At 67.5% G+C, this 449,339-nt stretch carries 439 protein-coding genes, 12 tRNA genes, 1 other RNA gene, 4 pseudogenes and 1 riboswitch (2 of these 457 running past the window's edge); of the genes and pseudogenes, 192 read left to right on the top strand and 264 right to left on the bottom strand.

Annotation, left to right across the window (positions count from 1 at the left end; translation table 11 throughout):
- Positions 1-280, top strand: partial view of an AraC family transcriptional regulator gene (locus ASD77_RS13430; protein WP_055942604.1) — the end only. Its footprint begins 512 nt before the window's first position; the window shows 280 of its 792 coding nt (coding positions 513-792); its start codon lies beyond the left edge, outside the window; the stop codon is at positions 278-280.
- 185 nt (positions 281-465) lie between these two features.
- On the opposite strand, the gene ASD77_RS13425 is transcribed toward ASD77_RS13430, so the two are convergent.
- Both ASD77_RS13425 and ASD77_RS13420 read right to left on the bottom strand, forming a co-directional pair.
- Positions 466-975: a hypothetical protein gene (locus ASD77_RS13425; RefSeq protein ID WP_156383637.1), complete on the bottom strand. Its 510-nt coding sequence runs from the start codon at positions 973-975 to the stop codon at positions 466-468.
- A gap of 313 nt (positions 976-1,288) precedes the next feature.
- A complete protein-coding gene (locus tag ASD77_RS13420; RefSeq protein WP_200947398.1) occupies positions 1,289-2,128 on the bottom strand; it encodes an amidohydrolase family protein in 840 nt (279 codons plus the stop codon).
- A 96-nt stretch (positions 2,129-2,224) separates the two neighbouring features.
- Here ASD77_RS13420 and ASD77_RS13415 point away from each other — a divergent pair, with 96 nt between their 5' ends.
- The 3 genes from ASD77_RS13415 to ASD77_RS13405 all read left to right on the top strand — a co-directional run bounded on the left by ASD77_RS13415 (position 2,225) and on the right by ASD77_RS13405 (position 3,346).
- Entirely contained in the window at positions 2,225-2,521 is a 297-nt protein-coding gene (locus tag ASD77_RS13415; RefSeq protein ID WP_055942597.1) for an autorepressor SdpR family transcription factor, read from the top strand.
- Positions 2,518-2,898: a hypothetical protein gene (locus ASD77_RS18180; RefSeq protein WP_055942595.1), complete on the top strand. Its 381-nt coding sequence runs from the start codon at positions 2,518-2,520 to the stop codon at positions 2,896-2,898. The genes ASD77_RS13415 and ASD77_RS18180 overlap by 4 nt, the downstream gene beginning before the upstream one ends.
- Before the next feature lie 67 nt (positions 2,899-2,965).
- Positions 2,966-3,346, top strand: a complete 381-nt coding sequence (locus tag ASD77_RS13405; protein ID WP_156383636.1) for a hypothetical protein — start codon at positions 2,966-2,968, stop codon at positions 3,344-3,346.
- Positions 3,347-3,448: 102 nt separating this feature from the next.
- Here the strand turns inward: ASD77_RS13405 and ASD77_RS13400 are convergent, their stop codons facing one another.
- The 3 genes from ASD77_RS13400 to ASD77_RS18170 form a co-directional block, all read right to left on the bottom strand.
- Positions 3,449-4,534 (bottom strand): carboxypeptidase-like regulatory domain-containing protein, encoded by a 1,086-nt coding sequence (locus ASD77_RS13400; protein WP_156383635.1) that lies wholly within the window; start codon positions 4,532-4,534, stop codon positions 3,449-3,451.
- A 440-nt stretch (positions 4,535-4,974) separates the two neighbouring features.
- Entirely contained in the window at positions 4,975-5,208 is a 234-nt protein-coding gene (locus ASD77_RS18175; RefSeq protein ID WP_156383634.1) for a hypothetical protein, read from the bottom strand.
- A gap of 9 nt (positions 5,209-5,217) precedes the next feature.
- Positions 5,218-7,677 (bottom strand): SIR2 family protein, encoded by a 2,460-nt coding sequence (locus ASD77_RS18170; RefSeq protein ID WP_156383633.1) that lies wholly within the window; start codon positions 7,675-7,677, stop codon positions 5,218-5,220.
- A 263-nt stretch (positions 7,678-7,940) separates the two neighbouring features.
- Here ASD77_RS18170 and ASD77_RS18165 point away from each other — a divergent pair, with 263 nt between their 5' ends.
- Positions 7,941-8,816, top strand: coding sequence for a type II toxin-antitoxin system RelE/ParE family toxin (locus tag ASD77_RS18165; RefSeq protein WP_156383632.1), 876 nt, complete (start codon positions 7,941-7,943; stop codon positions 8,814-8,816).
- A gap of 489 nt (positions 8,817-9,305) precedes the next feature.
- On the opposite strand, the gene ASD77_RS13385 is transcribed toward ASD77_RS18165, so the two are convergent.
- The 4 genes from ASD77_RS13385 to ASD77_RS13370 form a co-directional block, all read right to left on the bottom strand.
- Positions 9,306-9,854, bottom strand: coding sequence for a Pvc16 family protein (locus ASD77_RS13385; RefSeq protein WP_055942583.1), 549 nt, complete (start codon positions 9,852-9,854; stop codon positions 9,306-9,308).
- 51 nt (positions 9,855-9,905) lie between these two features.
- Positions 9,906-13,514, bottom strand: a complete 3,609-nt coding sequence (locus tag ASD77_RS13380) for a methylmalonyl-CoA mutase family protein (RefSeq protein WP_055942580.1) — start codon at positions 13,512-13,514, stop codon at positions 9,906-9,908.
- 121 nt (positions 13,515-13,635) lie between these two features.
- Positions 13,636-14,505: an alpha/beta fold hydrolase gene (locus ASD77_RS13375; protein WP_235578537.1), complete on the bottom strand. Its 870-nt coding sequence runs from the start codon at positions 14,503-14,505 to the stop codon at positions 13,636-13,638.
- Between the two features lie 81 nt (positions 14,506-14,586).
- Positions 14,587-15,207, bottom strand: coding sequence for a TetR/AcrR family transcriptional regulator (locus ASD77_RS13370; protein WP_055942572.1), 621 nt, complete (start codon positions 15,205-15,207; stop codon positions 14,587-14,589).
- Positions 15,208-15,426: 219 nt separating this feature from the next.
- Here ASD77_RS13370 and ASD77_RS13365 point away from each other — a divergent pair, with 219 nt between their 5' ends.
- The 8 genes from ASD77_RS13365 (at position 15,427) to ASD77_RS13330 (ending at position 23,197) form a co-directional block, all read left to right on the top strand.
- Entirely contained in the window at positions 15,427-16,527 is a 1,101-nt protein-coding gene (locus ASD77_RS13365) for a Glu/Leu/Phe/Val dehydrogenase dimerization domain-containing protein (protein WP_055942569.1), read from the top strand.
- Between the two features lie 55 nt (positions 16,528-16,582).
- Positions 16,583-17,755, top strand: coding sequence for an isovaleryl-CoA dehydrogenase (locus tag ASD77_RS13360; protein ID WP_055942566.1), 1,173 nt, complete (start codon positions 16,583-16,585; stop codon positions 17,753-17,755).
- A gap of 294 nt (positions 17,756-18,049) precedes the next feature.
- The gene (locus ASD77_RS13355) at positions 18,050-19,225 is read left to right on the top strand and encodes a thiolase family protein (protein ID WP_055942563.1); all 1,176 of its coding nucleotides are present in this window, start codon (positions 18,050-18,052) and stop codon (positions 19,223-19,225) included.
- A 172-nt stretch (positions 19,226-19,397) separates the two neighbouring features.
- Positions 19,398-19,742, top strand: coding sequence for a hypothetical protein (locus ASD77_RS13350; protein ID WP_055942560.1), 345 nt, complete (start codon positions 19,398-19,400; stop codon positions 19,740-19,742).
- Between the two features lie 162 nt (positions 19,743-19,904).
- Positions 19,905-20,282 (top strand): hypothetical protein, encoded by a 378-nt coding sequence (locus ASD77_RS13345; RefSeq protein WP_055942557.1) that lies wholly within the window; start codon positions 19,905-19,907, stop codon positions 20,280-20,282.
- Positions 20,283-20,474: 192 nt separating this feature from the next.
- A complete protein-coding gene (locus tag ASD77_RS13340) occupies positions 20,475-22,082 on the top strand; it encodes a carboxyl transferase domain-containing protein (protein ID WP_055942554.1) in 1,608 nt (535 codons plus the stop codon).
- Positions 22,083-22,295: 213 nt separating this feature from the next.
- Positions 22,296-22,832 (top strand): polymer-forming cytoskeletal protein, encoded by a 537-nt coding sequence (locus ASD77_RS13335; RefSeq protein WP_055942553.1) that lies wholly within the window; start codon positions 22,296-22,298, stop codon positions 22,830-22,832.
- Positions 22,829-23,197 carry a hypothetical protein gene (locus ASD77_RS13330; protein WP_055942550.1) on the top strand — a complete coding sequence of 123 codons (369 nt, stop codon included), beginning with the start codon at positions 22,829-22,831 and terminating at the stop codon, positions 23,195-23,197. Before ASD77_RS13335 ends, ASD77_RS13330 begins: the two co-directional genes overlap by 4 nt.
- 15 nt (positions 23,198-23,212) lie before the next feature.
- Here ASD77_RS13330 and ASD77_RS13325 read toward each other — a convergent pair whose 3' ends face one another.
- From ASD77_RS13325 to ASD77_RS13315, 3 genes are read right to left on the bottom strand one after another with little or no spacing between them, the layout of a single operon-like run.
- Positions 23,213-23,461, bottom strand: a complete 249-nt coding sequence (locus tag ASD77_RS13325) for a DUF6587 family protein (RefSeq protein ID WP_055942547.1) — start codon at positions 23,459-23,461, stop codon at positions 23,213-23,215.
- 3 nt (positions 23,462-23,464) lie between these two features.
- Positions 23,465-25,327 carry a ferrous iron transporter B gene (locus tag ASD77_RS13320; protein ID WP_055942544.1) on the bottom strand — a complete coding sequence of 621 codons (1,863 nt, stop codon included), beginning with the start codon at positions 25,325-25,327 and terminating at the stop codon, positions 23,465-23,467.
- Positions 25,324-25,569, bottom strand: a complete 246-nt coding sequence (locus tag ASD77_RS13315; protein ID WP_055942540.1) for a FeoA family protein — start codon at positions 25,567-25,569, stop codon at positions 25,324-25,326. The genes ASD77_RS13320 and ASD77_RS13315 overlap by 4 nt, the downstream gene beginning before the upstream one ends.
- A 108-nt stretch (positions 25,570-25,677) precedes the next feature.
- On the opposite strand from ASD77_RS13315, the gene ASD77_RS13310 reads away from it, so the two are divergent.
- The 8 genes from ASD77_RS13310 (at position 25,678) to yeiP (ending at position 34,578) form a co-directional block, all read left to right on the top strand.
- Positions 25,678-26,481, top strand: a complete 804-nt coding sequence (locus ASD77_RS13310) for an enoyl-CoA hydratase-related protein (RefSeq protein ID WP_055942536.1) — start codon at positions 25,678-25,680, stop codon at positions 26,479-26,481.
- A gap of 4 nt (positions 26,482-26,485) precedes the next feature.
- Positions 26,486-26,887 carry a VOC family protein gene (locus ASD77_RS13305; protein ID WP_055942532.1) on the top strand — a complete coding sequence of 134 codons (402 nt, stop codon included), beginning with the start codon at positions 26,486-26,488 and terminating at the stop codon, positions 26,885-26,887.
- Positions 26,887-28,878: an acetyl/propionyl/methylcrotonyl-CoA carboxylase subunit alpha gene (locus tag ASD77_RS13300; RefSeq protein ID WP_055942529.1), complete on the top strand. Its 1,992-nt coding sequence runs from the start codon at positions 26,887-26,889 to the stop codon at positions 28,876-28,878. Before ASD77_RS13305 ends, ASD77_RS13300 begins: the two co-directional genes overlap by 1 nt.
- Positions 28,875-29,501: a hypothetical protein gene (locus ASD77_RS13295; RefSeq protein WP_055942525.1), complete on the top strand. Its 627-nt coding sequence runs from the start codon at positions 28,875-28,877 to the stop codon at positions 29,499-29,501. Before ASD77_RS13300 ends, ASD77_RS13295 begins: the two co-directional genes overlap by 4 nt.
- Entirely contained in the window at positions 29,498-30,412 is a 915-nt protein-coding gene (locus ASD77_RS13290) for a hydroxymethylglutaryl-CoA lyase (protein WP_055942521.1), read from the top strand. Before ASD77_RS13295 ends, ASD77_RS13290 begins: the two co-directional genes overlap by 4 nt.
- Entirely contained in the window at positions 30,409-32,967 is a 2,559-nt protein-coding gene (locus tag ASD77_RS13285; RefSeq protein ID WP_055942518.1) for an EAL domain-containing protein, read from the top strand. Before ASD77_RS13290 ends, ASD77_RS13285 begins: the two co-directional genes overlap by 4 nt.
- 177 nt (positions 32,968-33,144) lie before the next feature.
- Positions 33,145-33,915 (top strand): SDR family NAD(P)-dependent oxidoreductase, encoded by a 771-nt coding sequence (locus ASD77_RS13280; RefSeq protein ID WP_055943455.1) that lies wholly within the window; start codon positions 33,145-33,147, stop codon positions 33,913-33,915.
- A gap of 96 nt (positions 33,916-34,011) precedes the next feature.
- Positions 34,012-34,578: an elongation factor P-like protein YeiP gene (gene yeiP, locus ASD77_RS13275; protein WP_055942515.1), complete on the top strand. Its 567-nt coding sequence runs from the start codon at positions 34,012-34,014 to the stop codon at positions 34,576-34,578.
- Between the two features lie 228 nt (positions 34,579-34,806).
- Here yeiP and ASD77_RS13270 read toward each other — a convergent pair whose 3' ends face one another.
- From ASD77_RS13270 to ASD77_RS13260, 3 genes are all read right to left on the bottom strand, one after another.
- Positions 34,807-36,615: a DUF4105 domain-containing protein gene (locus tag ASD77_RS13270; protein ID WP_055942512.1), complete on the bottom strand. Its 1,809-nt coding sequence runs from the start codon at positions 36,613-36,615 to the stop codon at positions 34,807-34,809.
- Complete coding sequence (locus tag ASD77_RS13265) at positions 36,615-36,914, bottom strand: DUF2388 domain-containing protein (RefSeq protein WP_055942508.1); 300 nt, start codon at positions 36,912-36,914, stop codon at positions 36,615-36,617. Before ASD77_RS13265 ends, ASD77_RS13270 begins: the two co-directional genes overlap by 1 nt.
- Positions 36,915-37,002: 88 nt before the next feature.
- Positions 37,003-38,391 carry an FAD-binding oxidoreductase gene (locus tag ASD77_RS13260; protein WP_055942505.1) on the bottom strand — a complete coding sequence of 463 codons (1,389 nt, stop codon included), beginning with the start codon at positions 38,389-38,391 and terminating at the stop codon, positions 37,003-37,005.
- 193 nt (positions 38,392-38,584) lie between these two features.
- On the opposite strand from ASD77_RS13260, the gene serA reads away from it, so the two are divergent.
- Positions 38,585-39,826, top strand: a complete 1,242-nt coding sequence (serA, locus tag ASD77_RS13255) for a phosphoglycerate dehydrogenase (RefSeq protein WP_055942501.1) — start codon at positions 38,585-38,587, stop codon at positions 39,824-39,826.
- Positions 39,827-39,856: 30 nt separating this feature from the next.
- Here serA and ASD77_RS13250 read toward each other — a convergent pair whose 3' ends face one another.
- Positions 39,857-40,372 carry an NUDIX hydrolase gene (locus ASD77_RS13250; protein WP_162247641.1) on the bottom strand — a complete coding sequence of 172 codons (516 nt, stop codon included), beginning with the start codon at positions 40,370-40,372 and terminating at the stop codon, positions 39,857-39,859.
- Positions 40,373-40,590: 218 nt separating this feature from the next.
- Here ASD77_RS13250 and ASD77_RS13245 point away from each other — a divergent pair, with 218 nt between their 5' ends.
- Together ASD77_RS13245 and ASD77_RS13240 are read left to right on the top strand one after the other, a co-directional pair.
- Entirely contained in the window at positions 40,591-42,081 is a 1,491-nt protein-coding gene (locus ASD77_RS13245) for an amino acid permease (protein ID WP_055942495.1), read from the top strand.
- Positions 42,082-42,156: 75 nt separating this feature from the next.
- Positions 42,157-43,587, top strand: a complete 1,431-nt coding sequence (locus ASD77_RS13240; protein ID WP_055942492.1) for an amino acid permease — start codon at positions 42,157-42,159, stop codon at positions 43,585-43,587.
- A gap of 78 nt (positions 43,588-43,665) precedes the next feature.
- Here the strand turns inward: ASD77_RS13240 and ASD77_RS13235 are convergent, their stop codons facing one another.
- Positions 43,666-43,995: a high-potential iron-sulfur protein gene (locus ASD77_RS13235; RefSeq protein ID WP_082563340.1), complete on the bottom strand. Its 330-nt coding sequence runs from the start codon at positions 43,993-43,995 to the stop codon at positions 43,666-43,668.
- 114 nt (positions 43,996-44,109) lie between these two features.
- Between ASD77_RS13235 and ASD77_RS13230 the strand changes: the two genes are divergently transcribed.
- From ASD77_RS13230 to ASD77_RS13215, 4 genes are all read left to right on the top strand, one after another.
- Positions 44,110-44,751: a methylthioribulose 1-phosphate dehydratase gene (locus ASD77_RS13230; RefSeq protein WP_055943453.1), complete on the top strand. Its 642-nt coding sequence runs from the start codon at positions 44,110-44,112 to the stop codon at positions 44,749-44,751.
- Between the two features lie 97 nt (positions 44,752-44,848).
- Entirely contained in the window at positions 44,849-45,406 is a 558-nt protein-coding gene (locus tag ASD77_RS13225) for an acireductone dioxygenase (RefSeq protein WP_055942486.1), read from the top strand.
- Positions 45,407-45,563: 157 nt separating this feature from the next.
- The gene (mtnC, locus tag ASD77_RS13220) at positions 45,564-46,265 is read left to right on the top strand and encodes an acireductone synthase (RefSeq protein ID WP_055942484.1); all 702 of its coding nucleotides are present in this window, start codon (positions 45,564-45,566) and stop codon (positions 46,263-46,265) included.
- A gap of 8 nt (positions 46,266-46,273) precedes the next feature.
- Positions 46,274-47,146, top strand: coding sequence for an EamA family transporter (locus ASD77_RS13215; protein WP_055942481.1), 873 nt, complete (start codon positions 46,274-46,276; stop codon positions 47,144-47,146).
- 185 nt (positions 47,147-47,331) lie between these two features.
- Here ASD77_RS13215 and ASD77_RS13210 read toward each other — a convergent pair whose 3' ends face one another.
- The 12 genes and pseudogenes from ASD77_RS13210 to ASD77_RS13150 form a co-directional block, all read right to left on the bottom strand.
- A complete protein-coding gene (locus ASD77_RS13210; RefSeq protein ID WP_055942477.1) occupies positions 47,332-48,201 on the bottom strand; it encodes a cupin-like domain-containing protein in 870 nt (289 codons plus the stop codon).
- Between the two features lie 1,015 nt (positions 48,202-49,216).
- Positions 49,217-49,798 carry a YdeI/OmpD-associated family protein gene (locus tag ASD77_RS13200; protein WP_055942471.1) on the bottom strand — a complete coding sequence of 194 codons (582 nt, stop codon included), beginning with the start codon at positions 49,796-49,798 and terminating at the stop codon, positions 49,217-49,219.
- A 2-nt stretch (positions 49,799-49,800) separates the two neighbouring features.
- Positions 49,801-51,381 carry a calcineurin-like phosphoesterase C-terminal domain-containing protein gene (locus ASD77_RS13195; RefSeq protein WP_055942469.1) on the bottom strand — a complete coding sequence of 527 codons (1,581 nt, stop codon included), beginning with the start codon at positions 51,379-51,381 and terminating at the stop codon, positions 49,801-49,803.
- Positions 51,382-51,617: 236 nt separating this feature from the next.
- Positions 51,618-52,244, bottom strand: a complete 627-nt coding sequence (hisIE, locus tag ASD77_RS13190; protein WP_055942466.1) for a bifunctional phosphoribosyl-AMP cyclohydrolase/phosphoribosyl-ATP diphosphatase HisIE — start codon at positions 52,242-52,244, stop codon at positions 51,618-51,620.
- Complete coding sequence (gene hisF, locus ASD77_RS13185; RefSeq protein WP_055942463.1) at positions 52,234-53,010, bottom strand: imidazole glycerol phosphate synthase subunit HisF; 777 nt, start codon at positions 53,008-53,010, stop codon at positions 52,234-52,236. Before hisF ends, hisIE begins: the two co-directional genes overlap by 11 nt.
- On the bottom strand, positions 53,004-53,741 hold the full coding sequence (hisA, locus tag ASD77_RS13180; protein WP_055942460.1) for a 1-(5-phosphoribosyl)-5-[(5-phosphoribosylamino)methylideneamino]imidazole-4-carboxamide isomerase: 738 nt from the start codon (positions 53,739-53,741) through the stop codon (positions 53,004-53,006). Before hisA ends, hisF begins: the two co-directional genes overlap by 7 nt.
- Entirely contained in the window at positions 53,738-54,340 is a 603-nt protein-coding gene (hisH, locus tag ASD77_RS13175) for an imidazole glycerol phosphate synthase subunit HisH (protein WP_055942458.1), read from the bottom strand. The genes hisA and hisH overlap by 4 nt, the downstream gene beginning before the upstream one ends.
- Positions 54,337-55,410, bottom strand: a complete 1,074-nt coding sequence (hisB, locus tag ASD77_RS13170) for a bifunctional histidinol-phosphatase/imidazoleglycerol-phosphate dehydratase HisB (protein ID WP_055942455.1) — start codon at positions 55,408-55,410, stop codon at positions 54,337-54,339. The genes hisH and hisB overlap by 4 nt, the downstream gene beginning before the upstream one ends.
- Before the next feature lie 65 nt (positions 55,411-55,475).
- A pseudogene (gene hisC, locus ASD77_RS13165) lies at positions 55,476-56,555 on the bottom strand (histidinol-phosphate transaminase); the annotation flags it as partial.
- Positions 56,552-57,865 (bottom strand): histidinol dehydrogenase, encoded by a 1,314-nt coding sequence (hisD, locus tag ASD77_RS13160; RefSeq protein ID WP_055942452.1) that lies wholly within the window; start codon positions 57,863-57,865, stop codon positions 56,552-56,554. The gene hisD and the pseudogene hisC, both read right to left, overlap by 4 nt.
- On the bottom strand, positions 57,862-58,776 hold the full coding sequence (hisG, locus tag ASD77_RS13155) for an ATP phosphoribosyltransferase (RefSeq protein WP_055942449.1): 915 nt from the start codon (positions 58,774-58,776) through the stop codon (positions 57,862-57,864). Before hisG ends, hisD begins: the two co-directional genes overlap by 4 nt.
- A 7-nt stretch (positions 58,777-58,783) precedes the next feature.
- Entirely contained in the window at positions 58,784-59,113 is a 330-nt protein-coding gene (locus ASD77_RS13150) for a YerC/YecD family TrpR-related protein (protein WP_055942446.1), read from the bottom strand.
- A gap of 273 nt (positions 59,114-59,386) precedes the next feature.
- Between ASD77_RS13150 and ASD77_RS13145 the strand changes: the two genes are divergently transcribed.
- Complete coding sequence (locus tag ASD77_RS13145) at positions 59,387-61,165, top strand: diguanylate cyclase (protein WP_055942443.1); 1,779 nt, start codon at positions 59,387-59,389, stop codon at positions 61,163-61,165.
- Between the two features lie 91 nt (positions 61,166-61,256).
- Here the strand turns inward: ASD77_RS13145 and ASD77_RS13140 are convergent, their stop codons facing one another.
- Positions 61,257-63,146 carry an aromatic amino acid ammonia-lyase gene (locus ASD77_RS13140; RefSeq protein WP_055942440.1) on the bottom strand — a complete coding sequence of 630 codons (1,890 nt, stop codon included), beginning with the start codon at positions 63,144-63,146 and terminating at the stop codon, positions 61,257-61,259.
- Position 63,147: 1 nt separating this feature from the next.
- A complete protein-coding gene (gene hisS / locus ASD77_RS13135) occupies positions 63,148-64,530 on the bottom strand; it encodes a histidine--tRNA ligase (RefSeq protein ID WP_055942437.1) in 1,383 nt (460 codons plus the stop codon).
- 146 nt (positions 64,531-64,676) lie between these two features.
- Between hisS and ASD77_RS13130 the strand changes: the two genes are divergently transcribed.
- Positions 64,677-64,753 (top strand) — tRNA-Pro (locus tag ASD77_RS13130).
- Between the two features lie 446 nt (positions 64,754-65,199).
- Positions 65,200-66,219: a YaaC family protein gene (locus ASD77_RS17820; protein ID WP_235578536.1), complete on the top strand. Its 1,020-nt coding sequence runs from the start codon at positions 65,200-65,202 to the stop codon at positions 66,217-66,219.
- A 59-nt stretch (positions 66,220-66,278) separates the two neighbouring features.
- On the opposite strand, the gene ASD77_RS13125 is transcribed toward ASD77_RS17820, so the two are convergent.
- The 11 genes from ASD77_RS13125 to ASD77_RS13075 form a co-directional block, all read right to left on the bottom strand.
- Complete coding sequence (locus ASD77_RS13125; protein ID WP_055942434.1) at positions 66,279-67,541, bottom strand: glutamate-5-semialdehyde dehydrogenase; 1,263 nt, start codon at positions 67,539-67,541, stop codon at positions 66,279-66,281.
- 22 nt (positions 67,542-67,563) lie between these two features.
- Positions 67,564-68,712: a glutamate 5-kinase gene (proB, locus tag ASD77_RS13120; RefSeq protein WP_055942431.1), complete on the bottom strand. Its 1,149-nt coding sequence runs from the start codon at positions 68,710-68,712 to the stop codon at positions 67,564-67,566.
- Positions 68,713-68,721: 9 nt separating this feature from the next.
- Positions 68,722-68,961 carry a YciI family protein gene (locus ASD77_RS13115; RefSeq protein ID WP_082563339.1) on the bottom strand — a complete coding sequence of 80 codons (240 nt, stop codon included), beginning with the start codon at positions 68,959-68,961 and terminating at the stop codon, positions 68,722-68,724.
- A gap of 14 nt (positions 68,962-68,975) precedes the next feature.
- The gene (gene argH, locus ASD77_RS13110; RefSeq protein ID WP_055942424.1) at positions 68,976-70,268 is read right to left on the bottom strand and encodes an argininosuccinate lyase; all 1,293 of its coding nucleotides are present in this window, start codon (positions 70,266-70,268) and stop codon (positions 68,976-68,978) included.
- On the bottom strand, positions 70,265-71,227 hold the full coding sequence (gene argC / locus ASD77_RS13105; RefSeq protein WP_055942420.1) for an N-acetyl-gamma-glutamyl-phosphate reductase: 963 nt from the start codon (positions 71,225-71,227) through the stop codon (positions 70,265-70,267). Before argC ends, argH begins: the two co-directional genes overlap by 4 nt.
- A complete protein-coding gene (locus ASD77_RS13100) occupies positions 71,224-71,847 on the bottom strand; it encodes a GNAT family protein (protein WP_055942417.1) in 624 nt (207 codons plus the stop codon). The genes argC and ASD77_RS13100 overlap by 4 nt, the downstream gene beginning before the upstream one ends.
- A 1-nt stretch (position 71,848) precedes the next feature.
- Positions 71,849-73,168 carry an acetylglutamate kinase gene (locus ASD77_RS13095; RefSeq protein WP_055942414.1) on the bottom strand — a complete coding sequence of 440 codons (1,320 nt, stop codon included), beginning with the start codon at positions 73,166-73,168 and terminating at the stop codon, positions 71,849-71,851.
- Positions 73,169-73,248: 80 nt separating this feature from the next.
- A complete protein-coding gene (locus ASD77_RS13090; protein WP_156383631.1) occupies positions 73,249-74,340 on the bottom strand; it encodes an acetylornithine deacetylase in 1,092 nt (363 codons plus the stop codon).
- Between the two features lie 137 nt (positions 74,341-74,477).
- Entirely contained in the window at positions 74,478-75,674 is a 1,197-nt protein-coding gene (locus ASD77_RS13085; protein WP_055942407.1) for an argininosuccinate synthase, read from the bottom strand.
- 103 nt (positions 75,675-75,777) lie between these two features.
- Positions 75,778-76,782, bottom strand: coding sequence for an N-acetylornithine carbamoyltransferase (locus ASD77_RS13080; protein ID WP_055942403.1), 1,005 nt, complete (start codon positions 76,780-76,782; stop codon positions 75,778-75,780).
- A gap of 271 nt (positions 76,783-77,053) precedes the next feature.
- Positions 77,054-77,557 (bottom strand): hypothetical protein, encoded by a 504-nt coding sequence (locus ASD77_RS13075; RefSeq protein ID WP_055942401.1) that lies wholly within the window; start codon positions 77,555-77,557, stop codon positions 77,054-77,056.
- Positions 77,558-77,698: 141 nt separating this feature from the next.
- Here ASD77_RS13075 and cysS point away from each other — a divergent pair, with 141 nt between their 5' ends.
- The 3 genes from cysS (at position 77,699) to ASD77_RS13060 (ending at position 80,920) form a co-directional block, all read left to right on the top strand.
- Positions 77,699-79,087, top strand: coding sequence for a cysteine--tRNA ligase (gene cysS, locus ASD77_RS13070; RefSeq protein ID WP_055942398.1), 1,389 nt, complete (start codon positions 77,699-77,701; stop codon positions 79,085-79,087).
- A 157-nt stretch (positions 79,088-79,244) separates the two neighbouring features.
- A complete protein-coding gene (locus ASD77_RS13065) occupies positions 79,245-79,682 on the top strand; it encodes a SufE family protein (RefSeq protein ID WP_055942394.1) in 438 nt (145 codons plus the stop codon).
- Positions 79,679-80,920, top strand: coding sequence for an MFS transporter (locus ASD77_RS13060; RefSeq protein WP_055942391.1), 1,242 nt, complete (start codon positions 79,679-79,681; stop codon positions 80,918-80,920). Before ASD77_RS13065 ends, ASD77_RS13060 begins: the two co-directional genes overlap by 4 nt.
- A gap of 66 nt (positions 80,921-80,986) precedes the next feature.
- Here the strand turns inward: ASD77_RS13060 and dksA are convergent, their stop codons facing one another.
- Positions 80,987-82,111 (bottom strand): RNA polymerase-binding protein DksA, encoded by a 1,125-nt coding sequence (dksA, locus tag ASD77_RS17815; RefSeq protein WP_082563338.1) that lies wholly within the window; start codon positions 82,109-82,111, stop codon positions 80,987-80,989.
- 95 nt (positions 82,112-82,206) lie between these two features.
- Here dksA and yidD point away from each other — a divergent pair, with 95 nt between their 5' ends.
- Genes yidD through ASD77_RS13035 form a run of 3 tightly spaced genes read left to right on the top strand, consistent with a single transcriptional unit; the run spans position 82,207 to position 84,664 of the window.
- A complete protein-coding gene (gene yidD / locus ASD77_RS13045) occupies positions 82,207-82,467 on the top strand; it encodes a membrane protein insertion efficiency factor YidD (RefSeq protein WP_055942384.1) in 261 nt (86 codons plus the stop codon).
- Positions 82,467-83,813: a dihydroorotase gene (locus tag ASD77_RS13040; protein ID WP_055942383.1), complete on the top strand. Its 1,347-nt coding sequence runs from the start codon at positions 82,467-82,469 to the stop codon at positions 83,811-83,813. Before yidD ends, ASD77_RS13040 begins: the two co-directional genes overlap by 1 nt.
- Before the next feature lie 44 nt (positions 83,814-83,857).
- On the top strand, positions 83,858-84,664 hold the full coding sequence (locus tag ASD77_RS13035) for a M23 family metallopeptidase (RefSeq protein ID WP_055943450.1): 807 nt from the start codon (positions 83,858-83,860) through the stop codon (positions 84,662-84,664).
- Positions 84,665-85,194: 530 nt separating this feature from the next.
- Here ASD77_RS13035 and ASD77_RS13030 read toward each other — a convergent pair.
- The 9 genes from ASD77_RS13030 to efp all read right to left on the bottom strand — a co-directional run bounded on the left by ASD77_RS13030 (position 85,195) and on the right by efp (position 93,409).
- Positions 85,195-86,109 (bottom strand): hypothetical protein, encoded by a 915-nt coding sequence (locus ASD77_RS13030; protein ID WP_055942380.1) that lies wholly within the window; start codon positions 86,107-86,109, stop codon positions 85,195-85,197.
- Positions 86,110-87,687 (bottom strand): GGDEF domain-containing protein, encoded by a 1,578-nt coding sequence (locus tag ASD77_RS13025; protein ID WP_162247632.1) that lies wholly within the window; start codon positions 87,685-87,687, stop codon positions 86,110-86,112.
- A 172-nt stretch (positions 87,688-87,859) separates the two neighbouring features.
- The gene (folE2, locus tag ASD77_RS13020) at positions 87,860-88,798 is read right to left on the bottom strand and encodes a GTP cyclohydrolase FolE2 (RefSeq protein WP_327194195.1); all 939 of its coding nucleotides are present in this window, start codon (positions 88,796-88,798) and stop codon (positions 87,860-87,862) included.
- Positions 88,799-88,904: 106 nt separating this feature from the next.
- Positions 88,905-89,612, bottom strand: coding sequence for a squalene/phytoene synthase family protein (locus ASD77_RS13015; RefSeq protein WP_055942376.1), 708 nt, complete (start codon positions 89,610-89,612; stop codon positions 88,905-88,907).
- A gap of 111 nt (positions 89,613-89,723) precedes the next feature.
- A complete protein-coding gene (locus ASD77_RS13010) occupies positions 89,724-90,419 on the bottom strand; it encodes a phosphoglycolate phosphatase (protein ID WP_055942372.1) in 696 nt (231 codons plus the stop codon).
- On the bottom strand, positions 90,416-91,135 hold the full coding sequence (gene ubiG / locus ASD77_RS13005; protein ID WP_055942368.1) for a bifunctional 2-polyprenyl-6-hydroxyphenol methylase/3-demethylubiquinol 3-O-methyltransferase UbiG: 720 nt from the start codon (positions 91,133-91,135) through the stop codon (positions 90,416-90,418). Before ubiG ends, ASD77_RS13010 begins: the two co-directional genes overlap by 4 nt.
- A gap of 148 nt (positions 91,136-91,283) precedes the next feature.
- The gene (locus ASD77_RS13000; RefSeq protein ID WP_055942367.1) at positions 91,284-92,621 is read right to left on the bottom strand and encodes a TRZ/ATZ family hydrolase; all 1,338 of its coding nucleotides are present in this window, start codon (positions 92,619-92,621) and stop codon (positions 91,284-91,286) included.
- A gap of 6 nt (positions 92,622-92,627) precedes the next feature.
- Entirely contained in the window at positions 92,628-92,843 is a 216-nt protein-coding gene (locus ASD77_RS12995) for a hypothetical protein (protein WP_055942366.1), read from the bottom strand.
- Entirely contained in the window at positions 92,843-93,409 is a 567-nt protein-coding gene (gene efp, locus ASD77_RS12990; RefSeq protein ID WP_055942365.1) for an elongation factor P, read from the bottom strand. Before efp ends, ASD77_RS12995 begins: the two co-directional genes overlap by 1 nt.
- A gap of 103 nt (positions 93,410-93,512) precedes the next feature.
- Here efp and epmB point away from each other — a divergent pair, with 103 nt between their 5' ends.
- On the top strand, positions 93,513-94,532 hold the full coding sequence (epmB, locus tag ASD77_RS12985; protein WP_055942364.1) for an EF-P beta-lysylation protein EpmB: 1,020 nt from the start codon (positions 93,513-93,515) through the stop codon (positions 94,530-94,532).
- A 97-nt stretch (positions 94,533-94,629) separates the two neighbouring features.
- The gene (locus ASD77_RS12980; protein ID WP_055942362.1) at positions 94,630-96,705 is read left to right on the top strand and encodes an EAL domain-containing protein; all 2,076 of its coding nucleotides are present in this window, start codon (positions 94,630-94,632) and stop codon (positions 96,703-96,705) included.
- 81 nt (positions 96,706-96,786) lie between these two features.
- Here ASD77_RS12980 and htpX read toward each other — a convergent pair whose 3' ends face one another.
- A complete protein-coding gene (gene htpX, locus ASD77_RS12975; protein ID WP_055943445.1) occupies positions 96,787-97,668 on the bottom strand; it encodes a protease HtpX in 882 nt (293 codons plus the stop codon).
- Positions 97,669-97,788: 120 nt separating this feature from the next.
- Here htpX and gluQRS point away from each other — a divergent pair, with 120 nt between their 5' ends.
- From gluQRS to ASD77_RS12945, 7 genes are all read left to right on the top strand, one after another.
- Positions 97,789-98,709: a tRNA glutamyl-Q(34) synthetase GluQRS gene (gene gluQRS / locus ASD77_RS12970; RefSeq protein ID WP_055942359.1), complete on the top strand. Its 921-nt coding sequence runs from the start codon at positions 97,789-97,791 to the stop codon at positions 98,707-98,709.
- 44 nt (positions 98,710-98,753) lie between these two features.
- Entirely contained in the window at positions 98,754-99,494 is a 741-nt protein-coding gene (locus ASD77_RS12965) for a beta-ketoacyl-ACP reductase (protein ID WP_055942356.1), read from the top strand.
- Between the two features lie 176 nt (positions 99,495-99,670).
- Entirely contained in the window at positions 99,671-100,174 is a 504-nt protein-coding gene (phaR, locus tag ASD77_RS12960) for a polyhydroxyalkanoate synthesis repressor PhaR (RefSeq protein WP_055942352.1), read from the top strand.
- A gap of 74 nt (positions 100,175-100,248) precedes the next feature.
- Positions 100,249-100,989: an acetoacetyl-CoA reductase gene (gene phbB / locus ASD77_RS12955; protein ID WP_055942350.1), complete on the top strand. Its 741-nt coding sequence runs from the start codon at positions 100,249-100,251 to the stop codon at positions 100,987-100,989.
- Positions 100,990-101,056: 67 nt separating this feature from the next.
- On the top strand, positions 101,057-101,227 hold the full coding sequence (locus ASD77_RS18160) for a hypothetical protein (RefSeq protein ID WP_156383629.1): 171 nt from the start codon (positions 101,057-101,059) through the stop codon (positions 101,225-101,227).
- 88 nt (positions 101,228-101,315) lie between these two features.
- A complete protein-coding gene (locus ASD77_RS12950) occupies positions 101,316-101,606 on the top strand; it encodes a hypothetical protein (RefSeq protein WP_156383628.1) in 291 nt (96 codons plus the stop codon).
- A gap of 6 nt (positions 101,607-101,612) precedes the next feature.
- Positions 101,613-101,828: a hypothetical protein gene (locus ASD77_RS12945; protein WP_055942344.1), complete on the top strand. Its 216-nt coding sequence runs from the start codon at positions 101,613-101,615 to the stop codon at positions 101,826-101,828.
- 3 nt (positions 101,829-101,831) lie between these two features.
- On the opposite strand, the gene ASD77_RS12940 is transcribed toward ASD77_RS12945, so the two are convergent.
- The 7 genes from ASD77_RS12940 to ASD77_RS12910 form a co-directional block, all read right to left on the bottom strand.
- The gene (locus ASD77_RS12940) at positions 101,832-102,272 is read right to left on the bottom strand and encodes a phage tail protein (protein ID WP_055942341.1); all 441 of its coding nucleotides are present in this window, start codon (positions 102,270-102,272) and stop codon (positions 101,832-101,834) included.
- Between the two features lie 241 nt (positions 102,273-102,513).
- Positions 102,514-102,825, bottom strand: coding sequence for a hypothetical protein (locus ASD77_RS12935; RefSeq protein ID WP_055942338.1), 312 nt, complete (start codon positions 102,823-102,825; stop codon positions 102,514-102,516).
- A gap of 130 nt (positions 102,826-102,955) precedes the next feature.
- Positions 102,956-103,363: a hypothetical protein gene (locus ASD77_RS12930; protein ID WP_156383627.1), complete on the bottom strand. Its 408-nt coding sequence runs from the start codon at positions 103,361-103,363 to the stop codon at positions 102,956-102,958.
- A gap of 95 nt (positions 103,364-103,458) precedes the next feature.
- Positions 103,459-103,698, bottom strand: coding sequence for a hypothetical protein (locus tag ASD77_RS12925; RefSeq protein WP_055942332.1), 240 nt, complete (start codon positions 103,696-103,698; stop codon positions 103,459-103,461).
- Between the two features lie 34 nt (positions 103,699-103,732).
- Positions 103,733-104,275, bottom strand: coding sequence for a polyketide cyclase/dehydrase (locus tag ASD77_RS12920; protein ID WP_055942329.1), 543 nt, complete (start codon positions 104,273-104,275; stop codon positions 103,733-103,735).
- Positions 104,275-105,186, bottom strand: coding sequence for a M48 family metallopeptidase (locus ASD77_RS12915; protein ID WP_055942326.1), 912 nt, complete (start codon positions 105,184-105,186; stop codon positions 104,275-104,277). Before ASD77_RS12915 ends, ASD77_RS12920 begins: the two co-directional genes overlap by 1 nt.
- A gap of 16 nt (positions 105,187-105,202) precedes the next feature.
- Positions 105,203-106,933, bottom strand: coding sequence for a formylglycine-generating enzyme family protein (locus tag ASD77_RS12910; RefSeq protein ID WP_055943442.1), 1,731 nt, complete (start codon positions 106,931-106,933; stop codon positions 105,203-105,205).
- 242 nt (positions 106,934-107,175) lie between these two features.
- Between ASD77_RS12910 and rnd the strand changes: the two genes are divergently transcribed.
- Both rnd and ASD77_RS12900 read left to right on the top strand, forming a co-directional pair.
- Positions 107,176-108,285 (top strand): ribonuclease D, encoded by a 1,110-nt coding sequence (rnd, locus tag ASD77_RS12905; RefSeq protein WP_055942323.1) that lies wholly within the window; start codon positions 107,176-107,178, stop codon positions 108,283-108,285.
- 17 nt (positions 108,286-108,302) lie between these two features.
- Positions 108,303-108,378, top strand: a tRNA-Ala gene (locus ASD77_RS12900).
- A gap of 128 nt (positions 108,379-108,506) precedes the next feature.
- On the opposite strand, the gene ASD77_RS12895 is transcribed toward ASD77_RS12900, so the two are convergent.
- Together ASD77_RS12895 and ASD77_RS12890 are read right to left on the bottom strand one after the other, a co-directional pair.
- Positions 108,507-111,269: a TonB-dependent receptor gene (locus ASD77_RS12895; protein WP_055943439.1), complete on the bottom strand. Its 2,763-nt coding sequence runs from the start codon at positions 111,267-111,269 to the stop codon at positions 108,507-108,509.
- Between the two features lie 321 nt (positions 111,270-111,590).
- On the bottom strand, positions 111,591-113,207 hold the full coding sequence (locus ASD77_RS12890) for an alpha-glucosidase family protein (protein WP_055942320.1): 1,617 nt from the start codon (positions 113,205-113,207) through the stop codon (positions 111,591-111,593).
- Positions 113,208-113,580: 373 nt separating this feature from the next.
- Between ASD77_RS12890 and ASD77_RS12885 the strand changes: the two genes are divergently transcribed.
- Together ASD77_RS12885 and ASD77_RS12880 are read left to right on the top strand one after the other, a co-directional pair.
- Positions 113,581-114,966 (top strand): MFS transporter, encoded by a 1,386-nt coding sequence (locus ASD77_RS12885; RefSeq protein WP_055942317.1) that lies wholly within the window; start codon positions 113,581-113,583, stop codon positions 114,964-114,966.
- Positions 114,966-116,654: an alpha-amylase family glycosyl hydrolase gene (locus ASD77_RS12880; RefSeq protein WP_055942314.1), complete on the top strand. Its 1,689-nt coding sequence runs from the start codon at positions 114,966-114,968 to the stop codon at positions 116,652-116,654. Before ASD77_RS12885 ends, ASD77_RS12880 begins: the two co-directional genes overlap by 1 nt.
- Before the next feature lie 141 nt (positions 116,655-116,795).
- On the opposite strand, the gene ASD77_RS12875 is transcribed toward ASD77_RS12880, so the two are convergent.
- The 4 genes from ASD77_RS12875 to ASD77_RS12860 all read right to left on the bottom strand — a co-directional run bounded on the left by ASD77_RS12875 (position 116,796) and on the right by ASD77_RS12860 (position 119,388).
- Positions 116,796-117,830 carry a LacI family DNA-binding transcriptional regulator gene (locus ASD77_RS12875; RefSeq protein WP_235578553.1) on the bottom strand — a complete coding sequence of 345 codons (1,035 nt, stop codon included), beginning with the start codon at positions 117,828-117,830 and terminating at the stop codon, positions 116,796-116,798.
- A gap of 195 nt (positions 117,831-118,025) precedes the next feature.
- Positions 118,026-118,508, bottom strand: a complete 483-nt coding sequence (locus ASD77_RS12870; protein ID WP_055942309.1) for an OsmC family protein — start codon at positions 118,506-118,508, stop codon at positions 118,026-118,028.
- A gap of 36 nt (positions 118,509-118,544) precedes the next feature.
- Positions 118,545-119,066: a rhodanese family protein gene (locus tag ASD77_RS12865; RefSeq protein ID WP_055942306.1), complete on the bottom strand. Its 522-nt coding sequence runs from the start codon at positions 119,064-119,066 to the stop codon at positions 118,545-118,547.
- A 10-nt stretch (positions 119,067-119,076) separates the two neighbouring features.
- Positions 119,077-119,388 (bottom strand): metalloregulator ArsR/SmtB family transcription factor, encoded by a 312-nt coding sequence (locus tag ASD77_RS12860; RefSeq protein ID WP_055942302.1) that lies wholly within the window; start codon positions 119,386-119,388, stop codon positions 119,077-119,079.
- A gap of 73 nt (positions 119,389-119,461) precedes the next feature.
- Between ASD77_RS12860 and ASD77_RS12855 the strand changes: the two genes are divergently transcribed.
- The gene (locus ASD77_RS12855; RefSeq protein ID WP_055942299.1) at positions 119,462-120,322 is read left to right on the top strand and encodes an MBL fold metallo-hydrolase; all 861 of its coding nucleotides are present in this window, start codon (positions 119,462-119,464) and stop codon (positions 120,320-120,322) included.
- A 6-nt stretch (positions 120,323-120,328) separates the two neighbouring features.
- On the opposite strand, the gene ASD77_RS12850 is transcribed toward ASD77_RS12855, so the two are convergent.
- The 6 genes from ASD77_RS12850 to ASD77_RS12825 form a co-directional block, all read right to left on the bottom strand.
- Complete coding sequence (locus ASD77_RS12850; protein ID WP_235578552.1) at positions 120,329-121,042, bottom strand: murein L,D-transpeptidase catalytic domain family protein; 714 nt, start codon at positions 121,040-121,042, stop codon at positions 120,329-120,331.
- Positions 121,043-121,121: 79 nt separating this feature from the next.
- Entirely contained in the window at positions 121,122-122,162 is a 1,041-nt protein-coding gene (locus ASD77_RS12845; RefSeq protein ID WP_055942296.1) for a L,D-transpeptidase, read from the bottom strand.
- A gap of 539 nt (positions 122,163-122,701) precedes the next feature.
- Positions 122,702-123,991, bottom strand: a complete 1,290-nt coding sequence (gene thrC, locus ASD77_RS12840; protein WP_055942292.1) for a threonine synthase — start codon at positions 123,989-123,991, stop codon at positions 122,702-122,704.
- Positions 123,992-124,045: 54 nt separating this feature from the next.
- Positions 124,046-124,975 carry a homoserine kinase gene (locus tag ASD77_RS12835; RefSeq protein ID WP_055942291.1) on the bottom strand — a complete coding sequence of 310 codons (930 nt, stop codon included), beginning with the start codon at positions 124,973-124,975 and terminating at the stop codon, positions 124,046-124,048.
- Positions 124,976-125,195: 220 nt separating this feature from the next.
- Positions 125,196-127,688, bottom strand: coding sequence for a bifunctional aspartate kinase/homoserine dehydrogenase I (gene thrA, locus ASD77_RS12830; RefSeq protein WP_055942288.1), 2,493 nt, complete (start codon positions 127,686-127,688; stop codon positions 125,196-125,198).
- Positions 127,689-128,019: 331 nt separating this feature from the next.
- Positions 128,020-128,475, bottom strand: coding sequence for a GNAT family N-acetyltransferase (locus ASD77_RS12825; protein ID WP_055942285.1), 456 nt, complete (start codon positions 128,473-128,475; stop codon positions 128,020-128,022).
- 120 nt (positions 128,476-128,595) lie between these two features.
- Here ASD77_RS12825 and ASD77_RS12820 point away from each other — a divergent pair.
- From ASD77_RS12820 to ASD77_RS12795, 6 genes are all read left to right on the top strand, one after another.
- Positions 128,596-128,672 (top strand) — tRNA-Arg (locus tag ASD77_RS12820).
- A 258-nt stretch (positions 128,673-128,930) separates the two neighbouring features.
- Positions 128,931-130,463 carry an aldehyde dehydrogenase family protein gene (locus tag ASD77_RS12815; protein ID WP_055942282.1) on the top strand — a complete coding sequence of 511 codons (1,533 nt, stop codon included), beginning with the start codon at positions 128,931-128,933 and terminating at the stop codon, positions 130,461-130,463.
- 146 nt (positions 130,464-130,609) lie between these two features.
- Positions 130,610-130,888, top strand: coding sequence for a DUF4190 domain-containing protein (locus ASD77_RS12810; RefSeq protein ID WP_055942280.1), 279 nt, complete (start codon positions 130,610-130,612; stop codon positions 130,886-130,888).
- 13 nt (positions 130,889-130,901) lie between these two features.
- Entirely contained in the window at positions 130,902-131,957 is a 1,056-nt protein-coding gene (locus tag ASD77_RS12805) for a quinone-dependent dihydroorotate dehydrogenase (protein ID WP_055942277.1), read from the top strand.
- Entirely contained in the window at positions 131,954-132,997 is a 1,044-nt protein-coding gene (gene murB / locus ASD77_RS12800; RefSeq protein WP_055942274.1) for a UDP-N-acetylmuramate dehydrogenase, read from the top strand. Before ASD77_RS12805 ends, murB begins: the two co-directional genes overlap by 4 nt.
- Before the next feature lie 230 nt (positions 132,998-133,227).
- Positions 133,228-134,136 (top strand): DMT family transporter, encoded by a 909-nt coding sequence (locus ASD77_RS12795; RefSeq protein WP_055942271.1) that lies wholly within the window; start codon positions 133,228-133,230, stop codon positions 134,134-134,136.
- Positions 134,137-134,149: 13 nt separating this feature from the next.
- On the opposite strand, the gene ASD77_RS12790 is transcribed toward ASD77_RS12795, so the two are convergent.
- Positions 134,150-136,888, bottom strand: a complete 2,739-nt coding sequence (locus ASD77_RS12790; protein ID WP_055942268.1) for a tetratricopeptide repeat protein — start codon at positions 136,886-136,888, stop codon at positions 134,150-134,152.
- A 181-nt stretch (positions 136,889-137,069) separates the two neighbouring features.
- On the opposite strand from ASD77_RS12790, the gene ASD77_RS18155 reads away from it, so the two are divergent.
- Positions 137,070-137,879 (top strand): GGDEF domain-containing protein, encoded by an 810-nt coding sequence (locus ASD77_RS18155; protein WP_162247631.1) that lies wholly within the window; start codon positions 137,070-137,072, stop codon positions 137,877-137,879.
- Positions 137,880-137,894: 15 nt separating this feature from the next.
- Here the strand turns inward: ASD77_RS18155 and ASD77_RS12780 are convergent, their stop codons facing one another.
- Entirely contained in the window at positions 137,895-138,836 is a 942-nt protein-coding gene (locus ASD77_RS12780) for a DedA family protein/thiosulfate sulfurtransferase GlpE (RefSeq protein WP_055942264.1), read from the bottom strand.
- A gap of 380 nt (positions 138,837-139,216) precedes the next feature.
- Between ASD77_RS12780 and ASD77_RS12775 the strand changes: the two genes are divergently transcribed.
- Positions 139,217-140,632, top strand: a complete 1,416-nt coding sequence (locus tag ASD77_RS12775) for a pectin acetylesterase-family hydrolase (RefSeq protein ID WP_055942261.1) — start codon at positions 139,217-139,219, stop codon at positions 140,630-140,632.
- Positions 140,633-140,686: 54 nt separating this feature from the next.
- Positions 140,687-141,295, top strand: coding sequence for a hypothetical protein (locus ASD77_RS12770; RefSeq protein WP_055942259.1), 609 nt, complete (start codon positions 140,687-140,689; stop codon positions 141,293-141,295).
- A gap of 97 nt (positions 141,296-141,392) precedes the next feature.
- Here the strand turns inward: ASD77_RS12770 and ASD77_RS12765 are convergent, their stop codons facing one another.
- Positions 141,393-142,067, bottom strand: a complete 675-nt coding sequence (locus ASD77_RS12765) for a phosphatase PAP2 family protein (RefSeq protein WP_055943430.1) — start codon at positions 142,065-142,067, stop codon at positions 141,393-141,395.
- Between the two features lie 4 nt (positions 142,068-142,071).
- Positions 142,072-143,337, bottom strand: coding sequence for a flavodoxin-dependent (E)-4-hydroxy-3-methylbut-2-enyl-diphosphate synthase (gene ispG / locus ASD77_RS12760; RefSeq protein ID WP_055942256.1), 1,266 nt, complete (start codon positions 143,335-143,337; stop codon positions 142,072-142,074).
- 110 nt (positions 143,338-143,447) lie between these two features.
- Here ispG and ASD77_RS12755 point away from each other — a divergent pair, with 110 nt between their 5' ends.
- Positions 143,448-144,671 carry an ATP-binding protein gene (locus ASD77_RS12755; RefSeq protein ID WP_200947410.1) on the top strand — a complete coding sequence of 408 codons (1,224 nt, stop codon included), beginning with the start codon at positions 143,448-143,450 and terminating at the stop codon, positions 144,669-144,671.
- A gap of 13 nt (positions 144,672-144,684) precedes the next feature.
- The gene (locus ASD77_RS12750; RefSeq protein ID WP_055942250.1) at positions 144,685-145,236 is read left to right on the top strand and encodes a response regulator transcription factor; all 552 of its coding nucleotides are present in this window, start codon (positions 144,685-144,687) and stop codon (positions 145,234-145,236) included.
- 3 nt (positions 145,237-145,239) lie between these two features.
- Here ASD77_RS12750 and ASD77_RS12745 read toward each other — a convergent pair whose 3' ends face one another.
- The 4 genes from ASD77_RS12745 to ASD77_RS12730 all read right to left on the bottom strand — a co-directional run bounded on the left by ASD77_RS12745 (position 145,240) and on the right by ASD77_RS12730 (position 150,008).
- A complete protein-coding gene (locus ASD77_RS12745; RefSeq protein WP_055942247.1) occupies positions 145,240-145,920 on the bottom strand; it encodes a hypothetical protein in 681 nt (226 codons plus the stop codon).
- 65 nt (positions 145,921-145,985) lie between these two features.
- A complete protein-coding gene (locus tag ASD77_RS12740; RefSeq protein WP_055942244.1) occupies positions 145,986-148,187 on the bottom strand; it encodes a TonB-dependent receptor in 2,202 nt (733 codons plus the stop codon).
- Positions 148,188-148,249: 62 nt separating this feature from the next.
- Positions 148,250-148,663 carry a DUF2946 family protein gene (locus ASD77_RS12735; RefSeq protein WP_156383625.1) on the bottom strand — a complete coding sequence of 138 codons (414 nt, stop codon included), beginning with the start codon at positions 148,661-148,663 and terminating at the stop codon, positions 148,250-148,252.
- Positions 148,664-148,727: 64 nt separating this feature from the next.
- Positions 148,728-150,008 (bottom strand): sialidase family protein, encoded by a 1,281-nt coding sequence (locus ASD77_RS12730; RefSeq protein WP_055943426.1) that lies wholly within the window; start codon positions 150,006-150,008, stop codon positions 148,728-148,730.
- A gap of 118 nt (positions 150,009-150,126) precedes the next feature.
- Here ASD77_RS12730 and xseA point away from each other — a divergent pair, with 118 nt between their 5' ends.
- The 4 genes from xseA (at position 150,127) to ASD77_RS12710 (ending at position 154,231) form a co-directional block, all read left to right on the top strand.
- Complete coding sequence (gene xseA, locus ASD77_RS12725; RefSeq protein WP_055942238.1) at positions 150,127-151,455, top strand: exodeoxyribonuclease VII large subunit; 1,329 nt, start codon at positions 150,127-150,129, stop codon at positions 151,453-151,455.
- A gap of 85 nt (positions 151,456-151,540) precedes the next feature.
- Complete coding sequence (locus ASD77_RS12720) at positions 151,541-151,885, top strand: ribonuclease E inhibitor RraB (RefSeq protein WP_055942233.1); 345 nt, start codon at positions 151,541-151,543, stop codon at positions 151,883-151,885.
- 105 nt (positions 151,886-151,990) lie between these two features.
- Positions 151,991-153,778: a VWA domain-containing protein gene (locus ASD77_RS12715; protein WP_055942229.1), complete on the top strand. Its 1,788-nt coding sequence runs from the start codon at positions 151,991-151,993 to the stop codon at positions 153,776-153,778.
- Positions 153,779-153,841: 63 nt separating this feature from the next.
- On the top strand, positions 153,842-154,231 hold the full coding sequence (locus ASD77_RS12710) for a hypothetical protein (protein WP_055942226.1): 390 nt from the start codon (positions 153,842-153,844) through the stop codon (positions 154,229-154,231).
- Positions 154,232-154,252: 21 nt separating this feature from the next.
- Here ASD77_RS12710 and ASD77_RS12705 read toward each other — a convergent pair whose 3' ends face one another.
- Entirely contained in the window at positions 154,253-157,159 is a 2,907-nt protein-coding gene (locus tag ASD77_RS12705) for an EAL domain-containing protein (protein WP_055942222.1), read from the bottom strand.
- 262 nt (positions 157,160-157,421) lie between these two features.
- On the opposite strand from ASD77_RS12705, the gene ASD77_RS12700 reads away from it, so the two are divergent.
- From ASD77_RS12700 to ASD77_RS12685, 4 genes are all read left to right on the top strand, one after another.
- A complete protein-coding gene (locus tag ASD77_RS12700) occupies positions 157,422-157,976 on the top strand; it encodes an RNA polymerase sigma factor (protein ID WP_055943423.1) in 555 nt (184 codons plus the stop codon).
- Positions 157,977-157,978: 2 nt separating this feature from the next.
- Positions 157,979-159,118, top strand: coding sequence for a hypothetical protein (locus ASD77_RS18510; protein ID WP_055942219.1), 1,140 nt, complete (start codon positions 157,979-157,981; stop codon positions 159,116-159,118).
- Positions 159,115-159,702 carry a YigZ family protein gene (locus tag ASD77_RS12690; protein ID WP_055942216.1) on the top strand — a complete coding sequence of 196 codons (588 nt, stop codon included), beginning with the start codon at positions 159,115-159,117 and terminating at the stop codon, positions 159,700-159,702. Before ASD77_RS18510 ends, ASD77_RS12690 begins: the two co-directional genes overlap by 4 nt.
- Positions 159,703-159,812: 110 nt before the next feature.
- Entirely contained in the window at positions 159,813-161,591 is a 1,779-nt protein-coding gene (locus ASD77_RS12685) for an ABC transporter transmembrane domain-containing protein (protein WP_055942213.1), read from the top strand.
- A gap of 46 nt (positions 161,592-161,637) precedes the next feature.
- On the opposite strand, the gene ASD77_RS12680 is transcribed toward ASD77_RS12685, so the two are convergent.
- Together ASD77_RS12680 and ASD77_RS12675 are read right to left on the bottom strand one after the other, a co-directional pair.
- A complete protein-coding gene (locus ASD77_RS12680) occupies positions 161,638-162,798 on the bottom strand; it encodes an acyl-CoA desaturase (protein WP_055942211.1) in 1,161 nt (386 codons plus the stop codon).
- A complete protein-coding gene (locus tag ASD77_RS12675; RefSeq protein ID WP_055942206.1) occupies positions 162,798-163,901 on the bottom strand; it encodes a ferredoxin reductase in 1,104 nt (367 codons plus the stop codon). Before ASD77_RS12675 ends, ASD77_RS12680 begins: the two co-directional genes overlap by 1 nt.
- A 102-nt stretch (positions 163,902-164,003) precedes the next feature.
- Between ASD77_RS12675 and fabR the strand changes: the two genes are divergently transcribed.
- Complete coding sequence (gene fabR, locus ASD77_RS12670) at positions 164,004-164,660, top strand: HTH-type transcriptional repressor FabR (protein ID WP_055943419.1); 657 nt, start codon at positions 164,004-164,006, stop codon at positions 164,658-164,660.
- A 12-nt stretch (positions 164,661-164,672) separates the two neighbouring features.
- Here the strand turns inward: fabR and ASD77_RS12665 are convergent, their stop codons facing one another.
- The 11 genes from ASD77_RS12665 to rlmD form a co-directional block, all read right to left on the bottom strand.
- Positions 164,673-165,179, bottom strand: a complete 507-nt coding sequence (locus tag ASD77_RS12665; RefSeq protein WP_055942203.1) for a L,D-transpeptidase family protein — start codon at positions 165,177-165,179, stop codon at positions 164,673-164,675.
- Positions 165,176-166,804, bottom strand: coding sequence for an acyl-CoA dehydrogenase family protein (locus tag ASD77_RS12660; RefSeq protein ID WP_055943415.1), 1,629 nt, complete (start codon positions 166,802-166,804; stop codon positions 165,176-165,178). Before ASD77_RS12660 ends, ASD77_RS12665 begins: the two co-directional genes overlap by 4 nt.
- 349 nt (positions 166,805-167,153) lie before the next feature.
- Entirely contained in the window at positions 167,154-168,389 is a 1,236-nt protein-coding gene (locus ASD77_RS12655) for an NAD(P)/FAD-dependent oxidoreductase (RefSeq protein ID WP_055942199.1), read from the bottom strand.
- A gap of 99 nt (positions 168,390-168,488) precedes the next feature.
- Entirely contained in the window at positions 168,489-168,695 is a 207-nt protein-coding gene (locus ASD77_RS12650; RefSeq protein WP_055942196.1) for a cold-shock protein, read from the bottom strand.
- A 90-nt stretch (positions 168,696-168,785) separates the two neighbouring features.
- Positions 168,786-169,538, bottom strand: coding sequence for an S-methyl-5'-thioinosine phosphorylase (locus ASD77_RS12645; RefSeq protein WP_200947396.1), 753 nt, complete (start codon positions 169,536-169,538; stop codon positions 168,786-168,788).
- On the bottom strand, positions 169,535-170,104 hold the full coding sequence (locus ASD77_RS12640) for a hypoxanthine-guanine phosphoribosyltransferase (protein WP_055942189.1): 570 nt from the start codon (positions 170,102-170,104) through the stop codon (positions 169,535-169,537). Before ASD77_RS12640 ends, ASD77_RS12645 begins: the two co-directional genes overlap by 4 nt.
- Positions 170,104-171,111, bottom strand: coding sequence for a beta-N-acetylhexosaminidase (nagZ, locus tag ASD77_RS12635; RefSeq protein WP_055942187.1), 1,008 nt, complete (start codon positions 171,109-171,111; stop codon positions 170,104-170,106). Before nagZ ends, ASD77_RS12640 begins: the two co-directional genes overlap by 1 nt.
- A 105-nt stretch (positions 171,112-171,216) precedes the next feature.
- Positions 171,217-172,776, bottom strand: a complete 1,560-nt coding sequence (locus ASD77_RS12630; RefSeq protein WP_082563284.1) for a cryptochrome/photolyase family protein — start codon at positions 172,774-172,776, stop codon at positions 171,217-171,219.
- Positions 172,773-172,916: a DUF2256 domain-containing protein gene (locus ASD77_RS17800; RefSeq protein ID WP_082563283.1), complete on the bottom strand. Its 144-nt coding sequence runs from the start codon at positions 172,914-172,916 to the stop codon at positions 172,773-172,775. Before ASD77_RS17800 ends, ASD77_RS12630 begins: the two co-directional genes overlap by 4 nt.
- Positions 172,917-172,985: 69 nt before the next feature.
- A complete protein-coding gene (locus tag ASD77_RS12625; protein WP_055942184.1) occupies positions 172,986-173,480 on the bottom strand; it encodes a CYTH domain-containing protein in 495 nt (164 codons plus the stop codon).
- 99 nt (positions 173,481-173,579) lie between these two features.
- Complete coding sequence (rlmD, locus tag ASD77_RS12620; protein ID WP_055942181.1) at positions 173,580-174,947, bottom strand: 23S rRNA (uracil(1939)-C(5))-methyltransferase RlmD; 1,368 nt, start codon at positions 174,945-174,947, stop codon at positions 173,580-173,582.
- A gap of 101 nt (positions 174,948-175,048) precedes the next feature.
- Here rlmD and ASD77_RS12615 point away from each other — a divergent pair, with 101 nt between their 5' ends.
- Positions 175,049-175,759 (top strand): response regulator, encoded by a 711-nt coding sequence (locus tag ASD77_RS12615; RefSeq protein WP_082563282.1) that lies wholly within the window; start codon positions 175,049-175,051, stop codon positions 175,757-175,759.
- Here ASD77_RS12615 and recO read toward each other — a convergent pair.
- From recO to rpoE, 9 genes are all read right to left on the bottom strand, one after another.
- A complete protein-coding gene (recO, locus tag ASD77_RS12610; RefSeq protein WP_055942178.1) occupies positions 175,756-176,496 on the bottom strand; it encodes a DNA repair protein RecO in 741 nt (246 codons plus the stop codon). The two genes, ASD77_RS12615 and recO, sit on opposite strands and share 4 nt — an antisense overlap.
- Positions 176,497-176,518: 22 nt before the next feature.
- On the bottom strand, positions 176,519-177,457 hold the full coding sequence (gene era / locus ASD77_RS12605) for a GTPase Era (protein WP_055942176.1): 939 nt from the start codon (positions 177,455-177,457) through the stop codon (positions 176,519-176,521).
- Between the two features lie 9 nt (positions 177,458-177,466).
- Positions 177,467-178,129, bottom strand: coding sequence for a ribonuclease III (rnc, locus tag ASD77_RS12600; RefSeq protein ID WP_055942173.1), 663 nt, complete (start codon positions 178,127-178,129; stop codon positions 177,467-177,469).
- 4 nt (positions 178,130-178,133) lie between these two features.
- Positions 178,134-178,511 carry a DUF4845 domain-containing protein gene (locus tag ASD77_RS12595; protein ID WP_055943412.1) on the bottom strand — a complete coding sequence of 126 codons (378 nt, stop codon included), beginning with the start codon at positions 178,509-178,511 and terminating at the stop codon, positions 178,134-178,136.
- A 36-nt stretch (positions 178,512-178,547) separates the two neighbouring features.
- Positions 178,548-179,348 (bottom strand): signal peptidase I, encoded by an 801-nt coding sequence (gene lepB, locus ASD77_RS12590; RefSeq protein ID WP_055942170.1) that lies wholly within the window; start codon positions 179,346-179,348, stop codon positions 178,548-178,550.
- A gap of 147 nt (positions 179,349-179,495) precedes the next feature.
- Positions 179,496-181,289 carry a translation elongation factor 4 gene (gene lepA / locus ASD77_RS12585; RefSeq protein WP_055943409.1) on the bottom strand — a complete coding sequence of 598 codons (1,794 nt, stop codon included), beginning with the start codon at positions 181,287-181,289 and terminating at the stop codon, positions 179,496-179,498.
- 170 nt (positions 181,290-181,459) lie between these two features.
- Positions 181,460-182,974 (bottom strand): DegQ family serine endoprotease, encoded by a 1,515-nt coding sequence (locus ASD77_RS12580; protein WP_055943406.1) that lies wholly within the window; start codon positions 182,972-182,974, stop codon positions 181,460-181,462.
- Between the two features lie 72 nt (positions 182,975-183,046).
- The gene (locus ASD77_RS12575) at positions 183,047-183,964 is read right to left on the bottom strand and encodes a sigma-E factor negative regulatory protein (RefSeq protein ID WP_055942167.1); all 918 of its coding nucleotides are present in this window, start codon (positions 183,962-183,964) and stop codon (positions 183,047-183,049) included.
- Positions 183,961-184,581: an RNA polymerase sigma factor RpoE gene (rpoE, locus tag ASD77_RS12570; protein ID WP_055942165.1), complete on the bottom strand. Its 621-nt coding sequence runs from the start codon at positions 184,579-184,581 to the stop codon at positions 183,961-183,963. The genes ASD77_RS12575 and rpoE overlap by 4 nt, the downstream gene beginning before the upstream one ends.
- A gap of 239 nt (positions 184,582-184,820) precedes the next feature.
- Between rpoE and ASD77_RS12565 the strand changes: the two genes are divergently transcribed.
- Positions 184,821-186,884, top strand: coding sequence for a 3-hydroxyacyl-CoA dehydrogenase NAD-binding domain-containing protein (locus ASD77_RS12565; protein WP_055942161.1), 2,064 nt, complete (start codon positions 184,821-184,823; stop codon positions 186,882-186,884).
- Between the two features lie 70 nt (positions 186,885-186,954).
- Here the strand turns inward: ASD77_RS12565 and ASD77_RS12560 are convergent, their stop codons facing one another.
- The 5 genes from ASD77_RS12560 to ASD77_RS12540 form a co-directional block, all read right to left on the bottom strand.
- Positions 186,955-187,488, bottom strand: a complete 534-nt coding sequence (locus ASD77_RS12560) for a GNAT family N-acetyltransferase (RefSeq protein WP_055942158.1) — start codon at positions 187,486-187,488, stop codon at positions 186,955-186,957.
- 104 nt (positions 187,489-187,592) lie between these two features.
- Entirely contained in the window at positions 187,593-187,847 is a 255-nt protein-coding gene (locus ASD77_RS12555; RefSeq protein WP_055942156.1) for a hypothetical protein, read from the bottom strand.
- 166 nt (positions 187,848-188,013) lie between these two features.
- A complete protein-coding gene (locus tag ASD77_RS12550) occupies positions 188,014-188,883 on the bottom strand; it encodes an alpha/beta hydrolase-fold protein (protein ID WP_055942154.1) in 870 nt (289 codons plus the stop codon).
- Between the two features lie 250 nt (positions 188,884-189,133).
- Positions 189,134-189,994, bottom strand: coding sequence for a pseudouridine synthase (locus ASD77_RS12545; protein WP_055942151.1), 861 nt, complete (start codon positions 189,992-189,994; stop codon positions 189,134-189,136).
- Between the two features lie 66 nt (positions 189,995-190,060).
- A complete protein-coding gene (locus tag ASD77_RS12540; RefSeq protein ID WP_055942148.1) occupies positions 190,061-190,279 on the bottom strand; it encodes a hypothetical protein in 219 nt (72 codons plus the stop codon).
- Positions 190,280-191,015: 736 nt separating this feature from the next.
- Here ASD77_RS12540 and ASD77_RS12535 point away from each other — a divergent pair.
- The 3 genes from ASD77_RS12535 (at position 191,016) to ASD77_RS12525 (ending at position 193,648) form a co-directional block, all read left to right on the top strand.
- A complete protein-coding gene (locus ASD77_RS12535; protein WP_200947395.1) occupies positions 191,016-192,176 on the top strand; it encodes a HAMP domain-containing sensor histidine kinase in 1,161 nt (386 codons plus the stop codon).
- A gap of 179 nt (positions 192,177-192,355) precedes the next feature.
- Positions 192,356-192,646 (top strand): hypothetical protein, encoded by a 291-nt coding sequence (locus tag ASD77_RS12530; RefSeq protein ID WP_055942143.1) that lies wholly within the window; start codon positions 192,356-192,358, stop codon positions 192,644-192,646.
- Positions 192,647-192,652: 6 nt separating this feature from the next.
- Complete coding sequence (locus tag ASD77_RS12525) at positions 192,653-193,648, top strand: DNA topoisomerase IB (RefSeq protein WP_055942139.1); 996 nt, start codon at positions 192,653-192,655, stop codon at positions 193,646-193,648.
- A 40-nt stretch (positions 193,649-193,688) separates the two neighbouring features.
- On the opposite strand, the gene ASD77_RS12520 is transcribed toward ASD77_RS12525, so the two are convergent.
- From ASD77_RS12520 to ASD77_RS12465, 12 genes are all read right to left on the bottom strand, one after another.
- A complete protein-coding gene (locus ASD77_RS12520) occupies positions 193,689-194,042 on the bottom strand; it encodes a PilZ domain-containing protein (RefSeq protein ID WP_055942136.1) in 354 nt (117 codons plus the stop codon).
- A 19-nt stretch (positions 194,043-194,061) separates the two neighbouring features.
- Positions 194,062-195,036, bottom strand: a complete 975-nt coding sequence (locus ASD77_RS12515; protein ID WP_055942133.1) for a DNA polymerase III subunit delta' — start codon at positions 195,034-195,036, stop codon at positions 194,062-194,064.
- Complete coding sequence (tmk, locus tag ASD77_RS12510) at positions 195,033-195,695, bottom strand: dTMP kinase (protein WP_055942131.1); 663 nt, start codon at positions 195,693-195,695, stop codon at positions 195,033-195,035. Before tmk ends, ASD77_RS12515 begins: the two co-directional genes overlap by 4 nt.
- The gene (gene mltG / locus ASD77_RS12505; RefSeq protein WP_055942128.1) at positions 195,692-196,759 is read right to left on the bottom strand and encodes an endolytic transglycosylase MltG; all 1,068 of its coding nucleotides are present in this window, start codon (positions 196,757-196,759) and stop codon (positions 195,692-195,694) included. Before mltG ends, tmk begins: the two co-directional genes overlap by 4 nt.
- 323 nt (positions 196,760-197,082) lie before the next feature.
- Positions 197,083-198,444: an aminodeoxychorismate synthase component I gene (locus ASD77_RS12500; RefSeq protein WP_055942124.1), complete on the bottom strand. Its 1,362-nt coding sequence runs from the start codon at positions 198,442-198,444 to the stop codon at positions 197,083-197,085.
- A gap of 141 nt (positions 198,445-198,585) precedes the next feature.
- Positions 198,586-199,827: a beta-ketoacyl-ACP synthase II gene (gene fabF, locus ASD77_RS12495; RefSeq protein ID WP_082563279.1), complete on the bottom strand. Its 1,242-nt coding sequence runs from the start codon at positions 199,825-199,827 to the stop codon at positions 198,586-198,588.
- 114 nt (positions 199,828-199,941) lie between these two features.
- On the bottom strand, positions 199,942-200,181 hold the full coding sequence (acpP, locus tag ASD77_RS12490; RefSeq protein WP_014161144.1) for an acyl carrier protein: 240 nt from the start codon (positions 200,179-200,181) through the stop codon (positions 199,942-199,944).
- 144 nt (positions 200,182-200,325) lie between these two features.
- Entirely contained in the window at positions 200,326-201,069 is a 744-nt protein-coding gene (gene fabG / locus ASD77_RS12485) for a 3-oxoacyl-ACP reductase FabG (protein ID WP_055943396.1), read from the bottom strand.
- 64 nt (positions 201,070-201,133) lie between these two features.
- Positions 201,134-202,078, bottom strand: coding sequence for an ACP S-malonyltransferase (gene fabD / locus ASD77_RS12480; RefSeq protein ID WP_082563278.1), 945 nt, complete (start codon positions 202,076-202,078; stop codon positions 201,134-201,136).
- A 194-nt stretch (positions 202,079-202,272) separates the two neighbouring features.
- Positions 202,273-203,268, bottom strand: coding sequence for a beta-ketoacyl-ACP synthase III (locus ASD77_RS12475; protein ID WP_055942117.1), 996 nt, complete (start codon positions 203,266-203,268; stop codon positions 202,273-202,275).
- 88 nt (positions 203,269-203,356) lie between these two features.
- Complete coding sequence (gene rpmF, locus ASD77_RS12470; protein ID WP_055942113.1) at positions 203,357-203,551, bottom strand: 50S ribosomal protein L32; 195 nt, start codon at positions 203,549-203,551, stop codon at positions 203,357-203,359.
- A gap of 67 nt (positions 203,552-203,618) precedes the next feature.
- Entirely contained in the window at positions 203,619-204,125 is a 507-nt protein-coding gene (locus ASD77_RS12465; protein WP_055942110.1) for a YceD family protein, read from the bottom strand.
- Positions 204,126-204,252: 127 nt separating this feature from the next.
- Here ASD77_RS12465 and ASD77_RS12460 point away from each other — a divergent pair, with 127 nt between their 5' ends.
- On the top strand, positions 204,253-204,822 hold the full coding sequence (locus ASD77_RS12460) for a Maf family nucleotide pyrophosphatase (protein ID WP_055942108.1): 570 nt from the start codon (positions 204,253-204,255) through the stop codon (positions 204,820-204,822).
- Between the two features lie 10 nt (positions 204,823-204,832).
- Here ASD77_RS12460 and ASD77_RS12455 read toward each other — a convergent pair whose 3' ends face one another.
- A complete protein-coding gene (locus ASD77_RS12455) occupies positions 204,833-206,674 on the bottom strand; it encodes a glycosyltransferase family 39 protein (RefSeq protein ID WP_055942105.1) in 1,842 nt (613 codons plus the stop codon).
- Between the two features lie 70 nt (positions 206,675-206,744).
- Here ASD77_RS12455 and ASD77_RS12450 point away from each other — a divergent pair, with 70 nt between their 5' ends.
- From ASD77_RS12450 to ASD77_RS12435, 4 genes are read left to right on the top strand one after another with little or no spacing between them, the layout of a single operon-like run.
- On the top strand, positions 206,745-207,671 hold the full coding sequence (locus ASD77_RS12450; RefSeq protein ID WP_156383622.1) for an AAA family ATPase: 927 nt from the start codon (positions 206,745-206,747) through the stop codon (positions 207,669-207,671).
- Positions 207,672-207,673: 2 nt separating this feature from the next.
- The gene (locus ASD77_RS12445; protein ID WP_055942099.1) at positions 207,674-208,627 is read left to right on the top strand and encodes a DUF58 domain-containing protein; all 954 of its coding nucleotides are present in this window, start codon (positions 207,674-207,676) and stop codon (positions 208,625-208,627) included.
- Positions 208,614-210,566 carry a DUF3488 and transglutaminase-like domain-containing protein gene (locus tag ASD77_RS12440; protein WP_055942094.1) on the top strand — a complete coding sequence of 651 codons (1,953 nt, stop codon included), beginning with the start codon at positions 208,614-208,616 and terminating at the stop codon, positions 210,564-210,566. Before ASD77_RS12445 ends, ASD77_RS12440 begins: the two co-directional genes overlap by 14 nt.
- Positions 210,567-210,583: 17 nt before the next feature.
- Positions 210,584-211,096, top strand: a complete 513-nt coding sequence (locus ASD77_RS12435; protein ID WP_055942091.1) for a Slp family lipoprotein — start codon at positions 210,584-210,586, stop codon at positions 211,094-211,096.
- A gap of 60 nt (positions 211,097-211,156) precedes the next feature.
- Here the strand turns inward: ASD77_RS12435 and ASD77_RS12430 are convergent, their stop codons facing one another.
- The 4 genes from ASD77_RS12430 to dnaX all read right to left on the bottom strand — a co-directional run bounded on the left by ASD77_RS12430 (position 211,157) and on the right by dnaX (position 214,343).
- On the bottom strand, positions 211,157-211,510 hold the full coding sequence (locus ASD77_RS12430) for a histidine triad nucleotide-binding protein (protein WP_055942087.1): 354 nt from the start codon (positions 211,508-211,510) through the stop codon (positions 211,157-211,159).
- A 99-nt stretch (positions 211,511-211,609) separates the two neighbouring features.
- On the bottom strand, positions 211,610-212,206 hold the full coding sequence (gene recR, locus ASD77_RS12425; RefSeq protein WP_055942084.1) for a recombination mediator RecR: 597 nt from the start codon (positions 212,204-212,206) through the stop codon (positions 211,610-211,612).
- A gap of 54 nt (positions 212,207-212,260) precedes the next feature.
- The gene (locus ASD77_RS12420; RefSeq protein WP_055942081.1) at positions 212,261-212,581 is read right to left on the bottom strand and encodes a YbaB/EbfC family nucleoid-associated protein; all 321 of its coding nucleotides are present in this window, start codon (positions 212,579-212,581) and stop codon (positions 212,261-212,263) included.
- Between the two features lie 7 nt (positions 212,582-212,588).
- Positions 212,589-214,343 (bottom strand): DNA polymerase III subunit gamma/tau, encoded by a 1,755-nt coding sequence (dnaX, locus tag ASD77_RS12415; RefSeq protein ID WP_055942078.1) that lies wholly within the window; start codon positions 214,341-214,343, stop codon positions 212,589-212,591.
- Positions 214,344-214,474: 131 nt separating this feature from the next.
- Here dnaX and ASD77_RS12410 point away from each other — a divergent pair.
- Together ASD77_RS12410 and ASD77_RS12405 are read left to right on the top strand one after the other, a co-directional pair.
- Positions 214,475-214,567 (top strand) — tRNA-Ser (locus ASD77_RS12410).
- Between the two features lie 84 nt (positions 214,568-214,651).
- Positions 214,652-216,160, top strand: coding sequence for a site-specific integrase (locus tag ASD77_RS12405; protein ID WP_055942076.1), 1,509 nt, complete (start codon positions 214,652-214,654; stop codon positions 216,158-216,160).
- A 487-nt stretch (positions 216,161-216,647) separates the two neighbouring features.
- Here ASD77_RS12405 and ASD77_RS12400 read toward each other — a convergent pair whose 3' ends face one another.
- On the bottom strand, positions 216,648-218,216 hold the full coding sequence (locus ASD77_RS12400; RefSeq protein ID WP_055942073.1) for a MobA/MobL family protein: 1,569 nt from the start codon (positions 218,214-218,216) through the stop codon (positions 216,648-216,650).
- Between the two features lie 257 nt (positions 218,217-218,473).
- Here ASD77_RS12400 and traD point away from each other — a divergent pair, with 257 nt between their 5' ends.
- The 4 genes from traD to ASD77_RS12395 all read left to right on the top strand — a co-directional run bounded on the left by traD (position 218,474) and on the right by ASD77_RS12395 (position 222,591).
- Positions 218,474-218,773 carry a conjugal transfer protein TraD gene (gene traD / locus ASD77_RS17795; RefSeq protein ID WP_082563277.1) on the top strand — a complete coding sequence of 100 codons (300 nt, stop codon included), beginning with the start codon at positions 218,474-218,476 and terminating at the stop codon, positions 218,771-218,773.
- 535 nt (positions 218,774-219,308) lie between these two features.
- On the top strand, positions 219,309-221,288 hold the full coding sequence (locus ASD77_RS17785) for an AAA family ATPase (protein ID WP_082563275.1): 1,980 nt from the start codon (positions 219,309-219,311) through the stop codon (positions 221,286-221,288).
- A gap of 72 nt (positions 221,289-221,360) precedes the next feature.
- Positions 221,361-221,846 (top strand): hypothetical protein, encoded by a 486-nt coding sequence (locus ASD77_RS18150; RefSeq protein WP_156383621.1) that lies wholly within the window; start codon positions 221,361-221,363, stop codon positions 221,844-221,846.
- On the top strand, positions 221,836-222,591 hold the full coding sequence (locus ASD77_RS12395) for a hypothetical protein (protein WP_055942070.1): 756 nt from the start codon (positions 221,836-221,838) through the stop codon (positions 222,589-222,591). Before ASD77_RS18150 ends, ASD77_RS12395 begins: the two co-directional genes overlap by 11 nt.
- A 183-nt stretch (positions 222,592-222,774) precedes the next feature.
- Here ASD77_RS12395 and ASD77_RS12390 read toward each other — a convergent pair whose 3' ends face one another.
- Positions 222,775-223,326, bottom strand: coding sequence for a hypothetical protein (locus ASD77_RS12390; RefSeq protein ID WP_156383620.1), 552 nt, complete (start codon positions 223,324-223,326; stop codon positions 222,775-222,777).
- Positions 223,327-223,827: 501 nt separating this feature from the next.
- Between ASD77_RS12390 and ASD77_RS18635 the strand changes: the two genes are divergently transcribed.
- Together ASD77_RS18635 and ASD77_RS12385 are read left to right on the top strand one after the other, a co-directional pair.
- On the top strand, positions 223,828-224,202 hold the full coding sequence (locus ASD77_RS18635) for an HNH endonuclease (RefSeq protein WP_082563274.1): 375 nt from the start codon (positions 223,828-223,830) through the stop codon (positions 224,200-224,202).
- Positions 224,203-224,655: 453 nt separating this feature from the next.
- On the top strand, positions 224,656-226,047 hold the full coding sequence (locus tag ASD77_RS12385) for a site-specific integrase (protein WP_055942063.1): 1,392 nt from the start codon (positions 224,656-224,658) through the stop codon (positions 226,045-226,047).
- A 7-nt stretch (positions 226,048-226,054) separates the two neighbouring features.
- Here the strand turns inward: ASD77_RS12385 and ASD77_RS12380 are convergent, their stop codons facing one another.
- Both ASD77_RS12380 and ASD77_RS12375 read right to left on the bottom strand, forming a co-directional pair.
- On the bottom strand, positions 226,055-226,981 hold the full coding sequence (locus tag ASD77_RS12380) for an SIR2 family protein (RefSeq protein ID WP_235578535.1): 927 nt from the start codon (positions 226,979-226,981) through the stop codon (positions 226,055-226,057).
- A gap of 66 nt (positions 226,982-227,047) precedes the next feature.
- Positions 227,048-227,389, bottom strand: coding sequence for a helix-turn-helix transcriptional regulator (locus tag ASD77_RS12375; protein ID WP_055942056.1), 342 nt, complete (start codon positions 227,387-227,389; stop codon positions 227,048-227,050).
- 112 nt (positions 227,390-227,501) lie between these two features.
- On the opposite strand from ASD77_RS12375, the gene ASD77_RS12370 reads away from it, so the two are divergent.
- The 3 genes from ASD77_RS12370 to ASD77_RS12360 are packed head-to-tail and all read left to right on the top strand — an operon-like array spanning position 227,502 to position 229,096.
- Positions 227,502-228,251: a hypothetical protein gene (locus ASD77_RS12370; RefSeq protein WP_156383619.1), complete on the top strand. Its 750-nt coding sequence runs from the start codon at positions 227,502-227,504 to the stop codon at positions 228,249-228,251.
- A 38-nt stretch (positions 228,252-228,289) separates the two neighbouring features.
- On the top strand, positions 228,290-228,613 hold the full coding sequence (locus tag ASD77_RS12365; protein ID WP_055942049.1) for a hypothetical protein: 324 nt from the start codon (positions 228,290-228,292) through the stop codon (positions 228,611-228,613).
- A 6-nt stretch (positions 228,614-228,619) separates the two neighbouring features.
- Positions 228,620-229,096, top strand: a complete 477-nt coding sequence (locus tag ASD77_RS12360; protein ID WP_055942046.1) for a hypothetical protein — start codon at positions 228,620-228,622, stop codon at positions 229,094-229,096.
- Between the two features lie 163 nt (positions 229,097-229,259).
- Here the strand turns inward: ASD77_RS12360 and ASD77_RS18145 are convergent, their stop codons facing one another.
- Both ASD77_RS18145 and ASD77_RS18140 read right to left on the bottom strand, forming a co-directional pair.
- A complete protein-coding gene (locus tag ASD77_RS18145; RefSeq protein WP_156383618.1) occupies positions 229,260-230,060 on the bottom strand; it encodes a hypothetical protein in 801 nt (266 codons plus the stop codon).
- A 5-nt stretch (positions 230,061-230,065) separates the two neighbouring features.
- Positions 230,066-230,758 (bottom strand): hypothetical protein, encoded by a 693-nt coding sequence (locus tag ASD77_RS18140; protein WP_156383617.1) that lies wholly within the window; start codon positions 230,756-230,758, stop codon positions 230,066-230,068.
- Between the two features lie 671 nt (positions 230,759-231,429).
- Here ASD77_RS18140 and ffs point away from each other — a divergent pair.
- An RNA gene (gene ffs / locus ASD77_RS17775) (signal recognition particle sRNA small type) lies at positions 231,430-231,526 on the top strand.
- Positions 231,527-231,886: 360 nt separating this feature from the next.
- Here the strand turns inward: ffs and ASD77_RS12355 are convergent.
- From ASD77_RS12355 to ASD77_RS12325, 7 genes are read right to left on the bottom strand one after another with little or no spacing between them, the layout of a single operon-like run.
- Positions 231,887-232,903 carry a beta-propeller fold lactonase family protein gene (locus tag ASD77_RS12355; RefSeq protein ID WP_055942043.1) on the bottom strand — a complete coding sequence of 339 codons (1,017 nt, stop codon included), beginning with the start codon at positions 232,901-232,903 and terminating at the stop codon, positions 231,887-231,889.
- Complete coding sequence (locus tag ASD77_RS12350) at positions 232,900-233,334, bottom strand: molybdenum cofactor biosynthesis protein MoaE (protein ID WP_055942040.1); 435 nt, start codon at positions 233,332-233,334, stop codon at positions 232,900-232,902. The genes ASD77_RS12355 and ASD77_RS12350 overlap by 4 nt, the downstream gene beginning before the upstream one ends.
- 2 nt (positions 233,335-233,336) lie before the next feature.
- On the bottom strand, positions 233,337-233,579 hold the full coding sequence (gene moaD / locus ASD77_RS12345; RefSeq protein WP_055942036.1) for a molybdopterin converting factor subunit 1: 243 nt from the start codon (positions 233,577-233,579) through the stop codon (positions 233,337-233,339).
- A complete protein-coding gene (gene moaC / locus ASD77_RS12340) occupies positions 233,576-234,061 on the bottom strand; it encodes a cyclic pyranopterin monophosphate synthase MoaC (protein ID WP_055942033.1) in 486 nt (161 codons plus the stop codon). The genes moaD and moaC overlap by 4 nt, the downstream gene beginning before the upstream one ends.
- A 16-nt stretch (positions 234,062-234,077) precedes the next feature.
- The gene (gene moaA, locus ASD77_RS12335; protein WP_055942030.1) at positions 234,078-235,091 is read right to left on the bottom strand and encodes a GTP 3',8-cyclase MoaA; all 1,014 of its coding nucleotides are present in this window, start codon (positions 235,089-235,091) and stop codon (positions 234,078-234,080) included.
- The gene (locus tag ASD77_RS12330) at positions 235,088-235,840 is read right to left on the bottom strand and encodes an MBL fold metallo-hydrolase (RefSeq protein WP_055942026.1); all 753 of its coding nucleotides are present in this window, start codon (positions 235,838-235,840) and stop codon (positions 235,088-235,090) included. The genes moaA and ASD77_RS12330 overlap by 4 nt, the downstream gene beginning before the upstream one ends.
- 1 nt (position 235,841) lies before the next feature.
- Positions 235,842-236,591 (bottom strand): 3-deoxy-D-manno-octulosonic acid kinase, encoded by a 750-nt coding sequence (locus ASD77_RS12325; protein WP_055942023.1) that lies wholly within the window; start codon positions 236,589-236,591, stop codon positions 235,842-235,844.
- A gap of 19 nt (positions 236,592-236,610) precedes the next feature.
- On the opposite strand from ASD77_RS12325, the gene ASD77_RS12320 reads away from it, so the two are divergent.
- The gene (locus ASD77_RS12320; protein ID WP_055942020.1) at positions 236,611-237,654 is read left to right on the top strand and encodes a glycosyltransferase family 9 protein; all 1,044 of its coding nucleotides are present in this window, start codon (positions 236,611-236,613) and stop codon (positions 237,652-237,654) included.
- Between the two features lie 10 nt (positions 237,655-237,664).
- On the opposite strand, the gene ASD77_RS12315 is transcribed toward ASD77_RS12320, so the two are convergent.
- On the bottom strand, positions 237,665-238,072 hold the full coding sequence (locus ASD77_RS12315; protein ID WP_055942017.1) for a DUF6165 family protein: 408 nt from the start codon (positions 238,070-238,072) through the stop codon (positions 237,665-237,667).
- A 108-nt stretch (positions 238,073-238,180) separates the two neighbouring features.
- A tRNA-Ser gene (locus tag ASD77_RS12310) sits at positions 238,181-238,271 on the bottom strand.
- A gap of 217 nt (positions 238,272-238,488) precedes the next feature.
- Here ASD77_RS12310 and ASD77_RS12305 point away from each other — a divergent pair.
- A complete protein-coding gene (locus ASD77_RS12305; protein ID WP_055942014.1) occupies positions 238,489-239,193 on the top strand; it encodes a PP2C family serine/threonine-protein phosphatase in 705 nt (234 codons plus the stop codon).
- Positions 239,194-239,412: 219 nt separating this feature from the next.
- On the opposite strand, the gene dnaQ is transcribed toward ASD77_RS12305, so the two are convergent.
- The 4 genes from dnaQ to ASD77_RS12285 are packed head-to-tail and all read right to left on the bottom strand — an operon-like array spanning position 239,413 to position 241,826.
- Positions 239,413-240,141, bottom strand: coding sequence for a DNA polymerase III subunit epsilon (gene dnaQ / locus ASD77_RS12300; RefSeq protein ID WP_055942010.1), 729 nt, complete (start codon positions 240,139-240,141; stop codon positions 239,413-239,415).
- A complete protein-coding gene (locus tag ASD77_RS12295; protein WP_268793382.1) occupies positions 240,141-240,701 on the bottom strand; it encodes a GNAT family N-acetyltransferase in 561 nt (186 codons plus the stop codon). The genes dnaQ and ASD77_RS12295 overlap by 1 nt, the downstream gene beginning before the upstream one ends.
- Complete coding sequence (gene rnhA, locus ASD77_RS12290) at positions 240,698-241,147, bottom strand: ribonuclease HI (protein WP_055942006.1); 450 nt, start codon at positions 241,145-241,147, stop codon at positions 240,698-240,700. The genes ASD77_RS12295 and rnhA overlap by 4 nt, the downstream gene beginning before the upstream one ends.
- Before the next feature lie 19 nt (positions 241,148-241,166).
- Positions 241,167-241,826: a methyltransferase domain-containing protein gene (locus tag ASD77_RS12285; protein ID WP_055942002.1), complete on the bottom strand. Its 660-nt coding sequence runs from the start codon at positions 241,824-241,826 to the stop codon at positions 241,167-241,169.
- Positions 241,827-241,887: 61 nt separating this feature from the next.
- Between ASD77_RS12285 and gloB the strand changes: the two genes are divergently transcribed.
- Complete coding sequence (gene gloB, locus ASD77_RS12280; RefSeq protein ID WP_055941998.1) at positions 241,888-242,667, top strand: hydroxyacylglutathione hydrolase; 780 nt, start codon at positions 241,888-241,890, stop codon at positions 242,665-242,667.
- Between the two features lie 50 nt (positions 242,668-242,717).
- Positions 242,718-243,842, top strand: a complete 1,125-nt coding sequence (locus ASD77_RS12275) for a lytic transglycosylase domain-containing protein (protein ID WP_156383663.1) — start codon at positions 242,718-242,720, stop codon at positions 243,840-243,842.
- A 68-nt stretch (positions 243,843-243,910) separates the two neighbouring features.
- Here the strand turns inward: ASD77_RS12275 and ASD77_RS12270 are convergent, their stop codons facing one another.
- The 13 genes from ASD77_RS12270 to ASD77_RS12210 all read right to left on the bottom strand — a co-directional run bounded on the left by ASD77_RS12270 (position 243,911) and on the right by ASD77_RS12210 (position 253,786).
- Positions 243,911-245,887 (bottom strand): SurA N-terminal domain-containing protein, encoded by a 1,977-nt coding sequence (locus ASD77_RS12270; RefSeq protein ID WP_055941993.1) that lies wholly within the window; start codon positions 245,885-245,887, stop codon positions 243,911-243,913.
- Between the two features lie 156 nt (positions 245,888-246,043).
- A tRNA-Asp gene (locus tag ASD77_RS12265) sits at positions 246,044-246,120 on the bottom strand.
- Between the two features lie 84 nt (positions 246,121-246,204).
- Positions 246,205-246,279: transfer RNA gene (locus ASD77_RS12260), tRNA-Val, on the bottom strand.
- A 34-nt stretch (positions 246,280-246,313) separates the two neighbouring features.
- Positions 246,314-246,619, bottom strand: a complete 306-nt coding sequence (locus ASD77_RS12255; protein ID WP_268793387.1) for an HU family DNA-binding protein — start codon at positions 246,617-246,619, stop codon at positions 246,314-246,316.
- A gap of 184 nt (positions 246,620-246,803) precedes the next feature.
- On the bottom strand, positions 246,804-249,254 hold the full coding sequence (gene lon / locus ASD77_RS12250) for an endopeptidase La (protein ID WP_055941988.1): 2,451 nt from the start codon (positions 249,252-249,254) through the stop codon (positions 246,804-246,806).
- Between the two features lie 183 nt (positions 249,255-249,437).
- Positions 249,438-250,721 (bottom strand): ATP-dependent Clp protease ATP-binding subunit ClpX, encoded by a 1,284-nt coding sequence (clpX, locus tag ASD77_RS12245; protein WP_055941984.1) that lies wholly within the window; start codon positions 250,719-250,721, stop codon positions 249,438-249,440.
- 126 nt (positions 250,722-250,847) lie between these two features.
- Positions 250,848-251,474 carry an ATP-dependent Clp endopeptidase proteolytic subunit ClpP gene (gene clpP / locus ASD77_RS12240; protein WP_055941981.1) on the bottom strand — a complete coding sequence of 209 codons (627 nt, stop codon included), beginning with the start codon at positions 251,472-251,474 and terminating at the stop codon, positions 250,848-250,850.
- A 76-nt stretch (positions 251,475-251,550) separates the two neighbouring features.
- On the bottom strand, positions 251,551-252,843 hold the full coding sequence (gene tig / locus ASD77_RS12235) for a trigger factor (protein ID WP_055941978.1): 1,293 nt from the start codon (positions 252,841-252,843) through the stop codon (positions 251,551-251,553).
- Positions 252,844-253,153: 310 nt separating this feature from the next.
- Positions 253,154-253,238 (bottom strand) — tRNA-Leu (locus ASD77_RS12230).
- 72 nt (positions 253,239-253,310) lie between these two features.
- Positions 253,311-253,386, bottom strand: a tRNA-Lys gene (locus ASD77_RS12225).
- 73 nt (positions 253,387-253,459) lie between these two features.
- Positions 253,460-253,536, bottom strand: a tRNA-His gene (locus ASD77_RS12220).
- Positions 253,537-253,574: 38 nt separating this feature from the next.
- Positions 253,575-253,651 (bottom strand) — tRNA-Arg (locus ASD77_RS12215).
- Between the two features lie 58 nt (positions 253,652-253,709).
- Positions 253,710-253,786 (bottom strand) — tRNA-Pro (locus ASD77_RS12210).
- A 148-nt stretch (positions 253,787-253,934) separates the two neighbouring features.
- On the opposite strand from ASD77_RS12210, the gene ASD77_RS12205 reads away from it, so the two are divergent.
- Entirely contained in the window at positions 253,935-254,699 is a 765-nt protein-coding gene (locus ASD77_RS12205) for a Bax inhibitor-1/YccA family protein (RefSeq protein ID WP_327194194.1), read from the top strand.
- Positions 254,700-254,750: 51 nt separating this feature from the next.
- Here ASD77_RS12205 and ASD77_RS12200 read toward each other — a convergent pair whose 3' ends face one another.
- The 4 genes from ASD77_RS12200 to grxC form a co-directional block, all read right to left on the bottom strand.
- Positions 254,751-256,064, bottom strand: coding sequence for a Na+/H+ antiporter NhaC family protein (locus tag ASD77_RS12200; protein WP_055941975.1), 1,314 nt, complete (start codon positions 256,062-256,064; stop codon positions 254,751-254,753).
- Positions 256,065-256,194: 130 nt separating this feature from the next.
- Positions 256,195-257,202, bottom strand: a complete 1,008-nt coding sequence (locus ASD77_RS12195; RefSeq protein WP_055941972.1) for an isocitrate dehydrogenase — start codon at positions 257,200-257,202, stop codon at positions 256,195-256,197.
- 374 nt (positions 257,203-257,576) lie between these two features.
- Positions 257,577-257,969 carry a carboxymuconolactone decarboxylase family protein gene (locus tag ASD77_RS12190; protein ID WP_055941968.1) on the bottom strand — a complete coding sequence of 131 codons (393 nt, stop codon included), beginning with the start codon at positions 257,967-257,969 and terminating at the stop codon, positions 257,577-257,579.
- The gene (gene grxC / locus ASD77_RS12185; protein WP_235578534.1) at positions 257,966-258,256 is read right to left on the bottom strand and encodes a glutaredoxin 3; all 291 of its coding nucleotides are present in this window, start codon (positions 258,254-258,256) and stop codon (positions 257,966-257,968) included. Before grxC ends, ASD77_RS12190 begins: the two co-directional genes overlap by 4 nt.
- Before the next feature lie 187 nt (positions 258,257-258,443).
- Between grxC and ASD77_RS12180 the strand changes: the two genes are divergently transcribed.
- The 14 genes from ASD77_RS12180 (at position 258,444) to ASD77_RS12115 (ending at position 273,004) form a co-directional block, all read left to right on the top strand.
- Positions 258,444-260,084, top strand: a complete 1,641-nt coding sequence (locus ASD77_RS12180; RefSeq protein WP_055941962.1) for a M48 family metalloprotease — start codon at positions 258,444-258,446, stop codon at positions 260,082-260,084.
- A gap of 100 nt (positions 260,085-260,184) precedes the next feature.
- Positions 260,185-260,874 carry a phosphate regulon transcriptional regulator PhoB gene (phoB, locus tag ASD77_RS12175; RefSeq protein WP_055941959.1) on the top strand — a complete coding sequence of 230 codons (690 nt, stop codon included), beginning with the start codon at positions 260,185-260,187 and terminating at the stop codon, positions 260,872-260,874.
- Positions 260,875-261,088: 214 nt separating this feature from the next.
- Positions 261,089-262,429 carry a phosphate regulon sensor histidine kinase PhoR gene (phoR, locus tag ASD77_RS12170; RefSeq protein ID WP_055941956.1) on the top strand — a complete coding sequence of 447 codons (1,341 nt, stop codon included), beginning with the start codon at positions 261,089-261,091 and terminating at the stop codon, positions 262,427-262,429.
- Positions 262,426-264,513 (top strand): polyphosphate kinase 1, encoded by a 2,088-nt coding sequence (ppk1, locus tag ASD77_RS12165; RefSeq protein ID WP_055941953.1) that lies wholly within the window; start codon positions 262,426-262,428, stop codon positions 264,511-264,513. The genes phoR and ppk1 overlap by 4 nt, the downstream gene beginning before the upstream one ends.
- Positions 264,514-264,596: 83 nt before the next feature.
- On the top strand, positions 264,597-266,126 hold the full coding sequence (ppx, locus tag ASD77_RS12160) for an exopolyphosphatase (RefSeq protein ID WP_055941950.1): 1,530 nt from the start codon (positions 264,597-264,599) through the stop codon (positions 266,124-266,126).
- A 165-nt stretch (positions 266,127-266,291) separates the two neighbouring features.
- The gene (locus ASD77_RS12155) at positions 266,292-267,548 is read left to right on the top strand and encodes an EAL domain-containing protein (protein WP_156383616.1); all 1,257 of its coding nucleotides are present in this window, start codon (positions 266,292-266,294) and stop codon (positions 267,546-267,548) included.
- Between the two features lie 52 nt (positions 267,549-267,600).
- On the top strand, positions 267,601-268,569 hold the full coding sequence (locus ASD77_RS12150; RefSeq protein ID WP_055941947.1) for an aldo/keto reductase: 969 nt from the start codon (positions 267,601-267,603) through the stop codon (positions 268,567-268,569).
- 59 nt (positions 268,570-268,628) lie between these two features.
- On the top strand, positions 268,629-268,994 hold the full coding sequence (locus ASD77_RS12145; RefSeq protein WP_055941944.1) for a cupin domain-containing protein: 366 nt from the start codon (positions 268,629-268,631) through the stop codon (positions 268,992-268,994).
- A gap of 49 nt (positions 268,995-269,043) precedes the next feature.
- Entirely contained in the window at positions 269,044-269,511 is a 468-nt protein-coding gene (locus tag ASD77_RS12140) for a hypothetical protein (protein WP_156383615.1), read from the top strand.
- 51 nt (positions 269,512-269,562) lie between these two features.
- Entirely contained in the window at positions 269,563-269,970 is a 408-nt protein-coding gene (locus tag ASD77_RS12135; protein ID WP_055941938.1) for a DUF4259 domain-containing protein, read from the top strand.
- Positions 269,971-269,987: 17 nt separating this feature from the next.
- Positions 269,988-270,323 (top strand): YbjQ family protein, encoded by a 336-nt coding sequence (locus tag ASD77_RS12130; protein WP_055941935.1) that lies wholly within the window; start codon positions 269,988-269,990, stop codon positions 270,321-270,323.
- Positions 270,323-270,586, top strand: a complete 264-nt coding sequence (locus tag ASD77_RS12125) for a hypothetical protein (RefSeq protein WP_055941932.1) — start codon at positions 270,323-270,325, stop codon at positions 270,584-270,586. Before ASD77_RS12130 ends, ASD77_RS12125 begins: the two co-directional genes overlap by 1 nt.
- A 743-nt stretch (positions 270,587-271,329) precedes the next feature.
- Entirely contained in the window at positions 271,330-272,475 is a 1,146-nt protein-coding gene (locus ASD77_RS12120; RefSeq protein WP_055943381.1) for a glycosyltransferase family 1 protein, read from the top strand.
- A 7-nt stretch (positions 272,476-272,482) separates the two neighbouring features.
- The gene (locus ASD77_RS12115; RefSeq protein ID WP_055943378.1) at positions 272,483-273,004 is read left to right on the top strand and encodes a phosphatase PAP2 family protein; all 522 of its coding nucleotides are present in this window, start codon (positions 272,483-272,485) and stop codon (positions 273,002-273,004) included.
- Positions 273,005-273,134: 130 nt separating this feature from the next.
- On the opposite strand, the gene ASD77_RS12110 is transcribed toward ASD77_RS12115, so the two are convergent.
- From ASD77_RS12110 to creB, 7 genes are all read right to left on the bottom strand, one after another.
- The gene (locus tag ASD77_RS12110) at positions 273,135-274,016 is read right to left on the bottom strand and encodes a carbon-nitrogen hydrolase family protein (protein WP_055941929.1); all 882 of its coding nucleotides are present in this window, start codon (positions 274,014-274,016) and stop codon (positions 273,135-273,137) included.
- Complete coding sequence (locus ASD77_RS12105; RefSeq protein WP_055941926.1) at positions 274,013-274,618, bottom strand: GNAT family N-acetyltransferase; 606 nt, start codon at positions 274,616-274,618, stop codon at positions 274,013-274,015. The genes ASD77_RS12110 and ASD77_RS12105 overlap by 4 nt, the downstream gene beginning before the upstream one ends.
- Before the next feature lie 71 nt (positions 274,619-274,689).
- On the bottom strand, positions 274,690-274,986 hold the full coding sequence (locus tag ASD77_RS12100; protein ID WP_055941922.1) for a hypothetical protein: 297 nt from the start codon (positions 274,984-274,986) through the stop codon (positions 274,690-274,692).
- A complete protein-coding gene (locus tag ASD77_RS12095; RefSeq protein ID WP_055941920.1) occupies positions 274,983-275,471 on the bottom strand; it encodes a hypothetical protein in 489 nt (162 codons plus the stop codon). Before ASD77_RS12095 ends, ASD77_RS12100 begins: the two co-directional genes overlap by 4 nt.
- 7 nt (positions 275,472-275,478) lie before the next feature.
- A complete protein-coding gene (gene creD, locus ASD77_RS12090; RefSeq protein ID WP_055941916.1) occupies positions 275,479-276,852 on the bottom strand; it encodes a cell envelope integrity protein CreD in 1,374 nt (457 codons plus the stop codon).
- A gap of 197 nt (positions 276,853-277,049) precedes the next feature.
- Entirely contained in the window at positions 277,050-278,489 is a 1,440-nt protein-coding gene (gene creC / locus ASD77_RS12085; protein ID WP_055941908.1) for a two-component system sensor histidine kinase CreC, read from the bottom strand.
- Position 278,490: 1 nt separating this feature from the next.
- Entirely contained in the window at positions 278,491-279,207 is a 717-nt protein-coding gene (gene creB / locus ASD77_RS12080) for a two-component system response regulator CreB (RefSeq protein ID WP_082563272.1), read from the bottom strand.
- Between creB and rlmJ the strand changes: the two genes are divergently transcribed.
- The 5 genes from rlmJ to mfd all read left to right on the top strand — a co-directional run bounded on the left by rlmJ (position 279,206) and on the right by mfd (position 285,751).
- On the top strand, positions 279,206-280,063 hold the full coding sequence (gene rlmJ, locus ASD77_RS12075; RefSeq protein ID WP_055943375.1) for a 23S rRNA (adenine(2030)-N(6))-methyltransferase RlmJ: 858 nt from the start codon (positions 279,206-279,208) through the stop codon (positions 280,061-280,063). The two genes, creB and rlmJ, sit on opposite strands and share 2 nt — an antisense overlap.
- Before the next feature lie 78 nt (positions 280,064-280,141).
- Complete coding sequence (locus tag ASD77_RS12070) at positions 280,142-281,092, top strand: DUF808 domain-containing protein (protein ID WP_055941902.1); 951 nt, start codon at positions 280,142-280,144, stop codon at positions 281,090-281,092.
- A gap of 55 nt (positions 281,093-281,147) precedes the next feature.
- Entirely contained in the window at positions 281,148-281,696 is a 549-nt protein-coding gene (locus tag ASD77_RS12065) for a GNAT family N-acetyltransferase (RefSeq protein ID WP_055941897.1), read from the top strand.
- An 88-nt stretch (positions 281,697-281,784) separates the two neighbouring features.
- Entirely contained in the window at positions 281,785-282,057 is a 273-nt protein-coding gene (locus tag ASD77_RS12060) for a DUF4242 domain-containing protein (RefSeq protein ID WP_055941892.1), read from the top strand.
- 106 nt (positions 282,058-282,163) lie between these two features.
- On the top strand, positions 282,164-285,751 hold the full coding sequence (mfd, locus tag ASD77_RS12055; protein WP_055941888.1) for a transcription-repair coupling factor: 3,588 nt from the start codon (positions 282,164-282,166) through the stop codon (positions 285,749-285,751).
- A gap of 66 nt (positions 285,752-285,817) precedes the next feature.
- Here the strand turns inward: mfd and ASD77_RS12050 are convergent, their stop codons facing one another.
- Positions 285,818-287,368 (bottom strand): phospholipase D family protein, encoded by a 1,551-nt coding sequence (locus ASD77_RS12050; protein ID WP_055941885.1) that lies wholly within the window; start codon positions 287,366-287,368, stop codon positions 285,818-285,820.
- A 116-nt stretch (positions 287,369-287,484) separates the two neighbouring features.
- Here ASD77_RS12050 and ASD77_RS12045 point away from each other — a divergent pair, with 116 nt between their 5' ends.
- The 5 genes from ASD77_RS12045 (at position 287,485) to ASD77_RS12025 (ending at position 291,215) form a co-directional block, all read left to right on the top strand.
- The gene (locus ASD77_RS12045; RefSeq protein ID WP_082563271.1) at positions 287,485-288,030 is read left to right on the top strand and encodes a phosphoglycerate mutase family protein; all 546 of its coding nucleotides are present in this window, start codon (positions 287,485-287,487) and stop codon (positions 288,028-288,030) included.
- The gene (gene nfi, locus ASD77_RS12040; protein WP_055941878.1) at positions 288,027-288,725 is read left to right on the top strand and encodes a deoxyribonuclease V; all 699 of its coding nucleotides are present in this window, start codon (positions 288,027-288,029) and stop codon (positions 288,723-288,725) included. Before ASD77_RS12045 ends, nfi begins: the two co-directional genes overlap by 4 nt.
- Before the next feature lie 55 nt (positions 288,726-288,780).
- Entirely contained in the window at positions 288,781-289,644 is an 864-nt protein-coding gene (locus ASD77_RS12035; protein ID WP_055941875.1) for a pirin family protein, read from the top strand.
- A gap of 145 nt (positions 289,645-289,789) precedes the next feature.
- Positions 289,790-290,512 carry an aquaporin Z gene (gene aqpZ / locus ASD77_RS12030; RefSeq protein ID WP_055943372.1) on the top strand — a complete coding sequence of 241 codons (723 nt, stop codon included), beginning with the start codon at positions 289,790-289,792 and terminating at the stop codon, positions 290,510-290,512.
- A gap of 241 nt (positions 290,513-290,753) precedes the next feature.
- Positions 290,754-291,215: a hypothetical protein gene (locus ASD77_RS12025; RefSeq protein WP_055941871.1), complete on the top strand. Its 462-nt coding sequence runs from the start codon at positions 290,754-290,756 to the stop codon at positions 291,213-291,215.
- 34 nt (positions 291,216-291,249) lie between these two features.
- Here the strand turns inward: ASD77_RS12025 and ASD77_RS12020 are convergent, their stop codons facing one another.
- From ASD77_RS12020 to ASD77_RS11975, 10 genes are all read right to left on the bottom strand, one after another.
- A complete protein-coding gene (locus ASD77_RS12020) occupies positions 291,250-292,110 on the bottom strand; it encodes a pirin family protein (protein ID WP_055941868.1) in 861 nt (286 codons plus the stop codon).
- A 184-nt stretch (positions 292,111-292,294) separates the two neighbouring features.
- Positions 292,295-293,656 carry an NAD-dependent succinate-semialdehyde dehydrogenase gene (locus ASD77_RS12015; RefSeq protein WP_055941866.1) on the bottom strand — a complete coding sequence of 454 codons (1,362 nt, stop codon included), beginning with the start codon at positions 293,654-293,656 and terminating at the stop codon, positions 292,295-292,297.
- Between the two features lie 265 nt (positions 293,657-293,921).
- The gene (locus ASD77_RS12010; protein WP_055941863.1) at positions 293,922-294,764 is read right to left on the bottom strand and encodes an ABC transporter permease subunit; all 843 of its coding nucleotides are present in this window, start codon (positions 294,762-294,764) and stop codon (positions 293,922-293,924) included.
- Positions 294,761-295,675, bottom strand: a complete 915-nt coding sequence (locus tag ASD77_RS12005) for an ABC transporter permease subunit (protein ID WP_055941859.1) — start codon at positions 295,673-295,675, stop codon at positions 294,761-294,763. Before ASD77_RS12005 ends, ASD77_RS12010 begins: the two co-directional genes overlap by 4 nt.
- Positions 295,672-296,808: a polyamine ABC transporter ATP-binding protein gene (gene potA / locus ASD77_RS12000; protein ID WP_055943369.1), complete on the bottom strand. Its 1,137-nt coding sequence runs from the start codon at positions 296,806-296,808 to the stop codon at positions 295,672-295,674. Before potA ends, ASD77_RS12005 begins: the two co-directional genes overlap by 4 nt.
- Positions 296,809-296,909: 101 nt before the next feature.
- Positions 296,910-298,031, bottom strand: a complete 1,122-nt coding sequence (locus ASD77_RS11995; RefSeq protein ID WP_055941856.1) for a polyamine ABC transporter substrate-binding protein — start codon at positions 298,029-298,031, stop codon at positions 296,910-296,912.
- Positions 298,032-298,230: 199 nt separating this feature from the next.
- Positions 298,231-299,346, bottom strand: a complete 1,116-nt coding sequence (locus ASD77_RS11990; RefSeq protein WP_055943366.1) for a polyamine ABC transporter substrate-binding protein — start codon at positions 299,344-299,346, stop codon at positions 298,231-298,233.
- A 90-nt stretch (positions 299,347-299,436) separates the two neighbouring features.
- A complete protein-coding gene (locus ASD77_RS11985; protein ID WP_055941853.1) occupies positions 299,437-300,801 on the bottom strand; it encodes an aspartate aminotransferase family protein in 1,365 nt (454 codons plus the stop codon).
- 152 nt (positions 300,802-300,953) lie between these two features.
- Positions 300,954-302,345 (bottom strand): glutamine synthetase family protein, encoded by a 1,392-nt coding sequence (locus tag ASD77_RS11980; RefSeq protein ID WP_055941850.1) that lies wholly within the window; start codon positions 302,343-302,345, stop codon positions 300,954-300,956.
- A gap of 114 nt (positions 302,346-302,459) precedes the next feature.
- Positions 302,460-303,221 carry a gamma-glutamyl-gamma-aminobutyrate hydrolase family protein gene (locus ASD77_RS11975; RefSeq protein WP_055941847.1) on the bottom strand — a complete coding sequence of 254 codons (762 nt, stop codon included), beginning with the start codon at positions 303,219-303,221 and terminating at the stop codon, positions 302,460-302,462.
- A 209-nt stretch (positions 303,222-303,430) separates the two neighbouring features.
- Between ASD77_RS11975 and ASD77_RS11970 the strand changes: the two genes are divergently transcribed.
- The 4 genes from ASD77_RS11970 (at position 303,431) to ASD77_RS11955 (ending at position 308,278) form a co-directional block, all read left to right on the top strand.
- Positions 303,431-304,810, top strand: a complete 1,380-nt coding sequence (locus tag ASD77_RS11970) for a glutamine synthetase family protein (RefSeq protein WP_055943362.1) — start codon at positions 303,431-303,433, stop codon at positions 304,808-304,810.
- 121 nt (positions 304,811-304,931) lie between these two features.
- The gene (locus ASD77_RS11965) at positions 304,932-306,221 is read left to right on the top strand and encodes an FAD-binding oxidoreductase (protein WP_235578532.1); all 1,290 of its coding nucleotides are present in this window, start codon (positions 304,932-304,934) and stop codon (positions 306,219-306,221) included.
- 86 nt (positions 306,222-306,307) lie between these two features.
- Positions 306,308-307,612 (top strand): diguanylate cyclase, encoded by a 1,305-nt coding sequence (locus tag ASD77_RS11960; protein ID WP_055941840.1) that lies wholly within the window; start codon positions 306,308-306,310, stop codon positions 307,610-307,612.
- Between the two features lie 204 nt (positions 307,613-307,816).
- Positions 307,817-308,278 carry a bacteriohemerythrin gene (locus tag ASD77_RS11955; RefSeq protein ID WP_055941836.1) on the top strand — a complete coding sequence of 154 codons (462 nt, stop codon included), beginning with the start codon at positions 307,817-307,819 and terminating at the stop codon, positions 308,276-308,278.
- Positions 308,279-308,349: 71 nt separating this feature from the next.
- Here the strand turns inward: ASD77_RS11955 and ASD77_RS11950 are convergent, their stop codons facing one another.
- The 3 genes from ASD77_RS11950 to ASD77_RS11940 all read right to left on the bottom strand — a co-directional run bounded on the left by ASD77_RS11950 (position 308,350) and on the right by ASD77_RS11940 (position 312,054).
- Positions 308,350-309,627, bottom strand: coding sequence for an MFS transporter (locus ASD77_RS11950; RefSeq protein WP_055941833.1), 1,278 nt, complete (start codon positions 309,625-309,627; stop codon positions 308,350-308,352).
- A gap of 135 nt (positions 309,628-309,762) precedes the next feature.
- Entirely contained in the window at positions 309,763-311,265 is a 1,503-nt protein-coding gene (locus ASD77_RS11945; RefSeq protein ID WP_055941831.1) for an aldehyde dehydrogenase, read from the bottom strand.
- A 240-nt stretch (positions 311,266-311,505) separates the two neighbouring features.
- A complete protein-coding gene (locus ASD77_RS11940; protein ID WP_055941828.1) occupies positions 311,506-312,054 on the bottom strand; it encodes a cupin domain-containing protein in 549 nt (182 codons plus the stop codon).
- Positions 312,055-312,281: 227 nt separating this feature from the next.
- Here ASD77_RS11940 and ASD77_RS11935 point away from each other — a divergent pair, with 227 nt between their 5' ends.
- From ASD77_RS11935 to ASD77_RS11905, 7 genes are all read left to right on the top strand, one after another.
- Complete coding sequence (locus tag ASD77_RS11935; RefSeq protein WP_055941825.1) at positions 312,282-313,658, top strand: aspartate aminotransferase family protein; 1,377 nt, start codon at positions 312,282-312,284, stop codon at positions 313,656-313,658.
- 66 nt (positions 313,659-313,724) lie between these two features.
- Positions 313,725-314,840 (top strand): alanine dehydrogenase, encoded by a 1,116-nt coding sequence (ald, locus tag ASD77_RS11930; RefSeq protein ID WP_055941822.1) that lies wholly within the window; start codon positions 313,725-313,727, stop codon positions 314,838-314,840.
- 227 nt (positions 314,841-315,067) lie between these two features.
- Entirely contained in the window at positions 315,068-316,558 is a 1,491-nt protein-coding gene (locus ASD77_RS11925) for a CoA-acylating methylmalonate-semialdehyde dehydrogenase (protein ID WP_055941817.1), read from the top strand.
- 32 nt (positions 316,559-316,590) lie between these two features.
- Positions 316,591-317,820: a serine hydrolase domain-containing protein gene (locus ASD77_RS11920; RefSeq protein ID WP_055941815.1), complete on the top strand. Its 1,230-nt coding sequence runs from the start codon at positions 316,591-316,593 to the stop codon at positions 317,818-317,820.
- Positions 317,821-317,982: 162 nt separating this feature from the next.
- Complete coding sequence (locus tag ASD77_RS11915; protein WP_055941812.1) at positions 317,983-318,768, top strand: hypothetical protein; 786 nt, start codon at positions 317,983-317,985, stop codon at positions 318,766-318,768.
- A gap of 166 nt (positions 318,769-318,934) precedes the next feature.
- Positions 318,935-319,303 (top strand): response regulator, encoded by a 369-nt coding sequence (locus tag ASD77_RS11910; RefSeq protein WP_055941811.1) that lies wholly within the window; start codon positions 318,935-318,937, stop codon positions 319,301-319,303.
- A 43-nt stretch (positions 319,304-319,346) separates the two neighbouring features.
- Entirely contained in the window at positions 319,347-320,192 is an 846-nt protein-coding gene (locus ASD77_RS11905; RefSeq protein WP_055941807.1) for a hypothetical protein, read from the top strand.
- A gap of 6 nt (positions 320,193-320,198) precedes the next feature.
- On the opposite strand, the gene rlmKL is transcribed toward ASD77_RS11905, so the two are convergent.
- The 3 genes from rlmKL to ASD77_RS11890 form a co-directional block, all read right to left on the bottom strand.
- Positions 320,199-322,334 carry a bifunctional 23S rRNA (guanine(2069)-N(7))-methyltransferase RlmK/23S rRNA (guanine(2445)-N(2))-methyltransferase RlmL gene (gene rlmKL, locus ASD77_RS11900; protein WP_055941804.1) on the bottom strand — a complete coding sequence of 712 codons (2,136 nt, stop codon included), beginning with the start codon at positions 322,332-322,334 and terminating at the stop codon, positions 320,199-320,201.
- A 154-nt stretch (positions 322,335-322,488) separates the two neighbouring features.
- Positions 322,489-323,016 (bottom strand): YqiA/YcfP family alpha/beta fold hydrolase, encoded by a 528-nt coding sequence (locus ASD77_RS11895; RefSeq protein WP_055941803.1) that lies wholly within the window; start codon positions 323,014-323,016, stop codon positions 322,489-322,491.
- Complete coding sequence (locus tag ASD77_RS11890; protein WP_055941801.1) at positions 323,013-323,504, bottom strand: MOSC domain-containing protein; 492 nt, start codon at positions 323,502-323,504, stop codon at positions 323,013-323,015. The genes ASD77_RS11895 and ASD77_RS11890 overlap by 4 nt, the downstream gene beginning before the upstream one ends.
- Before the next feature lie 77 nt (positions 323,505-323,581).
- Between ASD77_RS11890 and ASD77_RS11885 the strand changes: the two genes are divergently transcribed.
- The 4 genes from ASD77_RS11885 to ASD77_RS11870 all read left to right on the top strand — a co-directional run bounded on the left by ASD77_RS11885 (position 323,582) and on the right by ASD77_RS11870 (position 327,092).
- Positions 323,582-324,175 (top strand): N-acetylmuramoyl-L-alanine amidase, encoded by a 594-nt coding sequence (locus ASD77_RS11885; RefSeq protein WP_055941799.1) that lies wholly within the window; start codon positions 323,582-323,584, stop codon positions 324,173-324,175.
- 183 nt (positions 324,176-324,358) lie between these two features.
- On the top strand, positions 324,359-325,273 hold the full coding sequence (gene tesB / locus ASD77_RS11880) for an acyl-CoA thioesterase II (RefSeq protein WP_055941796.1): 915 nt from the start codon (positions 324,359-324,361) through the stop codon (positions 325,271-325,273).
- A gap of 9 nt (positions 325,274-325,282) precedes the next feature.
- Positions 325,283-325,783 (top strand): DUF2007 domain-containing protein, encoded by a 501-nt coding sequence (locus tag ASD77_RS11875; RefSeq protein ID WP_055941793.1) that lies wholly within the window; start codon positions 325,283-325,285, stop codon positions 325,781-325,783.
- Positions 325,784-325,877: 94 nt separating this feature from the next.
- Positions 325,878-327,092 (top strand): sigma-70 family RNA polymerase sigma factor, encoded by a 1,215-nt coding sequence (locus tag ASD77_RS11870; protein ID WP_055941790.1) that lies wholly within the window; start codon positions 325,878-325,880, stop codon positions 327,090-327,092.
- Between the two features lie 45 nt (positions 327,093-327,137).
- Here the strand turns inward: ASD77_RS11870 and ASD77_RS18680 are convergent.
- Together ASD77_RS18680 and ASD77_RS11865 are read right to left on the bottom strand one after the other, a co-directional pair.
- A pseudogene (locus ASD77_RS18680) lies at positions 327,138-327,219 on the bottom strand (hypothetical protein); the annotation flags it as partial.
- Positions 327,220-327,350: 131 nt separating this feature from the next.
- Positions 327,351-327,851, bottom strand: a pseudogene (locus ASD77_RS11865) (calcium-binding protein); the annotation flags it as partial.
- A gap of 144 nt (positions 327,852-327,995) precedes the next feature.
- Here ASD77_RS11865 and ASD77_RS11860 point away from each other — a divergent pair.
- From ASD77_RS11860 to ASD77_RS11850, 3 genes are all read left to right on the top strand, one after another.
- The gene (locus ASD77_RS11860) at positions 327,996-328,580 is read left to right on the top strand and encodes a hypothetical protein (RefSeq protein WP_055941784.1); all 585 of its coding nucleotides are present in this window, start codon (positions 327,996-327,998) and stop codon (positions 328,578-328,580) included.
- Position 328,581: 1 nt separating this feature from the next.
- Positions 328,582-329,304, top strand: a complete 723-nt coding sequence (locus ASD77_RS11855; RefSeq protein ID WP_055941780.1) for an arginyltransferase — start codon at positions 328,582-328,584, stop codon at positions 329,302-329,304.
- A gap of 91 nt (positions 329,305-329,395) precedes the next feature.
- Positions 329,396-330,568, top strand: coding sequence for an endonuclease/exonuclease/phosphatase family protein (locus tag ASD77_RS11850; RefSeq protein WP_327194196.1), 1,173 nt, complete (start codon positions 329,396-329,398; stop codon positions 330,566-330,568).
- A gap of 61 nt (positions 330,569-330,629) precedes the next feature.
- On the opposite strand, the gene ASD77_RS11845 is transcribed toward ASD77_RS11850, so the two are convergent.
- Entirely contained in the window at positions 330,630-330,929 is a 300-nt protein-coding gene (locus ASD77_RS11845) for a hypothetical protein (protein WP_055941775.1), read from the bottom strand.
- A gap of 10 nt (positions 330,930-330,939) precedes the next feature.
- Positions 330,940-332,124 (bottom strand): formate-dependent phosphoribosylglycinamide formyltransferase, encoded by a 1,185-nt coding sequence (gene purT / locus ASD77_RS11840; RefSeq protein ID WP_055941773.1) that lies wholly within the window; start codon positions 332,122-332,124, stop codon positions 330,940-330,942.
- Between the two features lie 127 nt (positions 332,125-332,251).
- Here purT and ASD77_RS18630 point away from each other — a divergent pair, with 127 nt between their 5' ends.
- From ASD77_RS18630 to ASD77_RS11800, 9 genes are all read left to right on the top strand, one after another.
- Positions 332,252-332,374 carry a hypothetical protein gene (locus tag ASD77_RS18630; RefSeq protein ID WP_268793381.1) on the top strand — a complete coding sequence of 41 codons (123 nt, stop codon included), beginning with the start codon at positions 332,252-332,254 and terminating at the stop codon, positions 332,372-332,374.
- A 21-nt stretch (positions 332,375-332,395) separates the two neighbouring features.
- Positions 332,396-333,259, top strand: coding sequence for an SPFH domain-containing protein (locus tag ASD77_RS11835; RefSeq protein ID WP_055941771.1), 864 nt, complete (start codon positions 332,396-332,398; stop codon positions 333,257-333,259).
- A 12-nt stretch (positions 333,260-333,271) separates the two neighbouring features.
- Positions 333,272-333,547 carry a hypothetical protein gene (locus ASD77_RS11830; protein WP_055941770.1) on the top strand — a complete coding sequence of 92 codons (276 nt, stop codon included), beginning with the start codon at positions 333,272-333,274 and terminating at the stop codon, positions 333,545-333,547.
- Entirely contained in the window at positions 333,544-333,738 is a 195-nt protein-coding gene (locus ASD77_RS11825; RefSeq protein WP_055941767.1) for a hypothetical protein, read from the top strand. The genes ASD77_RS11830 and ASD77_RS11825 overlap by 4 nt, the downstream gene beginning before the upstream one ends.
- On the top strand, positions 333,735-333,914 hold the full coding sequence (locus ASD77_RS18135; RefSeq protein ID WP_055941765.1) for a DUF4177 domain-containing protein: 180 nt from the start codon (positions 333,735-333,737) through the stop codon (positions 333,912-333,914). Before ASD77_RS11825 ends, ASD77_RS18135 begins: the two co-directional genes overlap by 4 nt.
- Before the next feature lie 11 nt (positions 333,915-333,925).
- Entirely contained in the window at positions 333,926-334,720 is a 795-nt protein-coding gene (locus ASD77_RS11815) for an alpha/beta hydrolase (RefSeq protein ID WP_055941763.1), read from the top strand.
- An 11-nt stretch (positions 334,721-334,731) separates the two neighbouring features.
- Positions 334,732-335,277 carry a DUF3093 family protein gene (locus ASD77_RS11810; RefSeq protein ID WP_082563269.1) on the top strand — a complete coding sequence of 182 codons (546 nt, stop codon included), beginning with the start codon at positions 334,732-334,734 and terminating at the stop codon, positions 335,275-335,277.
- Positions 335,278-335,286: 9 nt separating this feature from the next.
- Positions 335,287-336,114 (top strand): M15 family metallopeptidase, encoded by an 828-nt coding sequence (locus ASD77_RS11805; protein ID WP_055941760.1) that lies wholly within the window; start codon positions 335,287-335,289, stop codon positions 336,112-336,114.
- Positions 336,115-336,302: 188 nt separating this feature from the next.
- Positions 336,303-336,725: a hypothetical protein gene (locus tag ASD77_RS11800; RefSeq protein WP_156383613.1), complete on the top strand. Its 423-nt coding sequence runs from the start codon at positions 336,303-336,305 to the stop codon at positions 336,723-336,725.
- 48 nt (positions 336,726-336,773) lie between these two features.
- On the opposite strand, the gene ASD77_RS11795 is transcribed toward ASD77_RS11800, so the two are convergent.
- The 5 genes from ASD77_RS11795 to ASD77_RS11775 all read right to left on the bottom strand — a co-directional run bounded on the left by ASD77_RS11795 (position 336,774) and on the right by ASD77_RS11775 (position 341,232).
- Positions 336,774-337,448, bottom strand: a complete 675-nt coding sequence (locus ASD77_RS11795; RefSeq protein ID WP_055941757.1) for a DNA-3-methyladenine glycosylase — start codon at positions 337,446-337,448, stop codon at positions 336,774-336,776.
- 5 nt (positions 337,449-337,453) lie between these two features.
- The gene (locus tag ASD77_RS11790; protein WP_055941754.1) at positions 337,454-337,822 is read right to left on the bottom strand and encodes a DUF423 domain-containing protein; all 369 of its coding nucleotides are present in this window, start codon (positions 337,820-337,822) and stop codon (positions 337,454-337,456) included.
- Positions 337,823-337,966: 144 nt separating this feature from the next.
- Complete coding sequence (locus ASD77_RS11785) at positions 337,967-339,124, bottom strand: polyketide cyclase (RefSeq protein ID WP_055941752.1); 1,158 nt, start codon at positions 339,122-339,124, stop codon at positions 337,967-337,969.
- 228 nt (positions 339,125-339,352) lie between these two features.
- Complete coding sequence (locus ASD77_RS11780; protein ID WP_055941750.1) at positions 339,353-339,994, bottom strand: response regulator transcription factor; 642 nt, start codon at positions 339,992-339,994, stop codon at positions 339,353-339,355.
- A complete protein-coding gene (locus ASD77_RS11775; protein WP_055941748.1) occupies positions 339,991-341,232 on the bottom strand; it encodes a sensor histidine kinase in 1,242 nt (413 codons plus the stop codon). Before ASD77_RS11775 ends, ASD77_RS11780 begins: the two co-directional genes overlap by 4 nt.
- 179 nt (positions 341,233-341,411) lie before the next feature.
- On the opposite strand from ASD77_RS11775, the gene ASD77_RS11770 reads away from it, so the two are divergent.
- The 8 genes from ASD77_RS11770 to ASD77_RS11735 all read left to right on the top strand — a co-directional run bounded on the left by ASD77_RS11770 (position 341,412) and on the right by ASD77_RS11735 (position 348,969).
- On the top strand, positions 341,412-342,008 hold the full coding sequence (locus ASD77_RS11770; RefSeq protein WP_055941746.1) for a GNAT family N-acetyltransferase: 597 nt from the start codon (positions 341,412-341,414) through the stop codon (positions 342,006-342,008).
- Positions 342,005-342,781, top strand: coding sequence for a septum site-determining protein MinC (gene minC, locus ASD77_RS11765; protein WP_055941745.1), 777 nt, complete (start codon positions 342,005-342,007; stop codon positions 342,779-342,781). The genes ASD77_RS11770 and minC overlap by 4 nt, the downstream gene beginning before the upstream one ends.
- A gap of 44 nt (positions 342,782-342,825) precedes the next feature.
- A complete protein-coding gene (gene minD, locus ASD77_RS11760; protein WP_055941743.1) occupies positions 342,826-343,635 on the top strand; it encodes a septum site-determining protein MinD in 810 nt (269 codons plus the stop codon).
- Between the two features lie 2 nt (positions 343,636-343,637).
- The gene (minE, locus tag ASD77_RS11755) at positions 343,638-343,892 is read left to right on the top strand and encodes a cell division topological specificity factor MinE (RefSeq protein WP_055941742.1); all 255 of its coding nucleotides are present in this window, start codon (positions 343,638-343,640) and stop codon (positions 343,890-343,892) included.
- Between the two features lie 42 nt (positions 343,893-343,934).
- Positions 343,935-344,420, top strand: coding sequence for a hypothetical protein (locus tag ASD77_RS11750; protein WP_055941741.1), 486 nt, complete (start codon positions 343,935-343,937; stop codon positions 344,418-344,420).
- Positions 344,421-344,663: 243 nt separating this feature from the next.
- A complete protein-coding gene (locus ASD77_RS11745; RefSeq protein ID WP_055941739.1) occupies positions 344,664-346,646 on the top strand; it encodes a M2 family metallopeptidase in 1,983 nt (660 codons plus the stop codon).
- Between the two features lie 66 nt (positions 346,647-346,712).
- A complete protein-coding gene (locus tag ASD77_RS11740) occupies positions 346,713-348,305 on the top strand; it encodes a hypothetical protein (RefSeq protein WP_055941736.1) in 1,593 nt (530 codons plus the stop codon).
- A 124-nt stretch (positions 348,306-348,429) separates the two neighbouring features.
- A complete protein-coding gene (locus tag ASD77_RS11735; RefSeq protein ID WP_055941734.1) occupies positions 348,430-348,969 on the top strand; it encodes a metal-dependent hydrolase in 540 nt (179 codons plus the stop codon).
- Between the two features lie 123 nt (positions 348,970-349,092).
- On the opposite strand, the gene ASD77_RS11730 is transcribed toward ASD77_RS11735, so the two are convergent.
- Entirely contained in the window at positions 349,093-349,503 is a 411-nt protein-coding gene (locus tag ASD77_RS11730) for a hypothetical protein (protein WP_055941732.1), read from the bottom strand.
- Positions 349,504-349,520: 17 nt separating this feature from the next.
- Positions 349,521-350,774 (bottom strand): multidrug effflux MFS transporter, encoded by a 1,254-nt coding sequence (locus ASD77_RS11725; RefSeq protein WP_055941730.1) that lies wholly within the window; start codon positions 350,772-350,774, stop codon positions 349,521-349,523.
- A 199-nt stretch (positions 350,775-350,973) separates the two neighbouring features.
- Positions 350,974-351,095, top strand: a riboswitch (glycine riboswitch).
- Between the two features lie 40 nt (positions 351,096-351,135).
- On the opposite strand from ASD77_RS11725, the gene gcvP reads away from it, so the two are divergent.
- A complete protein-coding gene (gene gcvP, locus ASD77_RS11720) occupies positions 351,136-354,039 on the top strand; it encodes an aminomethyl-transferring glycine dehydrogenase (RefSeq protein WP_200947394.1) in 2,904 nt (967 codons plus the stop codon).
- Between the two features lie 199 nt (positions 354,040-354,238).
- Positions 354,239-355,483 (top strand): cation:proton antiporter, encoded by a 1,245-nt coding sequence (locus ASD77_RS11715; protein WP_055941725.1) that lies wholly within the window; start codon positions 354,239-354,241, stop codon positions 355,481-355,483.
- A gap of 6 nt (positions 355,484-355,489) precedes the next feature.
- Here the strand turns inward: ASD77_RS11715 and ASD77_RS11710 are convergent, their stop codons facing one another.
- On the bottom strand, positions 355,490-355,918 hold the full coding sequence (locus ASD77_RS11710; protein WP_055941723.1) for a VOC family protein: 429 nt from the start codon (positions 355,916-355,918) through the stop codon (positions 355,490-355,492).
- A 173-nt stretch (positions 355,919-356,091) separates the two neighbouring features.
- Here ASD77_RS11710 and ASD77_RS11705 point away from each other — a divergent pair, with 173 nt between their 5' ends.
- From ASD77_RS11705 to ASD77_RS11650, 12 genes are all read left to right on the top strand, one after another.
- On the top strand, positions 356,092-357,312 hold the full coding sequence (locus ASD77_RS11705; protein ID WP_055941721.1) for a hypothetical protein: 1,221 nt from the start codon (positions 356,092-356,094) through the stop codon (positions 357,310-357,312).
- A gap of 36 nt (positions 357,313-357,348) precedes the next feature.
- On the top strand, positions 357,349-358,014 hold the full coding sequence (locus ASD77_RS11700) for a hypothetical protein (RefSeq protein WP_055941718.1): 666 nt from the start codon (positions 357,349-357,351) through the stop codon (positions 358,012-358,014).
- 119 nt (positions 358,015-358,133) lie between these two features.
- Positions 358,134-358,898: a thioredoxin family protein gene (locus tag ASD77_RS11695; protein ID WP_055941716.1), complete on the top strand. Its 765-nt coding sequence runs from the start codon at positions 358,134-358,136 to the stop codon at positions 358,896-358,898.
- Positions 358,899-358,910: 12 nt separating this feature from the next.
- Positions 358,911-359,264 (top strand): hypothetical protein, encoded by a 354-nt coding sequence (locus ASD77_RS11690; RefSeq protein WP_055941714.1) that lies wholly within the window; start codon positions 358,911-358,913, stop codon positions 359,262-359,264.
- Positions 359,264-359,533 carry a hypothetical protein gene (locus ASD77_RS11685; RefSeq protein ID WP_156383612.1) on the top strand — a complete coding sequence of 90 codons (270 nt, stop codon included), beginning with the start codon at positions 359,264-359,266 and terminating at the stop codon, positions 359,531-359,533. Before ASD77_RS11690 ends, ASD77_RS11685 begins: the two co-directional genes overlap by 1 nt.
- Positions 359,534-359,641: 108 nt before the next feature.
- Positions 359,642-360,079, top strand: coding sequence for a hypothetical protein (locus ASD77_RS11680; protein ID WP_082563329.1), 438 nt, complete (start codon positions 359,642-359,644; stop codon positions 360,077-360,079).
- Between the two features lie 13 nt (positions 360,080-360,092).
- Positions 360,093-360,539: a hypothetical protein gene (locus ASD77_RS11675; protein ID WP_055941708.1), complete on the top strand. Its 447-nt coding sequence runs from the start codon at positions 360,093-360,095 to the stop codon at positions 360,537-360,539.
- Positions 360,520-360,729, top strand: coding sequence for a hypothetical protein (locus ASD77_RS11670; RefSeq protein ID WP_055941706.1), 210 nt, complete (start codon positions 360,520-360,522; stop codon positions 360,727-360,729). The genes ASD77_RS11675 and ASD77_RS11670 overlap by 20 nt, the downstream gene beginning before the upstream one ends.
- Positions 360,730-360,809: 80 nt before the next feature.
- Positions 360,810-361,325, top strand: coding sequence for an RNA polymerase sigma factor (locus tag ASD77_RS11665; RefSeq protein ID WP_055941704.1), 516 nt, complete (start codon positions 360,810-360,812; stop codon positions 361,323-361,325).
- A complete protein-coding gene (locus ASD77_RS11660) occupies positions 361,322-362,371 on the top strand; it encodes a FecR domain-containing protein (protein ID WP_055941702.1) in 1,050 nt (349 codons plus the stop codon). Before ASD77_RS11665 ends, ASD77_RS11660 begins: the two co-directional genes overlap by 4 nt.
- 120 nt (positions 362,372-362,491) lie before the next feature.
- Entirely contained in the window at positions 362,492-365,533 is a 3,042-nt protein-coding gene (locus tag ASD77_RS11655) for a TonB-dependent receptor (RefSeq protein ID WP_055941700.1), read from the top strand.
- Between the two features lie 92 nt (positions 365,534-365,625).
- A complete protein-coding gene (locus tag ASD77_RS11650) occupies positions 365,626-367,023 on the top strand; it encodes a hypothetical protein (protein WP_055941698.1) in 1,398 nt (465 codons plus the stop codon).
- Positions 367,024-367,450: 427 nt separating this feature from the next.
- Here ASD77_RS11650 and ASD77_RS11645 read toward each other — a convergent pair whose 3' ends face one another.
- Together ASD77_RS11645 and ASD77_RS11640 are read right to left on the bottom strand one after the other, a co-directional pair.
- Positions 367,451-367,756 (bottom strand): hypothetical protein, encoded by a 306-nt coding sequence (locus tag ASD77_RS11645; protein WP_055941696.1) that lies wholly within the window; start codon positions 367,754-367,756, stop codon positions 367,451-367,453.
- A 163-nt stretch (positions 367,757-367,919) separates the two neighbouring features.
- Positions 367,920-368,411, bottom strand: a complete 492-nt coding sequence (locus ASD77_RS11640; protein WP_055941694.1) for a pyridoxamine 5'-phosphate oxidase family protein — start codon at positions 368,409-368,411, stop codon at positions 367,920-367,922.
- 209 nt (positions 368,412-368,620) lie between these two features.
- Here ASD77_RS11640 and ASD77_RS11635 point away from each other — a divergent pair, with 209 nt between their 5' ends.
- Positions 368,621-368,980: a glycine zipper 2TM domain-containing protein gene (locus ASD77_RS11635; RefSeq protein WP_055941692.1), complete on the top strand. Its 360-nt coding sequence runs from the start codon at positions 368,621-368,623 to the stop codon at positions 368,978-368,980.
- 87 nt (positions 368,981-369,067) lie between these two features.
- On the opposite strand, the gene ASD77_RS11630 is transcribed toward ASD77_RS11635, so the two are convergent.
- Positions 369,068-371,179 carry a bifunctional diguanylate cyclase/phosphodiesterase gene (locus ASD77_RS11630; RefSeq protein WP_055941689.1) on the bottom strand — a complete coding sequence of 704 codons (2,112 nt, stop codon included), beginning with the start codon at positions 371,177-371,179 and terminating at the stop codon, positions 369,068-369,070.
- Positions 371,180-371,451: 272 nt separating this feature from the next.
- Between ASD77_RS11630 and ASD77_RS11625 the strand changes: the two genes are divergently transcribed.
- The 4 genes from ASD77_RS11625 to ASD77_RS11615 all read left to right on the top strand — a co-directional run bounded on the left by ASD77_RS11625 (position 371,452) and on the right by ASD77_RS11615 (position 372,514).
- On the top strand, positions 371,452-371,673 hold the full coding sequence (locus ASD77_RS11625) for an AbrB/MazE/SpoVT family DNA-binding domain-containing protein (RefSeq protein ID WP_055941687.1): 222 nt from the start codon (positions 371,452-371,454) through the stop codon (positions 371,671-371,673).
- A 1-nt stretch (position 371,674) separates the two neighbouring features.
- Positions 371,675-371,812, top strand: coding sequence for a hypothetical protein (locus ASD77_RS18130; protein ID WP_156383610.1), 138 nt, complete (start codon positions 371,675-371,677; stop codon positions 371,810-371,812).
- Positions 371,809-372,240, top strand: a complete 432-nt coding sequence (locus tag ASD77_RS11620; RefSeq protein WP_055941685.1) for a type II toxin-antitoxin system death-on-curing family toxin — start codon at positions 371,809-371,811, stop codon at positions 372,238-372,240. Before ASD77_RS18130 ends, ASD77_RS11620 begins: the two co-directional genes overlap by 4 nt.
- Before the next feature lie 85 nt (positions 372,241-372,325).
- On the top strand, positions 372,326-372,514 hold the full coding sequence (locus ASD77_RS11615) for a hypothetical protein (protein ID WP_235578531.1): 189 nt from the start codon (positions 372,326-372,328) through the stop codon (positions 372,512-372,514).
- Between the two features lie 25 nt (positions 372,515-372,539).
- On the opposite strand, the gene ASD77_RS11610 is transcribed toward ASD77_RS11615, so the two are convergent.
- The 7 genes from ASD77_RS11610 to ASD77_RS11580 all read right to left on the bottom strand — a co-directional run bounded on the left by ASD77_RS11610 (position 372,540) and on the right by ASD77_RS11580 (position 376,629).
- Positions 372,540-372,887 carry a thioredoxin family protein gene (locus ASD77_RS11610; RefSeq protein WP_055941683.1) on the bottom strand — a complete coding sequence of 116 codons (348 nt, stop codon included), beginning with the start codon at positions 372,885-372,887 and terminating at the stop codon, positions 372,540-372,542.
- Positions 372,884-373,285, bottom strand: coding sequence for a host attachment family protein (locus ASD77_RS11605; protein ID WP_055941681.1), 402 nt, complete (start codon positions 373,283-373,285; stop codon positions 372,884-372,886). The genes ASD77_RS11610 and ASD77_RS11605 overlap by 4 nt, the downstream gene beginning before the upstream one ends.
- A gap of 84 nt (positions 373,286-373,369) precedes the next feature.
- Positions 373,370-374,122 (bottom strand): hypothetical protein, encoded by a 753-nt coding sequence (locus tag ASD77_RS11600; protein WP_055941679.1) that lies wholly within the window; start codon positions 374,120-374,122, stop codon positions 373,370-373,372.
- Between the two features lie 575 nt (positions 374,123-374,697).
- Positions 374,698-375,897 (bottom strand): HAMP domain-containing sensor histidine kinase, encoded by a 1,200-nt coding sequence (locus ASD77_RS11595; RefSeq protein WP_235578530.1) that lies wholly within the window; start codon positions 375,895-375,897, stop codon positions 374,698-374,700.
- A 34-nt stretch (positions 375,898-375,931) separates the two neighbouring features.
- Positions 375,932-376,207, bottom strand: a complete 276-nt coding sequence (locus tag ASD77_RS11590) for a hypothetical protein (RefSeq protein ID WP_055941675.1) — start codon at positions 376,205-376,207, stop codon at positions 375,932-375,934.
- A gap of 32 nt (positions 376,208-376,239) precedes the next feature.
- Positions 376,240-376,428, bottom strand: coding sequence for a hypothetical protein (locus tag ASD77_RS11585; RefSeq protein ID WP_055941673.1), 189 nt, complete (start codon positions 376,426-376,428; stop codon positions 376,240-376,242).
- Positions 376,429-376,443: 15 nt separating this feature from the next.
- Positions 376,444-376,629: a hypothetical protein gene (locus tag ASD77_RS11580; protein WP_055941672.1), complete on the bottom strand. Its 186-nt coding sequence runs from the start codon at positions 376,627-376,629 to the stop codon at positions 376,444-376,446.
- A gap of 175 nt (positions 376,630-376,804) precedes the next feature.
- On the opposite strand from ASD77_RS11580, the gene ASD77_RS11575 reads away from it, so the two are divergent.
- Positions 376,805-377,032 carry a hypothetical protein gene (locus ASD77_RS11575; protein ID WP_055941670.1) on the top strand — a complete coding sequence of 76 codons (228 nt, stop codon included), beginning with the start codon at positions 376,805-376,807 and terminating at the stop codon, positions 377,030-377,032.
- Between the two features lie 55 nt (positions 377,033-377,087).
- Here the strand turns inward: ASD77_RS11575 and ASD77_RS11570 are convergent, their stop codons facing one another.
- From ASD77_RS11570 to ASD77_RS11545, 5 genes are all read right to left on the bottom strand, one after another.
- Complete coding sequence (locus ASD77_RS11570) at positions 377,088-377,456, bottom strand: response regulator (protein ID WP_055941668.1); 369 nt, start codon at positions 377,454-377,456, stop codon at positions 377,088-377,090.
- Entirely contained in the window at positions 377,453-378,844 is a 1,392-nt protein-coding gene (locus tag ASD77_RS11565) for an HWE histidine kinase domain-containing protein (RefSeq protein ID WP_055941666.1), read from the bottom strand. The genes ASD77_RS11570 and ASD77_RS11565 overlap by 4 nt, the downstream gene beginning before the upstream one ends.
- Positions 378,845-379,009: 165 nt before the next feature.
- The gene (locus ASD77_RS11560) at positions 379,010-379,489 is read right to left on the bottom strand and encodes a hypothetical protein (protein WP_055941664.1); all 480 of its coding nucleotides are present in this window, start codon (positions 379,487-379,489) and stop codon (positions 379,010-379,012) included.
- Positions 379,490-380,099: 610 nt separating this feature from the next.
- Entirely contained in the window at positions 380,100-380,813 is a 714-nt protein-coding gene (locus ASD77_RS11550; RefSeq protein WP_055941660.1) for a SprT family zinc-dependent metalloprotease, read from the bottom strand.
- Positions 380,813-383,932: an HsdR family type I site-specific deoxyribonuclease gene (locus ASD77_RS11545; protein ID WP_055941658.1), complete on the bottom strand. Its 3,120-nt coding sequence runs from the start codon at positions 383,930-383,932 to the stop codon at positions 380,813-380,815. Before ASD77_RS11545 ends, ASD77_RS11550 begins: the two co-directional genes overlap by 1 nt.
- Positions 383,933-384,174: 242 nt before the next feature.
- Here ASD77_RS11545 and ASD77_RS18390 point away from each other — a divergent pair, with 242 nt between their 5' ends.
- A complete protein-coding gene (locus ASD77_RS18390) occupies positions 384,175-384,351 on the top strand; it encodes a hypothetical protein (protein WP_200947393.1) in 177 nt (58 codons plus the stop codon).
- Positions 384,352-384,362: 11 nt separating this feature from the next.
- Here ASD77_RS18390 and ASD77_RS11535 read toward each other — a convergent pair whose 3' ends face one another.
- From ASD77_RS11535 to ASD77_RS11490, 10 genes are all read right to left on the bottom strand, one after another.
- Positions 384,363-384,986: a Fic family protein gene (locus ASD77_RS11535; RefSeq protein ID WP_055941655.1), complete on the bottom strand. Its 624-nt coding sequence runs from the start codon at positions 384,984-384,986 to the stop codon at positions 384,363-384,365.
- 14 nt (positions 384,987-385,000) lie between these two features.
- Complete coding sequence (locus ASD77_RS11530) at positions 385,001-385,930, bottom strand: endonuclease NucS domain-containing protein (RefSeq protein ID WP_055941653.1); 930 nt, start codon at positions 385,928-385,930, stop codon at positions 385,001-385,003.
- Positions 385,927-387,102, bottom strand: coding sequence for a restriction endonuclease subunit S (locus tag ASD77_RS17770; protein ID WP_082563267.1), 1,176 nt, complete (start codon positions 387,100-387,102; stop codon positions 385,927-385,929). Before ASD77_RS17770 ends, ASD77_RS11530 begins: the two co-directional genes overlap by 4 nt.
- A complete protein-coding gene (locus ASD77_RS11520) occupies positions 387,093-389,513 on the bottom strand; it encodes a class I SAM-dependent DNA methyltransferase (protein ID WP_055941652.1) in 2,421 nt (806 codons plus the stop codon). Before ASD77_RS11520 ends, ASD77_RS17770 begins: the two co-directional genes overlap by 10 nt.
- A 288-nt stretch (positions 389,514-389,801) precedes the next feature.
- The gene (locus ASD77_RS11515; protein ID WP_055941649.1) at positions 389,802-390,701 is read right to left on the bottom strand and encodes an alpha/beta hydrolase; all 900 of its coding nucleotides are present in this window, start codon (positions 390,699-390,701) and stop codon (positions 389,802-389,804) included.
- Positions 390,702-390,901: 200 nt separating this feature from the next.
- Positions 390,902-393,931: a sensor histidine kinase gene (locus ASD77_RS11510; protein ID WP_156383609.1), complete on the bottom strand. Its 3,030-nt coding sequence runs from the start codon at positions 393,929-393,931 to the stop codon at positions 390,902-390,904.
- Positions 393,932-394,144: 213 nt separating this feature from the next.
- Positions 394,145-394,450 (bottom strand): hypothetical protein, encoded by a 306-nt coding sequence (locus tag ASD77_RS11505; protein ID WP_235578529.1) that lies wholly within the window; start codon positions 394,448-394,450, stop codon positions 394,145-394,147.
- A 224-nt stretch (positions 394,451-394,674) separates the two neighbouring features.
- Entirely contained in the window at positions 394,675-394,992 is a 318-nt protein-coding gene (locus ASD77_RS18505) for a hypothetical protein (RefSeq protein ID WP_235578528.1), read from the bottom strand.
- 140 nt (positions 394,993-395,132) lie between these two features.
- Positions 395,133-395,441 carry a hypothetical protein gene (locus tag ASD77_RS11495; protein WP_235578527.1) on the bottom strand — a complete coding sequence of 103 codons (309 nt, stop codon included), beginning with the start codon at positions 395,439-395,441 and terminating at the stop codon, positions 395,133-395,135.
- A gap of 240 nt (positions 395,442-395,681) precedes the next feature.
- Complete coding sequence (locus tag ASD77_RS11490) at positions 395,682-396,974, bottom strand: adenylosuccinate synthase (protein WP_055941645.1); 1,293 nt, start codon at positions 396,972-396,974, stop codon at positions 395,682-395,684.
- Positions 396,975-397,500: 526 nt separating this feature from the next.
- On the opposite strand from ASD77_RS11490, the gene ASD77_RS11485 reads away from it, so the two are divergent.
- On the top strand, positions 397,501-397,857 hold the full coding sequence (locus tag ASD77_RS11485) for a DUF559 domain-containing protein (protein WP_055941643.1): 357 nt from the start codon (positions 397,501-397,503) through the stop codon (positions 397,855-397,857).
- 352 nt (positions 397,858-398,209) lie between these two features.
- Here the strand turns inward: ASD77_RS11485 and ASD77_RS11480 are convergent, their stop codons facing one another.
- From ASD77_RS11480 to miaA, 6 genes are all read right to left on the bottom strand, one after another.
- The gene (locus ASD77_RS11480; protein WP_055941641.1) at positions 398,210-398,395 is read right to left on the bottom strand and encodes a DUF2065 family protein; all 186 of its coding nucleotides are present in this window, start codon (positions 398,393-398,395) and stop codon (positions 398,210-398,212) included.
- A gap of 94 nt (positions 398,396-398,489) precedes the next feature.
- Positions 398,490-399,353, bottom strand: a complete 864-nt coding sequence (gene hflC, locus ASD77_RS11475) for a protease modulator HflC (protein ID WP_055941639.1) — start codon at positions 399,351-399,353, stop codon at positions 398,490-398,492.
- Positions 399,350-400,474 (bottom strand): FtsH protease activity modulator HflK, encoded by a 1,125-nt coding sequence (gene hflK / locus ASD77_RS11470; protein ID WP_055941637.1) that lies wholly within the window; start codon positions 400,472-400,474, stop codon positions 399,350-399,352. The genes hflC and hflK overlap by 4 nt, the downstream gene beginning before the upstream one ends.
- A 224-nt stretch (positions 400,475-400,698) precedes the next feature.
- The gene (gene hflX / locus ASD77_RS11465) at positions 400,699-402,039 is read right to left on the bottom strand and encodes a ribosome rescue GTPase HflX (protein ID WP_055941635.1); all 1,341 of its coding nucleotides are present in this window, start codon (positions 402,037-402,039) and stop codon (positions 400,699-400,701) included.
- Between the two features lie 34 nt (positions 402,040-402,073).
- Positions 402,074-402,352, bottom strand: coding sequence for an RNA chaperone Hfq (gene hfq / locus ASD77_RS11460; RefSeq protein ID WP_055941633.1), 279 nt, complete (start codon positions 402,350-402,352; stop codon positions 402,074-402,076).
- Positions 402,353-402,515: 163 nt separating this feature from the next.
- Entirely contained in the window at positions 402,516-403,472 is a 957-nt protein-coding gene (gene miaA / locus ASD77_RS11455) for a tRNA (adenosine(37)-N6)-dimethylallyltransferase MiaA (RefSeq protein ID WP_055941631.1), read from the bottom strand.
- 489 nt (positions 403,473-403,961) lie between these two features.
- Between miaA and ASD77_RS11450 the strand changes: the two genes are divergently transcribed.
- Complete coding sequence (locus ASD77_RS11450; RefSeq protein WP_055941629.1) at positions 403,962-406,328, top strand: hypothetical protein; 2,367 nt, start codon at positions 403,962-403,964, stop codon at positions 406,326-406,328.
- A gap of 61 nt (positions 406,329-406,389) precedes the next feature.
- Here the strand turns inward: ASD77_RS11450 and ASD77_RS11445 are convergent, their stop codons facing one another.
- From ASD77_RS11445 to rlmE, 4 genes are all read right to left on the bottom strand, one after another.
- Complete coding sequence (locus ASD77_RS11445; RefSeq protein WP_055941627.1) at positions 406,390-407,190, bottom strand: cytochrome c; 801 nt, start codon at positions 407,188-407,190, stop codon at positions 406,390-406,392.
- 58 nt (positions 407,191-407,248) lie between these two features.
- A complete protein-coding gene (gene folP, locus ASD77_RS11440; protein ID WP_055941625.1) occupies positions 407,249-408,148 on the bottom strand; it encodes a dihydropteroate synthase in 900 nt (299 codons plus the stop codon).
- Positions 408,149-408,338: 190 nt separating this feature from the next.
- Positions 408,339-410,267, bottom strand: coding sequence for an ATP-dependent zinc metalloprotease FtsH (ftsH, locus tag ASD77_RS11435; protein ID WP_055941623.1), 1,929 nt, complete (start codon positions 410,265-410,267; stop codon positions 408,339-408,341).
- Between the two features lie 49 nt (positions 410,268-410,316).
- A complete protein-coding gene (gene rlmE / locus ASD77_RS11430; protein ID WP_055941621.1) occupies positions 410,317-410,949 on the bottom strand; it encodes a 23S rRNA (uridine(2552)-2'-O)-methyltransferase RlmE in 633 nt (210 codons plus the stop codon).
- 99 nt (positions 410,950-411,048) lie between these two features.
- Between rlmE and yhbY the strand changes: the two genes are divergently transcribed.
- The 3 genes from yhbY to ASD77_RS11415 are packed head-to-tail and all read left to right on the top strand — an operon-like array spanning position 411,049 to position 412,397.
- Positions 411,049-411,354: a ribosome assembly RNA-binding protein YhbY gene (gene yhbY, locus ASD77_RS11425; RefSeq protein WP_055941619.1), complete on the top strand. Its 306-nt coding sequence runs from the start codon at positions 411,049-411,051 to the stop codon at positions 411,352-411,354.
- A 22-nt stretch (positions 411,355-411,376) separates the two neighbouring features.
- A complete protein-coding gene (locus ASD77_RS11420; RefSeq protein ID WP_055941617.1) occupies positions 411,377-411,754 on the top strand; it encodes an Mth938-like domain-containing protein in 378 nt (125 codons plus the stop codon).
- Positions 411,755-411,767: 13 nt separating this feature from the next.
- Positions 411,768-412,397, top strand: a complete 630-nt coding sequence (locus tag ASD77_RS11415) for a D-Ala-D-Ala carboxypeptidase family metallohydrolase (protein WP_055941615.1) — start codon at positions 411,768-411,770, stop codon at positions 412,395-412,397.
- Here the strand turns inward: ASD77_RS11415 and ASD77_RS11410 are convergent.
- The 5 genes and pseudogenes from ASD77_RS11410 to surE form a co-directional block, all read right to left on the bottom strand.
- Positions 412,358-413,212 (bottom strand): endonuclease/exonuclease/phosphatase family protein, encoded by an 855-nt coding sequence (locus tag ASD77_RS11410; protein WP_055941613.1) that lies wholly within the window; start codon positions 413,210-413,212, stop codon positions 412,358-412,360. The two genes, ASD77_RS11415 and ASD77_RS11410, sit on opposite strands and share 40 nt — an antisense overlap.
- Positions 413,213-413,223: 11 nt before the next feature.
- Positions 413,224-414,025 (bottom strand): annotated as a pseudogene (locus tag ASD77_RS11405) (peptidoglycan DD-metalloendopeptidase family protein).
- Between the two features lie 39 nt (positions 414,026-414,064).
- A complete protein-coding gene (locus ASD77_RS11400; protein ID WP_055941611.1) occupies positions 414,065-414,721 on the bottom strand; it encodes an exopolysaccharide biosynthesis protein in 657 nt (218 codons plus the stop codon).
- A gap of 4 nt (positions 414,722-414,725) precedes the next feature.
- Positions 414,726-415,403: a protein-L-isoaspartate(D-aspartate) O-methyltransferase gene (locus ASD77_RS11395; RefSeq protein WP_055941609.1), complete on the bottom strand. Its 678-nt coding sequence runs from the start codon at positions 415,401-415,403 to the stop codon at positions 414,726-414,728.
- Positions 415,400-416,179 (bottom strand): 5'/3'-nucleotidase SurE, encoded by a 780-nt coding sequence (surE, locus tag ASD77_RS11390; protein ID WP_055941607.1) that lies wholly within the window; start codon positions 416,177-416,179, stop codon positions 415,400-415,402. The genes ASD77_RS11395 and surE overlap by 4 nt, the downstream gene beginning before the upstream one ends.
- A gap of 89 nt (positions 416,180-416,268) precedes the next feature.
- Between surE and ASD77_RS11385 the strand changes: the two genes are divergently transcribed.
- Positions 416,269-416,817, top strand: a complete 549-nt coding sequence (locus ASD77_RS11385) for a Smr/MutS family protein (RefSeq protein WP_055941605.1) — start codon at positions 416,269-416,271, stop codon at positions 416,815-416,817.
- 26 nt (positions 416,818-416,843) lie between these two features.
- Here the strand turns inward: ASD77_RS11385 and ASD77_RS18125 are convergent, their stop codons facing one another.
- The 10 genes from ASD77_RS18125 to ASD77_RS11340 all read right to left on the bottom strand — a co-directional run bounded on the left by ASD77_RS18125 (position 416,844) and on the right by ASD77_RS11340 (position 424,651).
- Positions 416,844-417,068 carry a hypothetical protein gene (locus tag ASD77_RS18125; RefSeq protein WP_156383607.1) on the bottom strand — a complete coding sequence of 75 codons (225 nt, stop codon included), beginning with the start codon at positions 417,066-417,068 and terminating at the stop codon, positions 416,844-416,846.
- A 117-nt stretch (positions 417,069-417,185) separates the two neighbouring features.
- A complete protein-coding gene (gene truD, locus ASD77_RS11380; RefSeq protein WP_055941603.1) occupies positions 417,186-418,247 on the bottom strand; it encodes a tRNA pseudouridine(13) synthase TruD in 1,062 nt (353 codons plus the stop codon).
- The gene (gene ispF / locus ASD77_RS11375) at positions 418,244-418,735 is read right to left on the bottom strand and encodes a 2-C-methyl-D-erythritol 2,4-cyclodiphosphate synthase (protein ID WP_055941601.1); all 492 of its coding nucleotides are present in this window, start codon (positions 418,733-418,735) and stop codon (positions 418,244-418,246) included. Before ispF ends, truD begins: the two co-directional genes overlap by 4 nt.
- A gap of 18 nt (positions 418,736-418,753) precedes the next feature.
- Complete coding sequence (ispD, locus tag ASD77_RS11370; protein ID WP_156383606.1) at positions 418,754-419,452, bottom strand: 2-C-methyl-D-erythritol 4-phosphate cytidylyltransferase; 699 nt, start codon at positions 419,450-419,452, stop codon at positions 418,754-418,756.
- Positions 419,449-419,799 carry a cell division protein FtsB gene (gene ftsB / locus ASD77_RS11365; RefSeq protein ID WP_055941598.1) on the bottom strand — a complete coding sequence of 117 codons (351 nt, stop codon included), beginning with the start codon at positions 419,797-419,799 and terminating at the stop codon, positions 419,449-419,451. Before ftsB ends, ispD begins: the two co-directional genes overlap by 4 nt.
- Positions 419,800-419,802: 3 nt before the next feature.
- Positions 419,803-421,089 (bottom strand): phosphopyruvate hydratase, encoded by a 1,287-nt coding sequence (gene eno, locus ASD77_RS11360; RefSeq protein ID WP_055941597.1) that lies wholly within the window; start codon positions 421,087-421,089, stop codon positions 419,803-419,805.
- A complete protein-coding gene (locus tag ASD77_RS11355; RefSeq protein ID WP_055941595.1) occupies positions 421,086-421,499 on the bottom strand; it encodes a hypothetical protein in 414 nt (137 codons plus the stop codon). Before ASD77_RS11355 ends, eno begins: the two co-directional genes overlap by 4 nt.
- Positions 421,500-421,609: 110 nt before the next feature.
- Complete coding sequence (gene kdsA / locus ASD77_RS11350) at positions 421,610-422,443, bottom strand: 3-deoxy-8-phosphooctulonate synthase (RefSeq protein ID WP_055941593.1); 834 nt, start codon at positions 422,441-422,443, stop codon at positions 421,610-421,612.
- 151 nt (positions 422,444-422,594) lie between these two features.
- Positions 422,595-424,256, bottom strand: coding sequence for a CTP synthase (locus ASD77_RS11345; RefSeq protein WP_055941591.1), 1,662 nt, complete (start codon positions 424,254-424,256; stop codon positions 422,595-422,597).
- Between the two features lie 140 nt (positions 424,257-424,396).
- On the bottom strand, positions 424,397-424,651 hold the full coding sequence (locus ASD77_RS11340; RefSeq protein WP_055941589.1) for a hypothetical protein: 255 nt from the start codon (positions 424,649-424,651) through the stop codon (positions 424,397-424,399).
- Between the two features lie 277 nt (positions 424,652-424,928).
- On the opposite strand from ASD77_RS11340, the gene parE reads away from it, so the two are divergent.
- Both parE and ASD77_RS11330 read left to right on the top strand, forming a co-directional pair.
- Entirely contained in the window at positions 424,929-426,818 is a 1,890-nt protein-coding gene (gene parE / locus ASD77_RS11335) for a DNA topoisomerase IV subunit B (RefSeq protein ID WP_055941587.1), read from the top strand.
- A gap of 285 nt (positions 426,819-427,103) precedes the next feature.
- Complete coding sequence (locus tag ASD77_RS11330; RefSeq protein WP_055941586.1) at positions 427,104-428,240, top strand: carboxylate-amine ligase; 1,137 nt, start codon at positions 427,104-427,106, stop codon at positions 428,238-428,240.
- A 7-nt stretch (positions 428,241-428,247) separates the two neighbouring features.
- Here the strand turns inward: ASD77_RS11330 and ASD77_RS11325 are convergent, their stop codons facing one another.
- From ASD77_RS11325 to ASD77_RS11300, 6 genes are all read right to left on the bottom strand, one after another.
- Positions 428,248-429,168 (bottom strand): DMT family transporter, encoded by a 921-nt coding sequence (locus tag ASD77_RS11325; protein ID WP_055943343.1) that lies wholly within the window; start codon positions 429,166-429,168, stop codon positions 428,248-428,250.
- Positions 429,169-429,241: 73 nt separating this feature from the next.
- On the bottom strand, positions 429,242-430,018 hold the full coding sequence (gene hutG, locus ASD77_RS11320; RefSeq protein ID WP_055941584.1) for an N-formylglutamate deformylase: 777 nt from the start codon (positions 430,016-430,018) through the stop codon (positions 429,242-429,244).
- Positions 430,019-430,053: 35 nt separating this feature from the next.
- Positions 430,054-431,409, bottom strand: a complete 1,356-nt coding sequence (gene gorA / locus ASD77_RS11315) for a glutathione-disulfide reductase (protein WP_055941582.1) — start codon at positions 431,407-431,409, stop codon at positions 430,054-430,056.
- Positions 431,406-432,656 carry an FAD-dependent oxidoreductase gene (locus ASD77_RS11310; protein ID WP_055941580.1) on the bottom strand — a complete coding sequence of 417 codons (1,251 nt, stop codon included), beginning with the start codon at positions 432,654-432,656 and terminating at the stop codon, positions 431,406-431,408. Before ASD77_RS11310 ends, gorA begins: the two co-directional genes overlap by 4 nt.
- A 23-nt stretch (positions 432,657-432,679) precedes the next feature.
- Positions 432,680-433,927 (bottom strand): DUF418 domain-containing protein, encoded by a 1,248-nt coding sequence (locus tag ASD77_RS11305; RefSeq protein WP_055941579.1) that lies wholly within the window; start codon positions 433,925-433,927, stop codon positions 432,680-432,682.
- 113 nt (positions 433,928-434,040) lie between these two features.
- Positions 434,041-434,520: a peptidylprolyl isomerase gene (locus ASD77_RS11300; protein ID WP_055941577.1), complete on the bottom strand. Its 480-nt coding sequence runs from the start codon at positions 434,518-434,520 to the stop codon at positions 434,041-434,043.
- A gap of 83 nt (positions 434,521-434,603) precedes the next feature.
- Here ASD77_RS11300 and ASD77_RS11295 point away from each other — a divergent pair, with 83 nt between their 5' ends.
- The 3 genes from ASD77_RS11295 to ASD77_RS11285 all read left to right on the top strand — a co-directional run bounded on the left by ASD77_RS11295 (position 434,604) and on the right by ASD77_RS11285 (position 437,110).
- Entirely contained in the window at positions 434,604-435,164 is a 561-nt protein-coding gene (locus ASD77_RS11295) for a C40 family peptidase (protein ID WP_055941576.1), read from the top strand.
- A gap of 290 nt (positions 435,165-435,454) precedes the next feature.
- Positions 435,455-436,066, top strand: a complete 612-nt coding sequence (locus tag ASD77_RS11290) for a C40 family peptidase (protein ID WP_235578550.1) — start codon at positions 435,455-435,457, stop codon at positions 436,064-436,066.
- A 189-nt stretch (positions 436,067-436,255) separates the two neighbouring features.
- On the top strand, positions 436,256-437,110 hold the full coding sequence (locus ASD77_RS11285) for a bile acid:sodium symporter family protein (protein ID WP_200947392.1): 855 nt from the start codon (positions 436,256-436,258) through the stop codon (positions 437,108-437,110).
- On the opposite strand, the gene ASD77_RS11280 is transcribed toward ASD77_RS11285, so the two are convergent.
- Positions 437,107-437,544, bottom strand: coding sequence for a GNAT family N-acetyltransferase (locus ASD77_RS11280; protein ID WP_055941571.1), 438 nt, complete (start codon positions 437,542-437,544; stop codon positions 437,107-437,109). The genes ASD77_RS11285 and ASD77_RS11280 overlap by 4 nt on opposite strands.
- On the bottom strand, positions 437,541-438,818 hold the full coding sequence (locus ASD77_RS11275) for a dicarboxylate/amino acid:cation symporter (protein ID WP_055941568.1): 1,278 nt from the start codon (positions 438,816-438,818) through the stop codon (positions 437,541-437,543). Before ASD77_RS11275 ends, ASD77_RS11280 begins: the two co-directional genes overlap by 4 nt.
- A 237-nt stretch (positions 438,819-439,055) precedes the next feature.
- Here ASD77_RS11275 and ASD77_RS11270 point away from each other — a divergent pair, with 237 nt between their 5' ends.
- Positions 439,056-440,753: an alkaline phosphatase gene (locus ASD77_RS11270; RefSeq protein WP_055941565.1), complete on the top strand. Its 1,698-nt coding sequence runs from the start codon at positions 439,056-439,058 to the stop codon at positions 440,751-440,753.
- 165 nt (positions 440,754-440,918) lie between these two features.
- Here the strand turns inward: ASD77_RS11270 and ASD77_RS11265 are convergent, their stop codons facing one another.
- Positions 440,919-441,350: a CopD family protein gene (locus tag ASD77_RS11265; protein WP_082563263.1), complete on the bottom strand. Its 432-nt coding sequence runs from the start codon at positions 441,348-441,350 to the stop codon at positions 440,919-440,921.
- Between the two features lie 240 nt (positions 441,351-441,590).
- Between ASD77_RS11265 and ASD77_RS11260 the strand changes: the two genes are divergently transcribed.
- Both ASD77_RS11260 and phaZ read left to right on the top strand, forming a co-directional pair.
- A complete protein-coding gene (locus ASD77_RS11260) occupies positions 441,591-442,199 on the top strand; it encodes a class I SAM-dependent methyltransferase (protein ID WP_055941564.1) in 609 nt (202 codons plus the stop codon).
- A gap of 80 nt (positions 442,200-442,279) precedes the next feature.
- A complete protein-coding gene (phaZ, locus tag ASD77_RS11255) occupies positions 442,280-443,527 on the top strand; it encodes a polyhydroxyalkanoate depolymerase (protein WP_055941562.1) in 1,248 nt (415 codons plus the stop codon).
- 129 nt (positions 443,528-443,656) lie between these two features.
- On the opposite strand, the gene ASD77_RS11250 is transcribed toward phaZ, so the two are convergent.
- The 8 genes from ASD77_RS11250 to cyoD all read right to left on the bottom strand — a co-directional run.
- Positions 443,657-444,577 (bottom strand): sensor domain-containing protein, encoded by a 921-nt coding sequence (locus ASD77_RS11250; protein WP_055941560.1) that lies wholly within the window; start codon positions 444,575-444,577, stop codon positions 443,657-443,659.
- Positions 444,574-444,939: a PadR family transcriptional regulator gene (locus ASD77_RS11245; protein WP_055941558.1), complete on the bottom strand. Its 366-nt coding sequence runs from the start codon at positions 444,937-444,939 to the stop codon at positions 444,574-444,576. The genes ASD77_RS11250 and ASD77_RS11245 overlap by 4 nt, the downstream gene beginning before the upstream one ends.
- Before the next feature lie 130 nt (positions 444,940-445,069).
- On the bottom strand, positions 445,070-445,711 hold the full coding sequence (locus ASD77_RS18500) for a DUF2878 domain-containing protein (RefSeq protein WP_235578526.1): 642 nt from the start codon (positions 445,709-445,711) through the stop codon (positions 445,070-445,072).
- Positions 445,708-446,301 carry a hypothetical protein gene (locus ASD77_RS18495; protein WP_055941557.1) on the bottom strand — a complete coding sequence of 198 codons (594 nt, stop codon included), beginning with the start codon at positions 446,299-446,301 and terminating at the stop codon, positions 445,708-445,710. The genes ASD77_RS18500 and ASD77_RS18495 overlap by 4 nt, the downstream gene beginning before the upstream one ends.
- Positions 446,302-446,556: 255 nt before the next feature.
- Complete coding sequence (locus ASD77_RS11230; RefSeq protein ID WP_055941555.1) at positions 446,557-447,099, bottom strand: response regulator transcription factor; 543 nt, start codon at positions 447,097-447,099, stop codon at positions 446,557-446,559.
- Complete coding sequence (locus tag ASD77_RS11225) at positions 447,083-448,429, bottom strand: ATP-binding protein (protein ID WP_082563262.1); 1,347 nt, start codon at positions 448,427-448,429, stop codon at positions 447,083-447,085. The genes ASD77_RS11230 and ASD77_RS11225 overlap by 17 nt, the downstream gene beginning before the upstream one ends.
- On the bottom strand, positions 448,410-449,126 hold the full coding sequence (locus ASD77_RS11220) for an SURF1 family protein (RefSeq protein WP_268793386.1): 717 nt from the start codon (positions 449,124-449,126) through the stop codon (positions 448,410-448,412). The genes ASD77_RS11225 and ASD77_RS11220 overlap by 20 nt, the downstream gene beginning before the upstream one ends.
- Positions 449,127-449,203: 77 nt before the next feature.
- Positions 449,204-449,339, bottom strand: the end of a protein-coding gene (cyoD, locus tag ASD77_RS11215) for a cytochrome o ubiquinol oxidase subunit IV (RefSeq protein WP_055941549.1). 266 nt of this gene lie beyond the right edge of the window; only the last 136 of its 402 coding nucleotides appear in the window; the start codon falls outside the window, past its right edge; its stop codon occupies positions 449,204-449,206.

Raw genomic sequence — 449,339 nt, 5'->3', positions numbered from 1 at the left:
CGAGCGCCACCTGCGCCGCGTGCTGCACGACACACTCGGCCTCAGCCCCAAGACCTATGCACGCCTGAAGCGCTTCGCGCAGGCGGTGCGCGTCGCGCAATCCACCGACACGGTCAACTGGTCCGCCATCGCCGCCGACACCGGCTACTACGACCAGGCCCACCTGATCGCCGAGTTCCACGCCATCGCCGGCAACACACCGCGCGCGTTGCTGGCGGAGCTGCGCGAGGCCGATGCCGACGCAGCCGATCGCCGACCCGACGTACTCCCGCTTCCGTAGGCTGGATTGATAAACCCGACACCGGATCCTGCACGACCCGTAGCCCGGTTAGCGCGCAGCGAAAACCGGGACCCCGCCCGTCGACGCATCGCCATGACCCGGCGATCGCGCATTCCCGGGTTTCGCCTTCGGCTCTACCCGGGCTACGGCCTCGCGGAGACAACGACCAGGCGAAGAGACCTTCCTCACGGATCGCCAGCCAGGCAATCCTCCATCCACGGCTCCGCCAGCAGCGCATCGCGTTGGTCGTCAGCCATGGGCACGGCCTGGTAGTAACCGAAGCAGGAGCCGTCCGTACGCGTCGACGTGGAAAGCTCGCCCTTACAGATCCGCAGCGGTTTGTCGATGGTCTGCCAGCCGTCTTCGCACTCGGTATCGGTTTCGGAACCCGGCCGACCGCAGACGTGCGTGCGCCGCGCCTCCGTGGGCGAGTCCGCGCGCGCAACGATCCTGCCTCTGTACTCTTTTCCGGTGGCGAAATGAAACCAGGTACCGCAGATGCGGTCGCCCCGTTGCAGCAGCACGTAGCGGCTGCACTGGTCCGACGGGGTCTCACCGTGGCACGCCTCCCATTCCCCCGCGAACGTGCCGCTTGCACCAGCGGAAGCAGGGGCCGCTTCGCTGCCCGCCTGCCCAGCGCGCATTCCCGTGCATGCCACCAGACCCAACAGCGCCACCACCGTCCATCTACGCATCCAGAATCCCTCCCGACCGGCGTTGGCCGATGCTACGACGCGACTACATTACCGACAACCACATATATTCATGGACGTGATCAAGCGCTTCGGCTTGAAGCTGACAGCGGCGCGTCACGACGCGCGTTGCCGCATGCGCTTACCACGGTGAATGTTGCTCCCTCGCGAACACAACACCCGCATGCGCACTTCCCTTCTCCCCGTGCAACGGGGAGAAGGTGCCGAAGGCGGATGAGGGGCGCTGTTCCGTCCGCGCATGCGCTGCACGCTGCCCCGGGTGCGCTGCGCTTACCCGGGCTACGACATGCAAACGTCAGCGTCCGAACAACTTTTTCGCGTTGACACTACGGATCTTCGCTTTCTCGTCGTCGCTCAGGTCCAGGCGTTCGAATGCTTCGACGGTGCGGCCGAGGCCGATCTGCGGGTAGTCGGAGCCGAGCAGCACGTGGTCGAGGCCGACGTTGCGCAGGGTCCAGAGGAATTCTTCTTCCACCGGGGAATCGGCCACCACCAGCACGGTGGCGGAAATGTCGAAGTAGAGGTTCTCGAAGCCGAAGCCGTCGGCGGTGCGCGCCAGGGCGAGGATGTTCCAGAAGCGGAAGTTGAGGCCGCCGATGTGGGCGAGGATGAAGGTCGTCTTCGGCACGCGCACCACCAGGTTGAACAGCTTCTCGCTGTCGCCGGGCAGGATGTTGGCGTTGTCCATCAGCACGGTGACGCCGAGTTCGCCGGCGCGGCGCGCGAGCGCTTCCACGCGCGGGTCGGCCACGTCGAAGCCTTGGGTATGCGCGTGGATCTTCAGCACCTTCACCCCGGCGGCGGCCACACGGGCCAGTTCGGTCAGCGCGGCGTCGCCGTCGTAGGGGTGGACGGTGGCGATGGGCAGCACGTCGGCGTGCTGCGCGGCCAGGGCGATCACGCGGTCGTTGCCGGCGCGGATCTTCGCCAGCTCGCCCTGCCGGGCCTGGTGCGGGCCGCCGAACCACATCACGCCGATGCCCGACAGGTCCAGACCGGCGGCGCGCACGTCGTCGCGGTACTGCTGCAAGGAAGTTTCGCCATCGCGCAGGTGGACGTGGACGTCGAACACGGGGGTGGCGGCGACCGCCATCGGGGATATCAGGCACAGCGACAGGACCAGCGCGCGCAGCATGCGTCGTCTCACAACCAGAGGAGGCGTGCATGGTGCCACGCCCCGCCCCGACGGACGGCAGTTGACACATTTCGACGTTTAGCTAACTATCGCACCATGAGCCAGGTCTTCCGCGCCCTTTCCGATCCCACCCGCCGCCAGGTGCTGCAGTTGCTGCGTCAGGGGCCGCTGAGCGCGGGCGAGCTGAGCGACCAGTTCGACGTGTCCAAGCCGACCATGTCGGCGCACTTCGCGGTGTTGAAGGAGGCCGACCTGGTGCATGCGGAAAAGGTCGGCAAGTCGGTGATCTACCACCTGAAGCTGTCGGTGCTCGAAGACGCACTGCTCGGCTTCGTCCACTCCTTCGGTGCGGGCAGTACCGCGCCGAAGTCCAAGAAAGGAGCTGCGAAATGAACAAAGAAGTGATGTCCAGCCTGGCCTGGGGGATCGGCCTCGTGGTGCTGGCGCTGTGCGCCACGTTCGCCCGCTCGCGCGGTTACATCGACGGCGACATGGTCGACCGCATCGTGATGGGGGCGATCGGCCTGATGGTGGCGTGGTTCGGCAACCAGATGCCCAAGCGGTTCGTGCCCAGTGCGCGGGCGCGGCAGGCGCAGCGCGTGGCCGGGTGGTCGATGGCGCTCAGCGGGCTGGTCTATGCGGGGTTCTGGATCGCGGCGCCGAAGGACGTGGCGGTGGTGGGCGGTTCGCTGGCGATCCTGCTGGGCATCGGGGTGACGGTGGCCTACTGCCTGTCGCTGCGGAACAAGGCGCGGGTGTCGGGCGCCTGAGGCGGGTGTCGGCGGGCCGGTTTGCTGGCCGGCGCGCAGGGGGTCCGGCGGCGGTTGGATCGTTTCGATGCAACGCTGGATGTTTTCGATGCAGCGCTGGATCTATTCGATGCAACGTTCGATCGTTTCGATGGAACGTTGGCTCTTAGTGTTAGAAGAACCGATGTTTTCGATCCAACGCTGGATGTTTTTGATGCAACGTTGGGTCTTACTGTTAGAAGAACGGATGTTTTTGATCCAACGTTGGATCTTTTTGATGGAAAGTTGGGCCTTGGTGTTAGATGAGCCGATGGTTTCGATGCAACGTTGGATCTTTTTGATCCAACGCTGGATGTTTTTGATGCAACGTCGGATCTTGATGTTGGAAGACAACGCCGGGAAACAGGCGACGATGCGTCTTTGTGTGAGAAGCGCCGGCGGCGGGCCAAGGCCCGCCCTACGCGGGTGACCGTGGGTGCGGCGAGAGTGTCGGCCCCGGGTGCGCTGCGCTTACCCGGGCTACGGGGGACGCAAACGCCGGCAGCCCTGCCCCGTTACGCCGGCGGCGCGGTCAGCGGCAGATGAAGAAGCAGCCCAGCATCGACTTGTCCAGGCTCACCTGCAGGGCTTCGCCGTCCTTGAGGTGCACGGTCTTGGAGAAGGTGGTGTTCTTCTTCACGTCCTCGAACCAGTAGGCGACCTGGTCGTTGGAGCCGATGTGCTGGTTGCCGACAAACACGTCGGTGCGGCCGGTCACTTCGCTGCGGGTCACGGTCTCCTTGTAGGAGAAGTCGGCGATCAGCAGGTACTCGCCGGGCGGCAGCCGGGTGAAGCGGAAGCTGCCCTGGTCGTCCAGGATGGTGGCGAACATGAAGTGCTTGGCGATGCGCTCGGGGATCCGGTCGGGCATCTTCTGGCTCTGCTTGACCGTCTCGAACCACTGCTTGAACTCGTCGCTCATGTGGATCAGCCCCACCCGCTGGCTGCCCTTCGGCGGGTACTGCTTCTTGGCCAGCATCGCGCCCTTGTAGAAGGCGGTGCCGGCGATGGTGCCGGTGCCCACCAGCCGAATCTCCGACGTGGCTTCGGCCAGGCTCTTGCCGCCGGTGTAGGGCTTGCCGGCCAGGCAGTCGAGCATGGCGCTGCGCGCCTGGTCCAGGCCGTCGTAGGACAGAGCGAACACGTCCACGCCGTCCACGCGCGCGGTCATGCCGGTTTCCTTGGCGCGCATGGAGGCCATGGTCTGTTTCAGGTCGCCGATAGGGATCATCACGAAGCCGCCGCCCTTGGCGCCGCTGGCCGGCATCAGGGCGCCGCGCATCGTGGCGGGCGGCAGGCCGTCCTGTTGCACCTGCACGCTGACTTCCTTCGCGGCCGGGGGTGCGGCGATGCGGGGGCCGTGCAGCAGGAGGGCGCCGCTGGGCGTCTTGGCGCTGGGGCCGATCAGGGCCAGTTGCGACTGGTCCTTCTTGGCGGCGGTGAAGCGGGCCACGCAGCCCTTGCCGGGCGTGCCTTCGGGCTGCTGCAGGAACCAGGCGCCGTCGGTGTTGCGGGTGATGAGGCGGCCTTCGTCGTCGGCGGCGCGTGCCGGGGCGGTGAGGCCGAGGGTGGCGGCCAGCAGGGTGAGCAGTGCGGGGGTCAGGCGACGAGGCGTCATCACGGGCGTCCGATGTCCAGGTGCGTGGAATTGTGACGGGTCGGCGGGAGGTGCACGAGTGACGTTGGTCCTCTGTGCGGTGCCGTTGGTCACGGGCTGCGGCCGCGGCATTCGGCGAGGCGTTGCCATGCGGGCGTCAGGCTTTTTCCCTCTCCGGAGAGGCTCGATGTGTGACGAGAGCGGCTTTCGGTCGCCCCAGAGAGGGTGCAAGTGAGAAGAGAGAGACTTCCCTGCTCTCTCCTCAGGCTTTTTGGCGCTTTGAAGCGGCGCGGTGCGTGAGGAGAGAGGCTTTGCGGCGCTTTAGAGCGGCTGGCAGTGAGAAGAGAGAGACTTTTTTGCGCTCTCGTCAGGCTTTTTCACGCTCTGGAGAGGCTTGCGGGCGAATCGAAGAGGGTTTGGGGCGCTCTATCGACGGAAAGGGAGCACCCGGTGGCGGTCGCTCAGGCGAGTGAGGCTCTCCATGCGGTGGCGACACGGGCGGCGACATCGGGCTGGCGGCGGTAGTTGTCGACGTTCTCGCGCAGGTCGACCCAGCGTTGGTGGTTCAGCAGGGTGGCCAGGTGCAGGTTGAGGTGGAGGACGCGGTCGCAGGCGTCGGTCAGCGACAGTTCCGTAAGGCGGACCCAAGCCCGCCTTACGGTTTGGCCAGCAATTCTTGCAAAGGAAGGAAGCACCAAAACACCCTATTTTAGGGCCGTCTTGAGAAGCCACCCCTGATACTCCGCTTCCAGCTCTGGCTTGTGCCGAAAATAGCCAACATCCTCAGCGTGCCTAAGCCATTGGCGCCAGTCATCTTGAACTCTTCGACGCATATCCGGCCTTTGGGAAAGTAGTGGCCAAAGCCGTTCGGCATGCAGGAAAAATGTTTCAACCGGCTTAAGCAAGGTCTCTGGCTGGAAACGCCCTTCCACCATAGCCAACTGAAGCGCCGCCTCACCCTCTTTGTAAAACTTAAATGCCTCATCAAGGGAATATTCGCCCCTGTGACCAGCGATAATTAAGCAAGTAGTTCCGAACGTGGTGAGCGGAAACGCATGACGCTCCTTGTCAACGGCAGCGCGCGAAAATGAATATGCAGCCGAATAGTTGTACGCCTCTAGCTCTAGTAGCGCTCTCTGCTCCCAAAAGCGCGAGTTCCATCCAAAAAACGGCTCCACGCTCCCGTACCAGTCCCTTGCTTTATCGATATCACCGCCAAGAGTCGCGTAAACACTCCTTCGCTCCATCAGAACTTTACATATGCGATGAGCATACGACTTAGCCTGTATTGCTTGAATGTTAACAACCGGCGATATGGCTGCAACCAGATCTCTTGCAACTGCAGCCATAAGATCAAAATTCCTGTTCCTTTCAAAGACACGCTCCGCCAGAATTCGATGCCTAAATCTAATTCCTCTGCGCTCCACAAAAAGAATATCTGACAATACGCCATCATCCAAACAGTATTTTACAATAACTTCGCTTGGTATCCCAGAAACCGCAGAAGCGAAATGCAGCGGCAACGGATATCCCCAGCGATGCGTTTGCGATATCGCAAATACTAAGTGCCGCAGATCATCGTTCCCATCGATAATCTTTGCAAGCTCCAGCAACCGCGCATCAAACCCGTTACCTATATCCACATCAGAAAGAGAGGACAAAAGGCTTCCGTGATGCTTATTTATGAATACTTTTCTTATTTCAGATGTTGGCCATGATCCCATCGAGCCTAGCCGCTTCGCCGCTCTTCTCTTTTCAATGACTGCAATTGCATCCGCAGGCGTCAATTCACTGTGATCGACCCAGGTCAGCGAACTAATATCTGAGAACTGTGGAAGCAATCCTTTCTGTCGACGACTTCTGTCAGAAAAGATGACGCCAATCTTCAGCCGTCGCTTCTGAGCTTTCCTAGCAAGATCCGATACAGCCACTCCGATATCCGCCATCTCGTCAAAAATTAGAACGGCACTACGCGACGAAAGACACTCGAGACAAGCATCTACATCCACATCATCATCGCCAGTAAAAATGTAGACAGGGATCGGACTCAACTCCCTAGCTACGCGAAGAAGCGTTGTGGTCTTTCCGCAACCAGCGTCCCCGTACAAACCAACAGCCGGCGAGCCATCTCGAAGACCTAAGCGAAGAGATTCAACTATCCTTCCGGAGAAGGAAAGCACTGCATCTCTTTCGGAAACTATGTCGCTCCACAACGGCTCGTCTCCAGCATAAAAATCCTGCCGTGGAGGAGATCGTCCCGGACTGTCCGCCAACAAGAGCCTAAACTGCCGACCAAAAGCTCTCGCCTTGTTCGGATCTACAGATTTTGGAAGGAGCTCGGGGTTACTCAGTACGTAGTCAGCCACATCGGCAGCGAGCGCACCGAAGAAATCTTCACCACTCACTCCGATCGGGATGAGTCCGAGCCTATCGCGCAGTCTTTCAGCAGATGCGGCATCAACGTCTTTTACGATTGCAATTGAAGGAGTTCCGTTCATTAGACGGGACTCATTCTTAGCGCGCAAAGTTCGCGCAAGATCAACCTCGCCTATCAACGAGGCTCCACAAGCAATAATCGGCCGCTCTTTGAACTCAGTGAAGAATGCCGTGTGCCAATAACCCTCACCCCGAAGAGCCTCCGCATATTCGTGAAGGGAGAAAACTTTTGACCCCTGATTTAATGCTCTACCATGCAGATATACAACCTGAAGACCATCCTGGTCGTTCCTAACCCGGTACCTTTCTTTAAAATCAATTTCTCTTATTTTCTTGGTTGCGAAGACGGCAGAAATTAAATCATCTATATTAAGTGTCCATACCCTCCACCACTCTATAGAAGACACAACTCCATGCCATGATGGCGAGCACCCGGTGAGTCTCCTCCTCAAGAAACTAGAAACTCTCTCAATGCCTACTTTGTAAACAGCATCTTCATAGGCAAGAGGGAGATCTGCGGCGGTAGCAACATCTAGCAGCAGGGAGAACTCCTGTTTTAACTCCTCTGCAAGCCCTTTAGATGTAGGTAAATTCTTCTTTGCGCTGTTTTTTGCACCAAGAGAGAATCCCGCTCCAAGTAACAACGAGTATTCACCGAGCGCCGCGGCTCGAACGACGAGCGCAGCATCAGTGACGCTTAATCCGAATGCCTCAATCCTGTGCACCATTAGTTCTCCTTAGGCCAACAGCTTGCAGTAAGCACGCATAGCTGAGCCGGTTTTCGCTAAGTCCCATACCTGATTCTCAACACTCACTCTGGCGGCTTGTGGCCGTCTGACGACAAACTTTGGGCTATCGGTCATGCGCGCCCTTGCAAGGCGGATGATCTCAAGTGATCGTAGCCATGATGTTGCCTAAACGGTAATGTCATCGCTACTTGCCCCTGCTACTCAGTCCATGAAGTCCCCCTCACCCGACGCCCTCACCCCCAATGAGTGACGCGCCAAGCCGCACGCGCGCGGCGTCGCTGAGTCCGCTGGACAGGGAAGACCTCCACATCAAACGGCACGAGCGCAGCATCGGCTCCCTCGTCAGCCTGCTGGTGCACGTCCTGTTCCTGGCCGCCCTGCTGTACTCCTCCAGGATCACCCTGTCCCAGCCCGAGAGCAGCAGCGCCGGCGGCGCGCGCGTCAAAGTCGACTTCCTGGGCGACCCCACCGACGCCACCCCCAACCCGCCCGTTCCCCCGACCGGCACCCCGACCCCCAGCGAACGCCCCACACCCCGCAAACCCCTGGTCACCACCGCCGTCACCTCCCCGGTGGACACCACCCGCGTGACCGAGGCCGAGAACCCCGTCGCCCCCGACGAAGCCCAACCCCAGCCCCCCGCCAGCCAACAGGCCATCGCCCCGCCCCAGGACCGCCCCCCGTCCAGCCCACCCGCCTGGCGCCGCTCCGCCCAATGGGGCCAGCCCCCCGGCATGCTCGCCCAGGACACCGCCCCCGAGAACTACGGTCCCACCGCCGGCAGCGGCCAACGCCAGGGCAACCAGCAGGGCAACGCCGCCACCCCCAGCATGGAAGTGGACGGCCACCAGATCTACTACGACCTGCGCAACGAACTGCGCATCGCCGAATGGCAGGCCCAGGGCATGAAGGAAATCGCCTTCCCCCTGCCCGGCCGCCGCGACCTGATGGTCTGCGCCCTGGAGATCGTGGCCACCCGCGGCTCCGGCGGCTGCCGCCTGGCCCAACCCGGCGACCCCGACCTGGCCGCCATCGGCGACGCCCGCGACGTGGTGAACGTCATGCGCATCTACCGCCGCGGCGAACTGATCTGGCGCGGGCCCGGGGTGTACCGGTAAGCCCACAAGCCTCCGCTGTTTCCTTCTCCCTGCAATAGCGGGGGTGAGGATGACCTGCTTGCGCGGCATGCCGCGCGGGTCATCCGAACGCCGGGCGTGCTTCGCCCGGCCGGGGCAGGTGCCCGGAGGGCGGATGAGGGGCAAAGCGCGATGTGTCACCGGGCGCCGACACGTCCGCCTCTCCGTTCGCCCCTCACCCGCCTTCGGCACCCTCTCCCCGCACTCGGGGCGAGGGAACAGCCGCTCGCGGCAAGACTCAGCCGAGATGTGCCGATACTTTTCCTTCTCCCTGCGCAGCGGGGAGAAGGTGCCCGGAGGGCGGATGAGGGGCAAAGCGCGGTGTGTCACCGGGCGCGGATGCGTCCACCTCTCCGTTCGCCCTTCACCCGCCTTCGGCACCCTCTCCCCGCTTCGCAGGGAGAGGGAACCTCTAAGAGAATCCGGCAAACGGAGAGATCCAGCGCGGGGTTCCGCGATCTGGTCTACGAGTTAGACCCCGATGACCGGCGCCGGTGACGGCGGCTCCGCGCGCCATTGCACCTCGGCCCTGACCAACAGCCCTGCCCGCTGCCGTATCCCGGACGCGGCCCACAGGCCGGCCATCTGCTCCAGCGGCACATCCAGCAACAGCCAGCGCACCGTCAACGATCCGGAGGCGAGCGACGCCCAGCGCGCAGGCTGCGACAGGCCTTCGCCCAGCGTCTCGTGCAGGCGCATCGGGCGCTCGGAGACCGACTGCAGCGTGGCGTCCAGCAGGGCCAGCTCGACCAGCGCCTCGCCGCCCAGGCCGGCCACCAGATAGTCCAGTTCCAGTTCCAGCGGCGGCAGCAAGGTGCTTGCGCCCACCCGCCGCTCCATCACCTCGTTGCGCCGCGCTTTCGCCAGCGCAATCCGCAGCAGGTGGACGAACAGGCCCTCCCGCGCGGGCGCGTCGGGGGACGGCGCCTGCACGATCACCTGCGTCCCGGGCGGCAACGCCGACGCCAGCTGCCCGCGCAGTACGTCGGTGACCAGCGCGATGACTTCATGGGACGACATGGCGGCTCTCCTCCGGGTTGCAGATCGCCGCCACGGCCGTGGACGGCGCGATTACATGTTGCGCCGGTACTCGCCGCCCACGTCGTACAGCGCGTGGCTGATCTGCCCCAGACTGTGCGTCTTCACCGCCTCGATCAGGGCCTCGAACACGTTGCGGCGCTCGCGGGCGGCGCGCTGCAGGTAGGCCAGGCCGTGACCGTCGTGCACCTCGGGCTCGGCATGTTCTTCCATCGCGGCGGCGTGGCTGTGGTCGGTCTCGCCTTCCGGCGCCAGCGCGTTGCGGCTGGCCTGCCAGGCGCGGACGTTGGCGATCTGCTGGGCCTTCTCTTCCTCGGTCGAACGGATCAGCTCGATCTCGGTGGCGATCTCGCCGCCGTGCTCGCGCGGCAGGAAGGTGTTGACACCCACCAGCGGCAGGCTGCCGTCGTGTTTCTTGTGCTCGTAGTACAGCGACTCTTCCTGGATCTTGCCGCGCTGGTACATGGTGTCCATGGCGCCGAGCACGCCGCCGCGCTCGCTGATCGCCTCGAATTCCTTGTAGACCGCCTCTTCCACGATGTCGGTCAGCTGGTCGACGACGAAACTGCCCTGCCAGGGGTTCTCGTTGAAGTTCAGCCCCAGCTCCTTGTTGATGATCATCTGGATGGCGACCGCACGGCGCACGCTTTCTTCGGTGGGCGTGGTGATCGCCTCGTCGTAGGCGTTGGTGTGCAGGCTGTTGCAGTTGTCGAACAGTGCGTACAGCGCCTGCAGCGTGGTGCGGATGTCGTTGAACTGGATCTCCTGCGCGTGCAGCGAGCGGCCGGAGGTCTGGATGTGGTACTTCATCATCTGGCTGCGCTCGTTGGCGCCATAGCGCTCGCGCATGGCACGCGCCCAGATGCGGCGTGCGACGCGGCCGATGACGGTGTACTCGGGGTCCATGCCGTTGCTGAAGAAGAACGACAGGTTGGGCGCGAAGTCGTCGATCTTCATGCCGCGCGCCAGGTAGTACTCGACGATGGTGAAGCCGTTGCTCAGGGTGAAGGCGAGCTGGCTGATCGGGTTCGCCCCTGCCTCGGCGATGTGGTAGCCGCTGATGCTCACCGAGTAGAAGTTGCGCACCGCGTTGTCGACGAAATACTGCTGGATGTCGCCCATCATGCGCAGGGCGAACTCGGTGCTGAAGATGCAGGTGTTCTGCGCCTGGTCTTCCTTCAGGATGTCGGCCTGCACCGTGCCGCGCACGGTGGCCAGGGTCTCGGCCTTGATGCGCGCGTAGGTTTCGGCGTCCACCAGCTGGTCGCCGGTGATGCCCAGCAGACCCAGACCCAGGCCGGTGTTGGTGGGCGGCAGTTCGCCGTGGTACTGCGGACGCACGCGCCCGGCGAAGAACGCATCGATCTTCTGCTGCGCCTCGGCCCAGCGCGCGTCATCGGCCTTCAGGTACTTCTCCACCTGCTGGTCGATGGCGGTGTTCATGAACATCGCCAGGATCATCGGCGCGGGGCCGTTGATGGTCATCGACACGCTGGTGGTGGGCGCGCACAGGTCGAAGCCGGAGTACAGCTTCTTCATGTCGTCCAGCGTGGGGATGTTGACGCCGGAATTGCCGATCTTGCCGTAGATGTCCGGGCGCGGCGCCGGGTCTTCGCCGTACAGGGTGACGCTGTCAAAGGCGGTGGACAGGCGCGCGGCCGGCTGGCCGACGCTGAGGTAATGGAAGCGGCGGTTGGTGCGCTCCGGCGTGCCTTCGCCGGCGAACATGCGGATGGGATCCTCACCGGTGCGGCGGTACGGATACACGCCGCCGGTATACGGATAGCTGCCGGGAAGATTCTCTTTCTGCAGGAAGGTCAGCAGTTCACCCCAGCCCTGGTAGGGCGGCGGCGCAATCTTGGGGATCTGCTGGTGGCTGAGCGAGGTGGTGTAGTTGTCGATGCGGATGGTCTTGCCGCGCACCTGGTATTCGTTGACCGGGTCGGTGACCGCCTTGTGCCGGGCGGGCCACTCGCGCAGCAGCTTCAGCGCCTCGGAGGAGAGCGACTGGATGGCGTCGTTGTAGCGCTGGCGGAGGGTGAGCAGGGAACGGTCGACGGGTTGCGCTTCCGTGGGAGCGACGTGAGTCGCGACTGACGTTGCTCCCACGACTGCGTCCGCCGAGTACAACGCCAACGCCTTCGGCAACGCCGGATCGTCCAGATCCTTCAACGCATTCCAGTAATGCTGCGCGCGGCTGGCGGTCTCGGCTTCGGTCTCGATGCGGCGGTTGATGCCGCGGCCCTGTTCGGCGATCTCGGCCAGGTAGCGCACGCGGCTGCCGGGGATCAGCACGGTGGCGCGCGGTTCCTTCAGGGTGGTGTCGAGGGCGGGGGTCCACTTCTCCGCCGGCAGCTGCAGCTTCTCGCGCAGCAGGCGGCACAGGTTGGCGAACATCCAGCTGACGCCGGGGTCGTTGAACTGGCTGGCGATGGTGGGATAGACCGGCACGTCGGCATCCGGCGTCTGGAACGCCACGCGGTTGCGCTTCCACTGCTTGCGCACGTCGCGCAGCGCGTCCTCGGCACCGCGCTTGTCGTACTTGTTCAGCACGATCAGTTCGGCGAAGTCGATCATGTCGATCTTCTCCAGCTGGCTGGCCGCGCCGTAGTCGCTGGTCATCACGTACATGGGGAAGTCGACCAGGTCGACGATCTCCGAATCGCTCTGGCCGATGCCGGCGGTCTCGACGATCACCAGGTCGAAGCCGAGCGACTTCAGGAACGCGATGCAGTCCTTCAGCACCGCATTGGTGGCCACGTGCTGGCGGCGCGTGGCCATCGAACGCATGTAGATGCGCTCGCTGCGCAGCGCGTTCATGCGGATGCGGTCGCCGAGCAGCGCGCCGCCGGTGCGGCGACGGGTGGGATCGACCGAGATCACCGCGATATGCATCTGCGGGAAGCACGACAGGAAGCGGTTCATCAGTTCGTCGGTGACCGACGACTTGCCGGCGCCACCGGTGCCGGTGATCCCGACCACCGGGGTGGTCGGGCGGGATTCGGGATGGGGGATTCGTGATTCGCTGGAGCGTGCAGTGGCCCACCCCTTGCGAAGGAGAACCAGCTCGGCCTCAGAGAAGGCGCCATCTTCGATCGCACTGAGCATGCGACCGATACTGGCTTCGTCCCGCACGCTCGGTTGTTGCGTTTGCCTTTGCGAATCCCGAATCCCGAATCGCGAATCCCGGGCCGTGCTGGCACGGCTCACCACATCCTGGATCATCTCCACCAGCCCCATCTTCATGCCGTCGTTGGGGTGGTAGATGCGTTCCACACCGTAGGCCTGCAGCTCGGCGATTTCTTCCGGAGTGATGGTGCCGCCGCCGCCGCCGAACACGCGCACATGGCCGGCGCCGCGTTCCTTCAGCATGTCGACCATGTACTTGAAGTACTCGACGTGGCCGCCCTGGTAGCTGGACAGTGCGATGCCGTCGGCGTCTTCCTGCAGCGCGGCGCGGACGACGTCCTCGACGCTGCGGTTGTGGCCCAGGTGGATGACTTCCGCGCCCTCGCCCTGGATCAGGCGGCGCATGATGTTGATGGCGGCGTCGTGCCCGTCGAACAGGCTGGCGGCGGTGACGAAGCGCAGCGGCGTGGTGTCGGCCTGGGCGGCGGGAAACTGGCTGGCGGGTGTGCTCACGCGGACTCACTTGCAGTGCTGACAGACGCGGGATTGTAGCCGCTCGCGTGTCATGACCTCACCAATTGCACACCAGTGGACACGGCACGCACACCCTACGGTGGCGTGCGGTGGCGCGCGCTCAGCACAGCCCGAACGGCAGCTCGCGGGTGGAGACCACGCGCTGGCCGACGGGTTCGCCGCGCAGGAAGCGCAGCGCGGCCTCCAGTGTTTCCGGTGCGATGGTCACGCGATGGTGGCCCAGGCCGGTGGTGCTGAGCAGCGTGGCCTGCGGCCAGTAGCGCGCGTAACGCTCGCCTTCGCACCACGGCACGTCGGTGTCTTCCAGGTCGTGCACGATCAGGCCGGGTCGCGCGATCTGCGGGGCGGTGGCCTGTGCGTGCAGGTCGCGGATGTCGTGGGCGGTGAGTTCCTGGTAGTCGTCGAACAGGCGGCGGCTGAGGAACTGCGCCAGCCCGACCATGCCGCCGAAGCGGCGCGCGGCGTCGAACGGATCGGCGGCCGGCGCCAGCAGGATCACGCGCTCGGCCTGCAGGCCGTTCGCCATCGCGATCGCCGCGGCCGCACCGCCCAGCGAATGGCCGACGATGGCGGCCAGCGGACCGAGGCTGTCGGCCACGCGCTGTGCGGCATGGGCGAACATCGGCAGCGTGGCGCGGCGTCCGCTGCTGCGGCCATGCGCGGGCTGGTCGAATGCGACCACCGCATAGCCGGCACGGCGCAGCGGTTCGACCCACGGCAGGAAGCGCAGGCCGAAACTGGACCAGCCGTGCACCAGCAGCACGGTGGGTTGCCGTTGCGGGTCGCCCCAGGTGTAGGTGGCCAGGCGCTCGCGGCCGAAGGCCAGTTCCCCAAGGCGTGCGCCGCCGGTCTCGGCCTGGCGCGCCCGGGTGCGTGCGCCGGGCATGGGCGTGCAGAACAGCTGGAACGCCCGGGCCAGCGTGGCGCGAGGCGCCAGCCAGCTGCCGACGGCGAAGCGGGCGCTCAGCACGGCCAGCTTCCATGATTTACGAACGGTCGTGCTATTTCGCGGGACAGAGACAGCGGCCATGACAGAGACCTCGGAGGTGGATCAGGCGGAGGTGGAAACCGCGGGGGCGCCGTACGACGCCAGCAGGCGGTCCAGCGACCGGCGGGCGAGACGGGGCGCCTGCTCGGCGTCGTACAGGCGGGCGTCGTGCAGGCCCTGGGCGATGGCGAACAGCTCGAACGCCAGCAGCACCGGGTCGGTGTCGCGCGACAGTTCGCCGGTGTCGATGCACATGCCGATCGCCTTCACCAGTTGCTGGCGCAGCTGCCGCAGCCAGTCGACGATCCGGTCGTGCAGCAGGCCCGGGCGGGCGTCGTACTCGTGGGCGGCGGCCAGGATCACGCAGCCGTCGGGGTTGTCGCAGACCCAGCCGAACCAGTTCTCCATGATCGCGCGCAGCCGCGGCAGGCCGCGCGGCAGACCGACGGCGGGGGCGATCACGGCGCGCGCATAGCGCTCGGCGGTCCACTCGAGCACGGTCAGCTGCAGGTCTTCGCGCGAACCGAAATGGGCGAACACCCCGCTCTTGGACATGCCGGCGGCGGTGGCCAGTTCGCCGATCGACAAGCCTTCCAGGCCATGGCGGGCGGCGATGTCATACGCCCGCGCGACGATCATCTCGCGGGTGGCGTTGCCTTTGTGGGTGGCGGCGTGCGGTGTCATGAAGACAGGAATAGCACGGTCGTTCTATTCCGGCAATAGGCCGGACGGCACGCTGCCCCCTGCCCCGGCTGTCATCTCGGCCGGGACCGATTGGATTAAACTGCCGGCCAGCGACGACCACGGCGTGATCCGGAAACGTCGCTTTTTTCTTTTCTGACAACCCGTTAGCCGCCCAGCAGGCAAGCCCGCGCCGGCCCCACCCGCGCACCGGAGCCACCCATGATCTTCGAAACCCTCGACACCTCCGGCCACGAACAGGTCGTCTTCTGCCACAACCCGGACGCCGGGCTGAAGGCCATCATCGCCATCCACAGCACCGTGCTGGGCCCGGCGTTGGGTGGCGTGCGCCTGCGCCCCTACGCCGACAGCGCGCTGGCGCTCAACGACGCGCTGCGCCTGAGCCGCACGATGACCTACAAGAACGCGCTGGCCGGCCTGAACGTGGGCGGCGGCAAGGCGGTGATCATCGGCGACAGCAGCGTGGACAAGACCGAGGTGCTGTTCCGCAGCTTCGGCCGTTACGTCGATTCGCTGGGCGGCCGCTACATCACCGCCGAGGACGTCGGCACCGATGTCAACGACATGGAGAACGTCTACCGCGAGACCGAGTACGTGGTGGGCGTGCACCAGGTGCATGGCGGCTCCGGCGACCCGGCCCCGTTCACCGCCTACGGCGCACTGCAGGGCCTGATGGCCACGTTGAACCGCAAGTTCGGCAACGAGGAGATCGGCAAGTACAGCTTCGCCGTGCAGGGCCTGGGCCACATCGGCATGGAGTACGTGAAGCTGCTGAAGGAGCGCGGCGCCAAGCTGTTCGTCACCGACCTCAACCCGGCTCTCGTAGAGCATGCGGTGGAGGAGTACGGCGCCGAGGCGGTCAAGCCGGACGAGATCTACGACTTGCCGGTGGACGTATTCAGCCCGTGCGCGCTGGAGTACGCCATCAACGAGCAGACCCTGCCCCGCCTGAAGGCCAAGGTCATCTGCGGCACCGCCAACAACCAGATGTCGCACGTCACCGGCGTGGAAGCCGCCAAGCGCGGCATCCTGTATGCGCCGGATTACGCGGTGAATGCGGGTGGCGTGATGAACGTGTCGCTGGAGATCGATGGTTACAATCGCGAACGCGCCATGCGCATGATGCGGACCATCTACCACACCGTCGGCAAGATCTTCGACCTGGCGGAGAAGGAAAACATCGCGCCGCAGTACGCCGCCGACCGCATCGCCGAGGCGCGCATGACCGCGATCGGCAAGCTCAAGCTGCCGCTGGGCCGCACCGCGCCGCGCTTCATGGGGCATCTGCGCGGCGAACATTGACGTAGGACGTTCCACACAAAACCTGGAAGTTGGGCCGCGGAGGAGGGAGGACCGAATGCGACCGGATACCGTCAGCGGGTTTCCGCTGGGCGAAGAGTTGGATGCGCTGCGCGAGGCCGTGCAGCGGTTCGCGCAGACCGAGATCGCGCCGCGTGCGGCGCAGATCGACCACGACAATGCGTTCCCGCAGGACCTGTGGCCCAAGCTGGGCGAACTGGGCCTGCTGGGCATCACCGTGGATCCGGAGTTCGGCGGCAGCGGCATGGGTTACCTGGCACACCTGGTGGCGATGGAGGAGATCTCGCGCGCCTCGGGCTCGGTCGGCCTGAGCTATGGCGCGCACTCCAACCTGTGCGTGTCCAACCTCTACCTCAACGGCAACGCCGAACAGCGCGCCAAGTACCTGCCGAAGCTGTGCAGCGGCGAGTGGAAGGGCGCGCTGGCGATGAGCGAGCCGGGCGCCGGCTCGGACGTGGTGGGCTCGATGAGCTGCCGCGCCGAGTTGCGTGACGGCGTCTGGATCGCCAACGGCAACAAGATGTGGATCACCAACGGCCCCGAAGCCGACGTGCTGCTGGTCTACATGCGCACCGCCGGCAAGGACGCGGGCAGCAAGTGCATGACCGCCTTCATCGTCGAACGCGGCATGAAGGGCTTCTCCACGGCGCAAAAGCTGGACAAGCTGGGCATGCGCGGCAGCAACACCTGCGAACTGGTGTTCGAGAACTGCGAGATTCCCGCCGAAAACGTGCTGGGCGAGGTGAACCAGGGCGTGCGCGTGCTGATGAGTGGCCTGAACACCGAACGGCTGGTGTTGAGCGGCGGCCCCATCGGCCTGATGCAGGCCGCGCTCGACATCACCCTGCCCTACGTGCGCGAGCGCAAGCAGTTCGACGCCGCCATCGGCACCTTCGGCCTGATGCAGGGCAAGCTGGCCGACATGTACACCGCGCTGCAGTCCAGCCGCGCGTTCGCCTACCAGGTGGCGCGCGGCTTCGACGAAGGCCAGGGGTCGCGCGCGGCCGCCGCCGGCTGCCTGCTGCACGCCTCGGAAGCCGCCGTGCAGGTGACGCTGGAAGCGATCCAGTCACTGGGCGGCAACGGCTACATCAACGAGTACCCGGCCGGCCGCCTGCTGCGCGATGCCAAGCTCTACGCCATCGGCGCGGGGACCAACGAGATCCGCCGCATGCTGATCGGGCGGGAACTGTTCGACGGGCGGGGCTGAGCGTTCAGCCAACCGCTGGCGTAGAGGGGCCTCTCCCGCTCGTTTCCCTCCCGACGGTGGCGGGCCCGCGCCCGCCCTTGGCGGGTGGGCGCCGCCACGCCGAGGACCGCGCACGGCATCGCAACCGGGTCAGGGTCGGCGGGTCGTGCTGGCGTTCTGTGTGACATGAACTTCCCTCGGACGTCGCGCGTACGCCGCTCCCGGCACGGGACGTGGCCCTGTACCAACGGCCGATTTGCCGCGCGTCGTGCCGGGGCGGGATAATCGGGATCTCACTCCACGCGGGAAGCCTCCATGTCCGACATCGTCATCGCCGCCGCCAAGCGCACCGCCATCGGTTCGTTCCTCGGCCAGTTCAACGGCGTCCCCACGCCGACGCTGGGTGCCGCCGCCATCGCCGCCGCGCTGGAACAGTCGGGCGTCCCGGCCGCCGACGTGTCCGAGGTCATCATGGGCTGCGTGCTGCCGGCCAACCTGGGCCAGGCGCCTGCCCGCCAGGCCGCGCGCGCGGCCGGCATTCCCGACGCCGCCGGCGCCACCACCATCAACAAGGTCTGCGGCTCGGGCATGAAAGCCATCATGCTGGGCCACGACCTGATCAAGGCGGGCTCGGCCACCGTCGTCATCGCCGGCGGCATGGAATCGATGAGCAATGCGCCGCACCTGATCCCCAACTCGCGCACGGGCAACCGCTACGGCAACTTCCAGGCCGTCGACCACATGGCCTGGGACGGCCTGACCAGCCCCTACGACAGCCAGCCGATGGGCGTGTTCGCCGAGGCGACCGTCGCCAAGTTCGGCTTCACCCGCGAGGAGCAGGACGCCTATTCCATCGAGTCGGTGACGCGTGCGCAGGCCGCGCAGGCCTCGGGCGCCTTCAACAACGAAATCGTCCCGGTCAAGGTCGCCACCCGCAAGGGCGAGGTCGAGGTCGCCACCGACGAACAGCCGGGCAAGTCCGACATCGCCAAGATCCCGACACTCAAGCCGGCCTTCAAGAAGGACGGCAGCGTCACCGCCGCCAGTTCGTCCAGCATCTCCGACGGCGCCGCCGCCACCGTCCTGCTGAGCGCCGACGAAGCCGCGAAGCGCGGCCTGCAGCCGCTGGCGAAGATCGTCGGCCACGCCACCTACTCGCAGGCGCCGGAGTGGTTCACCACCGCCCCGGTCGCCGCCATCGACAAGTTGCTCAAGCAGGTCGGCTGGACGGTGGACCAGGTGGATCTGTTCGAGGTCAACGAAGCCTTTGCCGTCGTCGCCATGGCGCCGATCAAGGAACTGGGCATCCCGCACGCCAAGGTCAACGTCAACGGCGGCGCCTGCGCACTGGGCCATCCGATCGGTGCCTCCGGCGCCCGCCTGGTGGTCACCCTGATCAACGCGCTGCGCACCCGCGGCCTCACGCGCGGCGTGGCCACGCTGTGCATCGGTGGCGGCGAAGCCACCGCCATCGCGGTCGAAGTGGTCTGACTTTTTTGCGCAGTTCCGGGGGGTGCGAGCGTCCGCTTTCGCCCGCCCCATAAGGTTTAACAACGGATTGACAAAGATAACCGGCCAACCGCTTGACAGCCGTAATGGGCTTGTCATCATGTTGCAGGCGCGCAATTGCGCGTTGCCTAACTAACGACGAGGAAATGCAACGATGACCATGAACAAGGCTCTGATCGCGCTGGCTCTGGGTTTCGCCCTGGCTGCGTGCTCGAACCAGGACCAGGCCGCCGACGCCGCTGCTGACGCCGCTGCGACCGCGACCGAAGCCCAGGCTGCCGCTGACGCCGCCGCTGCCGCTGGCGAAGTGACCGCCGACGCCGCCCAGCAGTCGGCCGACGCCGCTGCCACCGCCGCCGACGCCGCCGCCACCGCCGCGACCGACGCTGCTGCCGCCACCACGACGGAAGCCGCTGACGCCGCTGCCGACGCCGCTGCCCAGGCTGCCGACACCGCCGAAGCCGCGACCGACGCTGCCAAGGAAGCCACCCAGCAGTAATCTGCTGGTAGGCGCCTTGTTTGGCGTTACACTGAGGAAGCCGCCAGCTCGCTGGCGGCTTTTTCTGTATCCGGGTCCAGGCATCCCGGTTCGCCTCGTTTCGAGGACGGACGGACGCCATCCCGGCGCTCTTTTCTTCCACACACCGATTTGGGGATCCACATGAAGATCAAGACCACCGTCCTGCTGGCCGCCGCCGTCCTGGCCCTGAGCGCCTGCACCAAGAGCGAGAACACCGACGCCGCCGCTGCCGACGCCGCCGCTTCCGCCGACCAGGCCGCTGCTGCTGCGGGTGATGCCGCTTCCGCCGCCGGCGACGCCGCTGCCGCTGCCGGCGACGCTGCCGTTGCCGCGACCGCCGACGCTGCCGCCGCCGCCACGGCCGCCGCCTCCGACGCCGCTGCCGCCACCGAAGCCGCCGCTTCCGACGCGACCGCCGCCGCTGCTTCGGCCACCGCCGACGCCGCCCAGGCCACCGCCGACAAGGCCGCCGAAGTCGCCGACAAGGCCGAAGCCAAGGCTGAAGAAGCCAAGCAGTAATCGACTCGCCTCACCGCGAATCGGACAAGGCCCGCGCAAGCGGGCCTTGTCGTTTCCGGCGTGGCTGCGATGGTCGCTCGCCGTTGAGGGACAGACCCGCGCCCACGCGATTCGCAGCGTCTTTTTGCGGTGCCGTTTGGCGCATGCCGGGCTTTGTGGTGTGATGCCGCCTTTCCTGCATCCTCGTGCCGCATGCCCGCCATCGCCTCGCAACTCGATCCGCGCTCCCCCGATTTCATCGCCAACGCGGCCTACCATCGCGTGCTGGTGCAGGAACTCGACCGCCGCCTGGCGCACGCGGCCGACGGTGGCGGCGAGAAGGCGCGCAACAAGCACACCGAGCGCGGCAAGCTGCTGGCGCGCGACCGCATCACCGCCCTGCTCGACCCCGGCTCGCCCTTCCTCGAAATCGCGCCGCTGGCCGCCGAGGACATGTACGACGGCGCCGCACCCGCTGCCGGCATGGTCTGCGGTATCGGCCGCGTGATGGGCAACGAGGTGGTGATCGTCGCCAACGACGCCACCGTCAAGGGCGGCACCTATTTCCCGATGACGGTGAAGAAGCACCTGCGCGCGCAGGAGATCGCGCGCGAGAACCGGCTGCCCTGCGTCTACCTGGTCGATTCCGGCGGCGCCTTCCTGCCGCTGCAGGACGAGGTGTTCCCCGACCGCGAGCACTTCGGCCGCATCTTCTACAACCAGGCGCGACTGAGCGCCGAGAACATCCCGCAGATCGCGGTGGTGATGGGCAGCTGCACCGCCGGCGGTGCCTACGTGCCGGCCATGTGCGACGAGTCGATCATCGTCAAGGAACAGGGCACGATCTTCCTGGGTGGTCCACCGCTGGTGAAGGCGGCGACCGGCGAAGTGGTCGATGCCGAAGCACTGGGCGGTGCGGACGTGCACACCAGCATCTCGGGTGTCGCCGACCATTTCGCCGAGGACGACCGCCATGCACTGGAGATCGCACGCGGCATCGTCGGCCACCTCAACCGCCGCAAGGTGCTGCCGGTGGCCGTGCGCGAGGCGCGCGAGCCACTGTACGCGGCCGAGGAGTTGTACGGCATCGTGCCGAAGGACACGCGCCGACCGTTCGACATCCGCGAAGTCATCGCGCGCATCACCGACGGCAGCGAACTGGACGAATTCAAGGCGCGCTACGGCAAGACGCTGGTCACCGGCTTCGCCCACCTGCACGGCTACCCGGTCGGCATCGTCGCCAACAACGGCATCCTGTTCGGCGAGAGCGCGCTGAAGGGCGCGCATTTCATCGAGCTGTGCAACCAGCGCGGCATCCCGCTGGTGTTCCTGCAGAACATCACCGGCTTCATGGTCGGCCGCAAGTACGAGAACGCCGGCATCGCCAAGGACGGGGCGAAGATGGTCACCGCTGTGGCCTGTTCCAGCGTGCCCAAGTTCACCGTGGTGATCGGCGGCAGCTTCGGCGCCGGCAACTACGCCATGTGCGGCCGCGCCTACGGCGCGCGCTTCCTGTGGATGTGGCCGAACGCACGCATCAGCGTGATGGGCGGCGAACAGGCGGCGAGCGTGCTGGCGACAGTCAAGCGCGACGGCATCGAAGCTGCCGGCAAAGCCTGGAGCACGGAGGACGAAGACGCCTTCAAGGCGCCGATCCGCGACCAGTACGAATCCCAGGGCAGCCCGTGGTATGCCACCGCGCGACTGTGGGACGACGGCATCATCGACCCCGCCGACACGCGCCGCGTGCTGGGGCTGGGCATTTCGGCCTCGCTTAACGCGCCGATCGAGCCGGCGAAGTTCGGCGTGTTCCGGATGTAGTGCCTGTCGTCCGTGATGGATCTTCCCACCATGGATCTACGGCGCGGCCCGCCCCTCTTCAGGCATGTGAGTCTCGCGTCGACAACCCCGGCTGGGACATGAACCGCGGCGATCCGATGGCATCTCGGTTCCAGTTTGGCAGGCGTGATCACAATGTGAGGCCGTGTGGATTGGCGATAGTCGAAAGCCCTGCCACGCCGGAGCATCCCCTGCATGTCCATCTGGAAAGACCAAGCGCCCGCCAAGAAGGACGCCCCCACCCCGCCTGAATCCGCCGTCGCCACATTGCGCGATACGTCGGCCGCTGCAGATTTCTCGCCGGCCGTCACCGCCCCGCCCGGCACACGTGCGGTCGAACGCGCCGCGCCGCAGGAGACCCCGAAGGAGTCGCTGATCGCCGCCGACCTGACCATCGAGGGCAAGATCGAGGGCACCGGACACATCCGCATTGCCGGCAAGTTCAAGGGCGACGTCAATGTGCAGGGCGACCTGACCATCGAGACGGGCGCGAAGCTCAATGGCGGCGTGCGCGCGAAGAAGGTGACCATCGCGGGCGAACTCGAGGGCAACATCGAGTCGGCGTCGCGGGTGGAACTGCTGTCTTCCGGCGTGCTGATCGGCGATGTGAAGGCCGGCGCACTCACCGTGGCCGCCGGTTCGCGGATGCGGGGCAATGCCGATTTCGGCTGGGATGAGGCGCCGGCCAAGAGCGGCAAGCCCAGCGGTACGGAGCCCGGCGCCGCCGCATGAGCCAACCCCGCCCGGGCAGTGCCGGCGCCACCCGCACCTGTCCGCACTGCAAGGCGACCATCCTGGAAAGCGCGGCGGTCTGTCCGGGCTGCCGCCATCACCTGCGCTTCGAACCGGGCGCAGGTGCCCAGGCCGTGCCCGCGCTGACGCCGCTGCGGATCGAGGGCACACTGCAGCCGCCTGCCGAGGGCGCGGCGTGGGAATACAGCGTGGTGCTGTCGATCCGCAACGACCGTGGCGAGGAAGTCACCCGCCAGGTCGTGGGCGTCGGCGCCATGCAGCCGCACGAGCAGCGCAGCTTCGTGCTGTCGGTGGAACTCAATCCCGCGACGGGCAAGGCCGCGGGGCGGCGCACGCGGCACTGACGCAGCCGCGGCTGCCTAGGCCTTCTTGTTGGGTCCGCAGCTGTTGCAGCCACCGCAGGCGGCATCGCTGCCCGAAGCTGGTGGCGCGATCCAGCGCCCCAATCGACGCCGCCATCCCGCGTTTCCCTCCCGCAACAACGGCAGTGCCAGCGCACCGCGCAGCTTGCGCAGCGGACCAGGGAACTGCTTCTTCAGCACCACCCACGCACTGACCGCCACCGCGACCGCGATGATGGCGTACTGCAGGGCGAGCGAGGCGTCCATGGCTCAGCCCGCGCCCAGTGCCTTGGCGACCTGGTAGGTCACCAGCGAGGCCAGGTAGGCCAGCGCGAACAGATAGAACGTCGCAAAGCCCATCTGCTTCCACGAGTTGGTCTCGCGCTTGATCGTGGCCAGCGTGGAGATGCACATCGGGGCGTAGATGAACCACACCAGCAGCGACAGCGCCGTGGCCAGCGACCAGCCGTCGCTGATGACCGGCGTCAGCGCCTGGATGGCGGCGTCATCGTCGGCCGCCGACAGGGCGTAGATCGTCGCCAGCGAGGCGACCGCCACTTCGCGCGCGGCCAGGCCGGGAATCAAGGCGATGCAGATCTGCCAGTTGAAGCCCAGCGGCGCAAAGAACACCGCCATCGCATGGCCGATGCGGCCGGCGAAGCTGTAATCGATCGCCGGACCAACCGCGTCGGCAGGCGCCGCCGGGAAATTCAGCAGGAACCACAACAGGATGGTCAGCGCCAGGATGATGCCACCGACGCGCTTGAGGAAGATCATCGCGCGCTCGTACAGGCCGATCAGCAGGTCGCGCGGGTGCGGGATGCGGTACGAAGGCAGTTCCAGCAACAAAGCATGCTCGCTCTTGTCGCGGCGCCATTTCTTCATCACCCACGACACCAGCAACGCGCTGAGGATGCCGGCGGCGTACAGGCCGAACAGCACCAGTCCCTGCTGGTTGAAGAGGCCGACCTTCTCGTTCGGCACGAAGGCACCGATCAGCAGCGCATACACCGGCAGGCGCGCCGAGCACGTCATCAGCGGCGCGACCAGGATCGTCGCCAGCCGGTCGCGCGGGTCCTGGATGCTGCGCGTGGCCATGATGCCGGGGATGGCGCAGGCGAAGCTCGAGAGCAGCGGAATGAAGGAGCGGCCCGACAACCCTGCCGACGCCATCATGCGGTCCAGCAGGAACGCCGCGCGCGGCAGGTAACCGCTCTCCTCCAGCGCCAGGATGAACGCGAACAGGATCAGGATCTGCGGCAGGAAAACGATCACGCCGCCGAGGCCGGCGATGATGCCGTCGACCAGCAGGCTGGCGAGCGGGCCTTCCGGCAATGCACCGCCCGCCCATTCGCCCAGTGCGCCGGTACCGGCGTCGATCAGGTCCATCAGCGGCGTGGCCCAGGCGTAGACCGCCTGGAAGATCAGGAACATCACCACCGCCAGCGCCAGCAGCCCGAACACCGGATGCAGCAGCCAGCGGTCCAGCGCATCGTCGATCTTCGCCGTCCGCGTGGGCATGGTGACGGCCAGCGACAGCAGACGACGGGTTTCCGCATGCAGGTCGACGCCTTCCGCCAGATGCACGCGGGGTTCGTGCGGATGCGCGGCCACGGCGTCGATGCGCTCGACCAGCGCACGCGCGCCGCCGTGCTTCACCGCGATGGTCTCGACCACCGGCACGCCGAGTTCGCGCTCCAGTGCGGCCAGGTCGATGGCGATGCCACGGCGCTGCGCGGCATCCATCATGTTGACCGCCACGATCATCGGCTTGCCGAGCTGGCGTACTTCCAGCGCGAAGCGCAGGTGCAGGCGCAGGTTGGTGGCGTCCACCACGCAGACCAGCACGTCCGGCGCCGGCTCGCCGGGATAGAAGCCGCGGCAGACGTCGCGGGTGACCGCTTCGTCCAGGCTGGCGGCATGCAGGCTGTACGCGCCCGGCAGGTCCAGCACCGCGTAGCTGCGCCCCGATGCCGACGAATGCAGCCGGCCTTCCTTGCGCTCGACGGTGACGCCGGCGTAGTTGGCGACCTTCTGCCGGCTGCCGGTCAGCTGGTTGAACAACGCGGTCTTGCCGCAGTTCGGATTGCCGACCAGCGCCAGCCGCAGCGTCGATGCCTCGGCCGCGCTCACGGCGTGGCTCCGTTGCGCAACCGCACGCGTGCCGCTTCGGAACGGCGCAGCGCGAAGCGCGTGAAACCCACCTGCACCAGCAGCGGCTCGGCGCCCAGCGGACCCTTGGCGACCACTTCGACTTCTTCGCCATTGACGAAGCCCAGTTCGCGCAGGCGACGGGCGATGTTGTCCTGCGGACCGTGGTCCTCGACGCTGTCGACGATGGCGGGGGTACGCCAGGGAAGTTCGGTCAGGATCACGCGCAGCCCTCAAATGCGAATTGTTCTCATTGTAGCATCGCCGCACCGCACGACGGCCGCAACGCACCGTGCCGCTATCATTCGGCGACTTTGCAGGAAACGGCAGGCATGGCGGCATCACCGCAGGAACACCCCCTCTCGCTGACCAGGACGGGCGCCGTGGCGCGCATTCGCCTGGACCGCCCCACCCTCCACAACGCGTTCGACGCCGGCCTGATCGCCACGCTGACGTCCACGCTCGACCAGGTCGGCGCCGATGACAGCGTCCGCGTCGTCGTGCTGGAAGGCAGCGGTCCTTCGTTCTCGGCCGGCGCCGACCTGCACTGGATGCGAGGCATGGCCTCGGCCAGCGAGGCGGCGAACCGCGACGATGCCCTCGCCCTCGCCCGCCTGATGCGCACGCTGGACGAACTGCCGAAGCCCACGATCACGCGCGTCCATGGCGCGGCATTCGGTGGCGGCGTGGGCCTGGTGGCCTGCTGCGACATCGCCATCGGCGTGCCCGAGGCGAAGTTCGGCCTGACCGAAAGCAAGCTCGGCCTGCTCCCGGCGGTGATCTCGCCATACGTCATCGCGGCCATCGGCCCGCGCGAGGCACGTCGCTGGTTCGCCACCGCCGAGATCTTCGACGCCGCCACCGCGCTGCGGATCGGGCTGCTGCACGAGGTGGTCGCCGCCGACGCCCTGGACGTCGCCATCGAGCGCCAGTTGGCCCTGCTGCTGAAAGCCGGACCCCGAGCAGCCGCGGGTGCGAAGCGGCTGGTCGCGCGCGTGGCCGGCAGCACGGACCGCGACCGCATGGATGCCGACAACGCCGACCTGATCGCCGGACTCCGCGTGTCGCCCGAGGGCCAGGAAGGGTTGTCCGCCTTCCTCGACAAGCGCGCACCGGCGTGGACCACCAAGGAGTGAACCGATGATCGACCACCTGGGCATCGAGGTCGCCGACTACGCGCGCAGCCGCGACTTCTACGAGCGCGTGCTCGCCACACTCGGCCATGGTGTCGTCATGGAAGTGACGCGCGAGATGAGTGGCGGCTACGAAGGATGCGGCTTCGGGCCGCCCGGTCGTCCGCACTTCTGGGTCGGCAAGGGTGGCGGAGACTCCGGCCGCGGCTCCCACATCGCGTTCACCGCGGCCAGTCGGGCGCAGGTCGATGCCTTCCATGCAGCCGCCCTCGCCGCGGGGGCGCGTGACAATGGCGCACCCGGCATCCGCGCCCACTACCACCCCGACTACTACGGCGCTTTCGCCATCGACCCGGATGGGCACAACATCGAAGCCGTCTGCCACCTGCCTGCGGAAACCCAGTCCTGATGTTCTCCAAGATTCTGATCGCCAACCGCGGCGAAATCGCCTGCCGCGTCATCCGTACCTGCCGCCGGCTGGGCATCCGCACCGTCGCCGTGTATTCGGAAGCCGACGCGGATGCGCAGCACGTGCGCCAGGCCGATGAAGCCGTCCTGATCGGCGGTCCGCGCCCGGCCGACAGCTACCTGCGGAGCGAAGCCATCCTCGACGCGGCGAAGAAGACCGGTGCCCAGGCCATCCACCCCGGTTACGGCTTCCTGTCCGAGAACGCCGACTTCGCCGATGCCGTCGCGGCGGCCGGCATGGTGTTCATCGGTCCGTCCGGCACATCGATGCGCAAGATGGGCAGCAAGGCGGGCGCGAAGGAACTGATGGCGGCGGCAGGCGTGCCGGTGGTGCCCGGTTACACCGGCGAGGACCAGTCGCCGAACACGCTGTCGCGCGAGGCCGCGCGCATCGGCTTCCCGCTGATGATCAAGGCCGCGCATGGCGGCGGCGGCAAGGGCATGCGCGTGGTGCACCGGTTGGAAGACTTCATCGGCCAACTGGAGAGCTGCCAGCGCGAAGCGGCCAATGCCTTCGGCCGCGACCGCGTGCTGCTGGAGCGCTACGTGCAGTCGCCGCGCCACATCGAGATCCAGGTGTTCGCCGATACGCATAGCCACACGCTGCATCTCAACGAGCGCGAATGCTCCGCCCAGCGCCGCTACCAGAAGGTGCTGGAGGAATCGCCCTCGCCGTTCCTGACCCCTGCCCTGCGCGCGGCCATGGGCGATGCCGCAGTGAAGGCGGCGCAGGCGATCGACTACGCCAACGCGGGCACGGTGGAGTTCATCGTCGACCCGGATGGCCAGTTCTACTTCATGGAGATCAACACCCGCCTGCAGGTGGAGCATCCGGTCACCGAGATGGTCACCGGCCTGGACCTGGTGGAGTGGCAGCTGCGCGTGGCCGCCGGCGAACCGTTGCCGCTGGCGCAGGACGCCATCGCGCAGCGCGGCCACGCCATCGAAGTGCGTCTGTACGCGGAGGATCCGGAAGCCGGCTTCCTGCCGGGTTCCGGACGTCTCGAATCGCTGGTGCTGCCTGCGCCGTCCGCCGGGGTGCGCATCGATGGCGGCGTGGTCGAGGGCGACCTGGTCACGATCTTCTACGACCCGATGATCGCCAAGCTGATCGTCTGGGGCGAAGACCGTCCCACGGCGCTGGCGCGCCTGCGCGAGGCGCTGGCCGAGTGCGACATCGTCGGGCCGAAATCGAACATCGGCTTCCTCGAGCAGCTGGCCCGGCATCCGGCCGTGGTGGAAGGCCGCATCGATACCGGCTACCTCGACCGCCACCTGGACGAGTTCATGCCGGCGCCGACGCTGACGCCCGAGCTGCAGGTCAGCGCGGCCGTGGCGGTACTGCTGGATCAGGAATCGGGGGCCCGGCACGCCGCCGCGGCCTCCGGAGATCCCGGCTCTCCCTGGGCGGTCGCCGATGGCTGGCGCCTGGGCCATGCCAGCCGCCGGCCGCTGGCCTTCCAGCACCGCGACCAGCGCTGGGAAGCGCTCGCGCATGGCCATGGCGGCCGCTACGTCATCGAGGTTGACGGCACGGCCCATCCCGTCGCGGGCGCGGGCCTGACCGCTGGGCGACTCGAGTTGCGTATCCATGATCATGGACGGCGCCTGCGCGTCCATCGCCACGGCAGTCGCCTCACCCTGCACGATGGGGATCGGCGCGCCACGCTGGAGACGCTGCCGGTGTACCAGCGGTCCGCAGGTGGTGACAGTGGCGGGGACGGTCGCATCATCGCCCCGATGCCGGGTCGCGTGGTGGTGGTGAAGGCACGAGTGGGGGACAGCGTGGACGCAGGACAGGAACTGCTGGTGATGGAAGCGATGAAGATGGAACTGGCCGTCAGGGCGCCGCGTGCCGGCGTGGTGGCGGAACTGCGCGCCGCCGCCGGGGACTTCGTCGAGGCCGACACCGTCCTGGCAGCGCTCGAGTGAGGCCTGCCCTGCAGGCCTGGCGTATCGCGACCGCCCTGCTGGCGGCCTGCGCGCTGGACGGCTGCGTAATGTTCGAACACCCGCCGGCACCGCTGGCCTGCGACCCCGCCCTGGTCGGGCGCTGGATCCCGCTGCCCGACAGCCCGCAGGACCGCGTGCCGCTGGGCAAGGACGACTATGCGGACGTGGACGCCGCCTGCCGCGTGCGCCTGCGCGACGGTGCGCGCGCCGAGGCGCCCGAGTTCGACGCGCTGGGGTTCGAGTTGGACGGCGAACGCTACCTGGCGCTGGGCTTCAAGGAACTGGAGGGCCTGTTCGGCACCGGCAAGGCCGCCGCGCCACCGATACCCAAAGGCATGCCGGCCGGCGCCGTCACGCTGCTGAAATATCGCATCCGCGACGATACGCTGCAGATCGCGATGCTCGACACGGTGGACATCATGCAACGCGTGCAGCAGGGGACGTTGAAGGCACGCGAGGCCGATGCCAGTACCTATCTGTTCGAAGGGCGTCCGGACCACTTGCGTCAGCTGCTGGAAGCCGAACCTGCGCTGTTCGATGCCTTCGACGGCCGCGACAAGACGCTGCGCATGCGCCGCGCCAAGGACGGGAAGCGGTCATGAGCACCCTGCCCTCACCGCCTGCCGATTTCGTCCGCATCGTCGAGGTCGGGCCACGCGACGGCCTGCAGAACGAGAAGGCCCTCGTCGCCACCGCCGACAAGGTGGAGCTGATCAACCGGCTGTCGCGCACCGGCCTGCTCAGCATCGAGGCGACCAGCTTCGTCAGCCCGAAATGGGTGCCGCAGTTGGCCGACGCCGCCGAGGTCTTCACCGCCATCCAGCGACGCCCGGGCACCGCGTACCCGGTGCTGGTGCCGAACGAGACCGGCTACGACCGCGCACGCGCCGTCGGCGTCGAGGAAGTGGCGGTGTTCACCGCCGCGTCCGAGGCCTTCAACCACAAAAACATCAACGCCTCCATCGACGAATCCATCGAGCGGTTCCGCCCGGTGCTGGAACGCGCAACCGCCGACGGCGTCAAAGTGCGCGGCTACGTCTCCACCGTGCTCGGCTGCCCCTACCAGGGCGATGTGCCCGTCACCGATGTCGTGCGCGTCGCACGCCAGCTTCACGCGCTCGGCTGCTACGAGATCTCGCTGGGCGACACCATCGGCGTTGGCACGCCACACAAGGCCGCCGAGATGCTGAAGGCCGTCGCTGCCGAGGTGCCGATGACTGCGCTGGCGGTGCACTTCCATGACACTTACGGGCAGGCCCTGGCGAACATCCTGGCTTGCCTCGATGCCGGCGTGCGCGTGGTCGATGCGGCCGTGTCCGGCGCTGGTGGCTGTCCGTACGCCAAGGGTGCCAGCGGCAACGTCGCCAGCGAGGATGTCGTCTACCTGCTGCACGGCCTGGGCCTGCGCACAGGCGTGGACCTGGACCTGCTGGCCGATACCGGCCGCTGGCTCGCCACGCGGCTGGGGCGCGAGACCGGCAGCCGCGTCGGCAAGGCGCTGGCGGCCGCATGAACCACGTCCCGGCCAGCGACATCGACCTGATGGCGCTGGTCGCCGCGCTCGAACGCGCGGCCACGGCCGACGGCGCCGATCCGGCGACCGCTGCCCTGCTTCTGCAAGCCCGCGATGGGCTGGTTGCCGCGCGACGCGACGCGGACATCGAGCGCTCGCGCTACCGCAACCTGTTCGATGCCGTTCCCGACCCGGTCAGCATCCTCGGCGAGGACGGCACCATCCTCGACCTCAACCAGGCCGGCATGCTGGCCTACAAGCGTTCCCGCGACGAGATCGTCGGCCGCAACATCAACGTGCTCAACCCCGACCTGCCGCGCGACCATCTGGTGCCGGTGTGGGAAACGCTCAACCGCGGCGAGACCTACGTCATCGAGGTCACCAACATGCGCGGCGACGGCACCCGCTTCCCCGTCGAAGTGCACTCGGCCAACATCAGTTTCGACGGCCGCAAGAGCATCGTCGCCGTCGCCCGCGACATCAGCAGCCGCCGGCTGGCGGAAATGCGCTACCGCGAGCTGATGGAGACGATCGACAAGGGTATCGTGGTGCACAACCGCGACATGCAGGTGCAGTACTGCAACGGTGCGGCGATGCGCATCTTCGGCATCCGCGAGGACCAGCGCGCCGACCATGAACTGGCACTGGGGCGCTGGCATATCGTCGACGAGCATGGCCGCGAAATGGCGCGGCACGAGCTGCCCGCCCAGCGCGCACTCGACAGCGGGCAGATGGTCGAGAGCGTGCTGCTGGGCCTGTACCACCGCGAGAAGAAGCAGTTGCTGTGGCTTACCGCCACGTCGGTCCCGCAGTTCGCGCCGGGCGCCAGCGTGCCCGCCCAGGTCACCACGCTGTTCAGCGACGTCACCGAACTCAAGCGCGACAGCGCGCTGTTCGACCGCGCGCAATCGCTGGCGCACATCGGCGGCTGGGAGTGGGACCTGGGCCGCGACCGCATGTACCTGACCGACGAAGCCCAGCGCATCCTCGGCGCGGCGCGCCCGCTGATCACCCTCAACGACATGCTGGGTTGCCTGCGCGAGACAGACCGCCGCCGCCTGCGCAGCGCGCTGGACCTGATCACCGCCGGCGGCCAGGGCTTCGACCTGGAACTGCAGGGCACGCAGGCCGACGGGCACCCGTTCTGGATCCGCGTAATCGGCGATTCCGAACCCGGCGACCCCGGCGCGTCGCGCATCACCGGCACCATGCAGGACATCTCGCAGGACAAGCAGGCCGAGGAAATGCTGCGCATCCAGGCGCGCACCGACCCGCTGACCGGGCTGATGAACCGCGATGCCGTGCTCACCGAACTCGGCGCGCGGCTGGCCGATCCCGAGCGCGCGCGCGTCGCCGTGCTCTACATCGACCTCGACCGCTTCAAGATGGTCAACGACGTGCTGGGCCACAACGCCGGCGACGAACTGCTGGTGCAGGCGTCCGACCGCATCCGTGGCGCGGTGGGCACCGACGGCATGATCGCGCGCTTCGGCGGCGACGAGTTCCTGGTGATCTGCGACGCCGGCGAGGACCCGCACCTGCCCGAGGCGATGGCGCATGCGGTGCTGGGCGCGTTCGCCGACGCCTTCCGTTTCGGCAAGGACGAATTCGCCATCACCGCCAGCATCGGCCTGGCGGTGGCGCCCGCCGACGGCCTGCGCCCGCAGCAGCTGATCCAGAACGCCGACATCGCGATGTACGACAGCAAGCACCGCGCGCGCAACGGCTGGCAGAGCTTCACCCAGGAACTGGCGCAACGGCAGCAGGACCGCCTGCAGATCGAGACGCAGCTGCGCCGCGCCGTGGACAACGAGGAGTTCCGCCTCGTCTACCAGCCGCAGGTCGACCTGCGCAACGGCCGCATCATCGCCGGCGAAGCGCTGATCCGCTGGCAGAACCACCAGCTGGGCGAGCTGCGGCCGGACGTGTTCATCAGCCACGCCGAAACCACCGGCGACATCGTGCGCATCGGCAGCTGGGTGCTGCGCGAAGCCTGCCGGCAGGTGGCAACCTGGCGCGACATGGGACTGGGCATCGTGCGGGTGGCGGTCAACGTGTCGTACCGGCAGTTCGCCGGCGACGACCTCGCCGACCGCGTGCGCGCCATCCTGACCGAGTTCGACCTGCCGGGCAGCGCGCTGGAGCTGGAATTCACCGAGCGCGTGCTGATCGAGGACGCACCGGCCACGCTGCGCACCTTCGCCGACCTGCGCCAGTTGGGCGTGCTGCTGACCATCGACGACTTCGGCGAGGGCTACAGCGCGCTCAACTACCTGCGCCGCCTGCCGATCCACGGCCTGAAGCTGAGCCCGCTGTTCACCGAGGGCGTGCCCAACAACCGCTCCGACGTCGCGGTCTGCCAGGCGGTCTCGGCCATCGCCCGCAGCCTGGGCCTGGGCCTGGTGGCCGAGGGCGTGGAATCGGAGGCGCAGCGCCAGTTCCTGCTCAACCTCGGCGTGCCGGTCGGCCAGGGCTTCCTGTTCGCCCCCGGCCTGTCGCCGGACGAATTCGCCCGCCGGCTGGCCGATGCGCCGCTGGAGCGGGTGCACGCCTGAGCGGCGCCCCTGCCCGGCATGGGGCTTTTGTGGGAGCGACGTCAGTCGCGATGGCGCTCTCCCTGTGAAGCCTTATCGCGACTGACGTCGCTCCCACAGGATCCCCCGGATCACCGGCGCGACGCCTGCCACCCGCCATCGCGTAAAATGCCGGCCTTTCCGCAGCAGGTTCACCGCATGCAGCTTTCCGACACCCGCGCCGTCATCACCGGCGGTGTTTCCGGCCTGGGCCTGGCCGTCGCCCGCCATCTCGTCGCCCAGGGCGGCAAGGCCGCGCTGTTCGACGTCAACGACGACAAGGGCGCGGCCGCCGTCGCCGAACTCGGCGAGGCCAATGTCCGCTACTTCCGCACCGACGTCACCGACGAGGCCGGCGTGGCGGCGAACGTGGCGGCAGCGCAGGCATTCCTCGGCGGGCTGAATGCGGCGATCAACTGCGCCGGCATCCTCGGCGCCGGCCGCGTACTCGGCAAGGAATCCCCGATGCCGCTGTCCACGTTCCAGGCCACCGTGATGGTCAACCTGGTCGGCAGCTTCAACGTGGCCAAGGCCGCGGCCGACCTGATGCAGCACAACACGCCGAACGCCGACGGCGAGCGCGGCGTGATCGTCAACACCGCCAGCGTGGCGGCGTACGAAGGCCAGATCGGCCAGGCCGCGTATTCGGCATCGAAAGGCGGCGTGGTCGGCATGACCCTGCCGATGGCGCGCGAACTGTCGCGCTTCGGCATCCGCGTGATGACCGTCGCCCCGGGCATCTTCTGGACGCCGATGGTCGACGGCATGCCGGACGCCGTGCAGCAGTCGCTCAGCGCCTCGATCCCCTTCCCGTCCCGCCTGGGCAAGCCGGAGGAGTTCGCCGACCTGGTCGCCTACATCCTCGGCAACCCCTACCTCAACGGCGAAACCATCCGACTGGATGGCGCCGTGCGGTTGGCGCCGAAATAAAGCAGCGGCGAGTGGAGAGGAGTGAGAAGCGAGTCAAAACCCGCTTCCGCCCTTCCGCTCACTCCTCACTCCTCTCCACTCACTCCTCGCACTCATATGAAAGCTTTCGACATCAAGAAAGGCAACGTCGTCGAACACAACGGCGGCGTGTACCAGATCCGCGACATCGAGCGCAGCTCGCCGCAGGGCCGCGGCGGCAATGTGCGCTTCCGTTTTATCATGTACAGCGTGCCCGGCGGCAACAAGCTGGATGCCAGCTTCGATGCCGACGACAACCTGAGCGAGGTGGAACTGCTTCGCCGCCAGGCGACGTATTCCTACAAGGACGGCGACGCGTTCGTGTTCCTCGACGACGAGGACTACACGCCGTACACGCTGGACGCCAACGTCATCGGCGACGACGCCGGCTACATCACCGACGGCCTGGCGGGCTGCTACGTGCAGGTGATCGATGAACTGCCGGTCGCCCTGCAGCTGCCGCAGCACGTGACGCTGGAAGTGGTGGAAACGCCGCCGGAACTGAAGGGCGGCACCGCCACCAAGCGCCCGAAGCCGGCCAAGCTGAGCACCGGCATCGAGATCATGGTGCCGGAGTACATCACCAACGGTGAACGCATCCTGGTCAACACCACCACCGGTGAATTCGGCGGCCGCGCGGACTGAGGTAGCGTGCGCTACGCGCACGACTCGCCGAATCTCCCTCCGCGCGATGAAGCATCATGAGGTCGTGCGCGTGGCGCACGCTACGTGGATGCCCACAGGTCAGCGCGGCGGGTGCGAGGCCTTGCGTTGACGTAGCGTGCGCTATGCGCACGACCCGTGAAACCATCCTTCGTCGCGCGATGGATGCGATGACGCGACAGATCCTCCGGTCGTGCCGCGCGGTGCACGCTACGGGTTGCGTAGCCGGACGCCGATGGTTTCGAGGTTCGCTTCGATGCCGTGCAGCACGTCGCGCTGGTCCGCGGGCAGCCAGCGTTCCAGCTCCTCGCGCAACCGCCCGTCCTGTTCGCGCAGTCGGGCCAGGCGCAGGCGGGCTTCCTCTGTGATGCGCTCGCGCTCTGCCGCTTGCGGCAGTCCGTAGCCCTGCGGCAGCAGCTCCGAGGGGCGGCTGATGAAGCCGGTGTCGCCCAGCCACGCACGCAGGGCCTGCAATGCGGGTGCGATGTCGGCCGGTGCGTCGCGACCCAGGTAGTGGCGCTTGAGATGGTCGCGGAGCAGCAATTGCTGTCGGCGTTGCGCGGCAGTCTCCAGCACCAGCAATGCCGCGCTGGTCCGCAGGTCGGCCTTCGGCAACCATGCCGCGCGTTCGATGGGCGACAGCGCCAGCCACGCCTGCGCATCCTGCTGGGGCAACGCCAGCGACTCCCGGGCGACCGCGAACAGCGCGTCGTAGCGCGCGCTTAACGGCTCGAAGTAGTAACCAAGTCTTCGCGCTTCATCAGCGTCATCGAGCACACCGGCGTCCGCGATGCCGCGGCGTTCCAGTTTCTTCAGCAACCCGGTGGGCGTGATGCTGGCGAGCGATTCCCCCGCCAGCCTTGGCACGCCGTCGTGCAGCAGCTTCCAGGTTTCCACTGCGCAGTTGTTGCTGATGAAGTAGTAGCGCCCGTCGTAACTCCAGTGCAACTGGGCGGCACGCTCCAACAGCGAAGCGATCTCCACGTCATCCAGCCGCAACGGGATCGACCGCAGCCCGCGCAGCTCGACCCGGGTGTATTCCTCGATCACCTGATCGAGCGGCAGCAGGAACAGCCGCGAGGGATAGGAGCCCGTCAGTCCCCGCCAGCCCGAGATCTGCACGTCGCCGACAAAGGCGCGGAACGACAGCACGCGGTGGTGCGCCAGGTCGAAGCGGCAGTCGGGTCCCGGCACGCGGCCGGGCGCACAGATCACCAGCCTGAGCATGCTGTGGCCCCAGCGGCTCATCGCCTGCGTGTTGCCTTCGGCCAGCAGGTAGTCGATCGCGTAGACGCGCGATGGATCCAGTGCGAGCAGCGAGGCATCGCTGGCGTCGGCATCGGCCTCCAGGAACGGCAGGCCGGGCGCACACGCTTCCACCGCCGGTGGCATGCCGAAGTGCGTGGCGAAATGGCGATGTAGTGCCGGACGCCGGCATCCGTAGTCCGGGTCGAGCACGAAATGCTCGAGGTTCACCGCCACGAACTCGGCCGGGCGCTCGCGTTCGTACGGATCGGGAGTCCGCGCGACGAAGTCGTTGCGCGAGCGGCGGCCGGCCAGCGGGAGCACGCTGCGCTGCCATCCCGCCAGGTCGCGCAGGCGCGGATCGCCGGACAGGATATTGCGCCGTGCGCGGTCGTAGCTGTGGGCCAGTTCATGCACCAGCGCCTGGCGCACCACGAGCACCGACGCATCGTCGGGTGCCAGCGAGTCGCGCGTCTTCCACGTCTCCAGCAAGCGGCGTGGAAGCAGTACGCGGTCGCCCACCCGCCGTCCGGCGACATGTGCCGGCAGATCGTCGCGCCACTGCAGGACGAGGCCTGCCGGCAGGCCGTCGCGCCATGTGGTCGGCAATCGCGGCAGGACGTCGTCCACCAGCGCCTGCGTGGCCGCGAGATCGTCCGCGGAAAGACGGCCCGGATCGATGCCGAGCGCGGCCGCCGGCGTAGCGGCCGCGCCGAACCACCCCCACAGCAGGAGCGCGGCGATGCGCCGGCCCCGGGGCCGACGCCGCTGCATCAGCGGGCCAGGATGGCCTGCGCCAGCTGCATGTCGCTGGCCTTGCGAGCGGCTTCATCCTTCTCGCGCAGGTGACGCAACGCGGCTTCCAGCTGCGCGCCGCGGATGCGGCCTTCGGTGGCGACGAAGCTGGCGGCGTCTTCGCGCGCCTGCACGACGACCTTGTCGTCGCCGGACGAGCTGCCGGACGAGGCCGACGAGCCGGCCGAGGACGCGCCGGCGGAAGAACCGGCGAAGCTGCCAGCCAGCGCCGGCACGGAGAATGCCAGCAACACGCCGGCCAGGATCAATCGGGACATGGAGTTTCCAAACGGGGGAATGCCGCGGTCGGCGGGTGTGCAAAGACTACCTGCAATCGATCCCGCAAGGCTGAATCCGGCAGCCGTCTCAGGTGTCGAACAGCTTGCCCGGATTCATCAGTCCGTTCGGGTCCAGCACCTGCTTGATGCCGCGCATCACCGCGATTTCGCCGGCGCTGCGCGTACTTTCCAGATAGCCCTTCTTGACCAGGCCGATGCCGTGCTCGGCCGAGATGCTGCCCTGGTGGCGTGTCAGCGAGGCCGCCAGCAGCTTGGTGACCTGCTCGCACTGGGTGACGAAGTCCGCGTTCTCCATGCCCTCGGGCTTCAGCACGTTGATGTGCAGGTTGCCGTCGCCGATGTGGCCGAACCACACCACCTCGAACTGCGGATAGGCCTCGCCCAGCAGCGCCTGTGTCTGGGCCAGGAAGGCCGGCATCGCCGAGATGCGCACCGACACGTCGTTCTTGTACGGCACGTACCGCGCCAGTGCCTCGGTGATGCCCTCACGCAGGCGCCACAGCTGCGCGGCCTGCGCATCGGACTGGCTGATCACGCCGTCGCTGACCCAGCCCTGCTCCATGCAGGCCTCGAAGGCCGCCATCGCCGCCGCTTCCTTCGCCTCGTCGCCGATGGCGAACTCGGTGACCACGTAGTACGGATGGATCTCGTCGAACGGCTTCTGCGCGCCATGCGCCAGCACGTGCTGCAGCGCGCGGTCGGTGAAGAACTCGAAGGCCTCCAGTTGCAGGCGTTCGCGGAACGCGGCGAATACCTGCATCAATACCTCGAACGAGGGCAGCGCCAGCAGCATGACGTTGGTCGGCGGCGGCGGATCGGTAAGACGCACGGTGGCTTCGACCACGATCCCCAGCGTGCCCTCGGAACCGATGAACAGGTGGCGCAGGTCGTAGCCGCTGGAATTCTTGATCAGCGCCTTGTTGAGCTCGAGCACGTCGCCGACGCCGGTGACGACCTTCAGGCCGGCGATCCACTCGCGCGTGTTGCCGTAGCGGATCACGCGGATGCCACCGGCGTTGGTGGCGATGTTGCCGCCGATCGCGCAGGAGCCGCGTGCGGCGAAGTCCACCGGGTAGACCAGCCCATGCTCACGTGCCGCATTGTGTACGGCTTCCAGCGGCATGCCGGCTTGCACGGTCAGCGTGCGGTCCACCGCATTGAACTCCAGCGCCTGGTTCATCCGCTCCAGGCTCAGCACAAGTTCGCCGTTCGTGGCGACCGCACCGCCGGACAGGCCGGTACGTCCGCCCGAGGGCACCACGGCGACCCGATGCTCGTTCGCCCAACGCACGACGGCCTGCACTTCCTCGACCGTGACCGGCAGCGCGATGGCCAGCGGCGCCGGCGTCCAGCGCCGGGTCCAGTCGCGGCCATAGTGCTCGAGATCGGCAGGATCGGTCTTCAGGCGCAGCGCCGGGACGGCGTGCTGCAGGGCTTCCAGGCGCGGATCGCTCATTGCGGGGGCAGTACTTTCGGGGGCGCCCAGCGTGCCAGCGATGCAGGGTGGCGTCCAGCCGATGCGGCGCTTCGTTTCAGCGGCAACCAAGCCGGGAAAACCGCAACCGAGCTTTCCATGGCGCGCCGCACCATCGAGCGCATCCATCTGGCATAGTGACGCCCCTTCCCTCTCCGCGGCGACCTTTCCGGCAATGTCGATCAAGAAGACCTCGTACCCGAAGCAGGACATCCGCGTACTGTTGCTGGAAGGGGTCAGCCAGACCGCCGTCGAGACGTTCCGCGCGGCGGGATACTCGCAGATCGAGTTCCACGAGAAGTCCCTGCCGGAAGACGAACTGAAGCAGCGCATCGCCGAGGCGCACATCGTCGGCATCCGTTCGCGCACCCACTTGAGCGAAGACGTGCTGGCGCAGGCGCGCCGGCTGATCGCGGTAGGCTGCTTCTGCATCGGCACCAACCAGGTGGACCTGGACGCGGCGGAACTGGCCGGCATCCCGGTGTTCAATGCGCCCTACTCGAATACGCGCAGTGTCGCCGAACTGGTGATCGCGCAGGCCATCCTGCTGATGCGCGGCGTCCCGCAGAAGAACGCCGAATGCCATCGCGGCGGCTGGAGCAAGTCGGCGGCCGGCAGCCACGAAGTGCGCGGCAAGACGCTGGGCATCATCGGCTACGGCCATATCGGTACCCAGGTCGGCGTGCTGGCCGAGGCGCTGGGCATGCACGTGCTCTTCCACGACATCGAAACCAAGCTGTCGCTGGGCAATGCGCGCGCGGCCGTGAGCCTGGACGACCTGCTGGCGCAGAGCGACGTGGTGACCCTGCACGTGCCGGAGACGCCGGCGACCAAGGACATGTTCGGCGCCGCCCAGATCGCGCAGATGAAGCCCGGCGCGCACGTCATCAATGCCTCGCGCGGCACCGTGGTCGACATCGACGCGCTGGCCGACGCGCTGAAGTCCGGCCAGGTCGGCGGCGCGGCGGTCGACGTGTTCCCGCTGGAGCCCAAGGGCAATGCGGAGCTGTTCGAGTCGCCGCTGCGCGGGCTCGACAACGTCATCCTCACCCCGCACGTAGGGGGCAGCACGCTGGAGGCGCAGGACAACATCGGCATCGAAGTCGCCGCCAAGCTGGTGCGCTACAGCGACAACGGCAGCACGCTGTCGGCGGTGAACTTCCCCGAGGTCACTCTGCCCGGCCACGACGGCAGCCGCCGCATCCTGCACATCCACCGCAACGTGCCCGGCGTGCTGTCGCAGATCAACGACATCTTCCGCGACCGCGGCATCAACATCGACGGCCAGTTCCTGCGTACCGATCCGAAGGTCGGCTACGTGGTCATCGACGTCACCGCCGACGAGGAACAGACCGCCAGCCTCCGCGATGCGATGGCGGCGATCGAGGGGACGTTGCGGGTACGCGTGCTGTACTGAGGTTCGCCGTTCGGCGGGCCGGGGCCCACCCTACGCCTCGTTCCGCGCCAGCCACTTGCGGGCCATGCGGCGGATCGACGCGTCGGCATCGTCCGCGAGCGACGCGATCTCGCGCCAGGCCAAGTCCAGCGACTCTTCGCTGACCACGTAGTCTTCGCCGCCGTTCGCGCGCACCACGTAGCGCACGTCGTAATGCCAGTGCCCCGGCACCTCCTTGCGCTCGGGAATCCAGTGCCGGTCCAGGTCGAAGATGTCGCCCTCCACGGAGAGGTCGGACAGACCGGATTCCTCTTCGGCCTCCTTCAAGGTCACCCGCGCCATGTCGGTGTCGCCGTCGGCATGTCCACCCAACTGCAGCCAGCGGTCGAGCTTGCGGTGATGGGTCAGCAGCACGCGCCGGCCATCGCCGCTGACCAGCCAGACGCCACCGGTCAGATGCCCTTCCAGCCGCTCGCGGAGGAAGGGATCGGCAGGATCGTCGAGCAGGGCGAGGAACTGGCCCACCACCTCGGTCTCGGCAGGCCAGCGCCGTCCGTAGGCGGCCAGGTGTTCGCGGAGGGCGGCATAAGCGGCTGACACGGCGTGGTTTTCTCGTTGAAGGACACGATGGGGCCGCGATTATCGCCGGCCATGCTGCACCCGCGCTTGTGATCCCCGGCCCGCTTTGGCAAGGTACGGCCTTCCATGGGGCCCGCCTCCATGACCGTTGCCACCGTCCGGCGGAGCTCTTCGTCGGCATCCAGTCTTTCAAGGGGACGCTGCGAATGCTCAAAGCTCTGTTCAGGGTCAAGCCGGTCGCACCGGCAGGCCACGTCGATGCCGGCGAACCGGTCGAAGGTAGCCTGGACGGGGAAAGTGGGTTCAAACGCACGTTGACCGCCAAGCATCTGGTGATGCTGGGCGTGGGCGCCGTGATCGGCGCCGGCATCTTCGTGCTGACCGGCCAGGCGGCCGCCAACCATGCCGGCCCCGCCATCATGCTGAGCTTCGTGCTGGCCGGCTTCGCCTGCGCCATGGCCGGTCTTTGCTATGCCGAGTTCGCCTCGATGATGCCGGTCTCCGGTAGCGCGTACTCGTATTCATACGCCACGCTGGGCGAGGCGGTCGCCTGGTTCATCGGCTGGTGCCTGGTGCTCGAGTATCTGTTCGCGTCTTCCACGGTCGCGGTGGGCTGGTCGGGCTACCTGGTGAGCTTCCTCACCGGCACGCTCGGCCTGCCGTTCCCGGAGCAACTAGCGACCGCGCCGATCACCTGGGACAATGGCGGCTTCGTCGCCACCAACGGCATCATCAACCTGCCTGCAGTATTGATCGTCGCGGCGGTCAGCGGGCTTTGCTACGTCGGCATCACCCAATCGGCCTTCGTCAACGCGATCATCGTCGCGATCAAGGTGGTGGTGATCGCGGCGTTCCTCGGCTTTGGCGTCCAGTATGTCGACCCGGCGAACTGGACCCCCTTCATTCCCGAGAACACCGGCCCCGGCCAGTTCGGCATGGACGGCGTGTTCCGCGCGGCGACCATCGTGTTCTTCGCCTACATCGGTTTCGACGCGGTCTCCACCGCCGCCGGCGAAGCGAAGAATCCGCAGCGCGACATGCCCAAGGGCATCCTGGGTTCGCTGGCCATCTGCACCGTCATCTACATCGCCGTCTGCGCGGTGCTGACCGGCATGACCCACTACAGCCTGCTGGGTACCGCCAAGCCCGTGGCCACCGCGCTGGAAGAGGTGCTCAAGGCCGATCCGGGGGCCAGCGTGGGCTGGCTCAAGACCGCCGTGGAAATCGGCGCCATCGCCGGCCTGTCGTCGGTGATCCTGGTCATGCTGATGGCGCAGCCCCGCATCTTCTATTCGATGTCCCGGGACGGACTGCTGCCCCGCCTGTTCGGCAAGGTGCACCCGAAGTTCCATACCCCCTATGTGGGCACCATCATCGTCGGCGTGCTGGCGTGCCTGCTCGCCGGCTTCATGCCGCTCAGCGTGCTGGGCGAGCTGGTGTCGATGGGCACCCTGCTGGCCTTCGCCACCGTGTGCCTTGGCGTGCTGGTGCTGCGCTTCACCCGTCCCGACCTCGACCGGCCCTTCCGCGTGCCGATGTTCTGGCTGATCTGCCCGCTGGGCGTGCTGGCCTGCCTGTTCCTGTTCCTGCAATCGTTCATGGAGCACTGGCAGATCTTCGTGGCCTGGACGGTGTTGGGCCAGGTGATCTACTTCGCCTACGGCTTCCGCAACAGCAAGCTCAGGCAGAAGGCCTGACCCTCTTCAAGGCCGGCGGATGCACCGCCGGCCTTTTTGGTTGTACTCCTCGATAACGCTCCGAGATCACGCACGATGCTCCGACAACTCCTGGCCACCAAGCACCCCCACGCCGCCCACGAAGACGCCGAAGGCCTCAGCCTGCGCCGCACGCTCGGCCCCTGGGGCCTGACCGCGCTCGGCATCGGCGCGGTGATCGGCGGCGGCATCTTCGTCATCACCGGCCAGGCGGCGGCGAACCACGCGGGGCCGGCGATCATGCTGTCGTTCGTGCTGGCCGCGCTCTGCTGCACCTTCTGCGCGCTGGCCTATGCCGAGTTCGCGGCGATGGTGCCGGTGTCGGGCAGCGCCTACACCTATACCTACGCCACGCTGGGCGAGCTGGCCGCCTGGTTCATCGGCTGGATGCTGGTGCTGGAATACGGCGTCTCCGCCTCGGCGGTGGCGGTCAGCTGGACAGGCTATTTCCTCAGCCTGCTGGAACACTTCAACATCTATTTGCCGCAGGCGTTCGTCAGTGCACCGCTGGATGCGCAGCTGCGGCCCACCGGCGCCATCGCCAACGTCCCCGCCGCCATCATCGTGCTGCTGCTGACCTGGCTGTGCTACGTGGGCATCCGCAAGTCGTCGGCGATGAACATGGCGATGGTGGTGCTGAAGACCGGCCTGATCGTGCTGGTGATCGTGGCCGGCTGGCAGTACGTGGATCCGGGCAACTGGGAGCCCTTCATCCCCGCCAACGAAGGTCCGGGCAAGTTCGGCTGGGACGGCGTGCTGCGTGGCGCGGCGATGGTGTTCTTCGCCTATATCGGCTTCGAGGCGGTGTCGGTGGCGGCGCAGGAATCGCACCGTCCGCAGAAGGACCTGCCGATCGGCATGCTGGCCTCGCTGGCGATCTGCACCGTGCTGTACATCGCCATGGCCGCGGTGATGACCGGCCTGGTGCCCTACACCGCCTTGGGCACGGCCGAGCCGGTGGTGACCGCCGTCGCCGCGCATCCCGAACTGGGCTGGCTGCGGGTGACGGTGGAAATCGGCGCGCTGATCGGCCTGTCGTCGGTGGTGCTGGTGATGATCATCGGCCAGCCGCGCATCTTCATGATCATGGGCCGCGACGGCCTGCTGCCGCCGGTGTTCACCAAGATCCACCCTGAATACCGTACGCCGCACATCAACACGGTGATCACCGGCATCGGCATCGCGCTGCTGGCGGCGCTGTTCCCGCTCGACGTGCTGGGCGAACTGACCTCGATGGGCACGCTGATCGCCTTCGCGTCGGTCTGCGTCGGCGTGCTGGTGCTGCGCCGTACCCAACCCGACCTGCCGCGCCCCTTCCGCATTCCGATGGCCTGGCTGGTCTGCACGCTGGGCGTGCTGAGCTGCCTGGCGCTGCTGTCGGCGATGACCGCCCACAACTGGATGCTGATGGCCGTGTGGACCGCGGTGGGCTTCCTGATCTACTTCGGCTACGGCTATCGCCACAGCCGCCTGGGCGGCAAGCGCTGAGCCCCCCGCTCCGGCAGCGGCATTGAAAAAAGCGCGGCCCTGCCGCGCTTTTTTCTTGTATGCCTTAGACGCCGAAGGTCAGGGCTTCCTGGCCCAGGCGCTGCACCAGCCCTTCGCCGCCACCGAGTTCTTCGGGAACAGCGTGCACGGACCATAGGCCTGCGAGGCTGGCGCCTTGAAGAAGTTGCAGTTGGCGCAGTGGTCGCCGGCCTTGTGCTTGGGATGCTTCACGCCGGTGGCATTCTCGGTATAGGCCAAGGCTTTGGCCGTCGGGTTGTTCGCGTCCAGTTTGGGGAGCGCGGCGGGTGCGGCGGCATCGGCGCGCATCGCGTGCCAGGCCAGCGGCGCCACCGCGGCGGCGGTCAGCGTGGTGGTGAGGAAGCGGCGGCGGGAGGCATCGTGGCTCATCTGGCGAGGTACCTGCGGGTAGGAGCCGGCAGTGTCCGACGCCCGCCCATCGCCCGCATTGCGCAGGATCAATCGCTGCCGGGCGAGGCGGGAGGTTCCGCTAGAATGGCTGCCATGAACGCCCTGCCCTACGACACCGACCAGTTGCGCGACCGCGCGCAGTCCATCATCGCCAACGTCCGCGAGCTGTCGCAGCTGGGTTGGACGCCGGCCACCAGCAGCAACTTCTCGCAGCGGCTGGACGAACGGCATGCCGCCATCACCGTGTCGGGCCGCGACAAGGGCCGGCTGGTGGAAGCGGACATCATGGTGGTCGACTTCGACGGTAAGGCCGTCGGCAGCGACCATCGTCCCTCGGCGGAAACCCTGCTGCACACGCAGCTGTACCGCCGCTACCCCGAGATCGGCTGCGTGCTGCACACGCATTCGCTGGTACAGACGGTGGCCTCGCGGCTGTTCGCCGGGGCCGGCCACCTCCGGCTGGAGGGCTTCGAGCTGTTGAAGGCCTTCCACGGCAACAGCACGCACGAGATGGCGATCGACGTTCCCGTGTTCGCCAACACCCAGGACATGCCCACGCTGGCGGCCCAGGTCGACGCCCTGCTCGACAACCAGCCGCTGTGGGGCTACCTGATCGATGGCCATGGCCTGTACGCCTGGGGTCGCACGATGGCCGAGGCGCGCCGCCACCTGGAAGCCTTCGAGTTCCTGTTCGCGGCCGAACTGGAACTGCGCAAGCTCGGCTGCCGGCGCTGATAGCCGGCGGTTATCGCGGCATTCCGTTCCTGCAACGGGCCGCAGCGGCGGGTCTGGTAACCTAGCGTCCCCCTTCGTCGCCGCCCGCCCTGCCGCCATGAGCCGCCTGCGCATCTTCAGCGAATCCGACCCGGCCACGCCGGAGTTCGCCAGCTACGACCCCGATTTCATCGCCACCGAACTGAAGAAGATCGGCGTGACCTTCGAGCGCTGGAAGGCGACCAAGGCCATCGAACCGGGCGCGCCTGCGGAAGACGTGATCGACGCGTATCGCGCCGACATCGATCGGCTGGTGGCCGAGCGCGGTTTCAAGACCGTGGACGTGGTCAGCATCGCGCCGGACAACCCGCAGCGCGAGGCGATGCGCGCCAAGTTCCTGGACGAGCACTACCACAAGGAAGACGAGGTGCGTTTCTTCGTCGCCGGCTCGGGCCTGTTTACCCTGCACGTCGGCGACAAGGTCTACGAAGTGGAGTGCGTGAAGGACGACCTGATCGCCGTGCCCGACAGCACGCTGCACTGGTTCGACATGGGACCGGAGCCCCGTTTCGTGGCGATCCGCTTCTTCACCGAGCCGGACGGCTGGGTGGGCCACTTCACCGGCACCACGCTGGCGCAGCAGTTTCCGCGCTACGACGGCCTTACCGAACCCTGAAGCTCCTCTCCCCTCGGGAGAGCGGTTGGGGTGAGGGTCCGGCGAAACGACGGCGTTGAACTGTCGCTTCAGTGATCGGCGACTGCTGCTCTCCTTCGCTCCCCATGACACGTGCAGCGGCGCAAGCTCCGCTCTACAGGCCACCTTGAAGATCACCATGCCCGTTTCCGCCATCCTCACTGACATCGAAGGCACCACCAGCAGCATCTCGTTCGTGAAGGACGTGCTGTTCCCGTACGCACGCCGCGCCCTGCCCGGTTTCGTTCGCGAACACGGCCAGGAACCGGAGGTGCGCCGCTGGCTGGACGTGGTGGCCACCGAGCACGGCAGCATCTGCAGCGACGATGTCATCGTCGAGACCTTGCAGGGCTGGATCGACCAGGACCGCAAGCACACGGCGCTGAAGGCGCTGCAGGGCATGATCTGGCAGGCCGGCTACCGTGATGCCGACTTCACCGCGCACATCTACCCCGATGCCGCCCCGGCGCTGCGCGACTGGCATGGCCAGGGCCTGCCGCTGTACGTGTACTCGTCCGGCTCGGTGCCGGCGCAGAAGCTGTTCTTCGGCCACAGCGATGCCGGCGACCTGACGCCGCTGTTCTCCGACTGGTTCGACACCGAGGTCGGCGGCAAGCGCGAGGCGGACAGCTACCGCGTGATTGCGGCGCGTATCGGCCTGCCGGCGGAACGGATCCTGTTCCTGTCCGATGTCGTCGAGGAGCTGGACGCCGCCCGCGAAGCGGGCCTGCAGACGTGCCTGATCGACCGCCTGGAGGACTACCCGACGCCGCGCGAAGGCGATGACGCGCACGGCCACCCGCGCGTAGCCTCGTTCGCCGACATCCCGCTTCCGCACTGAATCGCGCCATGGCATCGCAACGCACGGCGACGCTCACCGGGCTGGCCGCGATCCTGCTGTGGGCGTCGCTGGCAGTGCTGACCACCGCCACCGGCGACCTGCCGCCGTTCCAGGTGCTGGCGATCGGGTTTGGCGTGGCGGCCGTGATCGGTCTGCTGCGTGCCGGAGCGCGCGGACGCAGCGGACTTCGCGAACTTCGCCAGCCTGTTGCCGCGCTGGCCCTGTCCACGCTCGCACTGTTCGGCTACCACGCGCTGTACTTCATCGCGTTGAAGCGCGCGCCCGCCGTGGAAGCGAACCTGCTCAACTATCTGTGGCCGCTGCTGATCGTGGTCTTCGCCGGCCTGCTGGGCGGGGTGAACGTGCGCCGCGGGCAGTGGATCGGCACGCTGCTGGGCCTGCTTGCGGCGGCGCTGCTGGTCACGCGCGGGAAAGGGCTGCAGGTGGACCCGGCGCATCTTCCCGGCTATCTGGCGGCGCTGGGAGCGGCGGTAATCTGGGCGGCGTATTCGGTCCTCAATCGCCGCTTCGCCGACGTGCCGACCGCAGCCATCACCGTCGCCTGCGCCGGCGTGGCGATACTGGGCGCGCTGTGCCACCTGCTGTACGAACAGACCGTCACGCCTACCGCCCTGCAATGGGGCGTGCTCGTGGTGATGGGGATCGGTCCGGTGGGCGCCGCCTTCTGGCTGTGGGACCACGGCACCAAGCATGGCGACATCGCCCTGCTGGGCAGCCTGTCGTATCTGGCACCCCTGCTGTCCACGCTGTTGCTGGTCGCGTCGGGCCGCGCACAGGCGCACCCGATACAGGCGTTCGCCATCGCGCTGCTGCTGGCCGGCGCGTGGCTCAGCGTGAGGGCAAGCCGATCGCCACGCTGAGAGCGATTCGCGTTCCGGCATCACCGCGTGCGTTTGCCTAGACTGCGCGCCACGTCGCCCGCCAGCCCTTCGCCCGCCAGCCACGTGGACCTTGCCCGCCAGCCGTCGCTCGCACGCCGGGTTCCACTGAAGCAAACGCCCCTCGAGAGGGGCGTTTTCGTTTGCGGACCGGACCGCGCCGGGCCTCAGCCGGCCAGCTTCCGCATCATCGACAACAGCGGAAGCGCCCTGGCCTTGGCGCCATCCAGATAGCGGTTGTGACCCACCGGCGACGGCGCCATCCCGAGGTGCCGTACCCGCTTGCGGATGCGGTGGTTGAACTGCATGGCCTGCGTCCAGCGCTGCGTCTCGTCGGTCTGGAAGAAGAACGACAGCGAGATCGACACGTCCTCGGCGCCATTCTTCACGTAATGCCCGGCGGTGTACGGAATATGCAGCGCATCGCCGGGACGGAAGTCGAACTTGATGGCGTGCGCATCCAGGTCCTCATGCCAGGGCGCCTGGACTTCTTCGCGATCCATGTAGGCCTCGCAGATGTCCACCGGCACGATGTCCGGGCGGAAATTCGGGAATACCGCCACTTCCTTGCTGCCGCGGATCTGCATCAGCACGTTCGAGTACCGGTCGAAGTGGAACGGCGTCATCGCATTGGGCGAGGCGATGAACAGCCACATGCGCGGCTCATGGATCGCCCGCGAATTGCCGCTCTCGCGCTGCAGTTCGGTCATCTCGGCACGCAGCGACTCGTACAGGTCGCGGAACGCCGGGTGGTCGACGGGATCGCGCACCGCGATGTAGGAGTTGGAGGTGCGGATCGTCTCGATGGTCTCGCGCAGGCTCAGGCCATTGCCGTGCTCCAGGTGCGCGCGGTCGAAGTTGATCGACAGGTCGGAGAGACCCCTGGAATAGGCGATGTTCTCGGGACGCAGCTGCGGCAGCGACGCCGCCAGCCCTTCCATCGTCAGGGCCGGGTGGTCCAGCAGGTGGTGCTTGAAGATGAACGGAGCACGGTCCAGCTTGCCCACGGGCAAGCCGGCATCGAAACACTTGGACATGAAACCCCCTGTTGCCGCCCCCCTGGCGACATCAGGGTATTTCACGCCGAAACGAGCGGGGACCGGCCAAACCGCCGAATGAGTTCCGTCATCCCGGCGAAAGCCGGGAACCAGCGGCTTGCGTTGCTGCCATGCACGGAGAGCGAAAGGCAGTGGGTCCCGGCCTGCGCCGGGATGACGCCCCCACATCGTCGTCCCAGCGAACGCTGGGACCCACCTTGCTCTTTTCATCCAGCATTGCGGCTCGTAGGGGCAATGGATTCCAGCGTTCGCTGGAATGACGGGACTGGGGGCGAAGAAGCTCCGTCATCCCGGCGAAAGCCGGGACCCAGCGGCTTGCGTTGCTGCCATGCGCGGAGAGCGAAAAGCAGTGGTTCCCGGCCTGCGCCGGGATGACGGCCCCCACATCGTCGTCCCAGCGAACGCTGGGACCCATCTTGCTCTTGCTTCCAGCATCCCGGTTCGCACGGGCAATGGATTCCAGCGTTCGCTGGAATGACGGACCTGAGGCGAACCGATCTATCTACCGTCATCCCGGCGAAAGCCGGGAACCAGGGGATTGCGTTGCTGCCATGCACGGAGAGCGAAAGGCACTGGGTCCCGGCCTGCGCCGGAATGACGGTTCCCACACCGTCGTCCCAGCGAAAGCTGGGACCCATTTCGCTCTTGCATCCAGCATCGCGGTTCGCACGGGCAATGGATTCCAGCGTTCGCTGGAATGACGGACCTGAGGCGAACCGATCTCTCTACCGTCATCCCGGCGAAAGCCGGGACCCAGCGGCTTGCGTTGCTGTCATGCATGGAGATCGAACAGCACTGGATCCCGGCCTGCGCCGGGATGACGGTTCCCACCTCGTCGTCCCAGCGAATGCTGGGACCCATCTTGCTCTTTGCATCCAGCATCGCGGCACGCACGGGCGATGGATTCCAGCGTTCGCTGGAATGACGGGCCTGAGGGCGAATGGATCTCTCTACCCTCATCCGGTGAAAGTCGACGCCGTTCCCGAGTGGCCGGTCAGCCGTGGATCTTCTCGCCCCGCGCGAGCATGGCCACCAGCTTCTCCACCCTCGCCCGCTTCGTTTCCGGCTTCACCGCCGTCTGCACGCGCCAGCACACGGCATAGCGGTTGGTCCTGTCCAAGCTGTCGAAGAAGGCCCTGGCTTTGCGATTCTTCGTCAGCGCCAGCGCCTTCTCCAGTTCTGGTGGCACGGCCATCGAACTCGATCCGTCGTAAGCGGCCTCCCAGCGTCCGTCTGCCTTCGCCGCGTTCACCTCGCGCAGTCCGGCCGGCCGCATGCGACCGGCGGCGGTCAGCGCCTCGATCTTCGCCACGTTGATCTTCGACCAGGTGCTGCGCGAACGCCGTGGCGTGAAGCGCTGCAGGAAGAACTGCGCGTCGAGCCCCTTCTTCTGACCGTCGATCCAGCCATGGCACAGCGCGACGTCCAGCGCCTCGGCGTAGGTCACCGAGGGGATCCCGGCGTCCTTCTTGGCGATCTTCAGCCACACCCCGGCGGACTCGGGATGCCGTTCCAGCCAACGCTCCCATGTGGCGGCGTCCGCGAAATGTTCGACCGGGAGTTCGGGCGTGGCCATGCTCAGGGCTCCGCGTTCTGCAAGCGATACATGGTGTGTGCGGTCGTCTCGCCACGCCAGCGGTCGAAGGCGCGTACTTCGATGCGATGTTCGCCTTCGGCCAGGTCGGTGGGCAGTGCGCCACGCCACAGATGCTGCGATACCTCGGCTTCCGGCGAGCGATCGTAACCACGCAGCGCATCGGCCAGGTCGTCGCGCATGTTCTCGACCAGCAGCGACGGATCGGCCTGTTCGACGCGCTTCATCGGCTTCCACTCGCCCCCGTCGATGCGGTACTCGACGCGCGTGTCCGCGTCCCCCATGTAGACGTTGGCGTAGACGCCCCATGCTGGATAGGCGCCCTTGCGCAGGACCTTCGGTGCATGCAGACCGATGCCGCTGTCGTCGGGCGCGCGGGCCGGATGCCACGACAAGGCGTAGTCGCCACCCGCCTTCACGCGCAGCCGTGCGTATCCATTGGGCGTGCCGTCGGCCATGGTGGAAACCGGGATGCCCTGCGCGTCCTTGATGCCGGACCAGTACGCGCCGCAGGCAGCGCCGACGTTGTATTCGTGCAACGGCCGCATGCCATGCCAGCCGGTGGCGGCATCGTGGTACCAGTGCCGCTGCGTGTGGGTATGGCCGCTCAGCAGCAGGACGTGCGGGAAATCCGCCAGCAGCGCGAACAGGCGCTCGCGGTCCGCCGCACGGAACCCGCGCGCGCCTTCCTCAAAGAACGGGATATGCACGCCGATCACCAGCAGCCGGTCCTTGCGGACGGCAGGCAGATAGGCCTGCAGGAAAGCGAACTGATCCTCGCGCAGTCCGCCGACATACGAGGGCGACCTGCCAGGCTGGTAGATGATGTCGTCCAGCCCGATGAAGGTCAGCGCCTCCTCCTCCCAGGCGAACGTGTCCGGGCCGAGATGGTGGCGGAAGGTACGCAGCGAATCCTCGTCGCCGGCGGCGTCGAAATCGAGGTCGTGGTTGCCCGGGATGAACAGCCACGGTACCTGCAGGCGCATCGTGGTGCGCAGCATCGCCGGGTACAGCGACAGGTCGTCGTTGACGATGTCGCCCAGCGTCAGGCCCAGCGACGCACCATGCCGGCCGACCAGCGGCTGCACGATGTCGCGCCAGTAGTAGTCCACGTCCTGCAAGGAACTCGTCTGGCTGTCGGCAAGCAGCAGCGCCTCGAATGCACCATCGCCCGCCGCCACGCGCGGGCGCAAGGCGAAATCCCTGCAGCCGGGCTGGCGTTGCGGAATGCCGCCGAACTTCAATGCAGGACCGGCGTGGTACTGCCGGTTGTGCCAGAAGTCCGGCATGCCGTCCGACCGCACCGACAGGTCGTAGCCGGCAGGTTTGATGACGAACAGCGTACGGCCGTCTTCATACGGCACGTCGTACCCGCCGTTCGCGTCGGTCGTGGACAGCCGCACGCCGTCGGAGACCTTCACGCCGGGGATGCCGGGCTCGCCGGCATCGCGCACGCCGTTGCCGTTGCGGTCCTCGAAGACCTGGCCGCTGCTGCACGGTGGCGGCAGCGCGTGGGCGGGAACGGCCAACAGCGCCAGCAGAACAGCAATCAACGGGGCGCGCATGGCGGCTCCAGCCGGAAAGACCGGCGGATTATCGCGCAGCCGCAGCGATCATGGCGGGGCCGTTGTGGGAACGACGTCAGTCGCAACGGGAATCACGCCGATCTCCACTGTGGGAGCGATGTCAGTCGCGAACATCATCTCGCAGGACTGGCGGCGACGCGGGATGCCTGAAGGAAGAGCTCGCGACTCACGTCGCTCCCACAACCGCCAAGCCACAGCAAGGCTTGCCGACATGCTTACGTGGCCGCATGCCGCGCGCGCAGCACCTCGACAGCATCGGCCAGCGACAGGCCGCGTGCGCGCAGCAGCACGGTCAGGTGGTACAGCAGGTCGGCGCTTTCGCCGAGCAGGGCGGAGTCGTCCTGCGCTACGCCTGCCAGCGCGGTCTCAACGCCCTCCTCGCCCACCTTCTGCGCTATCCGCCGCACGCCACCCTCGAAGAGCCGCGTGGTGTAGCTGTCCGCCGGGCGTTCGCGCTCGCGCCGTGCGATCAGGGCGTCGAGTTCGGACAGGAACGCCGACGGTGCCGCCGGGAAACAGCTGGCCCGCTGCAGGTGGCAGGTAGGGCCCTGCGGATGGGCGAGCACCAGCAGCGTGTCGTCGTCGCAGTCCACATCGACCGATACCAGGTCCAGCACGTGGCCGGAGCTTTCGCCCTTGGTCCACAAGCGCTGCTTGCTGCGGCTGAAGAAGGTCACGCGGCCGCCCGCCAGCGTGACGTCGAGCGCTTCGCGGTTCATGTAGCCCAGCATCAGCACGCGCAGGGTGGTCGCGTCCTGCACGATCACCGGCAACAGACCATCGCCCTTGGCCCAGTCCAGGCGCGCTGGATCGAACGCCGCTTGTTGTCTGTCATTCGCCACGTCGCACCTCGATGCCCTGCCCTGCCAAGGCCTGCTTCAATGCCGGAATCCGGATCTGTCCGCTGTGGAAGACGCTGGCCGCCAGCGCGCCATCCACATCCGCCTGGGTGAATACCTCGGCGAAATGTTCGACCTCGCCCGCACCACCGGACGCGATCAGCGGCACGCCGCACACCGCGCGCACGGCCCGCAGCTGCACCAGATCGTAGCCGCGCCGCACGCCATCCTGGTCCATGCAATTGAGCACGATCTCGCCGGCGCCCAGCTGCTGTGCCTGCACCACCCAGTCGAGCGTGCGCAGGCCGGCGCCCTGCATCTTCGACGGGTCGCCGGTGTAGCGGCGCACGCGCCACTCGCCGTCCGCTTCGAGGATCGAGTCGACGCCGACCACCACGCATTGCACGCCGAAGGCCTCGGCCAGCTCGCCGATCAGCGCCGGACGCTCCAGCGCCGGTGTGTTGACCGACACCTTGTCGGCACCGCTGTACAGCACGCGGCGCGCCGTCTCCACGTCGCGGATGCCGCCGGCCACGCAGAACGGGATGTCGAGCAGGCGCGAGACGCGTTCGATCCACGCATAGTCCACCGAACGTCCTTCGGGACTGGCGCCGATGTCGTAGAACACCAGTTCGTCCGCACCCTCGTCGCGGTAGCGCAGCGCCAGCTCGGCGATATCGCCCATGTCCACGTGGTCGCGGAACTTCACGCCCTTGACCACCCGCCCTTCGCGCACGTCCAGGCACGGAATGATGCGCCGGCTCAACATGCCAGCGCCTCCGGCAGGGCGAAGCGGCCTTCCAGCAGCGCGCGTCCCAGCACGATGCCGGCGCAACCCGCCTCGCGCGCGCCCTCGACATCGGCGACCGCGCTGACACCGCCGGAGGCCTGCACGGCCAGCGACGGCACGGTGTCGTGCAGGTAGGCGTACAGCGCCAGGTTGGGGCCGGTCAGCATGCCGTCGCGGGCGATGTCGGTGCACAACAGGTGGCGAAGCCCGGCCGCGGCGTAGCGCGCGGCGAGTTCGTCCAGGGTTTCCGATGCGGTCTCGGTCCAGCCATGCACCGGCAGGCGCCAGATGCCGTCGTGGTCGCAGCGGGTGTCGAGTGCCACGGTGATGCGCTCGCTGCCGAACTCGGCCAGCCAGGACAGCACGGTCTCCGGTTCGCGCACGGCCAGCGAACCGACCACCACGCGCTGCGCACCGGCATCGAGGATGCGGGCCACGTCGTCGCGCTGGCGCACGCCGCCCCCGGTCTGCACCTTCAGCGCGGTCCCGCGGGCGATGTCGGCCAGCAGCGGGGCCAGCGTGTAGCCGCCGGCACGGGCCGCGTCCAGGTCGACCAGGTGCAGCCACTCGGCACCCTGCTCGACATAGCGCACGGCCACGTCCAGCGGCGCGCCTTCATAGCGCGTCTCGCGCGCATAGTCGCCCTGCGCCAGGCGCACGACACGGCCATCGCGCACGTCGATGGCGGGGTAAACGGTGAAACCGGTCATTGCAATCCGTACTCGATGAAGTTCTTCAGCAGCCGCGCGCCGACGGCGCCCGAGCGCTCGGGGTGGAACTGGGCGCCGGCCACGTTGCCCCGCTGCACCACGGCGGCGAAACGCTGGCCGTGTTCGCTGCTGCACAGGCAGTCGTCGTCGACCGGCGCCGCGTAGCTGTGGACGAAGTAGGCATGGTCGCCGTCGGCGATGCCGTCCAGCAACGAGGCGTCGCGGGTGCGCTGCAGGGTGTTCCAGCCCATGTGCGGCACGCGGATGCCGGGCGCGGCCGGCAGCTTGCGCACGCGGCCCGGCAGCAGGCCCAGGCAGGCGGTGTCGTCTTCCTCGGAATGGGCGAACAGCAGTTGCACGCCGACGCAGACGCCCAGCAACGGCCTGTCCAGCGTGCGCAGCACGTCGACCAAGTCCAGTTCCTGCAGCCGCGCCATGCAGACGGCGGCCGCACCGACGCCGGGCAGAATCACCCGGTCCGCCGCGCGGATCGTCGCCGCGTCGCCGGTCAGTTCCGCGTCCACACCCAGACGCTGCAGGGCGTAGCGCACCGAGCCGATATTGGAGCCACCGGCGTCGACCAGCACGACCTTCGTCACAGCGCCCCCTTGGTCGACGGCAGGTCGGCGCCTTCGCGCTTCACCGCCTGGCGCAGCGCACGCGCCAGCGCCTTGAAGCTGGCCTCGACCTTGTGGTGGTCGTTGTCGCCTTCCACCTTCAGGTTGAGGTTCAAGCCGGACGCGTCGCAGAGCGAACGGAAGAAGTGCGGCACCAGTTCGGTCGGCAGGTCGCCGACGCGCTCGCGGCGGAACTCGCCGCTGAAGACGAAGTACGGCCGTCCACTGAAATCCAGCGCGGCGCTGGCCAGCGTTTCGTCCATCGGCAGGGTGAAGCCGTAGCGGCCGATCCCACGCTTGTCGCCCAGCGCCTCCTTCAGCGCTTGGCCCAGCGCCAGGCCGGTGTCCTCGACGGTGTGGTGCTCGTCGATGTGCAGGTCGCCCTCGGCGCGCACGTCCAGGGCGAACCCGCCGTGCTTGCCGATCTGTTCCAGCATGTGGTCGAAGAACGGCAGACCGGTCTTCGCGACCGGCTCGGCGACGCGGTCGAGGTCGACCTCGACGCGGATCTTCGTTTCCTTCGTGTTGCGCTGGACCACGGCGCGGCGCGGCGCATCCGCCAGTTCGTGCGCGATGCCGGCCCAGTCCCATTCGCCGCCGAACTGCGCGGTCTTCAGCTGGAAGCCGCGGATCTTCAGGTTGTCGGCGAACTGGATGTCGGTCGGTCGGTCGCCGACCATGCCCGAGCGCGCCCAGTCGATGCTGCGGTCCTGCAGGTAAGGGACCATCAGGCCGATGCCGGGCTTGCGGGTGGGCTTGTTCTCGTGCGGCCAGCTTTCGTCGATCAGCACGTCGCGGAAGCGGATGCCCTGGCTCTCGAACACCTGCATCATCAGCGCCTGGGGGCCGTCGAAGCTGGCGCGCGGATACTGCTCGCTACCCAACCCGTCCTGGTTGCTGACGATGACGAACTGGTAGCCGGCGTCGCGCAGCTTCAGCAGCGCCGGGATGACGCCGGCGACGAAGCGCACCTTCTCGTACGCATCGATCTGGAAGTCCTCGGGCTCCTCGATCAAGGTGCCGTCGCGGTCGATGAAGAGGATCGGAGTCATGACAGGATGTCGGTAGGGGAGGCTTCCGGCGCGCCGGCGGAGATGGTCGGGGCCGGAGCCATTCCAGCAACGGCGATACTCGCGTTCAGCGCCGAGAGCACGCGGTCGTTCTGTTCGGGCGAGCCGACGGTGATGCGCAGTGCATCGCCGAGCTGCGGCGCAGCGCGCTGGTCGCGCACCACCACGCCGGCGGCGAGCAACGCACGGAATGCGCCTTCGGCGTTGTCGAAGCGTGCCAGCAGGTAATTGCCCTGCGAGGGGTAGACGCGACGCACGCCGGGAATCCGCGCCAATGCGTACTGCAGCCGCTCGCGCTCGCGACGCACCGTGGCCACCCGCTCACGCGTCTGTGCGAGCGCGGCGTCGGACAGGCCTTCCAGCGCCAGGTCGGCACAGGGCGTGGGCACCGGATACGGCGCCTGGCAGCGCTGCAGCACCCCGATGATGTCCGTGTGGCCGATCACCACGCCGATGCGCGCGGCGGCCAGCGCATGCGCCTTCGACAGCGTGCGCAGCACGGCGATGTTGGCGTGCGTGTCCAGCAAGGTGGTCGCCGAGGCGCCGTCGGCGAACTCGCCGTACGCCTCGTCCACCACCACCAGCGCCTTGCCCTGCAGTGCCTGCGCGAGGGCGGCGATCCGGGCCAGCGGAATCGCCGAGCCGGCGGGGTTGGACGGCGAGCACAGGAACACCAGTTTCGCGCCCTGCGCCAGCGCCGCCTCGCGGATCGCGTCGAGGTCGGCCGCAAGACCGGCCTCGCCATCCACCAGCGGCACCTCCACCACGCGCGCGCCTTGCAGGCGTGCACAGACCACGTACATGCCGAACACCGGCGGCGTCACCACGATCGCATCCTGTCCCGGCACGCACAGCGCGCGCACCAGCAGGTCGATGGCCTCGTCGCTGCCGCGGCCCACCAGCAGGTTCTCCGCCGCGACGCCGTAGAGCTGCGCCAGCCGTGCGCGCAATGCGGGCGGCTGCGGATCGGGATAGCGGCGGCTGCGGCCCTGCCCGTCCGCCGGGTTGGCCCAGGCCGACTCGTTGGCGTTCAACCACACATCGCCACGCAGCGATTCGCTGCGCGCGGACTTGTAGCCAGCGAACCCGCGCAGGTCCGGGCGGACCAGGGAAAGCACGGCGCTCATGCGGCCGCCTTGCGCAGGCGCAGCGCCACGGCATTGGCATGCGCATCCAGTCCTTCGGCGCGCGCGAGGGTCAGTGCGCACCCGCCGATGGCGGTAACGCCGGCACGGCTGGCCGACTGCACGCTGACGAAATTCTGGAAACTGGCCACGCTCACGCCGCTGTACGCACGCGCAGCGCCGCCGGTCGGCAGCACGTGGTTGGTGCCGCTGCAGTAATCGCCCAGCGCTTCCGGCGTGTAGTCGCCGAGGAACACCGAACCGGCCGCTTCCACCTTGTCCAGCCAGGCGCGCGGCGCGCGCAGCGCCAGGATCAGGTGCTCCGGCGCATAGCGGTTGCTGATGGCGAAGGCGTCATCGAGCGTGGCGACCTTGACCAGGCGCGAGGCCGACAGTGCCTGCCGGGCGATGTCGGCGCGGTCCAGCGCGGCGAGCTGGGTGGCGAGTTCGGCCTGCACGCGTTCGATCAGATTGCTGTCGTCGGACAGCAGCAGCACCTGCGAATCCGGGCCGTGCTCGGCCTGCGACAGCAGGTCGGCCGCGACAAAAGCCGCATCCGCGCCGGCATCGGCGATCACCAGCACTTCCGACGGACCGGCCGGCATGTCGATGGCCGCGGCGCCGGCCTGCGCGACCTGCCGCTTGGCTTCGGTCACGTAGCTGTTGCCGGGGCCGAACAGCTTGTCGCAGGCCGGCACGCTCTCCGTGCCGAACGCCATCGCCGCGATCGCCTGCGCACCGCCCAGCTTGAACACCCGGCGCACGCCGGTCAGCTGCGCGGCCACCAGCACCGCCGGATCGGCGGTGCCGTCGCGACGCGGCGGCGTGCACAGCACCACCTCGCGGCAACCGGCCAGGCGCGAAGGAACACCCAGCATCAGCGCCGTCGACGGCAACGGCGCACTTCCTGCCGGCACGTACAGGCCCACGCGCGGGATCGGCAGGATCATCCGCTCGCAGACCACGCCCGGCGCGGTTTCCACCGCGTAGGGCTGCGCCATGCCGGCGCGGTGGAAGGCTTCGATGCGCTCCGCCGCCTCCTGCATCGCCTGCCGCAGGTCGGCGGGCACGGCCGTGTGGGCGGCCGCGAACTCCTCTTCGCTCACTTCAAACGTCGCGAGTTCAACGCCATCGAAGCGCGCGGTGACGTCGCGCAGCGCCAGATCGCCGCGCGCCTGCACATCGGCGAGCAGGCCGGCGACGGCATCACGCGTGCGCTGCGCGACGGTCTGCACCGGTCGTGCGAGCAAGCCCTCGCGCGCCACGTCGTCCAGCGCATTCCAGTCGTAAACGGGAGCAGGCGATGCGGTCATGCCAGCGACCTCTCGACCGACAGCACCATCAGGCCCTGCGCACCGGCGCGCTGCAGCTCCTCCAACCGTTGCCAGGTGACCGCGCCGTGGCACATCGCCTGCAACGAGAGGGGACCGTCTTCGCCACCGGGCAGCGTCACCAGGCCTTCGCTGTCGGTCAGCAGACGCGACAGCGCCGGCACCGTGTCGCGCTCGGCGCGGAACATCAGCAGCTTGCTGTCCTTGAGTTTCATCACGCCGTCGAGCCGGCGCAGCAGCATGTCGGCCAGGCCGGCGCGGGCATCGTCGAATTCGCGCGCCGGGCCTGCCAGCACCGCCTCGCTGTCGAGCAGCGTTTCCACCGGTTTCAGCTGGTTGGCCGCCAGCGTGGCGCCGCTGGACACCAGATCGCAGATCAGGTCCGCCGTGCCCAGCTTGGGCGCGATCTCCACCGAGCCGGACAGTTCCACCACCGCCGCATCGATGCCGCGCGCCTGCAACCATTGCCGCAGGACGGACGGATAACTGGTGGCGATGCGCAGGCCCTGCAGCTGCTGCGGACCTTCCCACTCCCAGCTGTCGGGCACCGCCAGCATCAGCCGGCAGCTGCCGAAGCCCAGCGGGCGCAGTTCGCGGTAGGCCTGCGGCAGGCCGAGCAATGCGCGCTCGCCGGCCTGTTCGTCCAGTTCGTTGCGGCCGACGATGCCGAAATCGCAGACGCCGTCGGCGATCAGGCCGGGGATGTCGTCGTCGCGCACCAGCAGCAGGTCGACCGGCAGGGATTCGCCGTAGCAGAACAGCTTGTCGCGGCTCTCGCGCCAGCTCAGGCCGCAGGCCGCCAGCAGCGTGCGCGCCGGCTCGGCCAGCCGCCCGCTCTTCTGGATGGCGATACGCAGACGCTCGCGCGTCGCGGGGGTCAGGGAGGGACTCATGGGGTACTCAGTGGGAAGCGGAGGACGCGGCGGCCTGCTGGCGCTGGACGGCGGTGGCGTAGCCACCCGCCCCCCGCTCCAGCGTGCGCGCGACGCGGCCGATGGTGGTCACGCTGACCTGGGTCAGGTCGTGGATCTCGCGGTACGGCACGCCCTTCAGCAGCAGCGGCACCACCCGCCAGCGGTCGGACATGGCTTCGAGCTCGGCCGGGGTGCAGAGGTCTTCGAGGAAGGCCCGCACCTCGTCCGGCCGGTCCAGCGCGGACAGGGCTTCGGACAGCGCCTGCACCGGGCCGGCGGCGGGATCCGCTGCTTCGTGGGGGAAACGGCGCTTCATGCGGAACTCGTGATCCAATGTATTAATGCGCTAGTACATTAATCAGATTGCTGCAAAGCGTCAACCCGTCTGTCTGGATGGCGCCGCCGATTCCGTTGTCCCGGACAGACAGACGGGGGACCGCAATGGACTGGAGCGGACAGGGACGATGAGTACACTGCCAAGGACGCCAGAAGGACCGACCGGAAACCCCGGCGGCCGCGACGGCACCCGGGGGGGACCGGCATGACGGCATCAGGCACTTCGCCATTCGCGCGCCACAGGCTGGCGGGCTTGCTCCTGTTGCTCGCGTGGATTCCCCTGCTGGCCGCCGCCGGTACGCCCGCCCGCATCGCGCCCGACGCCAGCTACCTGCCGCTCGCGCCGCAGACCACCTACCTGCACGACAACGCAGGTGACACGACCGTCGACGGCGCCATGCGCCAGCTGGCCGAGGGCCGCTTCTCGCCGCTGCCGGACGGCGATGCATCTTTCGGCTTCCAGACCGGCGCGTTCTGGTTCCACGTCGGCGTCACCAACGGGAATCCGCGCGAGCAACGCTGGCTGCTGGTGCAGCAGTACGCGCTGAGCGACCGCATCGATGTCTACGCGCGCTATCCGGACGGACGCGTCGTTCACCACGTCGGCGGCGACACGTTCCCGTTCGAGCAACGCAGCATCCGCTACCGCCATCCCAACTTCTGGCTCGACCTGCCGACCGGCGAACAGGTCGACCTGCTGGTCCGCGTGCAGAGCCAGAGCTCGATGCAGGTGCCGCTGTTCCTGTATACGCCCACCGCGTTCGCCGAACTCTCGCGCGACGGCCAGCTGGGCATTGGCATCTACTACGGCATCCTGCTGGCGCTGTTCTTCTACAACCTGGTGCTGTGGCTGGTGCTGCGCGACGGCAGCTATTTCTGGTACCTGTTCCACATCACCGCGTTCGGACTGGTGCTGTTCACCCTCAACGGGCTGGGCTTCGAATACTTCTGGCCGCATTCCACGTGGCTGGCGGACAAGGCGGTACCGCTGTCGGTATGCCTTGCGCAGATCGGCATGCAGCAGTTCTCGCGCACCTTCCTCGACCTCAATACGCGATGGCGATGGGGCGACCGCATCAGCAAGGCGATCATCGCGTTCTTCGTGCTGCTCGGCATCGCCGCCACCCAGCTGCCCTACCACGTGGCCACGCCGATCGCCTCGGCAGCGGTGTTCCCCAGCATCGTCTGGATCGCGGTGGTCGCGCTGGTGGTGGTGCGCAGCGGCTACCGGCCGGCGAAGGTGTTCCTGCTGGCGTGGGCGATGTTCCTGCTGGGCACCGGCATCTTCGTGGCGCTGGCGTTCGGCCTGCTGCCCAAGACCTTCCTGACCGAGTACGGCGTGCAGATCGGCTCGGCGCTGGAGATGCTGCTGCTGTCGGTCGCACTGGGCTACCGCTACGCCGCCCTGCGCAACGAGAACGAACGCATCGTGCGCCAGGCCAAGACCTCGCTGGAGGCGCAAGTCATCGAACGCACGGGCGAACTGCGCCAGGCGATGTCGGAACTGGAGAGCGCGCACCACCGGCTGCGCGAATCCAGCCGCCTGGACGGCCTGACCGACCTCTACAACCGCACGCATTTCCGCGAGGCGTTCGAGCACCTGCTGTCGCAGTCGCGCAATTCGCAGCGGCCGATCTCGCTGCTGATGATCGACCTGGACCACTTCAAGCGCATCAACGACACCTACGGCCACCTGGTCGGCGACGACTGCCTGCGCTGCACGTCCAACACCCTGGCCGAAACCCTCCGGCCGCATGGCGCGCTGCTGGCCCGGTTCGGTGGCGAGGAGTTCATCGCCGCCCTGCCCGGCATGGGCCTGGGCGAAGCCAGCGTGGTGGCCGAGGAACTGCGCCAGGCACTTCGCGCCGCGCCTTGCCGCAGCGGCACGCTGGAGATCGCCGTATCCGCCAGCATCGGCGTGCACTGCGTCGACCTGGACGCCCGCGACAGCCTCGAATCCGCGCTGCAGGTCGCCGACCAGGCGCTGTACGCCGCCAAGGCCGAAGGGCGCGATTGCGTGCGGACGTTGTAGGGCTCGGGATTTCAGGTGTGGGAGCGACGTAAGTCGCGATGGCTTTAAAGCTCGCGACTTACGTCGCTCCCACACCTACCGTCCCTTGCGCTCAGCGGCCGCGCACCGCCGCCAGGATCTCGCCCGACTCCACCAGCCGCACGGCGGTGGCCACTTCGCCATCCAGCGCGCGGTCGCGTTCCAGGAACGGGATCTTCGCGCGGATCGCCGCGTGTGCGGCTGCTACCGCGTGACCGGGATGGAAGGCGTCGCTAGACGCCAGCGCCGCGCGCAGCGCTTCGACTTCCGCCAGGAAAACCTCACGTCCGTCGGCACCCGGCTGCGGGCCACCGGCCACCTTCACCGCCAATCCTTCGGCATCGGTGCGGTCGGACAGCGCACGCGCGGCGTTGATCATGTCGCGGCGCAGATCCAGCGCCTGCGCGGCGGTGTAAAGCTCCAGCGCCAGCACCTTGCCCAGGTCCTGCACCATCGCCAGCACGTGGCGCGCTTCGTTGGCGCCCATCGACACGTGGTCTTCCGCATTCGCGCTGGTCGGCACCGAGAACACGCTGGCCGGGTGCGCGCGGCTGGCCAGGTCGTTGACGATGGCGGCCGCGGTGTACTGCACGATCATGTGGCCCGACTCGGTGCCGTCCTCGTTGCCGATCAGGAACGCCGGCAGGCCGTCGTTGGTGGCCGGATCGACCAGCTTGTTGAGGCGCCGCTCGGAGATCGAGGCGAGCGTGGGAATGGCGGCCTTCACGTAGCTCATCGCCAGCGCCAGCGGCATGCCGTGGAAGTGGCCGGCAGAGATCACCTGCTCCTCGACGTGCGCGGCCTGCTTGTCGGGGAACACCAGCGGATTGTCGGTCACCGCGTTGAGTTCGATCTCCAGCACGCGCCGGGCCTGCTCGACCGCGTCACGCACGGCGCCGTGCACCTGCGGGATGCAGCGCAGCGAGTAGCTGTCCTGCGGCTGGTGCTTCTTTCCGCCGCGGAACGGCATGAAGCGGTCGTAGAACTTCTCGCGGCCGTGGCGCTGGTCGCTCGGCACCCAGTCCCAGCCGATGTCGAAGCGCAGCGCCTGCGCCTCGGCGGTGTCCCAGCTGCGCGGCAGCCACGGGCGGAACTTGGGCACCAGGTGGTAGGGAATGTCGGCCAGCGTGGAGCCGTCCAGCAGCTCGCGCAGGCGCGCGGCCACGTGCACCTGGCCCGGATGCGGGCGCAACGCATGCACTTCCTCGGCGAAGGCGCCCAGGCGGCCGGCGAACGCGTCGATGGTCATCGCGGCGGCCACGTCGGCGGTGTCCAGCAACTGGTCCAGCCGGTAGGTGGCCAGCACGCCCATCGCCAGCATCTGCGCGGTGCCGTTGTTCAGCGCCAGGCCTTCCTTGTACGACAGCGTGACCGGCGACAGGCCGGCGCGCCGCAATGCGTCAGCGCCGGCGATGCGCTCGCCCTGGTAGAACGCCTCGCCACCGCCCAGCAGCACGATGGCCAGGTGCGAAAGCGGCGCCAGGTCGCCGGAAGCGCCGACCGAACCCAGCGACGGCACCACCGGCACGATGCCGGCGTTGAGCATGGCCGCCATGGCCTGCAGCGTCTCCACGCGGATGCCGGAGTGGCCCTTCAGCAGCGTGTTGATGCGGATGCCGAGCATGGCGCGGACGATCTCCGGCGCCATCGGCTCGCCCACGCAGACCGCATGGGTGACGATCAGGTTGTACTGCAGTTCCTCGTGCAGCGAGCGGCCGGACTTCAGCGCGCCCGGCAGTTCATCGCGCAGCGGATGCGCGCCGAGCAGTTTGTCGGCGTTGCTGCCGAAGCCGGTGGACACGCCGTAGATCGGCTCTTCGCGGCGCACCTGTTCGGCCAGGAAGTCGGCGGCACGCGCCACGGCCTTCAGCGCGCCCTTGTCCAGCTCGACGCTGGCACCGAAGGCGATCTCGACCAGCTTGTCGCGGGTGAGCGATGCGCCATCCAGCAGGATCGGTTTCATGTCAGCGCCCCGCCAGTGCGCGGGCCTGTTCCAGCTCCACTCTCAGGCTGCTGGCCAGTTCCTCGCGCGTCACTTCGAACTGCTGCTCGCGTTGCAGGTCCTTGACCGTCACCACGCCGCGCGCGCGTTCGTCCTCGCCCACCAGCACCACGAAGCGGATGCCGGCACGCGAGGCGTACTGGAACTGCTTGGCCAGCTTGCGGCCTTCCATCTGCACTTCGGTGTTGATTCCGGCCGCACGCAGGCGGCGCGCGATGTCGAGCGACTCGGCCAGCTGGCCGTCGTCCATCAGGGCGACCATGGCCTGCACGCTGCTTTCGTCACTGCCGGCGATCAGGCCGGCCTCGCGCAGTTGCCAGAACAGGCGGGTCAGGCCGATCGAGATGCCCACGCCGGGCAGCTTGGACTTGGTGTAGTGGCTGGCCAGGTCTTCGTAGCGGCCGCCGGAGCAGATCGAGCCGATCTGCGGGTAGCCATCCAGCTGGGTTTCGTAGACGGTGCCGGTGTAGTAGTCCAGGCCGCGGGCGATGGAGAAGTTCAGGCAGTACGCGCTTTCGGGCACGCCCAGCGCCTTGACCAGGTCCAGCACTTCGCGCAGTTCGGCGATGCCCTGGTTGAAGGTATCGCTGCCCTGCCCCAGCGCTTCCAGTCGCGCCAGCGCGTCGGCATGGCCGCTGCTGCGCACGGCCACGAAGTCGAGGATGCGGTCCACGCTGTCGGCCGACATGCCGAAGCCTTCGCCGGTCAGCGTCTCGCGCACGTAGTCGGCGCCGCGCTTGTCCAGCTTGTCGACCTCGCGCAGTACCAGCGCCTGCTGCTCGCTGTCGGTGGCGCCCTGTGCCTCGAAGAAGCCGCGCATCAGCTTGCGGTTGTTGAGCTGGATGGTGAAGTCGCCGATTCCCAGTTCGCTGAAGACGGCATGGATGACGGCCAGGATCTCGGCGTCGAAGCGCACGCTCAGCGCGTCCTTGCCGATCACGTCGATGTCGCACTGGTAGAACTCGCGGAAGCGGCCGCGCTGGGCGCGTTCGCCGCGGTAGACGCGCTGGATCTGGTAGCGGCGGAAGGGGAAGGTCAGTTCGTGTTCGTGCTCGGCCACGTAGCGGGCCAGCGGCACGGTCAGGTCGAAGCGCAGGGCCAGTTCGGGCAGGCCTTCGCCTTCCTTGGCCAGGGCGCCGGTGGACTGGACGAAGTAGACCTGCCGTTCGGTCTCGCCGCCGGACTTGGTCAGCAGGGTCTCGGACAGTTCGAAGACGGGGGTTTCCACCGGCAGGAAGCCGAAGCGCTCGTAGTTCCGGCGGATGGTGTCCAGCATGCGCTGGAAGGCGATCTGCTCGCGCGGGAGCAGCTCCATGACGCCAGGCGGGGTACGGGGCTTGATCAAGGGAGACTCCGGCTTTCGTGAACGGCACATTTTACGTGCCCGCCGCAGCCCCCGCAGCTTTTGCGGGGTCCGGCCGGGACGGAAGTCGGGTCCCGCATCGAAGTCTTGCCTCGGCCCGGCGCCTTCACTACAATGTCGCGCTCAGTCGGGGTGTAGCTCAGTCTGGTAGAGCGCTACGTTCGGGACGTAGAGGTCGCAGGTTCGAATCCTGTCTCCCCGACCAATAGATTCAGCGTGTTACGACGAAACCGCCCTAGTGGCGGTTTTTTCATGCCCGCAGGATGCCGAAATTGCACGGATCGCCGCGGAAGCGATGATCCTGCAGGGTCAGGTTCGATTCCTATTTCCGGCACCCAAGCGAATCACCCACGCGGCTTGAGGTTCGACTCCCTCCCTCTCCGCCACGGGGCGTTGCCCCTACCGCTGCTGTGGCAGGCCATAGGTTGGGGTGAGCTTGCGAACCCCAACACCAAGAGATGTCCGCGTACCGACGTTGGGCTTCACTTCGTTCACCCCAACCTATGCGCTACCCACAAGGTTTAATGGGTGTAACGTGCAAGGACGCAGCAATAGGTGCTGCGGCGAATGCACGGGGATGCTATGGGGCCTGGCCGCACGCTGGAAGATAAGGCATGGAAAGTTCTTCGTGACTTTGAGTCAACGGAGCGAGTGAAAACTGCTTACCTAGGATTTCATGGCAGACAGGCCGGAACGGGACAAGCAAGGGAGATTGCATCCCCTTTCTCTCATGGCCGCTCCTATTTCGAGTCTGCTGCGAACGCTGATCCGGCCATTCGCCCTCTACTTCTCTACTACGGGGTGATGAATCTGTCGCGCGGCCTCGTTCTTATGCTGAGCCGAGGTATTCGCGAGTCCGCACTCAAAGCATCCCATGGACTGACTTGCGAGGACTGGGCGAAAGAGCTCAGGCGAGACTCTCCAGACTTCCATTGCCTCAAGGTGAAGGCTTTACAGAATGGAGCATTTATCGAGCTGAGTGAATCCACTGCTCGCTGCACAATGTTGCGAAACAACAGTTCCCTCGTGAACATGGTGTCCCGCGAGCGCGGCTCAGTGAAGGGACACGCCTACTGCGTTGGCGACTTGCTAGCACGTCTTCCACAACTTGAACGCAGCAATATCGCATGGAGGAACACGTCACTTTGCTCATTGTGGTCGCACACAAGCTCTGACGACAAAAAGAGAATGACGGTCTCTATACCTAGAACGCACCGGCCGTTTGTTGACAGAGCCTATTGCGACGCGCTTTTCAAGGGCACGAGCTACTCCTTCATCGGTGAAAACCCTAAAGATTTCTTCTATGAAGGCCCCAATGACACCGGCCAGTTTCCGGGATTCACGGACATGACGGACACTTTGAGTATCGGCCGGCTATGGTTGGTTGCGAGGTATCCAGATGACGTCTGGCTATCAAGGGTTGAGACGCTATTCTCAATCTCGTATGCACTCGGAATGTTGGTGCGCTACTTCCCAGCACAGTGGACCGCGCTACTAAAGGGACACATCCCGGATGCCGCCCTTCCTACGATCATAGAGGCGATAGACCTTGTTTCATGGTTGTACCCGGTAGCTGTTAGCGACTTCCTTTCGAACCATGCGACGCTGGCTAGCGCGAAAGAGAAGACTCCAACAACGGGCGGAACGGGATACGTGTACGCGGAGCAATAGAAAGGACCATCAGCTGGGGTGAGCCACGAACCCCAAGAGCTAAATTGGCCAGCAACTTTTCAGCCCAGCAGGTCCGGATGCCGCACCTGCCCTTCCCCCCGCACCACAAACCGCTCCACCGTCAGCGCTTCCAACCCCATCGGGCCATAGCTATGCAGGCGCGTGGTGGAGATGCCGATCTCCGCCCCCAGCCCCAGCTCACCGCCATCCGAGAACCTCGACGAGGCATTGACCATCACCACGGCTGAGCGCAAGGCGTTGAGGAATTTCTCCGCATGCGCCGCATCGCGGGTGACGATGACCTCGGTGTGGTCTGACGTGTAGCGGCGGATATGGGCGATGGCGGCGTCCAGGTCGTCCACCACGCCGACCGCGATCACCAGATCGAGGAACTCGGCGGCGAAATCCTCGTCCGTCGCGGCGACCGCACCGGGCATCAGCGCCTGCGCATCCGTATCCGCCCGCACCTCGACGCCGCGCGCACGCAGCGCCTCGGCCGCGCGCGGCAGGAACGTCGACGCGATGTCGCGGTGGACCAGCAGCGTCTCCAGCGAATTGCAGGCCGACGGTCGCGACACCTTGCCGTCCAGCAGCAGGGCCAGCGCCAGGTCCTCGTCCGCGCCCGCATCGACGTACTGGTGGCAGACGCCCTTGTAGTGCTTGATGACCGGCACCCGCGCGTGTTCGGCAACGAAGCGGATCAGCCCCTCGCCCCCGCGCGGGATCACCAGGTCGACGATGTCGCTGAGCTGGATCAGCTCCAGGATGGTCTCGCGGCGCAGGTCCTCGACCAGCGTCAGCACCGCGTCGGGCAGGCCCGCCTCGCGCAGCGCACGCTTCAAGGCCGCTGCGATGGCGGTGTTGGAATGGATCGCCTCCGACCCGCCGCGCAGGATCACCGCGTTGCCGGCCTTCAGGCACAGTGCCGCCGCATCGGCGGTGACGTTCGGCCGCGCCTCGTAGATCATCGCGATCACGCCCAGCGGCACGCGCACGCGTTCGACGTGGATGCCGTTGGGACGGTCGTAGGCGCGGGTCACCTGCCGCACCGGATCGGGCAGATCCGCCACCTCGCGCACGGCGGCCGCGATGCCGTGCAGACGCGCCACATCCAGCCGCAGGCGGTCCAGCATGGCAGTGCCGATGCCTTTCGCTGCCGCCGCTTCCAGATCACGCGCATTGGCCGCCAGGATCGCGGCTTCGTCGGCCAGCAGCGCATCGGCCATCGCGCGCAGCAGGGTGTTCTTCGCTTCCGTCGGCAAGGATGCGATGGCGGTGGCCGCGTCGCGGCATTGCAGCGCCAGCGTCGTGATTTCGGTCATGCGAACTCCTTGCCCAGCATCGTCACAGCAGCACCAGATCGTCGCGATGGACGACGTTCTCGCCGTAGGTGTAACCAAGGATGGCTTCGATCTCGCGCGAATGGCGGCGTGCGATGCGGCGGATGTCGACCGCCGAATACTGGCTGACGCCGCAGGCGATGCGACGGTCGCCCGCCGCGTCGCGCAGCACCAGCTCGACCATGTCGCCGCGACGGAAATCGCCCTCGGCGGTCGTCACGCCGCCCGGCAGCAGCGAGGCGCCCTTCTGCCCCATCGCATTCGCCGCGCCGACATCGACCACGATGGCCCCGGACTCCACCGGCACGTTGCGCAGCCAGTACTTGCGCGCGGCCAGCCGGTTCTGCGCGGGACGGAACCGCGTGCCCAGCAACGCGCCGCGCGACAGCGCCGACACGGTGGTGGCCTGCGTGCCGTTGAACAGGAAGGTCTCGATGCCGGCCGCCGCCGCCTTGGCCGCCGCTTCCAGCTTGGTATGCATGCCGCCGGTGCCGACGCCGCTGCCGGCACCGCCGGCCATGGCGAAGAACTCGGGGGTCAGCGCTTCCACGTCGAGAATCGGCTGCGCGTCCACATGCGTGCGCGGGTTGGCGGTGTAGAAGCCGTCGATGTCGGTGGCGATGAACAGCGCATCGGCATCGATCAGCGCCGCGACCACGGCGGCGAGATTGTCGTTGTCGCCGAGCTTGAGCTCGTCGACCGACACGGTGTCGTTCTCGTTGACCACCGGCAGGGCGCCGAGTGCCAGCAGTTCCTGCAGCGTGGCGCGCGCGTTGAGGTAACGGCGGCGGTTGCGCAGGTCGTCATGCGTCAGCAGGACCTGCGCGACGGGACGGTCGAAGAAGCGCTGCCACAGCGCGATCAGCTGCGCCTGGCCCAACGCTGCCAGCGCCTGCCGTTCGGCCATCGCCACACCGGCCTGCGGCTTGCGGTGCAGCAGGCCGCGACCCGCCGCGACCGCGCCCGACGAGACGATGACCACTTCCCTGCCCGCCGCGATGCTGGACGACACGAACTGCGCCAGGTTCAGCGCATGCCGCGGACTGAGACCTTCGCCGTCGGCTGCCAGCAGGCTGCTGCCGACCTTCAGCACGGCGCGTCGCCAGGCCGGCAACGGGTGTTCGGTGAACGGCAGCGGCGTGGCGTGGGTCATCGGATCAGCTCAGCGGGTGTTCCATTCGTAAACCGTCAGTTGCGACGTCCCGGTCAGCGCGAGGGGATCGCGTGCGGCGATCGCCTCCGCTTCGTCCAGCGAGGCGACATTGATCAGCACGTAAGCACCGCCGCTCCTGTCGCTGAAGCCGCCCGTCATCTCCAGCCGCCCGGCAGCCCGCAGTTCGTCGAGGAAGCCGATGTGCGGGGCGATGACGGCCTCATCGAAACCCGGGCGCCGCATCGCCATGACCAGATAGCGCGTCACAGCGCACTCCAGCGTGCGAGCAGTTCGTCCAGGCGCAGGTCGGCGGCCGCACCGGGCGACACGCGTGCGGCGAGGCTGCCTTCGGGCGTGCGACCCTGCCCCGCACTGTCGGCAGACGCGGCGGCGGCCTTGTAGGCCTCGCGGAACGGCACGCCGGCGACCGCAGCTTCCACGGCGACGTCGGTGGCGTACATGCCGGAATCGATCGCGGCCCGCAGCTTGTCTTCACGCCATTCCAGGTTGGCCAGCAGCGCGGGCAGCAGTTCCAGCGCCGGCAAGCCGCGGCCGAAGCCGTGGAAGATGGCGCCCTTGCTGGCCTGCAGGTCGCGGTGGTAGCCGGACGGCAGCGACAGCAGCTGTTCGATCTCGCTGCGTGCGGCCGACACGCTGGCGTGGGTGGCGCGCATCAGCTCGATGACATCGGGATTGCGCTTGTTCGGCATGATGGAACTGCCGGTGGTGTACTGCGCCGGCAGTGCGACGAAGCCGAATTCCGCGCTGGTGAACAGCGACAGGTCCCAGGCGATGCGGCGCAGGTCGAGCGTGGCGCCGCCCAGCGCTTCCAGCGCGGCCATCTCGAACTTGCCGCGCGAGAGCTGCGCGTAGATCGGACTGACCTGCATGCGCGCAAAGCCGAGCGCGGCAGTGGTGTGTTCGCGGTCCAGCTTCAGGTTGACGCCGTAGCCGGCGGCAGTGCCGAGCGGATTGGCATCGACCAGCGCCAGCGTGTCGCGCGCGCGGATCGCGTTGTCGAGGAAGGCTTCGGCCCAGCCGGCCCACCACATGCCCGCCGACGACACGACGGCGCGCTGGATATGCGTGTAGCCGGGAAGCGGCAGGTCGCGTTCAGCCTGCGCGCGGTCCAGCGCGACCTTGGCGATCTCGCGCGACAGCGTGGCCACGCGCGCCAGCTTTTCCTTCAGCCACAGGCGCGTGGCGACGAGGATCTGGTCGTTGCGGCTGCGGCCGGTGTGGATCTTGCGGCCGGCATCGCCCAGCCGCTCGGTCAGCCGCGCCTCGATGGCGGAGTGGCCATCCTCGAAGCGTTCATCAAGGATGAAGTCGCCGCGACGGAAGTCGTCCGCCAGGGTGTCGAGTTCGCGCTTCAAGCCCGTCAGTTCGTCGCCGGACAGGATGCCGATGCGCTGCAGGCCTTCCGCGTGCGCGGCGCTGGCCTGGATGTCGTGCAGGAAGAACTCGCGGTCCAGCAGCACGTCGTCACCGGCGAGGAAACGCTGGATCTCCGCGTCCACCGCCACGCCGGGTTTCTGCCACAACAGGTCGCTCATGCCACCATCTCCTGCGGAATGCTGTCCAGTTCGTTGAACCCGAACGCCAGGTTGAGGTTCTGCATCGCCTGCGTGGCCGCACCCTTGAGCAGGTTGTCGAGCGTGGCCACCACCACCAGCCGCTTGCCGCCGGGCGCCAGGGTGAAGCCGCCGATCTCCACGCCATGCCGGCCGGCGATGCGGCTGACCCAGGGCGCCTCGTCGAGGATGCGGATCAGCGGCTCGTCCGCGTAGCGCTGGCGATACAGCGCACGGACGTCATCGACCGTCATCGCCTGCTGCAACCACAGGTTGACCGTCATGGTGATGCCGCGGAAGTGCGGTGCGACATGCGGCATGAATTCCACCGGCAGGCCGAGCTGCCGGCTGACCTCGCGCTCGTGCATGTGGTCGGTCAGCGCGTACGGCATCAGGTTGTCGCGCAGCAGCTCGGTGTTGTTCTTGTCCGAGGGCGTGGTGCCGGCGCCGGAATAGCCCGACACGCCGAAGCACTGCGGCGGTCCGGCCAGACGGTCGCGCAGCGGCGCGATGGCCAGCTGCATGGCGGTGGCATAGCAGCCGGGATTGCTGATGCGCTTCTGCCCCGCGTACGTCTGCCGGGTCAGCTCGGGCAGGCCGTAGTACCAGCGCTCATCGAAGCGGAAGTCCGCCGACAGGTCGACGACGACCGCGTCCGGCGCCTGCGCGTCGATGGCGGCGACCAGTTGCGCCGCCTTGCCATTGGGCAGCGCCAGGATCACCGCGTCCGCGCCCTTGCCGCCGACCTGCTCGTGGCTGAGGTTCTCGTAGCGCAGTTCGCCGCTGAAACCGGGGATGTGGTCGCTGACCCGCTGCCCGTCCAGCTCGCGCGAGGACACGAAGGCCAGCGCGAGATGCGGATGGTGGGCGATCAGGCGGATCAGCTCCGCGCCGGTGTGGCCGCGGGCGCCGACGATGCCGACGGTCTTCTTGCTGCTCATGGGGAATCCTGTTCGTGCTGCGCCAGCCGGGCCTGCAGGTTGCGTTTCACCGCGGGCCACTCGCTGTCGATGATGGAAAAGACGACGGTATCGCGCGGCGAACCGTCGGCGTGGCGCTTGTGGTTGCGCAGCACGCCGTCCTGCTTGGCGCCCAGCCGGGCGATGGCCGCGCGCGAGCGCTGGTTGAACCAGCTGGTCTCGAACACCACGCTGATGCAGCCCAGTGTCTCGAACGCGTGGGCGAGCAGCAACAGCTTGGTCTCGGTGTTGACGCCGGTCCGCTGCACCTCGGGCGCATACCAGGTGTAGCCGATACTGAGCTTGGGCACGTCCGCTTCCAGCCCGTAGTAGCGCGTGCTGCCGACGACGCGGCCGCTGGCATCACGCACGACGAACGGCAGTACGCGACCGTCGGCCTGCGCCGCGAGCACGACCTCGACGTAGGCCTCCGCATCCGCCGCCTTCGGCACCTGCGTGAACCACAGCGTGGCCAGGGCGTCGCCGGCCAAGGCGGCGCGCAGGCACTGGATGTGCTCGCGCGACATCGGCTCCAGGCGCGCGTGGCGCCCGGTCAGGACGGGAACCTGCTGCCAGGCGGCGGGAAGCGATGGGTTCGTCATGTCAGTCCTTCAGTGTCGGCAAGCGCGTGCGGCAATGCGCCACGCAGCGCTCGATGTCGCCGAAGTCCTCGATGCCGTACCAGAACACCTTCCACTTCTCCTGCTTGTAGCAGCCGTCGGACTCGGCGTAGTAGAAGATGTTGACCTGGTTGTTGTGGCGCGAGCGCCAGAACAGCTGCGGGTTCTCCTCGCGCATCACGTGCCAGACCGCACGACCCAGGCCTTCGCCCTGCGCATCGTCCAGCACCGCGAATTTGTCGAGATAGGCGAAGCCTTCCTCCTGCGTCAGGATCAGCGCGGTGCGGTAGTTCTCGCTGATGTAGACGCGGTAGGGCGTGGTGCGCTCGAAGTAGTCCGGCAGCAGCGTGCGGCCGAAGCTGGATTCGATCAGCGTCTTCAGGCGCGGCAGGTCCACGCCTTCCCAGCCGCCCTCGAAACGCAGTACCCGCTCGCCGCGACGCACCAGCGTGCCCGAGCCGCGATGGGTGAACAGCTCCTTGGCCAGTTCGGCCGGCTTGGTGATGGACACCGACGAGGTCAGCGGCAACCGGTCCAGCAGGTCCTTGATCTGCTCGATCTTCACCCGCATGCCGCCGTTGATCCACGGCTGCGCCATCAGCTCGTCGTATTCGGTGGACAGGTTGATCGAATCGATCACGCGCCCCTCCGCATCCAGCAGGCCACCGGTGCCGGTCAGGAAGATGATCTTGTACGGCTGCAGTACCTGCACCAGTTCGTTGGCGGCGAAGTCGGCGTTGATGTTGAGGATCTGGCCGCCCACGGTTTCGCCCATGCTGGCGATCACCGGGATGGAACCGGCCTTCATGCTGGCCTCGATCGGGGCCTGGTTGATGCGGGTGACGTCGCCGACCAGGCCGTAAGTCGCCTGGTCCTTGTATTCGGCCTCGAATACGCCCGACACGATGGACGTCGCGCGCGCACCGACCTGCTGCAGCGCTTCCACCAGCGCCAAGTTCTGTTGCAGGAACACCTTGCGCACGATCGCCAGCACCTCCGGCGTGGTCACGCGCAGGCCGTTGACGGTCTGCTTGGTGATCCCGGCGGCCGTCATTTCCTCATCCAGCTGTGGACCGGCACCGTGCACGACGATCGGCGTCAGGCCGACTTCCTGCAGGAAGGTCAGCGAGGACGTCAGTGCCTCCAGGTCGTCGCGCAGCACCGCGCCGCCGACCTTCACCACCGCGAAGCGCTTCGCGTCCAGTTGCGAGAAACGCTTGACGTACTGGGAGATCTCCTTCGCACTGGCCATGCTGGACAGCAGGCGGATGATGGTCTGGCGGGTTTGCTTGTTCGATTCCATGTCTTCTTGCTTTGTAGGGCGGGCCTTGGCCCGCCACCTCTTCGGGTTGCGCACGGCGGGCCAAGGCCCGCCCTACGGGGTTACTGGAGAATCCTTGCCACGCTATCGGCGTAACGCTGCAACTGTTCGAGCGACACCCACTCGTCCGCCGTATGCGCCTGGGCGATGTCGCCCGGCCCGTAGACGAAGGCGGTGAGGCCCGCGGCCGAGAACAGCGAGGCCTCGGTCCAGAAATCCACCGCGTTGCCGATCGTCAAGCCGAGTTCGTCGGCCAGGTCGCGCGCGGCGAGGCGGCGCTCCTCGGCGCGGGCGACATCGCCCGATGGCAGCGACGGGCCGCGGAAGGTCTCTTCGTACTCGGCCAGCGCATCGGCGTTGGCGAACCCGCGGAACGTGGCGTGCAACTGGTCCATGTCCTGCGACGGCAGCGGCCGGAAGCCGAAGCGGACTTCCGCGCTCGGGGCGATCATGTTCGCCTTGATGCCGCCTTCGACCCGACCGATGTTGAAGCGCAGGCCGGTCAGCCCGCCGAAGCGCAGGTGATGCTGGTCCTGCACGAAATCCAGCACGGTCGTGCCCCAGCGCATGGCGTTGTGCAGCGCGCTGAGCGACAGCGCGTTCTCGGCCGAGGCATGTCCCGCCTGTCCAGTGAATGCCATGCGGACGGCGCTGATGCCTCGGTGTGCGAGCACGGCTTCGCAGCGCGTCGGTTCGGCGATGATGGCTTCGCCGAAGCCGTGGTCGCGGGCGAGGAACGCGGCGATGCAGCGCGCATCGTTCGCTTCCTCGTCGGTGGTGAACAGGAACGCTGCGTCCCCCTGCGTCACCTGCGCGGCCGCGACCAGCGCTGCCGCCGCACCCTTGATGTCGCAGGCCCCCAGGCCGATGGCGCGATCGCCTTCGACACGCAGCACATGCGGGCTGGCGCTCCAGGCCGGCGACGACGGCACCGTGTCCAGGTGCACGTTGAACACCCGCTTCGGCTGGCCCCGCACGGCGAAGAATGACACCGCGCCCGCGCCGTGGTCGGTCACTTCGATGCGGAAGTCCGGCAGCTGCGCGCGCAGGTAGTCGAAGATCCCATCGGTGCCGATATCGCGCGGGGGATTGCGGGTGTCGAAGGACACCAGTTTTTCGAGGTGTTGGAGAACTGATGGCAACATGGTGGGTATCCGTGGACCGTCGTCGTTTCAGACGTCATCCCGGCGAACGCCGGGATCCATTCTGCTCTTGCCTCTGAAGCATTCGAGGCAGAATCAATTTGGATTCCAGCTTGCGCTGGAATGACGGCAGGGCTTTTCCTGAAGACTCAGCGATTGATCTCGGCCCACAGGGTCGAGCTCATGCCGAACAGCTTGATGAAGCCTTCCGCTTCCTCCACGCCCCAGTCTGCCGACTGCGCATAGGTCGCGCCCTTGGCGTTGAGGATGTGCGGCGACGTCACCGCCACCGCATCGACGCGACCACCACGGGTCTCCAGCACCACCTCGCCGTTGACGGTGGCCTGAGAGGACTGCAGGAAGGCCTCCAGGTCCGCCTTCAGCGGATCGTGGTAGAAGCCTTCGTACACCAGCTCCACCCACTTGCGCGCGACCTCCGGCTTGAAGCGGTTCTGCTGTTTGGTCAGCACGGTCTCTTCCAGCGCGCGGTGCGCGGCCAGCAGCGACACCAGGCCCGGCGCCTCGAACACGATGCGGCCCTTCAGGCCGATCACGGTGTCGCCGGTATACACGCCACGACCGACTCCGTAAGGCGCGAACAGCGCATTCAACTTGGCCAGCAGCGCGGCCCCGGCGACGGGTTGGCCGTCCAGGCTAACCGCTTCACCGTGCTTGAAACCGATCGTCACCCGCAGCGGTGCTTCGGGCCACTCGGCACGCGGTGCGCACCAGCCACGTGCGCCTTCGCCCGGCGCGGACCACGTGTCGATCTCGCCGCCGGACATGGTCAGGCCCAGCAGGTTCTCGTTGATGGTGTAGCTCTTCTGCTTGGCGCGCACGCCGAAGCCGCGCTCTTCCAGGTAGGCCTGTTCGTACGCGCGGGTCTGCGTGTGTTCCTTCTGGATCTCGCGGATCGGCGCCACGATCCGGTAGTCGCCGCTGGCCTTCACCGCCAGGTCGAAGCGCACCTGGTCGTTGCCCATGCCGGTGCAGCCGTGCGCGATGGCATTGGTGCCCAGTTCGGCGGCGCGCTTCAGTGCCGCATCGACGATCAGGTAGCGGTCGGACACCAGCAACGGATACTGGCCCTGGTAACCCTCGCCCGCCCACACGAACGGCTTGACGAAGCCGTCCCAGATGGCGGGACCGCCATCGACGGTGACGTGGCTGGCCACGCCCAGCTCGGCGGCGCGCTGCTCGATGAAGGCGCGCTCTTCGGCATCCACCCCGCCGGTGTCGGCGAACACGGTATGCACGTTCCAGCCGCGTTCCTTCAGATAGGGCACGCAGAAGCTGGTGTCGAGGCCGCCAGAGAAGGCGAGGACGATGTCTTTGGAGTCGTTCATGGGTGTGGGAGGAGTGAGTGGAGAGGAGTGAGGAGTGAGGAGAAGCGGGATCGCGGGGGGAGTGGCGGGCGAGCGCTTTCGCTCACTCCTCACTCCTCTCCGCTCACTGCTGCATCAGGGCGGCCATGATCGCCTTCTGCACATGCAAGCGGTTCTCGGCTTCGTCGATGGCGATGCACTGCGGCGAATCCATCACGCCGTCGGTGGCCTTGACGTTGCGGCGCAGCGGCAGGCAGTGGCTGAAGACGCCGTTGTTGGTCAGCGCCATCTTCCGCTCGTCGACGATGAAGTGCTTGTACTGGTCGCGGATCGGCTTTTCCGGCTCCCAGTTGCCGAAGAACGGCAGCGCGCCCCAGCTCTTGGCGTACACCACGTCGGCGCCGGCATAGGCGCTGTCGATGTCGTGGCTCACCTGCAGCGAACCGCCGCTCTCGGCCACGTTCTGTTCGGCCCAGCCCATGTAGCGCTCGTCCAGCACGTAGTCCGGCGTGGGGCACAGCAGGGTCACGTCCATGCCAAGGCGCGTGGCGATGGTCAGCGCCGAGTTGGCCACGGCGGTATTGAGCGGCTTGGGGTGATAGGTCCAGGTGAGCACGTACTTCTTGCCGCGCAGGTCCTGGGTACCGAAGTGCTCCTGCAGCGCCAGCGCATGCGCCAGTTCCTGGCAGGGATGGGTGATGGTTTCCATGTTGATCACCGGCACCGGCGAATACTTGGCGAACGACGTGAGCACGATGTCCTCGCGGTCGTAGGTCCAGTCGACGAACTTCGGGAACGCACGCACGCCGATCAGGTCGACGTAGCGGCCCAGCACCTTCGCCACTTCGGCGATGTGCTCTTCGGTGTCGCCGTCCATCACCGTGCCCAGGTTGAACTCGATCGGCCACGCGTCCTTGCCCGGCTGCAGCACTACCGCATGGCCGCCCAGCTGGAACGCGCCCAGCTCGAAGCTGGTGCGGGTGCGCATGGACGGATTGAAGAACACCAGGGCGATGGACTTGCCTTTCAGCGCATCGCCCAGCTTGTGCTGCTTGTAGAGGGCGGCCTGCGTCAGCAGCGCGTCGAGGTCGCTGCGGCTCCAGTCCTGCGTGTTCAAGAAGTGCTTCATTACGGCATCCTGGTGTCGGGAATGTGGCAAACGGGCTTCAGAAACGAAAAAACCCAGCCTCTGGCTGGGTTCCGGCGAACAGGCGAAAACGTCCGGGCTACCCAGCTAGATGCAGGATTCCGGTCGACGCGCACGCGAGGTCATGCTCGAGGCCTGCGAGGCCGCGCTGTCTGCATGGGCGTGTGCGTTCATCTTCATGGGCGCGAATGCTCGCATGTGCTGCGGCGCAGCGCAAGGATGGATTCGGTTGCGTGTGCAACCAGGCACGGAATCAGGGGCCGCTGGCGGTGGACTGGGCGGGCGCCACGTAGGGCACCACGGAGATGCGGATGCGCAGGCGGTTGCCGGGGTCTTCGGCCAGGCGCGAACGGTACTTCACGCCCTTGTAGATGTAGTCCACGTCGTAGGCAATGGGGCGCTGGAATTCGCGCTCGATCGGCACCACGCGGCAGTTGACCTTGACCGGGGGCAGCGTCACCGGGGGCGCCCGCTCCGGCTCGGCGTCACCGCCGAACCAGCCGCGGACCGAGTCGACCATCCGGCTCCAGCGGCTTTCGTCCTGCTCCGGCGGCTGCGCCTCGGGCGTGGCGGCGGGCACTTCGTCGCAGCGCTGCTCGGTGCGCGTGGCGCGCAGGGTCTGGTAGACCGGCTCGACACCCAGCACCTGCGCATAGTCCAGGCGCACGTTTTCCGTCGGGATCACCCGCTCCTGCGCCACGGCGGGCGCGGTGAGCAGAAGACAGGACAGGAAAAGGGTGGTGCGGAGGCGGAGCATGTGGCCTGCGAGCGGTATCCAGGGGCCTCAGTGTAGGGATCGCGCCTTGAGTGGGGCTGAACATCGCCGCCGGATGCGCCGCAGGGCCCCTGCGCGCGGCGGTGGCGTTAGAATTCCCGTGCTCTCTCCTGCCCTGTCCCCATGACCCTGCGCCTGCACAACAACCTCACCCGTCGGGTCGAGGATTTCCAACCGCTTGGCCCGATCCCGAACATGTACGTCTGCGGGCCCACCGTCTACAACTACGTTCACATCGGCAATGCCCGCGGGCCGGTCGTGTTCGGCGTGCTGGCGGCCCTGCTGCGCCGCCGTTTCGGCCAGCTGCGCTACGCCCGCAACATCACCGACGTGGACGACAAGATCAACGCGGCGGCCAAGGAGCTGGGGGTGCCGATTTCGGCCATCACCGACCGCTATGCCGCCGCCTACCGCGACGACATGGCCGGCCTGGGCGTCACCGGCGAGTTCGCGCCGGACATCGAACCGGCCGCCACCGCGCATATCCCGCACATCATCGCGATGATCGAACAGCTGATCGCCGGCGGCCATGCGTATGCCGCCGAAGGCCACGTGCTGTTCGCGGTGGGCAGCTTTGCCGAATACGGCAAGCTGTCGGGCCGCGACCCGGAGGAAATGCTCGCCGGTGCGCGGGTGGAAGTGGCGCCATACAAGCGCGATCCGGGCGATTTCGTGCTGTGGAAGCCCTCCACCCCGGATCTGCCGGGCTGGGAGTCGCCCTGGGGCATCGGTCGTCCGGGTTGGCATATCGAATGCTCGGCGATGGCCGCGGCCCACCTGGGCGAAACCATCGACCTCCATGCCGGCGGCGTGGACCTGCAGTTCCCGCATCACGAGAACGAAGTGGCGCAGAGCGAGTGCGCACACAAGCATGCCGACGGTTCGCACAAGCCGTTCGCGCGCTTCTGGCTGCACAACGGCATGCTCAACTTCGGCGGCGCCAAGATGAGCAAGTCGCTGGGCAACATCGAGAAGGTGCACGACCTGCTGCAGCGGCATCCGCCGGAAGCGCTGCGCTACGCCCTGCTGTCCGCGCACTACCGGCAGCCGCTGGACTGGTCCGAGGCGCTGGTCGAGCAGTCGAAGAACACGCTGGACCGGCTGTACGGCACGCTGCGTGACCTGGGCGATGTCGATGGCCCCGCGGTGACGCCGCCGGCGATCGAGGACGCGCTGGACGACGATCTCAACACGCCCTTGGCGCTGGCCGAGGTGGCGCGCATCGCCGCCGAAGCGCGCAAGGCCAGCGGCGACGCGGAGAAGCAGCGATTGAAATCGGAACTGCTCGGCGCCGGTCGCGTGCTCGGCCTGCTGCAGCAGGATCCGGCCGAGTGGTTCGGCCGTGGCACCTCGACCGACGACGATGCGCGTATCCAGGCACTGATCGACGAGCGTGCGGCCGCCAAGACGTCCCGCGACTTCGCCCGTTCCGATGCCATCCGCGACCAGCTGGCGGCCGAAGGCATCCTGCTGGAAGACACGCCGCAGGGCGTGCGCTGGAAGCGGGCGTGAGCTGCTGCTCCCTTCTCCCTGCGGGAGAAGGTGGCGCGCAGCGCCGGATGAGGGTGTGGCGAGATCTGGATGCCGGCACCACACGGACTTCGCCGTACCCTCTCCCCGACCCCTCTCCCGACGGGAGAGGGGCTTCTGAACCAGACTTGCTCACCCCATGACCGACACGATCTTCCCGCTCGAACCCACCGCTGCCGAGGCGCAGGCGGCAATCAAGGACGAATTCGCCTTCTTCGGCGACTGGTCCGAACGCTACCAGTACCTGATCGATCTGGGCCGCAAGCTGCCGCCGTTTCCCGAGGAATGGAAGCGCGAGGAGCACCGCCTGCTCGGCTGCCAGTCGATGGTCTGGATCGTGCCCGCGGGCGACGCGGCGAAGCTGGATTTCCATGCGGTCAGTGATTCGGCGATCGTCTCCGGACTGATCTTCCTCGCCTTGCGCGTCTACGCGGGACGTTCTGCCGCGGAGATCCTGGCCACCTCGCCCGACTACATCGCCGACATCGGCCTGGCCAAGCATCTCTCGCCCACCCGCAGCAACGGCCTGGCCTCACTGCTGGCCTTCATCCGCGAGACGGCCGCGAACGCGAAGTGAGCGGAACCGGTACACCTTCCGCGTTCTCGCTGCTGCGCAACCGTGGCTATGCGGCGGTACTGGCGTACCGCATCTGCGCGCTGCTGTCGTACCAGATCGTCGCGGTTACCGTCGGCTGGCATATCTACGAACTGACCCGCGATCCGTTCTCGCTGGGCCTGGTGGGCCTGGCGGAAGTGCTGCCCTTCTTCTGCGTGGCGCCGTTCGCCGGCTACCTCGTCGATCACCTCCCACGGCGGCGCGTGGGCATCATCGCCTGCGCGGCGCTGGCGACCACGGCAGCGATCCTGGTCGCCGTCGCCGCCGGACGGTTGCCGTTCCACGGCACATGGCCGATCTACGCCGCCATCGCGCTGACCGGGATGGCGCGCTCCTTCCTCGGTCCGGTCTACAACGCGTTGTTCGCGAAGGTGCTGCCGCGCGAGGACTTCGTACGGGCGGCGGGGCTGGGCAGCGTAATCTTCCAGGCGGCGCTGGTCACCGGCCCCGCGCTGGGCGGCCTGCTGGTGGGTTTCGGTGGCAAGACGCTGTCGTACGCGATGGCGGTGGTGTTCGCGCTGATGGCGGCCATCGTGCTGGCGCGCCTGCGCGTGGAAGAGCCGGGACCGCCGGCGGTCAGCCTGCCGGTGTTCGCCAGCATCGCGCAGGGTGCGCGCTTCGTGCTGGGTAACCAGATCATGCTGGGCGCAATGGCGCTGGACATGTTCTCGGTGCTGCTGGGCGGCGTGGTGGCGATGCTGCCGGCCTTCATCCACGACATCCTGCATTACGGCCCGGAAGGCCTCGGCATCCTGCGCGCGATGCCGGCAGCCGGTTCTGTCTGCGTGGGGCTGTGGCTGGCCCGCCATCCTCTGCAGCAACACGCCGGACGCGTGCTGCTGTTCGCCGTGGCGGGCTTCGGCCTGGCCGTCATCGCCTTCGGCCTGTCGCGCAGTTTCTGGCTGTCGGCGGGAATCCTGCTGTTCTACGGCATGTGCGACGGCGTCTCGGTGGTGGTCCGCTCGACCATCCTGCAGCTGTCCACGCCCGACGATATGCGCGGGCGCGTGTCGTCGATCAACGGTATCTTCGTCAGTTCGTCGAACGAACTGGGTGCGTTCTACGCCGGCACGATGGCGCGCCTGCTGGGACTGGTGCCGGCGGTGATCGTGGGCGGTTTCGCGATCCTGGCGGTGGCCGGCGTGACCGCCTGGAAAGCGCCGCGGCTGCGGCGGCTGGACCTGCGCGAACTGCAGTAGCGGATCCGGTCGCCCACGAAAAAGCCCCGCCGGAGCGGGGCTTTTCGTTTGCGGAAGAGGCCGGGCTCAGTCACCCTGCTGCTTCTGCAGGTGCTCCCAGCGCTCCTGCGCGTCGATGGTGCGCTCGGCGGTGAGGCGCGCCTCCAGGCGATCGAGGCCGATCTCTTCGCCGGTATCGACGCAGTAGCCGTAATCGCCCGCGTCCAGCCGCTTGAGCGTGCTGTCGATCTTGCCGATCAGCTTGCGGTAGCGGTCGCGGGTACGCAGCTCCAGCGAGTTCTCGGTCTCGCGGGTCGCACGCTCGGCCTCGTCGCCGATGTCGCGGACTTCGTCCTTGAGGTTCTCGATGGTCTGCTTGGATTCCTCGACCAGGTCGCCACGCCATTGCAGCAGGCGCTGGCGGAAGTACTCGAGCTGGAGGGTGCTCATGTACTCCTCGTCGGGTGAGGGCTTGTAGCCGGTCGGCACGATCGGACGACCGGTGGCTTCATCGGTCTTGTAGGGCACTTCTTTCACCTTGCCGCGCACGACCGGCGCGGAAGGCCGGGCCGCCACGGCGACCGCAACCTTCCCCACGGGACGGGCGACGGCGGGACGGGGGCTGAGGGGCGCTTCGACGGCAGCAGCGGTTTTGGCGTTCTTGGTATTCGTTTTCGGGACTGGCACAGGCTTCGGGGGGGACGGAACCTTGGCGGCGGGCGCCGGGGCCGGGGCAGCCGCCTTCGCGGCGGTCACAGGCACGGGAGTCTTGGTCGCAGCCGCGGTGGGGGCGGACTTTGCCGGAGCCGGCTTTGCAGCAGGCTTCGGTGCGGGGGTGGGAGCGGGCTTTGCGGACTTGGCCGGTGCCTTCGCCGGAGCCGCCTTGGCGGCGGGCGCCTTGGTGGCCGGCGCGGGCGCAGGTTTCTTGACGACTGCGGGCTTGGTTACCTTGGCGACCGCCTTCTTGACCGGCACTGCCTTCTTGGCCGCAGGCTTGGCCACGGGCTTCTTCGCCGGGGCCGCCTTCTTGGCCGGAGCGGCCTTCTTGGCAGCCGGTTTCTTGGCGACAGGCTTGGGGGCCGCTTTCTTCGCGACCGGCTTGGGGGCCGGCTTCTTGGCGACAGCCTTCTTCACGACAGGCTTCTTGGCGACGGTCTGAGCGGGTTTCTTGGCGGCCTTGGCGGCCTTCTTCGCAGGTTTCTTTGCAGCCACGAACAGCGCTTCCTTGTTCTTCCCGAGCATCGGGAAAGCGCGCTTTTATAGCCTACCCAGCGGGCAGCGGCAACCCGACGCGGTATCATCGGGCCATGCTCGCCCGCCTGCTCATCCTGCTGCTGAAGGGCTACAAGCGCTTCATCAGTCCTATGCTAGGGCCGCGCTGCCGCTTCGTCCCGTCGTGCTCGGAGTACGCCATGGAGGCGATCGGCCGCTTCGGCCCGGTCAAGGGCGGCTGGCTGGCGCTTCGCCGGATCGGCCGCTGCCATCCCCTGCACCCCGGCGGATACGATCCGGTGCCGCCCTGCGGCCACGCGCACCCCTCCCCTTCTTGCCCCTCCAGGAACCCCTGATGCCCGCCACCGTCATCGTCAACGCCCGTCTGGTCAATGAAGGCCGCGTCACCGAAGGTGACCTGCGCATCGAGGACGGCCGCATCGCCCGCATCGCCGCCGAGATCCGGCCGCAGGGCGACGACCTCGTGATCGACGCCGCCGGTCGGCTGCTGCTGCCGGGGATGATCGACGACCAGGTGCATTTCCGCGAACCGGGCATGCCGCACAAGGGCGACATGGCGACCGAGTCGGCGGCGGCCGTGGCCGGTGGCCTGACCACCTTCATGGACATGCCCAACACCAGCCCGCCCACGCTCGACGCCGCTGCGCTGGAAGACAAGTACCAGCGCGCCAAGGGCCGCGCCTGGGGCAACTACGGCTTCTACATGGGCGCCAGCAACGACAACCTGGAGGCGATCCGCACGCTGGACCCGAAGACCGCGCCGGGGATCAAGGTGTTCATGGGCGCCTCCACCGGCAACATGCTGGTCGACAATCCGGACACGCTGGACGCGATCTTCCGCGAAGCGCCCACGCCCATCATCACCCACTGCGAAGACACGCCGACCATCGACGCCAACCTGGCGGCGTTCCAGGCGAAGTACGGCGACGCCCTGTCGGCCGAACACCACCCCGACATCCGCAGCCGCGAGGCCTGCATCAAGTCCACCCGGCTGGCGATGTCGCTGGCGCGCAAGCACGGCACACGCCTGCATGTGCTGCACATCTCCACCGCCGACGAACTGGCGCTGTTCACCCCCGGCCCGCTGGTGCACGCGGATGGCGCGCGCAAGCAGATCACCGCCGAAACCTGCATCCACTTCCTGCGCTTCGACCGCGCCGACTACGCCGCACTCGGCAACCTGATCAAGTGCAACCCGGCCATCAAGGACGCCAGCGACCGCGAGGTGCTGATCCGTGCGCTGGTGGACGACGTGATCGACGTGCTGGCGACCGACCACGCGCCGCACACGCTGGAAGAGAAGGAAAAGCCCTACGTGCAGGCGCCCTCCGGCCTGCCGCTGGTGCAGTACGCGCTGGTCGCCGCACTGGAACTGGTGCACGAAGGACGTATGGACGTGACCCGCGTGGTGCAGAAGTTCGCCCATGCGCCGGCGCAGCTGTTCGACGTGAAGGAGCGCGGCTACCTGCGCGAAGGCTACTTCGCCGATCTGGTGCTGATCGACGATGAGCCGCTCACCGTGAAGCGCGAGGACGTGCTGTCCAAGGTCGGCTGGTCGCCGTTCGAAGGCCGTACGTTCCGCTCTCGGATCGGCGCCACCTGGGTCAATGGCCGCATGGTCTGGAATGGCGAACACCTGGTCGGCACCCCCAATGGGCAGCGCCTGGAGTTCGCACGTTGAAGCTGGTGGTGGCGGCGCTGTTCGCCGCAGTGTGTGCCGGATGGATTCCGCTGGTCGCCGCGCAGGATGCCGCGTCGATAGCGCCGGTTTCGCAGGAAGAGCGTGTGGTGTTCCCGGCGAGCGTGTCGCAGGGCGCGCTGGTGTTCGGCAAGGTGCCGCCGGGAAGCCAGGTGCGTTATCGCGACCGCCTGCTGCGCAGCACCGGTTACGGTACCGTCGTGCTCGGCGTGGGCCGCGATGAAACGGGGCCGCTGACCGTGGACGTCACCACGCCGTCCGGCCGCACGGAATCGGTCGTCGTCGCGGTGACCCCGCGCGACTGGCCGCTCGAACGCGTCAACGGCGTGCCGCCGAAGACGGTCGACCCGCCCGCGGAGATCGCCGCCCGCATCCAGCGCGAACAGGCGATGGTCACCGCCGCGCGCCTCCGCGACGATGATCGCGCCGACTTCGCCCTGCCGTTCCAGTGGCCGGTGCAAGGCCGCATCAGCGGCCGCTTCGGCAATGGCCGCATCTACAACGGCAAGCCTGGCGCCGGCCACTCGGGCATGGACATCGCGGCGCCGACCGGTACTCCGATCAAGGCGCCCGCGGGTGGCATCGTGACCTTCGCATCCCCCGACCTCTATCTGACGGGTGGCACCGTGCTGCTCGACCACGGCCACGGCGTCAGTTCCAACTTCCTGCACCTGTCGCGCATCGACGTGAAGGTGGGCGACCGCATCGAGCCGGGCCAGGTGATCGGCGCCGTCGGCGCGACCGGGCGTGCGACGGGGCCACATCTGCATTGGGGGATGAACTGGTTCGATGTGCGCATCGACCCTCTGCTGGTCCTCGAACGCGGGAAGTAACCGCCCACTGTTCGCCACCCGGGCGCGTTGCGACGCGCTTGAGCGCCGTGGCGCTTCAGGTTTCCGGGGGCGCGGTTCGACACGCGCATCGACCCCCTGCTCGTCCTCGAACGCGGGAAGTAACCGCACGTTGTTCGCCAACCGGGCGCGTTGCGACGCGCTTGCGTCGACGACGCAAACCCTTCCCGCCATCCCGACGCTGCAGCGACGACGGATTGGGTCTTAGCAAGGCAACGCCCCCCCCGGCTCGTCGTCCCAGCGAACGCTGGGACCCATTTGCTGTTGCCTGTGCGCGGTTCTGCGTCGACGCGCCGCGTTACGAGCAACAGCACGAGCCAATGGGTCCCAGCGTTCGCTGGGACGACGGATCTGGATGCAACGGGGCCGCTATCGTCATGCCGATGTCTTCCAAAGCCGATTGCTCAAGCTGGGACTCGCCGACGTGCAGTCCCAGCAAAGGCACTGGATCCCGGCATACGCTGGGACGACGGATACAGGGACTTTCCAACAGGCAGATGGCTCCAGCCTGCTTATAGTCGCCCGAGATAACGACTGGCGGGGCTGTCCGCCAGATCGCGCGGGCGGACCAGCTTGGGGTTCGGCGGGCCTACTTCGGGCCAGGCCGTGCCCAATACGGCGTCCACGCTGTTGGCGGCTTTCGCATGCGGCGATTCCAGTCCCAGTCGCTCACGCAGCGCCATGATCGAAGCGTCCAGCGCGGCATCGTCCAGATGCAGGGCATCCACCGAGTCCCAGACCGGCGTGCCGCCGGTGACCGCATCGACCCCGAGCGCGTCCTGCTCCAGCGCCTTGCGTTTCGGCTTCAGCATCTCGCGCACTTCTTCCTGCAGCTTGATGTAATCCACGTCGGGGAACGGCAGGTCGCTCGGTTCGCCTGGCACGATGGGACGCGCCAGCCGGCGCGCAGGCACGGTGTCCGCGTCGGCAAAGGCGCGATAGGCGAATTCGCTGCAGAGCATCCTGTCCGAATCCGCACGAATCGCATGGTCGGTGGCTTCGCGGATGAGCCAGCGCAACCACACCGGCAGATGCCGCGGTTTGCCGCGCAGGGCGACCAGCAGGCCGATCGTCACCAAGTCGTCCTGCGCGAACGTGGTGCCGATCAGCGAGCGCGCATGGCGCAGCACCACGGCGCGATCGTCCTCACTCAACGGGCTACCGTCGGCGGCCAGCGAACGATAGGCATCGACGAACACCACCGGGCCGTCCGGTGCCAGTCGCGCCGCCAGCGGACTCTCCTTGACCGCCGGACGGATGCCCTCGATCAGCAGTCCGTCCGCCGACACCAGCGATACATGGCTGTAGGCGCTGTCGCCGAACCAGGCGATCAGCTTCGACAGCTGGCTCTTGCCGAGCATCAGCAACAGGTCACCGACCTGCAACTGGTCGACGGGGAAACGGGGGCGCGCGGCTTGCGGATCCACTCAGGCATCTCCTGGTTGCAGGGAAAGGTCGCCGGTGACGCGGTCGCGTCCGGCCGATTTGCTGGAGTAAAGCGCCACGTCCACACGCTCCAGCAGCCGCTCGAAGGTTTCGCCTTCGGCCAGCTGCGCCACGCCCAGGCTGAGACTGGTATCGATGACGCGGCCATCGATGGTCAGGGGACGGTTGTTCACTGCGGCCCGCAAATGCTCGGCCACGACCAGCGCGTTGTCGAACGTGGTATCGGGCAGCAGCACCAGCATTTCGTCGCCGCCGTAGCGGCCGAGGAAATCGCGCTTGCGTAGCTTGCCGCGCGTACGGGTGGCCACAAGACGCAGACTCTGGTCGCCCACGGGATGGCCGTGTTCGTCGTTGATGCGCTTGAAGTGGTCGATGTCGAAGAACACCACCGACAGCGGCGTGCCCTGTGCATGGGCGAACTCCACTTCACGCTGCAACTGCTCGATGATCGCCGTCCGCGACAGCACGCCCGTCAGTGTGTCCTGTGCGGCGAGTTGGCTGGCGTGGTCGCGATCGCGCCGCAGCTGTTGCATGCGGTCGGCCAGACCGACGGTGAGCACCAGGCCGGCCAGTGCGAAGCCCATCGGGAACGCATGGATCAACCAGACCGGTCCCACCCACCAGCCGAGCAGTTCGCCCACGCGCGCGGCGGTCAGCAGCATCATCGGCAGCCACGAGAGCAGCAGGAAGAAGGCGGGCCGCTGCCGCCGCAGCGTGCCGTTTATGGCGGCCAGCAGCACGGCGGCCGTGGCGAGCAGCAGCACGCCATTGCCCAGCCGCGGCACCCACGTGTGGGTGGTGGCCAGCGACGCGAGGATCAGGCCGCCCAGCAGCAAGTTGCAGGCCCGCATCAACCACAAGATGCGGGGCCCATTCCGCGCAAGTTCCAGGTAGAACGCCAAGAAGGTGTTGCTGGCGATCACCGACAGCATGCCCGCCACGCGCGCCATGCGTGGGTCCGAACCCAGCACGTGGCCGAAGATCTCGACGCTGCGCAACTCGCCGCCGGCCAGTGCCAGGAACAGCGCCTGCGACAGCAGGGTCAGCGCAAGGAAGCCGTAGCTGCGCTCGCCCAGCCCGATGCAGAAGCCCAGCGCCAGTACCGTCAGCACGCCCATCGCACCCAGCACCATCGCGCGCCAGGTGACGTGTTCCAGGTCCTGCCGATGGACCGACCGCAACGGCTCGATGGACAACGGCATGGGCGTGCCGCCTACCGATTGCACGCGCAGGTAGAGTGGCTGCCCGGCACGCACGCCGTCAGGCAGCGGGAACGCCAATGCGCGCGCCGAGAACGCCAGGTCGGCGTCGTCGGCGAACAGGCTCCGCGTCAGCGGCGGCCCGTCGCCGATCCACAGGGTGATGCGGTTCTGATACGGCGCGCGCACCACCAGGTGCGGCTGCAGGCCGGCATCCACATCCACCGGGCTGACCACGCGCCACCAGCGCGGTTCGGTCACGGACTCGAAGATCAGACCGTCGCGGGCGGGTACGAAGCGCCCGTCGAGCGCGCCGGACACGACCTCGCGCGCGGGCGCGTCGTCCGCGAGCCGGGACACGTTGAGAGTCTGTGCAGTGGCAGGCAGTGCCGCTACGCTCAGCCAGAGCCAGAGCAGCAGACAGCGTGCCGGGCGCCGTGGATTCCCCATATCCATTCCGCCGTACCGTCAGCGACGGAGCATAGCGCGGATAGCGGGTAAATGTGACTCGACGGTGGGGCCGGCCGGCGGCTCAGTCGTTGCTGCCGCTGACCCGGGCCACGGCATCGTGCGGATGCAGGCTTTCGTAGTGCGCCACGGTGGCGTCGTAGCGGGCCACGCGGGCGTCGCCGGAGAGGACGGATGCCACGCGGCGGGCGGCGTCCTCACAGAACATCAGGTTTTCGGCGTTGAGGCGGGCGAACGCCTGTTCGTCGACGCGCTTGACCGCGGTCTGCACGGGCGTGCCGAGGGCGGCTTCGATGGCATCGACCAGCGCCACCAGCGGCAATTCGTCGAACTGCGGCCGCAATTCCACGCGCACGCTGGCGCGGCTGCGCTGGGCATGCGGAGTGGCGGCCAGGCCGCGCTCGGAGGCCAGCCAGTCGTGTACGGCCGCGACCGACACCCCCTGCGCGGTGGCGAAATCGCCGACGAAGCGCTCGGCATTGGCCTGCCGCGACAGTGCGGCGGAGGCGGGACACGTGCTGGAATACTCGACCGAGAACGCCAGCGCCAGATGGAGATGGCCGTCGACCAGCGTGGCGTCGATCTCCACCGGGTAGCGCTTCCAGCCGGCGTAATCGCTCTCCAGCGCCTTGCGCTGCAGGAGGGCGTCGTAGCGGACCTTCAGGTGTGCGCTGGTGGCCAGTCCCGCCTGCGACGCCACGCTGTCCTGCAACAGGTGCCGCAGTCCGGCCGGCGTGATCGCCTCACGCGCCAGCCCGTCCTGCAGCTGCAGGTACAGGCGCGACATGTGGATGCCACGTGCATCGGCGTTGGCCAGGTTCACCGACAGGTCGATGCTGGCGGCGACCTGCAGGTGTCCGCCCTGCCCGTCGGCGACGCGCACCGGCAGCGCGATGTGTTCCATGCCCACCCAGTCCAGCGGACGGGCCAGCGGCACGCGTTGATGGGCGACATCGGGAAGGTCGGCGCGGGGCACCGCAGGGAGCGAGGGCGACATGATCATGCACGGGGGAGTGGATGCCGCGCATTGTACGCCCTGCCCCGAATCCCCAGATGAAACAGTCCGTTACGACGCTTTCCTGCGGCTATCGCGGCGATATGCGGCGCCTTCAGTCGCCGCGGGCGGCGCGCCAGCCGGCGAACAGCAACACGGGACGCGACGGCAATGCCGCCGGCACGCCCTGTCGGGCCAGGCGCACCACCCTTCCCCGCATGTAGGCGGCGAGGACGCGACGTTCGCGCGCGCCTTCCCGCCGTCCGTCCCATCGCCGCAGCAGGTCCGTCGCCCAAGCGGGCACGGCCGCCCCGTCGTCCGGCTGACGGAAGGCGGTCGGCACGGCGGACGCGCCCAGGTCGGCCAGACGAGCGGCCAGCACCTGTGCAACGACCGCATCCGTCGCGGGCGCACGCCCCAGCACCTCGGCCTCCACTGCGGCGACGGCCGCGCCATAGCCCGCCAGCGCGGCGAAGGCCGCTTCGCCCGACGACGGGGTTTCACGCGCGGCCACCAAGGCGGGCAAGGCGTCGCCCAGCGCAGACCATGCGGCACGCACCGGCTCCAGCCGGCGGCCCAACGGGTGGCGCGAACGCTGCGCGCTCCAGCCCCGCAGTTCCTCGCTCCACCACGCCAGCTTGGCATCGGCGGGCATGGGGTCGCCGCTGACGTTCAGTACGTCATCGAACTCCTGCAGCAACGCGAACCATGCCACGGCGATGTCACGGCGCGCCGGCGCGACGAACACCTCGGCCACCGACCACTCTGGCCACCGTGCACGCCATTTGTCGAGAAAGCTGTCGAGGGCGGCGGAGTCGGACATCGGCGTGTTGGCGGTGCGGGAGACGTGTGGGAGCGACGTAAGTCGCGATGGAAGTCGAGCACGTGGATACCAATGACGCGAGACAGGCCATCCCGCCACATCGATCGCGACTTACGTCGCTGCCACGCTGAATTCTGTCGAGGGCCAGGCCGTCGTCTGGGCCAGTTCCGCCGGCCATTCCGCCAGGACATCTGCACCCCATTCCGCCGGCTCCTCATGCGCCTGCCGGTACCCCCACAACGCCGCGATCGACGGCATGCCGGCCGCACGGGCCGCCTGGATGTCGCGCTCGTCGTCGCCCACGTACACGCAGTCGGCGATGGCCATGCCGATGCGTTCGGCGGCGACCTGCAGCGGCAAGGGATGCGGCTTCTTCTCGGCCAGGGTGTCGCCGCCGATCAGCACGGCGCAGCGCGTGTCCCAGCCGAGTTGCGGCAGGATGTCGCGCGCCAGGTATTCCGGCTTGTTGGTGACGATGCCCCAGGTGCTGCCCGCCGCCTCCAGCGCGTCGAGCATCTCCGCCACGCCGTCGAACAGCACGCTGTGGCGGCCGAGTTCTTCCTGATAGATCGCCAGGAACTCCGGCACCAGTGCTTCGCGAGGCGCCTGCTCCATTGCGGGAAACGCGGCGGCCAGCATCGCGCGTGCACCCTTCGACACATGCGGGCGCAATACGTCAAGCGTCATCGGGCCGAGATCGCGCGAGGCGCGCATGCGGTTGGCCGTGGCGAGCATGTCCGGCGCGCTGTCCAGCAGCGTGCCGTCCAGGTCAAACAACGCAGCGCGCGGAAAGCCCGGCGCCGTCATGGCTTCACCGCGCTGGCGAGATAGTTCACGTCGGTGCGCGAGGTCAGCCGCGCGCGCTGGCGCCACGGTTCGTAGGCCAGGCCGGTCACGTCCTGCAGCTGGAAGCCGGCATCACGCAGCCAGGCGGCCAGTTCCGAGGGCCGGATGAATTCCCGGTAGTGATGCGTTCCCTTCGGCAGCAGGCGGGCGAGGTACTCCGCGCCGACGATGGCCAGCGCGAATGCGGCGGGCGTGCGGTTCAGCGTGGACAGGAACAACTGCCCGCCCGGTTTCAGCAGCGCGTGGCAGGCGCGGATAATCGAGGCCGGATCGGGGACGTGCTCCAGCATCTCCATGCAGGTGACCACGTCGAAACTGCCGGGCCGCTCCTCGGCCAGCGATTCGACCGAACGCAGCTGGTAGTCCACCTGCACGCCCGATTCCAGCTTGTGCAACCGCGCCATCTTCACCAGTTCCGGCGCCAGGTCGATCGCGGTGACCTGCGCGCCCTCGCGCGCCAGTGCCTCGCTCAGCAGGCCGCCACCACAGCCCACGTCCAGCACCGCCGCGCCCGGCAGGCGGACACGGTCGCGCACGTACTGCAGGCGGACGGGATTCAGCGCATGCAGCGCCTTCTGCGGGCCATCCGGGTCCCACCAGCGGTTCGCCAGCGCGCCGAACTTGTCGAGTTCGGCCTGGTTGAAGTTGTCGTCGAGGGGGGAAGTCTGGGTCTTCATCCCGTCATTGTAGAGCGGGCCGGCCCAATGGGACGCCATTACGTCGTCCCAGCGGAAGCTGGGACCCACGTTGACGTTGCGTTCGTCATCCCCATCAAGGGGAAGATCAGCATGGATCCCGGCGTTCGCCGGGATGACGACGGTAGATTCAACGGCCCAGTCTGGCAATCCGCTCGCGCCACTGCCGCGCATTGGCGATGACGCCGTCGATATCGATGTCGACCAGCACGCGCTGGCGCAGCTTGGCCTTGCCGGCGATCCACACGTCGCTGACCTGCTGGCGGCCGGTGGCATAGATCAGCTGCGACACCACGTAGTGCAGCGGTTGCGTCTCCAGTGCCGACAGATCCACGCAGACCAGGTCGGCGTCCTTGCCCGGCTCGATGGAGCCGACGCGGTCGTCGAAACCGATCGCCTTCGCGCCACCCAGCGTAGCCGCACGCAGCGCGCTGAACGCATCCAGCGCGGCGGCGTCCTGCGCCACGGCCTTGGCCAGCAGCGCGGCCGTGCGGGTTTCGCTGAACATGTCCAGGTCGTTGTTGCTGGCGCAGCCGTCGGTACCGACCGCCAGCGTCACGCCTGCACGTTCCAGCGCACAGGCCGGGCAGAAGCCGGAGGCCAGCTTGAGGTTGGATTCCGGGCAGTGCACCACGCTGACGCCGCGTTCGGCGCAGAGATGGATTTCCGCCTCGGTCAGCTGGGTCATGTGGATGGCGATCAGGCGGTCGTTGAACAGGCCCAGCCGGTCCAGCCGCGCGATCGGGCGCTGTCCGTGCTTCTCCAGCGACTGTTCCACTTCCTGCGCGGTCTCGTGCAGATGCAGGTGCACCGGCACGTCGAGCTGGTCGGACAGCATGCGCACGCGCTCGAAATTGGCGTCGTTGACCGTATACGGCGCGTGCGGGGCGAAGGCGGTGGCGATCAGCGCGTCGTCGCGCCATTGATCGTGCACTTCGCCCGCTTTCTCGAAGTATTCATCGTCCGACGACGCCCACGCTGTCGGGAAGTCGATCACCGGCAGGCCGACGCGCGCGCGGAAGCCGTGCCGCTTGTAGGTCGCCGCCTGCACGTCCGGGAAGAAGTAGTTCTCGTTGACGCAGGTGGTGCCGCCACGCAGCATCTCCGCGATCGCCAGGGTGATGCCGTCAGCGACGAAATCGGGGCCGATCACCGCCGCTTCGATCGGCCAGATGTGCTCCTGCAGCCATACCTTCAGCGGCAGGTCGTCGGCCACGCCACGCAGCAGTGTCATCGGGTTGTGCGTATGCGCGTTGACCATGCCGGGAATCAGCGCCGCCTCCGGCCGCGACACGGTCTCGCGCGGGGCGAAGCGCGTGCGCGCCTCGGCCACCGGCAGGATGGCGACGATGCGGCCGCCGGTGACGGCCACCGCATGCTGTTCCAGCACTACGCCATGCGGGATGACAGGCACCACATAGCCGGCTTCGATCAACAGGTCGCAGGGGTCAGGTGCAGTGTCGGTCATGCAGGGTCAGATCCCGAAGCCCAGGGTGTAGGTGATGCCGAAAGCGCCGGCGCCGAACAGCAGCCAGCACAGCAGCATCAGTGCCAGCGCCCGCCCGTAGCCGAGCCGCGGCACCTGCGGGAACAGCCGCGGCAGGGTGGCATTCCAGCACAGCATCACGCCCAGCCCGGCCAGCAACACGCCGGCGGCCCAGACGCCCAGGTAAAGCGCGAGCTGCTCCATCACTTGACGCGGCTGACGTATTCGCCGGTGCGCGTGTCGACCTTGATCACTTCATCCTGGCCGACGAACAGCGGCACCCGCACCACCGCGCCGGTTTCCAGCGTGGCCGGCTTGCCGCCGGTACCGGCGGTGTCGCCCTTCACGCCCGGGTCGGTCTCGGTGATCTGCAGCTCGACGAAATTCGGCGGGGTCACCTGGATCGGATTGCCGTTCCACAGCGTCACTACGCAGTCTTCCTCACCCTTGAGCCACTTCTCGGCGCCGCCCATGCCGGCCTTGTCGGCCTGCACCTGCTCGAAGGTCTCCTGCTGCATGAAGTGCCAGTACTCGCCATCGGAGTAGAGGTACTGCATGTCGGTGTCCACCACGTCCGCCGCCTCGACCGAGTCGGTGCTCTTCATGGTGATTTCCTGCACGCGGCCGCTCTTGATGAGGCGGTACTTCACGCGAGTGAAGGCCTGGCCCTTGCCCGGCTTGACGTACTCGGTGTCGCTGATGATCGCCGGCTCGTTGTTGATCAGGATCTTCATCCCGTTCTTGACGTCGTTCATGCCATAACTGGCCATGCTGCTGCTCCTGGAGGTGAGGCGTACCCGCCGCGCAGGGCGGCCGGCCGGATAGAATGCGGAAACCCGCCGGACCCGGCGGGTGCTTGTTTTCAGACCCGACATGATAACCGCAGCCCCCGACCCCCGACACCCCGCCTCCCTGGCCGCACCGCGCTGGCAACAGGCCTGGCGCGACGCCGTGCGCGATCCGCGCGAGCTGCTGTCGCTGCTGGGGCTGGATGCGCTGGCCGGCCGGGTCTCCGACGCGGCGGCGGCGCAGTTCCCGTTGCGGGTGCCGCGCGGTTTCGTGGCCCGCATGCGTCACGGCGATCCGCACGACCCGCTGCTGCGCCAGGTGCTGCCGCTGGACGACGAGATGCGGCCGGTCCCCGGCTACGGCCTGGATGCGGTGGGCGATGGCGCCGCCCGCACCGGCACTGGCGTCCTGCAGAAATACCGCGGCCGCGCCCTGCTGGTGGCCACCGGCAGTTGCGCGATCAATTGCCGCTACTGCTTCCGCCGCCACTTCCCCTATTCGGACGAAACCGCCGCGCGCAAGGGCTGGCGCGAGGCCGTTGATCTGATACGCGCCGACGCCAGCGTGCAGGAAGTGCTGCTGTCCGGCGGCGACCCGCTGTCGCTGTCGAACAGCAAGCTCGCCGAGCTGACCGACGCCCTGGCCGGCATTCCCCACCTGCGCCGCCTGCGCATCCACAGCCGGCTGCCGGTGGTCCTGCCCGAGCGGGTGGACGACGGACTGCTGGCCTGGCTGGGCAGCCTGCCCTGGCCGGTGACGCTGGTCCTCCACGCCAACCATGCCAACGAGTTCGACGCCACCGTCGACGCCGCACTGCAGCGCCTGCGCGCCGTCGGCACGCACCTGCTCAACCAGGCGGTGCTGCTGCGCGGGGTCAACGACGACGTCGACGCCCTCGCCGCGCTCAGCGAACGGGGTTTCGCGGCGGGCGTGCTGCCCTACTACCTGCACCAGTTGGACCGGGTCGCCGGTGCCGCCCATTTCGAGGTCGACGACGCACAGGCCAAAACGCTGCATGCGGCGCTGGCCGCCCGCCTCTCCGGCTACCTGGTGCCGCGGCTGGTGCGGGAAGTCGCCGGCGACACCGGCAAGCGCCCGCTCTGATCCACCGGCCGCCGGCCATGTCCGCATCTGCGACGGTTGCATTGGACTCGTCTCACACGTTCGGGTATTAAACGCGCTCTCCTCGCGGAAACGCTGCATGCAGATCGGCAAAGACACCACGCTTCGACTGACCCTGGTGGACGACAGCGCCGAGGACGCGGAAGCCATCGTTTCCACCTTGCGCAACGGCGGCATCGCCGTGCGTCCGCTGCGACCGCTCGACGCCGCCGAACTGGGCCAGATGGTCGCCGCCCAGCCGATGGACCTGCTGCTGGCCTCGCGCACGGCCAAGGGCATCCCCCTGGCCACCGTGCTGGGCCAGGTCGATGCCAGCGGCAAGGACATCCCGGTGATCGTGCTGGCCGATGCGATCAGCGAGGCCGACCTGCTCGCCGATCAGGCCGCCGGTGCCCGCGCGATCGCCCTGCGCGGTCGCCCGGAGCACGTGCTGACGGTCCTGCGTCGCGAATGGGCGGACCTGGACGCGCGTCGCTCGCAGCGCCGGCTGGAAGGCCAGATGCGCGAAACCGAGCGTCGCTGCGATGCGCTGATCTCGTCCTCGCGCGACCCGATCGCCTACATCCACGAAGGCATGCACATCCGGGCCAACGACGCCTATCTGGAGATGTTCGGCTTCGAGTCGTTCGAGGATGTCGAAGGCCTTTCGCTGCTGGACCTGGTGGGTCCGCAGTACGTCAACGACTTCAAGGCCCTGCTGAAGAAGCTCAGCAAGGGCGAACCACCGCCGCCGCGCTTCGAACTGGAAGCCCGCAGCATCGACGGCGACAGTTTCCCGGCCACGCTGGAGTTCGCCACCGCCACCTACGAGGGCGAGGCCTGCGTGCAGGTGGTGTTCCGCCGCCGCGAGGAGTTCGACCCCGAACTCGCCCGCGAGGTCGAGGACCTGCGCCAGCGGGACATGGTTACCGGCCTGCTCAACCGGCCCACCTTCCTGCGCGAGCTGGAAAACGCGGTGGCCCAAGTGGCCCGTGGTGAAGACCAGTACGCGCTGCTGCTGATCGAGCCCGATCACTATCAGCGCCTGCTGTCCGAGATCGGCATCGACTCGGCCGATGCGCTGGCCGCCGCCCTGGCGGCGCGCCTGTCGGAGAAGCTGGACGCCGGCACCATCGCCGCGCGTTTCGGCGAACGCACCTTCGCGGTCCTGCTGCGCGGCAACCATGCGCAGACCGCGGCACTGGCCGAGAAGCTGCGCGCGTCCTACGCCTCGCATGTCTTCAACGTGGGCGAGCGTTCCGCCTCGGTCACCACCAGCATCGGCGGCGTGCAGATCGGCGAGAAGATCGCCAGCGTCGGCCCGGTGCTGACGCGCGCGACGGATGGGCTGCAGACGGCCACCAACCTCGGCGGCAACCGCATCGAGATCTTCGACCCCGGCGCGGTGGATCGCGCCGAGGAAGAGCGCGTGCAGAACTGGATCCAGCGCCTGCAGTCGGCACTGCAGGACGGCAGCTTCCGGCTGCACTACCAGCCGGTGGTCAGCCTGCAGGGCGAGCCGGGCGAAGTGTACGAAGCGCTGCTGCGGCTGGAATCCAATGGCGAAATCGTGCAGCCGCAGTCCTTCATCGGCATCGCCGAGGACAACGGCCTGCTCGATGCGATCGACCGCTGGGTGGTCAACCGCGCCATCGAGGTGCTGGCCGAGCGCAAGCGCGCCGGTCACGACACGCGCATGGTGGTGAAGGTCAGCCCGGCCTCCTTCGCCGACAACCGCTTGCTCGACGTGATCGCCAAGCAACTGGCCGCGCACGACGTGCCGGGCGACCGCCTGTGGCTGCAGACGCCGGAAGCCAAGGTGTTCACGCATCTGCGGCAGGCGCAGGCGTTCCAGTCCGCAGCGGCCAAGCTCGGCTGCCAGGTTGGCCTGGAGCATTTCGGCGCGGGCCTGGATTCGTTCCAGTTGCTGTCGCACTTCCAGCCGACCTTCCTCAAGATCGACCGCGTCTTCAGCGAGGACCTGGGCAAGAACACGGAGCACCAGCAGAAGATCCGAGAGATCTCCGAGCGCGCGCAGGCGCTGGGCATCCTGACGGTGGCCGAACACGTGCAGGACGCAGCGACCATGGCGTTCCTGTTCACCGCCAGCCTGGATTACGTGGAAGGCAACTTCCTGGCCGCGCCCGGCCCGGCGATGAACTACGACTTCAGCTGACCGGCCCTCAGCGCCGTAGACGCGAAAAGAAAAACCCGCCTTCCGGCGGGTTTTTCGTTCAATGCAGCAGGCCGATGCGGCTCAGGCGAACGTGCCCTGCTGCGCGCGCAGCGCGGCAATGCGGTCCTCAAGCGGCGGGTGGCTCAGGAACAGCTTCTTCATACCCTGGCCGATGCCGCCGGCGATGCCGAAGGCCTCGACCTGCGCCGGCAGCGTGCTCGGGCGCTGCTGCTGACCCAGGCGTTCCAGTGCGGCGATCATCTTCTGCCGGCCAGCCAGCGTGGCACCGCCGTGGTCGGCGCGGAACTCGCGGCGGCGCGAGAACCACATCGCGATCATCGTGGCGAACAGGCCGAACACCACTTCCAGCACCATCACGATGATGTAGTAGCCGAAGCCACGCCCACCGCCCTCGCGGTTGCCCGAGAGGAAGCCGTCGACGATGCCGCCGACCACGCGCGCCAGCACGATCACAAAGGTGTTCAGCACGCCCTGCAGCAGGGCCATGGTGACCATGTCGCCGTTGGCGACGTGGGCCACCTCGTGACCCAGCACGGCTTCGGCCTCGTCCTGGTTCATCTGCCGCAGCAGGCCGGTGGACACCGCCACCAGGGCGTTGTTGCGGTTGGCGCCGGTGGCGAAGGCGTTGATCTCGGGGGCGTCGTAGACCGCCACTTCCGGCATGCCGATGCCGACGGCCTGCGCCTGCCGCTGGACAGTGGCCACCAGCCAGCGCTCGGTATCGTTGCGCGGCTGCTCGATCACCACCGCGCCGGTGGCGCGCTTGGCCATCCATTTCGAGGTCAGCAGCGAGATCAGCGAGCCGCCGAAACCGAAGATCGCCGCGAACACCAGCAGGCCGCCCATCTGGTTCGGGTTGACCCCCAGGATGGACATGACGATGCCGGCCAGCACGAGCACCGCGAAATTGGTGGCCAGGAACAATGCAACACGGGTAAACACGGTTCGGATCTCCAAGGGTCGTGCATGAGCGAACGGCAACGACGCAGAATTGCGGCTGTGCCGCTGCGAATTCAAGCGGCTTGCTGACTGTACGGTTCAGCTTCCGGTAGTGTCTGACGAATGACCGAACGCGATCCCTCCATGCCCTACCGCGGCCGCTTCGCGCCGTCGCCGACCGGCGCGCTGCATTTCGGCTCGCTGGTGGCCGCGCTGGGCAGTTGGCTGCTGGCGCGCCATCACGACGGATGTTGGCTGGTACGGGTGGAAGACCTCGATCCACCTCGCGAAGTGCCCGGCGCCGCCCAGCGGCAGCTCGCCACGCTGGCCGCGTTCGGCCTGGTGTCCGACGAACCGGTGGTCTGGCAGAGCGGCCGGCACCCGCTGTATGCCGACGCGCTGTCGCAGCTGCTGGCCGACGGCAGCGCATTCGAGTGCCGCTGCAGCCGTACCGACCTGGCCGCCAGCAGCGGCATCCATCGCAGGTGCATCGCGCACGATCCCGCGCGGCCGCCCGCCGTCCGCCTGCGCGTGGTCGACGACACGACGGTGGCCTTCCAGGACGGCCTGCAGGGTGAGCTAAAGCAACAGGTGGACCGCGACGTGGGCGATGTGGTCCTGCGCCGTGCCGACGGCTTCTGGGCCTACCAGCTGGCGGTGGTCGTCGACGACGCGGCGCAGGGCATTACGCACGTGGTGCGCGGTGCCGACCTGCTCGATTCGACGCCGCGGCAGATCCTGCTGCAACGCGCGCTCGGCCTGCCCACGCCCGCGTACCTGCACCTGCCGCTGATCGTGGATGCCGAAGGCCACAAGCTGTCGAAATCGATGGCGGCCCTGCCGGTCGACGACGACGCACCGCTTCCCGCCCTGCGGGCCGCGTGGCAGCTGCTGGGCCAACCGCCGACGGCGCTCGACGGTGCACGGACGCCGGCCGTCGCCCTGCGGCTCGCCCGACGCGAATTCCGCCCGGATCGCCTGCCAAAAGTGACATCACTGATGTTCGCTGCAGCGCACAACAATCCTGCCGCAGGCGCTGTCTAGAATCGGACGGCCGTCGGCTTGGACGGTCCAAGGAGATTCCCCACATGACATCGCGCGTCGCCCTGGTCACCGGCGGCACCGGAGGTATCGGTACCGCCATCTGCAAGAAGCTGGCCGACATGGGCCACAAGGTCGCCACCAATTACCGCAACGAGGAAAAGGCGCGCGCGTGGCAGGCGCAGATGAAGGCCGATGGCTACGACTTCGCGCTGGTCAAGGGCGATGTGACCTCGCCCGACGAAGCTGAAGCGATGGTCAAGGAGGTCGAGCAGACGCTCGGCCCGGTCGAAGTGCTGATCAACAACGCCGGCATCACCCGCGACGGCACCTTCCACAAGATGTCCTCCGGGCAGTGGGGCGACGTGATCAACACCAACCTCAACTCGGTGTTCAACGTCACCCGCCCGGTGATCGAAGGCATGCGCGACCGCAAGTGGGGCCGCATCATCCAGATCAGTTCGATCAACGGCCTGAAGGGCCAGTACGGCCAGGCCAACTACGCCGCCGCCAAGGCCGGCATGCATGGCTTCACCATTTCGCTGGCGCGCGAGAATGCCAAGCTCGGCATCACCGTCAACACCGTTTCGCCCGGCTACGTGGCCACCGACATGGTGATGGCGGTGCCGGAGGAGGTGCGCGCCAAGATCGCCGCCGACATTCCCACCGGCCGCCTCGGCAAACCGGAGGAGATCGCCTATGCGGTGGCGTTCCTGGTTGACGACCAGGCGGCGTGGATCACCGGCTCCAACCTGGACATCAACGGCGGCCACCACATGGGCTGGTGAGGCCCTTCACGTTGCCCCGATGACATGTCACACGACGCCCCGCAAGGGGCGTCGTCCGTTCCGATGCTGCGCAGCATGTTTCCTTCGCTGAACAGGGCGCCCCTGCCTTGCGGCCTGTTGCAAGGGCTGTTGCGCTGCGTCATGCTGCCGTCATACGCGTTTAGAGCGAAGACTCAATGGCTGCGATCCGCATCATCAAGAAGTACCCCAACCGTCGCCTGTACGACACCGAGATCTCCAGCTACATCACCATCGAGGACGTGCGCCAGCTGATCGTCGATGGCGAGGACTTCGAGGTTCGCGACGCCAAGACCGGCAACGACCTGACCCGCACCGTGCTCCTGCAGATCATCAGCGAGCAGGAACAGGACGGCGAGCCGGTGCTGTCCACGCAGTTGTTGAGCCAGATCATCCGTTTCTACGGCGACTCGCTGCAGGGCTTCATGGGCAACTACCTGGAGCGCAGCATGCAGTTGTTCATGGAACAGCAGCAGCAGTTCCGCAGCCAGATGGGCAACCTGCTCGGCCAGACGCCGTGGACCATGATGAACCAGCTCACCGAGCGCAACATGGAGCTGTGGCAGGAATTCCAGCGCAACCTGACCGGTGGCATGGGTCGCCCGACCACGGTCAAGCCGAAGGAAACCCCGCGCGAAACGCCGAAGACGCGCGCACGCTGACGCCCTACGCAGTGAAATCCGGCCCGCGCCCCGTTGCGCGGGCCTTTTTTTGAGCCGAAATACAGGAACTCCGCATGACGCAACGCATCGCCGTGGTGACCGGTGGCATGGGTGGGCTGGGACTGGCGATCTGCCAGGCCCTGGCACGCGCCGGTCGCAAGGTCATCGCCGCCGACCTGCCCGCTTCCCCTGAGCGATTGCAACAGTTCCGCGCGCAGACGGCCGCGCTGGACATCGAAACCGCCACCGTCGACGTGGCCGACTTCGATGCCTGTGCTGCGTTCGTGCGCGATATCGAAGCCCGCTACGGCACGCTCGACATCCTGGTCAACAACGCCGGCATCACCCGCGACGCGACCCTGCGCAAGATGGAGAAGGCGCAGTGGGACGCGGTGCTCGTTGTGAACCTGGACAGCGTGTTCAATCTGTGCCGCCACGCGGTGGACGGCATGCAGGCGCGCGGCTTCGGACGGATCGTCAATATCAGTTCGGTCAGCGGGCAGACCGGCAATTTCGGCCAGGTGAACTACGCCGCGGCCAAGGCCGGCCTGCATGGGTTCTCGATGTCGCTGGCGCGCGAGGTCGCGCGCAAGGGCGTGACCGTCAACAGCGTGTCGCCCGGCTATGTCGAAACACCGATGACGCGCGCCATGCCCGACGAGGTCCGCGACCGCACCGTCGCCTCGGTGCCGGTCGGCCGCATCGGCCAGCCGGGCGACATCGCGCGCGCGGTCGCCTTCCTCAGCGCCGACGATGCCGGCTACATCACCGGCGCCAACCTGCCGGTCAACGGCGGACTGTTCATGAGCTTCTGAGCGGCACGCCGCGTCCCCGTCTTCCCGTTCCCTGCGAATCAACACGCACCTTCGACAAGGATTCCCGATGAAACTCACTCCTCCCACCTTCGGCGTCTGGCTGATCGCGCTGCTGCTCGGCGGCGGCGGCATCGCGGCGAAGTTCGGCTACGTGCCGGTGCTGGCCCCGCATGCGTTCTGGCTGGTGGTCGCCGGCTTCGGCCTGCTGGTCGCGGCCACGCTCTTCAGCAAGCTCTGAGCGAAGCTCCCGCGTCCCGGGCTTGCCCGGGACCTGGCGGCGGCGTACCGTCACCGGACCACGCCACGTGGCGCTGCGGAGACGATGCATGCCAGGTTTCATCAGGCTCGCGCTGTACTCGACCGTCATGATCCTGCCTGCACTGGCGGGATGGGCGACGCACACCGCCACCGCGCAGACGACGCCACGATGCAAGGCGGTCGGCTGTACCGAGCCGCTCGACCTGGCCGCCGCCGGTCCAGGCTCTACCGTGCTGCTCGTCCAGTGCGTCGGCGCCACGCAGACGCAGCGCCGCTACCGGCTCGAACCCGATGGATGGACGCTGCAGATGTACGAAACGGTTACCGTCGCCACCTGCCCCGCCTCTCCTGCGCGCTGAGCGCCCATGGAACTGATGGCGTACCTGCTGGCGGACCTGTGGTCCAAACCCCGCCTGCTGGTGCCCTTGCTGTTGGGGGTCGTCGCGGGACTGGGTCTGTTCCACCTGACCGGCAAGGAACCCGCCTCCGCCGCGATGGCGCTCGGATGCGCGCTGCTCGGACTGACGGTCGGCTGCATCCTGGAGTTCCTGCGCGAACCGCCGCGCGATCCTCTGGACTGACGGTTACTCGACTTCGAAGCGGTCGAACGCGATCTCCAGCGTTTCGAATACCGTCTCCGCTTCCACCGCATCCAGGGGCGAGGTCAGGTAGCCCGCCGGTCGCGCGCGCAGGAAGCGCCAGCTCATCGCCGGATTGCCCTGTTCGTCCAGCAGCGTGACCGTGACGGTGCGTCGGGCATCGCCGCCGTTGCGCGCCTCGTTCCACCACTGGTACCACGCCAGCGAACCGATCACGCCCCGCCGCAGCACCAGATTGTCGTAGTGCGTCAGCGTGGACAGCTTGATCGCTTCGGGCACCTTGTCGTTGCCGTTGCGGTACTCGTTGAGCTGCAGCCGCGCGGCCGGGAACAACACCTCCGACACGCCGGCATCGGGCCCGTGGCCCAGGCCGAGGTCGACATGAAAGTTCATGCCGGCATAGGGACGGTCACGCTGTACGGCCATGGGCAGGGCTCCATGTGAAAGGGGGACGTCACCCGCCGAGAGGCGGCCGACTCTTGTCCCAACGCAAGGATGCGCTGCCGGAGGTCAGCCTGGTGATGGCGATGCAGGGCGTTGTGCTCGTCATGGCATGCCCTGCAGGAAAGATCGCGGGACGCCTGGCAGCGCGGATTCCCGGGTTTCGCCTTCGGCTCTACCCGGGCTACCTCAGTATCCCGCGTCCACGGCCGTCTGACTGCTCCCGTCAACGTACAGGTTCGTCACCCTGGCGCAACGCGATGATCAGCGGCTTCAGTTCGCGCCAGGGATATCGTCGGTCCTCCGGCCAGGGAAGCCGGAACCAGGGTTTGCGCCTGCGGGAGACGATGCGGCTGACGAGCCAATCCTCGTCGAAGCCATCCCAGACGCCGGCAACCGACCACAGGTTCAGATGGACCACGGGATGCACTTCGTCGAACAGGATGCGCTGCAATGCCGGGATGGCGAACGGCGAGCGGGCACATTGTTCGGCGACCCGGTTCCACGACGGCTCCGTGTCGAGGTAGAGATCGCTCAATGCGATCCAGAGGGGGCGACGGATCGCCAACTCGCCCGGTGAGAATCTCATTCAGCGCCTCGACTTGATGGCAGACGAAAGACGGCGTCCTTGTTGATTCCCGTCACCCTCTCCTTCCTGCGCCATCGCCCTACGCCCTGATGGTCTGCAACGCATGCGCCAACCCGTCGGCAAACAGGGCGAGGCACGACGGGTCGCAGACCAGGTGGAAGCTGCCCGCCAGCTCACCCATGGAAAAGCGGATGCCTACGACAGGCTTTCCGACGGCGGCAAGGACGTGATCGACTGGACCGAATCGGAAGCACAAGGTCTGGCCCGGCGCCGCAAGTTCCAACACCGCGTCCAGGCGCGAGGGGACGAGTGCGTCCAAGGGGCTGCTCAGCCAGGACAGCAGATGGCGATGCAGCGCATCGAGCGCTGTCGTCGTCAAGATGAACCCGTCCACGGTTCCCGTGAACGGACGACCCTGGCCGACATCCCAATGCTCGCCGACGAGCGAGAGCGTGCAACCCCACTCGGAAGCGCTGCGCTGGACCAAGCGCAGCGTCAGCTCCGATACGCCGCGATTGGATCTGAGCACAGCGTCCAGATCGCATCTCTCCTGCTCAACCCATCCCCGGTAGCCGCCGAGGCTTACGCCTCCGCCCACACCACATCGATCCCTTCCGATTCGCCCACCGCATTGCGCAGCAGTGTGACGAATCCGGCGCTGGCGCCCAGGGCTTCCAGCGCGTCGATCGCGGTGTGTTCGACGTAGTAGTCCTGGTCGGTCGAGGACTCCTCTTCCATGTGGCCGACCAGCAGCTGGAAGTCTTCCTGCGAGATCGTGCCCAGCGTGCGGCCAGTGTCTTTTTCCGTCAGACGGATGCTCATGCGGTCCTGCTCTCCTGTGGGAATGGGTTGAAGCTCAACGCGAAGGGGTCGATGCGGGCGGTGTGCGCAGGAACGTGGCCAGTCCGCCGAGTTGCTGCCCCTGCACCTTGTCCACGACCGGCGCGAACTTGCCGATGTCGTCCGGCGTGTAACCGCCGACGCGGTACCACAGGGTGATGCGGGTGCCGTCGTTCTCCGCGACGAAGCGCCATTCCAGCGCGCCGTGCAGGCCCATGCCCTGCAACGGGCCCAGGCCGCCGGTCATGCGCAGCAGCTTGCCGGGATCGGTGAACGTCACGGTCATGTGCCAGGCCTGCTGCGCGCCGTTGATCTCGCAGAAGCAGCCGCCGGCCTTCTCGCTGATGGACAGTCGGGACGCATCGCCCCACCAAGTGTGGTCGGCCGGCCACCAGCGGCCGACATCGTTCATCAGCGCGGCGTAGGCGGCCTGGGGCGTGGTGGGCACCCACACCGAATTTTCCAGGGTGAAGCCTTGCGGCGTGGCGTCCTTGACCTCGGCATGTGCCGGCGCGGCGGCCATCGCCGTCGCCAGCAGCACCGCTCGCAGCAGGCGCATCACTGCGCGGCGCCCTGCTGGCAGAACTTCTGCCGGTACTCCATCGCCTTCGGCATCAGCGCGGTCAGGTTCTGGATGCGCGTGCCGGGGTTGGGATGGGTGGACGAGAATTCCGGCGGGGCCTGGCCGCCACTCGCTTCGCTCATGCGCTGCCACAGCGGCACGGCTTCCTGCGGATTGAAGCAGGCGGCAGCGGCCAGCATCAGACCCACTTCATCGGCCTGCGTTTCATGCTCGCGCGCGTACGGCAGCAGGTAGCCGTAGCCCATCGCGGCCATCACCATCTGCTGCTGTTGCGGGTCCATGCCGCTCATCGCGCCGGCCATCTGGCCGATCTGGGTGAGCTTCTGCTGCGACATGCGTTGCGCGCCATGACGCAGCAGCGCATGGGCGATCTCGTGGCCCATCACCACTGCCACGGCGTCGGCGTTCTGGGCGACGGGAATCAGCCCGGTGTAGACCGCCATCTTGCCGCCCGGCAGGCAGAAGGCATTGGCCTGCTCGGACTCGATGACGTTGACGTCCCACTCGAAGGATTTCCAGTTGCCGCTGGGCTGGGTGCCCTTCTCCGCCGCGATCGCCGCTTCGACCTCGGGGATCTTGGCGATCAGGCGCTGCGCGATGGTGCGCACCTGCTGGGCGATCTGCGAATTCGGATCGACCGGACGCTCCTGCTGCAGGATTTCCTCGTAGGCCTGCAGCCCCAGCGCTTTCTCTTCCTCCACGCCGATGGAGCCGTCGATCAGCACCTTCTCGCCGGTGTAGGGATCGACCACGCGGTTGTTGAGGTAATAGCAGCCGCCGTAGATCAGGAAGCCCAGCAGGATCAGCCAGCGCAGGTTGCCCAGTCCGCCGCCACGACGGCCGCCGCCCTGCCCGTATTGCGAACGCCCGTTAGGATCTTGCCTCATGCCCTCTCCCTGGCGGCTAGATGCCGCGTACAACGCGGAAGCCCACCCGCGCATTAGTCATATCCGAATCCGAGGACGAACGCCATGCCGCGCGCGCCTGGGCCGGGGAACTGGCCCACGAGCCACCCCGCACCACCCGCGACCGGCAGCCGGGATTGAACCACGCCGCCCCGTCCGCAGGCGCGCGCCGGTAGCTGGCGTGCCAGCAGTCCCCCACCCACTCGCTGGTGTTGCCCTCCAGGTCCTTCAGGCCGAATGCGTTGGCACGGAAGCGCCCCGCCGGGGCCGGGCCCCAGTAGCCATCGCCGTAGCCGACGAAGGCATTGTTCCAGTCGCGCCCGCTGGGCGAGCGGTCGTTGCCGCCGGTCAGGTTGGCAATGCCGCGCGGAGGTTGCCCGTTGCCCCAGGGATAGCGGCCCTGCTGACCGGCGCGCTGCGCGTATTCGTACTCGGCTTCGCTGGGCAGCCGGTAGCCGTGCCCGGTCTGGCCGGCCAGCCATTCGGCGTAGGCTTCGGCGTCGTACACGCTGACGTGCAGCACCGGCATGTCGTCGCTGGCCGGCTGGCCCGCGTAGTCCGACCGCCAGTCCACCCCGCTGCGACGGACGAAATTGCCGCTGCGCTCGTCGTAGACCACCGAATGCCCGCGCCGCGTGGCGCGCGGGCGGTACTGGGTGGCCTCGACGAACCGGCGGAACTGGCCCACCGTCACCGGGTGCCTGGCCATCGCAAAGCCGCGATCGAAGCGCACGTAATGCGCGGGCTTCTCGGCGTCGGCCGCGCCGGCCTCGTCATCGGCCGCGCCCATCAGGAAGCCGCCATGCGGCACCACCACCATTTCCGGCCCACGTCCGCCATGGTGCAGCGCATCGGTGAATGCCTGTCCCGGACGGAACAGGCCGTAATGCGTGGCCAGGTCGATGCGCTGGCGGAAGTCGGCCGCCACGCGGTTGCCCGGTTCGGCGATGCGCAGCACCTCGGCCAGCTTCATGCGCGCGTCCTTCAGCCCGAGCGGCGTGGCCATGTCGCGCACGCCGGCGTCGCGCAACTCGACGATGCGCGCCAGGCGAATCGCTTCCACCCGCACGCGCGCATCGGCCACCGTCTGCGCATCCTCGCGCACGCGGGCCGCATGCTCCAGCCAGGTCCGCGCGGTCGTGAAATCGCTGGCCAATGCGGCTTCTTCGGCGCGACGGATCATCGCGCTCTCGACCGCGGCGATGCCCTGCAACGCACGCGCCTGGCCCGGCTTCCATTTCAGCACTTCGCGGAAACCCGCCAGTGCGCCGCCCCCGGCTTCGCCTAGCGCACCTTCGCGCAACGCGCGCTCGGCGGCCACGTTCAGTCGCGTGAGCTGGTCGATCTCGTCCACCCGCGCCAGGTAGGTGCCGACCGCCGGATCCGCCGGCGCCACCGTGCGCGCCACGGCCGCGATCTGGCGTGCACGGCGTAGCGATTCGGTACGGTCCTCGGCATGCCGCAGCGCCTGCGCCCCCTGGTCCAGCAGGCGATCGAGGCTGCGGCCCAGACCGGTCCTGGCACGCGCATCGTCGGCATCGAGGCGCTGCAGGGCGAGGTAGAGCGGGATTGCATCGTCGGGGCCGTCGAACAGCCGCCCCTCGGACAGGGCGCTGGCAGCACGCCGATGCGCATCCGCGACGTCCTCGGTCGTCAGTTCGACGCTGGGCGGGCGCCAGTTCAGTTCGTCCACGGCGCTGTCATCGCCGGTGACGGTGACGCTCGGCATGCGGATTGCGTCCGCGCCGGTATCCGCGGCACCGGCTTCCGCCGCATCGCGCGAACACCCCGCGATCCAGGGAAGCGACAGCAACAAGGCGGCGAGAATCGCGCGCAAACACCCTCCGTGATGGGAGCCGGCGGCCCCGTGAGAGAATGCCGGCCGACAAGACCGGCAGACCATACCGGCTGAGCCGGGACCTTAGGTTATTGTCCCCTGACTGAGCAAACGACGCATCACGCGGAGATTACGTGCCCCACTGGATCGACACCCCCGCCGCGCTGGACGCGCACCTGCAACGCCGGCCGACGCGGATCGGCCTGGATACCGAGTTCGTCCGCGAGCGCACCTACTGGCCCCAGCTCGCGCTGGTACAGATAGCCCTCGACGACGACGTGCTGCTGGTCGACCCCCTGGCCCCGGGCATGACCGATGCGCTGCGGCCGTGGCTGCTGGACACCTCGATCACCAAGGTCATGCATAGCGCCAGCGAGGACCTGGTGGCGTTCAAGGTCGCCTGCGACGCCCTACCCTCGCCGTTGTTCGATACGCAGATCGCCGCCGCCATCGCCGGCATCGCGTCGGGCATCGGCTACCAGAAGCTGGTCGAGCGCATTACCGGCGTCGCCCTGCCCAAGGGCGAGACCCGCTCGGACTGGCTGCGTCGTCCGCTCAGCGAGTCGCAGCTGCACTACGCCGCCGACGACGTGCGCTACCTATTCGCCGTGCACGATGCGCTGCTGGCCGGGCTGGACGCCACCGGCCGCCGCTCGTGGGTGGAAGAGGACTGCGCGCGGTTCGTCGACAACGCCGCGCACGACGAAGGCGAGCGCTGGCCGCACCTGTCGATGCGCAGTGCGCAGTTCCTCGATGCCGATGCGCAGCGGCGGCTGGTGCGCCTGCTGCGCTGGCGCGAGACGCAGGCGCGCGCCAGCGACAAGCCGCGCAGCTGGATCCTGGACAACGAACTGGCGGTGGCGCTGGCGCGCACGCCGCCGGAGGACAAGGGGGCGCTGCTGCGCCTGTTCGATACCCAGCCCAAGGCGCCGCGCAAGCTGGCCGATGCGGTCTGGCAGGCGCTCGCCACGCCACTGGACGATGAGTCGTCGATGCCGGTGGCCCGCGCGGCCACCGACGGCGACAAGGCCCAGGTCAAGCGGCTGCAGGATGCGGTGTCGGCGCGCAGCGCGGAACTCGGCCTGCCCGATGGCGTGCTGGCCTCCCGCCGCTATCTCGAAGCGCTGCAGGAATCCGGCCAGTGGCCGGCTGCGCTGTCGGGCTGGCGGCACCGCGAACTGGCCCCGGTGCTGACCCCGATCCTGGACCGCGCAGGCTTGGCACCGGCCGCGGCGGCGGGCTAGAATGAAACCGTTCTTGTGGGGCCATAGCTCAGCTGGGAGAGCGCGTCGTTCGCAATGACGAGGTCGGGAGTTCGATCCTCCCTGGCTCCACCATCCAACACGAAAGGCCAGGCGCATGCCTGGCCTTTTTTGTTGCGTGTGGACCAGCAACAGGCACGGTCCTGCAAAGAAAAAGCCCGCCGGCATGACGCCGACGGGCCGGGAGCGCACGGTTTACGTGATCAGAACTTGTAGCTGACACCCAGCAGGTAGCTGCGACCCCATTCGACGTATTCCAGCGGACGGTCCTTGGTGCCGGCGTAGGTCTGGTACGCCTCGTCCGTCAGGTTGCTGGCCTGCAGCAGGATGCTCAGCCCACCCAGCGCATGACCTTCCGGGAACGAATAGCTGATCTGTGCGTCGGTGATGTTCTCGCCGACGACGTAGCGCAGCGTGCGGTTGCCGTTGAAGTTGCCGATCTCGCCAATGAAGTCGGAGCGACGACGCTGGTTGACGCGCGCCTCGAAGCCGTTCTTCTCGAAGTACACCGTCAGGTTGTACACGCGCTTGGACAGACCTGGCAGATCGATGTCACCGCCACCGACGCTGGAGGCGCTTTCCGGATCGCGAATCTGGATGTTGCTGTCGTTGAACGTGGCGCTGGCCACCGCACCGAAGCCCTGCAGCGTTTCGCTGAACATCTCGAACGGCAGCGACGCCGTCAGTTCCAGGCCCTGCAGCGTGCCGCCCTCGCCGTTCACCGGCCGCGTGTAGCTGCCGATCGGATCGACGCCAATACCCGGATAGTTCGCGTTCGGCGGAATGTCGGGCGTGTAAGCCGACAGGTCGTAGAACGGGTCGGTCTGGGTGTAGATGTAGTTGCGCAGGTCCTTGTAGAAATAGGCCGCCGCGACATACGCCTTGGTGCCGAAATACTTCTCGTAGGACACGTCGAACGCATAGGCGCGCCACGGATCCAGCAGCGGGTTGCCGCCACTGGCGAAGCTGTTGCGCAGACCGTTGTCCTGATCCGGACCATCGGACGCATTCACCTCCAGCGAGGCACGCAACTGGTCGACGCGCGGGCGAGCGACCTGCTTGGCCAGTGCAACGCGCAGGGTCTGGTCGTTCTCGAAGCCGAACGCCAGGTTCATGCTCGGCAGCACGTCGGTGAAGGTCTTGCCCAGCTGGATGGACTGCGGATTGCCGCCGCTGCTGAGACGGATTGCGTCGGACGACTGGTCTACACGCTGGACCTGCACGCCGGCGTTGCCGCGCACGCTGACGTTGCCCCACTCGGTATCGATGTTGCCGCGCAGGTAGGCCGTGGTGGTCTTTTCGCGCACGTCCCAGGCCTTGGCGACCAGGTATGGGAACGCGTCGTCGCTCGGCTCGAACGTCATGTAGCGAGCGACCGCCGCCGGCACGTTCCAGGACGGGATGTAGCCGATGCCGGCGAAGCTCAGGTCGACCGGACGGTACTGCAGGTCCGAGGCGATCGTGGTGTTGCCCTGTGGGCCGAGGTTGATGTTGCCCTCGGGCTGGCGCTTGTTCTTCTCGCGGTCGGCGTAGTTCAGGCCGACGTCGATGTCGGACATCCAAGACAGGAACGACGGTGCGGGGAACGACGCCGCCAGCTTGCCCGTGCGCAGCTCATCGACCACGTTCGGCACCTTGCCGTAGCCCGAGCCGTAGATCGTGCCGGTCAGGTACAACGATTCCGGATTCGAATAGTCGCGACCCGGGTTGATCTGCGAAAATCCGTTGTTGCGAATCTGCAGCTGCAACGCGTCCAACTGCGGCGCCGGCAGCATCTGCGTGTTGTTCTCGAGATTGAGCTCGTCGCGCTTGGCGCGCGACCAGCCGATGTCGGCGACGATGCGTGCCTGGCCGGCGGTGAACTCGTTGTTCCAACCGAACGCGTTGATCTCGTCCTCGCGCTTGTTGTACATGCCGCGAACCAGCGGATACACATTGCCGACGGTGCCGCCGGTGAAGGTGTTGCTACCGTTGATCGCGGGGTTGGTGACCTGAAGCCGGCCGTAGCCGCCGTTGTAGTCACCGATATGCACTTCGAACTGGTTGGCCGTATCGACCTGCTCGGCCTCCGAGTGGAACAGGTCCAGCGTGCTGGTCCATGCGTTCGACGGCCGGAACTGCAGCGTCGCCATCACGCCATCGCGCTTGGTTTCGCCAGTGCGACGCAGCGCCTTGATGCCGTCGGAGTAGAACGTGCCGGCCGGTACGCCCGGACGCCAGTTGTCGCCGATCGCCTGCCACGGCTCGTACAGGCCAACCTGGTTCTCCTGGATCGGCGTGGTGGTGTGCGAGTAGCCGATCGAGAAGCCGAACGTGCGCGCCTCGTTCTGCGTGATGTAGCTGGCGTTGATGCGTTCGCCGTAAGCCGACGAATCCGCTGCGGCGCCCAGCGAGTTGCGCTGGCCACGCACGCCGATCGTACCGACCGGCGCATCGAAGCTCAGCGGGCGCACGGTCTGCATGTCGATCGTGCCCGACAGGCCCTGGCCGATGAGACCGGCATCGGGTGTCTTGTAGACCGTCACGCCGGCGACGAGTTCGGAAGGATACTGGTCGAACTCGACGCTGCGGTTGTCGCCGGTGCTGACCATCTCGCGACCGTTGAGCGTCGTGGTGGAGAAGTCGGGCGACAGCCCGCGCACGCTGATCACCTGCGCGCGACCGGCGACGCGTTGCGCGGCCAGGCCGGGCAGACGGCCGATCGATTCGCCGATGCTGACATCCGGCAACTTGCCGATGTCTTCGGCGGAAACGGCTTCGACAATGGAGGTGGCGTCGCGCTTGACCGAAATCGCACTCTCGATGCCGCGGCGGATGCCGGTGACGACAACGGTGTCGAGTTCGGTCGCGTCGGTCGCGGGCGTCTGGTCGGTGGCGGTCTGGGCGGTCTGGGCCTGTACACCGGTCGCGGTGAGCGCGATGGCGGACGCCAACGCCGCGCTCAGCAGGTTGCGCTTGAGTTGCATGTTCCCCTCTCCAAGGACGTTGTATGCGATGAACCGGGTGCGTCGCACGATGCGATCGCCCGGGTCTTCCATGCCGGGACAAGGCGCCCCGGAATGTGCGGCCATGGTAGTGGCGTGCGCAGCCGCACAAATCGCGCTGCATACGTATTCATGCATATTTCCGGCGCCGCGCGTAACACGCATTCCGTACGGAAAAATAGGCATGCGGATGCCTGCACCCACGTGCGCGCGCATGCTTCATGAATGACACGCGAGAGCGCGCCCCATGGCATCCGACCACGATGCGGAGACCGCCTGCGGCAGGACGCCGCGCAGCGGAAATCAGGCCATCCGTGCGAAGTGCACGCCGCGCGGTGGCAGCGACAACGTCCTGCCCTCCACCGTTGCGCGCTGCAGGCCGTGGCCTTCCAGCGCTTCGGCGGCGACGTCATCCGGCAACGGCCAGTGCACGGCCTGCGCGGACAGGTTGAATACGGCCAGGACGCGCTGCCCGGCTTCCTCGCGCACGAAGGCGAGTACCGGTTCGGGCGCATCGAGGAAACGGATGCTGCCGCTGCGCAGCGCCGGCAGCGTGCGTCGCCAGGCGAGGAACCCACGCACGGTGTTGAGGACGGAGTCCGGATCGGCCTCCTGCTTCACCACGTTGATCGCGCGATGTTCGGCGGGAATCGGCAGCCACGGCGCGCCATCGCTGAAGCCGGCGCGCTCACCGTCGTTCCACGGCATCGGCGTACGGCACCCATCGCGTCCCTTGAAGTTGGGCCAAAACGTCTTGCCGTAGGGATCCTGCAGCGCTTCGTAAGGCACGTCGGCTTCGGGCAGGCCCAGTTCCTCGCCCTGGTACAGGCAGACGGAACCGCGCAGTGAACACACCAGCGCCACAAGTTGCGCGGCCAGCGCCGGCGAAGCGTCGCCGTTGCCCCAGCGGGTCACCGCGCGCTGCACGTCGTGGTTGGACACCGCCCAGCACGGCCAGCCTTCGACCATCGCCGCTTCCAGCCGTTCGACCGTGCCGCGGATGTAGGCCGCAGTGCCGTCGTCGGTCAACAGCTCGAAGCTGTAGCCCATGTGCAGGCGCTGGTCGGTGACGTACTCGGCGGTGGTCGCCAGCGAATCCTCGGAGGAGATCTCGCCGAGCGCGGCGGCATCCGGATAGCGGTCCAGTAGCGCGCGCAAGCGCTCCAGGAACGGCAGGTTCTCCGGCTGCGTGTTGTTGTAGTAGTGGTACTGGTAGGCGTAGGGGTTGTCGGGGCTGAAGCCGCGACCCACGCGTTGGTCCTTCGGCTTCGGCGGGTTGTCGCGCAGCTGCGCGTCGTGGAAGCAGAAGTTGATGGCGTCCAGGCGCAGGCCATTCACGCCCCGGTCCAGCCAGAACTGCACGTTGTCCAGCGTGGCCTGCTGCACCGCCGGGTTGTGGAAGTTCAGGTCTGGCTGGCTGGCCAGGAAGTTGTGCAGGTAGTACTGCTCGCGGCGCGGCTCCCAGCGCCAGGCGACGCCGCCGAACAGCGACATCCAGTTGTTGGGCGGCGTGCCGTCTTCCTTCGGATCGGCCCACACGTACCAGTCGGCCTTCGGATTGTCGCGGCTCTCGCGGCTTTCCTTGAACCACGCATGCTCGGCCGAGCAGTGGCTCAGCACCTGGTCGATCATCACCTTGACGCCCAGCGCATGCGCCTTGGCCAGCAGGCGATCGAAGTCCTCCAGCGTGCCGAACAGCGGATCGACGTCGCGGTAGTCGGCGATGTCGTAACCGAAGTCGGCCATCGGCGACTTGAAGAACGGCGAGATCCAGATGGCGTCCACGCCCAGGCCGGCGATGTAGTCGAGCTTCTCGACGATGCCCGGCAGGTCCCCGACCCCGTCCCCGTTGGTGTCCAGGAAGCTGCGGGGGTAGATCTGGTAGATCACCGCGCCGCGCCACCAGTTGTTCTTCGTCATCGATGCACCCGTCGCAATGCGTAGCGCACCCCTCCGGTGCGCTCGGCGGGCGCCACTATTCCACGAGCGGTCGCCACGCGTGAGTGTGACGCGGAGCGGTCGGGCATGAATACGTATGCAGCTCATGCAGCCGTTGGAATGCATTCGCCATGCGCGACGGCGTGCCGATCGCCACGTACCGCTGCCGAAATGCAGGCAGGCCAAGGGTTTGGGCCACACGCATGGTCGAAGCATGCGCCTCGACACACTCTGCCTCGCGTGCCGGTGTTGTTTGCGGTGCAGCATGGAATCGGTCGCGCATGTCGGCAAGATGCCGCCACGCTCGCCATGGCGAGTACGCACTTCGACCGCGCCACGCTGCCAGGGAACCCGAATGACCGCCAAGCCCCGCCTGTCCTTCTGGCAGATATGGAACATGTCGTTCGGCTTTCTCGGCATCCAGTTCGGCTTCGCACTGCAGGGCGGCTTCATGTCGCGGATCTTCCAGACGCTGGGCGCGGAGAAGGAAGCGCTGCCGCTGCTGTGGATCGCCGCGCCGCTGACGGGCCTGCTGGTGCAACCGGTGATCGGCTACTTCAGCGACCGCACCTGGCATCCGTTGCTGGGCCGTCGTCGTCCCTACTTCCTTGCCGGTGCGATCCTCAGTTCGATCGCACTGGTGTTCATGCCCCACTCGCCCACGCTGTGGATCGCCGCCGGCCTGCTGTGGGTGCTGGACGCGAGCATCAACATCAGCATGGAACCGTTCCGCGCGCTGGTTGCCGACAAGCTGCCGGAAGAACAGCGCTCCTATGGCTTCGTGCTGCAGACCCTGATCATCGGCATCGGCACCTGGGTGGCCAGCAATCTGCCTTGGTTCATCGCCCAGCTCGGCGTCTCCAACGAGGCCGGCCCCGGGGTGGTGCCGCCGTCGGTGAAGATCGCTTTCGCCATCGGTGCATTCGTCTTCATGGCTAGCATCCTGATGACCATCCTCACCACGCGCGAGTATCCGCCCGAGGATCTCGAGCGCTTCAAGGCGGAGAAGCGCGCGCAGGGCAATGTCGTCAGCGAGATCGTCCACCACGTGATCCACATGCCCGCACAGATGCGTCGCCTGGGCGTGGTGCAGTTCTTCAGCTGGCTGGCGTTCTTCGCCATGTGGAGCATGGCCACGCCCGGGCTGACCGAGCACGTGTTCAAGGCGGCCGCGCCGGATCCCGCTGCGTTCGACATGGCGCTGCCGGCGCAGGCGGCCGCATTCCAGTCGGCCAACGCCGCGTTCCAGGACGCGGCGGACCTGGTGGGCTCGTACATGGGCTACTACGGCCTGTCGTCGATGCTGGTCGCACTGCTGCTGAGCTTCTATGCCGCGCGCCTGCCCTTGAACCGCAAGGCCGTGCATGCCGGTTCGCTGGTGCTGGGCGGCATCGGTTTCCTGTCGATGTGGTTCGTGCCCGAGCCCGTGTGGTTGATCGGCTCGTTCGCACTGGTCGGCGTTGCCTGGGCCAGCATCCTGTCGATGCCTTACGCCCTGCTCTCCAGCCATGTGCCGGCGGAGAAGATGGGCATCTACATGGGTATCTTCAACATGTTCATCGTGGTGCCGCAGATCGTGGCGGCAACCGTGCTCGGCCCGGCATTGCGCGGCCTGTTCGACAACCAGGCGATCTTCGCCCTCGTCATCAGCGGGGCCAGCCTGCTGATCGCGGCCGTGTCGCTCGCCGGCGTGCACGAAGCCACCGATACCCCGTCTTCCCTCCCGCCGCAGGTGCACTGATGCGTCTTCCCACACCCCGTCCGCTCGCCCTGCTGCTGGCCTCGCTGCTGTGTGCGCCCGCGACCACGCTGGCGGCCACACCCGTCGATGCGTTCTACGGCACCACCGAACCCTTCGCGAAGGAAGCCGTCTACTTCGTGCTGACCGATCGCTTCGTCAACGGCGACCCGTCGAACGATCACCGCGACCAGGGGGGGAAGAATCCGACGTTCGACCGCCCCACGCCCGGCGCACCCGCGGGCCAGAGCGACAACGTCGGCTACCTGGGGGGCGACTTCAAGGGCGTGCTGGACAACGCCGGCTACATCCGCGGCCTCGGCTTCACCTCGGTGTGGATCACGCCGATCATCGACAACCCCGACCAGGCCTTCACCGGCGGCGAAGAAGTGAAGTGGGAGGGGATGTTCACCGACCGCGGCAAGACCGGCTACCACGGCTACTGGGGCATCAACTTCTACAAGCTCGACGAACACCTGCCCAGCGAGGGCCTGGACTTCGCCGGCTTCACTGCGGCGATGAAGGAGCAGCAGCTGGACGTGGTGCTCGACATCGTCGGCAACCACGGCTCGCCCGCCTACTCCATGCCGACCCTGCAGCCGCAGTACGGCAAGGTGTGGGACAAGGACGGCAAACTGATCGCCGATCACCAGAACCTGGACCCCGACAAGCTGGACCCGCGCCGCAAGCCGATGCACGCGTTCTACAACACCGGCGGCGGACTGGCGCAGCTGTCGGACTTCAACGAGGACAATCCGGCCGTGATGGAGTACCTGGTCGGTGCGTACGAGCAGTGGATCGACCAGGGCGCTGCCGCGTTCCGCGTGGACACCATCGCCTGGATGCCGCACGCGTTCTGGAAGGAATTCGCCGACCGCATCCGCGCGAAGAAGCCGGGCTTCTTCATGTTCGGCGAGAACTTCAACTATGACGCGGCCAGCATCGCCGGGCATACCTGGACCCGCAACGGCGGCTACAGCGTGCTCGACTTCCCGCTGAAGGGAAAGCTGACGGAGGTGTTCGAGAAGCCCGGCGTCAGCTACGAGGAGCTCGGCAAGGCGCTGTATCTGGAAGACGGCCCGTACGCCAATCCGTACGACCTGATGACGTTCTACGACAACCACGACATGGCGCGCATGAAGGCCGCCGATACCGGCTTCATCGATGCGCACAACTGGCTGTTCACGGCGCGCGGCATTCCGGTGATCTACTACGGCTCGGAGGTGGGCTTCGAGCGCGGCAACGCCGAGCACGCCGGCAACCGCAACTACTTCGGCCAGGAACGCATCGACGCGGCGCCGGAGAGTGCGATCTTCGCGCCGCTCAAGCGCATCGCCCACCTGCGCCGCGACACCCCGGCCCTGCAGCGCGGCCTGCAACTCAACGTGCGCCTGAAGGGTGACCAGGCGGTGTTCTACCGCGTGCTGCAGCACGACGGCATCAACCAGACCGCCCTGGTGCTGCTGAACAAGGCCGACGCACCGGCGACGTTGTCGGTGTCCGATCACCTGCAGGCCGGCACCTGGCGCGATGCGTTCACCGGCAAGACGCAGCGCGTGCGCAACCGTCTGCAGGCGGACGTGCCGGCGCACGGCGTGCGCGTGTTCCTGCTGGACGCGCCGATCACCCGCGTCGACACCCGCGCGCGCCTCGCCGAGCTGATGGCGCGCAAGTCACCGAAGGCGGATTGAGCAGCGCACCTTCCGTTGTGGGAGCGACGTAAGTCGCGATCGCAGACCATGCCTGCCGGGAAAGCTTGGGAGCTGCCCTCCGACATCATGGTCGGCTGAGCGCATACCTTCGCGACTTAGGTCGCTCCCACAAAAGCCCGGTCACTTCGCTGCCGTAGACCCCCGCAACGCCAGCTTCACCGGAATGGCCTGGCTCTCCGCCGGTTCGCCATTGATCAGCGCCAGCAGGGTTTCCACCAGCAAGGTGCCCGCGCGCTTGGTGTCCTGCTGCACGGTGGACAGTCCGGGGTTCATCGAACTGGCCAGCGGGATATCGTCGAAGCCCGCCACCGCGACGTCCTCCGGAACACGCTTGCCATGCTCCATCAACGCCTTCATCGCGCCGACCGCGATCAGGTCGCTGGCGGCGAACACCGCATCGAACACCGCGCCCCGCGCCAGCAACACGCTGGCCGCCTCGTGGCCTGACTGTTCGGTGGTGATCGCATCGACCTGCAGCGCCGGATCGGCCATCAGGCCGGCGGCTTCCAGCGCCTGCCGGTGGCCGAGGTAGCGCTCGAAGAATTCCGGATAGTGGTTGGAGGCGTGGCCGAGGAAGGCGACACGACGACGCCCCTGCGCGAGCAGGTGCGCGGTGATGTCGTGCCCGCCCTGGGTGTTGTCGCAGCCGATCGACACGCCCGGCGTGTCCGGCTGCACCGCGCCCCAGCGGACGAAATGCGTGCCCTGCTCGACCAGGCGCTCCAGCCGGCTGCGCGATTCCAGGTAATCGCCGTAGCCGAGCAGGATGATGCCGTCGGCCTTCTTGCTGTCTTCGTAGTCGGCCTGCCAGTCGTTGGACAGCTGCTGGAAGGAGATCAGCAGGTCGTAACCGCGCAGCGCGCAGGCGCGGGTGATGCTGCCCAGCATCGACAGGAAGAAGGGATTGATCGCCGATTCGTCCGGCGTCGGATCCTCGAAGAACAGCAGCGCCAGCGTGCCGGAATGCTGGCGGCGCAGGTTGGACGCGTTCTTGTCGACCTTGTAGTTGAGCTGTTCGGCGATGGCGAGGATGCGCTTGCGCGTCTCCTCGTTGACCATCGGGCTTCCGCGCAGTGCGCGCGACACGGTGGGCTGCGACACGCCCGCCAGGTGGGCGATGTCCAGCGAGGTGGCCTTCCCCTTAATGGGCGCGATCACGGACGGCTTCGGCTACGGACGGCGGAGGACAGGATCATGCCATGGCCGACCGCCGGCGGCGATCCGGGGGAGCTAGGCTTGCCGGTCTCCTCCCTTGTCCTGTGGGAGCGACGTAAGTCGCGAAGGGCCATCGGTAAAGCTTCATCGCGACTTACGTCGCTCCCACAGGAGCAGCCCGCCCCCACCCACAGCTCAGGACTCGCCCTGTGCCGTACGTGCGGTGCCGTGCAGCTGGACGCCATCGGCGTCGGTGATGCTGACGGACACCTCGATGCCGTGGCGGACGCTCTCGGTCACCACGCAGAAGTTCTCGAACTGGGCCAGGATGCGCTCCAGCGAGGCATGCGCCGTGCCGGCCTCGGCCAGCCGGATGTCGGCATGGATGTGGCCCACCCGCAGCCTGCCCTGCTCGTTGCGCACCAGTTCCGCCGTGGCATGGGTCACCAGCTTGCCGGGTGTGTTCTTGAACTTGCGTAGCGCGAACAGCAGGCTGGCGGACAGGCAGTTGGCCACCGCCGATACCAGCAGCCGCGTCGGATTCGGGCCCTCGCCCTTGCCCAGCGGCGGGGGTTCGTCGGCCATCAGGTCGGCGATGGTGGTGTCGTCGAAACGGATGCGGAAGCTGTAGTCCTCTTCCTGCTCCAGGGTGATGCGGATGTGCTGGGAATCACTCATGGACGGCTCCGGGCGGCGGACAGGGGATGGAGGGGATCATGGCACTGTGCGGCGGTTCCAGGGCATCCACGCCAGCAGGCGCGCCATGCCGCAGAAGCCGCTGACACCGGCGAACACCAGCCCCGCGCCGACGAAACCGGACAGCAGCACGCCATAGGGCGACAACGTGGCTGCGATCACCACGCCCGTCAATACCATCGAACCGGCGGCGATCTGCACCTGCCGCATCAGTTCGATCGGCTGGCGACGGTCCTGCTTTACCGGCAGGCCGGCCCGCTTCCAGGCGTCCAGTCCGCCGGACAGCAGGAACGCGTCGCAGCCCGCCGCAGCGGCCAGCCTGGCGGCGTTCGCCTGCGTGCGTGCACCGGAACGGCAATGGAAGACCACCGTCTTCGCCGCGCCCTTCGGCAAAGGCACCGCCGGCTGCGAGACCAGCCACAGCACGGCGCCCGGGATGTGTTCGCGCGCGTGTTCGTCGTGGTTGCGGATGTCCACCAGCACCGCGCCGTCGGCCAACAGCGCCCGGGCCTGTTCGGGTGAAATCGAAGGAATCGTCATGGGTGCCTCCTCATGGGCAATACAGGTCCTTCAACAGCGCCACGACCCGCGCCACGCGAGGCTCGACGATGCGGTAATGAATGCTCTGGGCCTCGCGGCGACTGTCGACCAGCCCGTCCTCGCGCATCCTGGCCAGATGCTGCGACAACGCGGACGGGCTCAGCCCGACCTGCTGCGCCAGTTCGCCGGCACTACACTCGCCCTGCGCGACCAGGGTGCACAGGACCAGCAGCCGGCCGTCATGACCCAGTGCCCGCATCAACGCCGCGGCATCTGCGGCGCTGGCGCGCAGCTGTTCCAGTTCGCGTTGCTTCAAGGACATCGGACCACCCTTGCTTTAGATATAACTTAATTTAGTATTGCCTAAATTTAAAGGCAACCCCACCGGAGTTTCCATGGCCACCCCTGCCCTGCATGCCTGGTTCGACGAGGCGACCCACACCATCACCTACGTGGTGTGGGACCCGGCCACGCGCCACGCCGCGATCATCGATCCGGTGCTGGATTACGACCATCGCTCCGGCCGCGCCTCGCATCGCGCGGCGGATACCGTGCTCGGCTTCATCGCCGACCACGACCTGACGGCGCACTGGATCCTGGAAACGCACGCGCACGCCGACCATCTCAGCGCGGCGCCGTACCTGAAGGAGAAGACCGGCGCACCGGTCGGCATCGGCGAACACATCATCGAGGTGCAGCGCACGTTCGCGCCGGTGTTCGGGCTGGATGATGTCAGTGGCGACGGCCGCGAGTTCGACCGCCTGTTCCGCGATGGCGAGACGTTCCCGCTCGGTGAGTTGCAGGTCGAGGTGATCCACACCCCCGGCCACACGCCGGCCTGCGTGTCCTATCGCATCGGCGATGCGGTGTTCGTCGGCGACACGCTGTTCATGCCCGACTACGGCACCGCGCGCGCGGACTTCCCCGGCGGCGATGCGCGCACGCTGTACCGCTCGATCCAGAAACTGCTGGCGCTGCCGCCACAGACCACGCTGTACCTCTGCCACGACTACAAGGCGCCGGGGCGCGACCACTACGCATGGCAAACCACGGTGGCCGACGAAAAGGCCGGCAATGTGCACATCGGTGGCGGCGTGGACGAAGACAGCTTCGTCGCCATGCGCGAAGCGCGCGATGCGACGCTGCCGGCACCGACGCTGCTGCTGCCGTCACTGCAGGTCAACATCCGCGCCGGCCATCTGCCGGCGCCGGAGGACAACGGGCGACGCTACCTGAAAATTCCGCTCAAGCTCTGACCGCCGTCATCCGCCCGGCGTAGGCGATGCGGCGTGGGCGGCGACACCGCTCCCGCAGTCGGCGCCCAGCAGGCGCGAGTGCTTCAGCCAGGCGGGATCGGGGTAGTAGGCGAACAGGAACGAGCCGCCGCGGATGCTGTCGATCAGCGGCTTGGCCACGGCAGTGCCGACCGCCGGACAACCCAGGCTGCGCCCGAGCCGCCCCTGCGCGCGCACCAGCGCATCGCTGACATAGGGCGCGCCGTGGATGACGATGGCGCGCTCGCGCGCCTTGTCGTTGAAACCGGGCTCCAGCCCCTGCAGGCGCAGCGAGTAACCGTTCGCGCCGCGGTACGACTCTTGCGTGACGAAGGCCCCCAGGCTGGACATGTAGCTGCCAGTGGCATTGGAAAAGCGCGTGGCGAGGTTCTCGCCGGTGTTGCGACCGTGCGCGACGCGCTCCTCGAACAGCAGGCGGGCGGCTTCCAGGTCGAACACCCACAGGCGCGGCTGGGTGGATGGCCGCGAATAGTCGATCACGCTGAGCCGGCGCATCGGCACGGGTTCGCCGCGACGGATCGAGCAGGTCATCGCGTGCGCCGCCATCGACAGCACCTCGCGGTCGAGCGATGGCGCCGCACGATGCAACTGCTCGACCAGGCGCTCGGGCGACGCGACAGTGGTCGATCCTGCGTGCGCAGCGCCGGCCTGCGAGAGCGCCATCGCGGCGATGCACAACAAAAGCAGGGAGGGGAATCGGTTCATGCAGAGGCCCAAGGATCGGGGAATGGCGCCAGCGTCCCGATTCCGTCCGCAAGGCTCAGCGCGATACCGGAGTGGGGCTGGCTTCGTCCGATTCCAAGACCGGCACCGACGGCTGGTCATCGGGCGTTGCACGTACGCCCGGCAGATCGGACAGCAGCACGGTGGTACCGGGTTTCAGCACAGCGTACAGGCGACGGGCGAAACCCTGCGGAATCCAGAACGAATCCCCCAATGAGCGCAGCGGCGGCATCGGCGCGCCCTCCTCGCCCAGCACACGATGGGCGACCCAGCGGTGTTCCTTCTGCCGGGGATCGAGCAGGCTGGGGATGTCCTCCATCCCGGTCGTCATCACCAGCAGCACGGTGCCGTTGAGCGCGAACTCGCGCACCATCTGCAATGGCGCCGCACCGATCAGCACGCCGTTGCGAAGTACTGATACGCGCTGGTCGTACAGGCTGACCAGGATGCTGACCGGACCCTCCGGCGAGGCCGCCTCGTTCCAGTACACCTCGTAGGCCGACAGGTCGGGATGCGCCGCCTGCCCTCCCGACGTGACCGGTGCCAGCACGGCCGGATGCACCAGGCTGGCCGGCGACGCCTTGGCATTGGCCACCACCACCGAGTCGCCGAAACGCGTGATGCCGAACAGCTTCTCGGCGAAGGCCTGCGGCAGGCGCACGCAGCCGTGCGACGCCGGGTAGCCCGGCAGATGGCCGCCATGCAGGGCGATGCCGTCCCAGGTCAGCCGCTGCATGTAGGGCATCGGCGCGTTGTTGTAGAGGTTGGAGCGGTGGTCCTTGTTCTTCTGCAGAATGGTGAACACGCCGGTCGGCGTGTCCTTGCCCGCCTTGCCCGAACTGATGGTCGACACGCCGATGGCGATGCCGTTGCGGTACACGTAGGCGCGCTGCTCGTCCAGGCTGACCACCAGCACCACCGGCCCCTCGGGCGCGATCTGCGGATACCACAGGAACTCGCCCGGCTTCAGTGCGCGGACATCGGCCTGCGGCACGGCGGATTGCGCGTGCGTGGTGAACGGGGCTGCGGCGGCGAGCAACGTAGCCAGCAGGACGGTGGGCAGGATGTTTCGTGTCATCGGATGAGCTTAGCGCAGGAGGACGCGGCTGCAGCGGACAAGGCTGCGTGATCTGTGGGAGCGACGTAAGTCGCGAAAGGTGGGCGGTAAAGCCTCATCGCGACTTACGTCGCTCCCACATCCGGGATATGGCGTCCGACTACGCCAGCAGGCGCTCGCGCAAGGCGTGGTAGTCGGCGGGGATCGGATCGGCGTGCGCGGGATGCGCTTGAAGGCCCAACAGCACGTCTGCCACAGCGAAGGCTATCTGCCTTGTGGGAGCGACGTAAGTCGCGAAAGGTCGGCGGTAAAGCCTCATCGCGACTTATGTCGCTCCCACAGGCGGAATAGGGCGTCCGGCTACGCCAGCAGGCGCTCGCGCAAGACGTCGCAGTCGGCGGGCATCGGGTAGGCATGCGCAGGCGGCGCCAGAAGGCTAAACGGCATGCCTGCCACAGCGAAGGCTATCTGCCTTGTGGGAGCGACGTAAGTCGCGAAAGGCCGGCGGTAAAGCCTCATCGCGACTTACGTCGCTCCCACAGGCGGGACATGGCGCCCGATTACGCCAGCAGGCGCTCGCGCAAGGCGTCGTAGTTGGCGGGGATCGGGTCGGCGTGTGCGGGACGGGCCAGGAGATCGGCCAGCGCCGGCGGCACGTCGACCGCGTGCCCGACCAGCGGCTCCACCACGCTTTCGAACTTGGCCGGATGCGCGGTGGCCGCCACCGCCCAGTGGCCGCGCTCACCCTGGGCGCGCAGGTCTTCCAGCACCTTCATGGCGGTCGCCGTGTGCGGGCAATGCACTTCACCATGATCGTGGAAGCGGCGCGCGATGACCTCGCGGATGCTCGCGTCGTCCACGCGCATGGCGATGAATGCCGCACGCAGCGCTGCGTCGTCGTCCCGGTAGAACCAGCGCAGGCGCTCGAAGTTGCTGGGCGCGCCGACATCCATCGCGTTGGCCAGCGTCGCCACGCTCGCCGCCGGCGCGTAGTCGCCACCGGCGAAGAAGTCGGGCAGCACCGGGTTGGCGTTCGTCGCCAGCGCGATGCGACCCAGCGGCACGCCCAGCGCGCGCGCCAGGATCGCCGCCAGCGCGTTGCCGAGGTTGCCGGTCGGGACGACGAGGTTCAGCACCTCGCCGGTCGCCGCGCGATGCACCAACGCCGCATGCGCGTAGTAGCTCATCTGCGGCAGCAGCCGCCCCAGGCTGATGCTGTTGGCCGAACTCAGCGGCGCCTGCGCCTGCACGTCCGCGTCGTTGAGCGCGCGCTTCACCAGTGCCTGGCAGTCATCGAACGAGCCGGTTACGCGCAGCGCGGTGATGTTGTCGCCGAAGCAGCCCAACTGGTGCGCCTGCCGCGGCGACACGCGACCATCGGGATACAGCACCACAACGCGCAAGCCGGGCTGCCGATGGAAGGCCGCGGCCACGGCTGCGCCGGTATCGCCCGACGTCGCCACCAGGATGGTGAGCGGCTTCGCTTCGCTGCGGCGCAGGCGCGTCATCGCTCCGGCGAGGAAGCGCGCACCGAAATCCTTGAAGGCCGCGGTGGGGCCATGGAACAGCTCCAGTACATGGTCGCCAGGCGTGCCCAGCGGCCGCAGCGGCGCCGGGAAGTCGAACGCCTCGCGACAGATCGCCGCCAGTTCGCCTTCCAGCGCATCGCCGGCGAAGAACGGCGCCAGCAGGGTGGCCGCGGTGTCGGCGATGGCGCGCCCGGGGACCAGGTCGCGGGCCGGCGGAAGCACGTCGGGAACATACAGTCCGCCATCGGGCGCCAGTCCGGCGGCGATCGCCTGGCTGAGCGTGGCGGCGGGGGCGGCGTTGCGGGTCGAAATGAAGTTCATGATCTGCCGTAGGGAAGGCGCCCCGCACGACGCGGGACGGCCGGGTGGAAAACGTCAGTTGGCGGGCAGCAGTTCGGCGCCGGTCGCATTGATCGGCGACACCCAGGCCTGGCTGTCGAAACCGGCGGCCGCGAAGGCGGCCTGCACGGCGGGCGCCGCCGCCTCCGCCTCAGCACGCGATTCGAACCAGGCGAACACACTGGGGCCGGCACCGGAAATGCTGGCGCCCATCGCATCCCCGTCCAGCGCGGCCTGCTTGGCGGCGGCGAAACCGACGATCAGCGGCGCGCGACGCGGTTCGACCAGCACATCGCGCAGGCCTTCGCGCACCAGCGCGGCATCGCCGGCATGGCAGCCGGCCAGCACCAGCGCCAGGTTCGCGCTCTGCGCCACGAAATCCTTCAGTTCGTACGCGCCCTGCAACGCGGCGCGCGCACGTCGCGTCTCCAGGACCGCCTCCGGGTGCACCAACAGGCTATGCCAGTGTTCCGGCACCGGCACGCGCACCAGCCGGTCCGCGGTGGACAGCACCAGCCCGCCCAGCAGCATCGGGCCGAGGTTGTCGCCGTGCTTGCCGCCGCTGGCGACGGCTTCGCCGACCAGCGCATACGGATACAAGGCCGCGGGCGTCAGCGGCGCGTCCAGCAATGCATTGGCCGCGACCAGGGCCGCCACGCATGACGCGGCAGAACCGCCCATGCCGGAACCGAGCGGGATGCCCTTGTCGATCTCCACCTCGAACCCGAACGGCAGCGCCAGCGCCTCGCGCAATGCGATCAGCGCCGCACCCGCGGTGTTGCCCGGTGCGTCCAGCGGCAGGTCCACCGTGGCACCACGGATCGCCGCGATACGCACCTCCTGCGCATCGATGCGGCGCACGGTCACGGTGTCGCCGACGCCTTCGATCACATGGCCCAGGATGTCGAACCCCACGCCCACGTTGCCCACCGATGCCGGCGAGAACGCCGTCGCCTGCGTCCTCATGCGTCGAAACCCCTCATTTGCCGGGCGTCGTGGCGAACAGCGGGTAGACACGGATCGACACGGATCAAGGCAGATGAGAGCGCTGACGCGAAGGCAGCGAACCCGGGGGCACTTCGACGCGCCATCCTTGGCTGCACCGGTGCGTCTTTCGCACCGGTCGCACTTCTTCCATCTGCCTCTATCCGCGTTGATCCGTGTCGCAAAACGCTTCCCTCCACGTTCACAGCTTCGCTCCCTGCCCCGCCGCCACCCGCAGCACATCGGCGAACACGCCGGCGGCGGTCACTTCCGGGCCTGCGCCCGGACCCTGCACGATCAGCGGATTGTCGCAGTAACGACGCGTGGTGAACTGCACGATGTTGTCGGTCAGGCGAAGATTGCCGAACGCATGCGCCGCCGGCAGTTCGACCAGTCCCACGCTCGCGCGGCCTTCCGCATCCAGTCGTGCGACGTAGCGCAACACCTTGCCGGCCGCGCGTGCTTCCGCAAGCCGTGCGTCGAAGTCCGCATCCACTTCCGTGAGGCGCGCCATGAAGTCGTCGACGCTGGCCTGTCGCAACGTCTCCGGCACCAGGCTCTCCACCTGCACGTCTTCCAGCGCCAGCTCACGGCCCGCCTCGCGTGCCAGGATCACCAGCTTGCGCGCCACGTCGGTGCCGGACAGGTCGTCGCGCGGATCGGGTTCGGTGTAACCCAGGCCGCGCGCCTCGGTGACCAGCTGCGAGAACGGCACGCTGCCGTCGAAGCGGTTGAACAGCCACGCCAGCGTGCCGGAGAAGATGCCCTCCACCGACAGCACCGCGTCGCCGGTATCCAGCAGGTCGCGCAACGTGGAGATCACCGGCAGGCCGGCGCCGACCGTGGCTTCGTAACGGAACCGCGCGCCGCTGGCCGAAGCCGCCTCGCGGATCGCGTGGTAGCGCGGCAACGGACCGGCACCGGCCTGCTTGTTCGGGGTGATCACGTGGATGCCGGCCGCGAGCCATTCGGCGTAACGGTCGGCCACGACAGGGCTGGCGCTGCAGTCCACGATCACTGCATGCGGCATGTGCGCCGACAGCAGATGCTGGGTGAAGCGGTCCAGGTCGGCCGGCTGCGGGCTGGCGTCGAAGCGCGCGCGCCAGTCGGCGCCGATGCTGCGCTCGTCCAGCAGCATGCGCTTGCTGGAGGCGATGGCACGCAGGCGCAGGTCGACGTTGGCCTTGCCCAGCAGCTGCGGCTGTGCGGCGCGCAGCTGTTCGATCAGCGCCGCACCGACGTTGCCCGGCCCGATCACCCCCACCGCGAACGTCTGCGGCGACAGCCAGAACCCGGCATGCGCGGCGCGCAGTGCCTTGGTCGCATCGGCACTGTCGATGGCCACGGAGATGTTGCGTTCGGACGAGCCCTGCGCGATCGCCAGGATGTTGACCTGGGCGCGGCCTAGCGCACCGAACAGGCGCGCCGATACGCCCGGCGTGCCGGCCATGCCGTCACCGACCGCCGCCAGCACGCTGACGTCGTCGCGACGCTGCACGCGCTGGATCTGGCGGGTGTCGAGTTCATGCGCGAAGGCATCCAGCAGCGCCGCCTGTCCCTTGGCGGCCTCGCTGGCCCTGACCACGCAGCAGATCGAATGCTCCGACGATCCTTGGGAGATCATCACCACCGACACATGCGCGTTGCGCAGGGCGGCGAACACGCGTTCGGCCGTGCCCGGCACGCCGATCAGGCCGGTGCCTTCCAGGTTGAGCAACGCCAGGTCGGCGCTCAGCGTCAGGCCTTTCACGGGCCCCACGGCGTCGCGCTCGGCGGTGATGCGCGTGCCAGGATGCTCGGGATGGAAGGTGTTGCGGATGATGATGGGCAGGCCGCGCTCCATGGCCGGGGACATGGTCTGCGGATGCACGACCTTGGCGCCGAAGTAGGCCAGCTCGCAAGCCTCGTCGTAGCTCAGCGCGCCGAGCTGCACCGCCTCCGGGACCACCCGCGGGTCCGCCGACAGCACGCCGTCCACGTCGGTCCAGATATGCAGTTCGGCGGCGTCGTACAGCGCGGCGAAGATCGCCCCGGAGTAATCGCTGCCGTTGCGGCCCAGGGTGGTGAAGCGGCCCTCGCGATCGCGCGCGACGAAGCCGGTGACCACCACGCGGCGCTGCGGGTGCGTGGCCTGCCACGCCGCCAGCCGTTGCGCGCTGGTCTCCCAGTCGACCACCACGCCGAGTTCGCCATGATCGACACGCAGCACCTCGCGCGCGTCCAGCACGGCACACTCTTCGCCCTGCAACGACAGGTACTCGCCCAGCAGGCGCGCCGAACACACTTCGCCCAGTCCCTGCACGCGCTGCAGGACCAGTTCCGGCAGCCCGCCGATGACGATCAGCGCGTTGAGGATCTCTTCCAGTCGCTTGAAACGCTCGTCCACCCATTCGATCACCGGCCCCGACGCCTCGCCCAGCAGCGCCACGGCCGCGCCGCGATGGCGGGCGCGCAGGGCGTGCCAGCTCTCATGCCACTCGGGGCGGTTGGTCGCAGCCAGTTCGCACAGTTCGATCAGTGCATCGGTGACGCCCTTCATCGCCGACACCACGGTGACCTGCACGTCCTCGTCGCGCGCCAGCAGCAGCTGCGCCACGTGGCGGTAGCGTTCGGCATCGGCAACGGAGGTGCCGCCGAACTTGTGGACGACGGTGCGCGGTTTGGGTTGTTCGACTTCGGCGTTGCGGGACGACATGGGTCAGGAACCTCGGGTAGGAGGCCCGGCACGGCATCAGGAAGTGGGGTGGCCCTGCATCCTGATCCGGGTGCGGGGCCGTGGTCTGCGGTTTACGCGAACACAACCAGCCGCACCCGACGAGTCAGGGTGGTAATGGTGGTGGTAATGACGTTGCGTCCTTCGCCGGCACGCGCCAACGCCGGCGACAAGGCCGGCAGGGGAAGCGTTGCGTGCGGGAAAGGGGAGCGCATGGCGGAAGAAAAACACGCCACCCCGGGGGGCTGTCAAGCGCTGCGTCGCAACAAAGCCAATGATGTCAGTTGGATGCATCTGAAACCAATGCCGCACGCTACAGGGCGCGCGTCATGAAGACGCTGTTCGGGTCTTCCACGTAGTCGCCGAACGGCGCGCAGGCGACGAAACCGGCGCGCGCGTAGAGCGCGCGTGCCGGCGCGAAGTAGTCCATCGACCCGGTCTCGAGGCTGAGCCGCGCGTAGCCGCGTCGGCGCGCCTCGGCCAGCACATGGTCGAGCATCCGTGCCGCCACGCCACGACGCAGACAGGTCTGCGCCGTGCGCATCGACTTCACCTCGCCATGCCGCGCATCCAACTGGCGCAGCGCGCCGCAGCCCGCGAGCACGTCGTCCTCCCAGATCGTCCAGAAGCTGATGTCGGGCCGCCGCAATGCGTCCACGTCCAGCGCGTGCACGCTTTCCGGCGGTGACGTGCGATGCATCCAGTCCAGATGCTCCTGCAGCAGCGCCACGACGGCAGGATGGCGGAGGTCGTCGAGGCGGATGTCCATGCGAGCGTGACGGCGTGGGAATGGGGTGACCGCCACAGTGCCATGCGGGCCGTCGCCTGGGTACCGCCGCCGCGAAGTGCATCGTGCGCGCGAGCACTTCGTGCGAGAATCGCGGCCGATGGCCCCGTAGCTCAGCTGGATAGAGCGGTCCCCTCCTAAGGGACAGGTCGTGCGTTCGAATCGCGCCGGGGTCACCATCCTTTCTTGCAGACCGGTGCAACGGCACCGCACCGACCCACTCGGCGAATCGCCGAATGCCACCACCGTGAGTCGGCGAACCGAACAAACCCCGGCAGCGGATCAACGGCCGCGCGCGCAAGCGCCTGTTGCACAAGAACCTCTGGAAAAACACGGAGTTACGCGAGGCCGACGCACGTCGCTCTGGTAGAATCGTGCCCCCTGCGACGCCGCGGTTTGCGCCGGCGTCCTCCGCAATTCGATCCCCTGGAGCTTCCATGTCTGCTGACCTCCTCAAGGCCCTCGGCCTCGCCACCACCAACTCGGGTACCTATCTGGGCAGCGGCGAGTGGTCCACCACCACCGATGCCGGCCTGCTGCAGTCGATCAACCCGACCACCAACGAGGTGATCGCCGAAGTCCATGCCAGCAGCCAGGCGGATTACGAGAAGGTCGTCGCCCGTGCGCAGGCCGCGTTCAAGGTCTGGCGCACCACTCCCGCCCCGCGTCGCGGCGAAGCGATCCGCCTGTGCGGCGACGCGCTGCGCAAGCACAAGGATGCGCTGGGCTCGCTGGTCGCGCTGGAAATGGGCAAGAGCAAGCCGGAAGGCGACGGCGAAGTGCAGGAGATGATCGACATCGCCGACTTCGCCGTGGGCCAGAGCCGCATGCTCTACGGCTACACCATGCACTCCGAGCGCCCGGGCCACCGCATGTACGAGCAGTACCAGCCGCTGGGCCTGGTCGGCATCATCAGCGCGTTCAACTTCCCGGTCGCGGTGTGGGCATGGAATTCGTTCCTGGCCGGCATCTGCGGCGACATCTGCATCTGGAAGCCGTCCAACAAGACGCCGCTCACCGCCATCGCCAGCATGAAGATCTGCAACGAGGCGCTGAAGGAAGGCGGCTTCCCGGACATCTTCTTCCTCATCAACGACGCCGGCGTCGAGCTGGCGCAGCAGTTCGTCGACGACAAACGCATCCCGCTGATCAGCTTCACCGGCTCCACCCAGGTCGGCCGCACCGTCGGCGAGCGCGTCGCGCGCCGGATGGGCCGCAGCCTGCTGGAGCTGGGCGGCAATAACGCCATCATCCTGGACGAAACCGCCGACCTGAAGCTGGCCATCCCCGGCATCGTGTTCGGCGCCGTCGGCACCGCCGGCCAGCGCTGCACCACCACGCGCCGCCTGATCGTGCACGAATCCATCTACGACACCGTGCTGGCCACGCTGATCAAGGCGTACAAGCAGGTGGAAGGCAAGATCGGCGACCCGACCGACCCGGCCAACCTGATGGGCCCGCTCAACAGCCAGGGCGCCGTGCAGCAGTTCCTCGACTCGATCGCCAAGGCCAAGGCCAGCGGCGGCACCGTCGAGACCGGCGGCACCGCGATCGACCGTCAGGGCAACTTCGTGCTGCCGGCCATCGTCACCGGCCTGAAGAACTCGGATGAAGTGGTCCAGCACGAGACCTTCGCGCCGATCCTGTACGTCATGAAGTACAAGACCCTCGACGAAGCCATCGACATGCAGAACGCAGTGCCGCAGGGTCTGTCGTCGTCGATCTTCACCCAGAACCTGAAGGCGGCCGAGCAGTTCCTCTCGGCGGCGGGCAGCGACTGCGGCATCGCCAACGTCAACATCGGCACCAGCGGCGCCGAGATCGGCGGTGCGTTCGGTGGCGAGAAGGAAACCGGCGGCGGTCGCGAGTCGGGCTCGGACGCATGGAAGGTCTACATGCGCCGGCAGACCAACACCATCAACTACTCCGACTCGCTGCCGCTGGCCCAGGGCATCAAGTTCGACCTCTGATCCGCAACGCCGCCGGCATGCCTGCATGCCGGCTGCCCCGGACGGGCCCGCATCTGGGATAATCGCGCCACCTCTCCGGGTGGCGCGTTTTTTTTGCCCGCCCGATCCCGCGCCATCGCCTCCCTGACCCCTGCACGGAGCCCCTGATGAACCAAGCCCGCACCACCAGCAGCCTCGCCATCGCCAGCCTCGTCTCCGGCATCCTCGGCTGGACGCTGATGCCCGTCATCGGCACGATCGTGGCCATCATCACCGGCCACATGGCGCGCGCGGAGATCCGCCGCAGCGCAGGCACGCTGGAGGGAGACGGTCTGGCCATCGGCGGACTGGTACTGGGCTGGATCTCGGCGCTGCTGTGGATCATCGGCATCGCGGTGATCTTCCTGTTCCTGGGCGGCATGGCCTGGCTGGCGACGTTGAACTGACCCGCGCGCGTCCATGTATTCGTTAGCCCGCCCCTTCCTCTTCGGCCTCGACGCCGAGACCGCCCATGGCATGGGCCTGAAGGCGCTCGACCTGGCCTATCGCACCGGCACCACGCCGCTGGTGGCGCGCCCCATCACACCGATGCCCACCAAGGTCATGGGCCTGACGTTCCCCAATCCGGTGGGCCTGGCCGCCGGCATGGACAAGAACGGCGCGCACATCGATGCGCTGTTCGCGCTGGGCTTCGGCTTCGTCGAGATCGGCACGGTCACGCCCAGGCCGCAGCCCGGCAACCCGAAGCCGCGCATGTTCCGGCTGCCGCAGCACCAGGCCGTCATCAACCGCCTGGGCTTCAACAACGACGGTGTCGACGCGCTGATCCGCAACGTCGAGCGCGCACGCCGCGACCGCGGCCTGCTGGGCATCAACATCGGCAAGAACAAGGACACGGCCAACGAGCGCGCCGCGTCGGACTACCTGTACTGCCTGGAGCGCGTGTATCCGCTGGCGGACTACATCACCGTCAACATTTCCTCGCCCAACACCGCCGGCCTGCGCGAACTGCAGGAAGAACAGGCGCTGCGCCAGCTGATCGGCACCCTGCGCGAGGCGCAGGAAGACCTGGCCGCGCAGCACGGCAAGCGCGTGCCGATGCTGGTGAAGATCGCGCCCGACCTGTCCGACAGCGACATCGATGCGGTGGCCCGCGTGCTGGGCGACATGCAGGTGGATGGCGTCATCGCCACCAACACCACCGTCTCGCGGATCAGCGTGCAGGACCATCCCCACGCGCGCGAGACCGGCGGCCTGTCCGGCGCGCCGCTGATGGGCCAGGCCACGCTGGTGCTGCGCCGCCTGCGCACGCGCCTGCCGCACAGCATTCCGCTGATCGGCGTGGGCGGCATCCTGTCCGGCGCCGACGCGGTGGCGAAGATGTCGGCCGGCGCCTCGCTGGTGCAGTGCTACACCGGCCTGGTCTACCGCGGCCCCGAGCTGGTCCGCGAATGCGTGGAAGCCATCCGCCGCCGCCGCGAAGCGCGCAGCGGCGGCCCGGTAGCCCCGGAATGACCACGGGTTACCGCGTCACGGCGAACGCCTCGTTGCGCGAGCGCACTACCTTCGGCGTGCCGGCGCGGGCGCCGTGGCTGGTCGAGGTGGACGATGCCGCCGCGCTGGAGGAGGTCCTCGCCCTCCTGCCGCAGGTGGCCGATGGCGACACGCTGGTGATCGGCGGTGGCAGCAACCTGCTGTTCGCCGGCGATGCGCCGGGCGCGGTCATCGCGATGGCCACGCAGGCCCTGCGCGTGCTGTCGGATGATGGCGGACATGCCCTGGTGCGCGCGGACGCCGGCGTCGCCTGGCATCCGCTGGTGATGTGGACGCTGGAACAGGGCCTGTGCGGCCTGGAAAACCTCGCGCTGATTCCCGGCACCGCCGGCGCATCGCCGATCCAGAACATCGGCGCCTACGGCACCGAAGTGGGCGAGTTCATCCACGTGGTCGAAGCCTTCGACCGCCATGCCGGCACGCGCCTGCGGCTGGACCGCGATGCCTGCGCCTTCGCCTACCGCGACAGCGTGTTCAAGCGCGACGCCGACCGTTACCTGGTGACGGCCGTGGAATTCCTGCTGCCGCGCACGCCTACCCTGCGGCTGGATTACGCCGGCATCCGCGATGAGCTGGGCGCGATGGGCATCGCCGCGCCGACGGCACGCGACGTGGCCGAGGCGGTGATCCGCATCCGTCAGCGCAAGCTGCCCGACCCGGCCGTGGTCGGCAACGCGGGCAGCTTCTTCAAGAATCCGATCGTCTCGCAGGCCCAGGCCGATGCGCTGCTGGTGGACTACCCCACCCTGCCGGTCTTCCGCGGCGACGCCGTCCACAATCGCAAGCTGTCGGCGGCGTGGATGATCGAGGCCTGCGGCTGGAAAGGACACCGCGACGGCGATGCCGGTGTGTCCGCCGCGCACGCGCTGGTGCTGGTCAACCATGGGCTGGCGACCGGCGCGCAGCTGCTGGAGCTGGCCAGGAAGATCGCCGCCTCGGTGCAGGCACGCTTCGGCGTCGCCATCGAGCCGGAACCGAAACTCATCGGGGCGACCTGGTAGTCCTGGATGATGCCCACCGGCGCCCCTGACACCGCCCCCTCCCCCGTTCACGGGAGAGGGTTGGGGTGGGGGCAGACCGGAGCCCGTCTCCTGTTGTCTGCACGACCGAATCGAACGCCGCGCCTTGTCGTGCCGGCGATGATCGGCAGCATGCTCGATTTTCGCGGTGGCGCTCGCCCCCATCCCAGCCTTCCCCCGCAGGCGGGGGAAGGGGCAGATCCGGAACACTGATGCCGAACCTTCCCACCCACTATCGCGCTGCGGTGCTGATGCTGGGCAGCACCGTGCTGTTCGCGCTGATGGTGGTGGCGATCCGCCTGGCGTCGGCGACGCTGCACACGTTCGAGATCGCCTTCTTCCGCAACTTCTTCGGGCTGCTGGCGGCGGCGCCGCTGATCCTGCGCCATGGTCCGGGCTTCCTGAAGACCACGCAGTTCCCGCGCTACCTGTTCCGCTGCGTCATCGGCATCTGCTCGATGCTGGCCGGCTTCTGGGCCATCGGCCACCTGCCGCTGGCGCAGGCGGTGTCGCTGTCGTACTCCACGCCGCTGTTCGTCACCCTCGCCGCCGCCGCGATGCTCAACGAACAGGTACGCGCGCGCCGCTGGACGGCCGTGGCGCTGGGTTTCGTGGGCGTGCTGATCATCGTGCGACCGGGCACGGCGCAGTTCACCGTCGACGCGATGATCGCGGTGCTGGCGGCGGTGATGAGCGCGCTGGTGGCGATCCAGATCAAGCAGCTCTCCAACACCGAACCGGCCGACCGCATCGTCATCTACACCACGCTGCTGTGGGTGCCGATGTCGCTGGTGCCGGCGCTGGCGGTGTGGGAATGGCCGCAGGGCATCACCTGGGTGTGGGTGATCGCGTCCGGCGTGCTGGGCACCGGCGGGCACATGCTGTGGACCCGGGCGTTGAAGCTGGGCGAAGTGTCGGCGCTGACGCCGATCAGCTTCATGCAGCTGCCCGTGGTGGCCGTCTTCGGCTGGCTGCTGTTCGACGAGACGCTGGACCGGTGGATGCTGCTCGGGGCCGGCATCATCTTCGGCGCCAACGCCTACATCGCCCATCGCGAGGCGGTGCTGTCGCGGCGGTCGGCGTCGGACGCGCCGAGCGCGGGCGCCAAACCGGGCGAGTGATCGCCGCCCGGGCTCAACCGTCGCGGGTCTGCTTGCCCGGCCGCTTGCCTTCGCGGTAGCGCTTGGCGAACTCGGCGTCGGCATCCTCCAGCGTCTTCGGGTCCGCGGCGAGCAACGGCGCGATGTACTGGCGGTACAGCGGCTCCGCCTCGGCCGGCCGGCCCAGTTCGCGATAGGTGTCGATCAGGTTCCATGCGGCGGTGCGCGTCTCGACGTGGGTTTCGCCCAGTGCCGCGCGGCGCAGGTCGAACAGGCGCTGGAACTCGGCCAGCGCCTCCGGCACGCGGCCCAGCATCCGCAGCGCTTCGGCGCGGATCACCATCGTGGCCTGCGCCTGCGGATGTTTCGCGCCGAGTGTCTTCAGGGCCAGCGGTTGCACGTCGCCCAGCAAGCGCAGCGATGCTTCCGCCTGCCCTGCGTTGAGCAGCGTGCCGGCGTGGTTGACCAGGATGGACAGCGTGTCCGGATGGCCCGGGCCGAGCACGCGGGTGCGCGCGGTGATGACCTGCTCTTCCAGCGGCAGCGCGGCCGCGTAGTTGTCCTGCCGGGCGTGGGCGGTGGCCAGGTTCAGGCGCGTGCGGATGGTCTGCGGGTGGTCGCGGCCCAGCACGCGCTCGCGCGCGGCCAGCACGTCCTGCAGCAGGGGCAGCGCCTGCGCCACCGACGCCGCATCGGCGCCGTCGATCATCATCGTCGCCAGCGTGCTGCGCGCCTGCAGCGTGACCGGATGCTCGCTGCCCAGCTTGCGCACGTAGCGGTCGGTCAGGTCGCGTTGCAGGCTGATCGCCGAGGCCTTCTCGCGGTTCATGATGCGCAGCACCGCCAGGTTGCCCATCGCCGACAGCGTTTCCTCGTGGTCGGGGCCGAGCGTGGCGGTGCGCCGGGCGACGACCTGCTCCATGTTCGCGCGCGCCTCGGGCAGTTCGCCGAGATTGCGCTGCACGGCGGCCAGGTCGTTGATGGCTTCCAGCGTGGCCGGATCGTCCTTGCCGGCGCTGGTCAGCAGGCGTGCCTGCACGGCCTGCACCATGCCCTTCGCGCGCGGCCGGTCGCCGCGCGCCGAGATCACCTGCGCCTGCGCCAGTTCCAGCTTCACCCGCACGCGGTCGTTGTCCGGCAGCGCGAACGCGCGCGGCAACGCCTTCTGCAACACGGCCTCGGCCTGGTCCAGGTGCGCGCCTTCGAGCAGCGCCTGCACCTGGTCGTTCCTCGCGCGCAAGGTCGCCTGCGCGCCGTCGCCGAGCACGCGGCCGCGGTAGTCGGCGACCTGGGCGAAATGCGCGGCCGCCTTGTCGTACAGGCCGATGGCGGCATATACGTGGCCGACCGATTCGCGCAGGCTGGCGGCGACATCGGGCTGGTCGGCGAAGTCGCGCGCGATCGCCTCCTCGGCGTTCGCCAGCAACTGCCGGTCGACCAGGTCGCGGGCCAGGTCGCCGGTACTGGTCTTGGCCAGGGTGGCGCCGAAGGCATCGGCCGCCGACGGATCGACGCTGCCGACCTGGCGCACCAGGCCTTCCGACAGGCCCACGCCCATGGTCTCGATGTCGATGCCCTCCAGCATCGACTGCTGGAACGCCGCCACCTTCTCCAGTTCCGCACTGCGCGCCTCGGCGACGCTGCGCTGCGCGCGTGCCTGCTGCAGGCCGTACAGCGACAGGCCCAGCCCGCCCAGCAACGCCAGCAGGGCAACGCCGGCGGCGATGGCGCCGGCGCGATGGCGCCGCACGAACTTGCGCCACGCATAGGCGCGGCCCGGCGGTGCCGCGGTCACCACGCGATCATCCAGATAGCGCTGCAGGTCGTCGGCCAGGGCGGCGACGGACCCGTAGCGGGCATCGCGGTCGTGCTGCATGGCCTTCAGCACGATCCAGTCCAGGTCGCCCCGCAGCCGGTCGCGCATGCGCGCCAGCGACAGCCCGCGCTCCTGCGCCATCTGCCGTGCCTGCTCCGCCGGCAGCGCGGCCAGGCGCGACGACGGCGCGACCGCGGTCGGCGTCTCGGCGGCCCAGGTTTCGCCCACCGCGTCGGGGCGCACGCCGCTCACCAGTTCGCACAGCACCACGCCGAGCGAATAGACATCGCTGCGGGTGTCCACCTGGGTGGCGTCGCCCTGCGCCTGCTCGGGGCTCATGTACTCGGGCGTGCCGGCCCGCTCCAGCGCGGCGTCGCCGGCCAGCGACGCCGCCATGGCGATGCCGAAGTCGATGATCTTGGGCGCCGGACGGCCGTCGAGCGTGTCGACCAGCAGGTTGCCGGGCTTGAGGTCGCGATGCACCACGCCCTTGTGGTGCGCGTGCTGCACGCCTTCGCAGACGCGGATGAACAACGCCACGCGCGCGTCCAGCGGCAGGCGCTGCTCGCGGCAGTAGCGGGTGATGGGGCTGCCGTCGATCAGCTCCATCGCGAAGAACGGATAGCCTTCTTCGGTGGTGCCGGCGTCGTAGATCTGGGCGATCGCCGGGTGGCGCATCTGCGCCAGCACCTGCCGCTCCACCTCGAACCAGGCCAGGTGGCGCGCCTGCAGGCGCTGCGCGCGCATCAGCTTGAGCGCCACCTCGCGGCGCACCGGTTCCAGCTGCGCGGCACGGTAGACCTCGCCCATGCCGCCGCGGCCCAGCAGGCCCTCGATGCGGTAACGCCCCAGCCGGGCACCGGGCGCAAGCGTGCCGTCCGCCGCCGTGGGCGCGTCCTGCAGGCGCGTGGCCAGGCTCTCGGTGGGTGCGAGGTCGTCGTAAGGTTGCGATGTCATGCCACTGTCCCCGTGCGCCCGGCCATGGTAGCGGAAGCGTGAGTTGACCGAGCGATCCGTTACACTCGGGCCCGCACCTGCCAGTCGCCTTCGCATGTCACGGGATTCCCACGACCCACCGACCACGCAACGGACCGTCCTGAGCGACGGCCCGCGGCCGGCCTCGCACCGGTCCGCGTGCGTGGTAGTGATCCATGGCGAAGGCCTGGGCCGGCGCGCCGACATCGACAGCGCCCGCGTGCGCGTGGGCCGTTCGCAGGAAGCCGACCTGCATATCCCGCACAACAGCGTCTCGCGCCTGCATTGCGAGATCTGGCGCGACGGCGACAGCTACCGCGTGCGCGACCTGGGCGCCACCAACGCCACCCGCGTCAACGATGCGCCGGTCGGCGAAGCCGCGCTCGTCGATGGCGACCACATCACGCTCGGCGAGTGCATCCTGAAGTTCATCAGCCACAGCAGCGTGGAAGCGCACTACCACGAGGAGATCTACCAGCTCGCCACCCACGATGCGCTGACCGAGATGTACAACCGGCGGCATTTCATCGAAACGGTGGAGAAGGAGATCGCCCGCGCCATGCGGCACCAGCGCGAACTGACCATGTGCATCATCGACGTGGACCTGTTCAAGCCGATCAACGACCGCTACGGCCACATTTCCGGCGACCACGTGCTGAAGCAGATCGCCGCACTGGTGCGCCGGCACGTGCGCAACGACGATGCGGCCGCGCGGATCGGCGGCGAGGAGTTCGCCGTGCTGCTGCCCGAGTGCGGGCCGGCGGCCGCCTACGGCTTCGCCGAGCGCCTGCGCGAAGCGGTGGAAGCGGTGGTGTTCCGGCCCGGCGGCGAAGCGCAGCACATCACGGTGAGCATCGGCATTGCCGCGTTGACGCCCGAGCGCGACACGGTCAGCCGCATGATGGCCGCCGCCGACGCGGCGCTGTACCGCGCCAAGAGCGAAGGCCGCAACCGGGTGTGCATCGAGCACTGAGCCCGGGCGGCGGATTCACCCGACGATGCGCTCCACCCCGTAGCCGGCGCTGCGCCAGGCATCGATGCCGCCCCGCAGCGGCAGCACGTCGGCGAAACCCGCCTCGCGCAGCCGCGCCGCCATCCACGCGGCCGACACTTCATCGGGGCACGCGCAGTAGATGACGACCTTGCCGTCGCGCGGGTACGTCGCCAGGATGCCGCCCAGTTCGGCTTCATCGGCGAACACGGCGCCGGGAATCACGTAGGGATCCAGGTCGCGGAAGCCCGGTGCGCGGATGTCGAACAGCACCGGCGACCGTCCGGCCTGCAGCAGGCCCTCCAGTTCCGCCGGTTCGATCCGCGCCGATTCCAGCGAGGCGAGCAACGTGCGCCGCCGCCACCAGCGCCAGCCCACGTAGGCCGCCAGCACGATCGCGATCACCCCGCCCGCACCGGTACCGAGCTGCGACAGCGTGTCGAGGACGGTTTCCACCTGCCTCGAAAACACCACGCCCAGGCCCAGGCCCACCATGGCCCACAACGCCGCTCCCAGTCCGTCGTAGCGGAGGAACGACGGCAGGCGCGCCTGCATGGCGCCGGCCAGCGGCACCGACACCATCGACAGGCCGGGAATGAACTTCGCCACCGACAGCACGCGGATGCCGAACCGGCCATAGAAGCGCTCCGTGCGCTTCATGCAGGTGTCGCGCGAGAGCGACAGCCGGCACAGCGACTGCATCGTGCGATTGCCGTAGCGGCGGCCGGCGTAGAACCACACGCTGTCGCCGATCAGACTGGCGGCCACAGACACCGCCAGCACGCCGAGCAGCGGCAGCCACATCGTCTCCGGCTGCATGGCCAGCCCGGCACCGACCAGGATCAGCGTGGGCATCGCCGGCACCGGCAGGCCCAGCGACAACGCCAGCACGTTGGCGAAGACGATCAGCACACCGTATTGGTCCACCACGTCCTGCATCGCGATCCCTGCCAGTGGGTACCGCACGGGGCGGCCAGCCGGCATGTTCGATCCTCCACTGGGCATCCGCAAGGCGCCGATCCGCAACGATCCGTTGCCCACCCCCGATCGCGCACGCGAGTACCAGAATCGCGCAAGGCTGCTGCAACGCAGGATCCTCGCGTTTACCTGCAACGCAGCGGGCGGCCAGGAAGGGGGGTATCGCGGCCAACACAGGGGCGCCGGCAGCCAAAGCCGCCGCCATCACGCCCGCTTAATGCCGCGGCCGCGCCGACACCCCACCATCCGCCCCTGTACGGTCGCCGCCCCCACGCGTGCCGCACGCCAAGGCAGTCCATCCCGTTGAACGTCCCGCCTGACTCTCGCCGGAGGATCCGATCATGGTTGCACCCGTACGACCCACCCGCCTGCCGCTCGCCCTCGCCGCTGCGGCACTCACGCTTGTCATCGCCGCACCGCTGAAGGCCGAAGAAGGCGACTACAGTTTCTGGCAGACGCTGGTGAACCTGGTCTCGCCGCCGAAGGCCGACAACAAGGTCACCGCTGCGCAGCGCACCGGCAGTTACCCGCTGCTGTCGAATCCGTCCGGCTTCAGCGACGGCTTCCAGCCCGGTCGCTACGACGCGTGGCAGACCATCCAGTTGGCGCCTTCGACCGGCGCGGTGTGCGGCGACGGCTCGCCGTTCAAGTTCTTCGTCAATCGCGTGGCCGATACGCGCAACACCATCATCTACATGGAAGGCGGTGGCGCCTGCTGGGACTACGCCAGCTGCAGCGGCCAGAGCGGCATCCGCGGCGCGCGCAATCCCAACGGCATTCCCGACGACTACATGAGCCTGCTGAACCCGGGCGCCAGCCTGGTCAGTCCGTTCGTCACCCGCGTCAGCCCGTTCGAGTCGGTCAAGACCCAGGGCTGGAACATGGTCTACGTTCCCTACTGCACCGGCGACATCTACAGCGGCGACAAGGTCGCGGTGTACAACGACCCGAGCGGCCAGAACGCGCCGCTTGTCTGGCACCACAACGGCACGCGCAACGTGCGCGCGGTGGTGAGCTGGCTGAAGGACAACCTGCCGCGGCCCACGCAGATGCTGTCCACCGGCTGCAGCGCCGGCGGCGCCGGCAGCCTGACCAGTTACCACCCGCTGCGGCGCGACCTGGCGCCCACGCGCAGCTTCCTGATCGACGACTCCGGCCCGATCTTCCCCACGCCGAAGAACGGCAACCCGGTCGACTATCCATCGCAGCCGCTGATGGCGCTGATCCGCAGCGCCTGGGGCCTGGACCAGCCGAACGGTCCGCTGCCCTATCTCGCCAGCGGCCTGCCGCAGTTCGACCTCAACGAACTCGGCAGCCTGTACCCCGCGCTGTCCAGCAAGTACGCCGGCGACCGCCTGGGCCACACGCACTTCTGGAAGGACCTCAACTATTCCTCGTACTCGTACGAGCGCTTCTACCCCGACATCGCCAACGCACCGGACCAGGCGACCAAGGAAGCCCGCATCCATGCCCGCTGGAACACCGACACCGCGCGCCTGCGCGACCGCCTGAACGGCTTGAACAATGTCGGCGGTTACTTCCCGCAGTACCGCGCGCTCAACGAGAGCCACTGCACCACCATCGTCGACTTCAAGAACGCCGACGTGCAGGCGCAGAACCTGGAGCTGAAGCACTTCATCGACAGCGTGCTCGATGGCCAGGGCAAGGTCCTAGACGCCAGCGAGCAGGACGACCGGGCCGACAAGGCCAAGCCGTTCAACCTGCTGTACTGGCTGGTGGACCAGCTGCTGGGGTGATGTCCGGGTCCGGGACCGTCGTGCTTCGACGGTCCCGGCACACAGGGGTTCTGCATGAAGAAGTTGCTGACGCTGCTGGTGCCCTGCCTGGTTCTCGTCGCCGCCATCGTCTGGTGGAAGCGCGACGACCCCGGCAGGCCGGTCGCGCCGCCATCATCGGTTGAAGTCGCGGACACCGTGTCGTCGCCCCAGCCGTCCCTGCAGGCCACGCCACAGGCGCAGGAGCACCTCGAGCGCCAGCGCTTCGAGGCCGATGCGAAAGATTTCTTCGCGCGTTCCGCGTCGTTGCGCGCAGTGGAACGCAGCGAACGCGCCGATGCGCTGACGCAGCAGATCGACAAGTACGAAGCAGCGGGCGGCCTGTCTGCGGGCGAAGCCGTGCTGCTGCGGACCGCGCTGGTCAAGGCGACCGTGGATGACCCCGCGCGGCAGGCGGAGGAAGTCGCGGCCATTGCCGACCGCTATCGCGCGCATGCCGACCAGCGCATGGCCGCCTTCGCCGCACAGCAGCGCAACGATCCCCGCTTCCAGGCCTACAAGGCACGCGAAGCGCAGGTGGTGGCGGAAGTGATGGCCGCCACATCGATCCCCGCCGGTCTCACCCGCGACCAGTACCTGCGCCAACGGCTGCAGGAAGAGCGCGAGCGGGCGTACGCGCCGTGAGGGCACGAAGCATCATGAGAAAGATGTGGGAGCGACGTAAGTCGCGATAGACCACCTGTAGCGCCTCATCGCGACTTACGTCGCTCCCACAGGAATCCTAGCCCTTCACCTGCCACGGCCGTTCCCGGATGCGGTACAGCACCAGGTACACGCCCGAGACCCACGCGATGCCTGCGGCAAAGCCTCCCAGGATGTCGGACGGGTAATGCACGCCCAGGTAGACGCGCGACGCGCCGACCGTCAACGCGAACGCCGCGGCCAGCGCCACCGCCAGCCAGCGCCAGCGCGTGTGCCAGCACAGCAGCACCACCACCATCGCCAGCGTCGCCGAGCCCATCGCGTGGCCGCTGGGAAAGCTGAAGGTATGCTCGGGCGCGATGGATTCCCACAACGTGGGCCGGTCGCGCTGGAAGAACTGCTTGGTCGCCATGTTCAACAGCGCCGAGCCGGCGAACGACACGCCGGCGAAGGTGGCCTCGCGCCAGCGCCCTGCGATCAGCAGGCCCACCGTCAGGGCGATGTCGACCGGCACCACGCCCCACTGATAGCCGATCGCGGACACGACGATGAAGAACCGGTCCAGCGCCGGCCCGGCCATGGCGTGGGCCTGCCAGAGCAGTGCATCGTCGAAGTAGAAATCCTCAAGCTCGTGGACTTCGTCCGCCAGTTCGACGAACAGCCACAGCGGCGCCAGCAGGCACAGGAACAGCAGGACGAAGCGTCCGCCATGTTTGCGCAACAGGCCGGCGATGAAGCGCCGGCCGTTCGCCAGCGTGTCAACCGGCAGCACGCGCGTACTTGGCCTCGACGTAGTCGTCGATCAGCGCTACGAACTCGTGCGCGATGTTTTCGCCGCGCAGGGTGACTTTCTTCTCGCCGTCGACGAACACCGGCGCCGCTGGTGCTTCGCCCGTGCCCGGCAGCGAGATGCCGATGTTGGCGTGGCGCGATTCGCCGGGGCCGTTGACCACGCAGCCCATCACCGCCAGCGTCATGTTCTCCGCGCCGGGATGGGTGACCTTCCACTCGGGCATCTTGCCGCGCACGTGTTCCTGCACCACCTTGGCCAGTTCCTGGAAGAACTCGGACGTGGTGCGGCCACAACCCGGGCACGCGGTGACCATCGGCGTGAACGCGCGCAGGCCGGTGGTCTGCAGCAGTTCCTGCGCGACGATGACCTCCTGCGTGCGCGACTGGCCGGGTTCCGGCGTCAGCGAGATGCGGATGGTGTCGCCGATGCCTTCCTGCAGCAGCACCGCCAGCGCGGCGCTCGACGCCACGATGCCCTTGCTGCCGATGCCGGCCTCGGTCAGGCCCAGGTGCAGGGCGAAGTCGGTGCGGCTGGCCATGTCGCGGTAGACCGCGATCAGTTCCTGCACGCCGCTGACCTTGGCCGACAGCACGATGCGGTCGCGTGGCAGTCCGAGTTCGACGGCACGCTCGCCCGAATCCACCGCCGAACGGATCAGCGCCTCGCGCAGCACACGGCCGGCGTCCCACGGGACCTCGCGCGTGTGGTTCTCGTCCATCAGCTGCGCGGCCAGCGCCTGGTCCAGCGAGCCCCAGTTGGCGCCGATGCGCACCGGCTTGCCGTAACGGATGGCGAACTCGATCAGCTGGGCGAACTGGGTGTCGCGCTTCTTGCCGAAGCCGACGTTGCCCGGGTTGATGCGGTACTTGGCCAACGCCTCGGCACAGGCCGGTTCGCCGGCCAGCAACTGGTGGCCGTTGTAGTGGAAGTCGCCGATCAGCGGCACCGACACGCCCATCATCTCCAGCTTGTCGCGGATGCGCGGGATGGCGGCCGCGGACTCGGGATTGTTGACGGTCAGGCGGACCATTTCCGAGCCGGCGCGCCAGAGTTCGGCCACCTGCTTGACGCTGCCGGCGATGTCGGCGGTGTCGGTGTTGGTCATCGACTGCACCACCACCGGACGGCCACCGCCGACGATGGTGTTGCCGATCTGGACGGCCTGGGTGATGCGGCGCGGCCAGGGCGCGGCGTCGGTGGGGGGCGTGGGGCGGGTGACGGCGTCGTGCATGCCGGCATTGTAGCGTGGGACGTCGGGCCGGCCGGTCCCTCCCGGCCTGCGACGCCCTGCCGCAGGCCGGGCCCGCGCGCTTGCACTAGCATGTCCGCATGCCGAACACGCTGCTGACCACCACGCCGTCGTTCCTTCGCACGCTGTGCAACCTGCGCTGGGTGGCCATCGTGGGCCAGGCAGTGACGGTGCTGGTGGCGCTGGGACCGCTGGGCATCGCCCTGCCCCGCTGGCCGCTGTGGGGCGGCATCGCCGCGCTGGCGCTGTTCAACGTGTACGCCACCTGGCGCAGCCATCGGCCCGGCGAAGAAACCCCGGCCGACGCCTTCGCCCACATGCTGGTGGACGTGGCCGTGCTGTCCTGGCTGGTCGCGTGGAGCGGCGGCATCGGCAACCCGTTCAGTTCCATGTTCCTGCTGCTGATCGCGGTCTCGGCACTGGCGCTGCCGTTGCGGTGGGTGCTGGCCACGGGCGTGGCCTGCCTGCTCGGCTACGTGGTGACGGCGGTGTTCGGCCGCCCGCTGCCGCATCTGCACGGCAACAACTTCAACGTGCACCTGTGGGGCATGGCGGTGAACTTCGTGCTGTCGGCCGGGGTGGTGCTGTACTTCTCCACGCGGCTGGTGGCCGCGCTGCGGCTGCGCGAACAGGAACTGGCGCGCCTGCGCGAGCGCTTCGCGCGCAACGAGGGCATCGTCGCCCTCGCCACGCACGCCGCCGCCGTGGCGCACGAACTCAACACCCCGCTGGCGACGATGACGCTGCTGACCGAGGACATCCGCGAACACGCCGCCGAGCCCGACATCCGCGAAGATGCGGCCACCATGCGCCAGTTGATCGATGTCTGCCGCGACCGCGTGCGCGCCCTCGCCGCCTCGGCCGACATGGGCGTCCACCAGCGCGTGGATCTGGACGACGTGGTGCAGCGCTGGCAGCTGATCCGCCCGACCGTCGACCTGCAGCGCACCGGCGCGCTGCCGCCCTGGCTGGCGACCGACGCCTCCACCGGCCACCTGCTGCAGGCGCTGCTGAACAACGCCGCCGACGCCAGCCGCCAGGCCGGGTCGCAGCGCGTGGACCTGGACCTGCGCTGCGAGGGCGACGAACTGGTCGGTACCGTGCGCGACTACGGCAACGGCTTCCACGAAGCCCTGCCTTTCCAGTCCGAACAACTCTTCCGCACCAGCAAGCCCGAAGGCATGGGCGTGGGCCTGGCCCTGTCGCATGCCACCATCGAGCGGCTGGGTGGACGCATGACCATGCGCGCCGTGCCACCGAAGGGCGTGCAGGTGCAGTTCCGCCTGCCGGTGGCGGCGCACGACGAAACTCCCTGATGAAAGGCATCCGATGAAAGGCCTGCTGGTCGACGACGACGAACTCTACGCGCGCACGCTGCAGCGCAGCCTGGCGCGCAAGGGCATCGAAACCGAAATCGCGCTGGACGTCGCCAGCGCGCTGGAGAAGGCGCGCGAGTACCGGCCCGACTTCGCCCTGGTCGACCTGAAGCTGGGCGCCGACTCCGGCCTCACCCTGATCGAGCCGCTGCGCGCCCTGCGCGCCGACATGCAGATCCTGCTGGTCACCGGCTACGCGAGCGTGGCCACCGCGGTGGAGTCGATCAAGCGCGGCGCCGACGATTACCTGCCCAAGCCGGCGACGGTACCGACCATCCTGCGGGCGCTCGGACTCGAAGTCCCGGCAGCGCCGGAAGACACCAGCGCCACCGACGACACCATGACCCCACTGAGCCGGCTGGAGTGGGAACACATCCAGCAGGCGCTGGCGGAAACCGAAGGCAATATCTCCGCCGCCGCGCGCCTGCTGGGCATGCACCGGCGCTCGCTGCAGCGCAAGCTGGCCAAACGGCCCGGGCCGGAACGGCGCTGGATCGACGAGTAACCTTCAGCGCGACGGATCGCGGTCCGCATCGGCCGTCGCACCGATGCCCATGCCGGCGCCGGCGCCCATGCCGGCCGCGCCCATCCCGGCGCCGCCCGCACCCCCGCCACCGCCCTGGCGTCCCTCGCCTTTCGCGCCATCGCCCTTGCCCTTGGAAGCGACCGGCCGGGTCGGCCCTTGGCGGGGAATCGGCAGCGACGACGGGATCGGTTCCAGGTCCAGCACGCTGCGGATGAAATCGCGCAGCGACACCACCAGCGCATCGGTGTGGATGGGGCGCCCCGCCGCCAGGTCGGTGGCGGCCTGCGCGGCCAGTCGCACCTGTTCGTCGGTGCCCAGCAGGATGATGTCCGACAGCGCCGCCTCCACGGCATCGCGGATGCGCCGGGGACGATCGCTGCCCTCGTCGAAGGCTTCGTCACCGGTCTCACGAGCGAGTGCACGCAGGTCGCGCAGGTGGCGTGGATCGACCTCCAGCGCACCGGTGAACGAGCCACCCAACACCTTGTAGGCGGCGATCAGCGTGCGCAGGCGCTCGTTGATCTGGCGGTTCTCGCGCGCGCGCCGCTCCTGCACCGTCTGCATCACGAGCAGGCGGATGCCGACGCCGATCACCGTGATCAGCGCCAGCCCCGCCAGCGTGGTCAACAGGCCCTGCCACGAACTGAAATCGAGACCGCGCATGGCAGGAGCTCTCCGGATGTCCGGACGCTACCTTACCGAAATCCACGCCATCGCCGCGTATGGCCTCAGAACGTCTTGCGCAGCACCACCTCCCAACTGCGCGGATCGCCGAGATAGACCATCGTGCTGCCGAGTGCGTAGACGGCATGGGTGCGGTCGCCCAGGTTGCGGCCGCGCAGCGTCAACGTCGTGGCGTCGTTCCAGCGCAGGTCGACATGCGCCCCCCACGTCGCATAGCCAGCGGTGGACAGCGTGTTCGCGGCGTTGGCGTAGCGCGACGACACGCCGCGCAGATCGACGCCGGCAGACCAGCGCGGCGTGAATGTGTAGTCCACCCACAGGTTGCCCACGCGCAATGGCGTGTTGGTCGGCCGGTTGCCGGCGCGCGATACCGATACGCCACCGACGTTCTCGTAGAAGTCGTCCAGCGTGGCATCGACCCAGGCCAGGTTGCCTTGCACGCTCACTGCCGCCCGCGGGCGCCAGCCGAAGGCGGCTTCGACACCGCGCGACGATTGCTGGCCGACCGGCAGCGTCTGGCCGGGATTGGCCGGATCGGTGATGGCGAGGTGGCGGCGGACGATTCGGTAGGCGGCCAGCGTGGCGAAGCTGCGCCCATCCTCCGACTGGAACTTCGCGCCGATCTCTCCCTGCCGGCCGGTGGTCAGGTCGAAGTCGCGCAGCGTGGCGAAGTTGGCCGTGCTGAGGATGCCGGCCGGCGGATCGGCTGCGGTGCTGTATTGCGCGTAGACGCTGGCCTGCGGCGTGATGGCCCAGTTCAATGCGACGCGTCCGGTCGTCGACACGTACTCGCGATCGAAGCGCGCGGGGTTGGTCGTCGACACGGCGCGATGATTCACGACATCCAGCACGATCCTATCCCGGCGCAGGCCAGTCAGCAACGACAGCGTCGGCGTCAGCTCGGTCAGGTTCTCCACGTACACCGCCTGCGTGTGCAGCCGGTTGGTGCGATCCGGCGTATGGACGATCGAGGCTCCCGGGACGTCGACGAAGCGACCGGGCGTCACGGCATCCAGCGGCACCGTGTCGACCGTCGCGGAGAGCGACAACGGGAAGCGGGTCTGCCGGTTGTAGCTGACGTCCAGGCCGGTCACCCATTGCGTGGGCAGGCCGAACAGGGCGCCTTCGTGGCTCCACTCCAGCCGGTTGCCGTAGAGCTGCTGATCGTGACGCTGCAGCAGCGTGCCCGAACGGATCACGCCATCATTGCCGGTGGTCAGGCGATAACTCTCGACATTGCGGTAATCGCGCAGCGCGTCGTAGTGGTAGACGGTGTTGCGTACGGTGTCGCGCTCGCCCGGCGTCCACTCCAGCAGCGATCGCGCCCACAGTACGTCCTGTCCGTAGTAGCCGTCGGCGACGTTGTAGTTGCGGCCGATGGTCTGCGGCAGCACCGCCAGGCGACCGGTGGCCGGCTGGTGCACCGGCGTGCCCCAGTACGGACGGTGGCTGTCTTCCTGCTGATACTCGACGGCCAGCGTGTGGCGCAGCGTGGGCGCCAGTTGCGCCAGCCACGAGGCCGCCAGCGTCGACGCCTCGCGCTCCTGCCCGTCGATCCAGCTCTCCGCATCGCGCGTGCTCGCGTCCAGGCGGAGCGCCTGCCGCGCGTCATCGCCCCCGACGCGCAGATTGGCACCCATCGCCAGCGTGCCGTCGCGGAACGAGCCCCACGACGCCTGCAAGGACGCCTCATCGCGATCCAGCCGCGCCAGCCGGGTGACGTAGTTGATCGTGCCGCCGACCGCACCGGCGCCATAAAGGAAACTCGACGGTCCGCCGATCGCTTCCACACGCTCGTACTGCCACGCATCCACCGGCCGCGCGGCGATGCTGGCGTACTGCACGTCGATGCCGTTGAACAGCTGGGTGATCTGGCTGCCGGAAAAGCCGCGATACGTCACCGCATTGCCGTTGCCGGGCGGCGACGCGACCGTCAGGCCGGGAATGCCCGCCAGTGCCTGCTGCGTGGTGCGTACGCCACGCGCGTCCAGCGTATCGCGGTCGATCACGGTGACCGAAGCCGGCGTCTCCATCAGGCTCAGCGACAGCCGGGTGCCGGTGCCGGCGGCCTGTTCCAGATCGGCCTGACGGCCTTTCACTTCGACCGTGTCGAGCTGGGTGGCGCGGGTGCCGTCCGGCAGCACGACGGGGTCGGCGGCGCGGGCGGCGAGAGGAAGGGACAGGACCGCGGCAACGGCCACGGACAGGCGCGACGCACGCGGCGTCGCCCGGAAAATCAGGGACATGGGCACTCCAAAGCACAAGGACGCGGCGCACCGGCCGCACGATCAACGAGAGGTCTTGTGGTTCAGAGCAGGATCGGCGGCCCCTGTCCGCCGAGACCGCGCAGGCGCTGGCGCCTGACGGATGGAAGCGTCAGCGGGCTTGCAGCGATGTCCCCCGGCAGACGGGGAAACAGCAGCGCGAGACAGAGCAGCAGCAACGGCAGCGCAGCGGCCAGCGTGCAATAGGCGCAATCGGCTCCCATCGACATGCCGGCGGGCGACGGCGCCTTGCCAAGCGGCGATTTTGCAATCGTAGATTCGGTGCGGGTGTCGACCCACTTGATGCCATCGGTGGTGCACAGCTCGGTCCAGCCGGCCAGCACCTGCGATCCGGTAACGCTCACCCACCGCGTCACCGACGGCGCAAACGCCATCAACAGCGCGGCCAGCAACGCCAGCTGCAGCATCGGTCGGAGGAAGGCGTGCGAGCGGATCACGCCGTGATTTTAAGCGTTGCCGGCCATGCGGATCAGATGCGACGGAATGTCGCACCCGTTGCCGTCAGCGGAACCGCACGCGTGCAGCCTGCAGGCCGGGCGTCTCACCGGCCACATCGGTCCAGGCAAGCCATGCCGCATCGTCGCTCCATTGCAGACGCGGGATGCCACTGGCCCTTCCGCGCGTGGACAGCGTGGCGACATCGACGCGCTGCGTCTGGCGCCATGCGCCGTCGTAGCGGCCCAGCACGAGGGTCTGGCGTTCGTCCGGCGCCTGTTCCAGCCAGCTCACCAGCAGGTGATCGCCGCCGCGCGCCAATCCCAGGCGTCCCAGCACCTGTGTGCCCTTCGCCAGCGTGACCGGCGCGGCGAACGTGTCGCCCGCATCGTCGGAACGTGCGGCCCGCAGCTCCGGCAGTCCGTCCGCTTCCGTGTACCACGCGACCCAGACCGTGGCGCCGTCGGCGACGACCACCGGCCCGTTGACCGGGCAGCCGGCGATCATCCAGCCATCCGCATGCACGTCGCGCGGCGGCGTCCAGCGTTCGCCATCGAAGCGGACAACGCGGGTATCGCGGATCTCGCCTTCACCGCGCCCCCGGTAGACCACCACTACGCCGCGGTCGGTCATCGCCGACGCGGTGGTGCAGCAGTCGCAGGTGGACGCATCCAGCGGCCATTCCGCGCGCTGTGTCGCATCCGCGCCATACAACGCCGCGCGCAGCATCATCGGGGCACCGCCGCCATGATGGCCGTCGTCGTGGTGCGCGTGCGCACCGGCAGCCGCCTTCTGCCGGCTGTCCAGCCAGGCGATGCCCAGCCGGTCGCGCGCCTGCGGCCAGAAGGTCACGAAGCCATGATCGCCGGGCGTGCCGGCGGGATGCACCCGCTGCGGCGCGCTCCAGGTGGCGCCACCGTCGCCGGAGCGCACCAGGTCGATGCCGTAGTCCATCCGCGACGGCCCGGTGCTGCGCAACCAGTGTGCCCATAGCGAACCATCCTGCAAGGCGTAGACGTGCGGCGTGTCGGCCCAGTTGACGAACCACTTCGTGCCTTCGGCGATGGTGCGCGGCGCGTCCCAGTCGGCGACCTGCGCGGGACGGCGGCTGAAGCGCAGGCGATGCCCGGTCTCGCCCACCGGCTCCAGCCAGCTCAGCAGCAGGGACCCGTCGGGCGTGGAGACGAGGTCGGGCTGCGCGGCACCGGCGGGTGACGGCAGGCTCACCCGCTCCACGACGGGCGACGACGCGACGGCATCGGGCGGAGGCACGCCCGCAGGCGAACATGCCGCCAGCACGGCAAGCAGCATCGGCACCACGTAACGGGACCAGCAGGACACGGGCATGCGGACGATTCCGGTCATCGGGATCGCGCCATTCCACCACGGAACACGCCCGGCGGACTGCGACCGCCTGTCGCAGGCGTTCGCGGCGCCTGTCCTCGCCACCGTTTATCCTTGTCGCATGACCGACACCGCCCGCGACATCCTCACGCCCACCCAGCTCAACACGCTGGCGCGCGACCTGCTGGAAGGCGCTTTTCCGCTGGTGTGGGTGGAAGGCGAGTTGGGCAACGTCACCCGCCCTGCCTCGGGCCATCTGTACTTCACCCTGAAGGACGCGCGTGCGCAGGTGCGCTGCGCGATGTTCAAGCCCAAGAGCCAGTGGCTGAAGTTCGCGCCGCGCGAGGGACTGCGCGTGCTCGCGCGCGGGCGGCTGACGCTGTACGAAGCGCGCGGCGACTACCAGCTGGTGATCGACAGCCTGGAGGAAGCCGGCGAAGGCGCACTGCGGCGCGCGTTCGAGGAACTGAAGGCCCGGCTTGCCGCGGAAGGTCTGTTCGACGATGTACGCAAGCGTCCCCTGCCCGCCCACGTGCGGCGCCTCGCCGTGCTCACCTCGCCCACCGGCGCGGCCGTGCGCGATGTGCTCAGCGTGCTGCAGCGGCGCTTCCCCTTGCTGGAGGTGGACGTGCTGCCGGTGCAGGTGCAGGGAGAAACGGCGGCCGCGCAGATCGTCGACATGCTGCAGCGCGCGGCGCGCAGTGGCCGTTACGACGTGCTGCTGGTGACCCGTGGCGGTGGCTCGCTGGAAGACCTCTGGGCGTTCAACGACGAGCGCCTGGCGCGCGCCATCGCCGCCTCGCCGGTGCCCGTGGTCTCCGCCATCGGCCACGAAACCGACTTCACCCTCGCCGATTTCGCCGCCGACCTGCGCGCACCGACGCCCTCGGTCGCGGCCGAAGTGCTGGTGCCGGACCGGCGCGACCTGCTGGCGCGCGTGCAGACCCTGCACCGCCGCCTGGCCACCACGCACGCGCACCGTCTGCGCAACGCCATGCAGCGCGCCGACCGCGCCGCCCTGCGGCTGCACGCCTTGCGTCCGCAGGCGCGGCTGGACATGTTCCGCCGCCGCCAGGAAGACGCCGCACGACGGCTGCACGCGCTCTGGCGCGACCAGCACGCGCGCCGCCTCGCCGCCCTGCGCCACGCCGACGCCGTCCTGCGCGCACACGCGCCTCGGCGTCGCCTGGAACAGCTGCGCGCGCGTCTGCTCGCTCTCGCCCCGCGTCCGCAGGCCGCCGTCGCGCGCACCCTGCAACGCGACGCCCTGCGCCTGCGCGCCCTCGCCCGCTCACTGGAAGCGGTCAGCCCGCTGGCGACCGTCGCCCGCGGCTACGCGCTGGTGACCAAGGAAGACGGCACCCTGGTGCGCTCGGTGGCGCAGGTGCAGCCGGGGGATCGGCTGGAAGCGCAGGTAGCCGATGGCCGGATGAGGCTGCGGGCGGAATAGCGGTCTCGATGCAGCCGCTTCGCACACCGTCTTCGCATCATCCCCTATTCCAAGAACACACATCGCCTTGCCTGGAGCACGCTTCATGATCACCCACGAACAACTGGTCGAGATGTTCGACAACATGGCCCGGGAGACGACCTGGGACCTGCGCAAGCCGCTGGTGTGGGGCTACTTCTTCACCCATGGCTCGCGCGCGCCGCTGGAGGCGGTCGTCCCGCTGCTGCAGGAACAGGGTTATCGCGTGATCGCGCTGTACCTGGAAGACAAGGACAACCGAAAGGACCCGGACCTGTGGTGGCTGCATGTCGAGAAGACCGAAGTCCACACGCCCGACAGCCTGCATGAGCGCAACCAGGCGCTGTACCGCTTCGCCGAGGAACACGGACTGGCTGCCTACGACGGCATGGACGTGGGCGCCATCGACTGACAGGTCGGCGCACGATTCGGGTACCGACCCGAGATGGCGCCCCCCTTCAACCCCGTTTCCCGGGCCTGCGCGTTCGACTCCCTGTCCCACACACGGAGTCACGCCATGCCGCACCGTCTGACCGTTACCCTGCTGGCCACCGCCCTGCTGGCCGCATGCCAGTCCAACCCTACTACCCAGCAAGCCCGCGACGCCGAGGAGGCCGCGGCGGCCGACGCATACGTCGCCGCCGATGCCGCCGATGCCGCCGAAGCGGTGCGCAGCGAGCAGGCGACGCTCGACAGCGTCGTCGTCACCGGCGCCCGCCTGCGCCGCGATCAGGCCAAGGCCGCGATCACGGCGGGACATGCCCATGCACCGGCCGCACCGCCACCACCGGCCCCCATGAGGATGTTGGAGTACCGGGCCGCCAACGTCGCCATTGCCCCACAGAGCCCGCAGGCTGCGCCCGCCAACACCGAGAAATACGCCGAGCGCGACGACAACCCGGTGCGCCGTACGCTGGACGAGCCCGTCTCGACTTTTTCGGTGGACGTGGATACCGGCAGCTACAGCAACGTGCGCCGCATGCTGCGCGAAGGGCAGCGTCCGCCCGCGGACGCGGTGCGCGCCGAGGAGTTCATCAACTACTTCCGCTACGGTCACGCCGGACCCACCGACCGCAGCCGTCCGTTCAAGGTCACCACCGAACTCGCCCCCGCGCCGTGGAATGCCAAACGCCAACTGCTGATGGTCGGCATCAAGGGCTACGACGTGCCCAAGGCGACGCTGCCGCCGGCCAATCTCGTGTTCCTGCTCGACACTTCCGGGTCGATGGATTCGCCGGACAAGCTGCCACTGCTGAAGCAGTCGTTCTCCCAGCTCGTCCCGCAACTGCGTGCGCAGGACCGGGTCAGCATCGTCGTCTACGCCGGCTCGGCGGGCCTGGTGCTGCCGCCGACGCCTGGTGATCGGCACGATGAGATCCTCGGCGCCCTGGATCGCCTGCAGGCCGGCGGCAGCACCAATGGCGGCGACGGGATCCGCCTGGCGTACGCGATGGCGAAGCAGGCCTACGTCAAGGATGGCGTGAACCGCGTGATCCTGGCCACCGATGGCGACTTCAATGTCGGCACGGTCAACCAGGACGCGCTGGAAACGATGGTGGCCGACCAGCGCGCGTCCGGCATCGCACTGACCACGCTCGGCTTCGGCACTGGCAACTACAACGATGCGCTGGCCGAGACGCTGGCCGACGTCGGCGACGGCAACCACGCCTACATCGACACGCTGCAGGAAGGCCGCAAGGTGCTGGTGGACGAAATGCAGTCCACCCTGCTGACCATCGCCCGCGACGTGAAGATCCAGGTGGAGTTCAATCCTGCTGTCGTGTCCGAGTACCGCCTGATCGGCTACGAAAACCGGGTACTGGCCAACGAGGACTTCGCCAACGACAAGGTCGACGCCGGCGACATCGGCGCAGGCCACGAAGTCACCGCCCTGTACGAGATCACGCCGGTGGGCAGCGGCGCTGAACGCCTGCCCGCGCTGCGCTACGGCGGCAAGCAGGTCGCGGCCGGCGCGTCCACCGATGAGATCGCGCATGTGCGGCTGCGCTACAAGCTGCCCGGCCAGGACAGCAGTCGCCTGATCGAGACGCCGATCGCACGCGCGGCACTGAGCACGCAGCCGAGCGACGCCTTCCGCTTCGCCAGTGCGGTGGCTGCATACGCTGATCTGCTGCGTGGCGGCCAGCGCATCGACGGCTGGAACTGGGACGATGCGGTGCGCACCGCGCGTGCGGCGACCGGGCGCGACCTATACGGGCTGAAGGCGGAGTTCATCGGCATGGTGGACCAGGCGCAGCGACTGGTCACCGTGGAAGGCGATACGCCCGCCATCGCGGGCGAATGACCCGTAAGCGGCGGAGGTCCAAGGACGGGCTCCGCCATGTTCTTACGTCAATGAGTGAACCCAATGACCATGACGCTTCTCAGGCTTGTTGTGCTCGCCGCCCTTCTCTACCCCGCTGCCACCCGCGCGACGAGCTGTGGAATCCACGTCGTGGTCGTCAACCATCGGTCGTATGCGGTTACCGTACAGCTGAAGAGTTTCCACATGGACCGAAGTCTTCCGGCACCCCTGCCGGAAGACTTCGACAAGCCCGTGCATGACGGCGTTCTGCGTTCCCGTCTCTCGTCACTGGAACAGGTCGACATTCCTGCCGGCAACACCGTCGACGTGCGATTCCGGCGAATCTGCGTAGGCGACTTCTGGCTCAATTGGCGAGTGGTCTCGGCCATGGGCGAAGCCAACCCCTCGGGGCAACTGCGACCCCATGACGGCCAGTCCATCGACATCCGCTAGCGCGACATGCGAACTCCACACTCACGCCACATCGGCGACAACCGCTTCCATCTGCGCCGCAGGCCGCCCCAGCAGATAGCCTTGGCCCAGGTGGCAGCCGAGGTCCAGCAACGCCTGCCGTTGCTCATCGGTCTCCACGCCCTCGGCGATCGTCTCGATGCCCAGCGTGCCGGCCAGTGCCAGGATGGCGCGCACCAGCGCCAGGCTTTCCGGGCGCGCTTCGTTGCCCAGCCCCGAGACGAAGCTGCGGTCGATCTTGAGTACCGAGATGGGAAAGCGGTGCAGGTAGGACAGCGCCGAGAAGCCGGTGCCGAAATCGTCCAGCTGCGCCAGGATGCCGTGCTGGCGCAGCGTGCGCAGGATGCGCAGCGTGCGGGGCGCGTCGTCAAGCAGCGCGACTTCGGTGATCTCCAGCCGCAGGCGCGACGGATCGGCGCCCTGTGCCTCGAACATCGCCAGCAGGCGGTCGCCGAAATCGGGCGAGCGGAAATGCCGTGGCGACACATTGACCGAGATGTAGCCCTCGATGCCCCGCGCGATCTGACGCACCACCTGTTCGTACAGCAACCAGTCGACCTGTTCGATCAACCCGCTGTCCTCGCCCACCGCGATGAATTCCGCCGGCAGCAGCAGGCCACGCCGTTCGTGCTGCCAACGCAGCAGCGCCTCGTGGCCGATCACCCGGCCGTCGTCCATGCGTCGGATCGGCTGGTAGAACGGCAGGAAGTCGCGATGATTGATCGCACGCCGCAGGTCGGCTTCCAGGTCCAGGCTCTGCATAGCGGCTTCACGCATCGCTTCGTCGAACATCGCGCAGCGGTCGCGACCCTGTTCTTTTGCGCGGTACATCGCCGCATCCGCATCGCGCAGCAGTTCCTCGCCGTTGCGGTAGCGTGGGTGCCACACCGCGATGCCGAGACTGGCCGACGGGAACAGTTCGCGCCCGGCCACCCACATCGGCAGACCCAGCACCGCGAGCAGGCGCTGGGCGAAGTCGCGCACGTTCTCCACGCCCTCGGCATACTCGACCAGCAGCGCGAACTCGTCGCCGCCCAGGCGCGAGACCACGTCCTCGTCGCGCACACTCATGGTGATGCGGCGCGCCACTTCCACCAGCAGTTCGTCGCCGGCGGCGTGGCCCATGCTGTCGTTGACCAGCTTGAAGCGGTCCAGGTCGAGGAACAGCACCGCGAACGCCTGCCCATCGCCATGCCGTGCGCGCTCGATGGATGCGGCCAGACGATCCAGCAGGTGTGGACGATTGGGTAGCCCGGTCAGCGCGTCGTGCGTGGCCTGGTGGGTGAGCTGCTGCTCGATGCGCAGGCGCTCGCCGATCTGCGAGCGCAGCTGGTGGTTGGCCTCGTTGAGTTCCCGCGTGCGCTCGTCCACACGCCGCTCGAGCTCGGCATGCGCGCTGCGCAGCCGCTCCTGCGCGCGCTGGCGGTCCAGGCCGTTGCCGATGTGGTGGGCCACGAAGGTCAGCAGGTTCTGGTCGTGCAGGGTGAACTTCACATCTTCGGAATAACTCTGCACCACCACCGTGCCGACGACGTCCTCACCCCTGAACAACGGCACGCCCAGCCAACTGTGGGCCGGCGGGCCGTGCTGCAACAGCTTGCCCTCGTCCGCCAGCTGGCCGATCACCGCGCGATCGGCCAGCAGCGGGCGGCCGTTGGCGATGACGTACTCGGTCAGGCCGTTCGTCATGCGCCGGGCCTTGCGCATCGGGTCGCGTTCGTCGATCGAATAGGGGAAATTGAGTTGTTCCCCATCGTCGGAGACCAGCGCGATGTAGAAGTTGCGGGCATTGATCAGTTCGTCGACCACCACGTGCACGTCGGCGTAGAAGCGCTGGAGGCTTTCCGACGTGATGGCCAGGTCGGTGATGCGGAACAGCGCGCGCTGCAGCTTCTCGGCGCGCTTGCGCTCCATGATTTCGGCCTGCAGCTCGCGGTTGGCGCGCTGCAGCTCGTGCGTGCGCACTGCAACCCGGTGCTCCAGTTCGACATGCGCGTGCTTGCGGTCGAGCGCAGTGAGGATGTGCTGCGCCACGTAGCCCAGCAGCGCGCGGTCCTCGTCGGCATAGCTCGCCGGCGCGTCATAGCTCTGCACCACGATGGCGCCGCAGACGCGGTCGTCGCGGCGCATCGGCACGCCCAGCCAGTCCAGGCTGTCGGGGCCGTGCGAGGGATCGCGCACGACCCCCAGCTTCTGCCGGATCACCGCCGACGGCCCGCGCAGCGGCTGGCCATGGCGCAGCAGCGCGAAGGTCATGCTGTTGGCCATCTCCTCCTCGCCGAACTCGCGCTCGGGCTCGGCGACATAGGGGTCGCGCTGGTCGGCGAAGTAGAGGAAGCGCACGCTGCGGCGCTGGTCGTCGTACAGGACGATGTAGCAGTTCTCCGCATACATCAGCGAGTTCACCACCGCATGGATGCGGCGGAGCATCTCGGGCATTTCCAGGTCGGCGCCGGCCAGGTCGGCGATCTCGTAGAGCGCCTGCTGCAACCGCTTGGACTTCTCCAGCGACACCACCCGCGCCTGCGCGCGCGAGGCGTCGAGCGACGTCACCAGCAGGGCGCGCGCCAGCAGGACCCAGGACGCTTCGTCGGCGTCGGCCAGCGGCTGCGGACACGCCAGGGCCAGTGCGACGCGGGCATTGCCATCGGCGTTGTCCCAGGCATGCACGCGCAGCCCGGGGCCGTCGTGTCCGACCCCGCTGTCGGCGAGCGCATGCTCGGCCAGGCGACGCAGGGAAGCCGGCGCGCCCGGCGTGGCGCCGCTGCCGTTGCCCAGGGCCCAGTCCCGCCAGCAGACCGCCAGTTCCGACCCCGCCGGCAGCAGCCCACACAGGATCAGCGCAATCCGTTCCGCCGGCGAGGCGTCCGCGCTGGCCGGGTTGTCGGCGCTGATCGATGGCGTAGGCATGCCTGTGTCCCGAACGCGTCGGTGCGTGGTGTCTGGAAGTCCCCCGGGCGAGCATACCGCCTGCCGCCCCCTGAACGGAAACGCCCGGGACAACCCCGCCCCGGGCGCTGGGCCGTTCGCCCTGCCTGTGCTGCCTCCCCTCGCCACCGTCGGATTCCTCATGTCCGTACCCGCTGCAGGTGGGTGCGGATCGATGAACGAGGTGGCCGACGTTCCCCTCCCCGTCTTCACGGGCGCACGGGGACCGCTTACGCTGGCGGCGGTGAACGACCTTGCCGAACCCGCCGACGAAACCCTGATGCTGGCCTATGCCGCCGGCGATGCGTCGGCCTTCGAGCAGCTTTACGCGCGCCATCGCGGCCCGCTGTACCGGTTCCTGCTGCGGCACCTGCGGGATGCCGCGCTGGCCGACGAGTTCTTCCAGGACACCTGGCAGCGGGTGATCGCCGCGCGCGAGGGCTGGAAACCGGAAGCCGCGTTCGGGACCTGGCTGTACCGGATCGCGCACAATCGCCTCAACGACCACTGGCGCGCATCGAAGCACCGGCCCGCCGCACCCCATGATGCGGACGAGCGCACCGCGCGCGTGCCCGACCCGGACACGCCGGAGCGGCAGCTGTCGGAGTTCGAGCAGCGGCGGCGGTTGCAGTTGGCCATGGACGAGTTGCCGCCGGAGCAGCGCGAGGTGCTGCTGCTGCGGCTGGAACAGGAACTGACCCTGGAGGAGATCGGCGAGATCACCGGCGTGGGCCGGGAAACCGTGAAATCGCGGCTGCGGTATGCGATGGACCGGTTGCGGACGAGGTTGAACGAATGAGCATGATCCACGAGCCCCTGACCCCCGAAGAGCACGCGCTGGCGCAGTCGCTGTCGCGGCTGGGACCGCATGGCGGTCCGTCGCCCGAGCTGGATGCGCGCATCCTCGGCGCCGCGCGCGCGGCCGTGCAGGCGGCACCGGCGCGCGGTGGCCAGATCCCGCCGACGCGTCGTCGCTGGCCGCTGGGCATGGGCGTGGCCGCCTCGGTGCTGCTCGCCGCCGGCGTCGCCTGGCAGCTGCGGCCGTCGCACGACATCCCCGTGGCCAGCGAAATGCCGTCCGCCAGCGCGCATGCGGACGCGTCGTTGCAGGAAGCGCCGGCGATGGCAGCCGAGGTCGCCGACCCGGCAGTACCGCAGACGCCCCCGCTGGCGGTCATCGCCGAGGACGTCGCCCCGCCTGCGTCCGCGAAGGTACCGCCGCCTCCGCCCCCCGCACGCATCGCCACCGCACCCGGTCCCGCCCGCAAGAACGCGGAAGCCGCGGCTCGCCAGGACGCCATACCCAAGCGCAGTCCGTTCGCGCTGCTTCCCGCCCCGGCCAGCGCGCCCGCATCGGAAGCGCCGACGCGTGAGGCAGGCGACGCACCGCGTGCGTTTCCCGCCGATGCCGCCAGCGATTCGTACGCGGCTCCCGCCGCGGTTGCGGCCGACGTGCTGGGCGGCGCGATGCGGGAAGAAGAGCAGCTAGAGCGCGCCGCCAGCGCGCAGCAGCAGGAACAGCGCGCCCGCTACGTCGAGGCGCAGCGCGACGACGCGGCGAAGTCCGAGGACAGCCGCACCCTGGACACCATTGCCGTCACCGGCAGCCGCATGAGATCGCGGGAGCGTCAGGCCAGGACACAGGACGCTGCGCCGGCACCCGCACCGGTAGCCGTCGCACCGCCGCCTCCCCCGGCGCCGGCCGCCAGCGCCGGCAGCACCCAGCCCAGCGCGGCGCGCAACGCGCTGCGCCGCACCGAACTGCAGGCGCCGGTGGACCAGGACACGCGGCTTCCACCGGCCGAATGGCTGGACCGCATCCGCTTGCGCCGCGATCTGGGCGACGACGCCAACGCGCTGCGCAGCCTGCAGCTGTTCGTGCAGGAGCATCCGTTCCAGCGCGTCCCGGACGACCTGCGCCCCCTGCTCGGCAACCCGTGAGCGACACCCTCACCGCGCGCGCCTCGCAGCTGCTGGAGGTGAAGCACAGCCGTTTCCTCGCCCAGGCCGCGCCCGTGGTCAGTGCCGATGAGGCCCTTGCCTTCCTGCGCGAGATCGGCGACCCGGCCGCCACCCACAACTGCTGGGCCTACCGGATCGGCAACGACTACCGGTCGAGCGACGATGGCGAGCCTGCGGGCACGGCGGGCCGGCCTATCCTGTCCGCGATCGATGGCCAGGGCTTCGACCGGCTGATGGTGGTGGTGACGCGCTGGTACGGCGGCATCAAGCTGGGCGCCGGCGGCCTGGTGCGGGCTTATGGCAGGGCGGCGGCGGAATGCCTGCGCCTTGCCCCGCGTGAGCCGCTCGTTGCCCTGGCGACGCTTGAACTGAGCTGTCCGTTCGACGACCTGGGCCATGTGCATGCCGCGCTCACCGCCCACCAGGCGACGAAACAGGACGAAGCCTTCGACGAAACGGGTGCGCGTCTGGTCGTGCAGTTGCCCACCGATCGCGTGGACGCCTTGAAATCGCAGCTCCGCGACGCCACCCGTAACCGGGTGCGCGTTGTCGGGCCGGCCTAGCTATCCGGCCTGCGGCAGGTGTTTGTGGAAGGGGCTTCCGGCATCACGGGAGCGTGGCGGCCTGGTCGGGGCTGAAGCCTCTTCCACAACCGCTTCGAGAACCGATTCCGATGAGTACGCCGAGCGAGACCCTGGACGGCACCGCCGCCAAGCCCAAACCCAAGCTGGGCACGCTGCGCGCGCTGTGGCCGTTCGTGCGCCAGCATGGCGGGCTGTTCACCGCGTGGCTGCTGGCGCTGGCGCTGGCTTCGGCAGCGACGCTGAGCCTGCCGGTGGCGTTCCGGCAGATGATCGACAACGGGTTCACCGATGGCGCGAACATCAACCGCGCCTTCCTGTTCCTGTTCGTGGTGGCGGTGGTACTGGCGCTGGCCAGCGCCGCGCGCTTCTACTTCGTGTCGCTGCTGGGCGAGAAGGTCGTCGCCGACCTGCGCGGCCAGCTCTACGGCCACCTGATCGGCCTGGACGCCGAGTTCCACGACCGCAGCCGCAGCGGCGAACTGGTGTCGCGGCTCTCCGCCGACAGCGAACTGCTGCGGACGGTGGTGGCCACCAGCATGTCGGTCGCGCTGCGGAGCAGCGTCACGGTGATCGGCAGCCTGGCGATGCTGTTCGTCACCAGTCCGCGACTGGCCGCGTTCGCGCTGATCGGCATTCCGCTGGCGGTGCTGCCCATCGTGCTGGGTGCGCGCCGGCTGGAAAAGGCGTCGCGCGCCAGCCAGGACCGCGTGGCCGACGCCAACACGCTGGCCAGCGAAACGCTGGGCGCCGTGCGTACCGTGCAGGCGCATGCCCGCGAACCCTATGAACGGGGCCGCTTCGGCGATGCGATCGCCATCGCCGTGGACACTGCGCGTCGCCGCATCCGCGCGCAGGCGTGGGTGACGGCCGCTGCCATCACGCTGATCTTCGGTGCGATCACCCTGGTACTGTGGTCGGGCGCGCACGATGTCATCGACGGCACGATGAGTGCGGGTACGCTGGGGCAGTTCGTGCTGTATGCGCTGATCGGCGGCGGTTCGGTCGGTGCGCTGGCCGAGGTCTGGAACGAACTGCAGCGTGCGGCCGGCGGCATGGGCCGCATCGCCGAACTGCTCAACGAGACCCCGGCGATCCGCGCACCCGCCGCGCCGCGCGCGTTGCCGACGCCGGTGAAAGGCGAGATCCGCTTCGACAACGTCTCGTTCCATTACCCGTCGCGCCCGGACCTGCCCGCCCTTGACGCGTTCGCGCTGACCGTACATCCGGGCGAAACCGTCGCCCTGGTCGGCCCCTCCGGCGCCGGCAAGAGCACGGTGTTCTCGATGCTGCTGCGTTTCCACGACGCGCAATCGGGCAGCGTGCGGGTCGACGGCGTGGACCTGCGCGAACTCGATCCCGCGCAGCTGCGCGAACACATCGCGCTCGTGCCGCAGCAGCCCACCATCTTCGCCGCCAGCGCGGCGGAGAACATCCGCTACGGCAAGCTCGATGCCACCGATGCCGAACTGCAGGCCGCGGCCGAAGCCGCCGAGGCCGACGATTTCATCCGCGAGCTGCCGGAAGGCTTCGACAGCCCGCTCGGCGAACGCGGCGCACGCCTGTCCGGCGGACAGCAGCAGCGCATCGCCATTGCGCGCGCACTGTTGAAGGATGCGCCCATCCTGTTGCTGGACGAAGCCACCAGCGCACTCGATGCGCAGAGCGAGCGCGCCGTGCAGCATGCGCTGGAGCGGCTGATGGACGGGCGCACGACGCTGGTCATCGCCCACCGCCTGGCGACCGTATTGAAGGCGGACCGCATCGTGGTGATGGACCGGGGCCGGATCGTGGCGCAAGGCACGCACGACGAGCTGCTGGCGCAGGACGGCCTGTACGCGGAGCTGGCGCGGCTGCAATTCCTGGATTGATGATGCATCGCGGGCATGGCCCGCGATGCTCTCCGACGGTGCGCGCTTACGCCGCCGCGTCGGCCTGCACCAGCGCCTGCATCGGACGCGGGCGGCTGGGGAACGCATGCCGCACGATCCGCCAGCATACCTGGCCGAACTGCGTGAGCAGCGTGCCGGTGTTGTAGTGCTGGCCGTAACGCGCGCAGATGGCGCGTACTTCCCGGGCCATTTCCGCGTAGCGGTTGGCCGGGACGTCCGGGAAGAAGTGGTGCTCGATCTGGTGGCTCAGGTTGCCCGACAGCACGTTGATCAGGAAGCCGCCGCGCAGGTTGGACGAGCCGCGCAGCTGGCGCAGGTACCAGTGGCCGCGCGACTCGTTCTTGATGCATTCCTTCGGGAAGGTTTCCGCGTTGGCGGTGAAATGCCCGCAGAAGATGATCACGTAGGTCCAGACGTTGCGCAGCCCGTTGGCCACCATGTTGCCCAGCAATACCGGCAGGAAGAACGGACCGGCCAGCGCGGGGTAGATCACGTAGTCCTTGGCCAGCTGCTTGCCCATCTTGCGCACGACCGGCGCGGACTTGTGGCGCAGCTGCCTGCCCGACATCTTGCCGCTCCACCAGCGGCCCAGCTTCAGGTCCTGGATGGCGATGCCCCACTGGAACAGCAGCGCGAACACCACCGCGATCGCCGGCTGCAGCAGGTAGAAAGGACGCCACTTCTGCTCGGGGAAGATGCGCAGCAGGCCGTAGCCGATGTCGTCGTCCAGCCCGCGCACGTTGGTGTAGGTGTGGTGGCGGAAATTGTGCGTATGCCGCCAGTTGTCGGCGGTGCCGACGATGTCCCAGTCGTAGGTCTTGCCGTTGAGCTGCGGGTCGCCCAGCCAGTCGTACTGGCCATGGATGACGTTGTGCCCCAGCTCCATGTTCTCCAGGATCTTGCCCAGGCCCAGCGACAGCGCGCCCAGCGCCCACAGCACCCAGAACAGCCAGCCCACCGCGCTGTCGGCCAGCCACAGGCCACCGGCCACGGCCGCCGCGAACAGCAGCACGCGGCCGCCCAGATTGGCGTAGCGCACCGCCTTGACCACGTTGCGGATGTAGCGGGCATCACGCTGGCCCAGGGTCGCCACAGTGCGGGCGCGCAGCGCATCGAGTTCCTGGCCGAAGCGGTCCAGTTCGTCGGCGCTGAGTTTGCGGTTGCGGGAAACGGAAGGGGTGGCCATTACAGATCCAGATCGAGGTCGGTGGCGGCGCTGTGGATGCACAGCTTCAAGGCCTGGGAGGGTTCGTGCATCAGCTCGCCACTGGGCAGGTGGCGCGTGCTGCCGGCGGATTTGCCGCAGGCGCAGGTGTTGCAGATGCCCATGCGGCAGCCCGACGGCGGTTTCAGTCCCTGCTGCTCCAGGGCCACGAGCAGGGACTCGCCGCGCGCTACCCGCAGTGTGCGTCCGCTGCGTTGCAGGCGGATGTCGACCTCGCCTTCGTCCACGACCGTCACCGGCGGCGCGGTGAAGGCTTCGGCCTGGAACGTGGCCGCGCGCGAGGCCAGCAGGTTACGCGCGGCTTCGACGAATCCGCCGGCGCCGCAGGCCATCGCCTGCTGCGTGGCAAGGTCGCCAGCGTGCACGCCGAGCAGGGCGTCATCGATGCGGCCTTCGGCTTCATCGCTGGACGCGGCGGTATCCCGGGTCAGCAGCAGCCGGAAGCGGAAGCGCGGGTGGGCGGCGGCCAGCGTGCGCAATTCATCGAGGAAGCAGGCTTCCTCGCGCCGGCGCACCCAGTACAGCAGCGTCAGGTCTACCGGCATGCCTTGCGTGGCCAGTTCGCGCACCAGCGCCATCAGCGGGGTGATGCCGCTGCCGGCGGCCAGCAGCAGGAAGGCGCCCTGGGGCGACGCCGGTAGCGTCAGCTCGCCGAAGGCCGGGCCCAGGTCGACGATGTCGCCGAGACGGGCGTCCCGGCACAGATGCCGGCTGACCTTGCCGCCCTCGATCGCCTTGACCGTGACGGGCAGCAGCCCGTCCGCACGCGGCGGCGCGGTCAGGCTGTAGCTGCGGGTCAGGCGCACGCCGTCGATCTCGATGCCCAGGTTCACGTGCTGGCCGGCGCGATGGCCGGCCCAGTGGCGATTGGGCTTGAACAGCAGGGTCACGGCATCCGCAGAGGCGGCCTCGCGCGCGACCAGCCGCGCCAGCGGGCGCTCCCAGGTCCAGGTGCGGTGGAAACGGGTGGCCCAGAAATCGAAGACATCCGGCTTCACCAACGGCCGGAGCAGGCGTTTCAGGGGACCGGGCCGGCGTGGGGACGGACGGATCTGAGCGTTCATGGCCTCACTATACCCCTGTGAAGACGCATGTGTATACACTTGTATATTAATTTACAGGGCTATGATGCCCCGACTACTCCGTATGCCCGGCGCCCTCGCGTGATCCCGAACCCGCAACCGCAGCTCCAGGACGACCACGGCCCCGGCCGCAAGGCGTCCATTTCGCGCGAAGACCTGATGGCGGCCGCCCTGAAACTGGTCGGCCCGCACCGCAGCGTCTCCTCCCTGAGCCTGCGCGAGGTCGCCCGCGAGGCCGGCATCGCCCCCAACAGCTTCTACCGCCAGTTCCGGGACATGGACGAACTGGCGGTGGCGCTGATCGACCTGGCCGGCCGCTCGCTGCGCAAGATCATCGGCGAGGCGCGGCACCGCGCCACCAGCAGCGACCGCAGCGTGGTGCGCGGCTCGGTGGAAGCCTTCATCGAGCAGCTGCGCGCCGACGACAAGCTGCTGCACGTGCTGCTGCGCGAGGGCAACGTGGGCTCGGATGCGTTCAAGCATGCGGTGGAACGGGAACTGCAGTTCTTCGAAGAGGAACTGTGCATGGACCTGGTGCGGCTGGCGACGCGCGACAATGCGCCCCTGCACGAACCCGCCCTGGTGTCCAAGGCGATTACCCGCCTGGTGTTCGCGATGGGCGCCACCGCGATGGACCTGCCGCCGGAGAAAGATCCGGAGCTGATCGAACAGCTGTCGGAAATGGTCCGCCTGATCATCACCGGCTCGCGCGCCCTCGCCTCGCGCGGCGGCGGACGCTGAGCGGCGATCCCGTCACGGCCCGATGCGGACCGGCGTGCCCACCGGCACGCGCTGCCAGACCGCCTCCATCTCCGCATTGGTCACCGCAATGCAGCCTTCGGTCCAGTCCGTCCGCGAACCGGGCGGCGTCGCCCCATGGATCATGATGTCGCCGCCGGGATCGACACCCCGCGCCGCGGCCTGCCGGCGGTCGGCCTCGTTCGGATATGAGATGCGCAGCGACAGGTGGAAGCGGCTGCGGTCGTTGCGGTAGGTGATGCGGTAATCGCCTTCCGGCGTGCGCCGGTCGCCCTGCTGCCGCTTGTGTCCGACCGGCGCGCCGCCCAGCACGACGCGGTAGGTCGCGATGACCCGGCCCTCGCGCAGCAGGTCCATGCGCCGCTGTGCCTTGTAGACGTGGATCGCATCGGCCTGCTGCACGGCCGGCAACAGCGGTGGCGGCCATGGATCCCGCTCACGCGCTTGCGAGGACAGGCCGAAGGCCGCGAGCAACAGGAGCGGCCACCGCCACGGCTTCACGCGGGCAGCGCCCGTGCCAGCAGCGGACGGAGGTCCGCGTCGTCGGGCAGCGTGCCGAATGCCAGCCCATGCGCGCCGCCGAGTCGGCTTCGCACGAACAGCGCGGCGGCCGGGCTGCCGGCCCGCAGCAGCACCGCCGCCTGCAGGGCCAGAGCCAGTCGCTCCACGATCAGGCGGGCGCCTGCCTCGCTGGCCGACGACAGGTCGCCGCGCAGGCGATCGACGAACACGTCGTAGACCGTATCCCTGCCCATGGCCGACGCAAGCTCGCTGACGATCGCTTCTCGCGCGCCGGCCTCGCGCGACAACGCCCGCAGTACGTCGAGACACTGGATGTTGCCGCTGCCTTCCCAGATGGAATTGAGCGGTGCCTGCCGGTAGAGGCGCGGCAGGATCGATTCCTCCACATAGCCCGCACCGCCCAGGCACTCTTGCGCTTCGTTGACGAATGCCGGCGCGCGCTTGCAGATCCAGTACTTGCCCACCGCCGTGGCGACGCGCGCGAACATCGCTTCGTGAGGATCGCGGGCGGCCGTGTCGACCGCGTGTGCCACGCGCAAAGCGAAGGCGGTCGCCGCTTCGGACTCCAGCGCCAGGTCGGCCAGCACGTTGCGCATCAGCGGATGGTCGGCGAGCCGCTTGCCGAACGCGACGCGATGGCGCGCATGGTGCAGCGCCTGCGCCAGGGCCATGCGCATCTCGGCGGCGGAGCCCAGCATGCAATCCAGCCGCGTCAGCATCACCATCTCGATGATGGTCGCCACGCCTCGCCCTTCCTCGCCCACGCGCCAGGCGCGCGCACCGGTGAACTCGACCTCACTGGACGCGTTGGCCCAATCGCCCAGCTTGTCCTTGAGCCGCATCAATCGGAATGCATTCTTCCCGCCGTCGTCCAGGCGGCGCGGCATCAGGAAACAGGTCAGCCCGCCGGGCGCCTGCGCCAGCACCAGGAAGCCGTCGCTCATCGGTGCGGAGAAGAACCACTTGTGGCCGAGCAGGGCGTAGGTGCCGTCGTCGGCCGGCGTGGCCGTGGTGGCGTTCGTCCGCACGTCGGAGCCGCCCTGCTTCTCGGTCATGCCCATGCCCAGCGTGATGCCGGCCTTTTCGGCGATGGGCACGTCACGCGGGTCGTAGTGCGGTGCGGCCGCCTTTGCCGCCCATTCGCGCAGGCCCGGCTCGCGCTGCAGGACCGGTACCGCCGCATGCGTCATCGTCAGCGGACAGCTGGTGCCGGCTTCGGCCTGGTGATGCAGATAACTCAGTGCTGCGCGCGCGACATGCGCGCCGGACGCCGGCTCATGCCACGACAGGCCGGCGACGCCCTGCGTCTTCGCCACCTCCAGCAGGCGGTGATAGGCGGGATGGAACTCGACCGTGTCGATGCGCTGGCCGGCGCGGTCATGCGTACGCAGGCGCGGGCGGTCGCGGTTGGCGTCGAAGCCGAGCCGATACAGTTCATCGCCCGCCCATGCGCCGTAGCCGGCGAGTCGTTCGGCAAACGCGTCGGCCCTCTCACGGGCCACGGCCTCGCGCAGCGCCACATCGTCCGCCCACAGGTCGCGCGGCTCGAACGGCGGCGGCTGGTTGTCCACGCGATGCGTGTCGAACGGAGGAAGATCGTGCATCGTCGGCTCCCGCTGCATGCCGCGATTCTCTTACGAATCGGGACGGAGATCGTTAAGCGCGGAGCGCAACCGCAGAGGACATGGATCAGGGCGACTGGCTGCAGATCAACACGGCCTTTGGTCCAGGTTGATCCGCGTTGATCCGTGTCCAATGCGCTCCTGGTACTGCAATCGCGACTTACGTCGCTCCCACACCGAAAATCGGAGGTCGCAGGGTGTGCGTGGAATCATTTTTTTGACACGGATCAAAGCGGATACCTATCGGATAGATAAGGCTTTTCATCCGTATCGATCCATGTTGATCCGTGTCCAATGCGTTCAGGGTGTGCGGTCGCGACTGACGTCGCTCCTACAGGGAAGGGCGGAGGTCGGTGAGTGCGCGGAGGAAATCGGCTTTCAGCTTGAGCGTGCCGAAGAAGCCGTGCTGGGTGCCGCTCAGTACGCGCAGCATGTGGCCGCGCCCGCCCGGCAGGCGGCCCGCCGGCAGGAAGGCGATGTCCCGGGCATGGGCGATCCAGTCCTGGTCGGACTGGAAGATCGGCGTCAGCCAGCGGCTCCAGAACTGGTACACGCCGACATGCGCCTGGCGCTCGCGCTGATAGGCATGCAGTGCGGCCGGGATGGTCTGTTCGCTGCGCAACGCATCGCGCAGCGCCTGGGCATCCATCAGCGCCATGTTGACGCCCTGCCCCAGTTGCGGACTCATGCCGTGGGCGGCGTCGCCCAGCACGACCAGCCGGTCGCGGTGCCACTGCCGCAGGGTGACGTCGCGATAGCTCGCGCGCGCCAACTCGTCGGGATCCACCATGTCGGCCAGGCAGGCATCCGCGTCGGGCCACAGGCCGGCGATCTCGTCGCGCCATGCCGGCAGTCCACGCAGCCGCCAAGCATCGAAGTCCGCGATGGGCAGGCTCCAGAAAAAGCTGAGCCGCGGCGTGTCGTCGCCGGGCCGCGTGCCCACCGGCAGCAGGCCGATCATCTTGCGTGCCGCCACGTAGCGCTGCCGCAGTTCGTCGCCCCAGGCCCAGTCGCCCTGCGGCACCAGCCGCCACAGCGCTCCCCAGGGATAGACGGCCTCGCGCCTCACTGCGCCGGTGAAGGCGCGCAATTTCGAGCCCGACCCGTCCGCCGCGATGACCAGGTCGAACGGACCGTGCCAGCGCCCATGCTGGTCGCGGATGCGGCGGGTGTCCTCGCTCACCTCCTCGATCGCGTGGCCACGATGCACCTCCCCATGTTCGGCCCAGGCGGACGCCAGCAGCGCGAACAGCGCGCCACGCTGCATGCCGACCCCGAACAGGCGCGCATCCAGCCCCGCGTAGCGCATATCCATCACCGCGCGTCCGCACGGCGTTTCGCCATACAGCCGGTTGACGCGCCTGCCGTGCGCCATCACCTCGGGCAGCAGCCCCAGTTCCCACAGCACCTGCAGCCCGGTCGGCTGCAGCAGGAAGCCCGCGCCCACCGGCCCGAGCTCCGGTGCGCGCTCGAACACCTCGACCCGGTGGCCATCGCGCGCCAGCAACAGCGCCGCCGCCTGGCCGGCCGTGCCGTAGCCGATGATCGCGATGTGCTGGGCTTGCATGGCGCGCGTGCGTCCTTCGTCGTGCGGTAAACCGGTGTAGCGGAAACGACAGGCGTTAAAAAACCCCGCCGGAGCGGGGTTCAAGAAAATCGTCTTGGATCAGGCTGCCGGCGTGATATTGGACGCCTGTGCACCCTTCGGGCCCTGGGTCAGCTCGTAACTGACGCGCTGGCCTTCCTGCAGGCTGCGGAAGCCCTTGCTGTTGATGGCGGTGTGGTGCGCAAAGACATCGGCGCTGCCATCTTCTGGCGCGATGAATCCGAAGCCCTTGGCATCGTTGAACCATTTCACGGTACCGTACGGCATAGCGCTTGTATTTCCTTTTCTGGATGCGGGTGGAATGTGTGGCGTGACGTCACACCCGGCGAGTATGCAAAGCTCCGCGCGCGTTGACAATCACCCGCGTGCCAGCGCGGCCACCAGGGCGGGGATGCCGGCCGAGGCCGCAGCCACGTTCGCCAGCACTTCGTCCATGGTGATCTCCTCGTCAGTGCCGCAGCCGGCGGCCCAGTTCGCGACGATGGCCAGGCACGCGTATTGCAGGCCCATTTCCCGCGCCAGGCCGGCTTCGGGCATGCCCGTCATGCCGACCAGATCGCAGCCATCGCGGCGCATCCGGCGGATCTCCGCGCGCGTCTCCAGGCGTGGCCCCTGGGTGGCCCCGTAGCAGCCGCCATCGACCACCTCGACACCGGCCTCACGGGCGGCTGCGAGGATCTGCTGACGAAGTAAATGCGTGTACGGATCGCCGAAGTCCACATGCAGCACCTCGCTGCCGGGCTCTTCGCAGATCGTCGAGATGCGGCCCCAGGTGTAGTCGATCAGTTGGTCCGGGCAGGCCAGCACGCGCGGTCCGCAGGCATCGGTGATGCCGCCGACGGTATTGAGCGCCAGCACGCGGGTCGCGCCCAGCTCCTTGAGTGCCTGCAGGTTGGCGCGGTAGTTGACCTGGTGCGGCGGCACCGAATGTCCCTCGCCATGGCGTGCCAGGAAGGCCACGCGCTGGCCCGACAGCGTGCCGATGCGGACGGGCCCCGACGGTGCGCCGAAGCGGGTATGCAGTTCCCGCGTCTCCACGTCCTGCAGGTCGGCCAGCGTGTAGACGCCGGTGCCGCCGATGATGGCGAGCGCGATGTCGGCCATGCTCATTCCTTCAACGCGTAGATGCCCGGCAGGTTGCGGCCCTGCTCGTGGTAGTCCATGCCGAAGCCGAACACGTAGCGGTCCGCCACTTCCAGGCCCACGTAGTCGGCGCAGATGCCTGCCACGCAGCGGTCGTGCTGCTTGGTGGTCAGCGCGGCGATGCGCACGTCGGTGGCGCCCTGTTCCATGCACCACTGCTTGACCGCCAGCAGGGTGTGGCCTTCGTCGAGGATGTCGTCGACCAGCAGCACGCGGCGGCCGTACAGCGCCGTCGCAGGACGGTGCTTCCATACCAGTTCGCCGCCGGTGGTCTCGCCGCGGTAGCGGGTGGCGTGCAGGTAGTCGAATTCCAGGTCCAGCCCCAGCGCACCGAGTTCCAGCGCCAGTTGGCCGGCGAACGGCAGCGCGCCATGCATGATGGTCAGGTAGACCGGTACTTCGCCGGCGTAGTCGCGCGCGATGGGCGTGGCCATCTGCGTGATGGCGCGATCGATCGTGGCGCGGTCGACCAGCAGGTCGGCGTTGGCCAGCGCATCGGCCAGCTTCGGTCGCGGATTGCCCAGCGATTCCATCAGACCCCTCCCTTGATGTTGTCGATCACGCGCGCCTGCGCGTCCCCATAGCGCGCGTCGGCGATCAGTCCATCCCATCCCAGCGCGCCGCGTCCCAGCACGCCGAGCACAGCGGCGGTGTTCAAGGCACGGCCTTCCACGGCCTTCAGCGATTCGTCCACCAGCTTCGGCGAGCACACCAGCACCACGTCGCAGCCGGCATCCAGGTGATCGTGGATGCGCTGCTTGACGCCGCCGGCGGAGAACGCCGCGGCCATGCCGATGTCGTCCGAGAACACCACGCCACGGAAACCCATCTCCTCGCGCAGGACCTGCTGGATCCAGAATGGCGAGTAGCCCGCCGGCTCCGGTGCGACGGCCGGATACTTCACGTGGCCCATCATCACCGCGTCGGCCTTGGCCTCGATGCCGGCGACGAACGGGACCAGGTCCTCGGCCCGCAGCACGTCCAGCGGACGCGGGTCGACGGCATCGTCGAAGTGCGTGTCTTCCAGCACGGTGCCGTGGCCGGGGAAATGCTTCAGCGTGGCGGCCATGCCTGCGGCGTGCATCCCGCGCACGTAGGCGCGGGTGAATTCGGCGACGATCTGCGGATCGGCATCGAACGCGCGGTTGCCGATGGCGCGGTTGCCGCGTGCCAGGTCGACGACCGGTGCGAAGCTCAGGTCGACGCCGCTGGCGAGGATCTCGCTGGCCATCAGCCAGGCGTGTTCCTCGGCGCGCTGCAGCGCGGCCTGCGGATCCTGCGCGTAGCGCTTGCCGAAGACCTCCAGCGCGGGCAGGTCGCTGTAGCCCTCGCGGAAACGCTGCACGCGGCCGCCCTCCTGGTCCACGCAGACCAGTTGCGGGCGCGGGGCCGCGGCACGGATGGCCTGCGACAGTTCCGCCACCTGCGCGCGCGAGGCGAAGTTGCGGGTGAACAGGATGACGCCGGCGACGGCGTCGTGCTGCAGCCAGTTGCGCTCCTGCGCGGTGAGTTCGGTGCCGGCGATGCCGATGACAAGCATTGCGTTGGAAGCCTCATGGGCGGCGCCCGGGGGCGCGGGGCCTGCATTGTCGCAGAAGCCCGCGCGGCCGTCAGACAGCGACGTTCACGCAGCCGGCGCACCGCCTCAGAGCGATGCCAGCGTGCCGCGCACGTGGCGGGCGTGCGCCGATAGCGCGTCGCGCGTGGCCGTGTCCATGCGTGCGAGCTGGCGGTAGGGCATCGCCAGGCGCGGATTGCGCCCCAGCGTGTCGCGGTTGCGGTCCAGGAAGTTCCAGTACAGCGCGTTGAACGGACAGGCGCGTGCACCGGTGCGCTGCCGACGGTCATACGGACAGCCGCGGCAGTAATCGCTCATCCGGTCCAGATAGGCACTGCCGCTCACGTACGGCTTGCTGGCCAGCAGGCCGCCGTCGCCGAACTGGCTCATGCCCAGCGTGTTGGGCAGTTCCACCCACTCGAACGCATCGATGTAGACGCCCAGGTACCAGCGATGCAGCGCCTGCGGATCCAGACCCGCAAGCAGCGAGAAATTCCCGATCACCATCAGCCGCTGGATGTGGTGCGCATGCGCCTGCGACAGCGACTGGCCCACGGCCTCCGCCAGGCAGCGCATGCGCACGCGCCCTGTCCAGAACCAGTCAGGTAGCGGCGTGGCGTGGCCGAAGTGATTCAGTTCCCCATAGCCCGGCATCTTCGACCAGTACACGCCGCGCACGTACTCGCGCCATCCCAGGATCTGGCGGATGAAGCCTTCGACCGCCTCCAGCGGTGCCCTGCCCTCGCGCCAGGCCGTCTCGGCGCGCGCGATCACCTCCGCCGGCCGCAGCATCTTGGTGTTCAGTGCGAACGACAGCAGCGAGTGGAACAGGCGTGGCGCGCGCGTGCTCATCGCGTCCTGGAACTGCCCGAACCACGGCAGCGCGTGCGCGACGAACGCCTCCAGGTCCGCCAGCGCTTCGTCGCGGTCCAGCGGCCAGCGCAGGGCTCCGGCCTGCGGATCGCCGAAGCTGCCGACGCCGGCCGCTTCGATGGTCGTCCACAGTGCGCGATGGTCGTGCGCCCTGCGCCAGTCCACCGGCTCGGGCGGCGTGCCGGACCAGGCCGCCCGGTTGTCGCGGTCGAAGTTCCAGCGCCCGCCCGCCGGCGTGCCGTCGGGCTCGAGCAGCACGCCGTGCTTCTGTCGCATCGCGCGATAGAAGGTCTCCATGCGCCACTGCTTGCGCGCACCGAACAATCGACCGGCCTCCTCGCGGGCCGCGAGGAAATGCACGTCGGCGGCGCGTTCGACCGCGATATCGAGGGACGCCGTCCACTGCAGGAGCTGCGCATCCAGCCGCCACTCGTCGGCCGGCTGGTAGGCGAACGTGCCGGCACCGTACTGCGCCAGCAGCGCCTGCAGATTGGCGGTCAGCCGCTGGCGGTTGCCGGGATCATCGATGGCCAGGTAATGCACGCGATGGCCGGCGGAGCGCAGGCGTGCCGCGAACGCGCGCATGGCCGCGAAGATCGCCAGGATCTTCTGCGCATGGTGCAGCACGTAGTCGGTTTCCTGCCGGATCTCCATCAGTACGTGGATCACGCCGGGATCGACGCGCGCGAACCAGGGATGCTGCGGGTCCAGCTGATCGCCCAGCACCAGGCGCAACGTGCGGGCCGGAGCCGATGTCCGCGCGGGCGACGTCATTGGCGCGCCCTGCGCTGCCGCCTGCAGCGCTCGGAGCAGTAGGCAACCTCATCCCAGACATCGCGCCATTTGCGCCGCCAGGTGAACGGGCGGCCACAGGTGCGACAGGGCTTGCTGGGGAGGTCGGACTTGCGGCGCATGGATCGGGATGGCAGTTACGTAGCGGCTCCTACGCGCGCGTGCCACCGCCGGATGCGCCTACTGCGGACTCAATCCCGCGGCCAGTTTCGATAGGGGCGGCTGGCGAGCGCCAGGTTGTAGTAACGCAGATCGTCGGTGACTTCGCCCGCCAGCCAGTCGGGCCGCTCGAAGGCTTCGTCAGCGTGATCGAGCTCGATCTCCGCCACCACCAATCCTGCGTTGTCGCCGAGAAACTCATCCACTTCCCACAGGTGCCCGGCATGGCGCACCAGATGGCGACGCTTGTCGACCAGCCCCCCCACGCACAGCGCCAGCAGCGCGCGCGCATCGTCCACCGGAATGGGGTAGTCGAACTCCTGCCGGGTGTGCCCGAGTTCGCGCGATTTCAGGTTCAGGTAGGCCTCCTCGCCCTGGATGCGCACGCGCACCGATGCCTTCTGCTCGCCGCGATCCATCGCACCCATGTCGTTGATGTAGCCCTGCGCCATCGGCACCACCGCGTGCGCGGCGGCGCGCCAGCCCTCGCCGGTCACCAGGAATTTCCGTTCGATCTCTAGAGCCATGGGATTCGTGATTCGTGATTAGTGATAGGTGATTGACGCGAACTGGATGACAACTTCACCACCCGGAGCAGTACAAAGTCCGCTCTTGCGAATCACGAATCACAGCCGTTCAAACAAGGCGATGGACTCGACGTGTGCGGTATGCGGGAACATATCCATCACCCCTGCAGAAACAAGCGAATATCCCTGCTCGTTGACCAGATAACCCGCGTCGCGCGCCAGCGAACCAGGATGGCAGCTGACGTAGACGATACGGTCGAACTGTTTCAGTGGCAGTTGCTGCAGCACCTCGATGGCGCCGGAACGTGGCGGGTCCAGCAGCAGCTTGTTGAAGCCTGTCCCGAGCCCTGTCGAGGGGCCCTGCCGCATCCACGCCGTGCCGCGCTGGTCCTGGGTCAGGTCGGCGGCATGGAACTGCGCGTTCGGCAGGGCGTTGCGCTGCGCGTTGTCGCGCGCACGCGCCACCAGCCCGGCATCGCCTTCCACACCGACCACTTCGCCCACCAGGCGCGCCATCGGCAGGGTGAAGTTGCCGAGGCCGCAGAACAGGTCCAGCACGCGGTCCTGCGGCTGCGGATCGAGCAGTTCGAAGGTGCGCGCGATCATCTTCTCGTTGAGCGCGGCATTGACCTGGATGAAATCCAGCGGACGGAAGGCCAGCGACACGTCCCACGGTGCCAGCGCGAATGCCAGCTGCGGGGCCTCGGGCCAGAGCGGATGCACGCTTTCCAGCCCGCCCGGCTGCAGAAAGAGTGCGAAGCCGCTGGCCTGGGCAAACGCGACGAGCCTGGCGCGGTCGTCGTCGCCCAGCGGCTGCAGGTGGCGGAACACCAGAGCGATACCGCTGAAGTCGGCACGCGCGTCACCGGCGATGAACTCGATCTGCGGGATGTGTTCGCGTGCGTCCAGGCTGTCGACCAGCGCGGCGAGATCGGCCACCCGGCTACCGATCTGCGGGATGACGGTATGGCATTCGGACAGGTCGGCCACGAAGCGTGGATCCTGTTCGCGGAAACCGACCAGGGTCTTGTCCTTCTTGTTGACCCGGCGCACCGAGAATCGGCCCTTGCGGCGATATCCCCATGCGGCGCCCGTCAGCGGCGGCAGCACGGTCTTCGGCGTCACATGGCCGATGCGCTCCAGGTTGTCCAGCAGCACGCGCTGCTTGGCTTCGATCTGCCGCGTTTCGTCCAGATGCTGCAGCACGCAGCCGCCGCAGGTGCCGAAATGCGGGCAGCGCGGCGTGACGCGGTCGGGCGACGCTTCCAGCACATCGAGCGTCCTGGCCTCATCGAAATGGCGGTTCTTCGCCGTCTGTTCGGCCATCACCCGCTCACCGGGCAAGGCACCCGACACGAACACGGCCTTGCCGTCGCGACGGGCCACGCCGCGTCCGTCGTGGGTCAGGTCGGTGATGCGGGCTTCAAAGGGGGTCTTGTCGATGCGGGGGGGGCGGTTGCGTGCCACGTGGCGTCAGGCTGCAGGCATTTGGCGGGGCGGCATTGTCGCATGGCCACCGGCGGCGCTTCCCGAGGCTAAGATGCGACCAGTCCGCAGGAAGCCCGACCATGTCCCTCGCCCACGGCACGATGCCCTCGATACTGCTGGTGGAAGACGATCCGATCAGCGCGCTGTTCCTGTCCGCCGCACTGGAGGGCTTGCCGGCGAACGTGCAGGTCGCGGCGGACTGCGCGCAGGCGCGGGCGGCCAGCGGACCGTTCGACGCATGGCTGATCGATGCCAACCTGCCCGATGGCAGTGGGGCGGCCCTGTTGCGGCAGCTGCGCGCCTCCGGCGCCTCGACGTGCGCGCTGGCGCATACCGCCGACCCCGGCCTGGCCACGCGCGCGCACCTGTTGCAGGCGGGCTTTGCCGATGTGCTGGTCAAGCCGCTCTCGGCCCAGTCATTGCGGGGCGCGGTACGTGCGGCGCTGGCCGGGTCCGGAAGAAGCCTGCCGTCGGCGCCTCCGGACTGGGACGACGCCGCGGCGCTCGCCGCCCTGGCCGGCAACCGGGAGCACGTGGCGACACTGCGGCAACTGTTCCTCTCCGAGCTGCCTGCGACGCGGAACGCCTGCCTGGAGGCATTCGCCCGCGCAGACGAGGCGACGCTGCGCGCCCAGCTTCACCGGTTGCAGGCCAGCTGCGGCTTCGCCGGCGCCACGGCCTTGGCGGACATCGCTTCACGCTGGCATGCCGCGCCGACCGACGCGACCTTGCGCGAGGCATTCGTGGCCGCCTGCGAACGCCTGCTCGCGCCGCCGGCCTCACGGCGCTAGTCGGTCGCGTTGCCGGGGCGCTTCAGCCGGCCCAGTTCACCGATCATTTCCCATGATTTCAGGCCGCGCGGCCCAAGGTGGTGGGCCAGCACCGACCGCATCGGCAGCCGCAGGCTCGCCAGGTCGTCGGGCAACGGCAGCACGTCTTCGGCCAAGGCCAGCAGCGCACGGCCGGTCGCCGCCTGGCTGCGCTCTTCGTGGCCGCGATCGCTGCGCAGCCGTCGCGGCCCGTGCTCGGGATCCAGCCGGTAGCGTGCGGCCGGGTCGATAGGATCGCCGTCGCCATCGCAATCGAGTGCGAAGCCGAACCCCAGCGCCTCGACCAGGTCGCGCTCGAAGCGGCGCAGCGACCACGCCAGTCCCTCACGCTGCCGCAGCTGCTCGCGTGCACGCGCGTAGGCATCGAACAGGTCGGGCACGGGATCGTGGCGCGGCGCCAGCCGCAGCACCAGTTCGTTGAGATAGAACGCGGCCAACATGGCGTCGCCGGCGGGCTGGGGCGCGGCATCGAGCGCTTCGGCGCCCACCAGTCGCGCCAGTTCGCCACGTAGGTCGCCATCGAGGCGGATCAGCTGCAGCGGTTGCAGGGCCGCGCGCAGGACATGCTTCTTCGGTCCCTGCACGCCGCGCGCGATCAGGCCAAGCCGGCCGTGCTCGCGGCCCAGCGCTTCCACCAGCAGGCTGGTCTCGCGCCAGGGGCGCGCATGCAGGACAAAGGCGGTATCGCTCAGGCGCATGCAACCGGGCCCGACCGGTGGCTCACTCGTATCCGAAGGCCTTCAGCGCGGTCTCGTCATCGGACCAGCCTTCGCGCACGCGCACCCAGGTCTCCAGGAAGACCTTGCGGCCGAACAGATGCTCCATCTGCTGGCGCGACTTGCTGCCGATCTCCTTCAGCCGCGCGCCGCCCTTGCCGATCACGATGGCCTTCTGGCTCTCGCGCTCCACCCAGATCACCGCACCGATGCGGGCCAGTTCGCCCTTGGGCGACGCCTCGGTGGTGAAGTTCTCGATCTCGACGGTGGTGGCGTACGGCAGTTCCGCGCCGAGCTGGCGCATCAGTTGCTCGCGCACCAGCTCGGCGGCGAGGAAACGCTCGCTGCGGTCGGTGATCTCGTCCTCGCCGAACATCGGCGGCTGCTCCGGCAGCAAGGCCAGGATGTCCTTCACCAGCGCCTCGAGACCGTTGCGCTTCAGTGCCGACACCGGATGCACCGCCGCGAACGCGCGGTCCTGCCCGACCTCGGCCAGGAAGGGCAGCATCGCCGCCTTCTCCTTGATCCGGTCGACCTTGTTGACCACCAGCACCACCGGGATGCCGGCATCGCGCAACACGTTGTAGGCCAGCGTGTCCTCGTCGTCCCAGCGACCGGCTTCGACCACCATCAGGGCGGCGTCGACCTCCTCCAGTGCGCCGCGTGCGGCTCGGTTCATCACCCGGCTCATCGCCGAGGCGGAGAACTTGCCCTGCTGCTTGTGCAGGCCGGGTGTGTCGACCAGCACGATCTGCCCCGCCGGGCGGTCCTTGCCCGCCGCGAAGGTCGCGATGCCGAGCAGGCGGTGCCGCGTGGTCTGCGGCCGGTTGGAGGTGATGCTGACCTTGGCGCCGACCAGGGCGTTGGTCAGCGTGGACTTGCCCACGTTGGGGCGACCGATGACGGCGACACTGCCGCTGCGGAAGGGGGGGGATTTACTCACCGGGAGGACTCACTTCGAGATATCGAGCTTGTCGAGCAGCGCCGCGGCGGCGACCTGCTCGGCGTTGCGGCGCGAGGTGCCCTCGCCGTCGGCCGCCAGCGGCGGATCCAGCGTGGTGCAGCGCGCGAGGAAGAGTTTGGCGTGGTCGTCGCCGCTTTCCGACACCAGTTCGTACACCGGCAGCGGACGCTGGCGTCCCTGCAGCCATTCCTGCAGCCGGGTCTTGGCGTCCTTCTCGGGCCGCCCGACCGGCAGCGCCGCCAGCGATTCCTCGAACCACGGCAGTACCACGGCGCGGCAGACCTCGAAACTGCTGTCCAGGTAGATCGCCGCGACCACGGCTTCCAGCGCATCGGCCAGGATCGAGTCGCGCCGGTGGCCGCCGGATTTCATCTCTCCCGGCCCCATCGTCAGGCGCTCGCCCAGTTGCAGGTGGCGCGCGATGGTGGCCAGCGAGGCTTCGCGCACTAGTTCGGCGCGGGCGCGGGTCAGGGCGCCTTCGTCGGCCTTGGGCCAGCGTTGGAACAGGGTCTCGGCGACCAGGAAGTTGACGATGCTGTCGCCGAGGAATTCCAGGCGCTCGTTGTGCGGTGCCCCCGCACTGCGATGGGTCAGGGCCTGCGCAAGCAGGCCCTGGTCAGCGAACACATGACCGATGCGGTCAACCGCCAAGCCCTTAGTCCGCGCCGCGACGCGTCATCGCCTGCTCGGCGTTGAAGTTGCCCACCACGTCGAGGTTGCCCACCAGCGGGCGGCGCACTTCGTAGCTGACCTTCATGTTCCAGCCGCCTTCCATACGCTCGATCTTCACGTGCGAAGGTTTGATGTTGGTCGCGTAGTTGATGTCCAGGCGCCGGAAGAACAACTCATTGATGCGGCCCGGGTCCATGTCGGACACGCCGGCCTCGTTGGCCAGCCCCTTCATGGACGACTTGACCGCGTAGTACTCCTGGTACATCGGGAACAGCCGCATCGCGATGTAGGCCGCAAAGCCCACCACGGCCAGCACCATCACAAAGCTCAACAACGTCATGCCACTCTGCTTGCGCTTCATCGTCATCCCCCGTCCGTCCCCGTTAGCGTTGATCGATCACTCGATGCCGTTGCCGATGCGCGAGGCATCGAAGCCATTCTTGCAGAACCAGCCCTCGCAGTTCAGCCAGACCAGGAACGCCTTCCCGCGCAGGTTCTGCTCGGGCAGGAAATGGGTCTGGGTCCAGAAGCGGCTGTCCTCGCTATTATCCCGATTGTCGCCCATGACGAAATACTGGCCCTGCGGGACCACCCAGTCGCCCTGTCCCTCCGGACGGCTGCGGTCCAGCCATTCCAGCACGGTATGCGGGCGCCCGGGCAGGTTTTCGCGCAACAGGGCGGCCCCGGTCTCGCCGGCGCCACTGCCATGCCCCACGTAGCTGCCCATCTTCTCGTAGGTCAGCGGCTGGCCGTTTATGTAGACGGTGTCTCCATGGAAACCCACGCGGTCGCCCGGCAAGCCGATCACGCGCTTGATCCAGTTGTTCTCCGGGTCGTGCGGCGGCTTGAACACCACCACGTCGCCGCGCTTGGGCTCGCCGATGGCCAGGAACTTGCGGTTGTTGATCGGCAGGCGCAGGCCGTAGGAGAACTTGTTGACCAGAATGAAGTCGCCGATCAGCAGGTTCGGCATCATCGAGCTGGATGGGATCTTGTAAGGCTCGGCGATGAAGCTGCGCAGCACCAGCACCACGGCCAGGACCGGGAAGAACGCGCGCGAGTAGTCGACCAGCACGGGCTCCTCGTCCAGCAGCCCTCCCCTGGCCTGGCGGCGCTTGGCCAGGAACAGCCTGTCGGCCAGCCACACCACGCCGGTCAGCAGGGTAAGCACCACGAGGATCGTTTCAAACCAGACCATACACACTCCGTTGAAGGGCCCCTCTCCCGCCGGGAGAGGGGTTGGGGTGAGGGTACGGCGAAGTCCACGCACTGACGGCTTCGCGGACTTCGCCGTACCCTCATCCGGCGCTACGCGCCACCTCCTCCCGCAAGGAGAAGGAAAACGCTACTTGCTGTCCACCTGCAGCACCGCGAGGAAGGCCTCCTGCGGAATCTCCACGCGGCCCACCTGCTTCATCCGCTTCTTGCCCTCTTTCTGCTTCTCGAGGAGCTTCTTCTTGCGGGTGATGTCGCCACCATAGCACTTGGCCAACACGTTCTTGCGCATGGCCTTGACCGTGCTGCGCGCGATGATCTGCGAGCCCACGGCGGCCTGGATCGCCACGTCGAACATCTGCCGCGGGATCAGCTCCTTCATCTTCTCGCACAGCTCGCGTCCGCGCCGGTCGGCGTGGCTGCGGTGCACGATCAGGCTGAGGGCATCGACCTTGTCGCCGTTGATCAGCGTATCCAGGCGCACGAACGGTCCGGCCTGGAAGCGCAGGAACGAGTAGTCCAGCGACGCATAGCCGCGGCTGACCGACTTCAGCTTGTCGAAGAAATCCAGTACCACTTCGGCCATCGGCAGCTCGTAGCTGATCTGCACCTGGCTGGCCAGGTACTGGATGCCGATCTGCGCGCCGCGCTTTTCCTCGCACAGCTTGATGATCGCGCCGATGTAGGTTTCCGGGGTGAGGATGTTGGCGCGGATGATGGGCTCGCGCACCTCTTCGATCAGGTTGGACTGCGGCAGTTTGGCCGGATTGTCCAGCGAGAGCACCGTGCCATCGGTCCTGAGGACTTCATACACCACGGTCGGGGCGGTGCTGATCAGGTCCAGGTCGTACTCGCGCTCCAGGCGCTCCTGCACGATCTCCATGTGCAGCATGCCGAGGAAGCCACAGCGGAAGCCGAAGCCCATGGCCTCAGAGCTTTCCGGTTCGAACCGCAACGCGGCGTCGTTCAGGCGCAGCTTCTCCAGCGCCTCGCGCAGGGCCGGGTAATCCTCGGCATTGACCGGGAACAGGCCGGCGAACACGCGCGGCTGCATCTCCTGAAAGCCCGGCAGCGGGCCCGGCGCCGGGTCGGCCGCGAGGGTAAGGGTGTCGCCGACGGGCGCGCCGTGGACGTCCTTGATGCTGGCGGTGATCCAGCCCACCTCGCCGGCGCCGAGCTTCTTCAGCTCCTTGCGCTTGGGAGTGAACACGCCGACCTTGTCCACCTCGTGGGTGCGGCCGGTGGACATCACCAGGATCTTGCTCTTCGGCCCGATCTCGCCCTGCATCACGCGCACCAGCGAGACCACGCCCAGGTAGTTGTCGAACCACGAGTCGATGATCAGCGCCTGCAGCTTGTCGGTGTCGCGCGGCTGCGGCGGCGGGATGCGCTGGACGATGGCCTCCAGCACCAGGTCGACATTGAGGCCCGTCTTCGCGCTGACGGCGACGGCATCTTCCGCGTCGATGCCGATGACGGCCTCGATTTCCCGCTTGGCACGCTCGATGTCGGCGGTGGGCAGGTCGATCTTGTTGAGCACCGGCACCACTTCCAGGCCCTGCTCCACCGCGGTGTAGCAGTTGGCGACCGACTGGGCTTCCACGCCCTGGGCGGCGTCCACGACCAGCAGCGCGCCTTCGCAGGCGGCCAGCGAGCGGCTGACTTCGTAGGAGAAGTCGACGTGGCCGGGGGTGTCGATGAAGTTGAGCTGGTAGACCTGCCCGTCCTTGGCCTTGTACGGGAGGGACACGGACTGGGCCTTGATGGTGATGCCGCGCTCGCGCTCGATGGGATTGGAGTCGAGCACCTGCGCTTCCATCTCGCGCGCCTCGAGGCCGCCACAGAGCTGGATGATGCGGTCGGCCAGGGTCGACTTGCCGTGGTCGACGTGCGCGATGATGGAGAAGTTGCGGATATTCCGCATGGAATCGGAAGACATGGGGAGTGCGCGGCGGCCTGTGCGGTCGTCAGGAATAGCGGGACATTATCGCACGGACGGCGGGCGGGCTTGCCGTCCCGGCTTGACCGAGCCGCGAAATGCCATCGCCCCGCCAGGACGGAGCGATGGACGCTAAAGCAATCGCGGACGGGCTGTCAGCCCTTTTCCACGGTCACCGCGAGGAAGCGCGTCACCCCGCCCCGGCTGCGGACCAGCAGCATGACGGTGTCACCCGGCTTCACGCCGGCTAGCTCACGATCCAGCGCGGCGGGACTGTTCACCTTGGCCCGGCCTACCTGCAGGATCACGTCACCGCCCACCAGGCCGGACTCACGGGTCGCGGCATCATTGATACGGGTCACCAGTACGCCGTCATTGCCCTCGATACCCAGCTGCTTGCGGGTATTGGCATCCAGCGCTTGACTGACGATACCCAGCGGATTGCCTCCCGATGTCGCGGGCGGCGCATTCGGCGAGGGAGTGGCACCGGTACCTCCCACCGCCTGGCCCTCATCCAGCTCGGTCAGCGTAACCGTGACCTCACGCGGTTTTCCATCACGTACCAGCGTCACCTTGGCCTTGGTTCCCGGGGTCAGCACGCCGACCAGCGGCGGAAGATCACTGGACTGGTTGATCGGAGCCCCGTTGAACGACGTGATCACGTCGCCAATCTCGATACCCGCCTTGCCGGCAGGGCTTCCTGCAAGCACCTGATTGACCAAGGCACCGCGGGCATCGGGGACGTTCAGGCCGCGCGCCTTGGCCGCATCCAGCGGCTCGACGATCACGCCCAATTGGCCCCGGCTGACTCGGCCAGTGGACTTCAACTGCTCCACCGCCCCCATCGCCAGGTCGATCGGGATCGCGAAACTGATGCCCATATAGCCGCCGGACACCGAGAAGATCTGCGAATTGATGCCGACCACCTCACCGCGCGTATTGAGCAGCGGACCGCCGGAATTGCCTTGGTTGATCGCCACGTCGGTCTGGATGAAGGGCACGTAGCGCTGCTCGGGGGACGCGCTGCGACCGACGGCACTGACAATACCGGCCGTGACGGAATGGTCGAGGCCCAGCGGCGAACCGATCGCCACCACCCACTGGCCCGGCTTGAGCGTAGTCGAGTTGCCGATGCGCACGGTCGGCAGCCCCTTGGCGTCCACCTTCAGCAGCGCCACGTCGTACTGCTGGTCGCTGCCGACGACCTTGGCGGTCAGCTCGCGGCGGTCCGGCAGGGTCACCTTGACCTCGTCGGCACCGTCGACGACGTGATGATTGGTCAGCACGTAGCCGTCGGCGGAAATGATGAAGCCCGAGCCCATCGACGTACCGCGACGCTGCGGGCCCTGCTGGCCGTGACCCGGCATCTGGAAGCCCGGCGGCAGCATGCGCCGGAAGATCTCGGGGATCTCGACCTCTTCGCCCGTCTGAGCCTGCGCGCTGCGGCGCGAGCCGACGGTGGCCTCCACGTTCACCACGCCAGGACCGACCTGTTCCACCAGCTGGGTGAAATCGGGCAGCCCGGTGACCAGTTGCGGCGCGGTCGATTGCGCCACGGCGGGAACGGCGGACGCCACGGGCGCGGGCGCGTCGGCCTGCTGCGCGCAGGCGGCCAGCGGCGTGGTCAGCATCAGCAGGGCCAACAGGGGGTGACGGACGTGGGGAGTCATCGAATGCATGCCTCGATCAGAAAAGGAACAAGGAAGTCGCGCGCGTCCGCACCGAGGCCGGACGCGCGAAGGTCAGTCGCGGGGAGCGTCGACGGGCGCCGCGATCGGCGCGCTGGAAGGCAGACGGGGCTCGAACGGATAGAACGTCCGCGCCGCCGAATCCGCGCTGTAGCCGGTGGCCAGGCTGCCGCTGGCCGACGGATAGGCCGACAGTGCGGAGCGTGGCCAGGGGCGCGATGCCACGACACCGGTCTCCTGCGGGCGATGAGAGAACGGGTTGGAGGACGCCGCCGGCACCGGCGCGGAGGCCACCAGCGTCGTGGCATCCACACCCCGTGGCGCGCCTTGCGCCGTGCCGTTCGCCCGCGCGGGGACGTCGGCACGGGCCACACGCTGCGCACTGCGCGCCGCCTGCTGGCTGCGGGTTGCGCTGCGGCGTGTCGCTTCCTGCCGGCGCGGCACGCTCGCCGCCACGGCCACCGCCGCGGCGGCATAGGCTTCGGCGTCAGGGGCCGGCGCGGCCGGCGCTTCCGGCCTCACTTCGGGCGATGTCGCCTGGGTCGACGCCATCTGCGTGCCCTCGCCCACCGGCATGTCCTGCGGCGATTGCTGGCGCGCCATGAACAAGGCCACCAACGCCACCGAGGCCGCCAGCGCACCGCCGCCCCAGCGGGCGAGCAGGTTGCGCGGACGCGTGACTTGCGCGTGTGGCGCCGCGCCCGTGGCAGATGCCGACGATTCGGCCGCGATCGCCAGCGCCACGCGCTCGGCGAAACCGGCGGGTGCAGGGGCATGGCCCTTTCCGCGCAGCACGTCGCCGCACAGCTGCCAGCGCTCCCAGCGACCGGCCAGTTCGTGGTCGTGCTGCAGGCGGCGTAGCAGGAAGCGCGCTTCGTCGGCGGCCAGTTCGCCGTCCACGAGGGCGGACAGCTGCTGGCGGTGATGGATGTCGAGCTTGTCGATGGTCGGTGTCTCGTTGCGGGCGGTCATGAGCGGGCACGCTCCCGGGTTGCACTGTCGGTGTCCAGCAAGGGACGCAGTTGTTCGTCGATGGCTTCGCGCGCACGGAAGATGCGCGAACGCACGGTGCCGATCGGGCAGTCCATCTTCTGCGCGATCTCCTCGTAGCTGAGGCCTTCGACCTCGCGCAAGGTGATCGCGGTCCGCAGTTCCTCAGGCAGGCCGTCCACCGCGCGCATCACCGTCGCCTCCATCTCCTGGCGCATCAGTTCGCGCTCGGGGGTGTCGGTGTCGCGCAGCCGCGCGCCGATGTCGTACTGCTCGGCGTCGGCGGCGTCGACGTCCGCTGTGGGCGGACGGCGGTTGTGCGCGACCAGATGGTTCTTGGCGGTATTCACGGCGATACGGTGCAGCCACGTATAGAACTGGGAATCGCCCCGGAAATTGCCCAGCGCGCGGTATGCACGCAGGAACGTCTCCTGGGCCACGTCCTGGCACTCGCTCCAGTCATGGATGTAACGCCCGATCAGCGCCACCACGCGATGCTGGTACTTGCGCACCAGCAGGTCGAAGGCCGCGCTGTCGCCGCGTTGCACGCGCCTGACCAGCTCGAGGTCCAGCTCCTGGGTTGGATCAACTTCGGCCATGCCGGGCCGCACTCCTGTCGGCTCGGCGTTGGCCGGGCCCTGTGACCGCGCTAGCGGAGGAAAGTTCAACGCCTTGTCCAAACCGTTGCCCTATCAAGAATTTAACCGGCGCAGCGGGAACATCCCCTGCTGCCGGTCACGCCCGTGACGACGTTCACCCGGATATGTGGATTTGACGGGGATGAAACAACCTCGGGATGATAGCGGCCTTATCCATACGTGAACGGATGGTCCCCTGCATGGCCACGAACTTCGATGGGCTGCGATTCAGTCACTGGCAGACCGAGCTGCGCGACGACGACATCGTCGTGCTGGCCTTCGACCGCCAGGGCGCCAGCGTCAACGCGTTCTCGCAGGATGTGCTGATCGAACTGGCCGACATCATCGAGCGCCTGTCCATCGATCCACCGAAGGGCGTGGTGCTGCGCTCGGCCAAGACCAGCGGCTTCATCGCCGGCGCGGACCTGAAGGAGTTCCAGGAGTTCGACCGCAAGGGCACCGTCAACGACGCCATCCGCCGCGGCCAGAGCGTGTTCCAGAAACTGGCCGAGCTGCCCTGCCCCACGGTGTCCGCGATCCACGGCTTCTGCATGGGCGGCGGCACCGAGATTTCGCTGGCCTGCGATTACCGCGTCGCCAGCAGCGACCCGTCCACCCGCATCGGCCTGCCCGAAGTGAAGCTGGGCATCTTCCCCGGCTGGGGCGGCAGCGCGCGCCTGCCGCGCCTGGTGGGTTCGCCGAAGGCGATGGACATGATGCTGACGGGCCGCACGCTGTCGGCGAGTTCGGCGAAGGCGATGGGGCTGGTCGACAAGATCGCCGAGCCTGCCGTGCTGATCGATGCTGCCGTCGCGCTGATCGCTTCGCGGCCGCAGCGTCCGTTCAAGCAGCGCTTCACCGGCTGGATCAGCAACAGCTGGCTCGCCCGCCAGATCCTGGCACCGCAGATGACCAAGCAGGTCGCGCGCAAGGCACCGAAGGCGCATTACCCCGCTCCGTATGCGCTCATCAACGTGTGGAAGACCGCCGGCGGCAAGGGCATCCAGGCTCGCCTGGACGCCGAGCGCAGGGCGGTGGTGAAGCTGGCCGGCACGCCCACCGCACGCAACCTGATCCGCATCTTCTTCCTCACCGAACGTCTCAAGGGTCTGGGTGGCAAAGACCACGGCATCGCCCACGTCCACGTTGTCGGTGCCGGCGTGATGGGCGGCGACATCGCCGCATGGTCGGCCTACAAGGGCTTCAACGTCACCCTGCAGGACCGCGAGCAGCGCTTCATCGATGGCGCCCTGGCGCGCGCGCAGGAGCTGTTCGCCAAGAAGGTGAAGGACGAGAGCAAGCGTCCGGCCGTGGCCGCGCGCCTGAAGGGCGACCTGGCCGGCGACGGCGTGCCGCAGGCCGACCTGGTGATCGAGGCAATCATCGAGAACCCCGAGGCCAAGCGCGATCTCTACCAGACCCTCGAGCCGCGCCTGAAGGCCGACGCGCTGCTGACCACCAACACCTCGTCCATCCCGCTGACCGAACTGCGCGAGCACATCCAGCGTCCGGCGCAGTTCGCCGGCCTGCACTACTTCAACCCGGTGGCAATGATGCCGCTGGTGGAGATCGTGCAGCACGACGCGCTGGACGAGACCAACGTCAAGCGCTTGGCCGCGTTCTGCAAGGCGCTGGACAAGTTCCCGGTGCCGGTCGCCGGCACGCCGGGCTTCCTGGTCAACCGCGTGCTGTTCCCGTACATGCTGGAAGCCGCGACGGCTTATGCCGAAGGCATTCCCGGGCCGGTGATCGACAAGGCGGCGGTGAAGTTCGGCATGCCGATGGGCCCCATCGAACTGATCGACACCGTCGGCCTGGATGTGGCGCAGGGCGTCGGCGCGGAGCTATCACCCTTCCTCGGCCTGACGTTGCCCGCGGCGCTGGCGACGGTGGAACCCGGCAAGCGCGGCAAAAAGGACGGCCAGGGCCTGTACACGTGGGAAAACGGGAAGGCCGTGAAACCGCAGGTCCCGCAGGACTACAAGGCACCGGACGACCTGGAGGACCGCCTGATCCTGCCGCTGCTCAACGAAGCCGTCGCCTGCCTGCACGATGGCGTGGTGGCCGATGCCGACCTGCTGGATGCCGGGGTAATCTTCGGTACCGGCTTCGCCCCGTTCCGCGGCGGTCCGATCGAGCACGTCAAGGCAGTCGGTCCCGACGTGCTGCTGGAAAAACTGAAGTCGCTGCAGGCCCGCCACGGCGACCGCTTTGCGCCGCGTCCCGGCTGGGACAATCCGGTGCTCCGACAGCCGACGGTGTGACCCGCGCACGAAAAAGGCCGCTCTCAGAGCGGCCTTCTTTTTCCCTCGGCCCCGCGCCTTGACCCGGGCGTCACCCCTCAGGCAGAGCCTGCGTCATCACCCAGTCTTCCTTCGGATCGTCGCCGATGTAGAAGATCGAGCGGCCGACGCTCTGGAAGCCGTGCTTGCGCCAGAAGCGGATCGCCTGCGGCGCCTCCTGCCAGACGGTGAGCCAGGCCGAGCGCGAGCCGCGCAGCTTGGCTGCGGCCAGCAGGTGCGAGACCAGCACGGCGGCGATGCCCTTACCATGGAAGGCCTCGTCCAGGTAGATGCGTGCCAGTTCCACCGTGGGCCGCAGCACCACCTCGGTCGGCGGCACCGTGGCCCAGCGCAGTTGCGCATAGCCGGCCCACACACCGTCCTGCTCGACGATCAAGGTGAGCGTATCCGGGTCGCGGATCTCTTCGGCCTGGCGTTCGGGCGAATACATCGCCGCCACGTGCGCAGCCACGTTCTCGGGCGTGCTGCAGTGGCCGTTGGTGGCCAGGAACGTGCGCCGCATCATCGCGGACAGGGCGGCGGCTTCGGAGGGGCGTGCGGGGCGGACAGTGATACCGGCTTTCATGCCGTAAGTCTTGCCTGTTTCCATGCACATGACAACGCAGACGCGCGCGCGGAGAGGTCAGCGCACCCTCACGATGCCCTGCCACGGTCGCGCAGAAGCGCGCGCTAGCGTCGTGCGAACACGTCCGGCGGCGCGCGCACCGGGCTGCGCTCGGCGGCGAGGTCGGCCATCACGCCGAGCTGCGCTGAGAAGTCGGTCAGCCTTGCCCAGACATAGGGCTGCAGGTCGTCGGGCGCGCGGTCGTAGACCTGCCGCCACAAGGCGTCCATGAACTCGCGCGGGTCCTCGCGCAGCGCACCGTGTTCGATGCGCTGTCCCGCGGCGGCCAGGATGGCCCGGATGTCAGCCAAGGTGTCCATGCGGCGAGCCTAAGCCGCCTCGATGCCCATCGTGTGACACGAGCCGTCGATTTCCGACGACCGGCGCCGTTCTGTGAAGCCGGTTACGGATCGCGCCCGGCGATGCGTCCGCATCGCCACCGCTGCACGCATGCATGACGCGCTGCGCCACGCCGGGGCATCGTGGTCACGGCGTAGGGATGTCCTCGTGGAACAGCCACAGCATCGCGCGCCGGTAGGTTTCGCCGATCGTCGCCGCATGGGTGCCGTCCTGGAGCGTCAGCAGGGTCACCTGCCATGGCGCATCCATCGACGCTGCGGACCAATGCGTGGTCCAGTCGCGCGCGATGCGCTGGCGCTCGGCGGTGTCGCGCGTGCCGCTGGCGACCGCCACGCGCAGGTCGGTGCGCGTATGCGGGCGCGCTGCAACAAATAGCGCTTCGCGCGCCGGCCCGGGTGAAGGATTGCTGGCGATCCGCCCCCAGACCAGGTCCGGATCCTGCAATGCGGACCACAGCACGAAGTAGCCGGCGCGCGACTGTCCCACGAGCACGCGCCGCGCCGGGTCGGCGGCATAGCGACGCTCGACTTCGGGCACCAGCTGCGCGCGCAGGAACGCGAGAAAGCCGGGCGCTCCACCCTGCTCTGCGGTGGTGTCACTGCCCGGCGCAGTGAAATCGACATGGCGCTTGTTGATGGCCGGGTCGAAACCGCCGTAGGCGATGCCGACGATGATCGCTTCCGGCAATTGCTCGTCGTAATGCAGGAACAGGTGCGTCGGCGCCAGCAGCGGAAACAGGCTGTCGCCGTCCAGCACGTACACCACCGGGTAGCGCGTGGCCGACCGGGCGTGGTAGCCCTCGGGATAGCGGACGTAGACGTGGTGGACGCGACCGGAGCCCGGATCAGTCAGCGGAAAGTAGTCGCCCTTCAAGGCCGGCAGGTGTTCCAGCGGAGTGACCGGGGGATGGGACGCGGCCGCGGGAGGCGCTGCGCGGGCCGTTGACACCGCCAGCGTCAGCAGCCCTGCGAACAAGAGGATCGTGCAGCGGATCATGCGGAATCTCCATCACGGCCAGGCCCTGCGGCAGCGCCCATTATGGCGACCACCGACCGCTTCGAGCGACCACGAGGGGCGGGCAGACTATGCGCGACCATCACGCCTGACCACCCTCGCCTCGTGACGACCCGCAGGAGCCTGTTGCCCGTGGCCAGAGCCCGGACCTGCTGCGCCGGCTGCTGCGCGCCAAGGACAGGAGGGATGCGTTCCCCGACCAGGCCTGGCCGATCGAGCGGCTGGAGGGTGCTCACCCGCCGAGCGCAAAGCCGCTGGTGAAACAGCGCTCGATACCGCGGAGCGGATCGACGAACGCAAGCCGCTCGGCCAGCAGCTGCAAGGGCGCCGCATGGTCGCCGGCAGCGCGATGACGCACGGATGGGTACAGCGGATCACCGGCGATCGGCGCGCCCAATGCCGCCATGTGCACGCGCAGCTGGTGCTTGCGGCCGGTGACCGGCGTCAGCGCATAGCGCCAGCGATCGCCGACGCGCGCGATGACATCGATCCGGGTTTCGCTGTTCGCCACCCCTTCGACTTCCTGCATGCGGAAGAACGGTTCGCCGGCGACGATCCGGCTGGTGCGAGCGCAGGGGAACACGAGGTGCGGCAGCGCCGGCGCCGTCGCCTGGTAGCGCTTTTCGATCCGCCGCTCGCGGAACAGCGCCTGGTAGTGCGCGCGACTGTCGGGGTTGGTCGAGAACAGCACCAGTCCGGCGGTCTCGCGATCGATCCGGTGCAGCGGCGCCAACGCCGGGTTGCCTGTGCGGCGGATCAGCCGCCCCAGCAGGGTTTCATGGACGTGGACGCCGGTCGGCGTCACTGGCAGGAAATGCGGCTTGTCGGCCACCAGCAGGTCCGCATCCAGGTGGAGGATGGTTTCGTCGAACGGAATCCGCGGTTCGTCCACGACGTCGCGGTAGTAATGGATGTCCAGCCCGACGCGATACGGCGATCCGGGCGTCACCGTACTTCCTTCGCCATCCACGACCCGGCCGCGCGCCATCCGCTCGATCCACTGCGCGCGGGGAACCGACGGAAACCGCGCGCAGAGGCCGTCCAGCACCGTTACCCATCCGCCGGGCGGCAACTGCAGCGTACTCGCGGCCAATCCATCGACAGGCGGCGGACGGCTGTGAGGGGAACGACGCGAACCGCTTCCGCGCATCGCGCCGGCTTACTTGGTCAGGCCCGCGACGACTTCCGACACGCTCAGTCCCAGTTCGAGCTGCAGGCGCACGTACTCGCGCTCCTTGCGCGACAGGGCGCGACCCAGGGCGATGCGTACGTCCTCGGCCTCCAGGATGCGCAGGATCCTCGGCATGGCCGAGCCGATCGCATCCTGCCCGTAACCGGCTTCGCGCAGGGCGGCACTCAAAAGGTCTTCGATCTCCATGCGTCATCCAGAGCTGTTCAAGGCGCCGCATTGTGCACCAGTGCAGGGCGCGGCGCGTCGCTCCTTGCCGCCGCCTCCGCTCTACGGCGTGACACGCGACGTGAGCGTCTGGATGGACACCGCTCCAGGTCATCCCGTTCCTCACTCGTGAAGCCTTTTCCGGGCGCCACCCTGCCGCCCGCCGTGCCTCAGCTGCCGGCGCTGTGCGGAGGATCGGGCACAGGCTGATTCGACACGCGGGCCGGAATGGATGTCAGGCAGGATCGGCGGAAGGGGCGACATGGCGGTAGGAGGCAGGCACCCCCGTGCCCATGGTGTCCACCATTGCCTCCAATGCTGCCAAGCCCTCAACGATGGCCAGCTGCATCTCGTGAGGTGCTTCAGACCGCAGCTGACGCCGAAGCGTCCGAAGGAACTCGCGGGGATTCCCGCCCACCTGACCGTCGCGTAGTCGGGCCGCGCTTTCCTTCAGGCACGCGCGGATATCTGATGACGTCCTCATTTCCGTTGCTACCCATCTGTAGTCGTGGTGGGCCAGATGGGTTCGTGCGCGTCCCGAGGGATGCGATGCGCGCAAACCATCGCCGCCCGCAGCACTCCAACATGCGTCACCCAACATGACGACCGTGTGCACGCCACGATGAGCCCATCAGCAACTCAAGCACCGGACCGACGAACGGCAGGATTCCCGGCAGTTAATTCACTTACGGGGCTGCAATGCGCGTATGGTCAAACGATGCTGCACCACTTTCTCAACGACAACCGTGAGGAGCTGATCGCCCGCTGCAGGACGAAGGTCGCCCTGCGTGCGTCGTCCGGTACGCCTGACGACGAACTGGACCATGGCGTCACGATCTTTCTCGAGCAGCTCGTCAGGACGCTGCAACTGGAAGACTCCAACGACCCGATGCGCAGCCGCAAGATATCCGGACCCAGCGGCGGATTGCCCGCCCTGTCGGAAATGAGCGAATCGGCGGGACTGCACGGGCGCGAATTGCTGACCCACGGATACACGGTCGATGAAGTCGTCCATGACTATGGCGACCTGTGCCAGGCGATTTCCGACCTCGCATTCGAGCGCAGCGAAGCCGTCACCATCGACGAGTTCCGTACGCTCAACCGCTGCCTGGACAATGCCATAGCGAACGCGGTCACCGAATTCGGCTATCAGCATGATGCGGTGATTGCGGAAGCACAGGCGGTCGCGCTGAATGAGCGTCTTGGTTTCCTGGCCCACGAGCTCAGGAATCAGTTGTGCACCGCCACGCTGGCGCTGTCCCTCATCAAACAGGGCAGCGTGGGACTCTCGGGCGCCACCGGCGCCACGCTCGATCGCGCCCTCGTGGCGATGGGCAGCCTGATCGATCGCTCCCTGGCCGAAGTCCGCATGAAGGTGGGAATGCCGCTGCAGGAGCGCTTGTATCCGTTGTCGTGCTTCATTGCCGAAATTGCGCAGTCAGCCTCGCTGGAGGCACGGCTCAGGTCTTGTGTACTGTCCGTCTCCGGTGTCGACCCCCTGCTTGCGATCAAGGTGGATCGCGACCTGCTGGCCTCCGCCGCAGGGAATCTGCTGCAGAATGCTTTCAAGTTCTCTCCTGCGGGCAGCGAGATCACGCTGGACGCCTATGCTGTTTCGGACCGTATTTTCATCGACGTGGAAGACCGCTGCGGCGGACTGTCCAAAGAACACATGCATACGTTGTTCCAGCCCTTCGTGCAGGCGGGCGAAGACAAGAGTGGCCTGGGCCTGGGCCTGTCCATCTCCCGTCGTAGCGTGGAGGCCAACCACGGCCAACTGACCGTGCGGTCCATCCCGCGTTCGGGCTGCATCTTCACGATCTCGTTGCCGAAGCACGGGGTGGATGCCCCCACGAGATCGGTAGCCGGCACAGCCTGACAGCGGGGTTCGCGCCGGCCTTCCTGTCCTGTTGTCGCCGGCAGCCCGGCCGCGGCAAGGCGCGTGGGCGTTGCAGCCTGAACACATCGCTGCCGGCCTCTGGCGGACTTCACGGAAGCGTGACTCGGCCGCACCTAAGTTCGCGGTAACGACGAACGCGCCTGGCGCAGAGGGACACGATGACGATGATCAGACTGCGGGCCACCGGCCCGCGCAGCGGGTTCGACGCCCTGCTGGCGGCCCTGCACGGGGTGGACGGCGTGGAGCACGTGGAGGAGGTGGCCGACCTGATGCCCCACATGGACGACGACGATTCCAGCTCCGCCGGCCTGTCTGACGAGATGCCCGGTGGCGATGTCCATGCGGTGGAAGTGGAAGCGGCCTCGTCGCGCGCCGACGACGTGCGCAACACCGCCGATGACGTCGCCAGCCGTTATGGACTGGTCCTCGAGTACGTCGACGCCTTCTGAGGCGCCTTGGCCGGCCTGCACTACACCTCCGATGCGATGCCCGGCTTGCGCCGTCGGCGTCGCGGACGCGGCTTCGCCTATGTCGATGCGCGCGGCCGGACGATCCGTGACGCCGCTACCCTTGCCCGCATCCGCCAGCTCGCCATTCCACCCGCCTACACCGACGTGTGGATCTGCGCCGATGCGCGCGGCCATCTGCAGGCCACCGGCCGTGACGCACGCGGCCGCAAGCAGTACCGCTACCACACCGCGTGGCAGGCCGAGCGCGGCGCCCGCAAGTACGACCGCCTGATCGCCTTCGCCGAAGCCCTGCCCCGCCTGCGCCGGCAGGTGCGCGCCGACCTCGGCCTGCCCGGTTTCCCCCGCCCCAAGGTGGTGGCGCTGGTCGTGGCCCTGCTCGGCCACACACTGCTCCGCGTCGGCAATGCGAGTTACCAGAAGGAAAACGGCTCGTATGGCCTGACCACGCTGCGCAATGTGCATGCGCGCTTCGTGGCCGGCAGCGAGGTGCGCTTCGCCTTCCGCGGCAAGGGCGGCAAGGCGCTCGAATCCCGCGTGTCCGACGCGCGCCTGGTGCGGCTGGTGCGCCAGTGCCGGCAACTGCCCGGGCAGGCGCTGTTCCAGTACCGCGAGGACGGGACCGTCCACCGCATCACCTCCGGCGACGTCAACGCGTACCTGCAGCAGCATCTGCAAGGCCCGTACAGCGCGAAGGACTTCCGCACCTTCGGGGCCACCCTGCTCGCCTTCCGCACGCTGGCCGGCGTGGCGCCTCCCGCCGACGGCGAGGACATGCAACGCACGCAGGTAAAAATGGCGGTGCTGCGCGCTGCCGCCGACCTGCTGGGCAACACCCCGCGCATCTGCGAGAAGAACTACGTGGACCCGCGCGTCTTCGCAGGCTGGGAAGCCGGTGAACTCCAGCGCGCCGCCGGCCATGCGAGCGGCCCCCGGCAATGGGAGCGCGCAGCGATCCGCTACCTGCGACACTCACGGACCTGAAGACACGCAGGATCGGCCGCAGCGCGACCGGTCCCTTGCTTCACATCGTATGCGTGGGCTTCTCGCCGCCGAGGCTGCCGGCCAGCATGGTCTCGATGCGGTTCTTGATGGCTTCGCCTTCGCCATTGTCGGCGAACTGCACGCCGATGCCGGCCGCGCGGTTGCCCTGTGCGCCGACCGGCGTCACCCAGACCACCTTGCCGGCCACCGGCAGGCGGTCGCTGGATTCGGGCAGGGTGAGCAGCAGGAACACTTCATCGCCCAGGAAGTAGCGCTTCGGCGTGGGCACGAAGATGCCGCCGCCTTTCACGAACGGCATGTAGGCGTTGTACAGCGCGGCCTTGTCCTTCACTGCCAGCGACAGGATGCCCTGCCGTCCACCTGCTGCATTCATTCCCGTCTCCGTGTTTCGGTCATCGGCGCGCCCCGACAGCGCGTCCGCGATCGCTGCCGGCCCAGGCCAGCAGCAGTTCCACCATGGCCAGGTCGCCGCGTACCGTGGTCCGCAACAAGTCGCGGGTGCGGTTGGCGGCGTCGAACCAGGTGGCCAGCTTGTTCAATCGGGCTGGATCGGTCAAGCCAACGGTGCCGGCCTGCGCCAGCGCGAGGTCTGCCGCATGGCGCAGGCGCGCATCGGCCAGTTCGTCGTTGGCCCAGCGCTGCGCGGTTTCCACCACGCCGATCTCGCCCTTTTCCAGCCGCTGCAAATCACGTGCCACGGCTTCGCGCAGTGCCAGTCCGTCGTTGCGCAGCCAGTCGTCGGCCAGACCGGGATGGCCGCGCGCGGCGTCCAGGGCACGCGACGCGTCGGCAGCGGCATGGCCCTGTGCCTGCAGCCAGGCGAGTGCTTCGTCGCGTGGCGGCAGGCGGAACTCGATGCGCTGACAGCGGCTGCGGATGGTGGCCGGCAGGCGCGCGGGCTGCGCGCTGACCAGCCACAGGTAGCGGTTGGGCGCGGGTTCTTCCAGCGTCTTCAGCAAGGCGTTGCAGGCCGAGCGGTTGATGGCATCGGCCGGGTCGATCAAGGCGACCTGCGCACCGCCGTATTGCGGCGTCAGGGCGAGCTTCTGCGAGACCTCGCGGATCTGGTCGATGACGATCTCGGTGCGCAGCTTGCTGCCGTCCTTAGTGGCGACGAACGAGATGACCTGCAGGTCCGGATGCGTGCCTGCATCGATCAGCCGCGTGCTGCGGTCATCGGGTGTCGGTTCGCCGTTCGCATCGCGGTGCTGGGCCAATACGCGTCGGGCCAGGCGATCCAGCACGGCACGCTTGCCGAGGCCGGCGGGACCGCAGACCAGCAAGCCATGGCCCAGACGGCCCGATTCCAGCGCTGCGACAGCGTGGTCGTAGGCGCGCTGCTGCCAGGGCGAGAACACGGTGCTCATGCCAGGTCGCTGTCGGTCAACGTGCGCAGGTAGGCAGCGATCGCCGTGTCGACCGCGGCGCCCACGTCCGCGGGCGACTGCGCGGCATCGATCACGCGGAAGCGCTGCGGTTCGGCGGCGGCGCGCGCACGGAAGCCGGCACGCACGCGCTCGAAGAAATCATCTTGTTCGCTCTCGATGCGGTCCGGCCACAGGTCGCGGCCGGCGGTACGCGCACGCCCTTCGCGCACGTCGAGATCGAGCAGCAGCGTCAATCCGGGTTTCAGGCCGACCGCGCGGCGCTCCAGCGCGGCGATCCACTCGGGATCCAGTCCGCGGCCGGCGCCCTGGTAGGCATAACTGGAATCGGTGAAACGGTCGCTGATGACGAACGCACCGCGCCGCAGTGCCGGGCGCACCACTTCGCGCACATGCTGTGCGCGCGAGGCGAACATCAGCAGCAGCTCGCTTTCGGCGGCGAGCGGCTCGTCCTGTGCGCCGAGCAGCAGCTCGCGGATGCGCTCGGCCAGCGGCGTGCCACCGGGCTCGCGGGTCAGTACCACCTCGTGGCCGGCGGCCAGCAGCCGGTCGCGGATGGCGGCGATGGCGCTGGTCTTGCCCGCACCTTCGCCGCCCTCCAGGGTGATCAGGCGCGGCTGCGACAGCAGGGCTTCGCTCATGGGGCTTCCGCCTTGCGCAGCGTCTCGCGGCGCGTGACCAGGTAGCGCGCCACCGCCGCGTTGTGCTCGGCCAGCGTGGTCGAGAAGATGTGCCGTCCGCTGCCGTCGCCCACCGCGACGAAATACAGCGCGGTGCCGTCGGCCGGATTCACCGCCGCCTTCAGCGCATCCACGCCGGGCATGGCGATGGGGGTCGGCGTCAGGCCGCGACGGGTGTAGGTGTTGTAGGGCGTGTCGGTGGTCAGGTCGCGGCGGCGGATGTTGCCGTCGTAGCTGCTGCCGATGCCGTAGATGACGGTGGGATCGGTCTGCAGCGGCATGCCGATCTTCAGGCGCCGCGCGAACACGCCGGCGATGGCCGGACGTTCTTCGGCGATCCCGGTTTCCTTCTCGATGATCGACGCCAGGATCAGCGCTTCTTCGGCCGACTGCAGCGGGATGTCCTGCGCACGCGCCTGCCAGGCGGCATCGACCGCCTTCTCCATCGCCGCGTGGGCCCGCTTGAGCACGTCCAGGTCGGTTTCGCTGCGCGTGTAGACGTAGGTCTCGGGCAGGAAGCGGCCCTCCGGATGCTGTCCGGCATGGCCGAGCGCCGCCATCAACTCGGCATCGCTGAGGTCCGTGGTCTTCTGCTGCAGCGGCGTGGCATTGCGCAGCGCCGCGCGCAGTTGGCGGATGTTCCAGCCTTCGACGATGGTGAAGCGGTACTGCAGCGTGCGGCCCTCGCGCATGCGCTGCAGCAGCTCGCGCGGCGTCAGCGCCGGGTCCATCGCGTACTCGCCGACCTTGAGCTGGCTGGCGGTACCGGTCTGGCGGGCCAGCAGGCGCCATTGCAGGTCGGTGCCATGCGACACCCCTGTCTTGCGCAGCTTGCGCAGCACGGTCGGGAAGGCATCGCCACTCACCACCTCGACGGTGGCGTCGGCCGCCACGCCGCCGATGGGCATGTCCGCGAACCCGCGATGGCCCTGCCACAGCCAGAACGCCGCGCCGGCGGCCAGGGCCAGCAGCAGGAAGAAGGTGATGACGATGAAGCGGCAACCGCGCTTGAGAGCTGACGCCACGTAGTCCTCGGTGCTTGAAGCAGGCTGGGCAGGATACCCGGTCGCAGTCTCAGGCTGTAGACGCGCGCCTGACCTCCCGGCGGACGCCCGCCCCAACCTGCGGCCCCGAGGGAGCCGACCCGGGCAGGAACGGATTCAGCTGCAGCGGTGTGGTGGAAAAAAACGCAAGACACGAATCAAGGCAGATCAACCCAGATGAGGTCCACAACGCGCATGGCGCTTCTGTGTGCGATCCGCTTTTTCGCCTTTATCCGTGTCAAACCGCTGCTCGAAGACCCCTGCAGATCCGTGACAGCGTCTGGAAGCCGTCCCAGGCGGTGGCCTCAGCCTTCCAGTGCCCGCAGCACGCCACGGGCCTTGGCCCGCGTCTCGTCCAGTTCCTTGTCCGGGACCGAATCAGCGACGATCCCGGCCCCGGTGCGGAAGCAGGCCACGCTGCCGGCACCGTCGGCCATGACCTCGGCGCTGCGGATCAGGATGTTCAGGTCCAGGTCGCCGTCGCGGTTGAGCCAGCCGAAGGCGCCGGTGTAGGCGCCGCGCGGCACCTGTTCCAGCTCGGCGATGATCTGCATGCAGCGCACCTTCGGACAGCCGGTGATGGTGCCGCCGGGGAACGTGGCCCGGATCACCTCGCCGGGCGTCGCATCGCTGCGCAGATGGCCACGTACGTTGCTGACGATGTGGTGCACGTGCGCGTAGCTCTCGACCGTCATCAGTTCGTCCACCTGCACGCTGCCAGGCGTGCAGACGCGGCCCAGGTCGTTGCGCTCCAGGTCGATCAGCATGACGTGCTCTGCGCGCTCCTTCGGATGACCGACCAGCTCGCGGATGCGGGCGGCATCGTCATCGCCCTCGAAGCGCGGACGGGTGCCCGCAATGGGTCGGGTTTCGACCACCTCGCCGCGCACCGACACCAGCCGTTCCGGCGATGAACTCACCACCGTCCAGTCCGGCGTGGCGAACAGTCCGGCGAACGGCGCGGGATTGGCCGTGCGCAGGCGTGCGTACAGTGCGGCTGGATCGAGCGGCGCGTCGAAACGTGCATGCCAGGCACGCGACAGGTTCACCTGGAAAATGTCGCCGGCACGCAGGTAGTCGAGGATGCGCTCGACGCCGTCGGTGAAGCGCCGCGGCGCGTCTTCGTCGATGCGCGCAGGCGGTTGCCAGGCGGGTAGCGGGGGAAGCTGCAGGGCATGCGCAACGTCCTCGACGGTGCGCGCAATCAGGTCACCCTGTCCCGCTTCCGCCACCACGACACAATCGCCGGTGCTGCGGTCGCGCAGCACGGCCGCGGGACACCGCATCGCGAGTGCGATGGGCTGCATGGCCGACGCATGCGGAAGCTGCAACACCGGTTCCACCTGCTGCGCCAGCTCATAGGCCAGCAGCAAGGCCCAGCCGCCACGGAACGGCCAGCGCGGCTCTTCGCGCGGGGTGCGCTGCGCCTGCCAGTGGCGGTCGAGCACATCGAGGAAATCGCCGGGCTCCACGTTGCCACGCAGATCGCGTGTGATGCCATCGGCATCCAGACGAATGCCGGTGCCGTCGGCGACCAGCAGGAAATCCCACCGGCCTTGCGCGGTCCCCGAAGCGACCGATTCCAGCAGCACCGGATAGCGCTGCGGATTCTGCCGGTGCAGGGCCAGCAGGTCGGTATCGGGGGGAAGCGCGCGGGTTTCGATCATGGTGTTCCTGGCCCCTCTCCCTCGGGGAGAGGGGTTGGGGTGAGGGTGCGGAGAAGATGCAATGGTTCAGGGGCCGATGATTTCGCCGCACCCTCATCAGGCGCTATGCGCCACCTCTCCCGAAGGGAGAAGGATGCATCGTCAGATCCGCTTGAACACCAGCGTGCCGTTGGTACCACCGAAGCCGAAACCGTTGGAGACGGCCACATCGATCTTCTTCTCGCGCGCCGTGTGCGGCACGTAGTCCAGGTCGCAGCCTTCGCCCGGCTCGTCCAGGTTGATGGTCGGCGGAATGATGCCGTGATGGATGGCCAGCACGGAGAAGATCGCCTCCGCGCCGCCGGCCGCACCCAGCAGGTGGCCGGTCATCGACTTGGTAGAGCTGACCATGATCTTGTACGCGTGGTCGCCGAGCGCGCGCTTCATCGCCAGCGTTTCGGCCAGGTCGCCCAGCGGCGTGGAGGTGCCGTGCGCGTTGAGGTATTCCACCTGGTCCGCATTCAGACCGGCATCCTTCAGCGCGGACAGCATGCAGCGCGACGGGCCTTCGCCGTTCTCGCTGGGCGCGGTCATGTGGTACGCGTCCTGCGATGCGCCGAAGCCGGCCAGTTCGCAGTAGATGCGCGCGCCACGCGCCTTGGCGTGTTCGTACTCTTCAAGCACCAGGATGCCGGCACCGTCGCCCAGCACGAAACCGTCGCGATCCTTGTCCCAGGGACGGGAAGCGCGCGCCGGATCGTCGTTGCGGGTGGACATCGCCTTCATCGCGCAGAAACCGCCCACCGACGTCGGCGACGATCCGCGTTCGGCGCCGCCGGCGACCATCACGTCGGCGTCGCCGTACTGGATGCTGCGCATGGCGATGCCGATCGAGTGGTTCGAGGTGGCGCAGGCCGACACCGCCGAATAGCCGGGGCCTTTCAGGCCCTTCATGATGCTCAGATGACCCGGCAACATGTTGATGATGGTGCTGGGGATGTAGAACGGGGAAATCTTGCGCGGACCGCCTTCGTGCAGCTTCACCGCGGTCTCCTCGATGCCGAGGATGCCGCCGATGCCAGCGCCGATGATGGCGCCGATGCGCTCGGCATTGGCTTCGGTCACTTCCAGACCGGCGTCGTCCATCGCCATCAGCGACGCGGCCAGTCCGTAGTGGATGAACGAATCCATCTTCTTCACGTCCTTCGGCGGTACGAAGGCGGTGGGATCGAAACCGCGGATCTCGCCCGCGATCTTGGTGCTGTAGCCCTCGGTATCGAAGGTGGTGATCGGACCCAGGCCCGACCGTCCGTTGACGATGCCGTCCCAGCTGCTGGCCATGTCATTGCCCAGGGGGGACACCAGGCCCATGCCGGTGATGACGACGCGACGACGCTGGCTCATATCGGATTCCTCGTGGATCTTGGCGGCCCTGCCCGCAGTGCGCGGGCGCAGGGGGGCCGGATACGCGCGGGGCCGCATGCGCGGCCCCGACACGGTTTGCTGCAACTGCCGCCGTTACGCCTTGACGTGCGCCTTGACGTAGTCGATGGCCTGCTGCACCGAAGTGATCTTCTCGGCTTCCTCGTCCGGAATTTCGCATTCGAACTCTTCTTCCAACGCCATCACCAGTTCAACGGTGTCCAGCGAGTCGGCGCCCAGGTCATCGACGAACGATGCGCTGGTGGTGACTTCTTCTTCTTTCACGCCGAGTTGTTCGACGACGATTTTCTTGACGCGTTCTTCGATGCTGCTCATGGATTCGCTCCAGACGGAGATGGGTGACTTGTTGGATTCTGCCGACGCCGTGCGAAGGCAAACCGGGGGATAGTGTAGTGGAAACCGGCGACGGCGGGCAGGTATCGCCAATCGCTACCGAATCAACCACTTACAGCTAATTCTTTAGGGCATGTACATGCCGCCGTTGACGTGCAGGGTTTCGCCGGTGATGTAGCCGGCGGCGGGACCGGCGAGGAAGGCGACCGCGTTTGCGATGTCGGCCGGCTCGCCCAGCCGCCCCAGCGCGATCTGTTCGCCGAGCGCCTTCTTGGTCTCTTCGGGCAGGTCCTTGGTCATGTCGGTGGCGATGAAGCCCGGAGCGACCACGTTGACGGTCACGCCCCGGCTGCCGATTTCCTTCGCCAGCGACTTGGAGAAGGCGATGATGCCGGCCTTGGCGGCGGCGTAGTTGGCCTGCCCCGCATTGCCGGTGACGCCGATCACCGAGGCGATGTTGATGATGCGGCCCTTGCGCGCCTTCATCATGCCGCGCATGACCGCCTTGGACGTGCGGTAGACGCTGGTGAGGTTGGTGTCGAGGATGGCCTGCCAGTCCTCGTCCTTCATCCGCATCAGCAGGTTGTCGCGGGTGATGCCGGCGTTGTTGACCAGGATCGAGATGGCACCGAACTCCTTCGCGATGCCATCGATCAGCGCATCGACCGCGGCCGAATCCGTGACATTCAGCTCGCGACCGTGGCCGCCTGTGGCGGCAAGCCGCTCGCCGATGGCCTGTGCGCCGGAAGCGCTGGTCGCGGTACCGATCACCGTCGCGCCCTGCGCGGCCAGTGCGTCGGCGATGGCGGCGCCAATGCCGCGGCTGGCGCCGGTGACCAGTGCGATTTCACCCTGCAGGGGCTTGCTCATGATGATGTCCTCGAAACGGTTCGGCATGCAGCGGATCAGGATAAGCGAAGGGACGCAGCGTGCGTCAAGCCTGCCAGTCCGCGAGTGCGCCCTGGAAATCGCCCACGCCACCGATGGCGCGTGCATCCAAGCCCTTGTCGATGCGCTTCGCCAGACCGGCCAGCACCTTGCCGGGGCCGCATTCGGCGATGCGCGTGGCGCCGTTCGATGCCAGTACCTGCACGCAGTCGGTCCAGCGCACGGGCAGGTACAGCTGGCGCACCAGGGCGTCGCGGATCGCATCCACGCCGTCGTGCACCTTGGCGTCGACGTTCTGCACCACCGGCAGCGACGGTGCATGCCACGACAGACCGGCCATGACCTCCGCCAGCCGATTGGCGGCTTCGCGCATCAGCGGCGTGTGCGACGGCACGCTGACCGCCAGTTTCACCACCTTGCGGATGCCGCGCTCGGTCAGCATCGCGACCGCGCGATCAACCGCGTCGGCGTCGCCGCCGATCACGATCTGGCCCGGCGAGTTGTAGTTGGCGGGCACGACGACCTTGCTGTCGGATGCCTGCGCGCAGACCTCCGCCACCATCGCATCCTCGGCGCCCAGCACGGCCGCCATCGCACCGACACCTGCGGGCGCAGCGTCCTGCATCAGCTGCCCGCGCAGACGCACGAGATGCGCGCCGTCCTTGAGCGACAGCGCACCGGCGGCGACCAGCGCGGTGTACTCACCCAGACTATGGCCGGCCAGCTGCGAAGGCTGCGCGCCGCCCTGCTGTTGCCATGCGCGCCACACGGCGATGCCGGCCGCGAGCAGCGCGGGCTGCGTGTATTCGGTGCGGTTGAGCATTTCTTCGGGCCCGCCCTGCGACAGCGCCCACAGGTCGACGCCAGCACCTTCGGAGGCTTCGGCGAACGTCTCGCGCACGAGCGGATGCAGTTCGGACAGCTCGGCCAGCATACCGACGGACTGCGACCCCTGGCCCGGGAAAACGAAAGCGAGTTGCGTGGAAGTCACTCGGACACCCTGCATGAAATCAGGCGGCGATGATACGGGCGAACCCGCCGGATTGTCTGTACCGGGGCGTATGCCCTGCGACGCGATGTCGCGGGCACATGCACGTGGATTCTCGCGGTATCGAAGCACGAGGCCCGAAACGAAGAAGGCGATGCTTCGCAGCATCGCCTTCTGTCGGTTCCGCCACGCGGAACTCAGTAGCGCAGCAGCACCGAGCCCCACGTGAATCCGCCACCGAAGGCTTCCAGCAGCAGCAACTGGCCACGCTCCACGCGGCCGGAGCGCACGGCCGTATCCAACGCCAGCGGCACGGAGCCGGACGAGGTGTTGCCATGCTTGTCGACGGTCACGATGACCTGGTCCATCGACATGTCCAGTCGCTTGGCGGTGGCTTCGATGATGCGAAGGTTGGCCTGGTGCGGAATCAGCCAGTCCAGATCGTGCTTGTCCAGGCCATTGGCGTCGAGCGTCTCGTCGACCACGCTGTCGAGGGCTTTCACGGCGTACTTGAAGACGTCGTTGCCTTTCATGTGGATGCGGATGCCGTTGTTCGGCTCGTCCGGGTTGAACCCCTTGGACACGCCGACGGGATTCCACAGCAGTTCCTTCTTGCTGCCGTCGGCGTGCAGATGGGTGCTGAGGATGCCGGTCTCGCTGTCGGCCTTGAGCACGGCCGCACCGGCGCCGTCGCCGAACAGCACGCAGGTGGTGCGCTCGGTCCAGTCGACGATGCGACTGAGGGTTTCCGTACCGATCACCAGCGCGGTCTTGGCATCGCCGCAGCGGATGAACTTCTCTGCCACGCTGAGCGCATAGATGAAGCCGGAGCAGGCGGCATTGACGTCCATCGCGGCGCAGCCGGCCGCGCCGAGGCGCGCCTGGATCAGGCAGGCGGTGGACGGAAAGATCAGGTCGGGCGTGGTAGTGCCCACGACGATCAGGTCGATCTCGGAGGCATCGACGCCGGCGGCCTCGAGTGCGCGGAGCGCGGCCTGGTAGCCCAGGTCGCCGGCGGTTTCACCCTCGGCGGCGATGTGGCGCTCGCGGATGCCGGTGCGGGACTGGATCCATTCGTCGCTGGTGTCGACCAGCTTCGACAGGTCTTCGTTGGTCAGCACCTTTTCGGGCAGATAGCTGCCCGTACCGGCGATGCGCGCATAAATGCGCCCCTTGTTACCCGGCTCGCTCATGCATGCTCCCATTGCCGGCCCAACGAAGGGCCCTGATTGTCATTGATCATGCGGGAAGCGCGCCCTGCGGGAGGGCGCGCCGCGCGGATCAATCTTCCTCGACGGCCGTCGTCTTGGTGGCGATGACCTTCTTGCCACGGTAGTAACCGTCGGCGGTCACGTGGTGGCGCAGGTGGATCTCGCCCGTGGTCGGGTCGGTCGACAGCTGCTTGGCGGTCAGCGCGTCGTGCGAACGACGCTGGCCACGACGGGACGGGGTGACGCGGGATTTCTGCACAGCCATGGGATTGCTCCAGCTCTTGTATCTGTTGGTGAACCTTGCGGTTCGTGTTGCCAGACCGCGGTAGCGGCTAGTTCTTCTTCAGCGAGGCCAGCGCCGCGAACGGACTGGTCTTCGCCACCTCTTCTTCGTCCGCGACCCATTCGCGCTCGATGGCCTCGGACGTGGGATCCACCGGCACCACCGGCACGGCGAGGACCAGTTCGTCCTCCACCAGGTCGGCGGGGCGCAGCATGCCATCCTCCGGTACCAGCAGGGCTTCGTAGCCGGGCGGCAGCGCGGACTCCTCATCCTCGCTGCGCACCAGCCCGAGCCGCTGCTCCACCGTCACCGGCAGGACGAACCGCCGCAGGCTGCGCTGGCATACCAGCGGCAACTCCGCCTCGATCCGCAACCCGATGTAAGGCACCTGCAGGGCGTCGCGATCGAACTCGATCGCGTAACGCGCCTCGCCTTCGGTATCGACAAGAAGACCCTGCAGGCGCGTCAACGAGGACAACGGCAGGCGACCTTCAAAGCTGCGCCGGGCCGCGACCATGCGCCAAGCATCCAACATCTCGGGCGTATTCGCGGACATAAGCCGCTGAATGTTAAGGATCAAACACCGACCTGTCAAACCACCCCCGTCCCTCAGGATGGCTTGCCGCCCGCCCCGGGGCCGGTCAGACTCCCCCGCCCCCGTCCCCTGCCGGTGCTCCACCCCCATGCCGCTCATGCTCGCCTCCACCTCCCGCTACCGCCGAGAACTGCTCGAGCGGCTGCGCGTGCCGTTCCACATCGCGCGTCCGGAGGTGGACGAAAGCCCGCTGGACGCCGAGTCCGTGCCCGCCATGGCGGTCCGCCTGGCCCTTGCCAAGGCCGAGGCCATCGGCCGCCAGCATCCCGGCAGCTGGGTCATCGGCGCCGATCAGGCGGCCGAGCTGGATGGACACGCCCTGGGCAAGCCCGGCCAGCGGGAGGCCGCCATCGCCCAGCTGACCGCCATGTCGGGGCGACAGGTCCGCTTCCACACCGCGGTGTGCCTGGTCCGCGAGGAGCAGGTCCTGCACGCCCAGGATGTCACCACGGTCCACTTCCGCACGCTCACGCCTGCGGAGATCGAGCGCTACGTGGATGCCGAGCAGCCGTTCGACTGCGCCGGCAGCTTCAAGTCGGAAGGCCTGGGTATCGCCCTGTTCGACGCCATCGAATCCTCCGATCCGACGGCGCTGGTAGGCCTGCCGTTGATCGCGGTCGCCCGCATGCTGCGCGAAGCGGGCTTCGACCTGCCCTGATCGGCCTGCATCACTGGATGTCGACCGGCTGCTCCGCCCAGGTTTCGACACTGCCGTCGCCGCCGGTCACCCGCAATCCCAGCCAGTAACGGCCGGCCGGCACGTCGCCGGCATCGACCCGGGCCGTGAACTGCACGTTCGGCATGCGCGGATCGCGCGACGCGTCCTTGAGGAAGCTGCGCAGCCATTCGTTGGCGCCGCCATAGGTGGCCTCGGCGACGACGCGGCCATCGAGCAGCAGCTCCACCTTTGACACACCGACCCCGTCCTTCACCGCCCAGCCCCCGACGTTGAAACGGCGCTCCACGCGGACGCCCGCCTGCGGCACGTCGATATTGGCAACGACCGGCGTGATGCAATCGCCCTGCCCCTGCTCGGCCGGCAGCGCGAACAGCAGGAACCGGCGCGCGCCATGATCGATGTTGACGACACGTGCCGGCGGCAACGGACCGACGACCCGGCACAGTTGCTGGTAGTGAGCGAGCAGCGCACTGAACTTCACGTCGGTGGCGCCGACGACGAGCAGCAACGGCGTATCGCGCGAACCGTCGTGCTGCAGGCCCCAGAGCTGCAACTGCGGTGCGCGTCCATGCTTGTGGTTGAGCGGATGATCGAGCACGGCGATATCCGCGTCGTCCAACGCGAAGCCCAGCTCCGCGCCCGTCTTGAAATTGTCCGCCACCAGCACGGTTTCTTCCGGGAGCGTCGCACGCATCGCCTGCACCTCCTCGGCCAACGCATCCCATCCTGCGAAGTTCTCGGGGTAGTACTTGCTGCCGGCGATCTGCGCACGCAGTCCCGGCGATGACACCGCCACGTAATAGCCCAGCATCAGCAGCGCGCCGATGGCGGCGACGCCCCAGGTGGCGCGACGCCACGCCGGCGACCATTCCCGCAACAACAGCGGCACCACGACGAGCAGGGCGAGGTAGCCCGGCAACGGCCAGTGGAAGCTCACCCGTTCGTTGTCGGCAAAGAAGCCCAGCACGAAGAAACCCAGCGTCGAGACTGCGCCCAGCAGCGCGAAATAGCGCCACGCAGTGCCGGCCTGCGCGTCGCCGCGGATACCGCGCCTGCACACCACCAGCATGGCCCAGAACAGCAGCGGCGTTGCCATCGCCGCCTGCACCAGCAGGAACCGGAACCCGTCGCCATGGAACGCCCATGGGTGCCGGTCCAGCAACTGGAAGCGCAGACCGGCGTCGGCATATTCGAGATTCCAGGCCAGCAATGGCGCCCACGCCAGCACCCCTACCGCCAGTGCGACCCACACCCGGGCGTCACGCAGCACCTTGCGGCCTTCGGGCAACCACAGCAATGCGAGCAAGCCCACGCCGATGACGCCAACGAAGCGATAGTGGCTGAGCGCCCCCAGCATCAGGCCCAGCGCCAGTTCGGTCGCCGACATCGCATCGACGTCGCGCAGCAGCCGCGCACCAGCATCGGCGCACAGCACCGTCGCCAGCGCCATCGGCACATCCGGCAGGGCGAGCAGGCCCAGCGTGCCCGACAGCGGCATCAGCACGACCAGCAGCGCCGCCTGCCAGCCGATCGCCGCCCCGAACCAGTGCGCGGCGCTGCGGGCAACCAGCCATGGAAGCAGTGCGGCCATCAGCAGGAACGGCGCACGCACGGCCAGCACGTGATGGCCTCCCAGTTCGGTGCCCAGGCGGGTCAGCCATGCGGTCAGTCCCGGCAGGTCGGAATAGGCCGCCGCCAGATGCCGGCCCTCCTGCCAGTAGAAGGCTTCGTCCACAAACAGCGGAAGGCGTGCCGCGATGGCGACCTTGACGACCGTCACGATTGCCCACACGGCCAGGAACCATCGTCGCGCGCGTTGTTCTTCGTCCATCTCGCTACACTGCCCTCAACCCACGATCGGAACCGAGAGCGCGATGTCCGCCATCCCCAGCACCCGCCCTATGCTATCCGAAGGTTTGGCCGACGCACTCGCCCGCGCGCAGGCGCAGGTGAACGCGCTGGTGCTCGGCAAACCGCATGAGGTGCGGCTCGCCTTCGTGGCGCTGCTGTCCGATGGCCACCTGCTGATCGAAGATCTGCCGGGCCTGGGCAAGACGACGCTGGCGCATGCGCTGGCGGCCACGTTGGGGCTGACGTTCCAGCGCGTGCAGTTCACCTCGGACCTGCTGCCCGCCGACGTGCTGGGCGTGTCGGTGTACGACGCACAGGCGCGCGCCTTCACCTTCCATCCGGGGCCGGTGTTCACCAACGTGCTGCTGGCCGACGAGATCAACCGTGCGCCGCCGCGCACGCAGAGTGCGCTGCTGGAAGCGATGGCCGAGCACCAGGTGACGCTGGACGGCGTCACCCACGCGCTGCCGCAGCCGTTCTTCGTGATCGCCACGCAGAATCCAGTGGACCTGTCGGGCACGTATCCGTTGCCGGATTCGCAGCTGGACCGCTTCCTGTTGCGCCTGGCGCTCGGCTATCCCAGCGCCGAATCCGAACGGCAGCTGCTGGCCGGCAGTGATCGCCGGACGATGATCGCGCAGGCGATGCCGCTGCTGTCCGGCGACGAAGTGCTCGCGCTGCGCGACGCGGTGAACGGCGTGCATGCCAGCGATGCGCTGATCGACTACGTGCAGGCACTGCTCACGCGCAGCCGCCAGCACCCGGGGGTACGCGTGGGCCTGTCGCCGCGTGCGGGCATCGCCCTGCTGCGCGCGGCACGCGCCTACGCGCTGCTGCTCGGACGAAGCCACGTCTTGCCCGACGACGTGCAGGCCCTGTTCGCGGCGGTCGCGGCGCATCGGTTGGTACCGGAAGCGGAGGCGGCGTCGGCCGGGGTACTGGCCAAGGCGATCCTGCATGCGGTGCCGGTCGATTGAGCATGGCGCCGACCCTGGCCCGGCGTTTCGCACGTCTGGGGCGCCCACGCCGGCCGGAGTCGCTGCCGGTCGCGCTCGATCGCAGGCGCATCTACGTGCTGCCCACGCGGTTCGGCCTGTTCTTCGCCGCGCTGGTGTCCGCCATGATGCTGGGCGCGCTGAACTACAACAACAATCCGGCGCTGTTGCTGGCGTTGTTGCTCGGCGCGACGGCCATGGCCAGCCTGATCTTCGCGCATCTGCAACTGGCCGGTCTGCGCGTGGAGGCGTTGTCCGCGGATCCGGTGCCGCTCGGGGAACCGCTGCGGCTGCACGTCGCCATTGCATCGCGCGACGCGCGCGTGCGCCATGGCCTGCGCGTGGACGCCGGCAACGAACACGCCTTCGTCCTGCTGCCGGCCGCCGAAGGGATCGTGGTCGACCTGGCGCTGCCGACCCACCGGCGTGGCTGGTACGACCTGGACCGCGTGCGGTTGTCGACCACCCAGCCGCTCGGCCTCGCCCGGGCGTGGGCATGGGTGTGGCCCGACGCGCCCCTGCTGGTCTATCCCGCCATGGAAGTGCAGGGTCCGCCGCTTCCGCACGCCGACAGCGCAGGCACCCGGGCACGACTGGACCCCGCCGGCGAGGACGTCCACCAGTTGCGCAACTACCGCGCCGGCGATGCGCGCCGCGCCATCGCCTGGAAACCGTCCGCGCGCCGCAACCAGTTGCTGGTACGCGATTACGAACAACCGCTGGGCCGCGACGTGGAACTGGACTGGGAAGCGCTGCCGACGCTCCCGCACGAACGGCGGATCCAGCGACTCGCGCACTGGGTGGACTCCGCCGAACGCGAAGGACTCCGCTACCGGCTGCGGCTGCCCGGCCACCCTGCGCTGGGGCCAGCGAACGGCCCTGCGCATCGCCACCTCTGCCTGCGCGCCCTGGCGCTGCTTCCGCATGAAACCCACTGACGTCCCCACCCTGGACAGCCTCAGTCGCCGCTGGACACTGGCGGCGGCCGGCGCCTGCCTGCTGCCGCTGCTGATCCAGTTGCCGCCGGTGCTGGCGTTCGGCATCGGTGCCACGGGCGTGGTGCTGGCCGTCGCATCGTGGCGCCGTCCCCTGCCCGGCCTGTTGCGCGCGTTGATGGCGCTGGCGCTGGTCGCGGCGGTGATGTCGGTGACCGGCATGCAGTTCGGTCGCGACACCGGCTGCGCCCTCCTCGCCGGCATGCTCGCGATCAAGCCGACGGAGACCCGCACGCTGCGCGACAACCGTAGCCTGCTCGGCTTCGCCCTGTTCGCGCCCTTCGCCGCCTTCCTGCTCGACCAGGGCCCGCTGAGCATGGCGCTGGGCCTGGCCAGTGTGCTGGGTGCCCTGGTTGCGCTGCATCGGCTCGCCGATGCCGAGGCGGTATCGCTGGCGGGCGTGGCGCGCCCGCTGCAGCAGGCGCGGGAGATCGGCAAGCTGGTCGCCATCGGCGTGCCGCTGGTGCTGGCGGCGTTCTGGCTGTTCCCGCGCTTCCCGTCGCCGCTGTGGGGCGTGCCGGAACGGGCCCTGTCGAAGCCCGGCCTCAGCGACGACATGTCGCCCGGCAGCTATCTCGACCTCGTCGCCGATGAGTCGCCGGCATTGCGCGTGCAGTTCTTCGGTGCCACGCCGCCCACCAGCCAGATGTACTGGCGCGGCCCGGTGCTGACGGATTTCGATGGCCGTACCTGGACGCGCCGCGCCGCTTCACCCGGCATGCCGCCACCCGCGACGACCCGCGCTGCGGTGAGCTGGGACTACCAGATGGACGTGGAACCCAGCGACCGCCGCGACCTGGTGGCGCTGGACCTGCCCACCGCGACGCCCGACGGCGCGTGGATGGCGCGCGACTACAGCATGGCGACGCCCGCGCCGCTCAGCTCGCTGACGCGCTGGCGCCTGCAGTCCTCGCGCCCGACGCAGTTCGAAGCGGACCTGCCGGCATGGCGACGTGCCCAGGCCCTGCAGCTGCCCGCGGGCTTCAATCCGCGCACGCGTGCGCTGGGCACGCAATGGCGTCGCGAGGCCGGCGGCAACGATGCGGCGATCGTCGCGCGCGCCCTGCAATGGATCCGCGCCGACTTCGCCTACACGCTGGACACGCCGTTTCCCGGCCGCGACACGGTCGACGAGTTCCTCTTCGACCAGCAGCAGGGGTTCTGCGAGCACTTCAGCTCGTCCTTCGTGTTCCTGATGCGCGCCGCGGGCGTCCCCGCGCGCGTGGTCACCGGCTATACCGGCGGCACCTACAACCCGCTCGGTCGCTACTGGGTGGTGCGCAACATGGATGCGCATGCGTGGGCGGAAGTGTGGATGCCGCAACGCGGCTGGGTGCGCGTGGACCCGACCGCGGCGGTCGCACCGGAAAACATCTACGACACGCTGGAAGATCGCCTGGGCGCCGGCGGCGCGGTGGGCGCCATGGCCGGCCTGATCGGGGCCGAGAACCTGGGCCAGGTGGGCGACTGGCTGCGTCGCGGCTGGAACGACCTGGTGCTGGGCTTCGACGCCCGACGCCAGTCGCGCCTGCTCGAGCGTTTCGGTGCCAAGCAGCTCGGCGGCGGCGCTCTGACGGCGCTGTTCGGCCTGTTCGCCATGGCGGCGCTGGTCTGGATGGGCTGGCTGCTGGCACGCGGTGAACGGGAGCGCGACCCGCTGCTTCGCGCCTGGCATCGTCTCGGTGCGCGTTATGCCCGGCACGGTCTGGGCCGCGAGCCGCACGAGAGCCCGGCCGACTGGGCGCGCCGGGCCTCCGCGGGACGTCCGCAGGCCGCGCAGGCACTGGCGTCGCTCAGCCGCCGTTTCGCCGATGCACGCTACGCTCCGAATGAGGGAGACCACCGCGCACTGATCGAAGACCTGCGCCGGCACCGCCCATAACCCGCTGGAGACTGGCCATGAACCTTCGTTTCGCCGTCGTCATTGCAGCCACCGCGCTGCTTTCCGCCTGCGCCACCGCGCCTGCGCCGCTGCAGGGCAGCTTCACCCAGGTCAATCCACGCGACTCGGTGGGTGCCCCCCAGGTCGGCGCGCCGGTGCGCTGGGGTGGCCGCATCATCAGCACGGCACCGGGACAGAATTCCACCTGCTTCCAGCTCGTGTCGCGGCCGCTCAATGCGACCGGCCGGCCGATGGCCACGGCGCCGGATGCCACCGACGGGCGCTTCATCGCCTGCCGCGCCGGTTTCTACGACCCTGCGGTGTTCGCCGAAGGACGCGAAGTGACCTTCGTCGGCAAGATCGAGGGCTACGAAAGCACCCGCATCGGCGAGTACGACTACCAGTTGCCGCGCGTCGCGGCCGATGTGGTCTACCTGTGGCCGGAAGTACGCGAAGTCGAGGTGGTCCGTCCCTATCCATACTACGACCCCTTCTGGGGTCCGCGCTGGGGCCGCTGGGGCTGGTGGTAAGTCCACGGCGTGATGAACGAAAAAAGCCGCTCGATGAGCGGCTTTTTTCTTGTCTGGTTGTCAGCCCGGTGTGCCGAAGCGACCCAGCGGCGCACCGGCCAGCAAATGCAGATGGATATGGAACACGGTCTGCCCGGCATCCTCGCGGCAGTTCATGACGATGCGGTAGCCGTCCTGCTCGAACCCTTCGCTGCGCGCGTAATGCGCGGCGGCCAGCGCCAGCTTGCCGATCAGGTGCGCCTGCTCCGGGCGCACGTCGTCGAGCGTGGGGATCGCCTCGTTCTTCGGGATGAAGAGCACATGCACCGGCGCTTGCGGGGCGATGTCCTTGAAGCCGAGGACCTCGTCGTCTTCATAGACGATGGTGGCCGGGATCTCGCGGCGGATGATCTTGGCGAAGATGGTGTCGGTCATGTGGCGGGATTCGGGATTCGGGATTCGGGAGCATAGCGCCTGCCGTGGCCGCGGATGGCCGGGGTGCGGCCACGCGTCTCCGGCTCAGGATCAGCGCCTTCAGGCCATTTCGCTGCGGCCACCGAAGGCATGCGCCAGCGTGCCGCGGTCCACGTACTCCAGTTCGCCGCCCAGCGGCACGCCATGCGCCAGCCGGCTGGGGCGTACGCCCTGCTGGCGCGCCAGCTGCGCCAGGTAGTGCGCGGTGGCCTCGCCTTCGACGGTGGGGTTGGTGGCGATGATCAGTTCGGTCACTTCGCCCTGCGCGAGTCGTGCCGACAGCGCCTCGAGCCCCAGTTCGCGCGGGCCGATGCCGTCCAGCGGCGACAGCCGTCCGTGCAGGACGAAGTACACGCCGCGGTAGCCGGTGGCCTGTTCGATCGCCAGGCGGTCGGACGGCGACTCCACGATGCACAGCTGGTGACGGTCACGGCTGCCACTGGCGCACAGCGCGCAGATCTCGCTCTCAGTGAAATCGCGGCACTGCGCGCAGTGGCCGATGTGCTCCAGCGCCTCGGCCAGCACCGCAGCCAGGCGCTTGCCGCCGTCCCGCTCGCGGTCGAGCAGGTGGTAAGCCATGCGTTGCGCGGTCTTCTGGCCGACACCGGGCAGGACGCGCAGCGCCTCGATGAGCTGTTCGAGCAGCGGACTGGACATGGTGGTCCGGAAACCGTGGGCGGACGCGCCGCCGTCATCCGGTTCCCGCCGGCATCAGAACGGCATCTTCATGCCCGGCGGCAGCGGCATGCCGGCCGTGGCCGCACCCATGCGCGACTTCGATTCCGCGTCGACCTTGTTGGACGCGTCGTTGAACGCGGCCGCGATCAGGTCTTCCAGCATCTCCGCATCGGACAGCAGCGAAGGATCGATGCGGATCTTGCGGCATTCCTTGGCGCCGGTCAGGGTCACGCTGACCATGCCGCCACCGGCGTTGCCGGTCACTTCCAGCTTGGCGAGTTCTTCCTGGGCGCGCTGCAGGTTCTCCTGCATCTTCTGCGCCTGCTGCATCAGTTGGGCGATGTTTCCACGCATGTCGTGATCACTCTTCGTAAGGTCGGATGGAGTCCGGCACGAGCCTGGCGCCATGCTGCTGCATCAGCTGCCGCACGTCCGGATGGTTCATGAAGGTCTCCTCGGCCTCGCTCTGGCGCTCGTCGCGCTGCCGGTGGCTGCGCTCCTTCAGCGTCTCGGCGTCGGAGGTGGTCGCGGCGAAGGCAAGCCGCGGTGCCACGCCGTAGCGGCTGGCGATGGCCTCGCCCAGTTCGCCCAGGGTGCGCTCGGAGCGCAGGTAGTCGAAGCCGCTGTCCAGCGCCAGCGTCAGGGTGCCGTTCGCGTAGCCGGCGAAGGCGACGTTGTCGACCAGTTGCTTGCCCACGCCCTTGAGCCCGCAGGTACCGGCGAAATGCAGCCAGGTCTCAGCATCGGTGATGCCGATGTCGACCGGCATCGTGCTCGACGCCACCGGGGCGGCAACGGGCGCGGCCACCACCGCCGGTTCGGCAGGACGCCAGGGCGGCACGTCGTCGACCGCGACGCGCGACGGCGCGGGACGTTCTTCGCGCGCCATCTGCTGCGGCGGCATCACCGGTTCCGCTGCCGCCACCTTCGCCTGCACCGGCACGGGCGTGCTGGCGGCAGACGGCGCAGCCATCGACGCCGAAGCCGGTACGTCGGTGGCAGGCGACGGGCGCGCTTCGCCGCGCATCTCGCCGGCCTGCGCCGGGCGGAACGCCAGCATCCGCAGCACGCTCATCTCGAAACCGGCGCGTCCGCTGGGCGCCAGGTGCAGGTCGCGCCGGCCATTGATCGCCATCTGGTACCAGAGCTGCACCACTTCCGGCCGCAGCTGTCCGGCGAAGGCGTCGACATCGACCCCTTCCGCGTCCACATCGGCCGACGGCACCAGCTGACGCACCTGGATGCGATGTAGGGCTTCGGCCACTGCGTCGAGCACGCCAGCCCAGTCGGGCGAGAACTCGGCCAGCCGCGCTACCACCTGCAGCAGCGCCTCGCCGTCGCCCTGTGCCAGCGCCGCCAGCATGGCGCTGACCTGGGTGCGGTCCACCGTCCCCAGCATGGTGCGCACGCCGTCCTCGCGCAGGGCGCCACCGGCATAGGCGATGGCCTGGTCGAGCAGCGACAGGCCGTCGCGCAGCGAGCCATCGGCCGCGCGCGCGAGTTGGGCGATGGCGGCGGTATCGGCCTCGATCGCCTCGGCGGCGAGGATCTTGGTCATCTGCCCCCGGATCTGTTCCTCGTCCAGCCGCTTGAGGTTGAACTGCAGGCAGCGCGACAGCACGGTGACCGGCAGCTTCTGCGGGTCGGTGGTGGCGAGCAGGAACTTGACGTGTTCCGGCGGCTCTTCCAGCGTCTTCAGCAGCGCATTGAACGCCGCCTTCGACAGCATGTGCACTTCGTCGATCAGGTAGACCTTGAACTTGCCGCGCGAGGGCATGTACTGCGCGTTCTCGATCACCTCGCGCACGTCGTCCACACCGGTGTTCGATGCGGCGTCGATCTCCAGCAGGTCGATGTAGCGGCCGGCATCGATATCGAGGCAGGCCGGGCACTGGCCGCAGGGATCGGCGCTGGTACCCTTCTCGCAGTTCAGCGACTTGGCGAAGATGCGGGCGATCGTGGTCTTGCCCACGCCGCGCGTGCCGGTGAACAGGAAGGCATGGTGCACGCGGCCGCTGTCCAGCGCATTGGTCAGCGCGCGGACCACGTGCTCCTGGCCCACCAGCTCGGCAAAACGCTTGGGACGCCACTTGCGGGCGAGGACGAGGTAGGACATGCCGACATTGTGCCACGCCCCGCCCGTCGTCCCTCCGGCCGGCACGTACCCATCGGCTTCGCTTGTGGCCGCCCCCCTGCGAAGGCTAGAATCCACGACCCTGAAAGCAGCCCCGGCCGCGTTCAGGTCCCGGAGAGGTGTCCGAGTGGTTGAAGGAGCACGCCTGGAAAGTGTGTAAGCGTCTAAACCGCGCTTCGGGGGTTCGAATCCCCCTCTCTCCGCCAGATCACGCAAACCCCTGACTCGTCAGGGGTTTTTCGTTTCTGGCCCCGGAAGGATGCAGGACACAAATCGGGACACATCTCCCGATGCGCATTCCCCATCATTTGGTTCGATCTCCGTCTGGCCTCTGGTCGTTCCGTCAGCGCGTTCCCACGGATCTCCAGGACCTAGTTGGCCGCCGGCTGCTCAAGCGCACCCTGCGCACGAATGACTTGTCCGAGGCCCGGCTACGCGCGCTGGTGTTGGCGTCCCGCTATGCTCAAGCCTTCTCAACGCTGAGGGATCGGCGGATGGACAAGCTGGGGAAGAAAGAAGCCGATGAGCTGATCGCCCGACTGACGCAAGCGGAGGGCTTGAAGGACCTTACGCTCCATCGGACACGAGCTCCTGACGGGACCGTCAGTGAGCGCTGGCAGATCGACTCGGACGAGGACCTGCGCCTCTTTCAGCAAGCCCAACGTCAGTCGAACGACCCCTTGCTGGATGCGGTCAACTCTCCCCTGTCACCGCGCGACTTCTCAGCGGCCAGGGCGAAGATCACCCCCATCACCCTGGCGGACGCTCGGGACGGGTGGCTGGCCAGCTTGCAGGGCAGCACGCTGCCTAAGACTCTCGTGATTAAGAAGACCGCCGTGGAGGCCCTGGTCCGCTTCCTGGGAAGCAAGACCAAGCTGCACACAGTCACTCGGACGGATCTCGCTCGCTGGTATCAGCACATGCGGGATGAGGGGGCCTCTACCCCTACGCTGACCAACAAGCAGAGCTACGTAGGCGGCAAAGGTGGCTTCTTTGAATGGGCCCAGGCTTCCGGCTACTACCCGAAAGGCGACAACCCCGCTGCGGGTCATGTCAGCTACTCCATCCGGGAGAAAAGGGCCCGAAAGAAGTTCGGGTTTAAGGCCTATGACGCACACCAAGTCCAAGCCCTGTTCGCCCCGGCGGCCTTCGAGGCCTTGGCGCTGTCTGCCCGCTGGGCTGCGGTCATCGGCCTTTACACGGGGGCCAGGGCGTCCGAAGTGGGTCAACTCTTGGTCGCGGACGTCATCGAAGAGGACGGCCTGCTCTGCATCAAGGTGTCAGACGACGGCGAGCACCAGAAGGTAAAGACTGAGGTCAGCCTGCGAACCGTGCCCGTGCATCCGGACTTGCTGTCACTGGGCTTCCGGGAGTGGGTCGATGGGCTGCGGGCAGCCGGTGCTGAACGTCTGTTTCCGGCCGCGAGGGCGGATGCCAAGAACGGGCAAGGCAATTGGATCACCAAAGCCTTCGGCCGCCACCTGGAACTGGTGGGAAAGAACTGGCCCGCAGGCAAGCGAGGCTTCCACTCGCTGAGAAAGACGGTCATCCAATCGCTTCAGGGGGCGGGCGTGCCATCCGAACTGCGCGCTCAACTCGTGGGACACGAACTCGACGACGAGCACCACTCGACTTATAGCCGCGATTTCACCGTGCGCGAAAAGCTTCATGGCCCCGGCCCCACGACTCCAGGACTTGATGCGCTGAACTTTGGATTGAATCTTCCCGCACTCGCTCAACTGTTGCTCGACACCGCACCGAAGCCGCGTGCTGGACGCAAGCGCTTGGTAAATAGTTGAACCTGCGGACTAAAGAGAAAAAGTGTGAAAAAGTTCCGGAGCACAAGCTTGCGCAAATCGTAAATGCTGTTTGGCTACGAGTCCCTACCCTGCAGCAGGACTGCCCATGCCAGACGCACAAATCCGCATCGCCGCTCAACTCTTGAGTGGAAGCCTCCACCGAGTAAGGAGCCTCAGCGCCGACGAGCGATCTGAAGACCTTCGACTCGCACTTGAACTGGCAGAGGAGCTTCTTCGGCAACGCGGGCACGGCGTTCCGACTTTCGAGAACTCACCGCCCACGTCCGAACTCGGTCCCAAGCTGACAGCAACGAAAGAGCGCCTCATTGAACGCGAACCGCTTGCGCCCCTGGACACACTCCTCGCCAATCGGCGTGGGCGAGCGCTAGAGACTGCTGAGAAGCCAGGCCGCAAAGGACCCACGGTCCACTGAGATCGCTGCGCCCTCCCCCGTAACAACGCCCCCCCATTGCGGGGCGTTGTCCTTCTAATGCAGACGAGGCGAACGTAGAGGCTGCGCCGTCTCGCCCGCCTTGAGCTTGGAGGTGTCGACGGGCCCGAACGCAGGCGCGAGGGCATCGGACTGGATGGGGTAGCTCTTCAGCATCTGCCCGCTCCACTCCTCCACCGCTTCTACAGCGCTCACCAGCCGCTGTTCGCACGCGGCTTCGGCCTCGGGTGACCGGGCCTCCCTGGCGGCCTTCAGCGCCGCCAAGCGCTGCTCAATGGCGGCCAGCCGGCGGCCGCGCCGTCTTGCCCATTCCTTTTCATTACCATCCGCCGGCTTCGGGTTGGATTCGACGAACTCTTCCAGAGCGTGCTCCGCGCGGTGAAGCAACTTCAACGCGTGGCGCTCGGCGAGCTGCCGCCGCTTCCATTCCGTCGCCCACCGTTTCAGGGTCCTGAGCCGCTTCACGAGTTCCCGCAGGTCGGTGCGGAGGCGAGAATGGTCCGCGAACGCAGCCAGACGGCCCGCATGGTCTTCCAGGAAACGCCGGGTGTTCTTGAGCAGATCGATGACCGCCGCCAATGCGTCATCAAGCCACAGTTGGACTGCTTCACCAAAAAGGTCTTGTGTCGAAGGGCCAGGGCTTCGGGGAGGCACAGCGATCTGTCCGACGCTCAGCCCCGTGATCCCTTGGACTCCGCGCATCTGTCCGCCTCCCGGCAGCGTCATGTCGACACCACGGCGGTTTGTTTTCTGCCGATCCCAGCGGGCTTGTTCCGGGCCATGGCCATCTGTCGGCGCCATCGCTCGGCCCTCCCGCTCAAAGGTCTCGAGGAGCTTCTCAAACTGCTCGTCGTTCTCTCCATGGATTGCCGCATTGCGTTCAGCACGCTCGGAGTCTTCTCCCCGGCGGGCCAATGCGGATGCGTTCTTGCCGACGTGTTGGGTGGGCCGGCGGCTCAAGAGCGCAGCGGATACCACGTCGCCTCGGGCCACGGCGGCTGCGGCTTGGGCTTCAAGGCTTCGGTGATCCACCTGGGCATCTACCTGCGCAGCAGCGAGGTGGGCATTGGTCACGCGAGCGACCATCTCTCTAACCCACTCGACCTCCGCCCTCCCCGCCGGCCCGCCGTCCAGTTCCCTGGTCTTGTCCGCCAACCCACCGGCATCGAGTCGGCGGGTGGTGGCGAGAATGTGTAAGTGCCAGTTCAAGCCGCCTTTGGCGTCCGGCGAGTGGAGGCTCGCCTGAGCGGCAAACTGGTAACGGTCGACGAGGGCGCGGGTGATCTCCGCAGCCAGCGCCGAGCGTTGGTCGTCGCTGAGCTCGTGAGGTAACGCGAGCTCAAACTCCCTAGCCACGGTCGCGTCTTTGCGTCTCTCTGCTTGCTCCGCAGCGGACCAAAGCTGTGCCGGAACCATCGACCAGTCCGGGGCATCGGTCGGAACCACGCAGCGCGTTTCCACGACGCCGCCGCGCCGGCGGTAGTCGTGCCGCGCTCCCGTCTTCTCGTCGACGAGCAACAGGCCCGCGCCATAGGCCGCTGCGGCGACGGAAGAGTGGCCTTTTGCTCGGCTAAAGGTTTTGACGCGGGCGTGGTAGATGGCCATGGGAGCTCCTGCTTGTGCTCCGCTCTTTATGCCTTGGGCTCAGATTTTCGCAAGCCGCTCGCGGCTTGGGGTTCAAGGGGCGTAGCCCTTTGCGCACGCATTCCGTAGGAATGCCTAAGTGCGCTCTTGCTTATTCTTCTTATGCCCTGCTTCTCAGATCAGGGCGATTCCACGACCGTCGAATTTTCGACGGGGATCGAAACTTGACGAGCCGCTTTTCCCTGATTGAATCAATGCCAGGACCAAGGGAGAGACGCATGACCGCACCGAATCGCTATCAAGACCAAATCAAACGTGCCACGGAACGGCTAGCCCAACTGCAAGCGAAGGAGCTTCTAGCAAACCAGCGACGCGACGCAAAGGCTCAGGAAGTAGCTAAGCGGGAGGAAATGAAGCGACGGCAACGCGTGGCCGAACTAGTATTCTTAGCCGGCGCCCACGCATTGGACGATGAGGAAATTGTGGGCGCACTGTTAGAGCACACTGCTCGTAGGAACGACGAGAGCATTCGCGAACACATTCACGCGACTGGCTCCGAGCAACTCAAACGTCACTGAACCAAGCCTCGGACCGCCGGCTTCTCAGCCCCGTTTAGGCCGCCGTCTCGACAAAGGCAGCACACCACAAAGAAATGTGATGCAATCAGCCCTGAGGGCAGGCCGGCGTCATGGTGGAATGAAAACTTGACGGCGTTGCCTCCAACACCATAAACCGGATACCAACGAGGGAAGGATGATGTCCAGGGATGCGGCGGTGTCGGCGATTAAGAGCGGGCTGTGCCTTGAGCTCCGCTACGATGGTTTCTCACGTCTGGTAGAGGTCCATGCCGTGGGAACGAGCAAAACCGGTCAGCTTTGCATGCGCGTCTACCAAGTGAGCGGCGGGTCCATAAGCGGCGAAAGATCCGGCTGGAAAATGATGCTCATAGATAAAAGCTTCTCCGCGCATCTTTCTACGACCCGGTCTGAGGCACCAAGACCTGGCTACAGGAAAAGAGACCGGGACATGCTAACAATCTATTGCGAGCTCTAGCCCGACAACTCACTGCCGCCAAGAATAAACGATCTCATACGGACTGGGAGGCATTGCTCTATGCAGCTACTGAGAGCACGCATCAAGAACTTCCGCTCTTTGCGTGATGTGTCCATTGACTTCGAGGCTCACACCGCACTGATCGGCGGCAATGGCGCGGGTAAGTCAAGCATCCTCAAGGCTCTTGAAAAGTTTTACTCGACCAGCAAAGCGCTCGACCAAGATGACTACTTCGGCCGCGACATCACTCTACCCGTAGAGATTGAGCTGACCTTCGGGGCGTTAAGTGCCGTGGAGCAAGAGACCTTTGAAAGCAGGGTTCGTGATGGAACCTTGACGGTATCGAGAGTTTTCGACGGGACGGCATCCTCGGGTCGCTACTACGGGTCGACTCTTCAAAATCCAGACTTCTCTGCCATACGTGCCATCGGTGGTGCAACTGAAAAGCGAGCTGCCTACAAAACACTCAAAGAAGAGAACGCCGCTTACGCAGAGCTTCCCAATGTCACGAGTGCTGGGCAAATTGAAGGATGTCTACAGGAGTGGGAACTAGCCCATCCGGATTCGCTGGCCCTACTGAGGGACGACGGCCAGTTTTTCGGATTTCAGAACGCGGGACGTGGGGCGCTACAGCGCCATACAAGTTTTGTCTTCGTTCCAGCGGTTAGGGAGGCTTCGCTTGATGCCGCCGATGGAAAATCCAGCGCCATCGGGCGACTACTCGAGATCGTTGTTCGCAGCGCAATTCTCCAGCGTAAGGATGTGCAGACTTTTCAAGAGGAGGTTACGGCTCGTTATCGCGCCCTGGTCGCGCCTGCAAACATGCCCGAGCTCGGAGAACTCGCGAACCGCTTAACCGTCGACCTAAAAAGCCTATATCGGGACGCTGCTGTGGGTCTTACCTGGCGGGACGTGGCGGATATCGCAGTGCCCCTGCCTGCCGCAGACGTTTCATTGAGTGACGAAGGTTTCGGCGGCCCTGTTGATCGCCAAGGTCACGGGCTACAGCGTGCATTTGTTTTCACGCTCTTGCAGCATTTGGCGAAGACCAGTCATCAGCCTCCGGCGACCGAAGGAGAGACTACGGAGGAAGCAGCCCAAACGCCCCCACCAGCGGCTCCAAGCCTAATCTTGGCCATTGAGGAGCCGGAGCTATACCAGCATCCGACCAAACAGCGCCACCTAGCGAGCGTCCTAAGAGGCTTGAGCACCGGAAGTCTGCCTGGCGCAACGGGGCCAACCCAGATCACTTTTGGCTCGCACTCACCCATGTTCGTTGCGATGGAACGAGCCAACGAGGTGCGGCTTGCTCGACGGTTGAAGTCGACCGATAGCAAGTTCAAGCATGCACATCTGACTTCGTTGAGCCTTGCCAACGTTGCTGCGCGCCTAGAAAAAGCGAACAACAAGGCGCCAGGAACTTGGACCGCAGCAACCCTTACCCCCAGACTGCACATTCTCGGGACGGAACTCTCAGAAGGGTTCTTTGCTAACGGCGTTGTTTTGGTCGAGGGCAGAAGCGACCGATCTGCGCTTCAAGCATGTGCGCGGCTGCTCGGCCTCGACTTCCATGCGGCGGGCATCGCCATCCTTCCCGTCGAGGGTAAGCTTAACCTTGATCGGCCCTACGCAGTGTTCACGGAGCTAGAGATTCCAACTTTTTTAGTATGGGACTGCGATCTGAACAAGAAAGAGCCAGCAGCAAATACCGCGCTCCTTCATTTGGCAGATACCCACGCCAAGTATGACGAACCGCTCTCCACCTGCATAGCCAAAAACTATGCTTATTTTGAAGACACACTTGAATCAACACTTATTCTAGAGCTAGGAAAAGACCTGCACGCGCTGTGCCTAGCAGAAGCGTGCGAACCATTTGGCTTAACGCCAAGCAGAGATACCCACAAAATACCGGAGGTCATGCATCGCGTGCTTGCCTGTGCGAAAGACAAGGGAACAAGCTCGTCCACGTTGGAAGCCCTTGTCAATGCGATATGGCTTCATCTTGTGCCAGCTGCACCAAGCGCGCATACAGATTTTTAAACTACCAGCCGCCTAAGTGGTAACGCAAACTAGCAACACTCATCAGAACGCCCCATCTTACGAGTGCGAGCCATGACTGAATCGGACAGCAATCAACGTATCACCATCACGTGGATTTCCACTCCAACGCTTCCCGAAACTGCGGCCAAGAAGCACGTCATCATTCTCCCAGTATTGAGCAGCCTAGAATCCGGCAGACATTCATACGCATCCACCGCCATTTCTTTAAAGAAATATGCCGAAGCAAAGGCAGAGATCGACTCTCTTACGCCGATAGATGATCTCTATGAACAACGATCTTCGACTATCTACTTGCCCCCAATACTGTTCGTTGCCCAAGCCTTAATCGAGAACCAGGAACTCATAAGGACTACACTTGACATCATCAGCGCATTCCTTAGGAACTCTGGAAAATCCGAGAGCGCACCCGTGGAGTTGTCCTGCGTGGTAGAAGAGAAAAAAGGGGCGCGCAGTGTCCAGCTGGACTATAAAGGACCTGTCAGCGGGCTATCAGCCATTGAGCCCGCCCTAAAAGAGGCGGTGCGTCGTGGAAAGTGAATTTTTTGGTTCACCTCCCTTCATCTCTCAAAGCGTTCTGGAAAAGTGCATTTCCTTCTTAGAGTCGGCAGGTCAGCTAAACCTTATCGTCCGCTCAAGCAAGCTCCAAGGAGCCAAGATCAAAGAGATAGATAAGTTCATCGCGGAGCTTAAGGCCTTCAAACGTTGGGCCATTGACCATGAAGTAGAGCGCCTAGCTAACGACCTCTTTCACTTCCAGTGCTTCATCAGAAGTATCCAATCCTCCTTGGAGACTTGGCTCAACATAAAAAATAATGAGCCGGAGAGCGCTTGGCACTCTCTTATGGATGCTATTGACTACAAAGACATAGCCCTAAGGATTCAAGATTACGAAGGAATCCGGAAACACGAAGCGCTGCTCATCGGCGCGAAGCGACTGCTCTTTCCTGAAAAAATGATCTTCAACAGCCCCGCATTCCGCTCGACAATAGGCACCTGCTCGATCTGCGGCGCCCCATTTCAGTCTTGCGACCACATTGAAGACTTCATATATTCAGGAAGGCTCTGCCGCAGGATCAACATTTCGATCCTCGAAGCAAATCACTCGGCGATTGTGGAAAATCCTCGCGACCCCCGCTGCATCATGACCGAGCGTTCCGATGAGGATGGAAATATGATTAACATGCTCTCGCTCGAGTTGACTGGGGAGAAACTCGGGAAGACTGATAACGCGATGCATGTAAAGGGAATTATCCTTGCAACCAAGGCGTTAGACGTCGAGTAGACACTTGGTCCGATCAAAACTAACAACACGCCCCATTATTAGTTAAGCTAGAGCTCGGACGGCCACGGGCCATACCGCGCTCCAAGGCGAAGCCGGACGCTGCCGCGGTCACCTGCGAACCGTCCCATTCGGCTCCTCTGGCCGAACACGCGAAGAAGACAGCGCACTCACGAAGGTGGCCGGCTAAGGAGTGGCTTCACCAAGCACTTGAACGAGGCCCATGACCCGCAGCATGGCCACGATTTCCAGCTGCCTCTCGGCAACCCACTGTGGGCGGGTCGCCACTTCGCTCTCTGGCACCCGCTTGCCAGCCAGTTCCACAGTTTCCAGGGAAGCGTGGAGGGCCATCGACGTGATGAAGCCCAACAGATCCACGACCTCGCCCGGTGGGATGTCGATGGTTCCAGAGCGGCGAATCAAGGACTGATACCCGTGATGGACGTAACCATGCATGGTCTTTTGCGACTGTTCCCATGTATCCAAAAGATCCGTGTGGCGTTGCTCCCCAGAACGCTGAATCACCTTGCGGATGATCTTCTCTGGGGTTGCCGTGTCGTGGCCCTTCTGGAAGTGAGCCAGTTCCTGATCATTCGCCCACTGCAGCCATAGTCCACGCACAAACGCCTCGAACGAAGGGCGCATCAATGCAGTCGCAGAACCAAGCAGCCCATGTTTGACGAGGAGCGTAGCCGAGGCTTGGTGCTCATGAACCACCGCGAAGGCCACAACCGCCATGTGGTCGGGCTCCGGTGCGTGCAGAACCACCCCGTGTAGGTTGTCTTCGATCCAACGCCGCACATGCTCGGCCCACTCCAGCGCCTCTTGAACTCTCTGGTCCTGAAGCCAAACCGGCCACACATCGGATGCTGCTCCTCCCTCAGGCATCGCCCATCTCCAAGTGAGTCAGAAAGCGTGCCGAGCCAACATCTGGTTGACCCGGCGGCACACATGGTCGACATGATCACCAGCAAACGCCATCTAGAACTCCCCTTCAACAGGGGCGGACGCAGAGAGCTCGGGAAGCCCGGCTCTCAGGGCACCGATAAGTTCCATTAGCTGGTCAAGGCTGGTCATGGGCCTATATTGACACCGCCCACCTTGGGGCGCGATAACACCCCTGCCGCGTGGGAACTTACCACCGGTGTATTGCCTGCTTAGCTCAAGGCAACAGGTGCCCGAAGCGTTCTCGCCTAGAGACGTCGGGGAGCTATTTCCTGTCTTTTCCTGAGACTACGCATGCCCAAACTCCAACGTTTGAGAACCGACGCTTTCCACGCCCAAAAGGGCCGTTGCTGCTACTGCGGCCTGCCCATGTGGAACGCCTCACCCGATGAGCTGGAACCCTTCGGCCTGACTGCCCGCACGGCCTATCCGCTGCGCTGCACCGCCGAACATCTAGTGGCCCAACAAGACGGCGGCAAGGACGTGGCCGGCAACATCGCCGCTGCCTGCTGGCTATGCAACTCACGCCGGCACAAACGGAAGTCCCCGCCCACCCCGGAGGCCTATCGGGCCTCCGTGCAAAGACGCCTAGCGAGGGGAAAGTGGCACCCTCCTGGGTTGGCCAAGTTGCGCGTCAAATCTCGTAGGGCACCCCCGCCCAAGGGATGACGCCCACCCCTTAAAGACACGTCCTAGGACCGCGAGGGTCTGCACATGGCGGCGGGGCCAACTAAGGATCAGTGGCGATGAGCACCTATACCCCTCGATCGTCGCGCCCCAGGACGCCGCTAAGAGCCAAGCCCCCTACTCCTAGGATAGAGACAGACGAATGGCGTTTACCGACCGTACAGATCTTCCCTAACAACTTTCGATCTTCAAGTTAGCTTGTTTCGTTAAACAGTACAGAAATGACTCCGCGGATCAGTGTGTGGCTGCCGAATTAACTTGTTGAATCGCAAAAGAACTAGCCCTGACTAAAGCCCGGAATTTTTCTGCGCATCAATCGCATAAGTTTCGGCGGATTGGCAACGCCTAAGGCTATCCACAAAGTCGCGGTCTTTTATTGACGAATTCGGCTGGCGTTTTATGACTACTTCCATTGGAACAATGGAAGCAGCAGCAATGACACACCCCACCTCGAAGGCCCTCGAGCACTACCTCACCCAGCCAGGCGACACATTGCGGATGCTCAATGTCCGCATCGGCAGCTTTCGTGTCGAGGAACTGGTCATCACGGGCCGAGAAGCTGCTATCCACGCCCAAGAGATCCTCAACGCTGCCCACGAGAGAACCCGGCGCTCGCGAGTGATCAAGAACGGCACCCGCTATCTCGAACCTCTGCCCGTCGGCACCCCGGCACGTCTGCTCTCTGTTGAGATCGCCGACTACCTGAGGGACCGCGATAACCGCGGCTTGGCACGAGACACGGTGGACGCCACGGCCCGCACGCTGGCGCTCCTCCAGATGGCCTGCGGGGATGTGCCTGTTTCCCGCATCGACCACGCTCACATCTATCGTCTCTGGGACCTGATGCGGTGGTCTCCGCCTCTTCTACTGTCCGACCCGCTGTATCGCAACTTCACTTTCGAGCAAGCCGTGGCTCGAGGGAAAGAACTGTGCGTGGAGCCGCCCTCCCCCGGCACGTTCGAGAAGCACCGGCGCTTCTTGTCCACCTTCTTCAAAAGATTGGCCAAAACCAAAGCCATCCCGGCGTCGCCCATGGATGCATTTGACGAGATCAAAAAGGATCTGGTGACTGACCCCAACAAGCCGGAGCGCTTGTTCGACGAGGCCGATCTCCAACGCATCTTCGCTCCAGAGACCTACGTTCCGTGGGCGATGAAGTATCCACACCGTTGGTGGCTGCCCATGATCGGGCTCTACACCGGCGTCCGAATCAACGAGGCCGCGCAACTGAAGCTGACGGACGTTATCCAGGAAAGTGGCGTCTGGTGCATCCGCATCCAGAAGACCGTTGATCCGGACTTGGCCCACAGGAACCGGGGACGGAGCCGGCAAAGCGTGAAGGGAAAGGCTGCCATCCGGACCCTTCCTGTCCCGCAACCCCTTCTGGACGCCGGCTTTCTAGATTTCTTGGCAGACATACGCCAGTGCGGCCACCCGCGCCTGTTCCCCCACCTCTCGGCCGGCATCAACAAGAAGACTGGCGAAACCAACGCCCGATACAGCCAGGCTGCGCTGAACCAATTCAGCGCTTACATGAAAGCATTAGGATTTCCGAAAGGCGTTGGCTTCCATGCTTTCCGCCACACCATTGCCACTGAGTTGCACCATCAGGGCGTGTCCGACGAAGACATCGCCCTGGTCACAGGCCATTCGCTCAGCAAAAGGGTGCCCGTCTTACACGAGGCCTACTTCCACAAGAAGCCTGCATTGGCGAGGACAAAGCAGATCAAAGTCTTGGCTGCTTACCGTCCACCCGTAGAACTGCCCGTCTATCGGCGGGGACAGTTTTCCAAGGAACTGAGTGACCCCACGAAGTTCTACCCATGAGAGAGTGTTACCAATCCATGAAGCTAAGAATGTTATCCCTTCTCACCAGCGCTACCTGCTTTCCAAGTAGATCGAGCCAGTGCGCGTCTCGTTCTTGCTGAGCGCCGGCGCCTTCCCACTCCACCACGCGCACGGCCGCTGGCGCTCGAGAGCGCAGCAGCGCGTTGAGGTGGCGATCGCAGCCAGAGTAGCCGAACAGCACGACCTCTTCAGATTCAGCTAAAGCCTTGGCAAGGTGATCCCAATACGCGGTTAGAAGTGGGGACGCGGATATGACCGTTTCCTTATGCTTCACGTGGGTAAGCACGATGTGGGATCCGACGACTTCATCATCCTCATCTAGCTCGCCCTGGCGGAGCTTGAAGATACTCCCATCGCGGTCCACAAAGAGCGGCGATCCGTGAAGGTGCATGTAGTAGCCGAATGTTCGCCCCCACTTACGCTCAAGATTCTCTTCAGAGAAGCCCGCGTTTGTCAGCCCATCGACCAAAGCTCCTGCATATCCATTGAGGACATAGGCTTCAATCATGGGCTGATAGAGCAGGTTGTCGTAGTTCAGTGTGGCGATATGGGACTTGGTCTCATGGATGAACTGAGCCAAGGGTTGCGTGAATTCAACAGGCAGCCCATTCTCCCGCTGATGAAAGAGCAGCGCAGTCCGATAAAGGAATTTTCTTACTGCGTTCGGGAACTGCCGGCCATGCTCACTCAGCCAATGGATGTCTTGGCGCCCTACCCGCCCCAGGAAATCGCAGGCGGATACAACGAGTTGAAGGTTGTCTAGATCATCTTCACCGTGAGGCCTGTCGACATTTCCATCTTCAACAAGGCAACTCCGGATCAGATCCTTAGCCCCCTCGTCCAGCGCGCCCTCTCCATCCCAGACTCGTCCGATAGCGTTATCGAGCGAGAAGAACTCCTGGTCGAGGGCCATACCGAGCCCATTTCCGAATATCAGCGTCTTCCTTGGCATGAGTTCGCCTCGTCTACAGTCGAAGGATCATCCTTTTTTCGGCCCTTCGGGCAGCTTCTTGAGCAGCGCGAGCGCCTCTTTTTGCTTGGAGGCCGACAGCTGGGATACCACAAGGATGATCTCTGCCAACACGTCTGACGTGGCGTGGAAATAAGCTAGGGGCAGGCCGAGCGCTTTCGCCAGCGCCTCCGCGGTAGCCGGATCCGGATCATGTGTTCCGGTTTCGTAGCGGCTCACGCGGGTGGCCCCGGACACGGTGTCCACCATGCCAATACGCTTAGCCAGGTCAGCTTGCGTCCAGCCCTTGGCAAGCCGCGCACTTCGAAGGCGCTTGCCATAGACCGTTGCCGGCGTTTTGGGTTGGGGCATGACGAAAATTGCACGGCAGCTGAATTCCCCTAAGTGTGCCGGTTGGACACCGTCTTCACATCTGCGATTATCGTAAATGCCGACGGCTCGTCGGTCTACAGGGGCCACACAAATGAAGCACGCAGGACACGGAGCCCTCGCGCTCTTGGCACTGGCACTGGCCAGCTTTTCCGCCCTCGCTCAGGACCAACCCGAGAAGAAGCCCAGCTTCTTCCGGCAACTCGGCGACAGCCTGAAAGACGCAGGCGAGCGCATGGTCGGGGCCAAGCCCCGCTCCGGCACCCGTGCCCAGACCGGCGCGCCCTACACCCACATCGGTGGGGCGGGTCGCATCAATGGGCTCTACAAGAACGAGGATCACCAGCAAGCCCAACTCGGTCGCCTGGACTGGCCCCGTGTCGCTTTGACCTACAAGGAGTGGGGTGCGTCCCTGCCCTGCTGGACCGTGGAAGCCCGGATCTGGTCCAGCGCTACCGCGTCCACCACGGAAACCTTCAAAGCCTGTGCGGACGCCCCTCTGACCATCCGGGACGACCTCGGCGAGGAAGCAGAGCTCAACGACAACGCCCGCACGAAAGCCACCAGCGATCTCATGGTCGGTCTGCGGGTGCGCCCTGGGAAGCCCAACACGGGGGACCAGCGGACGACCGGGCCGAATCCTCCCAGGGAGCCATTCAATGTCGTTACGTCCCGCGATGGCGTTGCCGAGCAGGCCCGGAAGGTCGCCTTGAGCGTGGCGTGGGTCTCCGGCTACCTGCGAGCCGAAGACCTTTACCCAGGCCCCTCGGGAATCCTCACGCCCTTCCGGGACACCCGTATGTGGATCGGCGGGTTCGACCCCAACGGCAACCGCGACAAGTAAGAGCTCATTCCCTGCACATTCTCAACAAGGACGAATTCATGACCATTCTTCGCAACACCGCCCTCGCCCTCTCTGCCGCCTTTGCGTTGACCGCCTGCGGCAGCAACCAGCCATCTGAAAGCGATGCCAAGAAAGCCATCACAGCAAAGTTCGAAGGGGCCATGGGCAGCGCCGTCCAGGTCACGGAATACCGCGACTTCGCCTTGAGTGGCTGCCGACAATCGGAGACGGCGGACGGAGTCGTCTGCGACGTGGGCGGCTCCATCGTGCTGGATATTGCCGGAACGTCCCAGGTTCGGCCGTTCACGGAGCCGGTCCGGTTCTCCAAGGCGTCGGGCACTTGGACGGCGCACAGGCCCTGAGCACCTATGACAACCACACGCTCATACGCGCACGTTGGCTGCGCGACGGTCTTGCTCGGCGGGGCCAGCCTGGTCTTCGCTGGTGGGGGCTTCGAGGCGATCCAGCAGGGATATTCCCTCGGCTGGCTCGCCATTGCGGGCGCGATGGGGCTGCTCTTGGTCCTCGGCTTCCTGTATTGGATCAGCCACCGTGCCTACCGGCGGCGGGACTGGATCGAACGACAGCCCTACTCCCACTTCGCGCAGCAGGGGCTAAAGCAGGGTGGGTTCTGGAAGGGCTTCTTCGTGACTTGGGCGACCGTGCTGGTCGCCCACCTTTTTGCCATTCTCGGCATGGGGTTTGCGCCAGCGCTTCCTTATCCCGAGCAAACCGGAGCGATCTTCAGTCTGGCGGTGTTAGCCTTGGTGCCGGCGCACGTGGTGGTGCCGCTGGTCGGGGGCACGGCTTACAGCTTGATCCGATCAACTGTTGCTCCTCGCTAGAACTGACAAGCAAAGCACGCTTGGATTGAGCTGAACTGCGCCAGCAAGTTTAGCGCTAGATTACTGCGCAAGAGTGCACTCGATTTTTATCGCGGCAAACGGCGGCGACGTCTTGCGGTTCGCCCATGACGGACTGGGGGCTTAAAAAAGACCACGGACATACTCATGATCTTGCAGCGCCTCGAACGAATCCATGGACTGTGATGTTCCAGTAGTCTTTCTTCTTCGGCAAAGAGTGGCCTTTACCATAAGCGTCCGTATAGGTGCTGGATGAGTTTCCAGGTTTGACATCGAAATGGCGTCCATCGGGGATTCGATAGGAAAGCTTCCAGCCTTCAGGAAACTCTGGAATCCCATGAGGTGCGCCCCCATCCGTCCAAATCCATCCGCGCCTATCAAGCCAAGGCGTTGCATCTGTGCCATCGACTCTTCTTCGATGCTCAGTGCTGAAGCGCTCGATCAATGAGCAAGCGGTCTCTAGGTGATCCATGTTATTGAAGCTGCGAGCGAGTCTCCAAATCTGGTCAAGGCTCCGTGCCGCAGCAAACTGCTCAGGCAACATGAGAGGCGATGAGAATTTAGTTGGCCGAATGTTCGCCTCCCAATAACTCTCCTCGCTCATCGCACCGTCAAGTGCGTTTAGAAGCCCCGCATACTCCTTGCGAGCAACTTGATTGACAAGATTTGCATCTATCCACCGGAAACGAAAGTGTGGAACGATCCTTCGAGCCACTTCATTTCGCTGCGAGTGCTCTGAAACGCCCAGTATGGGCGCGCCATTCAGTGACGCCGAGAGATCCAGTAGCTCGTCAATCTGATCTGCGCCAAGATTTGCGAGATTCTTTGAATTCCCTGGAAACAGCGTCCACGTCCACCTTGGATGCGTAGCCCTATGTTGATCCAGCGCCTCACGCAGCATGCGCTCGTAGGAACGTCTGTATCCGGCCAGTATCACCGACGGCATGGCAGTTATCGTTGCGCAATGAGCCGCAAAACGATGTCAAGAGGAACCATTATCCTCTTTAACTCGTCATCACTCAGTTGACCGACCAACCCCGAGAAATCCGACTGCGAGGCCATGGAAGCCGTCAATGTTGGGCGGGGGAGATTTCGCGGCTCGTTTGTGGTCACCCAGCTTGGTTGCCATTGCACTGCATTGGCGACCGACCACTCACGCAGCTTCGTCGCCAGAAAACGCAGTCGGTATAGATGCCACTGCCGAACAAGGCCAAACTCTTGGAGCGCTAGTGTAAAACTGCGCAGCGGCGAGTCCTTTTTCAGCGCTTCCACCAAAGCTATCTTTCCAGCAGATTGATCTTCTAATGACTCTGCGAAATCCCGCCTCAAACCAACCTCCTCACCCAAGGAGGTTGATGGCAGGAAGACTGAATCTTGTGGCGCTTCGCCGTCATCCGCTTGCAGCCATTTCACTCCATCATCTGCAGGCAGGTATACCGCTCTGCCATGCTCAGCAGAGTGAATAGTCGTGAGCGCCTTGAACAGATCTTGGCGCATCCGTGAGTAGTTCGTCGGTGAAGTGGCCACTGCAGCAGCGAACAGATCTGCACGATCCGCCGGCGCGACCAGCACGTCGGAACCTGGAACACGATGAACTATGAAATCTTTGTCGAAGCTCTCTACAAACGAGGAGAACTTGGTCATCTCAGGTGGGGGAAATTCAACACTCCAATCGGCGGCCACACGTGCCACCTCTTGGCGGAGCTTGGCGCCAGTCACGGGCCTTTGAGTGGACTCGATAACGTCCGTCAAAGCCTTCTTAATTATTGCCACCCATGCCGACATGATTCCTGACCCCAAAATGCGAAAAGGCGCACCGAACGGCGCGCCATTTCTAATACCACGGTTTCCTCAGCCGGACGATGGACTAGCCATACACTGGTTGGTCTAGAGCCGCGTGGACGACAGCTAGACGGCAGTGCACCAGGTGAGTTCACTTCCGGATCAGCACAGAATTAGTTCTGACGGATGCGGAATTAGGTTCACCTTAGCAAAGCAACGACCGCGTGTCAATCTCACCTGAGGATGAGATTAAGATCACCGTGAGGGTTGGCCTACGGGGGCGGCTTGAGGAGGAACGCCCTGCGAGCGCCATCTCTGCCGGGCACGCATGGCGGGCTAGCGATGAAGGAGGCCTAGCCGCTACAATGGCGGGACACAAAACAGGACACACTCCTGGTTTGCGTCCTGTAGGAGAATCAAGGACTTAGGTTCGGGTTGACTCGATCCCCCTCTCTCCGCCAGTTTCATCGCAACCCGCCAAGGCGGGTTGACGAAGAACCGCGCTCCGGCGCGGTTTCGTGTCTATGGTGGCCCCGTCGGCCCCTCGCGACGCTAGGTTGAAAATCCCGCCAGGGCCGGAAGGCAGCAACGGTATCGACTGATGCGGGCGCCGAGGTCAGCCGGCGGGGCTACCGCCTTTTCGGGCATTGGCTATTCACTATCACCTGCCGTTGCGACGGCATCATCGTTATCGCAACGGAAGTATCCCAGGCCGCGGCAGCAACGGTATCGACTGGTGCAGGCGCTGAGGTCAGCCGGCGGGGCTACCGCCTTCTCGGGCATTGGCTATTCACTATCGCCTGCCGTTGCGACGGCATCATCGCTATCGCAACGGAAGTATCCCGGGGCGCGGCAGCAACGGATCGACTGATGCGGGCGCCGAGGTCAGCCGGCGGGGCTACCGCCTTTGGGGGGTTGGCTATTCGCTGACTCCTGCCGTTGCGACGGCATCATTGCCACTGCATCGGAAGTGTCGCGGGGCGCGGTTGGCTACTTCGCGATGATCCCCAGCGCATCCGGTTCGCGGCCGGTGACCCAGTAGTCGATCACCTGCCAGCGCTGCGTGTCGATCACCGCGATCCGGTCGCCGCCGCTGATGGCCACGTAGGCACGCGGCCGGTCGGCTGCGACCGCCACGCCGATCGGCAGCGCCGCGTCGCCCAACATCGGGGGCTGGTAGGTCATGTCATCGCGCGACAGCGACACGGTGGCGACCGGCACCTTGGTCCGGGCGTTGAACACGGCCAGCGTCGCCGCACGCGCATTGGTGACGAAGGCCAGGTCGCCGTCGGCCGAGAACACCACGCGGATCGGAAACCCCTTGCTGCTCATCCGCCGCTTGACCGCGAGCGTGCGCGGATCGTGCACGGTGAGGGTGCCGTCTTCGCGATTCGTCACCCATACCTCGGCGCCATCCGGACGGACCGCCACGCCTTCGGCACCCTTGCCCGCAGGTCGCTCCACCGTCTTCGTGCCGGTCTGCAGGTCGATCCGGCTCAGCGTGCCGGACTGGATCTTGGTCAGATACGCCACCTGGCCATCCGGCGATACCGCGATCATGTGGCCGGTGCCGGCGCCGACGTCGATCTCGCGTTCGATCTCCCCCGTCCCGACATCCACGATCAGTACGCTGGTCGAGGCTTCCGTCGTCACCAGCACGCGGCGGCCGTCGGGCAGGAAGCGCAGGCCGTGCGGCGCGCCGTGCTGGCCCAGGTCGATCGAACGCGTCGGCGTACCGCCGACCAGGTCCAGCACCGACAGCGTGCTGCCGGATTTCGCCTCGCCATAGTTGGTCACCACCGCCGAGCGGCCATCCGGTGCGACCTCGATCTCGTGCGGTGCCTCTCCGGTACGGAACTCGCCCACCCGACGGCCGTCGCGCAGCGACAGGCGCCAGACCGTATCGGCGGACTTGTTGCCGACCAGCAACTCGGCGGCGTGGACCGTGGGCGGCATCGCGCAGACCAGCCCCGCCAGCAGCAGCGCGAACGGCAATGACCGGATCATGTCCCCGCATCCTCCGCCATCGGGTGCAGCCAGTCCGCGTCGCCTTCGCGATAGTGCTCCCGCTTCCAGATCGGCACGCGCAGCTTCACCTGGTCGATGATGTAGCGGCAGGCATCGAAGGCCGCGCCGCGATGCGCGGCGCTCACGCCGACCCAGACCGCCAGGTCACCGATCGCCAGCGTGCCCACGCGATGCGTGCAGCCGGCTTCGATTACATCGAAGCGGGCCTTGGCCTCCGCGAGGATGCGTTGGCCTTCGCGTTCGGCCAACGCCGCATAGGCCTCGTAGTCCAGTCCATCGACGGCGCGGCCACCGTGATGGTCGCGTACCCAGCCCTCGAAGCTGGCGTAGCCGCCGGCGCGCGGATCGAGCACCTGCGCACGCAGCGACGTGATATCCAACGGCTCATCGGACAGCAGGAAGCCAGGCATGCTCAGCCTCCGCTCACGGGGGGAATGAAGGCGATCTCGCTGCCTGCCCGCACCGCGTCGCCCCAGCGCGCGAACTCGCCGTCCACCGCCACGCGCAGATGCTCGCGCGGCCAGGTGAACCCATGGCGCGCCTGCACTTCTTCGTAGAGCCCGGACAGATCCGCTGCCGTCGTCGAGATCGTTTCGCTGGCGATGCCGGCACGCTCACGCAGGCTGGCGAAGTAGAGCAGCGTCACCGTCGTCATCGCACCTGGCCCACGTCGCGCTTACCGCCGCGCTTGCCCACCAGCTTCGCCGGTCCCAGCACAATCGCGTGCGACAGCGCCTTGCACATGTCGTAGACCGTGAGCGCGGCCACCGTGGCGCCGGTCAGCGCCTCCATTTCGACGCCGGTGCGATGGACGGTGCGCACGTGGCAGTCGATGCGCAGCGTGGCATCGCCATCCCAGTCCACCGACAGCCGGCAGCCGTCGATGGGCAGCGGATGGCAGAACGGGATCAGCTCGTGCGTGCGCTTCACCGCCAGGGTACCGGCAATGATCGCGGTATCCACGATGCCACCCTTCGCACTGCGCAGCCCGTTGCGTTTCAGTTCGAGCGCCACCTCGGCGGGAAAGCGCACGCGGCAGGTGGCGAGCGCCTCGCGCGGCGTCGCGGCCTTGCCGGACACGTCGACCATGGCGGGACGGCCGTTCGCATCGAGGTGGGTCAGGGCGTTGCGGGGCATGAAAGTCCTGGGCGATTCAACCGCCGATAAGATACATCTCGACACGTCGCCGGTCCCGCACTTCCGGGCTGCCCCGCAGCTCGCTGTAGCGGTCGCCGCGCGCGGTCCACAGCGCCGCCACGTGGGCGAGCAGGGCATCCTCGCCATGCGCGAGCACGCTGCGCAGGTCGGCGCCCTCCCCGGCGAACAGGCAGGTGAACAGTCGCCCATCCGCCGAGACACGCGCGCGATGGCAGTCGCCGCAGAACGGCGTACTGACGGAACTGACGAAGCCCACTTCGCCACCGCCATCGTCGAACCCATACCGCTCCGCGACCTCGCCCCGATAGTCCGCCTGCAGCGGATGCAGCGGCCAGCGGGCGGCGATGCGGTCCCGCAGCACCGACGACGGCACCATCCGGTCCTGGCGCCAGTCGTTGCTGTCGCCCACGTCCATGAATTCGATGAAGCGGACCACATGACCGGTACCGCGGAAGCGTTCGACCAGCGGCAGCACCTGGTCCTCGTTGAGTCCCCGCTGCACGACGGCATTGATCTTGAGCCGCGCGAAACCGGCCGCCATCGCGGCGTCGATGCTGGCGAGCACGGTGCCCACCTGCCCTCGCCGCCCCGACATCTCGGCGAAGATGTCCGGATCCAGCGCATCCAGACTGACCGTGATCCGGCGCAGGCCGGCGTCGTGCAGCGCCTGCGCCTGCGACGCAAGCAGCATGCCGTTGGTGGTCAGGGCGATGTCTTCCAGTCCCGGAATGACCGCCAGGCGACGGACCAGGTCGGGCAGTCGCTTGCGCAGCAGCGGCTCGCCGCCAGTCAGGCGCAGCTTGCGCATGCCCAGCCGCACGAAGGCGCGCACCAGGGTCTCGATCTCGTCGAACGACAGCCGCTGCGACGCGTCGGTGCCATAGTCCTCGGGCACGCGGTCGGCGGGCATGCAGTAGCCGCAGCGGAAGTTGCAGGCATCGATGACCGACAGCCGCAGGTCATGCAGCGGACGACCCAGCCGATCGCGCGGCAGCACGGCGGGCGTCATGGCAGCGTGGTCGGCAAGGGCGTGGCGAGCGCAAGCCCATCGCCCGCCGCCGCGACGCGATGACCGCGCGCGCGCAGGGCCTCGGCATCGGCCGCACTGGCGTAGTGGTAGAGCACGCAGCGGGCCAGCAACGCGGCCGGATACTCGCGCTCCAGGTCGTCGATGCCGCTGTGCGAAGGATTGCCATGCAATGCGCAGTCGTGGGCGATGACCTCGCCGGCATCGGCATGGCGCGCCAGCATTTCTGGGATGGGCCGCGTATCGCCGGTCCACACCACGCTGCCGCGCAGTCGCAGGCCGAACGCGGTGTCCGGCCAGTGATGGCGGACGGGAAACACGTCGAGCCGCTGCCCGTCATGCCAGAACGCATCGCCCACCGGGATCAGCTGGAACGCATCCCAGAAGTTCGCGCCCCCTTCGGCCAGCACGTTCGGATAGCTGGCGATGCGCTGGTGCAGCACCGGCACCAGCGCTGCGGGCACGTACAGGCGGACCTGGCCGCGTCGCGTCGCGTCGAAGTAACTCGCCACGAACAGCCGTTCCATGCCGGCGACGTGGTCGAGGTGCACGTGGGTGATGAAGACGGCATCGGGCATGCTGCCGTAGCGGGCCTGGTAGGCGGTGAGTCCTTCGCCGCCGCAGTCGATGGTCAGCCATGGCGCACCGTCGCGCTCCAGCGTCGCCATCGCCGAGCCGAGCTCGACGGCCCCGGCATTGCCCACGCCCAGGAAGCGCAGTGTCCAGCCCACCTCAGTAGCCCCGCGACCAGGCGTGGTCGTAAGCGCGCCGCAGGTGGGCGAAGTCGTGGCCGACCGCCTCCACGCTGCGCTTGCCGCGCAACTTGAGCAGGGAACGCCGCAGCCGCGCGAGGTTCTGTTCGCGCCAGGCGGTGGCGGGGATGCGCAGCCGGCCACGGTCGAAGTCGATCAGCCAGCCATGACCGCTGGCGTCGAACAGGATGTTCTGCGCATTGAGATCGGCATGGTCCAGGCCGGCGCGATGGAAGCGCGCCACCAGCCGGCCGGTGCTTTCCCACGGTGCCTGCGCCTCCGCCTGACCGGCGATGTCGGCCAGCGTGCGCACCTCCAACAGCCGTTCCAGCAGGATCGCGGCGCGGTAGAACATGCCGTCGCGCACGTAGCTTGCCGCCACCGGACGCGGCACCGGCAGTCCGCGCGCCAGCAGCGCGCGGGTCAGCCGGAACTCGGCGAAACTGCGCGTCCGGTCCGGCCCGTGCCACAGGTAGCGGTCCTGGCTGAAGCGCGCGGCGAACCCGCCACGCCGGTAATGGCGCAGTACGCACTGGCTGGACGGCGCCTCGATGAACCAGGCGCTGCCGCGGCCGCCGCTGTCGACCGGCCGGGCCCGCTCGCCCCACTTGTCCGGGTCGAACCAGTCAGGATCCGCTTGCCGCAGGTGTTTGCGGTCGAACAGAATCGCACCGTATCCGCTGCCTTCGCGGAACGGCGTCAGGGATTCCGAAGCGTCAAAACCGACCATCCAGCGAGTCTAACAACACTTGTCCACGATTCCCCACTCACTGTGCCTGCTGCGCCTGTCCGCCCTCGGTGACGTGACCCATGTCGTGCCGCTGGTGCGCACCCTGCAGCGACACTGGCCGCAACTGTCGCTGCACTGGGTGATCGACAAGGGTGGCTTCAAGCTGCTCGACGGGCTGGAAGGCGTGACCTTCCACACCTACGACAAGCAGACCGGACTGGCCGGCATGCGGGCGCTGCGCCGCGAACTGCCCGGCCGTTTCGATGCCCTGCTGCAGATGCAGGTGGCCCTGCGCGCGAACCTGCTGTCGGCCTTCATCCCGGCGCGCCGCCGGATCGGTTACGACCGCAGCCGCTCCAAGGACCTGCATGGGCTGGTGATCAACGAGCGCATCCCCGACCGTCCCGGCATCCATGTGCTGGACGCGATGGGCAGCTTCTGCGAACCGCTCGGACTGAAACAGACCGACGTGGTGTGGGATCTGCCGGTGCCGGCGGACGCGCACGCGTGGGCCGCCGCGCAGTGGCCTGCCGACGGCAAGCGCACGCTAGTGATCTCGCCCTGTTCCAGCCATGTGCGCCGCAACTGGTTCGCCGACCGTTACGCCGCCGTTGCCGACCACGCTGCCGCGCAAGGCTGGCGCGTGGTGCTGTGCGGCGGCCGCAGCGAACTGGAACGGCAGACGGCCGACGCGATCATCGCCGCCATGCAGTCACCGGCGCTGGACCTCGTCGGCAAGGACACCCTGAAGCAGCTGCCGGCCCTGCTGGCGCGCGCCGACCTGGTGATGACGCCCGACTCCGGCCCCATGCACATCGCCAATGCCGTGGGCGCGGCCGTGCTCGGCCTGCATGCAGCCAGCAACCCGCGGCGCAGCGGTCCCTATTCCAGCGTCCGCTACTGCGTGGACCGCTACGACGATGCCGCGCGCCGCTACAAGGGCAAGCCCGCGGCGGAGCTCAAGTGGGGCAGCAAGATCGAACACGACGGCGTGATGGAACTGATCACCGTGGAAGACGGCATCGCCGCGTTCGAGCGGCGCCGGAGCGACCTGGCGGACTGATCGCGGGGCGTCAGGGCGTGCCGGCGGCCCGATAGTCCTGGTACGACTTCTCTTCCACGTAACTGGAACCCAGCGCCAGGTTGATGGCCTTCTTGATGCGGGCGCGCTCGTCGTTCTCGATATAGACGCTGCGGGCCAGACGGACGAAGTCGTCATCGAACGCCTGCGCCTTCTCCTTCAGCCGGACATCGTCCTCGATGACCCACAGCCGCTCGTTGACGGCTTTGAGCTGCGCGCGCAGCTCGACGATGTCGTGCCCGGCGACCGGGTGGGCCATCCAGGTCTTCTCCAGCGCGGACAGCTCGTCGCGCACGTGGGCCAGCTTGGCCGGATCGCTCATGCGCTCGGACTTGATCTGCAGGATGGCGATCTTGTCCAGCAGCTCACCGAAGGACACGGGGACGAGGATCTCGGACATGGAAGGCTCCGCTGAAAGGACGTCATTCTAGCGCTGGCGGCACCGCAGGCTTCTTCACGGCACGCGGCCGCAAACGCAAAAGCCCCCTTGCGGGGGCTTTCTTGAAACTGGCGGAGAGGGAGGGATTCGAACCCTCGATACGCTATTAACGTATGCCTGATTTCGAGTCAGGTACATTCAACCACTCTGCCACCTCTCCGGTGGCCCCGGGCTTCCCCGGGGGCGTGAATGATACGTGGCAGGCTGCATCCGGACAAGCGCGCCGACAAGGCGGACCGTCCGCGGCCTCACCTGGCTTCCACGTCGATGAACCCCGGCAGGCCCTTCAGGGGTCGCCAACCTTGCCCGATGTCCTGTCCAACCGGATCATTGCGTATGACCGGATAGGAAAAAGCCGTCCGCATAGACAGGGCACCATGATCGAATTCGGCCACATCTCCCACGTCGGCCTCAGGCGCGAGCTGAACGAAGACACCTACTACGGCGACAGCGAGCTGGGCCTGTGGCTGGTGGCCGACGGCATGGGCGGCCACGCCTGCGGCGAAGTGGCGAGCGCGCTGGCGCGCGAGACCATCGTGCGCGAGATCCGCGACGGCACGCCGCTGGCCCAGGCCATCCGGATCGCCGACGAGGAAATCATCCGCACCTCGCGCCGCCGCAACGACACCCTGCCGATGGGGACCACCGTGGTGGCCGCGCGCATCCAGGGCAACCGCTTCGAGGTGGCCTGGGTCGGCGACAGCCGTGCCTACCTCTGGCGCGAAGGCCAGCTTGCGCAACTGAGCCAGGACCACAGCTACGTGCAGGAGCTGATCGCGCAGGGCGCGCTGACCAGCGAACAGGCGCGCACCCATCCCCACCGCAACGTCGTGACCCAGGCGTTGGGCGTCACGGATCCGAACCACCTCAACGTGGAGACGATGACCGGGGAACTGCGTCCCGGCATGCAGCTGCTGCTGTGCAGCGACGGCCTGACCGAGGAAGTGGACGATCCCAGCATCGCCGCCACGCTCAAGCACGACGACTGCAGCGCACAGGAATGCGTGGATACGCTGATCGCCGCGGCCCTGGACGGCGGCGGGTCGGACAACGTCACCGCCATCCTGGTGCGCTGCCACTGATCTGCCTCCCTGCCGGGGCGGCACCCCGCCCGTCACACGGCGGGAAGGAATGAAGACACGGATCAAAGCGGATCAAGGCCGATAAAACAGGGCATTTGCGATCCGCTTCGCTTGATTGGATTTGATCCGCTTTGATCCGTGTCGTAAACGCTTTTCGGCTCTGCTCCGCACGATCCGCCTTGATCGGGGTTGTGACTGCTTGTCTAGCGTCCGCCGCGATCAGGAAGCCTCCAGCACCGGCGGGTCCCACAGGCAGCGGCCGCCGGCCTTCTTACGCAATGTCGCCAGACGGGCCTCGTGCGCCGCCAGTTCGTCGGCGGACGCGGTGACGCGCGGACGCGCGCCTGCAATCGCAGGATCGAAGGACACGGTCGCCGCCACCGCCGTGCCGGTCGCCGCGTCCTCGGCCCCGCCGAAGCCGATTTCGCGCTGGCCGGCGGTCAGGTTGAGATAGACCTCGCACAGCAGCTGGGCGTCCAGCAACGCGCCGTGCAACTGACGGTGCGTGTTGTCCACGCCCAGGCGCTTGCACAGGGCATCCAGCGAGTTGCGCTGGCCTGGGAAGCGCTGCCGCGCCAGCAGCAGCGAATCCTCCACGGTGACGCGGTCGGCCAGCCGGCCGTACTGCTCACCCAGCCGCGACAGTTCGTAATCGAGGAAGCCGACGTCGAACGCCGCGTTGTGGATCACCAGTTCGGCACCGTCGATGAAGGCCAGGAACTCGTCGGCGATGGCCGCGAACAGCGGCTTGTCGGACAGGAACTCCAGGCTGAGGCCGGTCACCTCCGCCGCACCCTGCTCGAACTCGCGCTGAGGGTTGATGTACTGGTGGTAGGTTCGACCGGTCGGCCGGCGTTCCAGCAGTTCCACGCAGCCGATTTCGACGACGCGGTTGCCCTTCTTCCACTCCAGGCCGGTGGTTTCGGTGTCGAGGATGATCTGTCGCATCAGGCGGCGGCTTCCGTGGGCAGGTGCAGGTGGAACAGGTCGAGCGGGTGCGCGACATGCGGCAGCACAATCATTCTGTCGAATTCGAATCCCAGTTTCTGCAACAGGCCGATCGAGGCCACGTTGTCCGGATTGACGATGGCGCGCAGGCGGGTGAGGGCGAGCCGGCCGCCGGCATCGGCGATCACTGCCCGTGCCGCCTCATGTGCGAAGCCCTGGCCGGCGTGCCCGGGCAACAACGCGTAGCCCAGGTCGGGACCGTCCAGGCCCTCGCGGCGGATCAGGCCGCAGTTGCCGATCAGGGCGCCGCTGTCACGGCGCCGGATCGCGTACATGCCGAAGCCGTGCTCCGCATAGCTGCGCACGGCACCGTCGCGCAGGTAGTCGCGCGCCTGATCCAGCGTCCGCACGCCGCGGTCGGCGATATGGCGGATGAAGGCGGGATCGTTGAGCAGCGCAAGCATCAGCGCGGCATCGGCGTCATCGCGATCGGACATCGCGTGGAGTTGCAGGCGCGGTGTCTCGGCGATGACCTTGCCCGGCAGGATCGCCACCGTCACGCCACCGCCCCGTGGCGGAAGCGCACGGCGGCATTGCGTGCCAACACGTCGACCCGCTCGTTGTCGGGGTCGCCGTTGTGGCCCTTCACCCACTTCCAGTCGATCTTGTGGCGGCCGGTGGCCGCGTGCAGGCGCTCCCAGAGATCGCGGTTCTTGACCGGATCGCCGCCGGCGGTCTTCCAGCCGCGCCGCACCCAGCCCGGCATCCATTCGGTGATGCCCTGGCGGACATACTGCGAATCGATGTGGAGCGTGACCTCGCAACCTTCGGTCAGTACCTCCAGCGCGGCGATGGCGGCCATCAGCTCCATGCGGTTGTTGGTGGTCTGCGCTTCGCCGCCGACGACTTCGCGCTCCTTCTCGCCATAGCGCAGGAGCGCGGCCCAGCCTCCCGGACCGGGATTGCCCAGGCAGGAGCCGTCGGTGTGGATGCTGACGTGTTTCATGAAACCTCTTGATCGGATGTCAGGCGGCGGGCGCCGCGCGCCACGCGCGCGCCACCGGCGCAGGGGGAATGAGGCCGGCCACGCGCTTCTCCGCCTCCAGCAGACGCGCGGCGCGGAACGGGGCCGGTCCATGGCCGGGCGCGTCGGGCACGCCCCGCCAGACCGGGCCGTAGTGCAGGACGTGCTGCGAGGCGACCAGGCCGGCCGCCGCCAGCTGCAGGTGCCATTGGCCAAGCCCGCGCGGTACCAGGCCGGCGCCGCGCCAGCGCAGGCGATAGGGGCTCCACGGATTCAGCACGAACAGCCACAGGCGTCCGCCGGGTTCGAGCACCCGCGCGCACTCCTGCAACAGCGGCTGCGGGTCGCCGGCATCCAGCACGTGTTGCAGCACGATCGCCCCCACGGCCTCGGTGGGCAGCGGCAGCGGCAATCCGCAGCGGACGTGGCCGGTCAGACGGTGGGAGGTGGCGGTGGCCAGCAGGTGCACGCCCCGCGTGGCCGGTGTGGCGCCATGGGCGGGATCCCCCCCCAGCGGCGACACCCACAGCCAGGGCTGCGGGGACCGGCTGGTGAGCGCCTGGCTCACCCGGGCATGCTCGGACGCGAGGATCGATCCGCCGTGGCCCGACCCGAACCACGCCAGGGCATCGGGTTGACGGGTAAACGCGAACGCAGGCATGTTCGGATTGTAGAGGACGCCGCCCCCGGGCGTCCGTAACCCGCCCGGAGCCCCTCCCCCGATGCGCCTGCTCGCCCTGCCCGCCTTCGAGGACAACTACATCTGGGCGCTGGTCGACGACGAGGGCGACGCGCTGGTGATCGATCCCGGCGATGCGGCCCCGGTGCTGGCGGCCACCGGCAACGGCTTGTGGCCGGCGGCGGTGCTGGTGACCCACCACCACCCCGACCATGCCGGCGGCGTCGCCGCCCTGCGCGCGCGCTGGCCGACGCTGCCCGTGTTCGCACCCGGGGACGACCGCATCCCCGACGCCACCGAGCGCGTGGGCGATGGCGATGTGGTGCGGGTGAAGCACTGGCAGCTGTCGGTGCTGGGCGTGCCCGGACATACGCGCAGCCACATCGCCTTCCACGGCGGTGGCACCGACGGCCCACCACACCTGTTCTGCGGCGACACCTTGTTCAGTCTCGGCTGCGGGCGCCTGTTCGAGGGCACCCCGCCGCAGATGCTGGCCTCGCTGGAACGCCTGGCGGCGCTGCCGGCCGCGTCGCTGGTCTGCTGCGGCCATGAGTACACCCTGGCCAATGGCGCGTTCGCCAGCGCCGTGGACCCGCACAATCCGGCGCTGCGCGAACGCCTGCAGGACGCCCGTGTGATGCGCCAGGCCGGTCGCCCCACTCTGCCCGTGACGCTCGCCAGCGAGATCGCGACCAATCCGTTCCTGCGGGTGGACACCGACGCCATCCGCGCGGCGGTGTCCCACCGCCTGGGCCGCGCCCCGGCCGACCGGGTGGAGACGTTCGCGACGCTGCGGCAATGGAAGAACGATTTCCGCGCATGAGTCCACCTCGCCCTCTGTATCTCGCGCTTCTTGCCGCTGGCTTTGCGTTGATGCCGCACGTGGCACTCGCCGCCGACCCACCCGCTGAGGCCCCGACCGCACCTGCCGCGCCACCGTTGGACCCCGCCGGTGTACCGGCCAGCCACCAGCGCAGCGGACTGGAGATCTACCAGCGCTTCCGCGACGGACTAGCCGACCCCGCGTGCGACAGCCAGGCCACCAACGGACGCTGGAAAAAGCACTTCAGCCATGCGCCCGGGCAGCTGGCACGCGCCGAGGACGACCTGCTGCCGCTGTTCGGTTACGTGGTCGATGCGCTGCGCGAGGCGCACCTGCCCACCGAGTACGCACTGATTCCGTTCGTGGAAAGCGGCTACAAGCCGGGCGTACGCAATCCGCAGGGCCCGGCCGGGCTGTGGCAATTCATCGGTATCACTGCGCGCAACCAGGGCGTGCCGATGCGCGAAGGCTACGACGGCCGGCTGTCGCCGGTGGATTCCACCCAGGCCGCCATCCGCTACCTCAAGACGCTGCATGGCATGTTCGGGGGCGACTGGCGCCTGACGGTGATGGCCTACAACGCCGGCGAGTACCGCCTGCTGCAGTCCATGCGCCGTGCCGGCATGAACGCACGCAATGCGCGCCCGGCGGAACTGCCGGGGCTGTCGGGCATCACCTACGCCTATGTCGAGAAGCTGCATGCGCTGGCGTGCATCTTCCAGCAGGCCGACGATCGCGATGCCTGGCTCAGACAGATGGATCGGCCGGTGCCGCGCCTGGCGGCGCACGTCCTGCCCGGTGATGCGACCCTCGATGCGTGGGCCAGGCAACAGCAGCAGCCAGTGGCACTGCTCAAGCGCCTCAATCCTGCCCTGGCGGGCCGCTTCAGCCGGGGCACCAAGCCGATCCGGCTGCTGGCGCCGACGACGGCAGGCGTGGACGACACCGCAGCAGACGCACCGCCCTCATCGACACCCGAGGCCGCACTGGCATCGACGTCCGCCGGCACGCCCCGCGATACCCGCACGCACACCGTCAGACGCGGCGACTCCGCCTGGACCATCGCCCGCCGTTACGGCATCACGCCGGCGCGCCTGCTGCAGGTGAACGGACTGGGAGCGGATGCCGTCCTGCGGCCCGGGATGGTGCTGAAGCTGGACAGCACCACGGACTGATCCGTTTCGCACAGTGGAAAAAAGAATCCCGCCTGGCGGCGGGATTCGGTTGGAACCTGCTGCGCGGCTCAGAGCCGCTCTTCGAAGACCTTGACCTTGAAGCGCTTGCGCAGCGCATCCACGTAGGCCTGCGTCGCGATGCCGCCATTGAGCTGCACCAGCTGCTGCTGCATGCTCGCGCGCTCTTCGGGCGGCATGTCCGCGATGGCACCGTCGGTCACCTTGTTGACGGTGAAGATCGCATAGGCGCCGTCACCCAGCGCCACCTTGCCGGCCACGACCTTGCCGTCCGCCGGACGACCCGCGGCGAAGATGGCTTCGTTCGCTTCGGCCGTCGGCATCGGCATGCCACGGCGCAGGCCAGGCAGTTCGTTGAAACGCAGGCCGTCGGCAGCGGCGACCGTCGCCAGCGATTCGCCCTTCTGCACGCGGGCGACCAGCGCGTCCGCGGCAGCCTGGGCGGCCTTCTCCTGCCGGTCCGTACGGATGGCCTGCACGACGGCATCGCGCGCCTTGTCCAGCGGCAACGCCTGCTCGGGCGTGTGCTGGGCGACGCGGATGACGACGCTGTGGCTGGGCGCGATCTCGATCGGATCGCTGATCGTGCCGTCCTGTACCAGCGTGTCGGAGAACGCCGCACGCAACACCGCCGGCACCGTCGCGATGCCCTGCGGCTGGTCGCGCGAGAACGGACCGACCTTCTGCAGCGGCAGGCCGGTGGCTTGGGCCGCCGGTGCCAGCGCCGTGGGGTTCTTCAGCGTTTCATTGACCACGCGACCGGCCAGCTCGTTGTACGCACGCTCGCGCTCGCCGTTGGCCTCTTCGGCCGCCAGTTCGCCGCGCACTTCCTCGAAGCTGCGACCGGTGCCGGGATTGATCTGCTTCAGCTGCAACACGTGGTAGCCGAAGTCGCTCTTGACCGGGCCGCGGATCTCACCGGCCTGCATCGCGAACGCAGCGTCCTCGAAAGGCTTGACCATCGAGCCGTCCTTCGCGAACGGCGGCAGTTCGCCACCGGCATCCTTCGAGCCCGGATCGTCGGAATTCGCGCGCGCCAACGCGGCGAAGTCGGCGCCCTCGCGCGCCTGCTTGGCCAGCGCGGCGGCCTTGTCTTCGGCCTTCTTCTGCGTGGCGGCATCGGCACTTGCATCCGCCGCGATCAGGATGTGCGCGACCACGCGCTGCTCCGGCGACATGAAGCGCGACTTTTCCGCCTCGTAGCGCTTCTGCAGCGCGGCCTCGTCGGGCGTCGCCGTGACCGGCAACGTGGCGCCGTTGATTTCCACGTACTCCAGCGAGACCTGCTCGGGTTGCTTGAAGTCGCTCTTGTGGCTGTCGTACCAGGCCTTGATCTGCGCATCGGTGACCGGCGTCGTGTCCTCGGCCACCGGCGGCAACAGCGCGATGCCAATGTCGCGCGTCTCACCGAGCAGCTTCCACATGCGCGCCTGCTCGCCCTCGGTGACGAAGTCGGAATCACTGATCGCCTGCGGCAACAGCATCATGCGCAGGCGCTCGCGCTGCTGTTCCTCGAACTGCAGCGGCGAGACCGCCGGCACCTGAGACGCCAGCAACAGCTGGTACTGCTGGGGGCTGAACTTGCCATCGACCTGGAACGCCGGCTCGCTCGCGATCATCTTCTGCACGGCGGCGTCGCCCACCACGATGCCCGCGCGCTTCGCACCCAGCGCCAGCACCTTCTGGTCGATCAGCTGCTCCAGCACCTTGCGCTTGTTGTCGGCGCTCTCGAACTCGCGCGGATCGAACGCATCGCCCAGCGCCTGGCGCTGCTGCTGGCGAGCCTGCTCGAAGGCCGTGCGGAAATCGTCCTGCGTGACCTCTTCGCGCTGCCACAAGGTCGATACCGGCCACCACTGCGGCGCGGACTCCCACCATGTCGGCGGCGCTTCGACCAGCGCCACGTCACTGGCGGTGCCGCCGGTCACGTATTCGTTCACGCCGACGAAGGCGAACGGAATGATCAGCAGACCCAGGATCAGGCTGGCGACCCAGCCGGTGGTTTTGTCGCGGAGTTTCTGCAGCATGTGCGCACGGGACCCGAATTCTTTCAGCCGCGCAGTTTAGCGCGCCCGGGCAGCGGCGTCTCGCCACCCGGCGGCTCCACGGCTACCGGACATCCTGTGGCGCCCGGCGGAACACGGACAGCAAAAAGCCCGCTTTCGCGGGCTTTTTGGGTGAAATGGCGGAGTGGACGGGACTCGAACCCGCGACCTCCGGCGTGACAGGCCAGCATTCTAACCGACTGAACTACCACTCCGCGCTGAGACGAACATTGTAAGACGATTTCAGCGATTTCCGCTAGACCATCCGACAATTTTTTTAATCTTGCATCGCCCCGATGTGGTGGGTGCTGAGGGTTTCGAACCCCCGACCCTCTCCGTGTAAGGGAGACGCTCTACCGCTGAGCTAAGCACCCGGGTGATCGCACCCTGCCATCGGCAGCGAGTCGATTAGTTTACGGCATCCTTCAGGGCTTTGCCAGCCTTGAACGCGGGGTTCTTGGAGGCCTTGATCTTGATGGTATCGCCGGTCTTCGGGTTGCGACCCGTGCGAGCGGCACGCTTGCGGACCTGGAAGGTACCGAAGCCGACCAGCGTCACGCTGTCGCCCTTCTTGAGGGCCTTGGTGATGCTGGAGATGACGGCGTCGACGGCACGGCCGGCTTCGGCCTTGGACACTTCGGCTTCGTCGGCGACGGCATCGATCAATTCGGTTTTGTTCATTGAGTAACTCCCTGTGCGGCACAACCGCGGAATGAGTGACCGGCACCTCTGGCTTCGCTCGCCTGATCGGAACCGGTCGTGATGTCCACGCGCATCGAGACACTGCCTCGTGCATGCGGGTGACGTCGTTATACCAGTGCGAAAAATGCCACGCAAGCCGAAAACCCAGTAATGACGCGGGTTTCAGGGCGATGACAGGCATCGCCGAGCATCTTCCTCAATGCTTCACGCCGGGTTGCTGGGAGCCCTTGCCGCGCTCCTTCTTGGTCGCCGGCACCACGCGTTCGCCACCGTCGCCGCCATCGGCGGGCACGGGCGCCAGCGGTCGCTCCAGCGCCAGGTCGAGCACCTCGTCGATCCACTTCACCGGCACGATCTTCATGCCCTCGGTGACGTTGGCGGGAATGTCGGCCAGGTCCTTCTTGTTCTCGTCGGGAATGATCACCGTGGTGATGCCGCCGCGCAGCGCCGCCAGCAGCTTCTCCTTGAGGCCGCCGATCGCGGTGACGCGGCCGCGCAGGGTGATCTCGCCCGTCATCGCGACATCGGCGCGCACCGGATTGCGGGTGAGTGCGGAGACCAGCGCGGTCGCCATCGCGATGCCTGCGCTCGGCCCGTCCTTCGGCGTGGCGCCATCAGGCACGTGCAGGTGAACGTCGTGCTTCTGCAGGAACTCCGTATCCACGCCCAGGCTGGCCGCGCGACTGCGCACCACCGACAACGCGGCGGAACCGGATTCCTTCATCACGTCGCCGAGCTGGCCGGTCAGCAGCATGCCACCCTTGCCCGGCACCAGCGCGACTTCGATCTGCAGCAGGTCGCCGCCGACTTCCGTCCAGGCCAGGCCGGTGACCAGGCCGATCTCGTTCTGCTCTTCGGCACGACCGAAGTCGTAACGGCGCACCCCGGCGTATTTCTCCAGATTCTTCGAACTGACCTGCATCGCGGTTGCCTTCTTGCGCGCGGGCTTCGGGCCGGCGAGCGCGATTTCCTTGACCACCTTGCGGCAGATCTTGGCGACTTCGCGCTCGAGGTTGCGTACGCCGGATTCGCGCGTGTAGTAGCGGACCAGGTCGCGGATCGCGTTTTCGGCGATCTTCAACTCGTCCGCCTTCAGGCCGTTCGCCTTCAGCTGCTTCGGCACCAGGTAGCGCTGTGCGATGTTGACCTTCTCATCCTCGGTATAGCCGGGGATGCGGATCACTTCCATGCGGTCCAGCAGCGGGCCCGGGATGTTGAGCGAATTTGAGGTCGCGACGAACATCACCTCGGACAGGTCCAAGTCCACTTCCAGGTAGTGGTCGTTGAAGGCGCTGTTCTGTTCGGGATCCAGCACTTCCAGCAAGGCGGACGACGGGTCGCCGCGAAAATCCATCGACATCTTGTCGATCTCGTCCAGCACGAACAACGGATTCTTGCTGCCGGTCTTGTTGAGGTTCTGCACGATGCGGCCCGGCATCGACCCGACGTAGGTGCGGCGGTGTCCGCGGATCTCCGCCTCGTCGCGCACGCCGCCGAGCGACATGCGCACGAACTTGCGGTTGGTCGCCTTGGCGATGCTCTGGCCCAGCGAGGTCTTGCCGACGCCCGGCGGGCCGACCAGACACAGGATGGGGCCGCGCAGCTTCTTCACCCGCGACTGCACGGCGAGGTATTCGAGGATGCGCTCCTTCACCTTCTCCAGACCATAGTGGTCGGCATCCAGCGTGTCCTGCGCGACCTTGAGATCCTTGCGCACCTTGCTGCGCTTGTTCCAAGGCACGCCGAGCAGCCAGTCCAGGTAGTTGCGCACCACCGCGGCCTCGGCCGACATCGGCGACATCTGCTTGAGCTTGTTGAGCTCGTTGCGCGCCTTGGTCTCGACGGGCTTGGGCATGCCGGCAGCCGCGATCTTGCGCGCCAGCTCTTCCAGTTCGTTGGGCGCCTCGTCCAACTCGCCCAGTTCCTTCTGGATGGCCTTCATCTGCTCGTTGAGGTAGTACTCGCGCTGGCTCTTCTCCATCTGCGACTTCACGCGGCCGCGGATGCGCTTCTCCAACTGCTGCACGTCGATCTCGCCGTCGACGAAGCCGACCAGCAGTTCCAGCCGTTCACCGACTTCGACCGTCTCCAGCAGCCGCTGCTTGTCGCTCAGGCGCACGCCCAGGTGCGCGGCGATGGTGTCGGCCAGGCGGCTGGGCTCGTCGATGCCGGCCAGCGTCTGCAGCAGTTCCGGCGGCAGCTTGCGGTTGGTCTTGACGTACTGCTCGAACAGGCTCATCAGCGAACGCGCGACGGCCTCGATCTCGCGCGGCTCACGCGCGTCGGTGGAATCGATCTCCTCGCCCTGCCCGTACAGCGATCCGTCGCGCTCGGTCACGTTCGACACGGTCACGCGCGCCGTGCCCTCGACCAGGACCTTGATCGTGCCATCCGGCAGCTTCAGCAACTGCAGCACCTGCGCGAGCGTGCCGACGGTGTACAGGTCCGCGGCCGCGGGGTCGTCGGTTTCGGCGGACTTCTGCGCCAGCAGGATGATGCGCTTGTCGGCTTCCATCGCCTGCTCCAGCGCGCGCATGGACTTGTCGCGACCGACGAACAGCGGGATGACCATGTGCGGGAACACCACCACGTCGCGTAGCGGCAGGACCGGCAGGTCGAGGATTTCAGTCTGGGGACGGCGGGGCATGGGGGCTCCAGCAAGTGCGGAATGCAGGGGTGCGCAGGCACCAATGGGCCCGTTATGGGGCCATCGCCCGAGGGATGCAAGAGCGTCGCCAAAACACCAAGGGAACCGGCCACTTGCGGCAGAGCTCCAGAAACTGAACAGGCGCCACATGGGCGCCTGTCAGAGGAGAGGATCCCGGCCGGATCACTCGGCCGATGCGACTTTCTGCGCCGGCGGATTCTGGTAAATCAGGTACGGCTCGGACTTGTGCTCGATCACCGACTCGTCCACGACCACCTTGCTGACGTTCTCCAGCGACGGCAGTTCGTACATCGTGTCCAGGAGCACCGACTCGACGATGGTGCGCAGGCCGCGCGCGCCGGTCTTGCGCTTCAGCGCCTTGCGGGCGATCGCCGCCAGCGCGTCGGGACGGAACTCGATCTCCACGCCCTCCATCTCGAACAGCTTCTTGAACTGCTTGGTGATGGCGTTCTTGGGCTCGGTCAGGATCTTGACCAGCGCGGTCTCGTCCAGCTCTTCCAGTGTGGCGACCACCGGCAGGCGGCCGACGAACTCGGGGATCAGGCCGAACTTGATCAGGTCTTCCGGCTCGACTTCCGACAACACCTTGCCGACTTCCGACTTCTTCTCCGAGCTCTTCACCTTGGCGCCGAAACCGATGCCGCCGGCTTCGGTGCTGCGCTGCTGGATGATCTTGTCCAGGCCGGCGAACGCGCCGCCGCAGATGAACAGGATGTTCTTGGTGTCGACCTGCAGGAATTCCTGCTGCGGATGCTTGCGGCCGCCCTGCGGCGGAACACTGGCCACGGTGCCTTCGATCAGCTTGAGCAGCGCCTGCTGCACGCCTTCGCCGGACACGTCGCGGGTGATCGAGGGGTTCTCGCTCTTGCGCGAGATCTTGTCGATCTCGTCGATGTAGACGATGCCCTGCTGCGCCTTGTCGACATCGTAGTCGCACTTCTGCAGCAGCTTCTGGATGATGTTCTCGACGTCCTCGCCCACGTAGCCGGCTTCTGTCAGCGTGGTGGCGTCGGCGATGGTGAACGGCACGTTGAGCAGGCGCGCCAGCGTTTCGGCCAGCAGCGTCTTGCCCGAACCCGTCGGACCGGCCAGCAGGATGTTGGACTTGGCCAGTTCGACCTCGTCGTTCTTGCTGCGGCTCTCGATGCGCTTGTAGTGGTTGTAGACCGCCACCGCCAGCGTGCGCTTGGCGCGGTTCTGGCCGATCACGTACTGGTCCAGGACCTCGAGGATCTCGCGCGGCTTGGGCAGGTGGCTGCGGGCGGACTGCGCCTTCTCTTCCAGTTCTTCGCGGATGATGTCGTTGCACAGCTCCACGCATTCATCGCAGATGAACACGCTGGGGCCCGCGATCAGCTTGCGCACCTCATGCTGGCTCTTGCCGCAGAACGAGCAGTACAGGATTTTGGTGCTGTCGCCGGAACGGCCCTGACGATCTTCGCTCATGCTGGTATTACTCGGTCGCTCAACCTGCCCGGAAGGGCTTGCGGTCGGAGAATAGCACACGGTCCCGGCTTGTCGGCCGGGACGGTGAACAGGGGGATTTGTGCCTGAAAAGCGGCAATCCGGGGATCAGGCCGACTGGATGGTGTCTTCCGGACGGCGCTCGAGCACCTGGTCGACCAGGCCGTAGGCCTGCGAATCCGCCGCGCTCTTGAAGTTGTCGCGCTCGGTGTCGCGCTCGATGGTTTCCAGCGACTGACCGGTGTGGTGGGACAGAATCGCGTTCAGCTTCGCGCGCAGGGTCAGGATCTCGCGGGCGTGGATGTCGATGTCCGTCGCCTGGCCTTGGAAGCCGCCGAGCGGCTGGTGGATCATCACGCGCGAATTCGGCAGGGCGTAGCGCTTGCCCTTCGCGCCCGCCGCCAGCAGCAGCGCGCCCATGCTGGCCGCCTGGCCCACGCAGATCGTGCTGACGTCCGGCTTGATGTACTGCATGGTGTCGTAGATCGCCATGCCGGCGGTCACCACGCCACCGGGCGAATTGATGTACAGGCTGATGTCCTTCTCCGGATTTTCCGCTTCCAGGAAGAGCATCTGCGCCACGATGACATTGGCCACGTGGTCGTCCACGCCGCCGACCAGGAAGATCACGCGTTCCTTCAGCAGGCGGGAATAGATGTCGTAGGCGCGCTCGCCGCGGCTGGTCTGTTCGACCACCATCGGCACCAGGTTGAGGGCTTGGGTTCGGATGCTCATTGGGTTATCGCGCCTGTCGTTCGTGGGAAGGTCCGGCCTAGGATAGCCGGACGCTCTGCCCGGGCGGGCGCCCGGATCAGTTGCGGATGGCTTCCTGGAAGGAAAGCGCCTGCTCGGTGTGCTGGGCGCGCTCGGCGATCCAGTCGATCACCTGCTCCTCCATCACACGACCCTGCAGACTATTCATCAACTGGGGATCATTGCGGTACAACTCAATGACCTGCTCCGGCTCTTCGTAGGTCGAGGCGATCAGGCGCAGCGTCTCGTTCAGGCGCTTCGGGTCCAGGCGGAGCTGGTTGCGGCGGGCCACCTCGCCCACCAGCAGGCCGACCAGGACGCGCTTGCGGGCGGCATCCGTGAAGCCCTCGTGGGCATTGTCCGGGATCTGCACCTGCTGGCCCTGGCGGCGGGCCTGCTCGGCCGCCTGCTGCACCATCACGCGCGCCTCGTTCTCGACCAGGCGCGGCGGCATCTCCACATGCGCATAGGCGGCGATCAACTGCTCGCCGACTTCACGACGCAGGCGGGTCATCAGCGCACCCTTCAGCTCGCGCTCGAGGTTGCTGCGGATATCGGCACGGAACTGCTCGGCATCGCCACTCTTCACGCCGAAGCTGCGGATGAACTCGCGATCCACGTCCGGCAGCACCGACTCGGCCACATCGGTGACCTTGACGTGCACGTCGACCTGCCGGCCCGCCAGCTGCGGCACGCGCCAGTCGGCCGGGAACGTGACCGACACGGTCTTCTCGTCACCCTTCGCCAGGCCCACGAGCGCCTGTTCGATGTCGCCGAACATTACGCCCGAGCCGATCAGGGTCGCACCCTTCTCGACGCCCTCGGCCGGCATGCGCTCGTCCCCGGCCTGCGACCAGGTCTCCAGGCCCACGCGATCCCCGTCCTTCGCGCCGCGCTCGACGGCCTGGAACGTACGACGCTGCATGCGCAGGTTGTCGATCATCTGGTCGATGTCGGCGTCGGTCACTTCGGCGGTGTTGCGCACCACGTTCAGCTTGGCCACGTCGATGTCGCCGAAGTCCGGCACCACTTCGAAGGTGGCGACGAAGTCGAGTTCGCCCTCGCCCTGCTTCTCGATGCGCGGGTTGCCGGCCAACTGCAATTCCTGCTCGCGCACGGCGTTGTTGAAGGTCTCGCGCAGCAGGCCGTCGAGGGCTTCGGCACGCACCTGGTCGCCGTAGCGCTGCTCGATGACCTTCGCCGGCACCTTGCCCGGACGGAAGCCCTTGATGCGCGCGGTACGCGACAGCTCGCGCAGGCGGCCGCCGATATGGGTGTCCAGACGCTCCGCCGGCAGGCTGAAGCTCATGCGGCGCTCGAGGTTGCCGACCGATTCGACCGAAACTTGCATACTCACTGACTCCTGCGGCCACGGCACAGCCGGGGCGATGTTGATAATCCGGGACGCCTGGGACGTGGGCGCAAGGCCCCTCCCGGCGGAACTTGCTAGTTTGGCCGATTCCGGAGCGGGCTGCCAGCGGTGGAGCCCAGAGCACGGGCGTTCCGGCCGCTTTATCGGCAGCGGGGCTCCAAAAATGGGAACGCAGCCAGCCGAGTCACGGCGGACCATCCAAGGTCGCAGCCCCATAACGGCTGGCGCTTCGCCCGCCGGGCGCGCTACGGCGCGCTCATGTCCGTGCCATCCGGCGCTCGCCGGGGCGTGGTGCGAAAGGAGGGACTCGAACCCTCACGGGGTTACCCGCTGGAACCTAAATCCAGTGCGTCTACCAATTCCGCCACTTTCGCAGTTCACCGCATTGTACCGGCCGCGCCGCCGGCAAGAAAAAAGCGCCCGGGGTGACCGGGCGCTTTCTGCTTTGGTGGGCTGTCAAGGATTCGAACCTTGGACCTATTGATTAAGAGTCAACTGCTCTACCAACTGAGCTAACAGCCCCGAAAACTGGGCGCGTAGTGTACCCGCATCCCTTGTTTGTTACAAACCCCGCCGCAGCGGAATCTTCCATCAATGGGGTGGAAGACGGGATTTGAACCCGCGACCCCCGGAATCACAATCCGGTGCTCTAACCAACTGAGCTACATCCACCACTGAAACCTGCTGTTCCCGCCGGAGTACACCACCCGTGGCGCGCCCGACAGGACTCGAACCTGTAACCGCCGGCTTAGAAGGCCGGTGCTCTATCCGGTTGAGCTACGGGCGCCCGGTCCGGATTGTCGCATCCCCGCCCTGCCGGAACACACCCTGGCGGTGCATCAGACTGGTCGGGGTAGAGGGATTCGAACCCCCGACCCTCTGCTCCCAAAGCAGATGCGCTACCAGACTGCGCTATACCCCGACGAGGGTCCCGGCGTGGCGTCTGGACGCCAACGAGGCCGCGTATTGTCGGAACCTGCGGCCCCGCTGTCAAACGGAACGTGCGGGGCGGTCGCCTTGCGATATGCTCAGCGGCATGGACAGATGTCCGGCAACCACGTGAGGGAACGATGATACGCAGCGGCAATCCGGCATTGAAGGAATCCACGTTCCTCGACCTCGGTAGCGGGACGGTCGTCTCGCGCGATGGCGAGGCAATGACGCTCAACGGCACGGTCAACAAGACCGGCATCCTGTTGCTGCTGACCGTGCTGACGGCAGCCTTCTCCTGGAGCCAGGCGCTCGGAACGGACGGCCTGCCGGCACCGGGATTCGCGCTGTACATGTGGGGAGGCGCCATCGGCGGCCTGGTCCTGGCGCTGATCACCGTCTTCAAGAAGACTTGGTCGCCCGTCACCGCACCGCTGTACGCGCTGGTGGAGGGATTCTTCCTGGGTGCGATCTCGGCGGTCTACAACGCGAAGTTCGACGGCATCGTGATGCAGGCGGTCATGCTGACCTTCGGCATCATGTTCGCGTTGCTGTTCGCCTATCGCAGCGGCCTGATCAAGGCGACCGAGAACTTCAAGCTGGGCGTGGTGGCGGCGACCGGGGGCATCGCGCTGGTCTACCTGGCCAGCATCGTGCTGGGTTTCTTCGGGATCAACATCCCGATGATCCACGAAGCCGGCTGGGTCGGCATCGCTTTCAGCCTGTTCGTGGTGGCCATCGCCTCGCTGAACCTGGTGCTGGACTTCGACTTCATCGAAACCGGCGTGGAACAGGGCGCGCCCAAGTACATGGAGTGGTATGGCGCGTTCGGCCTGATGGTCACGCTGGTGTGGCTGTACCTGGAACTGCTGCGCCTGTTGTCGAAACTGCAGTCGCGCGACTGAGTTTCCGCACACGGCACGATCAAGGGAACGGGGCGCGCAGGCGCCCCGTTTTCATTCCGCCGCCGGCACCGTGCGACGCGACGGCCACAGCATGAAGGCCAGCGCGGACACGGCCAGCAGCCAGCAATACTGCACGCTGCCGGCCAGCGCCAGCGGCGACACGGCTGCCAGCGACGCCGCCAGCAGGATCTGCGCGCCGTACGGCAGCACGCCCTGCACCACGCAGGCGAACACGTCCAGGACACTGGCTGCGCGCCGCGGACTGATGCCGTGGCGCTGCGCGATGTCCTTGGCCAGGCTGCCGGTCACCAGAATGGCGACGGTGTTGTTGGCCGTCAGGGCGTCGGAACCGGCCGCGAGCGCCGCGATGCTCAGTTCGCCGGCGCGTCGACCGGTGCGACCACGGGCAAACGCGGCAATGACTTGGGCCAGCCATGCCAGACCGCCGGTGGCCTTGATCAGCGCCGCCAGGCCACCGATGAGGATGGACAGCAGGGTGATTTCCACCATGCTCTCGAACCCCACGTAGATGTCGCCTGCGAACGAGACCACGTCGTAGTCCTGCGCCATCGCGAAGCCGAACAGGCCGGACGCGACCAGGCCGATCGCCAGTACCAGCACCACGTCCAGCCCGGCCAGCGCCAGGCCCAGCACCAGCAGGTACGGCAGCACTAGCCAGGGCGACGCGGCGTCCGGCGCTTTGACGGGCGCGGCGTCGCCCAGGACGCCGAGCAGGACCAGGGTCGCGATGGCCGCCGGCAGCGCGATCTTGAGATTCTCGCGGAACTTGTCGCGCATCTCCGCGCCCTGGCTGCGGGTGGCGGCGATGGTGGTGTCGGAGATGATCGACAGGTTGTCGCCGAACATCGCCCCGCCCAGCACCGCGCCAACGACCAGCACGCGGTCCAGTCCCGCCGCGTCGGCCACGCCCAGCGCGATGGGCACGACAGCCGCCACCGTGCCCATCGACGTGCCGATCGAGAGGGAGACGAATGCCGCCACCAGGAACAGGCCCGGCAGGATCAGGCTGGCCGGCAGCGCGCCCAACCCCAGCGCGACGACCGCATCGACGGCCCCGATCGCCTTCGACACCGTGGCGAACGCGCCCGCCAGCAGGAAGATCAGGCACATCAGCATGATGTTGCTGTCGCCCATGCCCTGCAGCAGCGTCTGCTGCGCCGGCAGGCCGCGCCGGCGCGCGAGCCAGACACCCAGGGCAAGCGCGGGCAGGATCGCCACCGGCGCACGCAACTGGTAGAAGCCCATGGCTTCGCCCTGTGCCGTGTAGTACAGGCCCGCGCCGAAGAACAGCGCCAGGAACAGCAATAGCGGAGTCAGCGCCAGCGCGCTGGGACGGACGGACATGAACAGGGCCTTCTGCGTGGGCCGCGGATTGTGCGTGCCCTTCGCCTCGCATCCAACCTCATGGATGGGACATACGCAAACAAAAACGGGACGCTGTGCGTCCCGTTTCCGTGTTGCCTGCCGGAAGCGCTCAGACGCGGCTGGCGATCGCCTTGGCGAACGACATGGTGGTGCCCTCGCCGCCCAGGTCCGGGGTCAGCGAATCCTTGGCTTCGAGCGTGGCGATGATGGCCGCGCGCAGGCGCTCGGCCTTCTCCGGCTGGCCCAGGTGGTCGAGCATCTGCGCCGCGCCCAGCAGCAGCGCGCACGGATTGGCGACGCCCTTGCCGGCGATGTCCGGCGCCGAGCCGTGCACGGCCTCGAAGATCGCCGCATCGACACCGATGTTGGCGCCCGGTGCCAGGCCCAGGCCGCCGACCAGACCGGCGCACAGGTCAGAGATGATGTCGCCGAACAGGTTGGTGGTGACGATGATGTCGAACTGCTCCGGACGCATCACCAGCTGCATGCAGGTGTTGTCCACGATCATCTCGTTGGTCTGGATCTCGGGGTACAGCGCAGCCACTTCGCGCGCCACCTTCAGGAACAGGCCCGAGGTGGTCTTCAGGATGTTCGCCTTGTGGACGATGGTGACCTTCTTGCGGCCGGTCTTGCGGGCCAGATCGTAGGCGTAGCGCACGATGCGCTCGGAACCCTTGCGGGTGATCTTCTGCGTCAGCAGCGCGGTTTCGCCGTCTTCCGAGATCGACTGACCTTCACCGATGTAGGCGCCTTCGGTGTTCTCGCGCACGGTGATCAGGTCAACGCCGGTCGGGAAGCGCGACTTGGTGTTCGGGAACGACTTGGCCGGGCGCACGTTGGCGTACAGGTCGAAGTGGCGGCGCAGCGCCACGTTGATCGAACTGAAGCCCTCGCCCACCGGCGTTGTCAGCGGGCTCTTCAGCGCCACGCCGTTCTTGCGGATCGAATCCAGCGTGGCCTGCGGCAGCAGGTCGCCGTGCTTCTCCAGCGCGACCAGGCCGGCATCGGCCTCTTCATAGGTCAGGCCGACCTTCATCACGTCGAGCACGTGCAGGGTGGCGTCCATGATCTCCGGGCCAATACCGTCGCCGCGGATGACCGTAATCGTCTGGGTCATTGAGTGGGGTTTCCGAACAGGGGCGCGCGCCGGACGGGGCCGCGACGCGTGCAGAAAGGGAGATTTGTCCCGCAATTATGCCCGATCGGCCGCCAAGCCCCCTAATCGACGATGGTCTGAGGCCGGTTCCGCCGGGCGAAAGCGGACAGGATCATCGCCGGGGCCGTCATCCCCGCGAACGGGGGTATCCGTGTCCCCGCTGCGTTTCCTTCCAACGGCTACGGCGACTGCGGAAAGCGAAGATCAGGATGGGTCCCAGCTTTCGCTGGAACGACGGCCACGCAAAAAATAGGTCCCCGGACCGCTACGGCACGACACCGGCGGACGCGGGCAGGCAAGGTGCTCGCACGAGCACCTGATCCACCTTGGCGACCTCAGTGGTCGTGCGCCGCCGGCGCGTCGGCCTGTCCGCCTTCCAGCTGGTCGAGGAAATCCACCGCGCGGCGCAGGTGCGGGATGACGATGGAGCCGCCCACCACCAGGCCGACCGAGAAGGTCTCGAAGAACTCCTCGCGCGTCACCCCGGCCTCCTTGCACTGGGCAACGTGGTAGCTGATGCAGTCGTCGCAGCGCAGCACCATCGAGGCGACCAGGCCCAGCAGCTCCTTGGTCTTCACGTCCAGCGCGCCGGCCTGGTAGGTCTGCGTGTCCAGGGCGAAGAAGCGGCGAACGACCTGGTTGGGCTCGTCCAGGATCCGCTTGTTCATCCGCTGGCGGAACTCGGTGAAGGCCTTCACCCGGTCCTGGCTGTCGTCGGCGGCGCTCATGCGGCCTCTCCTGCGAGCAGTGCGTCGAGCTTGCCGGCGCGGTGCAGCGCGATCATGTCGTCGTAGCCGCCCACGTGCACCTCGCCCACGAAGATCTGCGGCACGCTGGTGCGCTTGGCGGTGGCGATCATCTTCTCGCGCTCGGCCGGGTCCAGGTCGATCCGCACCTCGGTCCAGGACTGGCCCTTGCTCTTCAGGAAGTTCTTCGCCGCCACGCAGTAGGGGCAGATGGCGGTGCTGTAGATGGTGATCTGGGGCGCGGTGGCGCCCGTCGGGGTGTCGCTCAAGGGAAGTCTCCGGAACGAAAGGGACATGCAGCGGTCCCAGCCAATATCGGGCAGGCCGCGCCGTCTTCCAGTGAACGAAGTGGAACAGTGCGAACCGGAACCGGTCCGGTTAACCACGTATTCACTCGCCCGGATCGACGACCGGTCATCCTGATGAAGACGCCCATTATCCGCCACGGAGCCCCGTTTGCGTCCCTTGCTGCTCGCCACCGCCCTGACCCTGGCCCTCGCCGCACCGCTGGCGTCGTCGCAGGAAAGCCGCCTGCCCGACATCGGCTCGTCCGCGGGCGAACTGCTCACGCCAGCGCGGCAGGCCCAGTACGGCGGGATGATGCTGCGCGAACTGCGCAACTACGGCTACCTGCTCGAAGACCCGCTGATCACCGACTGGCTGCAGGGTGTCGGTGGCCGGCTCGGCGCGGACAGCGACAACCCGCAGCAGTCCTATACCTTCTTCATGATGCGCGACCGGCAGATCAACGCCTTCGCCACGCTGGGCGGCTACATCGGCATGAACGCCGGCCTGGTGCTGACGGCCGACCGCGAGGACGAGGTGGCCGCGGTGCTCTCGCACGAAATCGCCCACGTCACCCAGCAGCACGTGCTGCGCGGCGTGGAGCGCGCCCAGCGCGACCAGATCCCGATCCTGCTGGGCATGCTGGGCGCCATCGTGCTGGCGCAGGCGGCCGGCGGCAGCTCCAGCGGCGACGCCTCGCAGGCCGCCATCGCCAGCGCGATGGGCCTGATGCAGCAGCGCCAGATCGACTACACCCGCTCCAACGAATCCGAAGCCGACCGCGTGGGCATCCGCACCCTGTCCCGCGCCGGCTACGACATCGATGCGATGGCCGGCTTCTTCGCCAAGCTGCAGCAGGCGACCCGGGTGGCGCGCGGCAGCGGCCGCGAACAGGTGCCCGACTACCTGCAGACCCACCCGGTCACCACCACCCGCATCAGCGAGGCCCGCCAGCGCGCCGACCAGTTGCGCGGCGACCAGGTCACCGCCGTGACCACGGTGCCCGGCGGCGAACGCGTGGAGCGCTTCGACCGCACCGGCATCGTCCTGCCGGAAACGCGCAGCGACAATCCGCTGCTGCCGATTCCGGTGACCCTGCCGTCGCAGGCCTTCCGCCAGGCCGACACCGGCCAGTTCGACTGGGCCCGCGAACGCCTGCGGGCGCTCAGCGCGAGCACGCCATCGGCCGCCGTCCGCGAGTACGAGACCCTGCGCCGGCAGGCCGGCAAGCCGCTGACCGGGCCGGAACGCTACGGGCTGGCCGTGGCCCACCTGCAGGGCGGCGACACCCGTACCGCGCTGGCCGAACTGCAGCGGCTGGCCGACGAGCACCCCGACAACCTGTGGCTGTCCCTGACGCTGGGCGAAGCCGAATCCCGCACCGGCAACGCGGCGACGGCCAATCGCCGCTTCGACGCACTGATGCAGCGCTACCCGCAGAACCGTCCGGTGGCCCTGACCTACGCCAAGGTGCTGAACGAACAGGGCGGCCGCGAAGCCGGGCAGCGCGCGCAGGCCCTCCTGCGCCCGATGATGGCCCGCGCCGGCGACGACCCGGTGTTCCAGCAGCAGTTCGCCCGCGCCAACGAACTGGCCGGCGACACCGCCCGCGCCGGCGAAGCCTATGCCGAGGCCGCCTACCTGAACGGGCGGCCGGAGCAGGCGCTGATCCAGCTGCAGAATCTCAAGAACCGGAGCGACCTGGACTTCTACGCCCGCGCCCGGGTCGATGCCCGCATCGCCACCATCACCCCGGAAGTGCTGGAACTGCGCCGCCAGGGGATCCGCGATCCGGATGTGGAGCGGCGCTGACCGGCCGTCGGCACGCCGCCATGACACTCCTGCGGCATGTCATGTAAACGTCACAAAATTGTCGTCTACTGCCAACGTCCCCCCCGCACCCGGATCCTGCGTGCAGAAGCACATCCTGATCGTCGACGACGAACCCGCCATCCGCGACATGGTGGCGTTCGCCCTGCGCAAGGGCGAATACGAGCCGATCCACGCCGGCGACGCCCGTGAAGCCCAGAACGCCATCGCCGATCGCGTGCCCGACCTGATCCTGCTGGACTGGATGCTGCCCGGCACCAGCGGCCTGGAGCTGGCCCGCCGCTGGCGCAAGGACGCCATGACGCGCGACGTGCCGATCATCATGCTGACCGCCCGTGGCGAGGAGAACGACCGCGTCGGCGGGCTGGAAGCCGGCGTGGACGATTATGTGGTCAAGCCCTTCTCCGCCCGTGAGCTGCTGGCCCGCATCCGCGCCGTCATGCGCCGCTCGCGCGACGACGATGAGGACGGCAGCGTCGCCGTCGGCAACCTGCGCATCGACGGTGCGGCCCATCGCGTGTTCGCCGGCGACACCCCGGTCGCCATCGGCCCTACCGAGTACCGCCTGCTGCACTTCTTCATGACCCACCCCGAGCGCGTCTACTCGCGCACGCAGTTGCTCGACCATGTCTGGGGCGGCAGCGTCTACGTGGAAGAACGGACCGTCGACGTGCATATCCGCCGTCTGCGCAAGACCCTGGAGCCGCATGGCCTGGAAAACATGGTGCAGACCGTGCGGGGGTCGGGCTACCGGTTCTCGGCGGCGATGTGAGGTCGTCGCGGGAATCGGGAATCGGTAAAAGAGCGTATCGACGTTGCCCGTCATCCCGGCGCACGCCGGGCTCCACCGTGATCTTGCCGTTGCCCGCCTAAGCAACGGCACATGCCACCGCAACAGGGATCCCGGCGCGCACCGGGATGACGGAAAGACAGTCTTCCCCCTGCCCCCTCCCCTGCTGTCATACACATCTGCCTACAATCGGCCCATGCCCCACGATATCCGTTCCGCGTGGTTCAAGACGCTCGGCCAGCTGGCGCTGGTGCTGGCGCTCGCGGTCGTGGTCGGTCTGCTGCTGGGCCAGGTGTGGCCGGTCGTCACTGCCGCCGCGCTCGGCGTGGTGACGTGGCACTACTGGCGGCTGCGCAAGGTGCTGCTGCGCCTGACCGCGCGCCAGCGGCTCGAGCCCGCGCAGGGCAAGGGCGTCTGGAACGAACTGGACCGCCTGCTGTTCCGTGGTCAGGCCGAGATGCGTACGCGCAAGCGCCGCCTGCTCGACATGCTGCGTGCCTACCGCGCCGCCGCCGCCGCACTGCCGGATGCGGTGGTGGTGGTGGAGCGCAACAGCCAGCGCGTGCAGTGGTTCAACAAGGCCGCGACCAGCCTGCTGGGCCTGCAATATCCCTCCGACATCGGTGCGCCGGTCGGCGACCGCCTGCAGCCGCTGCCGTTGTCGCACTGGCTGGCGGCCGGCCGCAACGCCGAGCCGATGCTCGATGCCGCCTCGCCGGTCGACCCCCATCTGCGCCTCAACCTGCGGCTGATTCCGTATTCCGACGAGTACTGGCTGCTGGTCGCGCGCGACGTCAGCAAGATGCTGCGGCTGGAACAGATGCGCCGAGACTTCGTCGCCAACGTCTCGCACGAACTGCGCACGCCGCTGACCGTCGTGCACGGCTACCTCGACATGCTGGAACCCACCGAGTATCCGGACTGGGCGCCGATGCTGAGCGAGATGCAGAAGCAGTCCCAGCGCATGACCCAGCTGGTGGAAGACCTGCTGACGCTGTCGCGGCTGGAAGCGCAGGACAGCCTGCCCGACGAGAACGTGGCCATGGCGCCGATGCTCGCCACGCTGCGCCGCGAAGCCGAAGCGCTGAGCCAGCGCCGCCACACCATCGTGATCCAGGACGAAGCCAACCTGGACCTGTCCGGCTCCAACAAGGAACTGCACAGCGCCTTTTCCAACCTGGTCAGCAATGCGGTGCGTTATACGCCGGTCGGCGGCACCATCACCGTGCGCTTCGCGCGCGAGGGCGACGGCGCCGTGCTCAGCGTGCGCGACACCGGCTACGGCATCCCCACCTCACACCTGCCGCGCATCACCGAGCGCTTCTATCGCGTCTCCACCAGCCGTTCGCGCGAAAGCGGCGGCACCGGCCTGGGCCTGTCGATCGTCAAGCATGTGCTGAACCTGCACCAGGCCCGCCTCGAGATCGAAAGCGAAGTCGGCCAGGGCAGCGTGTTCTCCATCCATTTCGGTGCCGAGCGCGTCGAGCCACGCCTCGACGCTTTCAGCCCCCACACCACGGACAGCCAGACCGCATGAACGCCGCCCTGGACACCACGCCCCCGCCTGCGACCGGCGAAGACGCGCTGCGCGATCCCTCGCTCTACCTGAACCGCGAACTGTCCCAGCTGGACTTCAACTTCCGCGTGCTGGCGCAGGCGCAGGACCCGTCGGTGCCGCTGCTGGAGCGCCTGCGCTTCCTGTGCATCTCCTGCACCAACCTGGACGAGTTCTTCGAGATCCGCGCCGCCACGGTGCGCCATGCACTGGACTTCGGCCTGCCGCCCGGCGCCGACGGCATGAGCCCGGCCACCGTGCTCAACAAGATCCACGACCGCGCCGCCGAACTCGTGGATGCGCAGTACCGCTGCTGGAACGACGTGCTGCGCCCCGGCCTGGCCGAGGCCGGCGTGCGCGTGTTCGGACGCGACAGCTGGAATGCGCGCCAGACCCGCTGGCTGCGCGCCTACTTCCGCAACGAGATCATGCCGGTGCTGTCGCCGCTGGGCCTGGATCCGGCGCATCCGTTCCCGAAGATCCTCAACAAGTCGCTCAACATCGTGGTGGTGCTGAAGGGCAAGGACGCGTTCGGCCGCGCCGGCCACCTGGCCATCGTGCGCGCGCCGCGCTCGCTGCCGCGCATCATCCACCTGCCGCAGCGCGTGTCGGGCGGCGAGAACGATTTCGTGCTGCTGTCCTCGGTGCTGTCTGTGTTCGTGGACGAGCTATTCCCCGGCATGGAGGTGAAGGGCTCCTACCAGTTCCGCGTGACCCGCAATTCCGAAGTCGTCGTGGACGAAGAGGAAGTCGAGAACCTCGCGCTGGCGCTGCGCGACGAACTGGTCGGCCGCGGCTACCGCCCCGCCGTACGGCTGGAGATCGCGCACGACTGCCCCAAGCCCATCGTGCGGCAGCTGCTGCAGAACTTCGGGCTGACCGAAAACGCCGTGTACCCCATCCATGGCCCGGTCAACCTCAACCGCGTGATCCAGGTGTACGACCTGGTGCAGCGACCGGAACTGAAGTACCCGGTCTTCACGCCGCGTCCCCTGCGCGACAGCGAAGCCATCTTCGAGAAGGTCGCCGACGACGACGTGCTGTTGCACCACCCCTTCGATTCGTTCGGCGCCGTGCTGGACCTGATCAAGCAGGCGTCGGTGGACCCCGACGTGCTGGCGATCAAGCAGACGCTGTATCGCACCGGCAAGGACTCGGCGATCGTCGAGGCGCTGGTGCAGGCGGCACGCAACGGCAAGGACGTGACCGTGGTGGTCGAGCTGCGTGCGCGCTTCGACGAGGACGCCAATCTCGGCGTGGCCGACAAACTGCAGGAAGCCGGCGCCCAGGTCGTGTACGGCGTGGTGGGCTACAAGACCCACGCCAAGATGCTGCTGATCGTGCGCCGCGAAGGGCGCAAGCTGCGCCGCTACGTGCACCTCGGCACCGGCAACTACCACAGCGGCACCGCCCGCGTGTACACCGACATCGGCCTGCTCACCTCCGACCCGGACATCGGCAGCGACGTGCACCTGCTGTTCCAGCAGCTGTCCGGCCTGGCGCCCACCACCAAGCTCAAGCGCCTGCTGCAATCGCCGTTCACCCTGCACCCCGGGCTGATCAAGAAGATCGAGCGCGAAGCCAAGCTGGCCCGGGCCGGCAAGCCGGCGCGCATCATCGCCAAGATCAATGCCATCAACGAACCGCGGATCATCCGTGCGCTGTACGCGGCCTCGCAGGCCGGCGTGCGGATCGACCTGATCGTGCGCGGCGCGTGCGCCCTGCGCCCCGGCGTGCCCGGCATCTCCGACAACATCCGCGTGCGTTCCATCGTCGGGCGCTTCCTCGAACACAGCCGCCTGTACTGGTTCGGCAACGACGGTGCGCCGGAACTGTACTGCGCCAGCGCCGACTGGCTGGAGCGCAACCTGCTGCATCGCGTGGAAACCTGCTTCCCGATCCTGGACAAGGACCTGGCCGCGCGCGTGTTCAAGGAAGGGCTACAGAACTACCTGGACGACAACTGCAACGCCTGGGAACTGCAGGCCGATGGCGGCTACGTCAAGCTGACGCCCGGCGACGACACGCCACACTCGGCGCAGGGTCTGCTGTTGGCCAAGGTGTGAGGCGACCCAACCATGCGGCCGGCGACGATGCGTCATCTCGTCGCATGGCAGCAATGCGCGTCGCCATTGGCTAAACTGATCGCATGGCGCCCCTGACCTCCCCCACCTCCCCGCCGCTCCAGGACGGGGACCTGCTGGCCGCGATCGACCTGGGTTCCAACAGCTTCCACATGGTGGTCGCGCGCTCGCTGCTCGGACAGCTGCGCGTGGTCGACCGCCTGCGCGAAACCGTCCGCATGGCCGATGGCCTGGACAGCAAGGGCGGCCTGTCCTCGGCCGCCCGGCAACGCGCGCTGGACTGCCTGTCGCGTTTCGGCCAGCGCATCCGCGACGTGCCCGGTGCGCGCGTGCGCGCGCTGGCCACCAACACCGTGCGCCAGCTGCGCGATCCGCACGAATTCCTGGCGGCGGCGGAAGCCGCGCTCGGCAAGCCCATCGAAGTGGTCTCCGGCCGCGAGGAAGCGCGCCTGATCTACCTCGGCGTGGCCCACGCGCAACCGCCCAAGGCCGGGCAGCGCCGGCTGGTCATCGACATCGGCGGTGGCTCGACCGAGTTCATCATCGGCCGCGGCTTCGAGACGCTGGAACGCGAAAGCCTGCAGGCCGGCTGCATCGCCAGCACGCGCCGTTTCTTTCCTGGCGGCAAGCTGTCGCGCAAGCGCTGGAAGGAAGCCCTCACCGAGATCGGCGCCGAGTTCCAGCAGTTCGCCGGCCTGTACCGCAACCTGGGCTGGCAGGAAGCCATCGGCTCGTCCGGCACCAACAAGGCGATCGGCGAGATCTGCGCGGCGATGAAGCTGACCAAGGGCGCGGTGACCGCCGAGGCGCTGCCGCAGGTGCGCGAGAAGCTGCTGCAGGCCGACCGCATCGAGGACATCGACCTGCCCGGCCTGTCCAGCGACCGCCGCCCGATCATCGCCGGTGGCGTGCTGGTGCTGGAAGCCGCTTTCGAAGCACTGGGGCTGCAGCGCCTGATGGTCAGCAAGGCCGCCATGCGCGAGGGCATCCTGTTCGACATGCTCGGCCGCGGCAGCGACAACGACCCGCGCGATCTGTCCACCGCAGCGCTGATGCAGCGCTACGGCATCGACGAATTCCAGGCGGCGCGCGTGGAAGCCACCGTGATGCGCCTGTTCGAGCAGGTCGAGAGCGCCTGGGGCCTCAACGACGACGACGCCCGCATGCTCGGCTGGGCCGCGCGCCTGCACGAGATCGGCCTGGCCATCGCGCACAGCCAGTACCACGTGCACGGCGCCTACCTGCTGGAGCATTCGGATATCGAAGGCTTCTCGCGCCAGGAGCAGCAGGTGCTCTCGGCGCTGGTGCGCACGCATCGCCGCGGCGTGCCGAAGACCGCTTTCGACGCCCTTCCCGACCGCCTGCTGCTGAGCGCCAAGCGCAAGGCCGCGCTGCTGCGGCTGGCCGTGCTGCTGCACCGCTCGCACGACGCCGACGCCATCCCGCGCCTGGACCTGACCGCCAACGGCGACCGCCTGGACCTGGTGGTCGACCAGAAGTGGATCGAAGCTCGCCCCCTGCTCCGCTCCGACCTGGTCGGCGAGCCGGAGGACATGCAGGGCCTGGGCGTGGCGTTCAAGCCGTTCGTGGCGTGACCTCCGCACGCGCCTCAATTGTGACTTGAGGTTACACTCGGCCCCGCCCCGGCTCTGCGGCGTGGTCTCCCCTTCGCCCCACGCCTCCTCGCCCTCCGTCTCCGCGGCGGGTGCAGAACCCGGCGGCTGACTATTCGTCGCGTACCTGCCTTCAGGAGGAAGCCCGTGATCGACAGTAGGCATTCTGCAGACGCACTCACCGACGCCTGGCTGGAAGGTGGGCCCGGCGCCGTCGCCATCGGCCGCAACGTCGACCGCCTGCTCGATGCCGTGCGCCGGCACCTCGACATGGACGTGGCCTTCGTCAGCGAATTCCATGGCCACCATCGCGTGTTCCGCCATGTCGCCACCCGTCTCGACCGCGCGCCCATCCGCCCCGGCGACTCCAGTCCGCTCGACGAGGGCTACTGCGTGCGGGTGGTGGAGGGCCGCATTCCGCAGCTGATTCCCGATACCGCCGCCATCCCGGCACTGGAATGCATCCCGGAAACGCGGAACGTCCCCATCGGGTCCCACATCAGCGTGCCCATCCAGCTGCGCGACGGCCGCGTCTACGGCACCTTCTGCTGCTTCAGCGTGGCGCCCAGCCTGTCGCTCGGCCAGCGCGACCTGCACATGATGCGCGCCTTCGCGGACCTGCTGGCGTACCAGATCGATGGCGACCTGGACGCCGTGCAGGAACACCAGGCCAAGGTCGAGCGCATCACCTCGGTACTGGAGCTCGGCCAGCCGCACATCGTCTACCAGCCCATCTACCGCAGCAGCACGCGACGGATCGTCGGGGTGGAATGCCTTTCCCGCTTCGACCTCGAACCCCGGCGCACGCCGGATGTGTGGTTCGCCGAAGCGCGCGAGATCGGCCTGGGCGTGCGGCTGGAACTCAATGCCATCCTGTCCGCCCTGGACGGGCTGCGTGGCGTCGCCGGCGACTTCTACGTGGCGCTGAACGTCTCGCCACAGACCCTCATCAGTGGCGGCATCGACGGCTACATCGATGACATCGATCCCCGCCGCGTGGTGCTGGAAATCACCGAACACTCGCTGGTCGACGACTACGGACTGCTCAACGAGCGACTGGGGCCGTTGCGCGAGGCCGGCGTGCGGATCGCGGTGGACGATGCCGGCGCCGGCTACGCCAGCATGCGCCACGTGCTGGCGATCCACCCCGACATCATCAAGCTCGACCTCAGCCTGACCCGCGGCATCGACAGCGATTCGCCACGTAGGGCGCTGGCGGCCGCGCTGATCGAGTTCGCCCGCCAGACGCAGTCGCGCGTGGTGGCCGAGGGCGTGGAAACCGCTTCCGAACTGGTGGCGCTGCAGGCGCTCGGCGTGGACGACGTGCAGGGCTACCACCTCGCACGCCCGCTGGAATTCGCCGCGCTGGCGCAGCGCCTGCGCGACGAGCGCCTGCGCAACTAGCTGCCCGCCGCCGCTCTGGCATGATGCCGGCCACTCCTCCTGCGCTCCGCTGATGAAGACCCATCTCCTGGCCGACGGCCTGCCGACCTCCCGCATCGCCTACGGCTGCATGCAGCTCAGCCGCGCCTGGGACGCCACACCCGTCAGCGCCGACGAACGCCGCCATGCGCAGCGCCTGATCGAAACCGCGCTGGCCAACGGCATCACCCTGTTCGACCATGCCGACATCTACGCCCGGGGCAAGTCCGAGCAGGTGTTCGGCGACGTGTTGCGTGCGTCGCCGGGCCTGCGCGAGCGCATGGTGCTGCAGTCCAAGTGCGGCATCCGCTTCGCCGACGATCCGCCAGGGGCGCCGGGCCGCTATGACTTCAGCCATGCGCATATCGTCGGCTCGGTCGAAGGCAGCCTGTCGCGGCTCGGCGTCGATCATCTCGATGTCCTGCTGCTGCACCGCCCGGACGCACTGGTGGAACCGGAAGACGTCGCGCGCGCGTTCGACGCACTGCATGCGGCGGGCAAGGTGCGCCATTTCGGCGTCAGCAACCACACGCCCGGCCAGATCGACCTGCTGCGGCGATACGTCCGCCAGCCGCTGGTCGCCAACCAGGTGGAACTCAGCCTGTTGCATCACCACCTGATCGACGACGGCGTGGTCGCCAACACCACCGGCCATGCCTACGCCTCGGCAGCAGCCACGCTGGACTACTGCCGCCTGCACGACATCCGCGTGCAGGCGTGGTCGCCGCTGGCCGGCGGCAGGCTGGCCACCACGTCCGAGTTCGCCGACCCGGTGATCCGCGCCACCTCCACGCTGTTGCGGCAACTGGCCGAGGAGAAAGGCGTCACGCCCGAAGCCATCCAGCTCGCCTGGCTGCTGCGCCACCCCGCCGGCATCCAACCCATCGTCGGCACCACCGACCCGGTCCGGCTGGTCGCCTGCTGCGCGGCGGACGGCGTCACGCTGAGCCGGGAGGAGTGGTATGCGTTGTTCACGGCGGCGCGGGGTGGACGCGTTCCCTAATCCGCGGCCCGCGTGCGCCGTTGCACGGATTCACCCGACCCCCTCACGACGGATGCCCCATGTCAGACACCGCCATCAACCTGAAGGACAAGCTGGCCCGCTTTTCCGAGCACTGGTCACCGCGTGTCGTCGCCGAGATGAACGACTACCAGTTCAAGCTGGCCAAGATCCACGGTGAATTCGTCTGGCATGCGCACGAGGAGACGGACGAAGTCTTCATCGTGCTGGCAGGCGAAATGACGCTGGAGTTCCGCGACAAGGCCGTGCCCCTGGCCACCGGCGAGATGTATGTCGTCCCCAGGGGCGTCGAGCACCGGCCGGTTGCCCAGGAGGAGTGCAGCATCATGCTGGTGGAACCGCGCGGCGTGGTGAACACGGGCGATGCCGGCGGTGCGTATACCGCCAAGAACGATGTGTGGGTCTGAGATTGAAGACATCGCCGGGTGCGTGCTGAACCACCCCGAGAAGGAAACCATGCGACGCATCCTGCTTACCCTGCTCACGCTGTTTCCCATGACCGCCCTGGCCGGCGTTCCGTTCGAGGCCACGCTGGAGGACATGGCGGTCTCTGCGGACCACATCCTGGTCGGCCGTGTGACCGGCGTCGACATGATCGACGGGGCGGGCAAGCCCGTCACCGATCCCAAGGCGCATACCGGGCCGGGGTCGCGGAATACGATCAGACTGCGCATCGCGGTAGATCGGGTACTCGTCTCCACTGTGGATCCTGTGCCGCGACAGCTGTTCGTTCCTCTGGCTTCGCATCTCCACTACTCGCTGGGCCAGATCCAGGCAGCCCACGCACAGGCATCCGACCCGCGCCTGATGTTTCTCAAGGGCACCGCTTTTGACGGGATCAAGCCGGGCGTGTTCATGCGTCCGATGGAAGACCAGCGGGAAGCGTTCCGTCTTCGCAAAGCAGCCGGCAGGTCACGGGACTAGACCCGCATCCTGTCCTGCAGTCCACGACACGCACACCAACGAGGGCATCACATGGGCACCTGGGGCATCGGCAGTTTCGACAACGACGACGCGGCGGATTTCATGATCGATGTGCTGGACAGCGGCGACCTGTCGCTGGTCCGCGAAGTGCTGGACAACGTACTGACATCCACCGAATACGTGGAGGCACCGGACGCGGCGCTGGCGATCGTCGCAGCCGAGGTCGTGGCCGCGGGACGGGGACGCCCCACGCTCGCGGCGCAGCAGGAAGAAGGACTGGCCGACTGGCTCGCGCGCATCCGGCCGAGCATCGATGCCGACCTGGTCGCGCAGGCGCGGCAGGCGCTCACCCGCATCCTGGCCGACCACTCGGAACTGCGGGAACTATGGGAAGAGACGGAGGACAGCCACGACTGGCAGGCCGTCGTCACCGAACTCCGCGGCCACCTCGATCCCTGACCCACCGGTACGGCGCCATGTTTGACGCGATGGTCACGACGGCGCTGGAACTGCCCGGTTACCGCATCACCCGCAGCTTGGGCATGGTGCGCGGCATCACCGTGCGGTCGCGCTCGATCGTGGGCAACTTCCTGGGGGGATTGCAGTCGCTGTTCGGCGGCAACATCACCATCTACACCGAGCTGTGCGAGCAGGCCCGCGACCAGACCTATCGCGACATGTTCCAGCACGCACGACAGCTCGGCGCCAGTGCAATCATCGCCGTCCGCTACGACGCCACCGACGTGATGGCCGGCCTGACCGAGGTACTGTGCTACGGCACGGCCGTGGTCGTCGAGCCGCTGGGGGATTGATGCCCGGCGCTGCCACGCGGGCTGCGCGGTTCATCCTGCAGACGCTCGCCGGCGTGGTCGGCTTTGTCGTGGGGTGTTACCTCACATGGTTCCTCGCCATGCGCCTGATAGCGCCTACGTCGGGTTGCGACGCTCCCTGCGATGGTCCGGCCTACCTGGCCATGGGTCTGTCGATGCTCGCGAGCCCCCTCGCCGGCATCTTCACGGGTGTCGCGGCATGCCTGCTGGTGTCGCACCTGCTGGGCGAACGGCGCTCCCGGTGAATCCGGCGACCTCGTCTTCGACACCGCACAGCAGGGTGGGACCATAGTGGGCGGTCCTCCGTCGCTACACGCCGGTTGCCGCAAGACTCCCGCCGCTGTCGCGAGAGGACATGCCACACAGGTCGCGACATACTGCGAGATATGGCGCGACATAGGCGCGGTATTGAACGGAGATACCGATTGGTATCGTGCTGGATACCGATTGGCATCTCCGCCGATACGGCGGCCTATCGCGCGACATACGCCGCTGTATCGCGAGAGAGTCCACTGAGTATGGCGCGGCATACGAATGGTCATATCGGGCGATACCATCGCGCATGGCCGTCGATACCAACCGGTATCTCTGACCATATGCACGCATGTGTCCGTCCATACATCGCGCTATGTCGCGACACACTCGTCCCTATCGGCCGACACACGAAGTGGTATCAACGGGGGTATTCCGTCATGTCGGCAGGCAGAGGCCGGACGATCGGTGGATGTCCGCGGATCATGTCGTGGTACGCGTCGGGTAAAGGGGCGCGGCCAGACAGGAGGGCCGGGACACCATGGCGGCACTGCCGCGCGAACTCGGTCCTGCCGTGTCCTCACGCCGGGCGAGCGCATCCTGGCCATCCCGTGCTTGGTCGGCACCCAGGCCCCCGTGTGATCGACACGCGGTTTTCGCCGTCATCCCGCGGTCACCCAACCGAAACACCAGCGACACCTGACAGCCCCAGCATGCGCAAAACGTGGAGCTGCGCATGCGCTTTGCCATCGTCACCGAGACCTATCCGCCGGAAGTGAACGGCGTGGCCCTGACTGTGCAGGGGCTGGAAGCCGGTCTGCGCCAGCGGGGCCACGCGGTGTCCGTCGTGCGTCCGCGCCAGCCGGACGACGGCAGCGACGTGGACGACACCCTGCTGGTGCGCGGCGCCCGCCTGCCGCGCTACCCGGGCCTGAAATTCGGCCTGCCCGCCACGCGCCGCCTGCTGGCGCTGTGGAAGCAGACGCCGCCGGACGCGCTGTACGTGGCCACGGAAGGTCCGCTGGGCTGGTCGGCGCTGCGGGCGGCGCGGCGGCTGGGCATTCCGGTGGCCACCGGCTTCCACACCCGCTTCGACGAATACATGCGCGACTACGGGGTGCGTTTCCTGCAGCACACCGCGCTGCGCTGGATGCGCCGCTTCCACAACGGCGCCGACGCGACGCTGGTCCCCACGCGCGAACTGGCCGATTTCCTGCAGTCGCAGGGGTTCCATCATGTGGTGCGGCTGGCGCGTGCGGTGGATGCCCGCCACTTCAGCCCGTCGCAACGCGATGACACGCTGCGCGCCGCGTGGGGCCTGGGGCCGGACGACGTGGTGGTGATCTACGTGGGCCGCGTGGCCGCGGAGAAGAACCTGGAGCTGTCCATCCGCGCGTTCCGCGCGATCCAGCAGGCGCAGCCGACGGCGAAGTTCGTCTGGGTCGGCGACGGTCCGCTGCGCGAGCGGCTGGCGCAGGAGCATCCGGACTTCCTGTTCTGCGGCGTGCAGCGCGGCGAAGCGCTGGCACGGCACTTCGCCAGCGGCGACCTGTTCCTGTTCTCCAGCCACAGCGAAACCTTCGGCAACGTCACCCTGGAAGCGATGGCCAGCGGCGTGCCGGTGGTGGCGTTCAACTACGGGGCCGCACGCGAACACCTGATCGACGGCGTGCACGGCGCCGCCGTGGACAACGACGACGATTTCCTGGCGGCCGCGCTGCGGCTCGCCACCGATGCCGCCCTGCGCCGCCGGCAGGGCCAGGCCGCCAGCCGGGCGATGCACGACCTGCATCCGGACCAGGTGGCCGCCGACTTCGACGCCCTGCTGACCGACCTCGCCCTGACACGGAGAAGCCACCATGCGTCCGCTGCTGCCGCGTAATGCCTTGATGGGCCGGGACACCGGCTGGTGCCTGCTCGCCAACCGCTGGGGCGAAGGGCTCGGCGTGCGCCGCTTCTTCGCTGTGGTCAGCCGGTTGGGCGACGGGGTGTTCTGGTACGTGCTGATGGCGGCGCTGATCGTCGCCGATGGCCTGGACGGTCTGGCGGCCTCCGCGCACCTGGCGGGCACCGGCGTGATCGCGCTGACGCTGTACAAGGCGCTGAAGCGCTGGACGCGCCGCCCGCGGCCATTCGCTTCCGACGTGCGCATCCGCGCGTGGATCGCGCCGCTGGACGAATTCAGCTTTCCCTCGGGTCATACGCTGCACGCCGTCGCATTCACCCTGGTCGCGCTGGCCCACTACCCGGTGCTGGCACCGCTGCTGATCCCGTTCGCCGCCTGCGTGGCCGCCTCGCGCGTGGTGCTGGGACTGCACTACCCCAGCGATGTGCTGGCGGCGACGGTGATCGGTACTGCGCTGGCCGGACTGTCGATCTGGATGGTGCCCGGCGTCAGCCTGTTGGGTTAGCGTGAGCGACGCTGCAAGGTGGCTTGTAAACCGCGCATGCATCACGCAAGAAAGCACGCTCTGTAGGAGCGCTCTCGGGCGCGATGCTGTTCGTTGCATGCCTGGAAAAGCATCGCGCCCGAGGGCGCTCCTACAGGGCTTGAAGCCTGGCGCGTAAGAGGGCGGGCTTCAGCTGCCCCGTCCAATCGCGATCGTTCGCCACCTGTGCGTCGGCACGGCTGCGGTCAAGCGCATCGACGTCGAGATCGGCGATGGCCCACTCCTGATCGCCCGTGGTCTGCACCACCACGCCGTCCTCGGGCAGGCCACGGTCCATCGGCGCGAAGATCGCCGCCTCGCCGGTATTGATGTCGAGTGCGGGACTCCACGCCGCTTCGCCGGCGGTGACCGCCTGCGCGACGAACATCCGGTTTTCCAGCGCGCGCGCCAGGCAGCCCACCCGCACGCGGGTGGCGCCGGCCGCGGTATCGGTGCAACTCGGCACCAGCAGCAGGCGCGCACCGGCGTCGGCCTGCGCGCGCACGGGCAGCGGGAACTCGCTGTCGTAGCAGACGGCAACGCCGGTGCGCACGCCGTCGATGTCGAACACGTTCAGCGCATCGCCGCCATCGATCACCCCCAACCCCTTCTCAAAGCCGGTCAGCTGCAGCTTGTCCTGCCAGGCATGCGCACCGTGCGGCGTGAACACGTCACTGCGGTTGCGGTAGCGGCCGACGCCCTGCTCGAGCAGGAAGCTGCCGGCGACGACGTACAGATCAAGCTCACGTGCCAGCCGCGCGTACAGCGCCAGCCAGTCCTCGCGGTAGCGCTGGATCGCCGCCAGCGAGGCGTGCAGGTCGGCCTGCGTGGCGGCATCGAAGGTCGCCGCCAGTTCCAGCGACAGGTATTCCGGCAGCACCGCGATGCGCGCGCCCTGCGCCGCCGCCTCGCCCAGCACCTGCGACTGGCGCGCCGCGAACGCGGCGAAATCCACCGGCGCCTGGATGGCGTACTTCGCGACGGCGACCTTCATCGCATCGGCTCCAGTCCACGCAGCCAGAACGTCAGCGCGTGATCGGTCTCGCCACGGCCGATCTCGCTCCACGCCAGCCGCATGGTCATGCCCGGCTGGCGCGTATAACCGCGCTTGTCCCAGAACGCCTCGTTGCCGCGATGACCCTCAGGCCTGCGCGGGTCGTCGCGTTCGCGGTCCACCGCACAGAACGCGGTCCACGCGAAGCGGCCCAGCGCACGCGCATGTGCCTCGCGATGATCGAAGAAGGCGTGACCGATGCCCTGTCCGCGGTAGGCCGGCAGCAGCACGGATTCGCCGAAGTAGAAGACGTCCTCCGGATCCATCCCCGCCTCGACGAAGGGCTGGCGGAACGCCTCGGTATCGTCCTCCAGCGGCAGGCCGGTCGACGCGCCCACCACCTGGCCGGCATCCATCGCCAGGACGAACACGCTCTCGGCCGAGCGCGCATAGGCATCGAGGTAATCGCGCTCGTAGTCGGCGTCGCCTTCGTAGAGATACGGCCAGTCGCGGAACACGGCCGCACGCAGGCGCGCGACATCGTCCAGCCAGGGCGTGATTTCCGGCCCACGGAAAAGGCCGATGGTGTACGCAGAGCTCATCCGTGAACTCTAGCGCACGCCATCGGCCGGGGCGAGGTGGCCATCCGTGGCCAGACATCGTCCGTGGTGCATCAATCCAGTGCAGCCGCGCCGTCGGCCTCGACGCGATACCCGTGCTCCATCTCCCGGCGTACCGCGATGCTCGCGCAGGCCGTTACGAGAGAGGCCAGCAGTAACGGCAGAATCAGTGCAGGCGCGAACCCGTCGCCTGCGGCGAGCCCGGCGCAGAACCTGCCGACGCCCCACGCCATCGCCACTAGGAGGAGTGGCTGCAGCGGCCGGCAGAGGAACCCCGCCACGGCTGCGACGATCCCGATCGCGCCGAGAGGAAGCGCGAACATCATCGTGGCTGCCAGCAGGCCCATCATCCGGCGTCCCGCCAGCTGTAGAGGACAACGGCTGCGGCCGGCAGTACCGCAAGCCACGCATCGCGGCCGATGTCGCGGGTGAGGTAGGCGTCGTCATGCCAGGCCGCCTCCAGCCCGCGCCGCTCTCCGGGCAGGACGCCATCGTCCATCACGCCCATCCATTCGGCGTAGACCGCATGGTGTCCATCCTGTTGTTCCGACGACAGATGACGCCAGGCTTCGTAGTACGAGGGTGTGCCTCCCGCCAGCGCGCCGCGCGAGCGCGTCGCACCCTCGAAGTAAGCCAGACCCTCGCGCTGGATGGCGGCGACCACGTGGCGTGCCAGTTCCAGTACGACCGCACCGCGCGACTCATGACTCAACAGCAGGCCGAAGAGCAGATATCGAAGCTGTCCGGCCGACATCGCCAGACCGCGCAGACCTGCCGTCTGGATGGCCGTCGGGAGCACCTGTTGCGCCCGATGGTAGATGCGCACACGATTCATGGCAGTCTCAACGCAGTTCCGTGCCCAGCGCGTACCAGTCCACCTTGCGGGTGACCCACATGATCGCGGCCAGGATGCCGAACAGCAGCAGCGAGCCCATCAGCAACGCGTTGTTCTCCGACTTCAGCAGGATGTACAGCACGCCGTACAGCGCGGTCAGCATGGTCGCGAACCCGGCGGCGCGCAGCCAGCTCTGCAGCACGCCCGACAGGTAGAAGAACTGCAGGCCGATGCAGGCCGCCGCCGACACCAGATACGCCTGCCAGAACGCGATGTGCTCGGACAGGCTGAGCAGCAGCAGGAAGAAGATCGCCAGCGCCAGGCCGACCAGCAGGTACTGCAGCGGATGGATCGGCAAACGCTTGATCAGCTCGAACAGGGCGAAGCCGACGAAGGTCAACACGACGAACAGGATGCCGTACTTGCTGGCGCGATCGACCTGCGTATAGACGTCGACCGTGTCGACCAGGCTGACCACGGCGCTGTCGATCGCGCTGGATCCGCTGCCGTCGTCCACGTACTCGCCGGGGGATGCACCGAGCGAGGGCGGCTGGGTCAACTTGCCCGAGACGGAGTCCAGCTGGCTCTGCGCGGCACTGGCCAGCGACGACACCTGCCAGCGTGCGGTGAAGCCCGCATCGTCGATCGTCTTGCTGTTGGGCAGGAAGCGGCCGCCGAACAGCGGCTGGCGCCAGGTCGAGCGCATCGTGATGTCGTTGCTGTCCGCGATCGGCGCGATGCCGATCGACTGCGTGCCCGCCAGCGTCATCTCCAGATGTGCGGTGCTCGCGGGAAGCGAACCGCCCTGTACGTCGAGCAGCGCGTGGATGCCGTCCATGCGCGACGACATCGCGCCCGTGCCTGCGGACAGGCTGCGCGGCACGCCATCCACCGTCAGCGACGGCGTGCCCACGAGGCCACGCACATCGGCCATGCCCGCGACCACGTAAGGCTGTCCATAGATCCGTCCGGCGGCAACCGGCACCTCGATGGGCGCGAAACCGGCCTTCAGCGATGCCTTCCACTCGTACACGTTGACGGTATACAGGCCGATGCGTCGCTCACCCGGCTGCAGGCGCCCATCGACGACCAAGGTCGCCGGCATCTGCACGATGTAGCCTTCCTTCACATCGCGGCGCGCCTCGGGCTTGCCGTCCTCGTCGACGACGTTGACCATGCGCTCCTCCCGCCAAGGAACGACGCGCAACGGGCCGACCACCTGCTGGGGACCGGCCATGCTCTGCGATACGCGCGCCTCGGCCTGGGTGCGGTAAAGCTCGCGGTCCTGGATGACGCCGCGGATCATCAGCAACGGAATGAGCAGCAGCAGGACCAGCCCGCCGACGGTGAGAAAACGCAACAGCAACTTCAGTGACTTCATGTCGATGCCCCGGTTGGATACGGGATGCATCGTCCGGCGGCTGCGTGCGACCGGCAGGGAGCGTGTTTGAAGGCTGTGTGAAGTGGTGGATCTCCCCACCCGTCATCCCGGCGAAAGCCGGGACCCAGTGTCTTTCGCTTTTCGCGCATCTCAGTCGCTGGGTCCCGGCTTTCGCCGGGATGACGGTCCGGGTTGCGCTACACCACCGGCAGCGACAGCACCGCTTCCGCGCCACCGTCCGGGCGGTTGGCCAGCGACGCCTCGCCGCCGTGCAGGCGCATCACCTCGCGCACGAACGGCAGCCCCAGGCCGGAACTGCGCTGGCCACCCTCGGGACGCGGCAGGGAATAGAAACGCTCGAACACCCGTTCCTGCGCGTAGTCGGGAATGCCCGGGCCGCGATCGCGGACGATGAAACGTACCTGCCCTTCGACCTGCTCGACCACCAGTTCCACGGTGCCTGCCGGTGGCGAGAACGCCACCGCGTTGTCGATCAGGTTGCCCAGCGCGCGCCGAAGCAGGAAGACATCGCCCTCCACCGCCCACATGCCGGCCTGCGGCACGCGCACCACCTCCACCCCGTGCGGGGTGAGCTGGGCGTCGAGGCCGAGCACCACGTCATCGGCGAGGGTGGCGGCGTCGATGCGCTCGCGCCGCTGCAGCCAGCCATGCTGTTCCACTTCGGCCAGCGCCAGCAGCTTGTCGATGGTTTCGGTGAGCCGGTGCTCCTGGGTCCGGATGTTGCGCACGAACCGCTGGCGATCAGCCTCGGGCAACGGCTCCTGCAGCAGTTCGGCCGCACCGCGGATCGCGGCCAGCGGACTCTTCATCTCGTGGGTCAGCGATTGCACGTACTGCTCGACGTAGGCCTTGCCCTGCAGCTTGCGGCGCATCGTTTCCAGTGCGCGGCCCAGGTCGCCGATCTCGTCGGCGCGCGGCCGCGGCGGCGGTACCGGCTCGCCGGCGCTGACCGCCTGCGCGTAGCGGTTGAGCCCGCCGATGCCGCGCATCAGCCACCACGTCATCACCACGCCGATCAGCGCCGAGATGCCGATCAGCCAGGCGCCCTGCAGCAGGATGCTGCGCTGGCTGGCGACGATGAAGGGCTCGATGCTGCGATTGGGCTGCGACAGCGTCAGCACGCCGATGAGGGTGCGGCCGTCGCCGGGATCGTAGATGGGCGCGGCCACGTGCATCACGGTGTTGGTGGCGTCGCCGGGCGATTCGGCGCTGGAGCGCGCGCCGTACTCGCCGCGCAGGGTGCGGTAGACATCGTTCCAGCGCGAGTTGTCGCGGCCGACATCGCGGCCCTGCGAGTCGAACACCACCTGGCCGCGCGCATCGGTGACGGTAACGCGGTAATCCACGCTGCGCTTCTGGAAGCGCCAGACCCAGGCTTTCGGATCGCGCTGCTGCGCCTGCGCGACATTGCCGGCGAATGCGCCATCGGCGATGCGTCCCGCCTTCAGGTCGTCGGCGGCCATCTCGGCCAGCATGTTGGCGGCGTCGACCAGCGTGGACTCCATCGCCTGCCGCACGCCGGGCTTCACTTCGTTGACGAACACCCGCATCACGAAGAACGCGGCGATGCCGACGATCAGGAAGAAGCCGAGGACGAGCTTCAGCCCGAGCCGCATCTCAGGCCTCGATGGCGTAACCCAGTCCGCGATGCGTGCGGATCGGGTCGGGGTCGGCGCCGGCCGCGCGCAGCTTGGCGCGCAGCGTCTTCACATGGGTGTCGACGGTGCGGTCGGCGCTGTCGGCATCGCTGTCCCAGCCACGGTCCATCAGCTGCGCACGGCTGAGGATCGCGCCGGGCCGCTGCAGCAGCGCGTCCAGCAGCGCGTATTCGTAGCGGGTCAGGTCCAGCAGCTGCTCGCGGTAGCGGATGCGGTGGCCTTCGCGGTCGATCGCGAACGCGCCGCGCGCCACCCATTCGCCGGCCTCCGCCCTGGCCTGCGTACCGGTACCCACGCGGCGCAGGCGGGCGCGCACGCGCGCCACCAGTTCGCGCGGGGAGAACGGCTTGGTGACGTAGTCGTCGGCGCCCAGCTCCAGCCCCAGCACGCGGTCGATCTCGTCGTTGCGCGCGGTGAGGAAGATCACCGGCACGTCGCTGAAACCGCGCAGTTCGCGGCACACATCGAAGCCGCTGGCATCGGGCAGGCCCACGTCCAGTACCACCACGTCGACGCCGCCGGCACGCACGCGCGGCGCCACGTCACGCGCCAGCAGGCAATGGTCGGCGTCGATGCCTTCGCTGCGCAACGCATACAGCACGGCGTCGGCGATGGCGGTTTCGTCTTCGGCAATCAGTACGCGGGGCATGGCGCAAGCATATATGCTGCGCGGCATGAATTATCGCCATGCCTTCCATGCCGGCAACCATGCCGACGTCCTCAAGCACATCGCGCTGCTGGCCATGGTCGATGCGCTCAAGCGCAAGGACACGCCGTTCTTCGTGCTGGACACCCATGCCGGACGCGGCCGCTACATGCTGGGCGGTGCGGAAAGCCGCAAGACCTCGGAAGCCGACAGCGGCGTGTTCAAGCTGATGGGCGCCGCGCGCCTGCCGGACCCAGCCGAGCGCTACCTGCGTGCGGTGGTCGCCAACAACCCGGTGGGCGCGCTGATCACCTACCCCGGCTCGCCGTTGCTGGTGGCGCAGGCGCTGCGTCCGCAGGACCGGCTGGCCGCCTGCGAACTGCAGCCGGACGAAGCCAAGGCGCTGCGCGAGGTGTTCGCCGACGACGAGCGCGTGGCGGTGCACGCCCGCGACGGCTACGCGGCGATGAAGGCGCTGTTGCCGCCCCGCGTAGGTGAGCTGCGCATCGCGCGCGGCCTGGTGCTGATCGACCCGCCCTACGAAGTGCAGGACGCAGAGTATCCGCAGATCATCGCCTCGCTGCGCGACGCCCTGGAACGCTGGCCTGCCGCCACGTACGCGGTCTGGTACCCGATCAAGCAGCGGCGCAGCCTGCTGCCGTTCTTCCGCAAGGCGGCGGCGCTGCCCGCGAAGGGCGCCTTCGTCGCCGAGTTGCAGGTGCGGCCGGACGATTCGCCGCTGCGCCTCAACGGCAGCGGCATGCTGGTGGTCAATCCGCCCTGGCAGCTCGACCAGGCCCTCGCCCCGGTGCTGCCTATCCTGGCGTCCACCCTGGGCGAGACCGGCGCCAGCCATCGACTGGAGTGGCTGCGCCAGCCCGCCTGACCTCGGCTTGCCGATCACGCAGCACCGTCAGGAGGCTGTGCGAGAATCGTCCCTCCCTCACCACGACGACCCCTCTCCATGGCCGGATCCAGCCTGTTCGCCCTGATCGACGACATCGCCACCCTGTTGGACGACGTGTCGGTGATGACCAAGGTGGCGGCGAAGAAGACGGCCGGCGTGCTGGGCGACGACCTGGCGCTCAACGCGCAGCAGGTGACCGGGGTGAAGGCCGACCGTGAACTGCCGGTGGTGTGGGCGGTGGCGAAGGGGTCGGTAGTCAACAAGGCCATCCTGGTGCCGGCGGCGCTGGCGATCAGCGCGCTGGAGACCTGGCTGCACGGGCGCGGCTACAACATTCCGCTGGTGACCCCGCTGATGATGCTGGGCGGCGCCTTCCTGTGCTTCGAGGGTGTGGAGAAGCTGGCGCATAAGTTCCTGCACAAGGGCGAGGAAGGCGATCGCCATGCCGAACGCGTGGCCGCCATCCAGGACCAGAACGTCGACATGGTCGCGTTCGAGAAGGACAAGATCCGCGGCGCCATCCGCACCGACTTCATCCTGTCCGCGGAGATCATCGTCATCTCGCTGGGCACGCTGGCCGGCCGCACCTTCGTGGAGCAGGTGCTCACGCTGCTGGCGATCTCGGCCATCATGACCGTCGGCGTGTACGGGCTGGTCGGCGGCATCGTCAAGCTGGACGACGCCGGCCTGGCGCTGGCCGCCGACAAGCGCGAAAGCGGCTGGGCACGGTTCAAGCGCGCCTTCGGTCGCGGCATCCTTTACAGCGCGCCGTACCTGATGAAGTTCCTGTCCATCGCCGGTACCGCCGCGATGTTCCTGGTCGGTGGCGGCATCCTCGTCCACAGCATCCCGGCCCTGCACCATGTCATCCAGCCCTATGCCGAAGGCGACCTCGGCTGGCTGTGGGAAAGCCTGTTCAACGCCGCCGTCGGCGTGGTGACCGGCGCGGTGATCGTGGCTGTCGTCACCGCCGTCTCGCGCCTGCGCGGCAAACGCCACCCAGCCTGAACCAGCGGCGCTCCCGCCCTCGCCGCCCCTGCGGATTTCATGCGAGCATCACGCCATGACTGCGCCAAAACGCCTTCCGCCCTGGCATGAACACTTCCGCCTGCCCAGCGGGCGCGAGCTGCTGATCCGCCCGATCCGGCCCGAGGATGCAGGCCCCATCCAGGGCGCGTTCGGCCTGCTGGGACCGGAAGAGATCCGCCATCGCTTCATGTACGCGCTGAAGGAGCTGACGCCGGAGATGGCGCAGCGCCTGACCCACCCCGACCCCAATACCGAATTCGCCCTCGTTGCCGCCGAAGCGCTGCCGCCGGGCGAGGCCCTGGTGGGAGCGGTGGCGCGTGCCGCGCTGGTGTCGCGCACGCGCGATGCCGAGTTCGCGATCCTGGTCAGCCATTTCATTGCCGGCCAGGGCCTGGGGCGTCACCTGATGCGCAAGCTGGCCAAGTGGGCGCGCTCGAAGAAGCTCGACCGCCTGTACGGCGACGTGCTGGACACCAACCAGCCGATGCTGGCACTGGCCGGATCGCTGGGCTTCAAGCGCGTGCGCGAGAACGACGGCTCCGGCCTGGTCCGCGTGGTGCTGGACCTGAACGAAGGTCCCTGAGGCCGCCGACCGGCGGCCGGCCCGGCCGCCGGGCTTCCTGCGTCTTGTCCGGTGAGAGCCGCTTCCGGCTCGCCCGCGTGAGGTCGCCATGCCCCGTTACCTGATCGAACGCGACATCGAGGGCGCCGGCCTGATGACCCCGGCCGAGCTGAAGGCCGTCGCGCAGACCTCGTGCCGCGTGCTGGAGGACCTGGGCCCGCGGGTGCAGTGGGAGCATAGCTACGTCACCGATGACCGGGTCTACTGCGTCTATCGCGCACCGAACGAGGACCTCGTGCTGGAGCACGCGCGCCGCGGCGGTTTTCCCGTCGACCGCATCTCCCTGGTCGCCCAGGTCATCGATCCGCTGACGGCGGAATGATCCGTTCCCGACGATGACGGGCCTACCCGGGCCTGCTTGCTAAACTGCGCGCCCCTTCGCGCTGGGCACCCCACGGTGTCCGGCGCTGCCGTTGTTGTGTGTACCGATGACCGACGCCCAGAAAACCTCCTTGCCCGTTCCCCCGCTGCCGCGTGGCGGCCAGTCCCGCGCCTGGTGGCGCGCGCCCGCCTCGCCGACCGCGCTGGCCTGGTCGATCGCCGTGGCCGCCGAGGCGCACGCCGGCCCGCTGCTGGTGGTCGCCCGCGACAACCACGAGGCGCACCAGCTCGAAGCCGACCTGCACACCCTGCTCGGCAACCCCGCCGCGCTGCCGGTCGTGCCGTTCCCTGACTGGGAAACCCTGCCGTACGACCAGTTCAGTCCGCACCCGGACATCGTCTCGCAACGCCTGGCCGCCCTGCACCGCCTGCCCACGCTGGCGCGCGGCATCGTGATCGTGCCGGTGCAGACGCTGATGCAGCGGCTGTCGCCGCTGCGCCACATCGCCGGCGGCAGCTTCGACTACCGGGTCGGCCAACGGCTGGACTTCGACGCCGAGAAGCGTCGGCTGGAAGCGGCGAGCTACCGGCATGTGCCGCAGGTGCTCGACCCGGGCGACTTCGCCGTGCGCGGCGGCCTGCTGGATGTCTATCCGATGGGCGCCGAGGCGCCGCTGCGCATCGAACTGCTGGACGACACCATCGACTCGATCCGCCACTTCGACCCGGAAAGCCAGCGCTCGCTGGACCGGACCGAGGCCGTGCAGCTGCTGCCGGGCCGCGAAGTACCGCTGGACGAACGCTCGGTGGAGCGCGCGATGACGCTGCTGCGCGACCGCTTCGACGTGGATACGCGCCGCAGCGCGCTGTACCAGGACCTGAAGTCCGGCCTGGCGCCGGCCGGCGTGGAGTACTACCTGCCGCTGTTCTTCGACCAGACCTCCACGCTGTTCGACTATCTGCAGAAGGACGCGCTGCCGCTGTTGACCGATGGCTTCGGCGAAGCGGCCGAGGCGTTCTGGGCGCAGACGCGCAACCGCTACGAACAGCGGCGCCACGATGTGGAGCGGCCGCTGCTGGCGCCGGACGAGCTGTACCTGTCGCCGGACGCGCTGCGCGAACAGCTCAACCAGCGTGCGCGCATCGAAGTCTGCAGCGCCCAGCACAGTCGACATGCCGATGCACTGCCGCTCGGCGACCAGCCGTTGCCGCCGCTGCCGGTGGCGGCGAAAGATGCGCCGGCAGGCGAGGCGCTCAAGTCCTTCCTGGGCCACTACCCGGGGCGCGTGCTGATCGCCGCCGACTCGCCCGGCCGCCGCGAGGCGCTGCTGGAAGTGCTGCAGGCGGCGGAGCTGAAGCCGGAAGTGATGGCCGACTTCAGCGCCTTTCTCCCTTCTCCGGACGGGAGGAGGGGGCGCGAAGCGCCGGATGAGGGTGCGGCGAAGGCGCCGGCAACCGAATCATCGCGCACGTCCCGCACCCTCACCCCAACTCCTCTCCCGGCGGGAGAGGGGCTTGCTCGCTTCGCCATCGCCGTCGCGCCGCTCGCCGACGGCTTCGCACTGGACGATCCGCGCATCGCCGTCCTCACCGAGCGCCAGCTGTTCCCCGAGCGCGCCACGCAGGCGCACCGGCGCAAGCGCACCGGCCGCGAACCGGAAGCCATCATCCGCGATCTCGGCGAACTGACCGAAGGCGCGCCGATCGTGCACGAAGACCATGGCGTGGGCCGCTACCGCGGCCTGATCGCGATGGACGTGGGCGGCATGCCCGGCGAGTTCCTCGAAATCGAATACGCCAAGGGCGACCGCCTGTACGTGCCGGTCGCGCAGCTGCACCTGATCAGCCGCTACTCCGGCGCGTCGGTGGAGACCGCACCGCTGCATTCGCTCGGTGGCGAAGCATGGGCGAAAGCGAAGAAGAAAGCCGCCGAGAAAGTCCGGGACGTGGCCGCGGAACTGCTGGAAATCCAGGCGCGCCGCCAGGCCCGCGCCGGCCTGGCGCTGCACCTGGACCGCGCGATGTACGAACCGTTCGCGGCGGGGTTCCCGTTCGAGGAGACGCCCGACCAGCACCACGCGATCGAGTCGGTGATCCGCGACCTGGCCAGCAGCCAGCCGATGGACCGCGTGGTCTGCGGCGATGTCGGCTTCGGCAAGACCGAAGTGGCCGTGCGCGCCGCGTTCGCCGCCGCCAGCGCAGGCAAGCAGGTGGCCGTGCTGGTGCCGACCACACTGCTGGCCGAGCAGCACTACCGCAATTTCCGCGACCGCTTCGCCGACTGGCCCTTGAAGGTGGAAGTGCTGTCGCGCTTCAAGACCACCAAGGAGATCAAGGCCGAGCTCGACCGCCTGGCGGAGGGCAAGCTGGACGTGATCGTCGGCACGCACCGCCTGCTGCAGCCGGACGTGAAGTTCAAGGACCTGGGCCTGGTGATCGTGGATGAGGAACAGCGCTTCGGCGTGCGTCAGAAGGAAGCGCTGAAGGCGCTGCGCGCCAACGTGCACCTGTTGACGCTGACCGCCACGCCCATCCCGCGCACGCTCAACATGGCGATGGCCGGCCTGCGCGACCTGTCCATCATCGCCACGCCGCCGGCCAATCGCATGGCGGTGCAGACCTTCGTCACGCCGTGGGATGCGGCGATGCTGAAGGAAGCCTTCCAGCGCGAACTGTCGCGTGGCGGCCAGGTGTACTTCCTGCACAACGACGTCGAGAGCATCGGCCGCATGCAGCGCGAACTGCAGGAACTGGTGCCGGAAGCGCGCATCGGCGTGGCGCACGGCCAGATGCCCGAGCGCGAGCTGGAACAGGTGATGCTGGATTTCCAGAAGCAGCGCTTCAACGTGCTGCTGTGCACGACGATCATCGAATCCGGCATCGACATCCCCAACGCCAACACCATCATCATGAACCGCGCCGACAAGTTCGGTCTGGCGCAGCTGCACCAGCTGCGTGGCCGCGTGGGTCGGTCGCATCATCGTTCGTATGCGTACCTCGTCGTGCCCGACAAGCGCAGCATCACCGCCGATGCGCAGCGCCGGCTGGAGGCCATCGCTTCGATGGACGAACTGGGCGCGGGTTTCACCCTGGCCACGCACGATCTGGAGATCCGCGGCGCCGGCGAACTGCTGGGCGAAGACCAGAGCGGGCAGATGGCCGAGGTCGGCTTCAGTCTGTACACCGAGCTGCTGGAGCGCGCGGTGCGTTCGATCAAGGCTGGCCATCTGCCTGATGTCGACTTGGGCCAGGAGCGCCGCGGTGCGGAGGTCGAGTTGAACGTACCGTCGCTCATCCCCGACGACTACCTGCCCGACGTGCACACCCGCCTGACGCTCTACAAGCGCATCAGCAGCGCGCGCGACAAGGAAGAACTGCGCGACCTGCAGGTGGAGATGATCGACCGCTTCGGTCTGCTGCCGGACCCGGCCAAGTACCTGTTCGCCACGGCGGAACTGAAGCTGGCCGCGAACGAGATGGGCATCCGCAAGCTGGAGCTGGGCGAGCATGGCGGCCGCATCGTGTTCGAGACCAAGCCGAAGATCGACCCGATGGCGGTGATCCAGCTGATCCAGAAGCAGCCCAAGCTCTACACCATGGACGGACCGGACAAGCTGCGCATCAAGGTGCCGCTGCCCGACGCGCCGGACCGCTTCAATGCGGCGAAAGGCCTGCTGACCACGCTCGCCACCTGACCGCGTAGCGTGCGCCATGCGCACGACGCGCGGTCTGGCATCAAGCAGTCGTGCGCATAGCGCACGCTACAGTTGCGATTCGATCGGCAGCCAGCCGATCACGCGCGCGGTCCAGCGGCGCCAGACGCTGGCTTCGGGTTCGCGATGCCAGACGCGCGGCGGATCGGTCGACGCGTCTTCCCAGCGCAACGCGCCCTGCTGCAGGGTGACGCGGTAGCTGGTGTCCGGCGCGATCTTCGCCTCGTAGCTGCGCAGCAGCGCCGTCGCCGCACCGCGGTCGCGGAACAGCACGCCCATCTCGGTGTTGAGGTTGACCGAACGCGGATCGAGGTTGAACGAGCCGATGAAGCCGCCCTCGCCATCCACCGCGAACGCCTTGGTATGGAGGCTGGCGCCGCTGGACCCGAACAGGCTGCTGTCCTGCTGGCCGTGCGGCATCAGCTCGAACAGGGTCACCCCGCCTTCCAGCAACGGCACCCGATACGGCGCATAGCCGCCGTGCACGGCCATCACGTCATTGGCGGCCAGCGAGTTGGTCAGCACACTCACGTCGACCCCTTGCGCGCGCTTGCCGACCAGCCAACGCGCGCCTTCGTCGCCGGGCACGAAGTAAGGCGAGATCACGCGCAGCTCGCGCTTCGCCTCGCCCATCGCCTTGCCCAGCCGGTGCACCAGCCACGTGCCCTGTCCCTCGCCCTGGCCCTTGGACTCCGGGTCGGAGTACACCCCCACTTCGTCCAGCCAGTGCAACGTGTTGCCGCCGACCAGCGCGCGCACGCCGGGCGAGCTGCGCAGGCGTGCGACATAGTCGGCCGCCTGCGTCGACCGGTAGCCGGCATCGCCGTTCTCGCGCAGGCGTTCCAGCGCGCCGTCTTCGGCCGTGGTCAGCGCCGACAGCGGGATCACCGAGGCGCTGTTCCAGAAATCGTCGAAGATCGCCGCCGTCTGGTCGACCGCCGGACCGAGCAGCACGGCGTCCAGGTCGAGGAAATTGGTCTGGGCGGCGGCGTCGAAGTACTCGTCGCCCACGTTGCGCCCGCCGACCACCGCCACGCGGCCGTCGGCGATCCACGCCTTGTTGTGCATGCGCCGGTTCATGGCCATGGGCCGCAGCAGCATCTCGCTGGCGCGGCCCAGCACGCCGGCGCGGCTGCGCGAGGGATTGAACAGCCGCACCTCGATGTTGGGATGCGCATCCAGCGCCGCCAGGTGCGAGTCCTTGCCGTGCGCGGTCATGTCGTCCAGCAGCAGGCGCACGCGCACGCCGCGATCGGCCGCGCGCAGCGCTTCGTAGCCCAGCAGGTTGCCGGTGAAGTCGTGGTTCCAGATGTAGTACTGCAGGTCCAGGCTGCGACCGGCGGCGCGCGCGGTGGCGGCGCGCACGGTGAACGCATCCAGGTTGTCCGACAGCAGGGCCATGCCGCTTTGCCCCGCATGGTCGCGCAGCAGCGGTGCGACGGCGCGGTCGAGCGGGGTGTCATCGGCGGCGATCGGCAACGACTGCGAAGGGGCGCCGCGCGCACCTTCGGCGAACCGCCCGTAGCTGTACAGCGCCGTTCCCGACGCCACCACCACGAGCGCCAGCGCAATGCCCAGCCGGCGCAGCCATTTGCGCATGATCTCCCCCTCTTCACGGACCCGCGCCTATCGTAGCCGCAGCGCCGTGAGGACGCCGCTTGCGCCGATCCGCCGGCCGTAGCACGCTCGCCGCCCGCCCTTGCCCCAGAATCGCCATGCGCTTGCCGTCCCGGTTCCGTGTTCCCGCCCTGACCCTGCTCGCATCATTGGTCGCTGCCTGCGGCACGGTGCCGTCGCGCGATGCCAGCACGCCGCTGACCTTCGTCGTGGTCCGCCATGCCGAAAAGGCGACCGACGATCCCGACGATCCCAGCCTCTCTCCCGCCGGACGGACGCGTGCTTCCGCACTGGCCGCGCGCCTGCGCGACGCGCCGCTGGTGGCGGCCTATGCCACCGAGTTCCGCCGCACGCAGCAGACCGCCCAGCCGGTCGCCGACGCACACCGGCTGCAGCTCACGGCGTACTACGCGCGCGGCCCCGCCGGCGAGATCGCCGCGCGGTGGAAACAGGCCCATCGGAGCGGTACCGTGCTGGTCGTCGGGCACAGCAACACCGTGCCGGATCTGGTGGCGGCCCTGTGCGGCTGCGCAACCGATGCGATGGACGAAACCGAGTACGACCGCATGTCCATCGTGCGTTTCGACGCCGACGGCCGCGCGAGGCTCGAGGTGCAACGCTACGGGGCTCCCGCGGGCCCATGAAGGGAATCTTCGGCGACTGGGATGGCAGCATCGCGGAGGCGCGGCGGCTGCAGGAACGGCTCGCCGCCGACGTCGTGCTGCGCGATGAGATTACAGAGGCACCGCGCTGGCTGGCGGGCTTCGATGTCGGCTTCGAGGACGAAGGCGCAACGACCCGTGCCGCCGCCGTGCTGCTGGCTGCGGATACGCTGCAACCGGTCGCCACCGAAATCGTGCGCATTCCCACCTCCATGCCCTACGTGCCCGGCTTGCTGAGTTTCCGCGAACTGCCGGCGCTGGTCGCCGCGCTCGACCGCCTGCCGCAGGTGCCCGATCTCGTCTTCGTCGACGGTCAGGGCATCGCCCATCCGCGCCGTCTCGGCATCGCCGCGCACTTCGGCGTGGTCACCGGCCTGCCCAGCATCGGGGTGGCGAAGAACGTGCTGTGCGGACAACACGAAACACCGGGCCCGCTGGCGGGCGAACGCACGCCACTGATCCATCGCGGCGAGCAGATCGGCTGGGCGCTGCGCAGCAAGCCGCGCTGCAATCCGTTGATCGTGTCGCCCGGGCACCGCGTATCGATGCAGACCGCGCTGGAGGGGGTGCTGCGTACCCTGCGCGGCTACCGCCTGCCCGAACCCACGCGACTGGCCGACAGGATCGCGTCCCGACGCGACGGAGCCCGCGCGCAACAATCCGTTTCCCTGCCGTAGCGGGCGGGGACGATGTCCCGTGCGATGCTTCGCCCCTCTCCCCGAGGAACCGCCCATGACGACCATCATTGCGCCCCGCGTGCACGACCTTGGCGACGGCTTCAACGTGCGCCGCGCCGTTCCCAGCCTGCAGGCCCGCAGCGTGGGGCCGTTCGTGTTCGTCGACCACATGGGTCCGGCGGTGTTCGAGCCGGGGCGCGGCATCGATGTGCGCCCGCATCCGCATATCGGGCTGGCCACGGTGACCTTCCTCTGGTCGGGCGCGATCCACCACCGCGATACGCTGGGGTCGGAGCAGGTCATCACGCCGGGCGACGTCAACTGGATGACCGCCGGTCGTGGCATCGCCCACTCCGAGCGCACGCCGGGCGACGTGCGCGCCGGTCGCCACGACGTGCATGGAATGCAGACCTGGGTGGCGCTGCCGAAATCCGCCGAGGAGGTCGCGCCCGAGTTCCATCACCACCGGGCGGCGACGCTGCCACTGATCGACCGCGCCGGTGCGCGCCTGCGCGTCATCGCCGGGCGCGCCTACGGCGAGGAATCGCCGGTGAAGGTGTTCAGCGGGACGTTCAATGTCGCCGTCGACCTGCAGCCGGATGCCGAACTGGAGATCGACAACGGCCATGTCGAACGCGCGCTCTACGTACTGGAGGGCGAGGCGCAGGTCGATGGCGCCGACATCCCGGAAAAGCATCTGGTGGTGTTCGACCGCGGCAACCGTGCGGTGCTGCGCGCGAAGACACCGGTGAAGGCCATGCTGCTGGGCGGCGAGCCGCTGGATGCGCCACGCCACCTGTGGTGGAACTTCGTGTCCAGCTCCAGGGAGCGGATCGAACAGGCCAAGCAGGACTGGCAGGAAGGCCGCTTCGGCCACGTGCCCGGCGAGACCGAGTTCATCCCGCTGCCGGAGCGTTGAGCCGGTCGTCGGCCGGCAAATGTGACACTTGCTTCATTGGTGCCCGGATGCCGCTGGCGTAACGCAAAGCAAACACTTGCCGCGCTCGGCTTCCGCTATCGTGCGCGCACCGTCATGTGACGGGGCGCACGCAATGGGGGCCGACATGACGATGGCAAAGAAGCTCGCGGCAGAGTTCCTGGGGACGTTCTGGCTGGTGTTGGGCGGGTGCGGCAGCGCCGTGCTCGCGGCCAACTTCGGTGGCGACGGCAATCCGCTGGGCATCGGCCTGCTGGGTGTGTCGTTGGCCTTCGGCCTGACCGTGCTCACCGGCGCGTATGCCTTCGGCCACATCTCCGGTGGCCATTTCAATCCGGCGGTCAGCCTCGGCCTGTGGGCCGGCGGGCGGTTCCCGGCGCGGGACCTGCTGCCGTACGTGGTGGCGCAGGTGGTGGGCGGCCTCGCCGCCGGCTTCATCCTGTGGCAGATCGCCAGCGGCCATCCCGGCTTCGCGGTCGATCCCAACGCGGCGGGCGCGTTCGCCAGCAACGGCTATGGCGCGATGTCGCCCGGCGGGTTCACCGTGGCGGCGGCGTTCCTGACCGAAGTGGTGCTCACGGCGTTCTTCCTGATCGTCATCATGGGGTCCACGCACGGGCGCGCGCCGGCGGGCTTCGCGCCGATCGCCATCGGCCTGGCGCTGACCCTGATCCACCTGATCAGCATCCCGGTCACCAACACCTCGGTGAACCCGGCGCGCTCCACCGCCGTGGCGCTGTTCGCCGGCCCCGCCGCTATCGGGCAGCTGTGGCTGTTCTGGCTGGCGCCGATCCTGGGCGGCCTGATCGGCGGCATGCTGTACGGCTGGCTCGGTCGCGACCGCGCCTGAGTCGCGCGGCCGCGTCCGGCCATCTCGGGCGCGGCCACGTCCACCCTGTGACTGGGGTCGCCGTTCACGGCCGCACCGCGTTGTTTTGCGCCGCAGCATGGGCTAAGGTCGGGTCGACTGCCGGGGAAGCGGCAGCCGACACCGTGGAATGCGAGGGGATGACGCGAGGGCGCATGGCCCGCCGCGGTGGCCGATGACGTGGCGCTGCCTGCCACCCGGACGTTTCATCCAGGGGGACTACATGAAGATCTTGATTGCCGTTGGCCTGAGCCTTTTCTCCACCGTCGCATGGGCGCAGACCGCGCCGGCGTGTCCGACCCTGCCCGCCGCTGCCGGCCTGACCTGGGAACAGCGCGTCGATGCCACCTTCATCGCCTGCAAGGCCGTCAACGCCGAGGGCCGGCAGGTGCTCAACGTGATGCTCACCGCACGCGACCCCAGGATCAGCCTGGAGCGGCGCCTGCGCGAGGAAGAAAGCACCTTCTCCGGCGAAGAGATGTACTGGTACCGCCCGGACCTGGGTGGACGCGAAACCGCCGCCGAGATGGCCTCGCGCCGCATCGCCGTGGTCGAGTACGACGACGACCGCTACGCGCAGGTCTGGATCAATGCCGCGTCGCCGGAAGAACTGGGCGCGCTGATCTCGCTGGCGCGCCAGCTCGACGTGCGCAGCGCGGGCGCCCAGCTTTCCGCCGGCAACTGAGGTCGCGGCGGGACCACGTCCCGCCACACCTGCATCAGAACCGGCCTTCCTGGAAGTCGACGAAGGCCTGCATCAGTTCCTGCCGCGTGTTCATGACGAACGGGCCGTGCCGCATCACCGGCTCGCGCAGCGGACGGCCGGCCACCAGGATCAGACGCGACGGCTGGCTGCCCGCGCGCACCTGCAGCATCTCGCCACCGCCCAGCACGCCCATCTCGTGCGTGTCCAGCGGACGCGCCTCATCGCCCTCGCCCACCGTCACCGCGCCCTCGAACACGTACGCGAACGCGTTGTGGCCGGCGGGCAGCGCGTAGTCCCACGCCTGTCCCGGCTGCAGGGCGATGTCGAGGTACACCGGATCGGTGGCCGGCTGCGAGATCGGGCCATGCGTGTCGCCGACGATGCCCGCGATCACCTTGATCTCGACACCCGTGGCCGGACGCGCCAGCGGAATCTTGTCCGGCGCGAACTCCTGGTACTTCGGCTCTGTCATCTTGTCGCGCGCCGGCAGGTTCACCCACAGCTGGAAACCGCGCATGCGGCCGGATTCCTGCTCGGGCATCTCCGAATGCACCAGGCCGCGGCCGGCGGTCATCCACTGCACCGCACCCGGCGTGAGCAGGCCTTCGTTGCCATGGTTGTCGCGGTGGCGCATGCGCCCGTCGAGCATGTAGGTGACGGTCTCGAAGCCGCGGTGCGGATGCTCCGGAAAACCGGCGAGATAGTCCTCGGCCTTGTCGGTGCCGAATTCGTCCAGCAGCAGGAACGGGTCCAGGTCCGGCAGGTCGGGGCCGCCGATCACGCGCGTCAGCTTGACGCCGGCGCCATCGGACGTGGGTCGGCCGCGGATCGTGCGGATCACGCGGGCGGGCGTGGTATCGGTCAGGGTGTTCATGGTGCCTCCGGTTCGACTGCCGACAAGATGGCACCGGCACGACCGCTTAGGAACGGCGGCCGACGTAACCATCCGTTCCATCGTTGGATCGCAACGGCCGGCGGTGTGGGAGCGACGTGAGTCGTGAAGGTAGCCGGAAAAGCTTCGCGACTTACGTCGCTCCTACGTCCTTCGCCGGCGAGTCTCAGGCCACGTAGACCGACTTGATGTTCATGAACTCATGGATGCCGTGCTCGGCCAGTTCGCGCCCGAACCCGGAGCGCTTGGTGCCGCCGAACGGCAGGCGTACGTCGCTGCGCACGATCGCGTTGACGAACGCGGCGCCGACGTCCAGTTGCCGCGCGATGCGGTCACCGCGTGCCGCGTCCTTCGTCCAGACGCTGCCGCCCAGGCCGAACGTGGTGTCGTTGGCCACGCGCACGGCCTCGGCATCGTCCTTCACCCGCAGGATGCTGGCGACCGGCCCGAACAGTTCTTCGTCGTAGGCCGGCATGCCCGGTGCCACGGCATCGAGGATCGATGCCGGATAGCCCGCATGCGACGCATCGGGCTCGCCGCCCAGCAGTACCCTCGCGCCCTTGGCCACGCTGGCCTGCACCTGCTTGTGCAGTTCGTCGCGCAGGTCCTGGCGCGCCATCGGCGCCAGCGTGGTGGCGTCGTCCTGCGGATCGCCGAGTCGCAGCGTCGCCGCCGCTTCGACGAAGCGCTTCACGAATTCATCGGCGATGCCGTCCTGCACGATGAAGCGCTTGGCGGCGATGCAGGTCTGGCCTGCATTGCCGAAGCGCGAAGCGACGGCACCAGCGACGGTCTTCTCCAGGTCGGCATCGTCCAGCACGATGAAGGCGTCGCTGCCGCCGAGTTCCATCACGCTCTTCTTCAACTGGCTGCCGGCGTTGGATGCGACGGATCGGCCGGCGCGCTCGCTGCCGGTCAGCGTCACCGCGGCCACGCGCGGGTCGCGGATGACCTCGGCCGCCTGGTCGTTGTCGATGTGCAGCACCCCCAGCACGCCGTCCGGCACGCCTGCGGCTGTCAGCACCTCACCGATCACGTCGGCGCAGCGCGGCACGTTGCTGGCGTGCTTGAGCACCGCCACGTTGCCCGCCATTAGCGCTGGCGCGAGGAAGCGGAACACCTGCCAGATCGGGAAGTTCCACGGCATCACCGCCAGCACGCAGCCGATCGGCTCGTAGCGCACGTAGCTGCGCTGTCCGTCGGTGGCGACCGGCCGGTCCTGCAGGTAGTCGGCCGCATGGTCGGCGTAGTAGTCGCAGGCGCCAGCGCACTTGTCGACTTCGGCCAGCGCCTCCCTGCGCAGCTTGCCCATCTCGGCGGTCATGATGCGCTGGATGTCGTCGCGGCGACGGCGCAGTTCGGCGCCGACTGCGCGCAACAACTTGCCTCGCTGGTCCAGCGACAACGCGGACCATGCGGTGAAGGCACGCGATGAGGCGGCGAGAACCGCTTCGATCTGTGCAGCCGTCATCAGCTCATGGCGGTATTCGACCTGCCCGGTCGCGGGATTGATGGTTTCGATGGTCATGGCGCTCGTTCGATGTGGTGCTGCATGGGTGAACAGGGCTGGATTCTGCGAGCGGCGACGTTACGGCGCCGTGGCGGGACATCCCGACCGTTGCCGGAAGCCCGTGGCCGTCATCCCAGCGCAAGCTGGGATCCATGGTGACGTTCGCGATCACTTCACGAAGGGAGCAAGAGCAAGATCAAGCTGGATCCCAGCTTGCGCTGGGATGACGGGACAAGAGTTGCGGGCGCGCCAGCGCGCGACCTGCCAACTACAGCCCCGATCGCTACCCGTTGTCCTGCAACGCCAGTTGCATGTCGCGCTGTCGACGCTTCTCTTCGCGGTACATCAACCACCAGCCGAGGAAGGCGGCCACGCTCACGACCAGAATCATCAGGGTGGCGAGTGCGTTGATCTTCGGGCTAAGGCCCATGCGCACCGACGAGAACACCTTCATCGGCAGCGTAGTCGAACTGGGGCCGGCGACGAAGCTGGCGATCACCACGTCGTCCAGCGACAGCGTGAACGCCAGCAACCAGCCCGAGACCAGCGCCGGCGCGATGATCGGCAGCGTGATGAGGAAGAACACCTTGATCCGGTTCGCGCCCAGGTCCATCGCCGCCTCTTCCAGCGACTTGTCCAGTTCGGACAGCCGCGAGGACACCACCACGGTGACGAAGGCCAGGGTGAAGGTCACGTGCGCGATCCAGATCGACAGGATGCCGCGCGGCTGCAGCCCGACCACCTGCCCCAGCGAGACGAACATCAGCAGGATCGACAGGCCGATGATCACCTCGGGCATCACCAGCGGCGCGGTGATCAGCGCGCCGAACAGGGTCTTGCCCGGGAAACGGCGCATGCGCGTCATCACCAGCGCCGCCATCGTGCCCAGCACCACCGCCGCGGTCGCGGTCCAGAACGCCACCTTGATGCTGATCCACGCGGCCTGCAGCATCTGCTTGTCGCGGAACAGTTCGCCGTACCACTTGAACGAGAAGCCGGACCACACCGTGGCCAGGCGCGACTCGTTGAACGAGTACACCATCAGGATGAGGACGGGGATGTAGAGGAAGGCGAACCCAAGCCCCAGCACCGTCCAGTTGACGGCGCGTTGTCGCGCGCGGCTCATGTCAGCCTCCCTTCCATCTCGCGCTGCTGCACCCGGTTGAAGATCAGGATCGGGATCAGCAGCAGGATCAGCATGACGATGGCCACGGCGGAGGCGGCCGGCCAGTCGCGGTTGTTGAAGAACTCGCCCCACAGCACGCGCCCGATCATCAGCGTGTCCGGCCCGCCCAGCAGTTCGGGGATGACGAACTCGCCCACCGCCGGGATCATCACCAGCATGCAGCCGGCGATGATGCCGGCCCTGGACAGCGGCAGGGTGATGGTGAAGAAGGCCTTCCACGGCTTGGCGCCCAGGTCGTAGGCCGCCTCCAGCAGGCGCTGGTCGTGCTTCACCAGGTTGGTGTACAGCGGCAGCACCATGAACGGCAGATAGCAGTAGACGATGCCGATATAGGCCGCCAGCGGTGTGTACAGGATCTGCAGCGGCTCGTCGATGATGCCGATCTTCATCAGCAGGTTGTTGAGCAGGCCGTTGTTCTTGAGGATGCCGATCCAGGCGTAGACGCGGATCAGGAACGAGGTCCACGACGGCAGCACCACCAGCATCATCGCGATGTTGCGCGAGGAAGGCGGCAGGCGTGCGATCACGTAGGCGATGGGGTACGCGACCAGCAGCGCGAGCAGGGTCGAGATGGCCGCGATCTTGATCGAACTGAGGTAGGCCGCCACGTACTGCGAATCGGTGAACAGCGCCGCGTAGTTGCCCAGGTTGAGCTTGAGCGTCAGCGCCTCGTCGATGTACTCGAGGATGGGCGTGTACGGCGGCATCGCGATCGCCAGCTTGGCAAACGAGATCTTCAGCACGATCAGGAACGGGATGGCGAAGAACAGCAGCAGCCACACATAGGGCACCGAGATCACCCCCCAGCGCGGCCCCGGCAGGCGCTTGCCCAGCGAGCGGAGGAGGTTCATGAGGTCAGCACCACGCCGTCGTTGTCGTCCCACCACACCCAGACCTCGTCGTTCCAGGTGAGTCCCTCGCTGGCCCAGCGCTGCACGTTGGCGAAGTTGGCCATGAACTTGTAGCCGCTCGGCAGACGCACGTGGTAGACCGAGTGGCTGCCGAAGTAGGCGATGTCCTCGATCACGCCCTTCGCCTTGTTGTGCGGCTGCGGCGGTTCGTCCTTGCCGATGCCCAGCTTCTCGGGCCGCACCGCGAAGCCGACCTCCTGGCCCTCGAAGCCCGAGATGCCGTGGCCGATGTAGATGGGATCCGGCAGCTGCGGCGAGCGGATGGTGACGTAGTTGGCCTCATCTTCCTCCACCGCGCCCTCGATCAGGTTCACCGAGCCGATGAACTCGGCGGCGAAACGGCTGGTCGGCTGTTCGTAGATCTCATCGGGCGTACCGACCTGTCGGATCCAGCCCTGGTCCATCAGCGCGATGCGGGTGGCCATGGTCATGGCCTCTTCCTGGTCGTGGGTGACCATCACACAGGTCACGCCGGACTTTTCGATGATGCTGACCAGTTCCAGCTGCATCTGCGAACGCAGCTTCTTGTCCAGCGCGCCCATCGGCTCGTCGAGCAGCAGCAGCTTCGGCCCCTTGGCCAGCGAGCGCGCCAGTGCCACGCGCTGCTGCTGGCCGCCGGACAGCTGGTGCGGCTTGCGCTTGGCCAGCTTGCCCAACTGGACCAGCGCCAGCATCTCCTCGACGCGCTTCCTGATGGCATCCTTCGACAGCCCGTCCTGCTTCAGGCCGAAGGCGATGTTCTGCTCCACCGTCATGTGCGGGAACAGCGCATACGACTGGAACATCATGTTCAGCGGGCGCTCGTACGGTGGCAGGTCGTTGAGCAGCTGCCCGTCCAGGTAGATCTTGCCGGACGAGGGCTTCTCGAACCCCGCCAGGCAGCGCAGCAGGGTGGACTTGCCGCTGCCCGAGCCGCCCAGCAGGGCGAAGATCTCGCCCTTGCGGATGGTCAGGTTGGTGTCGTCCACCGCCACGAAGCCATCGAACTCCTTGCGCACGTCGACGATGCGCAGGTACTCCTGCGCATTCGCCTTGCCGTTAGCTGCCGCGCCGTTGCCCTGTTCTGCCGCCATGGAGTTCCCCTGGTCGCCGGCCCGCATGGACGCCGGCGTGGATGTGGATGTCTGCGATCACCGCCTGCCGGAACGGACGTCGTCCGTTCCGGCCGCGGCGCTTACTTGCCCGTCTTCAGTTCGGTCCAGATACGCGTGTACTGGCGATCGACCTCGGGCGTGATGATGGCGAAGGTGAACAGCTTGGCTTCCACCTCGGGCGTCGGATAGATGGTCGGATCGCCGGTGATCGAGGTGTCCATCAGTTCCTTGGCCTTCGGGATGGCGTTCGGGTAGCTGATGAAGTTGGAGTTGTTGGCCATCACCTGCGGGTCGAGCAGGTGGTTGATGAAGGCGTACGCCTCGTCCAGGTGCTTGGCGTCCTTCGGGATGGCCAGCATGTCGAACCACTGCGGCGCGCCTTCCTTCGGGATGGCATAGGCGATGTTGACGCCATTCTTGGCATCGACCGCGCGGTCGCGCGCCTGGATGATGTCGCCGGACCAGCCGACCACCAGGCAGGTGTCGCCGTTGGCCATCGCGTCGATGTACTGCGAGGAATGGAAATTGGTGATGTAGGGGCGGATCGTCTTCAGCAGCGCGGCGCCTTTGTCGATCACGGCCGGGTCCTGGCTGTTGGGATCCTCGCCCAGGTAGTTCAGCGCGATCGGGATGATCTCCGACGGCGTATCGAGGAACGTCACGCCGCAGTCCTTCAGCTTGCTGATGTTCTCCGGCTTGAACACGATGTCCAGGCTGTTGGCGATGTCGGTGTTGCCGAACGCGGCCTTGACCTTGTCGACGTTGTAGCCGATGCCGGTGGTGCCCCACATGTAGGGAATGGCGTGCTGGTTGCCCGGATCCTGGTTTTCCAGCCGCTTCATGATGGCCGGGTCGAGGTTGGCGTAGTTGGGGATCTTGCTCTTGTCCAGCGGCAGGAACACGCCGGCCTGGATCTGCCGCCCGAGGAAGTTCATCGTCGGCACGACCACGTCGTAGCCGCTGCTGCCGGCCAGCAGCTTGGTTTCCAGCACCTCGTTGCTGTCGAACACGTCGTAGGTCACCTTGATGCCGGTGGCCTTCTCGAAGTTCGGGATGGTGTCCTCGGCGATGTAGTCCGACCAGTTGTAGACGTTGACCTGTTTCGCGCCGCCAGCGGCATCGCCGCCGTCAGCGCCGGATTTTCCGCCGCAGGCGGCAAGGGTACACAGGGCCAGGGTGGTTGCCAGTACGCGCAGTTTCATCAATCTCTCTCCGTTCGGCCCGCGAGGGCGGCTTGATGTGGTCCCTTGCCGGCCGGGGGCCGTCGCGGGCGTGCTGTCATTGCAATGGCCGGATCCGTGCCGTCGTGCTCCCCTACCCCTCCCCCGTGGCATCGCCCGCTCCCCGGGGCGATGCCAGGATGACGAAGGGCGCGTCCCTCACGGCACGCGCCCCGGTGTTTCAGCGCCCGGTCTTCAGTTCCGTCCAGATGCGCGTGTACTGGCGATCCACGTCCGGCGGCAGCACCGCGAAGGTGAACAGCTTCGCGTCCACGTCGGCCGGCGGGTAGATCGTCGGATCGTCCGCGATGCTCTTGTCGACCAGCGGCTTCGATGCGGGCACCGGATTCGGATAGGTCACGTAGTTGGTGTTCGCCGCGGCGACCTTGGGGTCCAGCAGGTAGTTGATGAAGGCGTAGGCGTTGTCGACGTTCTTCGCATCCTTGGGGATGGCCAGCATGTCGAACCACTGGGGCGCGCCTTCCTTCGGAATGGAATACGCCACGTTGACGCCGTTGCCGGACTCGGCGGCGCGATCGCGCGCCTGGATGATGTCGCCCGACCAGCCCACCACCAGGCAGACATCGCCGTTGGCCAGGTCGTTGATGTACGACGACGAATGGAAGTTGCGGATGTACGGCCGGATCGACGTCAGCAGCGCCGCGGCCTTGTCGATCACCGCCGGATCGAAGCTGTGCGGATCCTCGCCCAGGTAGTTCAGCGCGATCGGGATCAGTTCCGACGGCGTGTCCAGCACGGTGATGCCGCAGTCCTTCAACTTGGCCGCGTTCTCCGGCTTGAACACCACGTCCCAGCTGCCGGTGACGGCGGTGTCGCCGAAGATGGCCTTGATCTTGTCGACGTTGTAGCCGATGCCGCTGGTGCCCCAAAGGTAGGGCACGGCGTACTGGTTGCCCGGATCCTGCAGCGCGATGCGCTCGAGCATGTTCGGGTCGAGGTTCTTCAGGTTGGGCAGCTTGCTCTTGTCCAGCGGCAGGAACACGCCCGCCTGGATCTGCCGGCCCAGGAAGCTGAGCGACGGCACCACCACGTCATACCCGCTGCTGCCGGCCAGCAGCTTGGTCTCGACCATCTCATCGCTGTCGAACACGTCGTAGGTGACCCTGACGCCCGACTGCTGCTCGAAATTCGGGATGGTGTCCTCGGCGATGTAGTCGGACCAGTTGTAGACGTTCAATGTCTTCGACGGCGCGCCATCGGCGGACGCTCCTTCCTTGCCGCCACAGGCGGCCAGCACGCTGGCGGCCAGCACGACGGTGAGGGTCTTGAGCTTCATCGGCTTCTCCATGCAACAGGAATGCGGGATGGAACCATCATACGCCCGGGCCGCGACGCTGTGACGCAGCGCACGGACCGTGCGCCGACATTACATTCCCAGGTCCGTCGCGGTGTCGTTGAGGGCTTTCCAGGTCTTCTCGAACAGTTCGTCGACCTGCGCGCGCGTGATCACCAGCGGCGGCGACAGCAGCATCGCGTCCCAGGTCGCGCGCAGGATCAGGCCGTGCTTCAGCGCGTGGTCGCGGCAGCGCGGGCCGACGCTGCCGCGCTCCGGGAAGAAGGCGCGCTTCTTCTTGTCTGGCACCAGCTCCAGCGCACCGACCATGCCGGCGATGCGCGCCTGCCCGACCAGCCGGTGCTCGCCCAGCTCGGCCCAGCGCTGCGCCAGATACGGCGCGATCTCGGTCTTGGCGCGCTCGACGATCTTCTCGTCCTGCAGGATGCGGATGTTCTCCAGCGCCACCGCCGCGCACACCGGGTGGCCCGAGTACGTGGCGCCATGCGCCAGTTCGCCGCCCTGCTCCTTCAGCACCTTGGCCACGCGGTCGTTGAACATCGCCGCGCCCAGCGGGATGTAGCCCGAGGTGATGCCCTTGGCCACCGGCATGATGTCGGGCTGGAAACCGAAGTACTGCGAACCGAACCATTCGCCGGTGCGGCCGAAGCCGCAGATCACTTCGTCGGCCACCAGCAGTACGTCGTACTGGCGGCAGATGCGTTCGATCTCGGGCCAGTAGGTCGTGGGCGGGATGTAGACGCCGATGGCGCCCATGATGGGCTCGCCAATGAAGGCGGCCACGCGGTCCGGGCCGAGTTCGAGGATCTTCTGTTCCAGCCGGCGCGCCGCGACCAGGCCATATTCGTCCTCGGACAGGTCGCCGCCGTCGGCGAACCAGAACGGCGGATCGATGTGGTGGATGTCCGGGATCGGCAGGCCACCCTGCTTGTGCATGCCCTTCATGCCGCCGAGGCTGGCGCCGGCCATGGTGGTGCCGTGGTAGCCGTCGTGGCGGCCGATGAAGATGTTCTTCTGCGGCTGGTCCTGCACCGCCCAGAAGTGGCGGACCATGCGCAGGATGGTGTCGTTGGCTTCGGAACCGGAATTGACGAAGAAGGAATGATTGAGGTCGCCCGGGGCGAGCTCGGCCAGCTTGGCGGCCAGCGCGATGGTCGGCTCGGTCGTGCACTGGAAGAAGCTGTTGTAGTAGGCGAGCTGCGTCATCTGCTTCGACGCCACCTCGCCCAGCTCCTTGCGCCCGTAGCCGACATTCACGCACCACAGGCCGGCGAAGGCGTCGAGCAGCTGGTTGCCGTCGGCATCCCAGACATAGCAACCCTCGCCCTTGGTCAGGATGCGCGTGCCCCTCTTGGCCAGCGCGGCGTTGTCGTTGAACGGATGCAGATGGTGCTCGGCGTCGAGCTTCTGCAGGGTGCGGGTGTCGAGTCGGGTCATACGGGCTCCATGATTTCGAGCCCCTCTCCCACCGGGAGAAGGGTTGGGGCGAGGGTGGGGCGAAGTCCACGATGTCCGAATCGCCTGGACTTCGCCGCACCCTCATCCGGCGCTTCGCGCCACCTTCTCCCGACGGGAGAAGGGAACAGCATTCACACGTTCAACAACAGGAATTCCCGCTCCCACGAGCTGATCACGCGGAAGAAGGTCTCGTATTCCTTGCGCTTCACCGACACGTAAGCGCGCACGAAACGCGCGCCCATCAGCTCCTGCAGCGGCTTGCAGCCTTCCAGTTCGTCCAGTGCCTCGCCCAGCGAGCGCGGCAGTTCAAAGCCGATGTCCTGCGCACTGCTGGCCAGCGGCTCGGTCGGCTTGAGCTGTTCGCGGATGCCGAGCAGGCCGCAGGCCAGCGTGCCGGCCATGGCGAGGTAGGGATTGGCGTCGGAACCGGCGAAGCGGCTTTCCACGCGCATGTTCTCCGGCGTGTCCATCGGCACGCGCAGGCCGCAGGTGCGGTTGTCGTAGCCCCACTGCACGTTGATCGGCGCCACCTGCCCCAGCGCCAGCCGGCGGTAGGAATTGACATTGGGGCCGAAGAACGCCATCGCCATCGGCACGTACTTCTGCAGACCGCCCAGGTAATGGCCGAACAGCTTGCTGCCCTTGCCTTCGGACTTGCCGGTGAAGACGTTGCGGCCGGTCTTCATGTCCAGCAGGCTCTGGTGGATGTGCATGGCGCTGCCGGGCTCGTTCTCCATCGGCTTGGCCAGGAAGGTGGCGTACACGCCGTGGCGCATCGCCGCCTCGCGCATGGTGCGCTTGAACAGGAACACCTGGTCGGCGCGCGACAGCGCGTCGTCGTGGGTGAAGTTGACCTCCAGCTGCGCGGCGCCGGACTCGTGGATCAGCGTGTCCACGTCGAGCTCCATCGCATCGCAGTAGTCGTACATCAGGTCGAGGATGGGATCGAACTCGTTGACCGCGTCGATCGAGTACGACTGCCGCGCCGTCTCCGGACGACCGGAGCGCCCGGCGGGCGGCAGCAACGGGAAGTCCGGGTCGGTGTTCTTCTGCACCAGGAAGAACTCCAGTTCCGGCGCCACCACCGGGCGCAGGCCTTCCTTCTCGTAAGCCGCCAGCACGCGCCGCAGCACGTTGCGCGGCGCCAGGTCGTGCGGCTTGCCGTCCTTGGTATGGCAGTCGTGGATCACCTGCGCGGTGGGATCGGTCGCCCACGGCACCATGCGCACGGTGTCCGGATCGGGACGCAGGAACATGTCCGAATCCGACGGCGAGGTCAGTTCGTAGTAGTCGTCCGGATAATCGCCCGTGACGGTGGTGGCGAAGATGCCTTCCGGCAGGCGCGTGCCGTAGTCGTGGCTGAACTTGTCGGCCGGGATGATCTTGCCGCGGGCGATGCCGGTGATGTCGGGCACCAGGCATTCGACCTCGGTGATGCTGCGTTCCCGCAGCCAGCGGCGCAGCGAGCTGTCGGCCGGCTCGGCGATGGCGGTTTTCTTTCGTGATGTGGGTTTCTGGCTCATGGTGTCCGCGCAGTCAGGGAAGGAGGAAAGGGCCGCCGCGTGCTGCGGCCGGCGTCTACGGCGTCGCCACGATGTGGCGAGCGCGCCCTCCCCAGGGCGGGGGATGCCGCCGCTTCATGCCGCCACTCCGCGGTGTTGCGCACGCGCCCGGCAGGCATCGCCGAAGGTGCGGAAGATGGACAGGTAGAACGGGTTGTCCGCCACCTTCCATTCCGGATGCCATTGCACGGCCAGCATGAAGGCCGGCCCGTCGTGGCGGAACGCCTCGATCAGCCCGTCCGGCGCCTGCGCTTCGACCACCAGTCCGTCGCCCAGCCTGCGCACGCCCTGACCATGCAGCGAATTAACGGTGGCGCGGGTGTCACCGGCCAGCGTGGCGAGCAGACCGCCAGGCACCAGCGCGATGTCGTGCGCCGGCCCGTACTGTACGTCCAGCGGATCGTCCTTGTTCTCGCGGTGGTCCATGAAGCCTGGCTGCTCGTGCACCTTCTGGTACAGGCTGCCACCGAAGGCGACGTTGACCTCCTGGAAGCCACGGCAGATCGCCAGCACCGGTACGCCCATCCCGATGGCGAGCGGAATCAGCGGCAGGTTGGTGGAATCGCGGCGGGGATCCAGCAGATTGCCCTCGTAGCTGGATTCGTCGCTGTAGTGGTGCGGTTCGATGTTGCTGGCCGCCCCGGTCAGCAGCAGGCCGTCGAGGCCTTCGAGCACCTGGGTCAGCGGCAGCACGGGATCCAGCGTGGGCACCAGCAGCGGCAGGCAGCCGGCGCCGTCGACCACCGCACGCACGTACTTCTCGCCCACCGCGAGAAAGGGATGTGCACCGATTTGCTTGTGGTCGGTCGGCAGACCGACCCGCGGCAGCGGGGTCATGCAGGAAGCCCGGAATGGCTTGCAGGCAAGTTAACCCGGCTGTTTTATTTTTACAACACGACGCGCTCGAATGACATTTTTGGCGCTCATATGGTGCGTTGCGGCACCAATTCCGGGCATTTCCGTGGGTTACGCAAATCCCTGCGTTGAGTATTCTTGACGCATCGACCGCTCTGCTAAGCTGCGCCGCAGCCTCCTGGATGACCCTCATGCGCCCCGATTCCGCCGCGCCTTCCCTGCCTGCCGACGACGCCGCCACGCTGGCCGCCCTCCCCGATTGCGAGCAGGTCGACCTGCTGCTGCCGGACATGAACGGGTTGCTGCGCGGCAAGCGCATCACCCGCGACGCACTGGAGAAGGTCTACCGCGACGGCGTCTGCCTGCCCATGTCGCTGATCGCCACCGACATCACCGGCAACACGGTGGAAGAGACCGGGCTGGGTTACGACATCGGCGACGAGGACCGCATCTGCCGTCCCGTGCCGGGATCGCTGCGGCCGGTGCCTTGGTCGCCCCGCCCCGCCGCGCAGCTGCTGCTGAGCATGGAGGATGCGAAGGGCGGGATGTTCGACGCCAATCCGCGCGAAGTGCTCAAGCGCGTGCTGGCGCGTTACGCCGCGCGCGGCCTGAAACCGGTGGTCGCGGTGGAGCTGGAGTTCTACCTGTTCGACCAGCGCATGGACGACGCCGGGCGCCCGCGCACCTCGATCAATCCGGCGACCGGGCAGCGGAACACCAGTACGCAGGTCTACTACATGGAAGACCTCAACGACTACCGCGGCTTCACCGATGCGGTGGCCGCGATCTGCCAGGCGCAGCGCATTCCTGCGGACACCGCGGTGGCGGAGTACGCGCCGGGCCAGTTCGAGATCAACCTCAAGCACCGCGACGACGCGCTGCTGGCCTGCGACGACGCCATTTACCTGAAGCGCGCGATCAAGGCCGCGGCGCAGCAGCAGGGGCTGATGGCCAGCTTCATGGCCAAGCCCTTCGCCGAGCAGGCCGGCAGCGGCATGCATATCCATGCCAGCGTGCTGGATGCCGAGGGCCGCAACATCTTCGCTTCGCTGCAAACGGCGCCGGCCGATACGCTGAAGCACGCCATCGGCGGACTGCAGCGCAGCGACCAGGATTGCCTGCTGCTGTTCGCGCCACACGCCAACAGCTACCGGCGCTTCGTGCTCAATGCGTTCGTACCGCTCAACGATGTGTGGGGCTACAACAATCGCACCGTCGCCATGCGCATCCCGCACAGCGACGAAGCCAACACGCGCATCGAACACCGCATCGCCGGTGCCGACGCCAACATCTATCTGGTCACCGCCGCCGTGCTCGCCGGCATGCTGCATGGCATGGAACAGGGCTTCGACCCCGGCCCGCCGATCACCGGCAACGCCTACGACCAGACCGAGATCCGCACCCCGTTCTGGCGCGAGGCCATCGCGTCGTTCATGGACAGCGAGTTCATCCGCGAACAGTTCGGCGAGGCGTTCCAGCACATCTACGGCCAGCAGAAGCTCAAGGAAATGCACAGCTTCTATACCGAGGTGACGGATCTGGAATACGCGTGGTATCTGCGGTCGGTGTGAGGGGGAGCATGTCTTCCCTGAAATCGTCATTCCCGCGCAGGCAGGAACCCAGCGACTTCTGCTTCGCAAGTCCAAAGACACGGGATCCCCGCCTGCGCGGGGATGACGGCAGGGAGACATCTTGAGCACCGTCGCCACGCCCGCCTACCCCGACAGCTGGTACGCCGCCAGCGCCACGCCGCTGCCCGCACAACCCGTGCTGCAAGGCCGCATCGAGGCCGATGTCTGCATCCTCGGCGCCGGCTACACCGGGCTGTCGGCGGCGCTGGAACTGGCCGAAGCCGGCTACAAGGTGGTCGTGCTGGAAGCCGAGCGCATCGGCTGGGGCGCGTCGGGACGCAACGGTGGGCAGGCGATCGCCGGTTTCAGCTGCGGCGAAGCGAAGCTGGAAGCGCTGGTCGGCTTCGACGACGCGAAGAAGATGTTCGACCTGTCGCTGGACGGCCTGCGCTGGCTGCGCGGGCGCATCGACCGGCACGGGATCGACTGCGACTGGCGCGACGGCCATGCCACCGTGCCGATCAAGCCGCGACAGCAGCGCGAGGTCGAACACGCGGTCGAGGACTTCAACACCCGTTATGGCCATCCCGTGCAGTGGTGGAACCGCGAGCGCCTGCGCGCGGCACTTGCGAGCGACCGCTACCTGGGCGCGATGTACGACCCGGTCAGCGGCCACCTGCATCCGCTCGCGTATGCGCTGGGACTGGGCCGCGCCGCCTTGGAGGCAGGCGCACGCATCTTCGAGGGTTCGCCGGTCATCCAGCTGGTGCGGGGTGCGCGCCCGGTACTGAGAACCGCGCAGGGCGAGGTGGGATGCGACACGGTGATCCTGGCCGGCAACGCGCTGCTGCGCGGGATCGCGCCGGAACTGGAATCGCGGATGATGCCGGTCGGCACGTACATCGCCGCCACCCCGCCGCTGGGCGAAGCGCGCGCGCGCGACCTGATCCGTAACGACATGGCGGTGGCCGACACCAATTGGGCGCTGGACTATTTCCGCCTGGGCCGCGACCACCGGCTGCTGTTCGGGGGACGCGCCAGCTATTCGACGATGACGCCGCCCAACCTGCGCGGCGTGATGACGCGGCGCATGCACCGGGTGTTCCCGCAACTGGGCGATGTCGGCATCGAATATCTGTGGGGCGGGATGATCGACATCTCGCTCAACCGGGCGCCGCATTGGGGCCGGCTGTCGCCCAACGTCTACTTCGCCCAGGGCTTCTCGGGACACGGGCTGATCGCCGCCGGGCTGGCGGGCACCGTGCTCGCCCAGGCGATCCGCGGCCAGTCGGAGCGGCTGGACCTGTTCGCCAAGATCGACCACCACCCCTTCCCCGGCGGTCGCGCCCTGCGCACGCCGCTCCTGGTCGCGGCCATGGCCTGGTACAAGCTGCGGGACGCGCTCTGGTAGGCGGCGGCGTTCCGTGACGCGGCTCTCAAGTTCCGCCCGCAGGCGCCGATGAAGGTGACAGGAAACCTTCCTCGGCCCTCCCGAGCATGTCCAGTCCGCAACGCGCCGTACCCGCCATCGCCAGCCAGTCGCCCCTGCCCCAGCGCATTCTGGTGGTGGAGAACTCGCGCACGCATGCGCGCCTGATCGGCGAGGCCATCGAGCAGAAGCTCAGCCTGCCGGTGGTGTACGCCGCCACGCTGGGCGAGGCGCGGACCACGCTGGACAAGCATCCCGACTGGTTCATGGTGGTCACCAGCCTGGTGCTGGCCGACGGCAGCCACGACGAGGTGGTCGAATTCTTCCTGTCGCGCCAGTTGCCCACCGTGGTGGTCAGCGGCGTGTACGACGACACCCTGCGCGAGCAGGTGCTGCGCCGGCAGGTGGTGGACTACGTGCTGAAGAACACGCCGGGCAGCATCGACTACCTGGTCTGGCTGGTGCAGCGGCTGGAGCGCAACCGCCGCATCGCGGCGCTGATCGTCGACGACTCGCGTTCGGCGCGCCAGCACGCAGCGGCGCTGCTGTCGATGTACGGCTTCCGCGTGGTCGAAGCCGCCGATGGCGAAGCCGGCCTGGCGATGCTGGACGCCAACCCCGACATCCGTCTGGCCATCGTCGACCAGGAAATGCCCGGCATGAAGGGCCACGAATTCACCCGGCGCCTGCGTGCGCGCCACGCGCGCGACCATCTGGCGATCATCGGCATCTCCGGCACCAGCGACGGCAGCCTGGTGCCACGCTTCCTGAAGAGCGGCGCCAACGACTTCCTGCACAAGCCGTTCTCGCGCGAGGAATTCTTCTGCCGCGTCTCGCAGAACATCGACCAGCTGGAACTGATCGGCACGCTGCAGGACCTGGCCACGCGCGATTTCCTGACCGGCCTGCCGAATCGCCGCCATTTCCTGGCCGAATGCCACGCGCTGCTGCCCAATACGCTGGGCCGACAGCAGGCGGTCACCGCCGCGATCATCGATATCGACCACTTCAAGCACATCAACGACACCCATGGTCACGAGGCGGGCGACGTCGCGCTGAAGGCTGTCGCCCAGGCCATCGCACGCCATGCCGGCACGCAGGACCTGGTCGCCCGCTTCGGTGGCGAGGAGTTCTGTGCGCTGGTGCCTTATCTGGGCGAAAGCGAGGCGGTGGATTACTTCGAGTCCTTGCGTGCCGCGATCGAAGCGCTTGCCGTGGACATCGGCGGCCACACCCTGCGTATGACGGTCAGCATCGGCGTGTTCCGCACCCGCTTCCCCGGCCAGACACTCAATCACCTGCTCAGCGAAGCCGATCGGCGGCTGTACCTGGCCAAGGCGGGTGGGCGGAACCGGGTGGTCTCCAGCGGCTGAGACACTCTCCTGTGGGAGCGACGTAAGTCGCGAGCTTTGCCGTCGTTGAGGTAAGAGCTCGCGACTTACGTCGCTCCCACACCAAACATCAATTTCGCTCCCTGTGACCCCATGTCGCAGCATTGATCCCGATCAATGCCGCGACGCGGGCGCGCACCTAGATTTCCCCTGCATTCCGGCATCCGCCGGCAGGGGAATCCGCACATGACACTGCTGATCTGGCAGGACGACATGGACACCGGCATCGACATCATCGATGGCCAGCACCGCCGTATCGTGGAGATGATCAACCATCTGCACGTTACCCAGAAATCGATGGAGCGCTTCGCCGTCGGCGAGGTGATCGATGAACTGGTCGACTACACGCTGTCCCACTTCGCCTTCGAGGAAGAGCTGATGGAGGAAGCCGGCTATCCGTTCAGCGCGGCGCACAAGCGCGTGCACGACGTGTTCACCAAGCGGGTTTCCGAATACCGCCTGCGCTTCGAGGCTGGCGAGGACATCGTGGACGAACTGCGCGGCATGCTGTCGCGCTGGCTGTTCAACCACATCCGCAACGACGACAAGGCGTACGCAGACTCGGTGAAGCGGCACCTCAACCAGTTCGTACGGGACCACCAGCAGGGCGGCTGGCTGAGCCGCACCGTGAAGCGCCTGTTCGCGTAGCGTGCGCTGTGCGCACGGGGAAAAATCCTGCGGTCGTGCGCGTGGCGCACGCTACGGCGTGTGCGGACACCTTACCGGCGGCGCGGCATGACCAGCAGCGCCACCAAGGTCAGGCCCGCCATCGCGGCGAGGTACCACCCGACCGAGGCAAGCCCGTACCGTTCACCCAGTCGCGTGGCGATGTACGGCGCCGGCGATGCGCCCAGGATGCCGGCCAGGTTGAACGCCAGCGACGCGCCGGTGTAGCGCACGGCGGTGGGGAACATCTCCGCCAGGATCGTGCCGCAGGGGCCATAGGTCAGCCCCATCGCCCCCAGGCCCAGCGCCAGGAATGCCAGCACGCCCAGGTCGCTGCCGGATTCCAGCAGCGGGGCGAACACGAAGCCGAAGCCGATGATCAGCAACGTGGCCACGATCATCGCATTGCGCCGCCCGAAGCGATCCGCGTACAGCGCAGACACCGGGATGGTGAGCGCGAAGAACAGCACGCCGATCATCTGCAGCATCAGGAAATGCTCGCGCGAGTAGCCCAGCTTCGAGGTGCCCCAGCTCAGCGCGAACACCGTCATCAGGTAGAACAGCACGAACGTAGCGACCAGCGCGAACGTGCCGGTCACCAGCGCGACCGGGTGCTCGCGCACGGTGGTCAGCATCGGCACCTTGACGCGTTCGTCGCGGTCCAGCGCCTGCTGGAAATCGGGCGTCTCGGCAATGCTCAGCCGCATCCACAGCCCGACGAACACCAGCACGGCGCTGGCGACGAACGGAATGCGCCAGCCCCAGGCCAGGAACTGCGCATCGTCCATCACTTCGGTCAACAGCAGGAAGATGCCGGTCGAGCACAGGAAACCCAGCGGCGCGCCCAGTTGCGGAAACATGCCATACCACGCCCGCTTGCCTGGCGGCGCATTCTCCGTGGCCAGCAGCACCGCGCCGCCCCACTCGCCGCCCAGACCGATGCCCTGCCCCAGGCGGCACAGCGCCAGCAGCAACGGCGCCACGATGCCCACCTGCGCATAGGTCGGCAGCAGGCCGATCAGCACGGTGGAGATGCCCATCGTCAGCAGCGCCGCCACCAGCGTCGCCTTGCGCCCGACGCGGTCGCCGAAGTGGCCGAACAGCGCCGAGCCCACCGGCCGCGCGATGAACGCCAGCGCGAAGGTGGCGAACGACTGCAGCATCGCGGTGGTGGGATCGCCCTGCGGGAAGAACAGGTGCGGGAACACGAGCACCGCCGCCGTCGCGTAGATGTAGAAATCGAAGAACTCGATGGTGGTGCCGATCAGGCTGGCAAACAGCACGCGGCCGGGCGAGTTGGTGGACGTGGAAGCGGCGGCGCTGGCGGTCATGGAGGAGCCGATCGGTGGGTCGGGGCGATTCTGGCAGAACGGACGAGGGGCTGTGGGAGCGACGTCAGTCGCGAACTGCGTCCGGCCTGGCGGACATCGGCATCGCGACTGACGTCGCTCCCACAGGAAACACGATCAGCTCCCCAGATTGATCCAGGTCGCCTTGATCTCGGTGTACTTGTCGAAGGCGTGCAGCGATTTGTCGCGGCCGTTGCCGGACTGCTTGTAGCCGCCGAACGGCGCGGTCATGTCGCCGCCGTCCCAGTAGTTCACCCACACGCTGCCCGCGCGCAGTTTGCGGGCGACGCGATGCGCCCGGCTGATGTCGCGCGTCCACACGCCGGCCGCCAGGCCGTACTCGCTGTCGTTGGCCATGCGCAGGGCGTCTTCCTCGCTGTCGAACGCGATCACCGACAGCACCGGGCCGAAGATCTCCTCGCGGCTGATCGTGTGCTCGTGCGCCACGTCGTCGAACACGGTCGGCTCCAGATAGCAGCCGCCGGCTTCCACGTCGGCACGCCGGCCGCCCAGTGCCAGGCGCGCGCCTTCGGCCTTGCCTTTCTCGATGTAGTCGAGCACGCGTCGGGTCTGCCCTTCGTCCACCATCGCGCCCATCGGCGCGCCGGGGTCCAACGGATGGCGCGGACGCATGGCCTTGCCGGCCTCGACCACGCGGGCGACGAATTCATCCTTGATGGAGCGCTCCACCAGCAGACGCGACGCCGCGGTACAGACCTCACCCTGGTTGTAGAAGATGCCGCCCGCCGCCGCCTTCGCGGCCACGTCCAGGTCGTGCGCGTCGGCGAACACGATGTTGGGGCTCTTGCCGCCGCATTCCATGTACGCGCGCTTCATGTTCGACAGGCCCGCGCACTGCAGCAGGCGCTTGCCGACCGCAGTGGAACCGGTGAACACCAGGCCGTCCACGTCCATGTGCAGCGCGAGCGGCTCGCCGGCGGTCTTGCCGAAGCCCGGCACCACGTTGAGCACGCCGGCCGGGATGCCGGCCTCGATGGCGAGTTCGGCCAGGCGGATCGCGGTGAGCGGCGATTTCTCCGACGGCTTCAGCACGATGGAATTGCCCATCGCCAGCGCCGGCGCCAGCTTCCACGTGGCCATCAGCAGCGGGAAATTCCACGGCACGATGGCGCCGATTACGCCCAAGGGCTCGCGCGTCACCAGGCCCAGCTCGTCCTGCCCGGTCGCCGCGACTTCGCCATACACCTTGTCCAGGGCCTCGGCGGTCCAGCCCATGCAGCGGATGGTCGCGGCGAGATCCACAGTGCGGGCGTCGCTGACCGGCTTGCCCATATCCAGCGATTCCAGCAGCGCCAGTTCGTCGGCATGCTCTTCGATCAACCGGGTGAGCTTCAGCAATACCTTCTTGCGGTGCGTCGGGCGCGCGTTCGACCACGCGCCCGCCTCGAAACTGCGGCGCGCGGCGGCAACGGCACGGTTGATGTCCTCTTCCTGCCCATCGGCCACCTGGCCCAGCAAGCGGCCATCGATGGGACTGATGCAGTCGAAGGTCTTGCCGGACGCCGCATCCACATACCGGCCGTCGATGAAGGCCTGCGTGCGGATCGACAGCGCGGCGGCCATGGCCTGCCAGTCGTGTTGCGTGCGGGGATTGTTCATGGGAACTCCATAGTGGGTTTGCACCCTTCTCCCGCCGGGAGAAGGTGGCGCGAAGCGCCGGATGAGGGGTGCCACTGCCATCTATCCGGCACCTGTGCTGCATAGCGAGCCACAGCGAGTGGATGGGGCAAACAGCCGATGGATCGACTTCATGGCTCGCCGCGGCTCGTTCATCATAGGACCGTATAAGCGGTGGGGCACCCCCAACCCCTCTCCCGATGGGAGAGGGGCTCGAATCGTTCAAAACGTCGCCGGCGTATTCGCGCTGACGATCACCGCATCCACCTCACCGACATTCCGGAACCGATGCGGCACGCGGCTTTCGAAGTAGTAGGCCTCGCCTGCCTTCAGCACGCGCACCTGCTCGCCGACGGTGACCTCCACTTCGCCGGCGATCACCACGCCGCCCTCTTCGCCATCGTGCGCCAGCATGCTGTCGCCGGTATCGCTGCCGGGCGGCATCACTTCGCGCAGGATGCACATCTGCCGTTGCGGACGGTGCTGGCCCACGAGGAAATAGTGGATGCCGTTGCTGCCCACGTCCGGCAACTCGTCGGCCACGTAGAACGGGCTGTCGGGCAGGCCCTTCTCCAGATCGAGGGTGAAGAAGTCGGCGAGCGAGATCGGAATCCCGTCCAGCACCTTCTTCAGCGAGCTGACCGACGGGCTGACCTTGTTCTGCTCGATCAGCGAGATGGTGCTGTTGGTGACGCCCACGCGCTTGGCCAGCTCGCGCTGGCTGAGGCTCTTGGATTTGCGGACCAGTTGCAGGCGTGCGCCGATGTCCATCACCACCCTTTGGTGAAACCCTGATGTCACGGGATACTTTACACCTCGCGCCCCTCATCTTGGGAAGCCCTCTGGCTGCTTATGGGGCGGACGCTTCTGCTGCGGCGCCCTGCAGCCATGAAGACCGACGCGGCAGCCCCGCCTGCGCGGCCGACCGTGACCCTCGTCAGTTGTAAAGTTTTTTCAACGCGCTAAGCTGCGCCCATCCACCCCGCCCCGGACCCGCGATGAGCGCCGACGACACTTCCTCTTCCCGCGCCCTGGCCGATCATTACGCCCGCCAGAACCTCGAGGCACCGGCCTCGCTGGACCACTTCTGGATGCCGTTCACGGCCAACAAGCAGTTCAAGGCCAAGCCGCGCCTGCTCGCCAGCGCGTCCGGCATGTACTACCGCGATGTCGACGGCAACGAAGTGCTGGATGCCACGGCCGGCCTGTGGTGCTGCAATGCCGGCCACTCCCGGCCGCGCATCGTCGAAGCCATCAGGCAGCAGATCGGCACGCTCGACTTCGCGCCCAACTTCTCGATGAGCTCGCCGCTGCCGTTCAAGCTGGCCGAGCGCCTGGCCGCGCTGGCGCCGGGCGACCTCAACAAGGTGTTCTTCAGCAACTCCGGCTCGGAAGCGGTGGACAGTGCGTTGAAGATCGCCCTGGCCTACCACCGCGTGCGTGGCGAAGGCCAGCGCACGCGCTTCATCGGCCGCGAGAAGGGTTATCACGGCGTCGGCTTCGGCGGCATGTCGGTGGGCGGCCTGCCGAACAACCGCAAGTGGTTCGGCCCGGGACTGTCGGCGGTGTCGCATATCCGCCACACGCTGGACGTGTCGCGCAATGCGTTCTCGAAGGGCCTGCCGCCGCATGGCATCGAACTGGCCGAAGACCTGGAGCGCCAGATCGCGCTGTACGACGCCTCGACCATCGCCGCCGTCATCGTCGAGCCGATCTCCGGGTCTGCCGGCGTGGTCATCCCGCCGCAGGGCTACCTGCAGCGCCTGCGCGAGATCTGCGACAGGCACGGCATCCTGCTGATCTTCGACGAAGTGATCACCGGCTTCGGCCGCGTCGGCCACGCCTTCGGCGCGCAGCGCTTCGGCGTCACGCCGGACATGATCACCGCCGCCAAGGGCATCACCAACGGCTGCGTGCCGATGGGTGCCACCTTCGTGTCGGACCGCATGTTCGACGCCTTCATGCGCGGGCCGGACCACGTCATCGACATGTTCCATGGCTATACCTACTCCGGCCATCCGCTGGCTTGCGCCGCCGCGCTCGCCACATTGGACACCTACGAGGAAGAAAACCTGTTCGACAAGGCGCTCAGTCTGGGCGATTACTGGCAGGAGGCGCTGCACTCGCTGAAGGATCTGCCGAACGTGGTCGACATCCGCAACGTCGGCCTGGTCGGCGCCATCGAACTGGCCCCGCGCGCGGGCGCACCGGGCACCCGCGCCTATGACGTGTTCAGCCGCGCCTTCCATGAAGGCCACCTGCTGACCCGGGTGACCGGCGACGTCATCGCCCTGTCGCCGCCGCTGATCGTGGAGAAGTCCCAGATCGACCGGATCGCGAATGTCCTGGCGGACACCATACGCGCGACCGCGTAAAATTACGGATCAACGGCACCAGCGCTCCCCCTCGCGCGAAGCCCCTTCCCGCTACTGGAGAGCAACATGCTGATCGGCGTCCCCAAGGAAATAAAGAACCACGAGTACCGCATCGGGCTTACCCCGTCCGGCGCGCGCGAACTGGTCTCGAATGGCCACCAGGTCATCGTCCAGCGCGACGGCGGCAAGGCCATCGGCCTGACCGATGAGCAGTACATCAAGGCCGGTGCGCAGATCGTCGACACGGCCGAAGAGATCTTTGCCCGCGCCGACATGATCATCAAGGTCAAGGAGCCGCAGCCGAACGAGTGCGCCATGCTGCGCCCCGGCCAGGTGCTCTACACCTACCTGCACCTCGCGCCCGATCCCGAGCAGACCAAGGCGCTGGTCGCTTCTGGTGCCACCTGCATCGCGTACGAAACCGTCACCGACCGCAAGGGCGGCCTGCCGCTGCTGGCGCCGATGTCCGAAGTGGCCGGCCGCATGTCGATCCAGGCCGGCGCGCACGCGCTGGAGAAGGCGCAGGGCGGTTCCGGCGTGCTGCTTGGCGGCGTACCCGGCGTGAAGCCCGCCGAAGTGCTGGTGATCGGCGGCGGCGTGGTGGGCATCAATGCCGCGCGCATGGCGATGGGTATGAACGCGCACGTCACCATCCTCGACCGCTCGCTCGACCGCCTGAAGTATCTGGACGAGCTGTACGGCCACCAGCTGACCACGATCTACTCGACCCGCGACGCCATCGAAGAGCGCCTGCCCGACACCGATCTGGTGATCGGCGCGGTGCTGATCCCCGGCGCCGCCGCCCCCAAGCTGGTGTCGCGCGAGCAGCTGAAGCTGATGCGTCCCGGCTCGGTGCTGGTGGACGTGGCGATCGACCAGGGCGGCTGCTTCGAGACCTCGAAAGCCACCACCCACCAGAACCCGACCTACGAAGTGGACGGCATCATCCACTACTGCGTGGCCAACATGCCGGGCGGCGTCGCCCGCACGTCCACCTTCGCGCTGACCAACGCCACCCTGCCCTTCGCCGTGCAGCTGGCCAACAAGGGCGCGAAGCAGGCCATGCTGGACGACGAACACCTGCTCAATGGCCTGAACGTGCACGCCGGCAAGATCACCTACAAGGCGGTGGCCGACGACCTGGGTTACGCCTACGTGTCGGCGCGCGACGCGCTGGCGTAACCCGCTGTTCCTTCTCCCCGCAACTGTGGGGAGAAGGTGCCGAAGGCGGATGAGGGGCACGCAGGAGCCATCACCGCCTCGGCGATGACGACCCTATCGAGCGACTGGAAAAGCAACACTCGAAACACCGCGCCACGATTGAAGAAAAGGGCTCCGTCGCCCCTCACCCGCCCTTCGGGCACCCTCTCCCCGCTCGCGGGGCGAGGGATACAGCAAGGTAGTCCGCCATGACAGAAGCGCTGCACCATTTCTTCAACGGACAGCGGGTGGAAGGCGGCAGTGGCCGCTTCGGCGATGTGTTCGACCCCGCCACCGGCGTCGTCACCGCACGCGTGCCGCTGGCGTCGGCCGATGACGTCAGGCGAGCGGTGGATGCCGCATCCGCCGCCTTCCCCGCCTGGGCGGCGACCACGCCGCTGAACCGCGCGCGCGTGATGTTCCGTTTCAAGGAACTGCTGGAGAAGCACGCCGGCGACCTGGCGAAGATCATTACGTCGGAGCACGGCAAGGTGCTCTCCGACGCGCGTGGCGAAGTGACGCGCGGGTTGGAAGTCGTCGAGTTCGCGTGCGGCATCCCGCACCTGCTCAAGGGCGAGCATTCGATGAACGTCGGCCGCGATGTCGATTCGTGGAGCGAGTACGCCCCGCTCGGCGTGGTCGCCGGCATCACGCCGTTCAACTTCCCGGCGATGGTGCCGCTGTGGATGTTCCCGGTGGCGCTGGCCTGCGGCAACACGTTCGTGCTGAAGCCGTCGGAACGCGATCCGTCGGCGGCACTGTTCATGGCCGACCTGCTGAAACAGGCCGGCCTGCCCGATGGTGTTTTCAATGTCGTGCACGGCGACAAGGTGGCGGTGGACGCGCTGCTCGACGAGCCGCGCGTGCAGGCGCTGAGTTTCGTAGGCTCCACCCCGATCGCCGAATACATCTACGCGCGCGGCAGTGCCAACGGCAAGCGCGTGCAGGCGCTGGGCGGGGCAAAGAACCACATGGTCGTGCTGCCCGATGCCGACCTGGACGGCGCCGTCTCCGCGCTGCTCGGTGCCGGCTACGGTTCCGCCGGCGAGCGCTGCATGGCGATCTCGGTGGCGGTCTGCGTAGGCGATGCCACCGCGGACGCGCTGGTGGCGGCGCTGGCCCCCAAGGTCGCCGCACTGAAGATCGGCCCGGGCTGCCTGGATCCGGAAATGGGCCCGCTGGTCACCGCGGCGCACCGCGACAAGGTACGCGGCTATGTCGATGCCGGCGTGGCCGAGGGTGCGACGCTGGTCGTCGATGGTCGCGGCCACGTGGTCGACGGCCATGCCGATGGTTTCTTCCTCGGCGGCTGCCTGTTCGACCGCGTCGTGCCGGACATGACGATCTACCGCGAGGAGATTTTCGGCCCGGTGTTGTGCGTCATGCGGGTGCCGGATCTCGAGGCCGCCCTGCATCTGGTCAACACCCACGAGTACGGCAACGGAACCGCCGTGTTCACCCGCGATGGCGGCGCCGCGCGCGAGTTCGCCCATCGCGTGCAGGCCGGCATGGTCGGCATCAACGTGCCGATCCCGGTGCCGATGGCCTTCCACAGCTTCGGCGGCTGGAAACGCTCGATCTTCGGCCCCCTGCATGTGCATGGCCCGGATGGCGTGCGCTTCTACACCCGCCTGAAGACCGTCACCGCCCGCTGGCCGGAGACGCACGCGGCCGAGTTCGTGATGCCGACGATGAAGTAAAGTCGGTGCCGGTCCCCGAGAGGCGCAGACGCATGTCCTTCCGTCGTATCCGCATCCTCGTCCTGCTGCCCTGCCTCGCCGTCGCGGCGATCGCATCGGCCGGCGAACCCGTCGCGCAGGTGCGCGTCGCCTTCGACCGCGGCGGCATCGTCGCCACCCGCGCCGAAGGCAAGGCCGATCTCGCCACCGGTCGCCAGGTCACCGCCGACGATCCCGTGCGCATCGCCTCGATCTCGAAACTGGTGACCGCCATCGGCGTGATGCGGTTGGTCGAAGCGGGCACGCTCGACCTCGATGCCGACGTGTCCACCTACCTGGGCTGGACGCTGCGCCACCCGCAGTTCCCCGACACACCGATCACCCTGCGCCTGCTGCTGTCGCACCGCTCCAGCCTGACCGATGCCGCCGGCTACTACGCCACGCCGCTGGGCGAACCGCTCAAGACGATCCTCGACGACCCGAAGGCCTGGGACGACGCGCATGCGCCCGGCACGCACTTCCGCTACACCAACCTCAACTTCCCGCTGGTGGCGATGGCGATGGAACGCGCCACCGGCGAACGCTTCGACCTGTTGATGCGCCGTCTGGTGCTAACGCCGCTGAAGTTGGACGCCTGCTTCAACTGGGAAAGCTGCGACGCCGACACCGCCATGCGTGCCGTGGTGCTGTATCGCGACCGCGCGTCGGTGCGCGACGAAAACCGGGCGGGAAAACCCGCCTGTGCCGTCGTCGTCAAGGACGGAGCCGACTGCGATCTCGCCCGCTGGAAGGCCGGCGAGAACGGCGCACTGTTCTCGCCGCAAGGCGGCCTGCGGATCTCGGCCAATGGGCTAGCGAAGATCGGGCGCCTGCTGTTGAACCAGGGCGACGTCGACGGCGTCCGGCTGCTGCAACCGGCGGCCGTGGCCGAACTACTGCGCCCCCAGTGGACCTTCACCGGCGACAACGGCGTGACGCACGAAGAAGACACCGGCGCCGGCACGGCCAAGGCCTTCTTCTGCCGCTACGGCCTCGCCGCGCAGACCTTGGCGACACCGCATGCGCAGTGCGGTGACGACCTGTTCGGCGATGGCCGCGCGCACGTGGGCCATTCCGGCGACGCCTACGGTCTGCGCTCCGGCTTGTGGATCGATCGCGAGCGCGGCACGGGCGTTGCGTATTTCGCCACCGACGCGGGCACGTCGGCAGCCGGTGCGAACTCCGCGTTCACCGCCGTCGAGGAAACGCTCGCACGCAACGGCGATGCGTCTGCCGGGCAGTGAAGGCGACGTGAAATCGCAGGACGTTGCCGCACGCGTGCACGGCGTGTGAAGAAGAAGGCGCTTGCGTCCTGCGACGTCGCCGCATCCATCGTCGGCATATCTGCGTAAGGGGTGGCGCCCGATGCACGATGCATCGGCCTTTTCCCCTGGAGGATTCCCCCGATGAAGAAGTCGCTCTTTGCAGTGGCCGTATCGTTCGCCCTCGCAGCACCCGCCTACGCGGCCGGCCCGCAGCCGGGCAAGTTCTCGATGTCCGTCTTCGGCGGCACCGACACGCCCGTCAGCGGCGACGTGCACGATGGTGCCACCGCTGCGGTGCCGGACCTGGGCCCGTTGAATCCGGCACTCGCCGGCGTGAGTGCCGAATTGCGCATCCAGCCGCGTTCGCATGAAGACATCTACGACAACGCCGTGGGCTATGGCCTGGAGTTCGCCTACGGGCTCAACCAGAACGCGGAAATCTTCGGCCAGGTCCGTCGCACCGAAACCGATCCCGGCACCGTGCAGGTAGGTGGCGCCTTCGTGCCCGCACTGAACACCACGTTGCCCGTCTACGGCACCTTCAGCGACTACAAGGCGCTGACCGTCGAAGCCGGCTACCGCCACTACTTCATGGAGCCGGGCTACACCCGCCCGTTCATTGCAGGCCGGTTGGGCGCCACGCAGACCGATGACATCCGCGCCACGTTCGAAATCCCCGATGCCGGCATCACCATTCCCAACGCGCCATTCACCGAGAAGAAGTGGGCCGCCAGTGCCGGCGTGGACGTGGGCGTGCTGATCCCGGTGAACGACAGCTTCAGCATCACCGCGCAGGCGGGCGTGCGCTACGTCGCCGACCTGAGCGGCGATGACAGCGCCATCGGCGGCCTGGGCCTGGGCTCGATCAACGACACCGGCAAGCGCGTGTCGGTGCCGGTCTCCATCGCCGCCCGCTTCGACTTCTGACCGCCACGCGCCGCGGGCGGGCCGCCCCTCTCCCCGGGCCGTCCGCGGCGCGATGTGCGTGCGCCACCTCTCAAGATCTCCCTGCACCGGCCGATAGTGCCTACATGTCGCCCCGCGTCGATCTCCGACGCGGGGCCTTCACGATCCAACAGGGGGATCCACCACCATGACGTCACGTCCTACCGTCCTGCTGTGCGACGACTCGCGCGCCTTGCGCATGCTTGCCGCACGCCAATTGTCCGACTGCGGTTTCGAAGTCGTGGGTGAAGCCGGCAACGGCAACGAAGCCTTCGACCAGTACCAGGCATTGCAGCCCGATGTGGTGCTGCTGGACCTGGTGATGCCGGAGTGCGATGGCAAGCAGGCGCTCGCCCGGATCCTCTCGCACGACCCCGGCGCCCGCGTGGTCATCCTCAGCTCGCTCGGCGCGCAGAGCGACATCGAGGACTGCCTGAAGCTGGGTGCGAAGTCGTACCTGCAGAAACCCATCGATCCGGAAGTGATGGATCGCGTGCTGCACGAAGCGGTCGCCTGACCACCGCGCACGTTCTCCTTCCTCTTCAGTACGAGACCACATCATGGCAGCGAAATTCCTGGGCCAGTTCCTGCTGGAACGCGGCACCATCACCTCCGCACAACTGCTGGCCGCGCTCGACGCGCAGCGCGCCTCCAACCCCCTGCTCGGCGAACTGGCCGTCCATCACCAGATGCTGGATGCCGCGCAGGCGCGCCGCATCAACGACCGCCAGCGCGCCGAGGATCGCCGCTTCGGCGACATCGCGCTGGAGATGGGCCTGCTGGACGCCGGCCAGCTCGACGTGTTGCTGACCGCGCAGAAGAAGGGCCGCAAGCTGTTCGGTCAGATCCTGGTCGAACAGGGCACGCTGACCGCCGAGCAGCTGGAGACGGAACTGGCCGCGCATCGCCGCGACCTGGACGAGGCCAACCACGCACTCGCGCTCGGCATCGCCGGCCACGCGCTGGCCGACGTGGCCACCAGCGCGATCCGCGTCAGCAACCGCCTGTTCCCGCGCCTGCTGGGCAGCCAGTGCCAGGCATCCGGCATCGCCGATGCCGCCACGCTCGCCGCCTGCGACGTCACGGCGCACGTGCGCATCGATGCCGGCACGGAATCCCTGCTGATCGGCATCGGCTGCAGCCGCGCCACCATGCAGGCGATCGGCTGTTCGCTGCTGTCGATCACGCCCGACCAGTGCGACGACGAACTCGCCCTCGACGCACTGGGCGAGCTGGTCAACGTGCTGATGGGCTACGTGGTGCGCGACACCCTGGCCGATGACGCCAGCTACCGCGCGCATCCCCCGAGCACCACGCTGTCCGCCGCCGACCTGGCCGCACGCGAGAGCACGCTGGCGCTGTCGATGGCCTCGCAGCGCGGGGACTTCGTGCTGATCGTCGGCTGAGGCGGCTTACGCCCGCGTCAGCCGCCAGGCGCGGTGGATGCGGGCGTTGCGTTCGAAATCCGGCGGGATCGTGCTGGCGCTGATCTCTTCGCAGTGGGCGAATTCGGCCACGGCGTCCTCGTCCAGCTTGAAGCGACGGAAGTTGTTGCTGAAGTACAGCACGCCGCCCGGCGCCAGTCGCGCCACGGCGGCACGCAGCAGGCGGATCTGTTCCTTCTGCACGTCGAAATCGTCGGCGCGCGCGGAGTTGGAGAACGTCGGCGGGTCGCAGAAGACCAGGTCGTACTCGCCCTGCTCGGCCTCCAGCCAGCGCACCGCGTCGGCCTGCACCAGCCGGTGCTTGGCGCCGCCCAGGCCGTTCTCGGCCAGGTTGTCCGCGCACCACTGCAGGTAGGTCGCCGACAGGTCCACGCTGGTCGTCGACGCCGCACCGGCCACCGCCGCCTGCACGCTGGCCACGCCGGTGTAGCAGAACAGGTTGAGGAAGCGCTTGCCGCGCGACTCCTGCGCCATGCGGCGGCGCAGCGGACGGTGGTCGAGGAACAGGCCGGTATCGAGGTAATCGAACAGGTTGACCCGCACCAGCGCCCCGGACTCGCGCACGACGATGAACTCGTCGCGCTGCTGCATGCGGCCGTACTTGGAACCGCCCTTGCCGCGCTCGCGCGATTTCACCGCAATCTGCTCCTGCGGCACGGCGAACACCTCACGGACGGCGGCCAGCAGTTCGCTGAAACGGCGGCGCACGTCGTGCTCGGGAATGGTGGCCGGCGCCGCGTATTCCTGCACGTGCAGGAACGTGCGTCCCTGTCCGCCCTCTTCGGTGTAGACGTCGATGGCGGCGGCGTACTCGGGCAGGTCGGCGTCGTAGGCGCGGTAACAGCTCACCTGTTCCTGTTCGCGCCAGCGCTTGAACTTCTTCAGGTTCTTGCGCAGGCGATTGGCGACCATCTGCGCGCCGTCCGACAGCGGTTTGGCTTCACGCGGCTCGCGCGCCGGGGTGGCCACCGGATCGCAGACGATCAGCGCGCATTCGATCGCACCGTTGAACAGCTGGTACTTCTTCGCCGCGCGCAGGCCGGTCGCATAGCCCAGATCGGCATTGCCGCACAGCAGGCTGGCGCGCCACTGCGGCACGGCCCGCTGCAAGGCATCGCCCAGCGCGCGGTACAGGTCGGCGTCGGCCGCCAGCCGTTCGTCGTAGGGCGGATTGCAGACCACCAGGCCACGCGGTGTTTCCTGGACAGGCAGTTGCGCGACGTCGCGCGCGTCGAACTGCAGTTGCCCGGCCAGGCCGGCGAGCACGGCGTTGTCGCGGGCGGCGCGGATCGCGCCCAGGTCGATGTCGCTACCGAAGAACGCCGGGCGCAGCGCCTTGCGTCCTTCCGTCTCGCGCTGCACCGCCTCGGCGAACAGGCCACGCCACGCCTCCACGTCGAAGCCCGACCAGCGCGACGGCAGCACGTTGCCGTGCCGTTGCAGGCCCGGCGCCACGTCCGCCGCCATCAACGCGCCTTCGATCAGCAGCGTACCGCTGCCGCACATCGGATCGAGCAGCGCGCCGCCCTCGTCGTACAGGGCCGGCCAGCCACCGCGCATCAGCACGGCCGCCGCCAGGTTCTCCTTCAGTGGCGCATCGTTCTGCGCCTGTCGCCAGCCGCGTCGATGCATCGGACCGCCGCCGAGATCGATGGAGATCGTCGCGCGGTTCCTGCGCAGCGACAGGTTGATCCGCACGTCCGGCTGTTCCACATCGACCGACGGCCGCTCCAGGCCCTGCTGGCGCAGGCGGTCGACCACGGCATCCTTGACGCGCTGCGCGGCGAAGCGCGCATGGGTGATCGCCTCGCCGGAGACGTGCGCATCCACCGCCAGCGTCAGCTCGGGACGCGTATGCGTCTCCCAGGCGATCGCCATCACGCCGTCGTACAGCGCCTGCTCGTCGAGGCACTCGAACTCGGCGATCGGCCACAACACGCGGCTCGCAAGGCGCGACCACAGCACGGCGCGCTGCGCATCGACCGGCGCGCCTTCGGCATTGACGCCGGCGACAGTGGCGGTGGCCTTGGGAATCCCGAGCGCCGTCAGCTCATCGGCGAGCAGGTATTCCAGGCCTTTGGCGCAGGAGACGAAGAATTTCACGGTAAAACCTCGGTAAACAGGATCGTCGTCCCAGCGAACGCTGGGACCCATCTCGCTCTGGCTCCGCGCCCGGAAGCAGAACCAGAGTCAACATGGATGACCCGCCATTCGGCGGTTGAAAGCCCGGCTTGCGCCGGAATGACGGAAGGCGACGTCAAAGACGCGCCAGCAACTGTCCGAACGCCTCCGCCGAAGCGTCGACATGATCGGACAGGCGATGCCCGTCGTTGACCAGCAACAGATCGGCGCGGCGCGCATGCGCCCAGTCGACGACCGCCTGCGCCGGGATCAGCTCGTCATCCCAGCCATGGATGATGGACACGGGCACGGCGGCGGCATCGAGGGCCGGTAGCGGGCCCATCGCGATCGCCGGTGCCATCAGGAACAGGCCGTGCACGGGTACATCCAGCGAAATCCGCCCGGCGATGTAGCCGCCCAGGCTGGAGCCCGCCAGCACCACGGGACCGCGCGCGGCCGCGGCCTGCGCCAGACCGCGCAGACGCGCCAGCCGCGCGACCACGTCGCCCAGCGAACTGATGTCGCGGCGTGCGTCCAGGTCGGTGTAATCGGGGCGCTCATGACTCCAGCCCAGCCGTTCGGCCACCTCGGCGAGCGCGGTGACCTTGGTCGCGTCCGGGCCGCTCTCGAACCCGTGCGACAGGATGCAGTGGCCGCGCGTCACAGCGCCTCCACCGCATCGCCCAGGCGGAAGCTGCCGCCTTCGACGATGCGCGCGCACAGGCCGCCATGACCGCGCATCGCGTTGTAGCCGCCGGGTCCGAGGGCGTCCTCCATGCGCGAGCACGGATCGCAGTCTTCCGTGCCCTCGAACACCGCGGTGCCGATGCGGAAGCGGCGCTGCTTCAACGCGATCAGCGGAATGCCCGACACCACCACGTTCCGGCGCAGCAGCGCCGGCGCCAGATCCGGTCGCTGCGCCAGCGTGGCGATCACGGGCAGGTGTTCGGCCTGGATCAGGGTGATGCCGCGCTTGCCGCTGCCGCCCTTGTAGCGGTCGCCGACCAGGCCGGCGCCGGTGACGGCCTCGACGGCGTCGATGGCGACCATCAGCTCGTCACGCGCAGGCCGCAGACCGATCCACTCCACCTGGCCGGCACGCGGCAGGGTGGCCATCAGCTTGGCCAGGGGGGAATCGGGATTCAGCGGCATGGGCGACCGGCGGCACGGGGAAGGCGGGCAGTTTACCGGACGCGGCTGCGGGGCGCCCCGCCTGCTAGCATCGGCGCATGAGCGCAGAACCCACGCCTTTCGCCCGCATCGTCGATCCGCTGCCCTACGAGGACAGGCTGGAGGCGCGGCCGCTGGACCAGATCGACCTGGTGGTCATCCACTGCACCGAACTGCCGGATCTGGCCACGGCGCGCGACTATGGCGAGCGCGTCCTGCATGCCTCGGGCACGGGCAACTGCGGGCATTACTACGTCGACCGCGACGGCAGCGTGCATGTGTACGTGCGACCGCAGCGCATCGCCCACCACGTGCGCGGCTACAACCCGCGCTCGGTCGGGATCGAACTGGTCAACACCGGCCGCTACCCGCACTGGCTGTCGACCGGCAGCCAGTCGATGCACGAGCCCTACACCGACGCGCAGATGGCATCGCTGGATGCGCTGCTGGCCGACCTGCAGCACGAACTGCCCTCCCTGCGCTTCATCGCCGGCCACGAAGACCTCGATACCGCCTGCGAACCCGCCAGCGACGATCCCGACGTACTGGTCCGCCGCAAGATGGATCCCGGTCCGCTGTTCCCGTGGGACGCGGTGCTGCGGACGACGTCGCTGGAGCGGCTGCTGCCCCGGACGGATGGCGCCGCCGCCTGACATCGACGCGGTGATGACGGCGAATCCGGGCCGGGAATCGGACACGGATCACGGCGGATCAGGCGGATGGAAGGCAGGTACCGCCCGGTTTGATCCGCCTGTATCCGCGTCGAAACGAATCGCGCGGGGTGCTCGCGGACGGCCCGCTATAATCCGTCGCCATTGCATCGACCAGGCCCTGCCGTGCCCGCTCCCGAACCCGTCGTCTCCGAACTGATCGAGCTGCTGTCGCTGGAGCGGCTGGAAGACAACCTGTTCCGCGGCCAGAGCCGCGATATCGGCACCAAGTACGTGTTCGGTGGACAGGTGCTGGGACAGGCGCTGTCCGCCGCGCAGGCCACGGTGGAAGGCGGCTCCGGCAGCCGTCGTGCGCATTCGCTGCACGCCTATTTCCTGCGTGCGGGCAACATCGAGGCGCCGATCGTCTACGAAGTGGACCGCACGCGCGACGGCGGCAGCTTTTCCGTCCGCCGCGTCACCGCGATCCAGCACGGCCGCGTGATCTTCTTCTGCGCGGCCTCGTTCCAGGCGGAGGAGGATGGCGCCGAACACCAGCTGTCGATGCCGGAAGTGCCGCAGCCGGAGGACATCACCGCCGCACCGCCGGTGCCGCCCGAGGTGATGGTCACGCTGCCGCCGAAGGTGCAGCGCTGGATGTCGCGGCGCGGACCGTTCGAGTTCCGCCACGTCTATCCGCGCGACGAACTCAATCCACCCAAGCGCCCGCCGTTCCAGCAGGTGTGGTTCCGCCTGAGCGAACCGGTCGGCGACTCGCCAGAACTGCATCGCGCCCTGCTTGCCTACGCCTCCGATTTCCAGCTGCTGGGCACGGCCACGTACCCGCACGGCATCAGCTACTACCAGCCGAACGTGCAGATGGCCTCGCTCGACCATGCACTGTGGTTCCATCGCCCGTTCCGCGCCGACGACTGGCTGCTGTATTCCATCGACAGCCCCAGCGCGAGCGGTTCGCGCGGCCTGGCGCGCGGGCAGATCTTCGACCGCCAGGGCCGGCTGGTCGCCAGCACCGCGCAGGAAGGCCTGATCCGCGTGGTGCCCGATGCCGAAGCGGCATCGGCCGTCCCGGCCAAGGACTGAGGAGCACGCATGCGCCAGGTGTTTTCCAGCCAGCGGATCGAGACGGTCGAAGGCGTCGCCAGGATGCTGACGGAGGCCGGCATTCCCGTGCACATCAGCAACGGGCGCTCATACCACAGCAAGCGCGGCGGCCAGTTCAGCTATACCGAACCGGTGAAGGCGCAGTTGCAGCCTGCCGTTTGGGTGCGGCATGCGGACGACCAGCCGCGCGCACGTGAACTGCTGCGCGAGGCCGGCCTGCTGGAAAGCACGCGGCCCGGCTACGCATCCACGCTGACCTTCAGCAGTGCGCAGGACACCACGACGCCGCAGCGCTCATGGGCCTGGCGCATCCGCCTGGTCCTGCTGGCGCTGATCGCGCTGGCCGCCGTCGTGATGTGGATGCGGCGTCCCGCAACGCCGCCGTCCGCCGTGGCGCCGCCCATGCCGGAACAGTCGGTTCCCACCCCGCCCGCGCCGGCGGACGAAGAAGAAGACCGCATCCGCATCCAGCCCGTCAGCGGCGACTGAGCCCGGGGCATGGCAGGAGGCGTGTCGCGGAATCCGGTCACATCCGTCGCTTTGGCCCGTCAGGGTCATCAGCCCACCGGATGAGCCTGATGCCATGAATGCGATCGCCCTGGACCTGATGCTGCAGGCCGAACTGCCCGCCGCCACGCGCGGCAGCCAGGAAGCCTATGGCCGCATCGTCAACGCCTGCCAGAACACCGTCACCGCGATCGCCCTGGCCATCACCCGCGACGTGCAGGCCAGCGAGGACATCGCGCAGGAGGCCTTCCTCAAGGCGTGGCAGCAGCTCGACCGGCTGAAGAACAGCGCCAGCTTCCTGCCCTGGCTACGGCAGATCACCCGCAACCTGGCCCGCGACTGGCTGCGCGCGCAGCACGGGCGGCCGATGTCGGGCGAGGTGGCGGAGATCGCCATCGGCATGGCCGCCGATCCGGACCCCACGCCCGCCGAACGCCTGCTGCAGACGGAAGAGGAAATCGCCGCCACCGAGATCATCTCCTCGTTGCCGGAGGACAGCCGCGAGGCGCTGCTGCTGTTCTACCGCGAAGGCCAGAGTTCGCAGCAGGTCGCCGAGCTGCTCGGCCTCAGCGATGCCGCCGTGCGCAAGCGCCTGTCGCGCGCCCGCGCCCTGGTCCGCGACGAGATGCTGCAGCGGTTCGGCGAGTTCGCACGTTCCACGGCGCCGACCGCCGCGTTCACCATGATCGTGCTGGGCGGACTGGTCGGCGCGATGCCGGCGGCCAGTGCGGCGACGGTCATCGGCTCCGGGGTACTCGGCACCGGACTGGTGGGCAAGCTGGGCACCGGCGGCCTGACCACAGGGGGCGTCACCGGCGGCGTGGCCGGCGGCTCGCTGGGCGTGATCTTCGAGCAGATCACCCAACATCCCGCGGCCCTCGGCGGTGTCATGGGTGGCGTGATCGGTGGCCTGGCCGGTTACGCCTTCACCTGGTGGTACCTGGCGCGGTTCTGCCAGACCGCCCAGGAACGCCTGCAGGTGCGCCGCTTCATGGCGCTCAACGCGACCACCGGCTCGGCTTGGCTGTTCTGCCTGATGCTGGCGACAGTGCTGACCCCGGGGTGGCAGACGGTAACGTTGGTCACCGCGGTGGGCATGTTCGCGATCAACTACCAGTATCTGGTCACGCTGCCGCGCATCATGAACCCGATCCTCGCAAATCCCGCCAATAGCCGGCGGCGGCGTGGATACGACTACGTGATCGGCCGCAAGGCCGTCATGGCCAGCAGCCTGCTGGCTCTGGGCGCGATCGCATTCGCGCTGTCCCGGGCCGGTCGCCTGCCGTTCTGACGGCGGGCAAACGCGCACCCGCCGAAGCGGGTGCGCCCATTTCCATCAACGACGGGCGGGCTTCCCCGCCGCCAGTTCGTCCTTCGACAAAAAGCCATCCTTGTTCGCATCGAGCGCATCGAAGCGTTGGACAAGGCGACCCAGGTCCTTCACCTCATCACGCGACAGGCGGCCGTCCTTGTTGGCGTCCGACGTGACGAAACGCTCATCCATGCGCGCCTGCATGCGCTGCTGGAAGTCGGCGCGGCGCTGCACATCGGCCTGATCGATCTCGGCGCGCGTGAGCTTGCCGTCCTTGTCGGTGTCGGCCTTGGCGAACCACGCGTCACGACGTTGCTTGCCGCGCAGTTCGCGGTCGCTGCGGTCGAGCACCCCATCCTTGTTCGCATCCATCGTGTCGAAGCGTTCGGCGAAACGCGGCTGGGCGGCGGCTTCGGCACGGCTGACCTTGCCATCGCCATCGGTATCCAGCTTCTTGAAACCATCGCCGTGACGCGGTCCGCCATGGCCGCGCATGCCCTTGCGTTGCGGACGTTCGTCGGCGGTCAGCCTGCCGTCGCCGTTCTTGTCCATCTCGGCGAAGCGTTCGGCCAGGCGCGGGTGCGCGGCCGCCTCGGCCTTGTCGATGGCACCGTCGTTGTTCTTGTCCAGGCTGGCGCGCGCCGGCTTGCCTGCGTCGCCGGCCTGCGTGGCGGCGAACGCGGATCCGGCGCCGAGGGCGGCCAGCACGGCCACGAAAAGCAGGGTCTTGCGGTTCATCGTGTTCTCCTGAAGACGCGGCGCCATCTGCGCCACTGACAGGGAAAACGCGTCGCCGCCGCGGCGGTTGACGTACGGACGGACGCGTTCAGGCAGCGGACGGTCGCAGTGCCCGCGACCGGGACGCCGCAGTATGCTGGCCACATGTCCCTGGCCTTCGCCCGTACCCTGTCGATCTTCGGCCACCCCATGCTGGTGCTGCCGATGGCCGTGCTGGTGATCGCGCTGGCGCAAGGCAACGCGCACGAGGCGGCGTGGTCCGCGCTGGGATTCGCTGCGTTCGCCCTGCTGGTGATGGGTTATTCCTGGTGGCAGGTCCGCCGCGGTCGCTGGGGCCACGTGGATGCCAGCGCGGTGCACGAGCGCAGCGCGCTGAACCGCTTCCTGCTGGTGGCGTTGTCGGCAGGCGCGATGCTGGTCGTCTGGCACGGCGGTCAACCGCTGTTCGCCCTGGGCCTGGCGCTGTCCGCCGCCATGATCCTGGTCGCGGTGCTGACGGCGCGGTGGTGCAAGCTGTCGCTGCACCTGGCATTCGCTGTCTTCGCCGCTTGTCTGCTGCGCGAACTGGGCCTGGTATGGATGCTCGCCGCGCTGCTGTTCGCCGCCGCGGTGGCGTGGTCGCGCCTCGCGCTCGGACGCCACACCCGCCGCGACCTGGTGGCAGGCGCGGCGACCGGTGCGGTGGCCGGCCTCGCGTTCTGGCCGCTGGCGTCGCACTGGACAGGATGACATGGGCGAGAACACGCAATCGCTCGATGACCTGCGCCTGTTCCATACCGGCGAGCACCCCTGCGGCTACTGGCCCGAGCGTGTCGCCCGCGACCTGGTGCTGGATCCGCGCGACCCGCGCCTGCCGCAGCTGTATCCGGATGCGCTGGGCTGGGGTTTCCGTCGTTCCGGCGACATCGTCTACCGGCCGCATTGCCGGCAGTGCCGCGCCTGCGTGGCGGTACGCATCCCGGTCGCCGACTTCGCGCCCGACCGCAGCCAGCGACGTTGCGCATCGCGCAACGCGCGCGTGGAAACACGGATTGTCGCGGCGTTGCGCGACGACGAGCACCTGGCGCTCTACCAGCGCTACCTGACCGCGCGGCATCCGCTTGGCGGCATGGATGAACACGGCGCCACGGAATTCGACCAGTTCCTGGTGGGCAGCTGGTCGCGCGGTCGTTTCGTCGAATTGCGCGAGGACGGACAACTGCTGGCCGTCGCGGTGACCGACGTCATCCCCGGCGCGCTCTCCGCCGTCTACACCTTCTACGATCCCGCGCTGGAAGCGCGCAGCCTCGGCACGCTGGCGATCCTGCGGCAGATCGAATGGGCCCGCCGCGATGGTTATACGCACCTGTACCTCGGTTATTGGATCGAGGGGCACCGGAAGATGGACTACAAGCGTCGCTTTGCGCCGCTCGAGCACTTCGACGGCCGTCGCTGGGTCCGCACGGATCGATGACGCCGACGCCGGGCCCCCGGCACAATTTTTCACGGCTGTCATGGTGACGTGACAGAATCCGCGTATGCGCATCCTCTCCCTCCTGCTCACCATGACTCTCACCGCCTGCAGTTCTTCCGCGACCGTGGGCGGGCCCGCCAGCGCGCAGGACCTCCCACTGCGCGTGGCGACCTACAACACCTCGCTATTCTCCGATGACGCCGGCGGCGTGATCCGGCAACTCGAAGGCGACGACGCACACGCACGCAAGATCGCCGCAGTCCTGCAGAAGGTGCGCCCGGACCTGGTGCTGCTCAACGAATTCGACTACGACGACGCGCATCGTGCCGCCGACCTGTTCCAGCAGCGCTATCTGGAAGCGGCCCAACCCGGCGGAGGCGATCCGCTCCGCTACCCCTACCGGTACCTCGCTCCGGTCAACACCGGCGTGCCCAGCGGGCTGGACCTGGACCGCAGCGGTTCGGTCGGTCGCGAAGGACGCGAGCGCGGCAACGATGCGTGGGGCTATGGCCTGCATCCGGGCCAGTACGGCATGCTGGTGCTGTCGCGCTTCCCGATCGACGAAGCGCAGGTGCGCACGTTCCAGCTGTTGCGCTGGAGCACGATGCCGGGCGCCAACAATCCGGTGGATCCGACCACCCGTGAGGCGTTCTATCCCGACGCGACCTGGAAGCAGTTGCGTCTGTCGTCGAAGTCGCACTGGGACGTGCCGGTGCGCACGCCGGCCGGCGTAGTGCACTTCCTGGTCTCGCACCCCACGCCGCCGGTCTTCGACGGGCCGGAGAACCGCAACGGCCTCCGTAACGCGGACGAGATCCGCCTGTGGCGCGAATACCTGACGCCGGGCGATGCGCCCTGGCTCTGCGACGACCAGGGACGCTGCGGCGGCCTGCCGGCCGATGCGCGCTTCATCATCGCCGGCGATTTGAACAACGATCCGGCCGATGGCGACGGACACCACGAGGCCATCATCGAACTGCTGGAGCACCCGCGCGTGATGCGCATGGCCACGCCACGCAGCGAAGGCGGCGAGGAGACCGCGCTAGCCTATGCCGCCAAAGGCTTGCAGCGCCGCGGTGCGCCCGCGCATGTCACCGGCGACTTCGGCCGTCGCAACGGCGCGCTGCGGTTGGACTACGTGTTGCCGTCGACCGGCTTTGCGTTGAAGGGCAGCGGCGTGTTCTGGCCGAAGAAGGGCCATCCGGATGCCGCCATCGCCGACGGCAGCGACCATCACCTCGTCTGGGTGGATCTTTCCCTCTAGCACGCCTTTCCTCCCCCGTATGTGAGCGACGGGCGGGCCGGGAAAGCAGGAGCCTCGCGACTTACGTCGCTCCCACGACCGGGGTGGCGACCCGCGGTCCGAAGCCGAACAGCGATTCGTTCTGTGCCGACACGATCATGCGGATCATGCTGCCCGGTACCATCAACTCCACCTGCACGTCGTGGCCTTCGGCATTCTTGCCGACCAGGGTCATCTCGGTGAACGCGCCACCGGTGTCGATCTCGCGACAGAAGACGTGCGGGCCGTACGGCTGGTCGGTCAGATAGGGCTTGATCGCCTCGCCCAACGCTTCCAGCGCTTGCGGGAAGAAGAACACGGCGTAGCCGGTGTTTCCATTCATGGTGCGCGCCTCACTGCAAGTCGATGGTGATCGCGGCGGCGGCGTCGCGTGCCGCGGAACGGGCGGCGTCGATGCTGTCCGCGCGCGCGAGGGTGACGCCGACACGGCGATGGCCTTCCACGCGCGGCTTGCCGAACAGGCGCAGGGCGGTGTCGGGCGCCGCCAACGCGACGTGCACGTTGCCGAACACCGGCACGCCGTGGCCATGCGCCAGCATCGCGCAGGACGCGGAGGGGCCGCTCTGGCGGATCACCGGGATCGGCAGGCCGAGGATGGCGCGCGCATGCAGCGCGAACTCCGACAGCTCCTGCGAGACCAGCGTGACCAGGCCGGTGTCGTGCGGGCGCGGCGAGACTTCACTGAACCAGACCTCGTCGCCCTTCACGAACAGTTCCACGCCGAAGAGGCCCCAGCCGCCGAGGTCGTCGGTGACCGTGCGCGCGATCTGCTGCGCACGCTCCAGCGCGCGCGGCGACATCGGCTGCGGCTGCCAGCTTTCCCGGTAATCACCGTCCTTCTGCCAGTGCCCGATGGGATCGCAGAACGAGGTGCCGCCGGCGTGCCGCACGGTCAGCAGGGTGATCTCGTAGTCGAAGTCGATGAAGCCCTCGACGATGCAGCGACCCGCGCCGGCACGACCGCCGGTCTGCGCATATTCCCAGGCCGCATCGATATCGGTCTCGCTGCGAAGCGTGCTCTGGCCCTTGCCGGACGAGGACATCACCGGCTTCACCACGCACGGCAGGCCGATCGCGCGCACGGCCTCGCGGTATTCGGTGGCGGTGTCGACGAACCGGTACGGCGATGTGGGCAGGCCCAGTGTTTCGGCGGCCAGCCGGCGGATGCCTTCGCGATCCATCGTCAGCCGTGCGGCGCGGGCGGTGGGGATGACGCGCGCGGCGCCCTCGGCCTCCAGCGCGACCAGGGTCTCGGTATGGATGGCCTCGATTTCAGGGACCACCAGATGCGGCTTTTCCTGCGCGATCAACGCGCGGATGGCTGCCGGGTCCAGCATGTCCAGCACGTGCGAACGATGCGCCACCTGCATGGCCGGCGCGTCCGCATAGCGGTCGGCGGCGATGACTTCCACGCCCAGGCGCTGCAGTTCGATGGCCACTTCCTTGCCCAGTTCGCCGGACCCGAGCAGCAAGACGCGGGTCGCGTGGGGAGACAGCGGGGTTCCAAGGGTGGTCATGCGGGGCGGTCCGGGAAGGGGGGCGCCAGTGTAACGGGCCGGCCGACGGGCGGCGCCGGGAATGCGTTGACATCTGATATCAAATTGATATCTTTTATTTGAAGTCGATCGCACAAGGGGACTCGCCATGCTCCACGTGATGCACCAGATCCAGCGCCGCTGGCCTTCGCAGGCGCACCGCGTCATTCCCGCCCTGCTCCTCCTCTCCGTTGCCCTGCTCGCCGCTGGCACCGGCCTGTCGCTGCCGTGATCCTGTCCTGAGACCAAGACCATGAAAGAGAACGCCACCTCCTCGCTGCCCGGAATTCCCACACTGCTGGGCCTGTTGGTCCTCGGTCTCGGTGCCGCCGTCGTATTCGTCCAGGGCGCTGCGCTGAAGCAGCCCAGCCACCTGATCGTGGCCGCGGTGCTGGGCGCCGTGGTCATCTTCCTGTTGGCGGGCCTGTACAAGCTGGAGCCCAACCAGTCGGCCGTGCTCAGCCTGTTCGGCAAGTACGTCGGCACGGTGAAGGACAACGGCCTGCGCTGGAACAACCCCTTCTTCAGCAAGCGCAAGATCTCGCTGCGCATCCGCAACTTCGAGAGCAGCCGCCTGAAGGTCAACGAGTTGGATGGCAGCCCGATCGAGATCGCGGCGGTCATCGTGTGGCAGGTAGTGGATTCGGCCGAGGCCGTGTTCAACGTCGACGACTACGAGAGCTTCGTACACATCCAGTCCGAGTCCGCGTTGCGTGCGATGGCCTCCAGCTACCCGTACGACCAGCACGAGGAAGGCCAGATCGCGTTGCGCAGCCATCCGCAGGAGATCTCCCAGCATCTGCAGGAGCAGATCGCCGAGCGCCTGGGCAAGGCCGGCGTGGACGTGATCGAAGCACGCATCAGTCACCTCGCCTACGCCCCGGAAATCGCCCAGGCGATGCTGCAGCGCCAGCAGGCCAACGCGGTGATCGCCGCGCGCACCCGCATCGTGGCCGGTGCAGTCGGAATGGTGGAGATGGCGCTGGCCGAACTGCAGAAGAACGACGTGGTGAAGCTGGACGAGGAGCGCAAGGCGCAGATGGTCAGCAACCTGCTGGTCGTGCTGTGCGGCGAGCGCGGTACCCAGCCCATCGTCAACACCGGCTCCATCTACTAACGACGCGCCGGCATGCACGCCCTCGTCCCGTTGATGCTCGCCGTGTCCGGCCTGCCTGCGCTGCTGATCGGAGCATGGATGAGCCGCGAACCCACCGTCCGTTCGCGCGGCATGGCCCTGCACTGGGTGCTGGTGGGACTGGCGATCCAGGCCGGCGCGGTCGGCATCTACTGGGCAGGCGATGACGACAGAGTGGCCCAGGGCATCGTGATCGCAATGGTGGTGCTGGTGAATGCGCTGATCGTGTCGATGGTGCTGCAACTGCGCCGCAACAGGAAGCAACCGTGAGCGAGAAGCCGGACAAGAAGGCCTATCCGCTGCGCATCAACGCCGACGTATTGGCGGCGGCGCAACGCTGGGCGGACGACGAACTGCGATCGCTCAATGCCCAGATCGAATACGTGCTGCGCGATGCGCTGCGCAAGGCCGGGCGGCTGCCGAAGGGCGACGCCTCCACGAACAAGAAGGACTCGCCATGAATCACCGTTGGAACCACAAGGTCATCGAAGTTCCCTTCAAGATGTTCGCCGGCAAGCTCACCGACCGCATGCAGCAGGAACTGGACAAGATGAGCATGCAGGGATGGGAGCTTGTCAGCACCCTCTTCATCGAACACGAAATCTCGGTGCGCCTGTTCTTCAAGAAGCCGGCCTGAGCGGCCACGCCATGGCAGGACTCGTGCAGCGGATCAAGCGCATCTGGGTCGCGCTGGGCCTTGTGACCACGGTTGTCTTCATGGCGTGGTGCCTGATCGCCTACTACGCCAATGCGGAAGGTCGTCGTGCGGCCGTCGGCGATGCGCGTGTCTCGGTCGAGCATCGTGAGGGCCGGTGGGTGTTCCTGCCGCGCACGCGTGCACCGCAGGCAATGGGCCTGTTGTTCTACGCAGGCGCGCTGGTCGACCCGCGCGCGTATGCGCGGACCGCCCACCGCCTCGCCGAGGCCGGTTATCCCGCCGTGATCATCGAATTGCCGCGACGGGGTGCCTTCGGAGGTGCAGAGGGTTCGCCCGTGCTGGCACGCGGCCACGGCGCGATGGCGGTGCTGCCCGGCGTGCGGTGCTGGATCGTCGGCGGCCATTCCCGCGGCGGTGAAGTGGCGTCGCGCCACGCGCTCAACGACCCGGCCGCTACCGCCGCCCTGCTGCTGGTCGCGACGTCGCACCCGCGCGACATCGATCTGTCGGCACTATCCATGCCGGTGACCAAGCTTGTCGGCGACCGCGACGGCCTGGCCACCCCGGAACGCGTGGCACGCAACCGTTCCCGGTTGCCTCCGCAGACCCGCTGGGTCGAGGTCCCCGGCGCCAACCATTCCCAGTTCGGCGACTACGGGTTCCAGCCCGGCGACCGCTTCGCCAGCATCCCGCGCGAGACCCAGCTGGACATGCTGGCGGCGGAAATCCACCGCGTGTTCGACCACGTCGCCGCGCGGTCCGACTGCCACGCTTCCCCTCGTTGACCGGGTGCTCCATGCAACAGACGCAGGACTTCGCTCTCGCTCCCCTCGCCGGCCACGCAGCCTTGTGGATCTGGCTGCCGATGCTGGGCGCCATCGCCGTGACCATCGTCGCACTGACGCTGGAATCAACCACGCCTCCCACGCTTACCGCATGGCTGACCGTCCCGTTCGTGCTGGCGGTCGGCATCGTGCTGACGCTCGCAGTGCGGCGCAGGCGGATCAGGCTGGACCATCGCACGCTGCGGGTGGAGGCGACGTTCTACACGAAGACGCTGCCGGTCGAGGCCATCGACCTGGACAAAGCGCGCGTGCTGAGCCTGGAAGAACACACCGACCTGGCGCCGATGCTGAAAACCAACGGCTTCAGCCTGCCCGGCTTCAAGGCGGGCCACTTCCGCCTGCGCAACCTGGGCAAGGCCTTCTGCCTGCTCACCGACCGCAGCCGCGTGCTCACCCTGCCCTTGCGCGACGGTGGCCTGGTGCTGCTCAGCCCGGCGCGTCCGGCCGATCTGCTCGCGCGGCTGCGCGAACTGGCGACGCCCACGCCGCATCGCTAAGCTGCGGGTATGCGACGCCTGCCCACCCGACCGCTGAAGACGCTGCTGCTCAATACCGCGCAGATCGAGCTGTGGCCTGCCGATGTGTTGCGCGTGCGCAGCAATGCCGATGCGCGCGCGCTTGCCGGTGCCCATACCGTACTGCGCCGCAAGCAGGATGGCCGCTACCTGGCCGCCGTGTCGACGCAGGCGGTGCATCCGCTGGTGCCGACCCTGTCGCGCGAGCCCGGACTCGACGAGGCCTGGGACGCGCTGGACCACCTCGAAAGCGCGACGCGCGGATTCGATGCGGATGCGCAGGGCACGCTGCCGCTGCACGCCCTGCAGGAACGGCTGCACGAACTGGGGCTGGACGACACCTATGGCGAACGCAGCGGCCTTGCCCTGGTCGCCGAGCCCGCCGCGCTCGTCTTCGCCGGACGGGATCGCTATCGCCGTCCCTTGTGGCTGACCGCGGCGGCCGCACGCACCTGGCTCGCCATGCGGTACGCCGCGTATCAGGAAGGCGTCATGCTCGAGGCGATCTCCGGCTACCGCAGCCACGACTACCAGCTCGGCATCTTCGCCCGGAAGCTGGCGCGCGGGCAGACGGTGGAACAGATCCTCACCGTCAACGCCGCCCCCGGCTACAGCGAACATCACGGCGGCCGCGCACTGGATATCGGCACGCCCGGCGAACCCCCGGCCGAGGAATCGTTCGAGCACACGGCCGCGTTCGCCTGGCTTACCCGCCATGCCGGCGACTTCGGCTTCGTCATGAGCTATCCCCGCGACAACCCGCACGGGATCGTCTACGAGCCGTGGCATTGGTGCTTTAGGGGGGCTGCGGCCTCTTGACGTCGCCGACCCGGTGAAAGCACGCTGGGCGTGGGGCCCACCGACCAATCCCCGCGACCTGCAACGCGGCTCGAGACAGTGCCCAGACTTTTCCGGAACGGACCCGCAAGGACGCCATGAACGCACCCAACCCGTACGAAAGTCCATCGGCCGCGATTGCCGACGCCACCCTTCCGCACGAGCGCGATGTGCCCGACGACATCACGCGTCCGATCACGCATGGCTGGGTCGCCGCGTGCGTCTCCGGCACGATCACGCTGCTGGTGACCGTCATCGCGATGGCGTCCGGCGGCGATGGCTTGGGAGATGGCGCGTGGAATCTTGTCGACGTCGGCCTGATCGCACTGCTCGCGTTCGGCATCTACAAGCGCAGCCGCACGGCGGCCACGATCATGCTGGCCTACTTCGTGCTCTCCAAGATCCTGATCATGGTCGAAACGGGAAAGCCATCCGGCCTTGTGGTGGGCCTGCTGTTCGCCATCTTCTATTTCCGCGCGATGACGGCGACCTACCGGTACCATCGCTTCGTAAGCGACTGGAAACGCAACCCACCGGCCCCGAAGCGTTCCCTCAGCGACGATCCGCTGTTTGCACCCAAAACCGACGCCTAGGGATCCTCCGAACAACTCGGCTCTTGTTGGTCATTCCCTGGCGCTGCGTCAATCCTGCGAACGCTTCGTAGGCGCCTTCGCCTCGACCGCGAAGTCCGCGATCCGCCACAGGTACTGCGCCGCGTACGTGCGGTAGGGACCCCACTTCTCTCCACGCTCCGCCAGTTCCTTCGGCGTGGGCATCGTGTCGAGCTTGTCGACGAGCTGAGCGCCCTTGCGCACGCCGAGATCGTCGATCGGCAATACGTCCGGACGACCCAGGCGGAACATCAGCATCATCTCCACCGTCCAGCGGCCGATGCCGCGCACCGGCACCAGCGCGGCGACGATGTCGTCCTCGCGCATCGTCGACATCCGTCGCAGCGTGGGGATCTCGCCTCGTTGCTCGCGTGCCGCCAGGTCGCGCAGCGCCAGCGTCTTGTTGCCGGAGACGCCGCAGGCGCGCAACGCCACGTCATCGATGCGGCCGAGCGTGTCGACATGCAGCCGCGTGCTGGCGATGGCCGTCTCGACGCGTCCCACGATGGTGGACGCGGCCTTGCCGCTCAGCTGCTGGTACAGGATCGCCCGCGCCAACGCATCGACCGGGTCGAACGGCTTCTTCCAGGTAGGCTGCGGTTCGATGTAGCCGATCCGCTTCATCCACACGCCCAGCCGGCGGTCGCGCCGTGCCAAGTGGTCCCAGGCTTGCTCGGTGTCGAAACCGCGCGCGTGCCGTGGCATGAGCGTCAGCGCCGGATGGCGTCGACCGCCCAGACCACCCAGCCCAGCATCAGGGCGATGCCGCCCGCCGGCGCCAGTCGCGTGGACAGCCCGCCGAGCGCACTGGCCGCCAGGCTGCCCGCGAACAGCAGCGTGCCCAGCAGCAGCAGGCACAGCGCCGCCTTACCCGTGCGCCGCGTGGTGCTGGGCGCCAGCGCCGCCAGCGCCAGGCCATGGCCGAACGCGAACAACGCAGCGGTCTGCACGTGCGACTGCGCCTGTGCGGCCGCTATCCCGTGCGAGGCATAGGCGGACAGGCCGACCGCCACCGCGGCGAGCAGACCGCCGGCCAGGGCCAGGAACGAGGGCTTGCGTTGACGTCGGTCGTAGTTCATCGGCTCAGCGGTCCCGGGATGGGGCGGGCATCCTGCCAGCGGAGGACGCCGCGCCGCCGGTTCGCCGCCCCACAAACGCAACGCGCCGCATGAAGCGGCGCGTTGGCGTGGAGCGGATCATCCGGGACGGGTGTCCGGGAAGATTTACTGCTTGACGGCCCAGTAGATGTCGAACTTGCCGTCGGCCTCGAACGAGGCATCGACACCCGACTTCCACGACTCGTAGGGACGGTCGACGACTTCGTGGCCACCGGTGACCGCCCACGCACGCAGCGCATTGCGCTGGTTGTCGAGTTCGGCCATGTAACCGGTGTAGCTGGCGAACGCCGACTTGCGGGCTTCGGTGCGCACGTATTCGACCGGAGCGCCGGAGGGGATGGTGACCTTCAGCTCACCCGTCGACGCGACGGGCGTCGCCGGCGGCGTGACCGGGGCGGCATCCGCGGCGGCGTCGGCCTTCGGCGCCGCGCTGCCCTTGCGGACCGGCTGGGCGATGTCGAACGCATACTTCTCGGATCCGAAGTCGGTGGTGATGACGCGCAGCGGGCCGGCGGCGACCAGGCCGTTGGCGTCCATCACGCGCTTGATCCATTCCTGGTTCTGCTTGATCGACGCCTTGATGGCGTCGTTGGTGCGGTCGATGTTGCCGGCGTTGACGACCAGCAGATCCTCGGCGGGCACGTCGACGATCTTCAGATCGGTCAGCGGGCTGCCTTCGGTGCGGTAGTCGAAGTTCGGCACCGTGGCCAGCATGTTGGTCAGCTTGCCCAGGCCGGCCTTGACCGCGTCGCCGACATGGCGGCTGACGTACATGCCGGCATAACGGCCGAGCAGGTTGAAGCCGTACGTGACCTGGTAGCTCTGGGTGATCTTGACGTTGCGGTTGTCCTTGCCGGTCGGCTGCAGGTCGAACGTGGCCTGCTTGTCGCTGCCCATGCGCTTGTCGACGATCGAATAGACGATCTTGCCGGGCGTGCCGGGCGCGGTGGGACGGTCGCTGGTGACGATTTCCCAGCTGCCTTGGCCCCAGGCCGCATTGGCGGAGTTGTAGTCCACCTTGGCGCCGACGCCCGTGTTGTTCTCGCCACCGGAGTAGCTGAGTTCGTTGGCCGCGCCCGGGATCAGCGGGTTCCAGTCCTTCAGTCGACGCACGTTGTTCAGCGTGTCGAACACGATGGTCATGCGGCGGTTGGTCTCGACGCTTTCCTGCAGCGAGCGCGAGGACGGCAGGACCAGGCCGATCACCAGAAACAGCGCCAGAACCAGCGCCAACGCAATCACGAACTCGATCAAACGGGTCATTCAGGAGTCTCCGGGGGCCGGTGCCTCGGCCGTGAAAAAATGCAACGCGCATCCTAGCAGGGTTGCGGGGCTTCGGGCAGCCCATCTGACACCGGTTGGCTGGCCGATTCCCGGACGTACGCGGGCGCATGCGGCGGCCCTGCTGCGCTGCAACGGCGGGCATTCCGGTGCAGCGCCGCGGATGCCCTGACCCGCCCTTCGTGAGCGTGCCGGGCCGGCTGGCTCGGCTCACACCAGCTGCAGCTCGAAGGCCTTCAGCACGGCACGCGTACGGTCCCGCACACCCAGCTTCGAGAGGATGTTGGACACGTGGTTCTTGATGGTGCCCTCGGCCACGCCCAGCGAATTGGCGATCTCCTTGTTGGAGAAGCCGCTGGCCATCAGCCGCAGGATCTCGGTCTCGCGGTCGGTCAGCGGGTCCGGGCGGTCCAGGCTGACGAACTCGTTGCGCATGTGCTCCAGCCCGGACAGCAGGCGCTGGGTTACCGCCGGCTGCACCAGCGAACCGCCATCGGCGACCGTGCGGATGGCACCGACGAGCTGCTCCAGCGAGACGTCCTTGAGCAGGTAGCCCTTGGCCCCGGCCTTCAAGCCGGCCAGCACCAGTTGGTCGTCGTCGAAGGTGGTCAGGATGATGGTGGGGGGCAGTTGGCCGGCGCGCGCCAGCGCCTGCAAGGCTTCCAAGCCCGACATCACCGGCATGCGCATGTCCATCAGCACCACGTCGGGCTTGACCTGGGGCACCAGGTCCACGGCCTGCTTGCCGTCCGCCGCCTCGGCCACCACCTCGATGCCGCCGTCCAGCGCCAGCAGGGAGCGGATGCCCTGGCGTACCAGGGTTTGATCGTCGACCAGACAGACACGGATCACAGGGTTCCTCCGGAGCTGAGCTCGGGTGTGGGTTCGGGTGGATGAACGGGAAGGGGCGCGAGCGCGGGGGCCGCGTCGCTGACGGGAAGGGCGATGTGCAGGCGGAAGCCCTGCCCCGGCCGGGTTTCGATGCGCAGTTCGCCGCCGTACTGGGCCAGGCGCTCGCGCATGCCGGTCAGGCCGTTGCCCGCCACCACGTGCGGGCTGCCGGCGCCGTCGTCGCGGGCATCGATCAGGATGCTTGCGCCGTCCCGCCGGCAGTGCAGCCACAGGTGGCGGGCGCCGGCATGGCGTACTGCATTGGTGATGATTTCCTGCGTGCAGCGGAGCAGCACGTGCGCCCGGTGCGGATCCTCGAGGGTCAGCGGCTCCTCGATATCCATGTGCATGGCCAGCGACGGCACCTTTTCGGCCAGCGGCAGCAGGGCCGCGCCCAGGTCGATCGCGCCGCTGTCGCGCAGCTGGCTGACCGCCTCGCGCACGTCCGTCAGGAGCAGGCGGGCCAGCGTGTGCGCCTGGCGCACATGCTCCTGGGCCCGCCCTTCGGTCATGTGGCCGGCCACTTCCAGGTTCAGGCTGAGCGCGGTCAAGTGGTGGCCCAGCAGATCGTGCAGCTCGCGCGAGATGCGCGTGCGCTCGTTCACGCGGGCACTTTCGGCCAGCAGCACCCGGGTGGCCCGCAGTTCGGCATTGAGCCGGCGCTGTTCCTCGCGTGCCTGCGCCTGCTGCCGCGCCACATAGGTGGTGATCAGCACGAAGGCCGCGAAGCCCACGTAGAACATCGACTGGAAGAGGGCCTCCCAGAAGTTGAAATCGTCGCGCGCCATGAACGACGGCACCAGCAGCACGTGCGCGGCGAGCAGCCAGGCGACGGCGAAACGCAGCTCCAGCAGCCACGGCAGCACGCCGGCCATGATCAGCAGCAGCACCGCGCCCAGCCCGGTCTGCGTGTAGAACCCCACGCCGATCGCGGTCGCCGTCAGCACCATCGCCAGCGGTACGTTCCAATGCGCCGGCAAACTGTCCCGCCGCCCATCCAGTGCCCGTGTCGCCAGCCAGTACACCGCGCCGAAGCTGAAGTAGCACAGGGCGGTGAGCGGCAGGTTGACCCCCTGCCCGTCCGTGCCGCTCGACGGCGGCAGCACCCACACATTCAGGATGATGGGAATCCCCACCAGGGCCCATGTGTAGAGCCCGGCGGCGCGCAGCAGGCGGGTATGGCTGAGTCGTCCCAACATCCCGGCATCTTAGGCGGAATCGCGGACGGCCATGTCCCAACTAAAGTCATGCCGACGTTGGAACGTGAGGTGGCCGGGTTCATCCCCGGCTCACCCGCGCCTCGCCGGTCGCGGCGGCCCCATGCGATAATCCGGGCTTGGCCGCGTGCCGCCCTGCAAGACCCGTTCGGAGTCAGGTAATGTCGATTGTCATCCGCGACGTGCGTGAGCACGAGCTGGATTCCGTCCTCGCCCTCAACAACAATGCCGGACTGGCGATCCTGCCCCTGGATTCGGCCAAGGTCCGCCGCTTCTACGAGACGGCCGAGTATTTCCGCGTCGCCGAACGCGAGGGCAACCTCGCCGGTTTCCTCGTCGGCTTCGGCTCCGGTGCCAGCCACGACAGCAGCAACTTCGCCTGGTTCGGCGAACGCTATCCGCAGTTCTTCTACATCGACCGCATCGTCGTGGCCAGCCGCCGTCGCGGCGGCGGCGTCGGCCGGGCGTTCTACGCCGACGTGCAGAGCTTCGCCGAACTGCGTTACCCGCAGCTGGCCTGCGAAGTCTTCCTCGACCACGGCGCCGACCCCGCCCTGCTCTTCCACGGCAGCTTCGGTTTCCGCGAAGTGGGCCAGAACGTCATGGAGGAAGCCGAAGTCCGCGCCAGCATGCTGATGAAGGAACTCTGCAGTTATCCGTGGGTGCTCGACACCTATGGCGACGGGCTGCCGGACGTCCCGTGGACCCGCACCCGCCTGCTGGCCGACGCCAGCGCCCAGCGGCCGACCGGCACATGAGCGTGACGCGAGCGCCCGTGGATTACGAACAGGCCGGTGAACTGAAGATCGGCCAGGTCGGCATCGCCAACCTCCGCATCCGCACCCTCGATGTCGATCAGCTGATCCGCGAAATGCGCGAGCGCGTCGAGCGCGCGCCCAAGCTGTTCGGCCGCGCCGCGGTGATCGTCGATTTCGGTGGCCTGACCCGGCTGCCCGACGCGGACACCGCGCGCGCCCTGATCGATGGCCTGCGCGGCGCGGGCGTCCTGCCGGTGGCGCTGGCCTACGGCACCCGCGAGACCGAAACCCTGTCCGAACAGCTGGGACTGCCGCTTTTGGCCAAGTTCCGCGCCCAGTACGAACCCACAGGCGGGGCACCCGCCCCGACCGCTCCCGCCCCGCGCGCGACCGTGGCCGAGGCCGCGCCTGCCAAAGCGGTCGCGGCCAAGGCCGCGGACAGCAAGCCCGGCCTGGTGCAGAAGACCCCCGTGCGCTCCGGCCAGCAGTTGTATGCCGAGAACCGCGACCTGACCGTGCTGAGCACCGTGGGGGCTGGCGCGGAAGTCATTTCCGACGGCTCCATCCACATCTACGGCGCGTTGCGCGGCCGTGCCCTCGCCGGCGCCCGCGGCAACGCCGAAGCCCGCATCTTCTGCCGTGAATTCCACGCCGAACTGGTCGCCGTCGCCGGCCACTACAAGGTGATGGAGGAAGTACCCAGCGAACTGCGTGGCAAGGCCGTGCAGATCTGGCTGGACCAGGACCAACTCAAGATCGTCGCGCAGGAATGAGGCGCGGCGTTAACCGAACATAAGAACGACCAAGGAGAACACCGTTGGCTGAAATCATCGTAGTCACGTCCGGCAAGGGCGGCGTAGGCAAGACCACCACCAGCGCCAGCATCGCGTGCGGCCTGGCGCGTCGCGGCAAGAAGGTCGCGGTCATCGACTTCGACGTCGGCCTGCGCAACCTCGACCTCATCATGGGCTGCGAGCGCCGCGTCGTGTACGACTTCGTCAACGTCACCCAGGGCGAGGCCACGCTGAAGCAGGCGCTGATCAAGGACAAGCGTTTCGAGACCCTCTTCGTGCTGGCCGCCTCGCAGACGCGCGACAAGGACGCGCTGACCAAGGAAGGCGTGGAGAAGGTGCTCAAGGACCTGGACGCTGACGGCTTCGACTACATCGTCTGCGACTCGCCCGCCGGCATCGAGAAGGGCGCGTTCCTGGCCATGTATTTCGCCGACACCGCGATCGTGGTGGTGAACCCCGAAGTCTCCAGCGTGCGCGACTCCGACCGCATCCTGGGCCTGCTGGATTCCAAGACCCGCAAGGCCGAAAACGGCGAAACGCTGAAGCCACACCTGCTGCTCACCCGCTACAGCCCGTCGCGCGTGGAAGGCGGCGAGATGCTGAGCATCAAGGACGTGGAAGAGGTCCTGGGCCTCAAGACGCTGGGCGTGATCCCGGAATCCGGCGACGTGCTCAATGCGTCCAACAAGGGCGAGCCGGTGATCCTGGAGCTGGAGTCGCCCGCAGGCCAGGCGTACGACGATGCCGTGGGCAGGCTGCTGGGCGAAGACCGTCCGCTGCGCTTCACCACCGTCGAAAAGAAAGGCTTCTTCAGCAAGCTGTTCGGAGCCTGATCATGGGCATGTTCGATTTCCTCAAGCCGAAGAAAGAAACCGCGTCCATCGCCAAGGATCGACTGCGGATCATCGTCGCGCAGGAGCGCACCACCCGCGGCGCACCCGATTACCTGCCGATGCTGCAGCGCGAGCTGCTGGAAGTGATCAAGAAGTACGTGAATGTCGATGCTGAAGCGGTCAACGTGAAGCTGATCAAGGAAGGCGAGCACGACGTGCTCGACATTTCGGTGTCGCTGCAGGAAGGCAGCGCCTGACCGCCGGGGCGGGGCTCTGCTCCGCCCTCGCCTGATTCGACCATGGATGTGGGTACAGACACCGTCGAACACGAGGTGATGCGGGTGGCTTCGCTGCCGTTCGCCGCGGCCGATGCCCTGCTCTCGCATTACGGACTGCGTCTGCATCGTGTCGACGACGGCGCGCCGATCCCCGGCAGCTTCTGGGGCGAACCCGAGGCCGGCGTCATCGCCCACAACGTGTACGTGCGCGGCGACACGCCCGTGCACTCGATGCTGCACGAAGCCTGCCACCTGATCGTCCTGCCGCCGGAACGGCGGGCGCAGGTGCACACCGACGCCACCGATTCGGTGATCGAGGAAGACGCCACCTGCTGCCTGCAGATCATCCTGGCCGACCAGTTGCCGGGCGTGGGACGTGGACAGCTGATGGCCGACATGGATGCATGGGGCTACACCTACCGGCTTGGCTCCACGCAGGCGTGGTTCGAGCGGGATGCCGACGATGCGCGCGCATTCCTGGAAGATCGTGGGCTACCTCACCGCTGAGGAAACCTTGATTGTGGGAGCGACGTCAGTCGCGAACGCCTGCCATGGCCGTCCGTGCCGCTCCAGCACCACGCGGCAGCATGGAGGAGGCACCTCTTCTCGTCAGGCTGCAGGCTTCCCGGCGAGGCCGCGCTTCGCGAATGACGTCGCTCCCACAAGACGGCGGGCCGCCGCACTTGCACCCCCTCCCCCACCCTCACTACCCTTCCGGTTCCTGCGCCCGCCGCATCCGAAGGACGTCCCGTGAAGCATCGCCACCTCCTGCTCGCTCTCGCCATCGGCGCGGGCATCGCCACGCTCGCCGCCTGCAAGAAGGATGAGCCTGCCTCCGAAGCGGCCGCTCCCGCCGCCCCCAAGGGCGAGACGGCCGACCAGTTCATCGCGCGCGTCAACGACGAACTCAAGAAGATGTACCCGGAACTGACCGCGGCGCAGTGGCTGTCCAGCACCTACATCAACGACGACAGCCAGTTGCTGGCGGCCAAGGGCAACGAGCGCTATCTGACCCAGCTCAACAGCTGGATCGCGCAGGCGAAGAAGTTCGAGGGCCAGCAGATGTCGCCCGAGACCGCGCGCGCCATCCAACTGCTGAAGCTGGCTACCGCGATGCCCGCTCCCAAGGATCCGGCCAAGCTGGCCGAATTGACCCAGATCGCCACGAAGATGGAAGGCACCTACGGCGCCGGCACCTACTGCACCGGCGAAGGCGAGGCGCAGAAGTGCCGGCAGTTGGGCGAACTCGAAGACGTCCTGCGCAGCAGCCGCGACTACGACGCGCAGCTCGATGCCTGGCAGGGCTGGCACACCATCGCGCAGCCGATGCGCCAGGATTACACCCGCTTCGTCGAACTGGTGAACGAAGGCTCGAAGGAAATGGGCTTCGCCGACGCCGGCGAGATGTGGCGCAGCGGCTACGACATGACGCCCGCCGAGATCGCCGCGGAAACGGACCGTCTCTGGGGCCAGGTCAAGCCGCTGTACGAGCAGCTGCACTGCTACACCCGCACCAAGCTGCAGGCCACCTATGGCGTGGAGAAGGGCCAGGTCAACGGCCTGCTGCCCGCGCACCTGATGGGCAACATGTGGCAGCAGGACTGGGGCAACCTCTGGGACGTGCTGGAACCGTACAAGGGCGCCGGCAGCCTGGATATCACCGGCGCGCTGGAGAAGCAGTACCAGGCGGACTACCAGGCCGCGCTGGCCAAGGCCGGCCCGAACCTGGGCACTGACAAACTGTTCCAGGCCGAGCGTGAGGCGAAGCTGCAGGTCGCCAAGCAGATGACCGAGCGTGCCCAAGACTTCTACACCAGCCTGGGCATGCCCAAGCTGCCGGAAAGCTACTGGGCCAAGACGCAGTTCATCAAGCCGATGGACCGCGACGTGGTCTGCCACGCCAGCGCGTGGGACATGAACATGAGCGGCGACGTGCGCACCAAGATGTGCATCAAGCCGAACGAGGAAGACTTCACCACCATCTACCACGAGCTGGGCCACGTGTATTACTACCTGGCCTACAACAAGCTGCCGCCGCTGTTCCAGACCGGCGCGCACGACGGTTTCCACGAGGCGATCGGCGACACCATGGTGCTGGCGATGACGCCGGACTACCTCAAGTCGATCGGCATGGTCGATGCCCCGCAGCAGAGCAACGAGGCGCTCATCAACGCGCAGATGCGCATGGCGCTGGCGAAGGTGTCGTTCATGCCGTTCGGCCTGATGATCGACCGCTGGCGCTGGGGTGTGTTCGACGGCAGCATCAAGCCGACCGACTACAACAAGGCGTGGTGGGAACTGAAGGCCAAGTACCAGGGCGTGGCGCCGGCCACGGCGCGCGGCGAGGATTTCTTCGACCCGGGTGCGAAGTACCACGTGCCCGGCAATACGCCGTACACGCGCTACTTCCTCTCGCACGTGCTGCAGTTCCAGTTCTACAAGGGCCTGTGCGATGCGGCCGGCCACCAAGGTCCGCTGTATACCTGCAGTTTCTACGGCGACAAGGCCGCCGGCCAGAAGTTCTGGGCGATGCTCGAGAAGGGCGCCAGCCAGCCCTGGCAGGGCACGCTGAAGGAACTGACCGGCACCGAGAAGATGGACGCCGGCGCGGTGCTGGAGTATTTCGCACCGCTGCAGGAGTGGCTGAAGCAGCAGAATGAAGGCCAGACCTGCGGATGGCAGGTGCCGGCCACGGCGGCTGCACCCACGCCGACAGCGCCGGCCAAGTCGTAAGCCACGAGGGCGGGCCGGCGACGGCCCGCTTCTTACCCACCGACTCCGTCACAAGGATGTCCGCGCATGCCCCGCTCCACGACGCTCAACCTGTTCGCCAGCCTGCTGCTGGCGGCTCCGTTCCTGGCCCATGCGGCGGTCACCGAGGTCGCTGGCGAGCCCAGCCGTACGCCGTCGCAGATGGCACCCGTCTGGAAGCTGGCGCAGTTCCCGGACCGCACTGCAACGCCACTGCGTTATCGCGAAATGGCGATCCAGCGTCTGGTGGACCTGCAGAACCGCAACGCATCGCCGCAGCTCAAGGCCACCCAGATCGGCATCGGCCGGCAGCTGGCCGGTGAGGGCATCGGTCGCAGCACGCCCGCGTTGCGTTGGATACCGCTGAGGTCCGGCGGCGCGGTTGCCCGCCTGCTGGTCAATTCACCCGATGCCCTCGGCTTACGCGTGGGCCTGCAGGTAACGGGCCTGCACCCGCATGTCGAACTGCGTTTCGGCGGTTCCGATACTCCGTCGCGCGTGGTCGCCGCCATCAGCGCCGCCCAGGCGCAGCAGTCCGCAGACGCACAGGGCATGTACTGGAGTCCTGCCACCGACGGCATCACGCAGATCATCGAGGTCTATCGTCCCGCTCACGTCAACGCGGCGCAGGCCCAGATGCAGGCGCCGCAGGTATCGCACCTGCTGGCCAACAGCGAGAACAACTTCAAGATCGTTGAGAAGATCGGCGAATCGGCGTCGTGCAACATCGACGCGGTCTGCCGGGTCGACAGCCTGGGACCCGCGTATGTGCAGGCGAAGAATGCCGTGGCGCACATGGTGTTCAATGCCTACACCACGTCGGGCGGTATCCACGGCACCTACATCTGCACAGGCACCTTGCTCAACGACACCACGCCGGGCACGCAGGTGCCGTGGTTCTACACGGCCGACCACTGCTTCTCCGGCGGCAGCAACGGCGTGCCGGTGCAGGACCGCGCCAAGGTCGCACTCAGCCTCAACACCTATTGGGGTTACGAGAACTCGACCTGCGGCACCAACAATGGCGTGAGGGCCAACCCGCTGACCGGGGGTGCCGATGTGATGTTCCATGATGCCAACGTCGATGCGCTGGTGCTGCGCCTGCGCAATCCGCCCCCGGCCTCGGCGACCTTCGCCGGCTGGGACGCCAGCCCGCTGGCCGCGAACGCGAGCGTGATCGCCCTGCACCATCCCTCCGGCGATGCGAAGAAGTACTCGCGCGGCCAGCATGTCACCGATGTCTACCCCGAAAACTACACCGTCGGCTGGCAGGAAGGCACCACCGAAGGTGGCAGCAGCGGCTCCGGCCTCTTCACGCTGTATCGCGACGGCAGTTACCGCCTGCGCGGCGGCCTGTTCGGTGGCAGCGCCAGCTGCGTCAACTCCGGCAGCCTCTCCACCACCACCAACCGCGACCACTACTCGCGGCTAGATCTGATCTTCCCGCAGATCAAGCAGTGGATCGCCGCCGACCCGGTCCGCGAGAACGGATCGCAGCCGCTGGTGCGTACCTCCGGTGCGGTCGCGCAAGGACAGGGCGCACGTGCCGTGCCGGCTGTCGCCACGCCGGCACCGGTGCGCGCGCCCGCGCGACGTGAGCGCCAGATCGCCCCGCTGCGCGAAGGCGTGCGCGAGCGCTGAGCCTGCCTTCGGTTGCATGCGAAAAGGCCGGCACATGCCGGCCTTTTTTCTTCGCACGCATCGGCTTCATCGTGGCCACACAGAGCGCCGCAAGAGTGCACACCACCTCCTGCACGCCACCTCCATGCCGACCATCCTGACCCACGCGCTGATCCCCTTGGCTGCCGGCGTCGCACTCGGGCGAAAACGCCTTCCGCCACGTCTGGTCGTCGCCGGCGTGATCGCGGCGATGCTGCCGGATGCCGACGTCGTGGCGTTCAAAGTGGGCATCGAGTACGCGCATGCGCTCGGCCATCGTGGCGCCAGCCATTCACTGGTGTTCGCCCTCGCCTGCGGTGCCCTCGCCGCAGGCGGTGCACGCCGGCTCAGGGCGCCGGCCTTCACGGCATTCCTGTTCATCGCCCTGTCCGCGGCTTCGCATCCGCTGCTCGACATGTTGACCGACGGCGGCCTGGGCGTCGCGCTGTACTGGCCGTGGTCGGATGCGCGCCACTTCGCGCCATGGCGGGTGATCGAAGTATCGCCCTTCGTGAACCGCTTCTTCAGCGCGCGCGGCGTGGAGGTGCTGCTGTCGGAACTGCGTTGGGTGTGGGTGCCGGTGGGGGTGATGGCAGGCTTGGCCGCGTGGCGGCGTCGCAGGGCGATGGGTGTGGGAGCGACGTAAGTCGCGATCGCTCAGCTTGAGCTCGTCAGAATCCGACCGCTCACCATTCGTCTACGAGGCGCCAGCGTACCGCGGCAGACTATCGCGACTTACGTCGCTCCCACACCGGAACTCGAGGGACGCTCAATTGACGTCCGGCGCCGATTCCGGCTTGTTCATCTTCATCTGTTCGGCCAGTTGCGCCTCGAACTGCTCGAGCGTCAGTCCCTGTGCCGCCGCTTCGATCACCGCGGTGTCGCGCAGTTCGTCCGAATAGACCAGGCGCACGGCGTTGCCCTGCGCCTCGTGCAGCGCGGCGGCCTGCTTGATCATCGCCAGCACCTCGGCCGCGCTGTCGGACGTGCCGGCGATGCGGCCATCCAGGCCCAGCACCCACACGCCCGCCTGGCGCACCACGCCCGCCAACAGCTCGCCCTCGGGGTTGCGCAGTTCGGCATGCGGCTCGATCGCCGGTGCGTTGGCGCGTGCCTGGTTGTGCGCCTTGGTCGCCTTGCGCTTCTTCGCCTCGCGGCGGGCTTTGGACTGGATCGACATGGGGTTCTCGCAGGACGTCAGAGTTGATCGGTGGGTTCGAGCGCGGCGGCGTTGCGCGGACAGGCCAGCCGGCGCCGGTGGGCATGCGCTTCCCACTGCCACATCAGCCAGCCCAGCAGCACGAAGCCGGCCATGCCGAGCGCCAGGTGTAGGCCATGATGGCTCAACAACGGCGACAGCAGTCCGGCGATCACCGCATTGATGATGAGATTGCTGAACGCCTGCAGCGACGACGCCGCACCGCGCTGGCGCGGGTACATGTCGAGGATGGCCAGCGTCAGGATCGGGAATACCAGCGCCACGCCCAGTGCCGCCAGCATCATCGGCAGCACCGCCCACGGCACGCGGATGGCATCGCCGGCCCAGGCGTTGTAGCCGACGTTGGCGACCATGGCCACGGCCATGCAGGCGTAGCCGATCCTCACCAGCCGCGTGCCTTCGATGCGTCCGGCGGCGCGCCCCGACAGGAACGCGCCCAGCACCATGCCCCCGATCGTGGGCAGGAACAGCCACGCGAACTGCTGTTCGTCCAGGTGCAGCAGGTCCATCACGAACGCCGGCGCCGACGCGATGTACAGGAACAGCCCGCCGAAACTCAGCGAACCCGCCGCCGCCAGCCGCAGGAAGCGCGGATTGCGCGCGATGCCCAGGTAGTCGCGCAGCAGGATGCGCGGCGACACCTTCAGGCGTGCCTCCGGCGGATGCGTTTCCGGCAGCCATCCGATCACGGCCACGATCAACAGCAGCGAGAAGCCCGCCAGGAACCAGAAGATCATCGGCCACGCGCTCCAGCCGAGGATCCAGCCGCCCACGATCGGCGCGATGGCCGGGGCGATGCCGAAGATCATCGACACCTGGCTCATCAGCCGTTGCGCGTCGTCGCCATCGCGGGCATCGCGGATCACCGCACGCCCGACGATGAAGCCCACGCCGGCCGACAGGCCCTGCACGGCCCGGAACAGCAGCAACGTACCCATGTCGGTGGCCAGCGCGCAGCCCACCGAGGCCAGCAGGAACACGACCAGGCCCCCCAGGATCACCCGCCGCCGGCCGAACGTATCCGACAGCGGCCCGTGCACCAGGCTCATCAGCGCATAGGTCAGCAGGTACACGCTGATGGTCTGCTGCATCGCCACCTTGTCGGCGCCCAGTTGCGTGCCGATGGCCGGGAACGCCGGGAAGATGGTGTCGATCGAGAACGGGCCGAACATCGCCAGCCCGCCCAGCAGCAGGGCCAGGCGGCGATTGGAGATGGCGTGGGGGGCACTCATTGCGGGAAAACTCCGGACAGGCGCCGCGCGGCCACATGAACAGGCCTCGCCGGGCTGCACATGGTAAGCCCAAACCGCCGGTGGCCCGCCCTGGCGGGCTATAATCCGCTGGCAACACCCGGTGGGAGAAGCCCGTCGTCCGCGACGTGCTGCCGAAGGCGCAAACGCCCGTAATCGCTCAGGCCCGATACCACCACTGCAACGACACTCTGGAGAGACCGGCCGCCCTCGCGGCAGCGCCGGCGCCGAAGGGGCACGAAGCACGCGACCTCCTCGTCGGCGCGCTTCCAAACTCTCAGGCAAAAGGACAGAGGGGCATCCCACGTGCGGCTTCCGCACGCTGGCCCTATTGCCCTTCCGGATGCCTCCCATGTCGAACACCCCCTCCCTGCGCGAGCTCGAGCACCACGGCGCGTTCCTCGAACGCCACATCGGCCCCAACGACGCCGAGATCGCGCACATGCTGCGCGTGGTCGGCCACGACTCGCTCGACGCGATGACCGACGCCATCGTGCCGGGCAGCATCAAGTCCGCCCAGCCGCTGGCCCTGCCCGCGCCGATCAACGAAGAAGAGGCACTGGCCAAGATCCGCGCCGTCGCCGACCGCAACCAGGTGTTCCGCAGCTTCATCGGCCAGGGCTACTACGGCACCCACACGCCCAAGGTCATCCTGCGCAACATCCTGGAGAACCCGGCCTGGTACACCGCCTACACGCCGTACCAGGCGGAGATCTCGCAGGGCCGCATGGAAGCGCTGATCAACTTCCAGACCATGGTGACCGACCTGACCGGCATGGAGATCGCCAGCGCCTCGCTGCTGGACGAAGCCACCGCCGCCGCCGAGGCGATGACGCTGGCCAAGCGTTCGGCCAAGTCGAAGTCCACCACCTTCCTGGTCGCCGGCGACACCCACCCGCAGACGCTGGAAGTGCTGGCCACCCGCGCCGAGCCGCTGGGCCTCACCGTCGAGGTCGTGCGCTCCACCGACGCCTTCCACGAGAAGCTGGCCGCCGGCGACTACTTCGGCGTGCTGGTGCAGTACCCCGCATCGAGCGGCTGGGTCGCGGACTGGTCGAAGGATGCCGACACGATCCACGCGAACAACGCGCTGTTCGTCGTCGCCACCGACCTGCTCGCACTGACGCTGCTGAAGCCGCCGGGCGAAATGGGCGCCGACATCGTCATCGGCAACTCGCAGCGCTTCGGCGTGCCGTTCGGTTTCGGCGGCCCGCACGCCGCGTTCATGGCCTGCCGCGACGCCTACAAGCGCAGCATGCCCGGCCGCCTGATCGGCGTGTCGATCGATGCCGAAGGCAAGGCCGCCTACCGCCTGACGCTGCAGACCCGCGAGCAGCACATCCGCCGCGAGAAGGCCACCTCCAACATCTGCACCGCGCAGGTGCTGCTGGCGGTGATGGCCAGCATGTACGCCGTCTACCACGGCCCGGAAGGCCTGGCGCGCATCGCCGGCCGCGTCGCCCGTCTGACCGCCATCCTCGCCGCCGGCCTGCGCACGCTCGGCTACCCGGCCGTACATGCCAGTGCGTTCGACACGCTGTGCATCGAGCCGGGCGACGCCCGCAACACGATCCTGGCACGCGCCCGCGACGCCCGCATCAACCTGCGCGTGCGCGGCAACGGCTCGCTGTGCATCTCGCTGGACGAAACCACCACCCGCGCCGACATCGATACGCTGTGGGGCGTGTTCGCCGGTGACGGTGCCACGCTGCCGTCGGTCGATGCGCTGGACGCCAGCGCGCCGTCGCTGATTCCGGCCGACCTGCGTCGCGGCAGCGACTTCCTGACCCACCCGGTGTTCAACACCCATCACAGCGAACACGAATTGCTGCGCTACATGCGTGCGCTCTCCGACAAGGACCTGGCGCTGGACCGCACCATGATCCCGCTGGGCAGCTGCACCATGAAGCTCAACGCCACCGCCGAGATGATCCCGGTGACGTGGCCGGAGTTCGGCAACATCCATCCGCTGGCGCCGGCCGACCAGGCCGCCGGCTACACGCAGCTGATCGACGAGCTGGAAGCGATGCTGGTGGAGTGCACCGGCTACGACGCCGTCAGCCTGCAGCCGAATTCCGGCGCGCAGGGCGAGTACGCCGGCCTGCTGGCGATCCGCGCCTACCACCGCGCGCGCGGTGAAGCGCATCGCGACATCTGCCTGATCCCCGAATCCGCGCACGGCACCAACCCGGCCAGCGCGCAGATGTGCGGCATGACCGTGGTGGTCACCCAGTGCGATGCCAACGGCAACGTCGACGTCGAGGACATCCGCCGCGCCGCCGAGAAGTACAGCGAGCGCCTGGCCGCGATCATGATCACCTACCCGTCCACGCACGGCGTGTTCGAGGAAGACGTGGTCGCCATCTGCGACATCGTCCACCAGCACGGCGGCCAGGTGTACACCGACGGCGCCAACATGAACGCCCTGGTCGGCGTGGCCAAGCCCGGCAAGTGGGGCTCGGACGTCTCGCACCTCAACCTGCACAAGACCTTCTGCATCCCGCACGGCGGCGGCGGCCCCGGCGTCGGCCCGTGCGCGGTGAAGGCGCACCTGGCGCCGTACCTGCCGAAGAAGCTGGGCGACGAAGGCGATGTGGGCATGGTCAGCGCGGCCAGCTTCGGAAGCGCCAGCATCCTGCCGATCAGCTGGATGTACATCACCCTGATGGGCGCGGCCGGCCTGCGCAAGGCCACCCAGGTGGCCCTGCTCAATGCCAACTACATCGCCAAGCGGCTGGAGCCACACTTCGAGACGCTCTACACCGGCCGCAACGGGCTGGTGGCGCACGAGTGCATCCTCGACCTGCGCCCGATCAAGGACCGCACCGGCATCAGCGCCGAGGATGTCGCCAAGCGCCTGATCGACTTCGGCTTTCACGCACCCACGCTGAGCTTCCCGGTCGCCGGCACGCTGATGGTCGAACCGACCGAAAGCGAATCGCAGCACGAACTGGACCGCTTCATCGACGCGATGATCGAGATCCGCGAGGAAATCCGCGCGGTCGAGGACGGCCGCCTGGACCGCGAGGACAACCCGCTGAAGAACGCGCCGCACACCGCCACGATGGTGATGGCCAGCGAATGGACCCACGCCTACCCGCGCGAACTGGCCGCCTTCCCGCTGGCCACGCTGAAGCTGCAGAAGTACTGGCCGCCGGTCGCCCGCGTGGACAACGTCTACGGCGACAAGAACGTCATGTGCGCCTGCATCCCGGTGGATGCGTACAAGGAAGACGTGGAGGCGTAAGCCGCCTCAGGCGGATCGTGGAAGGCCCCGCATCGCGGGGCCTTCTGCTTTCCGGGCCCGGGCATGCTCCGGTGGGAGCGACGCAAGTCGCGATGCTTTCGATCGAAACCGCGACGTCTCTTCGCGACTGACGTCGCCCCCACAGATTGGCGTGCCTGCATCCGCGCAGCGGTTGCCCCAAGCGTTTACCATCGCGCCCATGCCCGCTCTGGCCGCCTTCGCCCTCGATGCCCTGATCTTCATTGGCCTGGCCTGGGGAGTATGGCGCGTGCTGGGACGGGCGATCCCGATCGCGGTCATCCCGATCATCATCGGGCTGGGGCTGGCGGCCACCGGCGTGCTGCCCGCCGGCTGGGGCGTGCCGTCGAAGCTCGGTGGGCAGCTGGGTTTCGTCGGCGTGCTGCTGCTCGCCTTCACCGCCGGCCTGGAAACGCGTCAGTCCGCGCACCTGCCCCCCACCTCCGAAGCCGCCCCGCTGCCGCGCACGCAGGCGCTGCGTTTCATGGCCAGCGCCGGCATGGCGCTGCTGCTGCCGTTCGCCCTGGGCACGCTGGCCGCGCATTACTACTTCACCGGCCTGCCGGGCTGGGACGCACCGCGCGGCGGCGCGTGGATGGGCTCGATGGCCATCGGCCTGTGCCTTGCGGTGAGTGCGCTGCCCGTGCTGATCGGCATCGTGCGCGAACTCGGTCCGCTGCATCGCCCGCTGACCCAGCTGGCGCTGCGCATCGCGGTGATCGACGACGCCGTGCTGTGGATCGGCCTGGCACTGTTGCTGCTGGCTGCCGAGGGCGGTTCACTGCTGGCCGGCGCCTCCGTCCTGCATGTGCTCGCGCTGGGCGTGGCGATCCTGCTGGCCGCCGCCGGCACGCTGGCACAGCGGCTGCGCGCACCGCCGCCGGCCTGGCTGGTGTGGGTGTCGCTACCGGTCTTTATGGTCGCCGGTGCCTGGGCCAGTTCGCAGCTGGGCCTGCATGCCCTGCTGGGCGCGTACTTCGGCGGCGCGATGGTGCCGCCGGCGTGGGGCCGACGCTTGCCGGTGGAACGGCTGGGCCAGTTCGCACTGATCGGGCTCGCACCGCTGTTCTTCGGTCACAGCGGCCTGAAGATCGACGGCAGCGTGCTGGGCTGGGCGTCGCTGCAGGCGTCGCTCGCACTGCTGGTGCTGGCGGTGGTCGCCAAGCTCGCCGCCGTGCTGGCGTGCCCGCCGGCCTCGCACCTGTCCCGCCGCGACGCGCTGGCGGTCGGCACGCTGCTGCAATGCAAGGGCCTGATGGAAATCGTCGCCGCCACCATCTTGCGCGACAAAGGCCTGTTGTCCGAACACGCCTTCGCCGCACTGGTCACCCTGGCCGTGCTGTCGACGCTGCTGACCGGCCCGTTCTTCCGTGCGCTGGTGAAGCGCCGCGCCGCGCAACCGCAATCAGGCAGCCAGCCGGCCTGACGTCGCCTAGAAGGCGACCTTCACCGACGGCGCGCTGCGTTTGGCTTCACCGTGGTACACGGCCTCGATGTTGTTGCCGTCCGGATCCAGCACGAACGCGGCGTAATACCCCGGATGATAGGGCCGCTCGCCCGGCGCGCCGTTGTCGGTGCCGCCGTTGGCCAGCGCCGCCTTGTGGAACGCTTCCACCGCCGCCCGGTCCTGTGCTTGGAACGCCAGGTGGTGCCGACCGGTCAGTTTGCCTTCCGCCGCCTCGCTGTCGGCGGTGGACACGAACAGCTCATCGGCCCAGAAGTAATCGTCGGCGGTGCCGCCCATCGGCACGCCCAATACATCGAATACCGCCGTGTAGAACGCGCGGCTGGCGTCCAGGTCGCGGACGACCAGTTGGATGTGGTCGATCAGCCGACCGCGATGCAGTTCCTGCGTTTCCATGGTGCGATCTCCGTTTGAAGAGCCGACAGTAATGGCATGGCATGCGGTCAACGAGTGTCCGCGACGGGATGTCAGGGAGGCGTCAACGCGAGGTTCCACAGGCCCGCGGCGAAATGCATCTGCCGCCTCATGACGCCCGCGACGCCAGCATGCCCGCGCGGTAGGCTGCCGGCATGGATTCCCTGATCGCCGCCGCCGGGCGCGCCCTCTCGACCGGCGACGTCCTGGGCGCACTCAAGCACGTGGGCTGGCGGGACGACCCGCCTGCGCTCGCCCTGCGCGGTATCGCGATGGCGCAGTTGGGCGACTATCCGCGTGCGCGCGATCTGCTGCGTCGCGCCGCGCGCGGTTTCGGTCCCCGCGAGCCCATGGCCCGGGCGCGCTGTGTCGTCGCTGAGGCGGAGGTGGCGCTGGCCCTGCGCGATTTCGGCGCCGAGCCGCAACGCCTGTACACCGCCGCACAGGCGCTGGCCGCGCGCGGCGACCGCGCCAACGCGCGCCACGCGGAACTGATTGCGCTGCGTCGCCACCTGCTGCTGGGGCGGCTGCAAGCCGCGCGTGCCGCCGTGGACGCGCTCGATCTGGAAGGCGCACCCGCCGCGCACCATGCCCTGGCCGCGCTTGCGCAGGCCGAAATCGCCCTGCGCTCGCTGCGCACGCGCGAGGCACGCCTCGCGTTGCAGCGCGCACGTACCGCCGCCGCGCAGGCGGGCATTCCCTCGCTGTCCGCCGAGATCGCGCAGCTCGACGCCAGCCTGCAACGTCCCGCTGCGCGCGTGATGCAGGCCGGCCACGAACAGCCGGTGACGCTGGATGATGTGGAAGCCCTGCTCGCTTCCGGCGCACTGGTCGTCGATGCCGTGCGCCATGCACTGCGCGATGGCAGCACCATTCGCTCGTTCGCGCGCCGCCCCGTGCTGTTCGCGCTGCTGCGCGCACTCGCTACCGGCTGGCCCGGCGACGTCGAGCGCAACGCGCTGATCGCGCGCGTATTCCGCACGCGCCAACCGGACGAGACGCACCGCGCGCGGTTGCGCGTGGAAATCGGACGCCTGCGTCGCCTGCTCATCCCGTTCGCCGCGCTTACCGCCACCGCGCGCGGCTTCCAGCTGTCCCCGCACGGCAGGCACGGCGTGGTGGTGCTGGCGCCGCCGGTCGAAGGCGAACAGGGCGTACTGCACGGACTGCTGGCCGATGGCATGGCCTGGTCCACCTCGGCGCTGGCGCTGGCCACCGGCGACAGCCAGCGTTCGGTGCAGCGCGCACTCGCCGCGATGGAAGCTGCCGGGCAGGTGCGTGCGGTCGGCCGCGCCCGCGCGCAACGCTGGGTGGCGCCGCCGCTGGCCGGATTCACGACGATCTTGTTACTCCCTGCCGCGACGCCGCCTGCGTAGATTGGCCCCGTCCCCCCACGCATACGGATGCCCGCCATGAACGACGCCACACGCCACGACACCCCCGCCCGCTACGTCGAGATCGTCCGCGAGTACGGCCCCTTCGACGGCTCACCCAGCATCCACGGCGTGACCCACGACGGCCGGCACGTCTGGGCCGCCACCAGCGAGCGCATCCTGGCCATCGAGCCCGCCAGCGGCGACGTCATCCGCAGCATCGACCGTCCCGGCGATGCCGGCACCGCCTTCGACGGCACGCACCTGTACCAGTTGGTCGAAGCGCGCATCGACAAGATCGATCCGGTAACCGGGGCCGTGGTCGCCTCGATTCCCGCACCGGGCCAGGGCCGCGATTCGGGCATGGCCTGGGCCGAAGGCAGCCTGTGGGTGGGCCAGTACCGTGAGCGCTGCATCCACCAGATCGACCCGGCCACCGGCGAGATCCTCCGCACGCTCGCATCCGACCGCTTCGTCACCGGCGTCAGCTGGGTCGACGGCGAACTCTGGCACGCCACCTGGGAGGGCGACGACAGCGACCTGCGCCGCATCGACCCGCGCGACGGCCGCGTGCTCGAACGCTTCGACATGCCGGCGGGCGCCCACGTCAGCGGCCTGGAATCCGACGGCGCCGACCTGTTCTATTGCGGTGGCGGCCCCAGCGGCCTGCTGCGCGCGGTCAGGCGTCCCGCACGGGCCGACTGACGCTTCGCGCAACCCCACGCGGCACTCTCGTACCGCTCTCGGCCGCATACAGAGGCGACGCGGACGATGCTCGCTGCCGCCTGCCTGCACCCGTGCCATCCACCCGAGGAAATCCTCCCATGAAGATCGCTGCGCACGAAATCCCTGCCATCGTTTCCCGCGACACTTGGCGTACCGCGCGCCTCGCGCTGCTCGCCCGGGAGAAGGAACTGACCGGTCTGCACGACCGGATCGCACGCGAACGGCGCGCATTGCCGTGGGTACGCGTCGATACGCCTTATGCCTTCCACACGCTGCAGGGCACACGCACGCTGATCGAACTGTTCGATGGGCGCCGCCAGCTGATGGTGCAGCACTTCATGTTCGCGCCGGGCTGGGAGCAGGGCTGCAAGAGCTGCTCCTTCATGGCCGACCATCATGCCGGCGTCCTGCCGCACCTCGCGCAACGCGACCTGACCCTGGTTGCGGTGTCGCGGGCGCCGCTGGCCGACATCGAGGCGTTCCGCCGTCGGATGGGTTGGACGTTCCCGTGGGTCTCTTCGTTCGGCACCTCGTTCAACCACGACTTCGGCGTGCACTTCACCCAGGAGGAGATGTCACGCGGCGCGGTGGACTACAACTACACGCGCCAGCCGTTCCCGCACGAGGAAGCGCCGGGGATCAGCGTGTTCGTGCGCGACGATGTCGGCCAGGTCTTCCACACGTACTCGCGCTACGGCCGAGGGGTGGAGACGATGATGCATACCTACGCGCTGCTCGACCTGACGCCGCACGGCCGCGACGAAGACGCACTGGACTACCCGATGGCGTGGGTGCGCCACCATGACCGCTACGCCGTAGCGCCGGTCGCCGCAGGCGATGGATGCTGCGCGGCGACGCCCTGAGGCCGCACCGTCATGTTGCCGCCGGACGCGTGGTGGCCATGGCTGGTGGTCGCCGGCGTCGGCGTCCTGCACGGCATGAGTCCGGCGAACGGCTGGCTGTTCGCCGCATCGCAGGCGACGCGCAGCGGCGACACGCGTGACCTGCACCGTGCGCTGCTGACGGTCGCCATCGGACATGCGCTGTCGGTCGCGTTGGTCATCGCACTGGTGACGCAGGGCATGAGGCTGGCGCCTGATCGCATGCAGGCCTTGGCGGGAGGGTGTCTGCACGCGTTCGCCGCATGGCGGCTGGCGAGAAAGCGACCCTCTGGCGACGCGCCACCGGCATACCGCTCGTATGCAGGTCTGGTCGCATGGTGTGCCTGATGGGTACCGCGCATGGCAGCGGGCTGATGCTGGTGCCGGCGCTGGTGCCGCTGTGCATGCCGGACGGAACCGCATGTGCGATCACCGCCAGCGGATCGCTCGTACCGATGCTGATGGCGGTCGCCTTGCATCTGCTGGCGATGCTGGCGACGACACAGCTGGTCGCCCGAAGTGTCTCTCGCAGCCTCCGGCATCGCGCATTCTCCACGGAAGCCGCATGGACGCTTCTGCTCGCGCTGACGGGTGTGTGTTTGATCGTGCTGTGTTGAGAAGGCTACGCGTTCTTTACGCCGGCGCAGGCGTAACGGCATGGTGGCTTTACGCCCGTGGCGCCTATCGTGGCCACACCGCACGCGATGTGCGCCACGAACCGTTCCATGTCCATCATGATACTGCGCGGCCCGCATGCCGCGCATCCCGATGTCAGTCCCCTCTACCGACCGCTGCGCCAGCGTGCGAACGCCGCTGGCCAATCGTTGCGGTACCGCGCCTTCGCCAGCGTTCATGACCTGGTCTGCGGGCTGCGCCGTGCGCGCAGGGAACGGACCGACATGCTGCTGCTCGATGTCGGCGAACTGGCGATGCAGGGTCCCGCCCACGCCCATGCCCTGCGCGACGCCCTCGACACGTTGCCTTCACCCTACATTGAAGTGCACGACGATGCGGCGCATGCGCTCGAACCGCGCGTGCAACCCCAGCACGCGCCGCTGGTCACCGTGATCCTGCGTAACGACCTGCCGCGCGCCTATGCGATGGCGCTGGAGATCGCACTGCGGCGCCTGCGTCCCACCCCCACGGAGACCTTCCGTGCTTGAGCCGGAGCCCCTCATGTCCATCCTTGTCATCCGCGGACCCGAGCGCCACGACGCGCTCACCAGCCCGCCGTCCCCACTGCCGCCTGCGGTGATGGGCGCGCTGGTGCAGCGCGCCGGCTGCGCCGGGCAGACCCTCGCGGTGCGCAGTTGCGGCTCCAGCACGGAAGTGCTGACCGCGTTGCGCTTGGCCAACGAATGGGGGGTGCGCGCCACCCTGCTCGATCCGGGCACACTCACGGACCATCCCCTGCTGCAGCGGGCCGTGCAGGGCCTCACCCATCCATACGTGGAGGTGCACAGCGACCTGGGCGGACATGCGTCCGCGCTGCCCTCCGCCGGAAGCCACCGCCTCGCCGTGGTGGAGGGCTACGGCGCGCGCGGCTACGCCTTGGCGTTGGAGATCGCGCTGGAGCAGCTGGGCTGCGCCGAATGCGAATGCGATGTGCACGTCGGCACCTGAGGCGGACACCGCTGCGCGCCATTACTTTGCCGACTACGAGGTCTACGACGCTGGCCAGCGCATCGCCTGGGGCCAGGTGACACTGGCCTGCGCGGCAGACACCGCCATGCAGGCGCTGCGCATGCGTGCCGCCAAGCAACAGGGCGTGGAGGCGGGCGCCATCCGGCTGCGCAACATCAGCCGTCTGTAGCCGTCCGCACCGCGGCATGTCACCGAACCGTCATCGGCCCCACGTACCGTGCCGCCCTTTACCGGGGACAGGACGGGACGTTGGCCGAGCAGGCACTACGGGCGCTGACACGCGTCTTCACCGACCAGGCGCCCGCGTTGCGCGGTTTCTTCGCACGCCGTGGCGCCAACGACGAGGCCGAAGACCTGGTGCAGGAAACCTACCTGCGCCTGCTGCGCGCGCACCAGGGCGAGGGCGAGCGCATCGCCAATCCCGAAGCCTATCTGTACACCGTCGCCACCAACCTGGCGCGCGAACAGGCCGCGCGCCGCCAGCGCTCGCCGGTGCCCCTCGAAGACATCGAACAGGTCGCCGCGCTGATGAGTCCTGCCGAAGGTGTCGAGGATGCGACCGAGCGCGTGCAGCGTCGCGAGCACATGCAGGCACTGCTCGCCGGCCTGCCCACGCGCACCCGCGCGGTGCTGGTCATGCAGTACCGCGACGGCCTGACCTACCGGCAGATCGCCGAGCGCATGGGCGTGTCCCCGCACATGGTGAAGAAGCATGTCGTGCGCGGGCTTGCGGTGTGCAGGCGGGCGATGGGAGACGCGACGTGAGCCCCCACGCACCCGGCACCCCCTCGACCACCGAAGCAGCCGCGCAATGGCACCTGCTGCAGCGCGAAGGCGCCCTGAGCCCGGCCGACCAGCAGCGCTTCATGGACTGGCTGGTCGCCTCGCCGCTGCACCTGCGCGAATACCTCGCCATGGCGCGCGTGGCCGCGGAACTGGGTGACGCCGTGCGCACCCTGCCGGCGGACGCGGAGGTCGATGCCTTCATCGCCGGTCACCGCGACGGCGACAACGTCGTGTCGCTGGGTCGCGCGCGGATCGCGGCGGCGCAGACGCGGCGTCCGCGCCAGCGCACCTGGCTGCCGCGCATGGCAGTGGCCGCCGCCCTGCTGCTCAGCGTCGCCGCCGGCCTGCACTTCGCCACGCCGCCGCCGCGCATGTATGCCGCGCCGCACGGGGAGACGCGCGTGTTCGCGCTGGACGATGGCACGGTGCTGCATCTGAATGCGGAAAGCGAAGCCTCGGTCGCATTCGGCCTGTTCCGCCGGCAGGTGGCGCTGACGCGTGGCCAGGCCAGCTTCGTCGTGGCCCCCGGCCTGCGCCCCTTCACCGTGCAGGCGGCGGGACTGCAAGTGCGCGACATCGGCACCACCTTCGATGTCTCGCTGCAACGCGACCAGGCGCGCTTCGGCGTCACCGAAGGACGCATCCACGTGATCGACGACGGCGGTGCGGGCCGCCTGCTCGCCGATCTCCATGCCGGGCAGGCGGCGCGCATCGGGCATGGCGACCGTCGTGTGTCGATCAGCCGGGAAGACCCCGACGTGCTCACCGCCTGGTGGCAACGCCGCATCGTCTTCCGCGACGAACCGCTGCGCGAGATCGCCGACCGCTTCAACCGCATGAACCGCGTGCGCCTGCACGTGGACGACAGCGTCGCTGGCGCGCTGCGCCTGACCGGCAACCTCAAGGCGAACGACCTCGCCTCGCTGCGCGCGTTCCTCGACGAACACCCCACGCTGACGACCACGACCGGCAACGGCGAGATCCGCGTGCGCTCGCGCCACGCGCCCGTGTCCGGCACCTACTGAGCCGGCGCTGTAAGAAAAAATTCACGAAGAAAACGGTGCCCGATCTTCTTCGTGCGGAATCGTAGGGAGGTGAGCGCGCGATGAGCGCGACCCCACCACCCCACACTACCGGACTCCACGATGCGCCGACTCCTTGTCCTTTCCATCGCCCTCGCCCTGCAGGCCACGACCGTCAACGCGATCGCCCAGCAGGCGACGGCCGCGACCGACGCCATCCCGCCGCAGTCGCTCGACAGCGCGCTCAATGCCCTCTCGCGCCAGACCGGGCTGCAGTTCGTCTACAACGCGCAGGCCGGCAATCCGCGCACGCGCGCCGTGCCCGCCGGGCTCTCCTCCGAGCAGGCGCTTACCCGCCTGCTCGACGGTACCGGCCTGCGCTACCGCTATCTCAACGCCAGCACGGTGACCATCGAAGCCACCGGCGCGACCACGCCGTCGTCCGCACCCGCCGCGCCTGCGGCGGCACCCGCGCCGTCCGCCGGTACGCCGTCGGCCTCGGCGGTGGATGCGCAGCAACTGGAAAGCATCGAAGTGGTCGGCAGCTACAGCCGCAGCCTGGAACAGGCGGTCGACATCAAGCGCTACAACGTCGGCTTCTCCGATTCCATCGTCGCTACCGACGTGGCCGACTTTCCCGAGCAGAACCTCGCCGAGGCGCTCCAGCGCATGCCCGGCGTGACCATCGAACGCAACAAGGGCATGGGCAGCAAGGTCAACGTGCGCGGGCTTCCGTCCGAGTACACCCACGTTTCCATCAACGACCTGGCCACCGCCTCCGGCAGCGGCGGGCGCGATGTCGAGTTCGACCTGTTCGCCTCCGAGATCATCCAGCAGGTCACCGTGCAGAAGTCGCCGACCGCGGCGGACGAGGAAGGCGGCATCGCCGGCTCGGTGAAGATCTCCACCGCACGGCCGTTCGACTACAGCGACCGCAAGCTGGTGTTCTCCGCCGAAGGCGCGCACAACTCGATCTCCGAAGAGACCGACCCCAAATTCGCCTTCCTCGCCAGCGACACCTGGGGCGACTGGGGCGCCTTGGTCTCCTTCGCGCATGCGCAGCGCACCAACCGCACCGACTCCACCTCGGGCATCAACTTCCGCCCGATGTCGCGCTTCCTCGGCGCGTCCGGCACGCGCGGCTCGCAGGCCGAGGCGGTGATCGAGCGCGACACCGGCCGGATCATCGACAACCGCGCCAACACCGCCGAAAGCAACCTGATCATCTTCCAGGACAAGGTGGGCGACCGCGTCTACCTCAACGACCAGGACAAGTGGGGCGCCACGGCCTCGCTGCAGTACAAGCCCAGCCGCACCTTCAGCCTGACCTTCGACGCCATGGTCGGCGGCTACGACACCACCGAGGACGAGTACGACGCGGCCGCGTATTCAGCCTCCAGCCGCAGCACGCTGGAAACGATCCACGAATACGACGACACCACGCTGTCCGAGTACGGCATGCTGGTGCTGCGCGACGTGTCCTACACGGCGACACAGCACGAGTTCCTCAGCAAGGAGCGCATCAACAAGACCGACTACGGCCAGTACAGCCTCGCCCTGGACTGGAACAACGACCTCTGGGACGTCGAGGCGATGGCGGGTTACTCCGGCGCCGAGAAGACGCTGGACTATTCGAACCTGAAGCATGTCGCCTACGCGCCGTCGCGCACGCGCTGGACCGGGCGCAGTGGCGAGACCATCCCCAGCGCCAGCTCGGCCGGCTTCGACATGTACGGCTCGCCCGAGCGCTACCTGTTCGAGGCCTACGAGACCACGCTGGAGAAGATCGACGACGACAAGTACGCCGCCAAGCTGGACGTGACGCGCAAGCTCGACCTGCCGTTCCTGTCCGCCCTGCGCAGCGTGCAGTTCGGTGGCCGCTACACCGACCGCAGCAAGGAGCGCCAGTACGGCGAGCTGAAGATCACCGGCCCGTCCGCTGGCGACACTTCCTGGGTCAACACGCGCACGCTGGCCGACAGCCCGCTGCAGGCCATCGGCGACATCGTCCCCGGTGGTGCCTACAGCGTGAAGGACCTCGACTGGCGGCAGGTGTCGAACGCGTTCGCCCGCGGCTACTTCCGCTACCCCGGCTTCTCGACGCCGTTCGACGACGCGCAGTACTACCGCGTGGACGAAGAAGTCGCCGCGCTCTACGCGATGACCCACTTCGACTTCATCCTCGGCCGCGTGCCGGTGACGGTGAACGCGGGCGCGCGCTACATCGACACCTCCGTCACCTCCTTCGGCTACCACCCGGTGCAGAATCCGGATGGCAGCACCGGCTATACCGACACGCCGGTGTCCAGCGACGGTGGCTATACCGACGTGCTGCCCAGCTTCAACCTGACCGCCGAGCTGTCCGATGGCCTGCTGCTGCGCGCCGCCGGCTCCGAGACGCTGATCCGTCCGGCGCTGACCGACGTGGCCTACAAGCGCACCGCCAGCTGGAGTTCGTTCCGCTTCACCGACGGCAACCCGGACCTCAAGCCCACCTACGCCAAGCAGTGGGAAATCGGCCTGGAGAAGTACCTGGACAACGGTGGCCTGCTGGCGGCGTCGTACTTCCACAAGAAGATCGACGGGGTAGTGGTGAACGCGCTGACCGGCGTGGTCGAGGACGTGGCCGTCTACAACGCCAACGGCACGCTCAACGGCTATTACGACTTCGACGTCTACCAGCCGGTGAACGCCGACGGCTCGTACGACGTCGACGGCATCGAGCTGATCGCCAACCTGCCGCTGGCCACGTTCCACCCGGCGCTCGAAGGCTTCGGCATCAATGCCAACTACACGATGCTGGACAGCTCGCTGGCCGGCGAATCGGACCTGGGCATCCGCACGCCCATGCCCGGCCTGTCCGAGAAGACCTGGAACTTCACCGCCTACTACGAGAACGCACGCTTCGACGCCCGCGTGTCCTACAACCACAAGGACGAATACGTGGAGTCGATCGGCTACAACATGTATCCGATCTGGCGCGACGCCTACGGCCAGCTCGACGTCTCGATCGGCTACCGGATCAGCGACCACCTCAAGCTGAGCCTCAAGGGCATCAACCTGACCGACGAAGAGACCAGCGGCTACACCATGGACCCGTCCTTCCCGACGATGTACGAGAAGTCGGGCCGCCGCATCAGCCTGGGCCTGCGCGCGGATTTCTGAGCCCCGGCGCGCCGCGGCACCGGCCGCGGCGCGCCTCTTCTTCCCGCGACCCGCCGCTTCTGCGACGGCGTCGCCGCATCCTGCGAGGTCCCATGCGCTGCTTCCTGCTGCCGGCTCTGCTGGCCCTGTCCCTGTCCACGAATGCCATGGCCGACGATGAAGGCCGTGCCTGGCAGGCCGGCGACCACCACGTGCACAGCGAGTGGAGCGTCGACTGGGATCGCACCACCTCACCACCCACACCCCTCCGCGGCGGCGACTCCCCGTATACGCGCAGCCGCAATGCACGACAGGCACTCGCATATGGCCTCACCTGGATGGTGCATACCGACCACGGTGGCCCTGGTCACTCGGCCGTCACCCGTGACCACGCATGGCCCGCACTGGAACAGGCGCGCCGCGACGTGCCGCCACTGATCCAGTTCAACGGCATGGAGTTCGACGTGCCGGCGGCCGAGCATGCCTCGCTGATCATCGCGCCCGGTCCGCATGAGCGTGATGACCTGGTCGACATCGAGCGCCGCTTCAGCCGCAACGAACCGGTGGACGGCATGCAGCGCGACGAGGCGCAGACCATGCTCGCGGCGCTGGCGCACATGCGCGCCCTGCCCGCGCCGCCACTGATGTTCGTCAACCATCCCTCGCGCACCGCCACCGGCGTGGGCCAGTGGGGCGAGGTGGAACCGGACGAACTGCGCGCCTGGCACGACGCCGCACCGCGCGTATTGGTGGGCATGGAAGGCGCCCCCGGCCACCAGGCCATCCGCAGCGAGCGCGGCCTGTACCGCAACCGGGCAGCACCGACCTTCGGCGGCTTCGACCAGATGACCACGCAGGTCGGCGGCGTCTGGGACACGCTGCTGGCCGAGGGCCGGCGATTCTGGATCACCGCCACGTCCGACTCGCACGAGAACCTGCGCGACGGCGGACGCGATTACGATCCCGGCGAATACAGCAAGACCTACGTCTGGGCGCGACGCGAGGCCGGGGACATCCTCGACGGCCTGCGCCACGGCCGCATGTTCGCCGTCACCGGCGACCTGATCGACGCGCTGGAACTGACGGTGCGCGGCGACGATGCCGCGCACGTGGCGACCCTCGGCGACACCCTGGCATTGCCCGTCGGCACGACGATGCGCATCGAACTGCGCGTGCGCCAGCCTTCGCGGCCGAACGCCGAGGGCGCGCGCCCGGTACTGGCGCAGATGGAGCTGATCGTCGGCACCCTCGGCGACCAAGGCACACCGATGATGCAGACGCGCCATTGGCGCGCCGACAGCTGGCGCCGCGACGGCGACATGCTGGTCGCTACGTGGACGCTGCCGGTACCCGCGCGCGGCGCCTTCGTGCGTGCACGCGGCAGCAATACGCTGGACGCGACACCGCCCGCCGATGTGCCCGGCGAAGATCCGTGGCAGGACCTGTGGTTCTATTCCAACCCGGTGTTCATCGACGCCAGCGGCGCTGCTCCGACCACGCCCGCACGCTGAAGCGCCCGACAGCACGCGTTCACGCCATCATGTGATCCGGCGCGCAGTTATGCACGTGCGGTCGCACGGCGTTGACGCGATCTTTGCGAACGCCGCGCGACACTGCAGGCGTGGTCGATGCCGCGACAGCGGCCTGCCGGATCCAGGTGAAACAGCCACGGCGACCACAAGGGTACCGTTGTGCGAAGCCCTAGCTTCGCCCAGCTTGGCTGCAGGTGCGTCCCCGTCGAAGGATCGCTGGCGCGGTACCCTCTTATGGAAGCGCCACTCCCGCGTCCCCGTGTTAGGTACGGGGGCCGGGCTCGCGGCACGTTTCCCGCTTGACACGGGGGAAGGAGAAGCACGAGACCCTTCCCCTGCTCATGCTGACTCATTGCTGCCCACGCGCGCAGCACGCATGGACGGCCGGTGCCGCACGAGGCGCGCCTCAGACGTTGGGCGGCAACGGCATGCGCACGCGTGGGGGGATTTCGGAAGCAGCGACCAGTGACTGCAGTTGGCAGAACGTGGCGTCGTAGGCCGCCACTTCTTCCTGGTACTGGCAAATCGCACGGAACGGATTGCGTGCCGACAGGGTCTGCGCAGCAGCCCGCAGGCGCTCGCCATCGGGATGGGTCTGTACCAGCGCGGCAACCCAGACCGTCAGCGCTTCGAATTGGCCGGTGGTGCGGGCATCGCTGGTTTCCAACCGCTCCAGCGCGGCGTGCAGATGAGTGTGCGAATAGAACAACATGGGGCGAGGTGTCCGATGTGAGTGATCGCCGATGCGCGCCCCTGTTCCCGCATGTCGGCTTTCCCCTGTGACGTACGCACGACACGACGCCGGCCACCGTGTGGCAGCCGACGTCATGTGCCGTTGGGGAAACCGTGACCTATGGCCTACACCGACCGCGGCCTCAGCCGCGCAGGTTCACCTCGGCCACCTTGTCCTGGTAGTCCTCTTTCGGGTCAACGCCGAGCAGCATCTTCACGCCGGCGAGCAGGCTGTGCTCGTTGAGCCAGATCTCTGCGTGTTCGGCATCGAAACGCAGCAGGGCGAGCTTGGGATCGTCCTTGCCGCCTTCATACCAGGCCGCCACGAAGGGGTTCCACAGGCGCTCGATCACCGCGCGGTCGTCGTCGCGCACCAATGAGCCCTGCACGCTGGCGAAGAGGTCATGCCCCATCGACGCGAAGGTGGCGATCGCACGCTGCGGCGACAGGGTCTGCTGCGCCAGCCGGTTGTCCGTCGCGGTGAAGATCCACAGCGGACCCCGCCCGTCATGCTCCAGCAAGGCCGTCATCGGTCTCGTATGGCCGTCCTCTACGCCGTCCAGGCCGAGCATCAGCGTGCGGTCGGACTTGATCGCTTTCCACAGCTTCTTTTCCAGTTCTTCAGGCGTATGCATGGCGCTTTCTCGTCGGGAATGGAGACACGCTAGGCGCGGACGCGTCACGCGCCCGTCAACGCCAGCCGCCGTCGTCAGCCGAGCGTCATGTTTGTCGTACTGGCGTCACGATCGGCGCACCACGACATGAACAGCCAAACGGGGCTTCACCCCGCTTTCGCGAATGCACGCGCAGCCTTTGCGGGCAATTCCACTGAAGGAGATCTGTCATGACCATTTCCCGCTATCTGCTCTCGCTTGGCCTGCTGTCGGTGATGTCGGCCGCCGCTGCGCAGACCTATGGTCCGCAGGACGAAGGTCGCCGCTTCAACGACGGCAGCAAGGTCGAATGCCGCAACGTGGAAGTCCAGAAGAACAGCCGCGATCCCAACCGCGTGGCCGGCACCGCCATCGGCGCCGTGGTCGGCGGTCTGCTGGGCAACCAGGTCGGCAGCGGCAGTGGCAAGAAGGTCGCCACTGTCGGCGGTGCCGTGGCCGGCGGCGCGATCGGCCGCAAGGTGCAGGGCAACAGCCAGGAGACCAAGGGCGACCGCGTGGTCGAGCGCCGTTGCGAGCGCGTCTACCGGTAAGCGCATCGTTCGACAGGACGGGCGCCGCAAGCGCCTGCGGTGACGAGGCCGCAGGCGCTTCTTTATGCCGTACTGTGCGATGCCCGCCTACCCGTGCGTACCCCAGGCGGCGAAGGGTTCGTGCCGCACCAGCGATGACACCGGCATCTCCTCCACCGGGCGCGGCTGGCCGATGTAGTAACCCTGCAGGCGGTGGCAGCCCATCGCCACCAGCATCTGCTTCTGCTCCAGCGTTTCCACGCCCTCGGCCACCACGTCCAGCTCGAGCTGCTGACCGAGCAGCACCACCGACTGCACGATGGCCGCGTGGCGCGGACCGCTGGTCATCTGACGCACGAACTGCCGGTCCACCTTCAGTTCGTGTACCGGCAGGCAGGCCAGGTACGACAGGCTGGAATAGCCGGTGCCGAAATCGTCCACCGAGATGCGCGCCCCAGCCTCCACCAGCTGCGTGAGTACCTGCACGGTGCGGTCGGGTTCCAGCATCGCGATCGACTCGGTGATTTCCAGCGTCAGTGCGCCGGCCGGCAAGCCATGGCGGCGCATCGCGGCGGTCACCTGCGCCACCAGGCTGTCGCCGCGCACCTGCACCGGCGACAGGTTCACCGACACGCTCGGCACGCGCGCGCCGGCACGTCGCCATGCCGCCCATTGCCGGCAGGCTTCATCCAGCACCCACTGGCCGAGATCGACAATCAGACCCGCACGCTCGGCCAAGGCGATGAAGCGGTCCGGCATCACCAGGCCCAGCCGCGGATGCTGCCAGCGCACCAGCGCCTCCATGCCGGCCATGGCGTTGTCGGCGGCCCGGATCTGCGGCTGGTAGTGCAGCACCAGTTGCCCGCGGTCGAGCGCCTTGCGCAGTTCGTAGGTCAGTTGCAGCTGGCCGAGCGCTTCCTCGCCCATCGCCGGTGCGTACAGCGCCAAGCCGTTGCGGCCCGCCTGCTTGATGTAATACATCGCCGCGTCCGCATGCGCGAGCAGCGCCTGCGCGTCCTCACCATCGCCGGGATACAGCGCAATGCCGATGCTGGCGCTGACCGTCACGTCGTCGTTTTCCTGCAGCCGCGTCGCTTCGGACAGGCATCCCAGCAGGCGTTCGCCGCGCACGCTGGCCTCGCCCGCCTCGGCCACGGAGGTGACCATGACGAACTCGTCGCCACCGAGCCGCGCCACCGTGTCGGTGGGCGTCGCCATGCGCCGCAGCATGTCGGCCACGCGCACCAGCAGCGCATCGCCCACGTGGTGGCCGAATGCATCGTTGACGCCCTTGAAGCCGTCCAGATCGATGAACAGCACCGCGAACCGCTCGCCGTGCAGCTGCGCGTGCAGCATGCGCGACTGCAGCCGCTCGATCAGCATCAGCCGGTTGGGCAGGCCGGTCAGCGCGTCGTGCATGGCCAGATGGGTCAACTGCCGGTTGGCCTGCTGCAGCGAATCGGACAGGCGCGCGGTGCGCTCGTGCAGCAGCCGGTCCAGCGCGCTGGCGCCGATCGCGGTGCCCAGCACGGCGGTGTTCACCACCACCACCAGCCAGGCCAGCGAGTCCGGCGACAGGCCATCGCGCAACGCGGCGCTGCAGATCGAACCGGCGGGGAAGTGCGCGGCGGCCATGCCGGTGTAGTGCATGCCCACGATGGCCACGCCCATCACGCCGGCGGCGAGTGCGCGATGCAGCCGTTCGTGGCGCGCGTTGTCGCGCAGGCGGTAGGCGATCGCCAGCGCCGCACCGGCGGCACCGATGGCGATCAGCAGCGAGGCGGCGAACCACACCGGCTGGTAGATGATCGCCGGCTGCATGCGCATGGCCGCCATGCCCACGTAATGCATCGCCGCGATGCCCAGCCCCATCACCACCGCGCCGCTGAGCAGGCGCAGCCGCCCCATCCGGTCGCGCGTGACCAGCCACAGCGCATAAGCGCTGGCCGCCACCGCCATCAGCAGCGACAGCACGGTCACGCCGATGTCGTAGCCCAGCGGAATGGGCAGGCGCAGCGCCAGCATGCCGATGAAGTGCATCGACCACACGCCGATGCCCATCGCCAGCGCGCCACCGGCCAGCCACCAGCGCCGGGCCACGGCGTCGCTGGCGCGGATCCGTCCGGTGGTCTTCAGCGCCGCATACGAGGCCGCCACGGCCACCACGAACGAGGTGACCACCAATTCCGGCACATAGGTCGCGATGAGTCCTGTCTCCATGGAACGTCCTGCGCTTTCCTCCTGAAGACGTTAGCGACCGTGATGGCCCAAGGATGATGCCGGGCCGCGACCATCGGCCGTCGCATGCGCCATTGTGCAGCACATGTCACATAAGCGCGTCTGCCCCGCACCACCGTGACGCTGACAAGGACCGTCCTCGCGTCGCTCCCCCGCGCCGCACCGCAACGGCACGTGCCCTCCCCGCGCCCGCCGCTTGCCAGCCTCCCCCGGCCCGCGTATAACGTCCGTTATAACGCCTGGACCTCTCTGTCATGAAGCTCAAGATCACCACCATCGGCAACTCGGCCGGGGTCATCCTGCCCCGTGAACTGCTGGCGCGGCTGCGCCTGGAAAAGGGCGACGAACTGCATGCGCTGGAGACGCCCGACGGCATCCGCCTGACCGTGTACGACCCCACGCTCGCCGAGCAGATGGAGGTGGCCGAGCAGGTGATGCGCGAGGACCGGCAGGTCCTGCACAAGCTGGCGCAGTGACATGGCCATGCTGCCGCGGTTCCTGTGCGTGCTGTTCCGTCGCGATCGCATCGAGGCCGATGCCTGGCGTGTCGCCGGGCAGGTGATGCGCCGGCGTCGCGGCCTGTTGGCGCGCCTGGCGCAGGACGCGCGCCGATGATCGTCTGGATCACGTCCCCCTTGGCGCTGGCCCTGCATGATCGGCAGCTCGCCGAGCATGGCGGCGGCAGCGGTGTGCGCGACGAAGGCCTGCTCGAAGCCGCACTCGCGCGCCCGCAGCAACGCCACTCCTATGGTGACCCGCCACCGGATCTGGCCGACCTGGCCGCCAGCCTTGCGTTCGGCCTGGCACGCAATCATCCGTTCGTCGACGGCAACAAGCGCACGGCGCATGTCTGCTATCGCGTGTTCCTGCGCCTCAATGGCGGCGATCTGGTTGCGGGCGATGAAGAAAAGTACGCCATGATGATCGGTCTCTCGGACGGCACGATCAGCGAAGCGGCCTTCGCCCAGTGGCTGCGCCCGCGCGTGGTGATGACGGCCGCCGCCGGCAAGGTGCAGGAAAAGAAGACCCGCTACGCGCGCTGACACACGCTGCGGCACCCTGCGCCGGCTGGCATCACCTCTCCGTCACCGCATAGGGCGTGCAATCGATGCCTCCCACGCCAGGGTGATGCCGATGAATCCCGCCACTCCGTCCAACCCGCACAGCGATGGCGAAAAGGCCAACACGCCCGACCGGCATCGCAATGACAAGGCAACGTGGAAGGAACACGATCAGCCCGACACGCCGCATGAAGACAAAGCGCCGCGCGATCCGGAAAAGGATTATCCCGATGCACGCGACACCGTTCCGCGCTGAGCGCGCGCGCACGGGGGGAAATGCATCAGCGCGTGCCGTGCGACGCGGTGGCGTCCAACGCCTGCCGCAGTTCGTCAAGGTCTGACGCGGCCGTCGGCCGCACCACCCGCGCACGCTCCTGCCCGTCCGCCAGCACCACCAGCGTCGGCCACAGCCTCACGTCGAACGTGCGACCCAGTGGCCGTCCCTTGCCGTCTTCCACCTTGAGGTGAGTGACGTCCGACGCATCGTCCAGCCACGCACGGATCGCCGGCTGCGCGGCCCGGCAATGACCGCACCACGGCGCGCCGAATTCCAGCACCACCGGCCCGGCCAGGGCATCCACCGCCGTACGTGCAGGCTCGACGGGCAGGTAGTCGGCGCGGTAGCTCATGCCGCGGCGAGTACCTGCTCGATCGCTTCCAGCCGGCTGTTGGTCAGGTCCTTGCCGATCTCGGCGACGATGCGCTGCGTGGTTTCCTTGTGCAGCAACGGACGCATGCGACCCAGCGTGACCGGATCGGCGACCAGCACCACATGCGTGTACTGCTGCTTCAGCGCGCTGTCGTTCAAGCCTTTCGCCAGTTGCTTGGCGAACGTCGCTTCGTCGATCTGCCGACCCGACGATTCGCCGGGCATGCTGCCGGCGGGGCCGTCATCGTTCATGTTCATCAGTTCGAGCAGATCCACCTGGTGCAGCGATACCGCACCGCCCTTGCCGCGGTTGCGGAACAGGCGCGCACCCTCGCCGTCGGCAATCACCACCAGCGCATCGGTGGGCAATGAAGTCATGTCGTTTTCCTTGCATATCGAAGAGGAAGGAAGAAAGCCGGCCAGCGCACCCCGCCCTTGCCGGACGAGGCGCACGGCGATGCCTCAGTGCGGCTTCTGGCGGTCGAGGGTGAACGCGTCGGCCACCGCATGCTTGGCGCGCTCCCACGTCAGGCGCGAACCCCCACGTGCGCGGTCCCAGCCACGCTCCAGGTCCGAGGCCAGGCTGTCGTCCCACTCGCGGTCGGCATACTGCGCGCGCGCGTACGTGCCGTAGCGGTAGGCCGGGCGGTAATCGTCGAAGGCATCGTCGCCCTGGCGATACGGCGCGGCGTCGAAGCGCTGGGAGAACTGCTCATCCGTCTGCGCATAAGCACCATAGGTGCGGTCGGCGCGTTCCCACGCATCCCGCAACGCCGGGCGGGCGCTGTCCCAATCCAGCCGCGATTCGCCGCGACGCTCTTCCCATCCCGCCTGCAGGCGACGCTCGGTCTCTTCCCACGACTGCTCGGGATATTCGCCGCGCGCCACCGCACCGGCGTGATAGACCCCCGCGTAGTCGCGCTGGAAGTCGTATTCGTCGGCGTAGTACGGACGCGTCCGATACGTCTCGCGCCAGTAGTCCACCTCGCCGGTGGGATCGATGCGCTCGGCAACGCCCTTGCCCGCCGCTGCGCCGATGACCGTACCGGCGGCCGCACCGATCAACGTGCCGATCGGACCGAACACCGTGCCCGCCACCGCACCGGCGGCCATGCCGCCGGCTACGCCGCCGACACCGACGCCGACCGGGTGCGAGCCCGGTGCACCGGTGATGGGGTCCCTGTTTGCGTCCCGCTGATTGGTATCGCGTGTCATGGTGGTGTCCTTGGTCTGGAAAAAAGAAAGTGATCGTGGTGACCGATGCAGAGAATGCTGCGAACGGCGTGACATCGATCTTCCCGATACGGCGTGACCATCATGTGCACCGGCTTCAGGCTGGTGCACACGCGATGACAACATCTTGCGTGCGTGCGGTGGTGCGCGAACGCTTCCGCTTCCCTTCTCGCTGCTTGCGGGGAGAAAGCAACAGCGGTTCCAAGCGCGATGACGACGGTGTTCCTTCTCCCCGCCTGCGGGGAGAAGGTGCCCAGCGGGCGGATGAGGGGCGAGCGCGGTGGTGACCGTGACGACGCATGTATCCGTCTTGCGCGGTGTCGTGCCGATGATGGGATGAGGATGCCTCGTCCTCATGCGGACTGAAGCTAAAAGCGCCCCTCATCCGTCCCCTTATCAAGTACGGGGCTGGCTTCGGCCCCCTCTCACCGTTGTTCACAGGGAGAAGGAACCGCAGTTCCAAGCGCGATGACGACGGTGTTCCTTCTCCCCGCCTGCAGGGAAAAGGAACCACGACGCGGCGCGTCCGCTCGCGATCACTGCGCATGACCCACCGCTTACGCTGGAAAGATGGCCGGTGCGTCATCCCGCGGCAGGGTGATGACGAACGTCGTCGTGCCGGCGTCGACATGGGCGGTCACGTCGCCACCATGCGCGGTGGCGATCTCGCGCACGATGAACAGTCCCAGGCCGAGGCTCGAGTGTTCTCCCTTGTGGGCGATGCGCGAGCCGCGTCGCAGCGGATCGAACAAGGCGTTGAGCGCGTCGCCGGACAGGGGCTCGCCCGCGTTGGTCACCGCGATCACCACGCGGTCGGCGTGGCCGGCCAGCGACACGCGGATCTCGGCGGCCTGGTCGCCGTACTTCGCGGCATTGGTGACCAGGTTGTGCACCGCCTCGCGGATGCGCGCGGCATCGAAGTTGCCGTGCGTCTGCCCGTCCACCTGCAGCGAGATGGATGCCTCGCGCAGGGTGGCGCGCAGCAGTTCGGTTTCGTCGGTCAGGGCCTGGCGCAGGTCGCAGGCTGCGCGTTGCAGCTTCATGCCACCGCCCAGCGTGCTCTGGCTGTAGTCGAGCAGGCCGTCCACCAGGCGGCTGAGTTGCAGGCCGCCGTTGAGGATGCGCTCGGCCTGCCGCGCGTGCGGGGTGTCGCGGGTGCTGTCCACCAGCAGGTCGGCCGTGCCCACCACCGCCGTCAGCGGGCCGCGCAGGTCGTGGCCCAGTGCGCCGAGGAAGACGTTGCGCCACGATTCCACCGTGCGCGAGAACTCCACCAGCGATTCGGCCACCGCCTGGTCGATCGCTTCGTTGAAGCGGATCATGTCGTCGATGGCGTGCGCGGCCAGGGCCTCGTCCAGCGCCCACAGGCGCAGCACCGAGGCGCGCAGGGCGCGGTACTCGGCGATCATCTGGTTGACGCCGAAGCCGTCGTCGGCGCGGCTGCGGCCGTGGCGGCTGGCCGCCGATTCCGGCCCCTCGGTCGCCGGCGCGCGGCCGTGGGCCTTGGCCATCTGCTGGTCCGGGCTCTGGTCGGTGCGCAGGTCCAACACGATCTCTCCCAGGATCTTGGGAATGTCGTTGCGCAGGCGTTTTACGTTCAAGTTGGCGCCGGCGGGCGCCTGGGTAACGGCGAACTCCACCGCGTCGTCGAGGATGCGCGGCGCGTTGGCCTGTATGAAGTCGGCAAGTCGCATAGGCACTCCGTGGCGTTGCTTCCAGGTCGTGGCGTTGACGGTCGTGGCAGTGACGGTGCTCATCCGGTTCCCTCCCTTCGCGACACGCAGGTGCGCGTCAGTCGGCGATGCTGCGCGGATCGCGCGGGTCATCGATGTGGATCTGCGTGTCGGCGGGCTGATCCGGGCCGATCGGCAGATCGTCCGGATCACCGGGATCGCGCGGCATCGGCGGCGGGTCCTGCTCCTCCGGGTGGTACGGATCGCTCGGCGTGCCCGGCGTGCTGGGCGTGCCCGGTTCGGACGGCGTACCCGGCGGCGTGGGCCGGCCGGGCGGTGTCGGCGTGCCCGGTGTACTGGGCTGGGGCGTGCCGTGTGCGGTGATCGGGTTCATGTCGGAGCTCCTGCGCGCCGGCAGCGGCGCGACTACAGGGAAGGCGCCTGCGGCGTGGCGACCGGTGTGGCATCGCCGGTGACCAGGTCGGCCCAGCGCATTTCCACGCCGTTGCGGCGCCCTTTTTGCACCAGCTTCAGGCCGGTGGGATCGATCGTGAGCGTGTAGGCCTGCTCGCCGATGGTCAGTTCGCGTCGCAGCGGTTTGTCGAGGGGTGTCATGCGTGCTCCTTGTCTTCAGATCTGCGGAGGATGGTGGCGAGGCTGTCCGTCGGTCGTGCCGGGTTCGCGCTCGGGATCGTTGCGTTCGTCATTGGTGCGCTTGCCGGGCGATTCGCCGGGCACGGCGGCACCGTCGGGACGACGCTGCTGTTCAAAATGATTGGGCACCACGGGTGTGGCGTCCTGGCTCTTGCGATCCATGGCGGATTCCTCGCTTGCGAGGGTCCAGCGTGGCCATGGCGACGTTGGCGATCCGTGAGGAAGGGGCCTGGATTTTCAGCAGGCAGTCACGCTAGGGCGCCAACACGACTGCGCGCTGAACATGTTGACGCCGCGCGCACGGTATTTTCACGACGACCGACGCAGCATCGGTCTCATGCTTTGCCAAGAACGTATCGATGCGCGTCTGTCCGACGCGGAAATCCTGGTCCGCTCCGGCGCCGATATCGGCGACCCGCACCGGTTTCTGCGCAGCCTGTGGACGCAGGTCTACGATGGCGCACCGATGCACCTGCGCTCTGCGGTGTTGCGTCGCCTGCATGCGCTGTCGCGTCACCTGGGCGTGAGTTACGTGCACGGCGAGTCCACGCAGTCGCCCGCGTAGCCGCTCCGCTTCCCCTCTCGCGTTATCTATGTCCGCGCCGCGACGGCGGCCGCGCTCAGCGCGTGGCCTGCAACCGCGCCAGCGCCGCTTCGATATCGTGCCGGCGGAACGGCTTGGCCAGCACCGGGGTGTCGGCGAAGCGCTCCGGCAATCCTTCCTGTCCGTAGCCAGTGGTGAACAGGAACGGGATGCCGCGCTCGCGCAGGGCATCGGCGACCGGGAAGGACTCGGTGCCGGCCAGGTTCACGTCCACCACCGCCATGTCGGTGTCCAGCGCCGGCAACTGACCCAGCGCCTGGTCCAGCGATGCGGCGGTGCCGGCCACTTCGTAGCCGAGCGTGGGCAGCAGTTCTTCCAGCAGCATGACCAGCATGAACTCGTCTTCGATGATGAAGACACGCGTGGGGGCGGCTTCCGTGGTCATGCGGCAACTCCTTCTTTGGCAAGCGGTGCGGTGATCTGGCAGACCACCCCGGTGGGCAGGAAATCGAGCGAGGTCTGGCCGCCCAGGTCGTGGCGCAGGCCACGTTCGATCAGGCGCGAGCCGAACCCGCGCCGCGCCGGTGCGACCACCGGCGGTCCGCCGACTTCTTCCCACACCAGCACCAGGCAGTCGCGGCCCTCGCGCCGTTCGCGCGTCCAGTGGATGTCGACACGTCCGCCCTCGGCCGACAGCGCGCCGTACTTCATGGCGTTGGTGCACAGCTCGTGCAGGGCCATGGTCAGGGCCAGGCCGCGCTGCGGGTCCAGGTCGATCGGCGGGCCGACCAGGTCGAAGCGCGAGGTGTCCTGCTGCACGCACGGGGCGATGGCGGTGCGCACGATCTCTTCGATCGGCGCGCGCACCCAGTGCTTGCGGGTCAGCATGTCGTGGGCCTGGGTCAGCGTGTGCAGGCGCGATTCGAAGCGGTCGTAGGCCAGCGCCACGTTGTCGGTGTTGCGCAGCGTCTGCAGGGCGATGGACTGCACGATGGCCAGGGTGTTCTTGACCCGGTGGTTGAGTTCGTTGAGCAGCAGGCGCTGGTGTTCGTCGTGCTGGCGGCGCGCGGTGATGTCGGTGGCGGCGCCGAACCATTCGGTGATCTCGCCGCCGATCGGGCGGATCGGCACGGCGCGCGAGGACACCCACGACCACCCGCCTTCGTGGTTGCGCACGCGGTGCTCGGCGCTGAAGGGGGTGCGGGTGGCGCGCGCGTGGGCGACGGCGTCGGCCACCAGGGTGCGGTCGGCGGGGTGGATCAGCACGTCCAGCCAGTCGGGGGTCAGCGAGCCGTGCGGGCCCAGCAGTTCGCTGCCGCCCACCACGTCCACTTCGCTCCAGTCGTGGTTGGTGCGGTAGACCATGTCGGAGCTGGCATCGACCATCGCGGCCAGGCGTTCTTCGCTCTTGCGCAGGGCTTCTTCGTGCCGTTTGCGTTCGGTGACGTCGCGGGTGGTGCCGGCGACGGCTTCGACCTCACCGCCGGGGCCGATCACCGGCACCAGCAGGTAGTCGTAGATGCGGCGGCCGTTGGTGCCGTTGAACGGCACGTCGCCGCGCACGGGGGCGCGGGTGGCGATGACCTGGTCGATCTCGCGGTCGTGCATGGCGGCATGCCAGGGTTCGTAGCCGAGTTCCAGGCAGGTCTTGCCGATGGCCTCGTCCCAGGTCTTGCCCCACATGGCCAGCAGCGCGGCGTTGGCGTAGGTGAAGCGGTGTTGCAGGTCCCACATGTAGACCAGGTCGGGCGTGGTCTGCAGCAGGGTTTCGTACAGGCGGAGGCGCTGCTCCGCCGGTGCGTGCAGGCCGCCTGCCATCAAGGAGTTGTCCATGGCGCGTGGGGTTCCGATGGCGTCACCTCACCTTATCGTCACCCGGCGTGGGGGACCCGTGAAACTTGGCAGGGATGCAGCGCCTGCGGAGGCTGCTGTTCAGAAAGCGGACAAACGAAAGGCCCCGCGATGCGGGGCCTTGGGTGTGCCTGCGTGCGCGCGCGATCAGATCTCGGGCGGGTTGGGTGTGCCGGGCGATACCGCACGGCGACGAACGAAGCGCGCAGCCAGGGCGTCGCGGGCGTCATCCACGCCCTTGTCCTTGCCGGCAGCCTTGATGACGGCGTAAACCTCCAGCGAAGCAGCCATCAGGTCGCTGCCGAGAGCGAGTTCGGTATCGGTGACGCGCTGGTGCAGCTGTGCCAGACGAAGGGAACACGGACGCAGGGCGTCGAGCGCCATCTGGTCCTGACGGAACGCCGCGATGTCGAAATCGCGCGGCATGATGCCTGGGTGCTGCTCAGCGACCGCAAGCGCCGTGGTGCAGAAGGCTTGCGATTTGGCGCCCATCTTGAAGAGGTCGCGGCGCTCGTCGTTGGTGAGGGCTATCAGGCTCTGGAGGTCGGCTTCCAGTGCGGTGATGGAAGCAAGGATGCGCTCTACGGTCTCGGCACCGAGTGTCAGGCTGATGCGGTTCTGCGTCATGGGTCTGTCCTTAGTTATGTTCTTGGTCATGCCGGCCGGGTCCGACCGGCAGGTGCAGCGTAGCGCGCACAAGCATCAATGCGACGTTGCGCGCACTAATGTTGGATTTCTCATGCGAACGATCTCGATCGGGGCGAATAGGCTGGTGCGTCAGGCGTTGTATGTGTTGACCCAGCCAAAAAGCCTGACGGCTCAGGCTTAGTATGTGTTGAAACAGCCACCTTGCCTGACTCGCCAAGCTTGGTGTGTGTTGAGCCAGCCGAAATGCCTGACGTGTCAGGCTTACTGTGTGTTGAGCCAGCCGAAATGTCTGACGCGTGAGGCTTACTGTGTGTTGAGCCAGCCAAATCGCGTGAAGCGTCAGGCCTTGTGTGAGTAGAGGGAATTCCGTCTATCGTCATCCCGGCCAGCCCCCTAGCCCTTCGCCTGCCACCTCAGATCGCCCAGCAAAGCGTCCAGTTCGCCGGCCAGATCGCCCAGGGTGGCGGACCAGGGGTGCGCTCCGAGGACCGATGACGGCAACGCGGCAGACGGCACGTAGCCTCTCGTCAGTACTGCCAACAAGCTTGCGATCAGCCGGCGTCAACTTGCGACGCGGCTACCTACAAGCTCAGCCCCAATTTTCACTACGTAATGGCAACTGATTCAGGGAATCTCTCACATCCCGCCATTGCGGAAGCACTTGATCCATCAAAGCGATGAAGCGGGGACCGTGCGTTGGATACCGGATATGGGCCATCTCGTGGACGAGGATGTATTCGAGGCAGTCGAGCGGCTTTCTTGCCAACTCGGTATTGAGCCGGATGTTCCGGGCCGCGGGATTGCAGCTACCCCATTTTGTTCGCATGCGCTGAACAAACACTTTGCTGACCCTGACTTTCAGCAGCGGCTCCCACTTCGCCAGCAATTGCTCGACTGCCGCCCTCACCAAGCCCCGATACCACTCCTGAAGGATTTCGCCACGCCGATCCGCATCGGTTCCTGGCCGTACGCCAAGTTGCAATTCACGATGCTTCAATTCCACAACAGGCGGTGCGTCATGTTCGACAATATTGAGCAAGTAGCGCCGCCCCCAGACGTAGTGACTCTCTCTCTGAAGATACTGCCGCGGGGTCTCGCGCGGCTGCACTTGCATCTTCTGTCGCTGACGCCTTATCCAGGGAAGCCTGGTTATCGCGAACAGCCGAATGGCCTCCAGCGCCATTCGCTCAGGCGCGGCAATACGTATCCGCCCATCGGGCGGATACACACTCAGGTGCAAGTGCTTGATCGGCTTGCGCACCACTTCGAGCACAAACTCACCAAGATTGAGCTTTGTCGCCATCAGTACTCAGCTTGCTGTTTGACGACAAGGAAAATTCTCTCAACCTCTGCCTCATCGCCAAGCACCTCAAATAGGGCAGCCTTGATGATCTGCTCACGCGACTGCACGCCACGCCAGTCGTCATAACGCACACGCTTGATGGCCTCATCCAACGCAACCACCATGCGCAACTTGGGATCCGCGTACTGAGCATGCTCATCCGCCACATGCCCTCCAGCCGAATCCAATGACGGCATCGGGATATTGTTGTAAAGCGCGCGCTTGCCCGGGGAGTCGAGCGCCGGCGGAATAATCTCGGCATGCCCGGCCTGCACTCGCTTTGCGATGTCGGCAATATGTCTCAAGTACTCTTCGTACTGGATGGCCTTCTCTTTGCGAAGACGAATTACTTCATCGAGTAATGCCGACATCCGCTCATAGAATGCAGGATCGCTCGCCTGCTCTTTCAGGATGTGGCCCCGGACATTGTTCTCGATGGTCTCGGCGACAGCTGCCTTGTTTCCCTTCAGCCCGCCAAGCTCGCGCGCAATCGCAGCGGCAATACCGGTCTTCACGATGAGCTCCAGCAGGCCAATATCATCGAACGGCGATATCTTCCTCGGCTCGTCGGCATGCACGTACGTGTCAAGGAGATGCCGCATGTCGGCCTCAAAAGGCTTGACATCAAGGGACTCCCCGCTCGCCTTGCGAACTATCTCGCGCACATTGACGTAGTGCTTCAGGCGCAGCTGGATGCGCTGGATGTCATGGGCCTGATAGCCCGCCGCCGCCAGATCGTCTGCGATGTTGGCATACGCACGGACCAGCCCGACCGTGGCCTTGTACAGGGCCGCCCGGTGCGGCTCGCGCTCCTTCAAGTCGCTGGCAATCTCGGTATTGCCGCAGAAGTAATGAATATGCTCCAGCTCGCCTGCAGGCTGTTCCACCGGCTCGCACAGCAGGTGCAACTGCTCGAGCGCCTGATCCAATCGTTCGCGCCCCTTCTTCAGGCGATCCTGCAGCATCACCTCCGATTCGGCGCCGCCGGCGCTGTGGTCCAACTCAGCGCTGTACACCGCAATGGCGTTCTCCACTTTCTTGAAAAGATCCTTGTAATCGACGATGTAGCCGAACTCCTTGTCCTCGCCATCCAACCTGTTGGTTCGGCAGATCGCCTGGAACAGGCCGTGGTCCTGCATCGACTTGTCGATATAGAGGTACGTACAGGGCGGCGCATCGAAGCCGGTCAGCAATTTGTCCACCACCACCAGCAGCTTCATGTTGGCCGGCTCTTTGATGAAACGATCCTTGGCCCACTCCTCGTAGGTCTCGGTCTTGCTCATCGGCCGCTTGGCGGTCACATCCTGCAACAGTTCGACATAAGTACTGTAGATGATCTGCTTGTCGGTTTCCGTATTGGCGCCTGTCTCCTCCAGCGTCACGTTCCTGACCTCCGGATCGTATGAGGTCACCAGCGCACACTTGCCCTTGAGTGGCGTGGCCTGCAACAGCAGGTAGTAGCGGCACGCTTCAAAGATGCTGGAGGCCACCAGGATCGCATTGCCGCGCTCACTCGACAGACGTGGCTTGACGCCGAAATCGAACACGATGTCGGCCACCACACGGCCCATGCGGGCCTTGGAACTGAGCACGCTCTGCATCGTGCCCCACTTCGCCCGAAGTTCGGCCCTCTGCCAGTCATTCAGGCCCTTCGTCTTCGCCTCGAACCAGGCGTCGATCCTGTCCTGCGACCCCAGGTGCTGATCGATATCGCGCGCCTCATAGATGAGATCCAGCACGACCTCATCTTCCACCGCCTCACTGAATTTGTAGGTATGGATGTAACTGCCGAACACCTCCAGACTGGTCTGCGCGTCCTTCTTCAGCAATGGCGTCCCAGTGAAGCCGATGAATACCGCATGGGGCAGCAACGCCTTCATCACCTTGTGCAGGCGACCGCTCTGGGTACGGTGACATTCATCGACAAACACGTAGACCTCCCCCACAGCAGGGCCAGGCTGCGCTTCCAGCTCCTTGATGAAGGCTTCAAAGGCTTTTTCGTCCCGCCCACGGGACTCCAATCCGAACTTGTGCACCAACGAACACAACAGGCGAGGCGACGCTTGGGCAAGCTGCCTCATCAGGTCACGGCCGCTTCTGGTGCGATAGATCGCCTCGCCTGCCGCTTCGAATACGCCCTTGATCTGCTTGTCGAGCTCGTCGCGATCCGTGACGATGGCAACCCTGGCATGCGGATTGTTCTCCAGGATCCACTTGGCCAGCAGCACCATCACGATGCTCTTGCCACTGCCCTGGGTATGCCAGATGACCCCGCCCTTCTTCTGGCGTATGTGTTCCTGCGCAGCCTTGATGCCGAAGTACTGATGGACGCGGGGCAGCTTCTTGATGCCCCCATCAAAGAGCACGAAGTCGTACATCAACTCGATCAAGCGGTCCTTGCGGCACATCTTCAGCAGATACTTGTCGAGCTTGAAGCCTGCGTTGTCGTGCTCGTCCTCCTTCCATCGTAGGAACATCTTCTCGGGTGTTTTGATCGTGCCGTACTGCAACCCCTCGGAATCGTTGCCGGCAAACACGAACTGCACCGTACTGAAGAACCAGGCATTGAACTCGGGCTCCTGGTTGGACAGACTCTGGCGAATGCCTTCGCCGATGCTCACCCGGCTGTTTTTCAACTCGATCACGCCGATGGCAATGCCATTGACGTAGAGCACCAGATCCGGGCGCCGTTCGAAGCCACCCTTGAGCGTAACTTCCTCGGCGATGGCGAAATCGTTGGCATCCGGTTGCTGCCAATCGACAAGATCGACGTTCCCGGTGACTTCTCCGGCCTCTGTCTTCACCTGGACGCCGTACCGAAGCAGGCTGTAGACCGCCTGGTTGTTGTCGTACAGGCTGCGGCCGTGGTGGTTTGCCTCGGTGCGCAACCGGTGCAGGACGATATTGATTTGCGCATCGCTGTGGCCGCGGCCGCGTAGCCACGCGCCCAGCCAAGCTTCCTCGATGTTGCTGTTGTCGCGGTCAGACCAGTCGCCGAGATACGTGTAATCCAGCTGATCGCGGAACAGCGCGACGATGCGGTTCTGGGTGGCGCGCTCGGGGGCACCTACGAAGTTCATGTCATGGCTCCCAGCGGTGCGTCTGGCATCAACAACCTGACGCCAGACGTATCCCGCCGGGCCATGCCGGGGCCCAACGCCGCGCCCCCGATACAGCAAGAAATCCCTTCAGGACAACGATGTGTCATGGTCACCCCTGGATGAACCCCTGCAACGTGGCACGGATGCCCGCAAACCCCGCCGCCGGCCTTGCCCCTGCGGATACGGGTATAATTATGCTGTCCCTGTCGCCGGTGAATCCCATGGCCCGCAAGCCGCTCCCCGCCAAGACGCCCAGCAAGCAGGCCATCTTCCGTGCCGTGGCCAGCTCCACGGCCATTGAGACGGGCAAGCCCGTACGCATGCTTGAAAAGCTGCTGCGCGACGGCCCCTCCGGCGACAAGACGACCCGGCTGCGCTCTCTGGTCCTGGCCAAGTAGCTCCCTCGGCATCACCCCTCCGTTCCCAGCGCCAGCGTCACCAGCCTCTGCATCGGCGCATAGTCGCCACCCTGCCCGTGACGGATGGCGGCAAAGTAGCGCTCCTTGTCGGCGTCCCACGTGCTGTAGTCGAGGGGCTCGTGTCCGGCCTGTACCGCCATCACATCCGCCAGCAGACGCGCCACGCGGCCGTTTCCCTCGCGGAAAGGATGAATCAGGATCAGTTCGACATGGCACAGGGCAATGGCCTGCGCCAGCCCGGCTTCATCCAGCCCCTCACAGGGCGTGTAGCGCTGCAGGCAATCGCGCTCGAAATCCTGCAACAACTTCGGCACAAGCGCCGCATTGGCGAACAGGAAGCCGCCCTTGCTGACATTGACGGTGCGCAGGGCACCCGCGAAGTCGTAGAGATTGCCCAGCCAGCGCCGATGCCAGGTCGTCAGGTCGGCGACCAACAGCGTGCGGTCGGGCAGACTGTCGATCAATACCGCTTCGTACAGCTGCCCCAGCAGCAGCAGCTCCGCCTCGGCGATCTCGTCGGCACTGGTGATGCCCAGCTTGTTGGCCAGCACCTGGTCATCGGAGCCCGGTTGCATCGCGCCCTGCGGACCATCGACTTGGTAGCGATTGCTCATCCGGCGTTGCTCCGTCAGCCCTTCACCAGTTTGAAGCTGATCTGGTAGCGGTAAAAGTCGATTGCAGGCGTCATCATCAGCGCGCGACGGATCTTCTGGTCATCTTCCAGCGCGATGATCACCCCGCGCACCGTCTGGTCGGCCTCCGCCAACTCGTCCTGCACATAGCCCATGTAGCGCAGGGTCTGCCCGACCACCGCATCGCTGGCCCGGCCCTTCTTCAACTCCACCACCAACAAAGTGCGTTTGTCTTTGCTCACGGCGAGGATATCCAGCGGCCCGGTATCGGTCGGGTACTGCGAGCCCACCGGTTCGCCATCCTCGGCATAGATGTCGTACTGGCGGCCCAGGTCAGTCTGGGCCCAGTTGTCGACCAGGAAGTCCTGCAGGTGCCGCTCCAGGGCAAAGGAGGTCGCATCCTCTACTGCCGGATCGGTGGCGACCAGCAGGGGAGCAGCTACACCGCCGATCAATTGCTCGAGTTCCGCACCGTAGCGGGACACGTCCGAGACGGTGCCGATGGAGCTGGCCGAATTACGCAGCGCATCACTCATGTCGGCACGGGCGATGCTGGCCGGCAACCAGCGCACAGGACGGCGATGCGGCAGCACGCCTCCGGGCACATACAGGTAGTCGCCCGTGACTTCGCCCACGCGGTAGCTGCCCGTGCCGTCGGGACTGAGGACGATGTCGCCGGTACGGACGCCCTTGCAGATAGTCCAGGTGAATCCGCACCACAGGCCCAGCGCGATCTTGGAGCGATCGGGCCATTCCTGCTGCAACTCGGGGATGAAGTGCCGGTTGAAGGCACGGAAGTCATCGGTCAGATCGCGGGCGATATCGCGCTGGATGTCACCGAAGCCGGAGCCGATGAAGCCACCGGCAAAGCATTCCTTGGCGTGGATGCTCTTCCGACCCAACATCACGCGGTAGTAGTGTTTCATACGAGGCGGATCCTTCCAGTCAGCAGTTCTTGCATCATGCCCTGCTTGATTTGGCGGGCTTTGGTGAGCTTTCCTTCCAGCGCTTGTATCTCGCGATCTATGTCGGTCAAGACGCTGGCAATGGCAGCTTGTTCGTCTGGCTGCGGCGCTTCGATCTCGATCTGCTCGATTGTCTTGGCGTTCAAGCTCGGAACCCCCGATGCCTCGTTGTATTGCTTCCATTGAATCAAGCAGAATCGATAGAAGAGGAACTTTGCGCTGTTTGGCGCATGGACGTCCGAGTAGAACAGCGTGTCGACCGACCAGAACGGGGCGTCCATGTACTGAGGTCGATCTATCGTTCCTTTTCGACCGATCAGTACGGATGGCTGTGCCCATAGGTAGGCCGAGGCCCTACCGATTGCTCCGCCTGTCGCAAGAATCGGATATTGACCATCGATAGCTTCAACTTCGTGCTGACTCTTTCCGTGACGGATCGCAAGAAAACTCCCCAGAGGCTTCAGCTTCCAAGCATCACGGAAGCCCGGAAGACGCCTCTTGCCGGTGAGCAGTTCCTGCATGGCGCCCTGCTTGATCTGGCGCTTCTTGGCGAGCAGTTGTTCCAATGATTCGATCAGGGCATCCGCATCGGACAGCGCTTCGGAGATGCTCGCTTGCTCTGCGCGTCGCGATGGCAATGGAATGAGGAGATTGCTAAGCGTCCCCTGATTAAGATTAATCATTGTGGTGCCGACTGACGCAGCTTCGATCGCTGCAACAGTTCGGGTGTCTGACAGCACCCGCTGGACGAACCGTCCATCAAGGGTTGCTTTAGGACGAACAATCATCGAGCCGGTTCCGCAAAGCCAGCCGTCGGCCGACGGTTCGACGACGGCACAGCGGCCCATGTCTCCTCGTCGCCCAATGACTACCTCACCTGCACATAGACGAAACTCAGAAAGTCGTTGCGCAGCGGACGCTGAGATTGTCATGCGCAGCGTAGGAACAAGCTTCCCATCAACAATCTGCATGGGGTTAATGATCGGAACACCACCATATACATAGTCCGACTTGTGTAGCGCACTCCCAAACGGCCCTGTTCGGAACGTGGCATGGCTTCCAAGCTTCTCGACATTCCAATCCTCCGGAATCACTCCGACTTCGGTCTGCTTGTATCCAAGCATCACACCCATGCGAACCCCATTCTCTCTAGATGCCGATTCACTTTCATCTCCAGCTTGGCGACCAGATTCGCGGCCTGCGGCAACGGCGTCTCGTAACGCTCGGCTAACTCCTTCACCCGCGCGGTAAGCCGCTGGCTGATGCGATCCATCTCGCCATGGATATCGGCGTCCAGCGTGGCTAGCCACTTGTCGTCCACCACCAGCACCTTGGTCGCGGTCTCGCTGAGCTTCGGGTAGCGCGCCAGCACCGCCGCATCAAGCGCGGCCTCGGCATCCTTCACCTGCTTCTTCAACTCGACCTCCTGAGTGCTGAGCTTCAGCCACGCCGCCAGCGCAGCGGCCTCCGCCTTCGCCTCCTTGTCACCCTTGATCTCCTTCAACCGCGCGGCCACGTTCGCCTTGTTGACCTTGTCCAACTCGGCATAGGCGCCTTCATCACCGCCGTGCTCCTCTTCCAATTCGGCCAATTGCGCCGTCACCTGCTCCAACTTTGCGGCAAGTGCATCGATGGCCGCCTGATCGGCGGCAAAGTAACGCGCCACCATCAGCGGCTTGGGCACTAGATCACAAGCCCAGCCCTTGTCGATCTGCTTGTCGGGCTTGCCGTTCTTTCCCTTCTTCGTCTCGATCACACGGTACGGCATGGCCTTCCAGCCATCACTGGCGATCAGATAGGCGTCGTCCTGCATGATCGTCGCCCAGTAATCCATCACATGCTGGTAGACCGCGTAAGCATCTATCAGCGGGCGTCCCTTGTAATGGGCCAGCAAACGCTCGGCAACATCGACGATCAGCTCCTTGGGATGAAAGCCTGGCTTGAGCGCCTTGAGCCGCTTGGCCTCGGCATCGCGCCAAGCCTGGAAGTGTGCGTTCATCCCGTTGATGAAGGCGGTGAACTGTGGATGGTCATAGATGGTGGACTTGATGGCGGCCTTATCAATCGCCAGGTCCACGTAACCCTTGCGGTTGGGCTTGAACAACGCAGCGCGTAACTTGGGACACACTTCCCAGTACGGCTGCAGCGCATCGATGTCGGCAACCGGGATGCCGCCCTTGAGGTGACCCTCGATGTCCTGACGGTCCTCCGTCTGCTGGCTGTCGATGTAGCGCGGCAGGTTGAGGTTCCAGTCGTTCTTCTCGATTTCGTCAAAGCCGACCATGCGCGCGTAACGCGGGTCGCTTCCGTCCTGCTTGCTGAAGGCATCGACGATGCGATGAATGTCCTGCTCGCGTAGACGGTTCTTCGGCCCGTCCTTCATGAAGCCGGCGCTGGCATCGACCATGAAGATACCTTTGCGTGCCGCCGCGCCCTGCTTGTCGATGACGACAATGCAGGCGGGGATGCCGGTGCCGTAGAACAGGTTGGCCGGCAAGCCGATGATGCCCTTGATATAGCCCTTGCGGATCAGCGCCTTGCGGATTTCAGCTTCGGCATTGCCGCGGAACAGCACGCCGTGCGGCAGGATGCAGGCGCCCTTGCCGGTGCTCTTGAGCGAACGGACGATATGCAGCAGGTAGGCATAGTCGCCTTGCTTGGCCGGCGGCACGCCAAAGGTGTCGAAGCGGCCGTAAGGGTCATGCAGCGGATCAATGCCCGTGCTCCAGCGCTTGTCGCTGAAAGGCGGATTGGCGACGACGTAGTCGAAGGTCTTGAGCGCGCCGCCGTCCTTGAACTTGGGATCGGCAAGGGTGTTGCCCTGCACGATTGCGGCGCCTGGGTTGTTGTGCAGGATCATGTTCATGCGCGCCAGGCCGCTGGTCGCTACATCCTTCTCCTGGCCATAGAGCGTGACCGGAGTGCCGGCTTCATCGGCGATCTTCAGCAGCAGCGATCCCGAGCCACAGGTGGGGTCATATACGGTCGTGGCGGCGCTGGTCTTCGCACTGCGAATGCCGAGCACCTGCGCCATGATCCGGCTGACTTCGGCCGGCGTGTAGAACTGGCCCTTGCTCTTGCCACTCTCGGTAGCGAAGTGACGCATCAGGTATTCGTAGGCATCGCCGAGGATGTCGTCGCCGTCGGCGCGGTTCTTCGAGAAGTCCAGCGCCGGGGTTTCAAAGATGGCAATGAGGTTGGTCAGACGCTCGACCATCTCCTTACCGCTACCGAGCTTGCCGGCATCGTTGAAGTCGTACTCGCTCAAGTCGAGTTTGTTGGTGTTGGCGAGCGGCGCGATGATCTTCTTGTTGATCTGGTCGCCGATGTCGGGCCTGCCCTTCAGGGCCACCATGTCCTTGAAGCTGGCCCCTTTGGGAACGGTGATGGGCGCAAAGCGCTGGCCGGCGTACTTGTCGCTGATGTACTTGATGAACAACAGGACCAGGACATAGTCCTTGTACTGGCTGGCATCCATGCCGCCGCGCAACTCGTCGCAACTGGCCCAGAGTGAGGAATAGAGTTCGGATTTCTTGATTGCCATCTTCTGTTCGCAGTTTTCCGTGTTTCTAAAAAGCAAAAAAGGCCCCGCAACGCGAGGCCTGTGAGGGGTGGTAGCACCTGGGCCACTGGAAACGATGGCCAGCGGACAGCCACATTCCAGCGAGCACCGGTGGCGGGCAACATCGCTGGATCATCATAGCGTGCGTGCCTAACCGTTGCCCTGCACCGCGACACACGGTATTCACTCCCTTGAGCAGCATGGCGTACCCAGGGATGCCCTCGGGACGCGCCGGCTAATGTCAGAAGACCGGACGAAGCGCTGCCCCGCCTACCACCTGAGAAAATCCGTCACCAACTCCCCCACTTCCTCCGGGTACTGGTGATGCGGCGCATGCCCCGTCTGCGAATAGAACACGAAGCGGGTATCGCGCAGGGCGCCGATCAGGGGGAACCAGTTCTGCCCCGCCGTGCTGGTGTCGTGGTCGCCGGCGACCAGCAGGATGGGCAACGCCAGCCGCGTCAGCTGGCCGCGCCGGTCCGCCGCATCCGCATGGAACCCGCCGGCCGCCTTGAAGTACCGATCGAACTGCGCCTGCGTGGCCGGGATATGCGCCTCCACCCCCGCCCGCTGGCGGATACGCACGTGCGAGGCCTTCGCCCGTTCACGGCTGAGCGCCGAGGCCGGCTCGAAGAACAGCACCTCCTCGTCGGCCAGATCGTTGACCGGCTTCAGCGCGCGCTCCAGGAACGCCGGCTGCAACGGAATGTCGTTCTTGCCCGGCGGATTGGTGGCCAACAACACCAACCGCTCCACCCGGCCCGGCCGGTCGATCACATACGCCTGCGCCAACAGCCCACCCCACGACCAGCCCAACAGGTCGAACCGTTCCAGCCCCAGCGCATCGGCCAGCCCGTCGAGCAGCTTCACCCCGCTCTCCATCGAATCCGGCTGCGTGCCGGTGGAATGGCCGATGCCCGGCAGATCGAACACATACAGCGTGTGGTGCCGCGCCAGCGCATCGAGGAACGCCGGGTCCCACGTGTCGATCGTGCCGCGGAACCGGTTGACCAGCAGCAGCGGCGTGCCCTGGCCGAACGTGCGGTAGGCCACCGTGTCGGCGCCCACCGCCACCGTCTGCGTGGGCGCGCGCAGCGCATCGGAGGCCTGCGCGGGCGAGAGCGCCACGGCGGCGGTCGCAAGGAGAACGGCAAGGAGGATGCTGCGCATGGAAACCCTCGTGTCGGTGCGGTGGCGGAAGGGCGCACGCCAGCGATCGCATGCCGGCAGGCGCGGCGCCTGCCCTGCCCCGTCGCACGGCGCCGGCCGGCCCGGACACCACGGTGCGCGCCGTGCGCCTGGCCGTCATGCCGCATGCGTGGGAGCGCGGCGTCACCCGGATGGGGGGCCGCAGGCGCCGGCGCGGCGCTTCATGCCGGGACGTCGCGGTCCCTCGCCTGCCCGCGGCGCCGCGCCCGTACCCGCGCGCCCCGCGCGATCGCCAGTTCCACCTGCGTGCCCTGCCCCGGCGTGCTGGTGATGCGCAGCTCCGCGCCGATGTCGGCCGCGCGCTCGCGCATGCCGCACAGCCCCCAGTGGCCCGCACGCGCGCCCCGGCGCCGCACCTCCTCGGCGATGCCGCGCCCATCGTCGCGGAAGCGGAAGACCACCTTGCCGCCGACCGCGCGGATCTCCACCTCGATCCGCCGCGCCTGCGCATGCCGGAACGCATTGCACAGCGCCTCCCGACCGATCCAGTACACCTCGTCGCGCACCACCGGATCCAGCGGCGGCAACCGGCTGTCCGCCGTCACCTCGAACACCGCCGGATGCACCTGCGCCAGCTCGCGCCCCAGCCGCATGAACGCCGCCGGCAGCGCCTCCTGCACCGACGCCTCGGCGATGCGCAACGAATGCACGCGTTCGCGCCCCTCGACGATGGCCTCCTCGCCGCGGTCCATCGCCTGTTCCAGCGCCACCCGCACCGGATCGTCGCCGGACAGCCCGCTGGCGGCGGCCTGGAAACGCAACAGCAGCCCCTGGAAACTCTGCAGCAGCGTGTCGTGCAGCTCGCGCGCGATGCGCTCGCGCTCGCGGTGGCGCTCCTCGAACCGCATGCGCATGCGCTGCGACACCCGGCGCAACCGCCACTGCCAGGCCGCGTAGACGGCTGCGGCCAGGCTCAGCCCGCACACCGCCACGAACCACCACGTCTGAACGAAATGCGGCGCCACCGAGAAGGCGAGCGTGGCGCTCTGCGGACTCCACACCCCGCTCTCGTTGGCCGCCTGCACCTGGAAGCGGTAATCGCCCGGCGCCAGGCTGGTGTAGTAGGCCACGCGACGGTTGCCCGCCTGCTGCCAGGCCTCGTCGAACCCCTCGAGCCGGTAGCGGAAGCGCACGTGCTCGGGATAGGCCAGGCTGCTGGTGCCGTAGCGGATCTGGATGTCGCGCGTGCCGGGCGCGAACGCGCGCCCGTCCTGCGGCGCGTAGTCCACCGATCCCGCCGCCAGGCCACGGATGCTGGCCGTCGGCACCACCGGGTTGTAGTGGCGCCGGGCCGGATCGATCATCGCCAGCCCCTGGTTGGTGGTGAACCAGAGACGGCCGGTGCCGTCGGCCACGATGGTGGAGGCCAGCGCGGACTGCTGCGCGATGCCGGGCATGCCGTCGGCGGTGTCGTACAGCCGGCCGTCGAGATGGCCGCTGCGCGGCGCGCGCGCCAGCACGTCGGCGGGCACCTGGAGCACGCCGTTGACGCCGCTCAACCAGACCCCGCCACCACGGCCGGCGTGGATGCCGGTGATGCCGTTCAGGCGCGTCCGGTCGTTGGCCTGCAGCGCATGCACCTGGCCATCGCGCAGCAGCGCCACGCCGTTCTCCCCGCCGGCCAGCAGGCCGACGGCCACGCGCGCGAGCGACGAGACCGTGCCGATGTCCAGACCGTCGCCGCCATCGAACGCGCGCAGGGCGCCGTTGCGCCAGTGCACGAGGCGGCTGCCGGTGTAGCCGATCCAGACCGACCCGTCGGTGTCGCGCAGCAGCGAGGTGGCCCCGCGCGCGGGAATGAGGCCGGCCCCCACGCGGCGCCACGCGGTGCCGTCGTAGTGGTACAGGCCATCGCCTTCGCGCATCACCAGCAGGCCCGCGGCGCCGTCGCCGGTCACGGCGCCCAGGGGTCCCGTGCCCGGCACGTCCAGGTCGCGCAGACCCGCCGGCGTGTACCGGTACACGGTCTGCCAGGTCGCGAGATAGACGTGCGGGCCCACGGCCTGCACGGCGTAGATCCGCTTGCCGGGGGATTCGGCCAGCCACGTCAGGGTCTTGCCATCGACGCGGTACAACTGGCGCTCGCTGGACACCAGCAGGCCGTGCGTGGCGGAGAACGCCATGCCGTACACGCCGTCCTGGCTCAGCCGCTCGTCCTGCAGCCCCTGCACGCTGCTGGGACGGAAGCGATGCAGGCCCATGTTGGTGCCCACCCAGATGTTGCCCTCGCGATCGGCCAGCAGCGGAATGGCCCGGTCCGAGGCCAGGCCGTTGCGCTCGCGGATGATCGCGCTGGCGTCCTGCTCGCGCAGCGCGTGGCCGCGCGCGAAGGCATCCAGCCGCGCCACCCGCACCACCCCGCCGCGCCGCCGGTCCGTGCCCCACAAGGCGCCCTGGCGGTCCAGCCGCATCGACGCGAAATGGCCGAACCCGGGCATCTGCGGCGCGTCCGGCGCCGCCAGCGACAGCGAGCGCGTGCCATGCGCGCCGTCCGAGACCCACAGCGCGCCGCCGGGGGTTTCCAGCAGCGAGGTGTAGAGCCCGGTCGCGATGCCGGTGGGCACGAAGCGTGCACCGCCCGGCGGCAGGTTCATCAAGGTGTTGCCGGCGGTCACCCACAGGGTGCCCTGCGAGTCCAGCATCACGTCATCGGCGTAGGCGTACGGGAAGCCGGTGTCCGCGCCGATCCGTCGCCAGTCCTGGCCGTCGAAGCGGTACAGGCCGGTGAACGAGGCCACCCAGATGTGGCCGGCGCGGTCTTCGACGATGCGCATCACCAGGCCGGACGGCAGGTGCGGCGACGGCGGGTAGTGACGCAGCGTGCCCTGGTCCAGCGTACTGATGCCGCCCGGATAGAAGCCGATCCACAGCCGGCCCCGGCGGTCGCTGAGCAGGGCGGTGATGTTGCTGGAGGCGAATCCCTGGCCCTGCGGCGGGTTGTAGCGCTCGAAGCGGAGGCCGTCGAACTGGTAAAGGCCGACGCCGGTGCCCAGCCAGAGCGGTCCACTGCGATCCTGCGTCAGCGCCCAGATGTCCGGCGGCGCGCCGTCGCGCTGGGTCCATGTGCTGCGGTGGTAGTCCATCCCCTCCTGCGGTGCCGCCGCGGCGAACAGCGCAGGCAGCCACAGCAGGCCCAGGATCGGCCCGAGCCAGAAGCGCCTCCTCCACGTGCAGGGTGAACCCGTCGACACGCCGTCGTCCCCGATCCCGGCCAGCGTGTATCCATGCGGCCTGCGAGGACGCCGCGCCTCCCCAATTCGGGTAGGTGGATGGCGTGGGCAAGATACAGCGGGTGCTTACCCGCTTTTCCGAAAGCCGGCGACGCGGCGTGGCGTGACGGGCATGGGGCCGCGCGCGCCGGCTCACACCAGGCGCGTGATTGCACCGTGTCAGGACCGGCGGCCTCAATCCCGCAACGTCAACGCCGGCTGCTCATCGATGGTGCCGTCCTCGTTGACCACCACATGGCGGTCGCCTTCGCGGTTGAACAGAACGGGGACGGGGGTCTTGAAGAGGGGGCGGCGGACGAACGTCAGGCGCCAGTGGAAGGTTTCCATGGTGTGGATGGTGGCCTGCTGCGCGGGCGTGAGGCCGGCGAGCAGCGTGGCGTGGTCCATCTTCGGGGCGCCCTTCCGACGCTCCGGACTGCGGGGAGGGTTGCCGGCGGTGTCCGGCGCTTGGGTATCGCGGGGGCGATGGGGATCCGACATCGGGTGAGGGGCTCCTGATGGCGTGGACAGAGGCGCGCGCCAGGGGCACGCGCGTGGGTACACCGTGTATCGGCGGTGCGGAACGGAACGTGAGGATGTGGGGCTGGCGTGGGGGATTTGTTCAGTGAAGGGGCTAGGAGCTGCCCCTCATCCGCCCCGTATCAAGTACGGGGCAGGCTCATCGGCACCTTCTCCCCGCATTGCGGGGAGAAGGAACGGCGCAGTCAGGCGCGGAGCTGGAGGGTGGGTTGTTCGTTGAGGGTGCCGTCTTCTTCGATGACCACGTAGCGGGTTTCCTCGCGGTCGAACAGCACCGGGATGGGGGTCTGGAAGAGGGGACGGCGCACGAAGGCCAGGCGCCACTGGAAGATCTCCAGCGCTTCCAGCGTCATCAGCTGCGCGGGCGTGAGACCGGCGCGCAGAGCGTCGGCCTGCTGCGCGGCCGCGGCCTTGCGGCGCTCGGGGGCGGTCGGCCGGCTGGCCGGGGGGGAGACGGGCCAGGGTCCGGTGATGACGGCGGCTCGGGCGGCATTGCGATACATAGGAAACTCCAGCGATAACGGCGACACCTGTCAGCGGTAACGGCCGCGCGCGGCCGTCTTTTAGGGTCGCCAGCGCGTTGCAAGAGCTGTGCCGGAACGGCGCGCGCCGGCCTGCAACGCGCCGCAGCGCACGCGCCCGCTCAGTCGCGCAGCTTCAGCGTGGGCTGTTCGTCCAGGGTGCCGTCTTCGCGGATGACGATGTAGCGCTCGTTGTTGCGGTCGAACAGCACCGGGATGGGGGCCTGGAACACCGGGCGGCGCACGAAGGCCAGGCGCCAGCGGAAGCTCTCCAGCGAGGTCAGCGTGGCTAGCTGCGCACGCGTCAGGCCGGCGCGCAGCTTGTCGGCGTCGTGGCGGGGCAGCGGTTCGCGGCGGTCGATGATGTAGGGCGGGGCAACGGAGGCGTCCAGCAGCAGGACGTCGTCCGTCGGATGATTCAACTCGGACATGCGGCAAAGCTCCACAAAACAGGCGCGCACGGTCGGACGGCACGGGCGTGCCGACACAGGCGCAATCGATGGGATGGATGGTGCGGGCGCGGAACCGGGAGAACCCTGGCCCGTGCGTGCCGCAAGAAAAAGCCCCGCGTTCGCGGGGCTTCCTTTCGCTGCGGCGTGCATTCCGTGCACCCCTGATTAGTCGCGTTACTGTCGTGTCACAGGACAGTACCCACCTGAACGTAGAGCGGGTTACGCGAACGGATCCTGCAGCACCATGGTGTGGTCGCGGTCGGGGCCGGTGCTGACGATGGCCAGCGGGCAGCCGGACAGTTCTTCCAGCGCGCGCAGGTAGGCACGCGCGGCCGGCGGCAGCTTGTCCCACTCGGTGACACCGTGGGTGTTCTCGTCCCAGCCCGGGAATTCCAGGTAGACCGGCGTGCACTCCTCCCAGCCGCCGGCATCCAGCGGCGCGTATTCGGTGCGCTTGCCGCGGTATTCGTAGGCGATGCAGATCTTCAGCGTCTTCATGCCGTCCAGCACGTCGAGCTTGGTGATGCACAGGCCGGAGATGCCGTTGATGGCCACGGCACGCTTCAGCGCGACGATGTCCATCCAGCCGCAGCGGCGCGGACGGCCGGTGGAGGCGCCGTATTCCTGGCCGCGGTCGCGGATGCCCTGGCCCACGTCGTCATCCAGTTCGGTCGGGAACGGACCGCCGCCCACGCGCGTGGCGTAGGCCTTGCAGATGCCCAGCACGTAATCGATCGCATCCGCACCCACGCCGGTGCCGGCGAACGCACCGCCGACGGTGGTGTTGGAGCTGGTGACGTAGGGATAGGTGCCGTGGTCGATGTCGAGCAGCGCACCCTGTGCGCCCTCGAACAGCACGCGCTTACCCTGCTTGCGCAGGTCGTGCAGGATGCCGGCGACGTCGGACTTCATCGGCTGCACGTATTCCCCGAAGGCGAGCGCTTCGTCGTAGGTCTTCTGGAAATCGACCGCTTCCACGCCCAGGTACTTGGTGAGCACGAAGTTGTGGTAGTCCAGCGCCGTGCGCAGCAGTTCTTCCAGCTGCTTGGGGTAATGCAGGTCGGCCACGCGGATGCCGCGGCGCGCCACCTTGTCCTCGTACGCCGGGCCGATGCCGCGCCCGGTGGTGCCGATGGCCTTGCCGCCGGCGGCCTTCTCGCGCGCCTGATCCAGGGCGATGTGGTACGGCATGATCAGCGGCGTGGCCGGGGAGATCTTCAGGCGCGAACGCACTTCCACGCCGGCCGATTCCAGTTCGTCGATTTCCTTGATCAGCGCGGCCGGCGACAGCACCACGCCGTTGCCGATCAGGCACAGCGCGTCGGGGCGCAGGATGCCGGAGGGAATCAGGTGCAGGACGGTCTTCTTGCCGCCGATCACCAGCGTGTGGCCGGCATTGTGGCCGCCCTGGAAACGGACGACGGCTCCGATTTCCTCGGTGAGCAGATCGACGATCTTGCCCTTGCCTTCATCGCCCCACTGGGCGCCGAGAACGACGACTGACTGACCCATGACGGGTAACTCCTCGATTGTTGGCGGCCATCGGGGCCACCGGAAGGGTCGTGCTGGTCCACGGCGCCGTTGCCGCCGGCAGACTCCATCGGGGAGCCGCCCGCCACGCCAGGCCCAGACACGGAAAAAGCCGGCGGACTTCCCACGCAGGGAGCCCATCCGGCTTTTGTGCATTATCCGGGTTTAGGGGGACGGGGGCTACCCTGGTGGGGATGGTGGGGGCGTTGGGAATCGCGCGAAGAGCGGCCCCTCATCCGCCCTTCGGGCACCTTCTCCCCGCCAGCGGGGAGAAGGAAAAGCTCACGGCGGGCCCTCTTCACCTCGCGCCTGCTCAAGCTCTCCCTTCCCCTCCCAGACGGGGAGAACGAACCGCCAGGCGCGCCGGGTCATCTCCTTCTCCCTGCGAAGCGGGGAGAAGGTGCCGAAGGCGGATGAGGGGCGCTTTCCTATCCGCCCCCGGGCCAATCCCCGATGTGCTCCGCCACGCCTCCCCAGCAGGCTGCTCCCACCCACAGGAGGCAGCCCCATGCGCAGCACCCGAAACCACCAACGCGAGCGTAGCCTACGCCGTGACCAGACCGAAGCCGAATGCGTGCTATGGCAGCACCTGCGCGACCGCCGCCTGTTGGGACGGAAGTTCAGAAGGCAACATCGGATTGGGCCGTACTTCGCCGACTTTGCCTGCCTGGAAGCCGCATTGGTGATTGAGCTGGATGGGAGCCAGCATTTGACGCAGCAGCGTCACGATGGCGCGCGTACACGCTTTCTGGAAACGCAGGGATACCGGGTGCTGAGGTTCTGGAACGATGACGTACTGCGCGAGACGAATGTTGTGCTGACTGCGATCACCGCCGCGCTCGCCCCTCATCCGCCCCTTTATTAAGTACGGGGCAGGCACTCCGGGCACCTTCTCCCCGCAGGCGGGGGAGAAGGGCGCGCAACTGCAGGGGCTGCGCAAAGAGCTGCCCCTCATCCGCCCTTCGGGCACCTTCTCCCCGCTAGCGGGGAGAAGGAGAAGCTCACGGCGACACCTTCTTCCTCGCGCCTGCTCAGGGTCTCCCATCTCCCCGCACGAGGGGAAAAGGAAGCGCCAGGCGCGCCCGGCTCCTCCCCCTTCTCCCTGCGCAGCGGGGAGAAGGCGCCGAAGGCGGATGAGGGGCGCTTTCCCATCCGTTCAAGCGAATGTCTAGCCGCACGCAATGCCTCCCACCCGGATCAGGCAAACGCAGACACCCTCAGCGCTTCACCACCCACAGCAACGTCAGCCCGAAGATCAGGATGAATCCGCCCACGGCGCGCACCTGGCCGTCGGACATCTGCAGCAACTGCATCACGCCGCGCTTCCAGCCGGCGGGAATGGCGAACAGCACCAGGCCTTCGAGGATGGCGACCAGGCAGAGGGCGGACCAGAGGTCGGACATGGAGGGACTCCCGGACCCGCGACGCGGCGCGGGGCGATGAAAGACGGAGGGCTGGAACGACACCGGCCGCCCTCGGGCGGCCGGTGGTGACGGCTCAGCGGTCGCTGCGCATGTACTGGAGGAACGGGTCGTCCTTGTCCAGCACGATCACGCCCTGCCCGTCCTTGAACGAGGTCCGGTAGGCCTCCAGGCTGCGCTGGAAGGCGTAGAACGCGGGGTCGCGGTTGGCGGCGGTGCCATAGATGCGGGCGGCTTCGGCGTCGCCTTCACCGCGCAGCTTCTGTGCATCGCGTTCGGCCTCGGCCAGCAGCACCGCGACATCGCGGTTGGCCTGCGCCTCGACGATGCGGGCCTGCTCGGCGCCCTGTGCGCGCAAGGCGCTGGCCACCTGCGAGCGCTCGGCGCGCATGCGGTTGTAGACCTGGTCGATGACTTCGCTGTCGGTGGGCAGATCGATCTGCTTGAAGCGGATGTCGACCACCTGCATGCCCAGGTTCTTGGCGCCGGCGTTGATGGCGGGCAGCTGCTTCTCGATCAGCTCGTTGCGGTTGCCCGACACCAGCTGGGTGAGCGTGCGCGAGTTGATCTCGTTTCGCAGCGATTCCTTGATGATCGGGGCCAGGCGCTCGGTGGCCAGTTCGGACTGGCCGCCGGTGGCGCGGTAGAAGTCGGCCGCATTGACGATGAAGCCGATGGCGATGAAGTCGACGCTGACATCCTTGCGCTCGGAGGTCAGCGAGCGCTCGGGCGGGAACTCGTTGGCGGTGAAGCGGCGGTCGAACACGCGGGCGGTCTCGACCAGCGGCAGCTTGAAATGCAGACCGGGGCCGATCTCGCTGCGCACCACGCGGCCGAGGTTGAGCACCAGGCCCACCTGCCCTTCGCGGACGATGTAGACCGAGCCCATCAGGCCCAGCAGGAGGGCCACGGCGATGCCGACGATCAGGGAATTCCTCATGGCTGCGCCTCCTCACGGCCGGCCGGGCGGGGTGTGCGCGCCGAATTGCGGGAACTGGACGGGGTGCTTTCGACCTGCGGCAGCACCTCGGTGGGAATGACGCCGGCCGGCGGCTGCGCCGCGGCCTGGGCGCTGTTGCCCATCGGCACGTAGATCAGCTGGCGGCTGTCGCCGCCGACCACCTTGCGGTTGCCGGCCAGCACCTGCTGCACGGTATCCAGCCACAGGCGCTTGCGGGTGACTTCCGGTGCGTTGCGGTATTCGTCGAGCAGCAGCGAGAAGCGGGTCGCATCACCGGTGGCGCGGGCGATGGCGGCGGTCTTGTAGCCCTCGGCCTGGGTACGGATCTGCTGCGCGTCGCCGCGCGCCTCGGGCACGATCTTGGCGGCGTAGGCGCGGGCCTGGCTGACCACGCGCTCGTTTTCCTGCTGGGCGCTGTTGACCTCGTCGAAGGCCGGCTTGACCGCTTCCGGCGGACGCGCGTCCTGCAGGCTCAGCTCGGTGACGACCAGGCCGGTGCGGTAGGCCTCCAGCGAGGCCTGCAGCGCGGTGCCGGCGGTGGCCGACAGCGGGCCGCGGTTGTTCAGGGCGGCATCCAGGTCGGAGCGGCCGATCACTTCGCGCACGGCGCTCTGGGCGGTCTGTTCCAGCACGCGGGTGGCGTCGGTGGTGCCGAACAGGAACAGCTTGGGATCGCCGACGCGGTACTGCACGTTGAACGAGACGGTGATGATGTTCTCGTCGCGGGTCAGCACCGGAAGGCTGTTGCTGAAGGTGCGCACGCCGGTGGCGTTGACCTTGGTGACGCTTTCGATGGGCCAGGGGAACTTGAAGTTCGGGCCCGGCTGCATGGTGCGCGCGTACTGGCCGAAGCGCAGCACCACGCCGCGGTCCTGTTCGCCGATCAGCTGGAAACTGGAGAACAGCACCAGCAGGCCGATGCCGAGCAGCACCCAGCGCAGCGGATTGCCGCCGCCGATGCCGCCGAACAGGCCGCGCAGGCGTTCGACCACGTCACCGATGCCGCCGCCTCCCTGCGGGTTGCGCGGCTTCCAGCTATTGTTCCGGTTGCCGTTGTTGCCAGATCCGCCGCTGCCGCTGCCGGGGGTGTTCCAGGCCATGCCCACTCCGTATTGGAAGATTCGCGCGGCCGGGGCCGGCGCAGGTTTCGATTCTACTAGATAGGGGCGGCCCGACCGGGAGGCAAGGCCGGGAGGTCATGGGCCGCCCCTGAGCCCTGTTGTGGGAGCGACGTAAGTCGCGATGGCTTTACCGACCCAGCCCAAGTCCATGCACACGCCATTCGCGACTTACGTCGCTCCCACAACAACCAATGCAGACACCCTTACTGCCAGTCTTCCCGCTCGGTCTGCGGCAGCAGCGCTTCCAGCGGATGCCCGCCGGCCTGCGAGGCCAGGCGCTGGGCGTCGGCCAGGGCGAGGTCGAGGGTGACGCGCCAGCCGTTCTCTTCGAAGTCCTCGGCCAGCACCGCGCCCAGCGCATGCAGGCGCGAGCGCAGGCGGGCGGAATTCGCCGGCAGGTGCAGTTCGCCGCGTACGCGCTGGAAGCCCAGCCGCTGCGCCAGCGCGCCCTTGAGCAGGTCGATGCCCTGCCCGTCGCGCGCCGACAGCCAGACGCGCTCGCGGCCCATGCCGGCGCTGGGTGCGTCGCCGGCGTCGACGCCGGGATCGGGCTGGTCGTGGCGCGGGGCGGCGCCGTCGATGCGGTCGATCTTGTTGAACACCAGCATCTGCGGCAGGTCGCCGGCGCCGATCTCCTGCAGCACCTCGTCGACCTGGGCGATGCGCTCCTCGCGGTGCGGGTCGGCGGCGTCGATGACGTGCAGCAGCAGGTCGGCCTCGCGCGCTTCGCTCAGGGTGGAGCGGAACGCGGCGACCAGTTCGTGCGGCAGGTCGCGGACGAAGCCGACGGTATCGGCCAGCACCACCGCGCCACCGGGCAGGTCGATGCGGCGCACGGTCGGGTCGAGCGTGGCGAACAGCTGGTCGGCCGCGTAGGCCTCGGCGCCGGTCAGCACGTTGAACAGGGTGGACTTGCCGGCATTGGTGTAGCCGACCAGCGCCACGCGCGGCAGTTCGCTGCGCACGCGGGCACGGCGCATCTGGGTGCGCTGCACCTCGACCTTCTCCAGCCGCTTCTGCAGCTGTTCGACGCGCTTCTGCAGCAGACGGCGGTCGGTTTCCAGCTGGGTTTCGCCGGGACCGCGCAGGCCGATGGAACCGCCGCGCTGGCGCTCCAGGTGGGTCCAGCCACGCACCAGGCGCGTGGCCATGTGGCGCAGCTGCGCCAGTTCCACCTGCAGCTTGCCTTCGTGGCTGCGCGCGCGCTGGGCGAAGATGTCCAGGATCAGCCCGGTGCGGTCCAGCACGCGGCGTTCGAGGAATTTCTCGAGGTTGCGCTCCTGGCCCGGCGAGAGCGGGAAATTGACCAGGATCAGATCGGCGCCGGTGGCGTCGGCGGCCGCCTTCACTTCCTCCAGCTTGCCGCTGCCGATCAGCGTGGAGGGATTGGGACGGTCGATGCGCGCGGTCAGCAGCGCGGCGACGGTGGCGCCGGCCGAGCGGGCCAGGTCGCTGAACTCTTCGGTGAGGCCGTCGTCGGGACGGCCGCCCGCATGCGGCTGGATCAGCAGCGCATGTTCGCCCTTGCGGGATCTTTCAAACAATGGGGTCGTGCCTCTTCAATCGAGGCACGCATTATCACGCGGTTTCGTCGTCGCCGCCGTCGGCGTCCTCGTCACCCTGCTGCACGTAGCCGCCGCCCGGGCCCACGCGCACGTTGCGCGCCGGCACCACGGTGGAGATCGCGTGCTTGTAGACCATCTGGCTGACCGTGTTGCGCAGCAGGACCACGAACTGGTCGAACGATTCGATGGTGCCCTGCAGCTTGATGCCGTTGACCAGGTAGACCGACACCGGGACGCGCTCGCGCCGCAGTGCATTCAGGAAAGGATCCTGCAGGGATTGCCCCTTGGACATGACGTACTCCCGCCTTGCGTTCTTATAGGTATGTAGTGCCGAGCCGGACCGACGAACTGCTCCCCTGTCGTCCCGGAGCCCCGATGTTACACAACATCGGCCCCGCAGGGCGTTGCCGAGTCAGGCAACCGGTCCCAATTCCGGCGAATGCGGGCCGAACGGGTCACGATGCGGGCAGGAACAGCGCCAAGGCCTGATCCAGGCGGGCACGCTCGGTGGCCGGATCGAACCAGCGGGCATCAAGTTCGCCACGCAGCCAGGTGAGCTGGCGCTTGGCCAGTTGGCGGGTGGCGGCGATGGCGCGCTCGCGGAAGTCGGCGGCATCGCCCTGCCCGTCCAGGTATTCCCAGGCCTGGCGATAGCCCACCGCGCGCACCGCCGGCAGGTCGAGCGGCGCGGCCACCGCCTGCAGCCCGGGCAGCGCGCGCAGGCGATGGACTTCGTCGAGGAAGCCCTGCGCGAGCATCAGGTCGAAGCGCCGCGCGATGCGTGCGTGCAGCACGCTGCGGTCGGTGGGCGCCAGCACCAGCTTCAGCACCCGGAACGGCAGCCGCGCACCACGCGCCTGCTGCTGCCACTGGCTGATCGGCTTGCCGGTCAGCCGGAACACTTCAAGCGCGCGCTGGATGCGCTGCGGGTCGGTGGCGTGGATGCGCGCGGCGGCGACGGGATCGACCTGGGCCAGTTCGGCATGCAGGGCGGGCCAGCCGCGGTCCTGTGCCTGCGCGGCGATGTCGGCACGCAGTGCGGCATCGGCGGCGGGCATCGCGGCCAGGCTTTCGAGCAGCGCCTGGAAGTACAGCCCGGTGCCGCCCGCCAGCACCGGCAGGCGACCGCGCGCGGCCATGTCGTCCATCGCACGGCGCGCGTCGTACGCGAACTCGGCGGCCGAATACGCCTGCCAGGGGTCACGCACATCGAGCAGGTGGTGCGGCACGCGGGCCTGTTCGTCCGGCGTGGGTTTGGCCGCACCGATGTCGAGACCCCGGTAGACCAGCGCCGAATCGACGCTGACGATCTCGCCGCCGAAGCGCTCGGCCACCTCCAGCGCAAACGCCGTCTTGCCCGATGCGGTCGGGCCCATGATGGCGATGGCGAGGGGACGTGGGTCGAGCGGCATGCGCCATTCTCGCATCCGCACCTGGCCGGGGGCGGTTCCGTTGGAGGCCGGGACCACGCGGTGCCGATGGACTGCGGACTGCCCCGCCTTTCCATCCGCCCCAAGGATCGACACGAACCGCGCCCGTGACGCAGCGTGAGCACGCGCAGATTCCCACTAAAACCCGCGTCGCAGTAAACGACGGCGATGCGGATTAAGTGTGCCGCATTGCCCGATATCGACAACTGTGTCTGGCTATTTGAGTAAACGTAGATATCCTTCCATCGCGCGTGGAGGGTTGGCTGGATTGCTCTCTCCACCGTGATCGACGGGGGCACCTTGCGGGGTGCGTGACGATCTGCTGCGAAACCTACCGCATGGTATTTGCGTCTCCGGCATGCCGCCCGGCATGGCTGCGACAGCAGGCAACGTGCACGTCATTCCTCCCCGAAGACGCAGACCCGCATGATCCGAAATACGCTTGGAAGGCTCCGCATCCCGTCCCTGGTCTTGGCGACGTGCGCCCTGCTGTCTGCCTGCGAGGGCAGCGACCTGCCGCTCGACTCCGACGCCGCCAGTGCGGCGGCCGCGCCGCCTGCCGCCATCGCGCAGGCCTCCGGCGCCCGCGTGGCCGCCTCGGCCGCCGTCGCCACCACGGCAATCAGCACGCCGGTGATGTTCGTCACCCAGGTGCCTACCGCGGGCGACATCTTCGCGGGGCGGCTGGCGGCGTTCGCCAACCACATGACGGACATGACCTCGGTACCGCGCGGCGGCGACCTCATGATCCGCTATCCCGATGGTTCGCTGCGCAACCTCACCAAGGAAGCCGGCTTCGGCATGGAAGGCCGGCAAGGCGCCAATGCCATCGCTGTGCGCGAACCCACGGTGCACTGGGACGGCAAGAAGGCCGTCTTCAGCATGCTGGTGGGCGCACCGACCCGGCAGTACGAAGGCATCAACGTGCGCTGGCAGCTCTATGAAGTCACCAACCTGGCCCAAGGCCAGGTGGCGGTGATCACCAAGGTCGCCGGCCAGCCGACGGCGTACAACAACGTCTCGCCGCTGTACGCCAGCGACGACCGCATCCTGTTCGCCTCGGACCGGCCGCGCACCGGCGAAGCGCACCTTTACCCGCAGCTGGACGAATACGAGAGCACGCCCACGCTCGTGGGCCTGTACAGCCTGACACCCGCCAGCGGCGAGTTGCGGCTGCTCAACCACACCCCGAGCGGCGCCTTCTCGCCGACCATCGACAGCTACGGACGCGTGATCTTCACCCGCTGGGACCACCTGCAACGCGACCAGCAGGCGGACGCCGGCACCTTCGGCGCCACCAACTATGCGAGCGAAGCCGCCGGCGCCGCCAACATCGGCCGCCAGGCCGAGAACTTCCCGGAATCGCGCCTCGGCCAGACGTCCACGGCCTACGGCAGGGTGAACGCCTTCACCTTCAACCTGTTCACGCCCTGGCAGATGAACCAGGACGGCACCGAGGAACTGACGCTCAACCACATCGGCCGGCACGAGCTGATGTTCGGCTACATCGAGCGTTCGTTCGCCACCGACACCGCGATGTCGGACAACACCAACACCTCGATCATCGCCAACAAGAAGTACATCCGCAACGACGGTGGCATCTTCCAGATCCGTGAGGATCCCCGCACGCCCGGCACGTACTACGGCATCTATGCGCGCGAGTTCGGCTCGCTGACCAGCGACCAGATCGTGCGCTTCACTGGCGCACCGACGCTCAATGCCGAGCAGATGGTCTTCGAGGACGCCTCGCCTGCCGCCGTCAGCAACAGCCTGACCGCGGGCCGCTTCCGCAATCCGCTGCCGATCAGTACCGGCCAGTTGCTGGCCAGTTACACGACCAGCCCGATGGTGCAGACCGACACGCAGTTCCGGCTGTACCAGTTGCGGACGGATGCATCGAACATGCTGGTGGCCAACAGTGCACTGACCGCAGGCGTCCGCAAGTCGATCTCCTGGTGGAGTCCTGACGTCCTGAGGAGCTTCGACGGCCTGCTGTGGGAAGTGGAGCCGGTGGAAGTGGTCGCGCGTCCGCGCCCGAGCGCCGGCAGCTGGACGCTGGAAGCGCCCGAGCGCGCCGTGCTCGCCGAGGAACAGGTCGACGAAGCCGCGCTGCGCAACTGGCTGAAGACGAACAACCTGTCGCTGATCGTCACCCGCAACCAGACCAGCCGCGACCGCGGCGACCTGCAGCAACCCTTCAACCTGGAAGTGCCCGGCGGCGTGAAGACCGCCAAGGCCAGCGGCAAGGTCTATCCGATCAGCCACTACCAGATCCTGCAGGGCAACCAGGTGCGGGGCTACCCCGGCGTGGAGCCCGGACGTCGCGTGCTGGCCCAGCCGATGGCCAACAGCAGCCACAACGTCGCCAATCCCAACGGACCGGCGGGCAGCACGAAGATCGCCGCCGACGGCTCCACCGCCGTGTTCGTGCCGGCCAACCGCGCACTGGCCTGGCAGACCACCGATGCCAGCGGCGAGCCGGTGGTGCGCGAGCGCGTGTGGGTGACCATGCAGGCGGGCGAAATCCGTACCTGTGCCGGCTGCCACGGCGAGAACAGTTCCAACCAGGTCGGCCGCGTCGAAGCCACCAACAAGCCGGAAGCGTTGCGCGCCCTGCTGCGCCAGTGGAAGCAGCAGAACTCGCAGAGCCCGATCCGCGTCAACGGCTCGCAGTCGCTGGTGCCGAACCGATCGGCATCGGCGGCACCGCCGACCGCAGGCGCGGCCGCCGTGTCGACCCGCGACGACGGTGCGACGCTCACGGCGGCATGGCTGGAAGACGTGCGACTGGCTCGCGAACTGCCGCCAGCCAGCCGGCCCGGCCAGCAGGTGCGTTGATCACCGCAGGCGGGGTGCCCGATCCTGCGTCGCCATGGCCGGCGACGCACATGACGGACCTTCAGCGCGCATCGAGGAAGACCTTGAGCGCGCTGATTTCCTCGTCGGTCAGTCCCTTGTAGCGGTACGCCGCGACGCCGCTCATCATGCCGGTCTTCGACTTGCCGCCGGCGGCCACTTCACCGGTACGCATCAGGCGCGTGAACTGATCCAACGTGTACGCCTTGGCCACCACCAGCGATGGCGCGGGGTCACCCTCCCAGCCGTTGAGATCCCAGCCGTGGCACTCGGTGCATGTGGTCATCGCCAAGTGACGCCCCAGCGCCTGGTGTGAGGTCGGCGGCTGCACGGGCGGACGGTTGCCCGGATCGGGCTTCATGTCCGGCAACCACGGATGCGTGCCGTCGCGCGTCGACGCCACCAAACTGTCCGACCACCGCCCTTCCGGCAGCGTGGGATTCTCCGTCGCCGGCAGCCCGCGCAGCCACGCGATGATGTCGCGCACCTCGCGGTCGCTCAGGTGCTGGAACATCCTGACCGGCATGCCCCACGGCACGTGGCCGTCGTGCGTGCGGCCTTCGCGCAGCAGGGCGACCAGACCTGCGTCGTCGTAGAGCGCACGGCGCTGGGTCAGGTTGGGCGCGACGATGCGGCCGAGTTCGGGATTCTCCAGGAACACCTCGCCCGCGCCGCTCGGCCCGTGGCAGCCGTTGCAGCCGACGCGCGTTGCCACGCGCAGGCCTTCGACCGGGTCGCCGGGCGGCGGTGCGGGCTCGACGGCGGCGGCGGACGTTGTCGCGGGCGGCGGCGCGGGACTGCAGGCCACCAGTAGCAGGAGCAGCAGGACGGAAGCGATGCGCATGACGTGTGCCCCGGGGTCGACCATCGTGTCAACGCGCCGGATGCCGCACGCCGGCCAGTCAGTCGTCGTCCGGCCAGCGGATCGTCGGTGCGGCCGCCGCCTTGCGCGGCGCGGGAATCGCGGCCACGGCGTTCCAGACCTTCAACGCATCCACGGTCGCGGCCACATCGTGCACGCGCACGATGGCGGCGCCGCGCTGCGCGGCGATCAGGTGCGCGGCCACGGACCCGGCCACGCGATCGGCCGGTACATCGCGGCCGGTGATCTGGCCGATGCTGCGCTTGCGCGACAGGCCGGCCAGTACCGGTACACCGAGTTCGACGAAGCGCTCCAGTTGCGCGAGCAACTGCAGGTTGTGCGCGGTGTCCTTGCCGAAACCGAAGCCCGGATCGACGACGAGGCGCTTCTTCGCAATACCCGCCATCTCGGCGGCGAAGATGCGCTCGGCCAGGAAGCGGTGCACGTCACCGACGACATCGTCGTAGTCGGGTGCGGCCTGCATCGAACGCGGCTCGCCCTGCATGTGCATCAGCACCACCGGCACGTCCAGCGCCGCGGCGGCATCGAGTGCGCCGTCGCGACGCAGCGCGTACACGTCGTTGATCATTCCCGCCCCCGCCTGCACGGCGGCGCGCATCACCGCCGGCTTGGACGTGTCGATGCTGATCGGTATCGACACCTGCGCCACGAGCCGTTCGATCACCGGCACCACGCGGCGCAATTCCTCTTCCAGCGGCACCTCATCGGCGCCCGGGCGGGTGGATTCGCCGCCGATATCGAGCAGGTCCGCACCCTCTTCCACCAGCTTCAGCGCATGCGCGACGGCGGCATCGGTGGTGTCGTGCGCGCCCCCATCGGAAAACGAATCCGGGGTGACGTTGACGATGCCCATGACTTGCGGGCGGTCGAGCCGGAGGATGCGACCGGCGCAGTCCAGCTGCGGAATGGTGTCGAACATGGCCGGCTCCGGAAACGTTGACCGGCATTGTAGATCGCGTGCCGTTGTGGGAGTGACGTCGGTCGCGACCCGGCACCCCACCGCCGCCGCACAAGAACATCACGACCGACGTCGCTGCCGCCCTGCCGAAACGACGAAGGCCTGGCATGGGCCAGGCCTTCGCGTCAGACGTTGTGAAGACCCGTGCGCCTCAGGTCTGCTCGGCCGGTCCACCGATCGGCGGCAGCGGACGCGATTCCGGCTTGTCGTCCTTGTCCGACCTGCCCCAGCCCAGCGGCGGCGGCACTTCGCGACCTTCCATGATGGCGTCGATCTGCGGCGCATCGATGGTTTCGTACTGCATCAGCGTATCCGCCATGACGTGCAGCTTGTCGATGTTGTCGGTAAGGATCTTGGTCGTGCGCGCGTACGCCTTGTCGAGGATGTTGCGGACCACTTCGTCGATCTTGCGCGCGGTGTCATCGGACACGTTCTTGTGCTGCGACACCGAACGTCCGAGGAAGACTTCTTCCTCTTCCTCGGCATAGGTGATCGGACCCAGCTCCTCGGACAGGCCCCACTTGGTGACCATGTTGCGGGCCATCTTGGTGGCGCGCTCGATGTCGTTGGACGCACCGGTGGTGACCTTGTCCGCACCGAAGATCAGTTCCTCGGCCACGCGCCCGCCATACAGCGTGCACAGGCGGCTCTCGATGCCGGTGCGGTTGATGCTGTACTTGTCGCCCTCCGGCAGGTAGACCGTCACGCCCAGCGCGCGGTCACGCGGAATGATGGTGACCTTGTAGACCGGGTCGTGCTCGGGCACCAGGCGGCCGACGATGGCGTGCCCGGACTCGTGGTAGGCCGTGTTGCGCTTTTCTTCCTCGCTCATCGCCATGGAGCGACGCTCGGTACCCATGATGATCTTGTCGCGGGCGCGGTCCAGGTGGTCCATGCGGACCTCCTTGGCGTTCTCGCGCGCGGCGAACAGGGCCGCCTCGTTGCAGAGGTTGGCAAGGTCGGCGCCGCTGAAGCCGGGGGTACCGCGCGCGATGACCATCGGCACCACATCGTCGGCCAGCGGCAGCTTGCGCATGTGCACGCGCAGGATCTGCTCGCGGCCCTTCACGTCGGGCAGGCCCACGGTCACCTGGCGGTCGAAGCGGCCCGGGCGCAGCAGCGCCGGGTCCAGCACGTCGGGACGGTTGGTCGCGGCGATCACGATGACGCCTTCGCCGCCCTCGAAACCGTCCATCTCGACCAGCAGCTGGTTGAGGGTCTGCTCGCGCTCGTCATGACCGCCGCCCAGGCCGGCACCGCGATGGCGGCCGACGGCGTCGATTTCGTCGATGAAGATGATGCAGGGCGCATGCTTCTTGGCCTGCTCGAACATGTCGCGCACGCGGCTGGCGCCGACGCCGACGAACATCTCGACGAAGTCCGAACCGGAAATGCTGAAGAACGGCACCTTGGCCTCGCCGGCGATGGCCTTGGCCAGCAGCGTCTTGCCGGTGCCGGGCTGGCCGACCATCAGCACGCCGCGCGGGATCTTGCCGCCCAGCTTCTGGAACTTGCCCGGGTCGCGCAGGAACTCGACCAGTTCGCCGACTTCTTCCTTGGCCTCGTCGCAACCGGCGACGTCGGCGAAGGTCACCTTCACCTGGTCCTCGCCCTGCAGCTTGGCACGCGACTTGCCGAAGGACATCGCGCCCTTGGCACCGCCGCCACCGCCCTGCATCTGCCGCATGATGAAGATCCAGAAGCCGATGATCAGCAGGACCGGCAGGAAGTTCAGCAGGATGGCCGTCAGGCTGATGCCGCTCGGCGGATCCTTCTGGGTGATCTCGACCTTCTTGGTGCGCAGGTCGTTGATCAGGTCGCGGTCGAACGGCGCATTGATGGTCTTGCTGTCGCCGTTGCGCAGCACGTAGGTGATCTCGCTGACGCCACCGCGGGCGTCGCCACCGAACTCGACGCGCTGCACGTTGCCGCTGTCCACCTGGTCGAGGAAGTCGGAATACGTGGTGCCGCCCGACATCGCGGCGGTGCTGGCGCCCTTGGGCGAAAAGCTCTGGAAGACGACCATCAGCACGACGGCGACGACTACCCACAGCAGCAGATTCTTGGTCAGGTCGTTCATCCTCATCGGCTCCGGTATTCCTCTTTGCGCTTGCGCACGTTACGTGACCTTACTTGATTTGGATCCGCTTGCCCTGTCCCAGGGCGTACACCTCGGGAGAGCGCTTGCGGGAGGCGTCCGGCTTCCGGATCGCCACCTTGTCATAGCGGCGGCGAAGCTCGCGGATGTAGTCGTCCGAGCCGGTGCCCTGGAACAGCTTGATCAGGAACGCCCCGCCCGGTTTCAGGTGGACGTGGGCGAATTCCATCGCCAACTCCGCCAGATGCATCATCCGCGGCTGGTCCACCGCATCCACACCACTCTTATTGGGGGCCATATCGGACAGCACAAGGTCCACCGGTGCACCGTCCAGCATGGCTTCCAGTTGCGATAGGACGCTGTCCTCCCTGAAATCCCCATGAAGGAACTCCACCCCGGCCAGCGGCGGCATGTCCAGGATGTCCATGGCCACCACCCGGCCGCTGGCACCCAGCGCCTGGCGGACGAACTGCGACCAGCCACCGGGGGCCGCGCCCAGGTCGACCACGACCATGCCCGGCTTGAGCAGGCGGTCGCGTTCCAGCAGCTCTTCCAGCTTGTAGGCGGCACGCGAGCGCAGACCCTCGGCCTGGGCCTTCTTCACGTACGGATCGGAGAAATGTTCCTTGAGCCAGCGCTGGCTGCTCTTGCTGCGGGTAGCCATGGGCGAGGTCTCTGGGCACGCTGCGACGGGAGCCGCCGGAGCCGTTCTGGGGGGTTGCCATGATACCCTGATCACCCTTTTCCACCCGTACCGTGCCGCATGCCCGTCGCCCTGACCGCTGCCCAGACCCGTTTCCTGCGCGGCCAGGCCCACGACCTGAAGGCCCTGCTGCAGATCGGCAACAAGGGCGTAACCCCGGCCTTCATCGCCGAGCTGGACGCTGTGCTGGAGCAGCACGAACTGGTCAAGGTCAAGGTCATCGGCGAAGACCGCGAGGCCCGTGACGCCATGATCGGCGAATTGGCCGACAAGGTCGACGCCGCCCTCGTGCAGCGGATCGGCCATACCGCCGTCCTCTACCGCCCCAGCAAGGAACGCCGACACATCGTGCTGCCGCGCGGCTGATCCCGGCACGCAGGCGCCTGCCATGCAACTGAGCCACGAACTGCCCGACTACGCCTTCGCCCTGCGGTCCGCCGACGGCAGCCTCGCGCGCGTGAACGACCGCACGCTGTCGGCCAGCTTCATCCTTTCCCCGCAGCAACTCGTGGAAGACTGGCCGGCGCACGACAGTGCCGCGCTGGTACCGGACGATCTGGCGCCCCTGCTGGCGCTGCAGCCGGAAGTGATCCTGCTGGGGACGGGCGACCGGCAGGTGTTCCCGCCCGCGGCCGTGATGGCGGCCTGCCTGCGCCAGGGCGTGGGCCTGGAAGTCATGACCAATGCCGCCGCCGCCCGCACCTTCAACGTGCTGGCCGGCGAATCGCGCAAGGTCGTCGCCGGTTTCCTGCTGGCTCCCCGCTGACCCCGGCGCGGCGATGGGTCGCGCCGGCCTGCTGCTGCTCGTCGTCGGGTCGATCACGGCCTGCACCCCTCCCACCCCCGATGCCGTCCAGCGCTACAGCTCATGGCAGCAAAGCGCTGGCGCGCAGGGGCTGAGCGGATACGAGCGCACCCTGGCCGATGCCGGCGTCGGCGATGTCGTCCCCATGCACGCACTCCTGCGGTCCAGCCGCCGCTGGCAGGCCTGCGAGGCGCCGGAATTCCTGCTCCCGCCCCCAGATCGCGCGGCGGCCATCGTGCCGACCCTGCGCCTGGTGGCGCAGTTGCAGGCGATGGGGATCGTCGAAGGCGGCAATGTCCGTTCGGGTTACCGGTCCGCCGACGTGAACCGCTGCTCGGGCGGAAGCAGCCGCAGCCGTCACCTGCTCAACAACGCACTGGACTTCGACCTCGCCGACGACACCCATGTGGCCGCCCTGTGCGCGTTCTGGCGCACCCGGGGACCGTCGCTGGCGATGGGATTGGGCTTCTATACGCCGACACGGATCCACATCGATACCGAGGGGCATCGCACGTGGGGAACCGACCATCGTCGCGGCACCTCGCTGTGCGTGGGCACGGCCGGTCAGTCGGCGACGCGCACCAGCCGCACCCGCACGCCGTAGTGGTCGGAGGGCCAGGCGCCCGTGGCGTCGGTCTGGTCGAGGATGATGTCGGCGTCGGCAACACGGAACACATCGCGCTGCGCGAACACGTGATCGATGCGGATCGGCGCGTGGCCCAGGTGCGGGTTGAGCGTGGTGTGCGCCGGTGTATTGGCATCCACGCCCATGTGCGCCTGTTCGTAGGCCTCGATGAATCGCGCACGCAGCGGGGCCAGTTCCGGCGTATCCGAACGTGTATTGAAATCGCCGCCGATGATCGAGGGCGCATCGCCCGCCGTTTCGTCGATCAGCGCCAGCACGCCGGCGATCTGCTCGGCACGGATCGCGCCGCCTTCCGGCTTGTAGTGCAGATGGGTCGCGTAGACGTTCAACGGGCGGCCATCGACCGTGGTGCGCACCCAGCCTGCATTGCGGTAGTCGTCCAGCGGCGCCAGCGTGACCCCGCGCGACTGCTCGATCTCACCTTTCACCAGGATGGCATTGCCGTAGCGGCGAACCTGGTCCGGCGCATCGGCGGAAAAGAAGCGGTACTGGTAGCCCAGCCGCGAGGCCAGCACCTGGGCCTGGTTGGGCAAGGCGGCGTCCTGCAGCACTTCCTGCAACACGATCACCTCCGGCGACAGAGACGTCAGCTCGGCGACGATCATGTCCTGCCGGCGCGGCCAGTCCTGCTTGTCGTGCCAGAGGTTGAGGGTGACGACGTCGAAGGTCGACGGTGCCGGCACCGTCCGCCGGTGCTGGCAGGCCGCCAGCGCCAGCACCGCGAGCAGCGCCACGGTGGCGATGGCCGGCTTCCGCCACGAGGACAGGGACATCGGCACGGCGCTCAACGCGGCGGCAGATACTGCAACGGATCCACCGGCTTGCCGTTGTGGCGGATCTCGAAGTGCAGCATGTCGCGCGAGGCGCCGCTGCGGCCCATCTCCGCGATCTGCTGGCCGGCCTTGATGCTCTGGCCTTCGTTCACCAGGCGCTTGCGGTTGTGTCCGTACGCGGACAGCCAGGCTTCGCTGTGCTTGATGATGATTAGTTCGCCGTAACCCACCAGCCCCGCGCCGGAATAGACCACCACGCCATCCGCGGCGGCACGCACCGCCTGCCCGCTGCTGCCGGCGATATCGACGCCCTGCTTGGTGGCATCGCCCGCGACGAAGCGGCCGATCAGGTGCCCGTCGGCAGGCCAGCGCCAGGTGAATCCACTTGCGGCCGGCGCCGGCGTTGCCGCCGGGCGGGTGACGGGTGACGGGTGCCGGAGGCGGCCGGGTGGCCGTGCCGGTCGCGGGCCGGGTCGGCGCGGGTGCGCCGGTTGTGCCCGAAGGCCGGCTGCTGCCACTGCCTGGAAAGAGTTTCAGCGACTGGCCGGGATAGATCGTGTAAGGCGCAGCCAGGCCGTTCCAGCGGGCCAGATCGTTGACGTCCACCCCGTTGCGGAAGGCGATGCCGTACAGCGTGTCGCCACGCTGCACGCGCACCGTGGCGCCCGGCTTGGCCTGCGACGGCTTGCGCGTGGACGACGAGGTCGAAGGCTCGCGCACCACCGTCGTGGAACAGGCACCCAGCATCGCCACGGCGATGCCGATCAAGAGGGCGCGCGTGATGCGGTGGCCGGAGCGGAGCGTCGTGGTCATGCGTTCGGTCGTTTCCTCACAAGGCGGGAGCCGCACGGCTCAGCCGGTCAATCGCTGGAACAGTTCGCGGGCCGCCACGCCGCCGCCACCGATCAGCACGCTGAAATAGACGATCGTGCCGATATTGGCCAGATGGCCGAGCAGGATGGCGCCGCCGTCGCGCTGAATGAAGCCGATGGCATACAGCAGCAGGGCCAAGGCTGGCAGGGTGTTGCTGAATGGTACGAATCCGAAAGGGGCCATCAGCAGCAGCGCCGCCAGGATGAAGGCCAGATTGTTGATGACGCCCTGTCCCGGCCCGTCGACGAACAGCCGCAACCGGCGCGGACGGCTGATCTTTTCCATGCGACGCACCCACACCAGGCCCGACGTCAGGCCCGGCCTCAGGCGATCGGCCGGCAAGGCTTTGTGCTTGATCCGCTGCGGCAACCACAGGGGCCGGTTGACCAGACGGCTGATGCCGACGAGCAGGATCGCGGCACCAAAGACAGTGCTCACGCCCGGGATCGAGACCGGGATCAGGAATACCAGTGTCAGCAGGATGGTCAGCAGCAGCAGGCCCTCATCGCTGAAGACATCCAGCAGTTCGCCAAGACTCAGCGAATCCGGGGGCAGCCGCTCGATGATGCCGGCCAGCTGTTCGCCCAGCGATGAAGTGTCGCCGGGAAGTCCATGGCGGGGATCGGGTGTCGTCACGCCTTCAATCCAGCGTGCCGGACAGCAGCGGCACGAACACCACCGGCGCCAGCGTGGTTTCCTCCACGCTGCCATCGTCGCGCTTCACCAGCCGCACCAGCGACTGCGAACCGCTGCCCCCGACCGGCGCCACGAGTTGTCCGCCGACAGCGAGTTGTTCCACCAGCACCGGCACCAGCGCAGGCGCGGCGGCGGTCACGATGATGGCGTCGTAAGGACCATGCTCGGCCCAGCCGATGCGTCCGTCATCGTGCTTGCTGCGCACGTTGAACCCCATCTGGCGCAACCGCTTGCGCGCCTGCCGCAGCAGGTCGCCGATGCGCTCGACGGTATAGACCTCCAGCCCCAGCACGGCCAGCACGGCCGCCTGGTAACCGGAGCCGGTACCGATCTCAAGTACCTTCTTCGGCGCCGTTTCCAGCAGCACCTCGGTCATCCGCGCCACCACCCACGGCTGCGAGATGGTCTGGCTGTGGCCGATCGGCAGCGCGGTGTCCTCGTACGCGCGCGTCGCCAGCGCCTCGTCGACGAACAGGTGGCGCGGCAATGTGCGGATGGCGTTGAGCACGCGCTCGTCGGCGATGCCGGCCTCGCGCAGGCGCTCGACCAGACGGTCGCGTACCCGCTGCGAGGTCATGCCCACGCCCACCGCTTCGGGCTGCAGCCGCAACCGTGGCGTCATGCCGGATCCTCGAGCGCGGCCGTCAGGCCATCGACCCAGCCGGCGACTTTTTCCAGCGCCTGGTAGCGGGTCAGGTCGACGTGGATCGGCGTGATCGAGATATGGCCGGTGCGCACCGCATGGAAATCGGTGCCCGGGCCCGCATCCTGCTCGCGCCCGGCGGGCCCGATCCAGTACACGGTGTGGCCGCGCGGATCCGGTTGCGGCACGCAGGCCTCGGAACGGTGGCGGTTGCCGAGGCGGGTGACCTCGAAGCCGCGCACGTCCGCCCAGGCCAGATCCGGCACGTTGACGTTGAGGATGGTGTCGGCCGGCAGCGGGTCCGACTTCAGCCGGGCCACGATTTCCACGGCGGCGCGCGCGGCGGTGTCGTAGTGGTTGGCGTCGTGGTTCTTGCTGACCAGCGACATCGCCACCGCCGGCAGGCCGAGGAACCGCCCCTCCATCGCCGCCGACACGGTGCCGGAGTAAATGACGTCGTCGCCCAGGTTGGCGGTGTTGTTGATGCCCGACACCACGATGTCCGGCTCGAACTCCAGCATGCCGGTCAATGCCAGGTGCACGCAGTCGGTCGGCGTGCCGGCGATGCTGCAGGTGTAGTGGTCGATGCGCTTCAGCCGGATCGGCAGGTCGAGCGTCAGCGAGTTGCTGGCACCGGAGCGGTCGCGGTCGGGCGCGACCACATACACTTCGTGGCCCGCATGGCGCAGGCCCTCTGCCAGGATTCGGATGCCGGGGGCGTCGACGCCGTCGTCGTTGCTGACCAGTACGCGCATGGGTTTCCTCAGGGACGGCCCCATGATACCGGAACCGCGCCGGTGCTTCCCGCGCTTGCGTCACGTCGCGATGCCGCTACGCTGATGGCATGGCCCGTTCCGCCCCGCCCGATGACGATGACGATGACGCTGCGCTGTTCCGCGATGCGATCGGCGAGGTGCGCAAGCTGCAGGAGGCGCCGCTGCCACCCCGCAAGGCGCCTCCGAGACCGGCGGCACGCATGGCCGAGCGCGACGAACACGATGCGCGCAGCGAGTTCCAACGTGGCCTGGACACGCTGGACCTGCATGCGGCGGGCGATGTCTTGAGCTACCGCCGCGAGGCGCTGTCGCCCCGCGCCTTCCAGCGTCTCAAGCGGGGACAGTTCTCGGTGCAGGACGAACTGGACCTGCACGGCGCCACTGCGCTGCAGGCGGAAAGCCTGCTACGCCGGTTCCTCGCCGAGGCGCATGCGCACGACCACGGCTGCGTGCGCGTGATCCATGGCAAGGGCCAGCGATCGGACAGCGACGCACCCGTGCTGAAGAATCTGGTCGACCGGATCCTGCGCCAGCGCGCCGACGTCATGGCCTTCCACTCGGCACCGCCCACGCAGGGCGGCACCGGGGCGGTCCTGGTACTGCTTGCCCACCGCTGAGCGCGCCATCGGCAGGCGCCACGCCCTTATTGCGGGGCGGCCTTCTTTTCCTCGATCCGCGGTGGATTGACCCAGGTCAACGTGATGCCTCGCCGTTTGGCGATCCGTTCCACATAAGCGATGTACTGCTGTTCGGCGGTGAGTGGCCGCTGTTCGGGCGGAGGCGACGATGCGGTGCCACCGCTACTGGCGCAAGCTGCCAGCAAACCACACGCGGAGACGGCAACGGCGAGACGGATCATGGCGTTCATGGCATTCCCTCCGACACAGGTCAATGGGGTCTGGCGACGCCACTCGCTCCCGACGTCATGGCGGCGTGGCGTGCCTGATTGCGCTTATACGCCTGCGGTGCATCGCTTCCAGTGCCGTCAGTCGCGTGCCGACGGACGGTCGTCGCCCTGCGACGCATCCGTGACCGTGCCCAGCTCGTGCAGCACGGCGGTGGCATAGCTGCCGGGCGGTAGCGCGAACGTCAGGCGCAAGGCGTCGTCCGGCAACCAGGACCATGCCAATCCCTGCGGAACCAGCCGCAGTGCGCGACGCTCCTGGCGCAATCCCTCCTGTTCCAGCCCGGCACGCAAGGCCAACGCGTCCTCGCCCTGCAACGCCGTTGTCTCGCATTCGCGCGCGTCCGCTTGCGTGCGCGGCTCGCCGGCGCCCCACAAGGGACCCGTGGGATGGATATCGAAGTGGGCAAGCCGCTGCGCCAACGGATCGCTCCACGGCTCGGGTCCGAACACGCTGCGACTGCCCGCCAGCATCCAGACCTCGCCTTCCAGGCCACGATTCCAGCTGCCGTCCGCCAGTCGGGCCGCGAGCACGCGGTTGAACAGCTCCGAGCGCGCCGCCGAGATCAGCAGCGAGCGCTGCTCGCGCCTGACGCGACGTCCGGCGAACATCGCCAGGGCCGCCGCCACGTTGCCGCCATCGCGGCCGAAGCGCTGCTCGCCGAACCAGTTCGGCAGGCCGTGCGCCGCGATCTCGCGCAGCCGCGCCTCGATGGCCTCGGCATCGCCGGCCACGTCGCGCAGCACCAGCTCGAACCGGTTGCCGGCCAGCGCACCGCGCGGCAGTTTGCGCGAGTGCCAGGTCGACGCGACGACCGTCAACCCGTCGACGGCCAGCTTCGCCAGATCGGGCGCCACCTTGCGCGGCAGATGTACGCTGAAGCGCTGCCGGGTCACCGCATGGCGATCCTTCAGTCCTGCGTAGCCCACGCCCATCTCGGCGATACCTGCCCACGCGGCGATCTGCTTGGCCGCAAACACGGTGTTCATGCCACGCTTCTCGACGGTGAGAAGCAGATGCTCGCCTTCGCCGGAGGGCTCGAAGCCGTCCAGTTCCTCGACGAAGAAATCCTCCGGCGTACTACGGATGCGCGCCGACAGCACCGGCGCCCCGAACGCGCGCGGCAAGCCGCCGTCGCTCACGCCTTCACCAGCAGCACCGTGGCCTGGGCGGCGATGCCTTCACCACGCCCGGTGAAGCCCAGCTTCTCGGTCGTGGTGGCCTTGATGCTGACGGCATCGACACCGATGCCCAGGTCTTCAGCCACGCAGGCGCGCATCGCGTCGGCATGCGGCCCCACCTTCGGTCGCTCGCAGATCACGGTGACGTCGGCATTGCCGACCCGCCAGCCGCGTTCGGCGATCAAGGCATTGCAATGGCGGACGAACGCACGGCTGTCCGCGCCTTTCCAGCGATCGTCCGACGGCGGAAAGTGCTTACCGATGTCGCCCAGCGCCAACGCGCCGAGCATCGCGTCGCACAGCGCATGCAGCACCACATCGCCATCGCTGTGCGCCAGCACGCCGCGCTCATGCGGCACGCGCACACCTCCCAACATGACGTGGTCGCCGTCGCCGAAGGCGTGCACGTCGAAGCCCTGGCCGATGCGGATGTTCAAGGAGTCGGACATGGTGTTCCCGTTAAAGCGTCAGCGGCTGCGCTGCGCCAGTTCGTAGGCGAACCGCGCCAGGTCCGCCGGCGTGGTGATCTTGAAGTTGCTCTCCGCGCCCTCGACCAGCAGCGGTCGCAAGCCGAGACGCTCCATCGCCATTGCCTCGTCGGTCACCTCGACGCCGTCGGCGGTGGCCGCTTCCAGCGCGCGGGTCAGTTGCAGGCGGCGGAACAGCTGCGGAGTGAACGCGCGCCACAGCCGTTCCCGCGGTTCGGTGGCGTCGATGCCACCATCGTCGCCGGCCCGCTTCAAGGTGTCGCGCACCGGCGCGGCCAGGATCGCACCGACCGGATCATTGCGTCCGCGCTCCAGCAGTTGCGACAGGTCGGACAGCGACAGGTTGGGGCGCGCGGCGTCATGCACCAGCACGAAGTCATCCGCGCGCACCTCGTCGGGCAATGCGTGCAGGCCCGCCAGCACCGAGGCGGCACGGCTCGCGCCGCCGACGCAGGCGCGCACGGGCTTGCCGGCGAACGCGGTCCAGCGCGGCCAGTCCGGATCGTGTTCCGACACCGGCACCACCGCGCCCTCCACCGCATCGTGCGCGAACAGCGCCGCCAGCGTGTGCGCGATCAGCGGCGCACCGTCGACGACGAGATACTGCTTGGGAAGCTCACCGCCGAAGCGCGTGCCGCGTCCCGCCGCCGGCACGACGGCCCAGAGGCGGGCCATCAGGGAACGCGGTCCGCGACGTCATCGTCGCTTCCACCCGCGTCACCGCCCGGCGGCGGCACGGGCGCAACGGTTTCGACCACGCGGTAGAACTTCTCGCCGGGCTTGATCATGCCCAGCTCGCTGCGTGCGCGCTCCTCGACCGCCGATTCGCCGGACTTGAGGTCCTCGACTTCGGCGGCCAGCGCATCGTTGCGCTCCTGCAGGCCGGCGTTCTCGCGCTTCTGCGAGGCGACCTGCTGCTCCAGCGCGACGACCTGGCCCGAGCTGCCGACGCCGAACCAGAACTTGTACTGCAGCCATCCCAGCAGCAGTACCAGCACCAGCAGCAGCCAGGGCGCCTTGCGCATGGATTACTTCTTCAACGAGACGAAGGCGTTGCGGCCGGCGTAGCGCGCCTTGCTGCCCAGCGCCTCTTCGATGCGCAGCAGCTGGTTGTACTTGGCCACGCGGTCGCTGCGGCACAACGAGCCGGTCTTGATCTGCGTGGCCGTCGTGGCCACCGCGATATCGGCGATGGTGGTGTCCTCGGTCTCGCCCGAACGGTGCGACACGACGGCGGCGTAGTTCGCGTGGTGGGCCATGGCGATGGCTTCCAGCGTTTCGGTCAGCGTGCCGATCTGGTTGACCTTGATCAGGATGGCGTTGGCGGTGCCGGACTCGATGCCTTCCTTGAAGATCTTCGGGTTGGTGACGAACAGGTCGTCGCCGACCAGCTGCACCTTCTTGCCGATACGATCGGTCAGCAGCTTCCAACCCGCCCAGTCGTCCTCGGCCAAGCCATCTTCGATGGTGATGATCGGATACTGCGCAGCCCAGTCGGCGAGGAAATCGACGAACTGCTCGCTGGTCAGGCGCTTGTTCTCGCCGACCAGATGGTACTTGCCGTTGTCGAAGAACTCGCTGGAGGCCACGTCCAAGCCCAGCTGCACGTCCTCGCCGGCGGTGTAGCCGGCCTTGCCGATGGCTTCCAGGATGGTGTCCAGCGCTTCCACGTTGCTGCGGAAATCCGGGGCGAAGCCACCTTCGTCGCCGACCGCCGTGCTCAGGCCATGGCCCTTCAGCACCGACTTCAGCGAGTGGAAGATCTCGGTGCCGGCACGCAGCGATTCAGCGAACGAGTCGAAACCCACCGGCAGCACCATGAACTCCTGGAAGTCCACGTTGTTGTCGGCATGAGCGCCGCCGTTGATGATGTTCATCATCGGCACCGGCAGCGTCACGTCGTTGCCGTTGGCCAGGTGCTGCCACAGCGGGACCTTCTTGGACGCGGCCACCGCATGCGCGTTGGCCATCGACACGCCGAGCAGCGCATTGGCGCCCAGGCGGCCCTTGTTCTCGGTACCGTCCAGGTCGATCAGGCGACGGTCCAGGCCTTCCTGGTCGGCGGCGTCGAAGCCCTTCAGCGCGGTCGCGATGGTGGTGTTGACGTTCTCCACCGCCTTGCGCACGCCCTTGCCCAGGTAGCGCGTCTTGTCGCCGTCGCGCAGCTCCACGGCTTCCTTGGTGCCGGTCGAGGCGCCGGACGGCACCATGGCGCGACCGAAGGAACCGTCGTCCAGCGTGACCTCGGCTTCGAGGGTGGGATTGCCGCGGGAATCGAGGATTTCGCGGGCGTGGATCTTGGCGATGTTGGTCATGGCGGGGTCGGATTGGAGGAAAGGGAGTGTTCCACTTCGGCCAGTGCCGCAAGGCTTCGCGGACTCCGGTCGATCATAAACGTGCCGTAGCGAGGCTCGATCTTGTCGCCTGACTCGACCGCCGCCTGGGCAAAGATAAGGTAATCGCGTCCTTCCATCAGCACGACATCGCAGCTGGTGGTGCCGCTCCCGATGGGAGCTCCTTTCGGGATCGTTCCCTTCAGGATGCGCATCACGGTGACATCGGCGGACTGGGTCGGCAGGCGGATCGGTACGTTCAACGGCGGATCACTGAAGATGCGCTCGGTGAAGGCAGCTTCCTCGGCCGTCAGTGGATGGATGCGATCGACATGGACGATGGCAACCATGTCCGACGTCTGCACCAGTTCGGCGATCGGCGGCGCGCGCATTGGTGGGTTCGTCGTGCATGCGTCCGCGCAAAGCGGAGCTCCTGCGAAGGTCAGCAACAGACCTATGGATGCCGCTCGCATCATCCTGGATGGACCGCCTGCCGATCCCATCAGACCGTGCTCTCCAAAAAACCATTCTTCTTGGTGATGCCGTCCAGCGCAAGCAGCGTTTCCAGCAGCGTTTCCATCTTGTCCAGCGGCCACGCGTTCGGGCCATCGGACAGGGCCTTGGACGGATCCGGGTGCGTTTCGGCGAACAGGCCTGACACTCCCACCGCGACCGCCGCACGCGCCAGCACCGGCACGAACTCGCGCTGGCCGCCGGAGCTGGTGCCCTGCCCGCCCGGCAACTGCACCGAGTGCGTGGCATCGAACACGACCGGGCAACCGGTATCGCGCATCACGCTCAGCGAGCGCATGTCGCTGACCAGGTTGTTGTAGCCGAACGAGGCACCGCGCTCGCAGACCATGATGTCGTGATTGCCGGTGGACTTGGCCTTCTCGACGACCGGCTTCATGTCCCACGGCGACAGGAACTGACCCTTCTTGATGTTGACCGGCTTGCCGGCGGCGCAGACCTTCCTGATGAAGTCGGTCTGGCGCACGAGGAACGCGGGCGTCTGCAGCACGTCGACCACGGCCGCGACTTCGTCCATGGGCGTGTATTCGTGCACGTCGGTCAGGACCGGCACGCCGACCTGCTTCTTCACCGCGTCCAGCACCTTCAGGCCTTCTTCCATGCCGGGGCCGCGGAAGCTGGTGCCGGAGGTGCGGTTGGCCTTGTCGAAGCTGGACTTGAAGATGAAGTTCATCCCCAGCTTGCCTGTGATCTCCTTCAGGCGGCCGGCGACATCGATCTGCAACTGCATCGATTCGATCACGCACGGGCCGGCGATCAGGAACAGGGGCTGGTCAAGGCCGACGTCGAATCCACAAAGCTTCATTCAAACACCTCTCGTTTGAGCCCCTCTCCCCCGGGAGAGGGGGTGGGGTGAGGGTACGGCGGAATCGGGAAGGCGGGAACATACTGGATTCCGCCGGACCCTCATCCGCCCCTTCGGGGCACCTTCTCCCGGCGGGAGAAGGAAACAACATTTACGCCCGCGCTTCCTTCAACAGCTTGCCGCCGGCCTTCTTCTCGCGCGCGGCGCGGATGAAGCCGACGAACAGCGGATGGCCGTCGCGCGGCGTGGACAGGAATTCCGGATGCGCCTGGCAGGCCAGGAACCACGGGTGCACGGTGCGCGGCAGTTCCACCATCTCCACCAGCAGATCGTCCATCGACTTGGCGGCGATCACCAGGCCGGCGTCTTCCAGTTGCGTGCGGTAGCGGTTGTTGAACTCGTAGCGATGACGATGGCGCTCGGCCACCACGTCCTTGCCGTACAGATCACGCGCCAGCGTGCCCGGCTTGAGGCGCTGTTCCTGCAGGCCCAGGCGCATGGTGCCGCCCAGATCGGAGCGCTCGTCGCGCTTCTCGACATCGCCGGTCGCGGTGCGCCATTCGGTGATCAGGCCGATCACCGGGTGCGGCGACTGCTTGTCGTTCTCGGTGCTGTTGGCGTTGTCCAGCCCGGCGACATGGCGGGCGTAATCGACGACCGCCGCCTGCATGCCGTAGCAGATGCCGAAGTAGGGCAGCTTCTGTTCGCGGGCGAAGCGCGAGGTCAGCACCTTGCCCTCGAAGCCGCGATCACCGAAGCCGCCCGGCACCAGCACGCCGTCCACGCCCTGCAGCAGGGCCATGTCGGTGCCTTCCAGCTCCTGCGCTTCGATCCACTTGAGGTTGACGCGCGTGCGCTGGCGCAGGCCGCCGTGCTTGAGTGCTTCGCCGACGGACTTGTAGGCGTCCTGGTGATCGACATACTTGCCGACGACGGCGATGGTCACCTCGTCCAGCGGGTTGAGCGTGGCGTCAACCGCCGCTTCCCATTCGGACAGGTCCGCCGCCTTCGCGTTCTCGATGCGGAACTGGCGCAGAACGATCTCGTCCAACCCCTGGCCGTGCAGGCCCATCGGGATGCGGTACAGCACGTCCACGTCCGGCACGCTGATGACGGCGCGCTCGGGGACGTTGGTGAACAGCGAGATCTTGCGGCGCTCGGAGTCCGGGATCGGCTGCTCGGAGCGGCACAGCAGCACGTCCGGCTGGATGCCGATCGAGCGCAGTTCCTTCACCGAGTGCTGGGTGGGCTTGGTCTTCAGCTCGCCCGCGGCCGCGACGTACGGCACCAGCGTCAGGTGCATGAAGAGGGCCTTCTCGGGGCCGCGCTCGGTGCGGATCTGGCGGATCGCTTCCAGGAACGGCAGCGATTCGATGTCGCCGACCGTGCCACCGATCTCCACCAGCGCGACGTCGAAGCCCTCAGTGGCCTCGTCGATGCAGCGGCGGATCTCGTCGGTGATGTGCGGGATCACCTGCACGGTGGCGCCCAGGTAGTCGCCGCGGCGCTCCTTGCGGATCACGTTCTCGTAGATCCGGCCGGTGGTGACGGAATTCTTGCGGCTCAGGCGCGTGCGCACGAAGCGCTCGTAGTGGCCCAGGTCCAGGTCGGTCTCGGCGCCGTCGTCGGTGACGTAGACCTCACCGTGCTGGAACGGGCTCATGGTGCCCGGGTCGACGTTGATGTACGGGTCCAGCTTCATCATCGTGACCTTCAGGCCACGTGCTTCAAGAATGGACGCAAGCGAAGCGGCGGCGATGCCCTTGCCTAGCGAGGACACAACGCCGCCGGTAACGAAAATCAGGGGAGTCATGGGCGGGGCTCCGGAAAGCCATAGTCTACAGGCAACACGTGTCTCCCGGAAGCGCGACGCCCCGCCGAAGCGGGGCGTCTGGCCACAGTCCGATCACCGGAAACCCTTGCGCGGCAAGGCTCCCGGCGGATCGACACGGATCAGGGCTTGCGCTCTTCTTCCTCTTCGCCGGCCTTCTTCTGCTGGCCGTCGGCGGCCTTGCGCTGCTTGGCGGCGGCCTCGTTGGCGGCACGGCGACGGGCCTTGGCCTCGGGGTCGGAAGGGTCGCTGGTCTGCGACTGGTCCTGCTTGGGCTTGTCGGCATCGTTGGCGGTGCGCGACTGAGCGAACGCCTGGACCGCGAACAGCGCACCGGCGACGGCGGCGGAGAGCAGCAACAGGTTGCGGGACTTCATGGCGGTACTCCTCATGGGTAACGGGAATCTGGGGGCGCCGGGCGGCGTTCCAAGGGCATCCCTGTCCACGCGGCAAGCCTAGCGCCCGCCGCCCCGCCCTCGACTGAACATGGCAAAAAAGCCCGGCTGGCCGCACACTGCCGCCCGATCCGGGCCCGTCCCGGCGCGGAACGCAGCGCGTCGCGCGCCCTGCGACGCCCCTGCGGTGGACTGTCCACCCGTTCCTGTTCACTGCGGCGCCCTGGCGTCGCCCGTCGCACCGAGAAACCGAGCATCCATGAGCAGCCGCTACAACGCCGCCGACATCGAAGTCCTCTCCGGCCTTGACCCGGTCAAGCGCCGCCCCGGCATGTACACCGACACCTCGCGCCCGAATCACCTGGCGCAGGAAGTCATCGACAACGCGGTGGACGAGGCCCTGGCCGGCCATGCCGGCAGCATCGAGGTCACCCTGTACAAGGATGGCAGCTGCGAAGTCAGCGACGACGGACGCGGCATGCCGGTCGACATCCATCCCGAGGAGAAGATCCCCGGCGTGGAACTGATCCTCACCCGCCTGCATGCCGGCGGCAAGTTCAGCAACAAGAACTACACCTTCTCCGGCGGCCTGCATGGCGTGGGCGTCAGTGTTGTCAATGCACTGTCCACGCTGGTGGAAGTGCACATCAAGCGCGAGGGCAGCGAACACCGCATCACCTTCCGCAACGGCGACCGCGCCACCCCGCTGGAAGTGGTAGGCAGCGTGGGCAAGAAGAACACCGGCACGCGCGTGCGTTTCTGGGCCGACCCGAAGTATTTCGACACGCCGAAGTTCAACGTGCGTGCGCTCAAGCACCTGCTGCGCGCCAAGGCCGTGCTCTGCCCCGGGCTGAACGTCACCCTGTTCGACGAAGCCAGCGGCGAGCGCGACAGCTGGCATTACGAGGACGGCCTGCGCGATTACCTGCGCGGCGAGATGGCCGGCCGTGAGCTGCTGCCGCCGGAGCTGTTCGTCGGCCAGCTGAAGAAGGACAGCGAGGTCGTCGACTGGGCGGTCGCGTGGGTGCCGGAGGGCGAGATCGTCCAGGAAAGCTACGTCAACCTGATCCCCACCGCCCAGCACGGCACGCACGTGAACGGCCTGCGCAGCGGCCTGACCGATGCGCTGCGCGAGTTCTGCGACTTCCGCAACCTGCTGCCGCGCGGCGTGAAGCTGGCGCCGGAAGACGTGTGGGACCGCGTCACCTTCGTACTGTCGCTGAAGATGACCGACCCGCAGTTCAGCGGTCAGACCAAGGAACGCCTGTCCTCGCGCCAGGCCGCCGGCTTCATCGAAGGCGCCGCGCACGACGCCTTCAGCCTGTGGCTGAACCAGCACGTGGAGCTGGGCGAGAAGATCGCGCAGATCGCGATCGAACGCGCCAGCGCGCGCCTGAAGACCGAGAAGCAGGTCATCCGCAAGAAGGTCACGCAGGGTCCCGCCCTGCCCGGCAAGCTGGCCGACTGCATCAGCCAGGACCTCTCGCGCACCGAGCTGTTCCTGGTGGAAGGCGACTCGGCCGGCGGCAGCGCCAAGCAGGCGCGCGACAAGGATTTCCAGGCGATCCTGCCGCTGCGCGGCAAGATCCTCAATACGTGGGAAGTCGCCAGTACCTCGGTGCTCGCCTCCGACGAAGTGCACAACCTGGCCATCGCCATCGGTTGCGATCCCGGCAAGGACGACATCAGCGGGCTGCGCTACGGCAAGGTGGTGATCTTGGCCGACGCCGACTCGGACGGCCTGCACATCGCCACGCTGCTGACCGCGCTGTTCCTGCGCCACTTCCCCGCGCTGGTGAACGCCGGCCACGTGTTCGTGGCGATGCCGCCGCTGTTCCGCGTGGACGTGGGCAAGCAGGTGTTCTACGCGCTGGACGAGGAAGAGAAGCGCCTGCTGCTGGAAAAGATCGAGCGCGAGAAGATCCGGGGCCAGGTCAACGTCACCCGTTTCAAGGGTCTGGGCGAGATGAATCCGTCCCAGCTGCGCGAATCCACCATCCATCCCGACACGCGCCGGCTGGTGCAGCTGACCGTGGATGACGCACCGGAAACGCACGGCCTGATGGACATGCTGCTGGCGAAGAAGCGAGCGAGCGATCGCAAGGCTTGGCTGGAGACCAAGGGCGACCTGGCTTCCCTGGAAGTCTGACCGCGGCGATTCGTTGGATGGGGCCGTTGCGACGGCCTCGTTGCCATGTCCGTCGGATGTTCTGCGCGGCGCGGCTGGAGACGAAGGGCGATCTGGCGTCGCTCGAGGTCTGATCGCGACCCTGCGCCGCGTCGCACCGACGCGCGCAGGATCACCGCCCCACCGCAGACCGGTTCCCGGCAACTGCCAGCATCAAACGACTTCCGCTCGCTGCTTCGCTTGCCGCCGCCCAGCCCGCCCGACCCTTGAACATCATGTTCACCGCCCCGGTGCGATAACCCGGGGATGGCAGCGGAACCCGACTCGCATCCCTATACCTTCGGTCTGGAAGAGGAATATTTCCTCGTGCGGCGCAACGGCCGGCGCCTGCGGCACATGCCGCGTCGTTTCTTCGATGCCTGCCGCGCCGCGCTGGGCGAACGCTTCGGCAGCGAGATGCTGCAGACCCAGGTGGAAGTACAGACCGCGGTGCACGACGACCCGCGCGCTGCCGAGCATGACCTGCTCACCCTGCGGCGCACGATAGGCGGCATCGCCCGCGCGCATGGCCTGGACATCCTGTCGGCAGGAACGCATCCCTCTGCGCCGTGGCGGGGCCAGCGCAGCACCGACAAACCGCATTACGACCAGGTGATGGACGAGCTGCAGATGCTCGGCCACCGCAATCTGCTGTGCGGCCTGCATGTGCATGTGCAGCCGGCCGATCCGGCGCAGCGCGTGCACTTGATGGCGCGGATGCAGCCGTTCCTGCCGCTGCTGCTGGCCCTTAGCACCTCGTCGCCGTTCTGGATGGGACAGGCGACCGGCCTGATGGGCTATCGGCAGACGGCGTACCAGGAAATTCCCCGCACCGGGCTTCCGCCGCTGTTCCGCGGCCAGGACGAATACGACGACTACGTGCGGCGCATGATCGATGCGCGCGCCATCCGCGATGCCAGCTTCCTGTGGTGGGCATTGCGCCCTTCCCTCGCCTTCCCGACGCTGGAACTGCGCGTGACCGACGCCTGCACGGATCCACGCGACGCGCTTGCGATCGCGCAGCTGTTCCGCTGCGTGGTGCGGTACCTCGAGCGCACGCCGCGCCTGCATGCCGCGCTGGATGCGGGGGCGCAGGCGGTGATCGAGGAGAACCTGTGGCGGGCGCAGCGGCACGGCTTCGACGCCGGCCTGATCGACATCGGCAGTGGCGATCTTGTCTCCGTGCGCGAGATGCTGGAAAGCACGCTGGAGATCATTGCGGCCGACGTGGCGGCGCTGGACTGCGCCCGCCAGATCGACCATGCGTGGCGCATCCTGGACGGCGGCACCAGTGCGCACGGGCAGCAGCGGCATTACCAGCAACGCAGGCTCGCCGGCGACACGCACGGCGAAGCGCTGGTGCATGTCGTGCGATGGCTGGCGGCGGCGAGCGTACCGGACTGACGCAGGCTCAGCGCGCGACCGTCTTCTGCTGCGACACCACGAACACGCCGGCCATCACCAGCACGGTGCCGGCCACCTGCCACGGCCCCATCGGTTCCCCGAGCAGCAGCAGGCTCAGCACGATGGTCGACACCGGCCCGATCATGCCGACCTGTGCCGCCAGCGCGGAGCCGATACGCGCCACCGCCATCATCACCGCAAGCACCGGCAGCACCGTGCACAGCGTGCCGTTGACCAGCGACAGCGCGTAGACCTCCCACGGCAGCACCATCGCCTGCATCGGCCGCAGCACGACGAACTGCAGCAGGCACAGCACGCTGGCCACGCTGCTGGCGTAGGCCGTCAGCCGCACCGCGCCGACGCGCGCCACCAGTTCGCCACTGCCGACGAGGTACAGCGCGTAGGCGAGCGCGCTGCCGAACACCAGCAGGCCACCCAGCAGGATGCTGGAACCGCCGGCCTGCAGATCGTGCCCGAAGGCCAGCGCCACGCCCGCATAGCTGACCAGCAGCGCCAACACCTGCCGCCGCGAGATGCGCTTGCCCAGCGCGAGCCAGCCGATCAGCGCCACCAGCGTCGGGGTGAGATAGAGGATCAGCCGCTCCAGCGTGGCGGTGATGTAGGCCAGCCCGGCGAAGTCGAGGAAGCTGGCCAGGTAGTAGCCGAGGAAGCCCAGCAGCCCGATCTTCAGGCGGTCGGCGCGCGACAGCGGCGCACTCCGGCGCGCTGCCCACACGCCCATCACCAGGAAGAACGGGAACGCCACCAGCATGCGCAAGGCCAGCAGCGTGACCGCATCGGCGCCGTAGCGATACCCCAGTTTGACGATGATCGCCTTGCCCGAGAACGCGATGGCGCCCAAGGCCGCGAGCAGCAAGCCGGAGCGGCTGACCGCCTGCAGGCCGGGACGCGCAGGCGGTGCGTCCATCGCTTCGGCCGGCGCCACGTCCAGCGGCTGCGCCAGTTCGTCCTCCGCCCTCGGCCGGGTCATGGCGACCGGCTCACGCCAGCGTGCATGCCAGCAGGCGACGGATCAGCGCCTGCGTACGCGCCGCACGCTCGGGCAGGTAGGCGAAGCTGTCTTCGTCCATGTAGGTGAGCTGCGCCAGTTCGAGCTGCACGGTCTGGATGCCGCGGGCGACGTCGGCGTAGTGACGGGTGATGTAACCGCCACGGAAACGTCCGTTGACCACGTAGCTGTAGTCCGACTGCGAGGCCAGCGCGGCTTCCAGCGCCTGTTGCAGCGCGGGCACGCAGCTCGCGCCGCCGGCCGTGCCCAGATTGAAGTCCGGCAGGCGGCCGTCGAACAGGAACGGCACCACGCTGCGGATCGAGTGGCCTTCCCACAGTACGGCACGGCCATGCGCGGCGTGGATGCGTGCCAGTTCCTGCTGCAGCGCCTGGTGGTAGGGGCGCCAGTAGGTATCGACCCGCGCGGCGATCTCGTCCGGCGTGGGCTGCTGGTCCGGCAGGTACACCGGATCGCCAGTGAAGCGCACGGTGGGGCACAGGCCGGTGGTGTTCTGGCCGGGATAGAGGGACACGTCATCGTCCGGCCGGTTAAGGTCGACGACGTAGCGCGAATACGACGGCACGATGATCGATGCACCCAGCGTGCGCGCGAACGCATAGAGGTCGGCCACATGCCAGTCGGTATCCGGCACCCGGCGTGCCTCCGGCGTCAGGCGTGCGGCGATGTCGTCGGGAAGCGCCGTGCCGTTGTGCGGCAGGCTGATGAACAGCGGCGCGGTACCGCGATGCAGGGTGTAGGTGTCCATGCCGCCATTGTATCGCCGCCTCCCGCGGGCCCGGCTCAGCGCATCAGCACGACTTCCTCGGCACTGGTGGGATGGAGGGCGACGGTGTCGTGCAGGTCGGCCAGGGTGATGCCCTTCTTCAACGCCACCGCGAAACCCTGCAGCATCTCGTCCGCGCCCTCGCCCAGCAGGTGCAGGCCGACGACGCGCTTGTCCTCGCCCACGCAGACCAGCTTGAACAGGCTGCGTTGCGGCGAATCGGCCAGCGCGTGCAGCATCGGCCGGAAGCGCGTGGTCAGCACCGTCACCGCGTCGCCATGCAGCGCGCGCGCCTCGGCCTCGGTCAGGCCCACCTGCCCCACCGGCGGGTGCGAGAACACCACGGTCGGGATCTGCGCATAGTCCATCCGCGCATCGGGCTGGCCGCCGAACAGCCGGTCCATGAGCCGCCGCGCCGCCGCGATGGCGACCGGCGTCAGCGCCGCCTGGCCAGTGACGTCGCCTACCGCATGGATCCCGGCGATGTTGGTGTCCTGCCGCCCATCCACCTGCACGAAGCCGCGCGCATCGAGGGCAACCCCCGTCGCTTCCAGGCCCATGTCGCGTGTCGACGCACGACGTCCGGTAGCGAAGATCACCGTGTCGAAGCGCGCGGTGTGCGTGCCGTCTTCGGCCAGCACCACCACCCCCTCGTCGGACGCGCGTTCGAGGGCCGCCACGGCGTGCCCGAAATGCAGGCGCACGCCATGCTGGCGCATGTCCGCAGCCAGTTCGTCGGTGATCTGCGTGTCGAAGCCGTCCAGCAGGCGCTGCCCGCGGACGAACACGTCCACCTGGCTGCCCAACGCCTGCAGCACGCCGGCCAGTTCCACGGCTACGTAACCGCCGCCGACGATCGCCACGCGCGCCGGCGCGGCGCACAGGCTGAAGAAATCGTCCGACACCTTGCCCAGATCGGCACCCGGGATGTCGGGACGCACCGGATGGCCGCCAGTGGCGATCAGCACGTGCTTCGCACCGAGTTGCACGCCATCGGCATTGACCACGGTGTTCGCATCCAGAAGACGGCCATGGCAGGGCATCAGCACCACGCCGCTCTCGTCCAGCCGCCTCATGTAGCTGGCGTGGATCCCGGCGATGTAGCGCTGGCGATGCACGATGAATTCCTTCCAGTCCAACGTCGGCGGTGAGGTGTCGAAGCCGAGCGTCGACGCCATGGCGATCCGTTGCGACAGATCGGCGGCCAGCCACATCGCCTTCTTCGGCACGCAGCCGACATTGACGCAGGTACCACCCAGTTCCTTCGGTTCCAGCAGCGCGACCCTGGCGCCGTACGAAGCCGCGCGGAAGGCGCCGGCCAGGCCGCCCGATCCGCCGCCGATCACGATCAGGTCGAAGGCTTGCGGTTTCATGCGAATCGCTCCGGTCGGTAAGGGGTGGGATCGAAGGCCGGCGTGCGGCCGGTCATCAGGTCGGCCATCAACTGGCCGGTGGCGCTGCTCATGCTGATGCCGAGCATGCCGTGGCCGGCCGCCAGCCAGACATGCTCATGGCGTGGTGCGCGTCCGAGCAGCGGCAGGTCGTCCCAGGTCATCGGCCGCCAGCCGCACCAGCGCTCGTGGACCTCGGCTCCCATGGGTTCGCGCAGGAATTGGCGCGCGCCTCGCTCAAGCGCCGACAACCGCGTTTCATTGAGCGTGTCGTCATGGCCGGAGAACTCCATCGTGCTGCCCAAGCGGAAGCCGCTGTCCCAGACCGTCACGCACACGGAACGGTCCTTCAGCACCATCGGACGGCGCGGCACGAGGGCAGGACGCGAATAGGTGATCGAGTAACCCTTGCCCGGCTGGATCGGCGCCTTCAGTCCCAGCGTGCGAGCGAACGCCGGTGTCCACGCGCCCAGGGCGATCACCGCCTCGCGCCCTTCGCGCGCGCCCTGCGATGTCGTCAACCGCACGCCGGTCGTCGTGGTATCCAGCCGGTCCACGCGGCACTGCTCCTCGATCTGGCCACCACGTTCGCGCACCACGCGCGCCAGTTCGGCCACGTAACGATCCGGACGCAGGCGCGCATCGCCGGGGAAGCGGATCGCGCCGGTCACGCCGGGCAGCATGGCGGGCTCGTCGCGCTCGTACGCGGCGCCGTCGAACACCTCCGTGGCGATACCGAACTCCGCCAGCATCGCCGCCTCGTCCACGTACTGCTGGAACTTGCGCGGATCGCGGAACACGTAGTCGAGCCCTTCTTCCTCGAACTCGCAGGCCAGGCCATATCGCCCCACCCAGTCCGCAAGCCGCGGGCGTGCATCGTTGAGCAGCGCCGACCGCGCCTGCGTGCTTGTTCGCCAGTCGCGCGCATTGCAGCGCGCGGCGAACCGCAGCAGCCAGTGCCACAGGGCGGGATCGACGCGAGGCTTGAGGTACAGCGGCGCATCCGGCGTGAACATCCAGCGCAGCGCCTGCGCCACCACACCCGGCGCTGCCAGCGGTGGTGCGTGGCTCGGCGTGATGGTGCCGCAGTTGCCGTGCGAGGCACCGCCACCGACCGACCCGGCGTCCATCACCCGCACGCCGCGGCCGGCGTCCAGCAACGCCAGCGCGGTCGCCAGTCCGATGGCGCCGCCGCCGAGGATGAGGACGTCGTCGTGGGGGGATTTCACCGCGACATTCTAGCCAGTCGGCGTCATCCCGCCCGGAGCCGCAGCGGCTGCGGCTTCAGGTAGGTCAGCGAGCGCCACAGCCACTCCATCGGACCGAAGCGGAATCGCGACAGCCACAGGTGGCTCAGCAGCACCTGAATGCCGAACAGCACCACCGCGAACAGCGGCTGCCAGGCACGCGGCAGCTGTTCGAAATAGCCCAGCCCGTAGCCGTAGAAGATCCACGTGCAGACCAGCGACTGCATCAGGTAGTTGGTCAACGCCATGCGTCCGGCCGGCGCCAGCCAGCCCAGCGGCCGCTGCCAGGCCGGAGAACCCAGCGCACGCATCACCCAGGCCGCGTAGCCCAGGCACATCAGCAGGTTGGCCATCATCTGCAGGGTGAACGCCGACGACACGCGCAGGTTGAAGGTGGCGAAATCCATCGTCGGCGCCAGCGCCACCGAGCCCAGCATGGCCAGCAGGCCGAGCGGCAGTGCGACCCAGCGCAGGGCGGCGTACAGCCGCGGGAAATCGCGCGGCCGCGCAATCGCCCCGCTGCGCACGAACCAGGCGCCGATCAGGAACATGCCGAACACGATGAAACCGAACATGGTGATGTTGCTGAGCGCCATGCCGGTGCTCTTCAGCCGCTGCCAGGTGGCTTCGGCATAGGTGCCGCTGCCGTAGGCGGTCCGCTCGCTGTCGATCAGCGTCTGCATCTGCACGCCGATCTGCGCCATGGCCTTGTCCCAGCCTTCGGTGCCGGCCAGCAGCGAGCCCATGGCTCCCATCAGCAGCATGAAGCCGATCGGCATCACGTACGCGGCCAGCCCCAGCCAGACGAACCAGCGGGTCGGCAACGGTCGGAATGCGAGCAGCAGGAACGAGCACAGCGCATACATCATCAGCACGTCGCCGGCCCAGATGAAGAGCGCATGGATCACGCCGAAGGCCAGCAGTACCAGCCCGCGCCGCCAGTACACGCCGGCGAACGGCCGGTTGGCCTGCTCGGCGCGTTGCGACATCACCGCGAAGCCCATGCCGAACAGCAGCGAGAACAGCGTGTAGAACTTGCCCTGCACCAGCACGTAGACCAGCAGGTCGACGGTGCGGTCGATGCCCGTGAGCCGGGGATCCAGCCCGGTACCCGACGCCATCACCGGCCCCACGAACCCTTCCAGGTTCATCAGCAGGATGCCCAGCAGCGCGAAGCCGCGCAGCACGTCCATGGCCTCGACGCGCTCGGCCGCCGCGATCGGTGCCAGGCTCCCCGTGTTCGTCGCCGTCATTCCCTTCCCCTGATGTGGTCCCCGCGATTAGAGCATGCGCGGCACCCCATGCTGCCTGCCAAAAGAAACGGCCCGCTTGCGCGGGCCGTCCGGATCACGCGATGACGCGCGACTCAGTGGTGGTGGCCACCGTCGCCGTGCACGTGACCGTGCTCGATTTCTTCCGCGCTGGCTTCACGCACTTCCACAATCTCGACGTCGAAGTGCAGGTCCTTGCCGGCCATCGGATGGTTGAGGTCCACGTCCACCACGCTCATGCCGACCTTCTGGATGGTCACGGCGCGCGGGCCGAAGTTGGTCTGCAGCACCACCTGCTGGCCCGACACCAAGCGCTGGTTGCCGAAGTGCTTCTTGGGCACGCGCTGGCTCAGGCCGTCGCGACGCTCGCCGTAGGCATCGGCCGCCGCCACGTCCACACCGAAGCTCTCGCCGGCCTCGCGGTCCTGCATGGCGTTTTCCAGCCCCGGGATGATGTTGCCGTGGCCGATCAGGATCGCCAGCGGCTCACGGTCCTTCGAGCTTTCGATCGGCTCCTGGCCGGCTTCGGACACGGTGTAGTGGAAACGGACGACGCTGTCTTTTGCGATTTTCATGCGGGACTCTGGGCGGGGCCTGCCGACGGGCAGGACGGGAGCGGCTTGTCGGCCGCAAGGGAATGCGGCGAAGATGCGCCGCGATGAAGGCCCGACATTATCCCGGCTTGCCCACGCCCGCGCCACTTCGGCCGCTGGCCAACGCCCTGCTCTGCGCGGGACTGCTGGTGCTGGCCGGCTGTGGCGGTTCCAAGCCCCAGGCCCGCAAGCCGTCGCCACCACCACCCGCGCAGCACACATGGCCGGTGGTGCAGGCCGATGATCCGGCCGCCGCCACGTCGGTGCTGATGCGCGCCATCGGCCTGGTCGGCACGCCCTACCGCTATGGCGGCAATACGCCGGAATCCGGCTTCGACTGCAGCGGCCTGGTGACCTACGTGTACCGGGACATGCTGGACCTGCGCCTGCCGCGCACCTCGCGGGAACTGGCGCAGGTGCAGGGACCTAAGATCGAGCCCCGCCGTCTGGCGCCCGCCGACCTGGTGTTCTTCGGCAAGAAGGGCAACGTCACCCATGTGGGCATCTACGTGGGCGAGGGGCGGTTCGTGCACGCCCCCAGCACGGGCGGGACGGTACGGCTCGACCATCTGGATGGCCCCTACTGGCGGGACCACTACAGCGGCGCGAAACGCGTCCTTCGTTAGGAATCGGTCAAGTCTGTGACGCGGAACGTTCACACTTAACGAATAAATAACGATTTATGAACCAAATCAGGCCGATCAGCCGGCATTATCGCCCCTGACTTGTTAAACCCTTCCCGCGCGTGACGACCGACGACGACCTGCCAACAGGCCAGCCTGCCGCCACCCTCCGCCTGCCGCGGCGGGTTTCCCACGTTTTCCTGAGCCTCGGCCTGTGCGCCCTGGCGTCCGTGGCGCAGGCACAGAGTGCCCCCGCCGACGTCGACGCGGCGTCAACATCGGCATCGCCGGATGTGGTGGCCAGCCCGGCCACGGCGGCCGCCAAACCCGTCATCACCAGCGTCAAGGAAAAGGCGGCCGAAGCCGCCACCGCCACCCTCTCCGCCCTGCTGCCGCGACTGGCTGCCAGCGACACGCTGCCCCTGGTCGATCGCTCCGCCATGGTCGCCGGCGACATCAGCAAGCTGCTGGCCGCCTACGACCTGAGTAAGGAAGGCGTGGTCGCCCAGGAACAGCAGGGTGGCAAGGTCAACATGGTGCTGCAGCGTGCGCTCGCGCTGATGGGCACGCCGTACCGCTGGGGCGGCACCTCGCCCGACAGCGGCTTCGACTGCAGCGGACTGGTCGGTTACGTCTTCCGCACCGCGCTGGGCATCGAACTGCCGCGCGTCTCCCGCGACATGGCCAGCAAGGCCGATGCCGAACTGGTCGCCGCCCGCGAGGAACTCCGCCAGGGCGATCTGGTGTTCTTCGGATTGAAGGGCCGGGTGAACCACGTGGGCATCTACGTGGGCGAAGGCCGCTTCCTGCATTCGCCCAGCCGCGGCAAGGACGTGCGCGTGGACAGCCTGCTCACCGGCTACTGGGCCAACCGCTACCTGAGCGGCCGCCGCGTCGCGATGTAACGCACGCCACCCGTGTCGAACACAAGCAGAAGGCCGCCTCGTGCGGCCTTTATGCTGTCCCGCCATCGCGGTGCGCCGCAACTTGCACTGGATACCGCCTAGCCGCCATCCTCCGGCGCATGCGCTGTTGAACGCGCACCACCTGTCCGTTGCGCCGAAGGGGAGTCGTACGCGATGCAGGCTTCACTGTTGACCAATCTGCTGCTGCCGTTGGCCCTGGGCATCATCATGCTGGGGCTGGGGCTGGGACTGACGCTCGACGATTTCCGTCGCGTCGCGCGCTATCCACGCGCGGTGTTGATCGGCCTGGCGCTGCAGACGCTGGTGCTGCCCTGGGTCGCGTTCGGCCTGGCGCTGGTCTTCGGCCTGCCTGCGGAACTGGCGGTGGGCCTGATGCTGCTGGCGGCCTCGCCTGGCGGCGCCACCGCCAACATCTACAGCCATCTCGCCCGCGGCGACGTGGCGCTGAACATCACGCTCACCGCGATCAACAGCCTGCTGTGCCTGCTGACGCTGCCGGTGATCCTCAACCTGTCACTGGAGTACTTCCTCGGCGCCGGCCAGTACGTCCCGCCGCCGACCAAGAAGGTGGTCGAGGTGGCCGCCATCATCCTGCTGCCGGTGGCCATCGGCATGCTGTTGCGGGCGAAGGCGCCCGGCTTCGCCGCGCGTGCGGAAAAGCCCATCCGTCTGCTCTCCGTGCTGGTGCTGGCGCTGCTGGTGGTCGCGGCGGTCGCGCAGGAATGGAAGACGCTGACCACCTACTTCGCCATCGTCGGCCTGGCCTGCCTGCTGTTCAACCTCGCCAGCATGGGCGCCGGCTATGCGGCGCCGCTGGCCTTGCGGCTGCCGAAGAAGCAGGCCATCGCCATCGCCATGGAGATCGGCATCCACAACGGCACGCTGGCGATCTTCATCGCGCTCAACGTGCTGCAGAACCCCACCATCTCGGTGCCGGCGGCGGTCTACAGCCTGCTGATGTTCATCACCGCGGCGGTGTTCGCCTGGTGGGTGTCGCGCGGCGCGCGCGACGCCACCGCCTAGGCCCTGGTGTCGGGCCCGCGCGCCACGTAGGCCATGCTGATGGACGCGGGCGCGGTATCGGTGAAGCCGAACTGCGCGTAGAGATGGCGGGCATCGCCGTCCGCAATCAGCATGACGTAGGCCGATTCGGGCGCATGGGCGCGCAGCCACGCATCCAGCGCCGCCATGATGCGCTTGCCCAGTCCTCGACCCTGATGATCGCGCCGGACGGCGATGTCCACGATGGCGAACACCGTGCCATTGTCGCCGATCACCCGGCCCATGCCGATCACCTCGGCGTCGCGCACCAGACTGACGCCGTACAGCGTGTTCGCAAGACCACGCGTCGCGGCGTCCTGCGACTTCGGCGACAAGCCTGTCTGCACGCGGAGCCGGCGATAGGTCGGCACATCGGGGAACGATTCGACCATTTCGACCGCCTCGACGCCGCTCATCGCGCGGGGGTCGCCTCGTCCGCGAGCCCGACATCGCTGGACGCGCGCTCGTAGATCTCCCGATCCAGCAGGCCGGTCTCCTTCGCCACCAGCACCGGCACCAGCATCTGGCCGGTGACATTGGTCATCGTGCGCATCATGTCGAGGATGCGGTCGATCGCGACCAGCAGGCCGATGCCTTCCAGCGGCAGGCCCGCCGCGCTCAGCACCAGCGTCACCATCACCGTCGCCGTTCCCGGCACGCCTGCCGTGCCGAAGCTGCCCAGCACCGACGCCAGCAGGATGACGAAGTACTGGTTCACCGACAGGTCCAGCCCGAAGTACTGCGCCACGAAGATCGACGTGAGCGCCGGATAGATCGCGCCGCAGCCGTCCATCTTGATGCTGGCGCCGAGCGGCACGGCGAACGCGGCGTAGTCCTTGTCCACGCCCAGGTTGTGGGTGACGCTGCGCAGCGCCACCGGCATGGATGCGAAACTGGAGGAACTGGCGAACGCCACCTGCATGCCCGGCGCGGCGCCGCGGAAGAACTTCCACGGGTTCAGGCCGTGCGCCAGCAGCAGGCTGCCGTACACCACCACGATATGCAGCGCGCACGCCACGTACAGCGCGCCGATGTAGCTGCCCAGCGGCAGCAGCTTCTCGAAGCCGTACGTGCCGACCAGGCTGCCGATCAGGCCGAACGTGCCGATCGGGGTCATTTCCAGCACGAAGCGCGTGACCTGCACCATGGTGTCGCTGGCCTCGCCGGCCAGCTTGCGCAGGCCGGCACTGCGCTCGCCCAGCTTGACCAGCGCGAACCCCACCAGGCCGGCGAAGAAGATGACCTGGAGGATCTTGCCCTCGGTCAGCGCCTTGAACGGGTTGGCCGGCACGATGTCCAGCAGCACCTGCACGGGCGTGGGCACCTCGCGCACCTGGTAGTCCGGCGCCATCATCAGGCCCGTCAGTCCCTTGCCGGGCTGCACGATCCAGCCCACCGACAGTCCGACGCACACTGCCAGCGCGGCGGTGATCGCGAACCACAGGAACGTGCGCCCGCCGAGCGCGGCGACCGACTTCTGCCCGTGCAGGCTGGACACGGCGTTGATCACCGCGAAGAACACCAGCGGTACCGCGATCATCTTGATCAGCGTGACGTACAGGTCGCCCAGCGGCTTGAGCCAGACGCCCGCGGCCGGCCCCATCAGCCAGCCCGCCAGCGCACCCAGCACGAAGCCGGCGACGACGCGCTGCCAGAACGGGATCTTCAACCAGGCCGAGACCAGCTTCATCCGGACGACTCACAGGAGTGGACGCGCCACCTTAGCCCAAGCCCTTGCATGCAGCGACCCTCCACACGGAATGCCGGGTGTCATGAACAGGACACTGGGGCGAGGGCATAATTGCGTGCTTGGTCCGCTCCCCGATCCTGATGACGTTGGCTTGCGCTTGGCGGTGCCAGGCGGGATGAGGTCGAGGCCCATTGTCGCGTCATCAACGAAGACCGCCATGCCACACGAGGACACCCGATGCGCCGGCTGCACCCGTTCCTGATTACCCTGCTGACCGCATCGCTGGCCGGTTGCGCCAGCACTTCGACCGCCCCTTCGGCCTCGCGTGCCACCGCATTCCACGTCGACGTTCCCTCGGTCGCCCATCCCCAGGGCGAAACCCCGCACTGGTGGTATCGGAACGGTGCGGCGAAAGCCGCCGCCCATGGCGCGATGCAGGGCAAGGCGAAGAACGTCATCGTCTTCCTCGGTGATGGCATGAGCCTGACCACGGTGGCCGCTGCGCGCATCTTCGAAGGCCAGCGCAAAGGCATGCCGGGCGAAGAGAACCTGTTGAGCTGGGAACACTTCCCGCACACTGCCTTCAGCAAGACCTACAACACCGATTCGCAGACGCCCGACTCCGCCGGCACCATGACCGCCATCGCCAGCGGCGTGAAGTCGCACATGGGCGCCATCGGCGTGGCCGCCGGCCACAAGGGCGAATGCACGCCCGACGGCAGCAAGGACCTGCTCAGTTGGCTGATGCTGGCCGACAGCGCCGGCCTGGCCACCGGCATCGTCACCACGGCGCGCATCACCCATGCCACGCCGGCGGCGACGTACGCGCACGTTTCGCATCGCGACTGGGAAAACGACACCGACCTGCCACCGGAGGCCACCGAGGCCGGCTGCAAGGACATCGCGCAGCAGTTGCTGGCCGCCGCGCGTTTCGGCCACGGGCCCACCGTGGCGCTCGGGGGCGGACGCGGCGAGTTCCTGCCGGTCGATATGCGCGATCCGGAAGAAGACGACAAGGTCGGCCAGCGCCTGGACGGCCGCAACCTCGTCGCCGAGTGGCAGCAGGCGCATCCGCAGGGCGCCTACGTCACGAACACGCAGCAGTTGCAGGCTGCCGCCGACGCGCCGCAGCTGCTGGGCCTGTTCGAATACGACCACATGCAGTTCGAACACGACCGCCGCAAGGACGCGCAAGGCGAACCGTCGCTGGCCGACCTGACGCGCACCGCCATCCGTACGCTGTCGCGCAAGCCGGAGGGCTTCGTGCTGCTGGTGGAGGGTGCGCGTATCGACCACGCCAACCACTACGGCAACGCCTATCGCGCGCTGGACGAGACCGTGGCGATGTCGGACGCCGTGCAGGCCGCCGTCGAGGCGACCTCGCGCGACGACACGCTGATCCTGGTCACGGCGGACCACTCGCACACGCTCAACTTCGTCGGCTACCCGGTGCGCGGCAATCCGATCCTCGGCAAGGTCCGCGGCCAGGGCGGCGAAGACGACACGCCGGGCGACCTCGCGCGCGACCAGAACGGACAGACCTTCACCACCCTGACCTATGCCAACGGCCCCGGTTACACCGGCGCCAGCAACCGCCAGCCCGCCGGCCCGAAACATTTCCTGCATGCGCCCAGCAGCGTCGAACCGTCGGAAGGCCGCCCCGACCTGAGCCAGGTGGACACCGAACATCCGGATTATCTGCAGGAAGCCCTGGTGCCGCTGAAATCAGAATCGCACGGCGGCGAAGACGTCGGCATCTGGGCCATCGGCCCCGGCAGCGACGCCTTCCGCGGCACGCTGGAGCAGAACGCCATCTACCACGTCATCGTGCAGGCCACCCCCAAGCTGCGCGCACGCTTGTGCGCCGCAGGCACGTGCGACGCGAACGGCGTCCCGGTGGAGTTGCCGAGGCCGGTGGATTTCGAGAAGAAGTGATCGCGCGGGGGTAATGCCCTCGCAGGAGCGGGCCATGCCCGCGATGCTTTTCCGACGATCCCAACCCAAAGCATCGCGCCCCTGAGGCGCTCCTACGGTCGTCGGACAGGCTGATTCGGAACGACTCGTCAGCACCGCACCCCATCCCGCGCAAACGGGATGGCCTCAGAACGGCTTAGCCAACACCAGCCATACCACCGCGATCAATGCGAACAGCGGCAGCTCGTTGAACCAGCGCAGCGCGGTTGGTGAAGGCAGTGATTTCCCTTTCGCCACCCCCTTCAGCCAGCGGCCGGCGACGATGTAGTGCGCCAGCATCAGCGCGACCAGCGTCAGCTTGGCGTGCAGCCAGCCACCGCTGATGCCGAAGTGGAACCACAGCACGCCGCCCAGGATCACCGCGATACCGAACATCGTGTGGCCGAAGCCGTACAGCCGGCGCCCCATCAACTGCAGGCGCGCCTGCACGTCGGCCTGCCCGGTCGTCTCGGCCAGGTTGACCAGGATGCGCGGCAGGTAGAACACCGTCGCCATCCAGGCGATGACGAAGACGAGATGGAAGGTCTTGACCCACAGGTAGAGGCTGGCTTTGTCCACGCTGGCCGGCTCCGTCGCTCGGAAGGATGAGGCGGGATTCTCCGCTACCGCCGTCAGGGCTGTCCAACACAGCGGGGGGCAGAAGGACCGTCGTTCCAGCGTAAGCTGGAACCCATCTTGATCCTGCTGTCGCTATGCGGGCCAGAAAGAGCAACAGCACAATGGATCCCAGCGGGCGCTGGGATGACGAGCGAAAGCCTTCTGCCTCACTCTCCCCTATCCCCGATTCTCGTGTGCCTCATGACCAAACACTACGACGCCGACTACTTCCAGCGCTGGTATCGCGACGGCGATATCGGCGGCGCACCACGCCTCGCGCGCAAGGTGGCGTTGGCCGTCGCGGTGGCCGAGTACCACCTGGAGCGGCCGATCCGCACGGTGCTGGACATCGGCTGCGGTGAAGGCGCCTGGCGCGCGCCGCTACTCAAGCTGCGGCCGAAGCTGCAGTACCTGGGCTTCGACAGCAGCGAGTACGCCATCCGGCGCTTCGGGCGCACGCGCAACCTGCACTACGGGCGCTTCGAGGATTTCCAGTACCTGCGCCCCTGCGAGCCGGTGGATCTGCTGGTGTGTTCGGACGTGCTGCATTACGTGCCGACGCGGGAGCTGAAACGCGGCCTGCCCGGACTGGCCGAACTGTGCGGCGGCGTGGCCTTCCTGGAGACCTTCGCCAAGGAGGACGACTTCGAGGGCGACCACGACGGTTTCCAGCCGCGCAGAGCGGCCTGGTACCGCCAGGCCTTCAACCGCGAGGGCTTCCAGTCCATCGGCAATCATTGCTGGCTGGGGCCGCGCCTGGCCGGCGATGTCGCGGTACTGGAGGCGGCGGATTATCGGCCGATAACCTGAACAGGCCGCGCGCGGCGGTACCGGCTTTACGGTATGCTGCGGCGCAGCACCGTGCACCAAAATCGGGATTCCGGACCGCCATGACCCTGTACCAACTGCATGAACTCGGACGCGCATGGATGGCGCCGCTGGCCTACATGGCCGAAGCGAACGCACGCATGTTTTCCGCACCGAGCAGTTGGTTGTCCAACGTGCCGGGCGCCGAGCGCATCGCCGCCGGCAACGAACTGATCCACCGCATCGGCAAGGATTACGAGAAGCCGGCGTGGGAGATCCACGAGGTCGAGGTCGAAGGCCGCACCGTTCCGGTCGTGGAGCAGGAGATCATCAAGAAGCCGTTCTGCCGGCTGCTGCGCTTCAAGCGCTACACCGACGACGCCGAGACGATCACCACGCTGAAGGACGATCCGGTGGTGCTGGTGGTGGCGCCGCTGTCCGGCCACCATGCCACCCTGCTGCGCGACACCGTGCGCACGCTGCTGCGCGACCACAAGGTCTACGTGACCGACTGGGTGGACGCACGCATGGTGCCCGCCTCGGAAGGCGCCTTCAGCCTGGACGACTATGTCGCGTACGTGGAGGACTTCATCCGCCACATCGGCGCCGAGAAGCTGCACGTGATCAGCGTCTGCCAACCGACCGTGCCGGTACTGGCGGCGGTGTCGCTGATGGCCGCGCGGGGCGAAGCCACGCCGCGATCGCTGGTCATGATGGGCGGGCCGATCGACGCGCGCAGCAGCCCCACCGAAGTGAACAGCCTGGCCACGCGCAATCCGCTGTCGTGGTTCGAGAACAACGTGATCCATACCGTGCCCTCGCCCTATCCGGGCGAAGGCCGCCGCGTGTATCCGGGCTTCCTGCAGCATGCCGGCTTCATCGCCATGAATCCCAGCCGCCACTTCATGTCGCACTGGGATTTCTACGCCGACCTGGTGAAGGGCGACCTGCAGGACGCCGAATCGCACCGCAAGTTCTACGACGAGTACAACGCGGTGCTCGACATGCCGGCCGAGTACTACCTGGACACCATCCGCACGGTGTTCCAGGAATTCCTGCTGCCGCGTGGCCAATGGAAGGTCAATGGCGAACTGGTCAAGCCGGCGGCCATCAAGAAGACCGCGCTGATGAGTATCGAGGGCGAACTGGACGACATCTCCGGTCAGGGCCAGACCGCCGCCGCGCACGAGCTGTGCACCGGCATCGCCAAGGCGCACCACCAGCACCTCACCGTCGAAGGCGCCGGCCACTACGGCATCTTCAGCGGCCGCCGCTGGCGCGAGAAGGTCTATCCGCAGGTCCGCGACTTCATCGCCAAGTACGCCGGCTGACGCATCGCATCCTGTAGGAGCGACGTCAGTCGCGAAGCTTTTTCAGGATTGCCGCCTCCTTGCAGAAAAAAGGCCGCCCGGAAGGGCGGCCTTTTCGTTCGCGACTGACGTCGCTCCCGCATCGGGTCTTCAGACCACCGGGGTGCGCACCAGCAGGTGTTTGGCCAGCCAGCCATGGAACAGGCCGATGAAGCGGGCCAGGTGCAGGGTGGCGAACAGCAGGAGCACGCCGATCACGGACATCAGCGGCAGCAGCCAGGGAGCGTCGTCGACGACGCTCCAGTCGCCGAAGCTGAGCACGTAGTCGAACGGCAGGAAGTACGCCACCGGTGCGGCGATCAGCCCCAGCGACAGCGCCAGCAGCGTGATGGCGACCGAGAAGTACAGGATGCCCAGCGGGTGCATCAGCAGCAGGTACAGCGTCGCTGTCCAGGTGCGCCCATCGGTGAACAGTTCCTTCAAGCGCGTCAGCCACGGCTTGTCGCGCTGGGTGTACAGCGGACGGCGCGGCATGCGTTCGCCGAGCAACACTTCGACCACGCGACCTTCGACCAGCGACAGCAGGCGCACCGACATCAGGAACAGCAGCAGCAGCGGAATGCCGATGATCAGGATCAGCAGGCCGAGCGACAGGCTGGCGCCGGTGACGACCCAGGTGAAGTAGAACGTGCCGGTGGCCAGCGACAGCAGCATGTAGAACAGCGCGCCGTAGGTGCGCGGATCGGCGGCCACGCCGAAGAACCGGCCCAACACGGACTTGCGCTTCGGCGGCACGGGCGGACGCAACGCCTTTGCGACGGTGACCTCGGTTTCGCGGTAGATGTCGGCGACTTCTTCCGGCGCGCCGTAGCTGCCGGCGACCGAGGCGATCACCTCGGCTTCCGAGCGGCCGGGGTTCTCGGCCAGCTCCGAGCGCAGGTATTCCTCGGCGTCGTAGACGGCGTCCTGCACCATGGCCTTGTCGGCACCGGCCAGGGCGGCGCGCAACTGGTCGAGGTATTCGGGAATGGTGGTGGGCAGGCGGCTGCCCGCAGCGGTGGTGGTGTTCATGCAGGAATCCCCTCAAGCACGGAATCGACGGAATCGCGGGTGGCGCGCCAGGCGGCGGCCCAGGACTGCAGGGTCTGGCGCCCTGGCTCGGTGATGCGGTAGTAGCGGCGCGGCGGGCCGGCAACCGAGGGCTCGACGAAGCTGTCCAGCAAGCCGCCGCCTTCGAGATTGCGCAGTACCGGGTAAAGCGCGCTCTGCTTGCCGCTGAGCACGCCGTCGCCGACGCGTTCGAGCTGCTTGGCGATCAGGTAGCCGTACAGAGGCTCACCGGCGCGGGCCAGGACCGCCAGCAAGGCCAGCGACACGGTGCCGGCGCTGAGCTCTTTCTGGAACTTCTTCAGATGGATGTCAGGTTCGTTCATCGTTCCCCCTCCGCGGGACCCCCGCTAGGTTGGAGACGATGCTATTGCGAACTTTGATATAGCGAATGTGCCAGTAGTCATCCCTGTCCTGCTGCGGCAGCGTGCCGGCAGGTCGAGCGGCAACGCGCCCTCAGGACGCGGTAAGGCGGCCGTCGCCGGGCGCGGCCGATGGCGAGCGCCTTCCCCAGGTGCGCGCCACCCACAGCAGCGCGGGCAGCGCGATGGCCCACGCCACCGCGAGCCAGGCCATTCCATGCCACGCCGGCGCGGCGAACTGCGCCGCCTCCCAGCCACGTGCGGCCGCGAGGTACGCCAGCGGCCCGCCGATGCCGCCCAGCAGCGCTCCCATCCACAGGCGCGACTGCAACGCGCGCATGGCGCTGTTGAGCGTGACCGCCAGCGAAGCCCATAGCGCCAGGATCCAAGGCGGCGCCACCAGATCGCCGAAAGAAGCGGCGCGATAGACCACCCAACCCTGCGCCGAAGCCACGCCGTCCACCACCAGGCCGCACAGGATGGCCAGTCCGACCAGGCGGATTTCATCCGTTCGTCGCGACGCCAGCCACAGTTGCGACAGGACGAACACCGCCGCCGCCAGCACGCCGGGCAAAGCGCGCCCCTGCCCGGCCGCGATGACGGCCACGAACCAGACCGCCTGGTTGCCGAGCACGTTGACCAGCGTTCGCCAACCACTGACGGGCGGCACCGCCTGCGAGGACGACGCACCGGAGGACGAGGTCCTCCGGTGCGCAGGATCGGCGTTGCAACTCAAGGCGCGGGCTCGTAGAAGTACGTATGCACGCGCGCGGTCCCGACCGGCAGGCCGGCCTGGAACGCCGACACGTTGAACACCGCGTTCAACGCCTCGGCGGCCTCGCCGTTGAGGGTGAGCTGCGCGTTGTCCAACTGCAGCGACCCGACGCGTGCATGCCGGCCGCGCACCACCGGCGCACCGACCAGGGTGATGTCGAACAGCGGCAACCGCCCGAGGACGCTGTCGTTGAGCTTCACCAATCCGGTGAGCACCGGTGCGGTGCCGGTGGTGTCGATGGTGTAACTGCTCAGGTTGACCTCGGTCGCACCCGCGCGCAGCGTCAGGCCACCGGCATGATCGACCTCGCCCTTCAGGCTGCCCAGGTCCAGTTCGCCGCCCGGAATGGGAAACGTCGCGCTGGCACCGCGCAGGCGGGCCGGATAAGACGCCTTCACCGACACGCCCAGCGATGTCAGGGCTCCGGTGAGGTCGGGGGACAGCTGCACACGGGTATCGCCGCCGAGGGTGTTGACCGTGGGTGCGGCGGACGCGGCCAACGGCAGCAGGCCGACGGCGAGGATGAAGCCGGAAAGTCGAAGCGTTTTCATGGTGTCTGTTCCTGTGAGGTAAGTGCCCAGGGGAAGAACCTTCAACACGGGACGCGCGGGACCTGTAACGCATTAGTCCCGCGGCGCGTGCGGCACGGGACGACAGGGCCTACGCCGGGCGATCGACCCTGGATGCAGCACCACGCAGTTGCCGCGCCGCCGGCCGATGGACGGCCGCGTGCGCATACAGCCGTGTGCACGCGACGTGAGCGAGATGGAGCGGCGAAGACCTGGCGACGCCGGAATGCGGCGCGGCTACTTGACCCGCCTCTTCTCGAGCTTGCGCGCCAGTGTGCGCCGGTGCAGTCCGAGCCGTCGGGCGGCCTCGGAGATGTTGAAGTCGCTGGCCGCCAGCGCTTCGTGGATGTGCTCCCACTCCAGCGTCTTGATCGACGTGGTGCGCGCGGTCAGTTCCACGTCGGCATCGCCGGCGGCGCGCTGGAAGGCGGCTTCGATGTCATCGGTGTTCGACGGCTTGGCCAAATAATGGCGCGCCCCCAGCTTGATGGCCTCCACGGCGGTGGCGATGCTGGCGTAACCGGTGAGCACGATGATGACCATCTCCGGATCGGCGTCGTGCAGGTGCTTCACGCTGGATAGGCCGGAGGCACCGCCTGCGAGTTTCAGGTCGACCACCGCATGAGTCGGCGCGAACGCCTCCAGCAAGGCCGGCATGCCGTCCTCGCCGGCGAGATGGCGCACCTGGTAGCCGCGACGCTCGAACGAGCGCACCAGCGTGCGCGCGAAGGCCGCATCGTCCTCGACGATCAGCAAACGGCGCTCACTCTTGGTCGTCATCACCGTCCTCCTCGATCGCGATCGCCGCCAGCGGCAGCGTCAGCGTCACCATCGCGCCGCCCTGGGGCCGGTTCCTCGCCTGCAACCGCCCGCCCAGCGTGCGCGCCACGTTGACCGACAGGAACAGGCCCAGGCCACCGCCCGGCCGCCCCTTGCTGCTGTTGTACGGCGTGCCGAGCCGCTGCAGGATGCCGGGCTCGAAGCCGGGACCGGCGTCGGACACCTCCACCACCACCGTGTCATCAACGCAGCGCACGTCCATGGCCACCCAGTCCGGCGAAGCTTCCAGCGCGTTGTCCAGCACGTTGAACACCATCTGCCGCAGACCGGCATCGCTGACGATACGGGGATCGAAGCCGCTCTGGTTGCGGTAATCGAAGCGCGTTGGGTTGCGCGCGTGTTCCCATTCATGCGCCAGTTCGTCGAACAGGGCGTGCAGCGTGGTCTCGGTGGGCGCCTCGGCGCGCGTTTCGCCCGCCGACATCAGGATGTTGGTGACGATGGACTTGCAGCGCGCCACCTGCGCCTGCATTTCCAGCACGTCGTTGTGCAGTTCGCCATCGGAGGCCATGGTGGGCAAGTGCTGCCAGTCGCCCAGGATCACCGACAGCGTGGACAGCGGCGTGCCCAGTTCATGCGCGGCGCCCGACGCCAGCAGGCCCATGCGCACGATGTGCTCCTCCTCGACCGCCCGCTGGCGCAGCTCGGCCAGGCGCGCGTCGCGTTCGCGCAGGATGCCGTCGATGCGGGTGATGAACACCACCAGCAGGCCGGCGATCAGCAGGAAGCACACCAGCAGTCCCTGCACGTAGTGATCGGCCAGACCGCGTGCCGGCTCCACCGCCAGCTTCAACGGCGCCGGCACCGCGGCCAGTCCGACTACGCACAGCGCCGCCGCCGCCGCGATCACCCAGCTGCCCGGCGAGCGCAGCAGCACGGTGCCGATCACCACCTGCAGCAGGAACAGGAACACGAAGGGATTGCCGATGCCGCCGGACAGGTACAGCTGGATCGTCAGCGACGCCACGTCCACCAGCAGGCCGACCAGCAAGGCCGCAGGCGAGACCTGCGCATGGCGCCGGCACCAGGCCAGGCTGGCCAGGTTGAACAGCACCAGTGCGGCGAGCACGGCGAACATCGGCGTCAGCGGCAGGGCGATGCCGATTCCGTACTGCACCACCAGGATCGTCGCCACCTGCCCGACCACCGCGATCCAGCGCAGCTGGATCAGCTGCTGCAGGTTGCGCACGCCGGCACGGTCGTGCGAGCCATCCAGGCGCGAGGCGGCGCGGTCGGTGTCGTCGGCAGGATCAGCCTGGCGGAAGTACATTCTGGTCCGAGGGGCGGCCGGGGCGCCGATCATGGCGCAATCGACGCTCCGACGCGACCAGCAGCCCGCCACCCACCAGCGTCAGCAACGCCATGCCGAACCAGGTCAGCGCATAGGACAGGTGCGGGTCGCGGAACGTCACCACCGTCATGCCGCCGCGCGGCCACTCGCGCACGGCCGGATCGCGGTCGGCATCGACGAAGAACGGCGCGACGCGTTCCGCAGGCAGGCCCTGCCTCCCTGCGATCGCGGGCACATCGCGCGAATACCAGCGATCCTGTTGCGGCGCATTGCGGCGCAGGAAACCGCCTTCGGGTTCGCTCATGCGCAGCAGGCCTTCCACCACCACCCGGCCTTCCGGCGCAGGCACCGCGGCACCGCCGGCCGGCACGAAGCCGCGGTTCACCAGCACGTAGTCGCCGGCCTCGGTTAGCAGCGGTTGCAGCAGCCAGAAGCCGCCACCGAGTTCGGTGACCGCCTGCGTGCGCGTAGCGCCGTCCGGCAGGAAACGGCCGGTCACCGACACGCGACGGTAGCTGTCGTCCGCCTCATTGATGGCGGGCCATTGGGTGCGCGACGGCACCGGCATGGCCGCCGCATGGATGCGCGCATCGACGCGCGCGATCAGGTCGTGCTTCCACGCCATCCGCTGCACCTGCCAAACCCCGAGGGCGATGAACCCGCAGAAGGCGACCACCAGCAAACCGGCGAACGCGACCCGCCACCGCCTTCGCGGCGCAGATGGCGGAACCGATGCCGCGGTCGCCGCCCCGGTCACGGCAGGCTCTGGACCGCGTCCTGCATCTCATGCATGTCGTGCGTGCCCGGCATCATGTTGGTGTTCATGTTGTGCATGACCCACAGCGTCCCGATCAGCACGATCACCAGCAGCACGGCGGTGAAGATCAGC

This window comes from Pseudoxanthomonas sp. Root65 (assembly GCF_001427635.1).
Lineage (GTDB): Bacteria > Pseudomonadota > Gammaproteobacteria > Xanthomonadales > Xanthomonadaceae > Pseudoxanthomonas_A.
Note: the sequence above shows the minus strand (reverse complement) of the source record. Positions and strands in the feature narration are given on the sequence as shown.

Bases quoted from the DNA above. Each gene is read 5' to 3' on its own strand.
- ASD77_RS13425 (WP_156383637.1), bottom strand. From the start codon at position 975: ATGCGTAGATGGACGGTGGTGGCGCTGTTGGGTCTGGTGGCATGCACG.
- ASD77_RS13420 (WP_200947398.1), bottom strand. From the start codon at position 2,128: ATGCTGCGCGCGCTGGTCCTGTCGCTGTGCCTGATATCCCCGATGGCG.
- ASD77_RS13415 (WP_055942597.1), top strand. From the start codon at position 2,225: ATGAGCCAGGTCTTCCGCGCCCTTTCCGATCCCACCCGCCGCCAGGTG.
- ASD77_RS18180 (WP_055942595.1), top strand. From the start codon at position 2,518: ATGAACAAAGAAGTGATGTCCAGCCTGGCCTGGGGGATCGGCCTCGTG.
- ASD77_RS13405 (WP_156383636.1), top strand. From the start codon at position 2,966: ATGCAACGCTGGATGTTTTCGATGCAGCGCTGGATCTATTCGATGCAA.
- ASD77_RS13400 (WP_156383635.1), bottom strand. From the start codon at position 4,534: ATGACGCCTCGTCGCCTGACCCCCGCACTGCTCACCCTGCTGGCCGCC.
- ASD77_RS18170 (WP_156383633.1), bottom strand. From the start codon at position 7,677: ATGGTGCACAGGATTGAGGCATTCGGATTAAGCGTCACTGATGCTGCG.
- ASD77_RS18165 (WP_156383632.1), top strand. From the start codon at position 7,941: ATGAGTGACGCGCCAAGCCGCACGCGCGCGGCGTCGCTGAGTCCGCTG.
- ASD77_RS13385 (WP_055942583.1), bottom strand. From the start codon at position 9,854: ATGTCGTCCCATGAAGTCATCGCGCTGGTCACCGACGTACTGCGCGGG.
- ASD77_RS13370 (WP_055942572.1), bottom strand. From the start codon at position 15,207: ATGACACCGCACGCCGCCACCCACAAAGGCAACGCCACCCGCGAGATG.
- ASD77_RS13365 (WP_055942569.1), top strand. From the start codon at position 15,427: ATGATCTTCGAAACCCTCGACACCTCCGGCCACGAACAGGTCGTCTTC.
- ASD77_RS13360 (WP_055942566.1), top strand. From the start codon at position 16,583: ATGCGACCGGATACCGTCAGCGGGTTTCCGCTGGGCGAAGAGTTGGAT.
- ASD77_RS13355 (WP_055942563.1), top strand. From the start codon at position 18,050: ATGTCCGACATCGTCATCGCCGCCGCCAAGCGCACCGCCATCGGTTCG.
- ASD77_RS13350 (WP_055942560.1), top strand. From the start codon at position 19,398: ATGACCATGAACAAGGCTCTGATCGCGCTGGCTCTGGGTTTCGCCCTG.
- ASD77_RS13345 (WP_055942557.1), top strand. From the start codon at position 19,905: ATGAAGATCAAGACCACCGTCCTGCTGGCCGCCGCCGTCCTGGCCCTG.
- ASD77_RS13340 (WP_055942554.1), top strand. From the start codon at position 20,475: ATGCCCGCCATCGCCTCGCAACTCGATCCGCGCTCCCCCGATTTCATC.
- ASD77_RS13335 (WP_055942553.1), top strand. From the start codon at position 22,296: ATGTCCATCTGGAAAGACCAAGCGCCCGCCAAGAAGGACGCCCCCACC.
- ASD77_RS13330 (WP_055942550.1), top strand. From the start codon at position 22,829: ATGAGCCAACCCCGCCCGGGCAGTGCCGGCGCCACCCGCACCTGTCCG.
- ASD77_RS13325 (WP_055942547.1), bottom strand. From the start codon at position 23,461: ATGGACGCCTCGCTCGCCCTGCAGTACGCCATCATCGCGGTCGCGGTG.
- ASD77_RS13310 (WP_055942536.1), top strand. From the start codon at position 25,678: ATGGCGGCATCACCGCAGGAACACCCCCTCTCGCTGACCAGGACGGGC.
- ASD77_RS13305 (WP_055942532.1), top strand. From the start codon at position 26,486: ATGATCGACCACCTGGGCATCGAGGTCGCCGACTACGCGCGCAGCCGC.
- ASD77_RS13300 (WP_055942529.1), top strand. From the start codon at position 26,887: ATGTTCTCCAAGATTCTGATCGCCAACCGCGGCGAAATCGCCTGCCGC.
- ASD77_RS13290 (WP_055942521.1), top strand. From the start codon at position 29,498: ATGAGCACCCTGCCCTCACCGCCTGCCGATTTCGTCCGCATCGTCGAG.
- ASD77_RS13285 (WP_055942518.1), top strand. From the start codon at position 30,409: ATGAACCACGTCCCGGCCAGCGACATCGACCTGATGGCGCTGGTCGCC.
- ASD77_RS13280 (WP_055943455.1), top strand. From the start codon at position 33,145: ATGCAGCTTTCCGACACCCGCGCCGTCATCACCGGCGGTGTTTCCGGC.
- yeiP (WP_055942515.1), top strand. From the start codon at position 34,012: ATGAAAGCTTTCGACATCAAGAAAGGCAACGTCGTCGAACACAACGGC.
- ASD77_RS13270 (WP_055942512.1), bottom strand. From the start codon at position 36,615: ATGCAGCGGCGTCGGCCCCGGGGCCGGCGCATCGCCGCGCTCCTGCTG.
- ASD77_RS13265 (WP_055942508.1), bottom strand. From the start codon at position 36,914: ATGTCCCGATTGATCCTGGCCGGCGTGTTGCTGGCATTCTCCGTGCCG.
- ASD77_RS13260 (WP_055942505.1), bottom strand. From the start codon at position 38,391: ATGAGCGATCCGCGCCTGGAAGCCCTGCAGCACGCCGTCCCGGCGCTG.
- serA (WP_055942501.1), top strand. From the start codon at position 38,585: ATGTCGATCAAGAAGACCTCGTACCCGAAGCAGGACATCCGCGTACTG.
- ASD77_RS13245 (WP_055942495.1), top strand. From the start codon at position 40,591: ATGCTCAAAGCTCTGTTCAGGGTCAAGCCGGTCGCACCGGCAGGCCAC.
- ASD77_RS13240 (WP_055942492.1), top strand. From the start codon at position 42,157: ATGCTCCGACAACTCCTGGCCACCAAGCACCCCCACGCCGCCCACGAA.
- ASD77_RS13235 (WP_082563340.1), bottom strand. From the start codon at position 43,995: ATGAGCCACGATGCCTCCCGCCGCCGCTTCCTCACCACCACGCTGACC.
- ASD77_RS13230 (WP_055943453.1), top strand. From the start codon at position 44,110: ATGAACGCCCTGCCCTACGACACCGACCAGTTGCGCGACCGCGCGCAG.
- ASD77_RS13225 (WP_055942486.1), top strand. From the start codon at position 44,849: ATGAGCCGCCTGCGCATCTTCAGCGAATCCGACCCGGCCACGCCGGAG.
- mtnC (WP_055942484.1), top strand. From the start codon at position 45,564: ATGCCCGTTTCCGCCATCCTCACTGACATCGAAGGCACCACCAGCAGC.
- ASD77_RS13215 (WP_055942481.1), top strand. From the start codon at position 46,274: ATGGCATCGCAACGCACGGCGACGCTCACCGGGCTGGCCGCGATCCTG.
- ASD77_RS13210 (WP_055942477.1), bottom strand. From the start codon at position 48,201: ATGTCCAAGTGTTTCGATGCCGGCTTGCCCGTGGGCAAGCTGGACCGT.
- ASD77_RS13200 (WP_055942471.1), bottom strand. From the start codon at position 49,798: ATGGCCACGCCCGAACTCCCGGTCGAACATTTCGCGGACGCCGCCACA.
- ASD77_RS13195 (WP_055942469.1), bottom strand. From the start codon at position 51,381: ATGCGCGCCCCGTTGATTGCTGTTCTGCTGGCGCTGTTGGCCGTTCCC.
- hisF (WP_055942463.1), bottom strand. From the start codon at position 53,010: ATGTTGAGCCGGCGCATCATTCCGTGCCTGGACGTGCGCGAAGGGCGG.
- hisA (WP_055942460.1), bottom strand. From the start codon at position 53,741: ATGACCGGTTTCACCGTTTACCCCGCCATCGACGTGCGCGATGGCCGT.
- hisB (WP_055942455.1), bottom strand. From the start codon at position 55,410: ATGACTCCGATCCTCTTCATCGACCGCGACGGCACCTTGATCGAGGAG.
- hisD (WP_055942452.1), bottom strand. From the start codon at position 57,865: ATGACCGCATCGCCTGCTCCCGTTTACGACTGGAATGCGCTGGACGAC.
- hisG (WP_055942449.1), bottom strand. From the start codon at position 58,776: ATGAGTCCCTCCCTGACCCCCGCGACGCGCGAGCGTCTGCGTATCGCC.
- ASD77_RS13150 (WP_055942446.1), bottom strand. From the start codon at position 59,113: ATGAAGCGCCGTTTCCCCCACGAAGCAGCGGATCCCGCCGCCGGCCCG.
- ASD77_RS13140 (WP_055942440.1), bottom strand. From the start codon at position 63,146: ATGAAACCGATCCTGCTGGATGGCGCATCGCTCACCCGCGACAAGCTG.
- ASD77_RS13125 (WP_055942434.1), bottom strand. From the start codon at position 67,541: ATGACCGAAATCACGACGCTGGCGCTGCAATGCCGCGACGCGGCCACC.
- proB (WP_055942431.1), bottom strand. From the start codon at position 68,712: ATGACCCACGCCACGCCGCTGCCGTTCACCGAACACCCGTTGCCGGCC.
- ASD77_RS13115 (WP_082563339.1), bottom strand. From the start codon at position 68,961: ATGGCGATGCGGCGCCCGGGTTTCGATGAGGCCGTCATCGCCCCGCAC.
- argH (WP_055942424.1), bottom strand. From the start codon at position 70,268: ATGAGCGACCTGTTGTGGCAGAAACCCGGCGTGGCGGTGGACGCGGAG.
- argC (WP_055942420.1), bottom strand. From the start codon at position 71,227: ATGAGCAGCAAGAAGACCGTCGGCATCGTCGGCGCCCGCGGCCACACC.
- ASD77_RS13100 (WP_055942417.1), bottom strand. From the start codon at position 71,847: ATGACGAACCCATCGCTTCCCGCCGCCTGGCAGCAGGTTCCCGTCCTG.
- ASD77_RS13095 (WP_055942414.1), bottom strand. From the start codon at position 73,168: ATGGAATCGAACAAGCAAACCCGCCAGACCATCATCCGCCTGCTGTCC.
- ASD77_RS13085 (WP_055942407.1), bottom strand. From the start codon at position 75,674: ATGAACGACTCCAAAGACATCGTCCTCGCCTTCTCTGGCGGCCTCGAC.
- ASD77_RS13080 (WP_055942403.1), bottom strand. From the start codon at position 76,782: ATGAAGCACTTCTTGAACACGCAGGACTGGAGCCGCAGCGACCTCGAC.
- ASD77_RS13075 (WP_055942401.1), bottom strand. From the start codon at position 77,557: ATGCTCCGCCTCCGCACCACCCTTTTCCTGTCCTGTCTTCTGCTCACC.
- cysS (WP_055942398.1), top strand. From the start codon at position 77,699: ATGACCCTGCGCCTGCACAACAACCTCACCCGTCGGGTCGAGGATTTC.
- ASD77_RS13065 (WP_055942394.1), top strand. From the start codon at position 79,245: ATGACCGACACGATCTTCCCGCTCGAACCCACCGCTGCCGAGGCGCAG.
- yidD (WP_055942384.1), top strand. From the start codon at position 82,207: ATGCTCGCCCGCCTGCTCATCCTGCTGCTGAAGGGCTACAAGCGCTTC.
- ASD77_RS13040 (WP_055942383.1), top strand. From the start codon at position 82,467: ATGCCCGCCACCGTCATCGTCAACGCCCGTCTGGTCAATGAAGGCCGC.
- folE2 (WP_327194195.1), bottom strand. From the start codon at position 88,798: ATGATCATGTCGCCCTCGCTCCCTGCGGTGCCCCGCGCCGACCTTCCC.
- ASD77_RS13015 (WP_055942376.1), bottom strand. From the start codon at position 89,612: ATGTCCGACTCCGCCGCCCTCGACAGCTTTCTCGACAAATGGCGTGCA.
- ASD77_RS13010 (WP_055942372.1), bottom strand. From the start codon at position 90,419: ATGACGGCGCCGGGCTTTCCGCGCGCTGCGTTGTTTGACCTGGACGGC.
- ubiG (WP_055942368.1), bottom strand. From the start codon at position 91,135: ATGAAGACCCAGACTTCCCCCCTCGACGACAACTTCAACCAGGCCGAA.
- ASD77_RS13000 (WP_055942367.1), bottom strand. From the start codon at position 92,621: ATGACCGACACTGCACCTGACCCCTGCGACCTGTTGATCGAAGCCGGC.
- ASD77_RS12995 (WP_055942366.1), bottom strand. From the start codon at position 92,843: ATGGAGCAGCTCGCGCTTTACCTGGGCGTCTGGGCCGCCGGCGTGTTG.
- efp (WP_055942365.1), bottom strand. From the start codon at position 93,409: ATGGCCAGTTATGGCATGAACGACGTCAAGAACGGGATGAAGATCCTG.
- epmB (WP_055942364.1), top strand. From the start codon at position 93,513: ATGATAACCGCAGCCCCCGACCCCCGACACCCCGCCTCCCTGGCCGCA.
- ASD77_RS12980 (WP_055942362.1), top strand. From the start codon at position 94,630: ATGCAGATCGGCAAAGACACCACGCTTCGACTGACCCTGGTGGACGAC.
- gluQRS (WP_055942359.1), top strand. From the start codon at position 97,789: ATGACCGAACGCGATCCCTCCATGCCCTACCGCGGCCGCTTCGCGCCG.
- ASD77_RS12965 (WP_055942356.1), top strand. From the start codon at position 98,754: ATGACATCGCGCGTCGCCCTGGTCACCGGCGGCACCGGAGGTATCGGT.
- phaR (WP_055942352.1), top strand. From the start codon at position 99,671: ATGGCTGCGATCCGCATCATCAAGAAGTACCCCAACCGTCGCCTGTAC.
- phbB (WP_055942350.1), top strand. From the start codon at position 100,249: ATGACGCAACGCATCGCCGTGGTGACCGGTGGCATGGGTGGGCTGGGA.
- ASD77_RS18160 (WP_156383629.1), top strand. From the start codon at position 101,057: ATGAAACTCACTCCTCCCACCTTCGGCGTCTGGCTGATCGCGCTGCTG.
- ASD77_RS12950 (WP_156383628.1), top strand. From the start codon at position 101,316: ATGCCAGGTTTCATCAGGCTCGCGCTGTACTCGACCGTCATGATCCTG.
- ASD77_RS12945 (WP_055942344.1), top strand. From the start codon at position 101,613: ATGGAACTGATGGCGTACCTGCTGGCGGACCTGTGGTCCAAACCCCGC.
- ASD77_RS12940 (WP_055942341.1), bottom strand. From the start codon at position 102,272: ATGGCCGTACAGCGTGACCGTCCCTATGCCGGCATGAACTTTCATGTC.
- ASD77_RS12925 (WP_055942332.1), bottom strand. From the start codon at position 103,698: ATGAGCATCCGTCTGACGGAAAAAGACACTGGCCGCACGCTGGGCACG.
- ASD77_RS12920 (WP_055942329.1), bottom strand. From the start codon at position 104,275: ATGCGCCTGCTGCGAGCGGTGCTGCTGGCGACGGCGATGGCCGCCGCG.
- ASD77_RS12915 (WP_055942326.1), bottom strand. From the start codon at position 105,186: ATGAGGCAAGATCCTAACGGGCGTTCGCAATACGGGCAGGGCGGCGGC.
- ASD77_RS12910 (WP_055943442.1), bottom strand. From the start codon at position 106,933: ATGCCGAGCGTCACCGTCACCGGCGATGACAGCGCCGTGGACGAACTG.
- ASD77_RS12895 (WP_055943439.1), bottom strand. From the start codon at position 111,269: ATGCAACTCAAGCGCAACCTGCTGAGCGCGGCGTTGGCGTCCGCCATC.
- ASD77_RS12890 (WP_055942320.1), bottom strand. From the start codon at position 113,207: ATGACGAAGAACAACTGGTGGCGCGGCGCGGTGATCTACCAGATCTAC.
- ASD77_RS12885 (WP_055942317.1), top strand. From the start codon at position 113,581: ATGACCGCCAAGCCCCGCCTGTCCTTCTGGCAGATATGGAACATGTCG.
- ASD77_RS12880 (WP_055942314.1), top strand. From the start codon at position 114,966: ATGCGTCTTCCCACACCCCGTCCGCTCGCCCTGCTGCTGGCCTCGCTG.
- ASD77_RS12870 (WP_055942309.1), bottom strand. From the start codon at position 118,508: ATGAGTGATTCCCAGCACATCCGCATCACCCTGGAGCAGGAAGAGGAC.
- ASD77_RS12865 (WP_055942306.1), bottom strand. From the start codon at position 119,066: ATGACGATTCCTTCGATTTCACCCGAACAGGCCCGGGCGCTGTTGGCC.
- ASD77_RS12860 (WP_055942302.1), bottom strand. From the start codon at position 119,388: ATGTCCTTGAAGCAACGCGAACTGGAACAGCTGCGCGCCAGCGCCGCA.
- ASD77_RS12855 (WP_055942299.1), top strand. From the start codon at position 119,462: ATGGCCACCCCTGCCCTGCATGCCTGGTTCGACGAGGCGACCCACACC.
- ASD77_RS12845 (WP_055942296.1), bottom strand. From the start codon at position 122,162: ATGACACGAAACATCCTGCCCACCGTCCTGCTGGCTACGTTGCTCGCC.
- thrC (WP_055942292.1), bottom strand. From the start codon at position 123,991: ATGAACTTCATTTCGACCCGCAACGCCGCCCCCGCCGCCACGCTCAGC.
- ASD77_RS12835 (WP_055942291.1), bottom strand. From the start codon at position 124,975: ATGAGGACGCAGGCGACGGCGTTCTCGCCGGCATCGGTGGGCAACGTG.
- thrA (WP_055942288.1), bottom strand. From the start codon at position 127,688: ATGTCGTCCCGCAACGCCGAAGTCGAACAACCCAAACCGCGCACCGTC.
- ASD77_RS12825 (WP_055942285.1), bottom strand. From the start codon at position 128,475: ATGGACATCCGCCTCGACGACCTCCGCCATCCTGCCGTCGTGGCGCTG.
- ASD77_RS12815 (WP_055942282.1), top strand. From the start codon at position 128,931: ATGTCTGCTGACCTCCTCAAGGCCCTCGGCCTCGCCACCACCAACTCG.
- ASD77_RS12810 (WP_055942280.1), top strand. From the start codon at position 130,610: ATGAACCAAGCCCGCACCACCAGCAGCCTCGCCATCGCCAGCCTCGTC.
- ASD77_RS12805 (WP_055942277.1), top strand. From the start codon at position 130,902: ATGTATTCGTTAGCCCGCCCCTTCCTCTTCGGCCTCGACGCCGAGACC.
- murB (WP_055942274.1), top strand. From the start codon at position 131,954: ATGACCACGGGTTACCGCGTCACGGCGAACGCCTCGTTGCGCGAGCGC.
- ASD77_RS12795 (WP_055942271.1), top strand. From the start codon at position 133,228: ATGCCGAACCTTCCCACCCACTATCGCGCTGCGGTGCTGATGCTGGGC.
- ASD77_RS12790 (WP_055942268.1), bottom strand. From the start codon at position 136,888: ATGACATCGCAACCTTACGACGACCTCGCACCCACCGAGAGCCTGGCC.
- ASD77_RS12780 (WP_055942264.1), bottom strand. From the start codon at position 138,836: ATGCAGGACGTGGTGGACCAATACGGTGTGCTGATCGTCTTCGCCAAC.
- ASD77_RS12775 (WP_055942261.1), top strand. From the start codon at position 139,217: ATGGTTGCACCCGTACGACCCACCCGCCTGCCGCTCGCCCTCGCCGCT.
- ASD77_RS12770 (WP_055942259.1), top strand. From the start codon at position 140,687: ATGAAGAAGTTGCTGACGCTGCTGGTGCCCTGCCTGGTTCTCGTCGCC.
- ispG (WP_055942256.1), bottom strand. From the start codon at position 143,337: ATGCACGACGCCGTCACCCGCCCCACGCCCCCCACCGACGCCGCGCCC.
- ASD77_RS12750 (WP_055942250.1), top strand. From the start codon at position 144,685: ATGAAAGGCCTGCTGGTCGACGACGACGAACTCTACGCGCGCACGCTG.
- ASD77_RS12745 (WP_055942247.1), bottom strand. From the start codon at position 145,920: ATGCGCGGTCTCGATTTCAGTTCGTGGCAGGGCCTGTTGACCACGCTG.
- ASD77_RS12740 (WP_055942244.1), bottom strand. From the start codon at position 148,187: ATGTCCCTGATTTTCCGGGCGACGCCGCGTGCGTCGCGCCTGTCCGTG.
- ASD77_RS12730 (WP_055943426.1), bottom strand. From the start codon at position 150,008: ATGCCCGTGTCCTGCTGGTCCCGTTACGTGGTGCCGATGCTGCTTGCC.
- xseA (WP_055942238.1), top strand. From the start codon at position 150,127: ATGACCGACACCGCCCGCGACATCCTCACGCCCACCCAGCTCAACACG.
- ASD77_RS12720 (WP_055942233.1), top strand. From the start codon at position 151,541: ATGATCACCCACGAACAACTGGTCGAGATGTTCGACAACATGGCCCGG.
- ASD77_RS12715 (WP_055942229.1), top strand. From the start codon at position 151,991: ATGCCGCACCGTCTGACCGTTACCCTGCTGGCCACCGCCCTGCTGGCC.
- ASD77_RS12710 (WP_055942226.1), top strand. From the start codon at position 153,842: ATGACCATGACGCTTCTCAGGCTTGTTGTGCTCGCCGCCCTTCTCTAC.
- ASD77_RS12705 (WP_055942222.1), bottom strand. From the start codon at position 157,159: ATGCCTACGCCATCGATCAGCGCCGACAACCCGGCCAGCGCGGACGCC.
- ASD77_RS18510 (WP_055942219.1), top strand. From the start codon at position 157,979: ATGATCCACGAGCCCCTGACCCCCGAAGAGCACGCGCTGGCGCAGTCG.
- ASD77_RS12685 (WP_055942213.1), top strand. From the start codon at position 159,813: ATGAGTACGCCGAGCGAGACCCTGGACGGCACCGCCGCCAAGCCCAAA.
- ASD77_RS12680 (WP_055942211.1), bottom strand. From the start codon at position 162,798: ATGGCCACCCCTTCCGTTTCCCGCAACCGCAAACTCAGCGCCGACGAA.
- ASD77_RS12675 (WP_055942206.1), bottom strand. From the start codon at position 163,901: ATGAACGCTCAGATCCGTCCGTCCCCACGCCGGCCCGGTCCCCTGAAA.
- ASD77_RS12660 (WP_055943415.1), bottom strand. From the start codon at position 166,804: ATGCACGATCTTCCTCCGTTCGACACGCATCGCGTGGACAACCAGCCG.
- ASD77_RS12655 (WP_055942199.1), bottom strand. From the start codon at position 168,389: ATGCAAGCCCAGCACATCGCGATCATCGGCTACGGCACGGCCGGCCAG.
- ASD77_RS12650 (WP_055942196.1), bottom strand. From the start codon at position 168,695: ATGCCGTACGGTACCGTGAAATGGTTCAACGATGCCAAGGGCTTCGGA.
- ASD77_RS12645 (WP_200947396.1), bottom strand. From the start codon at position 169,538: ATGAGCATGGCCGACATCGCGCTCGCCATCATCGGCGGCACCGGCGTC.
- ASD77_RS12640 (WP_055942189.1), bottom strand. From the start codon at position 170,104: ATGGAATCGCTGGGCAATCCGCGACCGAAGCTGGCCGATGCGCTGGCC.
- nagZ (WP_055942187.1), bottom strand. From the start codon at position 171,111: ATGCTTGTCATCGGCATCGCCGGCACCGAACTCACCGCGCAGGAGCGC.
- ASD77_RS12630 (WP_082563284.1), bottom strand. From the start codon at position 172,776: ATGACGTCGCCCGCGCGGACATCGGCTCCGGCCCGCACGTTGCGCCTG.
- ASD77_RS17800 (WP_082563283.1), bottom strand. From the start codon at position 172,916: ATGCGCCGCAAGTCCGACCTCCCCAGCAAGCCCTGTCGCACCTGTGGC.
- ASD77_RS12625 (WP_055942184.1), bottom strand. From the start codon at position 173,480: ATGGCTCTAGAGATCGAACGGAAATTCCTGGTGACCGGCGAGGGCTGG.
- ASD77_RS12615 (WP_082563282.1), top strand. From the start codon at position 175,049: ATGTCCCTCGCCCACGGCACGATGCCCTCGATACTGCTGGTGGAAGAC.
- recO (WP_055942178.1), bottom strand. From the start codon at position 176,496: ATGCGCCTGAGCGATACCGCCTTTGTCCTGCATGCGCGCCCCTGGCGC.
- ASD77_RS12595 (WP_055943412.1), bottom strand. From the start codon at position 178,511: ATGAAGCGCAAGCAGAGTGGCATGACGTTGTTGAGCTTTGTGATGGTG.
- lepB (WP_055942170.1), bottom strand. From the start codon at position 179,348: ATGGTCTGGTTTGAAACGATCCTCGTGGTGCTTACCCTGCTGACCGGC.
- lepA (WP_055943409.1), bottom strand. From the start codon at position 181,289: ATGCGGAATATCCGCAACTTCTCCATCATCGCGCACGTCGACCACGGC.
- ASD77_RS12580 (WP_055943406.1), bottom strand. From the start codon at position 182,974: ATGACTCCCCACGTCCGTCACCCCCTGTTGGCCCTGCTGATGCTGACC.
- ASD77_RS12575 (WP_055942167.1), bottom strand. From the start codon at position 183,964: ATGACCGCCCGCAACGAGACACCGACCATCGACAAGCTCGACATCCAT.
- rpoE (WP_055942165.1), bottom strand. From the start codon at position 184,581: ATGGCCGAAGTTGATCCAACCCAGGAGCTGGACCTCGAGCTGGTCAGG.
- ASD77_RS12565 (WP_055942161.1), top strand. From the start codon at position 184,821: ATGGCCACGAACTTCGATGGGCTGCGATTCAGTCACTGGCAGACCGAG.
- ASD77_RS12560 (WP_055942158.1), bottom strand. From the start codon at position 187,488: ATGAAAGCCGGTATCACTGTCCGCCCCGCACGCCCCTCCGAAGCCGCC.
- ASD77_RS12555 (WP_055942156.1), bottom strand. From the start codon at position 187,847: ATGGACACCTTGGCTGACATCCGGGCCATCCTGGCCGCCGCGGGACAG.
- ASD77_RS12550 (WP_055942154.1), bottom strand. From the start codon at position 188,883: ATGATCCGCTGCACGATCCTCTTGTTCGCAGGGCTGCTGACGCTGGCG.
- ASD77_RS12540 (WP_055942148.1), bottom strand. From the start codon at position 190,279: ATGGAGATCGAAGACCTTTTGAGTGCCGCCCTGCGCGAAGCCGGTTAC.
- ASD77_RS12535 (WP_200947395.1), top strand. From the start codon at position 191,016: ATGCTGCACCACTTTCTCAACGACAACCGTGAGGAGCTGATCGCCCGC.
- ASD77_RS12530 (WP_055942143.1), top strand. From the start codon at position 192,356: ATGACGATGATCAGACTGCGGGCCACCGGCCCGCGCAGCGGGTTCGAC.
- ASD77_RS12520 (WP_055942136.1), bottom strand. From the start codon at position 194,042: ATGAATGCAGCAGGTGGACGGCAGGGCATCCTGTCGCTGGCAGTGAAG.
- ASD77_RS12515 (WP_055942133.1), bottom strand. From the start codon at position 195,036: ATGAGCACCGTGTTCTCGCCCTGGCAGCAGCGCGCCTACGACCACGCT.
- tmk (WP_055942131.1), bottom strand. From the start codon at position 195,695: ATGAGCGAAGCCCTGCTGTCGCAGCCGCGCCTGATCACCCTGGAGGGC.
- ASD77_RS12500 (WP_055942124.1), bottom strand. From the start codon at position 198,444: ATGATCGAAACCCGCGCGCTTCCCCCCGATACCGACCTGCTGGCCCTG.
- fabF (WP_082563279.1), bottom strand. From the start codon at position 199,827: ATGAGCCAGCGTCGTCGCGTCGTCATCACCGGCATGGGCCTGGTGTCC.
- acpP (WP_014161144.1), bottom strand. From the start codon at position 200,181: ATGAGCAGCATCGAAGAACGCGTCAAGAAAATCGTCGTCGAACAACTC.
- fabG (WP_055943396.1), bottom strand. From the start codon at position 201,069: ATGAGCAAGCCCCTGCAGGGTGAAATCGCACTGGTCACCGGCGCCAGC.
- ASD77_RS12475 (WP_055942117.1), bottom strand. From the start codon at position 203,268: ATGAGCGAGCCGGGTAACAAGGGGCGCATTTATGCGCGCATCGCCGGT.
- rpmF (WP_055942113.1), bottom strand. From the start codon at position 203,551: ATGGCTGTGCAGAAATCCCGCGTCACCCCGTCCCGTCGTGGCCAGCGT.
- ASD77_RS12465 (WP_055942110.1), bottom strand. From the start codon at position 204,125: ATGTCCGCGAATACGCCCGAGATGTTGGATGCTTGGCGCATGGTCGCG.
- ASD77_RS12460 (WP_055942108.1), top strand. From the start codon at position 204,253: ATGCCGCTCATGCTCGCCTCCACCTCCCGCTACCGCCGAGAACTGCTC.
- ASD77_RS12455 (WP_055942105.1), bottom strand. From the start codon at position 206,674: ATGGACGAAGAACAACGCGCGCGACGATGGTTCCTGGCCGTGTGGGCA.
- ASD77_RS12450 (WP_156383622.1), top strand. From the start codon at position 206,745: ATGCTATCCGAAGGTTTGGCCGACGCACTCGCCCGCGCGCAGGCGCAG.
- ASD77_RS12445 (WP_055942099.1), top strand. From the start codon at position 207,674: ATGGCGCCGACCCTGGCCCGGCGTTTCGCACGTCTGGGGCGCCCACGC.
- ASD77_RS12440 (WP_055942094.1), top strand. From the start codon at position 208,614: ATGAAACCCACTGACGTCCCCACCCTGGACAGCCTCAGTCGCCGCTGG.
- ASD77_RS12435 (WP_055942091.1), top strand. From the start codon at position 210,584: ATGAACCTTCGTTTCGCCGTCGTCATTGCAGCCACCGCGCTGCTTTCC.
- ASD77_RS12430 (WP_055942087.1), bottom strand. From the start codon at position 211,510: ATGACCGACACCATCTTCGCCAAGATCATCCGCCGCGAGATCCCGGCC.
- recR (WP_055942084.1), bottom strand. From the start codon at position 212,206: ATGTCCAGTCCGCTGCTCGAACAGCTCATCGAGGCGCTGCGCGTCCTG.
- ASD77_RS12420 (WP_055942081.1), bottom strand. From the start codon at position 212,581: ATGCGTGGAAACATCGCCCAACTGATGCAGCAGGCGCAGAAGATGCAG.
- dnaX (WP_055942078.1), bottom strand. From the start codon at position 214,343: ATGTCCTACCTCGTCCTCGCCCGCAAGTGGCGTCCCAAGCGTTTTGCC.
- ASD77_RS12405 (WP_055942076.1), top strand. From the start codon at position 214,652: ATGCGCATTCCCCATCATTTGGTTCGATCTCCGTCTGGCCTCTGGTCG.
- ASD77_RS12400 (WP_055942073.1), bottom strand. From the start codon at position 218,216: ATGGCCATCTACCACGCCCGCGTCAAAACCTTTAGCCGAGCAAAAGGC.
- traD (WP_082563277.1), top strand. From the start codon at position 218,474: ATGACCGCACCGAATCGCTATCAAGACCAAATCAAACGTGCCACGGAA.
- ASD77_RS17785 (WP_082563275.1), top strand. From the start codon at position 219,309: ATGCAGCTACTGAGAGCACGCATCAAGAACTTCCGCTCTTTGCGTGAT.
- ASD77_RS18150 (WP_156383621.1), top strand. From the start codon at position 221,361: ATGACTGAATCGGACAGCAATCAACGTATCACCATCACGTGGATTTCC.
- ASD77_RS12390 (WP_156383620.1), bottom strand. From the start codon at position 223,326: ATGGCGGTTGTGGCCTTCGCGGTGGTTCATGAGCACCAAGCCTCGGCT.
- ASD77_RS18635 (WP_082563274.1), top strand. From the start codon at position 223,828: ATGCCCAAACTCCAACGTTTGAGAACCGACGCTTTCCACGCCCAAAAG.
- ASD77_RS12385 (WP_055942063.1), top strand. From the start codon at position 224,656: ATGACACACCCCACCTCGAAGGCCCTCGAGCACTACCTCACCCAGCCA.
- ASD77_RS12380 (WP_235578535.1), bottom strand. From the start codon at position 226,981: ATGGCCCTCGACCAGGAGTTCTTCTCGCTCGATAACGCTATCGGACGA.
- ASD77_RS12375 (WP_055942056.1), bottom strand. From the start codon at position 227,389: ATGCCCCAACCCAAAACGCCGGCAACGGTCTATGGCAAGCGCCTTCGA.
- ASD77_RS12370 (WP_156383619.1), top strand. From the start codon at position 227,502: ATGAAGCACGCAGGACACGGAGCCCTCGCGCTCTTGGCACTGGCACTG.
- ASD77_RS12365 (WP_055942049.1), top strand. From the start codon at position 228,290: ATGACCATTCTTCGCAACACCGCCCTCGCCCTCTCTGCCGCCTTTGCG.
- ASD77_RS12360 (WP_055942046.1), top strand. From the start codon at position 228,620: ATGACAACCACACGCTCATACGCGCACGTTGGCTGCGCGACGGTCTTG.
- ASD77_RS18145 (WP_156383618.1), bottom strand. From the start codon at position 230,060: ATGCCGTCGGTGATACTGGCCGGATACAGACGTTCCTACGAGCGCATG.
- ASD77_RS18140 (WP_156383617.1), bottom strand. From the start codon at position 230,758: ATGACCAAGTTCTCCTCGTTTGTAGAGAGCTTCGACAAAGATTTCATA.
- ASD77_RS12355 (WP_055942043.1), bottom strand. From the start codon at position 232,903: ATGATCCGGTCATTGCCGTTCGCGCTGCTGCTGGCGGGGCTGGTCTGC.
- ASD77_RS12350 (WP_055942040.1), bottom strand. From the start codon at position 233,334: ATGCCTGGCTTCCTGCTGTCCGATGAGCCGTTGGATATCACGTCGCTG.
- moaD (WP_055942036.1), bottom strand. From the start codon at position 233,579: ATGACGACGGTGACGCTGCTCTACTTCGCCAGCCTGCGTGAGCGTGCC.
- moaC (WP_055942033.1), bottom strand. From the start codon at position 234,061: ATGCCCCGCAACGCCCTGACCCACCTCGATGCGAACGGCCGTCCCGCC.
- moaA (WP_055942030.1), bottom strand. From the start codon at position 235,091: ATGACGCCCGCCGTGCTGCCGCGCGATCGGCTGGGTCGTCCGCTGCAT.
- ASD77_RS12325 (WP_055942023.1), bottom strand. From the start codon at position 236,591: ATGGTCGGTTTTGACGCTTCGGAATCCCTGACGCCGTTCCGCGAAGGC.
- ASD77_RS12315 (WP_055942017.1), bottom strand. From the start codon at position 238,072: ATGTCCGAGATCCTCGTCCCCGTGTCCTTCGGTGAGCTGCTGGACAAG.
- ASD77_RS12305 (WP_055942014.1), top strand. From the start codon at position 238,489: ATGATCGAATTCGGCCACATCTCCCACGTCGGCCTCAGGCGCGAGCTG.
- dnaQ (WP_055942010.1), bottom strand. From the start codon at position 240,141: ATGCGACAGATCATCCTCGACACCGAAACCACCGGCCTGGAGTGGAAG.
- rnhA (WP_055942006.1), bottom strand. From the start codon at position 241,147: ATGAAACACGTCAGCATCCACACCGACGGCTCCTGCCTGGGCAATCCC.
- ASD77_RS12285 (WP_055942002.1), bottom strand. From the start codon at position 241,826: ATGCCTGCGTTCGCGTTTACCCGTCAACCCGATGCCCTGGCGTGGTTC.
- gloB (WP_055941998.1), top strand. From the start codon at position 241,888: ATGCGCCTGCTCGCCCTGCCCGCCTTCGAGGACAACTACATCTGGGCG.
- ASD77_RS12275 (WP_156383663.1), top strand. From the start codon at position 242,718: ATGCCGCACGTGGCACTCGCCGCCGACCCACCCGCTGAGGCCCCGACC.
- ASD77_RS12270 (WP_055941993.1), bottom strand. From the start codon at position 245,887: ATGCTGCAGAAACTCCGCGACAAAACCACCGGCTGGGTCGCCAGCCTG.
- lon (WP_055941988.1), bottom strand. From the start codon at position 249,254: ATGCCCCGCCGTCCCCAGACTGAAATCCTCGACCTGCCGGTCCTGCCG.
- clpX (WP_055941984.1), bottom strand. From the start codon at position 250,721: ATGAGCGAAGATCGTCAGGGCCGTTCCGGCGACAGCACCAAAATCCTG.
- clpP (WP_055941981.1), bottom strand. From the start codon at position 251,474: ATGAGCATCCGAACCCAAGCCCTCAACCTGGTGCCGATGGTGGTCGAA.
- tig (WP_055941978.1), bottom strand. From the start codon at position 252,843: ATGCAAGTTTCGGTCGAATCGGTCGGCAACCTCGAGCGCCGCATGAGC.
- ASD77_RS12205 (WP_327194194.1), top strand. From the start codon at position 253,935: ATGATACGCAGCGGCAATCCGGCATTGAAGGAATCCACGTTCCTCGAC.
- ASD77_RS12200 (WP_055941975.1), bottom strand. From the start codon at position 256,064: ATGTCCGTCCGTCCCAGCGCGCTGGCGCTGACTCCGCTATTGCTGTTC.
- ASD77_RS12195 (WP_055941972.1), bottom strand. From the start codon at position 257,202: ATGACCCAGACGATTACGGTCATCCGCGGCGACGGTATTGGCCCGGAG.
- ASD77_RS12190 (WP_055941968.1), bottom strand. From the start codon at position 257,969: ATGAGCGCCGCCGACGACAGCCAGGACCGGGTGAAGGCCTTCACCGAG.
- phoR (WP_055941956.1), top strand. From the start codon at position 261,089: ATGCCCCACGATATCCGTTCCGCGTGGTTCAAGACGCTCGGCCAGCTG.
- ppk1 (WP_055941953.1), top strand. From the start codon at position 262,426: ATGAACGCCGCCCTGGACACCACGCCCCCGCCTGCGACCGGCGAAGAC.
- ppx (WP_055941950.1), top strand. From the start codon at position 264,597: ATGGCGCCCCTGACCTCCCCCACCTCCCCGCCGCTCCAGGACGGGGAC.
- ASD77_RS12150 (WP_055941947.1), top strand. From the start codon at position 267,601: ATGAAGACCCATCTCCTGGCCGACGGCCTGCCGACCTCCCGCATCGCC.
- ASD77_RS12145 (WP_055941944.1), top strand. From the start codon at position 268,629: ATGTCAGACACCGCCATCAACCTGAAGGACAAGCTGGCCCGCTTTTCC.
- ASD77_RS12140 (WP_156383615.1), top strand. From the start codon at position 269,044: ATGCGACGCATCCTGCTTACCCTGCTCACGCTGTTTCCCATGACCGCC.
- ASD77_RS12135 (WP_055941938.1), top strand. From the start codon at position 269,563: ATGGGCACCTGGGGCATCGGCAGTTTCGACAACGACGACGCGGCGGAT.
- ASD77_RS12130 (WP_055941935.1), top strand. From the start codon at position 269,988: ATGTTTGACGCGATGGTCACGACGGCGCTGGAACTGCCCGGTTACCGC.
- ASD77_RS12125 (WP_055941932.1), top strand. From the start codon at position 270,323: ATGCCCGGCGCTGCCACGCGGGCTGCGCGGTTCATCCTGCAGACGCTC.
- ASD77_RS12120 (WP_055943381.1), top strand. From the start codon at position 271,330: ATGCGCTTTGCCATCGTCACCGAGACCTATCCGCCGGAAGTGAACGGC.
- ASD77_RS12115 (WP_055943378.1), top strand. From the start codon at position 272,483: ATGGGCCGGGACACCGGCTGGTGCCTGCTCGCCAACCGCTGGGGCGAA.
- ASD77_RS12110 (WP_055941929.1), bottom strand. From the start codon at position 274,016: ATGAAGGTCGCCGTCGCGAAGTACGCCATCCAGGCGCCGGTGGATTTC.
- ASD77_RS12105 (WP_055941926.1), bottom strand. From the start codon at position 274,618: ATGAGCTCTGCGTACACCATCGGCCTTTTCCGTGGGCCGGAAATCACG.
- ASD77_RS12100 (WP_055941922.1), bottom strand. From the start codon at position 274,986: ATGATGGGCCTGCTGGCAGCCACGATGATGTTCGCGCTTCCTCTCGGC.
- ASD77_RS12095 (WP_055941920.1), bottom strand. From the start codon at position 275,471: ATGAATCGTGTGCGCATCTACCATCGGGCGCAACAGGTGCTCCCGACG.
- creD (WP_055941916.1), bottom strand. From the start codon at position 276,852: ATGAAGTCACTGAAGTTGCTGTTGCGTTTTCTCACCGTCGGCGGGCTG.
- creC (WP_055941908.1), bottom strand. From the start codon at position 278,489: ATGCGGCTCGGGCTGAAGCTCGTCCTCGGCTTCTTCCTGATCGTCGGC.
- rlmJ (WP_055943375.1), top strand. From the start codon at position 279,206: ATGAATTATCGCCATGCCTTCCATGCCGGCAACCATGCCGACGTCCTC.
- creB (WP_082563272.1), bottom strand. From the start codon at position 279,207: ATGCCGCGCAGCATATATGCTTGCGCCATGCCCCGCGTACTGATTGCC.
- ASD77_RS12070 (WP_055941902.1), top strand. From the start codon at position 280,142: ATGGCCGGATCCAGCCTGTTCGCCCTGATCGACGACATCGCCACCCTG.
- ASD77_RS12065 (WP_055941897.1), top strand. From the start codon at position 281,148: ATGACTGCGCCAAAACGCCTTCCGCCCTGGCATGAACACTTCCGCCTG.
- ASD77_RS12060 (WP_055941892.1), top strand. From the start codon at position 281,785: ATGCCCCGTTACCTGATCGAACGCGACATCGAGGGCGCCGGCCTGATG.
- mfd (WP_055941888.1), top strand. From the start codon at position 282,164: ATGACCGACGCCCAGAAAACCTCCTTGCCCGTTCCCCCGCTGCCGCGT.
- ASD77_RS12050 (WP_055941885.1), bottom strand. From the start codon at position 287,368: ATGCGCAAATGGCTGCGCCGGCTGGGCATTGCGCTGGCGCTCGTGGTG.
- ASD77_RS12045 (WP_082563271.1), top strand. From the start codon at position 287,485: ATGCGCTTGCCGTCCCGGTTCCGTGTTCCCGCCCTGACCCTGCTCGCA.
- nfi (WP_055941878.1), top strand. From the start codon at position 288,027: ATGAAGGGAATCTTCGGCGACTGGGATGGCAGCATCGCGGAGGCGCGG.
- ASD77_RS12035 (WP_055941875.1), top strand. From the start codon at position 288,781: ATGACGACCATCATTGCGCCCCGCGTGCACGACCTTGGCGACGGCTTC.
- aqpZ (WP_055943372.1), top strand. From the start codon at position 289,790: ATGACGATGGCAAAGAAGCTCGCGGCAGAGTTCCTGGGGACGTTCTGG.
- ASD77_RS12025 (WP_055941871.1), top strand. From the start codon at position 290,754: ATGAAGATCTTGATTGCCGTTGGCCTGAGCCTTTTCTCCACCGTCGCA.
- ASD77_RS12020 (WP_055941868.1), bottom strand. From the start codon at position 292,110: ATGAACACCCTGACCGATACCACGCCCGCCCGCGTGATCCGCACGATC.
- ASD77_RS12015 (WP_055941866.1), bottom strand. From the start codon at position 293,656: ATGACCATCGAAACCATCAATCCCGCGACCGGGCAGGTCGAATACCGC.
- ASD77_RS12010 (WP_055941863.1), bottom strand. From the start codon at position 294,764: ATGAGCCGCGCGCGACAACGCGCCGTCAACTGGACGGTGCTGGGGCTT.
- ASD77_RS12005 (WP_055941859.1), bottom strand. From the start codon at position 295,675: ATGAACCTCCTCCGCTCGCTGGGCAAGCGCCTGCCGGGGCCGCGCTGG.
- potA (WP_055943369.1), bottom strand. From the start codon at position 296,808: ATGGCGGCAGAACAGGGCAACGGCGCGGCAGCTAACGGCAAGGCGAAT.
- ASD77_RS11995 (WP_055941856.1), bottom strand. From the start codon at position 298,031: ATGAAACTGCGCGTACTGGCAACCACCCTGGCCCTGTGTACCCTTGCC.
- ASD77_RS11990 (WP_055943366.1), bottom strand. From the start codon at position 299,346: ATGAAGCTCAAGACCCTCACCGTCGTGCTGGCCGCCAGCGTGCTGGCC.
- ASD77_RS11985 (WP_055941853.1), bottom strand. From the start codon at position 300,801: ATGACCCGACTCGACACCCGCACCCTGCAGAAGCTCGACGCCGAGCAC.
- ASD77_RS11980 (WP_055941850.1), bottom strand. From the start codon at position 302,345: ATGAGCCAGAAACCCACATCACGAAAGAAAACCGCCATCGCCGAGCCG.
- ASD77_RS11975 (WP_055941847.1), bottom strand. From the start codon at position 303,221: ATGACCCCGCTGCCGCGGGTCGGTCTGCCGACCGACCACAAGCAAATC.
- ASD77_RS11970 (WP_055943362.1), top strand. From the start codon at position 303,431: ATGCGCCCCGATTCCGCCGCGCCTTCCCTGCCTGCCGACGACGCCGCC.
- ASD77_RS11960 (WP_055941840.1), top strand. From the start codon at position 306,308: ATGTCCAGTCCGCAACGCGCCGTACCCGCCATCGCCAGCCAGTCGCCC.
- ASD77_RS11955 (WP_055941836.1), top strand. From the start codon at position 307,817: ATGACACTGCTGATCTGGCAGGACGACATGGACACCGGCATCGACATC.
- ASD77_RS11950 (WP_055941833.1), bottom strand. From the start codon at position 309,627: ATGACCGCCAGCGCCGCCGCTTCCACGTCCACCAACTCGCCCGGCCGC.
- ASD77_RS11945 (WP_055941831.1), bottom strand. From the start codon at position 311,265: ATGAACAATCCCCGCACGCAACACGACTGGCAGGCCATGGCCGCCGCG.
- ASD77_RS11940 (WP_055941828.1), bottom strand. From the start codon at position 312,054: ATGGACATCGGCGCACGCCTGCAACTGGTCCGCAAATCCAAGAGCCTC.
- ASD77_RS11935 (WP_055941825.1), top strand. From the start codon at position 312,282: ATGAGCGCCGACGACACTTCCTCTTCCCGCGCCCTGGCCGATCATTAC.
- ald (WP_055941822.1), top strand. From the start codon at position 313,725: ATGCTGATCGGCGTCCCCAAGGAAATAAAGAACCACGAGTACCGCATC.
- ASD77_RS11925 (WP_055941817.1), top strand. From the start codon at position 315,068: ATGACAGAAGCGCTGCACCATTTCTTCAACGGACAGCGGGTGGAAGGC.
- ASD77_RS11920 (WP_055941815.1), top strand. From the start codon at position 316,591: ATGTCCTTCCGTCGTATCCGCATCCTCGTCCTGCTGCCCTGCCTCGCC.
- ASD77_RS11915 (WP_055941812.1), top strand. From the start codon at position 317,983: ATGAAGAAGTCGCTCTTTGCAGTGGCCGTATCGTTCGCCCTCGCAGCA.
- ASD77_RS11910 (WP_055941811.1), top strand. From the start codon at position 318,935: ATGACGTCACGTCCTACCGTCCTGCTGTGCGACGACTCGCGCGCCTTG.
- ASD77_RS11905 (WP_055941807.1), top strand. From the start codon at position 319,347: ATGGCAGCGAAATTCCTGGGCCAGTTCCTGCTGGAACGCGGCACCATC.
- ASD77_RS11890 (WP_055941801.1), bottom strand. From the start codon at position 323,504: ATGCCGCTGAATCCCGATTCCCCCCTGGCCAAGCTGATGGCCACCCTG.
- ASD77_RS11885 (WP_055941799.1), top strand. From the start codon at position 323,582: ATGAGCGCAGAACCCACGCCTTTCGCCCGCATCGTCGATCCGCTGCCC.
- ASD77_RS11875 (WP_055941793.1), top strand. From the start codon at position 325,283: ATGCGCCAGGTGTTTTCCAGCCAGCGGATCGAGACGGTCGAAGGCGTC.
- ASD77_RS11870 (WP_055941790.1), top strand. From the start codon at position 325,878: ATGAATGCGATCGCCCTGGACCTGATGCTGCAGGCCGAACTGCCCGCC.
- ASD77_RS11860 (WP_055941784.1), top strand. From the start codon at position 327,996: ATGTCCCTGGCCTTCGCCCGTACCCTGTCGATCTTCGGCCACCCCATG.
- ASD77_RS11855 (WP_055941780.1), top strand. From the start codon at position 328,582: ATGGGCGAGAACACGCAATCGCTCGATGACCTGCGCCTGTTCCATACC.
- ASD77_RS11850 (WP_327194196.1), top strand. From the start codon at position 329,396: ATGACTCTCACCGCCTGCAGTTCTTCCGCGACCGTGGGCGGGCCCGCC.
- ASD77_RS11845 (WP_055941775.1), bottom strand. From the start codon at position 330,929: ATGAATGGAAACACCGGCTACGCCGTGTTCTTCTTCCCGCAAGCGCTG.
- purT (WP_055941773.1), bottom strand. From the start codon at position 332,124: ATGACCACCCTTGGAACCCCGCTGTCTCCCCACGCGACCCGCGTCTTG.
- ASD77_RS18630 (WP_268793381.1), top strand. From the start codon at position 332,252: ATGCTCCACGTGATGCACCAGATCCAGCGCCGCTGGCCTTCGCAGGCG.
- ASD77_RS11835 (WP_055941771.1), top strand. From the start codon at position 332,396: ATGAAAGAGAACGCCACCTCCTCGCTGCCCGGAATTCCCACACTGCTG.
- ASD77_RS11830 (WP_055941770.1), top strand. From the start codon at position 333,272: ATGCACGCCCTCGTCCCGTTGATGCTCGCCGTGTCCGGCCTGCCTGCG.
- ASD77_RS18135 (WP_055941765.1), top strand. From the start codon at position 333,735: ATGAATCACCGTTGGAACCACAAGGTCATCGAAGTTCCCTTCAAGATG.
- ASD77_RS11815 (WP_055941763.1), top strand. From the start codon at position 333,926: ATGGCAGGACTCGTGCAGCGGATCAAGCGCATCTGGGTCGCGCTGGGC.
- ASD77_RS11810 (WP_082563269.1), top strand. From the start codon at position 334,732: ATGCAACAGACGCAGGACTTCGCTCTCGCTCCCCTCGCCGGCCACGCA.
- ASD77_RS11805 (WP_055941760.1), top strand. From the start codon at position 335,287: ATGCGACGCCTGCCCACCCGACCGCTGAAGACGCTGCTGCTCAATACC.
- ASD77_RS11795 (WP_055941757.1), bottom strand. From the start codon at position 337,448: ATGCCACGGCACGCGCGCGGTTTCGACACCGAGCAAGCCTGGGACCAC.
- ASD77_RS11790 (WP_055941754.1), bottom strand. From the start codon at position 337,822: ATGAACTACGACCGACGTCAACGCAAGCCCTCGTTCCTGGCCCTGGCC.
- ASD77_RS11785 (WP_055941752.1), bottom strand. From the start codon at position 339,124: ATGACCCGTTTGATCGAGTTCGTGATTGCGTTGGCGCTGGTTCTGGCG.
- ASD77_RS11775 (WP_055941748.1), bottom strand. From the start codon at position 341,232: ATGTTGGGACGACTCAGCCATACCCGCCTGCTGCGCGCCGCCGGGCTC.
- ASD77_RS11770 (WP_055941746.1), top strand. From the start codon at position 341,412: ATGTCGATTGTCATCCGCGACGTGCGTGAGCACGAGCTGGATTCCGTC.
- minC (WP_055941745.1), top strand. From the start codon at position 342,005: ATGAGCGTGACGCGAGCGCCCGTGGATTACGAACAGGCCGGTGAACTG.
- minE (WP_055941742.1), top strand. From the start codon at position 343,638: ATGGGCATGTTCGATTTCCTCAAGCCGAAGAAAGAAACCGCGTCCATC.
- ASD77_RS11750 (WP_055941741.1), top strand. From the start codon at position 343,935: ATGGATGTGGGTACAGACACCGTCGAACACGAGGTGATGCGGGTGGCT.
- ASD77_RS11740 (WP_055941736.1), top strand. From the start codon at position 346,713: ATGCCCCGCTCCACGACGCTCAACCTGTTCGCCAGCCTGCTGCTGGCG.
- ASD77_RS11735 (WP_055941734.1), top strand. From the start codon at position 348,430: ATGCCGACCATCCTGACCCACGCGCTGATCCCCTTGGCTGCCGGCGTC.
- ASD77_RS11730 (WP_055941732.1), bottom strand. From the start codon at position 349,503: ATGTCGATCCAGTCCAAAGCCCGCCGCGAGGCGAAGAAGCGCAAGGCG.
- ASD77_RS11725 (WP_055941730.1), bottom strand. From the start codon at position 350,774: ATGAGTGCCCCCCACGCCATCTCCAATCGCCGCCTGGCCCTGCTGCTG.
- gcvP (WP_200947394.1), top strand. From the start codon at position 351,136: ATGCCTCCCATGTCGAACACCCCCTCCCTGCGCGAGCTCGAGCACCAC.
- ASD77_RS11715 (WP_055941725.1), top strand. From the start codon at position 354,239: ATGCCCGCTCTGGCCGCCTTCGCCCTCGATGCCCTGATCTTCATTGGC.
- ASD77_RS11710 (WP_055941723.1), bottom strand. From the start codon at position 355,918: ATGGAAACGCAGGAACTGCATCGCGGTCGGCTGATCGACCACATCCAA.
- ASD77_RS11705 (WP_055941721.1), top strand. From the start codon at position 356,092: ATGGATTCCCTGATCGCCGCCGCCGGGCGCGCCCTCTCGACCGGCGAC.
- ASD77_RS11700 (WP_055941718.1), top strand. From the start codon at position 357,349: ATGAACGACGCCACACGCCACGACACCCCCGCCCGCTACGTCGAGATC.
- ASD77_RS11695 (WP_055941716.1), top strand. From the start codon at position 358,134: ATGAAGATCGCTGCGCACGAAATCCCTGCCATCGTTTCCCGCGACACT.
- ASD77_RS11690 (WP_055941714.1), top strand. From the start codon at position 358,911: ATGTTGCCGCCGGACGCGTGGTGGCCATGGCTGGTGGTCGCCGGCGTC.
- ASD77_RS11685 (WP_156383612.1), top strand. From the start codon at position 359,264: ATGGGTACCGCGCATGGCAGCGGGCTGATGCTGGTGCCGGCGCTGGTG.
- ASD77_RS11680 (WP_082563329.1), top strand. From the start codon at position 359,642: ATGTCCATCATGATACTGCGCGGCCCGCATGCCGCGCATCCCGATGTC.
- ASD77_RS11675 (WP_055941708.1), top strand. From the start codon at position 360,093: ATGTCCATCCTTGTCATCCGCGGACCCGAGCGCCACGACGCGCTCACC.
- ASD77_RS11670 (WP_055941706.1), top strand. From the start codon at position 360,520: ATGTGCACGTCGGCACCTGAGGCGGACACCGCTGCGCGCCATTACTTT.
- ASD77_RS11655 (WP_055941700.1), top strand. From the start codon at position 362,492: ATGCGCCGACTCCTTGTCCTTTCCATCGCCCTCGCCCTGCAGGCCACG.
- ASD77_RS11650 (WP_055941698.1), top strand. From the start codon at position 365,626: ATGCGCTGCTTCCTGCTGCCGGCTCTGCTGGCCCTGTCCCTGTCCACG.
- ASD77_RS11645 (WP_055941696.1), bottom strand. From the start codon at position 367,756: ATGTTGTTCTATTCGCACACTCATCTGCACGCCGCGCTGGAGCGGTTG.
- ASD77_RS11640 (WP_055941694.1), bottom strand. From the start codon at position 368,411: ATGCATACGCCTGAAGAACTGGAAAAGAAGCTGTGGAAAGCGATCAAG.
- ASD77_RS11635 (WP_055941692.1), top strand. From the start codon at position 368,621: ATGACCATTTCCCGCTATCTGCTCTCGCTTGGCCTGCTGTCGGTGATG.
- ASD77_RS11630 (WP_055941689.1), bottom strand. From the start codon at position 371,179: ATGGAGACAGGACTCATCGCGACCTATGTGCCGGAATTGGTGGTCACC.
- ASD77_RS11625 (WP_055941687.1), top strand. From the start codon at position 371,452: ATGAAGCTCAAGATCACCACCATCGGCAACTCGGCCGGGGTCATCCTG.
- ASD77_RS18130 (WP_156383610.1), top strand. From the start codon at position 371,675: ATGGCCATGCTGCCGCGGTTCCTGTGCGTGCTGTTCCGTCGCGATCGC.
- ASD77_RS11620 (WP_055941685.1), top strand. From the start codon at position 371,809: ATGATCGTCTGGATCACGTCCCCCTTGGCGCTGGCCCTGCATGATCGG.
- ASD77_RS11615 (WP_235578531.1), top strand. From the start codon at position 372,326: ATGCCGATGAATCCCGCCACTCCGTCCAACCCGCACAGCGATGGCGAA.
- ASD77_RS11610 (WP_055941683.1), bottom strand. From the start codon at position 372,887: ATGAGCTACCGCGCCGACTACCTGCCCGTCGAGCCTGCACGTACGGCG.
- ASD77_RS11605 (WP_055941681.1), bottom strand. From the start codon at position 373,285: ATGACTTCATTGCCCACCGATGCGCTGGTGGTGATTGCCGACGGCGAG.
- ASD77_RS11600 (WP_055941679.1), bottom strand. From the start codon at position 374,122: ATGACACGCGATACCAATCAGCGGGACGCAAACAGGGACCCCATCACC.
- ASD77_RS11595 (WP_235578530.1), bottom strand. From the start codon at position 375,897: ATGAGCACCGTCACTGCCACGACCGTCAACGCCACGACCTGGAAGCAA.
- ASD77_RS11590 (WP_055941675.1), bottom strand. From the start codon at position 376,207: ATGAACCCGATCACCGCACACGGCACGCCCCAGCCCAGTACACCGGGC.
- ASD77_RS11585 (WP_055941673.1), bottom strand. From the start codon at position 376,428: ATGACACCCCTCGACAAACCGCTGCGACGCGAACTGACCATCGGCGAG.
- ASD77_RS11580 (WP_055941672.1), bottom strand. From the start codon at position 376,629: ATGGATCGCAAGAGCCAGGACGCCACACCCGTGGTGCCCAATCATTTT.
- ASD77_RS11575 (WP_055941670.1), top strand. From the start codon at position 376,805: ATGCTTTGCCAAGAACGTATCGATGCGCGTCTGTCCGACGCGGAAATC.
- ASD77_RS11570 (WP_055941668.1), bottom strand. From the start codon at position 377,456: ATGACCACGGAAGCCGCCCCCACGCGTGTCTTCATCATCGAAGACGAG.
- ASD77_RS11565 (WP_055941666.1), bottom strand. From the start codon at position 378,844: ATGGACAACTCCTTGATGGCAGGCGGCCTGCACGCACCGGCGGAGCAG.
- ASD77_RS11560 (WP_055941664.1), bottom strand. From the start codon at position 379,489: ATGACGCAGAACCGCATCAGCCTGACACTCGGTGCCGAGACCGTAGAG.
- ASD77_RS11550 (WP_055941660.1), bottom strand. From the start codon at position 380,813: ATGGCGACAAAGCTCAATCTTGGTGAGTTTGTGCTCGAAGTGGTGCGC.
- ASD77_RS11545 (WP_055941658.1), bottom strand. From the start codon at position 383,932: ATGAACTTCGTAGGTGCCCCCGAGCGCGCCACCCAGAACCGCATCGTC.
- ASD77_RS18390 (WP_200947393.1), top strand. From the start codon at position 384,175: ATGGCCCGCAAGCCGCTCCCCGCCAAGACGCCCAGCAAGCAGGCCATC.
- ASD77_RS11535 (WP_055941655.1), bottom strand. From the start codon at position 384,986: ATGAGCAATCGCTACCAAGTCGATGGTCCGCAGGGCGCGATGCAACCG.
- ASD77_RS11530 (WP_055941653.1), bottom strand. From the start codon at position 385,930: ATGAAACACTACTACCGCGTGATGTTGGGTCGGAAGAGCATCCACGCC.
- ASD77_RS17770 (WP_082563267.1), bottom strand. From the start codon at position 387,102: ATGGGTGTGATGCTTGGATACAAGCAGACCGAAGTCGGAGTGATTCCG.
- ASD77_RS11520 (WP_055941652.1), bottom strand. From the start codon at position 389,513: ATGGCAATCAAGAAATCCGAACTCTATTCCTCACTCTGGGCCAGTTGC.
- ASD77_RS11515 (WP_055941649.1), bottom strand. From the start codon at position 390,701: ATGCGCAGCATCCTCCTTGCCGTTCTCCTTGCGACCGCCGCCGTGGCG.
- ASD77_RS11505 (WP_235578529.1), bottom strand. From the start codon at position 394,450: ATGTCGGATCCCCATCGCCCCCGCGATACCCAAGCGCCGGACACCGCC.
- ASD77_RS18505 (WP_235578528.1), bottom strand. From the start codon at position 394,992: ATGTATCGCAATGCCGCCCGAGCCGCCGTCATCACCGGACCCTGGCCC.
- ASD77_RS11495 (WP_235578527.1), bottom strand. From the start codon at position 395,441: ATGTCCGAGTTGAATCATCCGACGGACGACGTCCTGCTGCTGGACGCC.
- ASD77_RS11490 (WP_055941645.1), bottom strand. From the start codon at position 396,974: ATGGGTCAGTCAGTCGTCGTTCTCGGCGCCCAGTGGGGCGATGAAGGC.
- ASD77_RS11485 (WP_055941643.1), top strand. From the start codon at position 397,501: ATGCGCAGCACCCGAAACCACCAACGCGAGCGTAGCCTACGCCGTGAC.
- ASD77_RS11480 (WP_055941641.1), bottom strand. From the start codon at position 398,395: ATGTCCGACCTCTGGTCCGCCCTCTGCCTGGTCGCCATCCTCGAAGGC.
- hflC (WP_055941639.1), bottom strand. From the start codon at position 399,353: ATGAGGAATTCCCTGATCGTCGGCATCGCCGTGGCCCTCCTGCTGGGC.
- hflK (WP_055941637.1), bottom strand. From the start codon at position 400,474: ATGGCCTGGAACACCCCCGGCAGCGGCAGCGGCGGATCTGGCAACAAC.
- hfq (WP_055941633.1), bottom strand. From the start codon at position 402,352: ATGTCCAAGGGGCAATCCCTGCAGGATCCTTTCCTGAATGCACTGCGG.
- miaA (WP_055941631.1), bottom strand. From the start codon at position 403,472: ATGCCGCTCGACCCACGTCCCCTCGCCATCGCCATCATGGGCCCGACC.
- ASD77_RS11445 (WP_055941627.1), bottom strand. From the start codon at position 407,190: ATGCGCATCGCTTCCGTCCTGCTGCTCCTGCTACTGGTGGCCTGCAGT.
- folP (WP_055941625.1), bottom strand. From the start codon at position 408,148: ATGTTCGACACCATTCCGCAGCTGGACTGCGCCGGTCGCATCCTCCGG.
- ftsH (WP_055941623.1), bottom strand. From the start codon at position 410,267: ATGAACGACCTGACCAAGAATCTGCTGCTGTGGGTAGTCGTCGCCGTC.
- rlmE (WP_055941621.1), bottom strand. From the start codon at position 410,949: ATGGCTACCCGCAGCAAGAGCAGCCAGCGCTGGCTCAAGGAACATTTC.
- yhbY (WP_055941619.1), top strand. From the start codon at position 411,049: ATGCCCGTCGCCCTGACCGCTGCCCAGACCCGTTTCCTGCGCGGCCAG.
- ASD77_RS11420 (WP_055941617.1), top strand. From the start codon at position 411,377: ATGCAACTGAGCCACGAACTGCCCGACTACGCCTTCGCCCTGCGGTCC.
- ASD77_RS11415 (WP_055941615.1), top strand. From the start codon at position 411,768: ATGGGTCGCGCCGGCCTGCTGCTGCTCGTCGTCGGGTCGATCACGGCC.
- ASD77_RS11410 (WP_055941613.1), bottom strand. From the start codon at position 413,212: ATGTCCCTGTCCTCGTGGCGGAAGCCGGCCATCGCCACCGTGGCGCTG.
- ASD77_RS11395 (WP_055941609.1), bottom strand. From the start codon at position 415,403: ATGACGCCACGGTTGCGGCTGCAGCCCGAAGCGGTGGGCGTGGGCATG.
- surE (WP_055941607.1), bottom strand. From the start codon at position 416,179: ATGCGCGTACTGGTCAGCAACGACGACGGCGTCGACGCCCCCGGCATC.
- ASD77_RS11385 (WP_055941605.1), top strand. From the start codon at position 416,269: ATGGCCCGTTCCGCCCCGCCCGATGACGATGACGATGACGCTGCGCTG.
- ASD77_RS18125 (WP_156383607.1), bottom strand. From the start codon at position 417,068: ATGAACGCCATGATCCGTCTCGCCGTTGCCGTCTCCGCGTGTGGTTTG.
- ispF (WP_055941601.1), bottom strand. From the start codon at position 418,735: ATGTCCGACTCCTTGAACATCCGCATCGGCCAGGGCTTCGACGTGCAC.
- ftsB (WP_055941598.1), bottom strand. From the start codon at position 419,799: ATGCGCAAGGCGCCCTGGCTGCTGCTGGTGCTGGTACTGCTGCTGGGA.
- eno (WP_055941597.1), bottom strand. From the start codon at position 421,089: ATGACCAACATCGCCAAGATCCACGCCCGCGAAATCCTCGATTCCCGC.
- ASD77_RS11355 (WP_055941595.1), bottom strand. From the start codon at position 421,499: ATGCGCGCGCCGCCGATCGCCGAACTGGTGCAGACGTCGGACATGGTT.
- kdsA (WP_055941593.1), bottom strand. From the start codon at position 422,443: ATGAAGCTTTGTGGATTCGACGTCGGCCTTGACCAGCCCCTGTTCCTG.
- ASD77_RS11345 (WP_055941591.1), bottom strand. From the start codon at position 424,256: ATGACTCCCCTGATTTTCGTTACCGGCGGCGTTGTGTCCTCGCTAGGC.
- ASD77_RS11340 (WP_055941589.1), bottom strand. From the start codon at position 424,651: ATGAAGTCCCGCAACCTGTTGCTGCTCTCCGCCGCCGTCGCCGGTGCG.
- parE (WP_055941587.1), top strand. From the start codon at position 424,929: ATGAGCAGCCGCTACAACGCCGCCGACATCGAAGTCCTCTCCGGCCTT.
- ASD77_RS11330 (WP_055941586.1), top strand. From the start codon at position 427,104: ATGGCAGCGGAACCCGACTCGCATCCCTATACCTTCGGTCTGGAAGAG.
- ASD77_RS11325 (WP_055943343.1), bottom strand. From the start codon at position 429,168: ATGGACGCACCGCCTGCGCGTCCCGGCCTGCAGGCGGTCAGCCGCTCC.
- hutG (WP_055941584.1), bottom strand. From the start codon at position 430,018: ATGGACACCTACACCCTGCATCGCGGTACCGCGCCGCTGTTCATCAGC.
- gorA (WP_055941582.1), bottom strand. From the start codon at position 431,409: ATGAAACCGCAAGCCTTCGACCTGATCGTGATCGGCGGCGGATCGGGC.
- ASD77_RS11305 (WP_055941579.1), bottom strand. From the start codon at position 433,927: ATGACGGCGACGAACACGGGGAGCCTGGCACCGATCGCGGCGGCCGAG.
- ASD77_RS11300 (WP_055941577.1), bottom strand. From the start codon at position 434,520: ATGAAAATCGCAAAAGACAGCGTCGTCCGTTTCCACTACACCGTGTCC.
- ASD77_RS11295 (WP_055941576.1), top strand. From the start codon at position 434,604: ATGAAGGCCCGACATTATCCCGGCTTGCCCACGCCCGCGCCACTTCGG.
- ASD77_RS11280 (WP_055941571.1), bottom strand. From the start codon at position 437,544: ATGAGCGGCGTCGAGGCGGTCGAAATGGTCGAATCGTTCCCCGATGTG.
- ASD77_RS11275 (WP_055941568.1), bottom strand. From the start codon at position 438,818: ATGAAGCTGGTCTCGGCCTGGTTGAAGATCCCGTTCTGGCAGCGCGTC.
- ASD77_RS11270 (WP_055941565.1), top strand. From the start codon at position 439,056: ATGCGCCGGCTGCACCCGTTCCTGATTACCCTGCTGACCGCATCGCTG.
- ASD77_RS11260 (WP_055941564.1), top strand. From the start codon at position 441,591: ATGACCAAACACTACGACGCCGACTACTTCCAGCGCTGGTATCGCGAC.
- phaZ (WP_055941562.1), top strand. From the start codon at position 442,280: ATGACCCTGTACCAACTGCATGAACTCGGACGCGCATGGATGGCGCCG.
- ASD77_RS11250 (WP_055941560.1), bottom strand. From the start codon at position 444,577: ATGAACACCACCACCGCTGCGGGCAGCCGCCTGCCCACCACCATTCCC.
- ASD77_RS11245 (WP_055941558.1), bottom strand. From the start codon at position 444,939: ATGAACGAACCTGACATCCATCTGAAGAAGTTCCAGAAAGAGCTCAGC.
- ASD77_RS18495 (WP_055941557.1), bottom strand. From the start codon at position 446,301: ATGAAAACGCTTCGACTTTCCGGCTTCATCCTCGCCGTCGGCCTGCTG.
- ASD77_RS11230 (WP_055941555.1), bottom strand. From the start codon at position 447,099: ATGACGACCAAGAGTGAGCGCCGTTTGCTGATCGTCGAGGACGATGCG.
- ASD77_RS11225 (WP_082563262.1), bottom strand. From the start codon at position 448,429: ATGTACTTCCGCCAGGCTGATCCTGCCGACGACACCGACCGCGCCGCC.